The sequence below is a fragment of the Halopelagius fulvigenes genome, assembly GCF_055398025.1.
This window is the reverse complement of sequence record NZ_AP043846.1, coordinates 277,432-716,807: the sequence shown is the minus strand read 5'-3', so window position 1 is coordinate 716,807 and position 439,376 is coordinate 277,432. Positions and strand designations below refer to the sequence as shown.

The 439,376-nt window shown below is 67.6% G+C and carries 473 protein-coding genes, 7 tRNA genes and 5 pseudogenes (2 of these 485 only partly in view); 240 read left to right on the top strand and 245 right to left on the bottom strand.

Translation table 11 applies throughout. The annotated features are described in order from the left end of the window. A protein-coding gene (locus tag ACZ522_RS08160; protein ID WP_379693047.1) for a DNA double-strand break repair nuclease NurA crosses the window boundary here: on the bottom strand, positions 1–1,136 show its 5' portion. Its footprint begins 121 nt before the window's first position; 1,136 of the gene's 1,257 nt are visible here — the first part of the coding sequence; the start codon lies at positions 1,134–1,136; its stop codon lies off the left edge, out of view. Positions 1,137–1,267: 131 nt separating this feature from the next. Here ACZ522_RS08160 and ACZ522_RS08155 point away from each other — a divergent pair, with 131 nt between their 5' ends. Further along, entirely contained in the window at positions 1,268–1,927 is a 660-nt protein-coding gene (locus ACZ522_RS08155; protein WP_379693049.1) for an HAD family hydrolase, read from the top strand. A 47-nt stretch (positions 1,928–1,974) separates the two neighbouring features. On the opposite strand, the gene ACZ522_RS08150 is transcribed toward ACZ522_RS08155, so the two are convergent. The 4 genes from ACZ522_RS08150 to ACZ522_RS08135 form a co-directional block, all read right to left on the bottom strand. Beyond that, on the bottom strand, positions 1,975–2,358 hold the full coding sequence (locus ACZ522_RS08150; protein ID WP_379693051.1) for a hypothetical protein: 384 nt from the start codon (positions 2,356–2,358) through the stop codon (positions 1,975–1,977). A gap of 96 nt (positions 2,359–2,454) precedes the next feature. Continuing rightward, entirely contained in the window at positions 2,455–2,847 is a 393-nt protein-coding gene (locus ACZ522_RS08145; protein ID WP_379693053.1) for a hypothetical protein, read from the bottom strand. A 53-nt stretch (positions 2,848–2,900) separates the two neighbouring features. Further along, on the bottom strand, positions 2,901–3,347 hold the full coding sequence (locus ACZ522_RS08140; protein WP_379693055.1) for a DUF2240 family protein: 447 nt from the start codon (positions 3,345–3,347) through the stop codon (positions 2,901–2,903). 54 nt (positions 3,348–3,401) lie between these two features. After that, a complete protein-coding gene (locus tag ACZ522_RS08135) occupies positions 3,402–3,758 on the bottom strand; it encodes a HalOD1 output domain-containing protein (RefSeq protein ID WP_379693057.1) in 357 nt (118 codons plus the stop codon). Between the two features lie 132 nt (positions 3,759–3,890). Here ACZ522_RS08135 and ACZ522_RS08130 point away from each other — a divergent pair, with 132 nt between their 5' ends. Beyond that, positions 3,891–4,268 carry a 30S ribosomal protein S8e gene (locus ACZ522_RS08130; RefSeq protein ID WP_379693059.1) on the top strand — a complete coding sequence of 126 codons (378 nt, stop codon included), beginning with the start codon at positions 3,891–3,893 and terminating at the stop codon, positions 4,266–4,268. Between the two features lie 99 nt (positions 4,269–4,367). On the opposite strand, the gene ACZ522_RS08125 is transcribed toward ACZ522_RS08130, so the two are convergent. Continuing rightward, positions 4,368–5,369 carry a PhoU domain-containing protein gene (locus tag ACZ522_RS08125; RefSeq protein ID WP_379693061.1) on the bottom strand — a complete coding sequence of 334 codons (1,002 nt, stop codon included), beginning with the start codon at positions 5,367–5,369 and terminating at the stop codon, positions 4,368–4,370. Between the two features lie 484 nt (positions 5,370–5,853). On the opposite strand from ACZ522_RS08125, the gene ACZ522_RS08120 reads away from it, so the two are divergent. The 7 genes from ACZ522_RS08120 (at position 5,854) to ACZ522_RS08090 (ending at position 12,550) form a co-directional block, all read left to right on the top strand. Then, positions 5,854–6,915, top strand: a complete 1,062-nt coding sequence (locus ACZ522_RS08120) for a PstS family phosphate ABC transporter substrate-binding protein (RefSeq protein WP_379693063.1) — start codon at positions 5,854–5,856, stop codon at positions 6,913–6,915. A gap of 63 nt (positions 6,916–6,978) precedes the next feature. Then, positions 6,979–7,938 carry a phosphate ABC transporter permease subunit PstC gene (pstC, locus tag ACZ522_RS08115; RefSeq protein WP_379693065.1) on the top strand — a complete coding sequence of 320 codons (960 nt, stop codon included), beginning with the start codon at positions 6,979–6,981 and terminating at the stop codon, positions 7,936–7,938. Between the two features lies 1 nt (position 7,939). Next, positions 7,940–9,598: a phosphate ABC transporter permease PstA gene (gene pstA, locus ACZ522_RS08110; protein WP_379693067.1), complete on the top strand. Its 1,659-nt coding sequence runs from the start codon at positions 7,940–7,942 to the stop codon at positions 9,596–9,598. A 9-nt stretch (positions 9,599–9,607) separates the two neighbouring features. Further along, positions 9,608–10,492 (top strand): phosphate ABC transporter ATP-binding protein PstB, encoded by an 885-nt coding sequence (gene pstB, locus ACZ522_RS08105; RefSeq protein WP_379693069.1) that lies wholly within the window; start codon positions 9,608–9,610, stop codon positions 10,490–10,492. 194 nt (positions 10,493–10,686) lie between these two features. Then, positions 10,687–11,364: a phosphate signaling complex protein PhoU gene (phoU, locus tag ACZ522_RS08100; protein ID WP_379693071.1), complete on the top strand. Its 678-nt coding sequence runs from the start codon at positions 10,687–10,689 to the stop codon at positions 11,362–11,364. A gap of 224 nt (positions 11,365–11,588) precedes the next feature. Continuing rightward, a complete protein-coding gene (locus ACZ522_RS08095) occupies positions 11,589–11,933 on the top strand; it encodes a DUF6176 family protein (protein WP_379693073.1) in 345 nt (114 codons plus the stop codon). A 179-nt stretch (positions 11,934–12,112) separates the two neighbouring features. Beyond that, positions 12,113–12,550, top strand: coding sequence for a GNAT family N-acetyltransferase (locus tag ACZ522_RS08090; RefSeq protein WP_379693075.1), 438 nt, complete (start codon positions 12,113–12,115; stop codon positions 12,548–12,550). 172 nt (positions 12,551–12,722) lie between these two features. Here the strand turns inward: ACZ522_RS08090 and ACZ522_RS08085 are convergent, their stop codons facing one another. Continuing rightward, on the bottom strand, positions 12,723–14,948 hold the full coding sequence (locus tag ACZ522_RS08085; protein WP_379693077.1) for a CDC48 family AAA ATPase: 2,226 nt from the start codon (positions 14,946–14,948) through the stop codon (positions 12,723–12,725). A 188-nt stretch (positions 14,949–15,136) separates the two neighbouring features. On the opposite strand from ACZ522_RS08085, the gene larC reads away from it, so the two are divergent. Then, the gene (larC, locus tag ACZ522_RS08080; RefSeq protein ID WP_379693079.1) at positions 15,137–16,546 is read left to right on the top strand and encodes a nickel pincer cofactor biosynthesis protein LarC; all 1,410 of its coding nucleotides are present in this window, start codon (positions 15,137–15,139) and stop codon (positions 16,544–16,546) included. A 27-nt stretch (positions 16,547–16,573) separates the two neighbouring features. Here the strand turns inward: larC and ACZ522_RS08075 are convergent, their stop codons facing one another. Continuing rightward, positions 16,574–17,335 carry a hypothetical protein gene (locus tag ACZ522_RS08075; RefSeq protein ID WP_379693081.1) on the bottom strand — a complete coding sequence of 254 codons (762 nt, stop codon included), beginning with the start codon at positions 17,333–17,335 and terminating at the stop codon, positions 16,574–16,576. Positions 17,336–17,468: 133 nt separating this feature from the next. Between ACZ522_RS08075 and radB the strand changes: the two genes are divergently transcribed. Both radB and ACZ522_RS08065 read left to right on the top strand, forming a co-directional pair. Continuing rightward, the gene (radB, locus tag ACZ522_RS08070) at positions 17,469–18,164 is read left to right on the top strand and encodes a DNA repair and recombination protein RadB (RefSeq protein ID WP_379693083.1); all 696 of its coding nucleotides are present in this window, start codon (positions 17,469–17,471) and stop codon (positions 18,162–18,164) included. Between the two features lie 65 nt (positions 18,165–18,229). Next, positions 18,230–18,490, top strand: coding sequence for a hypothetical protein (locus ACZ522_RS08065; RefSeq protein WP_379693085.1), 261 nt, complete (start codon positions 18,230–18,232; stop codon positions 18,488–18,490). Between the two features lie 45 nt (positions 18,491–18,535). Here the strand turns inward: ACZ522_RS08065 and ACZ522_RS08060 are convergent, their stop codons facing one another. The 3 genes from ACZ522_RS08060 to ACZ522_RS08050 form a co-directional block, all read right to left on the bottom strand. Continuing rightward, on the bottom strand, positions 18,536–19,678 hold the full coding sequence (locus tag ACZ522_RS08060; protein ID WP_379693087.1) for a CBS domain-containing protein: 1,143 nt from the start codon (positions 19,676–19,678) through the stop codon (positions 18,536–18,538). A 138-nt stretch (positions 19,679–19,816) separates the two neighbouring features. Further along, positions 19,817–20,515, bottom strand: coding sequence for an HAD family hydrolase (locus ACZ522_RS08055; protein WP_379693089.1), 699 nt, complete (start codon positions 20,513–20,515; stop codon positions 19,817–19,819). A 49-nt stretch (positions 20,516–20,564) separates the two neighbouring features. Then, positions 20,565–21,362: a TrmB family transcriptional regulator gene (locus ACZ522_RS08050; protein ID WP_379693091.1), complete on the bottom strand. Its 798-nt coding sequence runs from the start codon at positions 21,360–21,362 to the stop codon at positions 20,565–20,567. A gap of 392 nt (positions 21,363–21,754) precedes the next feature. Here ACZ522_RS08050 and ACZ522_RS08045 point away from each other — a divergent pair, with 392 nt between their 5' ends. Continuing rightward, positions 21,755–22,030, top strand: a complete 276-nt coding sequence (locus ACZ522_RS08045; protein ID WP_379693093.1) for a HalOD1 output domain-containing protein — start codon at positions 21,755–21,757, stop codon at positions 22,028–22,030. A gap of 290 nt (positions 22,031–22,320) precedes the next feature. On the opposite strand, the gene ACZ522_RS08040 is transcribed toward ACZ522_RS08045, so the two are convergent. Both ACZ522_RS08040 and ACZ522_RS08035 read right to left on the bottom strand, forming a co-directional pair. Next, entirely contained in the window at positions 22,321–25,434 is a 3,114-nt protein-coding gene (locus ACZ522_RS08040; RefSeq protein ID WP_379693095.1) for a PAS domain S-box protein, read from the bottom strand. Between the two features lie 229 nt (positions 25,435–25,663). Then, positions 25,664–25,738 (bottom strand) — tRNA-Val (locus ACZ522_RS08035). Between the two features lie 280 nt (positions 25,739–26,018). Between ACZ522_RS08035 and trpD the strand changes: the two genes are divergently transcribed. Genes trpD through trpG form a run of 4 tightly spaced genes read left to right on the top strand, consistent with a single transcriptional unit; the run spans position 26,019 to position 30,076 of the window. Further along, the gene (gene trpD / locus ACZ522_RS08030; RefSeq protein WP_379693097.1) at positions 26,019–27,068 is read left to right on the top strand and encodes an anthranilate phosphoribosyltransferase; all 1,050 of its coding nucleotides are present in this window, start codon (positions 26,019–26,021) and stop codon (positions 27,066–27,068) included. Between the two features lie 4 nt (positions 27,069–27,072). Next, positions 27,073–27,735, top strand: a complete 663-nt coding sequence (locus tag ACZ522_RS08025; RefSeq protein WP_379693099.1) for a phosphoribosylanthranilate isomerase — start codon at positions 27,073–27,075, stop codon at positions 27,733–27,735. After that, positions 27,732–29,456, top strand: coding sequence for an anthranilate synthase component I (gene trpE, locus ACZ522_RS08020; RefSeq protein ID WP_379693101.1), 1,725 nt, complete (start codon positions 27,732–27,734; stop codon positions 29,454–29,456). Before ACZ522_RS08025 ends, trpE begins: the two co-directional genes overlap by 4 nt. Then, positions 29,453–30,076, top strand: a complete 624-nt coding sequence (gene trpG / locus ACZ522_RS08015; RefSeq protein WP_379693103.1) for an anthranilate synthase component II — start codon at positions 29,453–29,455, stop codon at positions 30,074–30,076. The genes trpE and trpG overlap by 4 nt, the downstream gene beginning before the upstream one ends. On the opposite strand, the gene ACZ522_RS08010 is transcribed toward trpG, so the two are convergent. Further along, entirely contained in the window at positions 30,058–30,915 is an 858-nt protein-coding gene (locus ACZ522_RS08010) for a phosphatase PAP2 family protein (protein WP_379693105.1), read from the bottom strand. The two genes, trpG and ACZ522_RS08010, sit on opposite strands and share 19 nt — an antisense overlap. Positions 30,916–31,052: 137 nt before the next feature. On the opposite strand from ACZ522_RS08010, the gene ACZ522_RS08005 reads away from it, so the two are divergent. After that, positions 31,053–31,592: a metal-dependent hydrolase gene (locus ACZ522_RS08005; protein WP_379693107.1), complete on the top strand. Its 540-nt coding sequence runs from the start codon at positions 31,053–31,055 to the stop codon at positions 31,590–31,592. A gap of 45 nt (positions 31,593–31,637) precedes the next feature. Here the strand turns inward: ACZ522_RS08005 and ACZ522_RS08000 are convergent, their stop codons facing one another. Both ACZ522_RS08000 and ACZ522_RS07995 read right to left on the bottom strand, forming a co-directional pair. Continuing rightward, a complete protein-coding gene (locus ACZ522_RS08000; RefSeq protein WP_379693110.1) occupies positions 31,638–32,282 on the bottom strand; it encodes a phosphoesterase in 645 nt (214 codons plus the stop codon). 60 nt (positions 32,283–32,342) lie between these two features. Beyond that, on the bottom strand, positions 32,343–32,588 hold the full coding sequence (locus tag ACZ522_RS07995) for a hypothetical protein (protein ID WP_379693112.1): 246 nt from the start codon (positions 32,586–32,588) through the stop codon (positions 32,343–32,345). A gap of 502 nt (positions 32,589–33,090) precedes the next feature. Between ACZ522_RS07995 and ACZ522_RS07990 the strand changes: the two genes are divergently transcribed. Beyond that, positions 33,091–36,264: an adenosylcobalamin-dependent ribonucleoside-diphosphate reductase gene (locus tag ACZ522_RS07990; RefSeq protein WP_379693113.1), complete on the top strand. Its 3,174-nt coding sequence runs from the start codon at positions 33,091–33,093 to the stop codon at positions 36,262–36,264. 44 nt (positions 36,265–36,308) lie between these two features. Here the strand turns inward: ACZ522_RS07990 and ACZ522_RS07985 are convergent, their stop codons facing one another. Beyond that, a complete protein-coding gene (locus tag ACZ522_RS07985) occupies positions 36,309–36,680 on the bottom strand; it encodes a DUF8097 family protein (protein WP_379693115.1) in 372 nt (123 codons plus the stop codon). 95 nt (positions 36,681–36,775) lie between these two features. Here ACZ522_RS07985 and ACZ522_RS07980 point away from each other — a divergent pair, with 95 nt between their 5' ends. Both ACZ522_RS07980 and ACZ522_RS07975 read left to right on the top strand, forming a co-directional pair. Continuing rightward, positions 36,776–36,892, top strand: coding sequence for an HVO_2523 family zinc finger protein (locus ACZ522_RS07980; protein WP_379693118.1), 117 nt, complete (start codon positions 36,776–36,778; stop codon positions 36,890–36,892). A gap of 130 nt (positions 36,893–37,022) precedes the next feature. Beyond that, entirely contained in the window at positions 37,023–38,060 is a 1,038-nt protein-coding gene (locus tag ACZ522_RS07975) for a phytoene/squalene synthase family protein (RefSeq protein ID WP_379693120.1), read from the top strand. 15 nt (positions 38,061–38,075) lie between these two features. Here the strand turns inward: ACZ522_RS07975 and cruF are convergent, their stop codons facing one another. From cruF to ACZ522_RS07955, 4 genes are all read right to left on the bottom strand, one after another. After that, entirely contained in the window at positions 38,076–38,933 is an 858-nt protein-coding gene (gene cruF, locus ACZ522_RS07970) for a bisanhydrobacterioruberin hydratase (protein WP_379693123.1), read from the bottom strand. Beyond that, complete coding sequence (locus ACZ522_RS07965; protein ID WP_379693125.1) at positions 38,926–39,768, bottom strand: prenyltransferase; 843 nt, start codon at positions 39,766–39,768, stop codon at positions 38,926–38,928. Before ACZ522_RS07965 ends, cruF begins: the two co-directional genes overlap by 8 nt. Then, positions 39,765–41,273: a phytoene desaturase family protein gene (locus tag ACZ522_RS07960; protein ID WP_379693128.1), complete on the bottom strand. Its 1,509-nt coding sequence runs from the start codon at positions 41,271–41,273 to the stop codon at positions 39,765–39,767. The genes ACZ522_RS07965 and ACZ522_RS07960 overlap by 4 nt, the downstream gene beginning before the upstream one ends. 61 nt (positions 41,274–41,334) lie before the next feature. Then, positions 41,335–42,186 (bottom strand): hypothetical protein, encoded by an 852-nt coding sequence (locus ACZ522_RS07955; RefSeq protein ID WP_379693131.1) that lies wholly within the window; start codon positions 42,184–42,186, stop codon positions 41,335–41,337. A 227-nt stretch (positions 42,187–42,413) separates the two neighbouring features. Between ACZ522_RS07955 and ACZ522_RS07950 the strand changes: the two genes are divergently transcribed. Further along, on the top strand, positions 42,414–43,235 hold the full coding sequence (locus ACZ522_RS07950) for a ZIP family metal transporter (protein WP_379693134.1): 822 nt from the start codon (positions 42,414–42,416) through the stop codon (positions 43,233–43,235). Positions 43,236–43,264: 29 nt separating this feature from the next. Here the strand turns inward: ACZ522_RS07950 and ACZ522_RS07945 are convergent. The 7 genes and pseudogenes from ACZ522_RS07945 to ACZ522_RS07915 form a co-directional block, all read right to left on the bottom strand. After that, positions 43,265–43,439, bottom strand: a pseudogene (locus ACZ522_RS07945) (phosphoribosylamine-glycine ligase); the annotation flags it as partial. A 45-nt stretch (positions 43,440–43,484) separates the two neighbouring features. Next, positions 43,485–43,811 carry a hypothetical protein gene (locus ACZ522_RS07940; protein WP_379693136.1) on the bottom strand — a complete coding sequence of 109 codons (327 nt, stop codon included), beginning with the start codon at positions 43,809–43,811 and terminating at the stop codon, positions 43,485–43,487. Further along, positions 43,808–44,830, bottom strand: a complete 1,023-nt coding sequence (locus tag ACZ522_RS07935) for a DUF7490 domain-containing protein (protein WP_379693138.1) — start codon at positions 44,828–44,830, stop codon at positions 43,808–43,810. The genes ACZ522_RS07940 and ACZ522_RS07935 overlap by 4 nt, the downstream gene beginning before the upstream one ends. Positions 44,831–44,953: 123 nt before the next feature. Continuing rightward, positions 44,954–46,168, bottom strand: a complete 1,215-nt coding sequence (locus tag ACZ522_RS07930; RefSeq protein WP_379693140.1) for an MFS transporter — start codon at positions 46,166–46,168, stop codon at positions 44,954–44,956. 93 nt (positions 46,169–46,261) lie between these two features. Beyond that, entirely contained in the window at positions 46,262–47,617 is a 1,356-nt protein-coding gene (locus ACZ522_RS07925) for an ornithine cyclodeaminase, nickel-pincer nucleotide-dependent (RefSeq protein WP_379693142.1), read from the bottom strand. A 57-nt stretch (positions 47,618–47,674) separates the two neighbouring features. Next, the gene (locus ACZ522_RS07920; RefSeq protein ID WP_379693144.1) at positions 47,675–48,688 is read right to left on the bottom strand and encodes an alpha/beta hydrolase; all 1,014 of its coding nucleotides are present in this window, start codon (positions 48,686–48,688) and stop codon (positions 47,675–47,677) included. After that, the gene (locus ACZ522_RS07915; protein ID WP_379693146.1) at positions 48,685–49,032 is read right to left on the bottom strand and encodes a DUF8159 domain-containing protein; all 348 of its coding nucleotides are present in this window, start codon (positions 49,030–49,032) and stop codon (positions 48,685–48,687) included. Before ACZ522_RS07915 ends, ACZ522_RS07920 begins: the two co-directional genes overlap by 4 nt. Before the next feature lie 488 nt (positions 49,033–49,520). Between ACZ522_RS07915 and ACZ522_RS07910 the strand changes: the two genes are divergently transcribed. After that, positions 49,521–50,324 (top strand): CBS domain-containing protein, encoded by an 804-nt coding sequence (locus ACZ522_RS07910; protein WP_379693147.1) that lies wholly within the window; start codon positions 49,521–49,523, stop codon positions 50,322–50,324. Between the two features lie 21 nt (positions 50,325–50,345). Here the strand turns inward: ACZ522_RS07910 and ACZ522_RS07905 are convergent, their stop codons facing one another. From ACZ522_RS07905 to ACZ522_RS07775, 27 genes are all read right to left on the bottom strand, one after another. After that, complete coding sequence (locus ACZ522_RS07905; protein ID WP_379693148.1) at positions 50,346–53,528, bottom strand: MEDS domain-containing protein; 3,183 nt, start codon at positions 53,526–53,528, stop codon at positions 50,346–50,348. A gap of 242 nt (positions 53,529–53,770) precedes the next feature. Beyond that, the gene (locus ACZ522_RS07900; RefSeq protein ID WP_379693150.1) at positions 53,771–54,463 is read right to left on the bottom strand and encodes a hypothetical protein; all 693 of its coding nucleotides are present in this window, start codon (positions 54,461–54,463) and stop codon (positions 53,771–53,773) included. 162 nt (positions 54,464–54,625) lie between these two features. Further along, positions 54,626–56,092, bottom strand: coding sequence for a preprotein translocase subunit SecY (gene secY / locus ACZ522_RS07895; RefSeq protein ID WP_379693152.1), 1,467 nt, complete (start codon positions 56,090–56,092; stop codon positions 54,626–54,628). Position 56,093: 1 nt separating this feature from the next. Then, positions 56,094–56,600, bottom strand: coding sequence for an uL15m family ribosomal protein (locus tag ACZ522_RS07890; protein ID WP_379693155.1), 507 nt, complete (start codon positions 56,598–56,600; stop codon positions 56,094–56,096). Continuing rightward, on the bottom strand, positions 56,597–57,061 hold the full coding sequence (locus ACZ522_RS07885; protein ID WP_379693157.1) for a 50S ribosomal protein L30: 465 nt from the start codon (positions 57,059–57,061) through the stop codon (positions 56,597–56,599). The genes ACZ522_RS07890 and ACZ522_RS07885 overlap by 4 nt, the downstream gene beginning before the upstream one ends. Next, positions 57,061–57,708, bottom strand: coding sequence for a 30S ribosomal protein S5 (locus tag ACZ522_RS07880; RefSeq protein WP_379693159.1), 648 nt, complete (start codon positions 57,706–57,708; stop codon positions 57,061–57,063). The genes ACZ522_RS07885 and ACZ522_RS07880 overlap by 1 nt, the downstream gene beginning before the upstream one ends. Next, a complete protein-coding gene (locus tag ACZ522_RS07875; protein WP_379693160.1) occupies positions 57,705–58,259 on the bottom strand; it encodes a 50S ribosomal protein L18 in 555 nt (184 codons plus the stop codon). Before ACZ522_RS07875 ends, ACZ522_RS07880 begins: the two co-directional genes overlap by 4 nt. A 2-nt stretch (positions 58,260–58,261) precedes the next feature. Beyond that, the gene (locus ACZ522_RS07870) at positions 58,262–58,714 is read right to left on the bottom strand and encodes a 50S ribosomal protein L19e (RefSeq protein WP_379693163.1); all 453 of its coding nucleotides are present in this window, start codon (positions 58,712–58,714) and stop codon (positions 58,262–58,264) included. Further along, a complete protein-coding gene (locus ACZ522_RS07865) occupies positions 58,711–59,418 on the bottom strand; it encodes a 50S ribosomal protein L32e (protein ID WP_379693165.1) in 708 nt (235 codons plus the stop codon). Before ACZ522_RS07865 ends, ACZ522_RS07870 begins: the two co-directional genes overlap by 4 nt. Beyond that, positions 59,419–59,955: a 50S ribosomal protein L6 gene (locus ACZ522_RS07860; RefSeq protein ID WP_379693167.1), complete on the bottom strand. Its 537-nt coding sequence runs from the start codon at positions 59,953–59,955 to the stop codon at positions 59,419–59,421. Between the two features lie 4 nt (positions 59,956–59,959). Next, positions 59,960–60,352, bottom strand: coding sequence for a 30S ribosomal protein S8 (locus ACZ522_RS07855; protein WP_092532643.1), 393 nt, complete (start codon positions 60,350–60,352; stop codon positions 59,960–59,962). Between the two features lie 3 nt (positions 60,353–60,355). After that, entirely contained in the window at positions 60,356–60,532 is a 177-nt protein-coding gene (locus ACZ522_RS07850) for a 30S ribosomal protein S14 (RefSeq protein WP_092532646.1), read from the bottom strand. Beyond that, complete coding sequence (locus tag ACZ522_RS07845) at positions 60,529–61,050, bottom strand: 50S ribosomal protein L5 (RefSeq protein WP_379693169.1); 522 nt, start codon at positions 61,048–61,050, stop codon at positions 60,529–60,531. Before ACZ522_RS07845 ends, ACZ522_RS07850 begins: the two co-directional genes overlap by 4 nt. After that, entirely contained in the window at positions 61,047–61,763 is a 717-nt protein-coding gene (locus tag ACZ522_RS07840) for a 30S ribosomal protein S4e (protein WP_379693172.1), read from the bottom strand. The genes ACZ522_RS07845 and ACZ522_RS07840 overlap by 4 nt, the downstream gene beginning before the upstream one ends. After that, complete coding sequence (gene rplX / locus ACZ522_RS07835) at positions 61,760–62,119, bottom strand: 50S ribosomal protein L24 (protein WP_379693174.1); 360 nt, start codon at positions 62,117–62,119, stop codon at positions 61,760–61,762. Before rplX ends, ACZ522_RS07840 begins: the two co-directional genes overlap by 4 nt. A gap of 3 nt (positions 62,120–62,122) precedes the next feature. Further along, positions 62,123–62,521 carry a 50S ribosomal protein L14 gene (locus ACZ522_RS07830; RefSeq protein WP_092532658.1) on the bottom strand — a complete coding sequence of 133 codons (399 nt, stop codon included), beginning with the start codon at positions 62,519–62,521 and terminating at the stop codon, positions 62,123–62,125. Beyond that, positions 62,521–62,847 (bottom strand): 30S ribosomal protein S17, encoded by a 327-nt coding sequence (locus ACZ522_RS07825; protein WP_379693176.1) that lies wholly within the window; start codon positions 62,845–62,847, stop codon positions 62,521–62,523. Before ACZ522_RS07825 ends, ACZ522_RS07830 begins: the two co-directional genes overlap by 1 nt. Beyond that, positions 62,838–63,257, bottom strand: a complete 420-nt coding sequence (locus tag ACZ522_RS07820) for a ribonuclease P protein component 1 (RefSeq protein WP_379693178.1) — start codon at positions 63,255–63,257, stop codon at positions 62,838–62,840. Before ACZ522_RS07820 ends, ACZ522_RS07825 begins: the two co-directional genes overlap by 10 nt. Positions 63,258–63,264: 7 nt before the next feature. Then, positions 63,265–63,483, bottom strand: a complete 219-nt coding sequence (gene rpmC, locus ACZ522_RS07815; RefSeq protein ID WP_379693180.1) for a 50S ribosomal protein L29 — start codon at positions 63,481–63,483, stop codon at positions 63,265–63,267. A 3-nt stretch (positions 63,484–63,486) separates the two neighbouring features. Further along, positions 63,487–64,440, bottom strand: coding sequence for a 30S ribosomal protein S3 (locus tag ACZ522_RS07810; RefSeq protein ID WP_379693183.1), 954 nt, complete (start codon positions 64,438–64,440; stop codon positions 63,487–63,489). Further along, positions 64,440–64,901 (bottom strand): 50S ribosomal protein L22, encoded by a 462-nt coding sequence (locus tag ACZ522_RS07805; protein WP_092532673.1) that lies wholly within the window; start codon positions 64,899–64,901, stop codon positions 64,440–64,442. The genes ACZ522_RS07810 and ACZ522_RS07805 overlap by 1 nt, the downstream gene beginning before the upstream one ends. Before the next feature lie 3 nt (positions 64,902–64,904). Then, a complete protein-coding gene (locus ACZ522_RS07800) occupies positions 64,905–65,330 on the bottom strand; it encodes a 30S ribosomal protein S19 (protein WP_379693187.1) in 426 nt (141 codons plus the stop codon). 3 nt (positions 65,331–65,333) lie between these two features. Further along, positions 65,334–66,062: a 50S ribosomal protein L2 gene (locus tag ACZ522_RS07795; RefSeq protein WP_379693189.1), complete on the bottom strand. Its 729-nt coding sequence runs from the start codon at positions 66,060–66,062 to the stop codon at positions 65,334–65,336. A gap of 2 nt (positions 66,063–66,064) precedes the next feature. Further along, positions 66,065–66,316 carry a 50S ribosomal protein L23 gene (locus ACZ522_RS07790; RefSeq protein ID WP_379693191.1) on the bottom strand — a complete coding sequence of 84 codons (252 nt, stop codon included), beginning with the start codon at positions 66,314–66,316 and terminating at the stop codon, positions 66,065–66,067. After that, positions 66,313–67,059, bottom strand: coding sequence for a 50S ribosomal protein L4 (gene rpl4p, locus ACZ522_RS07785; protein ID WP_379693194.1), 747 nt, complete (start codon positions 67,057–67,059; stop codon positions 66,313–66,315). The genes ACZ522_RS07790 and rpl4p overlap by 4 nt, the downstream gene beginning before the upstream one ends. Before the next feature lie 3 nt (positions 67,060–67,062). Next, entirely contained in the window at positions 67,063–68,079 is a 1,017-nt protein-coding gene (locus ACZ522_RS07780) for a 50S ribosomal protein L3 (RefSeq protein WP_379693196.1), read from the bottom strand. 4 nt (positions 68,080–68,083) lie between these two features. After that, positions 68,084–68,920, bottom strand: a complete 837-nt coding sequence (locus ACZ522_RS07775) for a putative RNA uridine N3 methyltransferase (protein WP_379693198.1) — start codon at positions 68,918–68,920, stop codon at positions 68,084–68,086. Between the two features lie 221 nt (positions 68,921–69,141). Here ACZ522_RS07775 and ACZ522_RS07770 point away from each other — a divergent pair. Next, a tRNA-Gly gene (locus tag ACZ522_RS07770) sits at positions 69,142–69,212 on the top strand. 304 nt (positions 69,213–69,516) lie between these two features. Here ACZ522_RS07770 and ACZ522_RS07765 read toward each other — a convergent pair. From ACZ522_RS07765 to ACZ522_RS07745, 5 genes are all read right to left on the bottom strand, one after another. Further along, positions 69,517–70,803, bottom strand: a complete 1,287-nt coding sequence (locus tag ACZ522_RS07765; RefSeq protein ID WP_379693200.1) for an L-lactate MFS transporter — start codon at positions 70,801–70,803, stop codon at positions 69,517–69,519. A gap of 57 nt (positions 70,804–70,860) precedes the next feature. Continuing rightward, positions 70,861–71,886 carry a sensor histidine kinase gene (locus tag ACZ522_RS07760; protein ID WP_379693202.1) on the bottom strand — a complete coding sequence of 342 codons (1,026 nt, stop codon included), beginning with the start codon at positions 71,884–71,886 and terminating at the stop codon, positions 70,861–70,863. 244 nt (positions 71,887–72,130) lie between these two features. Beyond that, on the bottom strand, positions 72,131–72,406 hold the full coding sequence (locus tag ACZ522_RS07755; protein WP_379693204.1) for a hypothetical protein: 276 nt from the start codon (positions 72,404–72,406) through the stop codon (positions 72,131–72,133). Between the two features lie 50 nt (positions 72,407–72,456). Further along, complete coding sequence (locus tag ACZ522_RS07750; protein WP_379693206.1) at positions 72,457–72,768, bottom strand: hypothetical protein; 312 nt, start codon at positions 72,766–72,768, stop codon at positions 72,457–72,459. 101 nt (positions 72,769–72,869) lie between these two features. After that, positions 72,870–73,961: a YhjD/YihY/BrkB family envelope integrity protein gene (locus ACZ522_RS07745; RefSeq protein WP_379693208.1), complete on the bottom strand. Its 1,092-nt coding sequence runs from the start codon at positions 73,959–73,961 to the stop codon at positions 72,870–72,872. A gap of 122 nt (positions 73,962–74,083) precedes the next feature. On the opposite strand from ACZ522_RS07745, the gene ACZ522_RS07740 reads away from it, so the two are divergent. The 3 genes from ACZ522_RS07740 (at position 74,084) to ACZ522_RS07730 (ending at position 75,903) form a co-directional block, all read left to right on the top strand. After that, positions 74,084–74,401: an MTH1187 family thiamine-binding protein gene (locus tag ACZ522_RS07740; protein ID WP_379693210.1), complete on the top strand. Its 318-nt coding sequence runs from the start codon at positions 74,084–74,086 to the stop codon at positions 74,399–74,401. 69 nt (positions 74,402–74,470) lie between these two features. After that, positions 74,471–75,418, top strand: a complete 948-nt coding sequence (mch, locus tag ACZ522_RS07735; protein ID WP_379693212.1) for a methenyltetrahydromethanopterin cyclohydrolase — start codon at positions 74,471–74,473, stop codon at positions 75,416–75,418. Continuing rightward, positions 75,415–75,903 carry a hypothetical protein gene (locus ACZ522_RS07730; protein WP_379693214.1) on the top strand — a complete coding sequence of 163 codons (489 nt, stop codon included), beginning with the start codon at positions 75,415–75,417 and terminating at the stop codon, positions 75,901–75,903. Before mch ends, ACZ522_RS07730 begins: the two co-directional genes overlap by 4 nt. 26 nt (positions 75,904–75,929) lie before the next feature. On the opposite strand, the gene ACZ522_RS07725 is transcribed toward ACZ522_RS07730, so the two are convergent. The 3 genes from ACZ522_RS07725 to ACZ522_RS07715 all read right to left on the bottom strand — a co-directional run bounded on the left by ACZ522_RS07725 (position 75,930) and on the right by ACZ522_RS07715 (position 80,016). Continuing rightward, positions 75,930–77,225, bottom strand: coding sequence for a M48 family metallopeptidase (locus ACZ522_RS07725; RefSeq protein WP_379693217.1), 1,296 nt, complete (start codon positions 77,223–77,225; stop codon positions 75,930–75,932). Positions 77,226–77,329: 104 nt separating this feature from the next. Further along, positions 77,330–78,322: a DUF7662 domain-containing protein gene (locus ACZ522_RS07720; protein WP_379693219.1), complete on the bottom strand. Its 993-nt coding sequence runs from the start codon at positions 78,320–78,322 to the stop codon at positions 77,330–77,332. Positions 78,323–78,402: 80 nt separating this feature from the next. Continuing rightward, positions 78,403–80,016 (bottom strand): GTPBP1 family GTP-binding protein, encoded by a 1,614-nt coding sequence (locus ACZ522_RS07715; protein ID WP_379693221.1) that lies wholly within the window; start codon positions 80,014–80,016, stop codon positions 78,403–78,405. A gap of 267 nt (positions 80,017–80,283) precedes the next feature. Here ACZ522_RS07715 and ACZ522_RS07710 point away from each other — a divergent pair, with 267 nt between their 5' ends. Then, entirely contained in the window at positions 80,284–80,967 is a 684-nt protein-coding gene (locus ACZ522_RS07710; protein WP_379693223.1) for an HAD family hydrolase, read from the top strand. Positions 80,968–80,976: 9 nt separating this feature from the next. On the opposite strand, the gene ACZ522_RS07705 is transcribed toward ACZ522_RS07710, so the two are convergent. Next, complete coding sequence (locus tag ACZ522_RS07705) at positions 80,977–81,522, bottom strand: J domain-containing protein (protein WP_379693225.1); 546 nt, start codon at positions 81,520–81,522, stop codon at positions 80,977–80,979. Positions 81,523–81,603: 81 nt separating this feature from the next. Between ACZ522_RS07705 and ACZ522_RS07700 the strand changes: the two genes are divergently transcribed. Beyond that, on the top strand, positions 81,604–81,804 hold the full coding sequence (locus ACZ522_RS07700) for a hypothetical protein (protein WP_379693227.1): 201 nt from the start codon (positions 81,604–81,606) through the stop codon (positions 81,802–81,804). A 70-nt stretch (positions 81,805–81,874) separates the two neighbouring features. On the opposite strand, the gene pyrF is transcribed toward ACZ522_RS07700, so the two are convergent. The 3 genes from pyrF to ACZ522_RS07685 are packed head-to-tail and all read right to left on the bottom strand — an operon-like array spanning position 81,875 to position 84,738. Then, the gene (pyrF, locus tag ACZ522_RS07695; RefSeq protein ID WP_379693230.1) at positions 81,875–82,690 is read right to left on the bottom strand and encodes an orotidine-5'-phosphate decarboxylase; all 816 of its coding nucleotides are present in this window, start codon (positions 82,688–82,690) and stop codon (positions 81,875–81,877) included. A gap of 32 nt (positions 82,691–82,722) precedes the next feature. Then, entirely contained in the window at positions 82,723–84,285 is a 1,563-nt protein-coding gene (locus ACZ522_RS07690; protein WP_379693233.1) for an amidohydrolase, read from the bottom strand. Positions 84,286–84,336: 51 nt separating this feature from the next. Beyond that, positions 84,337–84,738, bottom strand: coding sequence for a hypothetical protein (locus ACZ522_RS07685; RefSeq protein WP_379693235.1), 402 nt, complete (start codon positions 84,736–84,738; stop codon positions 84,337–84,339). A gap of 189 nt (positions 84,739–84,927) precedes the next feature. Between ACZ522_RS07685 and hmgA the strand changes: the two genes are divergently transcribed. Beyond that, positions 84,928–86,169 carry a hydroxymethylglutaryl-CoA reductase (NADPH) gene (gene hmgA, locus ACZ522_RS07680; RefSeq protein ID WP_379693237.1) on the top strand — a complete coding sequence of 414 codons (1,242 nt, stop codon included), beginning with the start codon at positions 84,928–84,930 and terminating at the stop codon, positions 86,167–86,169. A 54-nt stretch (positions 86,170–86,223) separates the two neighbouring features. On the opposite strand, the gene ACZ522_RS07675 is transcribed toward hmgA, so the two are convergent. Next, on the bottom strand, positions 86,224–86,583 hold the full coding sequence (locus ACZ522_RS07675; protein WP_379693240.1) for a hypothetical protein: 360 nt from the start codon (positions 86,581–86,583) through the stop codon (positions 86,224–86,226). Between the two features lie 157 nt (positions 86,584–86,740). Between ACZ522_RS07675 and ACZ522_RS07670 the strand changes: the two genes are divergently transcribed. Continuing rightward, on the top strand, positions 86,741–86,926 hold the full coding sequence (locus ACZ522_RS07670; RefSeq protein WP_379693243.1) for a hypothetical protein: 186 nt from the start codon (positions 86,741–86,743) through the stop codon (positions 86,924–86,926). A 12-nt stretch (positions 86,927–86,938) separates the two neighbouring features. Here the strand turns inward: ACZ522_RS07670 and ACZ522_RS07665 are convergent, their stop codons facing one another. After that, positions 86,939–87,472 (bottom strand): DUF5817 domain-containing protein, encoded by a 534-nt coding sequence (locus tag ACZ522_RS07665; RefSeq protein WP_379693246.1) that lies wholly within the window; start codon positions 87,470–87,472, stop codon positions 86,939–86,941. A gap of 94 nt (positions 87,473–87,566) precedes the next feature. Here ACZ522_RS07665 and ACZ522_RS07660 point away from each other — a divergent pair, with 94 nt between their 5' ends. After that, the gene (locus ACZ522_RS07660) at positions 87,567–87,929 is read left to right on the top strand and encodes a cupin domain-containing protein (RefSeq protein ID WP_379693248.1); all 363 of its coding nucleotides are present in this window, start codon (positions 87,567–87,569) and stop codon (positions 87,927–87,929) included. 131 nt (positions 87,930–88,060) lie between these two features. Here the strand turns inward: ACZ522_RS07660 and icd are convergent, their stop codons facing one another. Further along, complete coding sequence (icd, locus tag ACZ522_RS07655) at positions 88,061–89,323, bottom strand: isocitrate dehydrogenase (NADP(+)) (protein WP_379693251.1); 1,263 nt, start codon at positions 89,321–89,323, stop codon at positions 88,061–88,063. Positions 89,324–89,906: 583 nt separating this feature from the next. Here icd and ACZ522_RS07650 point away from each other — a divergent pair. Continuing rightward, on the top strand, positions 89,907–90,584 hold the full coding sequence (locus tag ACZ522_RS07650) for a hypothetical protein (protein ID WP_379693254.1): 678 nt from the start codon (positions 89,907–89,909) through the stop codon (positions 90,582–90,584). Between the two features lie 150 nt (positions 90,585–90,734). Here the strand turns inward: ACZ522_RS07650 and ACZ522_RS07645 are convergent, their stop codons facing one another. Beyond that, positions 90,735–91,442: an MBL fold metallo-hydrolase gene (locus ACZ522_RS07645; RefSeq protein WP_379693256.1), complete on the bottom strand. Its 708-nt coding sequence runs from the start codon at positions 91,440–91,442 to the stop codon at positions 90,735–90,737. 135 nt (positions 91,443–91,577) lie between these two features. On the opposite strand from ACZ522_RS07645, the gene ACZ522_RS07640 reads away from it, so the two are divergent. The 3 genes from ACZ522_RS07640 to ACZ522_RS07630 all read left to right on the top strand — a co-directional run bounded on the left by ACZ522_RS07640 (position 91,578) and on the right by ACZ522_RS07630 (position 94,214). Next, positions 91,578–92,465, top strand: a complete 888-nt coding sequence (locus tag ACZ522_RS07640; protein WP_379693259.1) for an isoaspartyl peptidase/L-asparaginase — start codon at positions 91,578–91,580, stop codon at positions 92,463–92,465. Positions 92,466–92,509: 44 nt separating this feature from the next. After that, complete coding sequence (locus tag ACZ522_RS07635; protein WP_379693262.1) at positions 92,510–93,445, top strand: oxidoreductase; 936 nt, start codon at positions 92,510–92,512, stop codon at positions 93,443–93,445. 136 nt (positions 93,446–93,581) lie between these two features. After that, positions 93,582–94,214 (top strand): DsbA family oxidoreductase, encoded by a 633-nt coding sequence (locus ACZ522_RS07630; protein ID WP_379693265.1) that lies wholly within the window; start codon positions 93,582–93,584, stop codon positions 94,212–94,214. Positions 94,215–94,221: 7 nt separating this feature from the next. Here the strand turns inward: ACZ522_RS07630 and ACZ522_RS07625 are convergent, their stop codons facing one another. Further along, the gene (locus tag ACZ522_RS07625) at positions 94,222–94,632 is read right to left on the bottom strand and encodes a winged helix-turn-helix transcriptional regulator (RefSeq protein WP_379694539.1); all 411 of its coding nucleotides are present in this window, start codon (positions 94,630–94,632) and stop codon (positions 94,222–94,224) included. A gap of 102 nt (positions 94,633–94,734) precedes the next feature. On the opposite strand from ACZ522_RS07625, the gene ACZ522_RS07620 reads away from it, so the two are divergent. The 3 genes from ACZ522_RS07620 to ACZ522_RS07610 all read left to right on the top strand — a co-directional run bounded on the left by ACZ522_RS07620 (position 94,735) and on the right by ACZ522_RS07610 (position 97,449). Next, entirely contained in the window at positions 94,735–95,673 is a 939-nt protein-coding gene (locus ACZ522_RS07620) for a ring-cleaving dioxygenase (RefSeq protein WP_379693268.1), read from the top strand. Beyond that, positions 95,673–96,341: an alpha/beta hydrolase gene (locus ACZ522_RS07615; protein WP_379693271.1), complete on the top strand. Its 669-nt coding sequence runs from the start codon at positions 95,673–95,675 to the stop codon at positions 96,339–96,341. Before ACZ522_RS07620 ends, ACZ522_RS07615 begins: the two co-directional genes overlap by 1 nt. Positions 96,342–96,438: 97 nt before the next feature. Further along, positions 96,439–97,449, top strand: a complete 1,011-nt coding sequence (locus ACZ522_RS07610) for a lysylphosphatidylglycerol synthase transmembrane domain-containing protein (protein WP_379693274.1) — start codon at positions 96,439–96,441, stop codon at positions 97,447–97,449. A 366-nt stretch (positions 97,450–97,815) separates the two neighbouring features. Here the strand turns inward: ACZ522_RS07610 and ACZ522_RS07605 are convergent, their stop codons facing one another. Continuing rightward, positions 97,816–98,124 carry a hypothetical protein gene (locus tag ACZ522_RS07605; RefSeq protein WP_379693277.1) on the bottom strand — a complete coding sequence of 103 codons (309 nt, stop codon included), beginning with the start codon at positions 98,122–98,124 and terminating at the stop codon, positions 97,816–97,818. Between ACZ522_RS07605 and ACZ522_RS07600 the strand changes: the two genes are divergently transcribed. The 10 genes from ACZ522_RS07600 (at position 98,123) to ACZ522_RS07555 (ending at position 110,251) form a co-directional block, all read left to right on the top strand. Further along, positions 98,123–99,034 carry a glycosyltransferase family 2 protein gene (locus tag ACZ522_RS07600; protein WP_379693279.1) on the top strand — a complete coding sequence of 304 codons (912 nt, stop codon included), beginning with the start codon at positions 98,123–98,125 and terminating at the stop codon, positions 99,032–99,034. The genes ACZ522_RS07605 and ACZ522_RS07600 overlap by 2 nt on opposite strands. Positions 99,035–99,092: 58 nt before the next feature. After that, on the top strand, positions 99,093–100,019 hold the full coding sequence (locus ACZ522_RS07595) for a glycosyltransferase family 2 protein (RefSeq protein ID WP_379693282.1): 927 nt from the start codon (positions 99,093–99,095) through the stop codon (positions 100,017–100,019). A gap of 76 nt (positions 100,020–100,095) precedes the next feature. Next, positions 100,096–101,559 (top strand): sulfatase-like hydrolase/transferase, encoded by a 1,464-nt coding sequence (locus ACZ522_RS07590; RefSeq protein WP_379693285.1) that lies wholly within the window; start codon positions 100,096–100,098, stop codon positions 101,557–101,559. A gap of 76 nt (positions 101,560–101,635) precedes the next feature. Beyond that, complete coding sequence (locus ACZ522_RS07585; protein ID WP_379693288.1) at positions 101,636–102,451, top strand: hypothetical protein; 816 nt, start codon at positions 101,636–101,638, stop codon at positions 102,449–102,451. Between the two features lie 65 nt (positions 102,452–102,516). Beyond that, positions 102,517–103,179, top strand: a complete 663-nt coding sequence (locus ACZ522_RS07580; protein ID WP_379693291.1) for a metallophosphoesterase family protein — start codon at positions 102,517–102,519, stop codon at positions 103,177–103,179. A gap of 76 nt (positions 103,180–103,255) precedes the next feature. Beyond that, the gene (locus ACZ522_RS07575) at positions 103,256–104,767 is read left to right on the top strand and encodes a sulfatase (RefSeq protein ID WP_379693294.1); all 1,512 of its coding nucleotides are present in this window, start codon (positions 103,256–103,258) and stop codon (positions 104,765–104,767) included. Then, positions 104,764–106,050: a glycosyltransferase family 4 protein gene (locus ACZ522_RS07570; protein WP_464391801.1), complete on the top strand. Its 1,287-nt coding sequence runs from the start codon at positions 104,764–104,766 to the stop codon at positions 106,048–106,050. Before ACZ522_RS07575 ends, ACZ522_RS07570 begins: the two co-directional genes overlap by 4 nt. Before the next feature lie 455 nt (positions 106,051–106,505). Beyond that, the gene (locus ACZ522_RS07565) at positions 106,506–107,690 is read left to right on the top strand and encodes an inositol-3-phosphate synthase (RefSeq protein WP_464391817.1); all 1,185 of its coding nucleotides are present in this window, start codon (positions 106,506–106,508) and stop codon (positions 107,688–107,690) included. A gap of 3 nt (positions 107,691–107,693) precedes the next feature. Beyond that, the gene (locus ACZ522_RS07560) at positions 107,694–109,040 is read left to right on the top strand and encodes a glycosyltransferase family 4 protein (protein ID WP_379693303.1); all 1,347 of its coding nucleotides are present in this window, start codon (positions 107,694–107,696) and stop codon (positions 109,038–109,040) included. Then, the gene (locus ACZ522_RS07555; RefSeq protein ID WP_379693306.1) at positions 109,037–110,251 is read left to right on the top strand and encodes a glycosyltransferase family 4 protein; all 1,215 of its coding nucleotides are present in this window, start codon (positions 109,037–109,039) and stop codon (positions 110,249–110,251) included. Before ACZ522_RS07560 ends, ACZ522_RS07555 begins: the two co-directional genes overlap by 4 nt. An 84-nt stretch (positions 110,252–110,335) precedes the next feature. Here the strand turns inward: ACZ522_RS07555 and ACZ522_RS07550 are convergent, their stop codons facing one another. From ACZ522_RS07550 to ACZ522_RS07535, 4 genes are all read right to left on the bottom strand, one after another. Beyond that, entirely contained in the window at positions 110,336–111,418 is a 1,083-nt protein-coding gene (locus tag ACZ522_RS07550) for a Gfo/Idh/MocA family protein (RefSeq protein WP_379693309.1), read from the bottom strand. A gap of 129 nt (positions 111,419–111,547) precedes the next feature. Beyond that, positions 111,548–112,684: a glycosyltransferase family 4 protein gene (locus ACZ522_RS07545; protein WP_379693312.1), complete on the bottom strand. Its 1,137-nt coding sequence runs from the start codon at positions 112,682–112,684 to the stop codon at positions 111,548–111,550. A 76-nt stretch (positions 112,685–112,760) separates the two neighbouring features. After that, positions 112,761–113,912: a tryptophan synthase subunit beta gene (gene trpB, locus ACZ522_RS07540; RefSeq protein ID WP_379693315.1), complete on the bottom strand. Its 1,152-nt coding sequence runs from the start codon at positions 113,910–113,912 to the stop codon at positions 112,761–112,763. Positions 113,913–113,973: 61 nt separating this feature from the next. Next, positions 113,974–114,672 (bottom strand): metallophosphoesterase family protein, encoded by a 699-nt coding sequence (locus tag ACZ522_RS07535; RefSeq protein ID WP_379693318.1) that lies wholly within the window; start codon positions 114,670–114,672, stop codon positions 113,974–113,976. 188 nt (positions 114,673–114,860) lie between these two features. On the opposite strand from ACZ522_RS07535, the gene map reads away from it, so the two are divergent. Beyond that, complete coding sequence (map, locus tag ACZ522_RS07530; protein ID WP_379693321.1) at positions 114,861–115,751, top strand: type II methionyl aminopeptidase; 891 nt, start codon at positions 114,861–114,863, stop codon at positions 115,749–115,751. Between the two features lie 38 nt (positions 115,752–115,789). Here the strand turns inward: map and ACZ522_RS07525 are convergent, their stop codons facing one another. Together ACZ522_RS07525 and ACZ522_RS07520 are read right to left on the bottom strand one after the other, a co-directional pair. Then, the gene (locus ACZ522_RS07525) at positions 115,790–115,951 is read right to left on the bottom strand and encodes a hypothetical protein (protein WP_379693324.1); all 162 of its coding nucleotides are present in this window, start codon (positions 115,949–115,951) and stop codon (positions 115,790–115,792) included. 75 nt (positions 115,952–116,026) lie between these two features. Further along, positions 116,027–116,224, bottom strand: a complete 198-nt coding sequence (locus ACZ522_RS07520) for a DUF7835 family putative zinc beta-ribbon protein (RefSeq protein WP_379693327.1) — start codon at positions 116,222–116,224, stop codon at positions 116,027–116,029. A gap of 104 nt (positions 116,225–116,328) precedes the next feature. On the opposite strand from ACZ522_RS07520, the gene ACZ522_RS07515 reads away from it, so the two are divergent. The 3 genes from ACZ522_RS07515 to ACZ522_RS07505 all read left to right on the top strand — a co-directional run bounded on the left by ACZ522_RS07515 (position 116,329) and on the right by ACZ522_RS07505 (position 118,947). Next, a complete protein-coding gene (locus ACZ522_RS07515; RefSeq protein ID WP_379693330.1) occupies positions 116,329–116,931 on the top strand; it encodes an HIT family protein in 603 nt (200 codons plus the stop codon). 65 nt (positions 116,932–116,996) lie between these two features. Continuing rightward, positions 116,997–117,977 (top strand): cation diffusion facilitator family transporter, encoded by a 981-nt coding sequence (locus ACZ522_RS07510; protein WP_379693333.1) that lies wholly within the window; start codon positions 116,997–116,999, stop codon positions 117,975–117,977. 64 nt (positions 117,978–118,041) lie between these two features. Further along, complete coding sequence (locus ACZ522_RS07505) at positions 118,042–118,947, top strand: hypothetical protein (RefSeq protein ID WP_379693336.1); 906 nt, start codon at positions 118,042–118,044, stop codon at positions 118,945–118,947. A gap of 31 nt (positions 118,948–118,978) precedes the next feature. Here the strand turns inward: ACZ522_RS07505 and ACZ522_RS07500 are convergent, their stop codons facing one another. After that, on the bottom strand, positions 118,979–119,581 hold the full coding sequence (locus ACZ522_RS07500; RefSeq protein ID WP_379693339.1) for a S26 family signal peptidase: 603 nt from the start codon (positions 119,579–119,581) through the stop codon (positions 118,979–118,981). Positions 119,582–119,677: 96 nt separating this feature from the next. Here ACZ522_RS07500 and ACZ522_RS07495 point away from each other — a divergent pair, with 96 nt between their 5' ends. The 4 genes from ACZ522_RS07495 to ACZ522_RS07480 all read left to right on the top strand — a co-directional run bounded on the left by ACZ522_RS07495 (position 119,678) and on the right by ACZ522_RS07480 (position 122,124). Continuing rightward, the gene (locus ACZ522_RS07495) at positions 119,678–120,085 is read left to right on the top strand and encodes a GNAT family N-acetyltransferase (protein WP_379694542.1); all 408 of its coding nucleotides are present in this window, start codon (positions 119,678–119,680) and stop codon (positions 120,083–120,085) included. Between the two features lie 2 nt (positions 120,086–120,087). Next, positions 120,088–120,225: a hypothetical protein gene (locus ACZ522_RS07490; protein ID WP_379693341.1), complete on the top strand. Its 138-nt coding sequence runs from the start codon at positions 120,088–120,090 to the stop codon at positions 120,223–120,225. Between the two features lie 81 nt (positions 120,226–120,306). Next, positions 120,307–121,254: a zinc-binding dehydrogenase gene (locus ACZ522_RS07485; protein WP_379693344.1), complete on the top strand. Its 948-nt coding sequence runs from the start codon at positions 120,307–120,309 to the stop codon at positions 121,252–121,254. Between the two features lie 105 nt (positions 121,255–121,359). Further along, positions 121,360–122,124 carry a ZIP family metal transporter gene (locus ACZ522_RS07480; RefSeq protein WP_379693347.1) on the top strand — a complete coding sequence of 255 codons (765 nt, stop codon included), beginning with the start codon at positions 121,360–121,362 and terminating at the stop codon, positions 122,122–122,124. Positions 122,125–122,142: 18 nt separating this feature from the next. Here ACZ522_RS07480 and ACZ522_RS07475 read toward each other — a convergent pair whose 3' ends face one another. Beyond that, entirely contained in the window at positions 122,143–123,396 is a 1,254-nt protein-coding gene (locus ACZ522_RS07475) for a tRNA (N(6)-L-threonylcarbamoyladenosine(37)-C(2))-methylthiotransferase (RefSeq protein ID WP_379693350.1), read from the bottom strand. Between the two features lie 114 nt (positions 123,397–123,510). Here ACZ522_RS07475 and ACZ522_RS07470 point away from each other — a divergent pair, with 114 nt between their 5' ends. Continuing rightward, the gene (locus ACZ522_RS07470; RefSeq protein WP_464391800.1) at positions 123,511–123,828 is read left to right on the top strand and encodes a hypothetical protein; all 318 of its coding nucleotides are present in this window, start codon (positions 123,511–123,513) and stop codon (positions 123,826–123,828) included. Between the two features lie 16 nt (positions 123,829–123,844). Here the strand turns inward: ACZ522_RS07470 and deoC are convergent, their stop codons facing one another. Both deoC and ACZ522_RS07460 read right to left on the bottom strand, forming a co-directional pair. Next, entirely contained in the window at positions 123,845–124,483 is a 639-nt protein-coding gene (deoC, locus tag ACZ522_RS07465) for a deoxyribose-phosphate aldolase (protein ID WP_379693355.1), read from the bottom strand. A 57-nt stretch (positions 124,484–124,540) separates the two neighbouring features. After that, positions 124,541–124,693 carry a hypothetical protein gene (locus ACZ522_RS07460; RefSeq protein ID WP_379693358.1) on the bottom strand — a complete coding sequence of 51 codons (153 nt, stop codon included), beginning with the start codon at positions 124,691–124,693 and terminating at the stop codon, positions 124,541–124,543. Positions 124,694–124,831: 138 nt separating this feature from the next. Here ACZ522_RS07460 and ACZ522_RS07455 point away from each other — a divergent pair, with 138 nt between their 5' ends. The 5 genes from ACZ522_RS07455 to ACZ522_RS07435 all read left to right on the top strand — a co-directional run bounded on the left by ACZ522_RS07455 (position 124,832) and on the right by ACZ522_RS07435 (position 130,013). After that, complete coding sequence (locus tag ACZ522_RS07455; protein WP_379693361.1) at positions 124,832–125,665, top strand: DUF63 family protein; 834 nt, start codon at positions 124,832–124,834, stop codon at positions 125,663–125,665. A 113-nt stretch (positions 125,666–125,778) separates the two neighbouring features. Next, a complete protein-coding gene (locus ACZ522_RS07450; RefSeq protein ID WP_379693364.1) occupies positions 125,779–126,642 on the top strand; it encodes an ATP-dependent ribose-1-phosphate kinase in 864 nt (287 codons plus the stop codon). A gap of 61 nt (positions 126,643–126,703) precedes the next feature. Then, a complete protein-coding gene (locus ACZ522_RS07445) occupies positions 126,704–127,216 on the top strand; it encodes a hypothetical protein (RefSeq protein WP_379693366.1) in 513 nt (170 codons plus the stop codon). Positions 127,217–127,822: 606 nt separating this feature from the next. After that, on the top strand, positions 127,823–128,551 hold the full coding sequence (locus ACZ522_RS07440) for a nucleoside phosphorylase (RefSeq protein WP_379693369.1): 729 nt from the start codon (positions 127,823–127,825) through the stop codon (positions 128,549–128,551). Between the two features lies 1 nt (position 128,552). Then, positions 128,553–130,013, top strand: a complete 1,461-nt coding sequence (locus ACZ522_RS07435) for a universal stress protein (protein WP_379693372.1) — start codon at positions 128,553–128,555, stop codon at positions 130,011–130,013. 25 nt (positions 130,014–130,038) lie between these two features. On the opposite strand, the gene ACZ522_RS07430 is transcribed toward ACZ522_RS07435, so the two are convergent. Continuing rightward, positions 130,039–131,250, bottom strand: coding sequence for an NAD-binding protein (locus tag ACZ522_RS07430; RefSeq protein ID WP_379693374.1), 1,212 nt, complete (start codon positions 131,248–131,250; stop codon positions 130,039–130,041). A 102-nt stretch (positions 131,251–131,352) separates the two neighbouring features. On the opposite strand from ACZ522_RS07430, the gene ACZ522_RS07425 reads away from it, so the two are divergent. The 3 genes from ACZ522_RS07425 (at position 131,353) to ACZ522_RS07415 (ending at position 134,276) form a co-directional block, all read left to right on the top strand. Further along, a complete protein-coding gene (locus tag ACZ522_RS07425) occupies positions 131,353–132,702 on the top strand; it encodes a potassium channel family protein (RefSeq protein ID WP_379693377.1) in 1,350 nt (449 codons plus the stop codon). Continuing rightward, positions 132,699–133,919, top strand: coding sequence for a DUF8167 domain-containing protein (locus ACZ522_RS07420; protein ID WP_379693379.1), 1,221 nt, complete (start codon positions 132,699–132,701; stop codon positions 133,917–133,919). The genes ACZ522_RS07425 and ACZ522_RS07420 overlap by 4 nt, the downstream gene beginning before the upstream one ends. 93 nt (positions 133,920–134,012) lie before the next feature. Further along, entirely contained in the window at positions 134,013–134,276 is a 264-nt protein-coding gene (locus ACZ522_RS07415; protein WP_379694545.1) for a ubiquitin-like small modifier protein 1, read from the top strand. Here ACZ522_RS07415 and ACZ522_RS07410 read toward each other — a convergent pair. Together ACZ522_RS07410 and ACZ522_RS07405 are read right to left on the bottom strand one after the other, a co-directional pair. Next, positions 134,263–135,834: a succinic semialdehyde dehydrogenase gene (locus ACZ522_RS07410; protein WP_379693381.1), complete on the bottom strand. Its 1,572-nt coding sequence runs from the start codon at positions 135,832–135,834 to the stop codon at positions 134,263–134,265. The two genes, ACZ522_RS07415 and ACZ522_RS07410, sit on opposite strands and share 14 nt — an antisense overlap. A 117-nt stretch (positions 135,835–135,951) precedes the next feature. Next, on the bottom strand, positions 135,952–136,794 hold the full coding sequence (locus ACZ522_RS07405; protein ID WP_379693384.1) for a ubiquinol-cytochrome c reductase iron-sulfur subunit: 843 nt from the start codon (positions 136,792–136,794) through the stop codon (positions 135,952–135,954). A 251-nt stretch (positions 136,795–137,045) separates the two neighbouring features. Between ACZ522_RS07405 and ppc the strand changes: the two genes are divergently transcribed. Continuing rightward, positions 137,046–139,742 (top strand): phosphoenolpyruvate carboxylase, encoded by a 2,697-nt coding sequence (ppc, locus tag ACZ522_RS07400; RefSeq protein WP_379693386.1) that lies wholly within the window; start codon positions 137,046–137,048, stop codon positions 139,740–139,742. A gap of 333 nt (positions 139,743–140,075) precedes the next feature. Here ppc and ACZ522_RS07395 read toward each other — a convergent pair whose 3' ends face one another. After that, a complete protein-coding gene (locus tag ACZ522_RS07395; RefSeq protein ID WP_379693387.1) occupies positions 140,076–140,876 on the bottom strand; it encodes an aldo/keto reductase in 801 nt (266 codons plus the stop codon). A gap of 121 nt (positions 140,877–140,997) precedes the next feature. Between ACZ522_RS07395 and ACZ522_RS07390 the strand changes: the two genes are divergently transcribed. Then, positions 140,998–142,125 carry a saccharopine dehydrogenase family protein gene (locus ACZ522_RS07390; RefSeq protein WP_379693390.1) on the top strand — a complete coding sequence of 376 codons (1,128 nt, stop codon included), beginning with the start codon at positions 140,998–141,000 and terminating at the stop codon, positions 142,123–142,125. Positions 142,126–142,213: 88 nt separating this feature from the next. Here ACZ522_RS07390 and ACZ522_RS07385 read toward each other — a convergent pair whose 3' ends face one another. Continuing rightward, a complete protein-coding gene (locus tag ACZ522_RS07385; RefSeq protein WP_379693393.1) occupies positions 142,214–142,984 on the bottom strand; it encodes a PHP domain-containing protein in 771 nt (256 codons plus the stop codon). A gap of 150 nt (positions 142,985–143,134) precedes the next feature. Between ACZ522_RS07385 and pyrG the strand changes: the two genes are divergently transcribed. From pyrG to ACZ522_RS07330, 11 genes and pseudogenes are all read left to right on the top strand, one after another. Further along, positions 143,135–144,796 carry a glutamine hydrolyzing CTP synthase gene (gene pyrG, locus ACZ522_RS07380; RefSeq protein ID WP_379693396.1) on the top strand — a complete coding sequence of 554 codons (1,662 nt, stop codon included), beginning with the start codon at positions 143,135–143,137 and terminating at the stop codon, positions 144,794–144,796. Continuing rightward, positions 144,796–145,713 carry a glutamine-hydrolyzing GMP synthase gene (gene guaA / locus ACZ522_RS07375; protein ID WP_379693402.1) on the top strand — a complete coding sequence of 306 codons (918 nt, stop codon included), beginning with the start codon at positions 144,796–144,798 and terminating at the stop codon, positions 145,711–145,713. Before pyrG ends, guaA begins: the two co-directional genes overlap by 1 nt. Next, a complete protein-coding gene (locus tag ACZ522_RS07370; RefSeq protein ID WP_379693404.1) occupies positions 145,710–146,033 on the top strand; it encodes a DUF7126 family protein in 324 nt (107 codons plus the stop codon). Before guaA ends, ACZ522_RS07370 begins: the two co-directional genes overlap by 4 nt. Before the next feature lie 864 nt (positions 146,034–146,897). Beyond that, a pseudogene (locus tag ACZ522_RS07365) lies at positions 146,898–147,265 on the top strand (site-2 protease family protein); the annotation flags it as partial. Beyond that, positions 147,244–147,537: a CBS domain-containing protein gene (locus tag ACZ522_RS07360; protein WP_379694588.1), complete on the top strand. Its 294-nt coding sequence runs from the start codon at positions 147,244–147,246 to the stop codon at positions 147,535–147,537. The pseudogene ACZ522_RS07365 and the gene ACZ522_RS07360, both read left to right, overlap by 22 nt. A gap of 135 nt (positions 147,538–147,672) precedes the next feature. Continuing rightward, positions 147,673–148,008: a cupin domain-containing protein gene (locus ACZ522_RS07355; RefSeq protein WP_379693406.1), complete on the top strand. Its 336-nt coding sequence runs from the start codon at positions 147,673–147,675 to the stop codon at positions 148,006–148,008. Positions 148,009–148,130: 122 nt separating this feature from the next. Beyond that, positions 148,131–149,129, top strand: a complete 999-nt coding sequence (locus tag ACZ522_RS07350; RefSeq protein WP_379693409.1) for a beta-ribofuranosylaminobenzene 5'-phosphate synthase family protein — start codon at positions 148,131–148,133, stop codon at positions 149,127–149,129. Positions 149,130–149,153: 24 nt separating this feature from the next. After that, a pseudogene (locus ACZ522_RS07345) lies at positions 149,154–149,357 on the top strand (RAD55 family ATPase); the annotation flags it as partial. 84 nt (positions 149,358–149,441) lie between these two features. Further along, positions 149,442–149,732, top strand: coding sequence for a DUF8135 domain-containing protein (locus tag ACZ522_RS07340; protein ID WP_464391816.1), 291 nt, complete (start codon positions 149,442–149,444; stop codon positions 149,730–149,732). A 68-nt stretch (positions 149,733–149,800) separates the two neighbouring features. Next, positions 149,801–150,130, top strand: a complete 330-nt coding sequence (locus tag ACZ522_RS07335; RefSeq protein WP_379693412.1) for a transcription factor S — start codon at positions 149,801–149,803, stop codon at positions 150,128–150,130. A 36-nt stretch (positions 150,131–150,166) separates the two neighbouring features. Beyond that, on the top strand, positions 150,167–150,589 hold the full coding sequence (locus ACZ522_RS07330; protein WP_379693414.1) for a hypothetical protein: 423 nt from the start codon (positions 150,167–150,169) through the stop codon (positions 150,587–150,589). Here ACZ522_RS07330 and ACZ522_RS07325 read toward each other — a convergent pair. Beyond that, the gene (locus ACZ522_RS07325) at positions 150,568–151,185 is read right to left on the bottom strand and encodes an alpha/beta hydrolase (protein ID WP_379693417.1); all 618 of its coding nucleotides are present in this window, start codon (positions 151,183–151,185) and stop codon (positions 150,568–150,570) included. The two genes, ACZ522_RS07330 and ACZ522_RS07325, sit on opposite strands and share 22 nt — an antisense overlap. A gap of 52 nt (positions 151,186–151,237) precedes the next feature. On the opposite strand from ACZ522_RS07325, the gene ACZ522_RS07320 reads away from it, so the two are divergent. The 3 genes from ACZ522_RS07320 to ACZ522_RS07310 all read left to right on the top strand — a co-directional run bounded on the left by ACZ522_RS07320 (position 151,238) and on the right by ACZ522_RS07310 (position 154,856). Continuing rightward, the gene (locus ACZ522_RS07320; protein WP_379693419.1) at positions 151,238–152,074 is read left to right on the top strand and encodes a PspA/IM30 family protein; all 837 of its coding nucleotides are present in this window, start codon (positions 151,238–151,240) and stop codon (positions 152,072–152,074) included. Positions 152,075–152,163: 89 nt separating this feature from the next. Then, positions 152,164–153,231 (top strand): DUF7972 family membrane protein, encoded by a 1,068-nt coding sequence (locus ACZ522_RS07315; protein WP_379693422.1) that lies wholly within the window; start codon positions 152,164–152,166, stop codon positions 153,229–153,231. A gap of 50 nt (positions 153,232–153,281) precedes the next feature. Continuing rightward, positions 153,282–154,856 carry a glutamate-cysteine ligase family protein gene (locus tag ACZ522_RS07310; RefSeq protein ID WP_379693424.1) on the top strand — a complete coding sequence of 525 codons (1,575 nt, stop codon included), beginning with the start codon at positions 153,282–153,284 and terminating at the stop codon, positions 154,854–154,856. A gap of 16 nt (positions 154,857–154,872) precedes the next feature. Here the strand turns inward: ACZ522_RS07310 and ACZ522_RS07305 are convergent, their stop codons facing one another. From ACZ522_RS07305 to ACZ522_RS07295, 3 genes are read right to left on the bottom strand one after another with little or no spacing between them, the layout of a single operon-like run. Then, complete coding sequence (locus ACZ522_RS07305) at positions 154,873–155,916, bottom strand: dipeptide epimerase (protein ID WP_379693427.1); 1,044 nt, start codon at positions 155,914–155,916, stop codon at positions 154,873–154,875. Further along, positions 155,917–156,969, bottom strand: a complete 1,053-nt coding sequence (locus ACZ522_RS07300; RefSeq protein WP_379693428.1) for a DUF1611 domain-containing protein — start codon at positions 156,967–156,969, stop codon at positions 155,917–155,919. A 52-nt stretch (positions 156,970–157,021) separates the two neighbouring features. Next, positions 157,022–157,927 carry a Vms1/Ankzf1 family peptidyl-tRNA hydrolase gene (locus ACZ522_RS07295; protein WP_379693431.1) on the bottom strand — a complete coding sequence of 302 codons (906 nt, stop codon included), beginning with the start codon at positions 157,925–157,927 and terminating at the stop codon, positions 157,022–157,024. A gap of 294 nt (positions 157,928–158,221) precedes the next feature. Between ACZ522_RS07295 and ACZ522_RS07290 the strand changes: the two genes are divergently transcribed. Further along, positions 158,222–158,377: a rubrerythrin-like domain-containing protein gene (locus tag ACZ522_RS07290; RefSeq protein WP_379693433.1), complete on the top strand. Its 156-nt coding sequence runs from the start codon at positions 158,222–158,224 to the stop codon at positions 158,375–158,377. Positions 158,378–158,397: 20 nt separating this feature from the next. Continuing rightward, entirely contained in the window at positions 158,398–159,693 is a 1,296-nt protein-coding gene (gene gdhB, locus ACZ522_RS07285) for a glutamate dehydrogenase GdhB (protein ID WP_379693435.1), read from the top strand. A gap of 52 nt (positions 159,694–159,745) precedes the next feature. On the opposite strand, the gene ACZ522_RS07280 is transcribed toward gdhB (ACZ522_RS07285), so the two are convergent. The 3 genes from ACZ522_RS07280 to ACZ522_RS07270 all read right to left on the bottom strand — a co-directional run bounded on the left by ACZ522_RS07280 (position 159,746) and on the right by ACZ522_RS07270 (position 161,608). After that, positions 159,746–160,096, bottom strand: a complete 351-nt coding sequence (locus ACZ522_RS07280; protein ID WP_379693438.1) for a DUF5802 family protein — start codon at positions 160,094–160,096, stop codon at positions 159,746–159,748. 83 nt (positions 160,097–160,179) lie between these two features. Further along, a complete protein-coding gene (locus tag ACZ522_RS07275; protein ID WP_379693441.1) occupies positions 160,180–160,578 on the bottom strand; it encodes a hypothetical protein in 399 nt (132 codons plus the stop codon). Then, entirely contained in the window at positions 160,568–161,608 is a 1,041-nt protein-coding gene (locus ACZ522_RS07270) for a zinc-binding dehydrogenase (protein WP_379693443.1), read from the bottom strand. The genes ACZ522_RS07275 and ACZ522_RS07270 overlap by 11 nt, the downstream gene beginning before the upstream one ends. Before the next feature lie 79 nt (positions 161,609–161,687). On the opposite strand from ACZ522_RS07270, the gene ACZ522_RS07265 reads away from it, so the two are divergent. Continuing rightward, positions 161,688–162,299 (top strand): MogA/MoaB family molybdenum cofactor biosynthesis protein, encoded by a 612-nt coding sequence (locus ACZ522_RS07265; RefSeq protein ID WP_379693445.1) that lies wholly within the window; start codon positions 161,688–161,690, stop codon positions 162,297–162,299. A 21-nt stretch (positions 162,300–162,320) separates the two neighbouring features. Here ACZ522_RS07265 and ACZ522_RS07260 read toward each other — a convergent pair whose 3' ends face one another. Beyond that, positions 162,321–163,793: an alpha-amylase domain-containing protein gene (locus ACZ522_RS07260; RefSeq protein WP_379693447.1), complete on the bottom strand. Its 1,473-nt coding sequence runs from the start codon at positions 163,791–163,793 to the stop codon at positions 162,321–162,323. A 139-nt stretch (positions 163,794–163,932) separates the two neighbouring features. On the opposite strand from ACZ522_RS07260, the gene ilvD reads away from it, so the two are divergent. The 4 genes from ilvD to otsB all read left to right on the top strand — a co-directional run bounded on the left by ilvD (position 163,933) and on the right by otsB (position 168,992). Continuing rightward, entirely contained in the window at positions 163,933–165,690 is a 1,758-nt protein-coding gene (gene ilvD, locus ACZ522_RS07255) for a dihydroxy-acid dehydratase (protein WP_379693449.1), read from the top strand. Positions 165,691–166,137: 447 nt separating this feature from the next. After that, positions 166,138–166,473 carry a DUF5789 family protein gene (locus ACZ522_RS07250; protein ID WP_379693451.1) on the top strand — a complete coding sequence of 112 codons (336 nt, stop codon included), beginning with the start codon at positions 166,138–166,140 and terminating at the stop codon, positions 166,471–166,473. Positions 166,474–166,615: 142 nt separating this feature from the next. Beyond that, a complete protein-coding gene (locus tag ACZ522_RS07245) occupies positions 166,616–168,169 on the top strand; it encodes an alpha,alpha-trehalose-phosphate synthase (UDP-forming) (RefSeq protein ID WP_379693453.1) in 1,554 nt (517 codons plus the stop codon). Next, positions 168,162–168,992: a trehalose-phosphatase gene (gene otsB / locus ACZ522_RS07240; protein ID WP_379693455.1), complete on the top strand. Its 831-nt coding sequence runs from the start codon at positions 168,162–168,164 to the stop codon at positions 168,990–168,992. The genes ACZ522_RS07245 and otsB overlap by 8 nt, the downstream gene beginning before the upstream one ends. Before the next feature lie 109 nt (positions 168,993–169,101). On the opposite strand, the gene ACZ522_RS07235 is transcribed toward otsB, so the two are convergent. Continuing rightward, positions 169,102–169,341, bottom strand: coding sequence for a PRC-barrel domain containing protein (locus ACZ522_RS07235; RefSeq protein ID WP_379693458.1), 240 nt, complete (start codon positions 169,339–169,341; stop codon positions 169,102–169,104). 207 nt (positions 169,342–169,548) lie between these two features. On the opposite strand from ACZ522_RS07235, the gene ACZ522_RS07230 reads away from it, so the two are divergent. From ACZ522_RS07230 to ACZ522_RS07210, 5 genes are all read left to right on the top strand, one after another. Beyond that, the gene (locus ACZ522_RS07230; RefSeq protein WP_379693460.1) at positions 169,549–170,217 is read left to right on the top strand and encodes a helix-turn-helix domain-containing protein; all 669 of its coding nucleotides are present in this window, start codon (positions 169,549–169,551) and stop codon (positions 170,215–170,217) included. A gap of 470 nt (positions 170,218–170,687) precedes the next feature. Continuing rightward, the gene (locus ACZ522_RS07225) at positions 170,688–171,143 is read left to right on the top strand and encodes a DUF4212 domain-containing protein (protein WP_379693462.1); all 456 of its coding nucleotides are present in this window, start codon (positions 170,688–170,690) and stop codon (positions 171,141–171,143) included. Then, positions 171,140–172,837, top strand: a complete 1,698-nt coding sequence (locus ACZ522_RS07220; protein ID WP_379693464.1) for a sodium:solute symporter family transporter — start codon at positions 171,140–171,142, stop codon at positions 172,835–172,837. The genes ACZ522_RS07225 and ACZ522_RS07220 overlap by 4 nt, the downstream gene beginning before the upstream one ends. 2 nt (positions 172,838–172,839) lie before the next feature. Beyond that, positions 172,840–173,310 (top strand): universal stress protein, encoded by a 471-nt coding sequence (locus ACZ522_RS07215; protein WP_379693466.1) that lies wholly within the window; start codon positions 172,840–172,842, stop codon positions 173,308–173,310. Between the two features lie 67 nt (positions 173,311–173,377). Then, positions 173,378–173,581 (top strand): hypothetical protein, encoded by a 204-nt coding sequence (locus tag ACZ522_RS07210; RefSeq protein ID WP_379693468.1) that lies wholly within the window; start codon positions 173,378–173,380, stop codon positions 173,579–173,581. A gap of 373 nt (positions 173,582–173,954) precedes the next feature. Here ACZ522_RS07210 and ACZ522_RS07205 read toward each other — a convergent pair. From ACZ522_RS07205 to ACZ522_RS07175, 7 genes are all read right to left on the bottom strand, one after another. Next, positions 173,955–174,025, bottom strand: a tRNA-Pro gene (locus ACZ522_RS07205). 76 nt (positions 174,026–174,101) lie between these two features. Beyond that, positions 174,102–175,190: a succinylglutamate desuccinylase/aspartoacylase family protein gene (locus ACZ522_RS07200; protein WP_379693470.1), complete on the bottom strand. Its 1,089-nt coding sequence runs from the start codon at positions 175,188–175,190 to the stop codon at positions 174,102–174,104. Positions 175,191–175,235: 45 nt separating this feature from the next. Next, positions 175,236–176,108 carry an RNA-guided pseudouridylation complex pseudouridine synthase subunit Cbf5 gene (locus ACZ522_RS07195; protein WP_379693472.1) on the bottom strand — a complete coding sequence of 291 codons (873 nt, stop codon included), beginning with the start codon at positions 176,106–176,108 and terminating at the stop codon, positions 175,236–175,238. A gap of 4 nt (positions 176,109–176,112) precedes the next feature. Beyond that, positions 176,113–176,691 (bottom strand): (d)CMP kinase, encoded by a 579-nt coding sequence (cmk, locus tag ACZ522_RS07190; RefSeq protein WP_379693474.1) that lies wholly within the window; start codon positions 176,689–176,691, stop codon positions 176,113–176,115. Positions 176,692–176,780: 89 nt separating this feature from the next. Next, on the bottom strand, positions 176,781–177,719 hold the full coding sequence (locus ACZ522_RS07185) for a DUF106 domain-containing protein (protein WP_379693476.1): 939 nt from the start codon (positions 177,717–177,719) through the stop codon (positions 176,781–176,783). 120 nt (positions 177,720–177,839) lie between these two features. After that, positions 177,840–179,147, bottom strand: a complete 1,308-nt coding sequence (gene gdhB, locus ACZ522_RS07180) for a glutamate dehydrogenase GdhB (protein ID WP_379693479.1) — start codon at positions 179,145–179,147, stop codon at positions 177,840–177,842. A 325-nt stretch (positions 179,148–179,472) separates the two neighbouring features. Further along, entirely contained in the window at positions 179,473–180,102 is a 630-nt protein-coding gene (locus ACZ522_RS07175) for an adenylate kinase (protein WP_379693481.1), read from the bottom strand. A gap of 219 nt (positions 180,103–180,321) precedes the next feature. Between ACZ522_RS07175 and ACZ522_RS07170 the strand changes: the two genes are divergently transcribed. The 6 genes from ACZ522_RS07170 (at position 180,322) to ACZ522_RS07145 (ending at position 187,206) form a co-directional block, all read left to right on the top strand. Continuing rightward, a complete protein-coding gene (locus ACZ522_RS07170; protein ID WP_379693483.1) occupies positions 180,322–181,338 on the top strand; it encodes a YeiH family protein in 1,017 nt (338 codons plus the stop codon). Between the two features lie 66 nt (positions 181,339–181,404). Further along, positions 181,405–181,803: a hypothetical protein gene (locus ACZ522_RS07165; protein ID WP_379693485.1), complete on the top strand. Its 399-nt coding sequence runs from the start codon at positions 181,405–181,407 to the stop codon at positions 181,801–181,803. 217 nt (positions 181,804–182,020) lie between these two features. After that, positions 182,021–182,491, top strand: coding sequence for a universal stress protein (locus ACZ522_RS07160; RefSeq protein ID WP_379693487.1), 471 nt, complete (start codon positions 182,021–182,023; stop codon positions 182,489–182,491). A gap of 114 nt (positions 182,492–182,605) precedes the next feature. Further along, positions 182,606–184,855 carry an amino acid permease gene (locus tag ACZ522_RS07155; protein WP_379693489.1) on the top strand — a complete coding sequence of 750 codons (2,250 nt, stop codon included), beginning with the start codon at positions 182,606–182,608 and terminating at the stop codon, positions 184,853–184,855. 58 nt (positions 184,856–184,913) lie between these two features. Then, the gene (locus ACZ522_RS07150) at positions 184,914–185,828 is read left to right on the top strand and encodes an alpha/beta fold hydrolase (protein WP_379693492.1); all 915 of its coding nucleotides are present in this window, start codon (positions 184,914–184,916) and stop codon (positions 185,826–185,828) included. A 313-nt stretch (positions 185,829–186,141) separates the two neighbouring features. Next, complete coding sequence (locus ACZ522_RS07145; RefSeq protein WP_379693494.1) at positions 186,142–187,206, top strand: AIR synthase family protein; 1,065 nt, start codon at positions 186,142–186,144, stop codon at positions 187,204–187,206. 6 nt (positions 187,207–187,212) lie between these two features. Here ACZ522_RS07145 and ACZ522_RS07140 read toward each other — a convergent pair whose 3' ends face one another. From ACZ522_RS07140 to ACZ522_RS07125, 4 genes are read right to left on the bottom strand one after another with little or no spacing between them, the layout of a single operon-like run. Next, entirely contained in the window at positions 187,213–187,920 is a 708-nt protein-coding gene (locus tag ACZ522_RS07140; protein ID WP_379693496.1) for an SDR family NAD(P)-dependent oxidoreductase, read from the bottom strand. Positions 187,921–187,975: 55 nt separating this feature from the next. Further along, positions 187,976–188,431 (bottom strand): desampylase, encoded by a 456-nt coding sequence (locus ACZ522_RS07135; RefSeq protein ID WP_379693499.1) that lies wholly within the window; start codon positions 188,429–188,431, stop codon positions 187,976–187,978. Beyond that, positions 188,432–189,025 carry an NUDIX hydrolase gene (locus ACZ522_RS07130; RefSeq protein ID WP_379693501.1) on the bottom strand — a complete coding sequence of 198 codons (594 nt, stop codon included), beginning with the start codon at positions 189,023–189,025 and terminating at the stop codon, positions 188,432–188,434. It abuts the gene before it with no gap. Between the two features lie 53 nt (positions 189,026–189,078). Further along, positions 189,079–190,026 (bottom strand): diacylglycerol/lipid kinase family protein, encoded by a 948-nt coding sequence (locus tag ACZ522_RS07125; RefSeq protein WP_379693503.1) that lies wholly within the window; start codon positions 190,024–190,026, stop codon positions 189,079–189,081. 52 nt (positions 190,027–190,078) lie between these two features. Here ACZ522_RS07125 and ACZ522_RS07120 point away from each other — a divergent pair, with 52 nt between their 5' ends. Beyond that, complete coding sequence (locus ACZ522_RS07120; protein ID WP_379693505.1) at positions 190,079–190,735, top strand: PHP-associated domain-containing protein; 657 nt, start codon at positions 190,079–190,081, stop codon at positions 190,733–190,735. Positions 190,736–190,760: 25 nt separating this feature from the next. Here the strand turns inward: ACZ522_RS07120 and ACZ522_RS07115 are convergent, their stop codons facing one another. Beyond that, positions 190,761–191,183: an Lrp/AsnC family transcriptional regulator gene (locus ACZ522_RS07115; protein WP_379693508.1), complete on the bottom strand. Its 423-nt coding sequence runs from the start codon at positions 191,181–191,183 to the stop codon at positions 190,761–190,763. Positions 191,184–191,280: 97 nt separating this feature from the next. Here ACZ522_RS07115 and carA point away from each other — a divergent pair, with 97 nt between their 5' ends. Together carA and ACZ522_RS07105 are read left to right on the top strand one after the other, a co-directional pair. Then, a complete protein-coding gene (gene carA / locus ACZ522_RS07110; RefSeq protein WP_379693510.1) occupies positions 191,281–192,357 on the top strand; it encodes a glutamine-hydrolyzing carbamoyl-phosphate synthase small subunit in 1,077 nt (358 codons plus the stop codon). A gap of 130 nt (positions 192,358–192,487) precedes the next feature. Continuing rightward, positions 192,488–193,501 carry a PAS domain-containing protein gene (locus ACZ522_RS07105; protein ID WP_379693512.1) on the top strand — a complete coding sequence of 338 codons (1,014 nt, stop codon included), beginning with the start codon at positions 192,488–192,490 and terminating at the stop codon, positions 193,499–193,501. Positions 193,502–193,527: 26 nt separating this feature from the next. On the opposite strand, the gene ACZ522_RS07100 is transcribed toward ACZ522_RS07105, so the two are convergent. Both ACZ522_RS07100 and gatD read right to left on the bottom strand, forming a co-directional pair. Next, positions 193,528–194,511 carry a GNAT family N-acetyltransferase gene (locus ACZ522_RS07100; RefSeq protein ID WP_379693515.1) on the bottom strand — a complete coding sequence of 328 codons (984 nt, stop codon included), beginning with the start codon at positions 194,509–194,511 and terminating at the stop codon, positions 193,528–193,530. Positions 194,512–194,520: 9 nt separating this feature from the next. Further along, positions 194,521–195,774, bottom strand: a complete 1,254-nt coding sequence (gene gatD, locus ACZ522_RS07095) for a Glu-tRNA(Gln) amidotransferase subunit GatD (RefSeq protein WP_379693517.1) — start codon at positions 195,772–195,774, stop codon at positions 194,521–194,523. 101 nt (positions 195,775–195,875) lie between these two features. On the opposite strand from gatD, the gene ACZ522_RS07090 reads away from it, so the two are divergent. Further along, positions 195,876–196,391 carry a hypothetical protein gene (locus tag ACZ522_RS07090; protein ID WP_379693519.1) on the top strand — a complete coding sequence of 172 codons (516 nt, stop codon included), beginning with the start codon at positions 195,876–195,878 and terminating at the stop codon, positions 196,389–196,391. A 4-nt stretch (positions 196,392–196,395) separates the two neighbouring features. Here ACZ522_RS07090 and ACZ522_RS07085 read toward each other — a convergent pair whose 3' ends face one another. Continuing rightward, on the bottom strand, positions 196,396–197,055 hold the full coding sequence (locus ACZ522_RS07085; protein WP_379693522.1) for an ArsR/SmtB family transcription factor: 660 nt from the start codon (positions 197,053–197,055) through the stop codon (positions 196,396–196,398). A gap of 117 nt (positions 197,056–197,172) precedes the next feature. Then, positions 197,173–197,868 carry a DUF1405 domain-containing protein gene (locus ACZ522_RS07080; RefSeq protein WP_379693525.1) on the bottom strand — a complete coding sequence of 232 codons (696 nt, stop codon included), beginning with the start codon at positions 197,866–197,868 and terminating at the stop codon, positions 197,173–197,175. A 160-nt stretch (positions 197,869–198,028) separates the two neighbouring features. Between ACZ522_RS07080 and gpmI the strand changes: the two genes are divergently transcribed. Then, entirely contained in the window at positions 198,029–199,546 is a 1,518-nt protein-coding gene (gpmI, locus tag ACZ522_RS07075) for a 2,3-bisphosphoglycerate-independent phosphoglycerate mutase (RefSeq protein ID WP_379693527.1), read from the top strand. 24 nt (positions 199,547–199,570) lie between these two features. Here the strand turns inward: gpmI and ACZ522_RS07070 are convergent, their stop codons facing one another. Then, entirely contained in the window at positions 199,571–200,230 is a 660-nt protein-coding gene (locus ACZ522_RS07070) for a TVP38/TMEM64 family protein (RefSeq protein ID WP_379693530.1), read from the bottom strand. A 323-nt stretch (positions 200,231–200,553) separates the two neighbouring features. Between ACZ522_RS07070 and ACZ522_RS07065 the strand changes: the two genes are divergently transcribed. Continuing rightward, positions 200,554–200,916 (top strand): DUF5830 family protein, encoded by a 363-nt coding sequence (locus ACZ522_RS07065; protein WP_379694548.1) that lies wholly within the window; start codon positions 200,554–200,556, stop codon positions 200,914–200,916. Between the two features lie 37 nt (positions 200,917–200,953). Here ACZ522_RS07065 and ACZ522_RS07060 read toward each other — a convergent pair whose 3' ends face one another. Then, positions 200,954–202,189: a DUF7115 domain-containing protein gene (locus ACZ522_RS07060; RefSeq protein WP_379693533.1), complete on the bottom strand. Its 1,236-nt coding sequence runs from the start codon at positions 202,187–202,189 to the stop codon at positions 200,954–200,956. Positions 202,190–202,318: 129 nt separating this feature from the next. Here ACZ522_RS07060 and ACZ522_RS07055 point away from each other — a divergent pair. After that, a tRNA-Met gene (locus tag ACZ522_RS07055) sits at positions 202,319–202,471 on the top strand. A gap of 517 nt (positions 202,472–202,988) precedes the next feature. Here ACZ522_RS07055 and ACZ522_RS07050 read toward each other — a convergent pair. After that, positions 202,989–205,925 (bottom strand): DUF7827 domain-containing protein, encoded by a 2,937-nt coding sequence (locus tag ACZ522_RS07050; RefSeq protein WP_379693535.1) that lies wholly within the window; start codon positions 205,923–205,925, stop codon positions 202,989–202,991. A gap of 572 nt (positions 205,926–206,497) precedes the next feature. Here ACZ522_RS07050 and ACZ522_RS07045 point away from each other — a divergent pair. Beyond that, a complete protein-coding gene (locus ACZ522_RS07045; protein WP_379693537.1) occupies positions 206,498–206,950 on the top strand; it encodes a type IV pilin domain-containing protein in 453 nt (150 codons plus the stop codon). Further along, the gene (locus ACZ522_RS07040) at positions 206,947–207,435 is read left to right on the top strand and encodes a type IV pilin domain-containing protein (protein WP_379694551.1); all 489 of its coding nucleotides are present in this window, start codon (positions 206,947–206,949) and stop codon (positions 207,433–207,435) included. Before ACZ522_RS07045 ends, ACZ522_RS07040 begins: the two co-directional genes overlap by 4 nt. A gap of 98 nt (positions 207,436–207,533) precedes the next feature. On the opposite strand, the gene ACZ522_RS07035 is transcribed toward ACZ522_RS07040, so the two are convergent. From ACZ522_RS07035 to ACZ522_RS07020, 4 genes are all read right to left on the bottom strand, one after another. Further along, positions 207,534–207,722, bottom strand: a complete 189-nt coding sequence (locus tag ACZ522_RS07035) for a DUF8178 family membrane protein (RefSeq protein WP_379693539.1) — start codon at positions 207,720–207,722, stop codon at positions 207,534–207,536. A gap of 50 nt (positions 207,723–207,772) precedes the next feature. After that, the gene (locus ACZ522_RS07030) at positions 207,773–208,357 is read right to left on the bottom strand and encodes a DUF1684 domain-containing protein (protein WP_379693541.1); all 585 of its coding nucleotides are present in this window, start codon (positions 208,355–208,357) and stop codon (positions 207,773–207,775) included. Positions 208,358–208,464: 107 nt separating this feature from the next. Then, on the bottom strand, positions 208,465–209,442 hold the full coding sequence (locus ACZ522_RS07025) for an aldo/keto reductase (RefSeq protein WP_379693543.1): 978 nt from the start codon (positions 209,440–209,442) through the stop codon (positions 208,465–208,467). 40 nt (positions 209,443–209,482) lie between these two features. Further along, positions 209,483–209,749 (bottom strand): DUF8028 family protein, encoded by a 267-nt coding sequence (locus ACZ522_RS07020; RefSeq protein ID WP_379693545.1) that lies wholly within the window; start codon positions 209,747–209,749, stop codon positions 209,483–209,485. Between the two features lie 312 nt (positions 209,750–210,061). Between ACZ522_RS07020 and ACZ522_RS07015 the strand changes: the two genes are divergently transcribed. From ACZ522_RS07015 to ACZ522_RS07005, 3 genes are all read left to right on the top strand, one after another. After that, complete coding sequence (locus ACZ522_RS07015; protein WP_379693547.1) at positions 210,062–211,081, top strand: asparaginase; 1,020 nt, start codon at positions 210,062–210,064, stop codon at positions 211,079–211,081. A 61-nt stretch (positions 211,082–211,142) separates the two neighbouring features. Further along, the gene (gene cmk, locus ACZ522_RS07010; protein ID WP_379693550.1) at positions 211,143–211,757 is read left to right on the top strand and encodes a (d)CMP kinase; all 615 of its coding nucleotides are present in this window, start codon (positions 211,143–211,145) and stop codon (positions 211,755–211,757) included. Positions 211,758–211,787: 30 nt separating this feature from the next. Further along, entirely contained in the window at positions 211,788–212,081 is a 294-nt protein-coding gene (locus ACZ522_RS07005; RefSeq protein WP_379693552.1) for a transcriptional regulator, read from the top strand. Between the two features lie 24 nt (positions 212,082–212,105). Here the strand turns inward: ACZ522_RS07005 and ACZ522_RS07000 are convergent, their stop codons facing one another. Continuing rightward, positions 212,106–213,050, bottom strand: coding sequence for a DMT family transporter (locus tag ACZ522_RS07000; protein ID WP_379693554.1), 945 nt, complete (start codon positions 213,048–213,050; stop codon positions 212,106–212,108). 238 nt (positions 213,051–213,288) lie between these two features. Here ACZ522_RS07000 and ACZ522_RS06995 point away from each other — a divergent pair, with 238 nt between their 5' ends. Then, complete coding sequence (locus ACZ522_RS06995; protein ID WP_379693557.1) at positions 213,289–213,927, top strand: ribonuclease H; 639 nt, start codon at positions 213,289–213,291, stop codon at positions 213,925–213,927. A 45-nt stretch (positions 213,928–213,972) separates the two neighbouring features. Beyond that, a complete protein-coding gene (locus ACZ522_RS06990) occupies positions 213,973–214,719 on the top strand; it encodes a twin-arginine translocase subunit TatC (protein WP_379693559.1) in 747 nt (248 codons plus the stop codon). Here ACZ522_RS06990 and ACZ522_RS06985 read toward each other — a convergent pair. Further along, on the bottom strand, positions 214,704–214,910 hold the full coding sequence (locus ACZ522_RS06985) for a hypothetical protein (protein ID WP_379693562.1): 207 nt from the start codon (positions 214,908–214,910) through the stop codon (positions 214,704–214,706). The two genes, ACZ522_RS06990 and ACZ522_RS06985, sit on opposite strands and share 16 nt — an antisense overlap. Before the next feature lie 106 nt (positions 214,911–215,016). Here ACZ522_RS06985 and ACZ522_RS06980 point away from each other — a divergent pair, with 106 nt between their 5' ends. Both ACZ522_RS06980 and ACZ522_RS06975 read left to right on the top strand, forming a co-directional pair. Further along, positions 215,017–215,322 (top strand): hypothetical protein, encoded by a 306-nt coding sequence (locus ACZ522_RS06980; RefSeq protein WP_379693565.1) that lies wholly within the window; start codon positions 215,017–215,019, stop codon positions 215,320–215,322. Positions 215,323–215,462: 140 nt separating this feature from the next. Continuing rightward, positions 215,463–215,762: a hypothetical protein gene (locus tag ACZ522_RS06975; RefSeq protein ID WP_379693568.1), complete on the top strand. Its 300-nt coding sequence runs from the start codon at positions 215,463–215,465 to the stop codon at positions 215,760–215,762. A 221-nt stretch (positions 215,763–215,983) separates the two neighbouring features. Here ACZ522_RS06975 and ACZ522_RS06970 read toward each other — a convergent pair whose 3' ends face one another. After that, positions 215,984–218,230, bottom strand: a complete 2,247-nt coding sequence (locus tag ACZ522_RS06970; RefSeq protein ID WP_379693570.1) for an NADP-dependent malic enzyme — start codon at positions 218,228–218,230, stop codon at positions 215,984–215,986. 89 nt (positions 218,231–218,319) lie between these two features. Beyond that, a complete protein-coding gene (locus ACZ522_RS06965) occupies positions 218,320–219,450 on the bottom strand; it encodes a M24 family metallopeptidase (RefSeq protein ID WP_379693572.1) in 1,131 nt (376 codons plus the stop codon). A gap of 154 nt (positions 219,451–219,604) precedes the next feature. On the opposite strand from ACZ522_RS06965, the gene ACZ522_RS06960 reads away from it, so the two are divergent. The 5 genes from ACZ522_RS06960 to ACZ522_RS06940 all read left to right on the top strand — a co-directional run bounded on the left by ACZ522_RS06960 (position 219,605) and on the right by ACZ522_RS06940 (position 223,402). Continuing rightward, on the top strand, positions 219,605–220,435 hold the full coding sequence (locus ACZ522_RS06960; protein ID WP_379693575.1) for a COX15/CtaA family protein: 831 nt from the start codon (positions 219,605–219,607) through the stop codon (positions 220,433–220,435). Between the two features lie 156 nt (positions 220,436–220,591). Beyond that, a complete protein-coding gene (locus ACZ522_RS06955; protein ID WP_379693578.1) occupies positions 220,592–221,503 on the top strand; it encodes a basic amino acid ABC transporter substrate-binding protein in 912 nt (303 codons plus the stop codon). A 47-nt stretch (positions 221,504–221,550) separates the two neighbouring features. Then, positions 221,551–222,384 (top strand): amino acid ABC transporter permease, encoded by an 834-nt coding sequence (locus ACZ522_RS06950; protein ID WP_379693581.1) that lies wholly within the window; start codon positions 221,551–221,553, stop codon positions 222,382–222,384. Continuing rightward, on the top strand, positions 222,381–223,115 hold the full coding sequence (locus ACZ522_RS06945; RefSeq protein WP_379693583.1) for an amino acid ABC transporter ATP-binding protein: 735 nt from the start codon (positions 222,381–222,383) through the stop codon (positions 223,113–223,115). Before ACZ522_RS06950 ends, ACZ522_RS06945 begins: the two co-directional genes overlap by 4 nt. An 86-nt stretch (positions 223,116–223,201) precedes the next feature. After that, on the top strand, positions 223,202–223,402 hold the full coding sequence (locus ACZ522_RS06940; protein WP_379693586.1) for a DUF8106 domain-containing protein: 201 nt from the start codon (positions 223,202–223,204) through the stop codon (positions 223,400–223,402). 109 nt (positions 223,403–223,511) lie between these two features. Here the strand turns inward: ACZ522_RS06940 and ACZ522_RS06935 are convergent, their stop codons facing one another. Then, positions 223,512–224,987 (bottom strand): replication factor C large subunit, encoded by a 1,476-nt coding sequence (locus ACZ522_RS06935; protein WP_379693588.1) that lies wholly within the window; start codon positions 224,985–224,987, stop codon positions 223,512–223,514. A gap of 42 nt (positions 224,988–225,029) precedes the next feature. Then, positions 225,030–225,584: an ArsR/SmtB family transcription factor gene (locus ACZ522_RS06930; protein ID WP_379693590.1), complete on the bottom strand. Its 555-nt coding sequence runs from the start codon at positions 225,582–225,584 to the stop codon at positions 225,030–225,032. Positions 225,585–225,713: 129 nt separating this feature from the next. On the opposite strand from ACZ522_RS06930, the pseudogene ACZ522_RS06925 reads away from it, so the two are divergent. Then, positions 225,714–228,043 (top strand): annotated as a pseudogene (locus ACZ522_RS06925) (heavy metal translocating P-type ATPase). Here the strand turns inward: ACZ522_RS06925 and ACZ522_RS06920 are convergent. The 4 genes from ACZ522_RS06920 to ACZ522_RS06905 all read right to left on the bottom strand — a co-directional run bounded on the left by ACZ522_RS06920 (position 228,040) and on the right by ACZ522_RS06905 (position 230,763). Next, entirely contained in the window at positions 228,040–228,249 is a 210-nt protein-coding gene (locus ACZ522_RS06920; protein ID WP_379693592.1) for a heavy-metal-associated domain-containing protein, read from the bottom strand. The pseudogene ACZ522_RS06925 and the gene ACZ522_RS06920 overlap by 4 nt on opposite strands. Before the next feature lie 117 nt (positions 228,250–228,366). Then, the gene (locus ACZ522_RS06915; RefSeq protein WP_379693595.1) at positions 228,367–229,086 is read right to left on the bottom strand and encodes an alpha/beta hydrolase; all 720 of its coding nucleotides are present in this window, start codon (positions 229,084–229,086) and stop codon (positions 228,367–228,369) included. Positions 229,087–229,264: 178 nt separating this feature from the next. Beyond that, complete coding sequence (locus ACZ522_RS06910; RefSeq protein WP_379693598.1) at positions 229,265–230,095, bottom strand: ABC transporter permease; 831 nt, start codon at positions 230,093–230,095, stop codon at positions 229,265–229,267. Continuing rightward, on the bottom strand, positions 230,092–230,763 hold the full coding sequence (locus ACZ522_RS06905; RefSeq protein WP_379693602.1) for an ABC transporter ATP-binding protein: 672 nt from the start codon (positions 230,761–230,763) through the stop codon (positions 230,092–230,094). Before ACZ522_RS06905 ends, ACZ522_RS06910 begins: the two co-directional genes overlap by 4 nt. Positions 230,764–230,982: 219 nt before the next feature. On the opposite strand from ACZ522_RS06905, the gene ACZ522_RS06900 reads away from it, so the two are divergent. Continuing rightward, positions 230,983–231,558, top strand: coding sequence for a DUF2703 domain-containing protein (locus tag ACZ522_RS06900; protein WP_379693604.1), 576 nt, complete (start codon positions 230,983–230,985; stop codon positions 231,556–231,558). A gap of 4 nt (positions 231,559–231,562) precedes the next feature. Here ACZ522_RS06900 and ACZ522_RS06895 read toward each other — a convergent pair whose 3' ends face one another. Continuing rightward, the gene (locus ACZ522_RS06895) at positions 231,563–232,756 is read right to left on the bottom strand and encodes an alpha/beta hydrolase family protein (RefSeq protein WP_379693606.1); all 1,194 of its coding nucleotides are present in this window, start codon (positions 232,754–232,756) and stop codon (positions 231,563–231,565) included. A 176-nt stretch (positions 232,757–232,932) separates the two neighbouring features. Here ACZ522_RS06895 and ACZ522_RS06890 point away from each other — a divergent pair, with 176 nt between their 5' ends. After that, entirely contained in the window at positions 232,933–233,571 is a 639-nt protein-coding gene (locus tag ACZ522_RS06890; protein WP_379694554.1) for a GNAT family N-acetyltransferase, read from the top strand. Between the two features lie 33 nt (positions 233,572–233,604). Here the strand turns inward: ACZ522_RS06890 and ACZ522_RS06885 are convergent, their stop codons facing one another. Next, positions 233,605–234,171: a GNAT family N-acetyltransferase gene (locus ACZ522_RS06885; RefSeq protein WP_379693608.1), complete on the bottom strand. Its 567-nt coding sequence runs from the start codon at positions 234,169–234,171 to the stop codon at positions 233,605–233,607. Positions 234,172–234,263: 92 nt separating this feature from the next. Between ACZ522_RS06885 and ACZ522_RS06880 the strand changes: the two genes are divergently transcribed. Together ACZ522_RS06880 and ACZ522_RS06875 are read left to right on the top strand one after the other, a co-directional pair. Continuing rightward, positions 234,264–234,962 carry a hypothetical protein gene (locus tag ACZ522_RS06880; protein WP_379693611.1) on the top strand — a complete coding sequence of 233 codons (699 nt, stop codon included), beginning with the start codon at positions 234,264–234,266 and terminating at the stop codon, positions 234,960–234,962. Between the two features lie 41 nt (positions 234,963–235,003). Then, positions 235,004–235,369 (top strand): hypothetical protein, encoded by a 366-nt coding sequence (locus ACZ522_RS06875; RefSeq protein WP_379693613.1) that lies wholly within the window; start codon positions 235,004–235,006, stop codon positions 235,367–235,369. Here the strand turns inward: ACZ522_RS06875 and ACZ522_RS06870 are convergent. After that, positions 235,351–236,040 (bottom strand): metal-dependent hydrolase, encoded by a 690-nt coding sequence (locus ACZ522_RS06870; RefSeq protein WP_379693615.1) that lies wholly within the window; start codon positions 236,038–236,040, stop codon positions 235,351–235,353. The two genes, ACZ522_RS06875 and ACZ522_RS06870, sit on opposite strands and share 19 nt — an antisense overlap. A 184-nt stretch (positions 236,041–236,224) precedes the next feature. Here ACZ522_RS06870 and ACZ522_RS06865 point away from each other — a divergent pair, with 184 nt between their 5' ends. From ACZ522_RS06865 to ACZ522_RS06855, 3 genes are read left to right on the top strand one after another with little or no spacing between them, the layout of a single operon-like run. Further along, a complete protein-coding gene (locus ACZ522_RS06865) occupies positions 236,225–236,932 on the top strand; it encodes a helix-turn-helix domain-containing protein (RefSeq protein WP_379694556.1) in 708 nt (235 codons plus the stop codon). 38 nt (positions 236,933–236,970) lie between these two features. Beyond that, the gene (locus tag ACZ522_RS06860; protein WP_379693617.1) at positions 236,971–237,723 is read left to right on the top strand and encodes a hypothetical protein; all 753 of its coding nucleotides are present in this window, start codon (positions 236,971–236,973) and stop codon (positions 237,721–237,723) included. Positions 237,724–237,731: 8 nt separating this feature from the next. Then, positions 237,732–238,118, top strand: a complete 387-nt coding sequence (locus ACZ522_RS06855; RefSeq protein WP_379693619.1) for an ArsR/SmtB family transcription factor — start codon at positions 237,732–237,734, stop codon at positions 238,116–238,118. 27 nt (positions 238,119–238,145) lie between these two features. Here the strand turns inward: ACZ522_RS06855 and ACZ522_RS06850 are convergent, their stop codons facing one another. From ACZ522_RS06850 to ACZ522_RS06790, 13 genes are all read right to left on the bottom strand, one after another. Next, positions 238,146–238,433, bottom strand: a complete 288-nt coding sequence (locus tag ACZ522_RS06850; protein WP_379693621.1) for a hypothetical protein — start codon at positions 238,431–238,433, stop codon at positions 238,146–238,148. Between the two features lie 254 nt (positions 238,434–238,687). Further along, a complete protein-coding gene (gene hmgB / locus ACZ522_RS06845; protein ID WP_379693623.1) occupies positions 238,688–240,025 on the bottom strand; it encodes a hydroxymethylglutaryl-CoA synthase in 1,338 nt (445 codons plus the stop codon). 79 nt (positions 240,026–240,104) lie between these two features. Continuing rightward, entirely contained in the window at positions 240,105–240,482 is a 378-nt protein-coding gene (locus tag ACZ522_RS06840) for a hypothetical protein (RefSeq protein ID WP_379693626.1), read from the bottom strand. 89 nt (positions 240,483–240,571) lie between these two features. Beyond that, positions 240,572–241,171 (bottom strand): DUF2150 family protein, encoded by a 600-nt coding sequence (locus tag ACZ522_RS06835; RefSeq protein ID WP_379693628.1) that lies wholly within the window; start codon positions 241,169–241,171, stop codon positions 240,572–240,574. Positions 241,172–241,238: 67 nt separating this feature from the next. After that, positions 241,239–242,087: a TatD family hydrolase gene (locus ACZ522_RS06830; protein ID WP_379693631.1), complete on the bottom strand. Its 849-nt coding sequence runs from the start codon at positions 242,085–242,087 to the stop codon at positions 241,239–241,241. Positions 242,088–242,157: 70 nt separating this feature from the next. Further along, positions 242,158–242,751, bottom strand: a complete 594-nt coding sequence (locus ACZ522_RS06825; RefSeq protein WP_379693633.1) for an NYN domain-containing protein — start codon at positions 242,749–242,751, stop codon at positions 242,158–242,160. Between the two features lie 84 nt (positions 242,752–242,835). Further along, positions 242,836–244,101 carry a translation elongation factor EF-1 subunit alpha gene (gene tuf, locus ACZ522_RS06820; RefSeq protein ID WP_379693635.1) on the bottom strand — a complete coding sequence of 422 codons (1,266 nt, stop codon included), beginning with the start codon at positions 244,099–244,101 and terminating at the stop codon, positions 242,836–242,838. A gap of 319 nt (positions 244,102–244,420) precedes the next feature. Continuing rightward, a complete protein-coding gene (locus ACZ522_RS06815) occupies positions 244,421–245,770 on the bottom strand; it encodes an FAD-dependent oxidoreductase (RefSeq protein ID WP_379693637.1) in 1,350 nt (449 codons plus the stop codon). Positions 245,771–245,896: 126 nt separating this feature from the next. Next, positions 245,897–246,583, bottom strand: coding sequence for an NUDIX hydrolase N-terminal domain-containing protein (locus tag ACZ522_RS06810; protein ID WP_379693639.1), 687 nt, complete (start codon positions 246,581–246,583; stop codon positions 245,897–245,899). A gap of 127 nt (positions 246,584–246,710) precedes the next feature. Next, on the bottom strand, positions 246,711–246,905 hold the full coding sequence (locus tag ACZ522_RS06805) for a hypothetical protein (protein ID WP_379693641.1): 195 nt from the start codon (positions 246,903–246,905) through the stop codon (positions 246,711–246,713). A gap of 197 nt (positions 246,906–247,102) precedes the next feature. After that, positions 247,103–247,360 carry a HalOD1 output domain-containing protein gene (locus ACZ522_RS06800; RefSeq protein WP_379693644.1) on the bottom strand — a complete coding sequence of 86 codons (258 nt, stop codon included), beginning with the start codon at positions 247,358–247,360 and terminating at the stop codon, positions 247,103–247,105. Positions 247,361–247,509: 149 nt separating this feature from the next. Continuing rightward, on the bottom strand, positions 247,510–248,160 hold the full coding sequence (locus ACZ522_RS06795; protein WP_379693646.1) for a helix-turn-helix domain-containing protein: 651 nt from the start codon (positions 248,158–248,160) through the stop codon (positions 247,510–247,512). Positions 248,161–248,232: 72 nt separating this feature from the next. Further along, positions 248,233–248,583, bottom strand: coding sequence for a DUF7344 domain-containing protein (locus tag ACZ522_RS06790; RefSeq protein ID WP_379693648.1), 351 nt, complete (start codon positions 248,581–248,583; stop codon positions 248,233–248,235). Between the two features lie 242 nt (positions 248,584–248,825). On the opposite strand from ACZ522_RS06790, the gene ACZ522_RS06785 reads away from it, so the two are divergent. The 3 genes from ACZ522_RS06785 to ACZ522_RS06775 are packed head-to-tail and all read left to right on the top strand — an operon-like array spanning position 248,826 to position 249,852. Beyond that, positions 248,826–249,170, top strand: coding sequence for a helix-turn-helix domain-containing protein (locus ACZ522_RS06785; RefSeq protein WP_379693650.1), 345 nt, complete (start codon positions 248,826–248,828; stop codon positions 249,168–249,170). After that, complete coding sequence (locus ACZ522_RS06780; RefSeq protein WP_379693652.1) at positions 249,167–249,544, top strand: DUF7521 family protein; 378 nt, start codon at positions 249,167–249,169, stop codon at positions 249,542–249,544. Before ACZ522_RS06785 ends, ACZ522_RS06780 begins: the two co-directional genes overlap by 4 nt. Further along, on the top strand, positions 249,541–249,852 hold the full coding sequence (locus tag ACZ522_RS06775; RefSeq protein ID WP_379693654.1) for a DUF7521 family protein: 312 nt from the start codon (positions 249,541–249,543) through the stop codon (positions 249,850–249,852). The genes ACZ522_RS06780 and ACZ522_RS06775 overlap by 4 nt, the downstream gene beginning before the upstream one ends. Before the next feature lie 64 nt (positions 249,853–249,916). On the opposite strand, the gene ACZ522_RS06770 is transcribed toward ACZ522_RS06775, so the two are convergent. Continuing rightward, the gene (locus ACZ522_RS06770; RefSeq protein ID WP_379693656.1) at positions 249,917–250,660 is read right to left on the bottom strand and encodes a sensor domain-containing protein; all 744 of its coding nucleotides are present in this window, start codon (positions 250,658–250,660) and stop codon (positions 249,917–249,919) included. A gap of 166 nt (positions 250,661–250,826) precedes the next feature. On the opposite strand from ACZ522_RS06770, the gene ACZ522_RS06765 reads away from it, so the two are divergent. The 9 genes from ACZ522_RS06765 to gcvPB all read left to right on the top strand — a co-directional run bounded on the left by ACZ522_RS06765 (position 250,827) and on the right by gcvPB (position 261,498). Beyond that, the gene (locus ACZ522_RS06765) at positions 250,827–251,432 is read left to right on the top strand and encodes a halocyanin domain-containing protein (RefSeq protein ID WP_379693658.1); all 606 of its coding nucleotides are present in this window, start codon (positions 250,827–250,829) and stop codon (positions 251,430–251,432) included. Beyond that, positions 251,429–252,070, top strand: a complete 642-nt coding sequence (locus tag ACZ522_RS06760; protein WP_379693660.1) for a hypothetical protein — start codon at positions 251,429–251,431, stop codon at positions 252,068–252,070. The genes ACZ522_RS06765 and ACZ522_RS06760 overlap by 4 nt, the downstream gene beginning before the upstream one ends. A gap of 110 nt (positions 252,071–252,180) precedes the next feature. Next, positions 252,181–253,374: an ABC transporter substrate-binding protein gene (locus tag ACZ522_RS06755; protein ID WP_379693662.1), complete on the top strand. Its 1,194-nt coding sequence runs from the start codon at positions 252,181–252,183 to the stop codon at positions 253,372–253,374. Then, entirely contained in the window at positions 253,371–254,303 is a 933-nt protein-coding gene (locus ACZ522_RS06750) for an NAD(P)/FAD-dependent oxidoreductase (RefSeq protein WP_379693664.1), read from the top strand. The genes ACZ522_RS06755 and ACZ522_RS06750 overlap by 4 nt, the downstream gene beginning before the upstream one ends. Before the next feature lie 283 nt (positions 254,304–254,586). Continuing rightward, complete coding sequence (gene ggt / locus ACZ522_RS06745) at positions 254,587–256,491, top strand: gamma-glutamyltransferase (RefSeq protein WP_379693666.1); 1,905 nt, start codon at positions 254,587–254,589, stop codon at positions 256,489–256,491. A gap of 737 nt (positions 256,492–257,228) precedes the next feature. Next, complete coding sequence (gene gcvT, locus ACZ522_RS06740; protein WP_379693670.1) at positions 257,229–258,314, top strand: glycine cleavage system aminomethyltransferase GcvT; 1,086 nt, start codon at positions 257,229–257,231, stop codon at positions 258,312–258,314. After that, entirely contained in the window at positions 258,315–258,695 is a 381-nt protein-coding gene (gene gcvH, locus ACZ522_RS06735) for a glycine cleavage system protein GcvH (RefSeq protein WP_379693672.1), read from the top strand. Continuing rightward, positions 258,692–260,014 (top strand): aminomethyl-transferring glycine dehydrogenase subunit GcvPA, encoded by a 1,323-nt coding sequence (gene gcvPA / locus ACZ522_RS06730; protein ID WP_379693674.1) that lies wholly within the window; start codon positions 258,692–258,694, stop codon positions 260,012–260,014. Before gcvH ends, gcvPA begins: the two co-directional genes overlap by 4 nt. Further along, positions 260,014–261,498 carry an aminomethyl-transferring glycine dehydrogenase subunit GcvPB gene (gene gcvPB / locus ACZ522_RS06725; protein ID WP_379693677.1) on the top strand — a complete coding sequence of 495 codons (1,485 nt, stop codon included), beginning with the start codon at positions 260,014–260,016 and terminating at the stop codon, positions 261,496–261,498. The genes gcvPA and gcvPB overlap by 1 nt, the downstream gene beginning before the upstream one ends. Before the next feature lie 20 nt (positions 261,499–261,518). Here the strand turns inward: gcvPB and ACZ522_RS06720 are convergent, their stop codons facing one another. The 5 genes from ACZ522_RS06720 to ACZ522_RS06700 all read right to left on the bottom strand — a co-directional run bounded on the left by ACZ522_RS06720 (position 261,519) and on the right by ACZ522_RS06700 (position 266,057). Next, a complete protein-coding gene (locus tag ACZ522_RS06720) occupies positions 261,519–261,683 on the bottom strand; it encodes a DUF7838 family putative zinc beta-ribbon protein (protein WP_379693679.1) in 165 nt (54 codons plus the stop codon). A gap of 200 nt (positions 261,684–261,883) precedes the next feature. Then, positions 261,884–262,456: a hypothetical protein gene (locus ACZ522_RS06715; RefSeq protein ID WP_379693681.1), complete on the bottom strand. Its 573-nt coding sequence runs from the start codon at positions 262,454–262,456 to the stop codon at positions 261,884–261,886. A 157-nt stretch (positions 262,457–262,613) separates the two neighbouring features. Further along, on the bottom strand, positions 262,614–264,314 hold the full coding sequence (locus ACZ522_RS06710) for a BCCT family transporter (protein WP_379693684.1): 1,701 nt from the start codon (positions 264,312–264,314) through the stop codon (positions 262,614–262,616). A gap of 267 nt (positions 264,315–264,581) precedes the next feature. After that, positions 264,582–265,523: a D-2-hydroxyacid dehydrogenase gene (gene ddh, locus ACZ522_RS06705; RefSeq protein WP_379693687.1), complete on the bottom strand. Its 942-nt coding sequence runs from the start codon at positions 265,521–265,523 to the stop codon at positions 264,582–264,584. Positions 265,524–265,598: 75 nt separating this feature from the next. After that, positions 265,599–266,057 carry an acyl-CoA thioesterase gene (locus ACZ522_RS06700; RefSeq protein WP_379693690.1) on the bottom strand — a complete coding sequence of 153 codons (459 nt, stop codon included), beginning with the start codon at positions 266,055–266,057 and terminating at the stop codon, positions 265,599–265,601. Positions 266,058–266,245: 188 nt separating this feature from the next. Here ACZ522_RS06700 and ACZ522_RS06695 point away from each other — a divergent pair, with 188 nt between their 5' ends. The 4 genes from ACZ522_RS06695 (at position 266,246) to ACZ522_RS06680 (ending at position 267,536) form a co-directional block, all read left to right on the top strand. Beyond that, positions 266,246–266,491, top strand: a complete 246-nt coding sequence (locus ACZ522_RS06695) for a glutaredoxin family protein (protein ID WP_379693693.1) — start codon at positions 266,246–266,248, stop codon at positions 266,489–266,491. Further along, a complete protein-coding gene (locus ACZ522_RS06690; protein WP_379693697.1) occupies positions 266,488–267,021 on the top strand; it encodes a cob(I)yrinic acid a,c-diamide adenosyltransferase in 534 nt (177 codons plus the stop codon). Before ACZ522_RS06695 ends, ACZ522_RS06690 begins: the two co-directional genes overlap by 4 nt. Before the next feature lie 109 nt (positions 267,022–267,130). Then, the gene (locus ACZ522_RS06685) at positions 267,131–267,403 is read left to right on the top strand and encodes a DUF7553 family protein (RefSeq protein ID WP_379693700.1); all 273 of its coding nucleotides are present in this window, start codon (positions 267,131–267,133) and stop codon (positions 267,401–267,403) included. A 58-nt stretch (positions 267,404–267,461) separates the two neighbouring features. Then, positions 267,462–267,536, top strand: a tRNA-Val gene (locus tag ACZ522_RS06680). Positions 267,537–267,594: 58 nt separating this feature from the next. On the opposite strand, the gene sfsA is transcribed toward ACZ522_RS06680, so the two are convergent. Beyond that, positions 267,595–268,308: a DNA/RNA nuclease SfsA gene (gene sfsA / locus ACZ522_RS06675; protein WP_379693703.1), complete on the bottom strand. Its 714-nt coding sequence runs from the start codon at positions 268,306–268,308 to the stop codon at positions 267,595–267,597. A 203-nt stretch (positions 268,309–268,511) separates the two neighbouring features. Between sfsA and ACZ522_RS06670 the strand changes: the two genes are divergently transcribed. Further along, the gene (locus ACZ522_RS06670) at positions 268,512–268,868 is read left to right on the top strand and encodes a DUF7344 domain-containing protein (RefSeq protein WP_379693706.1); all 357 of its coding nucleotides are present in this window, start codon (positions 268,512–268,514) and stop codon (positions 268,866–268,868) included. Positions 268,869–269,101: 233 nt separating this feature from the next. Next, complete coding sequence (locus tag ACZ522_RS06665; protein WP_379693708.1) at positions 269,102–269,599, top strand: YciE/YciF ferroxidase family protein; 498 nt, start codon at positions 269,102–269,104, stop codon at positions 269,597–269,599. Positions 269,600–269,700: 101 nt separating this feature from the next. On the opposite strand, the gene ACZ522_RS06660 is transcribed toward ACZ522_RS06665, so the two are convergent. Beyond that, positions 269,701–270,414 (bottom strand): hypothetical protein, encoded by a 714-nt coding sequence (locus tag ACZ522_RS06660; protein ID WP_379693711.1) that lies wholly within the window; start codon positions 270,412–270,414, stop codon positions 269,701–269,703. Positions 270,415–270,549: 135 nt separating this feature from the next. Here ACZ522_RS06660 and ACZ522_RS06655 point away from each other — a divergent pair, with 135 nt between their 5' ends. Then, on the top strand, positions 270,550–271,278 hold the full coding sequence (locus ACZ522_RS06655) for a helix-turn-helix domain-containing protein (protein WP_379693714.1): 729 nt from the start codon (positions 270,550–270,552) through the stop codon (positions 271,276–271,278). Positions 271,279–271,317: 39 nt separating this feature from the next. Here the strand turns inward: ACZ522_RS06655 and ACZ522_RS06650 are convergent, their stop codons facing one another. After that, positions 271,318–271,644, bottom strand: a complete 327-nt coding sequence (locus tag ACZ522_RS06650) for a DUF7344 domain-containing protein (protein WP_379693717.1) — start codon at positions 271,642–271,644, stop codon at positions 271,318–271,320. 389 nt (positions 271,645–272,033) lie between these two features. On the opposite strand from ACZ522_RS06650, the gene ACZ522_RS06645 reads away from it, so the two are divergent. The 3 genes from ACZ522_RS06645 to ACZ522_RS06635 all read left to right on the top strand — a co-directional run bounded on the left by ACZ522_RS06645 (position 272,034) and on the right by ACZ522_RS06635 (position 275,886). After that, the gene (locus ACZ522_RS06645; RefSeq protein WP_379693719.1) at positions 272,034–273,443 is read left to right on the top strand and encodes an APC family permease; all 1,410 of its coding nucleotides are present in this window, start codon (positions 272,034–272,036) and stop codon (positions 273,441–273,443) included. Continuing rightward, the gene (locus ACZ522_RS06640) at positions 273,436–274,689 is read left to right on the top strand and encodes a M20 family metallopeptidase (RefSeq protein WP_379693721.1); all 1,254 of its coding nucleotides are present in this window, start codon (positions 273,436–273,438) and stop codon (positions 274,687–274,689) included. Before ACZ522_RS06645 ends, ACZ522_RS06640 begins: the two co-directional genes overlap by 8 nt. A gap of 111 nt (positions 274,690–274,800) precedes the next feature. After that, complete coding sequence (locus ACZ522_RS06635; RefSeq protein WP_379693723.1) at positions 274,801–275,886, top strand: DNA-methyltransferase; 1,086 nt, start codon at positions 274,801–274,803, stop codon at positions 275,884–275,886. A gap of 34 nt (positions 275,887–275,920) precedes the next feature. On the opposite strand, the gene ACZ522_RS06630 is transcribed toward ACZ522_RS06635, so the two are convergent. The 6 genes from ACZ522_RS06630 to ACZ522_RS06605 all read right to left on the bottom strand — a co-directional run bounded on the left by ACZ522_RS06630 (position 275,921) and on the right by ACZ522_RS06605 (position 282,078). Beyond that, the gene (locus ACZ522_RS06630; protein ID WP_379693725.1) at positions 275,921–277,258 is read right to left on the bottom strand and encodes a 5'-deoxyadenosine deaminase; all 1,338 of its coding nucleotides are present in this window, start codon (positions 277,256–277,258) and stop codon (positions 275,921–275,923) included. A 90-nt stretch (positions 277,259–277,348) separates the two neighbouring features. After that, a complete protein-coding gene (locus ACZ522_RS06625; RefSeq protein ID WP_379693727.1) occupies positions 277,349–278,776 on the bottom strand; it encodes a hypothetical protein in 1,428 nt (475 codons plus the stop codon). Further along, the gene (locus ACZ522_RS06620; RefSeq protein WP_379693729.1) at positions 278,760–279,041 is read right to left on the bottom strand and encodes a DNA-binding protein; all 282 of its coding nucleotides are present in this window, start codon (positions 279,039–279,041) and stop codon (positions 278,760–278,762) included. The genes ACZ522_RS06625 and ACZ522_RS06620 overlap by 17 nt, the downstream gene beginning before the upstream one ends. A gap of 96 nt (positions 279,042–279,137) precedes the next feature. Further along, on the bottom strand, positions 279,138–280,223 hold the full coding sequence (locus tag ACZ522_RS06615) for a DUF7350 domain-containing protein (protein WP_379693731.1): 1,086 nt from the start codon (positions 280,221–280,223) through the stop codon (positions 279,138–279,140). 166 nt (positions 280,224–280,389) lie between these two features. Continuing rightward, entirely contained in the window at positions 280,390–281,310 is a 921-nt protein-coding gene (locus ACZ522_RS06610) for an HFX_2341 family transcriptional regulator domain-containing protein (protein WP_379693734.1), read from the bottom strand. Positions 281,311–281,808: 498 nt separating this feature from the next. After that, complete coding sequence (locus ACZ522_RS06605) at positions 281,809–282,078, bottom strand: HalOD1 output domain-containing protein (RefSeq protein ID WP_379693736.1); 270 nt, start codon at positions 282,076–282,078, stop codon at positions 281,809–281,811. A gap of 211 nt (positions 282,079–282,289) precedes the next feature. On the opposite strand from ACZ522_RS06605, the gene ACZ522_RS06600 reads away from it, so the two are divergent. Then, positions 282,290–282,610 (top strand): zinc ribbon domain-containing protein, encoded by a 321-nt coding sequence (locus ACZ522_RS06600; RefSeq protein ID WP_379693738.1) that lies wholly within the window; start codon positions 282,290–282,292, stop codon positions 282,608–282,610. A 27-nt stretch (positions 282,611–282,637) separates the two neighbouring features. Here ACZ522_RS06600 and sucD read toward each other — a convergent pair whose 3' ends face one another. Continuing rightward, positions 282,638–283,507 (bottom strand): succinate--CoA ligase subunit alpha, encoded by an 870-nt coding sequence (sucD, locus tag ACZ522_RS06595; RefSeq protein WP_379693741.1) that lies wholly within the window; start codon positions 283,505–283,507, stop codon positions 282,638–282,640. After that, on the bottom strand, positions 283,504–284,649 hold the full coding sequence (sucC, locus tag ACZ522_RS06590; protein WP_379693743.1) for an ADP-forming succinate--CoA ligase subunit beta: 1,146 nt from the start codon (positions 284,647–284,649) through the stop codon (positions 283,504–283,506). Before sucC ends, sucD begins: the two co-directional genes overlap by 4 nt. Positions 284,650–284,805: 156 nt before the next feature. On the opposite strand from sucC, the gene ACZ522_RS06585 reads away from it, so the two are divergent. Next, a complete protein-coding gene (locus ACZ522_RS06585; protein WP_379693746.1) occupies positions 284,806–285,762 on the top strand; it encodes an NADPH:quinone reductase in 957 nt (318 codons plus the stop codon). A gap of 9 nt (positions 285,763–285,771) precedes the next feature. Here the strand turns inward: ACZ522_RS06585 and ACZ522_RS06580 are convergent, their stop codons facing one another. Beyond that, positions 285,772–286,266 (bottom strand): hypothetical protein, encoded by a 495-nt coding sequence (locus ACZ522_RS06580; protein WP_379693748.1) that lies wholly within the window; start codon positions 286,264–286,266, stop codon positions 285,772–285,774. Between the two features lie 146 nt (positions 286,267–286,412). Here ACZ522_RS06580 and ACZ522_RS06575 point away from each other — a divergent pair, with 146 nt between their 5' ends. The 5 genes from ACZ522_RS06575 (at position 286,413) to ACZ522_RS06555 (ending at position 292,180) form a co-directional block, all read left to right on the top strand. Then, positions 286,413–287,123, top strand: coding sequence for an SDR family oxidoreductase (locus ACZ522_RS06575; RefSeq protein ID WP_379693750.1), 711 nt, complete (start codon positions 286,413–286,415; stop codon positions 287,121–287,123). Between the two features lie 159 nt (positions 287,124–287,282). Then, positions 287,283–288,620: a sodium-dependent transporter gene (locus ACZ522_RS06570; protein ID WP_379693753.1), complete on the top strand. Its 1,338-nt coding sequence runs from the start codon at positions 287,283–287,285 to the stop codon at positions 288,618–288,620. 147 nt (positions 288,621–288,767) lie between these two features. Continuing rightward, on the top strand, positions 288,768–290,186 hold the full coding sequence (locus ACZ522_RS06565; RefSeq protein WP_379693756.1) for a sodium-dependent transporter: 1,419 nt from the start codon (positions 288,768–288,770) through the stop codon (positions 290,184–290,186). 126 nt (positions 290,187–290,312) lie between these two features. Then, positions 290,313–291,857: an acyl-CoA carboxylase subunit beta gene (locus tag ACZ522_RS06560; RefSeq protein ID WP_379694559.1), complete on the top strand. Its 1,545-nt coding sequence runs from the start codon at positions 290,313–290,315 to the stop codon at positions 291,855–291,857. Next, on the top strand, positions 291,854–292,180 hold the full coding sequence (locus ACZ522_RS06555; protein WP_379693759.1) for a hypothetical protein: 327 nt from the start codon (positions 291,854–291,856) through the stop codon (positions 292,178–292,180). Before ACZ522_RS06560 ends, ACZ522_RS06555 begins: the two co-directional genes overlap by 4 nt. Here the strand turns inward: ACZ522_RS06555 and ACZ522_RS06550 are convergent. The 6 genes from ACZ522_RS06550 to cofD all read right to left on the bottom strand — a co-directional run bounded on the left by ACZ522_RS06550 (position 292,177) and on the right by cofD (position 296,584). Continuing rightward, positions 292,177–292,872, bottom strand: coding sequence for a glycerophosphodiester phosphodiesterase (locus ACZ522_RS06550; protein ID WP_379693761.1), 696 nt, complete (start codon positions 292,870–292,872; stop codon positions 292,177–292,179). The genes ACZ522_RS06555 and ACZ522_RS06550 overlap by 4 nt on opposite strands. A 141-nt stretch (positions 292,873–293,013) precedes the next feature. Then, a complete protein-coding gene (locus ACZ522_RS06545; RefSeq protein ID WP_379693763.1) occupies positions 293,014–293,208 on the bottom strand; it encodes a 30S ribosomal protein S17e in 195 nt (64 codons plus the stop codon). Positions 293,209–293,269: 61 nt separating this feature from the next. Then, positions 293,270–293,932: a DUF447 domain-containing protein gene (locus ACZ522_RS06540; protein WP_379693765.1), complete on the bottom strand. Its 663-nt coding sequence runs from the start codon at positions 293,930–293,932 to the stop codon at positions 293,270–293,272. Continuing rightward, positions 293,929–294,774 (bottom strand): triphosphoribosyl-dephospho-CoA synthase, encoded by an 846-nt coding sequence (locus tag ACZ522_RS06535; RefSeq protein ID WP_379693767.1) that lies wholly within the window; start codon positions 294,772–294,774, stop codon positions 293,929–293,931. Before ACZ522_RS06535 ends, ACZ522_RS06540 begins: the two co-directional genes overlap by 4 nt. Continuing rightward, on the bottom strand, positions 294,771–295,595 hold the full coding sequence (locus ACZ522_RS06530; protein WP_379693768.1) for a tRNA-dihydrouridine synthase: 825 nt from the start codon (positions 295,593–295,595) through the stop codon (positions 294,771–294,773). The genes ACZ522_RS06535 and ACZ522_RS06530 overlap by 4 nt, the downstream gene beginning before the upstream one ends. Next, complete coding sequence (gene cofD, locus ACZ522_RS06525) at positions 295,592–296,584, bottom strand: 2-phospho-L-lactate transferase (RefSeq protein ID WP_379693770.1); 993 nt, start codon at positions 296,582–296,584, stop codon at positions 295,592–295,594. Before cofD ends, ACZ522_RS06530 begins: the two co-directional genes overlap by 4 nt. 174 nt (positions 296,585–296,758) lie before the next feature. Between cofD and ACZ522_RS06520 the strand changes: the two genes are divergently transcribed. The 4 genes from ACZ522_RS06520 to ACZ522_RS06505 all read left to right on the top strand — a co-directional run bounded on the left by ACZ522_RS06520 (position 296,759) and on the right by ACZ522_RS06505 (position 300,258). After that, a complete protein-coding gene (locus tag ACZ522_RS06520; RefSeq protein WP_379693771.1) occupies positions 296,759–297,151 on the top strand; it encodes a DUF5518 domain-containing protein in 393 nt (130 codons plus the stop codon). Positions 297,152–297,236: 85 nt separating this feature from the next. Beyond that, the gene (locus tag ACZ522_RS06515; protein WP_379693773.1) at positions 297,237–298,463 is read left to right on the top strand and encodes an HD domain-containing protein; all 1,227 of its coding nucleotides are present in this window, start codon (positions 297,237–297,239) and stop codon (positions 298,461–298,463) included. Between the two features lie 134 nt (positions 298,464–298,597). Further along, positions 298,598–299,611 (top strand): amidohydrolase family protein, encoded by a 1,014-nt coding sequence (locus ACZ522_RS06510; RefSeq protein WP_379693775.1) that lies wholly within the window; start codon positions 298,598–298,600, stop codon positions 299,609–299,611. Positions 299,612–299,697: 86 nt separating this feature from the next. Continuing rightward, on the top strand, positions 299,698–300,258 hold the full coding sequence (locus tag ACZ522_RS06505; RefSeq protein ID WP_379693777.1) for a universal stress protein: 561 nt from the start codon (positions 299,698–299,700) through the stop codon (positions 300,256–300,258). Positions 300,259–300,294: 36 nt separating this feature from the next. Here the strand turns inward: ACZ522_RS06505 and ACZ522_RS06500 are convergent, their stop codons facing one another. Beyond that, on the bottom strand, positions 300,295–301,260 hold the full coding sequence (locus tag ACZ522_RS06500) for a biotin--[acetyl-CoA-carboxylase] ligase (RefSeq protein ID WP_379693779.1): 966 nt from the start codon (positions 301,258–301,260) through the stop codon (positions 300,295–300,297). Between the two features lie 116 nt (positions 301,261–301,376). Here ACZ522_RS06500 and ACZ522_RS06495 point away from each other — a divergent pair, with 116 nt between their 5' ends. Then, complete coding sequence (locus tag ACZ522_RS06495; RefSeq protein WP_379693781.1) at positions 301,377–301,934, top strand: maltose acetyltransferase domain-containing protein; 558 nt, start codon at positions 301,377–301,379, stop codon at positions 301,932–301,934. Positions 301,935–301,951: 17 nt separating this feature from the next. Here the strand turns inward: ACZ522_RS06495 and pccA are convergent, their stop codons facing one another. Further along, complete coding sequence (gene pccA, locus ACZ522_RS06490) at positions 301,952–303,757, bottom strand: propionyl-CoA carboxylase biotin carboxylase/biotin-carboxyl carrier subunit (protein WP_379693784.1); 1,806 nt, start codon at positions 303,755–303,757, stop codon at positions 301,952–301,954. A 198-nt stretch (positions 303,758–303,955) separates the two neighbouring features. On the opposite strand from pccA, the gene asd reads away from it, so the two are divergent. Beyond that, positions 303,956–304,990 carry an aspartate-semialdehyde dehydrogenase gene (gene asd / locus ACZ522_RS06485; protein WP_379693786.1) on the top strand — a complete coding sequence of 345 codons (1,035 nt, stop codon included), beginning with the start codon at positions 303,956–303,958 and terminating at the stop codon, positions 304,988–304,990. Between the two features lie 246 nt (positions 304,991–305,236). Next, entirely contained in the window at positions 305,237–305,698 is a 462-nt protein-coding gene (locus ACZ522_RS06480; RefSeq protein ID WP_379693788.1) for a response regulator, read from the top strand. A 59-nt stretch (positions 305,699–305,757) separates the two neighbouring features. Here the strand turns inward: ACZ522_RS06480 and ACZ522_RS06475 are convergent, their stop codons facing one another. Beyond that, a complete protein-coding gene (locus tag ACZ522_RS06475) occupies positions 305,758–306,723 on the bottom strand; it encodes a D-2-hydroxyacid dehydrogenase (protein ID WP_379693790.1) in 966 nt (321 codons plus the stop codon). Positions 306,724–306,949: 226 nt separating this feature from the next. On the opposite strand from ACZ522_RS06475, the gene ACZ522_RS06470 reads away from it, so the two are divergent. Continuing rightward, the gene (locus ACZ522_RS06470; RefSeq protein ID WP_379693792.1) at positions 306,950–308,329 is read left to right on the top strand and encodes an NAD(P)/FAD-dependent oxidoreductase; all 1,380 of its coding nucleotides are present in this window, start codon (positions 306,950–306,952) and stop codon (positions 308,327–308,329) included. A 371-nt stretch (positions 308,330–308,700) separates the two neighbouring features. Next, a complete protein-coding gene (locus tag ACZ522_RS06465; RefSeq protein ID WP_379693794.1) occupies positions 308,701–309,636 on the top strand; it encodes an alpha/beta hydrolase in 936 nt (311 codons plus the stop codon). A gap of 96 nt (positions 309,637–309,732) precedes the next feature. On the opposite strand, the gene ACZ522_RS06460 is transcribed toward ACZ522_RS06465, so the two are convergent. Both ACZ522_RS06460 and ACZ522_RS06455 read right to left on the bottom strand, forming a co-directional pair. Then, entirely contained in the window at positions 309,733–310,845 is a 1,113-nt protein-coding gene (locus ACZ522_RS06460; RefSeq protein ID WP_379693796.1) for a pyridoxal-phosphate-dependent aminotransferase family protein, read from the bottom strand. Between the two features lie 104 nt (positions 310,846–310,949). Further along, positions 310,950–312,044, bottom strand: a complete 1,095-nt coding sequence (locus ACZ522_RS06455; RefSeq protein ID WP_379693798.1) for a glutamate-cysteine ligase family protein — start codon at positions 312,042–312,044, stop codon at positions 310,950–310,952. 217 nt (positions 312,045–312,261) lie between these two features. On the opposite strand from ACZ522_RS06455, the gene ACZ522_RS06450 reads away from it, so the two are divergent. The 3 genes from ACZ522_RS06450 (at position 312,262) to ACZ522_RS06440 (ending at position 315,035) form a co-directional block, all read left to right on the top strand. After that, positions 312,262–313,362 (top strand): oxidoreductase, encoded by a 1,101-nt coding sequence (locus ACZ522_RS06450; RefSeq protein WP_379693801.1) that lies wholly within the window; start codon positions 312,262–312,264, stop codon positions 313,360–313,362. Positions 313,363–313,459: 97 nt separating this feature from the next. Next, positions 313,460–314,245 (top strand): formate/nitrite transporter family protein, encoded by a 786-nt coding sequence (locus ACZ522_RS06445; RefSeq protein WP_379693804.1) that lies wholly within the window; start codon positions 313,460–313,462, stop codon positions 314,243–314,245. A 70-nt stretch (positions 314,246–314,315) separates the two neighbouring features. Beyond that, entirely contained in the window at positions 314,316–315,035 is a 720-nt protein-coding gene (locus tag ACZ522_RS06440; RefSeq protein ID WP_379693806.1) for a ferredoxin--NADP reductase, read from the top strand. 130 nt (positions 315,036–315,165) lie between these two features. On the opposite strand, the gene ACZ522_RS06435 is transcribed toward ACZ522_RS06440, so the two are convergent. After that, complete coding sequence (locus tag ACZ522_RS06435; RefSeq protein ID WP_379693808.1) at positions 315,166–316,065, bottom strand: FAD-dependent oxidoreductase; 900 nt, start codon at positions 316,063–316,065, stop codon at positions 315,166–315,168. Positions 316,066–316,232: 167 nt separating this feature from the next. Here ACZ522_RS06435 and ACZ522_RS06430 point away from each other — a divergent pair, with 167 nt between their 5' ends. From ACZ522_RS06430 to ACZ522_RS06420, 3 genes are all read left to right on the top strand, one after another. Next, positions 316,233–317,153 (top strand): DUF7551 domain-containing protein, encoded by a 921-nt coding sequence (locus ACZ522_RS06430; protein WP_379693810.1) that lies wholly within the window; start codon positions 316,233–316,235, stop codon positions 317,151–317,153. A gap of 117 nt (positions 317,154–317,270) precedes the next feature. After that, positions 317,271–317,438 carry a hypothetical protein gene (locus ACZ522_RS06425; RefSeq protein ID WP_379693812.1) on the top strand — a complete coding sequence of 56 codons (168 nt, stop codon included), beginning with the start codon at positions 317,271–317,273 and terminating at the stop codon, positions 317,436–317,438. Between the two features lie 26 nt (positions 317,439–317,464). After that, positions 317,465–317,839, top strand: a complete 375-nt coding sequence (locus ACZ522_RS06420) for a metal-dependent transcriptional regulator (RefSeq protein ID WP_379693814.1) — start codon at positions 317,465–317,467, stop codon at positions 317,837–317,839. A 39-nt stretch (positions 317,840–317,878) separates the two neighbouring features. Here ACZ522_RS06420 and dpsA read toward each other — a convergent pair whose 3' ends face one another. From dpsA to thiE, 3 genes are all read right to left on the bottom strand, one after another. Then, a complete protein-coding gene (dpsA, locus tag ACZ522_RS06415; RefSeq protein ID WP_379693816.1) occupies positions 317,879–318,409 on the bottom strand; it encodes a DNA starvation/stationary phase protection protein DpsA in 531 nt (176 codons plus the stop codon). A gap of 165 nt (positions 318,410–318,574) precedes the next feature. After that, positions 318,575–319,399, bottom strand: a complete 825-nt coding sequence (gene thiM / locus ACZ522_RS06410; RefSeq protein WP_379693818.1) for a hydroxyethylthiazole kinase — start codon at positions 319,397–319,399, stop codon at positions 318,575–318,577. Next, on the bottom strand, positions 319,399–320,040 hold the full coding sequence (gene thiE, locus ACZ522_RS06405) for a thiamine phosphate synthase (RefSeq protein ID WP_379693820.1): 642 nt from the start codon (positions 320,038–320,040) through the stop codon (positions 319,399–319,401). The genes thiM and thiE overlap by 1 nt, the downstream gene beginning before the upstream one ends. A gap of 390 nt (positions 320,041–320,430) precedes the next feature. On the opposite strand from thiE, the gene ACZ522_RS06400 reads away from it, so the two are divergent. From ACZ522_RS06400 to ACZ522_RS06355, 10 genes are all read left to right on the top strand, one after another. Next, positions 320,431–321,666: an MFS transporter gene (locus ACZ522_RS06400; protein ID WP_379694561.1), complete on the top strand. Its 1,236-nt coding sequence runs from the start codon at positions 320,431–320,433 to the stop codon at positions 321,664–321,666. Positions 321,667–321,751: 85 nt separating this feature from the next. After that, entirely contained in the window at positions 321,752–322,288 is a 537-nt protein-coding gene (locus ACZ522_RS06395; RefSeq protein ID WP_379693822.1) for a hypothetical protein, read from the top strand. Between the two features lie 80 nt (positions 322,289–322,368). Next, positions 322,369–322,578, top strand: coding sequence for a hypothetical protein (locus ACZ522_RS06390; RefSeq protein WP_379693824.1), 210 nt, complete (start codon positions 322,369–322,371; stop codon positions 322,576–322,578). Between the two features lie 123 nt (positions 322,579–322,701). Continuing rightward, the gene (locus tag ACZ522_RS06385; protein WP_379693826.1) at positions 322,702–325,821 is read left to right on the top strand and encodes an FAD-binding and (Fe-S)-binding domain-containing protein; all 3,120 of its coding nucleotides are present in this window, start codon (positions 322,702–322,704) and stop codon (positions 325,819–325,821) included. 125 nt (positions 325,822–325,946) lie between these two features. Continuing rightward, positions 325,947–327,083 carry a pyridoxal-phosphate-dependent aminotransferase family protein gene (locus ACZ522_RS06380; protein ID WP_379694564.1) on the top strand — a complete coding sequence of 379 codons (1,137 nt, stop codon included), beginning with the start codon at positions 325,947–325,949 and terminating at the stop codon, positions 327,081–327,083. A 110-nt stretch (positions 327,084–327,193) separates the two neighbouring features. Continuing rightward, positions 327,194–328,090: a winged helix-turn-helix domain-containing protein gene (locus ACZ522_RS06375; RefSeq protein WP_379693828.1), complete on the top strand. Its 897-nt coding sequence runs from the start codon at positions 327,194–327,196 to the stop codon at positions 328,088–328,090. A gap of 125 nt (positions 328,091–328,215) precedes the next feature. Next, complete coding sequence (locus tag ACZ522_RS06370) at positions 328,216–328,470, top strand: hypothetical protein (protein ID WP_379693830.1); 255 nt, start codon at positions 328,216–328,218, stop codon at positions 328,468–328,470. A gap of 76 nt (positions 328,471–328,546) precedes the next feature. Then, positions 328,547–329,191: an energy-coupling factor ABC transporter permease gene (locus ACZ522_RS06365; RefSeq protein WP_379693832.1), complete on the top strand. Its 645-nt coding sequence runs from the start codon at positions 328,547–328,549 to the stop codon at positions 329,189–329,191. Then, positions 329,188–329,490: a PDGLE domain-containing protein gene (locus ACZ522_RS06360; protein WP_379693834.1), complete on the top strand. Its 303-nt coding sequence runs from the start codon at positions 329,188–329,190 to the stop codon at positions 329,488–329,490. Before ACZ522_RS06365 ends, ACZ522_RS06360 begins: the two co-directional genes overlap by 4 nt. Positions 329,491–329,653: 163 nt before the next feature. Next, positions 329,654–331,153 carry a S8 family peptidase gene (locus tag ACZ522_RS06355; RefSeq protein WP_379693837.1) on the top strand — a complete coding sequence of 500 codons (1,500 nt, stop codon included), beginning with the start codon at positions 329,654–329,656 and terminating at the stop codon, positions 331,151–331,153. Positions 331,154–331,158: 5 nt separating this feature from the next. Here ACZ522_RS06355 and ACZ522_RS06350 read toward each other — a convergent pair whose 3' ends face one another. The 3 genes from ACZ522_RS06350 to ACZ522_RS06340 form a co-directional block, all read right to left on the bottom strand. Beyond that, positions 331,159–332,904, bottom strand: a complete 1,746-nt coding sequence (locus ACZ522_RS06350; protein ID WP_379693840.1) for an AMP-binding protein — start codon at positions 332,902–332,904, stop codon at positions 331,159–331,161. Positions 332,905–332,986: 82 nt separating this feature from the next. Further along, positions 332,987–334,501, bottom strand: coding sequence for an ABC transporter permease (locus ACZ522_RS06345; protein WP_379693843.1), 1,515 nt, complete (start codon positions 334,499–334,501; stop codon positions 332,987–332,989). Then, entirely contained in the window at positions 334,498–335,436 is a 939-nt protein-coding gene (locus tag ACZ522_RS06340) for an ABC transporter ATP-binding protein (protein WP_379693846.1), read from the bottom strand. The genes ACZ522_RS06345 and ACZ522_RS06340 overlap by 4 nt, the downstream gene beginning before the upstream one ends. 124 nt (positions 335,437–335,560) lie before the next feature. On the opposite strand from ACZ522_RS06340, the gene ACZ522_RS06335 reads away from it, so the two are divergent. Together ACZ522_RS06335 and ACZ522_RS06330 are read left to right on the top strand one after the other, a co-directional pair. After that, positions 335,561–336,166, top strand: a complete 606-nt coding sequence (locus ACZ522_RS06335; RefSeq protein WP_379693848.1) for a TetR/AcrR family transcriptional regulator — start codon at positions 335,561–335,563, stop codon at positions 336,164–336,166. 47 nt (positions 336,167–336,213) lie between these two features. Beyond that, entirely contained in the window at positions 336,214–337,473 is a 1,260-nt protein-coding gene (locus ACZ522_RS06330; protein ID WP_379693851.1) for an NAD(P)/FAD-dependent oxidoreductase, read from the top strand. Positions 337,474–337,502: 29 nt separating this feature from the next. Here ACZ522_RS06330 and ACZ522_RS06325 read toward each other — a convergent pair whose 3' ends face one another. Further along, positions 337,503–338,336: an endonuclease/exonuclease/phosphatase family protein gene (locus ACZ522_RS06325; RefSeq protein ID WP_379693854.1), complete on the bottom strand. Its 834-nt coding sequence runs from the start codon at positions 338,334–338,336 to the stop codon at positions 337,503–337,505. A 120-nt stretch (positions 338,337–338,456) separates the two neighbouring features. Between ACZ522_RS06325 and hisD the strand changes: the two genes are divergently transcribed. The 11 genes from hisD (at position 338,457) to ACZ522_RS06270 (ending at position 345,888) form a co-directional block, all read left to right on the top strand. Further along, positions 338,457–339,803, top strand: coding sequence for a histidinol dehydrogenase (gene hisD / locus ACZ522_RS06320; protein ID WP_379693856.1), 1,347 nt, complete (start codon positions 338,457–338,459; stop codon positions 339,801–339,803). Between the two features lie 4 nt (positions 339,804–339,807). Then, complete coding sequence (locus tag ACZ522_RS06315; RefSeq protein ID WP_379693859.1) at positions 339,808–340,581, top strand: class I SAM-dependent methyltransferase; 774 nt, start codon at positions 339,808–339,810, stop codon at positions 340,579–340,581. An 84-nt stretch (positions 340,582–340,665) separates the two neighbouring features. Continuing rightward, on the top strand, positions 340,666–341,058 hold the full coding sequence (locus ACZ522_RS06310; RefSeq protein WP_379693862.1) for a hypothetical protein: 393 nt from the start codon (positions 340,666–340,668) through the stop codon (positions 341,056–341,058). A gap of 59 nt (positions 341,059–341,117) precedes the next feature. Next, positions 341,118–341,483: a HesB/IscA family protein gene (locus tag ACZ522_RS06305; protein WP_379693864.1), complete on the top strand. Its 366-nt coding sequence runs from the start codon at positions 341,118–341,120 to the stop codon at positions 341,481–341,483. A 48-nt stretch (positions 341,484–341,531) separates the two neighbouring features. Then, the gene (locus ACZ522_RS06300; RefSeq protein ID WP_379693867.1) at positions 341,532–341,783 is read left to right on the top strand and encodes a DUF5816 domain-containing protein; all 252 of its coding nucleotides are present in this window, start codon (positions 341,532–341,534) and stop codon (positions 341,781–341,783) included. A gap of 83 nt (positions 341,784–341,866) precedes the next feature. Continuing rightward, a complete protein-coding gene (locus ACZ522_RS06295; protein WP_379693869.1) occupies positions 341,867–342,217 on the top strand; it encodes a DUF7116 family protein in 351 nt (116 codons plus the stop codon). Positions 342,218–342,264: 47 nt separating this feature from the next. Then, positions 342,265–342,924, top strand: coding sequence for a hypothetical protein (locus ACZ522_RS06290; protein ID WP_379693872.1), 660 nt, complete (start codon positions 342,265–342,267; stop codon positions 342,922–342,924). Then, positions 342,921–343,592 (top strand): DUF2238 domain-containing protein, encoded by a 672-nt coding sequence (locus ACZ522_RS06285; RefSeq protein ID WP_379693875.1) that lies wholly within the window; start codon positions 342,921–342,923, stop codon positions 343,590–343,592. The genes ACZ522_RS06290 and ACZ522_RS06285 overlap by 4 nt, the downstream gene beginning before the upstream one ends. A gap of 87 nt (positions 343,593–343,679) precedes the next feature. Next, positions 343,680–343,889, top strand: a complete 210-nt coding sequence (locus ACZ522_RS06280) for a dodecin (RefSeq protein WP_379693878.1) — start codon at positions 343,680–343,682, stop codon at positions 343,887–343,889. 139 nt (positions 343,890–344,028) lie between these two features. Next, entirely contained in the window at positions 344,029–345,408 is a 1,380-nt protein-coding gene (locus ACZ522_RS06275) for a bifunctional metallophosphatase/5'-nucleotidase (RefSeq protein WP_379693880.1), read from the top strand. Between the two features lie 60 nt (positions 345,409–345,468). Continuing rightward, complete coding sequence (locus tag ACZ522_RS06270) at positions 345,469–345,888, top strand: universal stress protein (protein WP_379693882.1); 420 nt, start codon at positions 345,469–345,471, stop codon at positions 345,886–345,888. Between the two features lie 108 nt (positions 345,889–345,996). Here the strand turns inward: ACZ522_RS06270 and ACZ522_RS06265 are convergent, their stop codons facing one another. Further along, complete coding sequence (locus ACZ522_RS06265) at positions 345,997–347,100, bottom strand: mechanosensitive ion channel family protein (protein ID WP_379693884.1); 1,104 nt, start codon at positions 347,098–347,100, stop codon at positions 345,997–345,999. 153 nt (positions 347,101–347,253) lie between these two features. On the opposite strand from ACZ522_RS06265, the gene ACZ522_RS06260 reads away from it, so the two are divergent. Then, positions 347,254–347,994 carry a proteasome assembly chaperone family protein gene (locus ACZ522_RS06260; RefSeq protein WP_379693886.1) on the top strand — a complete coding sequence of 247 codons (741 nt, stop codon included), beginning with the start codon at positions 347,254–347,256 and terminating at the stop codon, positions 347,992–347,994. Positions 347,995–348,090: 96 nt separating this feature from the next. Continuing rightward, entirely contained in the window at positions 348,091–349,152 is a 1,062-nt protein-coding gene (trmB, locus tag ACZ522_RS06255; RefSeq protein WP_379693888.1) for an HTH-type sugar sensing transcriptional regulator TrmB, read from the top strand. 10 nt (positions 349,153–349,162) lie between these two features. Here trmB and ACZ522_RS06250 read toward each other — a convergent pair whose 3' ends face one another. From ACZ522_RS06250 to ACZ522_RS06220, 7 genes are all read right to left on the bottom strand, one after another. Beyond that, a complete protein-coding gene (locus ACZ522_RS06250; protein ID WP_379693891.1) occupies positions 349,163–349,993 on the bottom strand; it encodes a DUF8054 domain-containing protein in 831 nt (276 codons plus the stop codon). 179 nt (positions 349,994–350,172) lie between these two features. Continuing rightward, positions 350,173–351,276 carry a Gfo/Idh/MocA family protein gene (locus ACZ522_RS06245; RefSeq protein ID WP_379693893.1) on the bottom strand — a complete coding sequence of 368 codons (1,104 nt, stop codon included), beginning with the start codon at positions 351,274–351,276 and terminating at the stop codon, positions 350,173–350,175. A gap of 74 nt (positions 351,277–351,350) precedes the next feature. Continuing rightward, complete coding sequence (locus ACZ522_RS06240) at positions 351,351–351,554, bottom strand: hypothetical protein (protein ID WP_379693895.1); 204 nt, start codon at positions 351,552–351,554, stop codon at positions 351,351–351,353. Positions 351,555–351,614: 60 nt separating this feature from the next. After that, complete coding sequence (locus ACZ522_RS06235; RefSeq protein WP_379693897.1) at positions 351,615–352,802, bottom strand: ABC transporter ATP-binding protein; 1,188 nt, start codon at positions 352,800–352,802, stop codon at positions 351,615–351,617. A 4-nt stretch (positions 352,803–352,806) separates the two neighbouring features. Then, entirely contained in the window at positions 352,807–353,778 is a 972-nt protein-coding gene (locus tag ACZ522_RS06230; RefSeq protein WP_379693899.1) for a carbohydrate ABC transporter permease, read from the bottom strand. 2 nt (positions 353,779–353,780) lie between these two features. After that, complete coding sequence (locus ACZ522_RS06225; RefSeq protein WP_379694567.1) at positions 353,781–354,740, bottom strand: carbohydrate ABC transporter permease; 960 nt, start codon at positions 354,738–354,740, stop codon at positions 353,781–353,783. A 124-nt stretch (positions 354,741–354,864) separates the two neighbouring features. Further along, a complete protein-coding gene (locus tag ACZ522_RS06220) occupies positions 354,865–356,331 on the bottom strand; it encodes an extracellular solute-binding protein (RefSeq protein ID WP_379693901.1) in 1,467 nt (488 codons plus the stop codon). 407 nt (positions 356,332–356,738) lie between these two features. Here ACZ522_RS06220 and priS point away from each other — a divergent pair, with 407 nt between their 5' ends. The 3 genes from priS to bcp are packed head-to-tail and all read left to right on the top strand — an operon-like array spanning position 356,739 to position 359,393. Continuing rightward, positions 356,739–357,896 carry a DNA primase small subunit PriS gene (priS, locus tag ACZ522_RS06215; protein WP_379693903.1) on the top strand — a complete coding sequence of 386 codons (1,158 nt, stop codon included), beginning with the start codon at positions 356,739–356,741 and terminating at the stop codon, positions 357,894–357,896. Continuing rightward, complete coding sequence (locus tag ACZ522_RS06210; protein WP_379693905.1) at positions 357,893–358,876, top strand: DNA replication complex subunit Gins51; 984 nt, start codon at positions 357,893–357,895, stop codon at positions 358,874–358,876. The genes priS and ACZ522_RS06210 overlap by 4 nt, the downstream gene beginning before the upstream one ends. 49 nt (positions 358,877–358,925) lie before the next feature. Beyond that, positions 358,926–359,393, top strand: a complete 468-nt coding sequence (gene bcp, locus ACZ522_RS06205) for a thioredoxin-dependent thiol peroxidase (RefSeq protein ID WP_379693908.1) — start codon at positions 358,926–358,928, stop codon at positions 359,391–359,393. A 332-nt stretch (positions 359,394–359,725) separates the two neighbouring features. Here bcp and ACZ522_RS06200 read toward each other — a convergent pair whose 3' ends face one another. Together ACZ522_RS06200 and ACZ522_RS06195 are read right to left on the bottom strand one after the other, a co-directional pair. After that, positions 359,726–361,990 (bottom strand): CDC48 family AAA ATPase, encoded by a 2,265-nt coding sequence (locus ACZ522_RS06200; RefSeq protein ID WP_379693910.1) that lies wholly within the window; start codon positions 361,988–361,990, stop codon positions 359,726–359,728. After that, entirely contained in the window at positions 361,987–362,235 is a 249-nt protein-coding gene (locus ACZ522_RS06195) for an Hsp20/alpha crystallin family protein (RefSeq protein ID WP_379693912.1), read from the bottom strand. The genes ACZ522_RS06200 and ACZ522_RS06195 overlap by 4 nt, the downstream gene beginning before the upstream one ends. Positions 362,236–362,396: 161 nt before the next feature. Between ACZ522_RS06195 and ACZ522_RS06190 the strand changes: the two genes are divergently transcribed. Continuing rightward, positions 362,397–363,173: an alpha/beta fold hydrolase gene (locus tag ACZ522_RS06190; RefSeq protein ID WP_379693915.1), complete on the top strand. Its 777-nt coding sequence runs from the start codon at positions 362,397–362,399 to the stop codon at positions 363,171–363,173. A gap of 21 nt (positions 363,174–363,194) precedes the next feature. On the opposite strand, the gene panB is transcribed toward ACZ522_RS06190, so the two are convergent. Beyond that, positions 363,195–364,004, bottom strand: coding sequence for a 3-methyl-2-oxobutanoate hydroxymethyltransferase (panB, locus tag ACZ522_RS06185; RefSeq protein ID WP_379693919.1), 810 nt, complete (start codon positions 364,002–364,004; stop codon positions 363,195–363,197). Between the two features lie 143 nt (positions 364,005–364,147). On the opposite strand from panB, the gene ACZ522_RS06180 reads away from it, so the two are divergent. The 3 genes from ACZ522_RS06180 to ACZ522_RS06170 all read left to right on the top strand — a co-directional run bounded on the left by ACZ522_RS06180 (position 364,148) and on the right by ACZ522_RS06170 (position 365,964). After that, entirely contained in the window at positions 364,148–364,657 is a 510-nt protein-coding gene (locus tag ACZ522_RS06180; protein WP_379693921.1) for a type IV pilin domain-containing protein, read from the top strand. Between the two features lie 64 nt (positions 364,658–364,721). Beyond that, positions 364,722–365,003: a DUF5822 domain-containing protein gene (locus ACZ522_RS06175; protein ID WP_379693924.1), complete on the top strand. Its 282-nt coding sequence runs from the start codon at positions 364,722–364,724 to the stop codon at positions 365,001–365,003. Positions 365,004–365,115: 112 nt separating this feature from the next. Beyond that, a complete protein-coding gene (locus ACZ522_RS06170) occupies positions 365,116–365,964 on the top strand; it encodes an eIF2B alpha/beta/delta subunit family protein (RefSeq protein ID WP_379693927.1) in 849 nt (282 codons plus the stop codon). Between the two features lie 56 nt (positions 365,965–366,020). Here the strand turns inward: ACZ522_RS06170 and ACZ522_RS06165 are convergent, their stop codons facing one another. The 4 genes from ACZ522_RS06165 to ACZ522_RS06150 form a co-directional block, all read right to left on the bottom strand. Beyond that, the gene (locus ACZ522_RS06165) at positions 366,021–366,458 is read right to left on the bottom strand and encodes a putative immunity protein (RefSeq protein WP_379693930.1); all 438 of its coding nucleotides are present in this window, start codon (positions 366,456–366,458) and stop codon (positions 366,021–366,023) included. 115 nt (positions 366,459–366,573) lie between these two features. Continuing rightward, entirely contained in the window at positions 366,574–367,686 is a 1,113-nt protein-coding gene (locus ACZ522_RS06160) for a Gfo/Idh/MocA family protein (RefSeq protein WP_379693932.1), read from the bottom strand. A 13-nt stretch (positions 367,687–367,699) separates the two neighbouring features. Continuing rightward, positions 367,700–368,668, bottom strand: a complete 969-nt coding sequence (locus ACZ522_RS06155; protein WP_379693934.1) for a sugar phosphate isomerase/epimerase family protein — start codon at positions 368,666–368,668, stop codon at positions 367,700–367,702. A 150-nt stretch (positions 368,669–368,818) separates the two neighbouring features. After that, a complete protein-coding gene (locus ACZ522_RS06150) occupies positions 368,819–369,295 on the bottom strand; it encodes a GNAT family N-acetyltransferase (protein WP_379693937.1) in 477 nt (158 codons plus the stop codon). Positions 369,296–369,392: 97 nt separating this feature from the next. Here ACZ522_RS06150 and ACZ522_RS06145 point away from each other — a divergent pair, with 97 nt between their 5' ends. From ACZ522_RS06145 to ACZ522_RS06125, 5 genes are all read left to right on the top strand, one after another. Then, entirely contained in the window at positions 369,393–370,469 is a 1,077-nt protein-coding gene (locus ACZ522_RS06145) for a DUF502 domain-containing protein (protein ID WP_379693939.1), read from the top strand. Beyond that, entirely contained in the window at positions 370,466–370,936 is a 471-nt protein-coding gene (locus ACZ522_RS06140) for an archease (RefSeq protein ID WP_379693941.1), read from the top strand. Before ACZ522_RS06145 ends, ACZ522_RS06140 begins: the two co-directional genes overlap by 4 nt. A 67-nt stretch (positions 370,937–371,003) precedes the next feature. Next, on the top strand, positions 371,004–372,608 hold the full coding sequence (locus tag ACZ522_RS06135; RefSeq protein WP_379693943.1) for a sensor histidine kinase: 1,605 nt from the start codon (positions 371,004–371,006) through the stop codon (positions 372,606–372,608). A gap of 57 nt (positions 372,609–372,665) precedes the next feature. Further along, a complete protein-coding gene (locus ACZ522_RS06130) occupies positions 372,666–373,775 on the top strand; it encodes a DoxX family protein (protein ID WP_379693946.1) in 1,110 nt (369 codons plus the stop codon). A gap of 71 nt (positions 373,776–373,846) precedes the next feature. After that, positions 373,847–375,319: an RtcB family protein gene (locus tag ACZ522_RS06125; protein ID WP_379693949.1), complete on the top strand. Its 1,473-nt coding sequence runs from the start codon at positions 373,847–373,849 to the stop codon at positions 375,317–375,319. 30 nt (positions 375,320–375,349) lie between these two features. Here ACZ522_RS06125 and ACZ522_RS06120 read toward each other — a convergent pair whose 3' ends face one another. The 7 genes from ACZ522_RS06120 to ACZ522_RS06090 all read right to left on the bottom strand — a co-directional run bounded on the left by ACZ522_RS06120 (position 375,350) and on the right by ACZ522_RS06090 (position 380,220). Then, entirely contained in the window at positions 375,350–375,715 is a 366-nt protein-coding gene (locus ACZ522_RS06120) for a hypothetical protein (RefSeq protein WP_379693951.1), read from the bottom strand. Positions 375,716–375,783: 68 nt separating this feature from the next. After that, complete coding sequence (locus ACZ522_RS06115) at positions 375,784–376,176, bottom strand: hypothetical protein (RefSeq protein WP_379693954.1); 393 nt, start codon at positions 376,174–376,176, stop codon at positions 375,784–375,786. A 190-nt stretch (positions 376,177–376,366) separates the two neighbouring features. Further along, entirely contained in the window at positions 376,367–376,930 is a 564-nt protein-coding gene (locus tag ACZ522_RS06110; protein WP_379693956.1) for an HAD family hydrolase, read from the bottom strand. Positions 376,931–376,982: 52 nt separating this feature from the next. After that, positions 376,983–378,128, bottom strand: coding sequence for an acyl-CoA dehydrogenase family protein (locus ACZ522_RS06105; RefSeq protein ID WP_379693959.1), 1,146 nt, complete (start codon positions 378,126–378,128; stop codon positions 376,983–376,985). Positions 378,129–378,166: 38 nt separating this feature from the next. Then, positions 378,167–379,366, bottom strand: coding sequence for an alanyl-tRNA editing protein (locus ACZ522_RS06100; protein ID WP_379693962.1), 1,200 nt, complete (start codon positions 379,364–379,366; stop codon positions 378,167–378,169). A gap of 62 nt (positions 379,367–379,428) precedes the next feature. Next, entirely contained in the window at positions 379,429–379,950 is a 522-nt protein-coding gene (locus ACZ522_RS06095) for a helix-turn-helix domain-containing protein (protein ID WP_379693964.1), read from the bottom strand. Positions 379,951–380,135: 185 nt separating this feature from the next. Then, positions 380,136–380,220 (bottom strand) — tRNA-Leu (locus ACZ522_RS06090). 152 nt (positions 380,221–380,372) lie between these two features. Here ACZ522_RS06090 and ACZ522_RS06085 point away from each other — a divergent pair. Both ACZ522_RS06085 and ACZ522_RS06080 read left to right on the top strand, forming a co-directional pair. Beyond that, entirely contained in the window at positions 380,373–380,933 is a 561-nt protein-coding gene (locus tag ACZ522_RS06085) for a DUF420 domain-containing protein (RefSeq protein ID WP_379693967.1), read from the top strand. Positions 380,934–381,045: 112 nt separating this feature from the next. Next, entirely contained in the window at positions 381,046–381,555 is a 510-nt protein-coding gene (locus tag ACZ522_RS06080) for a hypothetical protein (protein ID WP_379693969.1), read from the top strand. A gap of 62 nt (positions 381,556–381,617) precedes the next feature. On the opposite strand, the gene ACZ522_RS06075 is transcribed toward ACZ522_RS06080, so the two are convergent. The 6 genes and pseudogenes from ACZ522_RS06075 to ACZ522_RS06050 all read right to left on the bottom strand — a co-directional run. After that, the gene (locus tag ACZ522_RS06075) at positions 381,618–382,121 is read right to left on the bottom strand and encodes a YciE/YciF ferroxidase family protein (RefSeq protein WP_379693971.1); all 504 of its coding nucleotides are present in this window, start codon (positions 382,119–382,121) and stop codon (positions 381,618–381,620) included. A 220-nt stretch (positions 382,122–382,341) separates the two neighbouring features. Continuing rightward, complete coding sequence (gene purF, locus ACZ522_RS06070; RefSeq protein ID WP_379693974.1) at positions 382,342–383,907, bottom strand: amidophosphoribosyltransferase; 1,566 nt, start codon at positions 383,905–383,907, stop codon at positions 382,342–382,344. Between the two features lie 356 nt (positions 383,908–384,263). After that, entirely contained in the window at positions 384,264–384,440 is a 177-nt protein-coding gene (locus ACZ522_RS06065) for a 50S ribosomal protein L37e (RefSeq protein WP_379693977.1), read from the bottom strand. Next, the gene (locus ACZ522_RS06060) at positions 384,437–384,673 is read right to left on the bottom strand and encodes an LSM domain-containing protein (protein WP_379693980.1); all 237 of its coding nucleotides are present in this window, start codon (positions 384,671–384,673) and stop codon (positions 384,437–384,439) included. The genes ACZ522_RS06065 and ACZ522_RS06060 overlap by 4 nt, the downstream gene beginning before the upstream one ends. Before the next feature lie 61 nt (positions 384,674–384,734). Further along, positions 384,735–385,478, bottom strand: a complete 744-nt coding sequence (locus tag ACZ522_RS06055) for a sensor histidine kinase (protein WP_379693983.1) — start codon at positions 385,476–385,478, stop codon at positions 384,735–384,737. A gap of 157 nt (positions 385,479–385,635) precedes the next feature. Next, positions 385,636–385,719 (bottom strand): annotated as a pseudogene (locus ACZ522_RS06050) (hypothetical protein); the annotation flags it as partial. 405 nt (positions 385,720–386,124) lie between these two features. Between ACZ522_RS06050 and ACZ522_RS06045 the strand changes: the two are divergent. From ACZ522_RS06045 to ACZ522_RS06025, 5 genes are all read left to right on the top strand, one after another. Continuing rightward, complete coding sequence (locus ACZ522_RS06045; RefSeq protein ID WP_379694569.1) at positions 386,125–387,477, top strand: RNase J family beta-CASP ribonuclease; 1,353 nt, start codon at positions 386,125–386,127, stop codon at positions 387,475–387,477. 1 nt (position 387,478) lies between these two features. Further along, a complete protein-coding gene (gene idsA3 / locus ACZ522_RS06040) occupies positions 387,479–388,525 on the top strand; it encodes a geranylfarnesyl diphosphate synthase (protein ID WP_379693986.1) in 1,047 nt (348 codons plus the stop codon). An 86-nt stretch (positions 388,526–388,611) separates the two neighbouring features. Then, positions 388,612–389,385 carry a helix-turn-helix transcriptional regulator gene (locus ACZ522_RS06035; RefSeq protein WP_379693989.1) on the top strand — a complete coding sequence of 258 codons (774 nt, stop codon included), beginning with the start codon at positions 388,612–388,614 and terminating at the stop codon, positions 389,383–389,385. 108 nt (positions 389,386–389,493) lie between these two features. Further along, positions 389,494–391,230, top strand: coding sequence for a glutamate--tRNA ligase (locus ACZ522_RS06030; RefSeq protein ID WP_379693992.1), 1,737 nt, complete (start codon positions 389,494–389,496; stop codon positions 391,228–391,230). Positions 391,231–391,318: 88 nt separating this feature from the next. Then, positions 391,319–391,933: a cyclase family protein gene (locus ACZ522_RS06025; protein ID WP_379693995.1), complete on the top strand. Its 615-nt coding sequence runs from the start codon at positions 391,319–391,321 to the stop codon at positions 391,931–391,933. On the opposite strand, the gene ACZ522_RS06020 is transcribed toward ACZ522_RS06025, so the two are convergent. Beyond that, positions 391,930–392,415, bottom strand: coding sequence for a DUF456 family protein (locus tag ACZ522_RS06020; RefSeq protein WP_379693998.1), 486 nt, complete (start codon positions 392,413–392,415; stop codon positions 391,930–391,932). The two genes, ACZ522_RS06025 and ACZ522_RS06020, sit on opposite strands and share 4 nt — an antisense overlap. A 107-nt stretch (positions 392,416–392,522) precedes the next feature. On the opposite strand from ACZ522_RS06020, the gene ACZ522_RS06015 reads away from it, so the two are divergent. From ACZ522_RS06015 to ACZ522_RS05990, 6 genes are all read left to right on the top strand, one after another. Then, on the top strand, positions 392,523–392,852 hold the full coding sequence (locus tag ACZ522_RS06015; protein WP_379694001.1) for a 4Fe-4S dicluster domain-containing protein: 330 nt from the start codon (positions 392,523–392,525) through the stop codon (positions 392,850–392,852). Positions 392,853–392,975: 123 nt separating this feature from the next. Beyond that, positions 392,976–393,848, top strand: coding sequence for an electron transfer flavoprotein subunit beta/FixA family protein (locus ACZ522_RS06010; protein WP_379694004.1), 873 nt, complete (start codon positions 392,976–392,978; stop codon positions 393,846–393,848). A 2-nt stretch (positions 393,849–393,850) separates the two neighbouring features. After that, positions 393,851–395,635: an FAD-binding protein gene (locus tag ACZ522_RS06005; protein WP_379694007.1), complete on the top strand. Its 1,785-nt coding sequence runs from the start codon at positions 393,851–393,853 to the stop codon at positions 395,633–395,635. Beyond that, positions 395,628–397,298, top strand: coding sequence for an FAD-dependent monooxygenase (locus tag ACZ522_RS06000; protein ID WP_379694010.1), 1,671 nt, complete (start codon positions 395,628–395,630; stop codon positions 397,296–397,298). Before ACZ522_RS06005 ends, ACZ522_RS06000 begins: the two co-directional genes overlap by 8 nt. A 4-nt stretch (positions 397,299–397,302) precedes the next feature. Then, positions 397,303–397,734: a hypothetical protein gene (locus tag ACZ522_RS05995; protein WP_379694013.1), complete on the top strand. Its 432-nt coding sequence runs from the start codon at positions 397,303–397,305 to the stop codon at positions 397,732–397,734. Positions 397,735–397,808: 74 nt separating this feature from the next. Continuing rightward, positions 397,809–398,546: a GNAT family N-acetyltransferase gene (locus tag ACZ522_RS05990; RefSeq protein ID WP_379694016.1), complete on the top strand. Its 738-nt coding sequence runs from the start codon at positions 397,809–397,811 to the stop codon at positions 398,544–398,546. A gap of 6 nt (positions 398,547–398,552) precedes the next feature. Here the strand turns inward: ACZ522_RS05990 and ACZ522_RS05985 are convergent, their stop codons facing one another. Beyond that, on the bottom strand, positions 398,553–398,717 hold the full coding sequence (locus tag ACZ522_RS05985) for a hypothetical protein (RefSeq protein ID WP_379694019.1): 165 nt from the start codon (positions 398,715–398,717) through the stop codon (positions 398,553–398,555). Between the two features lie 72 nt (positions 398,718–398,789). Next, complete coding sequence (gene tmcA, locus ACZ522_RS05980) at positions 398,790–401,051, bottom strand: tRNA(Met) cytidine acetyltransferase TmcA (protein ID WP_379694022.1); 2,262 nt, start codon at positions 401,049–401,051, stop codon at positions 398,790–398,792. A 346-nt stretch (positions 401,052–401,397) separates the two neighbouring features. On the opposite strand from tmcA, the gene rpl7ae reads away from it, so the two are divergent. From rpl7ae to ACZ522_RS05955, 5 genes are all read left to right on the top strand, one after another. Continuing rightward, positions 401,398–401,760 carry a 50S ribosomal protein L7Ae gene (gene rpl7ae, locus ACZ522_RS05975; protein ID WP_379694025.1) on the top strand — a complete coding sequence of 121 codons (363 nt, stop codon included), beginning with the start codon at positions 401,398–401,400 and terminating at the stop codon, positions 401,758–401,760. 6 nt (positions 401,761–401,766) lie between these two features. Further along, entirely contained in the window at positions 401,767–401,991 is a 225-nt protein-coding gene (locus ACZ522_RS05970; RefSeq protein ID WP_006054022.1) for a 30S ribosomal protein S28e, read from the top strand. A gap of 2 nt (positions 401,992–401,993) precedes the next feature. Beyond that, positions 401,994–402,203 (top strand): 50S ribosomal protein L24e, encoded by a 210-nt coding sequence (locus ACZ522_RS05965; RefSeq protein ID WP_379694030.1) that lies wholly within the window; start codon positions 401,994–401,996, stop codon positions 402,201–402,203. Then, positions 402,200–402,682 carry a nucleoside-diphosphate kinase gene (gene ndk / locus ACZ522_RS05960; RefSeq protein ID WP_379694033.1) on the top strand — a complete coding sequence of 161 codons (483 nt, stop codon included), beginning with the start codon at positions 402,200–402,202 and terminating at the stop codon, positions 402,680–402,682. The genes ACZ522_RS05965 and ndk overlap by 4 nt, the downstream gene beginning before the upstream one ends. Positions 402,683–402,884: 202 nt before the next feature. Next, positions 402,885–403,430, top strand: coding sequence for a hypothetical protein (locus ACZ522_RS05955; protein WP_379694036.1), 546 nt, complete (start codon positions 402,885–402,887; stop codon positions 403,428–403,430). A gap of 27 nt (positions 403,431–403,457) precedes the next feature. Here the strand turns inward: ACZ522_RS05955 and ACZ522_RS05950 are convergent, their stop codons facing one another. From ACZ522_RS05950 to ACZ522_RS05910, 9 genes are all read right to left on the bottom strand, one after another. After that, complete coding sequence (locus ACZ522_RS05950) at positions 403,458–404,489, bottom strand: plastocyanin/azurin family copper-binding protein (RefSeq protein ID WP_379694039.1); 1,032 nt, start codon at positions 404,487–404,489, stop codon at positions 403,458–403,460. Between the two features lie 173 nt (positions 404,490–404,662). Further along, positions 404,663–405,733 (bottom strand): methionine synthase, encoded by a 1,071-nt coding sequence (locus ACZ522_RS05945; protein ID WP_379694042.1) that lies wholly within the window; start codon positions 405,731–405,733, stop codon positions 404,663–404,665. Further along, entirely contained in the window at positions 405,733–406,740 is a 1,008-nt protein-coding gene (locus ACZ522_RS05940) for a 5-methyltetrahydropteroyltriglutamate--homocysteine methyltransferase (RefSeq protein WP_379694044.1), read from the bottom strand. Before ACZ522_RS05940 ends, ACZ522_RS05945 begins: the two co-directional genes overlap by 1 nt. Positions 406,741–406,799: 59 nt before the next feature. Beyond that, complete coding sequence (locus tag ACZ522_RS05935) at positions 406,800–407,381, bottom strand: HemK2/MTQ2 family protein methyltransferase (RefSeq protein WP_464391815.1); 582 nt, start codon at positions 407,379–407,381, stop codon at positions 406,800–406,802. Positions 407,382–407,410: 29 nt separating this feature from the next. Next, positions 407,411–408,664 carry a mechanosensitive ion channel family protein gene (locus ACZ522_RS05930; protein ID WP_379694048.1) on the bottom strand — a complete coding sequence of 418 codons (1,254 nt, stop codon included), beginning with the start codon at positions 408,662–408,664 and terminating at the stop codon, positions 407,411–407,413. 21 nt (positions 408,665–408,685) lie between these two features. Further along, complete coding sequence (locus ACZ522_RS05925; RefSeq protein WP_379694051.1) at positions 408,686–409,549, bottom strand: 16S ribosomal RNA methyltransferase A; 864 nt, start codon at positions 409,547–409,549, stop codon at positions 408,686–408,688. Positions 409,550–409,631: 82 nt separating this feature from the next. After that, positions 409,632–410,282 carry a DUF655 domain-containing protein gene (locus ACZ522_RS05920; RefSeq protein ID WP_379694054.1) on the bottom strand — a complete coding sequence of 217 codons (651 nt, stop codon included), beginning with the start codon at positions 410,280–410,282 and terminating at the stop codon, positions 409,632–409,634. Positions 410,283–410,324: 42 nt separating this feature from the next. Continuing rightward, entirely contained in the window at positions 410,325–410,681 is a 357-nt protein-coding gene (locus tag ACZ522_RS05915) for an RNA polymerase Rpb4 family protein (RefSeq protein WP_379694057.1), read from the bottom strand. 11 nt (positions 410,682–410,692) lie between these two features. Then, on the bottom strand, positions 410,693–410,983 hold the full coding sequence (locus ACZ522_RS05910) for a 50S ribosomal protein L21e (RefSeq protein ID WP_379694059.1): 291 nt from the start codon (positions 410,981–410,983) through the stop codon (positions 410,693–410,695). A gap of 148 nt (positions 410,984–411,131) precedes the next feature. On the opposite strand from ACZ522_RS05910, the gene ACZ522_RS05905 reads away from it, so the two are divergent. Then, complete coding sequence (locus ACZ522_RS05905) at positions 411,132–412,295, top strand: cystathionine gamma-synthase (protein WP_379694061.1); 1,164 nt, start codon at positions 411,132–411,134, stop codon at positions 412,293–412,295. 90 nt (positions 412,296–412,385) lie between these two features. Further along, the gene (locus ACZ522_RS05900; protein ID WP_379694063.1) at positions 412,386–412,685 is read left to right on the top strand and encodes a hypothetical protein; all 300 of its coding nucleotides are present in this window, start codon (positions 412,386–412,388) and stop codon (positions 412,683–412,685) included. 27 nt (positions 412,686–412,712) lie between these two features. Here the strand turns inward: ACZ522_RS05900 and ACZ522_RS05895 are convergent, their stop codons facing one another. The 7 genes from ACZ522_RS05895 to ACZ522_RS05865 all read right to left on the bottom strand — a co-directional run bounded on the left by ACZ522_RS05895 (position 412,713) and on the right by ACZ522_RS05865 (position 417,513). Beyond that, positions 412,713–412,979: an elongation factor 1-beta gene (locus ACZ522_RS05895; RefSeq protein ID WP_092533755.1), complete on the bottom strand. Its 267-nt coding sequence runs from the start codon at positions 412,977–412,979 to the stop codon at positions 412,713–412,715. A 4-nt stretch (positions 412,980–412,983) separates the two neighbouring features. Further along, positions 412,984–413,163 (bottom strand): HVO_2753 family zinc finger protein, encoded by a 180-nt coding sequence (locus ACZ522_RS05890; protein ID WP_092533758.1) that lies wholly within the window; start codon positions 413,161–413,163, stop codon positions 412,984–412,986. Between the two features lie 46 nt (positions 413,164–413,209). Then, positions 413,210–414,514: a tripartite tricarboxylate transporter permease gene (locus ACZ522_RS05885; protein WP_379694066.1), complete on the bottom strand. Its 1,305-nt coding sequence runs from the start codon at positions 414,512–414,514 to the stop codon at positions 413,210–413,212. Positions 414,515–414,669: 155 nt separating this feature from the next. Beyond that, the gene (gene rpl12p / locus ACZ522_RS05880; RefSeq protein ID WP_379694069.1) at positions 414,670–414,999 is read right to left on the bottom strand and encodes a 50S ribosomal protein P1; all 330 of its coding nucleotides are present in this window, start codon (positions 414,997–414,999) and stop codon (positions 414,670–414,672) included. Positions 415,000–415,017: 18 nt separating this feature from the next. After that, positions 415,018–416,070, bottom strand: coding sequence for a 50S ribosomal protein L10 (locus ACZ522_RS05875; RefSeq protein WP_379694072.1), 1,053 nt, complete (start codon positions 416,068–416,070; stop codon positions 415,018–415,020). Further along, the gene (locus ACZ522_RS05870; protein ID WP_379694075.1) at positions 416,067–416,705 is read right to left on the bottom strand and encodes a 50S ribosomal protein L1; all 639 of its coding nucleotides are present in this window, start codon (positions 416,703–416,705) and stop codon (positions 416,067–416,069) included. Before ACZ522_RS05870 ends, ACZ522_RS05875 begins: the two co-directional genes overlap by 4 nt. A 328-nt stretch (positions 416,706–417,033) precedes the next feature. Then, positions 417,034–417,513 carry a 50S ribosomal protein L11 gene (locus tag ACZ522_RS05865; RefSeq protein ID WP_379694078.1) on the bottom strand — a complete coding sequence of 160 codons (480 nt, stop codon included), beginning with the start codon at positions 417,511–417,513 and terminating at the stop codon, positions 417,034–417,036. A 129-nt stretch (positions 417,514–417,642) separates the two neighbouring features. Here ACZ522_RS05865 and ACZ522_RS05860 point away from each other — a divergent pair, with 129 nt between their 5' ends. Then, positions 417,643–418,323 carry a DUF4336 domain-containing protein gene (locus ACZ522_RS05860; RefSeq protein WP_379694081.1) on the top strand — a complete coding sequence of 227 codons (681 nt, stop codon included), beginning with the start codon at positions 417,643–417,645 and terminating at the stop codon, positions 418,321–418,323. A gap of 7 nt (positions 418,324–418,330) precedes the next feature. Here the strand turns inward: ACZ522_RS05860 and ACZ522_RS05855 are convergent, their stop codons facing one another. After that, positions 418,331–419,464 carry a M20/M25/M40 family metallo-hydrolase gene (locus ACZ522_RS05855; RefSeq protein WP_379694084.1) on the bottom strand — a complete coding sequence of 378 codons (1,134 nt, stop codon included), beginning with the start codon at positions 419,462–419,464 and terminating at the stop codon, positions 418,331–418,333. Positions 419,465–419,546: 82 nt separating this feature from the next. On the opposite strand from ACZ522_RS05855, the gene ACZ522_RS05850 reads away from it, so the two are divergent. From ACZ522_RS05850 to ACZ522_RS05835, 4 genes are all read left to right on the top strand, one after another. Continuing rightward, positions 419,547–419,963, top strand: coding sequence for a hypothetical protein (locus tag ACZ522_RS05850; RefSeq protein WP_379694086.1), 417 nt, complete (start codon positions 419,547–419,549; stop codon positions 419,961–419,963). 106 nt (positions 419,964–420,069) lie between these two features. After that, positions 420,070–421,086: a mevalonate kinase gene (gene mvk / locus ACZ522_RS05845; RefSeq protein ID WP_379694089.1), complete on the top strand. Its 1,017-nt coding sequence runs from the start codon at positions 420,070–420,072 to the stop codon at positions 421,084–421,086. A gap of 3 nt (positions 421,087–421,089) precedes the next feature. Further along, a complete protein-coding gene (locus ACZ522_RS05840) occupies positions 421,090–421,863 on the top strand; it encodes an isopentenyl phosphate kinase (RefSeq protein ID WP_379694091.1) in 774 nt (257 codons plus the stop codon). Between the two features lie 197 nt (positions 421,864–422,060). Then, complete coding sequence (locus tag ACZ522_RS05835; protein WP_379694094.1) at positions 422,061–422,384, top strand: rhodanese-like domain-containing protein; 324 nt, start codon at positions 422,061–422,063, stop codon at positions 422,382–422,384. A 109-nt stretch (positions 422,385–422,493) separates the two neighbouring features. Here ACZ522_RS05835 and ACZ522_RS05830 read toward each other — a convergent pair whose 3' ends face one another. Continuing rightward, on the bottom strand, positions 422,494–423,285 hold the full coding sequence (locus tag ACZ522_RS05830) for an MBL fold metallo-hydrolase (protein WP_379694096.1): 792 nt from the start codon (positions 423,283–423,285) through the stop codon (positions 422,494–422,496). Between the two features lie 177 nt (positions 423,286–423,462). Between ACZ522_RS05830 and ACZ522_RS05825 the strand changes: the two genes are divergently transcribed. Then, entirely contained in the window at positions 423,463–426,246 is a 2,784-nt protein-coding gene (locus ACZ522_RS05825) for an ATP-dependent helicase (RefSeq protein WP_379694099.1), read from the top strand. Positions 426,247–426,248: 2 nt separating this feature from the next. On the opposite strand, the gene ACZ522_RS05820 is transcribed toward ACZ522_RS05825, so the two are convergent. Beyond that, positions 426,249–426,434, bottom strand: coding sequence for a hypothetical protein (locus tag ACZ522_RS05820; protein ID WP_379694102.1), 186 nt, complete (start codon positions 426,432–426,434; stop codon positions 426,249–426,251). Between the two features lie 223 nt (positions 426,435–426,657). On the opposite strand from ACZ522_RS05820, the gene ACZ522_RS05815 reads away from it, so the two are divergent. Next, positions 426,658–428,280 carry an SLC13 family permease gene (locus ACZ522_RS05815; protein ID WP_379694105.1) on the top strand — a complete coding sequence of 541 codons (1,623 nt, stop codon included), beginning with the start codon at positions 426,658–426,660 and terminating at the stop codon, positions 428,278–428,280. 39 nt (positions 428,281–428,319) lie between these two features. Here ACZ522_RS05815 and ACZ522_RS05810 read toward each other — a convergent pair whose 3' ends face one another. Further along, positions 428,320–431,049 (bottom strand): AAA domain-containing protein, encoded by a 2,730-nt coding sequence (locus tag ACZ522_RS05810; RefSeq protein WP_379694108.1) that lies wholly within the window; start codon positions 431,047–431,049, stop codon positions 428,320–428,322. 118 nt (positions 431,050–431,167) lie between these two features. Here ACZ522_RS05810 and ACZ522_RS05805 point away from each other — a divergent pair, with 118 nt between their 5' ends. The 3 genes from ACZ522_RS05805 (at position 431,168) to ACZ522_RS05795 (ending at position 432,569) form a co-directional block, all read left to right on the top strand. After that, the gene (locus ACZ522_RS05805) at positions 431,168–431,731 is read left to right on the top strand and encodes a hypothetical protein (RefSeq protein ID WP_379694111.1); all 564 of its coding nucleotides are present in this window, start codon (positions 431,168–431,170) and stop codon (positions 431,729–431,731) included. An 89-nt stretch (positions 431,732–431,820) separates the two neighbouring features. Continuing rightward, on the top strand, positions 431,821–432,168 hold the full coding sequence (locus ACZ522_RS05800) for a hypothetical protein (RefSeq protein ID WP_379694113.1): 348 nt from the start codon (positions 431,821–431,823) through the stop codon (positions 432,166–432,168). Positions 432,169–432,329: 161 nt separating this feature from the next. Continuing rightward, positions 432,330–432,569: a hypothetical protein gene (locus ACZ522_RS05795; RefSeq protein ID WP_379694116.1), complete on the top strand. Its 240-nt coding sequence runs from the start codon at positions 432,330–432,332 to the stop codon at positions 432,567–432,569. 35 nt (positions 432,570–432,604) lie between these two features. On the opposite strand, the gene ACZ522_RS05790 is transcribed toward ACZ522_RS05795, so the two are convergent. The 11 genes from ACZ522_RS05790 to ACZ522_RS05740 form a co-directional block, all read right to left on the bottom strand. Continuing rightward, positions 432,605–433,588, bottom strand: a complete 984-nt coding sequence (locus ACZ522_RS05790; RefSeq protein ID WP_379694117.1) for a zinc-dependent metalloprotease — start codon at positions 433,586–433,588, stop codon at positions 432,605–432,607. Between the two features lie 96 nt (positions 433,589–433,684). Next, positions 433,685–434,842, bottom strand: a complete 1,158-nt coding sequence (locus tag ACZ522_RS05785; protein WP_379694118.1) for an MBL fold metallo-hydrolase — start codon at positions 434,840–434,842, stop codon at positions 433,685–433,687. 109 nt (positions 434,843–434,951) lie between these two features. Further along, a complete protein-coding gene (gene rpsB, locus ACZ522_RS05780) occupies positions 434,952–435,770 on the bottom strand; it encodes a 30S ribosomal protein S2 (protein WP_379694121.1) in 819 nt (272 codons plus the stop codon). Beyond that, on the bottom strand, positions 435,767–436,972 hold the full coding sequence (gene eno / locus ACZ522_RS05775; RefSeq protein ID WP_379694124.1) for a phosphopyruvate hydratase: 1,206 nt from the start codon (positions 436,970–436,972) through the stop codon (positions 435,767–435,769). Before eno ends, rpsB begins: the two co-directional genes overlap by 4 nt. A 1-nt stretch (position 436,973) precedes the next feature. Continuing rightward, positions 436,974–437,150: a DNA-directed RNA polymerase subunit K gene (locus tag ACZ522_RS05770; protein ID WP_092533825.1), complete on the bottom strand. Its 177-nt coding sequence runs from the start codon at positions 437,148–437,150 to the stop codon at positions 436,974–436,976. Then, positions 437,150–437,344, bottom strand: a complete 195-nt coding sequence (locus ACZ522_RS05765) for a DNA-directed RNA polymerase subunit N (protein ID WP_379694128.1) — start codon at positions 437,342–437,344, stop codon at positions 437,150–437,152. Before ACZ522_RS05765 ends, ACZ522_RS05770 begins: the two co-directional genes overlap by 1 nt. Positions 437,345–437,356: 12 nt before the next feature. Next, positions 437,357–437,755 carry a 30S ribosomal protein S9 gene (locus ACZ522_RS05760; protein ID WP_379694131.1) on the bottom strand — a complete coding sequence of 133 codons (399 nt, stop codon included), beginning with the start codon at positions 437,753–437,755 and terminating at the stop codon, positions 437,357–437,359. Then, on the bottom strand, positions 437,749–438,186 hold the full coding sequence (locus ACZ522_RS05755) for a 50S ribosomal protein L13 (RefSeq protein WP_379694134.1): 438 nt from the start codon (positions 438,184–438,186) through the stop codon (positions 437,749–437,751). The genes ACZ522_RS05760 and ACZ522_RS05755 overlap by 7 nt, the downstream gene beginning before the upstream one ends. Beyond that, complete coding sequence (locus tag ACZ522_RS05750; protein WP_092533837.1) at positions 438,183–438,533, bottom strand: 50S ribosomal protein L18e; 351 nt, start codon at positions 438,531–438,533, stop codon at positions 438,183–438,185. The genes ACZ522_RS05755 and ACZ522_RS05750 overlap by 4 nt, the downstream gene beginning before the upstream one ends. Before the next feature lie 27 nt (positions 438,534–438,560). Next, positions 438,561–438,645: transfer RNA gene (locus tag ACZ522_RS05745), tRNA-Leu, on the bottom strand. A 190-nt stretch (positions 438,646–438,835) separates the two neighbouring features. Continuing rightward, positions 438,836–439,376: the 3' portion of a DNA-directed RNA polymerase subunit D gene (locus ACZ522_RS05740; RefSeq protein WP_379694136.1), read on the bottom strand. It continues 242 nt past the right edge of the window; only the last 541 of its 783 coding nucleotides appear in the window; its start codon lies off the right edge, out of view — the gene reads right to left on this strand; the stop codon is at positions 438,836–438,838.

Here is a 439,376-nt window from a genome sequence, read left to right as displayed (position 1 = left end):
GCCTTCTCGACGGCCTCCGGCGGGCCGCGTTGGGCGGCCACGTCGCGCAGAATCTGCGTCGTGAGCGCTCGCCGCGTCTCCTCCTTCCGGGTGAATGCGTACGGCGCTTCCGCGCGGTAGAGCACGTCCGTCCGGGGGTCGTAGACGACGAAGAACGTCACCTCGTACAGGTCGGCGTCGAGTTCCCGGTCGATGCCGTATGCGTCGCCGTCCGAGGAGAGCGCTCTGTCGGACCCGCCGCGGGAGCGGAACCAGTTCGTGAACGTCAGGTCGCGCGTCCTGCGCCCCTCGTTCCCGTGTCCGGGGGCGTCGCGGCGTTCCAACAGGCGCGTGAAGAACGCCGTGTCGTCGGTCCACGGGGCCTCCATCTCTCGCTCGCGGACGGTCCGGACGACGTGCTTCGCGCTCGGGTTCTTCACGAACCCCACGAGGGGGACGTCCCGCCGGACGAACGACTCGACCAGTCGGACGTAGTTCTCGACGACGCTCCGCGGTTTCGCCTCCCGCGCCAACTCGCTGAGTTCCTCGTCCCTGTCGCGCCAGTTCAGCAGTTCCTTCGGGTAGAGTGGTCCGTCGAGGACGAGCAAGTCCTCCACCTCGTCGGCGTGTTCGAGGGCGTGCGTGCTCTCGGCGAGGTACAGCGAGAGGGCGTGGACGACGCCCTCGGCGTACCGACTCACGCGGGGGGACTGGACGACCCGCCAGCGACAGTACCCGTCGTCGAGTTTGCGCCACGGTTCGTCCAGTGCGACGCTCGCGTCGTTCGCGTGGGCGGTGGCGACGATGCTCCGGCACCGGTGCAGGTCGAGGTCCGAGGGCACGGCGGCCATCGCCGCCTGCGCCAAGTCGAGGACGAGTCCGTTCTTGAACGTCGTCGGGTTGATGGTGCCGGAGTCGAGGCCGTGTACCGTCTCGAACGGCGCGTCGGTCAGCGCGATATCGTCGATTTCGACCGCCTGCAGGCGCTTCTCTCCGAGCACGTCGAGGACGACGTCGCCGTCGGGGCCGTACAGCGGTTCGAGGAACTCCTCCCAGACGCGCCGGGCGAGGTCGGTGTGTTCGTGGTCGTCCACGCGCTTCGCGAGGTAGCTCGCGAGGTTCGCGATGCCGTCTACGTGGACGGGGTCGAGCGTCATTGTCCCTCGTGTTGCGACGGATCGCCAAAAATCCCGTCGCCACGGGACGTCGGCGATTCGGACGCCGACGGCGGCGGAACTGTCGGCGGGGAAGGATAAGGGTCATGCCCGTCCCGCCCCAACCTCGGAGCGTGACTATCCGGGCGGTCGGTTTCGACTTAGACTACACGCTCGCGGTACCGACGAGCGACCGGACGACCATTCTCAACGAGGCGACGGCGGCGACGGGCGCGCCGGAGCTGTCGCGGAGCGCGTACCTCGACGCGCACAGTCAAAACCTGACGAGCGAGACGCGGACGCCCATCTTCGAGCACCTGCTCGCGGAGCGGGGGTCGGACGCCGACCCGGAGGCGCTCGCCTCGGCGTACCGCGAACGCATCGCCGACGCCCTCGTCCCCATCGACGGCGCGCGCGACTTTCTGACGACGCTTCGGGAGACGTACGCCGTCGGGCTCCTGACGAACGGCCCGCGCGTCGCCCAGCGGGACAAACTCGAGACGCTGGGGTGGACCGACGCGTTCGACGCGGCGCTCGTCACCGGCGAACTCCCCGCCGGGAAGCCCGACTCGGCGGCGTTCGAGGCGCTCCTCGAAGCGCTCGGCACCGCGCCCGAGGAGACGGTGTACGTCGGCGACGACGTGGACGCCGACATCGGGGGCGCGGCCGCCGCCGGACTCGTCCCAGTACAGGTCATCTTCGAGGGCGGCCCGGAGCCCGACCCGAAGGCGGCGGCGCACGTCCCGCGCGAGGAGCTCACGACGCGGCTGCCGACGCTGTTAGCGGAACTGTAGCCCGGCCGACCCGGCGTCAGAAAAAGGCGAGACGCGAGCCGCGAACGCTACGCACGGAACGTCCTCACGATTCCGCGGCGGGCCACGCCGATGAGGAACAGCGCGAACACCGCCACGAGGAGCCACCGGCCCGTCTCGGTGCTGAGGGCCTCTGCGAACATCCCCAGCAGGTTGAGGCCGACGGCCTGCCCGATGGCGAACAGGAACAGCACGAAGCCGGCGATGCCGAGTCCCCAGCGCAACGCGGCGCTGGCGAACAGCGTGCCGAGTCCCGAGCGGGCTTCCGCCCGGCGTCCGGCGGGCCGTTGGTCCGTGGCCGGTTGATTCTCGGCGCGAACCTCGCCGGCGGGTTCCTGCGGGTTCCGTCGCTCCGTCACCGTTGCGTCGCTCTGTGCGCGCCGTGGGTCCGCATCTTCGCCTTTTCGGGGCATAGTAACACCCCGGTCAAGCAAAGCACGGGACGCAATTTGGTTACTCGGTACTTAGATGCCGTTTCGTGCCGTTTCACTCCCTTTCGGCCGTCACGTTCATTCTTCTGCGACGGCCCGAAGCGCCGGCAGCAACCACTTCACCTGCGCGCCGTCCTCGACGAACACGAGCGTCCGGGGCGGACGGACGGCCTTCGGACGGACGCGCAGACCCTCGGCGTCGGCCGCCTCGGCGGCGACGTCCACCGCGGCGACGAACTCCGCCCGCGCGCGGTCCGGGTGGACGTACACCTCGGCCACGGCGTCGCCGTCCTCCCCCTTCTCGCCGTCGGCCCCGGTCCGGACGATTCGGTACGCGAGTGCGCCGTCCTCGGTCGGTTCGACGTCCGGGTCGGCGTCGGAGACCCCGAGGGGAAGGTCCTCGTGGCCCTCGACTTCCGAGGCGACGAACTGCGCGATTCGCTTGCCGTCCGTCAGTCTGTCCTCGACCATGCCCGCCGTTCGTCGCCCCGCGGTTTAGGGCGCGCGGTTCGCGCCCTTCGCTCTCACCCGCCGAGTTCGTCCGCCGCCTTCCTCGCGGCGTCGCTCACGTCGACGCCTCGGCGCTTCGCGTACACCGCAGCGGCGGCTTCGACGCTCACGGCGAGTTCTCGCTGGAGTTCGTTCACGCCGGCGACCGCCTCCTGCTTGTCGTGGCCGGCGGCGACGAGGGCGTCGAGCATCTGCTCGAACGCCGACTGCTCGCGGAGAATGGACTGGTCGGGTTCGTACTCCTCGGGTACCGACACCGCCGCGGGGTCGAACGAGGCGACGACGTCGCCGTCCTCCCGCGCGACGAGTCCGCGCCCGGCGGCGACGTCGATGAGTCGCTTCGCTTGGTCGGGGGAGAACCAGTCTCGGTCCAAGGAGAGTGCGACGACGAACTCGCCTTCGCCCAACCGGTCGGTCCCCCGTTGCTTGAACGGCACCGCGACGGCCACCTCGAGGCTCATGGCTCCCCGTGGGGCGGCGACGGACAAGGAATTCCCGGTTCGGTCGGAGGCGAGTCAGTCGTCGGCGGTCCCCTCGCCGCGTTCGAGTTCCGCGTCCGTCCCCACGCCTCCGACGGCCTCCGCGGAGTCGATGGTGACGCGACCGGCGGAGGTGACGGTGACCTCGCAGCCGGCGATTTCGAAGATGAGACGACCGGGGCCGCGCTCCCTCCCGCCGCGTTCCTCAAACACCCGTTCGAGCGAGTCCGGGTCTACGGCATCGTTCAGTTCGACGGGGAGGTCGTTGGGGTGGCACCCAAGCGCTTCTGAGAGCGCGTACACGACCGTCGTGGCGAGGTGTTCGTCTGAATCGCGCGTCACCTCGACCGGACGGACGGGACTGTCCGGGTCCGAGCCGACGTCGGAATGCATGCACGAACCGACGCGTTCGGCTCTTTTAAAATTATCCGGACGGTATCGAACGTGAGAACCGGGCGTCCCCGCGGGGAGTCCCTCCTGCGCTGAGTCGAGCGATTCAAGTACTTACCGGGATTCTCACCGCGTATGAAGGACCAAGGACGCTCGAAGCGAAAGCGTACCGGAGGCCGACTTCGGCGCTCGAGTAACAAGAAGCGCTACCAACTCGGCCGCGAACCGACGGAGACGACCGTCGGCGAACCGCGGTTCCGCACCGTCGACTCCCGCGGGAACCAGAAGAAGGTTCGCGCCCTCTCGACGAACGTCGCGCAGGTCGCCGACGGCGACACGGTCACGGAGGCCGAAATCGAGAACGTCGTGGACAACCCCGCAAACATCAACTACATCCGACGGAACATCATCACGAAGGGTGCCATCCTCGAAACCAGCGAGGGTCGCGCCCGCGTGACCTCCCGCCCCGGTCAGGACGGGCAGGTCAACGCCGTCCTCATCGACGAGGAGTAACGCCTTCGAGCGACCGCCGTTTTCTTCGGAATCTCGCCGCGTAGCGTCGCCGCCGTCGGTTCGGGAGTCGAAAAAGGGTCGGCGTCCGAGGACCGTCGCTCAGGGGGTCGGAGCCGCCTTCTGAAGCGCCGTCTCGGCGATGTTGCCGCCGTAGTCGGCGCTCCGGGAGACGGAGTCAACGATGAGACCGAGCAGTTGCGCGCGCGCGGGGTCAAGTTCGCGCAGGAGTTCGTCGATGGCGCGGGCGCGTTCGTCGATAGCCTGCACCGATTCGCGCGCCTCGTTGGCGAGGCGCGTCGCCTCGGAGCTCTCCTCGGTGAACAGCGCGTCCATCCCGTCGTCTACGACCTTCGTGGCCTCCGTGTACAGCTCGCGGAGGGCGTCGGCCACGTCGTCGGGGACGGGTTCCTGAATCTCCAGCGTGAGGTGGGCGATCTTCGTCGCGTGGTCCGCGACGCGTTCGAGCTGTCGGGCCGCCGACTGGTAGTCGAAACACACCTCCCGCGGCAGTCCCAGTTCCTCGGCGGCCTTCGGCGTCCGGAGCGTCGCCCGGAAGATGCGCGAGACGACCATCCAGAGGCGGTCCACGTCGTCGTCGCGTTGGATGACGTCCAGTGCCATGTCCTGGTCGAGCTCCGTGAGCGCCTCGATGGCGTCTTCGAGCATCGAGAGGGCGATGAGGCGCATCCGCGTCACCGCGTTGTGGATGGACAGCTCGGAGGAGTCCAACAGGTCCCGGATGACCACTCTGTCGCGCGTCTCTTCGAGCACCTCCAAGCCGACGAGACTCTGCGTCGCCTCGCGGATGGTCCGGCGTTGGTCGGTCGTGATGCGACCGCTCTCTAACCCGATGATGTCGAACCCGCTGACGTACATCGTCATCACCGCGCGCATGAGCTCGTCGCTCTCTAAGTTCGTGATGTCGAGCGTCCCCTCCGTCCGTTCCTCCTCCGTCCGCGGGGTGAGAAACAGGGAATCGCCCTCGGGGTAGAACTCCACCTCGCTCCCCGCGGAGATTCCGTTGGCAGTCGCCCAGTCCTTCGGGATGGACACCGTGAACGTCGACCCGCCGGTCACCTGCACCTTCCGGGTTTCGACCATACGAGGGTGTGCGATTGTATAGGACATAAATCTGCCTTTTCCTATATACTATTGCCATCCCCTCCGGTGCCGCCGGTCGCCGAGACGGGCTTTCCCGCTTCACGAGGGCATGGAGGCTCTACGATGGCGTGTTCGAATGAGTACCTCGGCCGAACGAGCGCTAATTTCGCCGCCGAACGGGGTTCTCTGCCGATTCACCATACCACTATATACAACCGGCTCTCCTAATCTAACCGTCCGGTGGCGGGCCGAGTGGCTTCGCCCGGACCGGTACGAGATGGAGAACTATGCTTTATCTATCATACTACTGCATTCAGAGACGGCGTTCATAGACGTTCTCGGGGCGGTTTGACGGTTTCGGGCGTGCAAAAGACGGCAGCGACCTGTCGTTTTCCGGAGGTAGAACGTACAACTATGAATGAATATTTTGTCTATATAGCCATATTAGCAGGGGTTTTAGTCTCTCTTCGGATATCTAGGGGTGATGACGCGCCAAAGTAAGCGGACGGGATCGAACCTCTCACGCCGTAAGTTCATCGTCGGCGCCGGTGCGGCCGGCGTCGCCGGGCTGGCCGGTTGTACTCGGAGCGGCGAATCGGGGAACCCGACCGAGTCGGGCGGCGGTTCGACGGACTCCGGCGGTGAGAGTACGGAGGGAACCCAGAGCGAGACGCTCTCGGGCGACATCAACATCGCGGGCTCCTCCACCGTGTTTCCGCTCGCTACTGCGATGGCCGAGCGATTCCAGAAGAAGCACTCGAAGGTCAGCGTCAACGTCCAGTCCACGGGGTCCGGCGGCGGCTTCGCCAACTACTTCTGCACCGGACAGACGGACTTCAACAACGCGTCGCGCCCCATCAAGAAAGAGGAGAAACAGCAGTGTTCCTCCAACAACGTTGAGCCCGTCGAACTGAAGGTCGCGACGGACGCGCTCACGGTCATCGTCAACAACAAGAACGACTGGATCGGCGAGGGCCTCACCGTCGAGCAGCTCCGGCAGATATGGTCCGCCAAGAGTAAGCCGAAGACGTGGGCGGACGTCAACCCCGAGTGGCCCGACGAACCCCTCGAACTGTTCGGTCCCACCGACGCGTCGGGGACGTACGACTACTTCATCGAGGCCGTCCTCGGCGAGGAAGGCCCGGGTCACCGTCAGGACTACTCCGCGACCGAACAGGACCGCACCATCGTGCAGGGCGTCCAAGGGTCGAAGTACGCGATGGGGTACCTCGGCTTCGCCTACTACAGCGAGAACAAAGACGCCGTGCAGGCCGTCCCCATCAAGGACGGCGACGGCGGCTACGTCAAGCCCTCGCTCGACAACGCGCTCCAGGGCAAGTACACGCCGCTCTCCCGTCCGCTGTTCACCTACGCCGCGAAGTCGTCGCTCTCGAAGAACCACGTCGCCGAGTTCGCCAAGTTCTGGCTCCAGAACGCCACCAGCAAGAAGATCGTCGCCGAGGAAGTCGGCTACGTTCCGCTCAGCGACGAGGAGCAGAGCAAGATGATGAAGAGACTCGAATCCGCCATCCAAGAGGCGAACTGAGGCTTCACTGGGCGGAATCTCCTAACGAAGCGTTTTTTCATAACCCCCGAGTCATACCACACAATGAGCACAGACGACTTAGAATCTGACCTCACGCGGCAGACGGAGAACTCGCCGCGTGAGTTGCTGACGCGGTCGTTCTTCTTCCTGTGCGCGGTACTCTCCGTCGTTACGACCATCAGCATCGTCGCCCTGCTCGTCACCGAAGCGGCGAAGTTCTTCAGCATCACCGCGCCGCTCATGGGCGTCGAAGGCCAAACCGCGTCCCTCGTTGAGTTCCTCACGGGGACGACGTGGCAGATAAACAGCCGGGAGTTCGGCGTGCTGGCGCTCGTCTCCGCGACGCTCATGATAACCATCGGATCGGCGGTCATCGCGCTTCCGCTGGGCGTGGCGACCGCCATCTACCTCAGCGAGTACGCGAGCGCGCAGGCCCGGTCGGTGCTGAAGCCGGCGCTCGAAATCCTTGCGGGCGTCCCGACGGTCGTCTACGGGTTCTTCGCGCTCATCTACATCACGCCCGCCTTGGAGGTCATCTTCCCGAGCATCGGGACGTTCAACCTGCTCTCGGCGAGCATCGTCGTCGGCATCATGATCATCCCGATGGTCGCCTCCATCAGCGAGGACGCGATGTCCGCCGTCCCGGACGAACTCCGGCAGGCGGGGTACGGGATGGGCGCGACGAAGTTCGACGTCTCGACGGGAATCGTCGTCCCCGCCGCCCTCTCGGGCATCTTCTCCTCGTTCATCCTCGCGCTGTCGCGGGCCATCGGCGAGACGATGGCCGTCACCGTCGCCGCGGGCTCGCAGGCGCGGTTCCTCAACCCGTTCGACCCCACCTCCTACCTCGAAGGGGCGCTTCCGATGACGGCCGCGATGGTCCAACTGCTCACCGGCGACATCACCGGCGGCGGCCTCGCGTACCGCAGCCTGTTCGCCATCGGCCTCGTCCTCTTCGTCATCACGCTCGTCATGAACCTCATAAGCGACATCGTCGCGCAACGCTACCGGGAGGAGTACTGAGATGGCAACGGAACGCGAATCCGGACAGGTACAGAGCTTCGGACAGGTCAGCCGGACGGTCGGCACCGTCTTCCGGTACCTGCTCATGGCCGCGACGATGTTCGGCATCGTCACGCTCGGCGTCCTCCTCGTCTACGTCGCCAACGACGCGATACAACCGCTCACCGCCGACCCCGGCTGGTACCTCGTCTTCTTCCTGACGCTCGTCCTCCCGGCGACGCTCGTCGGCGGCTACCTCGCACTGCGGCGGGTGTCCGCGCTCAAACTCGGCACGATGGTCGTCGGGATGCTCGTCGTCACCCTCATGTTCAGCGGCGGCGTCGCAATCGTCTTCGTCGACATCATCCCACCGCTCGTCGGGTTCTCCTACGCGGTTGCGCTCGCACTCCCGGTGGCCGCCGTCGTCGTCCTGACGAAGTACGACCGACACATCGGCTTCACGGCTCGGCTCGTTTCGACCGCCGCCCTCTTCTACCTCTCGCTGTTCGGCCTCCCGGGCCCCGTCGGTGAAGCGCTGGGGATCCCGCCGCTCCTTCACGGCGTCGCCGGAGTCGTGCGGTCCGCGCCGTTCGTGCCGCTCGATTGGATAATGGTCACGCTCGTCGTCGGGTCGGTGGTGGCCGTCGCGGTCGGACGGTACGCCGCCGGCATCTTCGAGTCCACCCGCGCGGGCGTGTACGCGGGCGTCGCCGCCATCGCCGCGACGGCCGCGGGCGCACTCGCCGGTCCGTTCGTCGGCATCGACCCCGTTTCGACGGCCATCGTCACCGGCGTGGCGTTGGTCCCCACCGCGACGTACGCCGGCGGGGCGGCCGTCGTGCGCGAGGAGGACCGACTCGGACTACTCTTCGCCGCCGTCGTCATCGGCGGTTCGCTCCTCGGCGCCGCCGCCGTGGACGTCCTCGGCTTCGCGGGGCCGCAGTCGTGGGTCGATTGGCAGTTCCTCACCAGCGCCCACAGCGGGACCGCCGAGAACGCCGGTCTGTACCCGGCCATCGGCGGGTCGATACTGCTGATGTGTACGGTCGCCGCACTGTCGTTCCCGCTGGGCGTCGGCGCGGCGGTGTACCTCGAAGAGTACGCCCCGAACAACGCGTTGACGCGCTTCATCGACGTGAACATCTCGAACCTCGCGGGCGTCCCGTCCGTCGTCTACGGGCTGCTCGGACTCGGCGTGTTCGTCACGTACCTCAACCGGCCGACCGGGACGGTGCTCATCGGCGGCGCGACGCTGGCGCTCCTCATCCTGCCCATCGTCATCATCTCCGCGCGGGAGGCCATCCGGTCGGTCCCCTCGGACATGCGGCAGGCGTCATACGGGATGGGCGCGACGCGGTGGCAGACGATCAAGAACGTCGTGCTGCCCGAGGCGTTCCCCGGCATCCTCACCGGGACGATTCTGGCGCTCGGACGCGCCATCGGGGAGACGGCGCCGCTGATCATGATCGGCGCGCCGAACGTGCTGTTCAACCTGCCGACGGACCTCACCTCGAAGGTGAGCGCGATGCCGCTTCAGGTGTACGCGTGGTCGAGTCTGTTCGCCAGCGAGGACTTCTACACCAAGGCGGTGCCCGCGGGCGTGGTGGTGTTGCTCGCGGTGTTGCTGGCGATGAACTCCATCGCGATCGTCCTCCGGAACAAGTATGAGAGCGAAAGCTAACTTCCAACTATGAGCCAAGAAGACACAGAGACGGATTTCGGTTCGCGGGAGCGGGGTGAAGACGACCCGACGAACGACGACATGCTCGTCGAGACGGACATCAGCGAGAGCGTCTCGCCCTCGGAGTCGCAGACGCACCGCCGGAACACCATCGTGCGCGCGGAGAACGTCAACGTCTGGTACGGCGACGACCAGGCGTTGAACGACATCACGATGGAGATTCCCGAGAACAGCGTCACCGCGATGGTCGGCCCCTCCGGGTGCGGGAAATCGACGTTCCTGCGCTGTATCAACCGGATGAACGACCTCATCGACAGCGCTCGCGTCGAGGGAAGACTGACCCTCCGCGGGAAGAACGTCTACGACTCCGACGTGGACCCCGTCGCCCTCCGCCGCCGCGTCGGGATGGTGTTCCAGGAGCCGAACCCCTTCCCGAAGAGCATCTACGACAACGTCGTCTACGGCCTCGAGATTCAGGGGAAGGGCGGCGACTACGACGAAATCGTCGAGCAGTCGCTGAAGCGCGCGGCCCTCTGGGACGAGGTGAAGGACCGACTGGACGAGTCGGGCCTCGAACTCTCCGGGGGCCAACAACAGCGTCTCTGCATCGCGCGGGCCATCGCGCCGGACCCGGAAGTCCTCCTGATGGACGAACCCGCGTCGGCGCTCGACCCCGTCGCCACCTCCCAAATCGAGGACCTCATCGAGGAGCTCGCCGAGGACTACACGGTGGTCATCGTCACCCACAACATGCAGCAGGCCGCCCGCATCTCCGACCAGACGGCCGTCTTCCTGACGGGCGGCGAACTCGTCGAGTTCGACGACACCCAGAAGATATTCGAGAACCCCGACAGTCAACGCGTCGAAGACTACATCACCGGGAAGTTCGGATAACCCCCGTCCGTCGTCGGCGGCGGCACCCGCCGCCGTCCGTCTTCTTGGCTTTCCCCGATTCCGCCGCTGGATCGCGTGGCTCCCTATTTCGACGAGTGAGTACCGATTCGGCGGTGTCGAAGCGACGTAAGTATATAGTTCTAAATACGCCTATATGCGACACCCTTATTCCGTTTCCTTACCTCCTCACGGACATGCCGCGACAAGAGTATCAAGCGTCCCTCCAATCTCTCCGCGACGACGTTCTCTACTTGAGCGAGATCGTCGCGGAACGTCTCCGGACGGGACTCACCGCACTCGAACAGAAGGACACGGAGTTGGCCCAGGAGGTCATCGAAGGCGACGACGAGGTGAACCGGCGGTACTTGGACCTCGAACAGGACTGCATCGACCTCATCGCACTCCAGCAACCGGTCGCCTCGGACCTGCGATTCATCGCCGCGTCGTTCAAGATCATCACCGACCTCGAACGCATCGGCGACCTCGCCGTCAACCTCGCGGACTACACGCTCTCGGCGGAGCGAGACCTGTTCCCCGAGGTCAACGTCCAGCAGTTGGGCGAAGTGACGTTGGAGATGCTCAACGCCGCGATGCAGGCGTACGAGAAGGAGGACACCGAACTCTGCTACAAGGTCGCCGAACGCGACGACGAGTTGGACTCGATGTGCGAGGTGGCGAGCGAAATCGTCGTCCGCGACCTCATCGAGTCGGACCCCTTCTCCGACGAGGAGTTAAACTCCGAGGACTACATGGAGGACGTCTCCCGACTCCTCCTGACGATTCGTGACCTCGAACGCGTCGGCGACCACGGGGTCAACATCGCCGCCCGGTCGCTGTACATGATCGAAGACGACGACGAACTGCTGTACTAGGATCCCACCTTTTTGCAGATTCGGGTCGCGCTCCGCGCGACCACTCACCGCAAAAAGCTGGACCAAAAGGCCACGAGACTCGGCCGACGGCCGAGTCTCGCGGTACAACTCGGTGTCAGATATCTAACACGTAGAACACTCCCGAGAGGGACGACTGGCAACTCGTACGCTGGTGGCCGAGAGGTGACGTTTATGCTGACGCGTGACGACCGTGTACCGATAGTATGTCCGACGTCGTTCTCACGAAGAACAGAATCGAGCCGGGGAAGACGGACCGACTTCGGGAGTGGATGGCGGAAATCACGACTCGGCGCGAGGAAGCCATCGAAACGCTCCGGTACGAGGGCATGATCTCGGAAGCGGCCTTTCTGGAACGGACGGACAGTGACGACTACCTCGTGTACTACATGGAAGCGGAGGACATAGACGGGGTGTACGAAGCGTTCCGATCGTCCCCGTACGAAATCGACCGCGAACACGGAGAGATTCTGGACGAGGTGTTAGCCGACGATCAGCCGAAGCGAGATATCGAACTCCTCTATCATCTCGTGAACCCGGAGAGCCGATAAGCGAGAGCGGGAACGCCCGCTAGTCGAACACGCGGTCGAACGCGGACGTGCGTCGCAGGGGGGCGGGGATCGTCGAACGCTTTCGCCGTCTCGGTCGTCGCAGAAAGTGAGCGCTGGACGGTAACGCACCGCGTACGACCGGTACCGATTTGTTCACGAAGTGGGAGATGCGGGGGAGGATGACCGACATACGGACGCTCTCGCCCGACGACGCGGACGAACTCGCCGCCCTCTACGAGGAGTACGAGTGGTGGGCCGACCGGGACGCCGACGGCGTTCGGACGGCGTTGGCCGAGACGGACGTCGCAGTCGGCGTCGAAATCGACGGCGCTCTCGTCGGCGCGGCGCGGGTTCTGACCGACTACACGTACTACGCGAACGTCTTCGACGTCATCGTCGCCGCCGACCACCGCGGCGACGGCGTCGGTGAAACTCTCGTGGAGGCCGTCGCGGACCGTCCGGAACTCCGAGACGTACCCGGTCTCTCGCTTCTCTGTCGTCGCGGATTGGTCCCGTTCTACGAGTCGGTCGGCTTCGAACTGTTCGACCCCGAAATCGAGATCCCCGAGGGTGGCACCGAGGAGTTGGTCCGGATGACGTACGAACAGAGCGATTGAGCCGCGAACCGCCGGTATCCTCACAGAGCGCTAAAAAGGAACACCGCTACGAGGGAACCGTACCGCACCGAAGCGAACGAAGTGAGCGAGGTGCGGCCCTTTTTGGTCCAGATTTTTGGAGGGGGTTCGAGCGCGCCTCCGGCGCGCGAGGACCCCCTCGAAAAAGGTGGGCTTATTGGAACCCGATGCGGCCGTCGCGCCGGCCTTCGAGTTGCTCTTGACCGCCGCCCTTGAACTGATCCTGCATCTGCTCGTAGTAGTCCATCAGGTCGTCGGTGATGGTCGGGCGGACCGACTCCATCGCCTTCCGGAAGTGCCGCATCTCGATTTCGACGGCGTCGTCGTCCTCGCGGAGGGCTTCGATGGCCGCCTCGCGCGCGATGGATTCGAGGTCGGACCCGACGTAGCCGTCGGTTATCTCGGCTATCTCGCGGAGGCTCACGTCGGGCGCGAGCGGACTGTCGCGGGTGTGAATCTTGAGAATCTGCTCGCGACCCTCCTCGGAGGGTTCGCCGATGAGCACCAACCGGTCGAAGCGACCCGAGCGGATGAGCGCGGGGTCTATCATGTCCGGCCGGTTCGTCGCTCCGATGACCATCACGTCGCCGTTCTCCTCCAGACCGTCGAGTTCGGTCAGCAGTTGGTTGACGACGCGTTCGGAGACGTTGTTGCCCATGTCGTTGCCCCGACTGGGCGCGAGGCTGTCGAGCTCGTCGAAGAAGATTATCGTCGGCGACACCTGCCGGGCCTTCCGGAACGTCTGCCGGATGGCCTTCTCGGATTCGCCGACCCACTTCGACAGCAGTTGCGGGCCGCGCACCGAGATGAAGTTCGCGTTCGTCTCGTTGGCGACGGCCTTCGCGATGAGCGTCTTCCCCGTCCCCGGCGGGCCGTACAGGAGGACGCCCTTCGGCGGGTCGATGCCCATCCGCTCGAACTTACCCCTCGACGTGAGCGGCCACTCGACGCTCTCTTTGACCTTCTCTTTGGGCTCTTCGAGTCCGCCCACGTCGTCCCACGTTATCTTCGGGAGTTCGACGAGGACTTCGCGCATCGCCGAGGGTTCCACCTCGTTGAGTGCGCCCTCGAAGTCCTGCCGCTTCACGATCATCCGGTCGATGAGGCTCGGCGGGATGTCCTCCTCGTCTAAGTCTATCTCGGGGAGGTAGCGCCGGAGCGCCTTCATCGCGGCCTCCTTCGTCAGGGCCTCGATGTCCGCGCCGACGAAGCCGTGCGTCTCGTCGGCGAGGTGGTCCAAGGAGACGTCGTCCGAGAGCGGCATCCCGCGGGTGTGAATCTGCAGGACCTCCTTCCGTCCCGTCTCGTCGGGGACGCCGATCTCGATCTCGCGGTCGAACCGACCGGGGCGGCGAAGCGCCGGGTCGACGGAATCGACGCGGTTGGTCGCCGCGATGACGATGACCTGTCCGCGCGTCTCCAACCCGTCCATCATCGTCAGGAGTTGGGCGACGACGCGGCGTTCGACCTCGCCGGTCACGTCCTCGCGCTTGGGCGCGATGGAGTCCAGTTCGTCGATGAAGATGATAGACGGCGACTCCTCTTTGGCGTCCTCGAATATCTCGCGGAGCTGCTGTTCGGACTCCCCGTAGTACTTCGAGATTATCTCGGGGCCGGCGATGGAGAAGAAACTCGCCGACGTCTCGTTGGCGACGGCCTTCGCGAGCAGCGTCTTCCCGGTGCCCGGCGGGCCGTGGAGAAGCACCCCCTGCGGCGGTTCGATGCCGAGTTTCTTGAAGATCTGCGGGTGCTTCATCGGGAGTTCGACCATCTCCCGGACGCGCTGAATCTCGTTCTGCAGGCCGCCGATGTCCTCGTACGTGATTCCGCCGCCGGTCTTCTCGAACCCGGAGATGGGCTCCTCGCGGAGTTCCACCTCGGTGTCCTCGGTGACCAGACAGACGCCCTCCGGATCGGTCTCGACGGCGATGAGCGGAATCGCCTGCCCGGGCGACCGCATGAAGGGGTGGTTCGTCGAGGACATCACCGGGACGATGTCGCGTTCGACGACCGGCCGCTTCAGAATCTGCCGTTTGACCATGCCGGCGGCGTCGGAGCCGAACTGGACGCTCGCCTCCTCGGGCGGGGCCAAGACGAGCTTCTCCGCCTTCTTCGCTTCTGCTTTTCGGATGGTCACCCGTTCGCCGATGCCGACGTCGGCGTTCTGTCGGGTGAATCCGTCGATGCGAACCGTATCGGTGTTCCAGTCTTGCCGGTCTGCACGCCACACCTTCGCTGCGGTCGTCTCGCCGCCCTCTATCTCGATGATGTCGCCCGGTGAGAGCTTGAGATGGAGCAGCGTGTCCGGGTCAAGACGGGCGATACCGCGACCCGAGTCGTTCGGGTACGCCTTCGCCACTTCGAGTTGGACTTCGTTCATGATTGCCTCGCGGGGATGCCTCAGATTCGGTCACGGCGAGGGTTAAGTGCTTCCCTGACCCCGCCGACAGAGAGTCGAACCCCAGTCTGTGACACTATGTGGCACAGTACGCTTCGAGGATACTAATCCCTACCGACAGCGACACCGAATGCCGCATGGTTTTCACCGCCCGACGCTTTCGCTCGGGCATGCGAACACTCGCGTTCGACGGACGGATGGGCGCAAGCGGCGACATGATTCTCGGGTCGTTGCTCGCCGCCGGCGCGGACCGGTCCGTCCTCTCCCCCGTCGAGGAGGCACTCGACGTCCGGTACGACGTCGGCACCGTCGAGAAGAACGGCATCGCCGCCACGAACGTGCGCGTCCTCGTGGACGGGGACGCCGAGGAGGACGGCGGAAGGACGGAGGACGCCGGAGAGGCGGAGAACGGCGACGCCGACGCCCACGCCGGCGACCACTCCCACGAGGACCACGCTCACGACGAGGAACACCATCACCACGCACACGACGACGACCACTCGCACGGTCACGACCACGGCCACTCGCACGCTCATCACCACGGCGACGACTCGCACGACCACGGCGACGAGACGCCGGCGGAGGGACACGGCCCGCACCGGTCGTACGCCGAAGTCGTCGAACTCGTCGAGTCGATGGACCTGCCGACGGGCGTCGAGTCGGACGCGAAGGCGGTGTTCCGCATTTTGGGCGAGGCGGAGGCGGCCGTCCACGGCACGGATCTCGAAGAGACGCACTTCCACGAAGTCGGCGCGGACGACGCCATCGCGGACGTGGTGGGGGCGTGCCTCCTTCTGTCGGATCTCGGCGTCGAACGCGTCGTGACGACGCCCGTCGCGGCGGGCGGCGGCGAGACGACGATGAGTCACGGAACCTACCCCGTGCCCGCGCCCGCGGTGGTCGAAATCGCGGAACGCGCCGACTGGGCGATGAAAGGCGGCCCCGTCGAAGCGGAACTGCTCACGCCGACGGGCGCGGCGATTCTCGCGCACGTCGCGGAGGGCGTCGACACGCTCCCGCCTCTGACGGTCGATTCCTCGGGCTACGGCGCGGGCGGGTGGGAGTTCCCCGACCACCCGAACGTCCTGCGGACCCTCGTCGGCGACGGGTCCGGCCGCCTCGCGCGCGACGAGATAACCGTCTTGGAGACGAACCTCGACGACGCGACGCCGGAACTCATCGGGAGCCTGCAGGAGTCGCTGACGGAGGCCGGCGCGCGCGACGTGGCGGTCCTCCCGGCGACGATGAAGAAGTCCCGGCCCGGCCACCTCGTGAAAGTCGTCGTGCGCCCGGAGGACGCCGACCGCGTCGCGCACCGACTCGCCGTCGAAACCGGCACCTTGGGCGTCCGCGAACACGGGGCCGGACACCGCTGGATAGCCGCCCGAGAGTTCGAGACGGCGACGCTCGAAATCGGCGACGAGGCGTACGAGGTGGCGGTGAAGGTAGCGTCCGACGCGGCGGGCGAGGCGTACGATTACAGCCCCGAGTACGACGACGCCCTCGCCGTCGCCCGCGAGACCGGCCTCCCCGTCCGGGAGGTCATGCGCCGGGCGGAGTCGGCCGTCCGCGAGAAGTAGCGCTCCGTCTCCGACGACGGGCCGTTTTCACTTCCCCGTCGAGTCGTCGCGGGCGTTGCCCCGGATTCGGTGCTCGTCTAAGGCCTCCGCGACGGTGAGTTCGCCGGCGGCAACCCGTCGGGCGAGTTCCTCGTCGATGGTTCGGTTGTCCTCGGACTCGTGTCGGGAGCGGTCTTTGATTCGCTGGAGTTCGCCCGAGGTGGGTTCGATGTCGCGCGACTCCACGACCGACCCCTCCCGCCGGGCGATGTTGACCGCCGCGAGGACGTCGCCCATCCCGCGCGCGCCGGTGCCGAGGTACGGCGTCGTCCCCGTCTCGTCCACGAGTTCGACGGTCACGTCTTCGAGTTCGTTGACGATGGTCGCGCCTTGGATGCGCGCGCCGTCGCCGACTCTGACGACCGGGTCGGGGACGTCTTCGACTTCGCGGCGAATCGTCTCTACCGCGTCCGCGAGGGGGACGTGGAACGCCGAGACGACCGTCTCGCCCGCGAGGACGGCGACGCCCGGCCGGGTTCCGGGGTCCACGCCGACTATCGTCCGCCCGCCGCCGCCCCGGAGCACCGCGATGGCCTCCTCGACCGCCTTCCGGGACTCGGCCGCCGTGGCGACGACCGTCTCCGCGCCCTCCGGCACCGACACCTCGTCGGTCGGCGAGACGATGAACACCTCCGCGCCGTCGGGGAACTCCTCGTCCGGTTCGACGGTGGTGAACGACACGCCGCGGTCGCGGAGTTCCCCGACCACGTCGTGGTAGAGTTCGAAGTCTGCGGTAGCGACGACTATCACGCCGTCGGATTCGACGCCGGAGGGGTAAAACGTGTCGCGCCTCGACGCCCGACGGCGGACGCCCCCGCCGCCGGCTATCGGCGGTGAGACCCGGACCGGGGGCTTTTTCGGCGGACGACTCGGACGTTCCTCCGTGTCCGAAGCAGTAACCACCGGGTGCCGCGCGCTCGACGACCTTCTCGGGGGCGGATTCGAACGCGGCACCGTCACGCAGGTGTACGGGGCCCCCGCCGCGGGGAAGACGAACGTCGCCCTCTCGGCGGCGGTCCGCGCGGCGGCGGCGGGGGGTACCGTCGTCTACATCGACACCGAGGGGCTGTCGGTGGACCGGTTCAGCCAACTCGCGGAGCACGTCGCCGGCGACGACCAGTCCGTAGAGGACGTCACCTCCCGCCTCATCATTTCGGAGGCCCACGACTTCGAAGAGCAGGAGGAGGCCGTCCGCGATGCCGAGGAGTTCGCCGAGCAGGCGGACCTAGTGGTTCTCGACAGCGCCACCGGGTTCTACCGCCTCGAACGCACCGCGGAGGGCGACGGCGGCGAGTCGCTCCGCCGGGTGGCCCGGCAGGTGACGCACCTCCTGTCCCTCGCGCGGAAACACGACCTCGCGGTGGTCATCACGAATCAGGTGTTCACCGACCCCGACACCGACCGGGCGAAAGCGCTCGGCGGCCACACCCTCGAACACTGGACGGGGGCAGTCGTCCGCCTCGACCGCTTCCGCGGGGGGAACCGCCGCGCCACCTTGGAGAAACACCGCGCGAAACCCGCCGGCGAGACGGTCACGTTCAAAATCACCGACGCCGGGCTGGAGACGGCGGACGTCTGAGGGACCGTCGGCGTCGGCGGCGAGAACCGGCGATCTCCTCGGAGCGCGTCTCTCCTATGACTTCGATGACTGTTCGAGAAGTGCAGTGTGAGCGACCGGTCTGTCCGACGTGCGGCGCGCCCGCGGCGGCGAGCGTCTCGGACGGACCGCGGATGGGCGACGATTTCGCCGTCTACGAGTGCGTCTCCTGCGGACGCCTCGTCGAGATAGACGCCTCGTTCGACGTCTCGCGGGCGGACTGGACCGTCGGATCACCGACGGTGCGCGCACCCCCGTCGGTCGAGCGAACCGCTCCGTCGTCGGTGAAGTCGTCTATTTTTCCGTGAAACCGGAAAGAAGGTTCGGACGCGAACCGCCGTCGGCGGTGCCGGCTACAGTTCGCCGAGTTTTCGGACGAGTTGGCCGCGGTACCTCTCGTCGGCGTTGACGCCCTTCACTTCGAGGACGTTCCGTTCGAGCTTGTCGAGTGCGACGTGGAACGCGTGCTCGGACCCGTAGCCTTCGCCACTCCCCGCGACCTGTCCGTGACTCGTGCGGAGGCGAATCTGACACTGGATGAGGGGCGTGCCGCGGAGCTTCTCCTTGTGTTCGTGGAAGCGGACGTGGGCGTGGTGGACCTGCATCTGCTGGTACTTGTCTACCACCTGCGTGATGTCCTCGACGATGTTCTCCCGCGAGAGCGTCTCCAAGAGGTCGATGTTCGTTATCTGGACGTCCATCTGTCGCTCCTCGGTGAACGTGAGCGCCCGGAGCACGTCCGTCTTCGTGACGATGCCCGAGACGGCGGCGTCGCTATCGGTGGGCGTCACGACGAGGCCCGAGACGTCGTTCTCGAACATCCGTTCGACCACCTCGCGGACCAGTTCGCCCGGTTGCGCGGTGATGACGGGTGCGCTCATCAGGTCGTACACCGGCAGGTCGAGCATCCGGTCGATGTCGCCGCGCCGGTCGCCGCGCCCCTGGCGGTCGGCGTCGCGAACCACGAAGTCGATGATGTCGTGGGTCGTCAGGATACCTTCGAGGGTGTCGTCCTCGTCGACGACCGGAAGCCGGGAGACGCCGTGTTCGCGCAGGCGGTTGATGGCCTGCCCGACGTGGGACTTCTCGCCGACGGTCACCACGTCTTCGGTGTAGATGTCGTCGACGCTGATGGCGTCGAGGTTCTCGATGACGGCTTCGAGGATGGCGTCGCCGGTGACGATGCCGTAGAGCTTCTCGCCCTCGTAGACCGGCGCTATCTTCGTGTCGCCCTCGACGAGCATCCGCGCCGCTTCGCGGACGTCCTCGTGGCGGTCGATGCGGGGGGCGGACTTCATCACGACCGACGCCTTCGTGTCGTCCTCCATCCGGGAGCGGACGAGTTGCTTCTCGCCGATGACCCCCGCGTACACTCCGTCCTCCGTGACGACGATGCCCCGCGGCTTCTCGCGCTCGAAGATAGAGCGAATCTTGCCGAGCCGCTTTCCGGCGTCGACTTCCACGAAGTCGGGAGTGGCGATGTCAGTAATATCCATATACGAGTCCTCCGCTCGGAGATACACCGGCCGCGGTATTGAAACTTTGTCTCATTCCAAACACCCTAGATAATGAGTATGGCTTATATTCTCATGGTGAGCCGAGAACCGCCCGCCGAGAATGGGAGAGAACGGGAGCTAGCGGGCCCGACGAGACGATGCGTCCAGAACGTCGCGCAGGTCGCGGAGGCTTTCGAGGACGTAGTCGGGGGAGCGGTCGCCGGGGTCGGCGTTGGCGTCGGCGTCGGCGGGGCACCACGCCGCGCGGAGACCGGCGTCCTGCGCGCCGGCGACGTCGTGTTCGAGCGAGTTACCGACGTGGAGGGTCGCCTCCGCTTCGACGCCGAGGTGCGCCAACGCCCGGTCGAAGGGGTCGGAGTGGGGCTTTCTGCGCGGCACGTCGTCGGAGAACACGCGCACGTCGAACGCCTCCTGTAGGTCGAGCGCGGCGAGTTTCGTCGATTGACGGCGCTCCGGTCCGTTCGTCACGAGCGCGACCGGTCCGCGTTCGCTCGCGCACTCGAGGGCCGCCGCCGCGCCCGGGCGAAGCGAGACGGCGGTGTAGTCTACCGCGTCGAGAAATCCTCGCGCCAGCGCCCCCGTATCGACCGACTCCTCCCCGTACTGCGCCGCGACGCGGTCGAATCCGTCGCGCAGGTACGCCTCCTGTCCGTCCGCGGGCGGCGGACCCGAGAGGGCCTCCCAGAGGTCGCTCGGAGCGCCGAACGGTTCGACGCCCGCCGCCTCGAACGCGCCGCGGTAGAGTTCCTCCTCGGTCTGGTCGCGTCGACAGAGGGTGTCGTCGAGGTCGAACAGTACCGCCTCGAACTCGTGCACGGCGGTACTACGGCACAGATCCACAAAATCCCTCCGTCGGTTTCGTCCGTTAGGACGCGCTCTCGACGTCGAATCCGACGGTTTCGAGTCGGGCGACGAGGAGCGGTCGCAACCACGCGGTGAGTCCGTGACCCGCGCTCCGCCCCCACATCCCGGACTCGTCGCTCGCTTGCGGCACGAGTCCCTCGCTGACTTCGCTCAACAGCACCGTCGTCCGGTCGACCAACAGCAACCGCCCCGGCTCTTGGCCGCCGGGATCCCCCGTCGTGAACGGCGACGGCGAGACCCGAACGTCCGCCTCGGGGACCGTCGCCCGGAGCTGTTCCGACACCGACTCGTCGGGCACCTCCACGAACACCGAGACGCCGCGCCGACACGCCGCGTCGAGCGCGTCCAGCAGTTCGTCTTCGAGGAGGCTCTCCTCGGTGACGAGGAGGTACACCTCCTCGGAGGCGTCCTCGACGTGCATCTGCGCGCGGAGGACGACGTCCTCCTCGGTCGCTATCTTCCAGACGCCCTCGTCGTCAGTCTCTCGGGATTGGAGCTCCTCCAGCTGCTCGCTGGCCTTCTCCAAGTACTCGTTGTACTCCCGCCGGAGTCGCTTCAGTGCGACCGGCGGCGGCATCGCCCTGAACGTTCTCGGCTCGGACTCCTGCACGTCGATGAGTCCCTGTTGGTAGAGTCGTTCGGTCACGTCGTACACCCGAGACTGAGGGACGCCCGACACCTGACTCACCTCCTTTGCGGTCCCCCGGGAGAGCTGAGTCAGCGCCACGTAACACCGCGCCTCGTACTCGGTGAGGCCCAGTTCGGTCAGCGACTCCGTGATCTCAGCGGTCGATACCATCGTGCTCGTTACTCACTCCGAGGACCATCGCCACGAAACGTTCATTGTGAAATACTCTCAACTTTATCTCTCTTCTCGTCCGTTCGGCCTGATTCTCGCACCTCGGGAGAGATGCTCGACCGGTTCGACCGGCCCCGCGGCGTTCCGCGGCGGCCGTTCCGCACAAGGAGGCGATTTACCGCCCGTTTGCGGCCGTGCAGCGACCGTCTTCGACGGTTCGACACCTCCCATACCACCGGTACATGTACCTACTCACGCTTACTGTTTACCAAATTGTTATAACGAAACCTGAATGTATACTACGATTGAACTCTACCGCCGTCGGAGGTGACACACCGCCGAAAGAGTAGTAAGGGAGGTGGCCAATCTCACGGATTGAGGACATACTTTGAATGAACTCCCCAAACGAGAACTCTAGTTACCGTCCCTCCGTCGCGGTCGTCGAACGCGTCGCCGACCACCTCGACGCCGACCCGTTGGCGCTGGAACCACTGTCCAAAGCCATCGACCCCGACGTGTTAGACGCGTTCGCAGACACCGGGTCGGTCGCCCCGGACGCGGAACTTCGATTCTCCTATCTCGGGTGCGAAATCGTCGTCTTCGGCGACGGACGGGTTCGCCTCTCGCACGCGGACCCTGCGGGCGATCCGCCCGAAACGTGCGAGTAGCGGTCGGGACGAGTATCTCCGCTTAGCGCCGGGCCGCTAAGTGCGTTTGGGCGAACGGCGCACCAGAGCGCCGAACCTGTCGGACGAGCACGATATCGTTTTCGCCGCGGGACTTCCGACCGTCAGAGGACGCAGGCGAGGACCGCGGCGCGGAGGCGCGTCACCGCTCGCCTCCGTCGGTTCGATCTTCGTTTCGTTCGACTGCGCTCAGAGGACATCACGTTCAGTCGAGCGAACGTCCGATAGCTCAAACGACGCGTCGAGGTACGGCCGTCCGCGCGGACACCGCCTCAGTCGTCGGACGCCGCCGCGACCGTCGGGAGCGTGAACGAGAACGTCGCTCCCTCGCCGGGTTCCGAGTCGACCCAGATCTCGCCGCCGTGACGTTCGACGATGCGTTCGCACAGCGCCAACCCGATGCCCGTCCCGCCATGGGTGTCCGGCGCGTGGAGGCTCTGGAACACCTCGAACACGCGGTTCGCGTCGGCCGGGTCGATGCCGATACCCTCGTCGCTGACGGAGACGACCCACTTCGCGCCGTCCCTCTCGGCGGAGATGCGTACCCGCGGCGGGTCGTCGCCGCTGTAATCGATGGCGTTGGCCAGCAGGTTCTGGAACACCTGCTTGAGCTGACTGCCGTCGCCGTAGACCCGCGGGAGGCTCTCGGCGGTGATTTCGGCGTCGCTCTCCGCTATCTTCATCTTGAGGTCCTGACGGACGTTCTCGAGGACGGCTTCGAGGTCTACCTCCTCGAAGGGGTCGCCCCGGGTATCGACCCGGGAGTACTGCAGCAACCCCTCTATCATCTCGCGCATCCGCTCTGCGCCGTCGACGGCGAACTCGATGAACTCCTCGCCGTCCTCGTCCAGTTCGTCGCCGTACCGCCGTTTGACGAGCGAGAGGTAGCTGGTGACCATCCGAAGCGGTTCCTGGAGGTCGTGAGACGCCGCGTACGCGAACTGCTCTAACCGTTCGTTCGACTCCTCTAACTTCCGCTCGTACTCCCTCCGTTCGGTGACGTTCTGGACGACGAGCATCCCCGCGTACACCTTGTCGTCGGCGTTCCGAACGGGCAGGGTCTGATTGAACAGCTGGCGGCCGGCGTACTCGGTCTCGAAGGTGTTCGCCTCGCCGTCGAGGGCGGCCCGGAAGTACGGTTCGACCTCCTCGACGAGTTCCTCGGGATACAGTTCGTGGATGCTGATCCCGAGTCGCTCCTCGGGGTCGATGTCGTCCGCTTCGAGGAGTTGGCCGCCCACGGCCGTGTAACGCAGTTCCTCGTCGAACAGCGCGACGGCACCGTCGGGGAAGTCCTCCACGAGCGTCCGGTAGCGCCGTTCGGACTCCTCGAGCGCTCGCTCGCGCTCGACGCGTTCGGTGACGTCCTCGGCGATACCGACGACGCGTTCCTCCCCCTCGTTGCAGACCGACCCGGCCCGAGCGTCGAGCCACCGAACTTCCCCGTCAGGCCGGACGATACGGAACTCCTCGTCGATTCCCTCCTCCGGAATCCTCTCGTACGCCGCCTCGATGCGCCGTCGGTCCTCGGGGTGGACTGCTTCGAGGAACTTCGTCGGGTCGTCGTATATCGACCCTCGGTCGCGGCCGTACATCTCCTCGTAAGCGGAGTTGAGATAGAGGACGTCCCGCGTGTCGGGGTCGGATATCCAGACCATCTCCTCGAGGTTCTCGGTCAGCATCCGGAACTTCGCCTCGCTCTCTTCGAGGGCCCGTTCTCGCTCCTTGCGCCGGGTGATATCCCGACCGACGCCCACCACTACCGGGTTTCCGTCGGGGTCGTCCAGCTTCGATGCGACGAACTCGTAGGGGACGCGTTCGCCGCCCTTGGTGAGTACCTCCGCCTCCACTTGCGTGCTCCCGGTTTCGAGCGCTTCGGCGATGGCGTCCGCGATCGCCTTCTGGTCGTCCTCGCCGACGATGTCGAGCGCGCGCATCGACGCTATCTCGGCGTCCGAGTAGCCGGTCACCTCGCAGACGCTCCGGTTCCACCGCTGTAGGTTCCCGTCGGCGTCGAGGAGGTAGAACACGTCGTCGATGGCGTCCAGAATGCGGTCGGTGTACTCCCTGTGCTGTTCGAGTCTCCGCTCGTACTCCCGGCGCTCGGTGTCGTCTTGGACGACGAGCATCCCCGCGTCAACTTCGCCGTCGGCGTTCCTGACCGGGAGGGTGCGGGCGTGCAGGTACCGGCCGCGGTACTCGACGTCGAAGGTGTTCGCCTCGCCGTCGAGGGCGGCTCGGAAGTACGGCTCGATGTCTTCGAGGAGGTCCTCGGGGTGGAGTTCGGTGATGCTGCGCCCGATTCGGTCCGCCGGGTCCATATTGAGCGTATCGAGAAGTTGCCCGCCGACGGCGGTGTACTCCAGGTTCTCGTCGAACAGCCCCACCGAGCCGTTCGGGAAGTTCTCCACGAGCGTCCGGTGGCGACGCTCGGACGCTTCCAGTTTGCGCTTGGCCTCCTCGCGTTCGGTGATGTCCTGAGACATCCCTAGCGCCGCGAAGACGTCGCCGTCGTTGTCCCGGACCGGCACGACTTGGAACTGGTAGACTCGGCCGTCGAGCTCCATCTCGAACGCGCCGGACGTTCCGTCGAGCGCGGCTTCGTAGCGCGGGACGAGTTCGTCGGCCAGCTTCGGCGGGAGTATCTCCCCCACCGGCCGGTCTCTCACCTCCTCGACGGTGACGCCCGCCACGTCCAGCGGGGTGCCGCCGACGGTCCGATAGTGAAGGTCCTCGTCGACGAGTGCGACGGCGCCGTTGGGGAAGTGTTCGACGAGCGTTCGGTAGCGCCGCTCGGACTCCTCGAGCGCCCGTTTGCGCTCCTCGTCCCGGCGCTCGGACTCCCGAGCCGCCCGCTCGCGCTCCGCCCGCGCGACGGCCGACGCGAGAACGTCGGCGACGCTCCGGACGAACCGAACGTCGTAAACCGAGAACTCCCGGCGCTCGGTCGCGTACGTTCCGAGCACGCCCCACGGCTCCTCGCACGACCCGACGACGACGCTGATTCCGCTGACGGCGTTGTGGCTGGTCAGCAGTTCGAGGTCGGAGAACCGCTCCTCGGCGTGGAGGTTTTCGACGACGACCGGCTCTCCGGTTCGGAGGGCGACTCCCGGCTGCGAGTCGGAACTGACGGGCACCGTCGCAGTCCCGACGGTGCCGTCCCGCCAGCCGACCCCCTGACGCAGCACTCCCTCCTCTCCGCCCGGAAGCAACTCGACCACGTGACAGTATTCGTTGTCTAACGTCTCGGCGACCGCCACCGACGCCTCGCGCATCAACCGATCGATGTCGTCGATGTCGAGCGCCCGTCGTCCGAGTTCCGCGACAACCTCCTGTTGTCGGAGCCGAGTCTGCATGGCCGGCTCTGACTCGGAAGTTGTATCCATCTACAGAGGGGGTGTAGTCCGGGACTGATAAGAGTCTTCTTTCGACAGTATTCTCGAAGTAGAGGAATTACTCCATACGATCATCTCTGTCAGGATAGCAGATCTGGGCGGGCTCAAACTTCCGTCGTTCGTATCGCTCCGCGTTCGAACTCCTCGCGGCACGAACTCTGCGACTCACCAGTAGCGGGCACACGAGGTGCTTGCCGTGTAGTGCGTCGCGAAAATGTAGTGGGTTGGGGCAGATTTGAACTGCCGGCCTCCTCCATGTCAAGGAGGTGTCATAACCAGACTAGACCACCAACCCGTCCGGTTCGTGCGTGCTGACGCGCCCTCTCCGAGCGCATTACTTCGTATCCCGGGGATATAATTGAAGGTTTCGGATTGGAACGCCGTCTCCCGATTCCGTCGCTACGACGCCTCTTATCGCCACACGGCGACGGTTCCTCGTCCGTTCACCCCGAAGGGGTATCGTCACCGTCCTGCACGAATCCTATACTCGCCCACGTATCCGCCCCTCCGACACGCTTAAGGCGATGAACGGATTTGTACATTGTAACCCGAACCAGTACATCGGTGGTCACCACATGACGCTCCAGGATTACATCGAACGCGCGACGGAGGGCGAGGACCTGACGCTCGAACAGTCCCGCGAGGCCGCACGCCTCGTCTTCGAGGACGCGACGGAGGCCCAGATAGGGGCGCTCTTGGCGGCCCTCAGAGCGAAGGGAGAGACCGAGAGCGAAATCGCCGGGTTCGCGCGGGGGATGCGCGACGCCGCGCGGACCATCGAACCCGACCGGACGCCGTTGGTCGACACCTGCGGCACGGGCGGCGACGACTACGACACCATCAACGTCTCGACGACGAGCGCTATCGTCGCCTCCGGCGCGGGCGCGGCGGTGGCGAAGCACGGCAACTACTCCGTCTCCTCCTCGTCGGGGAGCGCGGACGTCCTCGACGTCGCGGGCGTGAACGTCGAGGCGGAACCGCCGTCCGTCGAGGCGGCCATCGAACGCGACGGCATCGGATTCATGCTCGCGCCGGTGTTCCACCCCGCGATGAAGGCCGTCATCGGCCCGCGGAAAGAACTCGGCATGCGCACCGTGTTCAACGTCCTCGGCCCCCTGACGAACCCCGCGGGCGCGGAAGCGCAGGTCGTCGGCGTCTACGACCCCGACCTCGTGCCCCTCCTCGCGAACGCCCTCACGGAGATGCCCGTCGAACGCGCACTCGTCGTCCACGGGGCCGGCATGGACGAAATCGCCCTCCACGACGAGACGGTGGTCGCGGAAGTCGACGGGAACAGCGTCGAGGAGTACACCATCTCGCCCGAGGATATCGGACTCGAATCCGCGCCCGTCGAAGCCGTCGGCGGCGGCACGCCGCAGGAGAACGCCGAGGACCTGCGCGGCATCGTCACCGGCGACGTGACCGGTCCCAAGCGGGACATCATCCTCGCTAACGCGGGCGCGGCGGTGTACGTCGCCGGACTCGCCGACTCCGTCGAGGAGGGCGTCGACGTCGCGGCCGAGTCCATCGACTCCGGCGCGGCGGCGGCGAAACTCGACGACCTCTGTGGGTCCACCGCCGACGCCGACGCCGACGTGGAGTCCGAGTCGGAGGTGGAGGCCTAACCCGATGGTGCGGGCGAAAGTCTGCGGCGTCACGAGCGAATCCGACCTCCGCGCCGTCGAACGCGCCGGGGCGGACGCCGTCGGCGTCATCTCGGAAGTCACCGTGGACACCCCGCGCGAGGTGTCGCTCTCGCGCGCCGCGACGCTCTTCGACGCCGCGCCGCCGTTCCTGACGACGACCCTCGTCTCGATGCCCGCCTCGGTGACCCGCGCGGTCGAACTCGCGGCGGCGGCGTCGCCCGACGTGTTGCAACTGCACGGCGACTTCGACGCCGACGAGTTCCAGCGTATCGGCGCGCAGACGGACGCCCGCGTCGTCGCCGTCGTGGACTCGGAGTCGCCCGCCCGCGCGCGCGCCGTCGCGCACGTCGTGGACGGCGTCCTCGTCGATTCCGTCTCCGACGACGGCGGGGGCGGCACGGGCGAGACGCACGACTGGACGGCCACCGCCGAGGTGGTCGAGACGCTCGACGCGCCCGTGACGCTCGCGGGCGGACTCACCCCCGAGAACGTCGCCGAGGCGGTTCGCACCGTCCGCCCCTACGCCGTGGACGTGGCGAGCGGCGTCGAAGCCGAGGGCGGCGTGAAGGACCACGACGCCGTCCGGGCGTTCGTCCGGAACGCGAAGGCGGCGGCCGACGGCATCCGCCCGGAGGTGCCGTCGTGACCGACGACGCGACGAACGTCTCGCTCTCCCTCTCGCGCGAGGAGTTCGCGTCCCTCTTCGACGGCGAGGCGGGGCGGGCCGTCGCGCACCTGACCGCCGACCTGCCGACCACGTCACCGCTTTCGGCCTACGCCGCGCTCTCGGACCGGAGCGACTACGGCTTCCTCCTGGAGAGCGCCGAGAAGACGCCGTCCTCCGACCCGGACGGCGCGTTCGCCCCCGGCGGCGTCGCCGAGGGGACCTCGGCAGCCCGCCGGACGCAGTCTGGCGACGTCGCAGGACAACGCCCCGCGGGCCGCGAGACGAAGTCTCGCGACGGCGCGGACGCCGACCGGCACGCGCGGTACTCCTTCGTCGGCTACGACCCCGAGGCCGTCGTCACCGTCGGCCCCGACGGCACGGACGTGGAGACGCTGGGCGGCCGCGCCGCCGAGGTGGTCGAGGAGGCGTGTTCGGGCACTCACGACGGGGACGTACTCGACCGCCTCCGAACCGCGCTCCCCGACCTCCCGCGCGTCGGGTTCCCCGACGACGAACGCCAACGACTCCGCGGCGGACTCGTCGGCTTCCTCGCCTACGAGGCGGTGTACGACCTCTGGCTCGAAGAGGTGGGCGTCGAACGCCCCGACTCGCCGGTGCCGGACGCGCAGTTCGTCCTGACGACGCGGACGCTCTCGTTCGACCACGCGGAGGGCACCGTCCGACTGGTGTTCACGCCCGTAGTCGGCCCCGACGACGACCCGGACGCGGTGTACGACGAACTGCGCGCGGAGGCGCGCGACGTCGCCGAGACGCTCGCAACCGCGGACGGCCCGGAGACGGACGGCTTCGTCAGGTCGGGCGAGACGGCCGGCCCGCGGGCGGAGTACGAGGACGCCGTTCGGCGGACGAAACAGCACGTCCTCGACGGCGACATCTATCAGGGGGTCATCTCCCGGGTGCGCGAACTCCGCGGCTCCGTGGACCCGGTGGGCCTGTACGAGGCGCTTCGCGCGGTCAACCCCTCGCCGTACATGTACCTGCTCCGCCACGACGACCGAGTCGTCGTCGGCGCGAGTCCGGAGACGCTGGTCTCCGTGCAGGGGCGGCGCGTCGTCTCGAACCCCATCGCGGGCACCTGCGCCCGCGGGACGAGTCCGGTCGAGGATCGCCGCCTCGCCGGCGAGATGCTGGCGGACGCGAAGGAACGCGCCGAGCACACGATGCTCGTCGACCTCGCGCGCAACGACGTGCGCCGCGTCTCCGAACCGGGGAGCGTCCGCGTCGAGGAGTTCATGAACGTCCTGAAGTACAGCCACGTCCAGCACATCGAATCGACCGTCACCGGCACTTTGGCCGGGGACAAAGACGCCTTCGACGCGACGCGGGCCACCTTCCCCGCCGGCACCCTCACGGGCGCGCCGAAGGTGCGCGCGATGGAGATAATCGACGAGTTAGAGCTGACGCCCCGCGGCGTCTACGGCGGCGGCGTCGGCTACTACTCGTGGTCCGGCGACGCCGACTTCGCCATCGTCATCCGCACCGCGACGGTGCGCCGGGGCGAGGAGGACACCATCGCGGTCCGGGCGGGCGCGGGCATCGTCGCCGACAGCGACCCGACCGCCGAGTACGAGGAGACCGAACAGAAGATGGGCGGCGTCCTCGCCGCCGTCGAGCGAATCGAACGCGAACCCGACGAGTCCGCGGCCGCCGGGGCCGGGGCCGGGGAGGTGCCCCGATGACGCTCTGCCTCGTCGTCGTGGACAACTTCGACTCCTTCACGTACAACCTCGTCGAGTACTTCTCCGAGCGACGAATCGAGGGCGAACCGGTCGAGGTTCTCGTCCGGAAGAACACCGCCTCCCTCTCGGAGATTCGGGACCTCAACCCCGACGCCATCGTCATCAGTCCGGGGCCGGGCCACCCGAAGAACGACCGCGACGTGGGCGTGACGAACGAGGTGCTGACGACGCTCTCGAAGGAGGTGCCGACGCTCGGCGTCTGTCTCGGCCTCGAAGCCGCGGTGTACGCCTACGGCGGCACCGTCGGTCACGCGCCGGAACCGATTCACGGCAAGGCGTTCCCCGTCGAACACGACGGGCGCGGCGTCTTCGCCGGCCTCGAACAGGGCTTTCAGGCCGGGCGGTACCACTCGCTCGTCGCCACGGAGGTGCCCGACTGCTTCGAGGTGTCGGCGACGACGGACCATCGGGGGACCGACCTCGTCATGGGCGTCCGCCACCGCGAGTACCCCATCGAGTGCGTCCAGTTCCACCCCGAGAGCGTGCTGACCGCCGTCGGACACGACGTCGTCGCCAACTTCCTGCGGACCGTCGTCGCCGACTACGCGTCCGTCGCCTGAGGCGCGGCCCTCTCGTCCGTCACGAACCGTTCGATGACGAGCGGTGCGGCCAGTATCGCCGCCGTCACCGCGCCCGTGAGGAGGACGACGGCCGTCGGCGGCGGGTCGAGCTTCGTCGCCACGTACCCGGCGGCGGCGAGGAAGGGGAGGACGCCGACGACGAGGACGGCCTGTTCGCGGCGCGACTCCACGTCCGGGTAGACGTCGAACGACCCCCACGCGAGGGCCGCGCCCGCCGACGCGCCGAAGATGGCGAGTCCGTCCTGACTGGCACCGCTGACGACGAGTCCCGCGGTACCGACGGCGGCGGCCAACCAGAACGCGTACCGGGGGACGTGCTTCGTCAGCGATATCGCGGCGAGGAGAAAGAGCGACCCGAACAGGACGCCCGCGACGACGTCCCTGACGTAGTGGACGCCGAGGACGACGCGCGAGAGGGCGATGAGGGCGACGACGACGGACGCGACGGCGAGCCTGACCCGCCACGTCCCCTTCCGGAGGTCGTACGCGAGGATGCCGTAGGCGACAGTCGAGAGCGTCGCGTGTCCGCTGGGGAAACTGAACCCCGAGGCGGAGATAACGGCCACGTCCACCGACGGGCGCGGTTCGCCGAAGAACGACTTCAGGGCGACGACCAACCCCGCGCCCGCGATGGCCAATCCGAGCGAGTGCGCCCCTCGCTTCGCGTCCACGAACCAGTAATCGACGGTGAACATGACGAGGACGAAGCCGACGCCGCCGAAGAACGTGATGAACATGAACACCGGTATCAACTCCGGAGGTATCACCTGCCGGATGGTGTGTCCCAGTTCGACTCCCACGACTTGTGCCCGACTCATCGTTTCGAAGTAGGGGACGAAGCGCTCTTGTAGGTGATGGCATCCGGTCGCCGCCTCGGCCCCGACCCGTCCCTCGTCCGACGCGTCTTCAGTATGTAGCCATCAGGTACATTCGGCTCACCGCCGTAACGTGGAACATGGTCGACATAATCGGCCACGTGGGAATGGCACTCATCTGGCTAGCCGTCGGCTGGTTCCTGTACGCCGAACGGGCGGCGCTCGGATTCGTCGCCCTCGGCGTCCCGTTCGGCCTGCTTCCGGACACCGACCTCTGGCTGAGGCGGGTGTTCCCGACGGTTCACCACCACGGCATCACGCACACGATACTGTTCGTGAGCGTCGCGGCGGTGGTCATCGGCGCGATACTCGCCCGCTGGGTCGTGCCGTGGCTCGAAGAGCGCTACGTGCCGGCGTTCGAGATCGGTAACCGGTACGCCTACGCCATCGGCGCGGTGTGGGTGGCGTCCCTCAGTCACCTGTTCGCCGACATGCTCTCTGCGCCCGACATCGCCCAACCCATCGAGCCGTTCTGGCCGGTCATCAGACAGGCCGTGACCCTCGACGTGTTCTACTACAACTCCCCGCTCGTCAACTGGGGACTGTTCGTCGCGGGCCTCGTCCTCACGGCCGTCCTCTGGTGGTGGGACGACAAAGCGCACGCGGTGGCTGAAGCGTAACGCCCCGCTCCCGCCCTACCGACTCACGATTCTCCGCCCGACGGTTCACGATTCTCCGCCCGACGTTCCGACCGTCGGCCGCGCGTCGTCCGGTCGCTCGAACACGTACACGGCGACGACGACGGCGGTTGCGAGGAGGAGTCCGCCGACGGACTGGAGCCACGTGTGCGCGTTCACGATGACGCGGTTCGGAACCATCACGGCCGGGACGACGAGAAGCGGCCAGAACTTCCGGTCGACGAGCGTCAGAAACAGCGTCGGAACGACGGCGAAGATGACGTGGCCCGACACGTTCCACACCACCGAGAGTGCGGCGTACGGCACCGTCGCGGCGGCGAGCGTCGCGGCGCCGACGGGGACGAGACGCCCCCAGTCGAACCGACGCCAGAGGTACCAAAGCAGCACGCAGACGACGAGGACGCCGCTCGCGACCAGCGCGTCCACCTGCCACGAGTTGCCCTGCGTCACCTGCATCGGACTCTGCCCGGTCACGAGCACGTACGCCCCCGTCGGGAGGAGCGAGAGGACGCCCGCCCCGAGGAACGCGCCGAGGCGGCGAACGAGCGCGGACCGGTCCGCGCCCCGCCGACGCCACTCGTAGTGGACGAGGAGAAGTAGTCCCCCGCCGACCAACACTATCGGATGAAATACGTACGGGTAGTACCGCATCAGCGTCGAGAGGACGCTCATGGGACGTACGTAGCCGTTCGACGCGGAAAACCGCGCGGGCCGAGCACCCCTCCGGGGGCGTTACAAGGGGACGTTGACGCCCAGCGTCGAGAACAGGAGCAGGGCGGCGATGACGACAACGGCGATGGTGACTAGTCGCCACGCCACCCTCAGGACGAGGCGGGCGACGAGGATGGCGACGCCGACGGCGACGACGCCGACGAGCAACTGCCCGAGTTGGGTGGCGAGGAGGCCGCCCAGTTGGAGGGGGAGCGTCGCCCACGCGGCGAGCGTCTGGTCGAGGACCGGTGCGAACGTGGCGGACATACCCAACATATCGGCGCGCGCGAGAATAAGTCTGTGGGAGGAATGTCCGGCTCGGAGCGCGACCGGGCCGGTAACCGCCTCCTATAACGATACGTCAACTGGTACGTTTTCGGCTCCCGTCGAACGCCGCGGGTTCGTACACTCGCCGGGGCGCGATTCGGACCGACCGACGCGGCGCGGGCGGGCAGTTCGAACCCCCCATCTGTTCGTCTGGACGGGTGCGCTTCGTCTTGCGATTTTACCAGTCGTACCATTACTTTCACCGCGGTCTGAATACTGTTATGTCCGGTCGGGTCGTACGGACGTGCCGTACTGTGAATGCGGGCGAGCAGAGTTCGGAATGTGTGACAGAGCGATGAGAATTTCAGTCTGACATTACCCAATACCGAAGCCTTTACCGAAGCGCCTCCATTCACAAGCCATCGTTACTATGAACGGAACTGAGCCAGCCATCCGATTCGAAATCGCCCAGCGACGGGGTGCTGGGGCGGGGGAACAGTAGATGAGCCGCGCGGACATCTCGGCGGACGAGCTGCAGCTGCCGATAAAGCGCACCGAGGGGGAGACGCTGGAGGACCGTCTCACTGCGAACGCCTACCACAACATTCTGCCGGCGCGGTACCTCCGGAAGGACGCCGACGGCGAACTCGTCGAGACGCAAGAGGAGCTGTTCGTTCGCGTCGCGAAGAACATCGCACTCGCGGAGGCCGTCTACGAGGCCGAGAAGCGCGACGTGACGATTTCGGTCACGCCCGACCAACTGAAGCCCGACCACCCGCGCCGCGACGAACTCGCCGAGGAAGTGTTCGGGAAGGGCACGACGGCGGAGGACGTTCGCGGAAGCGGTGCTTCCGCGAGCCAGCCAGAAGCGGACGCTTCTGGTGACGACGCCGAGACGACGCTTTCGGTCTACAACGTCAACAAGTTCTCCTACGACACCGTCGTCCCCGAACTCCCCGAGGAGATTCGCGCCGAAGTCGAGGCCAAGCGCGAGGAGTTCCAGGAGATGATGGAGTCGCTCTCCTTCATGCCGAACTCGCCGACGCTGATGAACGCGGGCGACGAACTGCAGCAACTCTCCGCCTGTTTCGTCGATTCGCCCGACGACGACATCACCGACATCCACCAGACGGCGAAGGAAGCCGCCGAAGTGTTCCAGTCCGGCGGCGGCATGGGGTACGCCTTCTGGCGACTCCGCCCGTACGGCGACGCCGTGGGTTCGACCGGCGGCATCGCCTCCGGGCCCATCACGTTCATGCGGACGTACGACCAGATGTGCGAGACCATCGCGCAGGGCGGTGCCCGCCGCGGCGCGCAGATGGGGGTCATGCGCGTCAGCCACCCCGACGTCATCCAGTTCATCCACGCGAAGAACAAGGACGTCTCTCTCGCCCATTCGCTTCGCCTGAACGACCCGGACGACTTCACGCACAACTCCTTCGCGGACGCACTGGAGGAGGCGCGCGAACTCATCGACGAGGAGGGGCGCGTCCCCAAGCACCTCCGCAACGCCGTGGAGGGTCACCTCTCTAACTTCAACATCTCCGTCGGCATCACCGACGACTTCATGGACGCGCTGTTCGAGGGCGAGGAGTTCACCTTCACGAACCCCCGCACCGAGGAACCGCACGTCGCCACGCCGGAGACGAAGGAGATATACGAGATGTTCGGCCTCGGCGAGTACGTCGAAGTCGGCGAAGTGCTCTCGGTCCCCGCGGAGGAACTGTGGGACCACATCGTCGAGGGCGCGTGGGAGAACGGCGAACCGGGCGTCATCTACCTCGAACGCGTCAACAAGGAGCACTCCTTCGACGTCGAGAAACACCCCGACCACCGCATCCTCGCGACGAACCCCTGCGGCGAGCAACCCCTCGAAGAGTACGAGGCGTGTAACCTCGGCCACATCAACCTCTCGACGGTCGCCGACCTCGACGCGCCCGACTGGCGCGTCTGGTACGACGACCACGGCGACGAGTACGACTCCTTCGACGACGCCGTCGACGCCTTCCTCGAAGAGGCCATCGACTGGGAGGAGTTCGACCACCGCATCGAGTACGGCACGCGCTTCCTCGAGAACGTCGTCACGATGTCGGACTTCCCCGTCGAGAAGATAGAACAGAAGGTGCGCGACATGCGCAAGATCGGCCTCGGCATCATGGGGCTGGCTCAGCTGTACATCCAGCTCGGCATCCAGTACGGCTCCGACGCCGGAAACGAGGTCGCAGAGCAGCTGATGACCCACATCAACCACGAGTCGAAGTGGGCCAGCCACGAACTCGCCGAGGAGCGCGGCGCGTTCAACGACTGGGAGGACTCAAAGTACGCGAACCCGACGGAGTACCGCGAGTGGTTCGAGAAGCAGACCGGCCTCGACGCCGACGACTGGGCCGACGGCTTCGCGCTTCGGAACCACAACACGACGACCATCGCGCCGACGGGCACCACCTCGATGATCGGCAACACGACGGGTGGCTGCGAACCCATCTACAACGTCGCCTACTACAAGAACGTCTCCGACGACGTGCAGGGCGACGAGATGCTCGTCGAGTTCGACGACTACTTCCTCCGCGTTCTGGAGGCCAACGACATCGACGTCGAGGAGGTCAAGCGCGAGGCCCAAGAGCAGATGGCCAACAACGAGTTCGACGGCGTCTCCTCGCTTTCGACCGTTCCGGAGGCCATCACCGAGCTGTTCGTCGTCACCTCCGACCTCTCGGGCAAACAGCACGCCGCCGTGCAGTGCGCCTGCCAGAACGGCGTGGACTCCGCCATCTCGAAGACGTGTAACTTCCCGAACTCCGCGACGCGGGAGGACATGGACGAGGTGTACCGCTACATCTACAAGAACGGCGGGAAGGGCGTCACCGTCTACCGCGACGGCACCCGCTCGAAGCAGGTGCTGACGACGCGCGCGAAGAACGCGGACTTCGCCGACGAGGGCGAGGCGGCCGAAACGCTCGTCGAACAGATGGAAGAGGTGTTCGGCGGTCTGGAGGGCTTCCTCGACAACGAGGAGGTTCGCGCCGCACTCGACGGGGAAGTCGAACGCCTGCTGGCGGAGGCCGACGGCGACGTGGAACTCGGCTCGAAGCGCCCGCGTCCCGACGTCCTCTACGGCGTCACCCAGCGCATCGACACCGGCTACGGGAAGCTCTACGTCAACATCAACGAGGACGAACGCGGCCAGCCGTTCGAGCTGTTCGCCAACATCGGCAACTCCGGCGGATTCACCGCCTCGTTCACGGAAGCGCTCGCGAAGACCATCTCGACGGCGCTCCGCACGGGCGTGGACCCCGAGGAGATAGCCAGCGAACTGCAGGGCATCCGCAGCCCGAAGGTGGCGTGGGACAAAGGAGAGCAGATCAACTCCATCCCCGACGCCATCGGCACGGCGATGCGCCGCTACCTCGACGGCGAGATAGACGAGGGCTACCCCCAACAGCAGAACCTGACGCAAGTCTCCGAGGAGGCGACCCTCGGCGACACCGAACCCGAAGCCGACGGCGGCGCTGCCGTCGCCGACTCGGCGGGCGACGCCGACTTGAAGTCCTCGGACGCGATGGACGACTTGCTCGCGGCGGGCGAGAGCCCCGAGTGCCCCGAGTGTAACAGCATGACGCTGTACTACTCCGAAGGCTGCAAGACCTGCGAGTCCTGCGGCTGGTCGGAGTGCTGAACTGAGCGATTCATAACGAGGCGTTCGGTTTCGCGGTTCTCTCTTTACTCTTCGTCTCCCGATAACGGACCGAAGACGCCGTACCGGAGTCGATAACAGACGTAGCCGAGACTGCCGCCCAGCGTGAAGCTACGCCACTCCGATTCCGGTCGGTCCCGCGACCGGAACCCGAGGGCGGCGAACGCCACCCCGAGAGCGAGTTGGCGCAGACGGCTCGACCTGATACCGCCGACGTCTCTATCGTACGCCCACGCGTTGGCGATTCGGTAGGCGAATCCGGCGAGGAACCACGTCGCATTCAGCGACGATTCCTCGTCGTCATCGTCGTTCGCTCGGGACCGGACGTACGCCTCCAAGGGAATCGAGAAGGCTTCCGCGAGGACGTTGAATCGCGCGCGCGTTCGTTGGGAGACCATGGTGACTCTTCGTACCTATCGGTAAAATAACCGTAGCACGGGAGTCGCCGACGCGGAGAGAAACAGTAACGTACGCCGGGTCCCTCGCCGCGAGCATGGACCAGACGGGGCGTCCCTGTCCGCTCTGCGGCGAGTCGATGCACCGCCGCCACTGCAAGTACGTCTGCCCGCGACACGGCGTCGTCTACGACTGCAGCGACACGTTCTGGTGACCCCTCCCGCATCCGACCGGTCGGTTTCTGAGGGGAACTAACTGTTATATCGTTGTAATCACTAGTCGTGTAGTACCATGTCTCAGGGGACGAGTGTTCGAGGAGACGTCCGGCCCCGCCACCGCCGACGATGGTGAGACGGGACCACGTCAGACGGAGCAAGGAGATACAGCGCAGGACCGGAAAGACGTTTCACCTCGCGACGCGCGTCCTCCCGCGGCGGGTCAGGCGCGCGACGTACGTGCTGTACGCGTTTTTCAGAGTCGCGGACGAAATCGTAGACGACGCCGACGGCGCGACGCCCGCGGAACAGCGACGAGAGTTAGAGCGACTCCGCGCGGCGGCCTTTGGACGGCGCGACGCCGACAACCCCGTCCTCTCGGCGTTCTCGGAGGTGCGAGCGGAGTACGGCGTGCGGGAGTCGGACGTGAACGCGTTCGTGGACGCGATGCTGTCGGACGTCTCGACGGGGCGCTACGAGACGTACGAGCAACTCCAGTCGTACATGGACGGGTCGGCGGCGGCGGTCGGTCGGATGATGACCGACATCATGGACCCCGGCGAGGAGGCCGAAGAACTGGCGCGCCCGCACGCGACGGCCCTCGGCGAGGCGTTTCAGATGTCGAACTTCCTGCGCGACGTCCGCGAGGACATCGTCGAACTCGACCGGATATACCTCCCGCGGGAGACCCTCGAACGACACGGCGTCTCGGAGTCGCAGTTGCGGTCGTTCGACTGCGACGAGAGCTTCCGGAGGGCGATGCGCGAGGAGATGCGCCGCACCGAACGGTTGTACCGGAAGGGCGTCGCCGGCATCGAGTATCTGCCGGAGGACTGCCAGTTCGCCGTGCTGCTCTCGGCGGTGTTGTACGCCGACCACCACCGCGAGATTCGGCGGCGCGACTACGACGTGCTCTCGGAGACGCCGTCGCTCTCGACCCGCCGGAAACTCCTGCTGTTGGCGAAGACGCGATTGTACTGGGCCGTCGAGAGCGACCCGGTGGCCGTGTTCCGGCGGGTGAGCGCCGTCCCCTATCCGGGGGAAGCGAACGGCCCGCGGCGGGAGCACGGGCCGTCCGACCCGGGGCCGACGTGGTCGCTCGCCGCCCCCTGCGTCGTCGGCAGGCGGGTGACCGACTGGGTCCGGTACCTCATCCGCAGCGAGTAGCGACCGACGCCCGCGCTACCGCCGCGCGCGGAGGAGTCGCGCGTCGAACCGCTCGGTCTTCAGCAGTCCGACGCCGAAGGCAGCGGCGACGGCGACGGCGGCCCAGTTGCCGAACCACGCGTTTATCGCCCCCCAGAGGATGACGAACGACACCATGTCGTCGAGCATGAACTCGCAGCCGTCGAGTCGCGCGAGGAGGGCGCGGCGGTCGTACGCCCAATCGAGGGCGACGACGGCGACGGCGGCGCTCAGAAGCCACCCCGCGTAGTTCGAGAGGGGGACGCCGTAGAACGCGCCGCCGCCGGGGTAGACCCAGAAGCCGAGGGCCACCGCGCCGGGGTCCAACACGAGGTCCATCGCCACCACCGCCGCGACGACGGCGAGAAGTCGAACCGCCCGGTTCTCCGCGCGTTCGCCGAGGAGCAACAGGCAGAGCAGATAGGCGTTCATCACCAACGGGATGAAGAACACGGGGAGGCCGAGGGGGACGCCGCCGACGGTCGGTCCGAGTTCGACGCCGTAGAAGAACTCCCCGTACGGCACGCCGGTTCGGACGCCGACGTACTCGATGCCGTAGGCGTACAGCGTCAGGAGGCCGACGCCCGTCGCCGCCCGGCGGTCGGTGGCCGGAAGCGCGCCGACCAGCAAGGGAGCGCGCATCACGACGGTGCCGAGCAAGACGAGGGCGGCGTTGAACGCGATGGGGTCCGGCAGGAGGCCCTCGGCGCTGGCGACGAGCAAGAGAGCGCCGTTCAGCGGGAAGAACACGGAGATGGTGAAGCGGTTCTCGCGGACGAGGCGGTCCAACCGGGCCTCCCACTCCGCGCGCGTCCGGGGCAGTCGCTCGGAGAGCGTCAGTCCCGACTCAGCCATTGACCAGCCTCCACAGTCCGCCGAGGGTGAGCGTCGCCCCGACGACGGTGTTCAACGCCGGGTACCACCAGTACGCCCGTTCGACGTCGATTCCCGACCGGAAGACGGCGAAGACGGCGACGGGGTACGCGGACAGAAGCGCGCCGAGGCGGACGTCCACGAGGGCGAACGCGGCGGCGGCGGCGAGCCAACACGCCAGACAGTACGCGTGCGTCCGCGCCTCCCCGAGGAACGTCGCCGTCGTCCGGACGCCCGCCTCCCGGTCCGGTTCGATGTCGGGTATCGCGGAGAACGTGTGCATCCCCATCGCCCACGCCCACGCGCCGACGAGGGCGGCGACGGGCGGGTGGGTCCCCGCGACGGCGGCGTAGGCGGCGGCCCCCGGCAGGACGTAGAGGCCGTTCGAAAGCGAGTCGAGGAACGGCGTCGTCTTGAACCGAAGCGGGGGTGCGCTGTACTCCGTCCCGAGGAAGAAAAAGCCCGCGAGGTACGGCCACGCGACTCGCGGGAGGGCGAGGAACGTCGCCGCCCCGAGGAGTCCGCAGGCGACGACGACGGCGGCGACGAACGGGTCGCCGCGCCACCGCGCCTCCCTCCCGTCTTTCTTCGGGTTCTCGGCGTCTATCTCGGCGTCGAAGGCGTCGTTGACGCCGTAGAGGTAGACGTTCGCCGGGAGGAGGAAGTACGCGAACGCGACGGCGGCACCGGGGGTGAAGAGGCCGGCGACGCTCTCGGCGCCGAACGCGACGCCGACGAGGACGGGGCCCGCGAGGTAGAGCCAGAACCGGGGGCGCGAGAGCGCCAGCAGGTACCGCAGGCGGCCGGGGTCGCTCATTCTCGCCCGACTCGCTCGGCCATCGCCTCGGCGGTCAACTGCCCGCTTATGAGACACATCGGCACGCCGATGCCGGGCGTCGTGAACGACCCGGTGAAGTACAACCCCTCGACTTTCTTCGATCGGTGCGGCGGGCGGAACAGCGACGTCTGCCGGAGCGTGTGGGCCAACCCGAGGGCCGTCCCCTTCGTGCTGTTGTACCGGTCCGTGAAGTCGTCCACGCAGAACGTCTCCTCGAAGACGATTCGGTCTCTCAGTTCGACGCCCGTGTGCTCGGCGATATCCGAGAGCACGAGTTCGCGGAACTGTTCTCGGCGTTCGGGCGTGTCGTCCAGTCCGGCGGCGACGGGGACCAGAGCGAAGAGGTTGCTGTGGCCCTCCGGCGCGACGTCGTCGTCCGTCTCCGAGGGGACGCAGAGGTAGTACGCGGGGTCTTCGGGCCACGACGGGTCTTCGAATATCGTCTCGAAGTGGTCCTCCCAGTCCGGCGGGAGAACGAGGGTGTGGTGTTCGAGGGGTTCGACGTCGCCCTCGACGCCGAGGTAGAGGAGGAACGCGGAGGGGGCGTACGTCCGCGAGTCCCAGTACTCGGCGTCGTACTGGCGCTTCTCCGGCGGGAGCAGTTCCATCTCCGTGTGGCGGTAGTCGGCGTCGCTGACGACGTAGTCGGCGTAGAACTCCTCGCCGCCCTCCGTGCGGACGACGAACGCGCCCTCGCGGCCCCGGATCTCGGAGACGGGAGCGTTCGTCCGGAACGTCACGCCGAGTTCCTCGCCGAGTTCGGCGATGCCGTCCACGACGCCGCCGATGCCGCCCTCGGGGTAGTAGACGCCCATGTTGAAATCCACGTGGCTCATCAGGTTGTACAGCGCCGGGGTGTTGTTCGGCGCGCCCCCGAGGAAGACGAGGGTGTACTGCATGATCTGCTGGAGTTTCGGATGGTCGAAGTAGCGTTCGACGTGGTCCTGCATCGACCCGACGAGCGACAGTCCCCACGCGTTCTTCGCCACGTCGAGGTCGAGGTAGTCGGAGAGCGCCGTCCGATCCTCGTAGACGAAGTGCTCCATGCCGATCTCGTAGTTCCGCTCGGACTTCCGGAGGTACGACGCCAGTTTCTCGCCCGCGCCGGGTTCGTAGGACTCGAACGTCTCCTTGTTCGCCTCCAAGTCGGGGACCATGTCCACCCTGTCGCCGTCCTTGAAGAAGATGCGGTAGTGGGGGTCGAGTCGCGTCAACTCGTAGTAGTCCGACGGCGTCCGGTCGAACGTGCCGAAGAAGTCCTCGAACACGTCGGGCATCAGGTACCACGACGGCCCCATGTCGAACCGGAACCCGTCGCGTTCGAGTCTGCTGGCGCGCCCGCCCAACTGCTCGTTTTTCTCCACGAGGGTCACGTCCGCGCCGGCATCCGCGAGGTAACACGCCGTAGAGAGGCCGCCGAACCCCCCGCCGACGACGACGACGGAGGAGCCGGCGAGCGAACGCGGGTCCGAGACGGAGTTCATACCCCGCCCTAGGGACGTGGAAAGTATAAAAGAACTGACCACAGACGGGGCGTTCGGCCGCCTACAACGCGACTGGGCGTCCGTACCGGTCCCGTTCCGCCTCGAAGATGGCGACGTACGGCGACCCCTCCTCGTCGTCCGGGCACGCCGACGTTCGCTCGACGGGGAACGTCTCGCCGGAGAGGTTCGCGCCGTGGAGGTTCAGTTCGACGGGGTACGTCTTCGTCCCGAACGGGGGGACGTGTTCGCCGTAGCCGTCTTGGACGTACACGTTGATGTCGACGGGGCGTTCCGGTTGCCCGGGTTCCGACGGCGGTCGGTACTCGCTCCAGTTGCCCGCGGCGCACACTCGATAGTTCGGAGTCTCGACGCGTTCGGGGAGGGGCGTCGGGTTCGTCACGACGACGGACGCGACGCGCATCCCCTCGTCGTGCGACTCCGCGTACTCGACTTCGCTCGCGGGTCGGAGTTCGTACGCGAGGCCGCCGGTGGTCGCGTCCACGAGGAGGACGGCGACGGTGAGAACCGCGACGACGCCGACGGCGTACGTCGCCCACCGCCCCGTGACGAAGCGTTCGTCCTCGTCGAGTCGGGTGCGGACGAAGAACAGGGCGGCGGCGATGGCCAACAGACCGGCGACGGTCGCCGCGTCGCCCGCGCCGAACGTGCTCACCACCTCGAAGAACAGTCCGACGAACGACGTGACGACGACGCCGTACCCCAACAGGGTCAACTGGTAGTCGTCGGTTCGCTGGGTGATGGCGAACACGCCGGTCAGAAACAGGAGCGTCAACGCCACCTTCGACACCGGCGAGTAGCCCCACCGGACGTTGAAGACGAAAAAGAGGACGGCGACAGTGACGAGGACGGCCGCCGCGCCGTTGAACAGCGTCTCGGAGTCGATGTCGACCATATCCGTTCGTTCACGTCCGCGGACATATACCCCCCGTTGAGACAAACGGCCGTTTTAGTCTCGCCGGACGCGCGAGTCGGGCGAGGCGCGGGCAGACCGCGAACCGACGCCCGGACGCGAGAACCGGCGTCGCACCGGTCGGGCCACGGAACACCGGTACGGTTATTAACACGAACATCGGAGTTAACAACGTGAACGTTATTAACCGCAAAGAAAGAATTCACATCGTGAACCGGATATCACGGCTCGGGCTACTAGCCACGGCGGTGTTGGCAGCGCTCTCGGTGTACGCGGCGGCCTCGGAGTCGTGGAAACTGCTCGGAATCTCGTGGGTGGCATTCCTCGCGATGGCGCTGGCCGCGCCCCTCGGCGCGCGCGCCGTCGGCGAACAGGCCAACGCCCTCGTGTGGGGGTACGGCCTCGCGAGCGGCGCGATGGTGACGAGCGCGGCGGTGTTTCTCGTCCCGCAGGCCATCGGACAGCACCCGCAGTGGGGCGGGTTCGGCATCGCGTTCGGCCTATTGGCGGGCTTCGCCTCCCACACCATCGGCCACCGCCTCGCGCACCTGGACCTCCCGATGGACCGCACGGTGGCGGAACTGTCGGCGCACGCGTTCTCGGCGGGCGCTATCATCGGCATCATCTACGGCAACATGCCCGAACTCGGACCGCTCCTCGGCGTCGCCATCGTCTCGCACAAGGGCCCGGCGGGGTACGCCGCCGCGCGCCGCCTCGTCGGCGACGGACGCCCCGTCTCCGTCCTCCTCGTCCCCGCCTCGGGCGTCGGCATCGCCGCGATGCTGTCGAGCACTATCGCCGTCCCCGCCGCCGATCCGATTCGGGGGCTCGTCTTCGGGTTCGCCGCGGGCGTGTTCCTCCACGTGGCGATGGACTTCCTCCCGCGGTGCGAAATCGGCAGCGAGATCCACGACCTGCTCACGGTGAAGGGCGACGCTCACGCTCTGCTCGACAGGCTCCGCGTCCACGCCGTCGCCAGCACCGCCGTCGGCGGCGCTGCCGTCCTCCTCGCGTGGTTAGTGGTCGTCTGAGTCGGATTTTTCTCTGCGGGTTTCGGCCCGTCGTCGCCCACCCGGACGTCGTCGAAGACGATCACGTCGGCCCACTCGACTTCGGCCTCCCAGTCGTCGGTTTCGGGGACGAAGCCGTCGCCTCTCTCGGTTGCTCTCGGCCCCGACGCGGTACTTCACGTCGCGGCCCTCCTGGCGGACCCGCCACGCGAGGTCGGTTATCAGTGCGGCGTCGGCGGTCGGTGCGGCGCGTCGACGAGTCGGCGGGCGCTACTCCTGCAGTCGCTTCAGTTGGAGCGAGATGCCCAACGCGACGACGAGGAGGACGACGAGGTTGAACGCCGCGAGGAACGGCGCGCGGTACTCGGGGGTGACGAACGTGTTGATGGTCCGCGTCACTGCCGAGTACAGTTGGAACACCGACACCAACGCGACGAGTACCAGGCCCGCGAGGACGGCGTAGTTGAGGTAGCGCTTCAGTTGCTCCGCCGTGGACTCGCCGCCTCCCCGGGAGGGGTCGGGCCACTCCTGTCGGTCGCTCGGTCGGGTGTCGGTAGCGCTGTCGTCGGGGTCGGGGTTAGGGTTCGTGTCGGTCATCGGGTCCACCTCCGGGCGGCGAGGGCCGACGCGAGGAGTGCGACGACTGCGGCGACCGCGCCGAATCCGGGCGTACTCGCGTCCGTCGGTTCGCCTCCCTCCTCGGTCGGCCTGCCTCCGCCGCCGTTTCCGCCGCCTTCGAAGTCCTCCACGCGGAGTTCGACGTCCGTCTCCGTCTCGTTGACGCTGATTCGCTTCGTCGGGTCGAGGTTCGCCGCGGTCCGCGCGGAGTCCACGACCACGCCGTCTTTCAGCAACACGGCGTCCACGTAGTAGTTGTAGTCGCGCGGGACGGTCACCCGCGCCGTCGTCGTCGCGGTTCGACCGGGGCGAATCGCGCCCACGTCGGCCGCCGTCCGCGCGGCGACGATGTTCGACTCCGCCTGCCGAAGGACGAACTGCACCCGCAGGTCCTTCGAGCGACCGTCGCCGCCGTTCGTCAGCGACGCGGCGAGTTCGAGCGTCGTCCGATCGTTCCCCGCGTCCGCCCGCGCGACGGAGAACGAGAGCGGCGGCAGCGCACTCGTCTCGGAGAACCGAACGTCGCTGCGGGCGTACGCGGGCGTCAACGCCTCGAGACCGCTGACGGTCTTTCCGCTCTCGTCCACCCGGCGGTCGTCCCGATAGAGGACTGTCTCGATGCGGTAGCCCCCTTCGCGCTCGACCGTCACGTTCGCCGTCACGGACGTTTCGGCCTCGTCGCGGAGGATCCCCACGTCCACGGTTCGCGTCGTCTCGACCAGCCCGGACTCGGAGTCCACGGCGCGGACGAGGAGCGTGACGTTCTCCGTCGGGTTGCCGCGGTGTTCGATTCGAGTGTCGACCGAGAGGGTGACGGTCCCACCCCGTACTTGCGCGTCGTCGGACCCGATGTTCACCTCCGAGATGCGGATCGGACCGGGTCGGACCGGCCTGTCTTCCGTCGGATCGGCGAGGACGCCGGGGAGAGCCACCGAAGCGAGGAGGGCAACGAGGACTACCCCGACGGCCGCGCCTGCGAGGGCGGCGTCGCGGTTCATACGACGACCGACAGTAGTCCGTGGTATATGTCTTGTGTAAATTCAACCGCACGTGAACGTCCGGCGAGGACGTACTCGGCCCGAGGCGACGGTCGGCGACGCGTCGGAGCGGTGTCCGTCGCGTTACTCCGTCGACCGGCGCAGGCCCTCGCCGGCGAGAACGACGACGAGTCCGGCGGCCGCGAGCATCGCGAACCCCGGAACGAAGGAGTTCGTCTCCTCGCGGAACGTGCCGATGAGTACCGGGCCGAGGAACCCGCCGACTTCGCCGACGGCGAAGACGAATCCCATCGCGGTGCCCGTGAGGCGGGGGCCGATGCCCTCCAAGTCCGGAGGTATCGCCCTCACGAGGGGGGAGATGCCGCCGACGCCCGCGCCGGTGACGGCGACGCCGAGAAAGAGGAGGGGGCCGATACCGCTCAGCGCCGTCCCGAGGACGCCGAGGAACACCACGCTCCCGCACGCCACGAGCGCCGTCCGTCGCGCGGCGTACCGGTCGGCGACGGCGGGCAGGAGCAGGGTGCTGACGGCCGCGGCCGCGACGAACAGGCTCGTCGTCACTCCGGCGCGGTCCGGCGAGAGTCCGCGCGACTCCAGTATCGTCGGGAGCCACCCCTGTATTCCGTGGTTGACGAGGAGGTACATCGTCCCGACGGCGACGACAAACCGAAGCTCCCTGTGAGAGAGGACGAGTCTGAGGTCACGGCCGACCGAGCGCACGGAGAACGACTCGCCCTCGGCGGTGCTGTCGTCGATGCCCGCCTTCCGCGAGATCGCGTACCACAGGAGGGCATAGGCGACGGCGGCGAGACCGCTCCAGAGGAAGAGGGGTCGCCAGCCGCCGAGAAGCGGACCCAACAGCGGACGACCGACGCCGAACGCGCCGGCCGACCCCGCGGCGGCCCCGATGAGGTATATCGAAGAGGGGAGACCGGTCCGCTCCGGGGGAAAGAGGATCGAGACGAGCTTCGGGAGTCCGAACGTGACGGCCGTCGCGCCGACGCCGAGAAGCAGGGTCGACGCCAGCAGGGAGGGGAACCCCAGTGCGACGCTTCGGGCGATCTGGGCGACGCCGTACACGGAGACGCCGGCCGCGAGGCTTCGGCCGGGTCCCACGCGGTCGATGGCGACCCCCGAAAACAGCGCGAGCGGGATGTAGGTCAACGGGACGGCACCGACCAGTAACCCGGCCTGCGTGCCCGTGAGGCCGACGTCCTCGACGATTCGAGAGAGGTAGGCCGGCAGCGAGAACCAGACGAACATCAGACACGTGTACGCGAACGCCGCGACGACGACGAGTCCGTACGCGCGACGAGTCTCGTCCGTGAGGCCCTGCATCGAGAAACTCACGCGAAGGGTACGGATACGAGCCTGTTCACTCTGTGGGTAGCGGGTCGTTCCGACTCTCGGGTGACGCCCCGATGCGGACCGTCAGTTCCCGCCGCAGGGGTAGCCACCGCCGCCGTGACTGTGGCCGCTGCCGTCGCCGTCTTCGTCCCCGCCGTCCGTCTCGTAGTACTCGCTCTCCGCTTTCGCCTCCTCCTCGTTCGCAGGGCCGAGAATCTTGTCCGCCAGCGTCGGGACGAACGTGCCGATGTCCGTCACCATGCCGATGGCTTGGGAACTCCCGCGGTCTAAAAGCTGCGTGACCGTCGCGGGGTTGATGTCCACGCAGACGACGCGGACGTTCGACGGCAGGCAGTTGCCGACGGCCACGGAGTGAAGCAGCGTCGAGAGCATCAGCACCATGTCGGCCTCGTGGGCCTGTTCGCGGATGGCGTTCTGCGCCTCCACCGCGTCGGTGATGGTGTCCGGCAGGGGGCCGTCGTCGCGGATGGAGCCCGCGAGGACGTACGGCACGTCGTTCCGGACGCACTCGTACATCACGCCCTCCTCGACGAGTCCCTCCTCGACGGCCTCCGCGATGCCGCCGGCGCGGATGACCTCGCTTATGGTGTAGATGTGGTGTTTGTGGCCCTTCCGGGGGTGCTCCATCGTCTCCATGTCCATGCCGAGGGAGGTGCCGTAGAGGCCGTGTTCGATGTCGTGGGTGGCGAAGCCGTTGCCCGCCGACAGCATGTCGACGTACCCCTCGCGGATGAGTCGCGCGAGGTCCATCGCGCCGCCGGAGTGGACGAGGGCCGGGCCGGCGACGACCAACACCTCCCCGCCCTCGGCCTTCGTCTCCTCTACGGCCTCGGCGACCTGTTCGATGAGCGATTCGGAGGGGCGTTCCGAGGAGACGCCGCCCTGCATGAAGCCGAACGGGCCGGAGGAGTCGCGGGGGCGTTCCGGCGGTTGCACGCGGATGCCCGCCTCGTCCGTCACCACCAGATCGCCCTCCTCGATGCCGTTCAGCACCTTCGTGTAGGCCCGCGGCCCCTCGCGGTCCTCGGGGTCCGGTTCGACGACGATGGCGCAGTCCATCTCGATGTTCTCGACGTCTATCCACTCGCCGTCGTAGCGGATTTCGGTCGGGTGGTTCGTCGTCGAGTAGAAGCCGTGCGGGACCACCCGGTCGGCGGGCGCGGGTTCGACGTGCGCGTCCACCGGGTCGGTGAGGTTCGCCCCGTTCTGGTGGAGTTCGTGGAGAATCTCCTGCAGTTGGTCCTCGGAGTCGGCGCTTATCGCCATCCGGCAGTACGACGTCTTGTCCTTGTGCTTGCCGACCTCGAACTCCTCGACTTCGAACGACCCGTCGAGGTCCATCACGATACCGAAGGCTCGCTGCATCATCCCGGAGTCGATGATGTGACCCTCGAGTTCGACAGTTCGCGTCGCGGTCATCGGTGAAGGGTTAGGCCGTGCGGTCAAGAAGGTCACGCACCGCCCTCGGCGGGACGCCTACCGCCGGTCCAACGCGCCGTCTAAGAACGCGACGCCGTGGCCGACGGCCTGTTCGAACGTCGCGCCCTCGTAGAGGTCGAAGTGCCCCGCGGGCAGGCGGACGAACGTGGCGTCTGCCACCGACTCCGCCTTCTTCTCTACGGCGTCCGCAGAGACGATGTCGTCGCGTTCGCCGGCGACGAACAGGACGGGGCAGGTGATGGCCTCCGCCTCGTCGCCCGCGGAGTACGTCGCCAGAGAGAGGAGCGACCGGGCGGGCATCTCGTTGTTCCACTCGGAGGCGCGCGGGACCAAATCGAGGTAGCCCGCGCGCGCGCCGGGCGTCGAGAGCAGCGCCGACTCCCCGGTGTCGCCCGTCACGGAGACGGTGTGCGGGTCGGTGACGAGCGACTGGAGTCTGTCGCGGACGCCCGCGAGGACGCCCTTCGCGAGGTAGCCGTACCCGTTTGTCGTCAGGAGCGACCGCCCCGAGAGGACGGGCGTCTGCGCGACGACGGCCCGGACGCGCGCGTCGTCGGCCGCCACGTCGAGGACGTGACCGCCGCCGATGTCGGTCCCCCAGAGGACGAGTCGCCGGGTGTCGAGGTCGTCCCGTTCGCGGACGCCCGCGATGGCCGCCTCCCAGTCGGTTCGCTGCCGCGACGGGGAGACGAGGTTGCGGGGTTCGCCCTCGCTGTCGCCGTGGTTCCGGTAGTCGAACAGGAAGACGGCGTACCCCGACTCGGCCAACCGTTCGGCGTACGCGGGCAGCCCGAACGAGCGTTCGCCCGCGATGCCGCCGGCCATGACGACGACCGGCGGGTCCGCCGGGCGGTCCGGACGGTAGAGCCACCCGGTGCAGCGTTCGCCGCCGCTCTCGAACCCCATCGTCACCTTCGAGAACTCGTAGCGCGACGGGCGGCGGGGCCGAGAGCGGTCGGCCTCCCGGTTCCCCCTCCGTCCTCTGTCCTCGCGCACTCGTTCTCGTCGCTCCGCCCGCTTCCACTCGCCGCGCGCGGTGGGTCGGCTCATTCGCCGCCCTCCAGCGTGTCGAGGACCAGTTCGGAGAAGTCCTCGTCGCTCAGTTCGTACCGGTCGTACTCGCGGAACCACTCGGCTTCGGCGTGCCACGTCCCCTGCACGTCGTCGTTAGCGCGGAGGACGGTCGCCTCGACGCGTTTCGGCTCCCACTCGTCGGCCGTCACCCTCTCGACGAACGTCCTGAGGGCGCGCCCCACCTCGAGGTGGTTCACGCTCTCGCCCGGGAAGGCGGTGAGGTACGCGAGTTCGACCGTCTCGCCCTCGGTATCGAGGGACTCGACGCTGATTCCGTTGCTCCGGAGTTCGCCCTCCACGCCGGTGATGACGCCGTTCATGCCTCCCGGTTGGGAGGGCAGCGGCTAAACGTTTACCGCGCGACAGTTCGGAGAAAACGAAGCCGCCCCGCGAACGGGTCGAGGCCGGGTCGGAGTCGGTAGGCTGACTCCGCCCCGCCGGCAGTGGGACGGTGACGGGAACGCCCCGGGGAGGGCGTCCCCGTCTGGGGTATCGCCGCGGGGTGCGGCGTTCGACCGACCGCCGGACGAGAGACGACACCCGGCGGCGGCGTTCGCGGGGAACGCCTCGGTCACAGTGTGGTGGGTGGTGGTGGCGTGCGGTTCGCACGCGGAACGTCCGGGAAGACGTCCGTGCCACGTCGGAACTCCGGACGCAGGGTTGGGGAAGCCACGCCCGCTTACCGACGTACGTGAGTGACGCGAGTTCGTACATAAATGTACTCTCCCGAATATCATATATGAAAATTGGATAGAGGGATCGAACGGAGGGGTCGATTATACGGTCTCTGCGAACCAACCGGGGGGTGATGCCCCCGACGGAGTTCGACGACGTCAGCGTCGACGCCTACATGAACGAGACGGTAGAGACGGCCCGCCCGGAAGACCGGGTCGCGGACGTCGTCGAACGACTGCGGGCCGGTTCTCGGCGCCGCGGCCTCCCCGTTCTCGACGGAAACGGACGCCTCGTGGGATTCGTCGGCGCGGTAGACCTCCTCGGCGTCCCCGAGGAGGAACCCCTCCGCGCGGTGATGCGTCGGGACCTCGCCGTCGCCCGCCCGGGGATGTCCCTCAGAGACGCCGCCGGCGTCCTCTTCCGGACCGGCCACCGGTTCCTCCCCGTCGTGGACGACGACGCGACGTTCCTCGGCGTCGTCTCCAACGCCGACGTGGTTCGGAGCCAGATAGAGCGCACGACGCCCTCGAAAGTCGAGCGCACGCGGAAGATGCTCGAATCGACCCACGGCGTCAGCGTCGGCGTCGGCGACGGCGTCGTTACGGTCTCGGAGTTGATACCCACGCAGCGCGAGGTGTTCGCCGACGAGTTGGAGGGCCGCGCCTACGAGTTGGAACACGAACTCGCGGAACCGCTCATCGCGCTCGATTACGGCGAGGAGACCCTCCTCGTGGACGGTCACCACCGCGCCCTCGCGGCGCGCGAACTCGACATCGGCGAGATGCGCGCGTACGTCCTCACCGTGGACCCGACCGACGTTCCGGAACTGGGGCTTCGGAAGGTGGCCCGCGTCGGCGGGCTACACTCCATCGCGGACGTGCGGGTGAACGAGGAGGGCCACCACCCGGTCGTCGAGCTGATCGGACTCGGGGTGTAGCTCGACGGTCTTCGACCGAAGTTACTCCTCCGTCGCGGAGAGGGTGAACGAGAACGTCGCCCCCTCGCCGGATTCCGAGTCGACCCATATCTCGCCGTCGTGCCGTTCGACGATGCGCTCACAGAGCGCTAGCCCGATTCCCGTCCCGTCGTACTCCTCGCGACTGTGGAGTCGGTCGAAGACGGTGAATATCTTCTCGTGGTCGTCGGAGTCGATGCCGATGCCGTCGTCGCTGACGGATATCACCCACTCCCGCCCTCGTCGCTCCGCGCCGACGCGGACCCGCGGCGGTTCGTCCCCGCTGTACGTGAGCGCGTTGTCCAACAGGTTTTGGAAGACCTGCCGGAGTTGACCGGCGTCGCCCTCCACGCGGGGGAGTTCTTCGACCTCGATTTCGGCGTCCGTCTCCTCGATTCCGATCTGCAGGTTCTTGAGGGCGTCCTCGATGACGCCGTCCAACTCGACGGGTTCGAGGGGCTCACCGCCGGTTTCGACCCGCGAGTACTTCAGCAGGCCGTCGATCATCTCGCGCATGCGGTCGGCGCCGTCCACCGCGAATTCGAGGAACTCCTCGCCGTCCTCGTCGAGGGCGTCCTCGTATCGCTGTTCGAGCAGTCGGAGGTAGCTCGTCACCATCCGGAGCGGTTCCTGCAGGTCGTGGGAGGCGGCGTACGCGAACCGCTCCAGTCGCTCGTTCGACTGCTGGAGTCGGCCGATCGTCTCCTTCAACTCCCGTTCGTGCTGTTGGCGTTCGAATTCGTACCCGATGCACTGGCCCAGGAGGTCGAGGAACGCCCGTTCGGCGTCGGTGAACCGTCCCTCGCGCGGCGATTCGCTGGCGAAACACAGGGTCCCGCACCCGCCGTCGCCGAGGTCGACGGTCGTCGCGAAGTACGCCTTCAACTGGTACTCCTCGTGAGCGCGGAGTCCGTCTAACCCGGATTCGGTCACGTCCGCGACGGCGAGCGGCGCTGTCGACGAGAGGTGTCGCTCGCAGTAGGTGCCCGACAACGAGTCCACCACGCCCGGCTCGATACGGTCGTGCGGACCGACCGCCGCGACGACCTCGAACTCGCGGGCGTCGGCGTCGATGCGGTTGAGGTACCCGTTTTCGAGGGTGACCCGTTGGCGCCCTAACTCGAGCAGGCGTTCGAGTTTCTCGTCGAACGACGCCCGCGAGTCGGCCACGATATCGTACAACTCCCGCTGATACCGCTCGTGTTTCTTTCGTTCTTCGATGTTCCGAACGAGCGCGAGCACGAGGGTGCGGCCGTCGAGCGTGATCGTAGACCCGGTGACCTCCGCCGGGATGTCGTGGCCGTCCTTGTGGCGACAGTGGAGGTCCTCGCTCCACGCCGACCCGGTTCGGCGCACCTCGTCGAGGAACGCGTCGAACGATTCCAGTTCGTCGGGGTGCAGGTCGGACGGGCGAAGCGACAGGAGTTCGTCGCGCGCGTAGCCGGTCATCGAGGCGGCCGCGGCGTTCGCGTCCACCAGTTCGGCCGCGTCGGGGTCGAGGATGAGGATGGCGTCGTCGCTCTGTTCGAACACCGTCTCGAACCGATTCTTCGTCTGGCGGAGTTCGGCTTCGCGCCGCTTTCGTTCGGTGACGTCGTGCGTAACCGCCACCTGGACGGTCGTCCCGTCTGGTCGCTCGAGGGGCGCCGCGTGGGTTTCCATGTGGCGGCGCGTCCCTTCGAGGCCGACGATGTCGAACTCCAAGGTTCCGCTCTCGCCGCGGCAGACCCGTTCGTTGAACTCGCGGAATCGCTCGCGGTACTCGGGCGCTATCAGGTCGTAGACGCATCTGCCGCTCACGTCCGCGGCCGAGTCCGCCCCCACCATCTCCACTCCGGCGGGGTTCATCTGGAGGAGGGTACCGTCGGGGGCGACGGTCTTGATGCACTCGGGCGTCGTCTCGATGAGCGCGTTCAGGTGCTCCGTTCGCTCGCGGAGTTCGCGCTCGTGCCGTTGGCGCTCGAGTTCGTACTTCACCCACTGCCCCATGAGGTGGACGAACGTGCGCTCCGCGTCGGAGACGGGGTCGTCGCGGGGTTCGGTCGAGATGAACCAGAACGTCCTGTCCTCGTCGCCGTCCATCTCGAGGTGGGTGCCGAGGTACGACTGCACGCCGAACTCTCGGTAGCAGAGGTTGTCCCCGAACCCGGCGCCGACGGGGTCGGTCACGGCGTCGGTGTGGCCGTCGTCCGCCACGATTCGGCAGTACGTCTCCGAGAGGTCCGCCCGCGCACCGGGGACGAGATGGTCGTGGTCGCCGCTCACCGCCTCGACTTCGAAGAGGTCGGTGTCCGAGTCCACCTTCGCCAGTCCGCCGAGTTCCATGTCGAACCGCTCGCACCCCAACTCGAACAGCGCGTGGAGTTTCTTCTCGAACCCGCGAACGGTGTCGGCCGTGATCTCGTAGCACTCCCGGAGGAACCGCTCGCGTTCCTGTATCTCGGCCTTCGCGGCGGCTCGGTCCCGAAGCGTCCGGAGCATCCGGTCGTTCTCGCGAGAGAGGGCGTCCTCGCCGAAGAACTCCTCGGGCGGCGTGTAGTAGAAGTTGTGACACGCCGCGCCGTCGTAGATGAGGTGCGGGTGGCAGCGGACGACGTCCCGGATGGCCTCGGGCGAGAAGCGGTCGCGGTCGTACTGACAGATCGCGAGCGACTCCGTCTCGGCGAACAGCTCGTTGATCTTCTGCTCGTACTCCATGAACCGCTCGATGGACGTGTCGCTGGCCGGAATCCACGTCATCTCGGCGACGATTCGGAGGGCGGCGTACTCCTCGGTGGCCTCGTCGACGGTGTCGGCGTAGAACTCTATCATCTCGTCGACGTCGAACGCGCCGTTCCGGAGGTACGTCTCCTCGACGGTGGGGAACGAGAGGGCACCGGAGTCGACGGCGGCGTCGACATCGATACCGCCCTCGCGGAGGGCCGCTTTCACCTCCCGCTCGGTACTCTCGTCGATGACGTACAGGATTCGTTCCCCGCGGTCGAGTCCGTGGCGGACGAACGGGACCGCGGCGGTGAACTTCTCCTCGGGGGTTTCGTAGACGTGGGCGAAGTGGCCGTTGCAGTGATGGCTGCCGGGTTCCTCGACGGGGCCGTGGAACTCCGGGCCGGACTGGAACGCTTCGAGGCCGACCTCGAGGGTCGCCGCCCCGTCCGACCGTTCGTTCGAGAGGGCGTGCTTGCTCATCCAGCCTCCTCCCCGCCGCATTCGAAACTCGATAGCGTCCCGGCGCAGTCATCGAGACGATGTGCGTGCGTCGCTGAGAAGAGACCCCTCCGCTCGTCCTCCGGCCCGGCCGTCGCTATCGGAGCCCAATTCATTTAGCGGACAGAAGACAGGGGCGGACAAAAGGCCACCGTGTCCCCCGTTCTCACAGTAAGGGGGTGTTTCGGTGGCGAGGCAATAGAACAGTACCGTTGTGTCTATTCTCAAGCGTATGGTGTTCGGGGATAGCTCGTACCTACAGATTCAACGTCTTCTTCGTTCCCCTGTTCGCGCAGAATCTCTAATACATCCTCCTTCTGGGAATACAATCCGTCTGTCTGCCGTTTCAAACGCCCGCTAAACTGCGCAATATCGCTCTCTCGCTCACCAGCCTCAAATGCCTGCGTAACGCTCGCAACAGTCCGCTGGACTTTGTGAACGTCATTATAGTACGTAATCACCTCGCCAATATCGGAGACATCTAACAGCCCGATCTTGTCAAGGTTGGCATCGTAAATATCGGTGGAGAGGTCTATCTTAGAAAGCTCGTCTAACTCGTTAACATATGGGAGTGCAAGAATACCGGCACCCCACGAGATAGCCTTCTTCTGTTCTTCTGAGAGACTCTCAAAATGATCTTCATCTCCCGCTCTTTTCATCCCCTCTTTCATTCCGTCGAGGATGTTACTCTCACGGTCGTCCTGTGAGCCGAGGTCTTTTAGTTTCTCTGCGAATGTATCCAGGGCTTCGATGTCCATTGAGTCGATTTCTGCGATGAGCGCCTGTCGCAGGCGTTGTTCTTCGGCTTCTTGTTGGCGGTTGTGGAGCTCGTAGGTACTGTAGAGGCTGACTGCTGCACCGGTGAGTGTCGCGAGGAGAGTGACCGCTGCGGTTAGGAGAGCGGATTCGGAGACCATCCTATGTCTACATGGCTGAGTCTCCGAGAAGTACCTTCCTTCAGCTAAGTGTCAGTTCAGTGTTTTGGAACGCCAGCTTATTTTCACGAGTTTTAGCTGGAACGACGCTGTCGCTACGAAGCTAAATAACGCAAAAATCACCGCTTTGAGTGGAGATTGAGTTTAATCTCCGAACATCTGGCGCATCATCGGGTGCATCTCCATGAGTTGCTCCTCGGCGATCTCCTCGTACAGCTTGTACGTGATGGAGACCGTAAGCAGCAGTCCCGTACCGGAGACTTGGCCGATGGTGCCCAGCATGTTCGCCATGACCGCGAGCAGACCGACGAGCGCGCCGCCGATGACGGTCACCTGCGGGATGTACCGCTCCATCACCTTCTCGATGACCTGCGGGTTCCGTCGGAAGCCCGGAATCTGCATCCCGGAGTTCTGAATCTGCTTTGCGGTCGACTCCGGACCCATCCCCGTCGTCTCGACCCAGAAGATGGCGAAGATAGCGCCACCGACGATCATGAACGTCAGGTCGATGAGCACGCGGACGATGATCTGGGCGGGGTCCGCGGAGGTGAACCCGAGGAACCACATCCAGTCGGCCCGCGATTGGATGGGAGCGAGGTAGTAGAACAGGCCGCCGGTGACCTGTCCGCCGTTGTACGAACCGAGCCACGCCGGCATCCCGGCCCACGAGTTGTGCAGGATCTGACCCAGGAACTGGATGTTCGCCTGAAGCGCGCGGACGAGGATCATCGGCAGGACGCTCGCGTAGATGAGCTTCACCGGGAAGCGACCGCGGGCACCCTTCACGCGTGCGTGCGAGAGGGGTATCTCCACGCGGACGCTCTCGGCGTACACGACGATCGCGAAGATGAGCACCGTCGTGATGAGCGCGAGCAGTTGGCCCTGTCCGAGGAAGATGTCGGACAGGCCGCCCGGCGAGAGCGGCGACCCGATGTCGGTCGCACCCGTGAGGATGCCGATCCACGTCGGGAAGAGGCCGGAGTTCCCGCCGAGCGCTTGCCAGCTGAACAGCCCGGCGACGAGCTGCTGGCTCACGCCCGCGATGATGAACAGTCCGACGCCGGACCCGACTCCCCACTTGCTCACGATTTCGTCCATGAACAGGATGAGGACGCCGCCGACGAACATCTGAGCGAAGATGAGCGTCTTCACGCCCCCGACGCCGATGCCCAGCGACCGGGCGACGGACTGGTCGGCGGGCAGGAATCCGCCCGCGAACACCATCGGCAGACCGGTCAGACAGATCATCACGACGACCAGCAGCTTCTGCAGCCCCTGATAGAGCACTTGATCGCGGGGGTCGTCGGTGTCGAGTCCTAGCAGGTCGGCCCCACCCAACAGCTGCAGGACGATGCTCGCCGTGACGATGGGACCGATACCTAACTGCAGTATCGATCCCTGCTGTCCAGCGAGTATACTACGGAACTGTCCGAACAAGTCGGTCGATGACGTCGTATCCAGTCCGAATAGCGTGACGTTCGTGAGGAAAAAATACATCACGAGGATGCCAGCTGTCCACGCGAGCTTCCGGCGGAACGGGACGTGTCCCTCCGGACGCACGACTGCGGGCATCCGCGTCAGCACCGGTTCGGCGGCCTCCTTCCATCCCATGTTACTCTTCCGAGCCTTCCTCGTCGGTGTTGTTATCTTCTTCGACTTCGTCCTCGGCGGCTTCTTCGGCGCGTTCGGACAGCTCTGCGCTTCCGTCGGCCGATTCGATCAGCTCGACCGCACCGGCGGTGAACGCGTCGGCGACGACGTGCAGCTCCTGTCGGACCTGTCCGCCGCCGAGCACTTTCACCACGTCCGCCTCGTAGCCGTCCTCGGCCACGTCGCGGGCGTCGATGTGGTACGCGTCGCCGTCTTTCTCCGCGACGCCGTCGGCCGCCAGCAGGGCGGCGTCCTCGTCCAGCTTCTGGACCTTCACTTCGACGACGGTGTCTTGGGCGTCTTCCGGGCGCTTGAAGCCGTGTTTTCCGAGCGGTTCGTAGTTGTGGAACTCGTGCTTGGCGCGTCCCGCGCGGCCGCGGCCGCCACGGTGACCGGCGCCGCGCCGGTTCTTGTGGGTGCCGCCGCCGTGGGTGCGAGACCCGCGTTGGCGTCGTTTCTTGGACGTCATCGCATATCCTCCAGCAGTTCGTTTATCTGCTCTGTGGTATGCTTTCCGAGTTGGCCGCCCTCCTTGGTGACGTGCTTCTGGCCTCGGTGGCCGCCGCGCGGGGGGTGAAGCCGGAGCACCGGCGAGATTCCCTGCTCGCGGAGCGTCGTCTCCTCGTCGACGAGCGCCTGCGCGAGCGCCGAGAGGTCGTCGTAGTCGGTGTTCTCGGAGATCCACTCGTCGTCCACGTTGACGGAGCCCTCCTCGGGCTCCGCGCGCTTTCGCAGCACGGTCTCGACGGCGTCCACGGTGGGTTCACCGTGGGCGACGTAGTCGTTGACCTTCGTTATCATGCCGCGGTACGTCTCCGTCTCCGGAACGAACGTACAGTGGTTGACGCTGTGGACGTTCAGCATCTTCAGCGTGTCGCGGACGGCGTCGCTCATGTTGACGTCGCCGCGGAGTTGGACGATCGCCTGCATTATTCGTCCGCCTCCCGCTGAACCTTTCGCGCACGACGGGGAACCCGGGACTGCGACGCGTTCTGCAGCGCGTTGTACGTCGCCTTCGCGAGGTTGACCGTCGTACGGGTGTTTCCGTTCGAACGGGTCCAGGCGTCCTGCACGCCGGCCAGTTCGAGGATGTTGCGGACCGTCTCGGCGGCCGCGAGGCCGAGGCCCTGCGGAGCGGGCATGATTTCGACCGTCACGGAGCCGGCCTTACCGGTGGCCTTGCGCGTGAGCGAGTTCACGCCGCCCGCGGAGTCCTCCCAGGACCCCGAACCGCGGTCCACTTTGATCATGTTCAGCTTCGCCACGCCGATAGCCTTCTGGATGGCCGATCCGACCTGGTCGTCTCGCGCCTCGGCGTAGCCGAGGTAGCCGTCGCGGTTACCGACCGCGACGACGCAGCGGAACTTCACGCGGCGACCGGAGTCGGTCATGCGCTGGACCATGTTGATGTCGAGCACCTCGTCGTCCAGTCCGGGGAGGAGCTGGTCGACGATTTCGGACTCCTTGAGCGGAAGTCCCGTCTCGAGCGCTTGGTCCATGGACGTGACGTCTCCGTTCTGTACCATGCGGCCGAGCCGCGTGCGCGGCTCCCAGCCGTTGTCGTTACGTTGGCTCATTCGTCCTCCTGTAGTCGCGCGAGCATCTCGTCGAAGTGCTCGGGCAGTTCTGTGGCGTCGAAGTCCCCGCCGTAGAGCGGTTCGTCGAGCTGTTCTGCGTACTCGGCGATGTGCTCGCCGCGGTTACGCGACCAGTCGGCGAGAACCGCTTCGTTGTGGGGGATTTCGAGCCCCGCGTCGATTGCACCTTCCTGTACTGCGAATACCTTGTTGCCGGGGGTAGCCGTGTTGAGGCCGATGTCGAGGACCGCTTCCTCGAGACCGGCTTCGCGTGCGCGCAGGCCCGCGAGGTACCCCGTGAGGTACGCGCTGGGAATGTTGCCCGTGGGGGCTTCCCAGCCGTACTCTTCGAGGTCCTCGGAGCTCGCGGCCGCGTGCGTCGTGTCGCCGTCCGGACCGGGCGAGATCAGCTGCGCCCTGACGTGCTTGTTGCTCACGCGAGCAACGAGGCGGGGCTTGCCCGATTTCAGCAGGCGCAACCTCTGGTGGTAGTCCGTCCGAACTTCGCGGCGGCGACGCATCGGCACCTTGTAGCGTGGTCCTGTCGCCATTGTTAGATCTCCACGTCGTAGTTGTTCCGAATGTACGCTTCGAGTCGGTCGACGCTGTCGAACTCGCCGCCGGACGCCTTGTTGTACAGCGTGCGGTACTGCGTCGGCGTCAGCGGTCCGTCGTCCCGAAGCTCCTTCAGGCGACGGCGCTGGGCGCGGATCCGACTGACCCACTCGTCTTTTCTGTTCTTCCGGCCGCCGGACTTCCCTTTGCGGGAGCCGGGGCCCTTGCGGTGACCGTAGGCGCGCTTCGCCGCGCGCTCGCGGGCACGACCCTTGGAGTTACCTTTCGCGTCTTCGACGCGAATCGTGCCTTGATCGACGAGCTCGCGGATGTCCTCGCGCGTGATGGCCTCCGCTATCTCTGCCTGTTCCTCCGGGTCGAACCAGATGCGGCTCTTACCGACGTCGAGGACGTCGGCAGCCATCCGGCGCTGTGCCTTCAGATCGGTCATTCCTCGCTCACCTCGACTTCGACGTAGGTGGGGTTGAGGACGCGAATCTCGCGTTCCTCGGCCTCCTCCTCGATGCGCTCGCGCTTGCGAGCGCCGACGGCGGAGGCGATGCGGACGGCCTCCGTGGCCGGGTCGACGCCTTCGAGGTCGTCCGCGTTGTGCACGCGGACCTCCTCGAAACCGGAGGGGTGCAGGTCGCGTGCGGCCTTCGGCGAGCGGAATCCCGCCTGAACCTTCGGACCCTTGCCCTTGACGCCGCGGCGCTGCTTCGAGAGGCCGCCGCGGGGACGCCGCCACGATTCGGGCGTTCGCTTCTTCTTGTGGTAGTCCTGCCGCCGGAAGGCGGGCTTGCCCTCGCGGTGCTTCTGTGCGAGCGCGGCCGCCTTCTCGTCGTCGAGTTCGGGCGTCTTGTCGGCGTGGCCGCGGGGACGGAGTTCCGTCTCGACGTCCTCTTCGGCTTCGGCCTCCTCCTCGCCTTCGTCTTCGACTTCGGCTTCGGTCTCTTCTTGGACTTCGAGTCCGCCGACGTCGGCCTTGATGCGGGCCGCGAGGGCGTTACCGACGCCCTCGACGTCGGCGAGTTCCGACTGACTCGCAGCCTTCACGTCTTCTATCGTCTCGTAACCGGCTTCGCGGAGCGCCTCGGCCTTCGAGGGTCCGACGCCGCTTATGTCTTCGAGTTCCTGAATTTCGTCGGCGGACATTTAGGCACCACCCACCTGGGGTTTCTCGGTGATGTAGACACCGTCCTGGAACACGCGCGTGTCCTTGTCCTTCACGCGCGTGAGCTGTTCGATGTCTGCGGCGGTCTGCCCGACGTCCTCCTTCGAGGGGCCGGACAGCGTGATCTCTTCGCCGTCGACCTGTACTTCGGTCGCGCCGCGAATCTTCGCGCGGCGCGGCGACTTCTCGCCGAGGAAGTTCTCGATGACAACCTCGCTCCCTTCCACGTTCACCTGCATCGGGAAGTGGGCGTAGAAGACTTCCATCTTGTACTCCCACCCCTCGGTGACGCCGTGGAGCATGTTGGTCACGTGGCTCTCGAACGTTCCAACCGTGGCGTTCGTCTTCGCGTCGGTGTTCTCCGACTCGATGACGACCGTACCGTCTCCGACATCGACGCTGATGTCGGGGTACCAAAGCGTCTTCGTGACGCTACCGTTCGGTCCTTCCACGGTGAGGTCGAGGTTCTTGACCTCGGCCGAGACGTCGTCCGGAATGTCGATTTCGATTCTGTTCATTGGCTCAGTAGACGTAGGCGATTACTTGGCCACCGATGCCCTGTTCGCGGGCCTCGTAGTGGCTCATGACGCCGTGGCTCGTCGTGACGATGAGCGTCCCGTAGTCGCGGGCGGGGAGGAACCGCTTCTCCCACTTCTCGAACTCGTCTGCGCCCGCGGAGTAGCGGGGCTTGACGGCGCCACATTCGTTGATCGCGCCTTTCAGTTCGACCTCGAACGTACCGGCTTTCCCGTCGTCGACGAACTCGAAGCCGTCGACGTACCCGCGGTCGTAGAAGACCTCGAGCACGGAGCCGATTACGTTGGAGGCGGGCTGTACCGTGTGGGACAGATGCCCGACGCTCTCGGCGTTGTTCACGCCTGCGAGCGCGTTCGCGAGTGGGTCATTTCCTGCCATAGTCTATCGGTACTTCTTGAATCCCATGCTGCGAGCGACCTCGCGGAAGCACTGGCGACAGAGGAAGATGTCGTACTTGCCGACGAGGCCCTGCTTGCGGCCGCAGCGTCGGCACTCCTTCTCTTGGCCGGTACGCCGTGCGGCGTGCTCGCCCGTCTGTTCTGTTTCGCTTTCGCTCATTCTGTGACCTCCACGTCGAATTCGGATTCGACGAACGCGACGGCGTCCTCGACGCTCATCCGGTGCGCGTTCGGAATCGAGCGCGTGACCTTGTCACGCTTCTTCACGCGGTATCCGGGGCGGACGAGGTTGACCGTCACGTCCAGCCCGTAGATACCGATCTGCGGGTCGTACTCCTGGGAGGGGAACTCGGTGTGCTCCTCGACGCCGAAGCTGAAGTTCCCCGTCTCGTCGAACATCTTCCGTCGGACGTTCGCGAGGGGAAGCGCCGTCTCGAGGAACTCGACCGCCGCGTCGCCGCGGAGGGTGACCTTCGTTCCGATGGGGTCACCGCGCCGCGCGCCGAACGGCGTCGCGTCGCTCGAAGCGAGCGTCTGCACGGACTCTTGGCCCGTGATCTCCTCTAAGATGTCCTCCGCGTTGGCGAGTTCGCGCCCGCCTTCGCCGACGCCCATGTGGACGACGACCTTCTCGATCTGCGGCTTGCGCATCTCGTGGAACTCGGCGGACTCGCTCATTCGTCGTCACCTCCGTCGGTGAAGTTCTCGTCGATGACGACGACGTACTGTTCGACCGTCTCGAACTCGCCGTCCTCCGTCTCGACGGTGACGGCGTTGTCGCCGCTTCCGGGCGTGACGATTATCTCGGAGACGGTGCCGACTTCCCCGGAGTGGGTGCCGTCGACGGCCGTCACGAGTGCGCCCTCCTCGTAGGGGAAGTGCGCGACGACGTCCTTCGTCTCGTTGTCGACGACGAGGGAGTCGCCGGTGCTGTACTCGGCGGCCTCGTCGGCGTCTTCGAGACGGATGTTCGCGCCGTCGTGGAGCGTGATCTGCGTCGCGCCGCCCTTGACGTTCTGCTTCCGAACGATCTTGCCGAGGCGGCTGTCCGCCGATTCGGCGTCGATGGGCGTGAGCGCGAGACGGCCACCCTGCTCGGGGAAGACGCGGAAGTACTCCTCCCGCTGGGTGAACGCGACGATGTCGAACATCCCGACGGGACGCTGTTCGTCGCTGACCGTGTCGCCGTTGATGAGCACGTTGCCCTCGTTGAGAGCGTAGCGCGCTTCCTTCTTCGAGTCCACGTAGCCGAGGACGTCGCGCAGCAGGATGAGGAGGGGGACCCCGTCCTCACCGTGCGGCCCGGCGCCGGCCTTGACCGTGAACGTGTTCTCTTTGCGCTCGATCGGCCACGAGTTCGGGGCCGACAGTCGCTTCTGGTGTCGCGTCATTCGTTATCCTCTCCGTTGAGACGCGCCTCGCGACGCTCGTCTTCGAGGTCCAGTTCGACGACGCGAAGGTTGCTCGAGTCGAGCGGACGGGGGACTTCCTCGCCGTCCGCCTTCGCGACGGTCACGTCTTCTACGTGCACGACCGCGTCCTTGAGGTCGACGTCGACGACTTCGGCTTCCGTCCCGGCGTGGTCGCCGCGGAGCACTTCTACCGTGTCGCCGACGTTGACGCGGACGCTCCGCCGTCCGTACTCCTCGCGGAGGTCGTCGGACAGCGTCGCGCGGACCTGCTTCTGACGTTCGTGCAGAGGCGCGTTCTGCGTCTGCTTTCGCTGTTTGCTTGGTTGTCTCGTCATAGTCTATACGATCATCGTCGCTGTGGACGCGATGCTTCCGAAGCGCTCGGCAACTTCGCGCGCGATGGGACCCTTGATCTCGGTCCCGCGAGGCTCCTCCATCTCGTCGATGATGACGGCGGCGTTGTCCTCGAACTTCACGCGCGTGCCGTCGGGCCGGCGGATGGACTTCCGCTGGCGGATGATGACGGCTTCGAGCACTTGGCGACGCATCTCCGGCGTACCCTTGGTCACCGAGACGGTGACCTTGTTACCGATGCCCGCTTTGGGCTGTCGATTCTTCGTACCCGAGTAGCCGGCCACGCTGATGACCTTCAGTTCGCGTGCGCCGGTGTTGTCGGCGCAGTTGATGAGCGAACCGCGGCCGACGCCCTTCGTGACGTCCGCCTTCAGTGCTTCCATCAGTCGTCACCTCCGACGATCTCGACCACGACGTGAGCCTTGGTCTTCGAAAGCGGTCGGGTTTCTGCGATACGTACCGTGTCGCCTTCCGCGAGGTCCATGCACGGGGGTGCGTGGGCCGGAATGCGACTACGCCGCTTCATGTAGCGGTCGTACTTGGGGACGCGAACGTCGTATTCGCGCTCCACAACGACGGTTTTCTCCATGTCAGTGGAGGCGACTGTACCCTCGAGCGTCTGTCCTCGCACGGAAAGCGTTCCGTGGAACGGACAGTTCGCGTCGGAGCAAGCCTCCTCCGGTTCTTCTACGTTCAGTCCTATCGCCATGTTGTGTCACCTGCCTTCTCTGTTCGCAAGGCGGGTCGTGAGAGCAGACGTGCGCCATCCACCGTAACGTAGGCCGCGCCCTGGCAACCGTCAGACTGACCGGCTAATCCGCCGGCAGTTTCCGAGGGAAGTTTGGACGCGGTCCCCGACGCCTTCTCGGCGTCGGCGGCTTCATCTGTGCGCACGGACCCCGTGTCGGGGTCTGTCGCGGACGGAATCTCGAACCGCAGGGTCGCGCCCTGCTTCGGCACCTGACTGACCCGAGAGCCCGTGTCGACGTGCAGCGTGCGCATCGTCTCGACGACGATACGCCCCGCTATCCCGACCAAGTCGGGGTTCGCGGCGTCTACGACCTCCACGCGGAGGCCGTTGAGTTCGTGTCGCGTGAGGGTCTCGGGTGTCAGTGCCATCGGTTCGTTACTCCTCTTCGTCGTCGAAGTCGCCCTCTTCGCGCTGAATCGTCTTGATGCGCGCGATGGTCGACTTCAGTTCGCTGACGCGGCCGGGGTTCTCCGGCGCGCCGCCGGCCGCCTGCACGGCCTTCGTGTTCAGCAGTTCCGTTTCGAGCTCCTCGACTTCCGCCTCGCGTTCGGCGGGAGTCATGTCTCGAATCTCTTCGGGGTAGAGTATCGCCATGGATTACTCCTCCGTTTCCTCTTCGTCGGCGTCGGCCTCGGCTTCCGCCTCGGCGTCTTCCTCGTCCGTCTCTTCCATCTCGGCGACGAGGTCCGCCGCTTCCTCTTCGACGTCTTCGTCGAGCTCGTCGAGCTCTTCCTCGTCCGCTTCGTCGTCGGCCTCGGCGGACTCCTCTTCGGCGGGAGCCTCCTCGGTCTGCTCGACGACTTCCTCGACGATCTCCTCGTCGATGACCTCCGAGGGGTCCTCGTCGGGGACGTCGACGTCTTCCTGTTCGACCTCGGGGACCTCCTCGGGTTCGTCTTCGAGGAGTTCCTCGACGCCTTCGGTCTCCGCGGTCTGTTCGACCGGTTCGACCTCCGCCTCGTCGTCGATCTCGAAGTCGTCGGGGAGGACCGCTCCCGGCGGGATGATCTTGACCGTGACGCCGATGGTGCCGAGCTTCATCACGGCGACGCCCTGTCCCTCGTCTACGATCTCCTGGGCGGGTTCGCCGTTGTGCTTGATGTAGCCGCGGTTGAACTTCTCCACGCGCGAGCGCGCGCCGGTGACCTTCCCGGACAGGACGATTTCGGCGCCGAGTGCGCCGGCGTCCATGATGCGGTCGATGGTCGTGTGGCCCGCCTTCCGGAAGTACCAGCCGCGTTCGAGCGCGTTGGCGAGGCGGTCCGCGACGATCCGCGCGTTGAGGTCGGGTTCGTCGACCTCCTGAACGTCGATCTGCGGGTCGTCGAGGTTGAAGCGGTTCTCGAGTTCCTTGGTCACCTTACGGATGTTCTTCCCGCCCTTGCCGATGACCATACCGGGCTTCTCGGCCTTGAGGACGATCTGGGTCCCCATCGGGGTCTTCGCGACCTCCATGCCGCCGTAGCCGGCGCGGCCGAGTTCGTCCGCGAAGAACTCGTCTATCTGGGACCGCTGGAGTCCGTCTTCGATGAACTGGTGTTCGTCAGCCATTATTCCTCGACCTCCTCGATGATGAGTTCGACGTCACAGAGCGTGGTGTTGAACGGGTCCGCCCGGCCGAAGGCGCGGGGCTTGCGACCCTGCTGTTCGCCCACCTTGTGTGCCGCGACGTGCATGATCTCCATCGCGCGTCCGTCGAAGCCCTGTTCGTCGGCGTTCGACGCGACGTTCTGCAGGAGTTCGAGGAACGCCTTCGAGGCCTTCTCGGGGTAGCGCCCGGCGTCCCAGCCGTCGATGTCGGAGCGGTGTCCGACACCGGTGTTGTGCTGCTTGAACGGGACGGAGCGCTCGCCGTCGATGACGGCCTCGAGGTACTCCTCGGCCTCCTCGACGGTCATGCCCTTGATGGCACGCGAGATGGCCTTGCTGTGCTTGAGGCTTATCGGCCGGTCGCGGAGCATCCCCTTGGCGGAGGTGTCCGGGTCGGCCTTGACGCTGTAGTTGATTCCCATGGGTTATTTGAGCGGCACGAACTTCGAGGACCGGGTCGCGCCGATACCGGCCTGTCCGTGCTCGACCGAGTTACGAGTCAGCTGGAACTCGCCCAGGTAGTGCCCGATCATCTCGGGCTCGATGCGGACGCGCTCGAACGACTGCCCGTTGTACACCGCGAACGTCTTGTCGACGAACGACGGGAGGATGGGCATGTCGCGGAGGTGCGTCCGGAGGGGAGAGTCGGCCGTCTCCTGAGGGTCCGCTTCGCGGACGTCCTCGAGGAGTTTCTCGTGTTGGCGCGAGAGTCCTCGCTTGATGGTTCGCCGCTGACGTGCGGGAAGCAGTTCCACTACCTCTTCGAGCTCCATCTCCTGCAGCTCGTCGAGCGTGTAGCCGCGGTAGGTGAACTCCTCACCTTCACGGCCGGTACGGTATTCCGAACTCATGGTTTAGTTGCCTCCTTTGCCGCCGCGACCGGTGCGCTTGGAGGCGATGTCGCCGACCTTCCGGCCCGGCGGTGCGTTGCGCGAGACGGACTTCGGGCGGCCGGGGTGCTGGCGGCCGCCGCCACCGAACGGGTGATCGACCGCGTTCATGGCGACGCCGCGAACCCGCGGCCACTTGATGCCGCGCGCCTTCATCTTGTGGTGTTTCTTTCCGGCCTTCACGAACGGCTTCTCCGTGCGGCCGCCACCGGCGACGACGCCGATGGTGGCGCGGCACTCGGGGTTCAGCCGCTTGACCTCGCCCGAGGGCAGCTTCACGACCGCCACGTGGCGGTCGTGGGTGAGAAGCTGCGCGCTCGTACCCGAGGCGCGGGCGAACTTGCCGCCGTCGCCGACCTGGCTCTCGACGTTGCAGACCGGGACCCCTTCCGGAATCTCGGCCAGCGGCAGCGTGTTGCCGGGCTTGATTTCGGCGGACACGCCGACTTGGATCTGGTCGCCGACAGCGATGCCCTCGGGCGCGAGGACGAGTCGCTGGTCGCCGTCGTCGAACTCGACGGCCGCGACGGGTGCGCTGCGGGCCGGGTCGTGTTCGATATCGACGATGGTACCGGAGACGGTGTCCTCCTCTTCAGACTTCTTGTGCGATAGTTCGGCCTTGTAGCGGTGCGACGGAGCCCGGAACGTGGGCGTGCCGCGTCCGCGACGTTGGCCTTGAATTCGTCGTCCCATTGTTAGAACACTCCGATTCGCGAGGCGACTTCCTGCGCGTCGTCGTCGTCGCTCAGACGAACGGTTGCCTTCTTCGTGCCCTTCGGAGTCACCTGCGTGTTGATCTTCTCGATGGACACGTCGTAGCGCGATTCGATCTCCTCGACGATCTCCGGCTTCGCCGCGTCGAGGTCGACGATGAACTGGAGCTTGTTGTCGAAGTCCATCTCGTTCATCGCCTTCTCAGTGACGAGGGGGTGGCGGATGACGCTCATCGGTCGGCCACCTCCTCGATCGCGCTCTCGGTGAAGACCGTCAGGCGACCGGCGTGCGTGCCGGGCGCGAGGTCCTCGGCGTTGACGTCGGACGCCGTCGCCACGTCGACGCCGGCGAGGTTCCGAGCCGCCTTCGAGGGCTCCTCGCTGGTGACGAACAGGATGGACTTCGGTCGCGTGTACTTGCGACCGCGGGCCTTGCCCTGTCCGGCCTTGATCTTCTTGTTGTCCTCGGAGCGTTCGACGTCCGCGTAGACGCCGATCGATTCGAGGAAGGAGACGACCTCCTTCGTCTTCACGAGGTCCTCGAACTCGTCGGAGACGACGAGGGGGAGTTCGACGTCGTCGTCGAACCGGTGTCCTCGCTCGGAGACGAGTTCGGGGTCCGCCGTGGCGGCCAGCGCCGACCGGACGGCGAGTTTCCGCTCCTTCTTGTTGATGTCCTTCCCCTGGTCCTTCTCGGCCTTCGGCGGGTGCGCCTTGCGGCCGGAGACCGCGTGCGGGACGCGTCGGGCGACGCCGTTCTGGCGCGGGTCGTGGGACATGCCGCGACCGCTACCCATGGACTCGGCGGGAGTCCGCATCCCGGCGTAGGGGTCGGAGCCGTACGCCTGCTTTCGGTTTGCCTGCGCGGCGATGACTGCACGCTTGATGAGGTCCGGACGGTAGTTCGTCTCGAAGACCTCGGGGAGGTCGAGCGTGCCCGCCTCGTCGCCGTTCAGGTCGCGAATTGTTGCCTTCATTGGTTATCCCTGGTTCGATGCCGTGGAGACGTAGCGCACCTCGGGGTCGAGGCGCGGTTGGTCGTTCGGTCGGACGGCCGGGCGGAAGCGCAGGAGGCGCTTGTTCGGGCCCGGCAGCGAACCCTTCACGAGCGCGTACGGGCCGTCGACTTCGCCGTAGTTGACGAAGCCGCCGTCCACGGACGCGTCCGCGCCCTCACCGATGTCGATGAGGCGCTTGTTGAGTTCCGTCCGCTGGTGGTAGCCGGTCTGCCCCTGCTGGGGGACCGTCGAGCGGACGCGGGAGGGGTTCCACGGGCCGAGGTTACCGATGCGGCGCCGCCACCCCTGACGGGCGTGCTTGCCCTTCCGCTTCTGGACGCCCCAGCGCTTGACGGGGCCCTGGGTGCCCTTCCCCTTCGTGACGCCGGCGACGTCGAGGTACTCCCCCGCGCGGAACACGTCGGACATCGCGTGCTCGCCTCCCTCTTCGAGGAGGTCGAGACCGAAGTCCAGCCGTTCCTGCACGGAGCCACCGCCGATGCGGTTCTCCATGACGTCGGGCTTCTTCTTGGGGACGTTCTTCATCGGGCCGGGGACCGTGTGGACGATGAGACGCAGGTCGTCGATTTCGCCGTCCTCGACGGCCGAGCGAAGTTCCTCCGCGTCTTCGTCGAAGGAGTCCTCGCTCGGGAGGTCGAGGACGCGGTCGAGTTCGTCGTCGAACTCGGACGCCCACACTTCGGTCACCGGTTGCATTCCGTACGCCGTCTGTTCGTAGGCTCGAAGGGCCACCGCGCGCATGGGTGGGGTCTCGACGACGGTCACCGGAACGGCCTCCTCCATCCCTTCGCGGGGGGAGTTGGACTCGTCGTTGACCATCATCACTTGGGTCATACCGGCTTTGTAGCCGGCGAAGCCCTGGAGACCCGGCGACCCGTCGTCGTCGGGCCACGAGCGGATGCGCGGGATTTCGGAATCCACACGCTTGCGCGGGCTGTAGCCCATCGAACCCTTTCGTGGTCTGCTTGGTTGTGGCATGTTTTCACTCCGTGAGAGTCAGGGGAGCCAGCGACGCGAACATCGCTTCTTCGGTTCGCACCACGTGGCTGCCCTGTCGCGGAATCGTATTGAGCCAGAGGTCGAACCCCGGACCGTCGGAGGGTTCGACTGACACCTCCTCGGCGTCGACGCCGAGGATTTCCGGAAGCCCTCGACCGGGCGACCCGAAGACGACGGTCGCTCCGTCCCGCTCGATGCGGGCGGAGAGGTCCGCCAGTCTTCCGATCGTTAGCGGTTCCCCGAAGCGAGACGTCGCGATAGCGACGCCCGCGTCGGGGCGGTCGAGCGCTTCTTCGAGGTCCATGCGGGACACGTCGAAACCCGGGAGGGGTTCGTCGACGATCCGCGCACGGACCGGTTCTCGCGAAGAGATCCTGATGGCGACGCGCTCCCCCTCTCGCACCTCCATATCCGATGGGGTGTAGAGGGAGACCGGGTGTTGCATTCCGCAATTGACCCGAACGCGACCGTCAGGTCCGACCTCGGTCACGATTCCCTGTTGTAACGACCCCGAATCGTCTGATTCGGAGCCGGTCGTAGACGCGACGCGCAGGGGTGGTAAGACACCGACGTACTCCAGTTCGTCGCGCCGCCCCCATACCTCCTTTCGGAGGTACGGCGGCGTGGCGGCGTACCGCAGCACGGTTTCGACGAACCCGCCCCCCCAGCGTCGTTCGCCCTCCGTATCGGGGAAGACGACGAGCCTGTCCGCCCGGAACACCGTCGCCGCGCGGGCGACGTAACCGAGTTTGCGAGTCGCCTCGCGTTTGTCCTCGGCTTCCCGGACGAGGGAGGACGGCACGAGTACGCTGAGTGTCATACCGAGCCCTTCATCGTCACGTCTAGACTGTACTCCCACTACCTGAAGCGTGATTAAAAGCCTAGCGAATCGTACTCCGGGCTGTGAGCGCTTCACACCCTCGTCGGCGGGACTTTCGTGCGTGATGAAACCATGGGTGAAGCACCCACGCCATCTGCCGATTCGCAAGTCTTATTTATCAACCCGGCATTACCGATTAATGCAGACGCAGACCACGACACGCGCTGGTAGTGTAGTGGTATCACGTGACCTTGCCATGGTCACAACCTGGGTTCAAATCCCAGCCAGCGCACTTCTCTCGAACTCGACTCGACGAGCGCCGAGTCTCGTCTCGGCGCGACACCGAGTTGGGCGAATGCGGAGACGCTGAGATTTGAATCAGCGAGCGAACGGAGTTCTCGTGAGCCGGAGGCGAACGAGAGCACGGAAGAACGGAGTTCTTCCGGAGTGAGCGAGTGAGTTCAAATGCCGGCGAAACTACGTCTCGCCGACGTTCACCGCGCTTCGCTCGGTGAACTCCCCGCCAGCGCACTTATCTGAAAAACCACACGACGAGCGACCTCCGTGTCACTCGCCCCTGTCTGTCGTCTCGGTCGTCAGTCGGTCGTGGAGACGGTGCCCTCGCCGGGGCGACTCGCCTCTCTGACGCTCCTGATACGCCAGTAGAGGACGCCGACGGTGATCAGACCGACGACGACGAGGGCGTTGATGATGTAGAGGGCCGTCGTGTAGTTACCCGTCGCTTCGAGGACTATCGAGGCGATCTGCGGGCCGGCGACGCCGGCTGCGCTCCACGCCGTGAGCGCGTAGCCGTGAATCGCGCTGACCTCGTCGGTGCCGAAGAGGTCGCTGAGGTACGCCGGGAGGCACGCGAATCCGCCGCCGTAGCAGGTGATGACGAGGAACATGAGCCCCGCGAGGAGCCAGACGCCGGCGACCTGCGGCATCACGAAGAAGGCGGCGATCTGGATGACCATGAACGCCGCGTACGTGGTGGTCCGGCCGATGTAGTCCGACAGGGTGGACCAGAAGATCCGGCCGCCGCCGTTGAAGATGCCGATGTACCCGGTGATGAACGCGGCGGTCGTGGCGGTCGCCCCGCCGATCTGCTGGAGCATCGGCGACGCGAACGCGAGGAGCATGATGCCCGCGGTGACGTTGATGAAGATGACGAGCCAGAGCAACCAGAAGCGCGGCGTGGTGCGCGCTTGCGCCGCGGTGAGGACGTCGAGGCCGGAAAGCGCCCCGGTGGCTTTCTCGTGTGCGCCCTCCACGTCCTGCATGTCCTCGGGGAGCCATCCCTCGGGGGGCTTCGCGAGGTAACTCGCGCCGAGCGTCATCAGGGCGAAGTAGAGGGCACCGAGCGCGAAGAAGGCCGTCGCGACTCCGTAGTTCTGGATGAGGAAGTTACCCAGCGGCCCGGTGAGCAGCGCGCCTGCACCGAAGCCCATGACCGCGAGACCGGTCGCCATGCCGCGCCGGTCGGGGAACCACTCGACGAGCGTCCCGATGGGCGAGATGTACCCGAGGCCGAGCCCCATCCCGCCGACGACGCCGAACGTGAAGAGGAACAGCGGGAGGCTTCCGATCATGACGCTCACTCCCGATCCGATCATCCCCAGACCGTACAGGACGGCCGCGGCGAGGCCAGACTTCCGCGGGCCGTACTTCTCGACGTACTTGCCGAGGAAGGCGGCGGTGACCCCGAGAACGAAGATGGCTATCGAGAACGCGAGCGTGACTTGGGAGGTCGCCCACCCCTCCGCGTCCCGCAGCGGAATCTGATAGATGCTGTACGCGTAGATGCTACCGATCGACAGGTGAATCGCAACGGCCGACAAGGCGATCAACCAACGATTCTTGCCGGGATCGGTGCGTGACATACCCAGTCATGCATTACGAATTATCATAAATATCATGGCCCCCGGAGGTCGCGCGAGTCATCGACTCGCCGAAGGCGCGGGCGACTTGTCCGCGGAGGCGGTCCGAGACTCGGTCGTCTCGGCGTCGGGGCGCGGGAACTCGACGCTGAACACGCTCCCCTCCGGCCCGGTTTCGGTGAGTTCGACGTTCGCCTGGTAGCGGTCGGCCAACCGACCGATGATGGTGAGGCCGATGCCGTGGTCGGTTCTCCCCGTCGTGCTCTCGAAGAGGGCGTCGCGTTCGACTTCGGGCACGCCGGGGCCGTTGTCGGCCACCCGCACGGTCACCGTCTCGGCGGTCGCCTCCACGGTCACGGTGACGCGCGGCGGCCGGACGTCGTTGTGTTCGACCGCGTTCGCGAGCAGATTCGAGAAGATGCGCCGGAGAAGGTCGTCCGCCATCACGTACACGTCGTCCGGGACCGCCGCCTCGGTCTCGACGTCCTCGTAGCGGTCCCGCACCTTGAGGAGCTCGTCGTCCAGAACCTCGCTGAGGTTCACCCGGCGCAGGGTGGGTTCCTCCTCGATGGTCAGAAGCAGTAGCCGAACGTCCTTCGTGACCCTCGTGAGGTCGGTGGCCTGCCGACCGATGACGCCCGCGTACCGCCGAGTCGTCGTCTCGTCGCCCGCCACGTCGTCGAGGAGTTCCGCGTACCCCTCGACGACGTTGGCCGTGTTCAGCACCTCGTGGCGGAGCAACGCGTTGAGGTAATCGAGGAGTTCGCGCCGCCGTTCGAGCTCCTCGGCCCTGACGGAGGAGCGTTGAGCGATGGCCTCGCGGTGTATCGCCTTCGCCTCGTAGTACCCGATGAGAAAGCCGATGCCCGCGCCGAAGCTGACGGCCCACCGCGCCCACCCGAGGAACTGAATCACGCCGCCCGGCGGCATCGCCACCATCAGACCGACGTTGATGAGGACGAAGACGGTCGTTCCACCGAGACACCACTTCAGGATGCGGCGGTATCGCCTCTGAGAGAACGGCGACTGGGCGAGTTTGTACCCGCCCGCTATCAGTCCGACGACGACCGGGATACACGTCACCACTCCGACTATGAACGGGAGGGAGGCGGTATATCCATAGACGAAAGAGAGGTAGATCTCGATACCGAGAACAACGCCCAAAAGGACACCGAGCCCCGTTACGACCTGCGGAACCCGGCCACGAATCATTATCGATTTTGGTAAGGAAACGGAATGGTATAATAGTAACGACAGTATCGCCGCCGCGTTCGTCGTCGCCGCGTCAGTGTCACTCGGGCCGGCCGAACGGCGGGGCGATTCGCGAGACTCACTCCTCGCCGATACCGAGGCCCAGCGTGTTCGCCGTCTCGACGCGGGCGAGTCCGTCCATCGAGCAGAGCGCTTCGACGCCCTCCTCGGGGAGGGTCACCAGAAACGACCCGAAGCGGAGTTCGTCCGCCACCGACCCGCCGACGTCCGCCACGGCGGCCGCTATCGCGGACCGGTCGACGTCGGAGTCCTCGTCGGGTTCGACGACCAGCGACGCCGTCTCGCCGGGCATCGGGTCGTCGCACATCCGCCGGACGGGGTGTGAACGGTACATGTCCGAATCGACGGACGCGACCGTAAAAAAAGCGGAGCGCCTGCGTCGAATCAGTCCTCGGGCCAACAGGAGAGCGACCGCCGCCCCGCGGAGCAGTCGGGGCAGGACGGCGGGAACGCGTCCGCCGACCCGACGCCCTCGCAGTCCGTGCAGTACCAGACGAGGAACTCCCCGCGGTCTTCTTCCGCGGCGGGACGGGGCGCGACGTCCGGAACCGGACGGACAGTTCGCGGGCGGTGGCGGGTGCGGGCGCGGGCGTTCGCGGCCGTCGCGGGCCCCGTGTCGATGCTGGGTCGGGGGTCGATTCGGACGCGCGGGCGGCGGTGCGACGGGCGTTGTCGCGGGGAGGTTCGGGAACTCATACTACTCGTATGCATCCTTAGACTATAAAGTCAGAGTATCACCTATGTATGCGGAACGTGAGTGTCTCCGTCGCACGCCGTTCTCTCCCGCGTCGCGTCCGTCACCCCTCGTCTCCGTCCCCGCCTTCGTCGGCGGGGTACCACCGGAGTTCGACGCTCACCGGGCCGCCGGGGAGGACGTACGACGCCTCCGTATCGACGGCGACGCCGTCGGGGGGCGGCAACTCGACGGACTCGCCGTCCGCGGTGACGACGACGGTGTCGGCGTCGTCGAGGAGTCCGTCGAGTCGCTGGACGGCGACGACGAGTTCGCGCCGCGTGGCGCGGACGCCGTCGCCCCCGGCGGGGGGGACGCCCCCGAACGCGGGTTCGAGGTTGGCGTCGCGGCTCCGGTTCGAGAGGACGGCGTTGACGACTGCGCCGAGGAGGATGACGAGGCCGCTGAAGTAGAGCCACGTCAGGAAGACGAGGATGCCCGTGATGGCGCTACTGTTCGGCGCGGTGCTTGAGAGGGAGAGGTAGACCTGAAACAGCGACTGGAACGCCGCGAGGCCGACGGCGGCGACGAGCGTTCCGGGCAGCACTTCGAGGACGCCCACGTCCGCGTCCGGGAACACGTAGTACATCGGGTAGAACGCGAGCGCGAGTCCGAGGATGCCGACGAGGCGCGCGAGAATCCACTCGAACGGTCCGGCACCCGCCACGACGCCCGAGACGACGCCGTCGACGGTACTGCCGACGACGACGGCCGCCGCGAAGGAGAAGAGGACGAGGAGTCCGTCGGCGAGTTGGTCGAGAAACGAGTTCTCCGACTCGGACTCGTAGATGCCGGAGAAGGCCGTGTCGAGGCCGCGGAAGATGCGGAGTGTCCCCCACAGGAGGACGACGCCGCCGAACAGCGACACGCTGGTCGAGCGCGCGGCGTCGGTCAGTTCGGAGACGAACTCGTCGCGCGCGCCCTCGGTGAGGACGGCCCCCGCGGCGGCGACGACGCTCTCGTAGAGGCTCTGGTCGCCGACGGCGGAGACGACGACGAGCAACAGCAGAAAGAGCGGAAGCAGCGAGACGAACGCGTGGTACGCGATGCTCCCGGCCACGAACGGTAACTTCTCCGCCCGCGCCTCATGGACGATTGCGCGCGCGACGGCGACGACGCGCGAGGCGCGCCGACCGCGGTCGGACTCCCTCACCATACTCGTGTGTCCCGCGTGCGGTACCAAAAGCCGACGGCGGTTCGTCCGCCTCCGTCCGGACTCCGACCCGACCGGGCCGAATCGGACATAGTCTCAAGGCCCACGCACGCGTAAGTACGCATATGACCGTCATCGCACTGCTGAGCGTGGCACCGGTCGTCGAAGGGAGCATGTCCGACCAGGTGGCGGCGGCCGTCGCCGCCCTGGACGAGTTCGACGTCTCCTACGAGACGAACCCGATGGGGACGGTGATAGAGGCCGACGACGTGGACACCCTGTTGGACGCCGTCGGCGCGGCCCACAAGGCCGTTGACGGCGACAGGGTCAGCACGTTCCTCAAGATAGACGACAAGCGCGCGTCGGACCAGAGCGCCGCGGACAAGGTCGCGGCCGTCGAGGAACACCTCGGCCGCCCCGCGAGGAGGGACAGAGGCGAGTAATCGTCGCCGTCGGCCTCCCTCCGAGGCGAACTACCAACTCCTTTAGGACGTGACGACGAACGACCGCCCATGGACTCCATCAATCGCATGGCCGTCGAGTTGATCGACGAGGCCATCGACTTCGCCGACGAACTCCGCGTCGTCCCCTACGAACTCGATTCGGGGGCGACGGTGCTCGACTTCGGGGTGGACGCCGAGGGCGGCGTCGAGGCGGGACTCCTCCTCGCGGAGATACAGACGGCGGGGCTGGCGACGGTCCAGACGCGGATGGACGAGGTGGCCGGGACGCCGATGCCGTACGTCGAACTCCAGACGGACCACCCCGACGTCGCGGTGCTCTGCTCGCAGAAGGCCGGGTGGGAACTCACCTTCGAAGACCCCGAGTTCGACGGACTCGGTTCCGGCCCCGCCCGTGCCCTCGTCGGCGAGGAGGACGAGTTCCGGGCGGTCGGCTACTTCGACGAGTTCGACCTGACGGTGTTGGCAGTCGAGGCCATCGACCTGCCGGGCGACCAAGTCGCGGAACACGTCGCGGAGACGGCCGGCGTCGAACCCAGCGGCGTCTTCTTACCCACGTTTGCCTCCGGGTCCACCGTCGGGAGCGTCACCACCGCCGCCCGCGCGGCCGAGATGGCCGTCTTCCGCCTCTTCGAACTCGGCTACGACCCGACGAACGTCCTCTCGGCGTTCGGGTCGGCACCGCTCGCGCCCGTCAGCTACGACGAGGGCGTGGCGATGGGCCGGACGAACGACGCCCTCGCGTACGGCGGCGAAGTCCACCTCACCGTCGCCGAGGGGTTCGAGGACTTCGACCAAGTTCCCTCCACCGCCCGCGACGAGTACGGCAAGCCGTTCGAGCGGATATTCGACGACGCCGACTGGGACTTCTACGAGGTTCCGGCCGAGGTGTTCGCGCCTGCGAAGGTCACGATAGACGTGGTGAACGGGCCGACGTACGCGTTCGGCGAGACGGACGAGGAACTCCTCGCGGAGTCGTTCGACCTGCGGCAGTCGTGAGGTTCAAACTCGTCCCCGAACCCCCGGCGTCTCCGGACCGAGTCGCCGACGCGCAACGCGCCGTCCCCCTCGTCCCGGGGTCGGAGGACGACTGCTGCGCGCGCCTGATGCGCCGCCTCGACTTCCCGAGTCGCGACGTGGCGCGGACGTGGCTCACCTTCCTGCGCGCCCTCGAACTCGCCGAGAGGACCGACGACGGGGGGTTCGTCCGCCGCCGAACCGACCCGACGCCGGACCACCTCCGACGGGCCTTCCGCGAGCGAATCTTCGGGGCCGAGGACGTGCGCTCGATGCTCTCCGCCGACCCGACGACGGCGGACGAGGCGTTCGCGGCGTTCGAAGAGCGAGTGCCCGTTTGGGAGCACCACAAGAACCCCACCGAGTGGCGAACCATCTGGCGCGATAGGGTTGAGACGATACTGGAGTGGTTCGTCCTCCTCGGGGTGGCCGAGCGAACGGACGACGGCTACGTTTTAGCGGAGTAACCGCAGGGTAAGGAGGGCGGCCGTTTTTACGCGCCGGTCGGCGCTTGCGGAACGTCGCCGTCGTCGGCCGACCCCTCGCCGTGACGCTCCCGGAGTCGCCGGATGCGCTCCGGAATCGGGGGGTGCGACATGTGGAACGCGGCGTACGCCGGGTGCGGGAACGGGTTGCTGAGGTTCTCGCCGGCCAGCGTCGCCAACGCGTCCGAGAGGGGGTCCGGGTCGCCCATCACGTCGGCGGCGAAGTCGTCGGCCTCGCGTTCGTGCGCGAGGGACATGCGGTTCGTCAGCGGCGACGTGAGCGAGAGAATCGGCCCGGCGAAGAGGACGACGACGACCACCCCCGCGTACGTCACCTCGGGGAGCGAGAACGCCGCGTACGCCCACTCCGAGGACGTGACCCACCCGAGGAACGCGAAGACGACCGCCATCCGGACGGCCGAGAGACCGAGTTGCTTCCAGATATGCGCGCGCTTCCAGTGGGCGAGTTCGTGCGCTAACACCGCCTGCATCGCCCGCCGGTCCATCTGTTCGACGAGCGTGTCGAACAGGACGACGCGCTTGGTCCGCCCGAACCCGACGAAGTAGGCGTTCGAGTGCGACGACCGGCGACTGGCGTCCATCTCGTACACCTGTTCGCAGTCGAACCCGGCGCGGTCGAACACGTCTTCGACGGCGTCCCGGAGCGGTCCGGCCTCCACGGGGTCGAAGTCGTTGAAGAGCGGCGCGATAAACCGCGGATAGATCACGAGCATCGCTAGGGAGAGGCCGACGACGGCGGCCCACCCGGCGACGGGCCACAGGGTCGGAAGCAGTTCGACGGCCCCGAGGACGATACCGGCGACGACGGCGGCGAACGCCGCCGCGAGGGCGACGCCGAGGGCGAAGTCCCGAAGCCACAGACCAACCGTCTGGTTGTTGAAGCCGAAGCGCTCCTCGATGCGGAACGTCTGCCACGCGTCGAACGGCGCGGAGAGGACCCGCCCGCCGACGGCGGCGGCGACGACGAGAAGCACGCCCTGCGCGACGGGTGGAAGCCCGGTTTCCGTGAGCGTCCGCACCGCGTCGGCGAACGCCCCCGAGAGGAGGACGGCGAGGAGAGCGAGGAGGCTCACCCATGACTGCGCGCGGGAGAGAACCGTCTTCGCCCGTTGGTACGCGAGGAGTCGGTCCGGGTCGGAGACGCCGAGTTCGTCCCGAACCCACTCTTCTGCGGTTCGCACCGCGCGAGCGCCGTACTTCAGATTCAGGTAGTCGAGCGCCGTGAACAGCAGTTCCGTGCCGACGAGGAGGGCCGCCAGTACCAGCGCGAGTTGCGATACCATCTCACTCCGGTAGTGGGTTCCGAAGGGACGTAAGCGCCGCGGAGACGCGACCAGCGTCGCGGAGACGACGCGGCGGGCGACGATCCGTTCGGTCGGATCCTCACTCAGTCGTCGCCGACCGTCTCGGTCGCTCCGAACCCGCGCCCGCGGGGCCGTCGCTCGAAGACGACGAGTTCGTCCGGAAGCGACAGCGACGCCACCTCGTACCCCGCGCGGAGCCAACTTCGGGCGTGGGGGTGCGACTCCTCGCTGTTCGTCCACCACTGCCGCCAGTTCCGCGCGGAGGCGGGGACGGGCGCGCCGAGGACGACTTCCAGTTCCGCGAAGGAGAGCCGCACCCGGTCGAACTCGTGGCCCGCGAGGTAGTCGTACAGCGGTCCGTACTTTCCGCTCGGCGGCGACCCCCGGCGAACCGCCCCCTCGCGGTTCGACTCGGCCGCGGCGTCGTTCGCCGTCGGGTCGCCCGCCGCTCCTCGATTCGATGCGGCGTCTATCGCTTCGGTCGCCGCGTTCGCCGTCGCTTCGGCCGCGTCGTCGCCGAGGGAACCTCGGCGGCCCGACGGACGTTGTCCGTCGACGGCGACTGCCGCGTTCGCCGCCGACTCGCCGTCGTCGCGGTTCCACGCCGCGTCGAACGCGGAGAGGAGGTCGCCGCGGATGATGCGGCGGAGGGCCTCGTTCTCCTCGTTTGACCCCTCGAAGTCGGCCGTCGAGTGGAGGTGGACGTGCACGTCCCCGCCCGCGCGGGCGGCGTGGAACACGTTCGTGTTCACCCGGCAGACCCGTTCCGCTCCGCCCTCGAAGCAGTCCGCCGGCGAGACGTCGCCGTACGCCTCCGAGAAGCGGTCGCCCACGTCGGCCGCCTCGCCGACGTACACCGCCTCGTCGTCCACCGTGACGAGGTAGACGCCGGGACGCGACGCTCGGGGGTCGGTCACCTCGAATCGGCAGAACGGTCCCCACCCCGCTCGGTGGACCGCGCGTTCGTCGGACGCCTCGTACTCCGGTTGCGGCGTCTCCACTGCGACGACGCCCGCGTCGGTTCGGTCGGGGTCGAGGCGGCCGACCGTCTCGAACTCGTACCCGCAGACTTCCATGCGTCGCCTCTCTGCGGCACCTACAAAAACGTTCAGTCGAGAGTGAATGTGTTCGGACGGGGGTCCGCGACCCGCCGCGGTCACTCGCGGTGGACGTCCGTGACGGTGCCGACGCCCTTCGACCGCCCCTCGCGGAAGACGAAGCGTTGGCCCTCCTCGACCAGATACGGGCGGAACTTGAACTCCACCGTGGCAGTTCCGGTGTCGCCGGGGAGCAGTTGCCCGCCCTCGGGGTGGAAGACGACCGCCTCGCTCAGCGTCTCCAAGTGGACGACCGGTTCGTAGCCGTCGCGGATGCGCGTCGGGTGGTTCAGCACCATCACCTCCGCCTCGAACGACCGAACGGGACTGGGGTCGGCGTCCGCCGGGAGGAGCACCATCCCGCGCTCTAACTCCGATTCCTTGATGCCCTTGAGGGCGATGCCGACGATTCGTCCGGCCTTCGCGCGGTCCACCCGGTGGTAGTGCATCTCGATGGAGCGCACCTCCACCTCGCGGAACGACCCGTCCGGCATCGGGCCGACGAGGAGTTCGTCGCCCGCCTCGACGCTGCCGGAGTTGACCGTCCCCGACGCGACGGCGCCGACGCCCGTCACGGAGTACGAGCGGTCGATGTACATCCGGAAGTCCTCGCGGGCCTCCGAGATGGTCTTCGGCAGGCCCTCGAACAGGTCGTCCAGCGTGTCGATGCCCTCCATCGTCACCGCACTCGTGCGGACGATGGGGACGACGGAGTCGCTGATCTCCTCGATGGCGCTCTCGACGCCGTATCGCTCGACGAGAAGCGGCGTCCGGCCCACGTCGCGCAGGAGGCGTTCGACCTCGCGTTCGACCTCGAGGGCGCGTTCCTCCGAGACGGCGTCGGCCTTCGTGATGGCGACGAGCGTCGGCAACTCCATCGCCAAGAGGATGCCGAGGTGTTCGCGCGTCGTCTTCGTCGGCCCGTCGTCGGCGGCGACGACAAGCAGGCCGTAGTCGAGTCGCTGGCCGACGAGGCCCCGAATCGTCGTCCGGAGCCACGGTTCGTGGCCGACGGTGTCGACGAACGAGACGAGGCGGTCGGCCTCCTGGACGATTCTCGCGCGGTCGGACTTCCGGTGGGGGTTGTCCATGTGGACGGGGCCGTCCTCGCTGAACCCGTAGACGGCGTACGAGAGGTCCGCCGACAGGCCGCGTTCGACCTCGTGCGGTTGCACGTCGAGGAAGCCGCGGGTGCTCCCCTGTCCGTCGTCCGCCTGTCCGGTGACGAGAGAGCCCACGAGCGTCGACTTCCCGTGGTCGACGTGTCCCGCGGTGCCGACGACGATGTGGTCGTCGTCCACGTCGAGGACGGCCCCCTCGCAGACGGTGGCGACGCCGACGAGGCCCCGGTCGGCGCTCTCGCCGACGCCCCACGTCTCGACGTCTTCGATGTGTGCGCCGGCCTCCTCGGCCAGCAAGGAGAGGACGTCCATCGATTCGGAGAACGCGGCGGGACTGATCCCCGCGATGCCGCCGTCGTCGGTGACGCCGACCACGTACGTCGCTGTGCCGTCGCCGGACAGGACGCGGTGTCGGAGTTGGGCGGCCAGGCTCTCCATCCGCCCGTCCGAGAGGTGGACGTCCCGGGAGAGCCGTTCCTTGAACTCGATGCTTCCGCCCTCCTCTTCTCCGCGCTCTAGGGCCTTTTCGAGTACGGCCCGGTCCGCGCTCATGCCCGCGGGTAGGTAACCATCCGCTAAAACCCTTTCCGTGACTTGGTTACCCATGTCACAATAGAATATTGGCCCTCAGACACCTGCACCGCGGAATTTCGGCGGGGAAGATACTATCTGTCACGGACAGGTCGGCCAGACATCTACCGGAAAGCGTCACAACATCATCCGTCGTCGAATCCGTCGGTAGACGCACGATATTCCGGGTCGTCGGCAAGACATGTTCCATTGAATACGGCTAACCAGATGTCAGAGCCTCTCTGAGACGTGACCTCCTACGACACCGTTCTATTCGATAGTGACGGAGTGTTGGTTGACCCGCCATCGTACGAGACAAAAGTCGAGGCGGTACAGTCTGCCTTCGAGGAGGTGGGCGTCACGCGGGCCGAGAAACGGCACGTCGATGCAATAGTCAACGGTACGACGGTCGAGGGGCTTCACGAAATCTGCGCCGCCTACGACTTGGACACGGACCTGTTTTGGGAAGCCCGCGAACGCCACGACGAACAGTCCCAGTTTGAGAAGTTCGAAGCCGGTTCCCGGAGTTGCTACGACGATGTCACCGCCATCTCCGGGTTGTCTCAGCGCTGTGGCGTCGTGAGCAACAATCACCGGAGCACGATCGAATTCGTGTTGGACTTCTTCGACCTTGAATCGGCATTCGAGACCTACTACGGTCGCGAGAAGACGGTCGAGAGCCTCGATCTGAAGAAGCCGAACACGCACTATCTCGATCGAGCGCTCACAGAACTCGGGGGCGAATCTGCGCTCTACATCGGCGATAGCGAAAGTGACGTGATCGCCGCCCACCGCGCGGGGGTAGACTCGGTGTTCGTTTCTCGGCCGCACTGTCGGGATACCGACCTCTCAGTCACACCCACCTACGAAACGGATTCCCTCCACGGCGTCGCGAAGATAGCGAACGGTGACGGTCGGGCGTATCGGAAGTGACCTGCCGCGTCAGTCGGAGAGTCGTTCGTACGCGCGGTTGACGCGCTTGAACGTCTCCTCGTCGCCGGAGTCGGTGTCCGGGTGGACCTCCTTCACCCGGGACCGGTAGGCCCGCTTCACCTCGTCGTCCGTGGCGTCGGCGTCGAGTCCGAGCGTCCGGTACGCCTCCGCCTTCGACGGTTCGTTCGAGGGGCGCGGGCCGGCGGTCCTCTGCCGGCCGCCCGCCGCCCGTCGCCCGCCGGCCGTCCGCCGCCCGGCGTCTGCGGTTCCGCCCGCGCCCGCCGCCCGCCGTCCCGGTCCGAACCCCTCGAAGCCGCCGGGGCCTCGGGAGGCGTCGTTCGCCCGGTGGTCGCCGTTCGCCCGCCGACGGGTTCGCGTCCGCGTCCGCGCTTCGAGGCGACCGCTGGCGTGGTACCACAGGAGGTATGTGACGACGCCGAACGGCACCGCGACGGCGAAGAGAAACGGTTGGTACGCGAGTGCGAGGACGACGAAGAGCGTAGTGAGACCTGCGAACACCGCGGCGAGCCCGATGAGAAGCCGGTCTCTGTCCACGCCTCTCGTTCGAAGCGCAGGACCGTAAGCGTCTCGCCGACCGGCCCCCGGACTGAAGTTGTGTGAGTTCTTCCCACCGGTATGAGCCGTTCCAGCCTGTGCGAGATATGCGAGTCGCGCCCGGCCACCAACGTCTGCCCGCGATGCGGCGCGCAGGTGTGTGACCAAGACTTCGACTCCGAGCGACGGATGTGCGAGTCCTGTCTCTCCTCGGTCAAAGGCGAGGACGACGTCAGCCCCGGGTACGACGAGGGGCCCGGCGGCCCCGGCGTCAGCGACTGAGACGGGTCCGAGCGTCGCCCCGGCGCGCCGTCACTCCGCCGCGTCGGACGTCATTCCGCCGGGTCGGCCGTCACTCCGTCGCCTCGCGGTGGCGGTTCAGCCGCGTCTTCAGTTTCCGCGCCGCCTGTCCGGACACCTTCGCGAACGACTCCCCGGCGTCCTCGCCCGCGAAGATGATACCCCGCGAGGAGTTCACGAGGCCGACGCCGTCGGCGAGTCCGTACTCGACCGCGGCCTCCGCGTCGCCGCCCTGCGCGCCGATGCCGGGGACGAGGAACGGCAGGTCCGGCACCTGTTCTCGCAGCGATTCCAGTTCCTCGGGGGCCGTCGCGCCGACGACGAGTCCCACGTTGCCGTGTTCGTTCCAGAGGTCCGCGAGGGCGGCGACGCGTTCGTAGACGGCCTCACCGCTCGACAGTTCGAGGTCCTGTAAGTCAGACCCGCCGGGGTTCGACGTGCGACAGAGGATAAAGACGCCCTTCTCCGACCTGTCGAGGAACGGTTGCAGCGAGTCCCGCCCCATGTACGGGTTGACGGTGATGGCGTCCGCCTCGTCCAGCAACGCCGCGTACTTCCGCGTCGTGTTACCGATGTCGGCGCGTTTCGCGTCCAGCAAGACGGGTACGTCCTTCCCGTGGGCGTAGGCGATGGTCTCCCGGAGCGACCGCCACCCCTCGGCGTCCTCGTAGAACGCCGCGTTCGGCTTGTAGCAGGCTGCGTGTTCGTGCGTCTCGTCGATGATGCGTCGGTTGAACGCCCACCGCGGGAGGTCCTTCTCCCTGAGGTGGTCGGGGATTCGGGAGAGGTCGGGGTCCAACCCGACGGAGACGACGCTGTCCACCCGGTCGATACGGTCGCGGAGGCGGTCGAAGAACGACTGCGGCATCGACGTTGCTGTGCGCCGCGCCGACAAGGGGTTTACTCTTCGCTCGCGTCCCCGGTCGGGTCTCGGAGGCCGTCGTAGACGACGCTGCCGCCGACGACGGTGGCCGCCACGTCGATATCGCGGACGGCGTCCGGGCGGTCCCACGGTGACTCCTCCAAGACGACGAGGTCCGCCGCCGCCCCGCGTTCGACGGTGCCGAGGCGGTCCTCGTCGAACCCGGCGTAGGCCGCGCCCGAGGTGTACGCCCGGAGGGCCTCCGTCACGCCGAGTCGTTGGTCCTCGTCGGGCGCGTTCACCGCGTGGTGGACGCCGAGGAGGGGGTCGAGCGGCATGCAGTCGCTCCCGAACGCGAGGGGGACGTCCGCGTCGCGCAACGCCGCGTAGCGGTTCGTCTCCGTCCGCCTCTCGCCGAGTCGGGACTCGTAGAGGCCGCCCTCCCGCGCCCACTTCAGGAAGTTCGGCTGGACGGAGGCGACGACGCCGAGTTCGGCGAAGCGTTCGACCGTCTCGTCGTCCGTCAGTTCGGCGTGTTCGACGCGGTGTCTCGCTCCCTCGGGGTCGTTGCACGCCCCGTAGGCGTCGAGGACGGCGTTCACGGCGGCGTCGCCGATGGCGTGGGCGGACATCTGCAACCCCGCCTCGTCGGCGCGTTCGACGATGGCTTCCAGTTCCTCGGGGGCGACGACCCACTGGCCCGTCTCCCCGGGCGCGTCGTCGTACGGTTCGGTGAGTTTCGCCGTCCGCCCGCCGAAACTCCCGTCGGTGAACGTTTTGACCGCGCCGACGCGGACCATCCCGTTCCCGTCGTTCGTCTTCAGGCCGAGATCGATGAGGGAGTCGAGGTGGTCAGACCAGTAGTTGAGGCGCACCCGGAGCGTCAACTCGTCCTCGCGGTCCAACCCGCGGTACACCGCGGGCGCGTTGGACTTCCGAACCATGTCGTGGACGCCGGTCACGCCGCGTTCGTTCGCGTGCGCCTGCGCGGCCCGGACGAGTCGTTCCATCTCCGCCTCGTCGGGTTCTATCTCCTCGTACAGCACGTCCGCCGCCTCCTCGACGAGGACGCCCGTCGGGTCGCCGCCCTCGCGTCGCACGTCGCCGTCGGGCATGGCGTCGGCGTGCCGGTCGAGGACGACGCCGTTGACAGACGCGACGTGCATGTCCTCGCGGAAGGCGGCGACCGGCCGGTCCTCGGAGACGGCGTCCAAGTCGTCGCGGGCGAGGTAGCGGGCGTCGTCCCACGAACTTTCGTCGTAGCCGAAGCCCAGAATCCACTCGTCGTCCGTCTCCGCGGCCCGTTCGTTCAATCGTTCGACGCACTCCTCGGGCCCCGACGCGCCCGAGAGGTCGGCGTGGACGAGCGAACGCCCCACCATCGGGAGGTGCGTGTGGGCGTCGACGAACCCCGGGAGGACGACACGCCCGTCGAGTTCGACCGTCTCCGTCTCCGCGCCGACGAGGAACGATACGTCGTAGGAACTCCCGAGGCGGACGATTCGCCCGTCGCGGACGGCCACCGCCTCGTGCGTCTCGTCGGAGTCGGAAAGGGTGTGGACCTCCCCGTCGAGGAGGACCAGGTCCGCGGCGTCTGTCATGTGCGACGTGGCGACGGCCGCGGGCAAAACGGTTGGGATGGTCGGCGGCCGTTACCGCCCGGCCGTGCGGCCGTCGCCCGCATCGTCGACGTCGAACGTCTGCACGAACCGGTCGCGGATGTTCCGAACCGTCCCCGTCTCTCCCGAACGCTCCTGCCCGTCGAAGTCGTCCAGCGCGCGAACTACCTCGGTCGCCTCCGTCCGAGAGAGCTGAACCTCGTGGGTTCCGTCGTCGTCGTTGAAGATGTTCGAGAACACGTCGGCGATGTTCCGGTCGTCGCGGGCCTGTCCCTCCTCGAACCCGAACTCCCGTTGGAGGAGGCTCTCGACGTTGAGCACGCGTTCCTCCTCGCGCTGCCCGGACGCTCTCGTCTCGTACTCCGAGAGTGCGTTGATCACTTTCCGCGCTTCGCTCTTCGTCAGTTCGATTCCCGTGGAGTCTGTGTCGTCCATGGTTGCCTCTCGGTGACACGTTTCGTTCGCGCGAGGGAAATGACGTTTGGCCCCCGCGGGGTGGCCGTTCGGCAGACGACAACGCCGCGGGCGCGAGACGCCGTCGGACGATGTCCGACTGCTCGCCGATGTTCCCTCGACGACACCGAATGGGTAACTGTTAGGGCGGCCGCCGGGAAACGAGGGGACATGACCGACGAGACGGATTCCGGGGCCGGGGACGCGGACGCGGCGACGCTGGCGGAACGCGTCCGCGACGGCGAACTGCGACTGCACGAGTTAGAGGACCACGCCGACGCGGACACGGCGGCGGCGGCCCGACGCATCTTCGTCGAGGAGGACACGGGGGCGTCCCTCGATGCCGTCGGGAACTACGGCTTCCCCGCCGAGGCGGCGGACGCGAACATCGAGAACATGGTCGGCGCGGTGCAGGTGCCCCTCGGCGTCGCCGGCCCCGTCCGCGTGAACGGCGGGGCCCTCACGGGCGAGCGATACCTCCCCCTCGCGACGACGGAAGGCGCACTCCTGGCGAGCGTCAACCGCGGATGCTCCGTCATCGACGCCGCGGGGGGCGCGGCGGCGCGCGTCCTCAAGTCGGGGATGACCCGCGCGCCCGTCTTCCGCGTCGAGGACGTCGTGGAGGCGGAGGCCCTCGTCGAGTGGGTGCGCGACAACCGCGACGCCCTCGCGGAGGCGGCCGAATCGACGACGAGTCACGGCGAACTGGCGGACGTGACGCCGTACGTCGTCGGCAACTCCGTCTACCTCCGGTTCCGCTACGACACCAAGGACGCGATGGGGATGAACATGGCCACCATCGCCACCGAGGAGGCTTGCGCCGTCGTCGAAGAAGAGACGGACGCGGAACTGGTCGCCCTCTCGGGCAACCTCTGTTCCGACAAGAAACCCGCCGCCATCAACGCCATCGAGGGGCGCGGCCGAACCGTCACCGCGGACGTGAAAATCCCCCGCGAGGTGGTCGAGAGCCGTCTCCACACGACGCCGGAGGCCGTCGCCGAACTGAACACGCGGAAGAACCTTGTCGGGTCCGCGAAGGCCGCCAGCCTCGGCTTCAACGCTCACGTCGCGAACGTCGTCGCCGCGATGTTCCTCGCGACGGGACAGGACGAGGCGCAGGTGGTTGAGGGCGCGAACGCCATCACCACCGCCGAGGTGCGGGACGGCAACCTGTACGTCTCCGTCTCCCTCGCCAGCCTCGAAGTCGGCACCGTCGGCGGCGGGACGAAACTGCCGACGCAGGCGGAGGGACTGGACGTGCTCGGACTCCGCGGCGGCGGCGACCCGCCGGGGTCGAACGCCGACGCCCTCGCGGAGTGCATCGCCGTCGGGTGCTTAGCCGGCGAACTCTCGCTCCTCTCGGCCCTCGCGTCGCGGCACCTCTCCAGCGCGCACGCCGACCTCGGACGCTGAGGCCGTCGAATCGCCGACTACTCGGTTCTCGTCGCTTCTGATCGCAGATTCAACTCACGCCGACGCGCCGATTCCGAGTCGCTCCAACGGCCGCACCACGGCGACGGTGCCGACGAACAGCAAGCCGACGCCGACGGCGAACGTCCGCGTCCCCGCCGGCGACGCGAGTCCGACGGACGCGCCGAGGGCGGCAAGAAACCACCCGACGCCGGAGAGGGAGAGGCCGAGTCCCCGCCGACGCTGGCCGTGGACGACGGCCGCGGCGGCGAGGACGGTGTAGCCCGCGAGGAACGCGCCGCCGGCGACGACGAGTCGTCCGCCCGCGACGGCGGCGATCGCGCCGACGAGAAACAGCGAGAGCACCGCTCCGCGGACGGTTCGTCCGGCGCGGGCGGCGGCGCGAGCGTCGCTCATACCGGTGGTTCGGCGGTGGGGGGAGCAAAGCGTTTCGCTCTCGTTTCACTTTCACTTCCGCCGCGCACCGTTGGCTCGCTTTTACCCGATGTCGGGCCGTCGTTCGAGGCGCATCCGCTCGCTTCCCCCCGGCGGGTGCGAACCCCCACCCCCACCCATGTCCGAACGAACCTCCGCACCGGCGGCCGTCACGGACGCCGCCGGTTCCGACTCCCCGCCCGATGCGGACGACGCCGACGAATCGGGCATCCGAACGGCCACGCGCCTGTTGCGCCTGTTGAAGGTGGCGCTCGGCGCCGTGGTGTCGTTCCTGACCGCGCTGAAACTCCTCGGCCTCCTCTAAGAGTCGGCCGACTCAGAGCAGTCGGTACCGCCCGCGCGACTCGGAGGCGTCGCCGCGCCGGACGAGGCGTTCGAGGACGTTCCGCGCCGTCTCGCCGTCGATACCGCGCTCTTCGGCGTAGGCGGCCACCTCCTCCTCCGTCGGCTGGTCGCCCTCTCGAAGGGCGTCTCGCACCACGTCGAGTCGGTTCGACGACCCCGTCTGCGACCCCTTCGACGCGCGTTCGGCCGCCTCGTCCACGGCGTCGGCGTCGAGGCCCGACCCCTCGAGGTACTCCCTGTCGTCGATTCCGGACTCCTCGACGAGTCGCTCCAACTCGGCGACGTGCGCCGTCTCCGCGAACGCCTCGCTGTCGCCACGCTTCTTCGCCAACAGGGCCGCCCGCGCCTGTCGGGCCGCCTGCCTGTCTTCCTCTTCGGCGAACCGCCGGAGCTTCTTCGTCTGGTGGGTCTTCCCGCACCGAGGGCAGTTCGCGGACTTCTGGGCGCGAGGATCCGACAGGAGCCACATGTTCCCGCACTCGTTGCACCCGACCACGGCGTACATACCCCCGCTACCTCGTCTTCGGGTTTGAATGTTGCTTCGCGCCCGCGGAGTCGCCCGGCCGGACGTTTATGGTCCGCGGGTGCGGTCCTCTCGCATGGAACGCGTCTCCGCAGACGACGCCGAGTCGGTCGAAGCCGTGCCGGACGTCGAACTCACGCTGCTCGCGGGAGCGTCGCGCCTGAACGTCCAGCGGTTCCGCATCGGGCCGGGGGCGACGGTGCCGAGGCACAGCCACGAACAGGAGCAGGTGGGGTACGTCACCGCCGGCGAACTCGTCTTCCTCGTCGGCGACGAGGACGACCCGGAGGAGGTGGTCGTCGGCGAGGGCGACTCGTTCGCCTTCGAGTCCGAGGAACCTCACGCCGCGGAGAACCGCGGCGACGCGCCGGTCGAAGGGGTGGATATATTCAGTCCGCCGCGAACCGCGGCCGACTGGGGCGACTCCGGCGACGAGTAGCGGCCACGTCGCTCCGGCGTCTGTCCCGCCGCGTCCGGTAAAAGAGAGGAGAACGGAATCGAGTAGACTCGCTCGGGCGAGTTCGTTGATGTTCTCGGAAATCGCAGATTTCCGAGCGCTCGAAAACCCCTCTACGAGAGGTTTTCGATGTTCTCGACGACCTTGTCGGCGAACTCGCTCGTGGCGAGCTTGTTGCCGCCCTCGATCTGGCGTTCGAGGTCGTACGTCACGTCGCCCGAGGAGATGGTCTCCTCGACGGCGTCGCGGATGAGCTGTCCGGCGTCCTTCCAGCCCATGTACTCGAACATGAGGCGACCGGAGAGGATCATCGCCGTCGGGTTCACCTTGTCCTCGCCCGCGTACTTCGGCGCGGACCCGTGGACGGGTTCGGCGAGACAGAGGCCGTCGCCGAAGTTCGCGCCCGGCGCGATGCCGAGACCGCCGATCTGCGCGCCCGCGGCGTCGGACATGTAGTCGCCGTTGAGGTTCATCGTGGCGATGACGTCGTACTGGTCCGTGCGGGTGAGGAGCTGCTGGAGCATGTTGTCCGCGATGCGGTCCTTGATGACGAGCTTGTCCTCGGGCTGCTCGCCGTCGTGCTCCTCCCAGAGCTCGTCCTCGGTGATGGTGACGTCGCCGAACTCCTCTTCGGCGAGCTCGTAGCCCCAGTCGCGGAACGCGCCCTCGGTGAACTTCATGATGTTACCCTTGTGGACGAGGGTGACCGAATCGCGGTCGTTCTCGAGGGCGTACTCGATGGACTGACGGACGAGACGCTTCGTGCCGAACTCCGTGATGGGCTTGACGCCGATGCCGATGGGGCCGTCGTGCAGCTTGTCGCCGGCGTCCATCTCCTCGGAGAGGAACTCCTTGACCCGCTGGACTTCGTCGGTGCCGGCCTCCCACTCGATGCCGGCGTAGACGTCCTCGGTGTTCTCCCGGAAGAACACCATGTCCATCGCGGCGGGGTCCGTGACGGGCGAGGGGACGCCGTCGATGTGGTACGTCGGGCGGACGTTCGCGTAGAGGTCGAGCTTCTGGCGGAGTGCGACGTTGAGCGAGCGGAAGCCGGCGCCGACGGGCGTCGTGAGCGGACCCTTGATGGCGATTCGGTGGTCCTTGATGGCCTGTACGGTGTCGTCGGGGAGGTTCTCGTCGTACCTCTCCCGAGCGGACTCGCCGGCGTATACGCGGAGCCACTCGACGGAGCGACCGGTCGCCTCGGCGGCCGCCTCGAGCACCTTCTGAGCGGCGGGGCCGACGTCCGTGCCGATGCCGTCGCCGTGGATGATGGGGATGATGGGGTTGTCCGGAACCTCCAGCTCGCCGGTCTCCTCGTCGGCGAGCGTGATCTTCTCCCCCGCTTCGGGGGCCTCGATTTTGTCGTAGCTCATGAACAATGCCCTATTTTCCGACCGGGCCTAAAGTGCTACCGTTATCGGCGCGAACGGCGGGAGACGGTACCGGACGGCGGAACGCGACGGGTTGGCCGTCACTCGACCGCGCCGTCGAGTCGAACCGTGAACAGCGTCGTCTCCGCGGTGCTCCGAACGTCCTCGTCGGGGTCGGACCGCGCCGCCGCCTCCAGCGCGGATTCGACGCGCGGACGGGGTGGCGTCGTCCGTCACCTTGGCGGTCGATAGCGGGACCGGGACGAGTCGCCCGACGAGCATCGAGATACTTCCCGTCGAACAGACTGCGACGCCGACGACTTCGGAAACAGTGGTGCACGGGGATCGCGTATTCCGGACTTACGGGGTGTCTGAAGTGTATCGAGGGCCAAAAATTATACCCGCGGATGGGCTTACTCACGCAGGCAGTGTGCGTATGCTGTTAACTGGCATACATTAGGTGGAGCGAACCACGATGACTGACGATACCCAACGAAGCTTCGTGAACAGGATCAGGGACTCTCGGCGAGAGTTCCTAAAGAAAGGCGCAGCCATTACTGCCGGTGCTGGGATTCTCTCGTCCGGAATGGGGAGCGCGGCCGCGCAGGAAGGCGACGACGTCATCTTCGGTGACGACTCGGACGAAGACGTCGGCAACCTCTTCAACGAGCAAGAGGCGATGAAGGGGCTCATGTACCGCCAGCACTTCGTCCCGTCCGGGCTATTCACCATCGCCTCGCCCGTCATCGACTTCCAGCCGGAGGCAGAGGAGATTACGGACAACGTCTACAGCAACTACAACACGCGGACGATCCGCTACGTCAACCCCCTAAACGCGAACGTTCCCCTCTACCCGGCTAACGAGGCCCAAATCGGCCCGTACGACGAGCGATTCGGTGCGGTCGTCGACGACGACTTCGTCGAGAACGACGACTTCGGAGACTACCAGGACGACGACGACGAAGAGGAGATAGTCGTCGGTGACGAACCGATAGAGGCCAACGGCGTCGACGAGGAGGAACTGCGTAAACTCCGACCGACGATATTCGCGCTGCGTCAAGAGTCCACCCTCTTCGGCGACTCCGACGAAATCGTCACCGTCGAGTTCAGTCCGATCCCCGAAGAAAACGAGGAAGCGGTCTACAACCGCTTCCAAGACGAGATAAACACCGGACCGTTCGATGCCGCGGTGACCGGACCCGTCGGCGGTGGTGGCGACGGCGCGACGGGTAATTCGTCGAACACCACGACGAGCGGAAACTGATCGTCTCGAACGATAACTAGCAGCGGTTATCACCTCACCGCCCGCCGAAAACCGGCCTCCCGACCGTTGTGACCGGGTGAACCGGTCGCCGCCCGGCTAGCGACGAGAGGAGGCCGACTCTTCGCTTTCTGATTCACGCCGGTTCGGCTCTCAGTCCCGAAGCGCATCGACGAGTCCGCGCAGTTGCTCGGGGCCGCTTCGGAGAAGCGCCCGCGGGAACCGCCGCCGCGCGCCGTCGAGGGCGGTGTCGAGCGCGGCCGCGGCGTCCTCGAAACAGCCGGTTCCGTGCCCGAACACGATTCGCTCGGGGTCGAACGCGGCGAACGTCTCCCGCGGCGGAGAGAGACGGGCGGTGAGAAAGAGGCCGATTCGCTCCTCGCCGACGGGCGTTCCCTCGACCGAACTCATCACGTCTGGCACGTAGAGGGTGCCGTCCGACTCGCGGTAGGCGACGGCCTCGCGCCACCCCGGAAGCGGGTCGAGGCGCGAGACGCGGAACCCGGAGTCGCCCAACTCGCGGTCGTACCGCCGGATTTCGGCGTCCACGCGGTCCTCGATTCTGTCCATCCACCGCGGGAGGTAGACGGGGACGTCGTGCCGTCGGGCGAACGCGCCGGCGTCGCGGGCGTGCCAGTTCGAACAGACGGCGACGCCGACCACCTCCCCGAGTTCGCTCGCGAGTTCGTCCGCGCCGGGCGCGTCGATGGGGTCCAACAGCCAGACGCCCCCGTCCGACCCCCGAACGGCGTGGGAGGCCCGCCGCCCCGCTTCCTCGGGGTGGGAAAGCCATCCGACGCCGCCGTCCCACTCGTCTATCCGTTCGAGGCCCGCGGACGACGACCGGTCGTACACCGTCATGCGCGGACGCTCGCCGTCTGGGCTGGTGTTTCTTTCGGATCGCTGTCACGTGTCTCCGACGGGTCCCCGGCTCTCGACTCCGCGACGGCGGGCGATATCGGCACGACTTTTCTGGCGGCGGTCGGAGCGTCGCGTATGCGAGTAATCGTCCACGGCGGCGCGGGCGGCGTTCCGGACGACCCCGAACCGCGACAGGAGACGCTCGACGAGGCGGCGGCGACGGGCGCGTCGGCCGAGACGCCGGTCGACGCCGTCGAGGCGGCCGTCAGAGTGCTGGAGACGGACCCGGCGTTCAACGCGGGCGTCGGCGGCGCGGTCCAGTCGGACGGCGTCGTCAGAACCGACGCGGGCCTGATGACCAGCGACCGGGAGGCGGGGGCCGCCGCGGGGATGGCGGGCGTCGAACACGCCGTCTCCGTCGCCCGCGCGGTGATGGAGGAGACGCCGCACGTCCTCGTCGCGGGCGACCCGGCGGTCGACCTCGCGGCCGACTTCGGCGTCGAGACGGACGCCGACCTGTTCACCGAGGAGACGCGACAGCGGTGGGCCGACGCCGACCCGCCGGCGGGTTCGCCGCGGGACCACCTCGCGTGGTTGGACGATCGGTTCGGCGAGACGACGGCCGATCCGACGGACGAGGCGGACCTCTCGGACCACGACACCGTCGGGGCCGTCGCCTCGGACGGCGAGGCGTTCGCCGCCGCCACCTCCACCGGCGGCCGGTGGTTCGCCCTCGCGGGGCGCGTCGGCGACGTGCCACAGATCGGGTCGGGGTTCTACGCCTCCGCCGCGGGCGGGGCGTCCGCGACAGGCGCGGGCGAGGACATCGCCAAGACGACGCTCTCCCGGCGCGCGGTTCGACACCTCGAACGCGGCCTCGACGCGCAGACGGCCGCCGAGACGGCCATCGAGGAGTTCGGCGAACTCACCGGCTCCGAGGCGGGTATCATCGTCGTAGACGACGAGGGCGTCGGGCGGGCGTTCAACTCCGAGGGCATGCAGACGAGTTTCGCGGCGGAGTAGCCCCCTCCGCGGGCCTTTAGCGCCTCCGGGCCGTACGCGGAGACATGTCAGACGAGTGGACAGCGGAGCGGATGCCGGACCTCTCGGGCGAACGAGTCGTCGTCACGGGCGCGAACAGCGGACTCGGCTTCGAGGCGACGACGGCGTTCGCCCGGAAGGGCGCGCACGTCGTGATGGCCTGTCGGAGTCGCGAACGCGGGCGCGAGGCGATGGTGGACGTTCGGGAGGCGGTTCCCGGGGCGTCGCTCACACTCGGAAAACTGGACCTCGCGGACCTCGACTCGGTGCGCGCGTTCGCCGAGACGTTCGACGAGGAGTTCGGGTCGCTCGATATCCTCTGCAACAACGCGGGCGTGATGGCCATCCCCCGCCGCGAGACAGAACAGGGGTACGAGATGCAGTTCGGCGTCAACCACCTCGGCCACTTCGCGCTCACCGGCCTCCTCTTGGACGCCCTCCGGGCGTCGCCGGGCGAGTCGCGCGTCGTCACGCAGTCGAGCGGCCTCCACGAGAACGGCGAGATGGACTTCGACGATATCGACGGCGAAGACGAGTACGACGAGTGGGACGCCTACGCCCAGAGCAAACTGGCGAACCTCCTCTTCGCCTACGAGTTACAGCGACGACTCGACTCCGCAGGCGTCGAAGACGTGACGAGCATCGGCTGTCACCCCGGCTACGCCGCGACGAACCTCCAGCGTCGCGGGCCGGAGATGGCGGGATCCAGACTCCGACTCGCGGCGATGCGCGTCGCGAACGCCGTCGTCGCCCAGAGCGCGGAGACGGGCGCGCTTCCGATGCTGTACGCCGCCACCGCCGAGGACGTGGCGGGCGGCGACTACGTCGGCCCGACGGGCTTGAAGAACATGCGCGGCTACCCGGGGAAACAGGAGTCCAGCGACCGGTCCCGCGACGAGGACGACGCCCGCCGCCTCTGGGAACTCTCCGAGGAGCGAACGGGCGTCTCGTTCGATATCTGAGTCGAGTCGGCGTCGTTCGGTCCTCGTCAGGGGTCGCTCGACCGTTCCGCCGCGACCGATACCCGTCTCGACCGGTTTCCCGGAGTGCCCACACATCCGAAGAAGTGTCTTGCGTCGTTTCGTCTAAGAGTACAACATGAGTCAACAGCAGTCCGACCGAATCACCGTCTACGCCGATTACGTCTGTCCGTTCTGCTACCTCGGGCGGCAGTCGCTGGAGCAGTACCAAGACTCCCGCGAGGAGGAGTTGGAGATAGAGTGGCACCCGTTCGACCTGCGGAGTCAGAAGCGCAACCCCGACGGCACCATCGACCACGACGCCGACGACGGCAAAGACGAGGAGTACTTCGAGCAGGCCAAACAGAACGTCCGCCAACTCGCGGAGAAGTACGACGCCGAGATGACGGTCGAAATCGCCCGCGACATCGACTCCCTGTCCGCGCAGGTGGTCTCCTACTACGTCAAAGAGCACTACCCCTACGAGACGTGGCTCGACTTCGACACGTCGATTTACGAGGCGCTCTGGCAGGACGGCCGGGACATCGGCGACGAGGACGTGCTGGTCGAACTCGCCGAGGACGCCGGTGTCGACGCCGAAGAGGTCCGCTCCGCCCTCGACGACGAGAACCTCCGAGCGGAAGTCCGGCAGAAGTTCACCGAGGCGCAACAGCAGGGCGTGACGGGCGTGCCGACGTTCGCGTACGACGGTTACGGCGCGCGCGGTGCGGTACCGCCGGAGCAACTGCGCCGACTCGTCGAAGGGACGTAATCCCCGATTACTCGGCTTCCGCCTTCGCCTTCGGCGCGGACTCGCTCTCCGCGTCCTCGTCGTCCGTCTCGGCGTCGGGCGCGTCCGCAGGCGGGGAGTGCAACCACTCGTCCGCCCACGACTCTATCTCGTCGAACACCGGACAGAGCGACCGACCCTTCGGCGTGAGCGAGTAGAACGTCGCCACGGGCGCGTCCTCCTCCAACCGACGGTTCACGAAGCCGAGTTCCTGCAGGTCGTCGAGGACGCGCGAGAGGGTCCGCGAACTCGCGTCCGTCGAGCGCTTCAGTTCGTTGAACCGCTTCTCCCCGTCCTGGAGGTCGTGCAAGACGATGAGTCGCCACTGAGAACCGATCTGTTCGAGCGATTCGACGACCACGCACGCCTCCTCGTTTGACTGCTGGATTTCCGGGGACACTAGTGTCACCTGGTGTCGGCTTCGTCCGGGAACGTCTATATGGTTTCGGTTCCTTACCTGGTAACGTAAGGAAACCGGCACCGCCGGTCCGTTACGCCCACCATGCAAACAGACGGAATCCACCACGTGACCGCCGTTTCGGGCGACCCGAAGGAGAACGTCCACTTTTACAGGGACATCCTCGGACTCCGCCTCGTGAAGCGGACGGTCAACTTCGACGACATCTCGACGTATCACCTCTACTACGGCGACGAGACGGGGTCGCCGGGCACCGCGATGACGTTCTTCCCGTTCGGGGAGGGACGGCCGGGACGCCCCGGACGCGGGCAGGCCGTCGCCACGGCCTTCGTCGTCCCGGAGGGGAGCCTCGATTACTGGGCCGACCGCCTCGCCGAACACGACGTGTCGTCGGAAGAGCCGACGGAACGCTTCGGTTCGGGCGTCTTACCCTTCGAGGACGGAGACGGGCAACCCCTCGAACTGGTCGAGGGCGAGACGGACATCGAACCCTGGGAGGACGGCCCCGTGCCGGCCGAACGCGCCGTCCGCGGCTTCCACGGCGTGACGCTCCAGTCGGCCGCGCCGGAGTCCACGGGCCGCGTCCTCGAACTCCTCGGCTTCGAGAGGGAGGCGGAGGAGGGCGAACGCGTCCGGTACCGCGCGGCGGGCGACCGAGCGAACGTCGTGGACCTCCTCGAACGGGAGAGTCCGCGCGGGCGACCCGGCGTCGGCACCGTCCACCACGTCGCGTTCCGCGCGGAAGGCGAGGAACAGCAACTGAACTGGCGCGAGGAACTGTCGAACGCGGGGCAGAACGTCACGCCGCAGAAGGACCGCCAGTACTTCCGATCCGTCTACTTCCGCGAACCCGGCGGCGTCCTCTTCGAGATAGCCACCGACGGCCCCGGGTTCACCCGCGACGAGTCCGTCGCGGAACTCGGGTCGTCGCTGAAACTGCCGCCGTGGCTCGAAGACGACCGGGACCGACTCGAAGCGCACCTGCCCGCTCTCGAACCCGAGGCGGAGGAGGTGAGCAACTGATGGCCGACGGCAACGCGGGCGGGTCCGCCGCGGACCCCCACGGCGACCAACCGATTCGGACGGCGGGCGAATCGCTCGAATCCGCCGACGCCGCCGTCGTTCTCGTCCACGGGCGCGGCGCGACGGCGCGGGGGATGCTCCAGTTCGCCGAGGAGTTCCACCGCGAGGGACTCGCCTACGTCGCCCCGCAAGCGCAGCGAGGGACGTGGTACCCCAATCGGTTCCTCGCGCCGATAGACGCGAACGAACCGCACCTCGCATCCGCGCTCGGACACGTCGATAGTGCCGTCGAGACGGTGGAGGACGCCGGCATCCCCGCCGAGAAGACGCTGATCGTCGGCTTCTCGCAGGGGGCGTGTCTCTCCTCTGAGTACGTCGCCCGCAACGCGCGTCGCTACGGCGGACTCGGCGTCCTCGCCGGCGGCCTCATCGGCCCCGAGGGGACGCCCCGCGACTACGACGGGAGTCTCGACGGCACGCCCGTCTTCCTCGGCGTGAGCGACGACGACCCGCACATCCCCCTCGAACGCGCCGAGGAGACGGTCGAAACCCTCGAACGCATGGACGCCGACGTGACGTTCGAGGTGTACGAAGGACTCGGCCACGGCATCTTCCCCGATGAGGTAGAGCACGTCCGCGAACTCGTCGCGGGCGTCCTCGACGGGTAAGCGGCGCTCTCGGCCGACGCAGTTCGCCTCCTGTCTCCCCGTTCTCGTCGCTCGCCCGCCACCCCGCTTATGGGTTCGCCCCGAGAACGAGCGTCCGATGGGCGAGTCCGCGTTCGACCGGCGCACGGCGGTGAAGTCGCTCGTCGGCTTCGCCGTCGCGGCGGCACTACTGTACACCTTCGGCTACGTACTCGGCTGGCAGTCCATCATCTCGGCGCTGTCGAGCGCGGACCCCGTCCCCGTCGTCGTCGCCTGCGGGTGTTCGCTCGTGGCGCTCTCCATCTGGACGAAGGGGTGGGACGTGGTGCTCTCGTCGCTCTCGGTGGAGATTCCGTACCGACGGCTCGTTCCGACGTACCTCGCCGCGACGTTCGCCGACTACGTCACGCCGTTCGGGAAGGCCGGCGGCGGCCCGTTCGTCGCGGCGGTCCTCTCGACGGACCGCGACGCGACCTACGAGGAGTCGCTGGCCAGCGTCGTCACCACCGACGCTCTCAACCTCCTCCCGTTCTTCTCCTTCGCGGGCGTCGGCGTCGTCGCACTCGGCCTCACCGGGAGCGTCCCGCGGAACGTCCGCCCGTTGGTGTACGGACTCGGCGCGATAGCCGTCTTCGTCCCCGTGTTCGCGTACCTCGTCTGGCGCGTTCGCGACCGAGCCATCCTGTTGATACCCCGAGTTTTGGAACCGGTCGCCGCCCGCGTCGGGTTCGTCGAGGCGGCGGAAATCGAGGAACGCACGGCGCGGTTCTTCTCCCTGCTCGGCCACCTCGGCGCTCGGCGGGCGTGGGTGGCCGAGACGCTGCTTTTCGCCTACGTCGGGTGGGCGTTCTTCGCGCTCCCGTTGTGGTTGGCCGCCCGGGCCGTCGGCGTCTCCCTGCCAATTCAGTTGGTCGCGTTCATCGTCCCCGCGAGCGCGATGGCGAGCCTCCTCCCGACGCCCGGCGGCCTCGGCGGCGTCGAAGCCGCGGTGACGGGTCTGTTGGTCGCGCTCGCGGGCGTTCCGACGGCCACCGCCGCCGCCATCGCGCTCCTGTACCGCGTCGCGAGTTTCTGGTTCGTCCTCCCCGTCGGCGGGGGCGCGACGCTGTGGATCGCGTACCGCAGTTGACCGCGGAGACTGGTCGTACGTTCCAGTAGAGATTACCCGTCGCGGTGACGGTACACCCGTCTGCCACTATCTGCTCCTCACGCGGCGCTCTTAGACGAGATTATCTCGAAGACTCCCGACTCTGCGACGTGGTGTGTGATCGGCAGCACCGATTCTGTCCTCAGGGGTCTCGACGACGATCCGTCTGACATCGATATTCTCACCGTAGGATCGACAGCCAAACGGTTCCGAGACGCGTTCTCCGACGGCTTCACCGAAACGCGCGAAGTTGGCCATTCTCAGATCGACGCCTACGGAGCGAACGGTGAGGAACTCGAAGTGATCTTCAGCGATAGCACGAAGCGTCACCAGAGACCACTCGCCGATCTAGAAGACATCGAATTCGAGAGGGACAATCCGCGAGAGGCACCACTGCTCCCGCTCGATCACCTCGTCAGCGTCTACGAACGGATAGACAAGCACGAGACGGCAGAGAGGCTGAAAGCCGAATTCGAGATGTCCGACGAAGAGGAGACTCCCCTTCCGAGTCCCCTCCCCGAGTTCACGGTGAGGGTAGCGAACACCGATTTCGTATATCGTCATCAAGTTTATCCTGACCGTCACTCCCGCCGAACGTCGGTCGAACCGCGTTCGGCCCTCGCAGTAAAGGCGCGTCCCCGCGTCTACGCCGCCCATGACCGTCAGCGTCGTCCTCCCGACGTGCGAACGCGCCGAGGTGTTGGACGGAGCGATAGAGAGCGTCCTCGCGCAGACGCACGAGGACTGGGAACTCGTCGTCGTGGACGGCGGATCGGACGACCGAACGCCCGAACTCGTGGCGGGGTACGACGACCCGAGGGTCCGCTACCGCCGGCAGGACGACTCCTCGGGGGTGAGCGCGGCGCGGAACCGCGGCGTCGCGGCGTCGGACGGCGAGTTCGTCGCGTTCGTGGACTCCGACGACCGGTGGCACCCCGAGAAACTCGAATGGCAGCTCGCCGCCCTGCGAGAGGCCGAGGGCGAGGAGGGGAAAGACGCCGCCGTCGCGTACTGCGGCATGGAGAAAGCGCACGGCGAACCCCTGACGCGCGACGGCGAGTCCGGCGACGTGCGCGAGGCAGTCCGCCGGATGGACGTGCCGACGTACACCTCGACGCTCCTCGTCCGCCGGGACGCCTTCGAGTCGGTCGGCGGGTTCGACGAGCGACTCCCCTGCTTCGAGGACTGGGAACTCTGCCTCCGCCTCTCGCGGGAGTACCGCTTTGTCGCCGTGGACGACGCACTCGTCGTGAAGGGCGAGTCGGGCGACAACATCTCCGCCGACGGCGACAACCTCGCGGAGGCGGTGTCGGTGCTGGCCGAGGAGTACGAACTCCCGGCGGCGACGTGGGCGCAACTCCTCGCGGACGTGGGCCGGACGTACTGCGAGTCGGGCCGCCTCGACGCCGGCCGGCCCTACCTGCGGCAGGCGCTTCGTCTCGACCCGACCCGGTACCACGCGGCGGCGGCCCTCCTCTTCTCGGCTCCGGGGTCGCCCCGCGCGTTCGACGCCGCGATGGAGGCCGTCTACGCCGTCGAACGGCGCGCGGAGGCGGTCGGGGAGTAGTCGGACCAGTCTCGACCGGCCGCGGCGCTTTTCGACGTCGAAGCCCTCCTCTCCCTCGATGACCGACACCGCCCACGACCCTCTCGTCTCGGTGGTGGTGACGACCTACTACCGGAACGACCGACTCCGGGAGGCGCTTTCGAGCGTGCGCGATCAGACGCACCGCCCGGTGGAGTGCATCGTCGTGGACGGGTCCGAGGAGGGGCACGCCCGGTCCGTGGTCGAATCGTTCGACGCCGACTCGGACCTGCCCGTGACGTACGTCCCGCAGGAGAGAGACGAGGGACCGCACGCGGCCAGAAGCGTCGGGGCCGAACGCGCGTCGGGGGAGTACGTCCAGTTTCTCGACGACGACGACAGGCTCCGCCCGGAGAAGTTCGCGCGGCAGCTTCCCCGCTTCTCCGAGGACGTGGGCGTCGTCTACTCGGGTCTGCGCGACGAGGAGTGGGGCGTCGTCGAACCGCAGTCGGACGTCCGCGGCGACGTTCTCGAACACGCCCTGAAGATTCGGACGTTCCCGGCCATCCCCTCGACGATGCTCGTCGACCGCCGGGTTCTGGAGGAGATACTGCCGCTGAGACACCGCCACGGCGCGGACGACTCTGGGATGAAGATAGAGCTCGCCCGGCGGACCCGCTTCGACTTCGTGGACGCTCCACTCGTCGTCCGCGGGAAACCGCCGGGCGAGTCCGTCTCGGACTCGTGGGACCACATCCGCGGGCGGCGCTTGCTCGTGAACTACTACGACGACGAGTACGGCGCGTTCCCGCCGCACGTCCGCCGGACCGCGGTTCGTCAGACCGACTACCGCGCGGGGCGGAAGCGACTGGAGGAGTCGCCGTGGGACCCCCGGGCGACGCTCTCACTCGCGCGCGCCGCCGCGGAGACGCCGGAGGACACCCCGCGGTTCGCGGCGACGGCCCTCGCGTCGGTGTTCGGCCGACCCGGCGTGGAACTGGCCGACAGGGCGGGCATCGCGCCCTGACGCGCCCCGGTCGGGGGTGTGCTCGCGGCGGCCACTACGTCTTTTCACCTCCGCGGCGTCTCCGCGAGTAGTCACGATGCTCGAACGAGTCGAACGGGGCGTCCGGCGCGCCGGGCGCGCCGTCCCGGAGGGCGTCGCCGCCCCCGTCGAAGGAGCGTACGCCGACGCGCGGCGTCAAATCCGGGAGCGTCGCGCCGACCGGGCGTTCGGAGAACGCGACGCCGGGGTGACGTCCTCGCTCTCGGCGGACGCGCCCGACCACGTCGTCGTCGTCGTGGTGGACGCCCTCCGCGCGGACGCCCTCGATTCTGACCTGACGCCGTTTCTCTCGTCGCTCTCGGGGACGGACGCCGTCGCGCCCGCGACGTGGACGTACCCCTCGGTGACCTCCCTGCTCTCGGGGCGGTACCCCCACGACCACCGCGCGATTCGGCGCTCCGACGCGTTCGAGAACTCGGTGGCGGACATCACCGGCCTGCCGCCGCAGTCGGACGCGCCTCTCGTCGCGGACCACCTCGACGCCGCGGGCTACGACACCTACGGCGCGTTCGGGTTCGTCGTGCCGTTTCTGGCGCTTCGGGGGCGGTTCGCCCGCCACCGACTGTACGACGACGCAGACGCGCACCGACTGCTCTCGGACCACGCGGCGTGGCTAGCCGACCGCCGCGACGGGCGGACGTTCTCCTACCTCCACCTCTCGGACCTGCACGAACCCGTCGAACCGCCGCGGGCCTACGCGGACGAACACGACGTTGACCTGTCCATCCCCGACATCGAGGGGTGGGACCACGAGGACGTGGTGGACGCGACGCCCACGGTCGAACGATACCGCCGGCACCGGCGGCGTCTGTACGACGCGGCGGTCGAGTACGCCGACAACCGCCTCGCCGCCCACTACCGCCGAATCACGGACCTCGCGGGCGACGTGGCGTTCGTCGTCACCGGCGACCACGGCGAGGGCTTCTGGGAACGCGCGCGGTTCCACGCCGACCACTTCGCCGACCCCCGACCGGCGTACTGCGTCGGTCACGGCGGCGCGCCCTACGAGGCCATCACCCGCGTGCCGGTGCGAGTCGCCGGATTCGACCTCGCGGGGGCGGACCGCCCCACGTCGCTTGTCGACATCGCGCCGACGGTTCGCGCGGCCGTCGCGGGTGACGCCCCGCGAGGAGACGCGGACCCGAACGCCGCGGGCGTCCCCCTCGGCGCGTCGGTTCCGGACGACAGGATTCGCCTCGTCGAGGGGGCGCGCTACGGGTACGAGAAGAAGGCGGCGTACGCCGACGGGTCGAAACTCGTCGTCTCCCGCGGCGACGACGTGTCCGTCGCGTTCTCCCTGCCCGAGGAGGCGGAGACGACGCTCCCATCGGAGGAGTCCTCGCGCCTGTCGGACGCCCTGCCGCCGTGGCCCGGGGCGGGCGACGCCGCCGAAGGGGTCTCGGTAGGCAGTCGGACGGAGTCCGACGACGCCGCGACGGACACCCGGCGCGAGGTGTCCGGCGACGTAGCGCGCCAACTCGAACGACTCGGGTACCGCTGAGACGGTGAACGGAGGGAGGACATTCAGCAACGCCCGACCTATCAGTTAATATTCCCCGGCGTCCCATGTATGTCCTATGAAGGCGCAGGGGGAGAGATTCAACGGCGACGCGCGGGTGCTCCACCGCCGGGCGATCAGGACGCCCCTCCCCGACGAGGACGCGGAACGACTGTTTCATGAGAACATGATGCGGGTCGCAGACGCCCAAGAGCGGAAGGCCGAGATGCTCGCTGACCCCGACGTTCCGCTGTTGACCGCCTACGAGGAGGAACTCGACCGACTGGCCCAGAGTTTCAAACGTCGCCTCCGACGGACCGCGGGCGGCGACTACCGAGAGGTTGCGATGGCGTACAACCGGGGCGAACGCGACGACCAAATCGGCGCGTTGGCGTCGTACTACTTCGAGGCGCTCTGGCGGATGCAACAGCGAGCGACCGTCACGGACGCGCTCTTCTTCCCGATCATCCTGCGATACCCGGACAGTTTCACGGTGAATATCCGGTTCGCCAGCGGATACACCACGACGGAGTCGGTCCACTACGAGTCGCCGGAACACCTCTCGGAGCGACTCGAAGACCAGTACGCCCAGACGTACCACGAGGAGAGCAACTTCTCGCAACGACAGGCGGCCGAGTACCTCCGCGAGACGGCGAAGATAACCCGCGAGGAGTTCCCCTCTCCCGACGAGACGTCGTTCGAGGAGCGAAAGTACGGCGGCATCGTCTCCGCCGGGGGTCGGAAGGGAACGGTGTTCACGTCGATGCTGAAGCGCGTCGAGCCGGACCCCGACCGATTCTCGGAACCGGTCGAGGTGCCGACCCTGGTCGAGGAGGGCGAGGAGGCGCGGCGGACGGAACGGGAACTGCTCCTCGACGGGGAAGTCATCCTCTGAGGCGGGGGTGAGAGGCGGCGACTCGCCACCCACCCCTAAGGGGGCGGCGGCGCTACGACGACGCGATGCTCGTCCTCGGTGACGCTCACGCCGACGACCCGGAACGGAGGGAGTCGCTCCTCTCGGCCTACCGCGCGACGGACGCCGACGCCGCCCTGCAGGTCGGCGACCTCCTGTACTACGACCTGCCCGCGCCGACGTGGTTCGTCGCGGGGAACAACGAGGACTTCGACGTGGTGGACGCCCTCCGACGGGGCGACGCGACCCTGACGGACGTGGAGCGACCGATCCTCCTCGCCAGCACCGCCGCGGACGTCGCCGGACTCCGCGTGGCGGGCCTCTCGGGCAACTACGCGCCGACGAGGTACGACGACTCCCGGGAGGAACTGACCGGCGGGCGGCGGCGACACTTCGTCCGGTCCGAGGTCGAACGCGCGAAGTCGCTGTCGGACGTGGACGTGTTCCTCGCCCACGAGGCGCCGCACGGACTCCTCCGCGTCGGCGGGGGGCGCGACCCCGGGTGCGCCGCGGTGGACGAGATACTGCGGTCGGTCGAACCTGACCTCTTTCTCGTCGGCCACCACCACCGCCACGCCGAGGCGACGGTCGAAGGCACGCGCGTCGTCAGCCTCGACCCCGTCTGGGAGGCCTACTACACGCTCGACCCCGAGACGCTCGAACTCGAACGCCACCCGCACTCCGACGAGGCGGGCGACGCCGACCGGTGAGTCCGAACCCCGACTTCGGTCCGCGGATGTCGGTGGGGCCGCCATAGTAAGGTGACCGGCGGGCGGACGCTCTCTCATGGACGAAGCGTCGAAGCCGAACGTTCTCCTCCTCGCGGTCGACGCGTGCCGGGCGGACTACCTCCCGCCGTACGGCGGATCGGCCGACGCGCCCGCCATCGACCGACTGGCCGACGAGGGGACGGTGTTCGAACGCGCCCTCTCGCCCGCGCCGTGGACGCTCCCCGCGATGACGAGCGTCCTCACCGGGCGGTACCCGCACGAACACGGCGCGACGTCGCGGGGGTTCGAACTCGACGCCGGGCGGACGGTGACGCGTGACCTCGCCGCGGCGGGGTACCGGACCCTCCACCTCTCGCCGAAGACGTGGATCGGCGATTGGCTCCCCCAAGGCCGGGGGTTCGACCGCGTCGAGGAGTTCACCGGCCCCGAACACCGCTACTTCGACGGGGGCGAGGACGTTCGAACGCTCTCGAAGGGCGTCACGCGCGGCCCCGAGTGGTACGCGACGGTCGTTCGGCGGGCCCTCGCGTCGGACGCGCCCCTGAAGAGTCTCGGAAACGTCGCCGCGTTCCAACTGCAGGAGGCGACGGGCGACGCGTGGTTGGACAACGTGCGCGCGAGCGAACGCGCCGCCCGAATCGCCGAGGAACGCTTCGCCGAACTCGCGGCCGACGACCGGCCGTTCTTCTGTTACGCCCACCTGATGAACCCCCACCTCCCCTTCTACCTCCCGCCGGAGTTCCGGTCGGACGTCCGCCCGCCGGGGTGCGACACCGACGAGGAGGAGACGGAGTGGATGAGCGACCTGATGGACGACATCTGGGCGATTCGGACCGGCGAACGGACCCTCGACGCGTCGGAGGTGGCGTACCTCCGGGCGCGGTACCGCGACGAACTCGCGTACGCCGACGCCGCGATCGGACGTATCGTGGACGCCCTGCGCGAACGCGGAGTGCTGGACGAGACGCTGGTTGTGGTGACGGGCGACCACGGCGAACACCTCGGCGAACGGGTGCGCGGCGACCCAGCGGACCCGACGACCGAACGCACCCTGCTGGACCACCAGACGTCGATTCGGTTCCCCCTGCTTCGCGTCCCCCTCGTCGTCCGGTACCCCGCCGCGTTCGACTCCGACAGGCGGACGGACCTCGTGCAGACGACCGGCGTCGCGGAGACGATTCGCGCCGCCGCCGGTCTGGAGTACGACGAGTCGCGGTCGCTTCTGGCGGCGGACAGATCGGAGACGCGCGACGCGGCCCTCGCGGAGTACGCGGGCGTCGTGCCGTCGCACCCGCCGGAGTCCGTCGAGGCTGAGTTCGTCTACGCGCCGCGGCGAACGGCCGTGACGGGTCGGTGGAAACTCGACGCGGTGGGCGACGCCCGCCGGTGGGTCGAACTCGACTGGGACGCCGCCGAGGCGGACGCGGTGGACGAGGGCGACGTGCCGCCGGACGCGCGAGAGCGACTGATCTCGACGCTCTCGGAGACCGAAGGGACGGAGGGCGGCGCGTCGCGGGACATCCCCGACGACGTGGCCGAGAACTTGGGCGATTTGGGCTACCTGTGACCCGAATCTGCCTGCTCTCGGACGGCTATCCGCCGTGGGAACGCGGCGGCGCGCAGAAGATAGCCGCCCAACTCGCCGAGGGGTACGCCCGACGCGGCCGCGAGGTGGCCGTCGTCACGACGGTGCCGGACCGAAGCGAGACGGGCGAGTCCGTCGTCTCGGACGCCGGCGTCCGCGTCCGCCGCCTGTGGACGCCGCGGTGGCGGCGCGCCCTCCCGTACCTGACTGTCTCGAACCCCCTCGCCGCGCGCGGCGTCGCCGACTTCCTCGACGGGTTCGACCCCGACGCGATTCACGTCCACAACGCGCACTACCTGTCGAACGCCGCAGTCGCCGCCGCGGGCGAGTGCGACGCGCCAGTCGTGAAGACGTACCACGACGCCGGGACGTTCGCCTACGGCGAGTACACCGCCCACGTCGCGGACGCGCCGCGGAACCTCCCCGTGGCCGGGTCCGCCTACCGCGCGGACCCGGTTCGGCAGGCGCGGGAACAGGGCCTCCGGTACTTCCCCCTCCGGAACCGGCACAACCGCCGGACGCTCCGACGCCACGTGGACGTGGGCGTCGCCGTCAGCGACGCCCTCCGTCGGGCGTTGACGGCCAACGGGATGCCGTGTCACCGGACGGTTCACAACGGCGTGGACGCGGCGGCGTTCCGCGCCGTTCTCGGCGCGGCGGCGAGCGAAGACGAGGCGTTCCGCGACGCGTACGGCCTCGACGACGCCCGAATCGTCCTGTTCGGCGGTCGAACCGGCTACACCAAGGGCGGGGCGCACCTTGCCGCCGCGTTCGGGCGCGTCGCCGACCGGACGGACGACGACGTTCGCCTCCTCGTGACCGGCGACGACGAGTTCGCGGCGAGGATGCGAGCGCTCGCGGCCCCCCACGGCGAGAAGGTGGTCACGACGGGGTGGATTCCGCGGGCGGACCTCCGGCGGGCGTTCCGCGCCGCCGCGGTCGTCGCCACGCCCTCCGTCCACCTCGACCCGTTCCCGACGGTGAACCTCGAAGCCCTCGCGGCGGGGACGCCCGTCGTGACGACGCGGTTCGGCGGCGCGTCCGAACTGGTGGACGACGGCGCGACCGGACGGGTCGTGGACCCCCGGGACGTCGGCGAACTCGCGGACGCCCTCGAATCGTTCCTCGGGGACCCCGAGAGGGCCGACGAGGCGGGCCGCCGCGGACGGCGACTCGTCCGCGACCGGTTCACCGTCGAGGGGCAGGTGGAGGCGTACCTCGACCTGTTCGAGACGCTCGAAGCGGGCCCGAGTCCCCGAGACTGACGGCGGACGAGAAGTTCCGGACTCCGCTGGCGAATCGGACGGACCGCCGCGAACAGACGGTAGTTCGCCTCCGTCGCCGGTCTGCTAGATTAACGACAATATTTTTATTCGTTATTGCGGCCGAGAGATATTAGTCGCCTCTGACGGTAGTATAGGTCGGTTCGAGACGAATCACAGACGTATTTGATAACATACATTTCGGCGGCATCTCGCTCGGGGAGACGCGAGACGGGCCGTCGAGGGTCGCGCGGTCGTCGCCCGGGCCGGGCGGCGCGCGACCGGGAGTTACCGGTCCGATTTCACACGACCATGAGACACGAGGCCGCTTCCACGAAACGCGACGGTACGGTGAGGACGAACGCCGACGTGCGGACCGACGGTGGCGCGGAGGTGGCCCCGTGAGCGACGTCGGCGTCTGGTTGGTCGGCGCGCGCGGCAACATCGCCACCACGGCGATGGTCGGCGCGAAGGCCATCGCGCGCGGCGAGACGGACACCACCGGGATGGTGTCGGCGCGCCGCCCCGTCTCGCGCCTCGACATGCCGGACGTGTCGGACCTCGCGTTCGGCGGGCACGACATCCGAACCGGAAGCGTCCCGGAGGACGCGCGCCGCCTCGCGGAGGAGAACGGCATGCCCCACCCCTCGACGGTCGAAGCCGTCGCGGACGACTTAGCCGACGTGGACGACCACGTTCACGTCGGGACGGCGCTGAACTGCGGCGAGAGCGTCGAAGCCCTCTCCAACGCTGAACTACTGGAGGAGGACCGGACCGTCGCCGAGATAGTCGAGCGAATCCGCGACGACGTCGACTCGTTCCGCCGGGCGGAGGGTCTCGACCGGGTGGTGATGGTGAACGTCGCCTCCTCGGAACCGCCCGTGGAGAACCCCGACGACTACGCCACCCGCGAGGCGTTCGAGTCGGCCGTCGAAGGCGACGACCGGGACCTGCCGGCGAGTTCGCTGTACGCCTACGTCGCCCTCAGCGAGGGCCACCCGTACGCGAACTTCACCCCCTCCGCCGGGAGTTCCCTCGGCGGCCTGCGCCAACTGGCCCGCGAGGAGGGCGTCCCCCACATGGGCAACGACGGCAAGACGGGCGAATCGCTCGTCAAAGCCGCGCTCGGACCCATGTTCGCCGGGCGCAACCTCCGCGTCATGTCGTGGGAGGGCCACAACATCCTCGGCAACACCGACGGGCAGGTTCTCGAAGACGAACGCAACAAGGCGGGCAAGATAGAGAGCAAGGGCGACATCCTCGACGGAATCCTCGACGACGACTTCCACAACCGGGTCCGCATCGACTACACGCCCTCCCTCGACGACTGGAAGACGGCGTGGGACTACATCCACTTCGAGGGCTTCCTCGACACGGAGATGAAGATGCAGTTCACGTGGGAGGGGTCCGACTCCGCGCTGGCGGCCCCCCTCGCGTTGGACCTCGTTCGCCTCCTCTCGAACGCCGACGAACGCGGCGAGTCGGGCCTCCAGACCCACCTCGCGTCGTTCTTCAAAGCGCCCCTCGACGTGGACGAACACGACCTCGCGCGGCAGTTCACGTGGCTCTACGACTACGTGGACCGGAACGCCGGCGAGGAGACGCCCGACGGCGTGACCGCCGAGACGCCGACGGACGACTGACGCATGCGGATACTCCTCGTCGCCCACGCCCTCCCGCCGGACACCTACGGCGGGACGGAACTGTACACCGAACGCCTCGCGGAGGCGTTCGCGGCGGACCATGAGGTGACCGTCGCCGCCCCCTCCGACCGCGGCGCGGCGGCGGCGGACGTTCCGGGCGCGTCGGTTGTCGGCCTCCCGACGCCGACGACCCAACCCGAGGACGGCGTCGCCCTCGACCCGTCGGCGGGGGTCGCCCAATCGTCCGTGGACGCCGCGTTCGCGGACCTCCTCTCGACGTTCGATCCCGACGTGGCCCACTTTCAGCACCTCAAGGGTCTCTCCTCGCGACTGCCCCGAATCTGCGCGTCCGAGGGCGTCCCCTCGGTCCTCACTCTCCACGACTTCTGGACGGCGTGTCACCGCGAGCAACTCACCCACCCCGACGGGTCGCTCTGCTCCGGGCCGACGTGCGTCGGCAAGTGCGCGAACTGCTACGCGAACGCCGTCGGCGAGGCGGTGGCGGACGCCGCGGACGGCGGCGAGGGCGACGACGACTCCCCGCCGGAGGCGGGCGAGGGCGACGCGACGTTTCCCGCGTTCGCCGAACCCGTGGCCCGTCGAACCGCCCGCCTCGACGACGCCCTCGACGCCGCGGACCTGTTGGTGTCGCCATCGGCGTTCCTCCGCGACCGGTTCGTCGAGTTCGGCGTCCCGCCCGGCGACATCGTGCAGGCCCGGAACGGCATCTGGGTGGACGCGTTCCGCGACGGCGGGTACGACCCCGACTCGACGCTCGCGTTCGGGTACGCCGGGCGGTTGGTCGAGGAGAAGGGCGTCCACCGCCTGCTTGCGGCGTTCGCGGGCGTCGAGGGCGACGCCCGACTCGACGTGTACGGGCGGTTCGACCCCGAGGGGAACGACTACCACGCCCGACTCGCGGACGCCGCGGCGGACGACCGGGTTCGGTTCCACGGCTACTACGACGATCCGGCGACGCCGTTCGCCGAGTCCGACGTGTTCGTCCTCCCCTCGACGTGGTACGAGAACAGTCCGCTCGTCATTCAGGAGGCGTTCGCGGCGGGGACGCCCGTGGTGACGGCCGACCGGGGCGGGATGGCCGAACTCGTCACGCACGGCGTGGACGGCTTCACGTTCGACCCCGAGAGCGTCGAATCGCTCCGCGCGCGCCTCCGAACGCTCGCGTCGAACCCGCGTCTCGTCGCGCGGTTGCGCGAGGGCGTCGAACCGCCGAAGCGCCTCTCGGCGCACGCCGGCGAACTCCTCGATTTGTACGCCGGCCTCTCGGGGGCGGCGGAATCGACCGCCGAGGCGGGCGACGGCCACCCGGTCGGGGTGTTCGACTCGTGAGCCGGATTCTCTTCCTCGCGCGCGGAGTCCCGTTCCCGCCGAACTCCGGGGACAGTATCGTGACGTACGGTTTCGTCCGCGCGTTGGCGAACCGCGGCCACGACGTGCACCTCCTCGCGTACGCCCGCGACGACGACGCCGAGACGGTGCCGGGCGTCCGCGACGTCTGCGAGTCGATAGTACGCGTCGAGGGCACGGAGTCCCCCCTACCGCCGACGGCCCGGAAAGTCGCCCGGGCGGCCCTCGGTCGGTCGGACGTGATGGAGATGTTCGACGCCGACTCGATGCGCGAGGCCGCGGCGAGGCGAATCACGACGCTCTCGCCGGACGTGGTGGTGGGACAGCACCCGTATCTGGCCCGCGCCTTCCGCGACGAGGACGTTCGGGCGGCCGCCGCGTGGGCGGACGCCCGCCTCGTCACGAGCGCGCACGTCGTGGAGTTCGCGGCCCACCGCCTCCACCGCGCCACCGCGTCGGACGTGAAGACGCGGGCGGAACTGTCGCTTGAGATTCCCCGCCTCCGCCGCGAGGAACTCGCCACGTATCAGGCGTCGGACCGGGTGTTGGTCCTCGGCGAGAGGGACCGGAGACGGCTCGAAGAGCGCGTCACGACGCCCGTGAAGCGCCAGCGAGTCGCCATCGACGCCGCGGAGTACGAGACGGCGGACCGACCGGTCGAGGGGAAGCGACTCCTCTTCTTCGGGTCCTACGAGTGGTTCCCCAACGAGGACGGCGTGCTGGCGTTCGCCGAGGGGCCGTGGCCGGAGATTCGGGAGGTGCACCCCGACGCCGAGTTCGTCGTCGCGGGCCGCGACGCGAACGACGCGGTTCGGTCGCTGGGAGAGCGTCCGGGAATCACGTTCGCGGGCGAAGTCGAGGACATCGGGGCGGCCGTCCGCGACGCCGCCGTGATGGTCACGCCCCTCCGTATCGGCGGCGGCGTCCGCATCAAGATACTGGAGTCGATGGCGTGGGAGACGCCTATCGTCACGACCCGCCGGGGGTTCGAGGGCGTGGACGCCGAACCCGGCGAGGACGTCCTCGTCGCCGACGACTGGGACGAGTTCGTCGCGGGGACGAACCGCCTGCTGTCGGACCCTGAGGAACGGAAGCGACTGGCCGCGAACGCCCGCGAGCGAATCGAGACGGCGTACGCCCCGGACGACGTGGCCGCCGAGTTGGAGTCGAACCTCGGAATCGACGGGTCGTAGGCGGCGGTTCTCACAGAGCGCAGTATCGGTCGACCGCACACGCCCGACTGCCGCGCTATCGCGTAAAAAGGTACGCCGCGGGCCTCATTCCCGCGCCGACTCGCGAACCTGCTCTGTGAGTTCGAGCACCCACCGCGAGAGTTCGGGCGTCACCGGCGGTTTCTCGCCGCGTTCGAGCGCTTTCGCCGCCTCGTCGAACAGGAAGTAGTGGCCGTCGGGACTGTCCTCGTCGTGCCTGTCGAGTTCGTCCTCGATTCGCCCCGCGACGTACCGCTTCGCGTTTCGCACCGCCCCCTCGGCGGTCTGTCTCGTCCGTTCGGCGTTCCGCGAGAACCGCTCGTTCGGGAAGTGGTACGGCCCCGACTCGGCGTCGTGGACGTCGAGCGTGGCCGTGGGGATATCGACGTGAATCGACCCCTCGGTGCCGTGGACCGCGAGTTTGGAGTCGCGCGCCGACGAGGAGAGGTAGGTGATAGAACAGAGGGCGTCGTTCTCGGCGACGTACTGCACCTGCGCGCCGTCGTACGTCACGCCGTGGTCGAACTCCTCCGTCGCGCGGGTGAGGGCGGTCACGTCGTCTTCGCTCCGCGGGACGCCGCCGAGGGCAAGGGTGAGATAGAACGGGTGCGACATCCCCTCCTCTAAGTCGCCGCCTTCGAGTTCGAGCACCCAGTCGCCGCGGTACGTCTCGTCCGGGCGGCCCTCGCCCGTGAACGCGGTTCTGACCGCTCGAACCTCGCCGATTTCGCCGGACGCGATTCGGCGGCGGAGTTCGCGGACGACGGGGTAGTAGAGCCAGTTGTGCACCACCGAGAGCGACACGCCCGCCTCGTCGGCCGCGGAGCGCATCTCTCCTAACTCCTCGGGGTTGGTCGCCGCCGGTTTCTGCACCGTCACGTTCGCACCCGCGTCGATGGCCGCGCGCGCGAGGTCGGCGTGCGTCTGGACGGGCGTGGCGACGTGGACCCACTCGGCGTCCTCGCGTTCGAGCATCGTCTCGGCGTCGGTGTACGCCCGGCACCCGTACTCGGCGGCCGCCTCGCGGACGCTCTCTTCGTCCACGTCGGCGACGGCGAGAAGGTCGGTCCGCGGGTTCCGAGCGAGGGCCGGGAGGTGGTTGTTCGTCGAGACGATTCCGCTCCCGATGACGGCCGTCCGAACTGCCATGGACCGACAGACGCCGCCGACGGAGAAAGTGATTCTGGCACCGTCGGCGGCGATACGGCTTCTCGCGCCGAAGTTCCGCCGTCGGAGAGAGTCGATCCGGTCGACTCGCCGTCGACTCCTCGCGGCCCCCTACGCGCGCCCGTCGAGTTCCTCGGCCGCCAACGCCCGAACCTCCTCGCGGAACCGGTCGCGGCCGAATCGCTCCTCGATGGTGTCGGGCGTCTGTCGGACCTCCTCTCTCAGGTCGTCGTCAGAGAGGATGCGGTGTACCTTCTCCACCGCCTCCTCGGTGGTCCGGTACATGAGTTCGTCGCGCCCCTCCACGATGTCCTGTTGGCCGCCGTTGTCCGGGACGAACGCCACCGTACCGGCCGCGACGAGTTCCGCGACGGCCATGCCGAAGTGCTCGTGGCGCTTGGCGTGCAGGCCCCACTTGTGCGTCGAGAGCATCGCCTCCAACTCCTCGCGGGGCATCTCGCCCTCGACGGTGACGTACTCCCGGTCGTCGGCCATCTCCTTCACCTCGGCGGCGTACGCCTCCTCGGTCGGCGGGCCGACGACGTGGTGGTGGACGTCGTGGCCGCGTTCGCGCACGCCGTCCACGATGCGGACGGCGTCTTTCACGTTCTTGTAGGAGGTGATGCGGCCGACGGTGACGAACCCGTCCTCGCGTTCCTCCCACGGCGCGGGGTCGAACCCCGACGTGTCGACCGGCGGGTACACCACCTCGGGGCGGACGCCGTAGACGTCCTGGACGATGTTGGCCATCCACCGCGAGTTCGTCAGCAGACGGCTGTTCCGAATCTCCTCGGCGTCGAACCCGCCGACGCGGTACGCGAGGCGGTCGTAGAGGTGGTCCACGAAGCTGTCCTCGCCCACCCGCTTGCTGGTGACGAGGCGACCGAACCGCGGCGTGTGGACGTACTGAATCGCCGGAATCGATGGCGAAATCTCGTTGTCCGTCGATATCACGAGGTCGAACTCGTCGGCCCGCGAGTCGACGAACCGCGAGAGGAAGGCGTTCTCCAGGTTGTAGAGGGGGAGGTCGGTGCGTTCGAGCAACGACTCGACGACCGGCGGACGGCGGACCGTCACGTCGCCCACGTCGGTGTCGAAGTAGCGGTTCAACGCGTCGATGTCGGGCGACGTGAGGGTGAGGAGTGTCACGTCGTGACGGCCTTCGAGGGCCGCCAGGACGTTCATGCAGACGCCTTCTCCGCCCCCTTTCGCCGTGAGGTCCGTGTGCGCGACGGCGATTCGGGACACGCTCGGGAAGACACTGGGGTGCGGGTTAGGTACAACGGCCGTCGCGCGCGTTCGGACCGGCCCCGCGAGGGCGCGCCTACAGGTCGAACCGCTCCGCGGCGGTTTCCATGTCCTTGTCGCCGCGGCCCGAGAGGTTGACGAGAATCGTCTCGTGGTCGCCCAACTCGGCGAGTTCGATGGCCCGGGCCACCGCGTGACTCGATTCGAGGGCGGGGATGATGCCCTCCGTCTCCGCGAGTTCGCGGAACGCCGCGAGGGCCTCGTCGTCGGTGACGCCCGTGTACTCGGCGCGACCGATCGCTCGGAACATCGCGTGTTCCGGGCCGACGCCGGGGTAGTCGAGTCCGGCGGAGACGGAGTGCACCTCCACGTCGTCGTCGATGACGCGGGTTCGCATCCCGTGGATGACGTCGTCTCGCCCCTTCGCGAGGGGGGCGGCGTGGCGCTTCGAGTCCGCCCCCTCGCCGCCGCCCTCCGCGCCGTAGAAGTCGACCGGGTCGTCGCGGAACGCGTGGAACAGGCCGATGGCGTTCGACCCGCCGCCGACGCAGGCCACCGCGGCGTCCGGGAGTTCGCCGGTCCGGTCGAGGAACTGTTCGCGCGCCTCCCTGCCGATGACGCTCTGGAAGTCCCGGACCATCCGGGGGAACGGGTCCGGGCCGACGACGCTCCCGACGAGGTAGTGGGTGTCGTCGATGTTCCGCGCGAAGTCCTCCAACGCTGCGTCGACGGCGTCGGCCAACCCCGCGCCACCGCGAGTCACCTCGTTCACCTCCGCGCCCATCAACCGCATCCGGAAGACGTTCATCCGCTGGCGCTCGGCGTCCTTCTTCCCCATGTATATCTCCGTGTCGAGGTTCAGAAGCGCGCCGACCATCGCCGTCGCCGTGCCGTGTTGCCCCGCGCCGGTTTCGGCGATGAGGCGCTCTCTGCCCGCTTTCTTCGCCAGTAGCGCCTGTCCGAGCGTGTTGTTTATCTTGTGCGCGCCGCCGTGGAGCAGGTCCTCCCGCTTGAGGTAGATGTCCGCGCCGTAGCGGTCGCTGAGGTTGCGCGCGTGATACAGCGGCGTCGGCCGCCCCGCGAACGTCTCCAGCAACCCGCGGAGGTCCGAGCGGAACTCGTCGGTGTCCGAAACCTCGTCGTACGCCGCCGCGAGTCGTTCGAGCGCGTCTTTCAGCGCGTCGGGGACGTGCCGTCCGCCGTAGCCCTCGAAGTCGCCGTCGGTCATGTCCCCACCCTCGCTCCGCCGGGTGATAAAATCCGTCCGTGAGCGCTCCGCGTCCGCCGGGTCAGTCGGAGTGCGAGGCGGCGGGCCGCGGCGACACTATCTTCGAGTCGCTCCGCTCTTCGACCGTCTCCTCGGACTCGACGGCGACGAACTCGTCGTTCCGCCAGTCGTAGGCGGTGAGTTCGCCGCCGTAGACGCACCCGGTGTCGAGGCCGACGGCGTACTCGCGGACGACCGGTTCCGCCAGCACCGTGTGGCCGAAGAACACCCGTTCGGGGCCGGCGTACTCCTCCCACCAGAACGGCCGTTCGTAGCTCCCGTCTGACAGCGACCGGTTGGTCTCTAACTCGTCTACGGTGTGGTCCGCGAGGGTCGTCCGCGGGTCCACGCCGCCGTGGACGACGAGCGTCCCCTCCCACGAGAGAGCGACCGGGAGGTCCCGAATCCACGCCATCTGCTCGTCGCTCAGTTCGGGCAGGCGCTTGTCCCCCCGAACGAGTTTCTCCTCGTTGTTCCCGCGGACCGTCAGCATGTTCTCCGACCCGCGGACGAGGGAGACGACGCCCGCGCTGTCCGGCCCTTTTCGAACTAAGTCGCCGACGAACACCACGAGGTCGTCGTCGGTCACGCCGAGCGTATCGAGGAGGCGTTCGAGTTCCGCCCGACACCCGTGTACGTCGCCGACGACGTACACCCCCTCCCACCGGTCGATATCGACGCGGCGGTGCGGCACGGAGTCGTCGAAGGTAGGTTCGGCCATCTGACTCTCTCAGACCACGCCCGGACGCGTATAAACGGTTACTAGGAGACTGAGGGTGGCGTATATAGACATCCGCGTCGGCGGCGGAGTGCCGGCGGACGGGCCCGCACTGCCCCTCGATACCACCCCGAACACCCGACGGCGCGGCGTCCGCAACCTCTTTCAGACGGTCACGCGAAGGCGCGGGCATGAGTATCGGACCCCTCGACGACGAGACGGTCGAGAAGTACCGCGAGGCGGGGCGCGTTCTGCGACAGGTGTTAGACGAGGCGGCCGAGAAGGTCGAACCCGGCGCGAAACACCTCGAAGTCGCCGAGTTCGCGGAGGAACGAATCTACGAACTCGCCGACGGGTGCGCCTTCCCCGTCAACATCAGCGTGAACGAGGAGGCGTCGCACGCGAGTCCGGGCCGCGACGACGACACCGAGTTCGGCGAGGACATGGTGTGTCTTGACTGCGGCGTCCACGTGGACGGCTACATCGCCGACGCCGCGGTGACGGTGGACCTCTCGGGCAACGACGAACTGGTCGAGGCGGCCGAGGAAGCCCTCGACGCGGCGCTAGAGGCCGTCGAACCCGGCGCGGAGACGGGCGAAGTCGGCGCGGAGATAGAGGACGTCATCCGCGGGTACGGCTACACGCCCGTGCTCAACCTCTCGGGGCACGGCGTCGCCCAGTGGGACGCCCACACCGGGCCGAACATCCCCAACCGCGGCACGGAACGCGGTGTCGAACTCGAAGTCGGTGACGTGGTGGCCATCGAACCGTTCGCCACCGACGGCCGCGGCAAGGTGAGCGAGGGGTCCAAAGAGGAGATTTACAGCCTCGAACGCGACCGGTCGGTTCGGAATCGCGCGGCGCGGCAGGTCCTCGAACAGGTGACCGAGGAGTACAAGACGCTCCCGTTCGCCTCGCGGTGGATAGACTCCCCCCGCGCGGAGATGGCCATCCGCCGCCTCGAACAGCAGGGCGTCCTCCACGGCTACCCCGTCCTGAAGGAGGACGACGGAACGCTCGTGAGTCAGGCGGAGCACACCGTTATCGTCACGGAAGACGGCTGCGAGATCCTCACCGAGTAGTCGTCTCGGTCGCTCTTTCTCGAAAAACGAGTCGGCGTTCAGTCGTCGCCGGGGAGGGGGCCGCCCGTCGCGTCCCCGTAGGCGTCGGCCGCCGCGGTCGTCTCCACGTCGTACGCGTCGGAGTCGTCCACCACGAACCGGTCGAGGACGTCCAGCAGTTCGCTGGAGTTCGACGCCAACGCGTCCGCGCTGGCGGTCACTTGGTCTTCGATTCTACCGTTCCGTTGACGAGGAGAGTATTCGAGTGCGCCGCGGTGGTGAGACGTTCGCGGCAGTCACGCGTTGTTCATCCGGGTCACTTCCTCCGCGCCGCACGTCGCGCAGACGGAGATTCGGTACGGTTCGCGGGAGTACGCGGCGCGTTCGGGGTCTCTGTTCTCCGCGCGCAGTTCCACCCGAACCCGGTGAGGGGTCTCCCGGCCGCAGTGGTCGCACGGTTCGGTTCGTTCGGACGGGTCGGGACTGACTGCCATCGCGGGACGTACGGCGGGACGCGGCATGAACCTAGCCACGAGTCAACGAGCGTCACAGTCGCGTTTCCGCCGACACTAAGCGGACGCGTTTCCACGGGTCGTTCATGGACCAGTTGTTCGCGCCGTGGCGCATCGAGTGGGTCGAACGGGACGACGACGAGGAGTCCGAAGGATGTCCGTTCTGCGTCCTCCCCGAACGCGACGACGACAGGGAGAGTCGCGTCGTCGCGCGAAGCGACCACACGTTCGTCCTCCTGAACAACTACCCGTACAACCCCGGCCACGCGATGGTCATCCCGTACCGCCACACGGGCGAGTGGGGCGACCTGACCGACGCGGAACTGTTGGACCACGCGAAACTGAAGGCCGCGACGCTTTCGGCGTTCGACGCCGCGATGGGTCCCGACGCCGCCAACGTCGGCGAGAACCTCGGCGGCGGCGCGTCGGGCGGGTCCATCGACGACCACCTCCACACCCACGTCGTCCCGCGGTGGAACGGCGACACCAACTTCATGCCCGTCGTCGGGGACACCAAGGTGCTGGTCGAGGCCCTCGACGACACGTACGACCGCCTCCACGAGGCGTTCTCCGGCCTCGACGCGGCGGACGGAGGTGGGGGCGACGGAGACGACGGGGACGACGGCGACGGCCCGACCGGTGACGCCGACGCCGCGGTCCGCCTCTCGTTCGAGACGGCGACGGAGTGACCGGCGGAGTCCGGTACGGCGGTCCGTCCGAAGCGATTTTGCCCTCCGACGAGTAGTCCCCACCGATGGAGGGGACCCGGAAGGACGTGATTCGGCGGGTGGGACTCGTCGTGTTGGCGGTCAACCTCGCTCTCGTACTCGCGAAGGGGGCCGTCTGGTGGGCGACGGGGAGTCTCGCCGTCGGGTCCGAGGCGGTCAACAGTCTCGCCGACGCCGCCTACAGCGTCATCGTCGTCGCCGGGTTGTACCTCACCACCCAACCGCCCGACTTCGAACACCCCCACGGTCACGAGCGAATCGAACCGTTCGTCGCCCTCTTCGTCGCCCTCGGCGTCTTCGCGGCGGGCGCGGGCGTCCTCTGGAACGCCACCACGACCGTTCTGAACGGGACGTACGGGCGGAGCGCCGGTCTCGCCGGCATCGCGGTGCTCCTCGTCACCGCCGCCGTGAAGTACGCCCTCTACCGCTACTGCCTCTCCGTCGGCGAGGACCGCCGGTCGCCGGCCATCGTCGCCACGGCGAAGGACAACCGAAACGACATCCTCACCGCCGTGGCGGCTCTCGCGGGCGTCGTCGGCGCGGGCGTCGGCCTGCCCGTCCTCGACCCCGTCGCCGCCGGCGTCGTCTCCCTGGGCATCCTCTACACCGGGTACGAGATCGTCCGCGACAACCTGAACTACCTCGTCGGCGCGGCGCCGCCGGAGGAACTGCGCGCCGAGATTCTCGGACGCGCGCTCTCGCACTCCGAAGTCCGCGGCGCGCACGACGTGGTGGCGCACTACGTCGGCCCGGAGATAGACGTGAGCCTCCACATCGAAGTCGAGGGCGACATGACCCTCTTCGAGGCCCACGACATCGAGTCGGAGGTGGTCTCGTCCATCCGCGAGATGCCCGACGTCGACGACGTGTTCGTCCACGTGGACCCGAAGGAACTCGGCGAGTGGAAGGAGGACGAGGAGGCCGACAGACTCGCGCGGTTCAGAACCGCGACGGAGGAGGCGCAGACGAACGCCCGGCGACCGAGGTCGTCGGCGACGGAGAAGTGACCCGCCGCGGGCGGGCGAACCCCCGACCCGAACCGATTAGACCGCCGGTCGTGAGGTGGAGGACGTGCAGATCGATTGGTCCGCCGCCGAGCGGTTCCTCTCGTACGTCGACGGGGAGGCGTCGCTCGACCGAGTCTGGAATCACCCCGGATACGGGGTCGCCAGAGAACACGCGACCGTCCTCGGGCGGGAGTTGACCCGCGACGACCTCTCCGATGCGGTCGACGGCGAACGGACGGCCTTCTCGGGTCTCGGAAACCTCTCGGAGAACAGAACGGAGATCGTACGGCTTATCGACCGGGTCCGCTCCCGGGAACGCGAGTGGACCGCGCAGATCGAACGACAGCTCCGGCGCGTCGCCCCGAACGCGGACATCTCCGACGTGACGCTCCATCTCGGCGTCGGCTACGAAACCGGAATCGGCGTCCGAAGCGGGGCTTACGTCGACCTGAACGAACCGCTGTTCCACCGACGACCGCGCCAACTGCTCTACGCGGGCGTCCACGAGAGTTCTCACGTCCTCTACGAACGAGAGCACGCCTCGCTCGACGGGCTCGGACCCCGGCCGTTGGAGTCCGAGAACCAGCGGGCCGTCTGGAACACCGTCTTCCACACCGAGGCGTTCGCGACGTACGCGCCGCTCGAACTCCGTCGGTCGGACGGTGCCGTCGGCGTCGAGGAGCACGCCATCTGCGACGACTACGCCGCGCTCTCCGACCCCGAACGGCTCCGAACCCTCGTCGGGGAGTACGACTCGTTCCGCGAACGACTCCGCCAGGAGTCGGTCCCGACCGACGAGTTGGCGTCTCACCTGTTCGGCGGGTCGAGACTACCCTACCGGGTCGGCTGCGCCCTCCTCGACGAACTCGAACGGAGCGAGGGAGTCGCCGCCGTGCGGGAGGCATTCCGCGCCGACCCGGCGGAGTTCGCGGAGCGGTACGACTGGGCGTTGGACGGATACCGAACGTGAGGATTTCCGCCGGACCGCGCGGACGCGCGATTCAGGCCTTCCCCGAGAGGAGGAGGCGGACGTAGCCGAGGTACGGCACGCGGACCTGCGCCTTGGCGACGACCCACTCCGCGCGGACGGGGCCGGCCTCGTCCGCGATGCCGGTCACTTGGTCGTACATCTCGTTGTTGTCACCCTTCGTGATGTACCCGCCGTGGGGGGCCGGGCAGTTCACCAGTTCCTCGCAGTCGTCCGCGCCCGCCGGGAGGTAGTCGGGGTTCGCCCTGTCGTACCAGTTCTCGCCGGCCGATACGTGGAAGCGCGCCCGGTGGATTATCGGCGACCCCGGGATTTGCGGCGCGTCGTAGACGATCACGTCGCCCGGTTCCGCGAACCGAGCGTACCCCCGCGAGGACTCGACCGTGACGACGCCGTGTTCGTCGGCGGCGGGGGCGGCGAAGCGGTCGGCCTCCGTCACGACGACGAGGTCGCCCTTCGTCATGTGCGGTTCCATGCTCGGGCTCTCGACTGCGACCATCGGGGGCCACACGCCGGTCGCCCCGAACAGGAGGAGACCGACGAGAAGCACCGCGGCGACCGTCTGGAGGAAATCGCGGACGTAGACGGGAACGTCTGGACCGGGCGTGTCGTCCATCGGACTGGAGTCTGCGGTCGAACGGAAAAGCGTTGGCGGTTTCGGCGGTCACGGCGGATGACAATTCACTTCTCGCCCGCCAGCGTCCGCGGGGACATGGACGACGCCTACGGACTGGTCCGCGAAGTCCCCGACCCCGAGACGTTCTGCGCACTCCGCGAGGCGGCGGGGATGGCCCCCCGGAGCGTCGAGGGCGCGCGGGCGGGCCTGCCCAACACGATTTTCGGCGTCAGCGTCCGCTACGACGGCGAGACGGTGGGGATGGCACGCATCGTCGGGGACGGCGGGACCGTCTACCAAATCGCGGACATGGCCGTTCACCCCGCCCACCAAGGCCGGGGACTCGGCACCGCGATGATGGACGAACTCGTCGCCTACCTCGACCGCGAAGCGCCGCCGAACGCCTACGTGAACCTCTTCGCCGACGTGGACGGCTTCTACGAGCGGTGGGGCTTCGAACCGACCGCCCCCGCTTCCCGCGGGATGTTCCGCCGGACGGAGTGAGCGTGGACGACTCCGACCTCCCCGACGTCTGCCCCGAGTGCGGCGCGCGAGACGCCTACGAGAGGCGCTTCGTCACCGGCGGCGGGTGGCGCGCGGAGTACCGATGCGTCGAGTGCGGGCGGCGCGCCCGACGGCGCTAACCCTCAACGAAGCGGACGTTCGACCCGTCTCGACCGGTTTCGGCCCAACCGCTTACCCGAGTCCCGGCCGTCCCTTCGCGCATGGACGCGATGGTCATCACGGACTTCGGCGGCACCGACGTCTTCGAACGGCGCGACGTGGAGAAACCGTCGCCCGAACCGACCGAGGTTCTCGTGGCGGTGCACGCCTCGTCGGTCAACCCGGTGGACACGAAGATTCGGCAGGCCGGGTCGTGGGCCGGCATCTCGCCGCCGACGGTCATCGGCTACGACGTCTCGGGCGTCGTCGAGGAGGTGGGCGAGTCGGTGACCGACTTCGAACCCGGCGACGAGGTGTTCTACACGCCGGAGATATTCGGCGAACGGGGCAGTTACGCGGAGTACCACACCGCCGACGAGTCCATCGTCGCCCGGAAGCCGGAGAACCTCTCGCACACCGAGGCGGCGGCCCTCCCCCTCGCGGGCGGCACCGCGTGGGAGGCGATGGTCACCCGCGGCGACGTGGGCGCGGGCGAGACGGTGCTGATTCACGGCGCGGGCGGCGTCGGCGCGCACGCGGTCCAAATCGCCGACGCCGCGGGCGCGCAGGTCGTCGCCACGGCGAGTCCGAAGACGGTCGAACAGACGGAGGAACTCGGCGCGGCGCGCGCCGTCGATTACGAGTCCGAGGACTTCGCCGAGGTGATGGACTCGGAGTTCGACGAACCCGCGGACGCGGTGTTCACCACCGTCGGCGGCGACACGTTGGCCGAGAGCGCAGCGGTCACGCGGCCGCACGGCCGGATGATAACCATCCTCGAACCCGAGGGCGAGTGGGGCGCGGCCTACCAGAAGAACTTCACCGTCCACCTCCTCTTCCTGGAACGCGCCCGCCACTACCTCGACGGCCTGCGCCGCCTCGCCGAACGCGGCCAACTCGAACCGGTCATCGACTCGGTGCTACCGCTGGAAGACGTGGCCGAGGCCCACGAGATGGTCGAGGAGGGCGGCCTCACCGGGAAAGTGGTCCTCGACGTGAACGGATCGTAACGCGTCTCGCCCGCCCGCCAGCCCGCGTTTGGCGACGTGGCGGACGAGCGAGCGGTCACCTCGTCGGCAGAAACGGACAAAGGTTCGCTCCGACTACATTAATCCGTGGCAGTGACCCGCACACTCTCCGGGGCAGTCGCCGCTCAGGCATCGAACTCGGGGAACCTCCTCGGGGGGTTGCTCTCCAATCCGTGGTTCTACGCCGTCTTCTCGGCCGTCTCGCTCGTCGTCGGGTCGTCCGTCGGCGTCTGGGCCGAACCGAACGAGCGGTGGCAGGCGATACTCCTCGCCGTCGGCGGCGGGTCGCTCGTCGTCTCGTTGGCGTTCGAACTGTACGACCCGGCGGTGGAGAACATCGGCAAGTGGACCGCGTCGGGCTTTTTCCTCCTCGGCGTCGGCACGTTCGGCGGCCTCGACATCCTCATCGACCGGATGTCGGACGACGAGTCCGAAGAGCAGGGGTGGGGGCTGTGGGCCAGCGTCACGACGGACGGCGTCCCCGAGAACGCGGCGATGGGGTCGCTCCTTGTCGGCAACGTCTCGGGCGCGATGGCGTTCCTGTTCGCGTTGGTCGTCACCAACGGCTCTCAGTCGATGATGTCCGGGAAGAACATGTCCGAACACCGCGGCGAGGGAAAGACGTTCGCCGCGTGGGCCGTCACGGCACTCGTCGTCGGCGGGTCGGTGCTACTCGGCTACTGGTACATCCCGCCCCTGCCGAAGTTCTGGCTCGGGGGCGTCCGAGCGTTCGCCGGCGGCGCGATTCTGGCGTCGCTCGCGGGCGAAATCTACCCCGACGCCTACCGACAGGCGGGGCCGTCCGTCACGCTGGCGACGGCCGTCGGCTTCCTCGGGACGTTCCTCCTCTGAGCCGGAACGCCGAACCGCTCAGACGGGTTCCCCGAACGCGTACACCGTCTGGTGGCTCGTCACCTCGACGTCGAGGAAGTCGCCGGGTTCGACGCCGCGCTCCGAGGCGTTCTGGACGATGATCTGTCGGTACGCCTCGTCGCGGCACTTCACGGAGTCCCCGGTGCCCTCCTCGACGACCATCACCTCGTGCGTCTCGCCGACCATCGCCTCGTACGCCTCGGCGACGACGTCCATCTTCAACTCGGACATCTCCTTCGAGCGCTCCTTCTTGACGGTGCCGCCGAGGCCCTTCATCTCGGCGGCGTCCGTGCCGGGACGCTTCGAGAAGCGCGTGATGTTCACCTTCTCCGGGCGGACTTCCTTGAACAGCGCCATGCTCTGGGCGTGGTCGGCGTCCGTCTCGGTGGGGAAGCCGACGATGAAGTCCGTCGAGAGCGTCCAGTACTCCAACTTCCGGTCGAACGTCTCGACTATCTCGACGAACTTGTCCACGCGGTGCTGGCGGCGCATGTCCTCCAGCACCGTGTCCGAACCCGACTGGACGGGCAGGTGGATGAAGTTGTACAACGTCTCGTGTTCGGCGAACACCTCGACGAGTTCCTCGTGGATGCCGTGGACGCCGCCGGGGTTCGCCATGCCGAGGCGGACGCGGAAGTCGCCGTCTATCTCCGAGCAGATGCGGTCCAGCAGTTCGGGCAGCTTCCGGTCGCCCTCATCCCAGCCGTAGACGCCGGTGTCCTGGCCGGTGATGCGGATCTCCTTCGCGCCGGCGTGAACGAGGGCGCGGGCCTTCTCGACGTTCTCCTCGACGGACGGCGAGTCGACGCGACCGGTGGCGAACTTCGTGATGCAGTACGAGCAGTTCGACATGCAGCCCCGGGCGATGGGGAGGATGCCGACGACGCCGTCCAAGACGGGTTCGACGCCGGGGCCGGGCGTCGGACACTCGCCGTTCGTGACGGCCGTCGGCACGTCGTCCCAGTGGAGAATCTGGGCGTCCACGTCCTCCTCGCGGAACTCCTCGCCCTGCGCGAGCGCCATACAGCCGGTGATGATGAGGTCGGCCGTCTCCTTCTCCAACTCTTTGGCCCGGCGGAGCATGTTCCGCTCCGTCTTCTCCACGACCGTACAGGTGTTCATGATGGCGACGTCGGCCTCCTCGGGTCCGTCCACGCGGTAGTGGCCCGCGTCGCGGAGCGCGCTCTCGATGGCGCGGCTCTCGCCGCGGTTCGAGGTGCAGCCGTACGTCTCGATGTGGTATCGGGCCATTCGGTCGTCGTGAGATATCGCCTCGGCGGCCAAAAGCGCGACGGTACGGCCCGACGGCCGAGAAGGGGAGACGTTACAGAAGAGATCTACTTCGGCCGTGGTGATACGAGTCAGATGCCCTCCACGGTTTCCAGACGAGACGTGCTCCGCGCGGGCGGAGCGCCGTCTCTGTGTGCGGTTTCCGGCTGTCTCTCGGCCGGCGGCGACGAAGCGGCGTCGGAGGCCGGCGACGACCCCTCGTGGCGGTCGTTCGGTCACGACGCCGCGAACGCCAACTACGCGCCCGACGGTACCGCGCCCACCGAGTTCGCGCGTTCGACGCCGCGTCGGGCGACGTCGCGTGGGAACGCGAACTCGACGGCGGCGTCTACGGGTCGCCGACGCTCGGGTTCGGCGGAAGGCGCAGAGTCGCGCATCTACGCGCTCGAATGAGTAACCGGACGGAGCGTCAGAAGTCGGGGTGTCCCGAGACGATTTCGACGCCCGACGACGCGCCGATTCGCTCCGCGCCCGCCTCGAACATCGCCGTCGCCTCCTCGTAGGATCCGACGCCGCCGCTCGCCTTCACGGGGAGGTACTCGGCCATCAGTTCCACGTCCTCCGCGGTGGCTCCGCCGTCGGCGAACCCCGTGGAGGTCTTCACGAAGTCGGCGTCGGCTTCGACGGCCGCCTCGCAGGCGCGGCGCTTCTCCCCGTCGGTCAGGAGGGCCGTCTCGATGATGACCTTCACCGGAATCGGCACGGCGGCGACGACTTCGGCGATGTCCTCTCTCACGGCGTCGTCCTCGCCGGCCTTCAGTCGGCCGACGTTGACGACCACGTCGAGTTCGTCGGCCCCCTTTCGCCACGCGTCCACCGCCTCTTCGCGCTTCGCGGCCGTCGAGTGCTGGCCGTGGGGGAAGCCGATAACGGTCGCAAGCGTCACGTCCGGCGCGTACGCGTCGGCCTCGGCGACGTAACACGGCGGGATGCAGGCGTTCATCCCGTACTCGTCGGCCTCGTCTAACACCCGTTTCACGTCGTCGGGCGTCGTCTCCGGGCCGAGGACGGTGTGGTCGATGCGGGCGGCGAACTCCGTTCGGTCCATGCGCGAGGCGACGACTCGGCGGGTCAAAAGCGCGCCGACTCGCCGGAGCGGGGCCGCTCACCGCCCGCCGAGGGTTTCTAGCACCCACCAGACGACGGCGACCCCGATCGCGAACGCGCCGAGGGGAACCACCGCGGACTGCACGAACTCGGCCGATAGCGCGCCGAGGGCGACGAGGACGACGAGCGTCGCCAGGCTTCCGAGGAGCATGAAGAGCACCGCCTACCCGGGACTGAACTCGGGGAGGCTGGATTCGACTTCGGTCGGGGAGTCGTCGCCGTCGGAGACCATACGACGCTTTCGGCGACCTTCCGTAAGGCTTTCACGCCGCCCCCGCGCCCTCCCGCCATGGCGATACTTCCGGAAGGGTTCTCGCTCCCGCCGCCGACGTACCTCGCTCTCCTCTTCGTGGCGGCGGCGGAGGTCGGACGCGAGGCGTACCGGCGACGCCCGGCGGTGACGCCCCGCCGCATCCTCGCGTTCGCGCCGTGGATGGTTCTGGGGTCGGCGCTGCACGTCCTCTACGTCCTCGATTCGCTCCCCGGCGTCGTCCGCCCCCTCGCGGGCACACCCGCCGTCTACGTCACGGTGGCAATCCTCGGCGTGGCGACGTGGGTGGCCGCGGACGCGCGCTTCGGCGGTGAGGACGAGGCGGACGGTGACGACTCCGCGGCCCGCGTCCTCGGCGGCGTCGGCGGGGGTCTCGCCCTCGCGGCGTCGGCGGCGGTCCTCCTCGCCGGCGCGTCGCGCGGGACGCTCTCGCCGTCCGTCCCCGTAATCGGACTGGCCGCCTCCGTCGTCGTCGCCGCCGCCGCGTGGGAGGTTCTCGTCCGCGCGTACCCGCCCGCGGCGGCGACGGGCGCGGTGGGCGGCCTCGCCGTCTTCGGTCACAGCCTCGACGCCGTCTCCACCGCCGTCGGGGTGGACCTCCTCGGCTTCGGCGAGCGAACGCCGCTCTCGCGGTTCATCATCGAGTTCGCCCACGGACTCCCGACGGACCCGTACCTCGGCGGGGGGTGGCTGTTCGTCCTCGTGAAACTCGCCGTCGTCTGCGGCGTCGTCTCCCTGTTCGCCGACTACGTGCGCGAGGACCCCACCGAGGGGTTCCTCCTCCTCGGGTTCGTCGCGGCCGTGGGCCTCGGCCCCGGCGCGCACAACCTGCTTCTCTTCACCGTCGCCTGAGGCCCGGCGGCCCCCGAGTCCCGACGCGGGCGCGGGTGCGCGAGGTGACGGTCGTTCCGCGTCGCTCCCACCGACGCGAGCGTTTTTACGCGCGGCGGGCGACCCATCGGCAGATGTCCCGCATCGTCTGCGCCGGTCACGTGAACTGGGACGTGCTGTTTCGCGTCGACGCCCTCCCCGAACCCGACGGCGAGGCGTCCGTCGAGTCCCGGGGCGCGTCGGGCGGCGGAAGCGCCTCCAACGTCGCCCGCGGACTCGCCGAACTCGACGAGGAGGCGTCGCTCCTCGGGAGCGTCGGCGACGACGACCACGGCCGGACGGCCCGCGAGGACCTCGCCGCCGCGGGCGTGAACTGCGAGAACGTCGTCACCGTCCCCGGCGGCGAGACGGCGACGAAGCACATCGTCGTCGAACCCAGCGGCGAGGTGATCGTTCTGGGCTGTGCCGGCGCGAACGAGGCGTTCGACGCCGACGACCTGCCGGCGGCCGAACTGGAACGCGCCGACCACCTCCACCTCACGAGTCAGCGACCCGAGACGGCGACGGAACTCGCGCGACGGGCGCGGGACGCCGGCGTCCCCGTCAGTTTCGACCCCGGACGGCGCATCGGCGAGCGAGCCTACTCGACGGCCATCTCGACCGTCGATTACCTGTTTCTCAACGACCGCGAGGCCGGGTTGGCGCTGGACGCCTTCGAGTTGGACGAGCAGACCCTCGTCATCAAACACGGCCCCGACGGCGCGGAGGTGCGACACGACGACGGCAGAACCGCACACCCGGGCTACCCCATCGACGCGGTGGACACCACCGGCGCGGGCGACGCCTTCGCCGCGGGGTTCCTCTCCGCGTTGACCGACGGCGCGGACTTCGAACGCGCCCTCGCGGTGGCGAACGCGTGCGGCGCGATAGTCTCCTGTTCCCCCGGTTCGCAGGGGAGCCTCTCCCGCGAGCGGGTTCGCTCGTTCCTCGGCGACTGAGGGCGAGAGCGGCCGGAACGGAACCGTGCCCTTATCTGCCGCCGTCGCCTCGTTCGGACGAATGCACCCCGTCGCCCTCGCCGTCGTCGGCCTGTTCGACCCCGGCGAGGCACCGCTCTTCGTCGCTCTGTGTGCGCTCGCGGGTCTCGTGGCGTCGTTCGCCATGGACGTTGCGATGGTCCGACAGGAGGAGGGGTTCACCCCCGCCTACGTCGCCGCCGCCGTCCTCCTGCGCATCTCGCCCGAGGACGTGGGATTCCTCGGCGCGAACGTCGTCCACCACGCGGTGGGGGTCCTCGCGGGGACGCTGTACGCGTTGCTCTATCTGGTGTTGGCGCTTCTCCTCCCCGTGGGACCGGTCGTGGGCCGCGTCGGCGTCGTCCCGCACGTCGTCGCCGTCGTCGGCGTCGTCCTGTTCATCTACTCGTTCTTCGCCCACCTCGTCCTCCCGCGCGCCGGGCGGTCGATCTACGAGGAGCGCTCGACGGCCGTCTGCGGCCAGTGGCTCCGGTCGTCGCTCGTCTTCGGCGCGGGGTTCGTCCTCGTCGCGCCGTTCCTGACGGCCGCGGTCTGAGCCGCGCGGTTCGAACCGAACGGTTCAGACTGTGAGGTTCGAACCGCCGAGCGTCGCGGACGAGGGGACGGAAAAGGGGGAATTTCGGGGGAGTCGCGGCGCGCGAGACGCGACCGATGCCGCGACACGGAGCGTCCATGTTCGAGAGGGGGAACGGGTGTGCCGTCGCGCCCATCCGCGGGACGCGGCCCGGACCACGGAGGCGGGAAGGGACGTGAGGGTGGGGGACGGGTCGAGGGTGACCCGTTGCCGACCGCAGTCCGAGTCGCACTCGCCGCACCGACGGAAACCGCCGCACCGTTCTGCGGAGCGGCGAGGGGGTGAAACGAGGGGGGCGTTCCACCGCCGACTCCATCGTCCGACGGCCGCGGATGGTGCCCGACGGCCACGTACACCTCTGGGGGGAACCCAGTTAGTTACCTACAAGATACGAACCGGTAATCGAACCCGACCACACGTTAGATTCGATTAAACTCACCCTAACGGACCACTATCGCCGTTCGAGCGTGACCCCGCGGCGGAGGAACGTCCCTCCGTCCCCCGAAACCGCGCCTCGCGGAGTCCCGGACCGCGGCGCTTTTGACCCAGACACGAGACGACGGCAGTATGGCAAAACAGCCCCATCTGCTCGTGTCGGAGGGAGACGTCAACGACATCGCACTCGTCCCGGGCGACCCGGGGCGCGTGGACCGAATCGCCGCCCAGTGCGAGGACGTCGAGGAAGTCTCGGCGAACCGCGAGTACAAGATAGTGAACGCGACGTACGAGGGCGTCCCGCTCACCATCTGTTCGACGGGTATCGGCTGTCCGTCCGCCGCCATCGCCATCGAGGAACTGTCGCGCGTCGGCGTCGACACCGTGATCCGCGTCGGCACCATCGGCGCGCTTCAGCGAGGCATCGAAATCGGCGACATGATAGTGGCCACCGGCGCAGCCAAGGAGGAGGGCACCTCGAAGCGCTACGAGTCCGCCGTCTACCCGGCCGTGCCGGACTACGAGGTGCTGACGGCCCTCGTCGATTCCGCCGAGGCCAACGACGAGGACGTCCACGTCGGCCCCATCGTCTCCGACGACGCGTTCTACAACGAGTCCGACGAGTTCGTCGAGGACTGGGAGGACGCGAACCTGCTGGCCATTGAGATGGAGGCGGCGACGGTGTTCGCCCTCGCGCGCCGCAAGGGGATGCGCGCCGGGGCCATCTGCACGGTGGACGGGAACCTCGTCGAGGGGACCCAGAAGGGCGCGGACTCCGACGAGGAACTCCCCGAGAAGGCGAAGAACAACGTCGAACGCGCCATCTCGCTCACGCTCGACGCGGTGACGACGCTCGCGTAGGATGAGTCGCCTCCGGCACCTCCTCTCGCGGCTCTCGGTCCTCGTCGGCCGACTGCGGCGGTTCGAGCGACGAGAGGCGTCGGAGTTCCGCCGGTGGGTGCAGAACACGAACAACCTGCTTCACCTCATCGTCGTCGTCCTCGTCCCCCTCCTCATCGCGTTCGTCACCTACCTCTCGAACGTCGTCCCCCAGTTCTACTTCCTCCTGTTTCCGCCCCTCGCGTCGGGGACGTACACCCTGTTCTCCGACCCCGAGGGCCGGTACGCGGACCCGAAGAAGTTCGTCGCCGGCCTCACGGCGGGGGCGCTCTGCGGTCTGGCGGCCTTCGAGGCGGGGCGACTGCTGTACGGGCCGACGAACGGCACGCTCGTCCACCCCGAGAGCGCCGCCCTCGCCGTCTTGCTCACCGGCGTCGTGACGTGGGTCGCCGACGTGGAGGTGCCGTCGGCGTTCTCGACGGCGCTTCTCACCCTCGTCTCGCGGGAGGTGGACCCCGCGTCGTACGTGGTGAGCATCTTCCTGTCGTCGTCCATCGTCGCCCTCGTCTTCCTCGTCTGGCGGTCGCGGTTCTACGAGAAGCGCGCGCGGTACCTCTACGAGACGGTCCACGGCGACGACCACGTGCTGGTGCCGATGCGGGGCGAGACGGCCAGAGCGGCGGCGATGTTCGGCGCGCGCCTCGCCGCCGCCCACGAGGCCGGAAAGGTCGTCCTCCTCGACATCGTACCGCCGGAACGGGTCGCGGAGGGGGACGACTCGGCGGAGACGGACGGCGGCGAGGGCGACGAGTTGGACGCCGCCGGACCGACGAAAGAGGAGGACCTCCGGTCGCGGGAGGCCGACGAGGCGATAGAGCGACTGGAGTCGTGCGCCTCCGAGATACGGACGCGCGTCGGCGTCCCCTGCGAAGTCGTGGTCGCGGCCGGGGAGGCGGTTCCGACGACGCTCGAAACCGCCGAGAACGCCAACTGCGACCTCGTGGTGACGCCGTACGAGGAGGACCGCGGGGTGCTCTCGAACTACGTCCGCGGCGTATTCGGCGGTCCGTTGGACGCCGTCGCGTTCCGCTCTACGACCGAGACGCGGCGGTGGCGGCGCATCCTCGTCCTCATCGCGCGGCCGGGCGACACGGCCCACGCGATGATAGACTTCGCGACGAGGCTCGCGCGCCGGGGCGGCATCGTCAGCGTCACGACGTGCATCTCCAACGAGATGGAGCGTCGCGCCGCGGAGAGTCGCCTCGCGAACGTCGTCGAGACGGTGGACGGACCCATAGAGACGCGGGTGTCGCGGTCGGACGTGTCGTCGTTCGTCCGCGCCAACGCCGCGGGCTACGACCTGTTGGTCATCGGGTCAAGCCACGAACGGTCGGCGGCGTCGCGGTTCGTCTCGCCGCCCACGTTCCGGCGCATCCACGAAGCCGACTGCGACGTGGCGGTGTTCAACCGCGGGAACCCGTAACCGAACACCCCTCCCGTCGGGCCGTTCACTCCGACGGCGCGTTCGACCCGCCGTCCGTGTCAGCCGAGGCGTCGCCCAACAGGCGGCGTTCGAGTTCCTCGACGTTCTCGCCGCCGAGTGCGGACTCCGCGAGGAAGTGCGCCCCGAGCGAGATGGGGCTGATGACGGTGTCCGCGCCGGCCCGCTTCAGTTTGTCCGCGTTCTCGCGTTGGGTCACCGCCGCGACGATGGTCACGTCGGGGTTGAGTTCCCGCGCCGTCAGGATGGCGAGGGCGTCCTCGGCGTCGTTGTTCGTCGCGGTGACGACGGCCGCCGCCGTCTCTATCCGCGCGGTCCGTTGGGTCTGCTCGTCGCTCGGGTCGCCCGTGTGGGCGGTGTACCCCCGTTCGGTGAGGCGGCGCGCGCGTTCCTCGTTCGGCGTCACGACGACGACGGTGCGCTGGCCGGAGAGCTCTTCGAGTATCGGTTCCGTCAGGTCCCCGTAGCCGAGGACGAGGACGTGGTTCTCCAGGAGTTCGAGTTGTTGTTGGGTCATGCGTCCGAGTGCCTTCGAGAGTCGCGTTTCGATGAGCGGAGAGAGGACGACGCCGGCCACCGCCGCGAACGACGAGACGGTGAGCACGAGCATCGACAGCGTGAACAGTTCGCCGACGGCGGTGCGCGGCGTGATATCGCCGTAGCCGACGGTGCTGCCCGTGACGAGCGAGAAGTAGAACGCGTCCAGCAGGGTGTTGACGCCGTCGAAGTGCTCTTCGCGGAGGGTGAACGTCCCGATGGTGCCGTACGCCTGCGACCCGGCGAGGGCGCTCAGCGCCGCGACTTGCGTCGTCGTCACGTCCAGATCGCGGTCGAACGACCTCCGGTTGAGGAGTACGAGGACGAACGTGACGACAGAGAGCGTCAACAGCGGAATCGAGCGGTTGGTGGACTGCAGCACCGACTGCGCCACCGTAATCGGGAGGAGCGCGAGGACGGCGTACAGCGCCGCCTGCAGTCCGCGGCGGAGGCCGAACGCGCTCAGGAGGAGCAGAAACCCGGAGATGGTCCCGGTGAACGCCGTTATCTGGCGGACGACGCCGGGGACGGTGATGCCGAAGACGACGACGCTGCCGCCGAATCCCGCGCCGATGTTGGCGAGGCCGGTGATGACGGCCAGAATCCCGACGAGCAGCGTCGAGACGAACGACGCGCGGGTGCCCACCCACCGCGCGTACTTGCCCGCCCATTCGGGAGCCATGTCCCTTCGTGACGGTCCCCCGCTATAAAGGCCGTCGAACCGCCGCGTCGGGCGCGCCGGGCATACGGAAACAGTAATCAGTCCGGGGAATTCGTACGTCGTATGGCGTCACTCCCCATCGAACTGCTCTACGGACTCTATCTCGGGGCGCTCACGGGGTTCGTTCCGGCCCTCATCGCGTGGGCGCTGGGGTTCGGTTTCAGGTACTTCACGGGCATCACCATCCCCGGTCTTGCGGTCGTGGGCCTCGGCGTCGCCATCGCCGGCCTCAACGGCGGCCTGTTGGCCCTCGCGGACCCCTCCCTCACCGCGTCCGAGAACCAGGCGCGACTCACCGTCGCCCTCCTCGTCGTGTTGATGGCGACGCTGTACGCGCACGCGCAGGGGGACAAGATGGGAGCGAACATTCCGCGCCGACTCTCCTTCGGCCGGTTCAGCGCGCGAACGCTCTCGGCCGACGTCGTGGAGTTGGTCGGGAACCACGGGCAGGTCCGCGTCACCGTCGTCGGCGAGGTGTCCGACGTGGAGGGGTACCCCCCGCTCTCTTCGGACCTCCGGGAGGATATTTCGACCGGCGAGTGGCCGTTCCCCGCCGACCTCCCCCTCGACGAACTGGAGACGCGGTTCGCGGACCGCCTCCGGACGGAGTTCGACCTCGCGGACGTGTCGGTGACGCTCGACGAACGGGCGCGGGCGACGGTCGCCGCCGCGCCGCCGATGAGCGGACTCTCGAAGCGACTCGCCACCGGGAAGCGGGCGGTGTCGGTGACCGCACTCGTCCCGACGGGGGTCGCCCGCGGCGACGAGGTGACGGTGGTCGCGGACGGCGACGAGTTCGACGCGACGGTGCTCGGCGTCGCGGACGACGAGGCGAGGGAATCCGACCCGAAACCGAGCGACGACGCGGCCGTCACCGACGGCGGTGAGCGACCCGGCGGGTCGCGAGTAGCGCGGGACCAAGGGTCCCGCGGACCGTGCGAACGGGCGCAAAGCGCCCGTGAGCAGACCTCGTCGGGACTGCGTTCCGACGGCGGAGCCGACGCCGACGCCGGCGTTCCCGCCCTGGAGACGGTTTCGACCGCCGCGGGCGGGGAGTGCCGCGCGACGCTGGCCGTCGACCGGCAGGCCGCGACCCGCCTCGTCTCCGCCGACGTGGACCGGTTCGTCGTTCGCTCCCGCGGCGTCCGCAGGGAGTTCGAACTCGTCAACCTGCTCCGCCGCGCGGGCAAGCGCTTCCGCCGACTCACCGTGCGCGAGGGCGGCGCGCTGGACGGTTCGACGCTCGGGGAGGCGACCGTCCGCGACCAGTTCTCCGTGGCGGTGCTGGCCGTCCGGAGCGACGGGAAGTGGTCGCTGGCCCCCCGCGGCGAGCAACGGGTCGAGGCGGGCGACGACCTGATCGCGGTCGGAAGCGCCACCGACCTCAACGCGTTCGCCGAGGTGGTCGCGTGAGCGCCCTCCCGCAACTCGGCCTCGAAGACTTCGGCATCGACGCGGAACTGGGGCTCCTCGTCGGCGAGATACTCGGCCTCGGTCTGCTCGCCATGGTCGTCTCCGCCGCGATAGCGGTGGTCTATCGCTGGTACACCAAAGAGCGCATCCCCGCGTGGATAACCGCGATGTTCGCGGGGTCCGCCGTCGCCGTCCCGCGGCAGGCGGTCGGCCTGTTCAGGGCCGCGACGGACCCGGCCGCCTCCGCGGCCGCGGTGTTCGAACCGACGACGATGGCGATGAACGTGGCCGCACTCGGGCTGGCCGTCCTCGTCGCGCCGACGGGACTCGCGATAGGCGACCGCATCGCCACCGACGTATTCGCCGTCGCCGGCGCGCGCGAAATCGACGCGGAGGTGAGCCGACTCGTCCGCACGGTCGGCCGCGTCCGCGGCATCCAACTCCCCGAGTCGGCCGCCGACATCGGCGATATCGACGGGTACGAACCCGTCACCGAGGACCGCAAGGAGGCGCTGACGGGCAAGACGCTGCTCTTCCCCCGCCGCCTCCGCGACGGCGAACTGATCGAACGGTTCACGGAGCGTCTGAAGACGGACTACGGCGTCGGGCACGTGGACGTGGAACTGGCGAAGGGCGGCACCGTCGCCTACCTCGCCGTCGGCCGCCGCGCCGCGGGCATCGGGCCGACGCTGGCACCGGGGACGGCGGCGGTTGCGGTCCGCGCGGACCCCGGTGCCGGGGCGAGTGCGGGCGACGCCGTCCAACTGTGGCGCGTCGGGGACGACGGGACGCCCGAACGGGCGGCGACGGCGGAACTCCGCGCCGCCGCGGGCGACGTGGCCACCGTCGTCTTAGACGAACGGGACGCCGCCGAGTTGGACCCCGAGGAGTCATACCGCATCCTCACGCTCCCGAACGAACCCGGCGCGGAACGCGAGTTCGGGTCGCTCCTCCGCGCCGCCGACGAGACGATGGAGTCCGTCGCCGTCGAGGCGGGGAGCGAACTCGACGGACTGACGCTCAGGGACACCGACGCCACCGTCGTCGCCGTCAAGCCCGCAGAGGGGACGGTCGAGGCGATTCCGTCGCGCTCCCGGTCGCTCGGCCCGGGGGACGTGCTCTACGTCGTCGCCAGACCGGAGGCGATTCGACGCGTCTCCCGCCGGGCCGCGGCAACGGCGGGGTCGGCGGCGGACGCCCCCGCGGCGGACGACTGACCGACTCCGCTCCCGCGCCGGCGGACCCCCGACCGTTCGGCCGCGGGCGCAACCCTCATTTTCCCGCCCGGGAGAGGTACTACCATGACTACGGTGCGCTGGAAGATGTTCGCGGACCTCGCGGAGGCGGCGGGCGACCGAACGACGGACGTTCGCGTCTCCTCGGACGCCACGGTGCGCGACGCGCTCGACGCACTCCTCGACGACCGGGACGGCCTCGGCGACCGAGTTCTCGACGAGGACGGGCAGCTGAAAGAGCACGTGAACCTCCTGCGGAACGGGAGCGCCGCGGAGTTCTCCGACCCCGTCGCCGACGGCGACGAGTTGGCGCTGTTCCCGCCGGTCAGCGGCGGGTGAGCGAGGTGAGCCACTTCAAGACGCGGGCGTTCGCCTCCATCAGCCCGGCCCAGAGGCGTCTCGGCACGCCCTCGGGGCGGACGATGGGCCCCCCGCGCTGGGTGGCGACGGTCTGGGCCTCGGTGAACCGAACCATCCCTTCCTCGCCGTGCCTGCGGCCGAGGCCGGAGTCGCCCGTCCCGCCCATCGGCGCGTCGAGCGACGCCCACGCCGCCGCGTAGGCGTCGTTGATGCTCACCGACCCCGCCTCGATTCGGGCGGCGGCCTGTTCGGCCCGCGCCGTGTCCGCCGACCAGACGCTCGCCGTCAGGCCGTACGGTCCCTCGTTCGCGCGTTCGACGGCGTCGGCGATGCCCGACGCCTCGTAGACGGCGGCGACGGGGCCGAACGTCTCCTCGCCGGAGAGCGTCATCTCCGGCGTCACGCCGGTCAGCACGGTCGGCTCGTAGGCGTACGGTCCCACGTCGGGGCGGCGGCGACCGCCCGTCAGGACCGTCGCGCCCTTCTCTCTGGCGTCCTCGACGTGCGACTGCACCTTCTCCAGTTGCGCCTCGGAGGCGAGAGAGCCAATATCCGCGTCGTAGTCGTAACTCGCGCCGAGCGACAACCGCCGCGCCTCGCGGACGAACGCGTCGAGGAACGCCTCGCGGACCGAGGAATCGACGTACACCCGTTCGGCGGAGATGCAGAGCTGCCCCGCGTTCGCGAAGCACCCGCGGGCGGCACCGCGGGCGGCGGCGTCCACGTCGGCGTCGGCGAGGACCAAGAGGGGGTTCTTCCCGCCGAGTTCGAGCGAACAGCCCGTGAGGTGCCGCCCGGCGTTCTCGGCGACGGTGCGACCCACCTCGGTGCTGCCGGTGAAGCAGACGTGGTCGGACTCAGCGACCACCGTCTCGCCGAGTTCGGGGCCGCGGCCCGTCACGACGGGGAGGAGGTCGGCGGGCAGTCCGGACTCGACGAGGAGTTCCGCGAGGCGGAGGGCGGTGAAGGGCGTCGCCTCGTCGGGTTTCAGCACTGCGGCGTTCCCCGCCAACAGGGCGGGGATCGCGTCGGAGACGGCGAGCGTGATGGGGTAGTTCCACGGCGATATCACGCCGACGACGCCGACGGGGTGGCGGTGTTCGACGGTCCGCGTGAGGAGGAGTACCGCGCCGCTCCGCCGCCGACTGGCGAGGTACTCGGCGGCGTGGTTCGCGTAGTACCGGGCCGTGTCGGCGACGTCCACGAGTTCCTCGTGGGCGTCGAGTCGGGACTTCCCCGTCTCGGCCTGCGCGAGGTCCAACACGTCGGCCTTCTCGTCGAGGAGGCGGTCGTGGAACCGGTCGAACACCGCGATTCGGTCGCCGAGGGGTCGGTCTGCCCACTCCGCTTTGGCCTCGCGGGCGCGGGCGAACGCCGACTCGACGTCGTCGGGCGCGCAGGCGGGAACGGACCCGAGCGTCCGCGCGTCGTACGGCGACTCGACCGCGAGCGTCGGTCGGTCGCCGGTCGTCTCGACGCGCGAAGCGAGTGCGTCGAGGCGCGAACGACGGGCCGACGGGGGAACGGACGGAGCCATGGGCCGACGTTCGCCGGCGCGTCATATAACGAACGTGGAACGAACGAAGCGAGAACGAGAGACCGCGGGCTGTCTACGTCGTGCGAAGCCCGGTCCGGTTCGGCGCGGGCGAGGCGCTTACTCCGGACGCGGACGGGCGACGAACAGCGTCTGAACGATGCTGTAGGGGTCGTAAACCGACTGGTGGCACTGACAGTACACGTCGTCCGCGGCGTCGAACTTGGCGGCGTCTTCGCTCTGCTTGTAGCCGGGGACGCAGCAGAAGTGCGTGCACTTGTTCAGCCACGCGATGAACCCCTCTTGGGTGGACGCTTCGAGCCACGGGTTGTTCTGCGCCATCTGCTTTATCTTCTCCGAGCGGATGACCTGAATCGGGATGGTGTCCTCGGCGTCCTGAGAGCGCCACGTTCCCGTCGCGGGTTTCCCGAGGCCGGACTGGCCGATGCCGTTGCCCCACGACTGGTAGTCCTCGAACATGCTGATGTTGAGGCGGTCGCCCTGCGAGAGGTCCGACATCCACTCGTAGCCGGGGTTCGAACCGACGACGAAGTAGTTGTCGCTGTCGTAGTCGGGGCTGAGGCCCGCGTAGGACTCGACGCCGCAGTACTGGAACCACTCCGAGGAGTAGGTGACGTCGGTCCCCTTGTAGTTCTCCGTCTCGGCGATTTGGACGGAGACGCCGCCCTCCTCGACGGTCTTGACCTCCGGCCAGACGCCCTTGATGTACCCCTCGTCGTCGATTTCGATGGGTATCTGCGGCATCCCGCGCGGGGCGGGACCCGCGATGTTCTCGATGGCCATCGCCTCCGTGGTCCCACCACCGGCACCGGTGGAGGACGTCGCGGTGTTGATGGCGGTAGCCCCTGTCGCGCCGACGCCCGCGAGGGCCGCCCCTCCGACGACCCCTTTCACGAACCGACGGCGTCCCGATTCCTCGGGATACTTGTCGCTCTCGCTCATATCGGACACTTCGTGCCGCCGGTAAAAAGGGTGACGAAACCCCCGTTCGAGGCGACAGCGACGTCGTTCGAGGGGCGTACCAGCGTCCGAAGACCCGGGCCTCTCGCTCGAACGACCGGTCGTCGGTTTCCGCCCCCGTCTTTCCCGAAAAACAGTTCAAAACGTCCCATCCTTCATTATTTTCCGGACGAGCGGGCAAATTTTCGACACGATTCGGGGGCTTTTACCATGCGGCATTAATACACAGAGTCATGGAACTGCACACCAGAGACGTTCGGCAGGACGTCCGAGAGTTGGGGGCCCTCCTCGGGGACGTCTTGGAGGAGCAGACTTCGACGGCGTCGTTCGAGACCGTAGAGGACCTTCGAACGGCGGCTATCGACTACCGAAAGGGCGAACTGGACTCGCGGGAGTCGCTACAGCGCACGCTCGAGACCCTCGACCCGGAGGGCGAGAGCGTCGTCGCCCGGGCGTTCACCACCTACTTCGAGCTCATCAACCTCGCGGAGGAACGCGAACGCGTCCGCGCGATTCGCGAGAGCTCGCAGGAGGGGTCGCTCAACGACGGACTCCTCGCCACCGTCGAAGCCCTCGCCGAGGGCGACGCCGACTCCGAGACGGTGCAACGCGTCCTCAACGACGTTCTCATCGAACCGACGTTCACCGCGCACCCGACGGAGGCGCGTCGGAAGACGGTGAAGGCGAAGCTCCGCTCTATCGCGCACGACCTCGAAGAGCTTGACGAACGCCGCCTCACCGATCAGGAACGCGAACAGGAGTGGCGGCGCGTCGACGCCGAGGTGACGAGCCTCTGGCAGACGTCGCAGGTCCGTCAGCGCCGGCCGGAACCGCAGGACGAGGCCCGGAACGTCCAGTGGTACCTCGAGAACATCCTCTTCGACGTGGTGGGCGAGGTGTACGCCGAGTTCGAGGACGTCATCGCCGACGAGTACCCCGACGTTGAGGTGCCGAAGCTGTTCGAGTTCCGCTCGTGGGCGGGGTCGGACCGCGACGGCAACCCGTTCGTGACGCCCGAGGTGACGACGGACACGCTCGAACGCCAACGCGCCGTCGTCTTGGAGAAGTACCAGACCGCGCTGAAGCGCCTCTCGGGCGTCCTCAGTCAGGACGGCGACCGAATCGACACCGGCGTCGAGTTCCAGCGGTCGCTGGCCGCCGACCGGGAGCGTCTGCCCGGCGTCGCCGTCGAGACGGAGGAGCGCTACCCCGACGAGCCGTACCGCCAGAAGCTGAAGCTCATGCGCGAACGCCTCCGCCGCATCGAGGACGTTCGCCCGAACGGCTACGCCGACCACCACGAACTCCTCGAAGACCTGGAGGTCATCGACCAGAGCCTCCGTAACAACGGCGCGGAGGTAGTCGCCGACGAGTACCTCCGACCGCTCATGCGGCAGGTGGACACGTTCGGCTTCACGCTGGCGAGTCTGGACCTGCGCGACCACCAAGAGAACCACACGGAGGCGGTCCACGAGGCCCTCGCGAGCGAGGGACTCGACTACCGCGGCCGCGACGAGGAGGGGCGCGTCGAGATCCTCACGGACGCCATCCTCCAGTCGGAGAACACCATCGACTTGGACGAACCCGGCGACGTCTCCGACACCGCACGTCGCGTCCTCAGGCGCTTTCAGAAACTCGGCGAGTGGCAGCGAGAGTTCGGCGTCGGCGCGATAGACACCTACGCCATCTCGATGACCGAGGAGCCGAGCCACGTCCTCGAAGTGCTGTTCCTCGCGGACCAGGCGGGCGTCATCTCGCTCCCCGACCACTGCGGACTCGACATCGTCCCCCTCCTCGAAACCGAGTCGGCGCTGAACGGCGCGCGCCGCATCATGGGCACCCTGTTCGAGAACCCCGCCTACGAGCAGGTTCTCGCCGCGCGGAACAACGTCCAGGAGATAATGCTGGGCTACTCCGACTCGAATAAGGAGAACGGCTTCCTCGCGGCCAACTGGGACCTCTACAAGAACCAGCGTCGCCTCGCCGACATCTGCGAGGACTTCGACGTGAAGATGCGCCTGTTCCACGGCCGCGGCGGCTCTATCTCCCGCGGCGGCGGCCCGATGAACGAGGCGATGCTCGCCCTCCCGAACGAGACGGTAACGGGGCAGATCAAGTTCACCGAACAGGGCGAGGCCATCGCCGAGAAGTACGCCAACCCCCGCATCGCCGAGCGAAACCTCGAACAGATGCTGAACGCGCAGGTTCGCTCGCGGTTCGAGGCCATCCGCGAACCCGAGGAGGACGTGCCCGACGAGTGGATAGACGCGATGGACACGATGGCCGCGGCGGCGAGACGGGAGTACTACGACCTGCTCGAATCCGACGGCTTCGTCTCCTACTTCGAGCAGGCGACGCCGATCACGGTCATCGAGGAGTTGAACCTCGGCTCCCGTCCCGCCTCTCGCTCCGACGCCGAACGCACCGTCGAGGACCTCCGCGCCATCCCGTGGGTGTTCTCGTGGACGCAGTCGCGGTGCATCCTCCCCGGATGGTACGCCCTCGGGACGGGCATGCAGGCGTACCTCGACGAGGGCGGCGACGTGGCGACGCTCCGGGAGATGTACGACGAGTGGCCGTTCTTCCGGACGACGCTCGACAACGCCTCCCAAGCGCTCGCGCGGACCGACTTCGACATCGCCCGCGAGTACGCCGACCTCGCGGAACCGTCGCTTCGCGAGTCGTTCTTCCCGCGCCTCGAGAGCGAGTACGACCGCGCGCGCGACATCGTCCTCGACGTGAGTGGGCGCGACTCGCTCCTGAAGCGCCAGTGGTTAGAGGAGAGCCTCAGCCGGCGGAACCCCTACGTCGACCCGCTGAACCTGCTGCAGACGCACCTGATGGCGCAGGCGCACCGCACCGAGGTGGAGGAACAGACCCTCCGACTGACGGTCAAAGGTATCGCCGCCGGAATGAAGAACACCGGGTGAAAAGAGAGTCGCCCGGTTCCCGGGCGTTGGGTCGGAGTCGATTCAACGCTGTCTGATGTCGTACTGGCGCTCGCACTTCGGGCAGGTGTTCCGGGTTAGACGAAATCTCGACTTCAGCCTTCGACGGACGCCCCCGACGTCACCTTCGGGGGGGAACTCCGCTTGAATCACCTGTCCGCAGTGCGGGCATGCCACTGCCGCCACTGCCATACCCGTTGTTCGAACGTGACGGATACTATATCTTTTTAAAAGGAGGCCGGAACGTCAGCCCGTCCTACCGGTTTCCGGGAACTTCCGGCGGAAAATGTCGTCTTCGCTGAGCTCAGACCCGGTTCAGTTGTGGTTCCACGGAGCCTCCTCGAAGTCGACGATGCGGCGGCGTTCGTCGATTCCGTCTATCGCCGCCACGTCCTCCTCGTCGAGTTCGACGTCGAGCGCGGCGTAGTTGTCTCGGATGTGGTCCTCCGAGGCGGCCTTCGGGATGGCGGTGACGTTCTCCTTCCGGGTCAACCACGCCAGCGACACCTGCGCGGGGCTGGCGTCGTGTTTCTCCGCGACCCGTCGAATCTCCTCCACCTCGGTCACCTGATTCCGGGCGATGGGGCAGTACGCCACGAGCCGGTGGTCGTGTTCGACGGCGAGCTCGTGGAGCTCCTCCTGCGGGAGCATCGGGTGCATCTCCACTTGGTGGGCGTAGACGGGCGCGTCGAGTCGGTCGATGGCGTCCTCCAGTTGGTCGGGCCGGAAGTTGCTCAGGCCGATGCGTTCGACGAGGCCCTCGTCTACGAGTTCGTCGAGGGCCGGAAGCGTCTCCTCGGGGTCGTATGCGTCGGTCGGCCAGTGGATGTACATCAGGTCGATGCTGTCCGCACCGAGTTTCTGCGCGCTCGCGCGCGTCGATTCGAGGACGTCGTCGTATCCGAGCGCTTCCGGTTCTATCTTCGAGGCGACGAACAGGTCCCCTCGGTCCACGTCCGCGCGCATGATGCCGTCGCCGACGGCCGCCTCGTTCCCGTACATCTGCGCGGTGTCGATGTGGCGGTAGCCGACGTCTATCGCCGTCTCCACGGCGGTCGCGCACTCGTCGGTTTCCTTCATCTTGTACGTTCCGAGACCGAGGTCTGGAATCTCCATGGCGGCACGTCGGACACCAGCAGTTCAACTACTGCGGTCCCGGCAGAGCGGTGGGGGAACCGGCGACACACCTGTTACGGGACCGACACAACTAATCGCGTCACGGGCCAACGGGGGGACGATGTCAGACCCCGAGACGGACGCTTCCTTTCTTCTGTACGGCGCATACGGCTACACCGGTCGTCTCGTCGCCGAGGCGGCGGTCGAACGCGGCTTCGAACCGATTCTCGCCGGGCGCGACCCGGAGCGAGTCGAGTCGGTAGCGTCGGAGTTCGGCCTCCCGCACCGAACGTTCGACGTGCGCGAGGCGTCGGCGTTCGTAGACGACGTGGACGCCGTTCTCAACTGCGCGGGGCCGTTCGAGAAGACGGCGGACCCGATGGTGGACGCCTGCATCGACGAGGGGACGCACTACCTCGATATCACCGGCGAACTCTCCGTCTTCGAGCGAATCAAGCGACGGAGCGACGAGGCCGAGGCGGCGGGCGTCACCCTCCTGCCGGGCGTCGGGTTCGACGTGGTGCCGACGGACTGTCTTGCCGCCCACCTGAAGCGGCGACTCCCGGAGGCGACGCACCTCGCACTCGGCCTCGATCCCTCGGGCACCGTCTCGCGCGGAACGATGAAGACGGTCCTCTCCGGCATCGGCGACGGCGGCGCGGTCCGCGAGGACGGCGTCCTGCGCTGGGTGCCGGTCGGGCACAAGACCCGCGCCATCGACTTCGGCGAGGGCCTCAAGCGCGCGGTCACCATCCCGTGGGGCGACGTTTCGACGGCCCACGCCTCCACCGGCATCCCGAACGTGGAGGTGTACGCCGCGGTGCCCTCGGAGGGCCGCCGCCTCCTCGCCGCGACGAAGTACCTCGGCGGCGTCCTCGACGCCGCGCCGGTCCAGTACCTCCTCCGCCGCCTCGTGGACCGGTACGTCGAGGGACCGGACGAACGGACCCGTGAGGAGGGGTACGCGCTCGTCTGGGGCGAGGCTCGGTCGCCGGGGAACCGCCTCGTCTCCCGCCTCCGAACGCCGGAGACGTACCGCCTGACCGTCGAGGCGTCGCTGCTCTGCACGGAGAAGGTCCTCGCGGGCGAGGCCCCGACGGGGTATCAGACTCCCTCGTCGGCGTTCGGCCCGGACCTGATCCTGGAGATCCCGGGCACGGAACGCGTCGACCTCGACGGCGACGAGGTGGTCGAACGCGTTAGCGGACCCGACGCGGACGGCGAGGCGGCGGAGGCGCGGACGACGTAGCGACGGAGGCTGGACTGCGAGGCGGCGACTGAGGTGACGGCGACGAAAGCGACGCCGACTCGGGCGACACCGACTCTGATAGCGCCGACTACAGGTCGAGTTCGACGGGCGAGACGCCCTCGGACGCGACGAACTCCCGGAGTACGTCGGCACGGGCGACCAGTTCGTCGGGCGCGTGCGCGTCGGTTCCGACGACGAACTCGACGCCCTCCCGCCGGAGGGCGGAGAAGAGGGCGGGCGTCGGGTGGAACTCGCCGTAGTCGTCGAGGACGCGCCCGGCGTTTATCTCGGGCACCGTCCGAGAGCCGGCGAACGCCCGCGCGACGCGTTCGTACTGTTCCTCCGTGGCGAGGCCGCGAAGCGCGGCGTTCCGTTCCACCAGATCGACGTGGGCGGCCACCTCGAACAGTTCCGACTCCGCGAGGGCGACCACCTTCTCGAAGTATCGCTCGACGGCGTCGCGGCGGTCCGCCTCCGGCATCTCGGCGAAGTGCTCCTCGTGGTGGACGTTCGTCCCGTCGAGGGCGTGGACGCTGCCGACCGTGTAGTCGAACTCGGCCTCGTCGAGGAACGCCCGAATCTCGCCCTCCGCGCTCGGTTCGTAGTCCATCTCGGCGGCGTCGTACACCTCGATCTCGTACCGGTCGCGCAGGGTCTCGATGGCGCGTCGCCGCCGGGGGTACGTCTGGTCGAGGGTGAACCCGTACACGTCCCGGAACCGTCGCATCTCCTCGTCCGGGACGACGGTGCAGTGGTCCGCGATGCCGACGCCCGCCAGTCCGGCCGCCTCCGCGGCCCGGAGCATCGACGGGAGAAAGTCGCCGTCGGAGTAGTTCGAGTGGACGTGGTAGTCGTACACGTTACCTCGACGTAGGGGGCCGTCCGGATAGTAGCGTCCGCCGCCGTGCGAACGTTTCGCGCGGCACGTTCGGTCCGGACGGACGTGCACCTCAGTGGCACGCAGTCGTCCGTCCGAAACGGTTTTGAGTCGCGCTGGCACACACTCGGTATGCCGAAGGAACCCGAAACCGGGTACGACCCGTCGCTGGGTCGGAAGTTCATTTTCGTAACGGGAGGTGTGATGTCCGGACTCGGAAAGGGTATCACCGCCGCGAGTACGGGCCGGTTGCTCTCGAACGCGGGGTTCGACGTGACCGCCGTCAAGGTGGACCCGTACCTGAACGTGGACGCGGGGACGATGAACCCCTACCAGCACGGCGAAGTGTACGTGCTGAAAGACGGCGGCGAGGTGGACTTGGACCTGGGGAACTACGAACGGTTCCTCGGGACGGACATGACCTCCGACCACAACGTCACCACGGGGAAGACGTACCAGCACGTCATCCAGAAGGAGCGCTCCGGGGACTATCTGGGCAAGACGGTCCAGATCATCCCGCACATCACCGACGATATCAAGCGCCGCATCCGCGAGGCGGCCGAGGGGACGGACGTCTGCATCGTCGAAGTCGGCGGCACCGTCGGCGACATCGAGGGCATGCCCTACCTGGAGGCCCTCCGCCAGTTCGCCCACGAGGAAGACGAGGGGGACATCCTCTTTACGCACGTCACCCTCGTCCCCTACTCGAAGAACGGCGAGCAGAAGACGAAACCGACGCAGCACTCCGTGAAGGAGCTCCGCAGCACCGGCCTGCAACCCGACATCCTCGTCGGTCGGTCGTCGGACAAACTTGACCCCGGCACGAAGGAGAAGATAGCGCTGTTCTGCGACGTGCCGACGGACGCGGTGTTCTCGAATCCGGACGTCAAGGACATCTACCACGTCCCCCTGATGGTCGAAGAGGAGGGCTTAGACGAGTACGTCATGGAGCGTCTGAACCTCGCCGAGGAGGCCCTCCCGAAGGGCGAACGCGACAACCGGTGGCGCGAACTCGTCACGCGGGAACGCACCGAGTCCGTCGACATCGCACTCGTCGGGAAGTACGACCTCGAAGACGCCTACATGTCGGTCCACGAGGCGCTCAAGCACGCCGGCATCGAACGCCGCACCGACGTGAACGTGCTGTGGGTCGACTCCGACGAGATGCTCGACAAGCACGCCGACCGCCTGAAGGGGGCCGACGGCGTCGTCGTCCCCGGCGGGTTCGGCACCCGCGGCACCGCGGGCAAGATAGAGGCCATCCGCTACTGCCGCGAGAACGACGTGCCGTTCCTCGGCCTCTGTCTCGGCTTCCAGATGGCCGTCATCGAACACGCCCGCAACGTCCTCGGCCTCGAAGGCGCGCACTCGGCGGAACTGGACCCCGACACGGACCACCCCGTCATCGACCTCCTGCCCGAACAGTACGAACTCGACGAGATGGGCGGGACGATGCGCCTCGGCGCGCACGAGACGGACATCGAACCCGGCTCCCTGGCCGAACGCGTCTACGGCGACACCTCCTGCACCGAACGGCACCGCCACCGCTACGAGGTCAACCCCGAGTACATCGACCGACTCGAATCCGGGGCGCTCTCGTTCTCCGGGCGCGCGGCCAACCGCATGGAGATCCTCGAACGCGACGACCACCCGTACTTCCTCGGGACGCAGTTCCACCCCGAGTTCCGGTCGCGCCCCGACCGCGCCAGTCCGCCGTTCGTCGGCTTCCTCGACGCCGTTCTGGGGCAGTTGGACGCGCGTGACGTCGCCCGCGACGAGGAGGTGGAAGCGTAATGGTCGACGCCGAATCCTTCATCGACGACGCCGTCGAGGAGATTCGCGAGGCCGTCGGCGAGGAGCACGCCGTCATCGCCCTCTCGGGCGGCGTGGACTCCTCCGTCGCCGCGGCACTCGCATACGAGGCCATCGGCGACCAGCTCACCCCCGTCTACGTCGACACCGGCCTGATGCGCGAGGGCGAGACGGAGCAGATTCGCGACACCTTCAGCTACATGGACAGCCTCCGAGTGGTGGCGGCCGAAGACCGGTTCCTCGGCGCGCTCGAAGGCGTCACCGACCCCGAGGAGAAGCGGAAGGTCATCGGCGAGCAGTTCATCCGCGAGTTCGAACGCGAGGCCAAGGAGTCCGACGCGGAGTACCTCGTGCAGGGGACCATCTACCCCGACCGAATCGAGAGCGAGGGGAACATCAAGTCCCACCACAACGTCGGCGGCCTGCCGGACGTGGTGGACTTCGAGGGCATCGTCGAACCCGTCCGCGACCTGTACAAAGACGAGGTGCGCGAGGTGGCCCGCGAACTCGGCCTCGAAGAGATAATCTCCGAGCGGATGCCGTTCCCCGGCCCCGGACTCGCCGTCCGCGTCATCGGCGAGGTGACCAAGGAGAAAGTCGAGGTGGCGCGGGCGGCGTGCCACGTCGTCGAGGAGGAGGTCGAAGAACACGACCCGTGGCAGGCGTTCGCCGCCGTCATCGGGAAGGGTACCGGCGTGAAGGGCGACAACCGCGTCCACGGCTGGATCGTGTCGGTTCGCTCCGTCGAATCGCGCGACGGCATGACCGCGCGCGCGCAGGAACTCCCGTGGGAGACGCTCCAGCGCATCCAATCGCGCATCACGGGCGAGAACGAGAACGTCGCGCGCGTCGTCTACGACGTAACGCACAAGCCTCCGGCCACCATCGAGTACGAATGACCGTGCTCATCGCAGGTGAAGACGCAGACAGACTCGGCGACGCCCTCGTGGACCTCGGTGCCGACCTCACTCGTATCGACGGGGTGGCGACCCGAGAATCGCTCGTCGCGGCGGGAATCGACACGGCGGACGTCCTCGTCCTCACGGACATGGACGACGCCTCCGCGATTCCGGTCGCGAAAGAGGAGAACCCGAACGTCCGGGTCGTCACGTACTCCCGGGACTCCCTCCCGGAGTTCGTCCGCGGACAGACCGACCTCGCCATCGACCCCGACCTCCTCTCGGCCGAAATCGTCGCCGAGGAGTTGGTCGGCGCGTAAGCGACCGACCGGTTCCGACGCACCGACCCGACCGACTTTTCTCGACCGACCCGACCCTCGACCGACTAGCGACCGGTGAGCGACGGTTGGCACCGACGGCCGGTGACCGACGGCCGACGCCGACGACCAGTAAGTGACGGTTGAGGCCGACGACCGAGAGCCGACCCGCGGGGTGCGCTCTCCCCCTCCGTTCTCCGGGTTCGACCGACAGTTTAGCCGAATTAATCCGAATTTAGCCGCTGTTGCGCCCCTGAAACGGCTGAAACCGACTTCACGGTCGTCACGGTTGAAGTGGTGTCCTCCCGTAGGCGAGAACGCGATGAGGTGTCAGACGCTCATCGCAGGCCGTGGCGTCTACCCGTGCCGTCGGGGCGTTCCACCGACGCCCCGCGTCAGACCCACTAGCCCCATCACCCGCGGCGGACGCGACGACGCGTCCGTCGTGCACCGACGCCGCGCCGCGACGACGGAACCCGGGCTCACCCACCCCCACCCCCAACTCCCGTCCGGGTTCCGGCTCGGTCGCGGCGCGCCCCCACGCGACGACGGAGACGCTCCGCCGAGTGCGGTCCGTTCCGCCTCGGACGACGGTTCGTTCGACTGCACCCCTGACCGTTGGCCCCCATCCCCGACGGTCCCCCCTGCCGTCGGTGCGACCGAACAACCAGAGGCACCCACCCGTCGCCTCCCGGAGACGACTCGTCGTCGCAACGAGTCCCGACCGGACCGGACGTCGCGTCCGTCCGCCGGGTCGAAACGATAGCTCACGTTCGGCGTCGCGCCGAACCCGTCCCTTCCGCAGACGTTCCCGAAATCGGACCGAACGTCGTGGTTTTCTCCTCCGTAGTTCCCGTATCTTCGACGATGAGAAGTTTCACCGTCGGAGCGGTGTGGGGAATCCCCGTCCGAATCAACGCCTCGTTGTTCCTGTTTCTCCCGGTGTTGGCGTGGCTTATCGGAAGCGGGACGCAGATAGAGACGTACGCGGGCATCGTCGGGGGGTTCGCCCCGGGGGAGTTGGACGTCGCGGCCCTCCGGGCGGGCGCGACGCCGTGGGTCATCGGCGTCGCCGCCTCCGTCGGCCTGTTCGTCAGCGTCCTCCTCCACGAACTCGGCCACTCGTACGCCGCGCGCCGGTACGGTATCGACATCGAGTCCATCACGCTGTGGATATTCGGCGGCGTGGCGAGTCTCCGGTCGGTCCCCGCGAGTGGGACCGCGAGTTCTGGATCACGTCGTCGGTTACGTCTCCGTCGACGACCTCCGACGCCGCGACCTCGACGCCGACGCGCCCGTCTCGGCCGCCCTCGCGGACCCCGTTCCGAGAATCGACGCGGCGACGGACGCCTTCGAGGCGTTGGCGGATCTCCCCGGGGCGAAGGGGGGCTACGCGCTCGTGACCGAGGGCGGCCGAGTCGTCGGCGCACTCTCGCAGGCGGACTACGCCCGCGCGGTGCGACTCCGGCGTCGCGCGCCGACCGACGGCCGACCGACCGCGTTCTGACGCTCCCCGCCCGTCACATCCCCCGCCGTTCGCCCGTCTCTCCTCGATTCTTCCGTCCTTTTCCTCCTTCTCGCCCGTCCCTCTCCTCTCCCGCCCGCATCCGGATTTATCCGTCCGGCGACCCTCCCGTCGAGTATGGCCGAGGAGTTCGACGCACTCGCCGCCGCGGAATCGAATCTGGACCCCGACCGAGAGGAGGTAGCGACCGCCGAGTTGGTCGTCACCGACGACGTGTTGGTGAAGGCGTTCGCCCTCGGACCGGGCGCGACGCTCGACCCGCACGAACACGAGGACAGCACGAACGTCTTCCACGTCCTCCGCGGCGAAGTGACCGTCGTCCGCGAGGGCGACGAGGAGGCGGTCGAAGCGCCCGGGGTCGTCCGCCACGACAGGGGCGTCGCCCACGGGGCGCGGAACGAAACCGAGGAGACGGTCGTCTTCACCGCGAGTCTCTGTCCGCTCCCGCAGTAGCGACAGCGGTGCGGTAGGGGCATCGTAAGGACCCGTTAGCGACCGATTAAGTCCTCTCTATCGACCGTTCTCGGGTTGCCACCGTCGAAACCGACATACGCGCCCGTCGGGAACTGCCGCCGATGAGCGACCGCGTCCGCGTCACCGCCGGGGCCCGCCTCCACTTCGGATTCGTGAACCTGAGCCTCGCGCACGAACGCCTTTACGGCGGACTCGGCGTCGCCCTCTCCGACCCGGAGACGACGGTGACCGCCGAACCCGCGGACGGAGTCGTCTGCGACCGACCGGACGCCCGCGAGTACGCCGAACGCGCCGCCGACCTCCTCGGCGTCCCCGGGGCGCGCGTCGACGTCGAGTCGGCGCTTCCGCGGCACGCCGGCCTCGGAAGCGGCACGCAACTCGCGTTGACCGTCTTCGACGCGGTGGCGCGGGCCAACGGCAGAGAGAGCGACGTGCGGGCGGCCGCGCCTGACCTCGGACGCGGCGGCCGGTCCGGCGTCGGCGTCGCCGCCTTCGAGGGGGGCGGGTTCCTCGTGGACGCGGGACACCCGACGGCGCGCTTTACGACCTCCCGACCGGCGGACGGCGACTGGACGGTGCCGCCCGTCGCAGTTCGGCACGACGTCCCCGAGGAGTGGCGCTTCCTCCTCGTCCTCCCGGACGCCGACTCCGGACGAAGCGGCGACGAGGAGGACGACAGCATGCGCGCGGTGGTCGAACGCGCCGACCCGGCGGTGTCGGATCGCATCGCGGGCGTCGTGAGTCGCCGCCTCCTCCCCGCCGTCGCCGCCGGCAACGTCGACCGCTTCGGCGAGGCCGTCGCCGAAATCGGGCGGTTGAACGGATCGTGGTACGCCGACGAACAGGGCGGCGTCTACCGACCGCCGGTCGGCGAACTGGTGGCGACGCTCTCGGAACACCCCGCGGTGTACGGCGCGGGGCAGTCGTCGTGGGGACCGGCGGTGTACGGCGTCACCGACGCGGCGCGCACCGACGAGGCGCGGGCGGCCGGGCGGGCCGCACTCGACGCCGCGGGCGTCGGCGGCGAGGTTCGCGTCGTCGCCGGGCGCAACGCCGGCGCGCGGGTCGAACGGGCGGGCGAAGCGCCCCGGAACGGTTAACGGAAGGGACCGAGACGACGGAGCATGGACAGCATCCCCTTCGGGGTGTCCCGTCTCGATTCGATAATCGGCGGCGGGGCGCCGCCGGGAACGGTCGTCCTCCTCGTCGGCGACCCCGGCGCGGGCGCGCGGGAGTTCGCGTACACGAGTGCGGCGACGAACGCACTCGCGCACGCCGACGAGGAACTGTTCGACCTCCACTACGGGTCGCTTCACGACGACGCGGCCCCCCTCTCGGACCTCGCCCGCCGGGTGGGCGAACGGCATCGCCGCGAGTCGGGGGACGACGACGCGAACGCCCTGTTCGACGAGATGAACGTCGGCGGGGTGGACGAGGAGACGCTGTGGGCGAGTCTCGCCGACGCCGACGCCGCCAAGGCGACGCACGTCGGCGCGGGCGCGGCGGAGTCCGTCGAGGAGGTGCGCGGGGGCGTCCCTGGCTACGCCGACCACCTCGTCCCGAAGGCGGAGTTCTGCGAGCAGTGTCCGCACCTCTCGGACCCGCCGGAACTGGCGTGCGACCGCGAGGGGACCGAGATAGTCGAAGTCGCGGACTCGAACACCTTCCGCGTGCGGGACTGCCCGATGGTCGAAGACGAGTAGGCGGCGACCGGACGCCGTCGTGCGGCGCGTCCGAGACGCCTTTCACTCCGAAGCGCGAAGTCCACCCCATGCAGTTCTGCGACGACTGCGGTTCGATGATGGTCAACCGCGACGGCGAGATGGTCTGTACGAACGGCGACTGCGGGTCCACCGCCGAACAGGACCGAGACCTCGCAGAGCAGTTCGTCTCGACGGAGGAACAGAGCGGCGACGAACTCATCGAAACCGAGGAGGGTGCGAACTTCGAGGGGAAACCCACAGCGACGGACGTGACCTGCGACAAGTGCGGTCACGGCGAGGCGTGGTACACCATCAAACAGACCGGTTCGGCCGACGAACCGCCGACGCGATTCTTCAAGTGCAAGGAGTGCGGGCACCGGTGGCGCGGGTACAACTGAAGGCCGGTCGGTAGCCTCTCGTGACACCTCGCGAAGGTGTCAGACGTGTCCCTCCGCGAACGACTCTTCCTCCGCGATCGCCTCCGCCCGTGGCACGCCCTGATGCTCGCCGTCTTCCTCGTCGGCACGGCGTGGACGCTCCGGGACGTGACGCCGCTCTCGCTCTCGGCCGTCCTCGTGGCGAGTTTCCACGGCCTGCTTTGGCTCCTCGGCTTCCAGGTCACCGTCGGTATGCTCTGGGCGTACGCCGTCGAGTACTACAACGCGGGCGGGAAGTGGACCGACCTCCCGTTCGTTCTGCCCTTCGGCGTCGCTCTCGTCGTCGGCGTCGCAGTCGGCGTCGTCTTCGAGAGCGGCGGCGGCGCGGTGGGGGCGGCGTTCTGGACGTTCGTCGTCGTCGCGGGACTCGTCGCCGTCGTCGTCTGGGTCCGAGTCGGCTACCGCGAGTCCGTCGCCTGAAGGAAGGTGAGCAGAAAATCGGCCGCCCGAACCGCGACTTTCCCGGCCTGCCCGACGAAGAAGTGGTCCGCGCTGAACTCCTCGACGCTCTGGTGCGTCTCTCGCGCCCGTTCGACCACGGGTTCCCACTCGACGGTGTCGTCGCGCGTCCCGTACAGCACTTGGACGGGGACGGGGATGTCGTCGAACGACGCGGCCGCGTCCAGGTCGTCGGCGAGGCGGGCCGTCGGCGCGAGTGCGGAGACGGCCTCTGTCGGCGCGCCCTCCGCGGCGGCGAGAAGCGCCACCGTCGCGCCGAAACTGAACCCGAAGAGGCCCGCGCGGTCGTACCGTTCCCGCGCCCACGCGACGGCGTTCCTCGCGTCCGCCTTCTCGCCGTACCCCTCGTCCCACGCGCCGTAGTCGAACCGGAGGCAATCGACGCCGCGGGCCGTCAGTTCGTCGCTGACGGCGACGAGTCTGTCGTCGCCGCGGTGTCCGCTCTGTTGGGGGTGCGGCGGACAGGCGACGACGCACGCCGCCGCGTCTCCGCCGTCCGCTTCGTCCAGCGACGCCCGGACGTCTCGGCCGCCGGGAACGAGAACCGTCTCGGCCATACAACCTCTCTGTCGCGTGAGGTTTTAAGCCCGACGTGACCAAAAAGGGGGTATGGGAATCCTCTCGCGCACGTCGTACGTCATTCGGTCGAAGATAAACGCCATCCTCAATCGGACCGAAGACCCGGGAGAGACACTGGACTACTCCTACGAGAAGATGCGGGACGAACTCCAGCAGGTCAAACAGGGCATCGCGGACCTGACGACCCAGAAGAAGCGACTGGAGATTCAGAAGCGACGCCTCGAAGAGAACGTCGAGAAGCACAACGAACAGGCGCGCGAGGCGGTCAATCAGGACCGCGACGACCTCGCGCGGCAGGCGTTGGAGAAGAAGCAGTCGAAGATGAACCAGATAGAGGACTTGGAGACCCAGATAGCCAACCTCCAAGAGACGCAGGACACCCTCGTCGACAAGAAGAACCAACTGCAGAACCGCATCGAGGAGTTCCGCACGAAGAAGGAGACGATGAAGGCCCGCTACGACGCGGCGGAGGCCTCCACGCGCGTCTCCGAGGCGATGTCCGGCGTCGGCGACGAGATGGCCGACGTGGGCCGCGCCCTCGAACGCGCCGAGGACCGGACCGACGAGATGGAGGCGCGGTCGGCCGCGATGGACGAACTCGCTGACACGGGCGCGTTCGACGACGCCCTCTCCGACAAGGACTCCATCGACCGCGAACTCGAATCGGGGCGGTCCTCCAGAGAGGTCGATACGGAACTGGAGACGCTGAAAGCCGAGATGGGCAGAGGCCCCGCGCCGGAGGAGAGCGAAGACGTCGAGGCGGCGGACGCCGAGACGGAGGCGGACGCCGAGGCGGCAGACGCGGACGTCGCCGACGAGGAGGTCGAGGCCGAACTGGAGGAACTGAAGAACGAAGACGACGCATGAGGGTCGCCGGTCGGTTCTCCCGACTGTCAGCGCCGCCGACGGGCGGCCACGACTCCTTTAGCGCCCGTCGCTGAACGTCGGCACGACCGATGGTCTCCGACGGGAACAACACGGAGTCGAGCGAGGGGGAACCGAGCGACACGATGCGGAAGCGCGCGGGCGAGAATCGCCTGAAACTGTGGTTGTTGTTGGAAGCGAATCGGTGGTTCGTCTCCGCCGTTCCGCTCGTTTTGGTGTTCGCGTCGCTCATCGTCCTCGGCGTCCTCGACCCGGTACCGCTCCGGGCGGCGATGAAGTCGGCCGACCCCGTCGAGACGCTGTTTCAAGCCCTGTTGACGGCGACGATCACCGGCGTGACGCTGGTCGTCTCCATCAACTCGCTCGTCCTCTCGCAGGAACTCGGTCCGCTGGGCGACCAGAGACAGCGGATGTCCGGCGCGATGGAGTTCCGCCGCGACGTGGAGGAGGACTTAGACGTCACCGCGGCGCCGCCCGAGCCGTCGGCGTTCCTCAGAGCGCTCGTCGTCGCCGTCTCGGACCGCGCCGAGACGCTCGGAGAGGCCCTCTCGACGGGAGACGACGGAGAGGGGGACGCGGAGTTTCGCTCGCGCCTCGAGGAGTACGTCGACGAGTTGCGGGAGAACGCCTCCGAGGTATCCGACGAACTCGAAGGCGGCCAGTTCGGGACGTTCGACGTGCTGTTCGCCGCGTTAGATTTCAACTACTCGTGGAAGATATATCAGGCGCGACGGCTCCGAAACGAGTACGAGGACGAACTGCCCGAGGCCGTCGACGAGGCGTTCGACGAACTCGTGAACGTGCTGACGTACTTCGGCCCGGCCAGAGAGCACTTCAAGACGCTCTACTTCCAGTGGGAACTCATCAACCTCTCGCGGGCCATGCTGTACGCGGCGGTGCCGTCGCTCCTCGTGTCGACGGCGGCCATCCTCTATCTCGACAACCCCGGCACCATCACGGGGACGACGTTCGGCGTGGACAACATGGTGTGGACGGTCACCGCGGCCACCGCCGTCGCCGTCTTCCCCTTCACGATACTGCTCTCGTTCATCCTCCGCATCGCCACGGCGGCAAAGCGCACCCTCTCCATCGGGCCGTTCATCCTCCGGTCGGAGACGCGGAACGAGAACCTCGACTGAGGGCGGCGTCGCCGCAAGCCTCAATCCGACGGGGCGGTGACAGTTACGGGATGAACGAGCTGACCGAGGCGGTTCGGCGCGCGGCGGCGTCCGAGACGAGCGCGGAGTTCCAGCGACGCGTCGAGGCGCAGGCCGACGACGTCCTCGAAGACGTCCGGTCGGGTCGGCTCGACAACCGCCACTTCTCGGTCGGCCTCGAACTGGAGGCGTACGCGGTGGACGCCGACGGGCGACTCGCGCCCGTCCCGGAGGCGGCGTTCGACGCCCCGAACTGCAGTCCGGAACTCGGCGTCCACAACGTCGAGGTGCACACCCACCCCGACGCCGCGGCCGGAACCGGCTTCCGGCGGCAGGCGGCGACGCTGGAGACTGCGCTCGCGGGCGCGCGAACGGTGCTTCAGGAGGCCGACCGCAGACTCGTCCTCGACGGGATGTGGACGGTGCCGCCCGCGGAGGGCACGGCGGCGTACCTCGACGCGGGGACGGAGACGGACGGCGTGTTCCTCCCGGAGAACATGCGCCCGATTCCGCGCTACGTCGCCATCGACGCGGCGATTCGGGCGCGCGACGGGGGTCGCATCCCCGTCGGGTTGCCCGGACTCGACGACGCCCGGTCCATCCTCGTGGAGTCGCTCACCACGTCGATTCAGCCGCACCTGCAGATTCCGACGGCGACGGACCTGCCCCGATACCTCAACGTCGCAACGCGAACGATGGGGCCGGTGCTGTCGCTTTCGGCGAACTCGCCGTTCCTCCCGGCGGACCGCTACGAGGGACTCGACGCCGAGGACGTTCTCTCTGAGACGCCCCACGAGTGTCGCGTCCCGGTGTTCGAGCGGTCGGTCAACGTCGGAGGCATCGAGAAGTGCCGCGTCCCCGAGGACTACGACGACGTGGCGGAGGTAATCGACCGAATCGTCGAAGACGAGACGCTCGCGCCCGTCCTCTCGGAGGCGGGCGACGACGGCGACGCGGACGCGGAGGCCGACGGTGACGCCTCTTACGCCTCGTCCGTCCCGGAGTTCGTCACCAAGCGCGGCACGTTCTGGCGGTGGGTCCGACCCGTCTTCGGCGGCGACGTGCCCCACGTCGACGACGGGGGGTCGGCGGCCCCCGGAAACGACGACGCGTCGGTCAGAATCGAGTACAGACCCCTCCCGACGCAACCGACCGTCCGCGACACCGTCGGCCTGCAGGCGTTGGTCGTCGGACTCGTCCGCGGAATCGTCGTCGCGGACCACCCCGTCAAGGGCCTGGCGTGGGAGGACGCCCGCGACTCCTTCTACGCCGCCGTCGCGGACGGACCCGCCGCCGACTTGGAGTGGGTCGGCAGCCACGGCGACCGAATCGACGCGACGCCCGCCGTCCGCGACGAGGTGTTCTCGCTGGCGCGGCACGGCCTGCGCGAGTTGGGCGTCGAGGACGAGACGGCCGAGTGGCTCCTCTCGCCGATAGAGGCGCGACAGAGCGCCACGCACACCTCTCCGAGCGCGTGGAAGCGCGCCCGCGTCCGCGAACGACTCGACGCGGGCGAGACGCTCCCGGACGCCGTCCGCGCGATGCAACGAGAGTACGTCGAGAAGGCGGCGACCGGACGGGCGTTCGCCACGTGGGAGCGAGCCTAGGGTCGGCGAAGAGCGCTCAGTCGCTCCGCCGCGCGCCGGTTCCGCTCCGGTCCAGGCCGTCGAGGAGAATCTCCCCGTCCTCGATTAGGACGCCCTCGTAGTCGTCCGCTTCGAGGAGGAGTGCGCCGTCCAAGTCGGCGTAGTCGAGAAGGGGCGCGAGGTGGCAGGCGGCGGCGATGGCGGCGTTCGACTCCACCATACAGCCGAGCATCACTTCGAGTCCGTGCGCGCGGGCGGCGTGGACCATCCGCGTGGCCTCCGAGAGGCCGCCGCACTTCATCAGTTTCAGGTTCACGATGTCCGTCCGGTCGGCGACGGCGGGCACGTCTTCGAGCGTCACGCAGGACTCGTCGGCCGCTATCGGGAGTGCGCTCCGCTCGTAGACGAACTTCAGCCCCTCGGGGTCCTCCGCGGGGACGGGTTGCTCGATGAACTCGACGCCGTACTCCGCGAGCATCTCCGACTTCCGGACCGCCTCGCGGGGCGTCCACCCCTCGTTGGCGTCCACGCGAATCGTCGCGTCGGGCGCGCTCTCTCGGACCGCCTCGACTATCTCCTCGTCGCGGTCGGTGCCGAGTTTCACCTTCAGGACCGGATAGCCGGACTCGACGGCCGCCTCCGTCTTCTCTCTGATCCGCTCGGTCTCGTCCAGTCCGATGGTGAACGAGGTGGGCGGGCAGTCGTCGGCGTCCAGCCCCCACTGCCGGTAGAGGGGGAGGCCGAGACGCTTCGCGGCCAGGTCGTGGAGGGCGATACTGACTGCGGCGCGGGCCGCCGGGTTCTCGTTGACCGCCTCCTTCATCCGTCGCTCGATCCGCGCTATCGCGTGGGCGTCGCCGACGGACTCGACTTCGCGCAGGAGGTCCGGCAGGACGGCTTCGACGGTGTCGGCCGTCTCGCCGTAGTGCGCGGAGGGGGCCGCCGCGCCGACGCCCGTCATCCCGCCGTCGTCGGTGACGCGGACGACGACGTTCTCGGCCTCCGTCTGCGTCCCGCGGGAGATGGTGAAGTCGTCGGCCAGCGGGTACGACACCCGCTCGAACTCCGTCGTCAGCGTCATCTACTCCGCCCCCAGCACCGCGTCGAGAATCTCGTCGGCGTCGAAGCGGACGGGGTCCGTCGCGGGCGCGCCGAGCGATTCCCCGTAGGAGTCGACGGCCTCGCGCGCGGCGTCGTCGCCGTCGAGGTGGGAAGTGTTCAACGCGCCGGCGACGACGGACCCCTCGCGGACGGGCGCGGCGAGGTTCTTGTAGAGGTCCACGTACTCGGAGACGGGCGGTATCTCGAAGTCCTCGTAGCCGTGGATGGCGTCGCGCCCCTCGACGTGACAGAGGACCATCGCGTCGGGCATTGCGCCGTGGAGGATGCCGCAGGTGACCGCGGAGTAGGCGGGGTGGGTGATGCTCCCCTGCCCCTCGACGAACAGCACGTCGTAGTCGTCGCCGACTTCCAGAATCATCTCCTCTACCGCGCCGGCGGTGAAGTCGCTGACCACCCGGTCGATGGGGTTGCCCCACCCCGCGATCATGATGCCCGTCTGGCCGGTGGGGATGAACCCGGCGTCGATGCCGCGTTCGCGCGCCGCCTCGACCAGTTCCAAGGAGACGGTCATCTTGCCCACCGAGCAGTCGGTGCCGACGGTGAGGACGATGTCGGCGTCCACCTCGGCCGACCGGCCCTGCGCGACGCTCAGGTCGTCGTGGGGCTTCCGCACGTCGTTCAGTTCGACGCCGTGTTCGGCGGCGAGTTCGGCGAACTCCTCGTCCTCGGTGAGGAAGTAGTGCAGGCCCGCGATGACGTCACAGCCGCGTTCGATGGCGGTTTGCACGTCGTCGCGCCACGTCTCGTCGAACCCGCCGCCGATGGGGGCGATGCCGACCAACAGGGCGTCCGCCTCGGGCGCGTCGTCCATCGACTCAACGATCGGGACGTCCGGCAGGTCGCGGCGGTGGTCCGAAGCCGAGGTGCCGGGGTTGTCCCGGTCGAGGACCGCCACCACGTCGTAGTCGGCGTACTTGAGGACGCCCGTGGCCGTCTTCGCCCGTTCGGGGAACTTCTCGTGCGCGAGGACGACGACCCGAGTTCGGTCGCCGTCAGTCCGTGCGGTACTCATGGTGACACCTGACGCGAAGGGTGGGCTTAATCTCCGGTGGTTCCGGGGCGACTCAGAGGCGCGACAGCCGGGTGGTCCAGAACTCCCGGACCGCCTCGCGGAGGGCCTCCTCCGGTTCGCCCGAAGCGTCCACCGTCGCGCGGTGGTCCGCCAACCCCTCGAACTCCCCGAGGACGGTTCGCTCCCCGAGGACGACCAGCGTCCCGTCCCCGTCGCCGTCCGCCGCGTGCGCCTGAAGCACCTCCTTCGAGCGGTCGACGTGGTTCGACACCTGTTCGTCGCGCCGCCGTTCGAACCGCGCCTGCGAGAACCCGCCCTTCGAGTGGGCGTTCATCACGTCCGACTCCACGTCGTCTTCGAGGGTGACCTCCTCGCCGTCGAAGCGACCGAGGGCGAACAGGTCCGAGCGAACGAGGGCGACGCGGACGCTCCCCTCCGGTCGGAACCACGACCGGTCGACGCGGAACGACGACCCCCACTCGTCGAACGCCGCGGGCGGCGTCGGCGGTTCGAGGACGGCGGAGACGACGCCGGCGTCGTCGGTGTAGACGAGACACGGCGCGGCGCGGCGGACGAGGGCCGCCCGTTCGCCGAGTGCGTCCGCCACCGACTCCGGGACGCGGTCCTCGACCATCGCCGAGAGCGCACCCTCGGGGCCGGTGGTGACGGAGTCCAGACGCGAGAGCACCTCCTCCAGCCTGTCGCCGCGCAGGTCCTCCGTCCCGCGGAACTCCACCTCCGCCTCGCCGTCTTCGGAGAGTCGTTCGACGCGGTGTTCGAGTTCCTCGACGCGCGTCTCCAAGCGGTTTATCTCCGCTTCCGCCTCCTGCCGTTCGCGGACGGCCTCGCTTCGCCGTTCCTCCTCGGCCTCGGCGCGGCGTTCGAGGTGTCGCTTCTCCTCCTCTAACTCCTCGATTCGCTCCTTCAGTTCCGCCCGCCCCAGCAACTCGTCCAGCATGGTTCGACGCGCGGACCCGGGGTACTTCAGAGTTGCTTAGACTCGCCGCGCGACGGCGGGAGGCGGTCCGTTCGCGGCGTTGAAGCGAAGCGGTGTGTCAGTTACGGAGAGAGGGATGCGGACTCGACGGACGACGGGGTCTGCCCCTCTTCCGACGGACCGCCGAACGAGGCGCTTCCGGCCGGACGCGCGACCCGACGCGTTCGAACTGCTCCGTTCGCCTCTAGGGGGAGAATATGTCCCTAATATTACTATTACGATTAATACTTACACCTGGCGCTCGCACGTCCGAGTATGCCTCACGGGCAAGACGTTGAGGACGACACGTCGGACCATTCCTCCGAGTACGAATGTCTCGAGTGCGGCGCCATCGTCGAGTCTGAAACCCATCCGGGAGAGTGTTCGGAGTGCGGCGGCGACTTCCAGAACCGGGCGAAATCGCTCGAATAGTTTCCTCCCACGTTTTTACAATGTCCCAGGATACCTCTCCGACAGACGAGAGTACTCGACACTCTACGGAAACGCCGCCGGAAACCGCGCTCGACACCGCTCGACACCAACTCAACCAAGCCGCATCGTACCTCGACGTCGACCCGAACATCGTCGAACGACTCAACCACCCCGCGGCGGTCCACGAAGTGACCGTCCCCCTCGAACAGGACGACGGCACCGTCGAGATGTTCCGTGGGTATCGCGCCCAACACGACAGCGTGCGGGGGCCGTTCAAGGGCGGCCTGCGCTTTCACCCGCACGTCGGTCGCGAGGAGTGCATCGGCCTCTCGATGTGGATGACGTGGAAGTGCGCGGTGGTCGATATCCCCTTCGGCGGTGCGAAAGGCGGCGTCGTCGTCAACCCGAAGGAGTTGAGCGACGACGAAATCGAGCGGTTGACCCGCCGCTTCACCAACGAACTGCGGAACGTCATCGGCCCCATGACGGACATTCCCGCGCCGGACATGGGGACCGACGCGCAGACGATGGCGTGGATCATGGACGCCTACAGCGTCCAGGAGGCCGAGACGATACCCGGCGTGGTGACGGGCAAACCGCCCGTCATCGGCGGAAGTAAGGGCCGAGAAGAAGCGCCTGGGCGGAGCGTCGCCATCATCGCCCGAAAGTTACTGGACTACTACGACTACCCGATAAAGGAGACGACGGTGGCCGTGCAGGGGTTCGGAAGCGTCGGCGCGAACGCCGCCCAGTTGCTCGACGATTGGGGGGCGACCGTCGTCGCCGTCAGCGACGTGAACGGCGCGGCCTACGACCCCGACGGACTCGACACCCGCGCGATACCCTCCCACAACGAAGAACCGGAGGCGGTGACGACCTACGCCGACGAGACCATCGGCAACGAGGAGATACTGGAACTCGACGTGGACCTCCTGATTCCGGCGGCCATCGGGAACGTCATCACCGAGGACAACGCCGGGGACGTCCAGGCGGACATGATAGTCGAGGGCGCGAACGGGCCGATAACGTTCGTCGCGGACTCGATTCTCGCCGAGAGGGACATCCCGATAGTGCCCGACATCCTCGCGAACGCGGGCGGCGTGACGGTGAGTTACTTCGAGTGGCTTCAGGACATCAACCGCCGTTCGTGGTCGCGCGACAGGGTGAACGAGGAACTCGAAGAGGAGATGCTCTCCGCGTGGAACGCCGTCCGGCGGGAGGTCGAAGAACGCGACATCACGTGGCGCGACGGCGCGTACGTCGTCGCCCTCTCGCGGATCGCCGACGCACACGAGAGCCGCGGGCTTTGGCCGTAAGCGTCCGGCTATCCGTACCGAAGTCGCGAAAAGAATCGGCGTCGTGAGCGTGCTACGCCACGGCGGCGTCGTCGCCGAACTTGTAGCCCGAGTACCGGAGCAGTTCGGCCGCGCGTTCTCGCTTCGCGAGGAGGACGTCGCGGTCGTCCGGCAGGCCCTCGTCGGCGAACGAACTCGGGACGGCGAGGGTCCCCGACGGGACGGACTCGTCCCCGAGGACGGGGATGTGCGTCTGCTCTAACTTCATGACGAGGGGCGCGTCGAGTGGCGTCACCCCCTCGTCCGCGTACAACTCCTCGTTGACTCTCTCGTGGTCCGTCCGGTGGATGGCGGGCACCTCGCCGTCGTACGGTTCGACGTACAACCGGCCGAGGTAGTAGCCGCTCGAAAATTGCTCGAACATCTGTGCGTGACGTTCTCACCCACGGATAGATATAAGAGTTGTCGCCAACGCTTATGTCGGACCGCAAAACGAGGAGACGCCGGTCAGTCGTCGTCGCGTCGGCCGCCGTTCGTCGCGCCGGTCATAGACCACACCGCGGTGAGACCGAGGACGACGGCGGGGAGCAACGGGAGGACGAGCAACGCCACGACGTACGGGACGCCGAACGACCCGAGGAACGTCGGGCGCAGGTAGATGAGTCCCGGGACGACGAGCGTACAGAACACTAACACGACCACGAGTCCCCAGCCGGTTCGCCCGAATCCGGAGGGTTCGGGCCCTTCGGGCACGGGTTCGCCGTCCGGGCGGTGGACGTAGCCCCCCTCTGTATCGGACTGCGTCCGAGTAGCCGACGAGCGTCGCTCGCCGGTGTCACCGGAACGCTTCGCGTTCCGGTCTGCGGACGAGACGCTTTGCGTCTCGTCGATGCCGTCAGAGTTCACTATCGGGGATTACGACTACCTTGCCAAAGCCCTCACGGTTCTCTATCATCTCGTGTGCGCGCGCCGTCTCGCTCATCGGAAGCACCTCGCGGATGCGCGGTTCGAAGGTGCCGTCCCAGACGAGTTCGAGGACGTCGTCGGCCTGTCCGGGGGTCGCCATCGTTGACCCGATGACCTGCAGTTGGTTCCAGAAGATGCGGTTCAGGCCCGCGCCGGGGTTCCCGCCGGTCGTCGCCCCGCAGGTGACGAGACGGCCGCCCTTCCGCAGACTCTTCAGGGAGTCCTCGTACGTCGCCTCCCCGATGTGGTCCACGACGACGTCCACGCCGCGCTTGTCGGTTATCTCGCGGACGCGCCCCGCGAACTCCTCGTCCTCGTAGTTGATGAGGTGGTCCGCGCCGCAGTCTTCGGCGTACTCCAGTTTCTCGTCGGTGGATGCGGTGGCGAACACCTCCGCGCCCGCGTAGTCGGCGATTTGGACGGCCGCGTGGCCGACGCCGCCCGAAGCGCCGTGGACAAGGACCTTCTCGCCGGGGTCAACGTCGGCGCGGTCCACGAGCATCCGCCACGCCGTCTGAAAGACCAGCGACGCCGACCCGGCGGTCTCCCACCTGACGCCCTCGGGGACGGGGACGAGGTTCTCCGCGGGGACGGCGGCGTACTCCGAGTGGACGCCGCGCACGTGTTCGCCGATGATGCGGAAGTCGGGTGCCAACGTCGGGTCGCCGTGTCGGGAGAACTCGTCGTCGCCGTTCGAGACGCCCGCGATGAGAGCCACGCGGTCGCCCTCCTCGAACCGCGTCACGCTCTCGCCCACCTCGTCCACGACGCCGGCCATGTCGCTGCCGGGGACGTGCGGCATCTCCAAGTCGAGCCCGGGCAGTCCGCGCCGCGTCCAGACGTCGAGGTGGTTCAGCGCCGCCGCCTTCACGTCCACGACCACCTCGCCGCGGTCCGGTTCGGGGTCGGGGAACTCGCCGTACTCGATGACGTCTCGGTCGCCGTGCTCCGCGAATTGGACTGCCTGCATACCAGTTCCGTGGGGCGGGACCCACTAAATACCGCGCTCCGTCCGCACGATTTTCCCCGTCCCGTCCGAACGTCGGCGTATGAACGACGGACCACAGATAGACGCCGACCACGAGGCCGCCGACCATCAACACGACTCCGACGGGGACGACCATCGCCACGAACACGACGATCACCACGACCACGACGACCACCACGAACACGACGTCGAAACCGTCGGCGTCGCCGTCGTCACCATCTCCTCGACGCGTTCGCTCGACGACGACCCGGCGGGCGACGCCGTCGTCGCGGCGTTCGACGAGGCGGGCCACGAGGTGGTCACGCGCCAACTGGTGGACGACGACTTCGACGGGATTCAGGCCACCGTGGACAACCTCGTGGACCGAGAGGACGTAGACGCCGTCGTCACCGCCGGCGGCACGGGCGTGACGCCCGACGACGTGACCGTCGAAGCGGTGGACGACATCCTCAGGAAGCGACTGCCGGGGTTCGGCGAACTGTTCCGCCGACTGTCGTACGAGGAGATAGGCACGCGCGTCGTCGGGACGTGCGCCGCCGCGGGCGTCTCTCGGGGGGTCATCATCTTCTGTCTGCCCGGGAGCGAGAACGCCGCGCGCCTCGGCACCGAGGAGATAATCGTCCCCGAGGTGCCGCACCTCGTCGGACTGGCCTCCCGCGACGGGGAGGAGTGAGGCCGCGCCGCGGTGGCGCGGTCAGGGCGGCGCGTAGAACACCCACGACTCGGCGGGGACGGTCACGTCCACGTACCCGTCACCGTCGGTCGTCACGTCGTCCGCGTTACCGCTGTAGTCGTTGAGCGTCCGGTTCGTCCACGAGGTGTACACGCGCTGGGTGTGCGACCCGTTCGGGTCGTTGTTGATGCCGACGAGCAGGTTGTTGTACCGTTCGTAGACGGCGAGATTCGAGGAGGCGTGCCGCCAGTGCAGTTCGCCGCCGCAGAGGTTGTCGCGCACCCACACCATGTTGTTGATGGCGCTATCGTCGAGTATCTCGGTCGGATAGAGGTTGTACACCATCGGGACGCCCTCCGTCGTGAGGACGAAGGCGTGGGCGAGGTGGTACTGCGACGGCGCGCCCTCGTCGTGGTTCTGCACGAACGGGTGCGCGTGCCACGGGTCTTGGGCGACCAACCCGGCCCCCTGCAGTTGGCTCATGTCGCCCTCCTCGAAGACCCGGTCGAGGACGAAGTACAGCGGGTAGTCGAAGGCGTCCATGCCCGTGTCAACGTACGTCTGCACGTAGTCGAGACTGCCGCTGTACACCTCGCCGATGCGGGCCATCCCGAGTTCGTCGGCCTTCGGGTTCGCGTGGTCGCGCCAGTACTTCTCCTCGACGTGCTTGACCGCGTCGAAGCGGTACCCGTCCGCGCCCGTCCCGGCGATTTTCTCCATGTAGTTCATCAGTTCGCTCCGGACGTACGACGAGGTGGACGACTCGTACTGCGCGAGGTCCGGTAAGCCGAGGAGTTCGCCGTGTTCGACCTGGTGGTCGTCGTTCCAGTCGTCGATGCTCCCCACGTCGTGGTGGAAGTCGTCGTAGGAGAACCGCGGGAACTCGTAGTCGTGGCCCGTCGCCATGTGGTTCATCACGCAGTCGACGTACACCTCCAACCCCTGCGCGTGCGCTTCGTCTATCAGGTTTCGGAGGTCTTCCTCCGTGCCGAACTCGCTGTCGAACGTGGTGAAATCGACGGGCTGGTACCCCAACGGCGGGTCGTTGCGCCCGTTCTGCTCCGACCACGAGATGTCGCTTCGCTGCGGCGCTTGAATCCACACCGCGTCGTACCCCCGATCGGCCACCGTCGAGAGGTTCTCCGTGATGGTCGGCCACGTCTCGTGGAAGTACTGGAAGTGAGCGGGTTCGCCCGAGGCGGCCGAGCCCCGTCCGGCGAACGCCCGAATCGACGCCGCGAGTCCGGTCGCCGAGAGCGCTCCGAGGAACGTCCGCCTCGTAAGCGCCGCGCGAACCGTCTCGTCGCCGGATCCGTCCCCCAACTCGGTCGTCTCCGCCGACTCCGCCTCCCCGTCGGCGTCGCCGTTCCGCGGGCCGAACTCCGAGACGTGCGCGTCGCCGTTTCGGGCCGCGCGCCGGGCGGCCTCCCGGTCCGATTCGCGTCGTCGGCCGCGTCTGTTCGTCGCGTCGTCGTCCGAACCATGGGTTACCATAGCACGAGTTACGTACTATTACTTCACAAATATACCTAATTGACGATGATGGTGAATGAGTGCCGCATCCGGAGGCGTTTCGGGGGCGAATGCTGGTGGTTCGGTGTGCTTTAAGCCGGTCGGGAAGCAACGACGGGATATGAGCCAACAAACCCCGCGGGGGGACGCCGACGAGGACGAGGCGTTCTCTCACGGAAAGGACCCGAACCTACAGAGTTCGGAGGTCACCGAGGGTGCAGACCGCGCCCCGCACCGCGCGATGTTCCGCGCGATGGGGTTCGACGACGAGGACTTGGGGTCGCCGATGGTCGGCATCGCCAACCCCGCCGCGGACATCACCCCGTGTAACGTCCACCTGGACGACGTGGCCGACGCCGCCATCGAGGGCGTCGAGGACGCCGGCGGGATGCCCATCGAGTTCGGCACCATCACCATCTCGGACGCCATCTCGATGGGGACCGAGGGGATGAAGGCCTCCCTCATCTCTCGGGAGGTCATCGCCGACTCCGTCGAACTCGTCGCCTTCGGCGAACGGATGGACGCCCTCGTCACCGTCGCCGGGTGCGACAAGAACCTCCCGGGGATGATGATGGCGTCCATCCGGACGGACCTCCCCTCCGTGTTCCTCTACGGCGGGTCCATCATGCCCGGCGAACACGAGGGCCGGGAAGTGACCGTCCAGAGCGTCTTCGAGGGCGTCGGCACGTACGCCGAGGGCGAGATGAGCGCCGACGAACTCGACGAGTTAGAGCGCAACGCCTGCCCCGGCGCGGGGTCCTGCGGCGGGATGTTCACGGCGAACACGATGGCGTCCATCAGCGAGGCACTCGGGATGGCACCGCTCGGAACCGCGGGCGCGCCCGCCGAGTCCGAGGAACGCTACGAGGTGGCCCGCCGGTCCGGCGAGGCCGTCCTCGACGCCGTCGAGAACGACATCCGCCCCTCCGACGTCCTCTCGAAGAAGTCCTTCGAGAACGCCATCGCCCTGCAGGTGGCCGTCGGCGGGTCGACGAACGCCGTCCTCCACTTGCTCGCACTCGCCGCCGAGGCCGGAATCGACCTCGAAATCGACGAGTTCGACGAGATATCCCGGCGCACGCCGAAGATCGCGAACCTCCAACCCGGCGGCACGAAGGTGATGAACGACCTCTACGAGGAGGGCGGCGTCCCCGTCGTCATCCGCCGACTCCTCGACGCCGGCCTGTTCCACGGCGACGCGATGACTGTCACCGGCCGCACCATCGAGGAGGAACTCGAACGGTTGGACCTCCCGGACGACGACGAGATCGATGGCGACTTCATCTACACCGTCGACGACCCCTACCAGGAGGAGGGCGCGATCAAGATCCTGAAGGGCAACCTCGCGCCCGACGGCGCGGTGCTGAAGGTGACCGGCGACGACAAGTTCCACCACGCCGGCCCCGTCCGCGTCTTCGAGAACGAGGAGGACGCCATGGAGTACGTCCAGGATGGCCACATCGAATCGGGCGACGTCATTGCCATCCGCAACGAGGGGCCGCAGGGCGGCCCCGGCATGCGCGAGATGCTCGGCGTCACCGCCGCCGTCGTCGGACAGGGACACGAGGACGACGTGGCGCTTCTGACGGACGGTCGGTTCTCCGGAGCGACCCGCGGCCCGATGGTCGGTCACGTCGCGCCCGAGGCGGCCGTCGGAGGACCCATCGCCCTCCTCGAGGACGGCGACGAGGTGACCGTCGACATCCAGAACCGCGAACTCTCCGTGGACCTCTCCGAAGAGGAACTCGCAGAGCGAAGAGAGGAGTGGAAACCGCACCCGCCGAACTACACCTCCGGCGTCCTCGCGAAGTACGGCAACGACTTCGGGTCGGCCGCCAACGGCGCGGTGACGAACCCCGGCGCGAAGCGAAAGGACTGAACTGACCTCCCTTTCGGTCCGGCTTTTCGAGCGAGCGAAGTTTCCGTGAGCCGAAGGCGAACGAGAGCACGGGAGAACGAATTTCTCCCGGAGCGATGGAAAGGCGGAATAGCGCGGTGACGAACCCGGCGCGAAGCGAGAGTGACCTCGACCGACCGCGACTCACTCCGTTCGTCGCGGATCGTTTGGTCCGGGTTGTTGCGCCTCGGGCCGCGCGTTGTACGACCCCTCGGCGCAAAAAAGGAGGGTGTAAAAGTGGTGACAATTTCCCTCAGGTAAACGCCGCCGACCTTACTTTCGCAAGGTCGATTCGCGCCGAGAGTTGTCGCGTGAGAGCATCTTCGAGGAGACGGAACGGTCCGAACTGCGACGGCGGCGTCAGAGGCCCGAATCACCCGGCATTGGCAGGCACAAGGAGTTGATGAAAACGCGAGTAAGTTTCGGTGCATGAGCGACGAAGATCTCGACGAGAACGAGGACGCCGAGGAGAAAGAGATGGGAGTCGAGTTCGGTTCGCTGGCGGACGAACTCGACGAGGAGGAGTATCCGATCTCGAAAGAGGAGGTCGTAGAGAAGTACGGCGACCACGAACTCAACATCTCCGACGGGACGACGACCGTAGAGGAGGTTCTCGCCGGCAGGGGCGACGAGGAGTTCCAATCGCCCAACGAAGTCCAACAGAGCATCCTCAACATGGTCGGTGGCGAGGCGGTGGGCAGACAGCGATACAGCGACCGAGGGATAGAGGACGACTCCGACGAGAAATCCGACCAATCGTTCTAACCCCCCGCGCCCGCGACTCGTTTCGCCTTCGAAGACGTTCTCGCCGAAAGGCCTAAATGGCGGATAGAGGCTCCGAGGAGCCACATATGCTGGCACCTGCAGGCCGAACGATTAGCCGAGAAGCAGCGCATTGTATTTATGAATGAACGTCTCAGACGTGTCGTCCTCGCTGTCGAGTCGGCGAGCGTCGGCCTCCGAGAGAGACGGACGGAGTACGCAGACGACGGACGACGTCGTCGTCGTCTCCAACCGGCAGCCGTACCGGCACGAATACGACGACGAGGGCGGAATAAACGTCAGTCGCCCGACCGGGGGACTGACATCGGCGTTGGACGCGGCGATGCGCGAGCGAAACGGGACGTGGATAGCGTGGGGCGACGGGAGTGCCGACAGGGACGTCGTCGACGACGACGGCCACGTTACCGTCCCGCCCGACGAGGAGAAAGAGGAGGGCACGTACACGCTCAACCGGGTGTGGCTCTCCGAGGAGCAGGTCGAGAACTACTACCTCGGATTCAGCAACCGAGTTCTCTGGCCCGTCTGCCACTCGATGCTGATGAACGTCCACTCGGAAGCGGCGTACTGGCAGGACTACGAGGCGGTGAACGACCAGTTCGTCGACAACGTGGCGAGACACGTCGGCGAATCGACCATCGTCTGGTTCCAGGATTACCACCTGAGCCTCGCGCCGCGGATGCTCGAATCGCGGGTCCCCGACGGCGCGTTTCTCGCGCACTTCTGGCACATCCCGTGGCCCGGGTGGGACATGTTCCGGGCGTGCCCGCACGGCGAGGATATAATCTCCGGCCTCCTCGGGAACGACCTCTTGGGCTTCCACGTCCCGCGGTACGGGGAGAACTTCATGGAGTGCGTAGAGCAGACGTTCCCCGACGCGGAAGTCGATAGAGACGCCGCCGAGATCACCTTCCGTGGGAAGACGACGACCATCGAGGCGTTCCCCCTGGGCGTCTCGGTGGACACCATCCGAACGGGCGCGAAGTCGGAGGCGGCCGAGTCGTTCTGGGCGGAGTTCGCGGACGAACACCACCTTAACGAGAAGCGAGTCAGCGTGGGCGTCGACCGCTTAGACTACACCAAGGGCATCCCCGAACGGTTCGAGGCCCTCGAGCGACTGTGGGAGGACTCCCCCGAGTGGCGGGGGTCGCTCACCCACGTGCAGATCGGCTCGAAGAGTCGGTCGGAGATAGAGGAGTACATGGACATCCAGACGGAGGTAGAGGAGGAGGCGGCGCGGATAAACGAGCGCTTCGGCACCGACGAGTGGGAGCCGATAGTGTACACGACCGCGCATCTCTCGGACGAGGCGCTGTACGGGGCGTACACGCACAGCGACATCGCCCTCATCAGTCCCCTCCGGGACGGCATGAACTTGGTCGCACAGGAGTACGTCGCCGCGCAGGGAGACGACGGCGACGGCGTCCTCCTCCTCAGCGACCAGACGGGCGCGCACGACTACATGGGCGAGTGGACGGTCACCGTCCGCCCGCAGAACACGGACGAGTTCGCGTCCGCCATCGACGACGCGTTGCGCATGCCCGCCAGCGAACGGCGCGAACGGATGCGCGAACTGCGGAACCGCGTCGAAGACGCCGACGTGTCGCGGTGGATGCACTCCATCTTCGAGACGGTGGCGACGATGCGGAACGCCGGAACGGAGGGGTCGGACGATGAGTGAGGACGTCGGAGCGTCGCCGAACGAGGGCGGCGAGACGCCCCTCTTTCAGTCTCGGACGACGGAGGTCGGCGAGTGGTTGGACGACGCGGAGGGACTGACGCTCGGACTCGACTTCGACGGAACGCTCGCGCCCATCGGCGCGGACCCCGAGGAGACGGAGATCTTCCCCGACTCCCGGGAGGCCGTCGAGGAACTCGTCGAACACCCGCGCGTCGACGTGACGGTCATCAGCGGACGGCAACTGGCCGACGTGGTCGAACGGGTCGGCGTCGACGGCATCGACTACGCCGGGAACCACGGACTGGAGATGCGAATCGACGGCGAGATGGAGGTCCACCCCGAGGCGGTGGCCGCCCGCACCGCGATAGAGGACCTCTGCGCGGAGATTCGCTCCCGGTTGGACCACGTTCCGGGCTGTTTCGTCGAAGAGAAGGGCGTCACGGCGAGCGTCCACTTCCGGCAGACGCCCGAGGAGTACGTCGAGGAAGTCGTCGCCGCCGTCGAGGAACTGGCCGCGGCGTCCGACGAGGACATCCACGTCGTCTCCGGCAAGCAGATTCGTGAGATCCGCCCCGACGTGGACTGGGACAAAGGGCGCGTGGTAGACCGACTCGACGAACGCGCCCCCGACGGGTGGCGGACGATGTACGTCGGCGACGACACCACCGACGAGGACGCCTTCCGCGCGGTCCAACCGTCCGGCATCGGCATCCTCGTCGGCGACAGACCCGACACGGACGCCGACTACCGCCTCGAAAGCCACGAGCAGGTGCCGTCGCTCCTCGAATGGCTCGCGGCGCGGGCGAGTACGGCCGAACGGTAACCGACGCCCGCCGCTCTCGCCGTCGCGGGTATCGGAGAAACCGCTCGCGCTCTCGCTTCGACGCGGCGAAAAAACGCTCGCCGTCGGTTCGCCCGACGGCCCCCGCGGGCTACAGTTCCCGCAGTCGAATCTCGTCGTCGGTTATCTCTCGGATGCGCGCCTCCTGAAGCGGGTAGTTGTCGTCGTCCACGTCTCCCCACCCGAGCTTCGCCTTTATCTCGTCGGTGATGCCCGGGTCGGGTTCGACGTACGCCGTGCCGTGGCGCACGTCGGACACGATGCCTATCTTGTCTCCGCGTTCGTTCACCACGTCTTTACCTTCCTCGGAGTCGGTCACATCTACTACCATACGGGTGACACGACACCCGCACGAGCATTGATACGTCTGCCTGCAGATTCAGACTCGTTTCTCCAACAGTACCGAGTTCTTACACGCACCTCGGACCGGGCGGATGTGGGCAATCGGTCAGGAAGACCGCAGCGAATCGCCGTTCGTCCGAAAGTCGGAGCAAAAGCCGCCGAAAGTGATTTACAGTTGAAATGAGCCTAGCAGAGTGTGTCAACCAGCACGATCGCCGTCGTGCGCATCCCGTCCTCGGAGTTCGCCCTCAGCGACACGTTCGACCGGTGCCCCGACGTCGAGTTCGACATCGAACGACTCGTCGCCCGGGACTCCGACTCCGCGATGCCGTTCATGTGGGCACAGGGGACGGACCTCGACGCCGTCGAGGACGCCCTGCGAGAGGATTCGAGCGTCGCCGAGTTCGAGGTGCTCGCCAACCTCGGCGACGAACGGCTCTACCGGATGTCGTGGGTCGCTCACATCCGCCTCGTCATCCACATCCTCCTCGAAGAGGAGGGGACTATCCTCGACGCGCACGGGCGGGGCGGGAACTGGCGCCTCCGCATCATGTTCCCCGAACGGGACTCGCTGTCCGCGACGTACGACTTCTGTAGCGACCACGGCCTCTCCTTCGACGTCGAGAAGGTGTACGATATGAACGAGAGCGCTCGGGCGGGGCGGTTCGGCCTCTCCGAGGAGCAGTTCGACGCGCTGACGACCGCCGCCGAGCACGGCTACTTTCAGGTCCCGCGCGGCGTCACCGCCGAGGAACTCGGGGAGATGCTCGGCATCACCCACCAGTCCCTCTCGGAACGGCTCCGCCGGGGACAGGAAAATCTCATCCGCTCGACGCTGCTCATCGACGATCCGGACGTCGAGTGAACCCGCGGCCGCCGACCGGAACGACGCCGAGGAAACTATCAGCCGACACGAACGCGGTGCGCTCCGCTCGGATCGACCCCGACTCTAATTCTACCGTACGACGGTCTCTTCCGGCCGATAACCGCGGTGGTTAATATGCCCTTCGGAACTGGCCATTATGCCTCTTTGTGAATAATTATTATAGTTTCGAGGGTATTCAACTGAGCGTGTCCGACCGAGGAGAATCGGAGGGTACGCTCGCCGCCGCGCCGGTGCCGACGGCCGCCCCCCGGCCGACGCCGACGACTCCGGCGGCGAGGGTCGTGTGCTGTCGCCTGGTAGCCGCCGCGGACGGCGGCCGATCGGACAGTGTCGGCGCACCCCGGGCCTCCGAGTTCGGCGACGAGAGTCGGCGTTCGGTCGGAGGCGGCTGACCGGGGATTCGGTTTTCCAAAATCGAAACAGAGACACGACCGCTTCAGAGATATACTATGACAGACAACGACACTCATTCACCTGCCGACGAAGCGAAAGCGAACGTCGAGACGGACGGTGGTGTGGCCACGCAGGCGGACCGCGACCACCGAAACATCGACTATCTCAGCCGTGAGGTGAACCTCCTCCGGCCGAGTACCCCGTTCATGCGGGACCACTTACGAATCATCTGGACCGGGTTCGCCATCTGGGCTCTCATCGTCTTCGGACCCGTGACGCTCACCGCCGTCGCGCCGGGCGTGATGACGACGACGCTTCCGGTCATCGGCTTCCCGTTGCACTACTTCCTCGTCGCCATCGGAGCGCCGTCCGGCGCTCTCATCCTCGCGTTCTGGTACGCCCGCAAGCGCGACGCCTTAGACGAGAAGTACGGCATCTCACACCAGACCGTCGCGGGTGACCGCGGCGGCGGCGCAGAAGGCGCGACGACCGACGGAGGGACGACGGAATGATGGAAGTGTTCCTCCAGAGCGGACTGCTGCCGGAGGGGTTGAACGTCTCGTTCAAACTCGTCCCAGCCATCATGGTCACGGCGATGCTGTTGCTATTCCTCGCCATCGGCTACGTGTTCAAAGTCGCCGACACCGAGGGCATGTGGGTCGCCGGACGCTCCATCGGTAACGTCGAGAACGGGATGGCCATCGGCGCGAACTGGATGTCGGCCGCGTCGTACCTCGGGATGGCGGCGCTCATCGCCCTCTCGGGGTTCTACGGGCTGGCGTTCATCGTCGGCTGGTCCACGGGGTACTTCATCCTGCTCATCTTCATGGCCGCGCAGATGCGCCGGTTCGGGAAGTACACCGCGCCGGACTTCGTCGGCGACCGATTCAACTCCGACACCGCGCGCGCCATCGCCGCGGTGACGACGTTCCTCATCGGGTTCGTCTACGCCATCGGTCAGGCCCGCGGGATGGGCCTCGTCGGCCTGTACATCTTCGGCGACATCGGCATCCCCGGCCTCAGCGGCTACCAGTCGATGGTCGTCGCCATGATGGCCATCACCGTCGGCTACCTGACGCTGTCGGGGATGCTGGGCGCGACGAAGAACATGGCCGTGCAGTACGTCATCCTCATCATCGCGTTCCTCGCGGGCCTGTACGCCGTCGGCTTCACGCAGGGCTACTCGACGGTGCTGCCGCAGATAGAGTACGGGCAACTCATCAGCGAACTCGGCAGAGAGTTCAGCGAACCGTTCGTCAACCAGAGCTACTACCTGTGGATCGCCACGGCGTTCTCGCTCGTCGTCGGCACCTGCGGACTCCCGCACGTGCTGGTCCGGTTCTACACCGTCGAGAGCGAGCGAACCGCCCGGTGGTCCACGGTGTGGGGGCTGGGCTTCATCCTGCTTCTGTACCTCAGTTCCCCCGCCTTCGCCGCGTTCGGGACCGACCTCTACGCGAAGAACATCGGTGCGGTGTACGGCGACCCCGGCATGACGAGTGCCGCGGGCGACGTCATCGTCGTGCTGGCGGCGCAACTCGCGAACCTGCCGACGTGGTTCGTCGGCCTCGTCGCGGCGGGCGGCATCGCCGCGGCCATCGCGACGGTGGCCGGTCTGTTCATCGCCGGTTCCTCGGCCATCTCGCACGACATCTACGCGAACATCATCAACGAGGACGCCACCCAACGGCAGCAGGTTCTCGTCGGCCGCCTCAGCATCGTCGCGCTGGGCGTGTTGACGACGCTCGCCGCCCTCGACCCGGCGGCACCCATCGCCGCGCTAGTGTCCTACGCGTTCTCGCTGGCCGGCGCGGTGCTGTTCCCGATGTTCTTCCTCGGCCTCTGGTGGGAGAACACGAACCGGCAGGGCGCCCTCGCCGGCATGACGACCGGACTCGTCATCTGGTTCATCCCGATATTCAACGAGGTGCTCCCGAGCTACGGCCTGTTCGCCGGCGCGGCGGGGTCGGACGGCGTCATCTTCCCGACGCTGGCGCAGTGGTTACCCGCCATCGGGTCGGCGCTGGTGGCCGTCCCCATCGTGTTCGCCGTCACCATCGGCGTCTCCCTCGTCACGTCGGAACCGCCGCTCGAAACCAAGCGCATGGTCCGACAGTGTCACAGCCCCGAACCGATGGGCCAGCAACAAACCGCAGAAGACGTCGTCAGCACCGACGGCGGTAGCGAAACGCCCGCGGACGACTGACGATGTACGAACGCATACTCGTTCCCACGGACGGTAGCGAGACGGCCGAACAGGCCGTCGAGCAGGCGGTGGACATCGCCTCGAAGTACGGTTCGACGATTCACGCCCTCTACGTCATCGACGTGGACGCGACGAGTTACTCTCTCGGCACCGAACAGGTGGACCGAATCCGGCAGGGCCACCTCGACGAGATGCCGGAGGTGAAAGCGGACGCGGACGAGGCGACGGGGTACGTCGCCGACGCAGCGACGGAACGCGGCGTCAGCGTCGAGGAACACGTCACCGCCGGCGAACCCGCCCGGGCCATCCGGAAGTTCGTCGAGGAGAACGACATCGACCTCGTGGTGATGGGGTCGCACGGCCGGTCTGGGCTCTCCCGCGTCGTCCTCGGCAGCGTCGCCGAGAAGGTCCTGCGCCGGACGCGACTGCCCGTCCTCGTCGTCGACGGCGCCGACGAAAAGGCGGACCTGTAAGGCCCCCGCCGACCGATATTTCAGACGCGATGAACCACGATTCCCACCCGAACGGCGGTGACCGCCCATGAACTTCGCAGACACCCTGCGCGAACACGGGTCGGGCATGCTGGCGGACTTAGCGTTCGCCATGGTGTGGGTCACCGGCGTCTCCGTCTTCTTCGACTTCGTGAACGGGCCGCAGTGGGCGTACTACCTGTTCATGGTCGCCGGCATCCCCGCCTACTTCGGGTTCTTCTGGTCGCTAGATATGGCGCGGGAACAGCAGTAGAGTTCGCTGGCGGTTTCTTTTCCGGCAGGGAATTAAAAATCACCTTGCTCGTCGTGGCAGGCGGTAACGACGGAGTCGTACCGCGAGCGAGGGCGAAGTTCTCGTGAACCGGAGGCGAACGAGAGCCCGGAAGAACTCCGTTCTTCCGAAGCCCGAGTCTCGCGGCCCTTTTTGTCACCAGCAACGATCACCGGTGTACATCCGATACTGCGGCGTAGTGACTGGCTATTCGCTCGTAGCAGTAATGTTGCCGTACCGCGAGCGAGGGCGAAGCCCGAGTCTCGCGGCCCTTTTTGGTCCAGATTTTTACGAGGAGGGTTCCCGCAGCGAGCCGAAGGCTCGCGAGGAAACCCGACGAAGTAAAAAGGTGGAATGGGACCGCTGAGAGTCGAACTCAGGTCCTACCGACCCCATCGGCAGAGGATACCACTACCCCACGGTCCCAGGGTGCATTCTGAGCAAAGCGGTTCGAACCGTTAAGTGCTTCGCTTCGCGTCCGCGCAGTCACCGAGTGCCACGGTCACTCCCCGTCGCCGTTTCCGTCCCGCGGTGCGACCAACTCGCCGGAATCGCGGACGGCCATGCTCAACACGGGGTCGCCCTCGTAGGCGGCGAGTCCCTCGCGCCGGGCGACGACGTACCCGTCGTGCTCCGAGGTGACGGTGTCGAGAACGTCGCCCTGCGGCGTCGTCACCTCGGCCACCGCGTCGCCGGATTCGACCACGTCGCCCGGCGCGACGCGGTGGCGGACGAGTCCCGCCGTCTCGGTACGGGGGTGGACGGCCCGGCGGACGGGGTACTCGACGGGCGCGTCGGGGACGCCCGCGCCCGGTTCGCCCACGTCGTCTGGGCGTTCCTCCAGCATCCCGAGTTCGACCATCACGGCGTAGATGCCCGCCACGCCCCCCGCGCGGGCGTCGTCGTCCACGACGCTGTGCCCGCCGAGTTCGACGGTGAACGCGGGGATGCCGGCGGCGTTCAGGGCCGCGCCCGCCGTCGAGCGTTGGAGTCCCCGCTCGACGTACTCCTCGGCCGGGTACTCCGTGAGGACGGGGAGGCCGAACGCCGCGACGAGGCGCGCGAGTTCCTCGGCCAACGCCTCGGCCGCCGACTCGTCGCGGCGCGACCCGTACAGCACCCGGTCGCGGATGACGAACGGCATCGAGCCGATCTGGGCGGTGTGGACGTCGACGAGGACGTCCGCCGAGTCGACGAACGCCTCGTACAGTCGCTCGTCGATTCGCTCCTGCACGCCCGGCGGACGCGTCGAGGCGGACTCCGGGTCGGGGAAGTAGCGGTTCGGATCGTCGCCGCCGTAGTACGACGCTCGGCGATTGCGCCGGAGGCCCGCGGGGTTGACGACGGGGACGGCGACGACGGTTCCGGCGAGTCGTTCGACCGGGAGCGAGCGAACTGCGTCCTGCACCGCCGCGACGCCCGTCGCCTCGTCGCCGTGGACGCCGCCGGTCAGCCAGAGGGTCGGTCCGTCGTCGGACCCCTCCGCGACGACGAGGGGGAGTCGCTCCGCCCCGCCGGTCGGGAGGTCCGTCGCCTCGAACCACCCGGAGGCCACCTCGCCGGGTTCGGACTGCACCGTTCCGAGTTGCATGGTCGGACCTCTCGCCGGGCGGAGAAAAGCGGGGATGGTTCGCCCTCAGACGAGGACGCGTTCCAGGGAGACGACTTCGCCGGATTCGGCCTCGGGGTCGCCGACGAGGCGGCCGAGGCAGACGACGGCGTCGTTCGGCGTGTAACACGCCAGTAGGTCGCCGCGGTCCGCGTCCTCGGAGTCTATGACGCCGGGCGCGTAGACGGGCGCGCCTTCGGCGACTTGTTCGGCGGCGGAGGGGGCGATGGTGATCCGCGGGAGGTGCGTCAGGGCGCGTTCGGCGGGCGCGACGACCTCTCGGAGGAACGACTCGTCGCCCTCCTCGGCGAAGGCGAGTGCGTCCGAGAGGTCGTGCATCGTCGAGAGGTCGGTGTCGTCGAAGGGGTCCGTGGCGGTGCGCCGGAGGTGGCCCATGTGCGCGCCCGTCCCCGCCGCGAGTCCGACGTCGTGGCAGAGTTTCCGGACGTACGTGCCGCTCTCGCACTCGATTCGGAGCAGCGCCTGCCGGTCTCTCACCTCCAGCACGTCCAACGCGCGTATCTCCCGCGTTCGGAGGCGGCGGGTGACGGCGCTCTTTCGCGGCGGTTTCTGGTATATCTCGCCTTCGAACTCGGCGACGACGGCGTCGAAGTCCGACGGCGCCGGTCCGTGGAGTTCGAGGACGGCGACGTACTCCTTCGTCCCCTCCAAGAACACCTGCGCCATGCGCGTCGCGTCGCCGAGGAGGACCGGAAGACAGCCGGTCACCTTCGGGTCGAGCGTTCCGGCGTGGGCCGCCCGGTCGGTGCCGACCATGTCGCGCACCCACCCGGCGACCTGGTGCGCCGAGGGGCCGGGCGGCTTGTCGAGGTTGACGACGCCGAACGAGCGGAGTTCGTCGGCGCTCCGGTCGGAGGGGGGGCCGCGCAGGTCGGACATACTGTTAGAAGTCGTAGTTGACGCCGTCGACGGTGTACTGCCCCTCGTCCGCCTCCGAACGGTACGACCGGACCGCGCCAGTCATGATGTCGAGCACTTCGTCGGGGCCCCACCGGGCGGTGTTCAGCGCCATGTCGTAGATGGAGAGGTCGCGGATGGGGATGTTGTAGTACTCCTCGTACCGCAGGGCTTCGCTCCGTTCGCGCGCCTCGGTCTCCTCGCGCGCGAGTTCGACGGTCTTGTCCTCGCGGTTGGCGATGCGCGCGGCGCGGACGCTTATCGGCGCGTCGAGCCAGAAGCGCAGGTCGGCGTGGTCGCCCGCGAGCCACCCCGCGAGGCGCGATTCGAGCACCACGTCGTCCCGTTCCGTGGCGATGGTGTAGAGGCGTCTGTCGAGGTCGCGGTCTATCTGGTCGTCCTCCTCGGCGAGTTTGTTGAACTCGACGGCGCTGTACCCCCGTTCGGCGGCGAGTTCGCGGAAGATGTCGCCGCCGCTGATGTGTTCGAGGTCGAGCGCCTCGGCCAGTCCAGCCGCGGTCGTACTCTTCCCGCTTCCCGCGGGGCCGGAGACGGTCAGCAACATACGCATGCTCCGTGGGACGCTCTAAAAGAGGTTGTCTTTGCACCGCGGAGTGAGAGGCGGTACCGAGGTGCCGGGGTGCCGCGTCGGCCTCAGGACGCCGACGGCGTCATGTCGATGTTGAGGCTCTTGCGGATGATCTGGGTGAACCCCATCGAGCAGAGGAAGTACCAGACGATCCACGCCTGAATCGGGCCGAGCACGGACTCGGTCCACGCGACTTCGCCCCGAAGCGGCAGGACGAGGTTCTGGAGCGTGACGTGCGCGTCCGCGTTCCCGCCGACGCCGATGGCCCAGTACATCCACAGGAACACCGGGATGGTGAGGAACATGATCCAGACCATGGGGCGGAACTGCTCTTTGAACATCCCCATCTGGTCGCCCATCGCCTCCATCTGCTCCTGTTGGATGCGTTCGAGGGCCTCGTCGTCGTCGTTCTTCTGAGCCTCCTTACGGCGCTCCTGGATGTCCTTCATCCGCTCCTGGTAGGCCCCCATCTTGTCCATGTCCATGAGGTTCGCCTGAAGCAGCGTCGAGTAGAGGCCGGTGGCGAGTGCCAGCACCATCACGACGGCGTAGAACGGCAGTACGTCGTGAAGCGGACCGAGCGCGACGTTCATCGTCGAACCGATGACGTCGCGGAGCGGCTTCCACGAGTAGCCGAGGAACAGGCCGACGGTCACCACGCCGGCCATCTTGTCGTACGTGGACCACGAGGAGTCGCCCGTGTCGACGTCGGCGGCGGACGACGAGGACGAGGACGTCGCGGACGCCGCGGACCCGCCGTCGGCGGCGGCCGCTTCGAGACCCTCGCGAGTCCCTTCGGGGTCGGCGAGGCGGAACCCCTCGTCGCCGTCGACGAGGACTCCCTTTTCGATGAGGCGGCCCCACTGACCGCTCGTGAGGTCGCCCTTCACGTCGACCCACTTGACCTCTCCCGCCTCCGACCGTTCGAGGACGGTCTCGACGGCCGTGCGCATCTCCGGGTCGGCGGAGACGAGGTCGCGCACCTTCGATTCGGTTCGTGCCATTGAGGGTGAATTAGTCATCACCGGTTATGAACCTTTTACTCTCGTCGCGCGGGGGTTCGAGAGCGCGACGGCCCCCGAACGCGGTGACGACTGGCGGGGAGAGCGGAGTCGCGACGGCGGTCAGGGCCAGACGCCGCGCGCCTCGTGCGCGGCCGCGACGCGGCGGAGTGCGACCGCGTACGCCGCTTCGCGCCACGTCCTCGCGCCGCCTTCGAACTCCGTCCGGACCGCGTCCCACGCGGCGGTCATCTCGTCTTCGAGTTCCTCGTGGACGCGTTCGAGCGACCACGCCCGGCGGTTGATGTCCTGCAACCACTCGAAGTACGAGACGGTGACGCCGCCGGCGTTCGCGAGGATGTCCGGAACCACCGGAATCCCGCGTTCTTCGAGTATCGCATCGCCGGCGGACGTCGTCGGACCGTTCGCGCCCTCGACGACCAACCCGGCGTCCACCCGGCCGGCGTTGTCGGCGGTGATGACGTTGCCTATCGCCGCCGGAATCAACACGTCCACGTCGAGTTCCAGAATCGCCTCGTTGGAGAGTTTCTGCGGCGCGTCGTACGTCATCACCGCTTCCGGTTCCTCCTCGTGGGTCGGAACGTCGCGGGTGTCGAGTCCGTCGGGGTCGTATACCGCGCCGTTGACGTCGGAGACGGCGACGACGGTCGCGCCCCAGTCGTCCAACAGGCGCGCGGCGTTCGCGCCGACGCTCCCGAACCCTTGGACGGCGACGGTGACGTCGGAGAGGTCCCAGCCGTAGTAGTCCACGGCTTCGCGGGTGACGATGGCGACGCTCCGGCCGGGTGCGCCGTCGCGGCCCTCGCTCCCGCCGATGACCGGCGGCTTACCCGTGACGACGCCGGGCACCGTCTCGCCCTCCTGCATCGAGTAGGCGTCCATGAACCACGACATCGTCTGCGCGTCCGTCCCCATGTCCGGCGCGGGGATGTCGGTGTGCGGGCCGACCACGTCGCGGAGTTCCTGCGCGAACCGCCGGGTGAGACGCTCCTTCTCCGTCTCGGAGAGGCCCTTCGGGTCCACGACGACGCCGCCCTTCGCGCCGCCGAACGGGAGGTCCATCACCGCGCACTTCCACGTCATCCACATCGAGAGGCCGACGCACTCGTCGCGCGTCACGGCCGGGTGGTAGCGGAGTCCGCCCTTGTACGGGCCGCGGACGCTGTCGTGTTGCGCGCGGTAGCCCGTGAACACCTCCAACGTCCCGTCGTCGCGTTCGACGGGGAGTTTGACCTCGTGGACCGCCCGGGGGTGCCGGAGGCGTTCGACGACGTTCGGGTCGATGTCGATGCGCGTCGCCGCCCGGTCGAGTTGCTTCCGGGCCGTCTCGACGGCCGACTCCTCCGTCTCCTCCGCGGCCGCGTCCGTTGCACCCGCTTCGTCCGCCGATGGTTCAGTGCTGGTTCCCATTGTATCGTGTCCGTGTACCGCGGTTCGCCGTCTCGCGACGATTTCCGAACCGTTCGTCCGGGGACTGTCCTGCCGTCTTCGCGGGACCGCATTTCCACAGCGTCATGGGTATCCCGGGCCGTCTCGGCCCGTACCAAGAGTAATAGGAATATTAGGATAAACCTATTCTTTTAACCGTGACCGTCCCGGTGATTTTCACGTCAGATGTTCACAGTTGACTCGGCGGAGGCGGCGTCCCAGCTACCGGCCGAGTCGGAGTCGAAGGCGTCGCTGGCGGCGGGTGAAGAAACGGGTCGTCGCGAGAAGCGGGCGCGGTTCGTCGCCGTCAGGCCGATTCGACGGCGTCGGCGACGTCCTCGAACACGTCGTCGGGCGTCTGTTCGCCGTCTATCTCGACGAGGACGCCCTCCTCGCGGTAGTGTTCGACGACGGGTTCGGTGTTCTCCTCGTAGACGCGGAGGCGTTCACGCACCGTCTCCTCGGTGTCGTCGTCGCGTTGGACGAGTCGCTCCTGCACGTCCTCGTCGTCGGGCATGTCGAACTCCGTGTGGTAGATGTCGCCCGTCTCGGGGTCGAGGCGGCGGCCGGTGAGTCGCCGGACCAGTTCCTCCTCGCCCACGTCGAGGTAGACGGCCGCGTCGAGGTCGGTGATCTCCGTGAGGTACTCCGCTTGGTCGAGGTTCCGCGGGTAGCCGTCGAGGACGTAGCCGTCGGCGTTCGAGAGCGCCTCCTTCACTATCTCGTTGACCACCTCGTCGGGGACGAGTTCGCCCGCGTCCATGTACTCCCGAGGCGTGTCGTACTCGGTGTCCATGTCGCTTATGTCCATGTCCTTGTTCGCGCGGAGGGCGTCCCCGGTCGTCACGTGTTCGAGGCCGAACTCCTCAGCGAGTCGCTTGCTCTGCGTCCCTTTGCCGGCGCCGGGTGCACCTAACAGGAGGATGTGCTTGCCCATAGGAACCCCATCCGACGCCGCCCGTATAACGTTGAAGAAAGCGTCCGTCCTTTCGACGGGGGAGGCCCCTCCGTCCGAGGGTCGGGAGAATCAACACATTAAGTGTCCCGCGCGCGGACCGGACCGACAGATGAACGCGACGCCGTCGAACGCCCCCCGCCCCGCCGCCGCGCCGCCTCTCGGCGCGTCTCACGTCGGCGCGCGGCCCCACGCCCGCCAGTGAACGGGAACGGAGACGGGACGCCGCGGGTCGTCCGACGGGCCGGAGCGGTCGTCCCCGGACTCCTCCTCCTCGTCGCGTTGGCCGGCATAGCCCGCCTCGTCGCCGGGGCGGTGCCCGGTCTGAACGCCCTCCTCCTCGCCGTCGGGTTCGGCGCCGTCGTCGCGAACACCGTCGGCGTCCCCGCCCGGGTCGACGCGGGCGTCCGGTACCGCGGACTGCTCCTCGAAACCGGCATCGTCCTCCTCGGCGCGCGCATCGCCTTCTCGGACCTCGTCGCCACCGGCCCCGTCGTCCTCGCTCTCGCCGTCGCCGCCGTCGTCTGCGGTGTGGCCCTCGTGGAGTTCCTCGGCCGGCGGGTGTTCGACCTCAAGCGCAAGACGGCGTCGCTCCTCGCGGCGGGCGCGAGCGTCTGCGGCGTCTCCGCCGCGACGGCCATCGCGGGCACCATCGACGCCGACGGCGAGTCCCTCGCGCACGTCGTCGCCGCCATCCTCCTGTTCGACGCGGTGACGCTCCTCCTCTTTCCCGTCGCGGGCGACCTGTTGGCCCTCTCGCCGCGGCAGTTCGGCGTCTGGGCCGGACTCAGCATGTACAGCACCGGTCCGGTCACCGCCGCGGGGTTCGCCCACTCGCCGGCCGCCGGACAGTGGGCGACGGTGACGAAACTCGCCCGGAACGCCCTCCTGGGCGTCGTCGCCCTCTGGTACGCGTTCCGGTACGCCGACCGAACCGCGGAGTCCGGCGCGGCGTCGCTTCTCGACGGCGTTCCGAACTTCCTCGCGGGGTTCGCCTTCGTCGCCCTCGCCGCGAACGCCGGCCTCCTCTCGTCGGAGACGCTTTCGACGATAGAGGCGACGAGCGACGCCCTGTTCGCCCTCGCGTTCGCCGGTCTGGGACTCGACGTGCGACTCGAAGCGATGCGCGAGGCGGGCTTCGCCCCCGTCGCGGTGCTCTCCGTCGCCCTCGTCGTCGTCTCCGCCGCCGCCCTACTGGCCGTGACGACGCTGCTCTGACCGACGGCCGGGACGGGCACCCGCCTTCCCCGCCGTTTTTCTACCGACGCCGACGAACGGTGCGGTATGACGCGATTCGACGCCGACGAACCCCGGGAGCGACGGAAACTGTTCGCCGAGGCGTTCGCCGCCCACCGCGAACGCGCCAGCGCGTTCGTGACGTTTGAAGTGGACCACGACGAGACCCTAGACGGCGAAGACGAGTCCGCGCCGTGGGTGCAGTTCGCCGACCAGACGTTCAACGTGGACGTGACCGACGAGGAACTCGACCGCCTGAAGTCGATGTTGGACGAGTTCCCCGAGTTCCGCATCGACCAGATGGAGTCGCCTGACGCCGCGGAGGGGACGAACGTCCGCATCACCGCGCGGTCCGACGCCAACCGCCTCGCGGCGTTCGTAGACCGGGCGTTCCGGTCGGTGTACGGCCGCGACGAGGACTACCGCGCGTGGGTCGCCGCGGTCTGATCCGTTCGCCGCCGAGGGGCCTCGGCTCCGCGGTTCGACGTGCCGGAAAATGAGTCAGTTTACGAACTTCTAAAGCCGAAGATGCCGAACCCGAGGGTATGACTACGGAACGGACTCGCCGACACGGACGTGTCTCCGGGTTCGTCGCCCGGAGACGCGGTGCGCCTCGGCCGCGGGCCGTCCGACCGCGGCGAACCCGACGCGGACGGTGGACGGTATGAACGGGGACGCGCCCGAACCGCTGTTTCTCCGACCGGTCGTCCCCGTCGCCAACGTGGACGACGCCGAACACACCGCGGCGGCGGTCCTCCCGCGAGTCGCCGCCGCGGGCGGACGGGCGAGAGTCGTCCACGTCGTCGAGAAGGCCGGCGGCGCGCCCGACAAGGCGTCCGTCGAACAACGGGAAGAACTCGCGGCGGACGCCTTCGACGCCGTGCGCGAACGCGCCGCGGAGGCGGGCGTCGAAGTCGAGACGGAACTCCGCTACGGCACGGACGTGGCGGCGAGCATCATCGATGCCGCCCGCGATATCGACGCCACGGCCATCGCGTTCACCCCCCGCAGCGGCAAGGCGTGGTGGGACCTCTTCTCCGGCGGCGTCCGCGATTCGCTCGTCACCGAGAGCGACCGTCCGGTCGTCGTCCTCCCCGATCCCGCCGAAAGCGAGGGCGGAGGTGACTCGGGATGAGTGACTCGCTTCCTTCCTCGCCACTCACGTCGTTCTCACACGGGGGTGAGAACGGATGACCGACTCGTCTCATTCCTCCTCACTCACGTTCTCGTCACACGGAGGTGACTCGGGATGACCGACGAGGAACTCGCCAAGGACTTGGGGCCCCTCGCCGCCCTCACCATCGGCGTCGGCACGATGATCGGCGCGGGAATCTTCGTCCTGCCGGGCGAGGCGGCGGCCATCGCGGGACCGGTCGTCGCCGTCTCGTTCGTCGTCGGGGGCGTCATCTCCATCTTCACCGCCCTGTCGGCGTCGGAACTCGGGACGGCGATGCCGAAAGCCGGCGGCAGTTACTACTACGTCAACCACGCGCTGGGACCGCTGTTCGGCAGCATCGCCGGGATGGGCAACTGGATGGGTCTCGCCTTCGCGTCGGCGTTCTACATGCTCGGGTTCGGCGGATTCGTCGTCGAACTGCTCCCGGTTCCGAGCGCAAATCTCGGCCCGTTGGTCCTCGGGGAGACGCAAGTCGCCGCACTCCTCGCGGGCGCGGTGTTCGTCGGCGTCAACTACGTCGGCGCGAAGGAGACGGGGACGCTCCAGAACGTCATCGTCATCTCGCTCGTCGCGATTCTGACCGTCTTCACGGCCCTCGGACTCACGATGGCCGACCTTTCGACGCTCCGCCCGTTCGCGCCCAACGGCTACGACGCCATCCTCCCCGGCACTGCGCTCGTGTTCGTCTCCTTCCTCGGGTTCGCGAAGATAACCACCGTCGCCGAGGAGATACGGAACCCCGGCAAGAACCTCCCGTTGGCCATCGTCGGCTCCGTCGTCCTCGTGACGACGATGTACGCCATCATCATGGTGATGCTGATGGGCGTCGTCAACTGGCAACAGTTGGCCGAGTCCACCACGCCGGTCATCGACGTGGCGGAAGTCGTCTTCGGCAACGTGCTCGGACTCGGCGTCCTCGGCGGGTCGCTCATCCTGCTCGGCGGCTTGCTGGCCACGGCGTCGAGCGCGAACGCCTCCATCCTCGCGTCCTCGCGCATCAACTTCGCGATGGGCCGCGACAAACTCGTCACCGCGTGGCTCAACGACATCCATCCGAAGTTCGCGACGCCGTACCGCTCCATCGCCGTGACGGGGACGCTCATCTTGGCGTTCATCGCCGTCGGCGACGTGAAGGTGCTGGCGAAGGCCGGGAGCGTCCTGCACCTCATCGTCTACGCCCTGATGAACCTCTCTCTCATCGTCATGCGCGAGACGGACGCGCCGGAGTACGACCCCGACTTCACCGTCCCGCTGTACCCCGCCGTCCCGATTCTCGGCGCGGTGCTTTCGTTCGGCCTCATCGCGTTCATGCACCCCATCGAAATCGCGCTGGCGGCCGCGTTCGTCGTCGCGTCCGTCGGCTGGTACGTCGCGTACGCCCGAGCGCGGACGACGAAGCGGGGCATCCTCGGCCAGTACATCGCCTCTCGCCCCCACGCGATGCCGAACGCCGCGGTGGCGGCGGCGTCGTCCGTCCAACCCGACGGCGGGCGGTACCGGATGATGGTTCCGCTGGCGAACCCCGAGCACGAGAAAGACCTCATCACGCTCGCGAGCGCGGTGGCCAAGCGCCGCGACGGAACGCTCGTCGCCGTCCACATAGAGCGGGTGCCCGACCAGACGGCGCTCGAGTCCGCCCGCGAGAGCGGCGACTTCGAGGAGGCGCACCGACTGCTCGAACGCGCCCGCGACGACGCCGAGACGTTCGGCGTCCCCATCGAGACGCACACGATCCTCTCCCACCGCTCCTTCGAGGAGATTTTCGACGCCGCGAGGACGTACGACGCCGACGTGACGGTGATGGGCTGGGGCCCCAACTCGCACGGCGCGCCCGGCCGCGCCGAGAGCGCCATCGACGAACTCGCGAGTTCGCTCCCCTGCGACTTCCTCGTGCTCAAAGACCGCGGCTTCGACCCCTCGCGCGTCCTCGTTCCGACGGCGGGCGGCCCCGACTCTGAACTGTCCGCGAGCGTCGCCGAGGCGTTCAGACGGCAGTACGACGCCGAGGTGACCCTCCTGCACGTCGCCGAGGACGCCGACGCGGGCGAGGCGTTCCTCTCGACGTGGGCCGAGGAACACGGACTCGGCGACGCGGAACTCGTCGTCGAGACGGGCGACGTGGAGGCGGCTATCGAACGCCGCGCGGCGGACGCCTCGACGCTCGTCATTGGCGCGACGGAGGAGGGCCTCCTCTCCCGACTGGTCCGCGGGTCGCTCGTCCTCAACGTGGTGGACGACGTGGACTGCTCCGTCGTCCTCGCGGAGACGGCCAGAACCCGCTCGCTCCGCGACCGACTGTTCGGCAGCGACGGCGGCAACTAGCCGCTGATCCGGTCGAACAGTCGACAGGTTATTTGCCGAACGGGCGCGAACCGACGGTATGTCATCGACTGACGTTCCCGCGGACGGCGTCACCCCGGAGAAAGTCGGCGTGGACGCCGAATCGAGGATGGTGGACGTCGGCGACGTGAACCTCCACGTCGTCCTCGCCGGACCGGAGGACGGCGCGCCGGTCGTCCTCCTGCACGGCTTCCCCGAGTTCTGGTACGCGTGGAAGGAACACGTCGAACCGCTCGCCCACGAGGACTACCGCGTCGTCGTCCCCGACTTGCGCGGCTACCACCTCAGCGACAAGCCCGAGTCGGTGTCGGCGTACGCCCCCGACGAACTCGCGGGCGACGTGCTCGGACTCCTCGACGCGCTCGGGCACGACGACGCGCACGTCGTCGGCCACGACTGGGGCGGGTTCCTCGCGTGGTGGGTCGGACTCCACCGCCCCGAACGCGTCCGCACGCTGTCGGCGCTGAACATCCCCCACCCCACCGCCTTCCGGCAGGCCATCTATCACGACTGGGAGCAGCGATTCCGGAGTTGGTACGTCCTCTTCTTCCAACTCCCGAGGCTCCCCGAGGCCATCGCGTCGGCGACGGACTACCGCCTCCTCTCTGACATGATGCGGCGGACGAGCGAGCCCGGGACGTTCAACGCGGCGGACTTCGACTGCTACCGCGCCGCGTGGCGTCGCCCCGGCGCGTACCGGTCGATGGTGAACTGGTACCGCGCCGTCGTCCGGGCGAACCCCCGTCCGGAGACGGACCGGTGCGACTGCCCGACGCTCGTCCTCTGGGGGGCGAAGGACGACTTCCTCTCCCGGTCGCTGGCGCTGGACAGCGTGCAGTACTGCGGGACGGAACACCTCGTCGTCCTGGACGACGCGACGCACTGGCTCCACCACGAGGAACCCGTCCGCGTCCGCAACGAGCTGACGAAGCACTTCGAGAAAGCGCGCGAGTGAGGCCGCCACCGCCGGAGGGAACCGGTCGGAAGCGCCGCCGAAGCGTCGCTGTACCGCTATATATCGCCCCCGAGTCAACTTAGCGACTTTCTTAAGCCCCGACGAGAGAGTTGTAATCGACGCGGGGCATGGCCCTGTACGAAACCGGGACTGGATGACCCCGATTCTACTCTCGCCCCCGCGTCCTTCATGAGCCGGTCGGGTTCCCGCCACGGCGGGCCCGACCGTTTTCCCCCTCCGAGCGACCGCTCGGAACGCCGCTCCCTCCGCCGGGTTGCGGCACGTTGAAATCGATGGCCCGCGACCCACTCGCATGACCGACTTGGGCAAGGTGGACCGAGCGTTCTTCGACGAGTATATCTACCCGAACCTCGGCGCTGACCGCGACGACGTGGCGATCGGACCGACGCACGGCGTGGACTTCGGACTGCTCGAAATCGGCGACCGCGCCGTCTCCATCGCCACCGACCCCGTCTCCCTCCTCCCGGGCCTCGGCTTCGACCGGGCCGGTCGCTTCGCCCTCGATTTCGTCCTCGCGGACGTGGCCGTCTCCGGCCTCGCGCCCTCGCACCTCGCGATCTCCTTTACGCTCCCGCCGGAGATGACCGACGAGGAGTTCGCCGCCGTCTGGCGGTCGATGCACGAGGAGGCCGAGGACTTGGGCGTGAGCGTCGTCACGGGCCACACCGCGCGCTACGCGGGGTGCGAGTTCCCGTGGGTCGGCGGCGCGACGGCACTCGGCGTCGGCGACCCCTCGGACGTGGTCCGCCCCGACGGCGCGCGCGTCGGCGACGACGTACTCGTCACCAAGGGCCCCGCCGTCGAGGCGACGGGCCTGTTGACGAACCTCTTTCCGGACCAGTTCGACCTCCCGCCGGAGACGCTCGAAGCCGCCCGATCCCGGCTCGACGATGCCGAGTGCGTCAGGGACGCGATGACGGCGTCCGCGGCGGGCGAGGTGCACGCGATGCACGACGCCACCGAGTGCGGCGTCTTCGGCGCGTTGAACGAAGTCGCAGACGGCGCGGGCGTCCGCTTCGACGTCTCCTTGGAGGAGATTCCGGTGCGCCCGGGCGTCCGCGAGACGTGCGAGTACCTCGGCATCGACCCGTGGGCGGCGACGACGGGCGGAACGCTCGTTATCGCCGTCGACCCGGAGGACACAGACGCCGTCGTCTCCGCCCTCGAATCGGAGGGGACGCCCGTCGGCGTCGCCGAGGGAACCTCGGCGGCCCGACAGACAACGTCTGTCGGCGTCGCCGGGCGCGTCTCCGAGGGGTCCGGCGTCTACGCGGACGGCGAGCGGATCGAACACCCCGACGTGGACCCCTCGTGGGCCGCCTACGACGAGTTGTCGCGGCGGGCCGAAAACGAGTGACGGCCGTTACCAGTCGATGACCCGCTTGTCGCGCCAGAACTTGCCGGCCGGACTGCCCGGCTCGAATCGGGAGAGCCAGACGGGCGTCTCCGCGCCCTTCGTCACCGACCGGTCGGCGTCCTCGCCGCCCATGTCCGTGCGGACGTACCCGGGGCAGGCGGAGTTGGCGATGAGGCCGTCCTCGGCGTACTCGCCGTGGAGGTAGGCGGTGAGACCGTTCAGACCGGTCTTCGAGACGCGGTAGGCGGGCGACCCCCCGGACTGGGACTCGTTCAGCGCACCCATCCCCGAGGAGACGTTGACGACGCGCCCGCCGTCGTTCTGGAGGAGGAGGGGGACGGTGTGCTTGCAGACGAGCATCGGCCCGCGGAGGTTCGTCGCCAGCGTCCGGTCGATGTCCTTCACCGATTCGGAGACGATGTCGTTATCGAACTCGCCGATTCCGGCGTTGTTGACCACGATGTCGAGGCGGCCCGCCGCCGAGAAGATGTCGTCCGCGGCGTCGGATATCTCGCCCTCCTGGGTCACGTCCACGAGGAGGTGCTCCCACTCGTCGGGCACGTCGTGGGTGATGCTGCGCGTCGCCGCGAACACCGTCGCGCCGAGGTCGTACAGTCGCTCCGCTATCTCCCGTCCGATACCGCGGTTCGCGCCCGTCACGAGGGCGACTTGTCCGTCCAACGAGTCGTATAAATCGGGTCCGTCGTCGCTCATCGGCCGAATCGACGCGACGGCGCGGGAAGGGGGTTGCGCTCTCGGGCGAGCGAACTCACTCGAACCACGCGAGAGACAGACGCTCGAACGCCGAACCCGTCCACCGGTAGGCGTTCATACGATCGGTCGGCCGAACGCCGGGGTTGCAGACGAGGTAGACGTACCCCGCCCACGTCGCCTGCCGCCTGTCGGTTTCGCTGGGCACGGGGTCCGATTCGGGGTGACTGTGGTAGAAGCCGAGTACGTCCAGCCCCTCCGATTCGACCGCCTCTATCGTCCGAAGCGTCTCCTCGGGGTCGAGTTCGTACTCGACGCGGGGGTTCTCCGCGACGTTGGGGACGCGCCGGACGCGTTCGACGAACTCGACGGGCGGTTCCGCGTCCTCGACGCGCCCCGCGAGGACGCCGCACACCTCCCGCGGCGGGTCGGCGTCCGCGCCCTCGCGCGCGTGCGAGAGTACCTCCTCCCACGCCGGGCGGTCGAGGACGAACCGGCCCCTCGGCGGAGTCACTTACTCCTCTTCGAAGTCGCGGCGCATGGCGATCTCGAACCACGGGCAGAGGCGCAGTTGCCGGTACCACTCGGGGTGGTCGTGGAGGTGCTCGTAGTCCACCCAGAGCATGCCCGCTATCTCCTCTTCATCGGGGTCCACGGAGGTGTCTTCGAGCGTCACCTTCAGGACGGCGCACACCTCCCACTCCAGTCCGGCGTTCTCGTAGTAGCGCTTGTACTCGAAGCGGTCGGTCACGCGCAGGTCGCCGTACTGGTCGGGCGTGACGCCGAGTTCCTCTTCGAGGCGTTGCTTCGTCGCCTCCTCCTGCGTCTGCCCCTTCACGGGGTGGGAGGCGACGGTGCCGTCCCAGCAGGTGTCCCACAGGCGCTTGCCGGGCGCGCGTTGCGCCAAGAGCAGTCGCCCCTCCTCGTCGAAGACGAGACAGGTGAACGCGCGGTGGCGAATCCCGTCGCCGGTGTGCGCCTCCAGTCGGTTCACGAGGTCGACCTCGTTGTCGTCGGAATCGACGGCGATGACGTCCTGCTTCGCGTTCGCGTGGAGTTCCTCCGGGGAGTCGGAGTCGGCGGCGTTCCCGCCCTCGTCTGCGCTCATAGTCCGTCAATCGGTAAGGTGGGTCAAGGACTCTTCGATGCGCGGCGGCGGCCTCACTCCGCGTCGGGGTCCGACGGCGACGGGTCGTACGTCTCGCCGACGGCGAACCGCATCGCGCCCGGCCTGCAGTCCGCGACGAGGTGGCGTTCCTCGACCATCTCGCCGTCGAGGCTGAACTGCCGGGGCGTCGCCGCGTCCACGACGAGGCGCGGCACCTTCAGGCGCGTCAGGTGGGAGGCGTCGCGGCGCAGGAGGGCGTCCGCCGCGCCGGACGTGAGGTAGTCCAGCGCCGGCGCGTGTTCGACGACGACGACGTTCAGGAGGCCGTCCTCCATGTTCGCCTGTTGCATCCCCTCGCCGGGGAACCGCCGCCCGTTACCCACAAGAAGCATCAACGCCTGCCCGGACCACGCCGGTTCCCGGTCGGATCCCGCGCGCACGTCCAGTTCCAACCCCTCGAACGACCGAGTCCGTTGGAGCGTCGAGAGGACGTACGCGAGGACGCCGAAGCGACGTTTCGCCTCGGGCGTGGTCCGAGCGCTCGCCTCGGCGGTGAGTCCGCAGACGCAGGAGTTCAGAAAGAGGTTCGACGCCGCGCCCGAGTCGCCGCCGGACGACCCGTCGGTCCACCGGACGCTCCCGAGGTCGATCCGGCGTTCCTCGCCGGACTCGACCACCTCGAAGGCGTGTTCGACGTCGCGGATGCCGACGTTGTCCGCGAAGTCGTTGCCCGTCCCCGCCGGGACGACGCCGAGGCGCACGTCGTCGAGTTTCCCCGCCTCGTCCACGCCGCGAACGACGCGGTTGAGTGTTCCGTCGCCGCCGCAGGCGACGATCGTCGTCGCGCCCGCGGCGGCGGCGTCGCGCGCGAGGGTCCGCGCCTCGTCGCCGTCGGCGCTGTTTCGAAGATCGTAACCGCGAGACTCGGCGACGTCGCGGGCACGTTCGCTCTGCCGTCCGTCGCCGCTCTCGGGGTTCCGGACGAGCACGCGTCTGCTCACGGGTCGCTCTTACGGCAGAAGAACAAAGCGTTGGCGGCCCGACCCACGAGACGTGCTGGCCGTAGACCTTCACGCGCACACCCGTTTCTTCCACGCCCGTCCGGGCCGCCCGACGTGGTACGACGCCCTCGGCTTGGACCTGTTGACCGCGGCCGCGGAGTGGCGCGAACTGGACGCCGTCGCGGTGACGAACCACGACTACGCGTACTCCGCGGACCGGTCCTTCCCGACGGTTCCGGGCGTCGAGATATCGACGACGCTCGGCCACCTCGTCGTCGTCGGCCCGGACCCGCCGAGTCGGACGACGCCGGGCGAACTCGAACCGGAGGCGGCGGTCGAACTCGCCCACGAGAGGGGCTGCGCGGCCATCTTGGCGCACCCGTACCGGAACGGGACGCTCCTCGAATCCGACGCCCCGTTCGACGCCATCGAACTGAACGGGAAGAACCCCGAACACGTCGTCCAGACGCGGGAACTGGCGGACCGACTCGAACTCCCCCTCGTCGGCGGGAGCGACGCGCACTTCCCCTTCGAGGTCGGTCGCGCGTACACCCGCGTGGACGCCGACGCGCCGACGCCCGAGGCGGTGGCCGACGCGATTCGCGAGGGGGACGTCGAAGCGGTCGTGAAACTCGGGCGGGCCCACGAACTGCTCGATAAGGTGTACAACGAGGTTCACCGGCGGAAGGCGACGATGCGCCGTCGCTGACCCCGAACGTCGGAGAGAACCCCCGCTACGGCGTCTGTCCGAGGCGTTCGTCGAGGATCAGGCGCGTCTTCGTGCTCTTTACCTCCGCCAGTTCCCGCGCCTGCGTGATGAGTTCGTTCACCGCGCGCGTGTCCGCCGCGTCCACGACGAGGACGATGTCCTCCTCACCCGACACCTGCCAGACGAAGTCCACCTCGTCCCACTCGGCCATCCGGTCCGAGACGGCGGTCGTGTCCACGTCCACCGCGACGGACACCTCTATCATCGCCTTGATGTTGCCCGTGTGGGTGGCGACGGTGAACCGTTCGATGACGCCGTCCTCGATGAGACGTTCCACGCGGTTGCGGACGGTCCCTTCGGAGGTACCGACCTGCTCCGCTATCTCCGTGTACGGCGTTCGGGCGTCCCGTCGGAGGATGTCGAGGATTCGACGGTCGAGGTCGTCCATGTTCACCGTCGTCTCCCGCCTGACTTACAGATTACGAATTTCGTAACTTGGCTACGAAAGTAACACTTATACCCCCGGAATCCATGTGTTTCTCGTAATGTCGGACGCCTACCTGGCCCTGGAAGACGGCCGCGTCATCGAAGCGCGTGGTCGCGTTCCGGGATACACACGTGGCGAACTGGTGTTTACGACCGCGTACACGGGATACGAAGAGAGCCTGACCGACCCCTCGTACGAGGAACAGGTCCTCACGTTCTCCTACCCGTTGATCGGAAACTACGGCGTCCGAACCGAGCGATTCGAATCCGACCGCGTCCACCCGCGGGCCGCGATAGCGCGCGAGTTCACGGACGAGGTGGTCGAGTGGTTGGACGAGCAGTCCGTCCCCGCCATCGACCACATCGACACGCGCGAACTCGTGACGGCCATCCGCGAGGAGGGCGCGATGAAGTGCGGCATCGCTGTCGGAGACGGCGTGACGCCCGAGGACGCCCAAGAGGAGCTCTCGAAGTGCAAGGGGATGAGCGAACACGTCGACATCGGCTCGCAGGTCAGCACGCCCGAAGCGGTGACCTACCGCACGGGCGACGGCGACGCCCACGTCGCACTCGTGGACTGCGGCGCGAAGGGGTCCATCGTGGACTCCCTGCTGGAACGCGGCGCCGACGTCACCGTCCTGCCGTACGACGCGACGGTCGAAGACGTCGAGGAACTGTCGCCGGACGTCCTGTTCATCTCGAACGGCCCCGGCGACCCCGCGAACTTCACGCAGGCGCAGAACCTCGTCGAGGAGTTCGTCGGCGAGATCCCCCTCGCGGGCATCTGCCTCGGCCAGCAAGTCGTCGCCCGCGCACTCGGCGGCACCACCGAGAAGATGGACTTCGGCCACCGCGGCGTCAACCAACCGGTCCGCGACCTCCGGTCCGGGAAAGTCGTGATGACGACGCAGAACCACGGGTACACCGTGGACGAACCCGGCAACCTGAACGTCACGCAGGTCAACGTCAACGACGGGACCGCCGAGGGTCTGGAGAACGACGACCTGAACGTCATCACCCGGCAGTACCACCCCGAGGCCAACCCCGGCCCGAACGACTCGCTTGCGTTCTTCGACGACGTGTTGGCGATGACCGACGCGAAGAAACAGACGGCCGTCGCGTCGTCCTCCGACTGACCACCTCACCTGACGCACCCCGGCGGACGGGCACCCCCGTCCGGCACCGCTCGTTTTCTCACTCGACGCGGTAGCGTCGAACGTACCTCGCCACCGACATTGTGATTGCGTCGCACGACCAACGACCGGTATGGCATCCGCGCTCTCCCTCCCCGAACGGGGCTTCGACGACCTGCCGACGGAGGTGGCGATCGTGGATTCGCGCGGCGACATCGTCTACACGAACCGCGCGTGGCGGCAGTTCGCGGAGAACAACGGGCACGACGGACCCGACGACTTCCTCGGCGTGAACTATCTCGCGGTCTGCGAGGAGTTCCGCGACGAGTCCGAGGAAGCGGGCCTCGTGGCCGACGGGATACGAGACGTCCTCGACGGGAAGAGCGACGCCTTCAAACTCGACTATCCGTGTCACTCCCCGACGGAACAGCAGTGGTTCCTCCTGCGCGCGGTGCCGTTCGAGGGAGAAGACGGGGACCGGTACGCGCTTTTGATGCACCTCGACATCACGGACCGGAAACTGGCCGAACTCAGGTTGGAGGAGCGAAACCGGCAGTTGGTGAGCATCGCGGGCGTCCTCTCGGAGGACATCCGGCCGCCGCTCTCGGCCGCCGTCCGCGCGTCCGAGACGCTCGCCGAGTCCGGCGGGGACGAGGCCTGGAGGCTCGCGCACATCCTCCACCAGATCGACGCCGTCGTCCAAACGGGTACCGTCCTCGCCGAGAACGCACCCACCTTGGAGTTCGAATCGGTCGAACTGCGGGACGTAGCCGAGTCGGTGTGGCACCGCGTCAAACCGCGGGACGCCTCGTTCCTCGTCGTCGATTCGCGGGCGTTTCTCGCGGACCGTGAACTGCTCTCGTACCTCCTGGAGAACCTCCTCGCGACGGCCATCGTCCGCGCAGGCGACGCGGCGCGCGTTCGCGTCGGGACGGCGGCGGAAGGGTTCTACGTCTCCGACGACGGGACGGACGTGGCCCACCAGTACGAGACGATGTTCGACTCGGCCACCTCGGAGTTAGACGGTGAGATGTACAGTCTCGCCACCGTCGCCCGCGTCGCCGGGATTCACGGGTGGGACGTGAACGTCGGCGGGTCGGATATGGGCGGGACCTGCGTCACGGTGTCCGGCGTGACGTGGGTGTAGCGGCGGTCGGAAAGAGGGAGGTCGCCCTACGTCAGGTCCGCTTCCATCACGAACGTCGGTTGCTCCGCGGGGTCCGCGCGGGCGACGGCGGCGTCCGTCACCCACCGCGGCCCCTCGGGGACGAGGACGCGCGTGCGATCCGCGCCCGCCGCGGCGGCGTCGCGGGAGACGGCGGCGACGACCGCGCGGGCGGCCTCGGCGTCGTCGCGCGCCCACGCGCCGACGGCGTACTCGGCCCACGTCTCCGTCTCGCCGTCGTCGTTCTCCCTGTCGTACGTCCGGTTCCGGTAGGCGAACCCGCGGGTGCCGCCCCCGCGGACGACGAGCAGGCGGCCGTCGTTCGCGGCGTCGCGGAGTCTCTCCCGCGTCAGCGAAGAGAGCGCCCACGTCTCCTCGGGGTCCAAGACGAGGCCCTTCAGGTCGGTTCGAACGTCGCTGCCGGTCCAGAACGACCACGCGGCGTCCGGGTCGGCGTCCCCGCCCGCCTCGACGCGGAGGTCCGAGTCGGCCTCGGCGTCGGCGCCGGGTTCGGGGTGGACCCACCGGAACTCGATGCCGGGGTCGTAGCCGGTGTCGCGCGTGAGGCCGAGGCTGGCGACGTTCCACGAGAAGATCATGTTCCGAATCGCGGACGCGCCCGCCTCGCGGGCGAATCTGAACGTCGCGTCGCTCAGACGCTTCGCCAGCCCGCGCCCCCGGTAGTCGGGGTTGACGCGCATCCCCTGCGCCCACGCCTCGTACCCCGAGAGCGTCGTCACCTGCACGATGCCCCCGAGGTCCGTCGTCGGGGCGTCCGCGCCCACGTCGGCGACGAACGTCTGCCGCGTCTCGCCGTCGTCGTCGGCGATCCACTCGCGGTAGACGTCGCCGATGTAGTCGTCCACGCCGCGGTCGGCCCACGTCTCGCTGGTGAACGCCGCGACGGCGTCGTAATCCTCCTCGCGGGCGGGCCGGACGAGAACCGTCTCGCCCGTCTCGTCCTCGTACTCGTAGCGGGGACCGGCCGTCATCTCAGTATCTCACTCCCACGGCACGGAGCGCTGCTGGAGTTCGCCCGCCACGGAGCGAGTCATCGCCTCCGCCGGGTCGTCGAGGTTCGAAAGCGCCCACATGAGCTTCACCTTCGCCGTGCCGGGGAGGGTGTCGCCCGCCTCGACGACGCCCGCGTCCAACAGGTCCCGTCCGGTGTCGTACACCCGGTCGCAGACGCGGCCCCAGAGGCACTGGCTCGTCATGGCGACGACGACGCCGTCGTCCACGAGGTCCTCGATGACCGGGACGAAGTCGGTGTGGACGTGGCCGAGTCCGGTCCCCTCGATTACGAGGCCGTCGAGGTCCGACTCCTTCAGGAACTCGCCGTAGCGCCCGACGTCCATGCCGGGCGTGAACTTCAGAAGATCCACGTCGCCGTCGAGTTCGGGCGACAGCGACGGGTCCGCCTCGTCCCGTTCGGCGTGTTCGCGGCGGAACGTGACCTCCTCGGACTCGTAGTCCACCTCGCCTAACGGTTCCGCGCCGACCGTCTCGAACGCGTCGCGCCGGGAGGTGTGGTTCTTGCGGACGCGCGTGCCGCGGTGGAGGGCGCAGACGTCGTCGCTCTCGGTGGCGTGCATGCAGACGAGCACCTCCGCGCAGTCGGATTTGGCGGCCTCGACGGCGCAGACGGCGTTCATCACGTTGTCCGAGGAGGGGCGGTCCGCCGAGCGCTGACTGCCCGTGAAGACGACCGGCACGGGCGTATCGAGCATGAAGGAGAGCGCCGACGCGCTGAACTGCATCGTGTCGGTGCCGTGCATGACGACGACGCCGTCCGCGCCGGCATCTATCTCCTCTTTGACGGCCTCCGCGAGGTCGCGCCACACTTCGGGCGTCGCGTTCTCCGAGAGGATGTTGGCGACGACGCGGCCCCGGTAGTTCGCCCGCCCCGCCAGGTCCGGGACGGCCCGGAGCACGTCTTCGGCGTCGAACTGCGCGGTCACCGCGCCGGTTCGGTAGTCCACCGTGGAGGCGATGGTGCCGCCGGTGGAGATGAGAGAGACCGTCGGCAGGTCGTCGTCGAACTCGATTTCCGACGACGAGGAGTCCGTCTGTGCGTCCTCGATGTCGTAGACGTCCGTCTCCAGTATCTCCACGTCGGCGTCGTCGCGGTCGATGCCGACGTTGTACCCGCCGTCGAGTTTGACGACGAGGTGGTCCGGAGTGGACGACGGCATCAACACGCCCTCGTTCGTGACGCCCGCGCGTTCGACGCGGACGCGGTCCCCTGCGTTCATACCGCGACGTACCGCCGGGCGAGACTTGAAACCACCTTTTCGGCGTCGGGTGGGGACCGACGCGGCACAAGAGCCATGTTGCGGGCCGTCCCACGTCCACTATGCAACGAAGCGACGAGACGGAGTCCGCCACCCCCTCCACCTCCGTCTCCGCCTCCGATTTCGGCCTCGACGGGTTCGGCACGGACTCGGGCGAGGGCGACGCCGCCGCGCGCCGGAGCGAATCGAGCGGAAGCGGACGCCGACTCGGACGGGTGTTCTCGCCGAAGTCGTTCGCCGTCGTCCTCGTCTGTTCGCTTGCGGGCCTGTTGGTCGGCGGAGCGGTTCCATTCGTCGGGTTCGTCACCCGGTTCCTCGGCCTGTTCGCCGTGGGGTTCGCCGTCGGCCTGTTGGCGTCCCGGCGGCGCTACCTCGAAGTCGGCCTCGCGGGCGCACTCGCGTCCGGATTGACGTTTGTCCTCTCGACGCTCACCACGTTCGTCCCGTTCGCCGTCGATTTCCTCGCCCAGTACGGCGTCGCCGTCGCCGGAATCGGTGCGGGTGCCGGGCTGTTAGCGTCGCTGGCCGGACACTACTTCGGGCGCGACCTGCGGGACGGGCTAACCCGCGATATCTGAGCGGCTACCCCGAGGAGACGGCCCACCCGTCCTCGTCGCGCGAGACCAATCCGCGCTCCGCGAGGTGTTCCAGCGACCGTTCGACCGACTCGGGCGCGGCGTTGACCTCCTTCGCGATGCTTCGGACGGTTCGGGCCCCCCCGGCCACCGCCGCGAGCACTTCGGCGTAGAACCGGCTGTCCCCGTCTGAGCCGATTCGGTCGCTCAGGCGGTCCAACACGTCCGTCATCCGCCCGTGGACCCACCGCTGGGCGAGCGACAGTTCGTTCTCTAGCTCCTCCAGTCGGCCGACTTCGCGGGCCAAGTCGGCCACGTCGTCGGCCTCGTCCTTCGGGATGTCGAACGAGACGTGCGGACACCGCCCCGTCATGTCGAGACTGGGGTTGGCGGGGTAGGCGGACTTCGCGCCGAACCCGTACGGGGAGACGTTGACTTCGAGACGGAGGTTCCGAGAGATGTGGAAGTACTTCCGACGCTGGTCGTCGGTTCGAGACTCGATGAGACCAGCGTCCTCCAGTTTGCGGAGGTGGTCTATGACCGCCTTCGGACTGACGCCGAGGTACTCGCTAATCTCCGTGACGTAGCACGGTTTGTGGGCGAGAAGCCGGAGAATACGCCGGCGGTTCTCGTTCCCGAGAAGGTCCAGGAGCACCGCGGAATCCATAACCGTAGGTAAATCGTGAGGACGGAAAAGGATGACTCCCCTCGCCGGGGGTGCGACCGAGTCGCACGCCGCCGCCGTCTCCGAACTCGCGGCGACTCCCCGCCGCCCCGAAGACCGCTACCGGGTCGAATCGCCGAGTCGGTCGAACGCCCGCGCGGCGAGTGCGACGGACGCGAACGACAGGGCGACGGTGATGCCCGCGAGCAGCAGCCCGGGTTCGTACTTCAGGGGCGGGTAGAAGCCGAACCCGTAGTCGTACACGTCGTTGACGAGTGCGAGGGCGAGAGCGACGACGAGGGCTTCCCGCGTCGTCCGCCCGTAGTACGGTATCAGCGCCGCCTCCGCGACGAACAGCAGGTGGGTGAGCATAATGCCCCAGTAGTCCCACAGCAGGCCCGGCGAGAATCCGAAATAGAGGTCCGGACGGAGGTTCAACGCAACGGCGGTCCAGACGCCGTACTTCACCAGCCAGACGAACGCCAGCGTGTGGAGCACGGCGAGGACGCGGTTGTTCGGCGCGTCGGTGACGGGTTCTCCGACGCGCGGAAGCAGCGTCGCCAACGAGAGCGTCGCGAGCGCCAGCGCCGTCGGCGAGTCGCCGAACAGGGGGTAGAGCATCGAACTCACGTCCGCCAAGGAGGGGTCGGAGTGGACGTAGAAGCTGACGCCGACGAAGAACGCCGCGGCGTTGACGACGAGAAGCCACCCGAGGCTCGCGCCGTTGCCGAGGTAGTACTGCACCCACCGCACCGGGAACGGGCGTCGGAGTCGGTTCGCCCGCGCCGCCGTCGCCGTCGTCTCGTCGTCCGCCATCGCTCGCAGGAACGCCCGGCGCGCGAAAGAAGGTGTCGCGTCGGCGGCGGAACCGCCAGCGTCGAACTGTCGGGCGGAACGCCCCCGCCGCGGCGATTCCGTCAGTCCGACGACCGCCTGAAACGAAGAGTAGTTACCGCTCGCCGCCCACCGTCCGACCATGCAAGCTGCGCTCGTTATCCTCGACGGTTGGGGCCTCGGTAACCACGACCGACGCGACGCGGTGAAGGAGGCCGAGACGCCGAACTTCGACCGGTACGCCGAGACCGGCGCGTACGGGACGCTCGACGTCTCGGGCCGCCGCGTCGGACTGCCCGAGGGCCAGATGGGCAACAGCGAAGTCGGCCACCTCAACATCGGCGCGGGGCGCGTCGTCAAGCAGGCGTACACGCGCATCAACGACTCCATCGACGACGGGAGTTTCCGCGAGAACGACGTCATCGCGGGCGCGCTCGACCACGTCGAGGAGACGGGCGGGCGCGTCCACTTCATGGGCCTCGTCAGCGCCGGCGGCGTCCACTCCCAACAACTCCACCTCCACGCCCTCATCGGACTCGCCGCAGACCGGGGCGTCGAAGCCGTCACGCACGCCTTCACCGACGGGCGCGACACCGACCCGCACAGCGGCGAGGGCTACCTCCACGAACTGGAGTCGGTCGTCGAGAAGAACGAGACGGGCGACGTGGCCACCGTCTCCGGGCGGTACTACGCGATGGACCGCGACCAGAACTGGGAGCGGACGAAGAAGGCGTACGACGCCATCGTCCACCGCAAGGCGGAGTACGAGGCCGACAGCGCCGTCGAAGCGGTCAAGCAGTCCTACGAGCGAAACGAGACCGACGAGTTCGTCGAACCGACGCTGATATCCGGCGGTCCGGCGCTGGAGGACGGCGACGCCGTCTTCTTCTTCAACTTCCGACCCGACCGCGCCCGGCAGATGGTCAGTCTGCTGGCGAACCTCCGTCCGGAGGACTGGTCGTTCGACCCCGACCCGCCGGACATCCACCTCGCGACGATGACCGAGTACGACGAGACGTTCGACTTCCCCGTGGCGTACCCGCCGGAGGACCCGAAGGACACGCTCGGAGAGGTGCTCTCGCGGGAGGGCAAGACCCAACTCCGCCTCGCCGAATCCGAGAAGTACGCCCACGTCACCTACTTCCTCAACGGCGGCCGCGAGGTGAAGTTCGACGGCGAGATTCGGCGCATCGTCGAGAGCCCGGACGTGCCGACGTACGACATGCAACCGGAGATGAACGCCGATGAGGTCACCGACACCGCGATCGACATCATCGACTCCGAGGACCCCGACGCCCTCGTCCTCAACTACGCGAACCCCGACATGGTGGGCCACACCGGCGACTTCGACGCCGCCGTCGCGGCCGTCGAAGCGGTCGATAGGCAGTTGGGCCGCCTCGCTGCCGCCGTCCAACGCGCGGGCGGACACACGCTCATCACCGCCGACCACGGCAACGCCGACGACATGGGGACGGCGGACAGTCCCTTCACCGCGCACACGACGAACTCGGTTCCGTTCGTCTACCTCGCGCCCGACGGCACCGACGGCGGACGGCGCGTCCGCGCAGGCGGGTCGCTCTGCGACCTCGCGCCGACGATGCTCGAACTGATGGGGATGGAGCGACCGGAGACGATGACCGGGCAGTCGCTCCTCGAATAGCGTTCGGGCGCTTCTTCGCCCGCGTCAGACCGCGTCTTTTCCGCTTCGTCTCCGCTCGTCGTACCACTCGTAGAGCGTCGGGGCCACGAGCAACGCCGCCGCGAGGGCCGCCGCGACGCCGAGTCGAAGGTCGATAGCGCCGGCCACGTCCCCCGCCGCGAGCGTCTCCGCCGACGCGCCCGCGAGGACGCCCGCGACGGCCCACGGCGTCTCTCCGACCGCCGTCCCGACGACGAACGCGCCGAGGCGGACGCCGGAGACGCCCGCGGCGACGGAGACGACGTCCGACGGCGCGGGGAGGAGCCTGCTGGCGACGACGCTCCGAACGTCGCCGGTTCGCTCGACGAACGCCTCGCCGGCGGCGGCGACCCTGCCGCCGCGGCCGAACCGCCTCGCGAAGAGGAACGGCGGAACGCTCGTGAGGACGATGAGTGCGAGCGCGAACGGCACGCCGCCGACGCCGAACGCGTACCCGACGACGACGGCCAGAAGCGTCGTCGGCCACGCGAGAAGCGGTCGGGCGAGCGCCAGACAGACGGCGACGGCGACGAACCGCGTCGGGTCGGCCGTCGCCCACGCGAGGCGCGAGAGGACGGCGTCCGGCGAGGTGACCGCGGCGGCGACTACGACCGCGGCCAACGCGGCACCGACGCCGATTCGAGCGCCGAAGCGGAGTCGTCGCATCGTCTCCTCCTGGCTCCCGACCCGATATACGCCTTGTGCCTCGGCCGGGAACCGGCGTCCGTCGCGAGCGGAGTCGTCACCGCCGTCACCGCGCGAGGCGACCGAAGCGCGCTGCGTTTTTGGTCTCGCACCGCGCAGGTGGAGGCGTAGCCGTGCCCGACGACGAGTCCGACGCGCAAGCCGACCTGTCCGCGTTCGACGGCGGCGGCGCGGAGGCCGACACCGACACCGAGGCCGACGCCGAGAGCGACGCGACCGGGAGTTCGGCCGACCCGAGGACGCACTCGCCCGACGACGGCCCGGTCGAAACCGACGTTCGGGAGATGGACGCCGAGGAACGCGTCGAACTCGCCGTGGACCTCTTGGCGCACCTCGAAGCGGACGAACTTCCGCTCTCGGACGTCGTGGACCGGATCGAGACGGTGACGACGAACCCGACGCTCACGCGGGATATCTTAGACGCCGCCGAACTCCGCGGCGTAATCGACCGCGAGGGCGGGAACATCCGGACGCGCCGCGGCGGGACGTACGTCAGGTTCGAAGAACAGGTCGTCCGACGCGAGGGCGAGTTCGACTGCCGTCGCTGCGGCGCGAGCATCTCGACGGGACACTTCGTCCGCTTCGAAACCGGCGAACTCGGGCCGTTCGGCTCCTCGTGCGTCCGGAAAGTGCTCGGCCGTGAGTAAGAGCGAGAGAACCGCAGACCGCAGACGCCCGCGGCGTCTACCTGCCCCGCCGCAGTTCTTCGATGAGCTGTTCGATGAGCTCCCGCTGGCGGCGGATCTCCTCGCCCTGCGCCTCGACCGTCTCCCGAAGCGCCGCGACTTCGTCGGCGAGGGCGTCCTCGGCGACGGGGCCCGCCGACTCGAACCCCGAGTTCTCGAACCCCGAATCGTCGCGCTCTCCGTCCCGCGCGTCCCGCGCGCCGCCTTCCTCGGATCGAGCGTTCGCGCTCTCGCCCGACGGCGTTTCCGTCTCCGACTCGCTCCGACCGGTCGCGGACGGTGCGTCGGCGCTCGCCCCCGAAGGCGCCTCCGCGGGCGCTTCCGCCGCCTGCGCGTTCGCCGCGTCGCCCGCACCGGCGTCGGCGGTGGTCGTCTCCGCCGTCTGCGCGTCGGCCGTTTGCGTCTCCGCCGTCCGAACCTCCGCCGCCTGCCGTCCGGCGGGGACGCGCGCCGACGCCGATCCGGCCTCCGCTTCGGGGTCGGCGACCCGCGTCGCGTTCTTCGGTTCGTCGGAGAGTTCCGCGGGGTTCGCGCTCAGCGGGTCCGGCCCGTCGCCGAACGACACCGCGCCGGTTTCGGCGGGTTCCTCGTCATCGGGTTCGTTCGCGGCGCGGAGTTCCTCCAGCGAGCCGACGCCCCAGTAGTCCAGAAGCGTCGATTCGAGGGCCTCGCGGACGGCGCGCGCGTCCTCGTTCGGGGTCTTGAACCGCTCCTGCCGACCGCCGACGGTCATGACGACGGAGGTGGCGACGCTCCCGTCCTCGAAGGTGAGGTCGGTCACGTCCTCGTAGCGGTACTCCTCGTAGTCTTCGTCCCAGAGGCTGCTCCCGATGTGTCTGACGACGCGTGCGCCCGCGACGACCAACGTGAGTTCGCTGAATCTGAACAGTCGCTCCACCGACTCCCCCTCCTGAAGGATGCCGTTCGTCCTCAGGACGCCCTCCACGAGGGGGTGGAGGACTCCGTCGAGATACTTCGACGGGAGCGCGAACGTCTCCGACCCGTCGAGACCGTACTTGAGGGTCACTTTCGACTTCCGACGGCCTTCCGATACCGTCACTCGCTCTGCATCGTGCGGGTACTCCTCGACGGACTCGTCCGAGAGGAGGCCTTCGGCCCTGTAGACGAGCGTCCGCGTCGGCGTCGCGTACAGTTCGTCTTCACCGCCGAGACCGAGACGGGTGACGACGGCCTCCCCGCCGAGGGCGGACTGGACGATCTGCGGTTGACTCATAGGTGCGTTGTCCCCGTGCCTGTTGATAAATCCGCGGGTGATTCACGCGCGGTACGAGGTGTGCTGACACGCCCATCGGCGAGGACGGATGAGAAGGTTAAAGATACTCATCGCACAACGAGAGAGTGAGCCCGGGTGGCTTAGCTGGACATAGCGCCGCACTCATAGGGTTTCTGAGATTCGGTGCGGTAACGCCTTGGAAGCCTCCGCGTGCAATCGGGGCCCGCCGAGCCTCGGACCTGAGTCATGCGGAGATCGCGGGTTCGGAGCCCGCCCCGGGCATTTTCGATTCCTCACGCTCCGAGCGACGGCGTTCTTCGAGCGAGTTCTCGTTCGTCCGTCGCACCGGATACGCTCGACTGTCGGCGGTAGGGACAGTCGGGAGCGGCCAATCGCGGTGATTTCCGTACCATTTCTCGTACGGTGGGATACCGCTCAACGTACCGTGTTCCGAACGGACAGCCCCGACATGCCGTCTCGCACTCGACCGTTTCGACCCTCAGTAGTTCCATCAACTTCCGCTTCGCTCGTTCACTCGATTCACGCAATACTGGATACCGTGGTATGTTGTCGCTTGTTCCATATCTGATCTATGAGCACGCCGCAGCGGGCACCGAATAGTCGATACGAGAAGAGTAGGTTGCGGGCAACCCGCCGACAGCGTCCGGTCGGGACGAGACGGAAGGGTCGAAGTCGGAAAACGGCGCGAAGGATCGACAGTACAGCCGTCGCTACGCGGTCGAAGCGCCGAAAGAAAGGAAATCGAAGGGCCGGAGCGAACTCCGGTGGTTAGCGGTCGTTAGTCACGGCGGACCGCGAGCAGCGCCGCGGCGAGGAGTGCGACGACTGCGACAGCGATGCCGAAGCCGGGCGTACCGGTGCCCGTCTCGCCACCGCCGGTGCCAGTACCCTCAGCCGCCGTGGTCGTCTGACCGCCGGCCGTGGTCGTCGCGGCCGTGGTCGTACCGCCGGCCGTGGTGGTCTCGGTCACCGTGGTCTCGGTCTGGTTGCCGGTGCCGGTCTGGTTGCCGGTGTCGGTCTGGTTGCCGGTGCCGGTCTGGTTGCCGGTGCCGGTCTGGTTCTGACCGCCTGCGACGACGTTACCCTCGGCTTCGAGGGTTTCGGCCGTCGAGGGGCCGCCGCTGACCGTGACGGTGAACGTGTCGTTGGCGCTCTGCTGACTGAAGTCGAACGGAGCGCTGAACGTGCCGTTCTGGCTGACGTAGGTGGTCGCCGTCTTCAGGAAGCTCGGACTCGTGTCGCCGCTGCTGCGGACACGGATCTGGAGCTCCGTACCGGGCGCGACGGACGTCGTGCCCTGTATCGTCTGGTTGGCGGAGGCCGTCACGTTGACGGGTTCGTCGACCTCGTACTCGGCTTGGGCGAGCTGGTAGTCGGATTCGACCGACTGCTGGCTGTCGGCGAGTTCGCTGTCGCCCGAGACGGTGAAGTTGGCCGTCAGAGACTCGTCCGCGTCGAAGCGGTCGGAGGCGACAGTGTCGTTCTCGTCGTACACGCCGTTGCCGTTCTCATCGACGTACGCCTGAACCTCGCTCGGGTTGTACGCGATGAAGTACGTGCCGTTCTGTCCGTCCGCGATGACGTTCGTGTTCGACTCGTTGAGTCGAAGCTGGAACGCTTCGCGGTTCGTCTCCGCTGCGGTCTGCATGACCGTGAAGTTGACCTCAGACGACTCGAACAGCGCAGCGTTGACGTTGTCGCTACCCTGTGCGCCGAGGGTGCCTTCGAGACCGGAGGCGTTCACCGAGTGAACGACGAGGTCACCGTAGGCGGGGCTGTTGGTCTGCGTGAGGTTGCTGTTGCGGGCCGCGTCGTAGACGTCGCTCGTGTCCTCGAAGGTGGTCCCTTCCGGCGCGGTCCACGTGTTCAGGCTGCGCGTCTCGCGTTCCTCGAGGACGAGCGTCGCGACGTTCTGGGACGGCTGGTCGCCGTCACTGCCCGAACGAACTTCGATGTCGTAGTCGCCCGCGTCGAGGAGCGAGTTGACGCCGATTTCGATGTTCGAGCTCACGATGCTGTCTTCGTCGCCTTCGACGGAGAAGACGTCACTCGCGTCGTTGCTGGCGCCTCTGGCCGCCCAGGTGTTGAACTGAAGCGTGACGACGCCGTCGTCGTTACCGTCCTCGACGGTGACGTTAGCGAGGAAACCGACGTCATCGCTACCGATAGTCGCCGTCGCGGTGTCGGTGTTGCTCATCGTGATGTTCATCTCGACGACGTCACCGCGAGCTTCAGTGTAGATGTTCTTGCTGAAGTCCGCGGTGCCCTCGCCGGTCTCCGCGACGTTGATCGTCGAGGAGGTGTCGGTGACGCCCGACTGGTTGTCGCGCGCTTCGACCGTGTAGGAGCCCGTGTCGACGCCGCTCAGGTTGAACTCGAAGTTGAACTCACCCTGACCGTTCAGGCGACCGGGTATCTGTGCGACTTCTTCGTTGTCGCTGTCGAGGAGGGTGACCGTGACGGGTCGGTTACCCGCGTTGGCGGTGACCGTGCCCTCGATGGTGTCGCTGGTGGTGACGTTCTGGTCGTCGACGCTCATGTTGAAGCCGAGGTCACGAACGTCGATGGTCGCAGAGCCGTTGTCACCGATGGTGAAGTTGTACTGGTCGATTTCGCGGTTCGTCGTGTTGAACAGGAAGACCCGACTGTTGGTGCCGGTCGAACCGCTGAAGGCGTAGTTCGATTCGTCGCCTTCGACTTCGACGCTGGTGTCCGTGGTCTCAGCGGTGACGGCGACGGTCTCACCCTGGTAGACGTTCGCGTTCGTTCCGTCGGCGACCGTCACGCTCGCGACGTCCACGCTGACGTTGCCGCTGCCCGGGACGTTGAGCTCCACTTCGCCGGTGTGCAGCTCGCTCGTGCTGAGAACGACTCGACCGTCAGAGGTCGAGCTCACGTTGGTTTCGATCGGTCGACCGTCAGCGTACAGCTGGAACTCGCTCGCGTTGCCAACTGCTCCGCTGAAGGCAACCTCTACAACGGCGTTCTGCGTGCCGCGGTCCGGGTCCGTGTCGTAGTGGGTTGCGGAGACAACATCCGAACTGTCGCCGGTCTGTTCCGTCGAGACGTTCTCACCGCTGACGGCGGATCCGTTCTCGGTGGTCTCGTTGTCGACGGTCTCGTTGTCGACGGTCTCGTTTTCGGCGGTCTCGTTGTCGACGGTCTCGTTGTCGACGGTCTCGTTGTCGACGGTCTCGTTGTCGACGGTCTCGTTACTTCCGTTGGCTCGGATGGTGACCGGCGCGGCGGCCGTGGCGGTCGAACCTGCCGAGTCCTCGAAGGTGAATTCGAACTCACCCGAGGTGTCCGACTCGACCGACGGGGCCGTCACGGTGACGTCGCCGGTGATGCTGATCTCGGAGGCGTTGATGTCGCCGGGGTCCTCGATCTCCCACGTCCCGTTGCCGGCAGAGGTGATGTTGAGGGACTGGCCGTCAGCCGAGGCGGAGAGGTTCACCGACTCGACGGTGACGCCGTCGGGCGCACTCGCCGAGAGGGTGTCGCTCTCTCCGTCGGCGGTATAGTTAGAGAACGTTACGTCCAGCGTGTGCTGCTGCGTCGAATTGGCGTCGATCGTGTCCGGAGAGACGGTCGCGTCTCCAGTAGAATCGACTGCAGCAGCAGACCCTGTGAGCGCGACGGTGCCCGCAAACACGGAGAGCACCATCAGCGCTGCGAGGAATATCGCGCGGAATTGGTCTGTCTTGCTTGTCATAGTTAGGGGGTATTTCGCTCGGCGACACCTGCTTTCGTCCGACCTGATTTCCCACACGACGCCCGGATCATCGGACTCGGACGGAGTTACTCGCAGATGTCACCATGGGCAGGGGTACATCAGAACTCCACTCGTGTGTATGGTAAATACTTTGTGTGCTAACGATATACCAATGATCAAAAGTAGTGAACGTTCGTCTGAGGCGAATTACACGTATTCGAAGGGATTAGATGGAAAATCGAACGCAGAATAGTATCCCCCGTGTTGTGCACTGCGCGGGCGCGTCCGATGGTCCATCGCCCGTGCTGTCTGTTCCCATACAGAAGAGGCGTTTGACGCTTGCTCGGCGAAATCCGACGACATAGGGGTGATAAACCCTACTTAAACGGAGTATTAATGAGTAATCAACTATATCACGGTTTGGTTAATTTCTCCTTTAACTTTATATCAGAGTAGTGTGAGGGAGCGATTGGACACACCACGACAGGGGGTGGGACGGGGGTCGAAGTCGACTCCCGGGGGAAGGAACGACCGTCCGCTGTCGCCTTGGGGTGTCGTCCGACAACCCAAATATGAAGCTCAAACAGCTATTCACGGACGACTCGGCCGTCAGCCCCGTCATCGGGGTAATCCTGATGGTGGCTATCACGGTCATCCTCGCAGCAGTGATCGGCACATTCGTGCTGAACCTCGGCGGAAGCATCTCGGAGACGAGTCCGCAGGCGTCGTTCGGATTTGATTACCACGACAAGGATGCCGACGCGTCCACTTACGGTGTCGTCGTGACGCACGAAACCGGCGACAGCATCGACGCTGACTCGGCATCATTAGACGTAGTTGCTTCGGACAACAGCCTCAGTAGCACTACGTTCTCCGGGCAAGTTAGTGCAGGAACTGCGATTAATTCCTCTGCTACGGGTTACGAAGGAAGTGAGACGATTTCCTCCGGCTCGACTGTTCGCGTCGTGTGGACGAACGAAAACGGAGAGTCCTCCGCAACTCTGAGCAAGAGCACAGCGCCATGAAACTGAAGCAACTACTCACTGACGACAACGCAGTCTCGCCGGTCATCGGCGTCATTCTGATGGTGGCCATCACGGTCATCCTTGCCGCCGTTATCGGTACGTTCGTCCTGAACCTCGGTGGGAGCGTCTCGCAGACGAGTCCGCAGGTCTCCTTCGGATTCGACTTCAAGGATGATACGACGGGAGGTTGGGACAACGTGACGGTCACCCACGAGACAGGTGACTCGATTACGAGTTCGCAACTTAACGTTACGTCCTCTGCCACATTCAAACACCAATTGGATGACGGATCTGCATCCACTGACGCTGCCGTATCGTCAAAATCGTTTGCCGATATGGGAGCAGGAAGTAAAGTGTCCGCAGGGACATCCGTCACTCTGGTCAAAAACGGAGACCTCGACGGTCAAGAGTTCCGCGTCGTCTGGACCTCCGAGAATGAGGAAACTTCCGCGACGCTGTCCAAGTGGACGGCACCGGACAACTAACCCGCTAACCAACCATTTCTTCGACCGCAAAACCGCGTAGCGACTGCTCTCGACGGAACTTCTACCGAGAAACCGCGCAGGAAAAGCGAATCGGCGATTCAGACCGGTCGGCCGCTTCCGGACGTTCCGACGAGGTACGTTCCGAGGGTGAGAAGCGCCGTGGCCAACACGAGGACGTACGTCGCCACGGGCGGCGTCCCCGAGAGTATGCCGGGGAGGAACCCGAGGACTCCGACGACCATCAGGACGAGCCCGACGATGCTCTTCTTGCTGCTGAACAGTCCCATACCCGTGACGTGAGACGCGTCGAATATGGGTGTTGCGCTTTTCGGCGTCGTCAGGCGTCGGGCGACCACGTTCGCTCGCCCGCCTCCACCGCCACGTCGAGCCAGTTCTCCTCCGGCGGAAGCGGACAGGCGAACGTCTCGCTGAACGCGCAGAACGGGTTGTAAGCGACGTTGAAGTCCACGACGACCGCCTGGCCGTCCGTCAGTTCGCCCTCGGGATGTAGTTCGATGTACCGACCGTTCTCGTACGTCTGCTGTCCAGTCGTCTTGTCGCGGAAGGGGACGAACAGCGTCTCGTCCTCGCTCGTCTCCTGTCGGTACCCGTGGAGTTCGAGGCTCTCGCCGCGGAGGGAGAACTCGAACGTGACGACGCGGAGGTACCGAACCTCGTTTCCGGCCGTCGTCTCCATCGGCACCGGTTCGGGGTCGTCGTGGACGCGGGCCGTCGCGGAGACGCGGTACGCCGGGTCCGGGTCGAAGTAGTCGAGTCCGTCGAACTCGTCGCGCAACTCCGGCGGGATGGGCGACTGCGGGTGCGAGCCGAAGAACTCGTCCTTCTCGGCGCGCTTCTCGCGGAGTCTGTCGGCGTACTCGGCCGGCGCGTCCGTCGTCGCGGCGTCTGCGTCCTCGCTCATGAACTCCGGTACGGCGCGCGGACTGGTACACCTGACGGTTCCGGCGGTGCGGACGCGCCGGATGCGCGCGCGGGCGACGCGGAGAAGGGGTTCCGAAGGGCGGACGCTCAGCCGTTGCGCTTCGCGGTGGCGAGTCGGTCGAACTGGTCGGCCGTCAGCGAGATGTCCGCCGCCGCGAGGTTCTCAGCCAACTGGTCGGTCGTCCGCGCGCCGACGATGGGCGCGGTCACCTGTTCGTGGTGCAGCAACCACGCGAGGCTGACCTGTCCGGGCGTCGCATCGACCTCCGCGGCGACGGCTTCGACGGCGTCTAAGGCGTCGAAGTTCTCCTCGGTGAGGTAGGAATCGACGAACTGCTGGTCGGTCGCCGCGCGGGAGTCCGCGGGCGGTTCCTCCCCGCGCGTGTACTTGCCCGTGAGAAAGCCGCCCGCGAGGGGGGACCACGGGACGACGCCGATGTCGTAGTCGGCGCACATCTCCAGATAGTTGCCCTCTATCTCCCGGTTGACCGCGTTGTACCGCGGTTGCGCCAGCGAGAACGGTTCGTAGCCCCGCCTGTCCGCGAGTTCGTTCGCCTTCACCACCTTCCACGCGTTCGGTTCAAGCGTCGAGGTGCCGAGGTAGTTCACCTTCCCGTCGCGGACGAACTCGTCGAGGGTGCGCATGAACTCCTCGACGGGCGTCTCGTCGTCCCAGCGGTGAGTGTAGAGCACGTCCACGTAGTCGGTTCCGAGGCGGTTGAGGATGCGGTCTATCTGGCGGCGGAGGTGCTTGCGGTTCAGACCGCTCCCGTTCGCGTCCTCGCGGGTCGGCCAGTAAATCTTCGACGCGACGACGAAGTCCTCCCTGTCGCGTTCGGCCAACCACTCGCCGATGTACGTCTCGCTTCGCCCCTCGCCGTACATGTCGGCGGTGTCGATGAAGTTGCCGCCGGCGTCGGCGTAGGCGTCCAGAAGTTCGTGGGCCCGTTCGCGTCCGACTTCGACGTTCCCCTCGTCGTCCGCGCGGCCGAAGCGCCACGTCCCGAAGGCGAGCTCCGAAACCGACGTTCCGGTCCGTCCGAGAGACACCGTATCGAGAGACATGGTCGCAAAAGGAGCGTCGGCGGCTAAAACGCCGCGATTCTCAGCGCGCGTGACCGTGGCCGACGACGAGAGCGGCGACGTTCAACGCGAGAAGCGTCCCGAACACCGTGACCTGTTCGCCCTGCAGTCCGCTGATCAAGAGGGGAAGATACAGAAACGGGAGCGTGACTGCCAGCCAGAACGCCAGAAACCGAATCGGCGCGAAGAGTATTTCGAGGCCGGTCTGAAGCGTAGCTGGCGACGTTTCGACGAGTTTGCCGAGGACGCCGACGCGTTCGTCGTGGGCGGGGGCCGAAGAGTTCGACATACGTTGGGACACACCTACTCGATTACAGCAGGTCCGAGAACATATAGCCGACCGAGTGTTAAGACACGTTTACAATCGTTCCCTAGTTAAATTCAAGAAAACCTAACTTTTTTAAACCCAACGAGAAGAGCCGAGACGTTTCATAGGATCGTCTCGCCGTGTCTTCACGATTAACGAGCGGTATATCGTGACAGTATTTCGTTCTGTGCAGTTGCCGCCGAGATATTGTCGCGGCGGGTGCCGACGGCGACGCGCCGTCGCCCCCATGACGAAAGAGGTAATCGACCCGACGGCGAGTGGCGAGACGATACGATGTCACAGGTACGCGTCGTCAGTTGCGGCGGCACCATCGCGAGCGAACCGAGCGAGGGCGGGGCGGCCCCGGCGAAGACGGGGACCGAACTGGTGGAGGCCGTCCCGGAGGTGGCGACGTACGCCGACCTCCGCGTGACCGACGTAGGGTCCCGACCGGGGTTCGACATGGACTTCGGCGTCGTCGGGAAGGCGGCGGACGCGGCCGTCGAAGCGGCGTCCGAGGAAGCCGACGGCGTCGTCGTCACCCACGGGACGGACACGCTCGCGGACACGGCGTACGCGTTGGACCTCGTCTCCGACCTCGACGTTCCGGTCGTCGTCACGGGCTCTCAGCGCCGGTTCGACGAACCGGGTTCGGACGCGCCCTCGAATCTCCTGACCGCGGTGCGGGCGGCGGCGGACGACCGGTTCGACGGCGGCGTGTACGTGGCCTTCGACGGCGAACTCCTGGCGGCGCGCGACGCGGTGAAGACGCACACGAACGCCCTCAACACCTTCCGGTCGCCCGGAAAGGGCCCCGTCGCGTCGTTCACGAGGCGGACCGTCCGCGTCCACCGCGACCCCCGTTCGACCGCGTCCGACACGTCCCTCCCGCGGGACGCCCTCCCCGAGGCGGACGCCGTCGAGGTGCCCGTGATCCACTCCGGAACCGGCGTCGACGGCCGATGGCTCACCCGGGCGGTCGAAGCGGGGGCCGACGGCGTCGTCGTCGAGGGGACGGGACTCGGAAACGCCACGAGCGGACTCGGAGACGCCATCCGCGACGCACTCGAGTCGGTTCCGGTCGTCGTCTCGACGCGGTGCCACGCCGGGCCGACCGAGGCCGTGTACGGAACCGGCGGCGGGGGCGTGACGCTCCGCGAATACGGCGTCGCCTACGCGGGCGACCTCTCGACGGCGAAGGCCCGGGTGAAACTCGTCCTCGCGTTGGCCGCCGCGGGCGGACGAGGCGGCGACGGGCGGGGGTCGTCGGCCCGCCGGACCGTGTCGGACGACGTCGTCACCGTCTTCGAGTAACTCGCCCGAACCCCGCCCGTTCACCCGGATTTTTGGTCCCCCCGGGAGAGGGTCGAACATCATGTCCGAGGCAGACGCCCTGACGGACCGCCGGGTCGATAGCAACCTCTTCATCACCGTCTCCGGTCCGCCGGGGTGCGGCGCGACGACGCTGTGCGAGGGGCTCTCGACGGCGCTCGACTGCGGGTTCGTCTCGGGCGGCGACATCTTCCGGACGCTGGCCGAGGAGCGCGACATGAGCCTCTCGCAGCTCATCGCGAAGACGGACGAGTCCGACGAGATAGACCGCGCCTTGGACCGCCGCCTCCGGACGATAGCCGAGAAGTGGGGCGCGGCGAACAAGGCGTTCATCCTCGAATCCCGCCTCGCGGGGTGGCTCGCGGGCAACCGCGCCGACCTCCGAATCTGGCTCGACGCGCCGGAGGAAGTCCGCGTGGACCGGACCCGGGACCGCGAGGAGATGGAAGCCGAGATGCGCGTACGCGAGGTGAGCGAGGCGGGGCGCTACGAGTCGTACTACGGCATCGACGTCACCGACCAGTCGTTCTACGACCTGAGGCTCAACACGGCCCGGTGGAGTCCCGAGGCGCTTCTGAATATCGTCCTCGCGGCCGTCGAGGAGTACGACCCCGAGACCGACGAGGGCGCGTTCGGCACCGAAGACGTCGACGTGTGACTTTTCGGTCGTCGCCGCCTCCGCCGTGGTATGGCCGACCTCAACCCGGTCGCGAAGCGAATCCACAACGTCTCGCCGAACCCCGTCCGCCTGACGCTCGACGACGGCACGTCGGCGGTCTACCGCATGCACAGCACGGAGTTCTTCCAGTTGGAGTTTCAGGCCGAGGGCGAACGCCAAGACGACGACGGTGCCGAGTACCGACTGATAACGACCGAAGACAACGAGTCGGTCCTCCTCGGCCGGAAGGGGCCCGACGAGAGCGAGTGGTCGATGGTCGGCGAGGTGGCCGAGGCGGCGCGCGCCGAGGCGACCGAGAACTGAGGCGGACCGCGGACGAGGCGACGGTTACTCCCGCGTTCTGGACGACCCGCGGAGACGGCGGCGGAGGCGCGGCAGTTCCGCGCGGACGGCGTCGCGCTTCAACAGCGCGAACCCGCTGAAGATGACGACGAACCCGACGAGCGTGTTGACCGTCGGCAGTTCGCCGAGGAACGCCCACCCTGCGAGCGCCGCGAACACGGGCGCGACGTAGGAGACGAGGTTTATCTCGATGGGGCCGAGGCGGTCCAGCAGGTCGAAGTAGACGAGGAACCCGAGCGCGCTGGCCACGATAGAGAGGTAGCCGAGGGCCGCCAGCGCCTGCCACGACCAGATTACGTCGCCCATCGACTCGCCGAGGCCGGCGCTCACGGCGTGCATGAGGAGCGCGCCGCCTATCATCGACCACGCCTCCATCGTCTCGATGGGCATCGCCGAGTCGATGCGGCGCGTGAGGACCGACCCGAGGGCGAAACAGGTCGCGGCGGCGAAGATGAGCATCTTGGCCACCGCCCCGCCCGCGAATAGGTTGTCCGGGTCGGGGTTCGCGAGGACGACGACGCCGACGAGTCCCAGCACCATGCCGACGACGCCGAGGAGCGTCAGGCGTTCGTCCGGGAGGAACGCCCGCGCGAACCCCGTCGTCAGCAGGGGGCTCAGGCTGACGATGACGGCGGCGGACGCACTCGTCACCGCGGGGTCGAGTTCCCCGACGAACAGAAGCGCGTGGTACCCCGCGATGAGCAGCGTCGAACCGACGGCGACGACGGTCCACTCGTCGCGCCCCCGCGGTAGCGGGTGGTCCGTCGCGTAGGCGGCGTACGCGAGCATCAGGACGCCCGCGACGTCGTAGCGAATCGCCGCGAACAGGACCGGCGGGATGTACTTCAACCCCGCCTTGATGGCCATGAACGCCGCGCCCCACGCCGCCGCGAGGAGGAAGAACAGGACGGCGTTTCTGTACCGTGTCACATCGATGCTGCGTCGTCTCGGAGCCTGAAAGTTTCGCTTCGACCCACGCACCCGCCCGGTCGCTCGGTCGCTTGGTCGCTCGGTTGCTCGGTACGCACCGCTCACCGTTCTCCGCTCGCCATGACATTACGTACCACAGTAGAGATACGTACGCTATCGAGCGGTTTCGGCGTATACGCTTCGTTAGGTGGGGGCAAATCCGGGGTAGGCTTAAGTCTCCTGACCGGCTACTGCGGGTATGGCCGTTCACGGCCGGTCAACACTCCGCGACCTGTTCGACGACTCTCCGACCCCCCACATCGCGCACCCGCCGCGCACACATCACCGTCACTTCTACGTCGCCACCGACGGGTCGTATCGCCCGGACGGCGGCGGCCTCGGGGTCGTCATTGAGGCGCGCGACGGAACGAGGGTGGCCCGCATCGCATCGTCCGATGCGGCCCCCGACAACAACGTCGCAGAGTACCGAGCGCTCCACCTCGGACTCGACGTCCTCGCGGCGAGAGCGCCGCCGGACGCCCGCGTCGGCGTCCTCGTGGACCACGACGACCTCGCCGCCAACGTGAACACGGAGGTGCTCGCCGCCGCCGACCCCGAGTGGAAGGTGGGTCGCCCGCGGTCGGTGCCCCGCGGGAGCGAGAACCACTGGCGCGGGATCCGCGCCCGCATCGCCGGGTTCGGCGAACTCCGCGCGGCCCGCATCGACGGGCGGGAGAACCCGGCCCACCCCCTCGCCAACGCGCCCGGCGAGTACGCGCACGTGAACTACAAGGCCGACCGGTGCGTCCTCCCCGAACCCCTGTCGGGCGAGACGGCCGAGGCCGACGACCCGCAGTTCCCCCCGCCGTCGCGCTTCGAGAGCCACGCGAGCGACTGACGGCGAAAGAGAAGATTGACAATGGGCCTTCTCTAGTCCGTTCTCGTGCCGTCTGAAGCCACTCGCGCGCCCTCGGGAACCGTCTCGTGGCGCACGACTCTCGGTGCCGTCGTCCACGCACGCGCGCAGAGACTCGTCGCCGTCTTCGCCCTCACGACCATCGCCGTCACGGCGGTGTTCGTCGTGACCGGGTTCGACCTCCAGACGCTTCTCCCGTCGGCGTTCGGACCGGTCGAGGTGTCGCCGCTCTCTGAACAGGTCGAGTACAACCGCCTCGCCGTCGAAATCGGCCTCCTCGCCGGTCTCGTCGCTTCGGCGCTGTTCGTCGCGCCGCACCTCGTCCGCCACGAGAAGGTCGATTTCTCCCGCGCCCGGACGCCGCTGGGTATCGCCGCCGCCGGGTTCGCCGCTGGCACCGCCGCCGGCAGAGCGCTCGTCCTCCCGGCGATGTTCGAACTGTTCGCCGACAGCCTCGTCGACATCGACGCCGCCGTGGGGCCGTACTGGGTGACGGAACTCGGCCTGTTCTTCCCCGTCGCTCTCGGCGTCGCGGTGGCGTTCCCCGCCCTCCTCGTCGGAGCGGTTCGGGCGGGTCTGCTCCCGCGTCTCACCACCGCCCGCCACCGGGCGTTCGCGGCGGTTCCGTTCGTCCTCTTCTCGGCGACGCACGCGCCGCCGACGCCCAACACGTTCGTCCTCTACGCCGCGCCCCTCTTCGCGGGACTCGGCGTCGGCGTCGCGTGGTTGGAGTTCGCCGACTCGAAGACGGTCGGTCGCTACGTCGAGGAGTAGTCCACCTTCCCCTCCTCCTCTCGCATCTCTATCCAGTAGACGCGAGTCGAGGGGATGTGCAGGTAGCGGCCGTCGTCGAGTCTGAGACGGACGCCGCGTACCTTCCCCGATTCGGATATCTGATCGGCGTCCACGTTCACCTCGGCTCTGCCGTCCGGGTCGTCCGGGTCTTCGTAGGCAATCTTCGCCATGGCCGCCCTAGCTCGTCCGGCGTGATAAGGACACTACGTGACAATAATATTATGAGATTCTCGAACTGCCCCAACTGTTTCCCGTATATCGCCGTCATGTCCGTACATGAGCTACGATGGCGGCCGAACCCCCGAGGACGATAGTCCGTCGGATGACTTCCATAACGTGCCCGACTCGACGACGATCGAGGGGACGTACGTCAGAAACGACGAGGGACAAATGACGATGGCCGACCGGTCCAGCGAGGACGAAGGCGTCGACGAAACCGAGGCCGCGGGCATCGGAATCGCGGGGACGCTCATCCTCATAGGCGCGGTTCTGTTCCTCTTCCCCGAACCCGTTAGCTCCGTCGCCGGAGCGCTTCTCATCACCGGCGGGATAATCCTCTGGGCCGTGGAACAGTTCTCGTAATCCCCCGCCTCTCTCCTCCCCTCGTCGGGTGCGCTCCGCGCGACCCGTAAGCCGCCTGCGCGGGGCGGGACGCCGTCGCCGTCTCGGACCGCGCAAGTGCCGCCCCAAGCGTTACCCGCGTCTCGCCGCTAGTGACGCGCATGAGCTTCGATAGAGGTCGCACGTCGGACGACCGGTCGGACGACGCGCACACGCGGCCCGACTCGATGCCGAGCGAGGAGACGTACGCCACGGACCAAGAGGGACGGCCGAGGATGACCAGTCTCTCCCGCGGCGGTGCCGCCGCCGGGGACGCCGGGGGCGGAGGCATGGGAACGGCCGCGTTGCTCATCCTCCTCGGCGCCATCCTGTTCGTCTTCCCGGAACCGGTGACGTCCATGGCCGGAGTCGTCCTCGTCATCGGCGGGATACTGCTCTGGGGCGTCGAACGGTTCGCCTAACCACCTTTTTACTTCGTCGGGTGCGCTTCGCGCACCACTTCCCGTGAAAATCCGGACCATCACCGGAAAGCGACGCTTTCCGGTTAGCAGTCAGACGGGGGGCCGTCTGACGCCATCGCCAGAAATCGAATATTTCTGGCTGTCCAGCCAGAACGCTCCGCGTTCTGGCGACAAAAAGGGCCGTGAGGACTCGCTTCGCTCGTCTCGCGGCCGATTACTCTCTACTCGTTCTGCGCGTCCACCACGGCCACCGCGCCGAGGTTGACGATGTCCTTCACCTCGTCGCCGCGTTGGAGGACGTGAACCGGCTTGTCCATGCCGACGAGCATCGGGCCGATGGCCTCCGCGCCGCCGAGTCGTTGGAGGAGTTTGTAGCCGATGTTGCCCGCTTCGAGGTTCGGGAACACGAGGACGTTCGCCGGGTCGTCGAGTTGGGAGAACTCGTAGGTGCCTTCGAGGATGTCCTCGACGACGGCGGTGTCGGCCTGCATCTCGCCGTCCACCTGGAAGTCCACCTCGGGGTCGTCGTGCATGAGTTTCACCGCGTCGCGGGGTTTGCGCGTCCCCTCGTTGGTGACGCTGCCGAAGTTCGAGTACGACAGCATCGCCGCGCGGGGTTCGACGTTGAACCTGCGCGCGAGGTCGGCGGTGTGCTTCGTCACCTCGGCCAACGTCTCCGCGTCGGGGTCGAGGTTCACCGTCGTGTCGGCGCAGAAGATGACGCGGTTCTTGAACGTCAGCAGGTACACCCCGGCGGCGTAGTTCGCCTCCGGCGCGGTGCCGATGACCTGCAACGGCGGGCGAAGCGCCGAGGGGTAGTGGTGGGTGAGGCCGGTGAGCATCGCGTCGGCGTCGCCCTCCTCGACCATCACGCTGGCGAAGTAGTTGGTGTCGTTGTGAATCCACTCGTTGGCCTCGTTCTTCGTCAGACCCTTGCGCCGCCGGAGTTCGTACAGGCGGTCGGCGTAGTGGTCCCAGTCGCCGTTCTTCGGGTCCACCACCTCGGGGTCGAAATCGAGACCGAGGTCCGCGGCGATGGCGGTGATGCTCTCCTCGTCGCCGACGAGGACGGGTTCCGCGATGCCTTGGTCCTGCATCTGGTACGCCGCGCGGACCATCTTCTCGTCGGTGCCCTCCGCGAGGGCGACGCGCTTGGGGTCGGACTTCGCCTTGTTGAGGACGACGCGCATCATCTCGCGGGACTTCCCGAGGCGCGCCTCCAGTCGTTCCTCGTACGCCTGCATATCGAGGTCGGTCCGCGCGGACCCGCTATTTATCGCCGCCCGCGCGACGGCGGGCGCGACTTTGAACAGGACTCGGGGGTCCAGCGGTTTCGGGATGACGTAGTCGGGGCCGAACTGAAGCGGTTGGTCGCCGTACGCCTTCACGACGGCGTCGGGCACGTCCTGTTTCGCCAAGTCGGCGAGTGCGTGGGCGGCCGCGCGCTTCATCTCCTCGTTTATCTCAGTCGCGCGCGCGTCGAGTGCGCCGCGGAAGATGAATGGGAATCCGAGGACGTTGTTCACTTGGTTGGGGTAGTCCGAGCGACCGGTGGCCATGATCACCGTGTCGTCTCTGGCCTCTTTGGCCTCCTCGTAGCCGATTTCGGGGTCCGGGTTCGCCATCGCGAAGATTATCGGGTCCTCCGCCATCGACCGCACCATCTCTTGGGAGACGATGCCGCCGACGGAGAGACCGACGAACACGTCCGCGCCCTCCATCGCCTCCGCGAGGGTGTCCGCCTCGACGTCGTTGGCGAACTCCCGCTTGTACTCGTTCACGTCGTCGCGGTCGGTCGTGATGACGCCGTCGGAGTCGCACATCACGATGTTCTCCTTTCGCGCGCCGAGGGAGACGTAGAACCGCGCGCTGGCGATGGCGGACGCGCCCGCCCCCGAGAAGACGATAGAGAGGTCCTCGATGTCCTTGTCCACGATGTCCGCGGCGTTGATGAGTGCCGCCCCGGAGATGATGGCCGTCCCGTGTTGGTCGTCGTGGAACACCGGAATCGACACCCGTTCGCGGAGTTGCTCCTCTATCTCGAAGCACTCGGGGGCCTTGATGTCCTCCAAGTTGATGCCGCCGAAGGTGGGTTCCATCGCCGCGGTGGCGTCGACGAACTCGCCCACCTCGTTCAGGTCGAGTTCGATGTCGAAGACGTCGATGTCGGCGAACCGCTTGAAGAGGACGCCCTTGCCCTCCATGACGGGCTTCGACGCCTGCGCGCCGATGTCGCCGAGTCCGAGCACCGCGGACCCGTTGGAGACGACGCCGACGAGGTTGCCCTTCGCGGTGTACTCGTACGCCTTCTCGAGGTCCTCGTCGATGTCGCGGCACGGCGCGGCGACGCCCGGCGAGTACGCGAGACTCAGGTCGCGTTGGGTGTTCGTCGGCTTAGTCGTCGAAATCTCTATCTTCCCGGGCGGGTCTTCGCGGTGATACTCCCGCGCGTCGTCGTCGAGTCCCATGCATTAGGGCCACCGCGGGAGGCGTCAAAAATGTACCGTACTGTCGAAAACTCGCTTCGACAGACGACGAAAAAGGACTCGAAACCGAGTTACTCCTCGGGGGCGAGGAGTTCGTGGCGTTCGATGGAGAACTCGCCGTCCGCCGACTCGACGGTCCGCGTCGGCCACTCGTCCGTCTTCGTCAGCACTTCCGCGCTATCCTCGGTGACGAGGACCGTGTCCTCGGACTTCGCGCCCCGTACGGTCGGGTTGTAGGCGTACGCCATCGGCGCGCGGACCGACCGGTTCTCGTTCGGGGAGACGAACCACTCGCGGCCGGCGTACCCCGCCGCGCCGCCTTGGTGGTGGTTCCGCCACTCGTCGGGTTCGCCCGCGTCCTCGTAGGCGGCGACGATGGCGTCGAAGACGTCCGCGGCCGTCCCGCCCTCCCGGGCCGCCTCCCGCGTCGCGCCGAGCGCCGTCGTCTCGACTTGCATCGCCTTCTCGTGGCGGTCTTCCAACCACGAGGGCGGGTCGAACGCCACGGTTCGGGTGGTGCTGGCGTAGAGGCCGCCGCGTTCCGCCGTCACCGACAGGAGGGCGTAGTCGCCGAGTTCCGCGAGCGTCGGCGTGTAGTGGCGGTACGACTGCGCCCGCTCCGACCCGCCGACGAGGACGACGGGCGCGTTGGCGTTCCGGGTGGCGAGCGCGATTCGGAGAGCCGCGGCGACCTCGTGTTCGGTGTCGCCGGGTTCTATCTCGCGGGCGACCCGTTCTATCGCCGTCGCCACGTCCCGGCCGAGTTCGCGGTAGCGTTCCGCGTCGGTCTTGGAGAGGGGTTGTCTCAGTTCCGTCGCGTCGAGGGCGTCGAACCCGGGCACGTCGAAGTCCGCCGCGGCGCGACCCTCCGTACGTTCGGCGACGGCCTCCGAGAGCGACGATTCGTACCACGCCGCGGACTCGACGTCGAACGCGGCGGGGAGTTCCTCGTCTCGGAGGCGGCCGGCCTCGATGTTGTCGGTGACGACGCGCCACCCCTCGTCCCGGTCGTACCCGGCGGCGGCGACGCCGACGTCGGCGTAGCGGTCCACGACGTTGCTGCCGCCCGTGAGCCACGAGAAGGAGTTCGGTCGCGCGAACCAGACGGCGTCGAGTCCCTCCCGGTCGAGGTACTCGTCGAGTCGTTCGCGGCGGTCGGTGAGGTGCATCTCGACCCGTTCGGGGTCGTCGTCGTCGGTCATGAGTTGGCGTTCCGACGCCGGGGCTTCAAACGTGTCGGTGGGGGCAGGTTCGTCGCCGGCGGGGGCGTCGAACGGGGCGAGGCGCGTCCCTCGCTGATGGTGCGCCCGGCGAAAGGTAGAGCGATTCAAGTGTCCGCGACACGGAACCGACGGTATGGACACCCGCCTTCGTCGTCTCGTGGCCGCCTCGTTCGTTCTCACGGGGATACTGATGGTTCTCGGGGTGTACACGGCGGCCGCCGGGGCCGGACTCACCTGCGCCGGCCGGTGGCCGTTCTGCGACGGCTTCCTCGGCCTGTTTCCGGCCAACTGGAGCAGCTTCATCGAGTGGTTCCACCGCCTCGTCGCGATGGTGACCGGATTCCTCGTCCTCGGGACGACGCTCCTCGCGTGGCGCGAGGGCGTCGCCCGGCGGGTTCGCGTCTCCCTCGCCGTCTCGACGGTGCTCCTGCCCTCGCAGATAATCCTCGGTGCGCTGACCGTCACGACCTACCAGTGGGCGATTCTAATGGCTCACTTCCTCACCGCCTCGATAATCTTCACCGGCGTCGCCCTCGCCGCCGCGTGGACGTTCGAGACGGCCGACCCGACCCGAATCCGAACGACCGTCACCGCCGCGGCGGCGGGCCTCCTCGCCATGGTGATCACGACGCCGCACGCGTTCGTCCCGTTCGGCGCGAACGTCCAAGCGGTGTACTACGGGGTCGGTCTTGCGGCGTACGCCGCCCTCGTCGCCGCCGCCGTCTGGACCGCCGACGCGTTCGAGGGCGGCCTGCGCTCTCGCCTCCGTCTGACGACCGGGGCCGCGGCCGTCCTCACCGTCTCCTTGCTCGTCCTCGGGCGGCAGGTGTACGGCGGCGGCTTGGAGTACGTTTCGCTCGCGGGCACGGCCGTCGCGTTCGGCCTCGCCGCCGCCGCGGCGTGGCTTCTCTACGACCGGACGCGGGCGGGCCGAGTCCGCGGCGTCCCCGGCGGAAGCGACTGAGGCGGCAACCGTCGCCGTCGCGGCGTTCAGTTGCGCAATCATCCAAGTTTTCCAGATATTCTGACACACATATCCCACCGAAGGCCGCTCTTGTTCCAGTTCCGAGTTTTCAGAATCGAAGAGGTGTTATACCTCGGTCGGCTACCGGACACTGTCATGGATAGACGTACGTACATCAAGACCGGTACCGGTGCCGTCGTCGGCACGCTTCTGGCCGGTTGTACCGGCGGCGGTGGCGGTGGCGGCGAAGGCGAAACGACCACGGGGTCCGGCGAAGAGACGACGAACGCCGAGACTGGGACCGGCGAGGGGACGACGACGGGCGGGTCGAACTCCCTCCCCGAGACGGTCGTCATCGGGTCCGACATCCCGTACCGTCCGTTCGAGTACGAGACGACGTCCGGCGAACTGACCGGGTTCGACGTGGACATCGCCAAGGCCATCTTCGAGGGTGAACTCGGAATCGGCTACGAGTTCAAGCCGACGAGTTTCGACTCCATCATCCCCTCGCTGAACAACAACAACTTCCGCATCATCATGTCGGCGATGACCATCAACGAGAAACGCGCCAAGAAGGTGGACTTCTCGGACCCCTACTTCACGGCGTACCAGACGGTCATCGTCCGGCAGGACAGTTCCATCTCCTCGAAGCAGGACCTCAAGGGCAAGAACGTCGGCGTCCAGAAGGGGACGACTGGCGCGAACGCTGCCGAGGGCCTCAAAGAGGAGTTCGGCGGTAACCTGAACCTCAAGAAGTTCGACCAGATCTCCGGCGCGTTCCAAGCGCTCATGAACGGACAGGTCGACGCCGTCATCAACGACAACACGGTCAACGCCGAGTTCGTCAACGGGAAGGGCGAGGGCAAGGTCCGGTTCCTCGAAGGCGAGGGCGCGGCCGCCGAGCAAGGCAAGAACGCCCCGCCGTACCTCACGCTGACGGTCGAAGAGTACGGCATCGCGTTCCGCAAGGACGACGACGAGTTCCGGAAGAAGGTCAACGAAGCCCTCGCCGCCATCAGAGAGAGCGGCAAGTACGACGAGATATACTCGAAGTACTTCCAAGGCTAAGCCTCTACCCTTCTCTTTAACACCGAAACACGCAATCTGAACCAACAATGGCTGACTCATACTCGGGAACTGCGTCCGACTCGGAGGGGGGTACCGGGGGTCCGACGTACTTCGACGACACGACGCTGAAGTACCTCGGGGCTGGACTGGCGAGTCTGTTCGCACTCGGAGTCGTCCTTCTCGTCCTCTACATCCTCGCGACGCAGGTCGACTTCAGGCTGATACCGACGATTCTGCCGCAGTTCATCAACGCGTACGTGTTGGTGCTCGGCATCGTCGTCACGTCGAGCATCCTCTCGGTGTTCTCGGGCGTGTTCGTCGGACTCGCACGCGTCTCGAAGACCAACATCACGAGCGGGATATCCGGGGCGTACGTCCAGTTCTTCCGCGGAACGCCGCTCCTGTTCCAGATATTCGTCATCTACTTCGGCATCCCAGCGCTGTGGCCGGGGTCGTTCCCCTTCTCGAACTGGGGGATTCCGACGGCGATCATCGCGCTGACGTTGAACCACGCCGCGTACGTCGGCGAGGCGGTCCGCGGCGGCATCAACGCCGTCCCGGACGGGCAGATGGAGGCGGCGCGTTCGCTCGGGATGGGCTACGTGCAGGCGATGCGCGAAGTCGTCATCCCGCAGGCGTGGCGCAACGCACTCGCCGCCATCGGGAACGACCAGGTCATCCTCGTGAAGGACACCTCGCTTCTGACCGTCATCGCCATCCCCGAACTCATTCAGCAGTTCCGCGACGTCAACAGCGCGACGTTCGACCCGTGGACGCCGTTGCTCCTCGTCGCCGTCGCGTACCTCTCCATCACGATTCCGATGGGGAAACTCGTGACCTACCTCGAAGAGCGCTCCGACTGGGGAGGTGAGCGCCGATGAGCGCGCCCCTCCTCGAATTCGACGGCGTGGAGAAGTACTTCGGCGAGACGCACGTCCTCAAGGACGTCTCCTTGGACGTCGCCGACGGCGAGGTGTGCGTAGTCGTCGGCCCCTCGGGGTCCGGGAAGTCCACGCTGCTTCGCTGCGCGAACAGACTCGAAGAGATTCAGGGCGGCGAGATTCGGCTGGACGGCCAGTCCATCTCTGACCCGAACGCGGACATCAACCGCCTCCGCCAGCGCATCGGGATGGTGTTCCAGTCGTTCAACCTGTTCCCGCACAAGACGGCCGTCGAGAACGTCACGCTCGCGCCGATGAAAGTCCGCGGCGCGAGCGAGGCGGAGGCGCGGGAACGTGCGGAGTCGCTCTTAGACCGGGTGGGACTGGCGGACCAAGCGGACTCCTACCCGAACCAGCTCTCCGGCGGCCAGCAACAACGCGTCGCCATCGCCCGCGCCCTCGCGATGGATCCGCGGGTCATGCTGTTCGACGAGGTGACGAGCGCACTTGACCCGGAACTCGTCGGCGAAGTGCTCGGCGTCATGCGGACCCTCGCGGAGGAGGGGATGACGATGATGGTCGTCACCCACGAGATGGGCTTCGCCCGCGAGGTGGGCGACCGAATCGTCCTCATGGCCGACGGGAAAATCGTCGAGACGGGCGAACCGACGCAGTTCTTCGAGAACCCCGAGACCGACCGCGGCAAGCGGTTCCTCTCGAAACTGCTGTAGCCGGGTTGGAGTCGCCGGCCCGCTATCTGTCATCTTCTTTTCGGCGCAGACGCCACCGCTATCCCCTCTGAGCACGTAATTCGACCATGAGCGCAATGGAACGAAACCCGAACGCGGCCGGCGACGAAGAGCGCCGAACCGTCCGAAAGGACGTGCTCTTCTGTCCCGACTGCGGGCGAATCGCCTCCTCCGACCGGTGGGAGTGGAACGACGGCGACGACGTCGAAACGCTCGACTGTCCGAACTGCGGAACCACCCTCACGACCCGTCCGCACGCACTCGCCTGAGCGTCGGACCCGCTATCCCCGTTTTTTCGCCGCCCTGGGAACGTCACCGCTTCGCCGCCGTCACCGCCGAGCGACGGCTATCGGCTTCGCGAGAAAAAGACCGCTCCGCTCAGAAGTCCGTGAGGCTGAACTGCCCGTCGTCCCCCTCGGCTTCCTCCCCTTCCGCCGCGTCGTCGTCCGCGGCGTCCCTGTCGAGGACGTCGTCCGCCGCGCCGTCGCCCTCGTCCGCGTCGTCACCAGCCGAATCGTCGCCGTCTCGGTCCGGGACGCCGCCGGCGAACGCGTCGCCCGCGTGGTCCTCGATGGCCTCCTCGCGGAGTTCCTCGGCGTCCTCGACGATGGACTGGACCTTGTTCGTCGTCTCGCCGCTTCCGGTGACGTAGGAGACGGCCGACTCGTCGAGGTCGTAGTGGGCGGCCATCGCCACGGTCAACTCGCGCGGCTTGCAGTGGTGGGTCATCGCCGAGAGGAACGGCAACACGTCGCGCCGCGCGGTGGCCATGCTGAACCCGCCGGACTCGGCTATCTTGCGCACCACCTCGTCGCGCGTCTTGTTCCGCGTCGAACGGTAGGGCGCGCCGCCGTACCGCGTCCACCCGCCGCGGGTTCGGTCCCGCGAGGCGGCGACGCCGGCGGCGAGGTTGTCCGTCGCGTACCGCCAGTAGGAGTACTCCTGCGACGCGCGGACGCGCCCTAACCAGACGTCGGCGTTGGCGAGGAACTCGTAGGCGCGGGCGAGTTCGTCGGGTTCGTAGACGATGGACACCTTGTCCTCGACCCACTTCGTGAGGTCGTCGGGCGTCTCGTCCACCGAGTACGCCGACTGGAGGGCGTCGCGGGCCGAGTCCTCTTTGAGGACGGCGTCGAGGAACTCGAAGAGGCCGACCGACTTGTCGCGCGACCCGGTCACCACGTCCTCGACGGTCAGACGCTCCTTCCCGTCGGCGGCCGCCTGCAGGTCGTTGATGGCCGACCGGAGGTCGCCCTTGTTCACCTCCGCGAGGTGGTCGAGGGCCTCGGAGTCGAACTCGATTTCCTCCTTGCGGAGGATGTCCCGGAGGACGGGCACGATGGACCGCGAGGACACGTCGCGGAACTCTATCTCCCGGGCGGCGTTCCGCAACCCGTTCGACATGTCGTAGTACTCGTTCGCGATGAGGACGATGGGCTGGTTCGACTTCTTGACGAGTCGGGTGATGGCCCCCGCGCCGCCCCTGTCGTAGTTGCCGTGGATGTTGTCCGCCTCGTCCAAGATGACGAGTTGGCGGCCCTCGCCTCGTCCCGTCGAGTCGCCGGCGCTCGACCCCGCGAGCGTCGTGTTCATCGCGGCCCGACCGGCGAATCGCTCGATGACGTCCGCCGTTCGCTGGTCCGAGGCGTTCAGTTCGACCGACTCCCACCCCATGTCGTTGGCGAGTGCGTGCGCCGCGGACGTCTTGCCGACGCCCGGCGCGCCGTGGAGGACGACGGCCTCCCGGTGGTCGTCCCACGTCTTCGCCCACTCCTCGAACGCGTCGCGGGCCTTGTTGTTCCCGCGCACCTCCGCCAACGTCGAGGGGCGGTACTTCTCCGTCCAGTCGCTCATTGTCGAAGCAAGGCGCGAGGTGCGTTTAGTGGTTGCGGAGGCCTACGACGAGTCGGTGTTCAGTTCGTCGAACGCCCCGTCCTCGCTCGCGTCCGTCAGAGCCCTGTTGACCAGTTCGCGGACGACGAACTCCTCGTAGCGTTGGCTCTCGCAGTACTCGCACGGTGTCATCTCCCGGGCGACGCCCTCGATGGCTTCGCCGTGTTCGCGGGACAACTGCTCGACGAGCGAAACGACCCCCTCCCGCGCCGCCTCCCGCGCCTCCGCGAGTTCGTCCTCGCTCCCCTCGGGGAGGTCGTACGCGAACACGCGCGTATTCGATTTGTAGTATTTGAGCGTCCCGCCGCCGGCGTCTTCGAGCCGAGCGATTTCGACCAGACCGGCGTCCTTCAGGACGTTGACGTGGTGGCGAACGGTGGTCTCGACCTTCTCCTCGCCCCGCCGCTTCAGTTCCTCGTGAATCGCGCCGATGGTCATCTCCCGGTCGGCCAGCATGTCCAGAATCTTCGCGCGTACGTCGTTGTCTAGCGCCTTGACCTTCTCGGGGGCCGTCGTGATGACGTTCCGAACCGGAACGTCGGTTTCGAGGAGAGACATTCGTACCGGCGGTACGGGAGTGAGCGTCCTAAGGGTATCGCAACCTCGTTCGTCCGGTAGAATTTGAATACCACCGCTACAACACGCATCAGAATGCCTTTCACTGCGCCGCTCCGAGTGTAGCCAACGATGAGTACCACGCACGCCCAGTACGACATCGGCGGGATGTCGTGTTCGTTCTGCGCCGAGAGCATCCGCAAGGCGTACGAACGGACGGAGGGCGTCGAGGAGGTGAACGTCAGCCTCGCTCACGAAGAGGTTCGAGTGCGGTACGATAGCGGCGCGCTGAGCGAGGTCGAACTGAAGGACACGCTCCGCGACCTCGGCTACACTATCCGCGACCCGGACAAGCGAAAGCGGTTCGAGGAGCAACGGAGAGAGGTCGAAGAGGCCACCCGGCGATTGACGCTCGCCGGCGCGGCGGCCCTCGCGACCGTCGGGCTGATGCTGTTCATGATTCTCGTCCGCCGGACGTTCGAATCGCAGGCCCGTTGGATGGATCTCGTGACGCTGGGCCTCGCACTCGGGACGATGTTCGGCCCCGGGCGCTACATCGCCGCGAAGGCCTACAACAGCCTTCGACGCCGCATCTTCAACCAGCACGTCCTCCTCGAAGCCGGCGCGTTCGCCGGTCTGTTCGGGGGGTTCCTCGGGTTGTTCGTCTTCCCCGGCTTCCCGACAGTCCACTTCTTCGCCGTCTCGGTGTTCATCACCGCGTACCACGTCCTCTCCGAGTATACTAGCCTCATCGTCCGAACGCGTGCGTCGCGGGCCGTTCAGGGACTTCTCGACCTCCGGCCGGACACCGCCCGGCGCGTCCGCGACGGAGCGGAGTCGGAGACGCCCCGCGCAGACGGTGACGTGGAGGAAGTCGAGGTAACCGAACTGGAGACGGGCGACCGCGTGCGGGTCAAACCCGGGAGAGCATCCCCGTGGACGGCACCGTACTCGACGGCGAAAGCGCCGTGGACGAAAGCGTCGCGACGGGCGAATCCGTTCCGGTGGACAAGACGCCGGGCGACGAGGTAATCGGCGGAAGCGTCAACGACACCGGGACGCTCCTCGTGGAGGTGACCGCGACCGGCGACGATGCGTTCCTGACTCAGGTTACGCGGCAGATAGAGGAGGCGAGGGCGATGAAACCCGGGGTCGTCCAGTTAGCGGACCGCGTGCTGAAGTACTTCGTTCCCGGCGTCCTCGCCGTCGCCGTCGTCTCCTTCCTATTTTGGGTACTCGTCCCCGCCGTCTGGTCGGGCGGGCCGTTCGGGACCGGCCCGAACGTCCAACGCGGAGCGTTCGCGGCGTTGGCCGTACTCGTCCTCGGATATCCGTGCGCGCTCGGAATGGCGACACCGCTCGCACTCATCCGAGGCGGCGGCATCGCCGCGAACCGGGGGATACTGATGCGAAGCGGCGACGCCTTCCAGATCTTCCGAGACGTGGACACCGTCGTCCTCGACAAGACGGGCACCATCACGAAGGGCGAACCCGCGGTCGAGGAGGTGGTCGCCGTCGAGTGCGCGGCGTCCGACGTGATACGGCGCGCGGCCACCGCGGAGGCGTTCAGCGAACATCCCCTCGCGGACGCCGTCCTCGATTGCGCGGCCGAACGCGGCGTCGAATACCCCGACCCCGACGAGTTCGACAGCGTGACCGGCAACGGCGTTCGCGCGGGGGTCGGCGGGGAGCGGATTCTCGTCGGGAAACCCGAGTGGCTCGCCGAGGAGGGAATCGATACCACGACCGCCCGAGGCGATATCGACCGACTCCGGGGCCGAGGCTACACCGTCGTTTGCGCGGCCGTGAACGAGTCGGTCGTCGGCCTCGTCGCCATCGGCGACCCCGTGAAAGACGACGCCGCCGAGACAGTCGAGCGAATGAAGCGGGTCGGCATCACGCCGGTCATGATCACCGGCGACAACGAGCGAACCGCCGACGCGGTGGCGGAAGCGGTGGGCATCGACCGGGTGATGGCCGACGTGCTTCCCGGCGACAAGCGCGACGAGATACGGCGGTTGCAGGACGACGGTGAACGCGTCGCGATGGTCGGCGACGGCATCAACGACGCGCCCGCACTGACGCAGGCCGACATCGGCATCGCCATCGGCGCGGGGACTGACATCGCTATCGAGTCGGCGGACATCGTGTTGATGGGCGACCGACTCGGCGGCGCGATGGACGCCTACGAGATCGGAAAGAGCAGTTATCGGAAGACGAAGCAGAATCTCCTCGCCGCGTTCTCGTTCAACGGTATCGGCGTGGCCGCCGCCACGACGGGCCTCGTCCACCCGGTGTTCGCGATGATCGCGATGGTTCTCTCCGTCTCTGTCGTCCTCGCGAACAGTTTCGCGGGGCAGTTGCTTCGGGGCGAGCGTCCCAACACGGACTTCGCGGCCGAATCCAACGTCTCCCCGGTCGAGACGGACGCGTCCGCTGAAGCGGACGCGAGGGCGGCTTAAGCGACGACTTCGTAGCCGACGCCGTGGATGACGGTTCCGAGGTCGTCGTCGTTCACGTCGTCCTCTACGACGATTTCGACCGTACCCGCCTCGTGGTCCGCTTCCACGCGGCGCACGCCGTCGACGTTCTTCAGTGCGTTCTCGACGTTGCGTTCGCATCCGTTACAGGACATCCCGGAAACGTCGATACTGCGACGTTGTACCATAGTCGATCGTCGAGTTTCGAGAGGATGAGCCTTACGACGGGAGTCGTAGCGGCACCTAGCGGTAGGTCACGGACGCGTCTTCGGCCTCCGAGCGCCGAGACCAGTCGGTCCAGACGACTACCGCCGCGGGCCGAGCCATTCGGCCACGTCTTCCACCGCCGCGTCGGAGACGCGGTGGCTGACCGGGTAGGAGCGAAACGTCACGTCGAGTCCGGCGTCGTCGAGTCGCGCGGCGGACTTCTCGCCGTACTGAGGCCCGATGATCGAGTCCTTCTCGCCGACGCCGACGAACGCCGACTTCCCTCGCGCGCGCGCGAGCGTGTCCGCGTCGTCGTGACCTCTCGGGAGGAAGCCGTTCAGCGAGACGGCCCAGCGGAACCGCTCGGGCTCTTCGACTAGCGCGGCGAGGGCCGCCTTCGCGCCCTGACTGAAGCCGAAGAGGCCGATACGCTCGGGGTCAACGCCGTACGCTTCGGGCACGCGTTCGGCGAAGTCGGCGAGCAGTTCGATACTTCGCGCGAAGGGCTTCGACCCCGGCCCCATCCACGCGTATCCGTTACGGGTAGCCGAGTGCGGGCCGCGCACGCCCAGTACGTGCAGGTCGTCGGGGAGGTTCTCGGCGTGCGGGAGGAGTTGGCGCTCGTCGCCCCCTAATCCGTGTAACAGTAGCACGGCGGGGGCGTCCGCCGTCGGCTCTCCGGGCGATTTCGAGACGTGAGCCAGCGGAAGTTCGTCCGCGGGAGTCGTCGTCTCGGGAGTTTGCGCTCTGCCCTCGCGTTCGCTCTCCTCCCCGGCGCATCCCGCAAGTACCGCGGGGACGAGCGCACTCGCCTTCAACAACCGTCGTCGGTTGATTCCCGCGCCGTTCGCGGTGCTCTCTCCTGCGGTGGCGGGGCGTACTCCGGACCGTTCCACCTCGCGAGCCGATGAGAGAGGGTGTCTTCTCGGTCGAATAGCACAGTGCGTAGCCGCTTTACGCGGATAAGCGGCGCGGCCGTCGGGTCGAACCCCTCCTTCACTCGCGGCTTAGAAGCGTCCGTATCCCTCCGTCGGCGGGTTCCTCGAACGGTTTCAGTTGCTCCGCCTCCGTGAACGCGTACTTCCCGACGAGGAGCGTACTCGCCATGCTCGTGAGGCCGCCCGCCGCGAACAGCATCCCCATGATGACGAACTGGTACTCCGCCGCGTAAATCGGGTTCGCGCCCGCCAGGATCATCCCCGACATCATCCCCGGGATGTAGACGAGTCCGAGACTCTTCAGCGAGTCCACCATCGGGATGAGCGACGCCCGGACGCTGGTCGTCACGTACTCGGATATCACCTTCTCGGGGGGGACGCCGAGTGCGAGCACCGCCTCTATCTCCGCCCGGTTCGACCGAACCTCCCCCTTGAATCGGTCCAGGGCCAGCGAGTTCGTCTTCATCGCGTTCGCGATTATCATCCCGCCGACGGGGATGAGGTTCCGAACCGTCGCGTCGATGGCCCCCGCCGCGAGCATCGCGACGATGACGAGGCCGGAACCGAACAGAATCGCGACGAACGACACCCGAAGAACCCCCGGGACGCCCCCACCGCGGTCCTTCGATATCCACGCGGCGATGGCCATCATGGCGAGGAGGACGCCGCCGCTCCACGCCAACGGGACGGAGAACAGGACGCCGATGAACGCCCCCATCGCGATGACCTGCACGAACCCGCGCGCGAACGCCCACCCGAGTTCGGATTCGAGGTCGAGGCTCCGGAGGTACGAGAGGCCGAGGACGACGGCCGCGAGTGCGGATGCGGCGGCCACTTGGACGAGTCCACGCACGACGACCGGTTCGAGGAATCGGTCGAGGAGCGTCACGGGAGGACCCCCTCCGTCGGACCGACGGTTTCGACGCGGCCGTCCGCGAAGACGGCTACTCGGTCGGCGAGTCGCCCGGCCTGCGAACGGTCGTGGGTCACGAGCACCGCCGTCGTGTTCGACTCCCCGACGAGTTCCTCCAAGAGGGATTCGACCTTCGCCTCCGAGGCGGCGTCGAGGCTGGCGGTCGGTTCGTCGAGGAGGAGAGCCTCGGGGTCGTTGAGTATCGTCCGGGCTATCGCGACGCGTTGGGCCTCCCCGCCGGAGAGATCGTCGGTGGTGCGGTCCTCGTACCCCCGCAGGCCGACGCGCCCGAGGACGCGCGCGACTTCGGCCTCGTCCACGGACTCCCCGCGAAGTCTCGGGCCGACCGCGACGTTCTCGCGGACGGTCCCGCCCCGGAGAGCCGGTCGCTGAGGGACGTATCCGACGCGACGCCGGAGTTCGCGGGGCGGAATCGTCCGGTAGTCCGCCCCGTCGAGGAACACGGTTCCGCCCGTGGGCTCGTCTAGTCGGTTGAGCAACCGCAGGAACGACGACTTCCCGGCCCCCGACGGACCGACCACTCCGAGGACGTCGCCCTCCTCGACGGAGAGCGATACGCCGTCGACGATGCGTTCGCCGTCGGCCTCGTGGGAGAGGTCTCGGGATTCGAGTTTCGGCGGCATCGGTTACCTCACCGTTCGGCGGCTTCCCGTTTAGAGTCGCCCGGTGGTTCGCGCCGCGACTCGGACGGACCGGCCGCCGGCCGCTGACCGCTGACCGGCCGCCGGTCGTTGACCGCCGACCGACCGCCGATCGACCTCGAACCGGTTTCCGCAGAGAAACCGCGTTTATGCCCTCGTACTGCCCGATATATGGATGTCCGTCCCGTAGACGAACTCGGAATGTCGAACCCATCTCCCCACCCGAACGTGTCCGTCGAAGCGGTGACGCCCGAGTCGTCCGCGAATCGCACGGTGACCGTCGAGTTCCTCTATCTCGACCGCGAACGCTGCGAACGGTGCGGCGACACCGAGGCGTCCCTGCGGGAGGCCGTAGACGCCGCGGCGACCCCCCTCGACGAACTCGGCGTCGATATCGCCCTCCGGTACGTCCACGTCGAGAGCGAGGCCGACGCGCGCCGCGTCCGCCTCGAAACCTCCCCGACCGTCCGCATCGACGGGCGCGACGTCCAACCGAACTACCGCGAGAGCGAGTGCGACTCCTGCGGCGAGTTGTGCGACTGTGACATCCGCTGCGGGGAGGACGGTATCGGCTGCCGGGTCTGGTCGTACCGCGGGGAGGAGTACGAGGCGGCCCCCGTCGGACTCCTACTGGCGGCGATTCTCCGGGCGGCGGTCGGCGCGGACTCGCCGGTCCGACCCGACGCGCCCCACCGACTGCCGGAGAACCTGCGGAACTTCTTCGGCGGCGACGCCGAGGCGGACGCCGCGGAGGAGCGACGAACCTCGTGCTGTTGACTCCTCACGCCGCCAGCGCCTCGTCCAACCAGTCGTACATCACGTCGGACGCCAGCGTCAGGTTACCGACCTGACAGTGCTCGCCGGCCCCCTCCTCGGTTCCGAACACGCGAACCGTCGTCGGGCAGGTCAGTTCGTCCACGAACTCCGCCGCGAGTCCGAGGGGGACGAAGTGGTCGTCCTCGCCCGCGAGGACGAGCGTCGGGCAGTCGATGCGCCCGGCCACCCCCGACAGCGAGTACTCCGGGAGCGTCCGCTGGAGTTCCGCGGCGGAGTCGACGCCGAACACCCACTTCGAGTTCTCCAGCAGCCACCGCGATTCGAGGCTGACCCGCCCGCCGAGGGACGCGAGCGCGTTCACGACGATGTCCGGGGCGAGGCGCATCGCCCGCGCGAGGCGCGGTGCCTCGTACTCCGAGGCGCGGTACAGGTCGTGCATGTGGTCGAACGCGACGAGTGCGGCGACCCTGTCGTCGAACGCCGCCGCCCGCGGGGCGTAGTACCCGCCGAAACTGACGCCGACGAGTCCGATTCGCGCGTCGTCCACCGACGGGAGGTCCGCCGCGTAGTCCAACGCCGGGCCGACGACGTGCTCCCAGTCGGGGCGCGCCGTCAGGCCCTCCTCCCGCAGGGGCGCGCCCTGTCCCGGCCCCTCGAACGCGAGGACGGCGTACCCGCGCGCCAACGCCTCCGGGACGGCACAGAGGAAGTACAGTTCCTCGGCCACGGAGTCGAACCCGCCGAGACAGACGACGGTGGGACGGGGGCCGTCGGCGTCCGCCGGGACGAACAGGTAGCCCGGCAGGTCGGTGTCCTCGTACGGAATCTCGACGCGCGTCGCCGGCGAATCGAGGCGTTCGGCGGCGGCCCGGAACGCCTCCCGACTCCGTTCGTACGTCGGGCGTCGCCGGGAGTCGTCGGCAGGGAGGAAGAACTCCGCCGTCCGGAAGTACGTGTGCGCCCGGAAGTACGCCCCGCGGGCGGTTCGCTCCCGCCCCGCCTCGGCCGCCTCCTCGGCGAGTCCCTCGACGCGTTCGGCGGTCCGACGCCACTCCTGGTGCCACGACTCGGTGTCGCGCTTCCCGATTCGCTCCGCCGTCGTCAGCACCTCCCCTATCTCCGCGCCGCCGAACGACGTGTACGCCATCGCGCGGAGCGTCTGGTAGTCGAACGCCTCCCCGGAGAAGTGAACTCGCATACGGCGCGTACGCGGCGCGCGGTGAAAAGCGCCGACCGTGCTATTCGGTGCCTCGGTCGGGGAACGCTTTTTTCGGCGTCAGCCGTCCGTCGGCGTATGCGCCGCGTATCGCGCGCGAACGGTCCGCGCCCGCCGGCGTCGGCGGGCGCTCGGCGAGGGTCGGTCCGATGAGCGACCTGTTTCCCGCCGCCGTCGAGACGAGTCGCCTCCGACTCGAACGCGCCGGCCGCGAGACGGTCGACGTCCGCGAACTCTACCGAATCTCGTCGGCCGACGACGGCATCGAGGACGTGACCGAACACGTCCCGTGGTCGCCGCACGAGAACCCGAAGGAGACGGCGGAGTTCCTCGATAGCTGCGAGGAACGGTTCCGCGAGGGGGAGAACGCGAACTACGTGATTCGGCCCCGGGAGGGCGAAGACGGTGCCGGGGAGTTCGCGGGGATGGGCGGTCTCAGGTGCGAGTGGGACCGCGACAGGGCGGAACTGGGCATCTGGCTGCGAAAGCGGTTCTGGGGCCGCGGCTACTCCGGCGAACGCGCCTTCGCCCTGATGCGCCTCGCCTTCGAACGACTCGACTTCGGCCTCGTCGCCGTCGGCGTGGTCGCGGAGAACGACCGTTCCCGGCGGGCGGTCGAGAAGTACGTCGAGGCGACCGGCGGGCAGTTCGAGGGCGTCGTCCGCCACGGGTTGCCGTTCGACGACGGTGCGGTCCGCGACGAGGCCCGCTACTCCGTCTCGCGGGCCGAGTGGCGCGACTCCGACGCCGACCGGTCGTCGTCGTCGGTGCGGTTCCTCGACTCCCTCGACGACTGAGGCGAGGCGTCGCCTCCAAGAGACGAACGCCCGCTACAGTTCGCGGGCGATCATCTCGCCCCAGTGTTCGAAGCCGTATCGGTCGTAGAACGCCTGCGCGCGTTCGTTCTGGCGGTCCACGTCGAGCACCATCCGGTCCAACGGCAGGTCTTGGTTCTTCGCGCAGTCGAGTGCCGCCCCCATTAGGTCGTCCGCGACGCCCGTCCCGCGGTACTCCGGCAGGACGAATATCTCGTTGAGGACGGCGGCGTCCCAGACGAACGACAGCGATTCGGGGAGGACGAACGAGTAGCCGACGACGTCGTACTCGTCGCTCCCGCCGTCGTCGGCGCTTCCGTCCGCGTCGTCCTCGTCCGCGTCGTCTCCGCCCTCGACGACGGCGACGGTCACGCTGTCGGGGTCCTCCTCGACGCACCGTTCGACCCAGTGAAGCCACCGCGCGCGGTAGTCGGCGGTCAGTTTCTCCTCGTACGCCGGCAGTTTCGCCGCGCCGCCCGTCTCCGACCCGATTCCGAGTTCGAACTCGCGCTTTCTGTCCCAGAGGCCGGCGGCGTCCTCGCTCTCGTACGGACGAATCGTCACGGCTGGCGTCTCGCTCATGTATGAACGATTCGAATCGTCCACAATGAACGCTACCACGGCGCGCGCATCAGCACCATGTTAATATAGGAGTACGTGATTGTACATCTCGCATGGACCTTCCGTTCGATAGACGGGCGAAGCGACTCGTCCTCGGTGTGCTGAGTGTGGTCACGGTTCAATCGTGGCTCCGCGCGTGGCACCGCCGATGGCTGGCGACCCCCGCGGAGATGCACGACCCGCTACCCGGCGACGATATCGTCGAAGACGCGAATTTCGTACGAACGCACGCTGTGACGGTGAACGCGCCGCGGGAAGCGGTGTGGCCGTGGCTCGCCCGCATGGGCGCAGAGCGGACGGAACTCTCCGAAGAGGACCTGCGATACGACGGCGACGGCGACGACGGAACGCGCCTCTCGGAGTTCCGCCGACCGACCGTCGGCGACGCGGTGCCGGCGCTTCCGAGCCGAGACGACGGCTTCGTCGTCAGCGTACTCGACCCCGGCCGGTCGCTCGTCCTCGCGTCGCTGACGGACGTCTTCGGCCGTCGCGAGTCCGAACCGGGCAAGTCCTCGCGGTGGTTCTGGCGGACAAGTTGGGCGTTCCGACTCGCGGAACCGTCGCCGGGTCGGACCCGCCTCGTCGTCCGCGTCCGCGTGAGTTACGGGCCCAAACTGCTGGCTCCCTTCGCGCACCTCGTGGCGTTCCCGACGCACTTCCTCGCGCAACGGCGCGAACTGCTGGAACTGAAGTCGCGCGCCGAATCGCTCGCCGCCGAGTGGGGCGACGACGAGCGACAGCGACACCTCTGAACGGCGGAACGTTCAGTACGCCGTACGACGTCGATCCGCGTATGGCCGCCCGCCCTCTCGATTACCTCCTCGCGTACGTCGGGTTCGCCCTGATCCTCTGTCAGCACGCGTTCGTCGCCGCGCAGTTCGCCTCGCCGGACCCGTACTCGCAGTTACCGTACCTCGCCGTCGCACTCGTCGTCGCCGCGCCCGCGTCGGTGCTGTATCTCCGCCGCGGCGGATCGGTCGGCGACGTGGGGTCGTTCTACGTCACGCTGATACTGTTCGCGGTGGGCGTCGGCATCGCCGCTTTCCTCGTCCTGTCGCTCCTCGGCGCGGATTCGACGCTCGGTCCGACGCCGAGCGTCGCACTCCTCCTCGCCGGTGACGCCGTCGCGTACCTCCGCGTCTACCGCGACGCGTTCTGACCGCCGGCCGCGGCGGTTTCGCTCGTCTCCACCGCCTCCTCCGCCGAACGCTCGTTCTCCCGCAGGCGCGCGCCGACGACGAACGCCGAAAGCAACACGAGCATCAGTCGCGTGCCGGACATCGCCAGCGGGAAGATTCGCTCGACGTTCGCCGGTTCCGCGCCGGGGGAGGGGTCCGCGCCGGTGCTGTAGTGGAAGTTCCGCGTCGTCCACGAGGCGGGTTCCGCGGGCGAGAGGTCCACGAACGTCTGGACGACTCCCCGCTGATTCGACAGGTAGAGTCGCCCGTTCATCGTGTAGAACGCGTCGTGAAGCGGGTAGAACGCGTTGACGCCGTTGGTGAACAGGTCGGGGAGGATACCCCCGCCGACGAGGGCGACGACGCCCGCCCACGCGAGTCGGACGCCTCGGGGACCGAACCGCGTCCGGAGGCGGGAGACGGACCGAACGCGCGTGTCGTAGGCGAGGACGGCGACGAGGACGGCCGGAAACAGGAACGTGTGGAGGAGCGCTCGGTGCGCGCCGGGGAGGACGAACCCGAAGAAGGTGTCTACGTCCGGAAGGGCGGCGGCGACGAAGACGACGGCGGCGGCCCGCCGGTCGAACCCCGCGCCGAGGAGTCCCGCGCCGAGGAGTCCGCCGACGGCGACGTGGACGAGCGTCGATGGCATGGGAGAGACTGGCGCGGGTTCCGCCTTGAATGTTCGTCTCGGCGAGACGGGAGGGAGCCGCCGCCCTCCCTCCCGCCGGGCATCGTCGTTCGTCGAACCCTACTTTCGGTATCCTTTTGCGGTCGTCCGACCGATGTTCGACCGATATGGCACGGCGCGAACGAACGCGCGGGGGCGAGAGACGGTGACGACGGTTCCGCGGGACGAGCTGGCCCGCCGCATCGCGGGCGAGATAACGCTGAGCGACGACCCCGGTGCGACGCTCCGGAAGTGGCGCACCGACTTCGACATCTCCCAGACGGCGCTCGCGGGGCAACTGGACGTCTCCTCGTCGGTCATCTCCGACTACGAGAGCGGTCGGCGCGAGAGCCCCGGCATCGGCGTCGTCAGGCGGATGGTCGAGGCCCTCCTCGACATCGACGAGTCCAGAGGCGGCGAACGCATCCGGCAGTACGCCCGCGTCATCTCCGCGGGGTTCGAAAGCGACATCGTCCAGGACCTCAGGGAGTACCCCACGTCGATGCCGCTGGAACGCCTCTACGAGGCGATGGACGCGAAAGAACTCGTCCGCGGCGACCACGACCAGATAAGCGGTCACACGGTGATAAACAGCATCGAGGCCATCACGCGCCTCTCCTCCGAGGAGTTCTACCGCCTCTACGGCCAATCGACGAGTCGCGCGCTGATATTCACCGGCGTCAGTCGCGGCGAGTCGCCCCTCGTCGCCCTGCGCGTCGTCAACCCGACGCCGCACGCGGTCATCCTCCACGGACTCGACGAGGAGGACCTGTGGGAACACGCGCCCGCCCTCGCCACCATCGACGGTTTCTCCTTGGCCATCTCGAACCGCGATTTGGACGACACGCTCGAAGACCTGCGGAAACTCCCGTAACGGGAAAACACTTACCAACCACCGCGGAACTCGGGGGCGTGCCCTCCGAAACGCCCCGTTGTCGCTCCTTCTCTCGCCCTCGAATCGCCCGGAGACGCTTCCTCGCGGGACTCTCCGGAGTCGCCGCTTCGCTCCCTCTCGCCGGTTGTCTGGGCGGCGCGGCGTCCGACGATTCGGCCCCCGCGAGTACCCTTTCTCCGACTCGGACGCCGACGGAGACGCCGATTCCCGACTCGGTCGTCGCCTCGGAACTCGAACTGGAGGCGTCGATGCTGTCGCAGTCGTCCGCCGACTCCCCGGCGCGGTTCGAGGCGACGCTCCGAAACGCGGGCCGACACACGCTCGAACTCGATTTCGGCCCGACGCTGATGTTCTCCGGCAGTAAAGCCGTAGAGAACACGTACGGACGCGGCGACGCGCTTCGAATCGTCCCCGACAGAGAGGTCGGACTCGTCGAGACGCCGTCGGAACCGAACGAGTCGGGCTGTCGGCGCGCCGAGGGCGTCACCGCGGTACAGAGTATCCTCCGGCGGAAGACGCTGGAACTGGGCGATACGTTCTCAGAGACGTACTTCATTTACACCGCGCCCGACGCGCCGACGTGTCTGCCCGACGGCGAGGACGCGATTCGAGACGCCGTCGGGACCAACGACGGTCACGTCGTGACGACGCTCTCGTTCGCCGTCGCCGACGAGGAGGTGTCCGTCTCCGGGTCGGTCGTACCTATCCTCGCCGCCCCATCTGCGAATAGTTCTCATCCGCCAGGGAGTTCTTCAGTCGAGGTGACGTAACTCCGTCCATGAGCGGATGGGACGCCGACAGCGCGTTCGACCTGCTGGGGAACGAACTCGCGCGGAAGATTCTCGTCCTCACGAGCGAGCGAGCCCTATCGGCCGAGGAACTCACCCGGCGGTGCGATGCGTCGCAACCGACCGTCTACCGGCGACTCGACGCCCTCGAATCGTACGACATGGTGGCGGAGAAACTACGGTACGACGCCGACGGCAACCACTACTCGGCGTACGAGTGCCGCCTCGAAGAACTTCGATTCGGCGTCGAAGACGGCGGCTTCACCGTCGATATCGAACTGCGACGAACCGTCGCGGGCGAGGGCGACGGCGAGTCGGTATCGCGGCGGAGTGCGACGGGCGGCGTCGGAGACGTGGGCGACACCGACGCCCTCTGAGGCCCGTCGGCCTCCGCCCGCCGTTCGTCACCCCTCCGCCCGCGTCGTTCCGAGGCGGAGCGTCGAGTGTTCGGCCAAGTAGACGTAGCCGAGTGCGCCGAGGGCGAACGTCACCATGATGGGGACGTACCACTTCGGCGACATCTCCGGTCGGACGAACGCCGACCAGTACGCGACGGCGAAGCTTCCGGCGGCGAAGAGCACCGCTTTGTAGTGACTCGAAACGTCGGAAACGGCGTTTTCGAGACTCGATTCCTCCGAACCTCCTCCGCGTCCGTCGTCTGCGGCGTCGTCGGCTCGGGTTGGTGCGTTCATGCTGACACCGTACCAAACGTTCGTGAACGACGTAAGGAGAGCGCCGCGCTTCAGTCCGTGAAGCGTTCGCGGGAGTCGGCGCGCGCCGGCGTCGTACTCCGGGGAGAACGGGCGGAACGGCGGCTAGGCAAACTGAAGTCGCGGCGCCGACCCCTCGTTCACTCCGCTCACGAGGACACCGGAGCGCTCGCTTCGATCGCGCTTCAAGCCCTCATTCACTCCGTTCACGAGGACGACGTTCGTTCCGAACGGCGCTACTCGATGTACTCGTAGCGCCGTTCGTTCATGCGGCCCCACCCGGTGAACACGAACTCGCCGTCGGGTTGAGTGAACTCCTCGACGTCCACCTCCTTGTCGTGGTTGTGGACGTCGTGGACGAGTTCGTACTCGTCGTAGGAGATGTCGTAGCGACTGTCGAGTTGGTCCTCGACGTCGATGGCGCTGACTTCGTCCTTCCAGCCCTCGCGAACCGTCTCGGCGTGAATCTCGGCCTGCGCGCCCGACCCGTACGACCCGACGAGCATCCGCTTGCCCGCGAGGGACTCGCCCTTCCGGGCGGCGCTTCGAAGCGCGGAGAGGCGCGCGATGTGGACCGACCCGGTGTACCAGTTGCCCACCTGACTGGAGATGTCGATGGTGGGTTCGATGGCGTGGCCGTACCACTCGCTGTACTGGTCCGTCTCCTTCAGGTCGTCCATGTAGTCGCGGATGGCGTCCTCGTAGGCGTCCCACGAGTCGAAGTCCGCCTCGCGCGGTTGCCGCCCGATTTCGGACTCCAAGGCGTCTTCGACGTCCGTCCCGCGGGTCATGTGCCGATACCCGAGGAGCGCCGCCTTCCGGACCATCCCCGGGAACGGCGTGTGGAACGGGATATACTCGAAGTCGTCGGGGTGGGTGTCGCCCGCGACGGACTCGTAGTCCTCCAACGCTTCGCGCATCCGCGCGAGGTACACCTGCACCGACCGCTTACCGTCCACGCTCGGGAACTGCTGGTTCGGCTTCAGGAAGTCCGTCTCGTCGGCGCTGCCGTAGCCCTGGTCCGTCGAGAGTTCGACCACGTTCGGATCCTCGGAGATGAGCATCGCCACCGCGCCCGCGCCCTGCGTCGCCTCGCCCGGGTCGCCGCGTTCGTAGAGGGCGGTGTCCGTCGCGATGACCAACGCCGACCGACCGCGGTTGCGCCCGGCGCGGATCCAGTTGTACGCGTCGTCGATGCTCTGGGTCCCCGCGAGGCAGGCGAACTTCCGTTCGCCCTTGTTCGCGTGGTGGAAGTCCCCGTCGTACACCTGTTCGAGACACCCGGCGATGTACGTCGAGACGGGCTTGGAGTTGTCGAACGCCGACTCCGTCGCTACGTCGATGCGGCCGATGTCGTCCGGGACGAGACCCGTCCGGTCCATCAGGTCCTTCGCCGCGTTCGCCCCCATCGTCACGATGTCCTCGTACACGTCCGGGAACGACGAGTGCTTCAGACCGATACCCTTCGTGTACTTCTCGGGGTCCTCGCCCTTCTTCGGCGCGAACGTGTTCGCGAGGTCGAGTTTGAGTTTCCCCGTCCGTATCTCGATGGCGTCGATGCCGACGGCTGTCATGCAGACACGTTCCGATTCCGCACATATGGGCTTGTCGATGAGGTGTTACGTCAGTCGTCGAACCCGACGCGCATGAAGACTATCTCTCGTCGAAGTCGCTTCGAGTCGTCGTAGAATCGTCCGCGACGGCGTGTCTGACGGTCAGCGTTCCGAGCGACGACGTAGAGAGCGTCCCGCCCGGCGACCCGGGGTTGACGAACACCGCGCGCGCGGGGTACCGCGTCCCGAGTTCGACCGAGACGGGCGTCGAACCGTCGGTGGCGGCGGTCCGGAGGATGGCGTTCCGAACCTCCTGCATGTCGCCTTGGACGCGTTCGCTGTGCCGGAACTCCACCCGCCGATTCTCGTCCGGGACGACGGTCGCCTGGTACATCGACATCGACACGACGACGAACCCCAGCAGTAGCACCGCCCCTATCTGGACGGTGACCGCCCTCTCGTCGTCCCAGAAACGCATACGTCGGATTTCGTGACAGTCAGGTAAAAGCGTGCCGCCCCGTGGGCAGAGGAGACGCGTCGCCCCCGCCGAACGCCCGGCGACTCGTCTTACTCGTCGTCCTCTTCGACGACTTCCGGGTCGCTGAGCGCGCTCTGGAGGCTGTCGAGCCCGTTGACCCACTCGGAGACGAGGCCGTACTCCAGCTCGTCCACGATGGCCATGTCGAGTTCGTCGCCCTCGATGATTCGCGTGCCCGCCTGCACGAGGTAGCCGAGCGCGGCGTCTAAGTCCTCCTCCTCCTCGGCCGCGGCGGCCGCCTCGACGTACTCCGAGAGCGGTGCCTCCTCGGCGGGGCCGGCGGCGATGTACTCCTCGGCGGCGTAGAAGACGCAGACGAGGCTGGTCTGGACGCCGTCGATGAGCATCAGCTTGTCCTGCCGTTCCTCGTCGTCCTCGATGTCGAAGTCGGGTTCCTGCAGGACGATGTCGCGGACGCGTTCGAGCTCTTCGAGCGCGGTGTCCTCGTCAAGGTCACCGTCCTCGTGGGCGGAGACGATCTTCGCGACGGCGATAGCCGCATCGTCTTGGAGATTCAAGAGTAACCGCGCAGAGTCCTCGTTCTCGGGGTCGAGCGTCTCTTCCTCGACGCGAGTGAGCCAGTTCTGCCAGCGTTCTCTCGTGTAGTAGGTCTCCTCTGCCTCGGTCATGTATCCACCATCCCTTCCGGGACTCAAAGGCCTTTCCTATCTTTCATCGAGGAGAGAATCCCGCCCGTTAGCGCGAGAGTGTTTCCCGAGTGTCGACCCCGTACACGCGCCGCGGCGTCTCGACGTGCGCGTTCTCGACGGCGTCGTCTTCGCCCTCCTCCAGTAACCACCGGACGCGGCGCGGGACGGTCTTCGGCCCCATCACCGCGCCCGGTCGGTCCGGGTCGTCCACGAAGTCCGTCTCCATCAGGAACGGCGCGCCCTCCTCGGCGGCGGTGCGCAGGCGGTCCTTCTCGCTCATCACGCTCGGCGTCGGCCCCGCGAGCGTTCCGCCCGCGTAGTGTTTCACCACGTTCTCGGGGTCGAGCCCCCTCTCGTCGGCCCACTCGGCGACCTCCGTCAGGTCGTCAGTCGCCTCGGTGTGCAACTGCACGGCGCAGTCGAGTTCCGCGCCGAGCGACAGGGCGTGTTTCAGCACGTCGTTGGAGGCGTCCCACACCGCGTCGGACACCTCGTAGTGCGGGCGGCCGGACTTCAGCGCGAGGGCGTCGCCCTCCCGGACGTACTCCGCGGCCGCGTCCAACCCCGCCCGCATCAGGTCGCGCGCCTCACCGGGCGAGAAGCCTCGCTCGTCGGTGAGGCGCGTGATCAGGCCGGGGTGGACGCCGAGGACCGGCCACGCGCGCCCGGGGAGTTCGGCGTCCGCGTCCGCGACGACCGACAGCGTCTCCTCGAAGACGGCGCGGAAGTCCTCGCCCGCCTCCGCCTCGACGCCGAGGTGCCACGACGGTTTGTTCACGACGAGGAGGTGCGTCCCGCCGAGGCGGCGGAAGTCGCGGACGGCGTCGATCCCGCGTCCGTTCGCCGGGTCGAGGTGCAGGTGGTTGTCCAACACCGGCGTCCCGAGGTCTTCCATACGGGGGTCGTCGGCCGCCGGAGCAAAAGACCGTACGCTTCTCGGCCGCGCGAGCGTCGCCGTCGCCCGGTTACGACTCGTCGCCGTCGCCGTTGCCGTCGCCGTCGTCGTTACCGCTGTCCTTGTCGTACCCCACCAGGCGCGGGCCGTCGTCCTCGGGTTCCTCGCCCGCGTCGGGCACGTCCCCGCCGAGGGTGATGCTGTCGGACGCCGCGTTCCGGAGGGCGTCGGAGCGACCGTACTCGCCGGGCGATATCGCCAGCGTCCGCAGGCCGTAGGCGTTCGCCGTCTCTATCGCGGGCTTGAAGTCGGTGTCCCGGGAGGCGATCGCGACCACGTCGGCGCGCCCCTCGACGGCGAACCGTGTCATGTCCACCGCGAGGCGGACGTCGACGTCGCCGCTGGTGACGACGACTTCGAAGCCGCGCGCCTCCGCGGCCTGGATCAGCCCCGGCGTCGCGTGTTCGTCCAGATACAGTCGCCGCGCGGTCGGCCGACCGACCGTCGCCGCCGCCTCTCGAACGTCGTCTAAGTCCACGTCGAACTCGTCGCGCAACACGTTGGGGCCGTCCACGAACAGGGCGACGCGCGGCCTGTCGTCCGCCTCGCCGACCGACCCGCCGGCGGCGTCGTCGTCCGCGAAAACGGGGGTGAACGCGTCCATACTCACTCTCTCCCGGTGGCGGACAAAGGCTCCCCGGTTCGCGTCCGCTCTCGATTTACGCCGCGTCGAAAAAGGGGAGTCGGCTTACCGCTCGTCCACGGAGAGGACTTTCCCCGCCGCGATGGTCTGTCCCATGTCGCGGATGGCGAACGAGCCGAGTTCCGCTATCTCCGAGGAGGGTTCGACGACCAGCGGTTTCTGCGGGCGGAGCGTCACCACCGCGGCGTCGCCCGCCTTGATGAAGTCGGGGTTCTCCTCGGCGACTTCGCCCGACTTGGGATCGAGTTTCTTGTCGATGGACTCGAAGGTGCAGGCCACCTGCGCCGTGTGGGCGTGGATGACCGGCGTGTACCCGGCCGTGATGACCGAGGGGTGCTGCATGATGACGATCTGCGCTTGGAACGTGTCGGCCACCGTCGGCGGTTCCTCCGCCGGGCCGGCCACGTCGCCGCGCCGGATGTCGTTCTTGCCGATGCCGCGCACGTTGAAGCCGACGTTGTCGCCGGGGCCGGCCTCGTCCACCTCCTCGTGGTGCATCTCGACCGTCTTCACCTCGCCGGAGACGTCCGACGGTTGGAACGAGACGTTGTCGCCCTTCCTAAGCATCCCCGTCTCGACGCGCCCGACCGGAACCGTCCCGATGCCGGAGATGGTGTAGACGTCCTGGATCGGCAGTCGAAGCGGCGCGTCCGTCGGCGGCGACGGTTCTGGGAGGTTGTTCAGCGATTCGAGGATGGTCGGGCCGTCGTACCACGACGTGTTCTCGGACGTCTCGGCGATGTTGTCGCCCTCGAACGCCGAGATGGGGATGAAACTCGCGTCGTCGGTGCCGAAGCGCACCTGCTTGAGGAGCGTCTGAACCTCCTCTTTGACCTGTTCGTAGGTGTCCTGGCTGTAGTCGACGACGTCCATCTTGTTGACGGCGATGATGAGCGTCTCGATGCCGAGCGTGCGGGCGAGGAAGACGTGTTCGCGCGTCTGCGGCGCGACGCCGTCGTCGGCGGCGACGACGAGAACCGCGTGGTCCGCCTGCGAGGCGCCCGTGATCATGTTCTTCACGAAGTCGCGGTGACCGGGCGTGTCCACGATGGTGAAGTAGTACTTGTCCGTGTCGAACCGCTGGTGGGCGATGTCGATGGTGACGCCGCGTTCTCGCTCCTCGGCGAGGTTGTCCATCACGTAGGCGAACTCGAAGCCCGACTTGCCCTTCGATTCGGCTTCGTCGCGGTACTGCTCGATGATGTGTTCCGGCACGCTCCCCGTCTCGAACAGGAGTCGGCCCACGAGGGTGGACTTCCCGTGGTCGACGTGTCCGATGATGGCGAGGTTCTGGTGGGGTTTATCACTCATAGTAGGAGGGCCACGTGTGGCCTTGGTGACGAGGTACGTCGCCACGGGGGAAAACGGTTTCTCGGGGAAGAACGCCCCGATGGCTGAAATTCCGGCGTCTCAGAACGTTTGGGAGCGCATCGCGCGCTCCATCTCGGCGAACGTCGCCGTGCGCCGGATCTGTGCGTCGGTGCGCTCCGCGTCGGTGGAGGAATTTACTACGATCATACTCAGTAATTCGGGTTCGACGGTAATAAAGGTACGTCCCGACCGGACCCTATCGGTCGGTGTCGCTTCGAACTGTGACGGTCGCTTCCGAAAAAACGGTAACGGCGGTGCGTTACGCCGGTACCTCGCGGGGGAAGTTACGGAGCGTCTCCCCCCGGAAGGCGTCCTCGTCGAACTCGTACTCGCCGTCGAAGAAGTCCATCAGTTGCTTCGTGTCCCGCATGGCGTTCTTCACGCACGTCGACGCGCCCGGCGAGGGCGTGATGTTGAAGATGATGTTATCGCCGGTGATCTTCGCTTCGCCCATGTCGAGCGTCTTCGCCTTCGTGTCGACGATCTGCGGTCGGACGCCGCCGTACCCCTTCGCTCGCTCGATGTCGTCCAGTTCGATGCTCGGGACCACCTTCTGGACGTGCGGCAGGAACGCCCGCGGCCCCACCTCGGGGATGTCGTACACCAGGTTTCTGACGACGTACGGGAACAGCACCCGGTCCGAGAGGATGTTGGCGTAACTCAGGAACGAGTCGAGACTCAGGCCGAACACGTCGAGGAAGTCGCCCACGGTGGAGAACCGGCCCCGTTCGAGCGTCGGCACCACCTTCGCCGTCGGCCCGAACCGGGTGACGTCGGCGTCGTGGACGTCCGCGTCGCCGTGGACCGCCGCGAACGGCAGTTTCTTCATCTGCAGCGTGTACACCTTGCCGTTGAGGTACTCGCCCTCGGCGAGGAAGAAACTCCCCGCGACCGGGAGCAGGGACTTGTGCTCCCCGTAGCCCATCCGCTTGGCTATCTGGAGGCTGTGGGATCCCGCCGCGACGACGGTCACGTCCGCCTTGAAGTCCCTCGCGTCGGTTTCGACGGTGAACCCGTCACGGTTCCTCTCGATGTTCCGCACTTGGGCCCCGGTGAAGACGTCCACGCCGTCTTCCTCCGCGGCGTTCTCCACGAACGACCTCGCCGTCTTCCCGTAGTCGACGACGTACCCGTCCGGCGTCTGCAGGGCGAGCATCTCCGTGTTCGGGTCCCGCCCCTCGACGACTTTCGGCTCTATCTCGGCGATCTCCTCCCTCCCGATGGCGCTGAGCTTCGGGAACAGGTCGCCGAACCCCTCGTCGTCGTACCGCCGCCGGAGTTTCGGAACCTCGTCGTCGCCGACGGCGAGCACCATCTTGCTCCGCTTGCTGTGCATCTCGCGGTCGGGGTCTTCGTTCTCCAGATACCCCGCGAGCATCTCCGCGCCCTCCTTGACCTCCTCGGCCTTCTCTAAGGTGTAGTTCGTCTCGATGTCTCCGAAGTGCAGCGTCTGAGAGTTGTTCGTGCTGTGGGAGTTGATCGCCGCTATCTCGTCTTCCTTCTCGAGTAGCGCGACCCTCTCGACGTCAGTGAACTTCGAGACCGTATAGAGCAACGACGCTCCGCTTATTCCTCCGCCGACGATAACGAGGTCGTATTCGTCTATCATAGTTTGAGCACTCTCGCGTACGACCGCTCCACCGTCCGGTCGAAACTCGACTACTTTTTGATGCCGATATTCGACCGCCGGCGTCGCCGCTACCGCCCGAGGTCGGAAGTGATCGTCGGCCGCGGCTTACCGCTTCGCGCCGTCGGAGTCCGTCGGGAGGGTAGCGTCCGAGGATTCGACCGCGTCGACGGCGTAGCGACGGTTCTGTTCATGCCATGCGGCGGCGGACAGGCGGTGCGGGTCGCGGTAGGCGAGGTCCGTCCCCTCGTGGGAGAGGCGGAGTTCGCCGCCGCGGACGCGGCACCGGTAGACGACGTTGACGATGGAGTGGAGGTTGTCCCCCTCGCCCGGGCCGACGGAGTAGACGTCGACGAGTTCGACCGGTTCCACGTCGAGGCCCGTCTCCTCGCGCACCTCCCGGACGACGGCCTCCTCCGCGGACTCGTTGGGGTCCACGTACCCGCCGGGGAGCGCCCACCGGCCGTTGTTCGAGCGTTCCATCGTGAGAACGCGCCCCCGGTCGTCGAGGACGACGCCGACGGCGCCCACCTTCGCCGAGACGTGGCCCACCTCCTCGCGGAGCGATTCGCGGACGGCCGACGGCGGCGCGTCGAGGGCGCGCCCGTAGTAGTCGCTCACGAGTTCGAGGACGCGTTCGTACCGCCGTCGGTCGTACGCGTCGTCGGAGCCGTCGTTGTATTCGAGCCCGTTCTGGGCGATGACGCGGAGTTCGTCTAACAGTTCGAGGATGGCGATACCCCCCTTCGCGGTTCCGTTCGCCTCGCTCCGTTCTCTCTGAAGTCCCCGTTCCACGACCCGTCGTTTCCGACGGGGGGATTTAGGTTCGTCTGTTCGCTTCGAGGTCCGTATCGAACGTTGGTCACAGCGTCTCCCCCGTTTCATCGACACCTCGGTTCGAGGCGACGGTGCGGATCGGCGGTCAGGATTCGCTCGTCTCCTCGTCCGCGTGTTCCACCCGCCAGATCTCGATGTCCCAGTCCGGCACCTCCTCGGCCGACGACTGAACGAGCCATCCCCCTTCGATATCGACGCCGTTCCGGTGCGCCTCCTCCAATAAGTCCCCCAGTGCGTCCGTGAATCCCCCGGCGGTAGTCACGCCGCTTTCTCTCGTCATGGGCTTCGGTTACCGGTCGATGGATACAGTATGAGTGGACTGTATCCATGCTCTATCGTTCTCCGGGTCCGTTATCATAGCGATGGTCCCGGATCCGCTCTTGTATTCTGTGTACGTTTCCCGCACTAACTGCTCGGTAGATTGGTTCTCGTTGTTCACGACGTTTGCACTCCCCACATTGTTCTCGTCTATACCGCTCACTGCCGCTCCGAGACGTGGATGCGACCGTAACTCCAGACGGTCACCTCGAGGCCCGCCATCTCGAAAGATACTCTAACGTCTCCCTGCCGAGGTTGCCCGGCGCTCGGCGGTTCGAGGAGACTAGCGAGGGCGTCCGGATCGACGACGGAGTACAGCGGTTCGATTTCGACGGGGTCCGTGCCGACCACGTTCGAGACTGCATCGACGATGCCGACGATTACCGATTCAGGCTCCTCCGCATCGAACTCCACCATCGCATACCCGTCTGACTCATTGACGGCTAATCCGTTACCCATGTTACTGTAGAAGTAGTGAACGCGGTTGAGAGATTGCGTTCATCACCTGCGTATTTATATAGTGCCGCCGCTCGGCGGCCGCAGCGCTAACTCACGACCGCATTATGTTACCGTTCCGACACCACCGTCGACTCGATTAACTGCTCCGACGCCCGTCGGAGGCGCCTGCCGCAGGCGGTCGAGGAGATACCCATCTCCGAGGCGAGCTCTTGCAGGGTTATCTCGCGCGGGTCGCTGAAGTACCCCCTGTCGAACGCCAGCAACAGCGCTTCCCGCTGGCCGTCCGTCAGGCCGAACCCGCCCCGCGTCTCGGCTTGGTCGTTCTGGTACATCGCCTTCACCCGGAAGGTGATGTCCTCCGCCCTGCAGTACTCCCGGAACGCCGAGAGGGAGTCTAAATCGGGGAGGAGAGCGTGGAACACCCAGCCCTCCTCGTCGTGGACGATCTCGGACAGGTAGATGCCGAGTTCGGCCAGCTTGTAGGTGACGAGTTTCGCCCGGTCCGTCAGTCGCACCCGGTAGATTCGTCGGTCCTCTAGTTCCGCGACGAGTCGCGGGTCGGTCACGGTGGGGTCCGCGGCCAGCGTCTCCTCGAACCCCTCGAAGTTCCCCGTCGCGCTGAAGAACAGCAAGAGCGTGTCGTTCTCCCCCGCCGGAACCGGCTGCGTCTCCCGCCGAATCTCCACCCCCGTCACGGTCTCTATCGTACGTCCGAGCACGAAGTCCGGGTGCGACACGTGAACTTCTGCTATCGTCATCGAATCTATGCTGTGGGGGAGTCGTTCGGCGGGGATGCGTTCCGGCGGGAGAGGACTGGCTCATGCACGCTTTCAGTTGGTCGCCTGAGGGACCACTGTGATGGGTAACGTTTCGAGCGCGGATTCGCCGCGTTCGGTCAGCGAGATGAGGTCCGCCGTTCGCTCGGTCAGCCCGGCCCGTTCGAGTTTCGGGAGGTGGCGGTGGTGAAGCGAGAGCGCGACGTTCTCCGAGGCGTCGGCGGGGCGTTCGGCGCGTTCTCGCGCCGCGACCGCGTCGGCCAGTTCATCGAAGGACGCCTCTCCCTCGTTCTCGCGGAGGTACGCGAGCGCGTGCCGCCGCCGAGCGTCCGCCAGCACGTCGAAGAGAGAGTCGGTAGAGCGATCGACGACGGTCGAAGACTCCCGCGATGGTTCGGTGCTCATCTACGGACTGGAGTAGTAGGACTAGGACAATGAGTTCGAGCCCAAACTGTTTAGGTGGTCGGTGGGCGCGCGGGGTCGCCAGCGCTTCCGACGGGAGGCGAAACCGCTCGCCGCCGTCGCCGAGTCGGCGACCGTGACCCCCGATTTAAGTCGCTCGACCGCGGACCGTCGGGAGAGTCCATGTCCGTATCGAGTGCGGTGAACGACTTCGGGTTACCCCCCGCCCCCCGCCGTCGCGAGGAATGAGCGGTGACGAGGTGCGAGGACTCGCCGCACTCCTCGAAGACGAGTACGCCCATGCAATACTCATCCGTACGAGCACACGGGAGATGTCCGCGCCGGAACTGAGCGACGCGTGCGACGCGTCGGTCTCGACCATCTACCGGCGCATCGAACGCCTCCAGGAGTACGACCTCCTCTCGGAGCGACTGCAACTCGACAAGGACGGACACCACTACAAGACCTACCGGGCGCGACTGGACCGGATCGAAATCGAACTGAACGACGGCGAGTTCTCCGTCGACGTCACGTACCGCGCGGAGGACCCGGCCGATCGGTTCACCGGACTCTTCGAGGGGCTACGATGACGCGCGCCGGGACGCTTCTCCAGACCGCGACGGGCGGGTCGTCGGTCGTCGTCACCCTCGCGTTCCTCGGACTGCTCCTTACCGGATTCCTGTCGCTCGTCGTCGCGTACCTCGTGATTCGGGGATACCGACGGAACCGGGACCGGGCGCGACTGTATCTCGCGGTCGGGCTGGTGCTTCTCACCGTCGGCCCGTTCGGCATCCAACTCGCGCTGACGAACTTCACCGACGTCTCCGCGGTCGGTCGCTCGGCGGCCGCGAACGCGAGCAAACTTGCCGGTCTCGCCGCCATGCTGTACGCCGTCTACGGCGCGTCGCGCCCGCGCGGGAGGGGGTCGGACGACGCCGGCCGCGCGGAGGAGGTGCGAGAGTGAACGCCTCGCCGATCCGGCCGTTCGACGCCGTCGCGACGGAGGGGGGACTGATATTCGCGTTCGCGGCGCTGACCGCCCTCGCCGGACTGTTCGTGGCGTACCAAGCGTACCGGGGGTACCGGCGAAACCGGAGTCGTCCGATGCTGTACCTCGCGGTCGGTCTGGTGCTTCTCACCGCCGCGCCCGTCGGAGTGAACTACGCGCTGACGGCGTTGACGGCGGCGACGGACGCGGTTGTCCTCTTGGCGGTCTCTCTCGCGCACCTCGCCGGCGTGACCGCCATCCTGTACGCTCTCACGCGGGCGTAGCACCATTACCGGGCGCCGCCGAAGTTCGATCGAACGGCGCGCACCGTTCGTTCTCACTGACGGATCAACTCAGGTCCCGGTACCGCGGCGCGGTGAGTACGAGTCGCACGTACCGCCCCCACGCGGCGGCGAGGACGTTGACCGACTGGAGGGTCACCGCGAACAGGCCGACGCCGAGTGCGGCGAAGAGCAACGCGACGGGGAGCGTCTCGACGTGCCACGACCCGGCGCGGAACGTCGTCGTCAGGCCGACGAGCAGGTTGTCCCACCCGAACAGGACGTCGAACGTGACCGTCTCCGTCGGAATCGGGCCGAACGCGACGACGGGCGCCCGTCCGTAGTACAGCGGTGCGAGGATGAAACTCACCGCCGTCGCCAACAGCGACGCGAGAACGCCGAAGACGACGCTCCCGAAGGCGAACGCGCTCACCATGTACCCCGCGGCCGTCCACGTTCGGAGGTCGGTCGCCAGCCGTCTGTACCGTGCGAGGCGGTTCGGAACCGGCTCCGCCGACGGTTCGGGTATCTCGACGCCGAGCAGTCGCCGCGCGTACGCCCGTTCGAGGGCGGCCAGTTCGGTCACCGCCGCGAGCAACGCGACCAGAACGAGGAGACCGACGCCGACCACCGCGAGGGACAGTCCGAGGGCGACGCCGACGGCCAAGAGGTTGAGGTAGAGGACGCCCAGCGGAAACATCGACACGACGTACAGGAGGTTGCGGTACGTCTGCCGCCTCACCGGGGCGCGGGCTATCCGCCCGAGTGCTCCGCCGAGGCCCTCCGAACGAGGAAGCGTACGCGCCGCCATCGTTCCCCCTCGGACGCCGACCGACAAGTGTCTGTCCGTGCGGCGGCCGCCGTCGGCGTCGCTCCCGACGAAGAAGTATATGTGTCTTTCGCACAACCGCCGTCTCGGCGACCGTGCTTCCCGCCTTATCGCCCGTCTCCGCCTCCGTTCCATCGGTGAACGACAGATGACTTTCGACAGAACGGACGAGACGCGAACGCAGAGCGACCGACCGAGAACGCGGGACACAGACCGGCGGAGCGACGGCCGTGCTGGACGCCCCTCGTACGGACGACGCCGGTTCCTCCGCGCCGCGGGCGGCGTCGCCGTCGGCGGCTTCCTCGCCGGGTGTACGAGCGACGGCGGAGACGGGAGCGGAAGCGGCGGCGGCGAACCGACCGACGGCGGGCCGGAAACCGTGGACGAGTGGCTCTCGGACACCGACAACTACGACTCCGTCGCGGAGATGACCGGCGAATCGACGGTCACCGTCGAAGTCGGCGCGCGCGGGAACAACGGTTCGAACGCGTTCGCCCCGCCGGCCGTCGAAGTTTCGCCGGGAACGACGGTCGTCTGGGAGTGGGTTGAGGGGTATCACAACGTCGTCAGCACCGACGGAGCGGTAGACAGCGGTAGCCCGGAGAAGGGCGCGTCCTTCGAGTACACGTTCGAATCGCCCGGGGTGACGCGGTACTACTGCGAACCCCACGAGTCGGTCGGGATGAAGGGCGCAATCGTCGTCTCCGAAGCCGACGACGGGAGTTCGGCGAACGAGTCGGAGGCGTCGAGGTGACCCCCGAGACGTCGGAGGGTCCAGGCCGAACCGGAGTGGGGTTACGGTGGACGACGCAGCGAATCAGGTTGGCCGGTCTCGGCGGCCTCGTCGGCGGCCTCGCGGGTCTGGGAGTGCTCGGCGCGGGCGCGTTCTTCGGGTCCGGCGCGGACCCCGCGGGCGGCCCCGGAATCGGCTTCGGTGCGCTTCACCTGCTCATCTACGTCCTGTTCTCGGCCGCGGTTCTCGCGGCCGACGCCCGGTACGGGGTCGAGTACGGTCGGCGCGGCCGGCTAGCGGCCGTCTCGCTCGCGCTCTCGCTTCTGGGGTACGCGGCGTTCGTCGGCGTTCTCGTCGCGGCGCGGACGGCGTTCGGGGACGTCCTCTTCTCGGTCGGTCCCCTCGTCGGCCTCGCGTACGTCGCGGTGCGGGTCGTCGGAACGGGTTACGGTGTCGTTCTCTGGCGGACCGAAAGCGCGAACCGCCTCGAAGCGGGGCTGTTCGCCGCTCTCGTCCCTGCGGTGTTCGTCCTCGGACCGTTCGCGGCCGTCGGCCTGCCGGTCCAGTTCGTGGAGTCGCCGCTCTACCTCGCGTTCGTCGCTCTCGGGTACGGCCTCCGGTCGGCCGACGCGAACTCCCGGCGGACCGAGGAGCGGTAACGCGACCGACGACGCGCGGTTGAGCGAGTCGTTTTCGACCGAACGTTCCGTCGTTTTCGGCCGACCTAACAATCGAAACGACTTTGTTTATTTAGGCTGGCCTAAAACGTATGGAGCCCGAATCTCGCGGACGCGAGACGGTGACGCGGCGCGACTACGTGAAGTACGGCGGCGCACTCGTCGGGGGCGGCCTGCTCTCGGGGTGCACCGGCGGGACCGGGTCCGAGTCGTCCGGAACGCCGACCGGTGCGGAGACGGGGACGGACGCCTCGGGAGAGACGGGAGGCGGGACGACGGCGGCGGCCGACTCGTACTCGGTGTCGATGGAACCGGTCGGCGAAGTCGAGTTCGGGTCCGTCCCCGAGGCGTGGGTTCCCTACACGGGCGATTACGCCGACATGGGCGTCGCCCTCGGGCGGGCCGACGGCCTCTCGGCCATCGGCGTCCGCGCCCGGTTCGGCGCGCACCTGTACGAGGAACTCCCCGGCGTCTCCGTGGACAAGGGCGAACTCACGCAGTTGTGGCAGGACGGCACCGGCAAGGAGGTGTACTACGAACTCGACGCCGACGTCCACCTCACCGACCCGAACTTCATGGTGAACCGCCTCGGGTGGAGCCGGGAGGACGTCGACGAAATCGCGACGAACGTCGGCCCCTTCTTCGGGAACACGATCTTCTCGCGGGCGTACGACTGGCACGATTACGCCGACTACACGATGTACGAGGCGTTCGAGAAAGTCGCGGCGGTGTTCCGAGAGCGGGAGCGCTACGAGGCGTTCGCGGCGTACCACGACGAGGTTCTCGCCGACGTCCAGAGCCGCCTCCCCGAGGAGACGCCCGACATCGCGGTTCTCTACCCCGCCGACGTGCCGCCCGAGTCGTTCTACCCGTACCTCGTCGGCGGCGGAACCCAGTCCAAACACTGGAACGACCTGAACGTCGGGGACGCCCTCGCCGCGAACGACGTCACGGATGCGCAGGCGGGCGGCGGCACCATCGACTACGAGACGCTTCTGGAGATAGACCCCGACGCCCTCGCCATCAGGCTTCAGGGCGAGATTACCGACGAGTACTTCGAGGAGAACATCGCCTCGCACCTCCGGGACCACGACGTCGCGAGCGAACTCGCGGCGGTGAAGAACGACCGGGTGATATACGGCGGCCTGACGTACCAAGGGCCGATCATCCACCTGTTCCAACTCGAACGGGCCGCGCGGGGTCTCTACCCCGAGGAGTTCGGCGACGAAACGTTGTTCGACCGACAGCGAGTCGCCGACATCGTCACCGGGGAGTTCCGAGCGTGAGTCCGGCAGACACCGCCGCGGAGGGCGCGCCGTTCGAGTACGACGTCATCGTCGTCGGCGGCGGTCCGGCCGGCTGCTCCGCGGGCGTCTTCACCGCCCGGTACGGCCTGAAAACCGCTGTCTTCGACCGGGGGAACTCCTCGCTGCGTCGGTGCGCGTACCTGGAGAACTACCCCGGCTTCCCCGCCGGCATCGACGTCGAGACGCTGTACGGGTTGCTGCACGACCACGCCGAGGAGGCCGGTTGTGAGGTGATTTCTGACCTCGTCGAGTCCGTCGAGAGAGCGGACGGAACCGACGGGTTCGTCGTCGAGACGCAGGAGGGCCGCCGCGTCACCGCCCGGCGAGTCGTCGCCGCCACCCGGTACGACGGCGAGTACATGCGCGGACTCGACGACGACGAGGAGATGTTCGTCGCTCACGAACACGACGGCGAGGTGCACGAACACTTCGACAGGGACTACCCCGAACGCGACGGAACGACGCGGGTAGACGGCCTCTACGTCGCGTCCCCGGCCCCCGAGGCCGACCGTCAAGCCATCATGGCCGCGGGCCGCGGCGCGCGAGTCGGCCTGACCCTCGTCGATGAGGTGCGCCGGAGCGAAGGGTACCTCGACACGCTCGCGGACCAGTACGACTGGATGCGCCGGGAGGCGGAACTGACCGGCGAGTGGGGCACCCGCGACCGGTGGCGCGAGTGGTTCGACGGCCGCCTCCCCGAGGAACACTCCCTCCCCGCGGAACGCGTCGCCGAACTCCGCGAACGGGAGATAGACCGCAAGTTCGACACGTACCTCTCCGACGACGACATCGAACGCCGAACCCGACGCGGCCACGAACGACTGCTCGAACGCATAGACGACGAACTCGTCCTCCGGCGGGCGCGCGAAATCGAGTCCGAACGGCGGAGTGCGGAGTCGGACGACTGACTCTCTTTCGGTCACACCGAAGAACCCCGCCGGCGGTGGCGGTCGTTGTAGGAAATATTTCACCTTTCCCCCGGACGAACGCGTGGCCCGTGCGGAGATAGCGATCGTCCGCAGATATTTCTCCGAGAGTGACTGTAAACCGTCCCGACGGATTCTCCCCACGTCAGCGCCCGAACGGTGCGCATCTCCGAAATAAATCCGTCGCCGTACTCCTCGCGTGCGCGAAGTTCCCACCCTCGGGGACTATAGGTATATTAATGACAATCGAATGAGAGGAAGTGCCATGGGACAGTCTGACGAGAGTCCTACGACCGAATCGAACGACGCGGAGACAGCGGAGGAGACGGCGCGGTTCACGGCGACGAAGCGGACGTTCCTGCGGGGGTCGGGCGTCGCGTTGGGGGCCGGCGTCCTTCCGGCCGGGGCCAGTACCGCGTTAGGGACGACGGGCGGGGAGTCGAACTCCGTCGCGAGAGGGGGCGGCGGGATGGTGTCGAGCGTCCACCGGCAGGCGACCGAGGCGGGCGTCGAGGTTCTGGAGAACGGGGGCAACGCCGTCGACGCGGCGGTCGCCGTCCAGTTCGCCCTCAACGTCGTCCAGCCCCACTCCTCGGGAATCGGCGGCGGCGGGTTCATGCTCGTCTACAGCGCCGAGGAAGACGAGATAATCGCCATCGACAACCGGGAGCGTGCGCCCCTCGGTGCCCAACCCGACATGTTCCTGAACGAGCAGGGCGAGGAGGTTCCCTTCCTCGAACGTCACACGAACGGCAAGGCGGTCGGCGTCCCCGGGACGCTGAAGGCCGCCGACGTGGCCGTAAAGCGGTTCGGGACGAAGGAACTCGGCGAACTCATCGAACCGGCCGTCGAACTGGCCGCGCCCGATGGAGAGACGGTCACCGTGGACGAGTTCCTCGCGAGTTCCATCGCGGCCAACGTCGAGGAGGGTGCGTTCACTTCGACCGCAAAGAAGGTGTTCGCCCCGGGAGGCGACCCCCTCGAAGCGGGCGACGAACTCGCCCAACCCGACCTCGCGGACACCCTCCGCACCATCCGCGACGAGGGCATCGGCGCGTTCTACAAGGGCGAAATCGCGGAGGACATCGCCGAGACCGTCCAAGGCGCGGCGCGGTACCGAAAGACCGGCGGGAACATGACCGTCGACGACCTCGGCCGGTACAACGTCGAGATAACGCGCCCCGTCCACGTGACCTACGAGGGGGACGCCCACGACATCACCGTCCGGACGATGCGCTCTCCGACCTCCGGGGGGTACGTCATCGGGCAGATTCTCAAGCTCCTCGAACCGTTCGACCTCGCGCAGTACGACCGCCGGTCGTTCGACGTCTACCACCGGATGATAGAGGCGTTCCAACTCGCGTTCGCCGACCGAAACGAGTACCTCGGAGACGAGGAGTTCGTGGACATCCCGTGGCAGGGGTTCCTCGACGAGGAGTACCTCGACGACCGCCGTCAGATCATCGACCCAAAGGAGGCGACGGCGGCGACGCGCGAACCCGGCGACCCGTTTGCCTACCAACCCGGCGGGCAGTACTTCGTCAGCCCCAGAGACGTCGAGGAGGCTCAGCACGTCGCAAACGCCTCGGGCAACAAGGGGAAGAAGACCGGAACGGAGGAACCCTCCGGACAGACGACCCACTTCACGACGGCCGACGCCGACGGGAACTTGGTCTCGTGGACCAGCACCATCGAGCAGTTGTTCGGATCGGGCATCATGGTCCCCGGGCGCGGGTTCATGCTCAACAACGAACTCACCGACTTCGACTCCGAGCCCGGCGGGCCGAACGAGGTCCAACCGGAGAAGCGCCCCCTCAGTAGCACGAGTCCGACGATAGTCACGCGCGACGGCGACCCCTTCCTGACGGTCGGGTCGCCCGGCGGGTGGTCCATCATCCACACCGTCTCCCAGATACTCCTCAACGTCGCGGAGTTCGGCATGGACATCGACGAGGCCGTCGCCGAACCGCGCGTGTACTCCGCGACGGGGACCTGGGTCCAAGCCGAGGGCGGCGTCCCCGACGGCGTCGTCGACGAACTGAACGCCGCCGGGCACGACGTCTCCGTCGTGGAGAGCATCGGCAACGTCCAGTCCATCCGCATCGAGGACGACGGCGGGTACGTCGGCGTCGCGGACAAACGCCGGAACGGGTCCGCGAAGTCGCCGTAAGCGGCGTCGGCGACTCGAAACCTTCGCCGTTTCTGTCGAACCACCGCCACATTTATCGACAGGTAGATTACATTTCTCTGTATGAGTTACAATCGGCGGAGCGAGTTCGGCCTACCGTCACGCTGGCTCGAACTGAATAGTAGCGCGATAGAGTTGCTATTCGCTGTAACAGTCGTTCTCGGGTCAATGTCTCTCTTCGCATTAGCGAGTGGAGACCCCGAAACGACGGCGTTTATCGCACTAACTGGAATTGCAGTTGTCCTTCTCGGGACAGCACTCGTCCGACTGTCCGAGCACCTCCGGACGAATCGGACGCCCCTCTCCTGATGAGCGGTGCGCGCTGACCGCCGTAACGACGTAGGGTACGTCCCTGTTCTGAACTTCGCAGTCTTCGGGCGGAGATTCGTACATCAACCTCCCGTACTCCCTCGTAATTCTGGATCGCTTTGGATGGGCCACTCGGCGTCGTTTCGTTGGTCTCGATGCGTGTTCGGGCGGTACTTCGTTCGAGAGCGGTCGTCGTTGTCGTGGCTGAACCCTCCTTCCGAGCGATTTCACTGTCGGTGTGACTTTGTTCTCGGCGCGCAACGACGTTCGCGCGCGTTCCGGAACGCCGCCTCGGCCCCGCCGCCGCCGATTTGATATCGCGTTATCCAGTTTATCAGCACTGTCCTCCCGGCGAGGACGCCCGCCTCCGGCATACCAAAGCATTACTTGCCGCGTGCCAACCTGATACCATGGCCCTTCGCAAACCGCCGTTACGCGAGGTACACGCCGCGCGCGACGCGAAGTTCACGGAGTTCGGCGGGTGGGACATGCCGGTCGAGTTCGACTCTATCAGAGACGAACACGCGTCGGTCCGCGAGTCGGCGGGCATCTTCGACGTCTCCCACATGGGGGAGATAGAGGTGTCCGGCCCCGACGCGACGACGCTGATGCAACGCCTGACGACGAACGACGTGACGAACCTCTCGCCGGGCGACTCCCAGTACGCGGCGATACTCGACGACGAGGGCACGATTCTCGACGACACCGTGGTCTACCGCCTCCCCGAGGAGGAGACGTACCTGTTCGTCCCCAACGCGGGCCACGACGAGGAGATGTACCGGCGGTGGACGGAGTACCGCGACGAGTGGAACCTTGACGCCGCCGTCCGGAACGTCACCGACGAGTGGGCGATGTTCGCCGTCCAAGGGCCGGACGCGCCCGGCCTCGTGACGGCGGCGGACGGAGACGTCTCGGACCTCTCGAAGTTCGAGGCCGCCTACGCCGACGTCGCCGGCGTCCGGTCGTGGGTCGCGCGAACCGGCTACACGGGCGAAGACGGGTTCGAGATACTCTGTCCGTCCGAGGACGCCGAGACGGTCTGGGAGGCGTTCGACTGCCAGCCCTGCGGCCTCGGGGCCCGCGACACCCTCCGCATCGAGATGGGATTCCTCCTCTCGGGGCAGGACTTCGACCCCGAGGAGGAACCGCGGAACCCCTACGAGGCGGGCATCGGCTTCACGGTGAAACTCGACACCGAGTTCGTCGGGAGAGACGCTCTCGAACGCGTCGAGGCGGAGGGCGTCGACGAGAAGTTCGTCGGGATGAAACTGCTGGACCGCGGCATCGCCCGCCACGGGCACGACGTGACCGACGAGGACGGCGACGTCATCGGCCGCGTCACCTCCGGGACGATGAGTCCGACGCTGGGCGAGTCCATCGCCCTCGGGTACGTTCCGGTGGAGTACGCGACCCCCGACTCGCGGGTCACCGTCGTCGTCCGCGGCGAGGAGAAGCGCGCGCAAATCGTCACACCACCGTTCTTGGAGGACAGATAAATGTTCGAAGTTCCCGAAGATCGAAAGTACCTGGAATCGCACGAGTACGCAACCACAGACGGCGACACTGCAACCGTCGGCATCACCGACTTCGCGCAGGACGAACTGGGCGACGTCGTCTACGTCGAACTGCCCGACGAGGGCGACGACGTCGCGCAGGGCGAGGAGTTCGGCGTCGTCGAGAGCATCAAGGCCGTCTCCGACCTGTACGCGCCCGTCTCGGGCACGGTCGTGGCGGTCAACGACGACCTGTTCGACCACCCCGAGTACGTCAACGACGACCCGTACGGCGACGGGTGGATGCTGAAGGTCGAAGTGACCGACGAGGGAGGGTTCGACGAGTTGCTCTCGCCCGACGAGTACCGCGAACAGACCGAATGACGCGGGGAAGCCCCTACGCACCGCACACGGACGCAGAGACGAGGGAGATGCTCGCCGCCGTCGGCGCGGAGAGCGAGGAGGACCTCTTCGACATCCCCGATGAGGTCCGATTCGACGGCGAGTTCGGCATCGAGGCCCGCCGCGAACGCGACGTCCGACGGGAGATTGCGACTACGCTGTCGAAGAACGACGACCTGACGGAGTTCCTCGGCCGCGGCCACCACTCCCACTACGTTCCGTCCCTCGTGGACGACCTCTCGCGGCGGTCAGAGTTTCTCACCTCGTACACCCAGTACCAACCGGAGATAACGCAGGGGTTCCTGCAGGTTCTCTTCGAGTACCAGTCGATGCTCGTCGAACTGACGGGTCTGCCGGTGGCGAACTGTTCGATGTACGACGACGCCACCGCACTCGCGGAGGCGGCGCGACTCGCCGGGCGCGCGCGCCGCGTCTCCGGCGGCCGCGTCCTCGTCCCCGAGATTCTCCGCGAGGGGAAACGCCGCGTCCTCGACAACTACGTCGCCGGAACCGACCTCGACGTCGAGACGTACGCGACGGACGATGGCACCGTCGATATCGACGCCCTCGAAGCGCGGGTGGACGAGGACGTGGCGATGGTGTACGCCGAGAACCCGACGGTCCGCGGGGCCATCGAACCGCGCCTCTCCGAAATCGGCGACATCGCCGACGAGAGCGGTGCGCTGTTCTGTCTCGGGACGGACATCGTCGCCCTCGCCTTGTTGGAAGAACCCGCCGCCGTCGGCGCCGACGTGGTGGTCGGCGAGGCAGACGCACTCGGCATGCCGGCGAGTTACGGCATGGGACTCGGCCTGTTCGCCACCCGCGAGGAGTTCCTCCGGCAGGTTCCCGGCCGCCTCGTCGGCGCGAGCGAAGACGCCGCCGACAAGCGCGCGTACACGCTGACGCTGCAGACGCGCGAACAGCACATCCGCAAGGAGCGAGCCACCTCGAACATCTGTACGAATCAGGCGTGGGTGGCCCTGCGGACGGCGATGCACGTCGCCTCCCTCGGCCCGTCGGGCCTCGTGGACCTGGCGAAACGGTGCGTCACCGACGCCGAGGCGTTGGCCGCCGAGTTGGACGGCCTGAAGGGCGTCCGCGCCCCAGTCCACGACAGGCACCACTTCCGCGAGTTCGTCGTCCACGTGGACCAACCCGCGAGGGCCATCGCCTCCGACCTCGAAGCGGAGGGGTTCGCCGTCCACGTCGTCGGCGAACACCGCCTGCAAGTCTGCGTCACCGACCTGAACGCCTCGAAGACGGACGCCCTCGTCGCGGCGTTCGAGGAGGTTCTCTGATGGATTTCGACCAAGCACGCTACGCCCGCGAGGACGTGTACGAACCGCTCCTCTCGGAGAAGAACTCGACGCGCGTCGAGATAGACGCGGAGGACTCGCCCCTCCCCGACGACCTGACGCGCGATTCCGTGGAACTGCCCGAACTGTCCGAACCCGAACTGGCGCGGCACTACACGCGCCTCTCGCAGATGAACTGGAGCGTGGAGACGGGGCCGTACCCCCTCGGGTCGTGTACGATGAAGTACAACCCCTCGTTCACCGAGGACGTGGCCGCAGACCCGAACGCGGCGGTCCACCCCGACCGTTCCGCGCGGAGCGTCCAGGGGACGCTCGAACTCCTGTCCGACCTGCAGGACTACCTCGGCCGAATCGGCGGCATGGACGCCGTGACGCTTCAACCGCCCGCGGGCGCGGCGGGCGAGTTCGCGGGCATCCTCGTCGCGAAGGCGTACCACGAGGCCAACGGCAACGACCGCAGCGAGGTCATCGTCCCCGCCTCCGCGCACGGCACCAACTTCGCCACCGCCGCGATGGCGGGGTACGACGTTGTCGAACTCCCCTCCGGGGAGGACGGCCGCGTGGACGTGGACGCCCTCGACGCCGCCGTCTCCGAGGACACCGCCGCGCTGATGCTCACCAACCCGAACACGGTTGGCCTCTTCGAGCGAGACATCGTCGAAATCGCGGAGATGGTCCACGACGCCGGCGGACTGCTCTACTACGACGGCGCGAACCTCAACGCCCTGTTGGGCCGCGGCCGCCCGGGCGACATGGGGTTCGACATCATGCACTACAACGTCCACAAGACGTTCGCGACGCCGCACGGCGGCGGCGGCCCCGGCGCGGGACCGGTCGGCGTCGTCAAGGAGCTCGCGGAGTTCCTCCCGAGTCCGCACGTCCGCGAACGCGGCGGGTCGTACGAACTGTACGAACCCGAGCGAACGGTCGGCAAAGTCCACGGCTACGCCGGTAACTGGCTGGTTCTCGTGAAGGCGTACGCTTACATCGCCCGTCTCGGCGACGAGGGACTGGCGGACGCCAGCGCGAAGGCCGTCCTCAACGCGAACTACCTCGCCGAGAAGGTGGACTTGGAGGTTCCGTACGGCCCGTTCCACCACGAGTTCGCCGCGACGGCGGGCGAACGCGACGTTCGAGAATCGGGCGGCGATTCTCGGGCCAACGAAAACGCGAAGCGTTCTCGTGACGCTGCGGACGTGGCCAAGCGGATGCTCGACTACGGCGTCCACCCGCCGACGACGAAGTGGCCCGAGTTCGTCCCCGAGGCGATGCTCACCGAACCGACGGAGGTGGAGAACCGAGACTCCCTGGACGACTTGGCGCGCGCGTTCAACGAGTCGCTCGCGGACTCCGAGGAGGAACTCGAACGCGCGCCCTCGCGGACGACGGCGCGGCGCATCGACCAAGCCGGCGCCGCGCGGAACCCGCGACTCTCGTGGCGCGCGCTCGACGCCGAAGAAGAGTAGAAACGCGATTTTTCCGCGGATTACGCTTTCGCGGTGGTGATGCCGTCGTCGATGTTGATGAAGCCGTAGCCGCACTCGCTGCAGCGCCACTTCGTCTTCTTCCCGAGGTGTATCTCCATGTAGGCCGTCCGCCAGAACTGGCTGTTGTCGCACTCGGGGCAGTCGTACTCCATCTCGAGGCTCATACCGCACGCTCCGCGACGCGCGAAGTTGAAGATACTGATTCGAACGGTAATCTCGCGGGCGATATATCGCATATCGCGATACGGAAATCCGTTGGTCGAGGCGACACTCTCGGTGCACGTACTCTGTGTCCGCTCTCGCGGCTTCGTACCGAGGAAACCGACCGCTCGGTCCGCGTACGAACGCGACGAGAAAAGGGGGGTTACCGTCCGCTCTCGGGGTCTGTGGTGAAGATGTCGTACCACTCGGCGTCGGCGACGGTTCGCGCGGCCGCGCCGTCCTCGGTGAACTCGACCACCGTCGCCGAGTGAAAACTTTCGAACTGAGATGTGGAGATGCCGAACTCGACTTCCGCGGAGTCGCTGCGAATCCGGTATCGGTACCGCCCCGAATCGCGCAGGCGTATCAACGCGTACGTGTCCGGGTTCAATGTCCGCCCGTTCCCGTCGTAGATGCGCTCTCCATCGCGGGAGATGCGTTCGCTCACGCTGTGGTCGGACGCTCCGCTGTTCCACACGAGAACGCCGTGCGGTTCCGGGTTTCCTCTGCTCGAACCGATCCACTCGTTCCCTATCCTCTCCATCGTCCCGAGCGAAGCGGGTATCGTCGGGCGAAAGCCGGCACCAACCGACTGTCCTTCGGAGATGGTGCCCGTCGACGAAGTGCCGTCGCGGTGGGCCGCATCGGCTTGGCTGCCCCCGTCCGTCGAACAGCCGGCAACGAGACTTGCGCTCAACGCGCCACAGGTCGCGAGAATCGTTCGGCGGTGGACCATTAGGCTGCCCTCAGAGAGCAGTGGTAAATGCCTTCTCAAAATATATGTATCCGAGACAGTCACCGATGCTGATACGACGTCCCGATTTCTCCCGGAGCGCGGACGGTACGGCGGTCGGATCGGAGAACCGGACCGTCGGCCGGGGAGGCGGGGAGCATCAGTCGTCGTCCGACTCGGCGGTCCCGCCGGCGCCCGGAGGTTCGGGTTCGGACTTCCGACTCGCTCCGAAGAGGACGGTCTCGTCCTGGAGGAGCACGCGGCCGTAGTTCGAGCCGAAGTCCTTGATGAGAGAGAGCATCGCGAGGAAGCAGACGAAGGCGAAGGGCGTGCCGGTGATGATGGCCGCCTGTTGGAGGGTGTTCGCGCTGCCGGTGCCGCCGAGTATCATCAGGATGGCCGCCGTCAGACCGAGGACGACCCCCCAGAAGATTCGGTTGATGGTCGAGGGGCGGGCCTTCCCACCGGTGGTCATCATCGAGACGGCCAGCGTCGAGGAGTCCGCCGAGGTGACGAAGAACGTCGTCACGAGGATCAGGAACATGTACATCAGGACGGTCCCGATCGGTATCGTTACCGAGGACCCGCCGACGTTCAGCGTGAACTGCAACGCCTCGAAGAGGATGAAGCCGGCGACTTCCGGGCCGACGTTACCGGAGATCACCTCGCTGAAGTCGGCGATGCCGTTGTGCTGCGCCCACACGGCGGTCCCGCCGACGAACGTGAACCACGGGATGGTCGCCCCGGAGGTCGCGACGATGCCGGTGAACGCCACCTCGCGGACGGTGCGACCCTTGGAGATGCGGGCGATGAACAGGCCCGCGAACGGCGACCACGAGAGCGCCCACGCCCAGTAGAAGACGGTCCACGTGTTCATCCAGTTCGTGGCCGTCGGGTTACCGGACCCGAACGGACCGGCGCCGGTGAAGAGACTCATCATGACGAAGTCGTCGATCATGCCGGCGAACGCTTGCGTGCCGAGCAGGATGAGAAACAGCGTCGGGCCGGCGACGAACGTCGCGAGCATGAGGACCACGAAGAGGATCATGTTGAAGTTCGAGAGCCGACGGATCCCCTTGTCGACGCCGAGCACCATCGAGGTCGTAAACAGCAGCGTCATGAAGGTCACTACGAGGAGGATGCCGAGGTTCCCCATGCTGATCCCCCACTGGTAGTCTAACCCGGTGATGAACTGGCTCCCGATGAAGCCGAGCGACGTGGCGACGCCGCCGATGGTCGCGAAGACGGCGAGGATGTCGATGACCTTCGCGAACGGTCCGTCGAGGTTGTCCGCCCCGATGATCGGCGTCAGCGCCGAAGAGACGCGCAGCGGCACGTTCTCGTAGTTGTACGCGAAGTAGCCGATGGCGATTCCCATGATGGTGAACACCGCGAGTTGCGGTAACGCCCAGTGAAACAGGGTCTGCTGGACGGCGACGGTCATCGCCTCGGCGGAGCCGCCCTGTACGTTTTCGAACAGCGGCGAGGGGTTCGCGTAGTAGAACAGCGCCTCGGTCGGCCCCCAGAACACGACGCCGGCGGCGAAGCCCGCGGAGTACAGCATCGCGAAGAACGACAGGAAACTGTACTCCGGCGACGAGTCGCCCAACTTGATCGACCCCCACGGGCCGACGATGAGAAACAGGAGGAAGACGACGACGAGGAACACGATCAACAGGAGCGCCCAGTTGAACGCGCTGAGCATCGAACTGTTCAGCGACGAAATCCCGTTCTCGACGGTGCTCGGACTGAGGAAGAACGCGAGGATGACGCCGACCGTAAGCAGCGCGCCGAACAGGAAGACCGTCCGGTCTATCTCTTCGAGGAACTCGTCGAGCACCCCTCCCTCGGCGTCGCTCATCCCTCTTCACCCCCCGGAATCGGACGACGGTACGGCGTGCGAGCGGAACCCCGTCGACCGTTATCCGTGATATGTGTAACCATGACAATTGCCACTGTAGAGTGAACAATAAATGTTTCTCAGCCGAACCATCATATACAGATTACGTTTAGACGCGTCCTCGCCGGCTCCGACCGGAGCGGCGTCGGTTCCGGGGAGCGTCGGTCGGGCCGTCTGCGTCGCCCCGGCGGGTTCGCGTGCGGGAGTGCGCGAGCGAGGGCGGACCGCTCAGACGACGAGGTTGGTCAGGGAGTCGCCCGCCTCGCGCCGGCGGACGTTCTCGCGGACGAGCGCCGCGATTCGGTCTGCGTAATCGACCGTCGCGGCGGCGGCGTGCGGGGTGACGACGACGTTCTCCATCTCCCAGAGCGGCGAGTCCTTCGGGAGGGGTTCCTCCGCGAACACGTCGAGGCCCGCGCCGGCGATGTCGCCCGACCGGAGGGCCTCGACGAGGGCCGGTTGGTCCACGACGCCGCCCCGCGCGACGTTGACGAGGTAGGCGTCCTCCCGCATCGCGTCGAGTTCCGCCGCGCCGAGTAGCCCCTCCGTCTCGTCGGTCAAGGGGACGGTGAGGGCGACGAACCGAGCGTCGGATATCGCTCCGACCAACTCGTCGGGGGTGTACACCTCCGAGACGTGCTCGACGGGCGTCGGCGTCCGCCGGACGCCTGCGACGTCCATCCCGAGGGCGTCCGCGCGGCGGGCGACGCCCAGACCGAGCGTTCCGAGTCCGACGACGCAGACGGACTCGCCGTTCAGGGTGAACGCCTCGTCCCACGTCGGCGGGTTCCACGCCTTGTCGGCTTGGTCGCTCCGGTAGCGGTGGAGGCGGCGCGCGAACTGGAGCATGAACCCCAGCGCCGTCTCGCCGACCGAGTCGCCGTGGAGGCCGGTGCTGTTCGTCAGTCGCACCCCGCGTTCGCGGAGGGCGTCCAGCGGAAACTCGTCGTACCCGGCGCGGACGCAGTGTATCCAATCGAGGTCTGCCTCCAGAAACCCCGGTTCGTAGCCGAACGAGACGACGGCGTCGAAGTCGCCGGCGTCACCGGACGCAGTCCCTTCGGCGACGTCGTCGCTCACCTCGACGTCCAACTCCGAGAGGAGCGACTGCAACTTCTCCGGCGGGAAGATTCGCTCGACGGACGAGTGGATGGCGACTCGCGTTGGCATGGGGGTCAGTTCCACCGGACGGGCAAAAACGGTTCGTGACGCGGCGAGGGCGTCGGAGGACGCGCCGTCGCCGCCTCAGGCCGTCTGAGCGGCGTCCTCTCGTTCGTCGGTCACGGCCTCCTCGCGGAGTTTCCGGGACCGCTCCGAGGAGACGCTCAGGTCGGGAACCTCCGTCGGGTCGCCCGCCTCGTCGATGGCGACGTAGACGAAGTACGACTCCGTCGTCAGTTCCCTCTCGCCCGTGAGGGGGTCCTCCCGGAAGACGCGGAGGCGGACCTTGACGCTCGTCGTCCCGGCATCGTAGACGTACGCTTCGATGAGTGCCGTGTCGCCGCGCGGGATGGGCCGGTGGAAATCGACGCCCTCCATCCGGGCGGTGACGCACGTCTCGCCCGAGAACCGCATCGCGGACATCGCTCCCACCTCGTCCATCCACTTCATCACGTTGCCCCCGTGGGCCATGTCGTAGTTGTTCGTGTCGTCCGGTTGGACCAACACTCGGTTCTCGATGTACGTCTCCTCCAGATCGACCATACACTCGCTACCGAGACGCGCCGAATAACGCTTCTGTCACGTCGTCGTATCGTGGTCAGTCGATTGTGAGGGACTCGCGGGGGTTCGTCACCGGTCCGTTCGACTCGCGCCGCGGTCCGGTCGCCCCGCGCCCGGTCCGCCTCGCCGCCGGCCAAATCTCTTTGCCTCCGCGACCCGAACGGACGGGTATGAGCATCACGCTGTACGCTCTCGACGGGTGTCCGTACTGCGAGAAGGTCCACGACGCCCTCGAAGCGGGGGACGTGGAGTACGAGACGGAGTGGGTGGAAGCGCTCCACTCCGAACGGAACGAGGTCAAGCGCGTCAGCGGTCAGCGCTCGGTTCCGGTGCTCGTAGACGACGAACGCGGCGTGACGATGAACGAGAGCGACAACATCCTCCGGTACGTCGAGGAGACGTTGGCGGCCACATGAAGATATACACCGGCCGCGGCGACGAGGGGATGACCGACCTCCGGGACATGTCCCGGGTGTCGAAGACGAGCGCTCGCATCGAAGCCTACGGGACGGTGGACGAGGCGAATGCCCTCGTCGGCACCGTCCGTCCGACGGGGTACGACGACGTGGACGAGAAACTCGAACGCGTCCAGAACCACCTCCACGTCGTACAGGCGGACCTCGCGAACCCGGACCCAGACGAGGACGCCCCGGTCACCACGGCGGAACACGTCGAGGAACTGGAGTCGTTCATCGACGAGGCCGACGAGGAGTTGGACCAGCTCAACTCCTTCGTCCTCCCGAGCGGGAGCGACGCCGGGTCGAAACTCCACCACGCGCGCGCGGTGACACGCAGGGCGGAGCGTCGGACCGTCGGACTGGCGTCGGAGGAACCTGTGAACGAACAGACCGTCGCATACCTGAACCGCCTCTCGGACGCCCTCTTCACCCTCGCGCGCCTCGTGAACAAACGCGACGGCGTCCGCGAGGACGCCCCGACGTACTGAACTCCCGTCCCCGTTCTTCCGCTCATCGCCCGACAGCGCTCCGCTACCACGTCAGAACATTGTCTCGACCGACACAATCCTTTTATCTGTTGCTTGCCTATGGTCAGATATGAACAAGCACTTCGAAGACGCTTGGTACTACCTCCGACGCGCGGGCGAACACCTCTCCGTCGGCATCCGAGAGGAGGCCGAACCGGTCGAACGACGCGTCCGCAAGATGCTCGGACGCGAGAAGGCCGAGGAGGTGCCCCCGTCGGGACGGCAGCGTCTGGAAGCCGAACTCCGCCGCCGGACGCCGCGACGCGTCGAAGTCGGCGGGAAGAAGGCGATGCGCCGCGCCCAGAGCGGTATCCGACGCTACCGCGGCGGGTCCGCGGAGTAAGCCGAATCGAACCGAAGAAGAACGTTTAAGTCTCGGCCCGGGATAGGATTTCGTACGCGGGTTGGTGGTCTAGCCCGGTTATGACGGCTCCTTCACACGGAGCAGGCCGGCGGTTCGAATCCGCCCCAACCCACTTCTCTTCGACACCTGCTACTCTCCGAGTCGGCACTCGATCCTCAGCGCACCCCTTCTCAATCGAGTTCGACGGGCAGATCGTCGTTCCGAAGCCGGTAGTGCGGCGGTTCGAACGCGGTCGTCACGGCGTGAACGCCGACCCCGGCGTCCCGTACGCGTGCGAGTAAGTCGGCGAACTCCGGGTCCACCTCGCGGTACGGGCGGAAGCGTTCGACGTCGGGCCGTTGGACGACGAACACGACGTGCGTCTCGTACCCGTCCTCGCGGAGGGTTTCGAGGCTGCGGAGGTGGCGACGGCCGCGTTCGGTTTGTCGGTCGGGGAACTCGGCGACGCCGTCCTCGACGTGCGTGCAGGATTTGACCTCCACGTAGGCCGCCTCACCACCCGGCGTATCGAGGAGGAAGTCCGTTCGGCCGTGCTCCGGGAGCGAGGGCTCCCGTTTCCGGGTGGTGTACCCGGCGAACGCCGGTATCGCGTCGCGGGCGAGTGCGCGCTCGAAGAGGTCGTTCGCTAACGCGGTGCGGACGCTCACGTACACCCCGTCGACGGCGACGGCGATGGCGTCGTAGTCCGTCGCCCTGTCGGGGTCGTCCACCGGCGAGCAGAGAATTTCGCGTCCCGGTTCGACCGTGCCTTCGAGGGCTCCGGGGTCGCCGAGGAACGCGCGTTCGGGCGCGTCGTCGAAGCGGACGCAGACGACGAAGCGGTTCGGGCGGTCCACGACCGTTCCCGTCAGTAGGTCCTCGTCGAGGGTGAGAAGCGGATCCATGCGAGTTACCGGATGTACCACCGGACGACTCTTCGACCTTTGGAACTCCGGGTCGAACTCCGTCCCGGACCCCGAGTGAGCCGTCCTCTCCGACGGTCCCCCGCGTTCGGAGACGCCTCGAACTGACAGACGGATGTCGGTTCTCAACACATTTAGGTAGAACACTCTGGGGGGAAGAGGACGCTCCTCGAAGTAGAAACGAAATGGCAGCAACAGAAGGCGGAAGTCCGTTCGACGGGACGCTCGACGACTACTTCGCCGTGCTCGGGGAGAAACACCGGGACGCCGTCGTCGAAATCCTCGCGGATGAAGACCGTTCGGTGCACCTGCTAGCGTTGGCCGAACGAGTCGCCGCGGAGACGCGGGACGTTTCGCTCGACGACCTGACCCCGAAGGAGGTCCAACGCGTGGAGCTGTCGCTACACCACAACCACCTGCCGAAGTTGGACGAGGCGGGCATCGTCGAGTACGCGTCCGAGGAGAAGCGAATCTCGCCGGCGGACGACATCGGAGCGGTCAGCGACCTCGTAGAAGCGGAAGACCCGCTTTCGGCTTTCTGAAGCCTCTCGACCGCGTAACCGTCGCTTCGACTCGGACGAGTGACCGGGCCACTCCGCTCCGCGTCGGTTCGCACCCCTTCGGCCGGCGTCGCGGACGACAACGTCGAGACTGAAACGCGGGCAGACGAGATATTCTAACTCGACGACCGGTCCTGTCGAATAGGATCGAACCATCCACTCGGTCGGCCAAACGGTTTACGGACGTACGACGCCCTGCTTTCGATGGTGATTCTATGAGTGCCGACAGCCCCAACAAAGTGTTCAAGAGCGAACTGCAGGACATGTACAGCGCCGAACAGCAGATTCTGAACGCGTTGGAGGAGATGTCCGAAGAGGTGGAGAACGAGGAGCTCCGGGAGGCGTTCTCCCAACACCGCGAGCAGACCCAAGGGCAGATAGACAGACTCGAACAGGTGTTCGAGAAGGTCGGAATGGAACCCGAGGCCGACGAGTGCAAGGCCATAGGGGGCCTCATCGAGGAACACGAGGAGTTCACCCAGAAGGACCCCTCCACGTCCGAACTCGAAGTCTTCGACAACGTCTCGGCCCAGAAGGTCGAACACTACGAGATCGCCTCGTACGGAAGCCTCGCTAAACTCGCCGACCAACTCGGGATGGACGACGCCGGCGACCTCCTCCACGAGACGCTCGAAGAGGAGGAGCAGACGCTCAACAAGCTGGTCAATCTGGCGAACGACTACGACTACAGCCAGCTGCAGGGCGAGGCCTAACTCCACCCTTCGGACGGTTACGACGAGACGACGCGTACTGTCCACACCCCGCGCTATTTTACGCCGAATCGGAGTCCACAGCGTCGAACCCCGTCCGAGGATCAGTCGCCGTCGAACGGCCGGGCGTCGGCGAGGTCGAACAGGTGGACGATGTCCTCTCGGCCGTAGTGGTCCAACAGGTCGCGCAGGGCGCGGAACGTCAGCGTCTCCGTCGCGCCCGCGTCCGCGAGGGCGACGTATCGCTCGCCGAAGACGGGGACGTCCGCGTTGAGTACCTTCCGGAAGCCCCGGTACTTCGACGGCCGCACCTCGTCGAGGTCGATGCCGTGTTCGTACGCCGCCCAGCGGGTCTCCTCGGGTTCGATACCGACGCGCCCGCAGGCGTCTTCGAGGCGGGTGTACCCGCCGAAGGCGTCCCACGCGTCCGGTTGCACGTCGTCGTGTGCCAGTTCGTCTTCGAGCAACCGCGCGAGTCTCGACGCTGCCCCCGCGTCGCCGTCGCAGGCCGCTCTCGCCCGTTCGAGGCGGCCGAGAAGTTGCGGGCGGTCGAACGATTCGCCTCCGTACGTGAGGTATCGGTCCCCCTCGCGCGCGTCGATCCACTCGGCGACGCGTCCGCAGAGGGCGAGTTCGTCCGCGGCGGAGTCGGCGGTCCGAAAGAGCATCTCCGTCTCCTGGTTTCCCGTCGGCGACTCGTACCCGAGTACGACCGCGAGGAGCTCGAAGTACTGCGGGTCGCCGAAGTCCGGGGGCTTCTCGTAGCGGTCGAGCGTCGGACTCACCGTCTCGATGTCGATGGCGAACCGTCCTGTCATCCGTCGCGTACCTCGGATTCGAACGAGAAGTACGATGTGATTTCGCCGGGACGACTCGCCCGCCGCCGACCGGCCGAGAGCGGTCGAAAACTGTGAGGAAACGTTTTTCCGCTGCCTCCCGTGGTACGGGACGTAATGGCGACACAGGGAGAGGACGCCGAGGGCGGGGGGCGGGCCGAACGGGGGGTTCGCGTCACGCTCGATATCTGGCACCCCGACTGCTGGACGCTGGAGGTGACCGAGAGGACGGACGCGGGACTCCTCGGCCACGGCGTCCACAGCATCGACGGGACGGCGACGGGGCGATTCACGGCGTACGCCGATACGAGGGACGAACTCGACGCGTTGGTGGGCGCGGTACGCGACTCCGAACTCACCGAGTCGGTGTGGGAGACGGACGAAGAGACGGCCGCGGGCGCGGAGACGCCGGTGACGGGGAGTGCGACGCGCGGACTCGTCGTCCGGTACGCCCTCTCGAACAGCATCAACGACGCCCTCGTCTCGCGGGGGTTCATCCCGGACGAACCGGTTCGGATGCAGGACGGCCGCGAACGGTGGACCGTCCTCGTCCAAGAGACGCGCCGAACCGTCCACGACAGGTTGGAGGAGGTCCGCGAGGAGATGGACGCCGACGTCCGCGTCGAACTCATCACCGCGCCCGAGGACGGGACGGGGATGTTCCGGACGGACGCCCTCTCGGAACGGCAACGCGAGGTGTACCGACTCGCGCGCAGGCGGGGGTACTACACGTGGCCGCGGGAGGTGTCGGCGGGCGAACTCGCCGCGGAGGCGGGCGTCTCGAAGGCGACGTTGCTCGAACACCTCCGGAAGGCCGAGTCGAAACTCCTCGGGGACGTTGACTGACTCCCGGTCGTACCACCTGTCCCGTTCGACGCCGTCGCGTCAGGACCCGGACCGCCGGGAGAGCGTTTCGACTTCCTCCAGCAGTGTCTTCGAGGCGACACCGTCCAGATACCGGACCGTACTGCTCCTCGCATCGTACTCGACGATACCGACGTCGTCTAAGCGAGGGAGCGCCGAGTGGTGCAGTTGGACGGCGGTCGCCCCTAAATCGGCCTCTACCTCGACCTCGTGCGCGAGGTCGGCCACCGTAGCGGCGTTCTCGGACGCGTCTCGGAAGTGGAAGATGACGCTGCGACAGTACTGATCCGCGAGCACGGTGAGAAGCCGGTCTAACTCGTCGGCGTCGAGCGATTGTCTGGAAGCCATGTAGTGGAGCACCTCTCACAGTATCCGTCTGAACTGTGTATGCGGCCAGCGTGGGAATCGCCGGAAGAGACGACAGCGTACGTCTCTAAATCGCGCACCGTAACCGGCGTGGACGCATACTATGTAATCTCGATTACTGTACTTCGTCTCGGGCGGGCTGGACTGATAATGGTAATCTTCACCCGCATTTTCATAGATAGTCCGTTCGATACGTCCAGCAGACGACGGTTGTCCTCTCACTATCGCGAGTAACGAAACTCCCCACTACTGCAACGTCGGTCGGGGCGCAGTCCTGTAACGGAGCGTAATCGGAGGACGACGCGCGCCCCGCGCCCGCCCTCTCATACTAGGGAGGGTCGCTATACGGGAGCAGATTGAGACGAAGTAGCATGTCATCTGTTGACGTAAACGACGGGCGGAGTCTCAAGCGGAACATGGGGCTGTTCGGCGCACTCAGCACCGTCGTGGCGGGCACCCTCGGGGCGGGGTTGTTCGTCACGCTGGGGACGGCGAGTGCGACGACGGGACCGAGCGTCATCTTGGTCGTCGCCCTCTCGGGCATCCTCGCCATGAGCATCGCGCTCAACTACGGGTGGGTCGCCACCATCTTTCCGGGGGCCGCGGGGTCGTACGCGTACGTCTCGCGGACGTTCGAGAACCGGCTTCCGGGCTTCATCGTCACGTGGTCGAAGTGGCTCGGGTACATGGCGGCTGACGCCGCACTCGCCATCGGGTTCGGGTCGTACCTGCAGGTGTTCTACCCGGCGGTGGACCCGACGCTCGCCGGGTTCGGTCTCCTGACCGTCCTCTTTCTGGTCAACCTCGTCGGGACGAAGGGGTACACCGTCTCGCAGAACGCCATCTTCGCCGTCCTCATCCTCTCCATCCTCGTGTTGGTGATTCCGGGGTCGTTCAGCGTCGAACCCGCGAACTACCAGCCGTTCTTCACCGGCGGGTTCGACGGGTTCGTCGGCGCGGCGGTGCCGCTGTTCTACGCGTACATCGGCATCGCCGTCGCCGGGCAGATGGGCGCGGAGGTGAAGAATCCCTCGCGGAACCTCCCGCTCGCGATGGCGGGCGGGACGGCCATCCTCATCGTCCTGTACATGTGGACCTCCGCGGTCATCTACGGCGTCGTCTCCAACTACACCGTGTTGGCGAACTCAGCCCGACCGCTGGCGACGGCGGCGGAGGCGTTCCTCGGCGATAGCGCGACGGCGATAGTCGCGTTCGGCGGCCTGTTGGCCACCGCCTCCAGCGTCCACGCGGTGATGGCGGCGGGCATCAAGATGCCGTACTCGTGGGCGTGGGACGAGGTGTTCCCCAAGTGGTTCTCCTCCGTCTCCGACCGGTTCGGCACGCCCCACTGGTCGCTTCTGACCCTCTACGTCGTCGCCTCGGCGCTGACGTTCTGGAGCACCGGCCTGAGTCAGGCCATCGCCATCGCGACGTTCAGCTACCTCATCGCCTACGCCGCCGTCTCCATCACCGTCCTCTACATCCTCTGGACGGACTCCAGACTCGCCGAGAGCGCCGGATTCACCCGCCCGACGCTCCTCTCGGTGACCGGACTCGTCGGCGGACTCGGCTCCGTCGGCCTCCTGACGCAGGCGTATCAGGGGTCGCTCTCCGTCTACGTGCCGTGGGTGGCTATCGGCCTCGTCGTCTTCGGCGTCTTCTGGTACCGCGGGCGGCAGAAGGACGTGGACGTGGAGGCCATCTTGGCGACGCTTCCGGGCGTCCCCTCAGACGAGTACGACCCGCAGGTGCGCGCAAAGGGGGTGACCGACGATGACTGACGGACGCGACGCCCCCGGTTCCGACGCCTCCGAGTCCGACGCGTCGCCGCACCTCGCCGTCGATTACGACGAGACGGTGTCGCTGCTGCAGGACCTCGTGCGGATTCCGAGCCCGTACTTCGAGGAAGACGAGATAAGCGAGTTCGTCTACGGGTGGTTGGACGAACGCGGACTCGACCCCGAGTACCACCGCGTGAGCGAACCCGACATCACCGAGTACGAGGGACGGAACGTCGTCGCGCGACTGGAGGGGTCGGACCCCGACGCGCCGACGCTTCTCCTGAACGCGCACATGGACACCGTCCTCCTCGTTGAGGACTGGGAGGAAGAGCCCACGTCGGGGCGAATCGAGGACGGGAAACTGTACGGGCAGGGGGCCTGCGACATGAAGGGCGGCCTCGCCGCCGTGATGAAGGCGTTCGAGGCACTCGCGGCGTCGGACGCGGAACTCCGCGGCGACGTGCTTCTGACGGCCGTCGTGGACGAGGAGGGACCGTACGGCCTCGGGACGGACCGCCTGATACGGGACGGCTACACCGACGACTGCGACGCGGCCATCGTCACCGAACCCGGCCCGGTTCTGGCGCAGGAGGACATCGAGAACCCCGCCCTCCTCCTCGGCGCGCGCGGGCGATACCTCTACGACATCGAGGTGCGCGGGCAGGCCGCCCACGGGTCGAAACCGAGTGAGGGCGTCAACGCCGTCGTGGACGCCGGGAAGGTGGCCGCCGGACTCGCGGAGATGGAGACGGGGTCGCACCCGAAACTCGGCGACGGGTCGGTCTGTCCGCTCAAGATAGCGGGCGGCAGTCAGACGCTCTCGGTGCCCGAACGCGCCCGGTTGATGGTGGACCGCCACGTCGTCGTCGGCGAGACGGAGGGGGGCGTCCGCGCCGACGCCGAACGCGTCGTCTCCGAACTCGAGTTAGAGAGCGAGGTGGACGTGGGGTTCCGCGAGGCCCCCTCCGACGACATCCGCTACGGCCCGTACGTCACCGACGAGGACCACCCCCTCGTCGGGTCGTTGGCGGCGGCCACCCGCGAGGTGACGGGCGAGGACCCCGCGTACGGCTACTTCTCCAGCGTCGGCGACTTCAACTACCTCGGCGACAGGGCCGGACTCCCGACGGTCATCCTCGGCCCCGACGGCGAGAACATCCACGCCGCGGGCGAGTTCGTCTACCTCGACGACGTGGTGGAAGTGGCGGACGTCGTGACTCGGGCCGCCGCCGACCTGTTGGAGTAGTCGGCGCGTCGGACACACCGCGTCGCCGACCCTCTCTCCTCGCCGCGCCCTCGCGCCGAACCCCGGAACCGGGGACAGACATATTTAATTTCGAAATGTACGGTGGACGCAATGGAGTCGCGCCACCGCGTCGTCGTCGGCGACGCCCGGGAGATGGATGCCGTCGGCGACGACGCCGTCGAACTCGTCGTCACGTCGCCGCCGTACCCGATGATAGAGATGTGGGACGACCAGTTCGCCGAACTCTCGCGGGACGCCGCCGACGCCCTCGCGGCCGGCGACGGGGCCGCCGCCTTCGACGCGATGCACGAGGTGTTGGCGGACGTCTGGCGCGAGGTGAAACGCGTCCTCGTCCCCGGCGGCATCGCCTGCGTCAACGTCGGCGACGCGACGCGGAAGGTGGACGACAGCTTCCGCGTCTACCAGAACCACGCGCGGGTCGTCGAGGCGTTCGCGGACCTCGGTTTCGAACCGCTCCCGGACGTCCTGTGGCGGAAGCCGACCAATAGCGCGGCGAAGTTCATGGGCAGCGGGATGATTCCGCCGAACGCGTACGTCACCCTCGAACACGAGTACGTCCTCGTGTTCCGCAACGGGTCGCGGTCGCGGTCGTTCGACCCCGGCGATTCGGCGCGGTACGAGTCGGCGTACTTCTGGGAGGAACGGAACCGCTGGTTCTCGGACGTGTGGACCGACGTGACGGGGGCCTCACAGCGGATGGCCGGCGCGGGCGACGCCGCCGACGCCTCGGACGACGCCGGTTCGCTCGGCGAGATGCGGGAGCGAAGCGCCGCGTACCCCTTCGAGGTGCCGTACCGCCTGATAAACATGTACTCCGTCTACGGCGACACCGTCCTCGACCCGTTCTGGGGGACCGGAACGACGTCGCTGGCGGCGATGGTCGCCGGTCGGAACTCCGTCGGCGTCGAACTGGAGGCGGGCTTCGCGGACGCGTTCGACCGGCGGGTGGCGAACGCGCCCGCACTCTCCCGAGAGGTGGCGACACGGCGTCTCGACGACCACCGCGAGTTCGTCGCCCGACGCCGCGAGGAGGGCGAGACGTTCGAGTACGAGTCCGAGACGTACGAGTTCCCCGTGACGACGAAACAGGAGCGGTCGCTGACGCTCTACGCCGTGGACGAGGTGACGGAGACGGACGAGGGGTACCGCGCGCGGCACGAACCGGTAGGGCGGTAGGTCGGGTCTCGGCGTCCCCGTCGGTCCGGTCGCTTCACTCGCTTCCGGCCGCGCCGTTCGCCGGGTTCGCGGGGGCCCCGTCGAACTCGACGGACCGGGCGCGCCGCCGTATCTCGTCGGCGTCGCCCGTCTGCAGACCGCCCGCCGCCTCGTCGTACACGACCCGACCGTCCACCATCGTGAACTCCACGTCGTCGCCGTGCGCGCCGAAGACGAGGTGCGAGAGCACGTCGTGAAGCGGCGTCGCGCGCGTCACGTCCGTATCGAGGGCGACGATATCGGCCTTCCACCCCTCGCGGAGTTCGCCGACGCGTTCGAACCCGGCGGCCTTCGCGCCGTTGACCGTCGCCATCTCGAAGATGACCCGCGCGGGCGTCGCCTCCGAGTCGAGGTGTTCGACCTTCTGGAGGAGGCTCGCCTGCCGCATCTCGGTGAACGGGTCGAGCGTGTTGTTGCACGGCGGGCCGTCGTTGCCGAGGGCGACGTTGATACCCCGGTCGAGGTAGTCCACCACGGGCGCGACGCCGGAGGCGAGTTTCATGTTCGAGGAGGGGCAGTAGGTGACGTGCGTCCCCGTCTCAGCGAGCAGTTCGCGCTCTCTCTCGTCGGTCCAGACGCAGTGGGCTAACACGACGTCCTCGCCGGTCAGGCCGACTTCGTGAAGCCACTCGATGTTGCGCATCCCGGTGTCCTCGGCGACGGTTTCGACCTCGTCGCGGTTCTCGCTGGCGTGGGTGTGGATGGTCACGCCGTCGTAGCGGTCGGCGATGTCCCGCGCCCCGCGGAGGCACTCCTCGGTGCAACTGACCGCGAACCGCGGTGTGACGGCGTAGCGAATCCGGCCGTCGCGCGCGCCGTGGTACTTCTCGACGAGTCGTTCCGTCTCGGCGAGGGCTTCCCCGGTGTCCTCGAACAGTCCGTCGGGCGCGCGCTTGTCCATCAGCACCTTGCCGAGGCGTCCGCGGATTCCCATCTCCGCCGCCGCCTCGAACGCCTCGTCGGCGTGGGCCACCGAGAGGTGGTCTACGACCGTCGTCGTTCCGCTCTCCAGCAGTTCGAGGTAGCCCAGTCGCGCCGCCGTCCGCATCCCCTCGGCGTCCAGCGACGCCTCCATCGGGAGGACGTGGTCGAACAGCCAATCGAGGAGCGAGGTGTCGTCCGCGATGCCTCGCCCGAGGCTCTGGACGGAGTGGACGTGCCCGCCAACGAGGCCCGGGAGGAGGAGGTCGAACTCCCGAACCTCGTGGTCGGGGTGGGCGTCTTCGACCGCCGCTCTGTCGCCGACGGCGACGATGCGGTCGTTCTCGACGACGACCGCGCCGTCGTCGTGTACGGTTGTGGAGTCGGCGATGACGGTTCCGGCGAGTAGCATCTTCCCTCACGGTGGTGGGGAGTCCGACTGATATGGGTTCCGACTTCGGGGTCGGCGACTCCGATACGTGTCTTCTCGTCTCCCCCCGCCTCACGGCAGGAACGGCGGCTGCGCCGTCGGTAGCGATATCAACCAGAGGCTCGCGGCGGTGTAGCCCACCATGACGAACACGAACGGGAACTGGCTCCAGATGGCCTGCATCCGACTCGGGAACAGGCGGTAGGCGACGGAGTGAGCCACCCAGACCGCCAGCACGTGGCCGCCGAGGACGAACACGATGTCGAGCGCGCCGAACCACGACGGGAGCGTCAGCACCAGCGGATTCGCCGGGGGCGAGAGCGGCGACCCGACGACGGCGACGAGCGACGGGGCCAACGAGACGAAGAAGCCGAAGTAGTGTGCGAGGTGGTAGCCCGCGGCGATCGCCAGAAGCGGCGGGGTGAACCCGACGGCGAGTTCGTGCGCGGTGCGGTGCGTCCGGAGGCGGTTCGCGGCGGCGCGGGCGGCGAGGAGGTACGCGCCGTAGAACGCCAGGAAGCCGCCGACGAACAGGCCGCCGTAGACGACGAGGGGCGGGACGCCGACGTCGACGGCGGCCCGGACGAACTGCGCCCCCTGCCGCGTCGTCACGAACCCGCTGAAGGTGAGTTCCCAGACGAGGGCGACGGCTATCGCCGCGTCGTCGAGGCCCGTCACGAGGCCGTTCGCGTAGGCGTCGTCGCTCTCGCCGCCGACGAGGCGCATCCCGGGCAGGTGAGCGCGGAGGCGTCCCTCGTCCCACGAGAACGGCGCGACGCGGCCGTAGAACCGGAAGAACACCGAGACGGGGTCCGCGTTCCGGAACCACGCCTCCGCGCCGACGGCGAGGGCCCCCGAGACGGTCAGCGCCGAGTAGGCGACGACGGCCGCGCCCAGCAGTTCCGGTCGCTTCGTGATTCCGGTCGTCGTCTCCACCCACACGAGGCCGAGGAGGCCGACGACGGCGGGCCACCGCCCGAACCGCGCCGGGTAGTCGAGGAAGCCGTTGGGGAGGCGCGCGGCGACGGTTCGCCACGGGTTCAGCGCGGGCCAGACGTTCCCCACGGCGTAGGAGAGCATCGTGAGGCCCGCGCGCAGGCCGGCGAAGACGACGACGACGGCGAAGTTGACCGTCGGCACCTGCGGACCGGTCAGACCGCTGTAGACGACGAGGACGAGGCCGACGAGTCCGAGGAGGTGAAGCGCGACGACGCCGCCGCGGTAGAGCGACCGGACGCCGAAGTCGCGGTGGGTCCGGTGGATGTCGCGGACGAACCGCCGGTCGGTGACGAAACTGGCCAAGAGCGCGGACGCGCCGATGGTCGCGCCGCCGGTGGCGACGTAGAGCCACCGCGGAATCGACAGCGCGTCCCTCGACGCCCCCTGCAGGCCGACGGCCGCGTTGCTGGCCGAGACGCCCTCCGCGACGAGGAGCGTTCCGACGAGGGCGAGACAGCACGCGAGGGCGCGCCCGACGAGTCTGTCACGCGATGAGGGCATAGACGATGAGGAAGCCGAAGTAGAGGAGGACGAGGACGCCCAGCGCGCGGATGCGGAACGAGCGAATCTCCGCCTCCTCTTCGAGGTACGCCTCGCGGTACGATTCTCGCTCCGCCTCCGTCACGTCGGCGGGGTGGCGCACCCCGCGGTGGAGGATGCGGAGTCTGTCCGTCGGGAACGTCCGACCGCACGTTCGGCAGGCGAACTCGTCGGTGCCGGTCGGTTCCTCGGGCGCGTCCGTCGCGGCGTTCGTCGTCTCCGTCATGGGTTGTGGATGTGGTCGTCGGTCGTCGGTCGTCTTCCGTCCGTGCGTCGGTGTAGGAGCGTCCGTCTCTCAGGTGTTTCGTCTCGCCGCCGGGCGTCACTCGCTCACGTCGAACGTCATCGGCGGCATGTCGAGGAACGCCGTCTCGTAGCCGTCGTGGCGGGCGATCTGCGGCGGTACGTCCACGGCGACTTCGAGCGTATCGCCGCCGCGCACCTCGCCGACGCCCGCGCCGTAGTGGTAGCCGAGTTCCGGGTCGAGCGTCCGCGCGAGGGTGCCCTCGAACGCCGTCCCCCCGTCGCGGGTCAGCGTCGCGGTCAGTCCCATCATCGGCAGGGCGATTCGGTTGTGCGGCGTGCGGGCCGAGAGGTAGAGGTAGGTGCCGGAGTCGCCGAAGCGTCCCTTCGACGGATTCTCGACGGCGAAGGCGTGGAAGACGGCGTCTCCGCTGGTCGCGCGGCCGAGGTGTCGGCCCGGGAGGGCGTCCTTCTTCGGCGCGACGCCCACGGGGAACTTCATCTCCATGGGTTCGACCGCGCCGCGTTCGCCCGCGTCGTCGAGGCGTTTCAGCGGAACGTCGTACAGGTCGTCCGTGTCGAAGGTGAAGGTGAAGGAGGCCGTCTCCGCCGACTGGAAGCGTCCGGCGAACGCCCCCGTCCGGTCGAGGGAGACGCCGCCGACGTTCACCGTCGCCTCGTACTCGCCCTCGCCGTCGAGGACGTAGTTCGACCCGTAGTGCAGCCCCATCTGCTGGGAGAGCATCGGGTAGGCGAGCTCCTCCGTGACGAGACTCCCGTCGCGGGTTATCTCGATGGTCACCCCCGAGTCGAGGGGGAGAACCGTCCGCGTCTCTCGGTCCCAAAGCGAGACCATGAGGTGCAGCGAGTCCTCCGACTCGACCACCGTCTTCGACAGTTCGGTCCCGGTGAGCGTCCAGAAGCGGTGGGGGTACGAGTACGTCAACGCGACGCCGTAGGGCCCCGCCGTCGTCGTCCCGTACGTCTTCATCCCCTCGGTGAGGGCGGGTCGGTAGACGGCGTTGGGGCGGTTCTCGACCAACGGCGGGTCGCGCCACGCCGACTGCGTCTCGAACCCGAGCGTTCCGAGACACCCGGCGGTGCCGACGAGCGAACCCGCCCCGAGGGCCTTGATAGCGTCACGGCGGGAGAGATTCGGTGACATGGTGCGAGACTGTCGCCCGCGGCGGCGGACGACGCCAATGGTGCCCCTTGCGGTCCGACGGGGATGACGCTTGCGAAGGTGGCGCGCGGTTCGACTCGCAGACCGAACGTGCGGCTACCACGCGACGAACGCCGGGCCGACGCGCGACGAACGCGAACGGGGCGGACTACTCGTCGAGAATCTTGTGCTGGAAGGCGCGGTAGACGCTGATGCCCGTCTCCGTGAGGACGACGTTCTTCTGTTTGCCCGCGGGTTCGAGGCGGATGTACTCCTTCTCGCGCAGGGGTTCGATGATGGCGGCGTCGAGGCGGCGGTACTCCGATTGGCGACTCTCCGTCGAGTAGTTGGCGAGGAACGGCAGGTCGTAGTCGTCGGCCCTGTCGATGAGGTTGCGCTTGTTGACGGAGTAGGGTTTCTCGACGGTCGTCTCGTAGAGGTACCCGAGGATGTGGACCTGTTCGCGCGTCGGCGACTCGATGGGGTAGTCGGGAACGGTGGTCACCTCCGCGACGCCGCGGGTAAGCGGCGTCTCGGCCACGTCGTGGCCGTAGGACTCGGGGGTGACGCTGTACGGGAGGGCGTCCGTCGTCATGCAGGCGATGGCCGCGCCGACGGCGGCGACGTTCGGCCCCGAGGAGATGTTGACGAACACCTGGTCTTCGTCGTGTCTGGCGGCGATGGTGGTGGCGACGCCCATCACGTCGTACACGTCGTGGATGCGCACGGGAACCGCGCGCGCGTCGGCGAACTCGTCGAGTTCCTCGCGGACGGCGAGTTGGTACGGCGTCGCGGCGTCCCAGTCCACCGCCTCCGCCTCCGGCGACCACTCGGCGTCGAGGGAGGTGCCGCCGGACGTCGCCTCGCGGGCCGTCGAACTCGGTTCGACGACGTCGTCGGACCGTGTCCGATGGGCCGTCGAGCTCGGCTCGACGACGTCTCCGGAGTCTTCGGGGCCGCGTTCGGCGGAATCGACGAGGAGGTAGACCACGTCCGCGGCCTCTCGGCGGGCGGGTTCCACCACCCGGTCCCGTTCGTAGCCCAACGGGGCGATGTGAACGCGTCGCCCCGACGGAAGTGTCGCGTTCATGCGCCGAGTGGATCGAACAGGCATATCAATCTTCGGACGTGATTCGACGGTTCGACCGGCTGACCGACGGGTTCGACGGGGCGGAATGGGCACCGAACGGAAGGAGGAGGGGTCAGGGGAGGGCCGAAGCAGAGGGGGAAGTCGGCTGGAGGGCCGAAGTGGGGGCGGGCGGGGACGGTTAGAGGTCGGTGCGGGCGGCGAGGGGGTGGGGTGGGGGCTGAGAGGGTTCCGCGGGCACCGGGGCGGCGTCCGCGGATGCACGCCGTCGAATCGCCGACCACCCGGGGAACCCCGGCGCGGGACCGGTCGGCGTCGGGGTCGCCGACGACGCGCACTCGTTCGTTTCACCCGACGGTGATTCAACACTATCTCGTGACAACTGTGACAATCGTGAACGACGGAACGTCCGAATCGCTCGCTCGATCGAGAGAGGCGGGGACGGAGGAGCAGAGACGGAGGATCAGAGACGGAGGATCGGAGACGGAGGGTCGGAGACGGTCAGTTTCGCCGCCGGATCGCGTCCGCCTCGGTGAGGTGGATGCGGCCGTTCCCGTGGACGACGACGTGGAACCCGGCGTAGTCGAACGAGACGGTGAGACCCTCCACGGCGGAGGGGCCGTCCACCAGCGAACCGAGCGCGTCGGGGTCAACCACCGCCGCCAACGGCGGCAGGTCCACGGCGTCGGTGCCGGAGACGTCGGCGACGAGAGAGACGAGCGTCGTCGCAAGAGAACCTCGAGTCGATTGCGAGAGTAACTCTTCGTGCATGGTATATCGAAAAGGGGTGACGGGATATAAACCCTATAACCGCCGCAAGGGCGATTTCGGGACTCATAACGAACGTGGTATTTCGGCCGTCGCCGCGGCGTCGTCCGAACCGGACCGGCGCGCGGCGTCGAAACCGAATACGTCCGCGAGGGACACTCTCTCGGGCGCTAACGCGCGGTAGAGGTAAGGGCCTCGCATCCGTATCCGGGCCATGGACGTGGAGGTAGTATTTCGACTCCTCGTGGCGGCGTTCTGCGTCGTCGCGCCCTCGGTTCTCTTCGTCGGCCTCGTGAGAGGACTCGACAAACTCCGGGACGACCGCCTCGTCGAACAGGTTCTCGAACGGATGGACGACGACGACGCGACCGCGCCGACGTACCGGCGCGCCCCGTTCACCGCCGCGGTGAGCGACGGCGGGCGGACGGCCGAGACGGCCGGATGCGACGTCTGCGGCGCGTCGAACCCCCCGTACGCGTCGTACTGCGGGGCGTGCCTCTCGGCACTCGACGGCGACTCCAGAGCGCCGAAGTAGAAGTTAGAGAGGGGAGACGCGGCGTCTCTACAGGAAGTCTTCGACGTGTTCGGCGACTTCCTCGGGCGTGTCGCCGACGGGGACGCCGGCGTCGTTCAGCGCGGAAATCTTCGACTCGGCGGTTCCCGTACCGGACCCCGAGACGATTGCGCCCGCGTGGCCCATGCGCTTGCCCGGCGGGGCGGTGCGGCCCGCGATGAAGCCCGCGACGGGCGTGTCCATGTTCTCGGCGATGTACTTCGCGGCCTGTTCCTCGTCCTCGCCGCCGATTTCGCCGCACATGACGACGGCCTCCGTCTCCTGGTCCTCCTCGAACAGTTCGAGGGCGTCGATGAACGACGTGCCGATGATGGGGTCGCCCCCGATGCCGACGGCGGTGGTCTGGCCGATGCCGCGGTCGGTGAGGTTCGAGACGACCTGATACGTCAGGGTGCCCGACCGGGAGACCAGACCGACGTTACCCGCCTCGAAGATGTTGCCGGGGAGGATGCCGAGTTTCGACTCGCCGGGCGTGATGATGCCGGGGCAGTTCGGACCCAGCAAGCGCGTGTCCACCTCGGAGAGTCGCTTGTTCACCTTGGCCATGTCCTGCGTCGGGATGCCCTCGGTGATGGCCACGACGAAATCGAGGTTCGTGTCGAGGGCCTCGAAGATGGCGTCGCCGGCGAACGCCGGCGGAACGAACACGACGGAGGCGTCGGCGTCCTCCTCGCGGACGGCCTCGTCCACGGTGTCGTAGACGGGGACGCCTTCGACCTCTTGGCCGCCCTTGCCGGGGACTGCGCCGGCGACCACGTTCGTTCCGTACTCCATCATCTGCTGGGTGTGGAACTTCCCTTCCCCACCGGTGATGCCCTGTACAACCACGCGAGTGTCGTCGTCGACTAAGATGCTCATTGGCTTGCCTCCTCCGCGTTCTGGACGGCCCGTTGGACCGCGTCTTCGAGCGTCTTCTCCACCTCGACGAGGTCCGTGTTGAGAATCTCCATGCCCTCCTCGGCGTTGGTGCCGGCGAGGCGCACGACGACCTTCTTCGGAATCTCGTCGAACTGCTCTAAGGCCTCGTTGATACCCTTGGCCACCTCGTCGCCGCGGGTGATGCCGCCGAAGATGTTGAACACGACGGCGTCGACGTTCTCGTCGGAGAACACCATGTCGAGGGCGTTGGTCACGCGTTCGGCCTTCGCACCGCCGCCGATGTCGAGGAAGTTGGCGGGTTCGCCGCCGTAGTGGTCCACGATGTCGAGCGTCGTCATCACGAGACCCGCGCCGTTGCCGATGATGCCGACGTTACCCGACAGGCGGACGTAGTCGAAGCCGTACTCGCCGGCCTTGCGTTCGAGGTCGTTCTGGTAGGCGTCCTCCTCCATCTCCGCGAGGTCCGGGTGTCGGAACAGGGCGTCGTCGTCGATGTTCATCACCGCGTCGGCGGCGACGATTTCCCGGTCCGAGGTGATCATCACGGGGTTGATCTCGATGTCGGAGGCGTCGTTTTCCTCGTAGAGGTCGTACAGCGTCGAGAGGAACGACGCCACGTCCATCGCCACGTCGTCGGGGATGCCGGCCTCGAAGACGACCTTGCGGGCCTGATACGGGTGCAGGCCGAACGCGGGGTCGATGTGTTCGCGGGCGATGGCCTCGGGCGTCTCCTCGGCGACCTCCTCGATGTTGACGCCGCCCTCGGTGGAGACCATCGCGACGGGCTTGCCCTCGCCGCGGTCCATCGTGATACCGACGTACAGTTCGTTCTCGAAGTCCACGCCGGCCTCGACGAGGACTTCCTCGACGGTGTAGCCCTTCAGGTCCATGCCGAGGATGTCCTCGGCGGCCTCTCGGGCCTCCTCCTCGTCCGTCGCGATCTTGATACCGCCGGCTTTGCCGCGTCCGCCGACGTGAACCTGCGCCTTGATGGCCGCGGGGTATCCGATATCCTCGACGGCCTCCATGACCTCGTCTACGGACGACGCGAGGCGGGACTCGGGCACCGGAATCCCGGCCTCGGCGAAGATGTCCTTCGCCTGATATTCGTGAAGCTTCATTCCATCCGTGGCAGGGTGGGGCACGCGCTTAAATCCCGTTCATCTTCGTTCGGGAACTACCCCGCACGGATTGCTTCTACCCCGCCGGAGTCCCCCGACTCCCTCGCTCCGTCGCCTCCGAATTTATCACGGTCCCGCGCCGATACCACGAACGACATGCGCGCAGTCAGGATTCACGAACACGGTGACGCGGACGTACTGAGGGTGGACGACGCGGAGACGCCGGATCCCGAACCCGGGCAGGTCCTCGTGAACGTCGAAGCCGTCGGGGTGAACCCGGTGGACACGTACTTCCGGGAGGGGGCGTACCCGGTCCCGCACCTCCCCTTCGTCCCGGGGTCGGACCTCGCGGGAACCGTCGCCGTCGTCGGCGACGGCGTCGAACGCTTCGAGGCCGGAGACAGGGTGTTCGGCACCGGCCTCGGCAACGGGATGTCCGGCACGTACGCCGAGGAAGTCGCCGCGCCCGCGGACTTCCTGACGCACATCCCCGACGGCGTCTCCTTCGAGGACGCGGCGGCCCTCGCGTTGGTCGGGACGACGGCGTGGCAGGCGTTCGTCCACCACGCGACGGTCGAACCCGCCGAGACGGTTCTCGTCCACGGCGGAAGCGGCGGCGTCGGCCACGTCGCCGTCCAACTCGCCGAGACGATGGGCGCGCGGGTTCTCGCCACCGCCTCCGAGGAGTTCCACGACGACGTGCGCGCACTCGGGGCCGAGGAGGTGTTCGACTACCGCCGCGACGACTTGGAGGACGCCGTTCTCGCGGCGGGGCCGCCGGACGTGATTCTCGACACCCACATGGACCGGTACCTGCAGTTCAACGCGAACGTCGCGGCCGCGGACGGGCGAATCATCGGCATCGGCAACGACACCGGCGAAGGGGGATTCACGGACATCGGCGTCACGAAGGGGAAGGAACTGCGCTACCAGTTCATGACGATGTACAACACCGCCGAGAAGGACGCCGTCTTGACCCGCCTCGGGTCGCTTCTCGAACGCGGCGAAGTCGAACCCGTCGTCCACGAGACGTACCCCCTCGAAGACGCCGCGGAGGCCCAGCGAACCGTCCTCGAAGACAGCTTCCTCGGAAAGGTCGTCCTCGTCCCCTGACGGGGAGAGCTATCGACTCCGCGGTTCGACCGTAAAGCCGGCGTGCATTCCGCGTTCGTAGTGGCCGGGGAGGGTGCAGGCGGCCACGTACGGTCCCGCCTCCAGTTCGCGTTCCAGTCGGGTTCCCTCGCCGGGCGTGACACCGTTGGCGTTCACCGCGACGTCGAGTTCACCGGTATCGACTCGGCCGACCGCGTCCTTCGGAAGCGAGTCCGGCGCGCGGTCGGTCGCGGCGAGGAGGAACTGGTGAACCTGGTCCGCCGCGTTCCGGATTTCGAACCGAACCGGCCCGGCGGGAACCGTCGACCGAGACAGGGCGATCTCGTAGTTCGACAGTTCCACGCGGACAGTCGTCGGTTCCGCCTCCGTCGCCGTTCCGTCGCCGCTTCCGAGTGCGCCGAAGCACCCGGCTAGCGAGGCCGTCGCGGCGGACGCCGTTCCGGCGATGACTGTGCGTCTCCCGAACGTCGCGTCCCTCGTGGACCAGTTTCGGTCCCTGACCATACAGCCCACGACGTGCCGCCCCCTCATTCCTGTGTCGGGCGGTCGTCACGTCGGGAAGCGGCGGCGGATCGCGCGGTCCGCCGGACGAACCGACGGAGACCCGCCTCGCCGTGGCGATTTATGTCACTCGCGCGCCACCTAGCGGTATGACAGTCGAGTTCGACTTCGACGGGACGGTGGCGTTGGTGACCGGTGCGAGCGGTGCCCTCGGGAGCGCAGTCGCTCGAACGTTCCGCGACGCGGGCGCGACGGTGGCCGCCGCGGACGTGGTCGAACCGGACGACGAGGACGCCCTCTTGGACCCGGAGGGCGGCATCGAGTTCTATCGGGGCGACTTCACGGACGAGGAGGAGGTGGCCCGCGTCGTCGAGGAGGTGGTCGAGGACCACGGGCGACTCGACCACCTCGCCAACGTCGCGGGGACGTGGCGCGGCGGGACGCCGATAGAGGAGACGGACGTCGATACGTTCGACTTCCTGTTCGACGTGAACCTCAAGACGATGTTCCTCGCCTCAAAGCACGCGCTTCCGCACCTCCGGGAGACGGAGGGGGCCATCGTCTCCGTCTCCGCGCGTTCGTCGCTGGAGGGCGGCGAGGGCGACGGCCCGTACCGCGCCTCGAAGGCGGGCGTCCGACTCCTCACGGAGACCGTCGCCGAGGAGAACCTCGGGACGGTGCGCGCGAACGCGGTGATGCCCAGCGTCATCGACACGCCCGCGAACCGCGAGATGATGCCCGACGCCGACCACGACTCGTGGGTCGAACCCGAGCAGATAGCGCGCGTCGTCTCCTTTCTCTGTTCGGACGCCGCGGCGGTCACCTCCGGCGCGGCGGTGCCCGTCTACGGCGAGGCCTGACCGACCGTCGATCACTCCCTCGCCCCGCGTCGACCCCCGTTCGACCGGATAAATGTCATCATATATTTATAAACGAAAGTTAACATGTCTATTTATTATCTGTTATTCGGGCGAATATCGGGGTGTTTTTCAATAACACGGATGGTATCGTGCAGAGACATGAGTGAACGAGAGACGTGGGCGACGCGGGCAGGGTTCATCCTCGCGGCAGTCGGGTCCGCCGTGGGCCTCGGGAACATCTGGCAGTTCCCGTTCAAGACCGCGCAATTCGGGGGCGCGTCCTTCCTCGTCGTCTACCTCATCGCGGTGTTCGGCATCGGGCTACCAGCCATCCTCGCGGAGTTCGTCATCGGTCGACGGGCGAAACTCAACGCCATCAGCGCGTTCGGCAGACTCGGCCACGGGAAGTGGCGGTTCGTCGGCGCGTTGGGGCTCCTGACCGGCTTTTGGATCCTGTCGTACTACAGCGTCGTCGGCGGGTGGGTGATTCGGTACATCTGGGGGAGCCTCCAGGGCGCGTACTTCAGCGACCCGACGGCCTACTTCGGCGCGATATCGACCGGCGTGGATGCCGTGGCGCTTCACGCGGTGTTCATGTTCCTCGTCGTCGTCATCGTCGCCCTCGGCATCAAGGACGGCATCGAGAAGGCGACGAAGGTGATGGTCCCCTCCATCATCATCATCATGCTGGGGCTGGCGGCGTACGGGGCGACGCTCTCCGGGGCGACGGCGGGGTACGACTACTTCCTCTCGCCCGACTTCGGCGCGCTGATGGCCAACCTCGGCGAGATCGTCCCGTTCGCCGTGGGACAGGCGTTCTTCTCGCTGTCGCTCGGTATGGGCGCGATGATAACGTACGCCTCCTACATCAACCGCGACGACAGCCTCGTCGCCGACGGCAGCACCATCGTCGTGTTGAACACGTTCGTCGGCGTCCTCGCCGGCTTCGTCGTCTTCCCCCTCCTGTTCGCGCAGGGTATCGACCCGAACACCTCGGGTCCGGGCGCGGTGTTCGTCAGCGTCGCGGGCGCGTTCGCGAACATCCCGGCGGGCCGCATCGTCGGCCTCGTCTTCTTCCTCGTCGTCCTCATCGCGGCGCTCTCGTCGGCCATCAGCCTGCTGGAAGTCGTCGTCTCCTACGTCATCGACAACCACGACGTCGGGCGCGCCCCCACCGCGGCGGCCATCGGCGTCAGCCTGTTCGTCCTCGGCCTCCCCTCGGCGCTCGACACCGCGTGGCTCGGCTGGTTCGACACGCTCGCGTACCAGTTGCTCCTCCCCGTCTCGGTGCTCCTCGTCCTCCTCTTCGTCGGGTGGGTCCTCGGCGGAGAGGCGCTCTCGGAGGTGCTGAAGGGAACGGGACTCGGTAACGGCTTCGGGCTGACGTGGCTCTGGATGGTCCGCGTCGTCGTCGTCATCGCCGTCCTCGGAACGCTGTGGCTCGGCATCCAGACGCTGTTCCTCGGTCCGGAACCGGCCATCGTGCCGCCGCTCTAGACCTACGGATCGTCGGCCGACGCCCCCTTCTTCCGACCGTTTGCCGCCCGATAGCGGCGCGTTGGCGGGTTAAAAACCGTTACAATAGCGGTTTGACGGATCCTCGGTCCGAAAGTCACTTTACCGCCAAGGTGGGAGTGCGACGCAATGACACGAGAGACGTGGGCGACACGAATCGGCTTCATCCTCGCCGCCGTGGGAAGCGCGGTCGGCCTCGGGAACATCTGGCGGTTCCCGTGGGTCGCCGCCGAAAACGGCGGCAGCGCATTCCTCGTCGTGTATCTCGGCATCGTCCTGCTCGTCGGGGTTCCCGGACTGCTCGCCGAGTTCGTCATCGGCCGGCGGTCGAACCGGAGTCCCGCAGGCGCGCTCCGCTCCCTCTCGGGGTCGAACGTCTGGGGCGCGTGGGGGCTGTTCTACGTCTTCACCGCCATCGCGCTTCTCTCCTTCTACAGCGTCGTCGGCGGGTGGATACTGCGGTACCTCGTCGAGAGCGGTCTCGCGCTCGCCGGGTCGGGACCGGCGTACTTCGCCGATCCGGGGCAGTACTTCGGCGGCGTCGCCGCCGGGTTCGACGCCGTCGGCTACCACGTGCTGTTTCTCGCGCTGACGGGGATAATCGTCTTCGCGGGCGTCCGCCGCGGCATCGAACTCGGGACGAAGGTGATGATGCCCGCCGTCCTCGTCCTCCTCGTCGCCCTCGCGGCGTGGGCGGCCACCCAGTCGGGGGCCGCCGAGGCGTACGCGTTCTACCTCCGCTTCGACCCCTCGGCGATTCGGCAGAACTTCTTCGGCGTCCTCGGCCCGGCGGCCGGGCAGGCGCTCTTTACGCTCTCGCTCGGCGCGGGGACGATGGTCACCTACGCCTCCTACGTCGGCGAGGACCGCTCGCTGGCGTTCGACGGGACGACCATCGCCGTCCTCAACACCCTCGTGGGCGTCCTCGCCGGACTCGTCGTCTTCCCCCTGCTCTTCTCGCTCGGCATCTCGCCCGGCGAGACGGGCACCGGCGCGGGCGCGCTGTTCGTCGGGCTGGCGGGGGCGTTCTCGCAACTCCCCGGCGGCACGCTCATCGCGACGGCGTTCTTCGCCGTCGTCACCCTCGCGGCGCTCTCCAGTTCCATCAGCATGCTGGAGATTCCGGTCGCCTTCCTCGTGGACGAGTACGACCTCGAACGCCGCACCGCCGTCGCGGGCGTCGGCGCACTCGTCGTCCTCACGGGGTCCGTCTGCGCGCTCGATCAGTCGATATTCGGCTTCGTCGCCGGAACGCTCGTGGACGTCCTCCTCACCGCGGGGCTGACGGCGTTCCTCGTCTTCGTCGGGTGGGTCATGGGCCGCGACGCCCTCGACGAGTTCCGTTCGGGCGCGGGCGAGGTGGCGACGGCGCTCTCGACGCCGTGGCTCTTCGCCGCCGGCGCGCTGTTGCCCGTCTTCCTCGTGTTCACGCTCCTGACGACGTTCGGCATGGACGCCCGCCTCGGCTTCTGGCCCACCGCCGCCACCGCCGCCGCCCTCGCGGTGGTCATCTTCGCGGGCGTCCGCGGCGAACCCGAGGCGGCCTGACCCTCCGTCCGGCGTTCGACGGCGACTTTTTCGACGATCGTCGAACCTCGCTTTGTCCATAGCGGAAACCCTTTTGTGCTCCGTCCGGTCGTTCGTGACAATGAACGCAGGTGGTCCGACGTGACGATGGAGGACCGAATCGACGAACTCGAAGCGAAGCGCGACAGAGCGCAGAAGGGCGGCGGCGAGGCGCGCATCGAGTCCCAACACGAGAAGGGGAAGATGACCGCCCGAGAGCGCATCGACTACTTCCTCGACGACGGCACGTTCAACGAGTTCGACCAGTTCCGGACGCACCGAAACCACAAGTTCGGAATGGAGGAAAAGCAACTGCCGGGCGACGGCGTCGTGACCGGGTACGGCGAGGTTGACGGGCGCAAGACGTTCGTCTTCGCGCACGACTTCACCGTCTTCGGCGGTTCCCTCGGCGAGGTGATGGCCGAGAAGATTTGCAAGGTGATGGACAAGGCCATGGAAGTCGGCGCGCCCGTCGTCGGATTGAACGACTCGGCGGGGGCCCGCATCCAGGAGGGCGTCCAGTCGCTCAGCGGGTTCGGCGAGATATTCCGGCGCAACACGGAGGCGTCGGGCGTCATCCCGCAGATTTCGGCCATCATGGGGCCGTGCGCCGGCGGGGCCGTCTACTCGCCCGCGCTCACGGACTTCACGTTCATGGTGAAGGACACGAGCCACATGTTCATCACCGGACCGGACGTCATCAAGACCGTAACCGGCGAGGAGGTGACGTTCGAGGAGTTGGGCGGCGCGACGACCCACTCCTCCACCTCCGGCGTGGCGCACTTCGCCTGCGAGTCCGAGGAGGAGACGCTAGACGACATCCGACGCCTCCTCTCGTACCTCCCGCCGAACAACGTGGAGGACCCGCCGCGCGTCGAACCGTGGGACGACCCGGACCGCGCCGACGAATCGCTCAACAGCGTCGTCCCCGACCAACCCCGGAAGCCGTACGACATGCGCGACGTCATCGGCGGCGTCTTGGACGAGGGGTCGTTCTTCGAGGTCCAAGAGGACTTCGCGAAGAACATCCTCGTCGGGTTCGCCCGCCTCGACGGCCACTCCGTCGGCGTCGTCGCGAACCAACCGCGCGTCAACGCCGGCACCCTCGACATCGAAGCCTCAGAGAAGGCGTCGCGGTTCGTGCGCTTCTGCGACGCGTTCAACGTCCCCATCGTCTCGTTCGTGGACGTGCCGGGCTTCCTCCCGGGGACGGACCAGGAGCACGGCGGCATCATCCGCCACGGCGCGAAACTGCTGTACGCCTACTCCGAGGCGACGGTTCCGCTCCTCACCATCATCACGCGGAAGGCCTACGGCGGCGCGTACGACGTGATGGCGTCGAAGCACCTCGGCGCGGACGTCAACTACGCGTGGCCGACGGCCGAAATCGCGGTGATGGGACCGCAGGGCGCGGTCAACATCCTCTACAGCGACCAACTGGAGGCGGCCGACGACCCGGACGCCCGCCGCGAGGAACTCATCCAGGAGTACCGCGAGGAGTTCGCCAACCCCTACACGGCGGCCGACCGGGGCTACCTCGACGACGTCATCGAACCGACCGAGACCCGCTCCCGGTTGGTGTCGGACCTGGAGATGCTGAAGACGAAGCGCTCGGAACTGCCGGACAAGAAGCACGGAAACATCCCGATATGAGCGGCGAGAGCGCAGAGAGCACAGAGGGCGCCGACTCGGGCGCCGGACCGGGCGTGTCGGAAATCGCCGCGGGCCTCAGCATCCCCGACGACGCCGACGAGGCGGAGGCCGCCGCGATAGCCGCCGCCGTCGCCGCGCACATCCGCGACGGCGAACTCGCCGCGGCCGCCGCGGCCGCCGCCGAAGAGACGGAGAAGACGTGGGACGGCAAGCGGTGGACGTTCGCCGGCCGCCTCGAAGGCGTGTCGGGCCGGTCCGCCCGCGTCCCCGACGGCGCGCCGACGAACGGGTGGGCGGCCGCCGCCCGCGCCGACCGGTTCTAGATCGAGTCGAGGTACGTCGGGTCGTCCACCACGATTCCGTCCACGCCGTCCGCGCGGAGTCGCACCGCCGCGTCGGCGTCGTTCACGTCCCACGCGTTGACGCGGAACCCGGCGTCGTGCGCGGCGTCGATTCGCTCCCCGCGGCCGAGAAGCAGGTGGTACTGGGCGTTGACGTACTCGCAGTCGAGCTCCGTCGCCGTCGAGAGCGACGCCGTCCAGTCGTCGTCGAAGACGAACGCGCGGGGCGCGGCGGAGGCGCCCTCGCACTCCCGAAGCACGCCCTCAAAGAAGGAGGCGAGTATCACGTCGTTTTCCACCGCCTCGCAGGCGTCGGCCACCGCTTCGGCCATCCCCGCGTGTTTGAGTTCGACGACGACGCCGGCGTCCGGGGCCGCCGCGTCGAGCACCTCTGAGAGGAGCGGAATTGACTCCTCGGAGCCCAGTATCGTCAACTCGCGGAGCGTCGAGAGCGGCGTCTCGGCGACGCGCCCCTCGAAGCCGGTGAGTTTCCGCAGGTCCTCGTCGTGGTAGACGACGAGCTCGTCCGTCGCGCACCGACGGACGTCCACCTCGACGAAGTCCGCGGCGACGGTTCGGTCGTCCCCCGCGGAACGCTCGGACGCCGCGCGGACGGCGGCGACGGTGTTCTCGGGGTGGAGCGCGCTGAATCCGCGGTGGGCGATGATATCCACGAAAGAGCTACCGCGCGGAGGGGGAAAAGGGCGGCGCGCGGAGAGGTGCGGGGACGGCGCGGGGAGAAGTACGGAGGCGTCGGGACGGTGAGAGCGGTCGCTGGGAGCGACGCGGGCGCTGAGAGAGAAAGCTCGACCGGTTTACGCCGTCGCCTTCGGGCCGCCCTTCTTCCGCGTGATGTAGCCGGCGATGCGGTTGCGAACGCCCTTCGAATCGACGTTGGTCAGCTTGCTGACGCTCTCTTTGTTCGTCTCGAAGTCGGTGTTGAACGCCTGCGGGTACTCCTCCAGCAGCACGTTGCCGAGCTGCTTGACGTACTTGGGCTTGATTGCCATGTCCGACGATTCCATCAGCGCGCACTAAAACGATTCGTTCCGGCCGCGCCGCCACCGCCCCTCACGGCGTCCAGTCGCCCTCCTCGTCCGCGCGTTCGCGCCACCCCGACACCTCGTCGACGGTGGCGAACGCCTCTCGCTCGGCCGCGCCGCCGCACGTTTCGACCACGTCGGCGAAGTAGCGGAGTCGGGCGAGCAGTTCCTCGGTATCGTAGGCGGGCACGTCGAGGCGCGAGGCGGCCACCGTCGCCTCCACGACGGCGGCGAACCCCCGGTTGATGGTCGGCACCGTCTCGGCGACGACGGCGGACTCGACGGGGCGAAGCGCCCACTCCTCCCACCGCGTGCCGCCGGACTCGCCCCCGTCGATTCGCTCGGCTTCGACTTCGACCCACGCGTGCGCGCCGTCCACGACGGGCGACTCCGACTCGGTCACCGTCATCGCGGCGTCCACGAACGTCCGCGGGTCCGAGACGAACTGCACGACGCCGCCGCCCCGTCGGCGGAAGTTCCGGCGCGTCCGGGTGTTCCCCCACGTCGTCGCCGTCACGACGCCGTCGCCGTCGGCGTCGTCCCCGCTCTCGTTGTCGTCGTCTTCGCCGTCGTCGGGCGCGTGCAGGCCCAACGCGGCGGCGTTCCACAGGTCGTTCGGGCCGAGCGTCGTCACCACCGACTCCGTGACGCCGCGGAGTTCGACCGGCCACCCGTCGGCGGGGTCGGTCACACCGGCATCCCCCGTTCGAGGGCGACGAACGTCGCCGCGCAGACGACGTCTGCGGTCGTCCCGGGGTTGATTTCCTCCTCGACGAACGCCTCCGCGAGTTCGGCCACCGCCGCCGGGTCGCCGCGCGCCTCGGCCGCGCGGCGGCGCGCCTCCGCGGCCACCTCCGGGCCGTGGTTCGTCCGGACGAGGGTGTCCTCCTCCTCGGAGAGAAGGTCCACGAACGCCCGCGCGACCCTATCGGGCACGGGGCCGTCGTCTCCGAGCATCGACTCGGCGGCGTCGAACGTCCGCGCGAACCCGCCGGTCCACTCGCGGGCGTTGCCGTCGCCCTCCGAGCGCTCCATCACGTCGTACAGGGTGAGTTCGCGGGACCTGAGCGTCGGCGCGGCGTCGCGGCCGCGGCGCACGTCCAACTCGGCGGCGTCCTCCGGGGGGTCCTCGACGGCCACGTCGACGTGTTCGAAGGCGCGGTAGAAGTCCACCGCGTCCGCGACTGTCGTCGCCTCCGCCACCGCCGTCGCGCCGTCCGGCGACAGCGACCCTTCGGCCGCGGCGCGCACGAGAGGGACGAGGAGGAGCAGACAGCCGAACTGCGTGTTCCCGCCGCGTTGCCGACCCATCCCGGCCACCGCGCGTTCGAACGCCGCGCCGACCGGCGCGCCCGATTCCGCCCGGCGGAGGCCCTCGCCCGACCCAACGGCCCCCGCGAGGAAGTGCTCGAACCGGAGGTCCGCCAAGTCGCGTTCGCGGTCCACGTTGCCGGGCTTCGGCGTCCCGGCCACGTCCAAGAGGAGGGCCAGTTGCGCGTTCTCGGCGGGCGTTCGCGCTCTCGGCGCGGTCACTTCGCCACCCCGCCGGCGTTCGACCCGTCGGCGTTCGACTCGTCAGTGTTCGACTCGTCGGCGTTCGGATGCTCCGCGTTCGACTCCGCGAACCACCCCTCGACGGCGTCTCGGACGCGGCGGAGGACGCGCGGGTCGGTGCTGGGTCGGCCGACGCTCACCGCGTCCGCGCCGTAGTCGAGGTACTCGCGGACGCTCTCCGCGTCGCGCACCTCGTTGTTGGCGAGTACGAACAGACCGGGGGCCGCGTCCGCCACGTCGCGGACGACCGCCTCCGAGTCCATCGCGTCCACGTGTATCGCGTCCGCGCCCGCCGACGCCACCGCGCGCGCCGTCTCCGCGAGGTCGACCCCCTCGACTTCCGCGCGGACTTTCACGCTCACCGCGGCCCCCTCCTCGGCCGCGGCGGCGACGTACTCGGCGAGTCTGTCGGTGTCCCGGAGGAGCGTCTCGCCGCACCCGACGGCGCACAGTTCGGCTTGTCGGCAGTGGGCGTTGATTTCGAGCATCGCGTCCCGTTCGGCGCAGAGGCGCGCCGCCTCCCGCACGGGCGAGAGCGTCGCGCTTCGGACGTTGACCGCCGGTCGGAGGGGGGCGTCCGCGAGGGCGTCGAGTTCGGCGGCGACGAACGCGAGGGGGTCCTCGGGGAGGAACTCCTCCCTGTCGCGTTCGACCAGTTTCCGCGCGGCGGCGCGGGACTTCTCGTCGAGTGCGACGCCGCCGAGGAACGCCGCGCCCGCGAACTCGGACCCGGCGCGCGCCCACTCGGCGTCCGACTGGCCGCTCAGACTGGCGAGGGCGACGCGCGGTTCGAACGTCACGACACCACCTCCAACGCCTCGCGGACGGCGCGACAGACGCGCGCGGCGTCCTCGGGGCCGTCGATTCGCGTGTCCGTCCGGACGACCGGCCGGTCGAGTTCCGTGCCGTCCTCGTCGTCCAAGACGAACGCGTCCGCGAACGGGTACGCCTCGGCGACGCCCGCGGTGGACGCCTCGTACCCGACGCCGCGCATCAACGCCGCCGCCGGCCCGGAGAACACGCAGTCCTCGACGAACGGCGAGACGGCGACGACGGGCGTCTCCGAAAGCGCCTCCTCGAACCCCGGGAGCGAAAGCATCGGCCCGATGCTCGTGACGGGGTTCGACGGGCCGACGACGACGGGGTCCGCGAGGGCGTCGCGGACGGCGGGGGTCGGTTCGGCGTCGTCCGCGCCGCGGAACTCCACGTCCTCCACTGCGGGGTCCGCCCGGCGGTGGACCCAGAACTCCTGAAAGTGCATCTCGCCCTCGTCGGTGTGGACGACGGAGGCCACGGGGTCGTCGCTCATCGGCAGGAGGTCGATGTCGAGTCCGAACGCCTCGGCGAGGGTTCGCGTCACCTCCGTCAGGGTGCGCCCCTCGTCGAGAAGCGACGTGCGGGTGATGTGGACGGCCCGATCCCTGTCGCCGATCTCCATGAACTCCGCGACGCCGGAGAACCGCCGCCACCGCGCGATGTCGCGGCCGGCGGTCTGGGCCTCCTCGGGGAGGTACCGCGGCCCCGATTCGAGGCCCGCGGCGTCGGCGAGTCGGCGCAGTTCCTCGTCGGTTTCGGTCGTGTCACCGGCGATTCCCCACCACCGGTCGGTGTCGAGGACGCCGCCGCCGTGGAACAACACCGTGTCCGCGTCCGGGCAGACGAGGTGCCCGCCGAGTTCCACGTCGTCGCCGGTGTTGGCGACGACAGTCGTCTCCGCGGGGTCGAAGACGCCCTCTGCACCGTCCAACAACTTGGGCGTCCCCGTCCCGCCGGCGAGGAAGGTAGTCATGCTCCGCGGTACGGTGACCGTCGGTTTGAAAGTTCCTTCGGCGGCCGGTTCGTCCGGCGGTCCGTCCGACGCCTCCGCCGCCGATGGTCACCGTCCGGCGAAACGGACCGTTATCCCTGACGTTCCGGGGGTAGGCACAGAGAGGTTATCCCCTGAGACGCCTTTATAAGTTACATGAACTGGAAAGCAGTACTCTACGGATTCCTCGCCAGCATTATCATCGGCCTCGTCAGCGGACTCGGCCTCCCCTTCACAGACGCGACTCTCCCCGCCATCGGCGCGGGCGTCACCGGCCTCATCGCCGGCGCAGTCGCCGGGTACGTCAACAACTGGACGCTCGGGAGCGACGCCCTCCACGGCGGCGTCGCCACCGTCATCGGCGCTCTCGTCGTCGCAGTCATCCTGACCTTCATCGGCACGTTGGGCGCCGGCGTCTTCGGTCTGGGCGCGGGTATCGCCCTCCTCGTCGCCGTCGCCATCGCGGCCATCCCCGGCGCGATCGGCGGCGCGATCGGCGGCTACCTCCACGGCGGCCGCAGGGACGACGCGACCCGGACCACGGCGTAAGACGTCTGCCTTCGACCGAACGCCTTTTTTCGAACTCGACACTCTCGCCCTGAGCCTTTTATCAGATGGCGGTCGAATCTCCGGTATGACGACCATCAAAGACAGCGTCCACGACCACATCGAGGTCGAGGGCGTCGCGGAGGCGCTTTTGGACACCGAGGAGGTGCAACGACTCCGCCGCATCAAGCAGTTGGGGACAGTGCAGTTGGTGTACCCGTCGGCGAACCACACGCGCTTCGAGCACTCCTTGGGCGTCTACCACCTCGCCTCCCGCGCCCTCGACCACCTCGGCATCGACGGCATCTTGGGCGAACGCGTCCGCGCGGCGGCCCTCCTCCACGACGTCGGCCACGGCCCCTACAGCCACAACATCGAGTCGGTCACGCACCGCCACACCGGCAAGTACCACGACGACGTGGGCGAACTCCTCGCGACGGGCGAAGTCGGCGACGTGCTCAGAGCGGAGGGTCTCGACCCCGCGCGGGTTGCGGAACTCGTCGCGGGCGACGGCCAGTACGGCCAACTCGTCTCCGGCGAACTCGACGTGGACCGGATGGACTACCTCGTCCGCGACGCCCACCACACGGGCGTCCCCTACGGCACGATCGACACCGAACGACTCGTCCGGGAACTGACGTTCGTGGACGGCGAACTCGTCTTAGACGAGGGGAACGTCCAGACGGCCGAGAGCCTGCTTCTGGCGCGCGCGCTGATGAACCCGACCGTCTACCAGCACCACGTCGCCCGCATCTCGAAGGCGATGCTGCGCCGCGCGTCGGAACGACTGCTCGAACAACCGGACCTGACGGCCGAGCAACTCCGCCGGATGGACGACCCCGACCTGATAACGGCCCTTCGGACGACGCCCGAGACGGAAGCGTTCGCCCGCCGACTCGACTGCCGCGACCTGTTCAAGCGCGCGGTGTGGGCCGAGATGGCCGACGTTCCCGACCGAGTCATCGACGCGGACTACGAGGAGATAGAAGCGCTCGAACGCCGAATCGCGGACCGCGCGGGCGTCGAGTGGGGGTCGGTCATCGCGGACGTGCCCGGCCGCCCGTCGATGACCGAATCGACGACGCGGGTGATGGTCGGCGGCGAGATGCGGCAACTCGGCAAGCAGTCCCCCCTCGTCTCCGCGTTGCGGACCGCCCAACGACAGCAGTGGCGACTCGGCGTGTACGCCCCCAGCGACGAGACGGACGCCGTCGGGCGCGCGGCGGCGGACGTGTTGGGCCTCGACATCGACGGCGCTCTCGTCTCCGACGTCCGCCACGGCGTCCACGCGACGTTGGACGAGTTCGCGGAGTAACGTCCTCGAACTCGGGACCGCAGTCGTCACCGGCCGCCGCGTCGGGGGCGTCCCGGGGGGAGACGCCCTCTCAGAGGCGACGGGAGGGTCCTCGATTCGGGAGTTTCAAGCGTCTCCCCGCGGGAGATTCGGGCATGATCGTAGAGGGGACACTCTTACGCGGGCGAACGCTCGAACCGGTGCAGGGCCGGGTCGTCGTCGAGGACGGCCGAATCACCGCCGTCGAGGAGGCGGACGTCGACTCCGACGACATCGTCCTGCCCGCCTTCGTCAACGCGCACACGCACATCGGCGACTCGATAGCCAAGGAGGCTGGCGCGGGACTCTCCCTGGACGAACTCGTCGCGCCGCCGGACGGCCTGAAGCACCGCCTCCTGCGGCAGGCGAGTCGCGAGGAGAAGAGAGAAGCGATGCGCCGGTCGCTTCGCTTCATGGAGTCCTCGGGGACGGCGACGTGCGTCGAGTTCCGCGAGGGCGGCGTCGAGGGCGTCGAACTCATCCGGGAGGCGACGGCCGGACTCGACGTCGATCCCGTGGTGTTGGGGCGGGAAACGGTCGACGCGATGCGGGAGGCCGACGGATTCGGCGCGTCGGGCGCGCGGGACGGCGACTTCGAACGCCACCGGAACGCGACGCGCGAGGCGGGCAAACTGTTCGGCATCCACGCGGGCGAACGCGACTCTCACGACGTCGACCCCGCACTCGATTTGGACCCCGACTTCCTCGTCCACGTGGTCCACCCCGACCCTCTCCACCTGGAACGCATCGAGGACAGCGAAATCCCCGTCGTCGTCTGTCCGCGGTCGAACCTCGTGACCGACGTGGGCGTCCCGCCGATGCGCGAACTCGTGGACCGAACCACCGTCGCCCTCGGGACGGACAACGTGATGCTGAACTCGCCGTCGATGTTCCGCGAGATGGAGTTCGCCGCGAAGTTGGGCGACGTGTCCGCGCGAGAGGTACTGCAGATGGCGACGGTCAACGGCGCGGAGATCGCCGGACTCGACTACGGGCGCATCGAACCCGGCCGGGAGGCGAAACTCCTCGTCTTGGACGGCGACTCTGACAACCTCGCCGGCGCGCAGGACGTCGTCCGCGCCGTCGTCCGACGCGCCGGTACCGACGACGTGAAAGACGTGGTTCTCTAACCGACGCCCTCCCGTCTCCTTCGTTTCGAAACCCGTCAACGCGAACAGTTAAGACCGTGAACGACCGACTGTGATGCGAGTTAACAATGGTGATGTACGAGCGGATACTCGTCCCGACGGACGGTTCGGAGGGGTCGGACCGAGTGGTCGAACACGCCGTCCGTCTCGCGGACGTCCACGGGGCCGCCGTCCACGCACTCTACGTCGTCAACAGCGGAAGTTTCGCCGGGCTTCCGATGGAGTCGTCGTGGGAGGGGTTAGACGAGATGCTCCGCGCGGACGCCGAGGAGGCGGTGAGCGAGGTGAAACGCGTCGCGACGGACGCCGGCGTCCCCGTCGAGACGAGCGTCATCGAAGGGTCTCCGAGCCGAGAGATAGTCGAGTACGCCGAACGCGAGGGGTGTGACCTCGTCGTGATGGGCACCCACGGGCGCGGCGGACTCGACAGACTCCTCCTCGGAAGCGTCGCCGAGAAGGTCATCCGCGCCTCGAACGTCCCCGTCCTCACCGTCAGAGTCGGCCCCGACGCGGGCGAGGACGACGAGAAAGCGGCGACTCCGAGTCGGACCCGGACGACCGAGGAGGAACCCGTCGGGGCCGACGGCGAACGCGAATCCGAGTCCGGACCGGGCGCCGAAGCCGACTGACCCCGCGCCGGAGGGCGGTCCGAGTCGGAGTTCGAGTCACGCCGAGCGGAGGTGCTCGCAGTCGCCCGCGTGGACGACTTCCTCGCCGTCGTCGGTTCGGACGACCAACGCGCCCGGGAACCGCACGTCCACGGCCTCCCCTTCCACCGTCCCGCCGGGCGTCTCGACGCGCACTCGACGCCCGAGCGTCGAAGCGTACTCGCGCCACGCCGGGAGGACGGCCTCCGTGTCCTCTCGAAGCGAATGGAACTCCTCTAGGAGGCGCTGGACGAACGCGCGGCGGTCCACGTCGCCCGCCTCCTCGCGGATGCTCGTCGCGCCCGGCGGGAGGTCGGCCGCATCGACGTTCGCGTTCACGCCGATGCCGACGACCAACCACGAGACGCGGTCGGCCTCCCCCTCCATCTCCGTGAGGATGCCCGCGAGTTTCCGACCGCCGCGGCGCGCTGCCTCCGCGTCGTCGTCTGGGTCGTCTCCCGCCCCGACGAGAACGTCGTTCGGCCACTTGATGTGGGCGTCCACGCCCGCCTCGCGGGCCGCCCGCGTCGTCGCCACCGCTGCCGCCAGCGTGAACGCCGGGACGTGCGCGGGCGGTCGGTCCGGCCGGAGGACGAGGCTCATCCAGACGCCGCCCGAGGGCGCGGTCCACTCGCGTTTGAGGCGGCCCCGGCTGCCGGTCTGTTCGTCGGCGACGACGACGACGTCCGACGCCCCTTCGACGGCGAGTTCCCGGCCTCGGTCGTTCGAGCTGTCCAGCGAGTCGTGGTACTCCACCTCGAAGGGGGCGTCCAGACCGAACGCGATGGCAGACTCTCCGTACTCGGGCACGTCGGTCACGCGGTAGCCGTCGTCGCCGCTCTCGACGCCGAATCCGTCTTCTCGGAGGGCTTCGACCTGTTTCCACACCGCCGCGCGGGAGACGCCGAGTCGGTCCGCGAGTTCCGGCCCGGCGACCGGTCCGTCCGAGAGGGCGTCGAGGAGGGCGCGTCGCGTCTCGTTCATACGCGGGGATGCGGGCACAACGGAATGAATATCGGGGGTTCGGGTCGGCCGCCCGGCGGGGGAGGGTCGCCGCTCCGCCAGACCTATCTCCGCGTCCGCCGTGGGTGGAGGGTACGATGCCCTCCGAGAAGGAGAAGATGCTCGCGGGCGAGATGTACGACCCCGCGGACGAGACGCTCGCCGCCGAACGGCGCGAGGCCCGCCGACTCACCGACCGCTACAACGCGACGGGCGCGGACGACGACGAGGAACGCGAGCGACTGCTCCGAGAGCTGTTCGGGTCCGTCGGCGAGAACCCCACTGTCGAACCGACGCTGAAGTGCGACTACGGGTACAACGTCTCCGTCGGCGACGACTTCTACGCGAACTTCGACTGCGTGTTCTTGGACGTCCGCGAAATCGAGTTCGGCGACGACTGCATGCTCGGCCCGGGCGTCCACGTCTACGCCGCCACGCACCCGTTGGACGCGGAACGGCGCACATCGGGCCGGGAGTACGGCAAGCCCGTCACCGTCGGCGACAGGGTGTGGTTCGGCGGGCGCGCGGTGGTCAATCCCGGCGTGACGATAGGCGACGACGCGGTGGTGGCCTCCGGCGCGGTGGTCGCCGAGGACGTGCCCGAGAGCGTCGTCGTGCGGGGGAACCCGGCGAAAGTGGTGAAAGAACTAGACTGAAATCGAGGCCCGACCGCCTATTCGAGGACGACGAGGGGGTCGCCCATGTCGACGCTCTCGCCTTCGCTCACGAGGACCTGCGAGACGGTGCCGCCGCGTTCGGCGACCACGTCGTTCTCCATCTTCATCGCCTCCAGGACGCAGACGACGTCGCCCGCGGCGACGTCGTCGCCCTCCGCGACGTCAACCGAGAGGATGGTGCCCTGCATCTCGGCGGCGATCTGCTCGCCGTCGCCCTCGATCGCGACCTCCTCGTCGTCGTCGCTCGTCGCCTCGTCGGGGCGCGAACGGGTGGCCGACCCGCCGTTCGCGGCGCTCACGTCCGGCGTCGGGATGGCGGGCGCGCCGCGTTCTTCGAGGCTCACCTCGAAGCGCTTGCCGTTGACCTCGACGGTGAACTCGCGTTCGGTCACCTCCTCGTCTTCGTCGTCGCCGCCCCTCTCCTCGGGGCCCCACTTCTCGACGGCCTGCGCGATTCGCTCTTTGTCCAACTCCTCGTCGAGGTACTTCGTCGTGTGCTCGCCCGCGCGGAACGCCTCGTCGGTGAGCATGAGGCGGTGGAACGGGATGATGGTCTCGATGCCCTCGATGTCGTACTCCGCGAGGGCGCGTTCGGACCGCGCGAGGCACTCCTCGCGGTCCGAGGCGGTGACGATGAGTTTGGCTATCATCGAGTCGTAGTCCGTGACGAGTTCGTCGCCCTGCCGCAGGGCGTCGTCGATGCGGACGCCGATGCCGCCCGGCGGGTCGTACGTGTCGAGGGTGCCACCGGTCGCGGGCGCGAAGTCCTTGTCCGCCTTCTCGGCGTTGATGCGGAACTCGATGGAGTGGCCCTCTATCTCCACGTCGTCCTGTTCGAAGTCGAGTTCCTCGCCGGCAGCGACGCGCAGTTGCCACTTCACCACGTCGATGCCCGTCACCTGTTCGGTGACGGTGTGTTCGACCTGGATGCGGGTGTTGACCTCCATGAAGTAGAACTCGCCGTCCTCGACGAGGAACTCCACCGTCCCGGCGTTGTAGTACTCGGCCTCGCGGACGCCGCGGCGCGCCGCCTCGCCGATTCGCTCCCGGAGGTCCTCGTCCAAGGCGGGCGAGGGGGCCTCCTCGACGACCTTCTGGTGGCGACGCTGAAGCGAGCAGTCGCGTTCGCCGAGGTGGCGGACGTTGCCGTGTTCGTCCGCGAGAATCTGCACCTCGATGTGCCGCGGCGATTCGAGGTACTTCTCGACGTAGACGGAGGCGTTGTCGAAGTACGCCTCGCCCTCGCGCTTGGCCGTCTCCAACTGCTCTTCGGCCTCCGCCTCGCTTCGGACGACCTTCAGGCCGCGGCCGCCGCCGCCGCCCTCCGCCTTGATGGCGACGGGGTAGCCGAACTCCTCGGCGATCTCCTTTACCTCCTCGACGGACTCGACGGGTTCGGTGGTTCCGGGGACGACGGGCACGTCCGCCTCCTGCATCAGGGCGCGCGCCTTCGTCTTCTCCCCCAGTCGTTCCATTGCGTCCGCGGAGGGGCCGACCCACTTGATGTCCGTCTCCTCGACCTTGCGGGCGAACTCGGCGTTCTCCGCGAGGAAGCCGTACCCCGGGTGGATGGCGTCCGCGCCGGCCTTCCGCGCGGCGTCGATGACCGCCTCGTGGTCGAGGTAGGAGTCCGCCGCGCGGGCGGGGCCGACGTTGTAGGCCTCGTCGGCGTACCGGACGTGTCCGCTGTGCTTGTCGGCGTCGCTGTAGATGGCGACGGTCCGGATGCCCAACTCCTCACAGGCCCGCATCACGCGGACGGCTATCTCCCCTCGGTTGGCGACGAGAACCTTACTGAACATTTACGGACGTATTCAGTAACGCGGCACCTCATTCTATCGGTTCATCACGTAGCGGGGTTCGACGCTCGTCGAACCTCCGCGCGGGGGCGGGTGGACGAACGTCCTGATTCGGCCGCCGACCGCCGACCGTTCTGAACGTTCGTGAAATACGTCCCGAATCCAAACGGCCTTATGGCCGTGGTACGGAACCTCACGCCAATGGCAGTACGAGTCGGAATTCTCGGCGCGACCGGGGCGGTCGGACAGCGATTCATACAACTACTCGAAGACCACCCGACGTTCGAACTCGCGGCCCTGACCGCGAGCGAATCGAGCGCGGGCAAGACGTACCGGGAGGCGGCGAAGTGGCGCGTCAACACGCCGATTCCCGATGACGTGGCGGAGATGACCGTCACGGAGACGACGCCGGAGGCGGTGCCGGACGACGTGGACCTGCTGTTCTCCTCGCTCCCGTCGGGCGTCGCTGCGAACGTCGAACCGGGCTTCTTAGAGGAGGGGTACGTCGTCTCCTCGAACTCCTCGAACGACCGGATGGCACCCGACGTTCCCCTCACCATCCCCGAGGTGAACCCGGGCCACCTCGAACTCATCGAGGTGCAACGCGACGAACGCGGGTGGGACGGCGCACTCGTGAAGAACCCGAACTGCTCGACCATCACGATGGTGCCGACGCTGGCCGCTCTCGACCGGTTCGGTCTGGAGAACGTCCACGTCTCGACGCTGCAGGCCGTCTCCGGCGCGGGCTACTCCGGCGTCACGTCGATGGAGATTATCGACAACGCCATCCCGCATATCGGCGGCGAGGAGGACAAGATGGAGACGGAATCCCGGAAACTCCTCGGCGACTTCGACGGCGCGGAGCTGCACCTCCACGAGATGGACGTCGCCGCCTCGTGTAACCGCATCCCGACGCTCGACGGCCACTTGGAGAACGTCTTCGCGGAGACGGCCGAGGACGTCTCGCCCGAGGAGGCCGCCGAGGCGATGCGCGAGTACCCGAGCGTGGACCTCCACAGTTCGCCGGAGCAACTCATCCACGTCTTCGAGGACCCCGGTCGCCCGCAACCCCGCATGGACCGCGAACGCGGCGACGGCATGCAGATTTCGGCGGGCGGCATCCAAACGACGGCGGGCGGCCTGAAGTACAACTGCCTCGCGCACAACACGATTCGCGGCGCGGCCGGCGCCTCGGTCCTCAACGGTGAACTCCTCGTGGAAGAGGGCTACCTCTAAGCGCCCGCCGCCTCCGGGCAGTCTTCGCGCCCGGGGCGTCGCCGGCGAATCGGCGGACGACGTTCAGTCGCCGAGACCTGTTAGGATTCGAGTTAAAGGACCTCTTATCCCCGCTCGGCGCGTCCTGTCCGTAGCGAGAGACTTCGCACTGTGCGCCTCCCTCGGCGGACGGGAAATCTGACGGCGGAACGGTCGCGTACCGGTCACGGGCGCATTCACAGGATTCGCACTCGCCGCACCCACACCATGTCCAACGCCCACCAGCGCAGTCCCGACGACCGGGTCGAAATTCTCCTCGTCGAAGACAACCCCGGCGACGTCCGCCTCATACGGGAGGCGTTCAAAGCCGCGGGGAGCGAGACGACGTTGCGGCCCGTCACCAACGGGGACGACGCTATCGACCGGTTGCGGAAGCGGGTCACCGACGAATCCCGTACGCTTCCGGACATCGCCCTCGTGGACCTGAATCTGCCGAGAACAGACGGCTGTGCGGTCGTCGAATCCATCAGGGGCGACCCTCGACTCCGACTGCTTCCGGTGATCATGCTCACGGGGTCGGGGGACGGCGAGGACGTCGGACGGTGCTACGACGCCAGCGCTAACGCGTACCTCACCAAACCCACGGACCCCGACGAGTTCGTCACACTCGCGGAAGCTGTCGAGAGATTCTGGTTCGAACACGTGGAACTTCCGCCCGACGAACGGTAACCTCGGACGACTCCGTCCCGGTGTCGGCCGCACGGACGACCGATAGCGGGCGTTCGACGCTATATCACCTGATTCTCCAACTCTTCGAACTCCCCCGTCTCGTCGGCGCGTTCGACGTTGCGCGCGACGATGCCGGCCAAACGCTCCCAGTACTTCGGCGTGTGGCCCGCGTTGTGGGGCGTGATGAGGACGTTCTCGAAGTTCCACAGTTCGTGGTCCTCCGGCAGGGGTTCGGGGTCGGTCACGTCGAGTGCCGCGCCGCGGATGGCGTTCGACCGGAGTGCGTCCAAGAGGGCGTCGGTGTCCACGACGGGCCCGCGCCCGACGTTGACGAGGACGGCGTCCGGCGGCATCGACCGGAGGGCGTCGGCGTCCACGAGTCCGCGCGTCGTCTCCGTCAGGGGGCAGGCGACGACGAGGTAGTCGCTTCGGGCGAGGGCGTCGTGGAACCCCCGTTCGTCTTCGAGGCCGACCACCTCGTCCGTCGGGCCGCCCTTCTCCGGCGAGTAGCGCACGCCGATGGTCTCAACGCCGAAGGAGCCGAGTCGCTCCACGGTGGCCCGCCCGAGTGCGCCGAGTCCGACGACGGTCACCGTCGAACCCTGCAACTCGCGGGTCTGGAACGACCGCCACTGGCGTCGTTGCTGTTGCCGCCACGCGACGTGGAACCGGCGCGTGAACGAGAGGATGGCCCCGACGACGTGTTCTCCGATGTTGGGGCCGTGGACGCCGGAGGCGTTGGTGACCGCGACGCCGCGTTCTTCAAGGACGTCCGTCGGGAGGTGGCCCGTCCCGGCGTAGACGCACGCGAACATGCGCAGGTTCTCCGCCGCCGCGAGGGCGTCCTCGTCGAGGGAGAGTCCCGTCGCCACCGGCGTCTCGCGCAGGAGTTCGCGCTCCTCGGCGGGGGTGCGCGCGAGGACGACGTTCTTCTCGGGGAGTCGCGCGCGGAGTTCCTCGGCGTACCCCTCGGCGGACAGTCCGTGAATCTTCTGCCGTAAGACGACGATGTCGGCGTCGCTCATCGGGTAGGATACGCTCCGGGAGGGGTGGTAAATGTTCACCCCGAGCGAACGGCGTCCGCCGCCTCTCGAACTCACCCCTCGCCGAACCGACCGCCCGTCGGACCGACCGCCCGTCGGACCGACCCCTCGTCGAACGCGCCGACCGCCGGCCCGTCGCCGGGGCGAACCGGTCAGTACGCGTGCCAGTTCAGGGGGTTTATTATCGCCGCAGGGTTCGGTACGCGGTATGGAGCGATTCGACGTAGCCATCGTCGGCGGTGGGCCCGCAGGGTCGTCCGCCGCGCACGCCGCGGCGTCGAGGGGCGCGTCGGCGGTGGTGCTGGAGAAGGGGGTTCCCCGGGCCGACCGGCCCGACCGACTCGGCCCCGACTCGACGGACGCGGCGGGAATCCTCGACTACTGGGTGGACATCATGGGCATCCACCCCGACGAGATGCCCGACGACGTACTCCTCAGCCATCTCGACCGCGCGGAGTTCGTCGGCCCCACCGAGTCCATCGTCCTGCGGAAGACGGGCATCGAGTCGTCGTACGACGAGTTCGGCTACTGTTTCCACCGCGCGAGATTCGACGACTGGATGCGCGACAGGGCCGAGGAGGCGGGCGCGACGTACCGCGTGAAGGCGTCCGTCCGCGACGTGGAGACCGACCCCGACGGCGACGGCCCGCGCCACGTCGTCCGCCTCGCCTCGGGCGAGGATATCGCCGCCGACTTCGTCGTCCTCGCGGACGGCCCCCAACGGACGGTGACGAACAAGGTTCTCGACCGGTTCGTCCCGTTCGACATCACGGACCGACTGGCGACGACGAAGGTCAACCACATCGCCTACCAGGAGCACAGACGCCTCCCCGAGGAGGTGTACGACGAGGTGTCGAGCGCCATCAAGTTCTGGTGGGGGTACATGCCCGGTCACACCGCCTACCCGTGGATCTTCCCGAACGACGGCACCGTCGCCCGGATCGGCCTGACGATGCCCATCGGCTTAGACATCGACGAGATAGAAGACAGAGAGAAGTACGCTCTCCTCCGCGACGACGACGAGCGAATCCCGCAGGGGAGAGAGTACATCCGCCGCCTCCTCGAACAGGAGTACGGCGATGAGTACGACATAGAGGGGGACTTCCCCCTCGTCGAGGACCGCGGGAAGACGAAGGGGACGGAGACGTACGCAATCTCCTCGACGCGACCCATCGACTCGCCCGCGAAGGTCGGCATCGCCGTCGTCGGCGGCGCGATGGGCGCAACCTCGGCGTTCCACGAGGGCGGGGACCACGTCGCCGTCCGGACGGGCGCTATCGCCGGCGAACTCGCCGCCGAGGGCGACCTGACGCCGTACAACGCTCGCTGGAAGGACGCCATCGGCGAGGAAGTCCTGCGCAACGTCTCCTTCGCCGACGTCGTCCGCGACTACGGCCCGGACGACTGGGACTGGGCGTTCTCGACGGCGAAGAAACTGCAGGTGGAGTCGGGGCCGGAGCTGTTCAAAACCTCGAAAATCGGCGCGGGATTCAACGCCGCCCGCCTCGTCACGACGTACAAGAAGACGAAGTTCAAGTACCGAAATGGGAAGTACGTCCAACTGAAGGAGTCGGAGTACACCGTCTGAACCGTCGGAACCCCGGCGGAACCGTCGAGTCGGAACCCCCTTGTGGTTCGACCCCCTACGTCCTCGTGCGCACCTTAGTCCCCGTTCCGAGTAGTCCCACGAGGGAGCGATGAGGAAACGGAGAACCCGGGTGCGCGACATATCCGAGTCGCCTCTGGCGACGACTCCGCCGACGGCGGCAGTCGCCGGCGGAGTGGAACGTCCGCGCCCGAAAGACGGACCGCCTGACACGAGGGTTTCCCGGCTGACGCGGCGCGCCGCCTCGGGATGATGCCGGCCGTTAGTGTCTCGGGCGACATTTCTGTACGACGACAGCGCATCGACTCCGCGGAGCACAAGCGGTTTAGTGTCGATTACCCAAACTCTCGGTGATGCACGCCGACGACATCGACCCGCAGGCGAAGGCGGCGGTCGAACGCCAAGACCGGTTCCCGCTTCCGCACAGTCGCCGCGGGTTGAAGCTCCTCCGACTCGTCACCCGCGCGGTCACGCGGATGCGGAACCGGAACCCGCCGAGCGTCGGTGCGACCGCCGACCGAACGATTCCGGGTCCCGCCGGCGAACTCGACGCCCGCCTCTATCTCCCGGACGCGGACGGACCGCACCCCACGGTGGTGTTCTTCCACGGCGGCGGGTTCGTCCTCGGAAGTATCGGCACGCACGACTGGCTCTGCCGGCATCTCACGCGAGAGAGCGGCTGCGCCGTCCTCTCGGTCGAGTACCGACTCGCCCCCGAACACCCCTTCCCCGCGGCCGTGGAAGACGCCTACGCCGCCGTCGAGTGGGCGGCCGCGAACCCGGACGCCGTCCGCGGGACCAGGGAGATAGCAGTGGCGGGTGACTCCGCGGGCGGAAACCTCGCCGCCGTCGCCGCCCTCGTGGCCGCCGAGCGCGACGGCCCGCAGATTTCCCACCAGACGCTCCTCTACCCCGCCGTCGGCGTCGAGGAGGATCAGCAGTCCGTCCGAGAGCACGCCGGCGTCGTCCTCGATAGAGCGGACATGGAGTGGTTCGAGCGCTGTTACTACGTGAGCGATATCCACAGACGGAACCCGTACGCCGACCCGACGAACGCCGCCGACGTCTCCGGCGTCGCCCCCGCGACGGTCGTCACCGCCGGATTCGACCCGCTCCGCGACGGCGGGAAGGCGTACGCCGAACAACTCGTCCGCGACGGCGTCCCCACGCGCTACGAGAACTACGACGACATGGTCCACGGGTTCATGACGATGCGCGAGGTGGACCGGGCCCGCACCGCCATCGCGGACGTGGCCGACGACATCGCGGACGCGTTCGGGGAGGACTGACCGAGAAACGGTGCGGTCGGATTCGGTGTCGCCGAGTCCACCGGTCGACGTTCGCCCGGTCGCACTACGGGCGACGTTCGATACGCTCGACCCGAATCAGAGCCCAGCGACGTCTTCGATGGCGTCGGTCAGGGCCCGAATCGACTCGACGTCGTGTTCGCCCATGTGGCCGATGCGGAACGTCTTCTCGCCGAGCGCCGACCCGTACCCGTTCGAGAACACCATGTCGTACTCCTCGGAGACCTCTTCGATGGTCGCGGCGACGTCGATTTCCCGCGTGTTCTCGATGCAGCTCACCGTCTGGGACTCGTAGCCCTCCTCGGGGAACATGTCGAAGTGCTCGCGCGCCCACCGGCGGGTGTACTCGGCCATCTCGCGGTGGCGTTCGTCGCGCGCCTCGTGGCCCTCGTCGAGCATGTGCTTCATCTGCTTTCGGTAGGCCAGCATGATGGGAATCGCGGGCGTGGAGTGGGTCTGTCCCTTCCGGTCGTAGTAGTCGAGCGAGCGCTGGAACCCGCCGTACCACGACGCCGACTCCTTCTCGACTTCTCGCTCGTAGGCGTCCTCGCTCACGATGCAGACGGCGAGGCCGGGCGGCATGGCGAACGCCTTCTGGACCGACGTGAAGACGACGTCGATGCCGTGGGCGTCGATATCGACGTAGTCGCCGCCCAGAGACGACACCGCGTCCACGACGAAGTAGGTGTCCGGGTACTCCGCGACCACGTCGCCGATCTCCTCTATCGGGTTGCGGACGCCCGTCGAGGACTCGTTCATCACGCAGGTGACGACGTCGTAGTCGGTGTCGCTCCCTTCGAGCGTTTCGCGGACGTCTTCGGGCTTGACCGCCCGTCCCCACTCGTACTCCAGCGTATCGACGTTCTTCCCCAACCGCTCCGCGACGTTGGCCTGACGCTCGCTGAAACTCCCGCAGGTCGTCACGAGGACGTTCTCGTCGACGAGGTTGAGGACGGAACTCTCCATGAACTCCGTGCCCGACCCCGTGAGGATTATCGCGTCGTTGTCGGTGCCGAGGAACTCCTTCGTGTCCTCGACGATGGTGGTGTAGAGGTCCGTCATCCGGTCCATGCGGTGGCCGAACATCGGTTCGCACATCGCCTCGACGACGTCCTCGCGCACCTCGGTCGGACCGGGGATGTACAGCGTCTTGTCGGGATAGTCGTCTCCGTATTCGCGTTTCTCGGTCACGTGAAACACCTAAGTAAGGTCCCCTGTGCGTCGCGGTTCCATGGTACTTTTGATTCGCCGCGGACGCCCCGCCGGACGGGCGCGTCACGCCCGCCGAGCAGTACTCACCCTCGGGACAGTTCCGCCCGAGGTGCCGTCGTCTCGCGCAGGCGTTCGATGTCGCGTTCGAGACGGTCCGCGGCCCGGCGGCGGAGCCGCCTCGCCCCGTCGGCGTCGAGCCGTCTTCGCCCGTCGATTTCCGCCCCGAACGGCCGGTACTCCTCGGACTCGAAGCCCATCCGAGAGAGGTGTCGCTCGACGCGCGGTGCCGCGAGTCCGCGTTCGATCGCCGCATCGACGTGCCCTCGAAGCCGCTCGAACGGCGGGAGCGACAGCGCACCGTCGTCTCCACCGTCGCCGATACGGGTGCCGTCCTCGACGGCGGTTTCGACGATTCGCGTCGCGTCGGCGGCGAGACGGCAGAGTTCAAGCGGAGAGGCGGCGTCGGGCGTCCGCCACTCCACGGTTCCGAGGTCGTCCCGGAGACAGACCGGGGCCCAGACCGCGTCGCAGGGCGAAAACTCTGACTCGACGGTCTCGGGGTCGATTCCGCGCTCCGCGGCGGCCTCGACGAAGGCGTCGAACCGCCTCTCGACTCGCCCTCGCCACTCGGCGGCCGACTCGGGGTACCGCCACAGCTGGCCGTACTCGGGGAAGGACCGGTAGCACAGTCGCCGGTACGCGTGCGGTCGAGCGCACGCGGTGACCCGACGACGGCGGTAGTAGGGCGCGGTGTTCACGAGGGCGAACGCCGGGTCTAACGCCGTGAGGACGCGGAGTTGGTCGGCGACGCTCGTCTGCTCGAAGTGCAGGTGGGTGCCCGCGCAGTACCCGGCGTGGCCGAAGTCGTCGCCGAGGACGGCGCGTTGGACGTCGATTCGTGAGCTCGTCCGCCGCGGAAGTCGCTCGTCGCTCAACGGCGTGCCCAACGGCACGAGGCGCTTGTCGCGCACCCGCGCCTCCTCGCGGACGCGCCCGAGTCGGTCCCCGAGGACGGCAGCCAGTTCCGAGAGCGAATCGCAGGGAGGCGTCTTCACCTCCAACAACGGGGTCACCATCTCGGAGTCGACCCCCTCGCAGGCGGCTATCACCTCGTCGGCCGGACGGAGGTGGCCGTCGGTGTCGACGAGCCAACACTCGATTTCGATTCCGATTCGCATGGTTGGAAGGTTCGGTCGTCACCGCGTCGCGCCGGAAGCGCCGGCGCATTATGACATTCGGTACCAATTATCAAATAACTTTTGCCGCTTTTCCGACGTTCGGGAGAAGGCGCACGTCGGGGTTCTCCGTGCGCGTGCCGTGCGATACCAGACGTGTCGTGCGTGGAGCGCACATCCGCGCCTGCGGCTTTAGTCCGGACGGCGACAACCTCGAACCATGACAGACGACCCGCTCTTCGAGCCGTTCGAGTGGAAGGGACTCTCCCTCGACAACCGCGTCGGCCTTGCGCCAATGACGCGGACGAGCGCGACGGACGAGGGGTGCGCGACCGAACGGATGGCCGACTACTACGCCTCGTTCGCCCGCGGCGGGTTCTCCGTGCTCGTCACCGAGGGCGTCCACCCCGACACGGCCCACAGTCAGGGGTACCACAACCAGCCTGGTCTCGCGACCGACGAGCAGGCGGCGTCGTGGTCGCAGGTCGTCGATGCGGTCCACGAGGAGGGGAGCCCCATCTTCGCGCAGGTCATGCACGCCGGCGCGCAGGGGCAGGGCAGCCGCTACGGCGAGGGCCTCGTGGCCCCGTCGCCGTACCGCGCGCCGGGCGAGATGGCGGAGGTGTACGGCGGGTCCGGGGAGTTCCCCGAGGCCGAGGCGCTGGACGACGGCGGACTGGCCGAGGTGAAGACGGGCTTCGTCGAGTCCGCCGAGCGTGCGGTCGAAGCCGGGTTCGACGGCGTCGAGGTCCACGCCGCCAACGGCTACCTGCTCCACGAGTTCGTCGACCCCCTCGTGAACGAACGCGACGACGAGTACGGCGGCAGCCCCGAGGCGCGGGCGCGCTTCCCGGCCGAAGTCGTCGCGGCGATTCGCGACGCGACCCCAGAGGAGTTCGTCGTCGGCGTCCGCGTATCTCAGGGCGCGGTCACGGACGAGGAACGGACGTGGCCCGACGGGGAGGCGACCGCGGAGGCGGTCTTCGAGGCGTTCACCGACGCCGGCGCGGACTACCTTCACGTCACCGAACCCGAGGTGACCGAACCGGCGTTCGGCGACGAGGGGCCGACGCTCACCGAACTGGCCGTCCGACACGGCGACACCGTCGTGTTCGCGAACGGCGGCCTCGGCGACCCCGAGAAGGCGCGCGAGGCGCTGGCCGACGGGGCGGACATCGTGACGCAGGGCACCGCCGCCCTCGCGAACCACGACTGGCCGGACCGCGTCCGCCGCGGCGAGACGCTCGACGAACTCGACCCGACCCTCGTATTCCGACCGGACGTCTCGATAAGCGACGCCGAGATTCCGAGCGACGACTGAGCACCGCCCCGGACGCGCCGGCGTCGAACGCGCCCTTCGTCCCTTCCCGCGGACGCTGGCCACGTCGCTTTTCATCGTGTCGGGAGACAGTCGAAAAGTGCCCGTCGCGCCCGACCCGTCGGAGATATTCGAGAGGGCGGTCGAGGAGGGCGAACGCCGCCTCGACCAGCCGATGCTCGAACTCGTCTCGACCAGTTTCATCGCCGGATTCACCGTCGTGTTCGGCATCGTCGCCCTCGGTATCGTCCACGCGTTCGTCGAACCGCAGTTCGGAAAGATAGCCACCATCGCCGGCGCACTCGCGTTCGGCGTGAGCCTCGTCTTCCTCGTCGTCGGCCGGGCGGAACTGTTCAACGAGAACTTCTACGACCCGGTGGCGAAGGCGGTGGACGCCGACTCGTGGATGGTCTCGAAGCTCCTCCGCCTGTGGTCGGTCACCTTCGCGGTCAACCTCGTCGGCGGCGTCCTCATGGCGTACATCTTCTCCGTCCACGGCGTGTTGCCGAAGGGGGCCGTCCACGCCCTGCGCACGTTCGCAACGGAGTTCGTTCACCGCCCGGCGATAACGGAGTTCGCGGCGGCCATCGTCGGCGGCGCACTCGTCGTCCTGCTCTCGTTCCTCCTCGAAGCTGTCAACAGCGTCGGAAGCCGCATCGCGATGGCCTACATCGTCGGCGTCCTCCTGACGCTCGGGCCGTTCGACCACGTCGTCGTCACGATGCTGCACGTCGTCTTCGGCATGCTGTTCGGCGCGCCCATCGGCCTCGTCAAACTGGCGGAGACGACGGCTCTCGTCACCGCGGGGAACCTCGTCGGCGGACTCGGATTAGTCACCTTCACGCACATCACGCAGGCGATGGGCGCCCGCGAGTCGGGCGGGTGAACCGCCGCGAATCGCCTCTCGACGACCGCGCCGCCACCACGCATTTTTGACATCTCTTCGAAGCCCGCCTATGTCGATTACCGTCACCGTCGCGGACGTCCACCGGATGACGCCGGACGTGCGACAGTTCCGACTCGTCGCCGACGACCACACGTTCGACTACCGACCGGGCCAGCACACGGCGGTCCACTTCGAGAGCGACGACGAGGAGGGGACGCGGCCGTACACGGCCGCCACCCTCCCGGGGACGAACGAGATGGTCCTCGCGATAAAGCGCTACGACGACGGGAACGCCTCCGTCTTCATGCACGACCGAACGCCGGGCGACGAGATAGAGATAGAACCGGTGGACGGCAACCTCTACGTCCGCGACTTCGACCGCGACGCCGCGTTCGTCGCGACGGGCACGGGAATCACGCCCCTCTACCCGATGTTCAAGCAGTACGCCGCCGAGGGGAGGGGGGACGCCCACCTCGTGTTCGGCGAACGCGGCCAGTCGCACGTCATCTTCCGCGAGAGCATCGACCAACTCCGGGCGGAACACGGGAACGTCTCCGCCGAGTACGTCCTCTCGCGCGCCGACGACGAGGGGTGGAACGGCCGGACGGGGCACGTGCAGGACCACCTGCCGGACGCACTGGAGGAGACGGTCGGTCTGGACGGCACCGACTTCTACGTCTGCGGCGTCCCCGCGATGGTCGTCGAGACGCGCGACCTCCTCGAATCGGCGGGCGTCGAGGAGGACCACATCTACACCGAGGGCTGGGAGGCGGACGCCGCCGAGGAGTGACCGTCGAGGACGCCCGGTACCGGAGTGAGAGGAGAGAAGTCAGCGGGGAGAGTGGAGGGCCGAAAGCGGCGGCGGGCCGAAGCGTTCGAGGGGGACCGCCCGTCGAGGGAGTCGCGACCGTCGGAGACGGTCAGTCGTCGGCATCGGCGTCGCCCGCGCGGGTTCGCCCGCGGAGGTACGCCTCGATTCGGTCGTCGGGGATCCGTTCGAGGAGTCGGTCGTACCCGCGTTCGGCCCGGCGGTCGATGTCGTCGTCGGGGACGTACGCGCCCAACCTGCGTTCGACCTCCGCCTCTCGGAGGTCGGCCAGTTCGTCGCCGTCGAGGGGGTGGTCGTCGGGCACTCGGTCGTCGAACCACTCGCGCCACCGGTCGCGGGAGGCCCACTCCTCGGCGCGTTCGGCCTCGGGGCGGACCCAGTCCCAGTGGGCGGCGAGTTCCTCGGGGTACCCCGCCTCGCGGCGCACGTCCGCGATGAGGTTCCGGGCGATACGCGCGCCGTGACCGGCCGAGAGTATCGCCTGCGCGTTCGCCTCGCCGGCGGGCGCGGCGACGTAGAGGCCGTCTATCGGCGTCCGCCCGTCGGCGTCCGCGTAGTCGGGGTCGAACCGCTCTCTCGTCTCGCCGAGGTGTTCCGTCGTCGTCGTCATCGCCTCCTCGTCCATCGCACGCAGGTACGACCCGTCGTACCGCGCCGCGGCGACGACTCGGTCGGCGGTGACGGTTCCGCCCTCCTGCGTCTCGACGACGAACGCCCCCTCCTCGCGGGTCACCGACTCGACCATCTCCGCGCGGAGTTCGCACCCGGCCTCCTCGACGTGGGCGTGCAGCAACTCGTAGAACGCGTCGATTTCGATACCGGCGGGGAAGCCGGGGTAGTTCTCCAGATACGCGCACCGACGCAGCGAGGAGTTCCCCCGGTCGAAGACGACGGTGTCGAGGCCGTACCGGGCGGTGAAGACGCCCGCGGAGCATCCGGCGGGACCGCCGCCGACCACGACCACCTCGTAGTGCCGTCGTTCGTCGCTCATAGTTTTTGGCTGGCCTAAAACATCATAGTAGTTTCGGGAAGCGCACTCGTCGCGGCGATGACGTACTTATTTATTTTAGGCCGTCCTAAAACGGCAACGATGAACTCGGAGGTGGCGCGACTGCGACCGACTGCCGGGAGCGAAGTCCGACCCTCGGAGGGTCGGTGATGGTCGGCCGGTCACTCCGAGAGATACGGGACCGCATCGACGAACTCGCCGCCGCCGACGGCCGGTACGGCATCGTCTGCGGTCGGACGGGCGAGCGAATCGTCCCCGTCGCGGACGCCCGATTCGAGGACCGCGCGGCGGCGGCGTCGGCGGCGAGGTTGGCCGAGGAGTACCGGGCGGCCCTCAGGCGGTACGACCCGCGGGTGATGGTCCACGACCCCATCGTCTGCGAGGCGTCCGCCCCGTCCGCTTCGGAGGCGGACCGGACGACGCCGCCCGAACCGACGGCGGGGGGCGTCGTCCCCTCGGAACTCGTCGAGTTCTGCCACGACGTCGCCGCCGCCGTCTTCGAGGCCCTCTCGGTGCACGGGTACCGAACGGTCGAAGACGCGGTGATGGACTCGTACTTCGACGCCGCCGAAACCGTCGCCGACAGGCACGAACTCTGCGTCGCCCTGTTGCGGTGCATGGCGCGCGACATCGACGACCACCTCTCGCCGACGGAACAGGCCCGAGTCCTGGAAACCGCGGCGGCGACGCTCTCGGCGGTGGACTCCTCGGACCGCCCGGTGGAGGCCGCCCTCGCGCGCCTCCGGGCAAAGTCGGTCGTGGATGTCTACGAGGTGGAGACGGTCGAGGCGGGCGATTCGGGGGGCGCGGTTCGCCGCATCACCCTCGACGGCTACAGACTCCGCGACGACCGGCGGACCGTCCCGACGCTTCCGTTGGTGATCGAACTCCTCAGGGACGCCGACGGGCGGCGTCGGTCGGACGGGCGGACGGGATTCGGCGACGGTTACCCGTCTCTGTCCGTCTCCGAGGAGTCGGACCCCGCGTCGTCCCTCCGCGTGACGGTGACGGTGCGCAGTCGCGACCGGCCGCGCGGGTTGGCGTCCGTCCGCGTCGGCGACTCCGCGTGACCCCTCACTGCGCGCCGACCGACGAACGCGTCCGCGGGACTGATACGTCCGAACCCTGTACCGTCGTGGCACGGAAGACCGAACGTTTTTATTTTAGGTCTGCCTAAACAACTCTCAATGGCGACGCCTCCACTCTCCCAACCGGAGGACGAGCGGTCGAACGAATCAGACGAAGAGACCGAAATCGGCGTTTGCGAAGGCTCTCCCGGGACGTACGTCTTCATCGAGTCCGGAAACTCCGACGGCTGGATAGGGACCGATACGGTCGTGGAACCGCGGGAGTAACTCGGCGGGCCCAGTCCCACGCCGAGATGGTCCCCGACGCGCGGTATCTCCTCGCTATCCGTAGACTGCGACCGAACGAGACGGCGCCCGTCTCCACCGGGTCGATAGCCGCCGAACTCGGTCGGTCGCCCGCGGCGGCGACGGAGATGGCCGAACGACTCGACGAACGGGGGTTGGTCGACCACGAACCGTACGAGGGAGTCGTCCTCACCGAAGAAGGGGAGTCGCGCGCGGACCGACTCGCCCGGACGTACGAGATCCTCTGTCGCTTCTGTCGGGACGTCCTCCGCATCGACGAGTACGAGGCGGAGGCGTCGGCACTCGTCGGAACGGTGAGTCCGGACGTCGCAGAACGGTTGGCCGAAGTGCTTCTCAGCGACGAAATCGACCCGTCGCCGTGACGGGTCGGAGTGGACCGCCGAGTTCCGTCGCAGGTCGCTTTACTGCTTGAGGGAGTCGTCGGCGAGGTAGTGCTCGATGACGTGAGCGTGCTCCTCTAACTCGGTCAGCTGTTCGCGGAGCATGTGGGCCGTCGTGTGGTCGCCCAGCCCCTCCGCGAGGGTGATGTGCTCGCGGTAGCTCTCGATGATGTCGCCGTACATCTCCAGGTCGTTCTCCATCGAGGTGCGGACGTCGTAGACGTCCTCGTCCTCGGGTTCGACCGTCGCCGCCTCGGAGAGGGCGGACATGCTCGCGTGGGGGACGCCGCCGAGCGTCTGGAGGCGTTCCGCTATCTCGTCTGCCGCCTCCTCGACGTCCTCGTACGCCTCCTGGAAGAACCGGTGGAGGCCGAGGTGTTCGGCGCCCTCGACGTTCCAGTGGTGCTTGTGGAGCTGGTGGTAGAGGACGTACGCGTCCGCGAGGTCGGTGTTCAGCGCGCCGATTATCTGTTCGGCTTTCTCCCGTTCGAGGCGAACGGGGTTGTCTTCGATGCTTCCTGCTTTCCGGGTGGCGGTCTCTTGGGAACTCATCACTCCGTCGTAGGTGCCCGGAGTACTCAAACCTTACGCTTACTCGACATGTTTTCGCCTCGCCTAAAAATTAGCCCGTCGCTCGTCCCCCTCCCGCCCGGCGATTTCCCCGGTATGTCGGACTTCCGAGAAGAGCGGGTCGGACGACGCGCTCTCGGGGGTCGGTCACTCGGTGGCGACGGCCTCGATTCGGTCGCCGGCGTCGGCGTCCTCCCCGTCGAAATCGGCCACCGCGTCGCGGAACGCCGTCTCGAAGCTCCCGGGGCCGGCGTAGTCGCCGTACTCGCCCGCTGCGGCCGCCTCGCCCGCGAGGCCGAACGCCGCCGTCCCGGCGAGTGCCGCCTCCGCGTCGTCGCCCAACGCGCCGGCGAACACGGCGAGTGTGACGCCGAGCATGCACCCGGTGCCGACGACGGTGGAGAGCATCTCGTGGCCGACTTCCACGCGGTACGCCTCCTCGGCGGTGGCGACGATGTCCACCTCGCCGGAGGCGACGACGACGGCCCCCGTCTGGTCGGCGAGTGCCGTCGCGTTCGCGGCGATGTCGGCGTACTCGCCGACGGACTCGACGCCCCGGACTTCCGCGTCGTCGCCCGAGAGGGCGGTTATCTCGCCGTAGTTGCCGTTGATCACGGCGGGTTCGAGTTCGGTGACGAGGCGTTCCGCGACCCGGTCGCGCGTCGGCGTCGCGCCGACGCCCACGGGGTCTACGACAACCGGGACGCCGTGTTCGTTCGCCGCCTCGCCCGCGGTCACCATCGCCTCCTCGCCGCGTTCGCTCACGGTCCCCATGTTCAGGAGGCATCCGTCCGCGATGGCCACCATGTCGCTCACCTCCCGTTCGTCGTCGGACATGACGGGGAGGCCGCCCCAGTGGAGGGTCACGTTGGCGACTTCGTTGACCGTCACCACGTTCGTGAGGCAGTTGACCAGCGGTTGCTCCTCGCGCACCGTCGAGAGGGCGTCCGCGAGGTTCACGTCGGGAGTCATCAGCTCGCCCTCCCTTCGCGGACCGCGGTCGCGAGACGGCGCGTCGCCTCCTCGGGGTCGTCCGACCCGGCGATGGCCGAGATGACGGCCACCCCGTCCGCCCCGGCGGCGGCCACGTCGGCGGCGTTCTCCGGAGTGATGCCGCCGATGCCGACGACGGGCACGTCCACGGCGTCGGCTATCGCGGCGACCGTCTCGGTGCCGATTTCGGCCTCGTCGTCGTCCACGTCCTTCGAGGACGTCGAGAAGACCGCGCCGACGCCGAGGTAGTCCGCGCCCGCCGCCTCGGCGTTCCGCGCGCCTTCGACCGTCGAGACGGACCGGCCGACGACGCCCTCGGGGCCGAGTTGGTCGCGGGCCACCGAGATTGGCAGGTCGTCATCCCCGAGGTGGACGCCGTCGGCGTCGGCGGCGACGGCGATGTCAACCCGGTCGTTGACGACGAAGAGGACGCCCGCCTCGGCGGTTATCCGCCGGAGTTCCCGAGCGAGTTCGTACCGCTCGCGGGCTGTCGCGTGCTTCTCGCGGAGCTGAACGGCGTCCACTCCGCCGGCGATGGCCGCCCGGACGACGTCCGCCGTCGAACGGTCGCCCGAGAGGTTCGTCTGCGTGACGAGGTACGTGTCCACCTGTGTATTCATTGGTTGTAACAGTGAGTGTCGAGCGGTTCGGCAAAACTGTTGTGCCGTCGTCGTTCGGCGGTTCGGACGCGAACCACCCCGCTCGCCCGAACATCGAGACGTGAGACTCGCCGCCGCCGCCGGGATGAGGGGACGCGGGGACGCCGGAGCGCGGGGAAGCCGGCGAATCGGGCGGCGTACCCAAACCCTTTAGAGAAAATTCGGCCAACAATCGGGAATGCACGTTAGCGGCGGCGTCTCCGTCTCGACGCCGTTACGGGGTCCGTTCTGGAAACCGCGGGCGAGTCGGGCCGCCGGGGCCTCCACTCCGGCGCGAGCAGTACCGCGAGTACGCCGCGGAGAGCGCGTCTGAGGTCGTCTCTCGTGTCAAAAGCGGGTCCCATCGAGCGACTGTCGAACCGCGTCCGCGGGGCCGCGAGCGAACGGTCCGTCGTCGTCGGGGCGGTCATCGTCAGCACGTTCTTCATCGGCTTCGGCGGCGGCGTCATCTTCCCCATCCTGCCGAACCTCGGCGCGGTGCTCGGCATCTCGCCGTTCCTCGTCGGTCTCATCCTGAGCGCGAATCGCTTCTCTCGGCTGGTCGCCAACGCCCCCGCGGGCGTCCTCGTGGACCGAATCGGGACGCGGACGCCGTTCGTCGTCGGGATGTTCGTCCAGGGGTTCGCCACCTCCGGGTACGTCGCCGCGATGCTCGCGCCGTTCCCCGCGGGGTGGTTCATGGCCGCGCGCATCCTCTGGGGCGTCGGCAGCGCTCTCGTCTTCGCGACGGCGTACACGATAGCCGCCGACGTGAGCACCAACCGCTCCCGCGGCGCGAGCATGGGCCTCATCAGGGGCGGCGTCCTGTTCGGCTTCCCGACGGGCGTGGTGGTCGGCGGCGTCGTCAGCGAGTTCTGGGGCACCGTCCCCGCGTTCGCCGTCGCCACCGTCTTCGCGTTCTTCGCCAGCGTCGTGGCGTACGCGACGGTGCCGGAGACGCACGTCGAGGAGCGCTCGGGGAAGTCGGTCAAGCCGTGGGACGTGGACACGAGCCTCCCCGCGTTGACCGTCGGCGCGGTGAACTTCGCCGTCCTGTTCGTCTACATCGGCGCGCTGTTCGCCACGCTGGTGCTCTTCCTCGACCGGAACGACATCGGGGTGTTCGGGTTCGACTCGCAGGGGTCGTCGGGCATCTTCATGGCCGTCACCGTCGTCGCCGCGGGCGTCTCCATGTACCTCGGCGGGTACGTCAGCGACCGGCGGCAGTCGCGCGTCCCGGTCCTGCTCGTGTTCCTCGGGACGACGTCGCTCGGCTTTCTCCTCCTCGCCTTCGCGGACTCGGTGGCGACGCTGGCCGTCGCCTGCCTCTTCGTCGGCACCGGACAGGGCGGCACCAGCGGACCGTTGATGGCCCTCCTCGCGGACCTCGTCGCCGACGACCGGATGGGTCGCGCCGTCGGCACGAACAACGTGTTCGGCGATATCGGCGGCGGATTCGGCCCGATAGTCGCTCTCCCGTTGATAGAGGCGGTGGGCTTCTTCCCGGTGTACCTCGCCTGCGCGCTCCTCCCCCTCGCGGCCGCCGTGTTGCTCCTCGGCGGCGTGCGCCGGGAGACGGGGCAGTTCGTCCCGAACGTCGAGTTGTGAGGGTCGGCGCGACTCGGGCGTCCGAGGGCCGGGTGCGCCACCGTCCGCGGAGTGTGGTGCGTCCGTCGCACCTCGAGGACAAAGGATGAGACAGTTATACTTGGCCGCCCTCCGGCCGACAATGAACACGTCCGACAGTTCGACGGCCTCGTGGTCCGCGAACGACTCCGAAGGGCCGACGAGAGCGCTCTCGTACGCCGGCGCGGGCCTGGCCGTCCTCGTCGCCCTCCTCCACCTCCTGCACCCGAGTCACGGGATGGTGGAACTGTTCGCCGCGCTCAACGGCGATTGGCGACTCCTGCAGTACGACCCCCGCCCGGTGGCGTTCGTCCTCTCCGGAACCGCCCTCCTCGTCGGCGTCTCGCTGAGTCGCAACGCGCGGGACCGACGGCCCTACTACCTCGCGGGGATGCTCCTGTCGGCCCTCTACGTCGTCGGCTACTTCGCGTGGCACTTCACCGGCCACGGCGGCTTCCTCCCGGGACGCGAACCGCTCCTCCACGGCCTCTCGCCGATGGAGAACGTCGTCTCCCACCTCACGACCGACCTCTGGGCCGCCGCGTCGAAAGCCGCCGAAATCGGGCTGTTCACCGTCCTCGCCGTCCTCTACGCCGAGTCCTGAGCGCACCGTCGCCGGTGCCCCCCTCCGTCGGGCGTGTCGGTCTCGGAACCATTTTATATCGAATCTCCCGACGCCCGACCGTGTCCGACTCCGAGATACAGCGGTCGATTCGCCGGGGCGTCGCCCTCCTACTGATACCGTTGTCTTCGAACGGTCTGCCCGAGTTCGTCGCGTGGACCCTCCCCGGCGTCTCCAGCGCGTTCGGTGCCGTCGCCTTCGTCGGTGCGGTCCTGTACCTCGTCGTCAGCGTGACGAGACAAGTCCACGCGGCGGCGGATACGCCCTTTTGACCGCGGGAGGAACGCGGTTCGAGTGCGGGTCGGCGGGCGGTACTATCCTCGGCCGACCTGAGGGTGCGTACCGTTCGCACACGGCACACAGTTTTATCAGAACCCACATGATAATTCATCCTAATGGCCTCCGAGGAACGCCGACCGAAGACGCGGTACGGGCACAGCGCCGAGAGCGCCGATTCGCACGACTTTCAGGCATTCCAAGCGGCGGGCGATTACGACGTCAAGGACGTAGCGGAGTACGCGGACGTGGCGTCGGATCTGCGCGACGCCGTCTCGGGCGAGGTTCGGTTCGACGAGTACGCGCAGGTGTTGTACGCCACCGACGGGTCGATATACGGCGCGCGCCCCGCGGGCGTCGTCATCCCGCGCGACGAGGATGACGTTCGGGAGACGGTCCGGATAGCGTCCGAGCACGGCGTGCCGGTTCTCCCCCGCGGCGCGGGGTCGTCGCTTGCGGGACAGACTGTCGGGCCGGGCTGCGTCGTCGTGGACTTCTCGAAGTACATGGACGAGGTGGTGGAGATAGACCCCGAGGGGCGGACGGCGACGGTCCAACCCGGCGTCGTACAGGACGACTTAGACGACAGACTCTCGGAGTACGGTCTGAAGTTCGCACCCGACCCGGCCTCCTCGAACCGAGCGACGGTGGGCGGCGGCATCGGGAACAACTCGACGGGCGCGCACTCGGTCAGGTACGGCATCACCGACGCGTACACCGACGAACTGCGCGTCGTGCTGACCGACGGGTCGGTGATCCACACCCGCGACGTGGTGGTCGGCAGCGAGGAGTGGGACGACATCGTCTCGAAGGACGACCGGGAGGCGCACGTCTACGAGACGGTCCGCCGACTCGTCGAGGAGAACGAGGCGGAGATAGACGAGCGCTACCCCGAACTGAAGCGGTGCGTCTCGGGCTACAATCTCCACAAGGTCGTCTCCGAGAACGACGACGGCGAGACGGTGATGAACCTCACGAAGCTGTTCGTCGGGAGCGAGGGCACCCTCGGCGTCGTCGTGGAGGCCACCGTCTCTCTGGTGACCGTCCCCGAGGAGACGGCACTCGTCCTCTACGCGTACGAGGACCTGGTGGACGCGATGGCCGCGGTGCCGGACGCGTTGGAGTTCGACGTCAGCGCGGTCGAACTGATGGACGACGAGGTGTTCCGAATGGCCGCCGAATCCGGCGAGTACGCGCAGTACGTCGAACCCATCCCGGAGGGGACGGCGGCCGCTCTCATGCTGGAGTTCGACTCCGAACTCCACGACGACTTCGAGGCGGCGGTGCGGGAGACGAACGACCACTTCCTCCGGGGCGAGGGGAGTCCCGACGGAACCGTCGCGGGCGGACGCGCCTTCGAGGCCATCGAAGCCTACACCGAGGAGGCGCAGGCCGACATCTGGAAGCTCCGGAAGGCGGCGATTCCGCTCCTGATGTCCCTGGAGGGCGACCCGAAGCCGTACCCGTTCATCGAGGACGCGACGGTGCCGCCGGAGGAGTTGGCCGAGTACGTCACGGAGTTCGAAGCGGTGTTGGCGGACCACGGCACCTCCGCGGCGTACTTCGCGCACGCCGGGAGCGGAACGCTCCACATCCGGCCCATCCTGAACCTGAAGGACGCGGACGGAATCGAGACGATGCGGGGCATCACGGACGACGTGACCGACCTCGTTCTCGACCACGGCGGGGCGTTCTCGGGCGAACACGGCGACGGCCTCGCCCGGACGGAGTGGAACCCGAAGATGTACGGACCGGAGCTGTGGTCGGCGTTCCAGGAACTGAAGACGGCGTTCGACCCGGACTGGCTGATGAACCCGGGGAAGGTTGTCTACCGCGAGGAGGACCCGACGGACATGCGCGACCACCTGCGCTACGGCGCGGCGTACAGTTCGCTCGAACCGGCGACGACGCTCGACTTCGAAGAGGAGGGCGGGTTCTCCCACCTCGTCGAGTTGTGCAACGGGTGCGGGACGTGCCGCCAGACGGGGTCGGACACGATGTGTCCGACGTACCGCGCCTCGAAGGACGAGGCGGAGACGACCCGCGGCCGGGCGAACATGCTCCGCGCGGCGATAAGCGGCGACCTGCCCGAAGACGAGATGTACTCCGAACGCTTCCAGCGGGAGATTCTGGACCTCTGCGTCGGGTGCAAGGGCTGTAAGAACGACTGCCCGACGGGCGTGGACTTAGCGAAGTTGAAAGCCGAGGTCAAACACGAGTACCACCGCGAGGAGGGGTCGTCGCTCCGCGACAAGGTGTTCGCGAACGTCGACCTCGCGGCGCGGGTCGGAAGCGCCCTCGCGCCCCTCTCGAACGCGGCGTCGAAGGTGCCCGGCGCGCGGGCGGCGATGGAGAAGACGCTCGGCATCGCCGAGGAGCGAGAACTGCCGACGTTCACCCGCGACACCTTAGAGAAGTGGATGCGAGAGCGGGAACCGGCCGTCTCGGAGGCGGAGGCGGATCACCGCGTGTTGCTGTTCCCCGATACCTACACGAACTACTCGTACCCGAAGGTGGGGAGAGACGCCGTCCGCGTCCTCGAAGCGGCGGGGGTCCACGTCCGATTGGCAGAGAACGTCGCTCCCAGCGGTCGCGCGGCGTTCTCGATGGGCTTTCTGGACGTGGCGCGCCGGCGCGCCGCGCGGAACGCCGCCGAACTCGCGCCGTACGTCGAGGACGGGTGGTCGGTGGTGTTCGTCGAACCCTCCGACGCCGTGATGTTCCAAGACGAGTACCTCGACCTGTTGGACCGCGAGTCCGTCCGTACCCTCAGCGCCGCCTCCTACGGCGTGTTGGAGTTCGTGGACGCGTTCAGACTGGACGAGGAACTGACCGCCGGGGCGGACGCGACGGCGGCGGCCGGACGGAACGCGGCAGTCGCTGACGGCGGCCCCGCGGAGACGCTGTCGTACCACGGCCACTGCAACCAGAAGGCGCTGAACAAGGACCACCACGCCGTCGGCGTCCTCCGGAGGGTGGGCTACGACGTGGACCCCATCGACTCCGGATGCTGCGGGATGGCGGGGTCGTTCGGCTACGAGGACGAACACTACGACCTCTCGCGGTCCATCGGCGAGATACTGTTCGCCAAAGTCGATGCGAGTCGGGGCGACACCGTCGTCGCGCCGGGGACGTCCTGCCGGACGCAACTCGGCGACAGGGAGGGCGCGGAGAAACCGCCCCACCCGATAGAGAAGGTGGCCGAGACGCTCCCGAACGCCGACCGACGGCCGACGTGAGGGCCGCAGACGGCGGCGCGGAACGCTTCGAACCGTCCGCTTTTATCCCGTCCGGGGCGAGGTAGTGACAGAGTATGACGGACGCACCAGAGGTCGGAGAGTTGACGCCCCCGAACCGCACGTTGATGGGCCCCGGACCCAGCGACGTCCACCCACGCGTCCTCCGCGCGATGTCCACGCCGTTGGTCGGCCACCTCGACCCCTCGTTCATCGACATCATGCAGGACGTGCAGGAACTCCTGCGCTACGCGTTCCGGACGGACAACGAGTGGACGATTCCCGTCTCCGGTACCGGGTCGGCGTCGATGGAGGCGGCCATCGGCAACGTGGTCGAACCGGGCGAGACGATGCTCGTCCCGACGAACGGCTACTTCGGCGACCGCATGGCGTCGGTGGCCCGCCGCGCCGGCGGCGAGGTGGTCACCGTCGACGCCCCGTGGGGCGAACCCCTCGACGCCGCCGACGTGCGGGACGCCTTCGACGAACACCAACCGGACGTGTTCGGCTTCGTCCACGCCGAAACCTCCACGGGCGTGAAGCAACCGAACGTCCCCGAGTTGACGAGCGTCGCCCACGACCACGACGCCTACGTGATAGCGGACACCGTCACCTCCCTCGGCGGCGTCGAGTTGGAGGTGGACGACTGGGGCATCGACGTGGCTTACGCCGGCCCGCAGAAATGCCTCTCCTGTCCGCCGGGCGCGAGTCCGTTGACGCTCAACGACCGCGCGATGGACAAGGTGCTCTCCCGCGAGGAGGACCCCCGTTCGTGGTACCTCGACATCTCGCTTCTCGAGGGCTACTGGGGCGAGGAACGGGCGTACCACCACACCGCGCCCATCACGAACGTCTACGCCCTCCGGGAGGCCCTCCGACTCGTCGCCGAGGAGGGTATCGAGGAGCGTTGGGACCGGCACCTGCACGTCGCGGGCGCGTTGAAGGCCGGCGCGGAGGCGATGGGCCTCGGACTCAACCCCGACGACGAGTTCTGGCTTCCGAGCCTCAACGCCGTCCTCGTCCCCGACGGCGTGGACGCGGACGCGGCCATCGACTACCTCCTCGAAAAGTACGACCTCGAAATCGCGGGCGGCCTCGGCGCACTGTCGGGCGACATCTTCCGCATCGGCTGCATGGGCCACTCCGCGCGGCCGCAGAACGTCTCGTTCCTCCTGACGACGCTCGGCGAGGCGTTGGAGGCGCAGGGCGCGGACGTGGACGTGGACGCCGGCCTCGCCGCGATGCGCGAGGCGTTGGGCGAGTAACGCCGGCCCCTCCGACCGTCCGCCGACCCCGCCGTCGTCCGTCGTCTCACATTTCGAACAAAAATACGACTTAGCGAACACTTTAGATTCGACGCTCCGTCCGTCCGAGCATGAGCAGGGCGGACGGACTCCAATCGTGCGACGACTGCATGGAACCGGCGGACGCCTTCTCGCTGGTCGGCGACGAGACGCGACTGTCGATTCTGGAGGCGTTGTGGCGACTCGACGGGCCGGCGCGGTTCTCCGACGTTCGCAACGAGATACAGATGCGCGACAGCGCGCAGTTCAACTACCACCTCGGGAAACTCACCGGGCAGTTCGTCCGGAAGACCGACGAGGGGTACGAACTCCGAACCGCCGGTCGGCGCGTCGTACAGGCCGTCCTCGCGGGGTCGTTCACCCAACACCCCCGCCGGGAACTCGACATCGACGACCCCTGCGTCCGGTGCGGGGAGACGCTGACGGCGCACTACGAGGACGAGATGCTGTGCATCGACTGCCCCGCCTGCGGGCACGGCCACGGCGAGTACTCGTTCCCGCCGGGCGGCCTCCACGACAGGACGGACGCGGAGGTTCTCGACGCGTTCGACCAGCGAGTGCGCCACCTCAACTGCCTCGCCAAGGACGGCGTCTGCCCCGAGTGCAACGGGCGCATGGAGACGACCATCGAACGCGGCGAGGAGTGCTGCCTCGGCGGGACGCTCAGGGCGAGTCACGTCTGCCGCCAGTGCGCCCACGAACGGTGCGCCGCCGTCGGGTTGGCCCTCCTCGACCAGTCCGCCGTCGGCAACTTCTACGCCGACCACGGCGAGACGCTGTCGGACGTGCCGTACTGGCGACTCGACTGGTGCGTGAGCGACGCCCCCGTCACCGTCGAATCGACCGACCCGTGGCGACTGCGCGTCGATATCAAGATAGCCGACGAGACGCTCCGGGTCACCGTCGACGGCGACCTGAACGTGGTGGAGACGACGCGCGAGTCGGCCGAGTCCCCGCCGAGCGTCTGAGCGGGTCGGAGCGGCGATTCGACCCTCGCATCAGAATCTCTACGTATCCGCGTTTCAGTAATCCCCGCTACAAAAATGTAATTCAGATTATGATTATGGGGTCGGCGGCCGTCTGTCTACCTGTGATGAAGCCGCTTCCACCGATTCCGACCGTCGAAGCGTACGACCGAACAGTTACGGCGCGGAGCCTCGTCGTCTCGTACCTCCTCGTCGCCGCGGTTCCCCTCGCGTTGTGGGCCGCGAGCGAACTGCTACCGGCCCTCGTCGCGGTGACTGCCGCGGCGGCGGCGGTCACCGCGGGTCGGAGACTTCGGCGACGCGAACCCGCCCAACGTCGGTACCTCTGCGTGCCGCACACGCCCGTCTGCGTCGAACTCTGAGGTCCACGGCGGACGAAACCGACCCTCGAAACAGGAGCATTATTTATCGACCTGCCGTCTGTCGGCACGAATACAGATGCACATTCTCACCGGAATGCTGAGTACGTTCGTCGCAACGCTCTTCGCCGTCGCCTCGACGGGCGCGGTGGGCGAGGCGTTCCGCCGCGCGCGGGGGACCCTCTCGGGGGAGCGAGCGAGACTGTTCGCCCTCGCGTCGGCGACGATATTCGCCGCGCAGATGTTGAACTGGCCGATTCCCGGCGGGACGAGCGCTCACTTCGTCGGCGGCGCGTTGGCGGGCATCCTCTTGGGCCCCGCCGCGGGCGTGGTGGCGATGACAGTCGTCGTCGCCGTCCAAGCCGTCGTGTTCGCCGACGGCGGACTGGTCGTCCTCGGCGCGAACGTCTGGAACATGGCCGTCGTGAACGTCCTCGTCGGTTACGCGGCGTACCGCGTCCTCGCAGGCAGAAACGAGACGGCGGCCGTCTTCGCCGCCGGGGCGGTGGGCGTCACCGCCGCCGCTCTGTTCGCGGGACTCCAACTCGGCGCGTCCGCCGCGTTCGACTACCGCCTCGCCGAGACGGTTTCGACGATGACGCTCTCGCACGCCGCGTTGGGCCTCACGGAGGGACTGCTGACCGTCGGCGGGGTTCGGTTCTTCCGCGCCGTCGGCGCGCCCGCCGCGTTCGGCCGCGACGCCGAGGAGGAGGTGGCCGCGTGAACGTCGACGCCGCGTGGACGCGGCGAACGCTCCTCCTCGTCGGGTGCCTCGTGGCGCTCTCGCCGCTTTTCGCGTGGGCGGCGGGCGTCGTCGGGTACGCCGAACCGATGGGGAACCTCGCCGCGCGGTTCGGCGCGGAGGCGCACGTCTACCGGACGGTGCCGGGCCTGTTCCCGGACTACCGCGTCGCCGGCGTCGGACCGTACGCCGGGACATTCGTCTCCGGCGTCGCGGGCGTCGCCGTCACGTTCGCCGCCGCGTTCGGCGTCGGGCAGTTACTCGCCGCCGAATCGCCCTGACTCCGCCCGCACTCGCGGAGCGCTCGTCCGGAGTTCGCCCGTTCGAGGCGGGCGGCGGTACCGCCTCCCCGAAACGTTCCGTTTTTCGTCACGTGAGAACATCCACCACAGATTGGTGTCAACGAGAACGAATTTGTTACCTTCCGTCGAACGGCAGCGTGGTATGTCTAACCACAGCAGAAGGGGTGTCCTCAAAGGTATCGCGGGTAGCGCAGTCGTCCTGAGTTCGATGGGCGTGGCGAGCGCGGCGGACGGCCGCGCGGAGTACGTCGTGACCGCGCCCGGCGGCGGGGCGCGCAAGCGCCTCGAACGGGAGGGAATCGAGATGCGGGGCGAAACCGCCGACGGCGACGTTCTCCTCGTCGCCGCGGCGTCCCGGTCGGCGGTGGCCGACGTGGGCGGCGTCCGCGCGGTGGAACCGAACGAGCGGTATCGTCCCGTCGGCCCGGCGTTGCGGGAGACGGCGGCGTCGGTGGACGACGAGTTGGCCGACCTCCAGTGGGACAAGACGGAGGAGACGACGGGCGCGTTCGCCGCCCACGACGCGGCGACCGGCGAGGGTTCGACCGTCGCCATCATCGACACGGGGATCGACACGACGCACCCGGACCTGCGGACGCGCGCCGGGCGCGGCGGACTGTTCCGCGCGGACGGCGAGACGAGTCCGTCGGGCGACTCGTTCGTCCCCGGCGATACGACCATCGACGCGAAACTCCCGCAGGGATTCACCGACGGGAGCGCCGAGGAACTCGAACCGTACGTCTACCGCGGAGCGCCGACCACCCGGGAACAGGCGGCCGCCGACGACGTGCAGTCCCACGGGAGTCACTGCGCCGGCATCGCCACCGGGAAGAACGACGGCACGACGGGAATCGCCGGGATGGCACCCGACGCGGACGTCGTGCCCCTGCGGGTGTTCTACTGGGCGGAGATGACCGGCTACGTCCACGAACGCGACGACGGGACGGAGGAGGAACTGACGGTCACGACGCTCTTCACGACGGACTTCGACATCCTCAGCGCCATCGGCTACGCCGCGGACATCGGCGCGGACGCGGCGAACATGAGTCTCGGCGGCGGCGTCGTCAAGGGGTCGGCCCACAAGTCCGGCGAACACGTCGCCTACCAGACCGTCGTGCAACGCGCCGTCCAGCGGGGAACCGTCGTCACCGCGAGTGCGGGCAACGCCGAGTCGAACCTCCAGCAGGGGGGCTACTACACGCTCCCGAACAGCGTTCCGGGGGCGGTCAGCGTCAGCGCGACGGGGCCGACCAACGAACTCGCGTTCTACTCGAACTACGGAACCAGCGACGTGGACGTGGGCGCGCCCGGCGGCGGGTACGAGACGTTGGAGAAGTCGCTGTCCGACGACACCGAGTACCCCTACCCGACGAACCTCGTCCTATCGAGCGTCCCCGCGGAACTGAACGGGGGTGCCGAGTACGACTGGTACGCCGGAACGTCGATGGCCGCGCCGCAGGTGGCCGGGTTGGTGGCCCTCGTTCGGGAGGTGAACCCCGACCTGAACGCCAAGCAGGTTCAGCAGATAATCGAGCGAACCGCCCGCTTCAGTAACGGGTCGAGCAGTCCGGAAATCGGCGCGGGCATCGTCTACGCGCCGGACGCCGTCGAAGAAGCGTCCCGGCGGACGGGCGGGAAGTAAGACGGTCAGGCCGCCGGGTCCGCCGTCCGGTCGCGGAGTTCCGTCCGCCGGATCTTCCCCGTCACCGTCTTCGGGAGGTCGTCGACGAACTCTATCTCGCGGGGGTACTCGTGGGCGGCGAGTTCATCTCGGACGTGCTGTCGGATTCCTTCTTTCAGGTCGTCGCTCGGGTCCGCGTCGTCGGTGAGGACGACGTACGCCTTGACGATGTTCCCGCGTTCCGCGTCGGGTTTGGGGACGACGGCCGCCTCCGCGACGGCGGCGTGTTCCCCGAGTGCGCTCTCCACCTCGAACGGGCCGATGCGGTAGCCCGAACTGATTATCACGTCGTCGGCGCGCCCCTCGAACCAGAAGTAGCCGTCCTCGTCCACCTGCGCCAAGTCGCCCGAGAGGTACCACCCGTTCTCGAAGCAGTCCTCCGTCTTCTCTGGGTTCTCCCAGTACTCTGCGAAGAAGCACGGGTAGCCCGGCCGTTGGGCTATCTCTCCGGTCTCGCCGGGGCCGAGGGGTTCGCCCGTGTCGGGGTCCACGACGGCCGCCTCGATGCCGGGGAGGGGTTTGCCCATGCTGCCGGGGCGCACCTCCATCGTCGGGTAGTTATTGATTATCATGTTGCCCGTCTCCGTCTGGCCGTAGGTGTCGTGTACGGTGACGCCGAGGGTATCCTCGCCCCACTCAACGACGCCCGCGGAGAGGGGTTCGCCGATGGAGAGGGCGTGGCGCAGATCGAGGTTGACACCGTCGAACGCCTCCTCGTTGGCGCGGAGCATCCGGTAGGCCGTCGGGACCGAAAACAGCACCGAGATTGGGTACTCGTCCAACAGGTCGGCCCACGTCTCGGGGTCGAACTCGCCCTCGTAGGTGAACAGCGTCGCGCCCCAGAACCACGCGCCGAGCGTGTTTATCGGGCCGGTCAGCCACCCCAAGTCGGCGGTGCTCCAGTAGCAGTCGCCGGGTTGCAGGTCCACGGCGAAGCGTTGGGTGGCGGCGACGCCCGCGACCCAGCGGTGTTTGTGGAGGACACCCTTCGCGGGGCCCGTCGTTCCCGACGTGTAGTAGAGGAGGGCGTCGTCCTCGCCGGAGGTGTCGGCGGCGTCGTACTCACGACTCGCCGCGGCCGTCGCCTCGGCGAAGTCGACGTCGCGAGACGCAGCCTCGCGGGCTGCCGAGGTTCCCTCGGCAACGTCGTCCGACTTCGGGGCCGTCTCCTCGTCGGTCTGCGTCAAATCGCCCGCCGAGGGTTCTTCGCCCCCGCCGACGACCACGACGCGTTCGACGGAGGGAGCGTCTTCGAGGGCGCGTTCGATGGTCTCGCGGTTCTCCGCCGTCGTCACGACCACCTTCGCGTCGCAGTCGTCGAGGCGGTAGGCGATGCCGTCGGGGCCGAACCGTTCGTTGACGCTCCCCCACACCGCGCCGCGTTTCAGCGTCCCGACGAGGGCGACGTAGTGCTCCGGCCGCCGCGGCATGTACGAGAACACCCGGTCGCCGGGTTCCGCGAGGTCCTCCAGCACGTTGGCGAACCGGTTCGACCGCTCTTCGAGCTCCCAGAACGTCAGCGTCTCGCGTTCCCCGTCCGCCCCGGCGTAGTAGAGGGCGACGCGCGACCGATCCTCGGCGTGCCTGTCGCACACCTCGTGAGCGATGTTCAGCGAATCGGGCGCGTCCCAGTCCGCCTCCGCGTAGACGTCGTCCCACTCGAAGGACTCGCGGAGTTCGTCGTAATCGTGCAGGTTGTGTTCATCTGACATGGTTCGACGTCTCTCCGAACTATAATTAACTTTTTATCAGGATTCACGAACGACCCGGCCGAACGAAGTCCGCCGCCTCGGATCAGTCGGCGCGGGCGAGGAAGCGTCGCTGGAGGGCGGCGAGGGCGACGAGGTGGACGACGGCACCGACCGCGAGGAGTCCGGCGAACTCGGCGGTGACGCCGGACGCCGCGCCGACGAGGAACGCCTTCGCGGGCCAGAACGTGGGGAAGACGCCGAGGGCGTACTGCCACGGTTCGGGGACGAAGGCGACGCCGAACAGCGGAATCGTCACGAGGATTCCGAGCGCCTTGCTCACCGCGACGCCCTCGACGGAGTTCGACGCGAGCGAGGCCATCAGGAAGCAGGAGACGGCACCCCAGAGCGCCGAGACGGCGGCGACGGGGACGTACACCGCGGGCGAGACGGCGACGAGGCCCGCGAGGGGGACGCAGACGGCGGCGACGACGAAACTCACGAGGACGACCGAGAGGACGCGGTAGCGCAGGTAGCCCTCGGCGGTGAGCGGCGTCGTCCGGAACGCGGCGATGAGGCCCTGGTCGCGTTCTTCGAGGACGAAGAAGCCCGCGACGAACCCGAACGTCCCGGGGACGAACACGGCGACGAAGGCGACGGCCAGCGGGTAGTACGGCGTCAAATCGAACGTCCCGGCGAGTCGCGCCGCGACGTAGGGGGTGCCGAATCGGGTGACGGCGGCCAGGATGACCGGCGCGAGCCCGATGTAGAGGTACAGGGGGTCCTGCACCCACTTCCGCAGGTCGGCGACGGCCATCGTCCCGACGGGACCGAGGCGGCGTCCGCCGAGGGTCCGGTCGCCGAGGGCGCGCGAGAAACCGCCGGGCGTCGCGGGTTCGCTCGCGCCGCCCGCGTCTCCCCCGCGGACGACGTGCCGGACGAAGGCGCGGCGCGCGGCGACCCACGCGACGGCGGTGGCGACGACGAGGTAGCCGACGCCGTACGCCAGCGTCGTCGCCGACGCGGGGTCGAAGACGGCGGCGAGGAGGACGAGAGACGCCTGCACCGGAAAGAGGGAGAACAGCGGCGACTCGACCAGTCCGAACAGGCCCAGTACGGGAAGCGAGAGGGCGGTCATGTAGACGATGGCCGACATAAAGTAGGCGTTCAGCGTGTCGAACCGGGCGACGGCGACGAACCCCACGAGGACGTAGAACGGCACCGTCAGACCGACGGCGACGAACAGGGCGACGGGGTCGAACGCCGTTCCCGCCGCGAGGAGGGCGATGCCGAACGAGACGAGAAGCGCCAGCGCCGTCAGCGAGACGACCTTCGAGAGGAGGTACTCCGAGACGGACATCGGCGTCGTCACGAGGGCGTCGAGGACGCCCTCGCCCTTCTCGAAGAGGACGAGAGCGCCGACGAAGTAGAACCCCAGAAGCGCGGGGTCCGAGAGGACGACGAGCGTGAAGAAGCGCGGCAACTCCGCGTCGGGGACGGCCCGCAGGCCGAGGGCGAACGCGACGGTGACGAAGACGTAGACGGCGTAGAAGCCGTACCGACGCTGGAGCGTCACGTCCGAACGGATCAGCGTCGCGAGGCGGGCGGCCGAGAGCGTCACCGCAGGCCCCTCCCGGTCACCTCGATGAACACGTCCTCGAGCGTCGCCTCCTCGGTGTGAAGCGACTCGTACCGCCCCTCGCGGATCAGGTCGGCGAGGGAATCGCCGTCGGCGGGGTCCTCGGGGTCGAACGCGCGGGTTCGCGTCGTTCCGTCCTCCGCGACGTACTCGGCGCGCACGCGCTTCGAGCCGTACCGCCGCTTGAGACTCTCAGGCGGCGCGATTACGGCGATGTCGCCGTCCACGATGAACGCCACGCGGTCGCAGAGTTCGTCCGCGACGGCCATGTCGTGGGTGGTGACGAACACCGTCGTCCCGCCGGCTTGGAGGTCGGAGACGACGTCTTTGATGCGCCGCGCGTTGCTCGGGTCCAATCCCGTCGTCGGTTCGTCGAGGAACAACAGGTCGGGGTCGTGAAGCAGGGACCGCGCGAAGTTCAGGCGCATCTTCATCCCCTTCGAGTAGCCCGACACCCGCCGGTCCGCGGCGTCCGTCAGACCGACGAGTTCCAGCAGTTCCTCCGGGTCGCGCGTCTCGCCCTCGTAGAGGGACGCGAAGAGGGCGAGGTTCTCCCGCCCCGAGAGTTTCAGGTACGTGTTCGGCGCTTCCGAGGAGACGCCGACCCGTTCGTAGTACGCGCCGCCCCACGAGCGAACGTCGCGGCCGAACACCGACACCTCGCCCTCGTAGTCGTCGAGGAGGCCGACGAGGACCTTCTGCGTCGTCGACTTCCCGGCCCCCGACGGGCCGAGGAAGCCGAACACCTCGGCGGGGCGTATCTCGAAGTCGAGGCCGCGAAGCGTCTCCTCGGAGGCGCCCGGGTAGGTGAATCTGAGGTCTCTCACCTGGACGACCGGACTCCCCGCGCCCCGTTCCGCCGTCCGCGAGTCGTCCGCCTCGGCCGCCGAAGGCGTCGCCGTCTGTCTGTCGTTCATCGCGTGTACTCCGAGGGAACCGTCGTCCCGTGAACTCATGAATATTTCGTTCGTTCGTTTTTCGACGGCGGGGCGGCTCTCGAAAACGGAAACATAGAGTATTCACGCGTTCGTAGGGGCGGTGATGAGTGGCTTCAGCGACGGCGAACGGGAGCGTATCCGTCGAGAACTCCGCGAGACAGGGCGGGAACTGTTCTCTCGGTACGGTCTCCGGAAGACGACCATCGCGGACCTGACGGACCCCGTCGGCATCGCGCCGTCGACGTTCTACCGCTTTTTCGACTCGAAGGAGGAACTCTACGTCGAGATTCTGGAGGCGGAGGGCGAGGAGGTTGCGAGGCGCATCCTCGAAGAGTCGTTCGAGGCGACGGACGACCCCCGCGAGGCCATCGAACGCTTCCTGCGCGCCGTCGTCGAGGAGATAGAGTCGAACCCCCTCACCCGGCGCGTCGTCGTCGAGAACGAACTCGACGACCTTCGGCGGGAGGTGGGAGATGAGGCCGTCGAGGCCGACCGAGAGGCGTCGATAGCGTTCGTCCGCCCGTACGTCGAACCGTGGGTCGAGAGCGGCGCGGTCCGCGGCGACGACGCCGACACCGTGGCGGCCGCCATCCGGGCGGTGACGTTCCTGACGCTACACGAGGAGGACATCGGCCGGGACCGGTACGACGCGGTGGTGGACCTCCTCGTCGAGAGCGTCGCGATCGGTCTGACGACGACCGGGGAGTGACCGCCGCGTCGCGAGTGTTTTTTGAGGAGTACGTCAAATAACTCGACATGAACGGAATCGGCGGGTCGGGCGACCCCTTCTTGGACCGTCTGGACCGCGAGACGGTCCGTGCCGCCCGCGAACGCGCGGGGCGCGCCGTCGTCGTCGGGGGAGCGATGGCCGGTCTGGCGGCCGCCCACGCGCTCTCCGGACTGGGGTGGGACGTGACCCTCCACGAACGACAGCGTTACGAGGAAAAGCGGGTGAACTGCGGCGAGGCGATGACCGACGCCTCCTCGATTCCCCTCCCGAAGACGCCCGAGTACGGCTTCGCGAACCGACCGCCCGAGTTCGAGGTGCGCGTCTACACCGGCGACACGGCCGGACGAACGCTCGCCGGGCGCGGCGTCTTCCCCTCCCGCGACGGGTACGTGACCGACCGGAACGTCGTCGAACGCCGGTGGGCCGAACGGGTGGCCGACGCGGGCGTGGACGTGCGAGACGGCGCGGGCGTCACGAAGGCGGCGTTCCGCGCGTTCTCCGAGGAGTACGACCTGGTGGTGGACGCCACCGGCCAACCCTCGTTGACGAGCAAAGCCGAGAGGCGGACGGGCGAGTACGCCGGCCGGATGACCGCGCTGAACGCCGACGTTGAGGGCGACTTCTCGGAGTTGTACCCCCGCGCGCACATCCTGTTCGAGAACTACCTCGGCTACTCGTGGGCGTTCCCGAAGTCCGAGACGCGCGCGAACGTCGGAATCGGGTGGGCCGAGGGCACCCTCCCCAAGAACTACTACGAGGCGTTCGTCGCGGCCTGCGAACGGAACGGGTGGCCCGTCCCCGACCGGTCGGCGACGAACGTCTACACCATCCCGCGCGGGCCGAGTCTCGACCACTCGCGGACGTGGGACCCCCGGCGGCGCGTCGCCCGCGTCGGCGACGCCGCGGGCATCGCCAACCGCTTCACGGGCAAGGGCATCTCGCAGGCCGTCGAGTCGTCGTACCTGCTGGCGCGCCTCGTCGCCGAGGAGCGAATCGGCGACTACCCCGGAGAACTGTACCGGCGGATGCGCGACGAGTACCGCCTCGCGTACGTCGTCCGCGGCGCGTTGGAGGACGGCCGCCCCGACATCCTCGGCGGCGTCATGGACGCCGTCTCCGGAATCGACGTCGAGGACGTGGACAGAGAGCCGAGGTACGCCGTCTCGCGCCTCCTCCGACGCCCCGTCCTCCTGGCGAAGTTGGCGGCGAACCGGACGATGCGCTCCCGCCTCGTGGACGCGTACACCGACGACTGGGAGTACCGGCGCGTCGCCGGGTCGTCGTAGGTTGCCGTAGGTCGTCGAAGTAAGCGTCCCTACCGCGGGCGCACGTCCGCCGCGACGGGGAAGTGGTCCGACGGGTAGCGTTCGCCGTCCGCGCCGCCGTCGCGCCTGTCGGTGAGCGTCGCCGTCAGCGACACGTCGCAGTCGCGGACGAACACGTAGTCGATTCGCTCCGTCGCGTCGCCGGTGAACCCGTGGAACGTCCTCTCGGGGCCGTGGTGGCCCGCCTCCGCCAGCGTCCTCGCGTCTCGGAGCGGAGAGGCGTCGCTGTCGCCGTCCGTCCCGCCTCCCTCGCCGCCTCCGTCGTCGCCGACGAGGCGGCGGTAGGGCGCGGAGTCCGGTTCGCAGTTGAAGTCGCCCGCGACGACGAGGGGGCCGTCGAGTTCGCCGAGTCGCCGCCGGAGAAGCGACGCGCCCTCCGCGCGCGCCCTCGCGCCGCCGTGGTCTAAGTGGACGCTCGCGGCGTGCAAGCGGCTACCCGTCTCCCGTTCTCTGAGGGTGACGCGGGTGACCACGCGCGGGTAGTCGGCGTCCCACCCGACGCTCCCCGGTTCGTCGGGCGTCGCCGAGAGCCAGAACGCGCCTTCGTCCTCGCGTTCGAACCGCTCTGCGTCGTAGCCGACGGGGACGAACTCGCCCTCCTCGTCGCCCGCGCGCCCGACGCCGAACCACTCGTAGCGGTCGGTGGCGTCCCGAACGGCCCGGAACTGGTGCGGGAGGGGTTCCTGCAGGCAGACCACGTCCGGGCGGTGGTACCGCAGGAGGCGGACGACGGCGTCGCGCCGGTTCGGCCACGCGTCTCGCCCGTCGCTGTCGGTGTCGTAGCGGACGTTGAAACTCAGAACCCGAACGGGCGAGCGAAGCATGTGGGCCGCAACGTCGCGGAGGTACGTCAACCCCGCGGAACGGCGAGGTGGAACGGAAGCGCGGCCGCTTCGGTCCGTGCTTTCGGAACGTCCTTAGGCCGGCGCGTCGAACCGCGAGGCATGAACCTCGACGTTCGGGAAGTCGCCGAACTCTCGCCCGACGAACGAGCGTCCCTCTTCGAACGCGACGCCGGCGTCGCCGACGTTCGCGGGGACGTCCGCGACATCGTCTCCCGCGTCCGCGAGGAGGGGGACGTCGCGGTGCGGGAGTTCTGCCGGGAGTTCGACGGCGTCGAAGTCGGCAACATCGACGTGACGGACGCCGCCGAACGCGCCTTCGACGAGATAGACGACGACGTGCGGGAGGCCATCGAAACCGCCGCCGAGAACGTCCGCGAGTTCCACGAACGCCAGATGCCGGAGGACTGGCGCGAATCGTTCGAGAGTCGCGTGAGCGACGCGAACGCAACGTCGGAAGAGCAGCGCTCTTCCGGAAGCAGGGAACTCGGGCGTCGCTTCCGCCCCCTCGAACGCGTCGGCGTCTACGTCCCCGGCGGCACCGCCGCGTACCCCTCCAGCGTCCTCATGGGCGTCATCCCGGCGAAGGTGGCCGGCGTCGAACACGTCGCCGTCGCCACCCCGCCCGCCGAACCGATACACCCCGTGACGCTCGCCGCGGTACACGTCGCGGACGCGGACGCCGTCTACAGCGTCGGCGGCGCGCAGGCCGTCTCAGCGCTCGCCTACGGCACGGAGACGGTGAAGGCCGTCCAGAAGGTGGTCGGCCCCGGAAACAGGTGGGTCACCGCGGCGAAGGCCGAAGTCCGCGGCGACGTGGACATCGACTTCCTCGCCGGCCCCTCGGAGATTCTCGTCGTCGCCGACGAGACGGCGAACCCCGAGTACGTCGCCGCCGACTTGGTGGCGCAGGCCGAACACGACCCGAACGCCTCCGTCGTCGCCGTCACCGCCGACGCCGAACTCGCGGCGGAGATAGCGGACGCCGCCGCGGCGCGGGCGGCTGACGCGGAACGTGCCGACGTGGTGGAAGACGCCCTCTCGAACGACGCCTCGGGCGTCCTCTTGGCCCGGTCGATGTCCGAGGCGGTGCTGTTCGCCGAGGAGTACGCGGCCGAACACCTCTCGATTCAGGCCGACGACGACGAGGCCCTCTTGGACCGCATCTCCAACGCGGGCAGCGTCTTCCTCGGCCCGTACACGCCCGTCGCCGCCGGCGACTACGCCTCCGGCACCAACCACGTCCTCCCCACCTCCGGCGGCGCGAAGCGCTACGGCGGCCTCTCGGTGGACACGTTCCTGCGCTCCTCGACGGTGCAACGACTCGACGAGGACGCGCTCTCGGACCTCTCTCCCACCATCACGACGCTCGCCGAGGCGGAAGGACTCGGCGCGCACGCGGAGAGCGTCCGGACGCGCCTCGGCGACGATTCGGGCGCGGGCGAGTGACGGCGTGAGTCCATCACGGTCCCGTCCGCCGTCGTTCGGCGACATGTGCGAAGCCGTCCTCTCGGACCCCGACGGCGAGCACTCGCTGTACACGACGCTCGCACCCTTGTACGCGCGCCTGAAAGCGGGCGACGACGAAACGCTCGACGCGCGGCGACGAATCCTCGACGCTCGACTGCCGGCGGACGTGTCGCGCGTCCTCGAACTCGGCTGCGACGTGGGGGAACTCCTCGCCCGCCTCTCGGCGCGGTACGACGCCGTCGGCGTGGATTCGTACCCGCAACTGCTCTCCTTCGCGGCTATGCGGTCGCTGAACGTCGTCCTCGGCGACGCGACGCGCCTCCCGTTCCGCGGCCGGTTCGACGCCGCCTGCGCGTTCGACTACCGCGCCGCCTCCGCCCCCCTCGGGGAGTTCTGCGAGGCGGCCCGCGAGTCGCTCCGTCCGGGCGGCATACTCGTCTTCGACGCGCCGTCGGACGCCCGCGCGGTGGACGCCTCGGGCGTCGAGACGTTCCGGGACGCGAGGTACCACCTCGAACGCGCGGTGGACGTGGCGCGGAACCCCGTCGTCGTCCGGTCGGACTACCGCGTCACCGACCGGCGAACCGGCGAGACGGCGGTGACGACGGAGCGACGGCGGGTTCGGACGTACGACCCCGAGAGCGTCCGGACCGCCCTCCGCGAAGCCGGGTTCGCGGACGCGGAGGTGTCCGCCGACGCGGGCGGCGAAGGGGCGTTCGTCGCCAGTGCGGTCCGGCCGGTGGAGACGGGCGAGTGAGGCGGGTCGGGAGGCGTCGAGACGGTCGAACGCCGCCGTCGACGGGCCGAAAGGAGATTGTGTGCTCGTCCCCTTCCACGATTCATGTCAGACACGTCCGAGACGAGCGTCGAAATCGGCACCGGCGGACTCGACGCGGAGATTCGCTTCGCCGACGAACGGCGGTACCGACTCGGCGAGGGGCGGATAACGTGCGGGGCCCTCGGAGAGTCGGACGCGGCGGGCGGGAACCCGGGGGTGGCGATAAACGGTCACGTCGAGGACGCTGACGCTCCCGAGATACGTCCCGGCGACGAGGTGACGGTGCGGGTGACGTACGACGGCGAGAGCGTCGAGTTCCCGGCGACGGGGACGAAGAGCACCACCGCTCATCCGGCCGCGTTCAAGTCCGTGCGCGGAAAGCAGCCCGCGGGGGAGTTCGAGGAGTACGAGACCGTAGAGCGGATCCTCCGGCGGGCGGCGGAAGACGGCGAGTGACCCGTCGAATCTGTTCCACCGGCGTCAACGTTAACATCTTCCATCTGGTATCGGTATCCATGAGCACAGAATCGGCCGAGAGCGGGTCCGGCACCCGCGTGACAGTCACGGAGTCGGCCGCGGAGGAGGCGCGCCGCCTCATGGAGTCGGAGGGGATGGACACCGACGTGGGCGGCCTCCGCTTGTTCGTCCAGCAGGGCGGTTGCGCGGGCCTCTCCTACGGGATGCGCTTCGAGGCGGAACCCGAAGAGGACGACGCGGTGGTCGAACAGCACGGACTCCGCGTCTTCGTGGACCCCGCCAGCATCAACTACATCGGCGGTTCGACCCTGCAGTTCGAGGGCGGCCTGCAGGGGGCGGGCTTCCACGTCGAGAACCCCAACATCGTCAGCGAGTGCGGGTGCGGCGAGTCGTTCCGGACGTAGTTCGGCGGGGAAGTCAGGCATAAACCTCCGGCCGCCGAACACGGGGGCATGGAGACCGAACTGGAACGAGTGCGGACCGAGGACGGAGAGACGCTGTTTCTCGACCGGAGCGACGCCGACAGAGGCGCGAAGGGACCGTTCTTCGTCGTGTACTCCGACCCGAACAGGGAACATCGCTGGGGCTACTTCTGCGGAAACTGCGACTCCCTCGACAACGCAATGGACACGATGGGTCGTATCGAGTGCAACGTCTGCGGGAACATCCGAAAGCCCGACGAGTGGGACGCCGCCCACGAGTGACGGCCGAACGGACGGTACGTCGTTCCGCACGTGTGTGAATTCGTGACAAGGTTTATGCTCCGGGGAGTAGTACGGTCGAGTACATGCCCCCTGTCAGCATGCCTCCCGCGGAGGAAGCCCAGTCGATATTCAGCGGACTCGGGTACACCGTCTCGGGCGACGGCTCCGATTTCGTCGCCGAGAGAAAGTGGCGAACGGTCCGCGTGACCGCACTCGATACCGATACGGTAGAGTTACGACGGCGCGCCATCGCGGACGGCGGTTCGCCGGCGGACACCGACGACGGCTATGGTCTCCGGTGTTTCGTCACGTGGAAGGAGGCGACGGGGAACCTCACGGAGAAGCTGCGCAGCGCCGACCCCTCGTTCGAGTGGGCGGTCATCGGCGTCGAGGACGGCGGCGACTACGACGTGGTCCACCCCGAAGCGCGGTGACGACGGTGCGGTAACTCTTTTCTGTGCGAGCGAACCAATCGTGAGTCATGCCAGACACCGGACTGCGTAGCGTCGTCGAGAGTCGGCGGGTCAACGCGGTGCTCGGATGGATTCTCGTCGTCGCTCTCTTGGCGGTCGGCGCCACGCGGTTCCTCCTCGGCGAACTGGAGTGGGCCGGGTTCGCGGTGGCCGTCGCCGCCGTCGCCGTCGTCCCCGCGGTGGCGTTCCGCGACTCCAGCGCCATGCTCCCGTGGGAAGTGCTCTTCATCGCGGCGCTGCCGTTTCTCGGACGCGCCCTCATCGTCGGCGAAACCGTCGGCGGGATGACGTTCACCGGGCGAGTGACGACGTACGTCGCCGTCGCGGCGGTGGCGCTCATCGTCGCCGTCGAACTCGACGTGTTCACCCCCGTCCGGATGAACTACACCTTCGCGCTCGTGTTCGTCGTCGTCGCCACGATGGCCGCCGCGGGCATCTGGGCGGTCGTCCGATGGCTCTCGGACGTGCTCCTCGGGACGTCGTTCCTCTACGACGGCCGCCCCGAGGAGGTGATAGAGGAGATGCTGATGTGGGACTTCGTCGCGGCGACGGTGGCGGGCGTCTTCGGCGGCGTCCTCTTCGAGTACTACTTCCGCCGCCGCGCGCACCTCGAACGGCGGCTTCCCGAGACGGAGCGAATCCGCGAGAGCGAGGAAGCGGCGCGATGAAGTGGCGCGACGTCTTCCACCTCGACCTCTCCTCGGAGCAGGAACTCGTACTCGTCGGCGCGATGCAGACGGCCCTCGTGGGCTTCCTGTTCGTCGGACTCTGGGAGCGCAACGTCGGCGTCATCGTCAACACGCTGTTCGCACTCGGCGTGACGTTCCTCCCCGGCATCTTCGAACACGACTACTCCGTCCCCCTCGACGCCGGACTCGTCCTCTGGATAACCGGGGCCGTCTTCCTCCATGCGTGGGGGACGGTGGGCCTCCCCGGCGTCGGCAGTTTCTACGCCAACGTCCCGGGGTGGGACCACCTCACCCACACCCTCTCTGCGACCCTCGTGGCGGCCGTCGGCTACTCCGTCGCGCGCGCCCTCGACGAACACACGGCGAGCATCTACCTCCCCGACGAGTTCATGTTGGTGTTCATCCTGCTCTTCGTCGTCGCCGCCGGCGTCTTCTGGGAGGTTCTGGAGTTCCTCATCGGTCTCGCGGCGCAGTTGCTGGGGGCGGACGCCGTCCTCACGCAGTACGGACTCGGCGACTCGATGATGGACCTCGTGTTCGATATGGTGGGCGGCGTCGTCGTCGCCCTCTGGGGGAGCAGTCAGCTGAGCGTCGTCGTCCAACACCTCGTCGCGAAACTGGAGTCCTCGCGCCCGCGGAGGGGGTGAACCGCGGCGTCCGCCGGTCCGAGGGACCGCCGGTCGTCGAATCGGCCCCGTTCTTTATCATAACAGACCGATAACAATACCGCGAACATGGTGTTCAAGAAGATAACGCTCATCGGGCGGAGCGAGGAGAGTTTCGACCGCGCGGTGGACGACGCGATAGACCGCGCCGACGAGACGCTGAACAACGTCAAGTGGTTGGAGGTGGACGAACTCGGCGTCGAGATCGCCGCCGTGGAGAACCGAGAGTACCAAGCGGAAGTCACCGTCGCCTTCGAACTCGAATCGCCGGAGGAGTAACCCGCTCTCCCGACCGGACGGTGCCTCGAACCGACGCCGACCGAACCGTCTCGTCCGGAGACGGATCAGATCACGCGATAGAGCGTCGTTCTGACAGTAACCGACGAATTCATTTCCGTCGCAGGGCCACCACACGTGGATGCCGCGTCTCCTCCACTACTCCGACATCGAGAACGTCTACGACGACCCCGTACGCGTCGCCCGCCTCGCCGGGCGCATCCGCGCACTCGACGACGAGGACGCTCTCGTCTGCGGTAGCGGCGACAACACGTCGCCGGGCGTCCTGCCCCTCGTAGACCGGGGGCGGCAGGCGCTGGATTTCTTCGACGCCGTCGGCACCGATATCTCCACGTTCGGCAACCACGACTTCGACTACGGCCCCGCGGCGGCGCGGTCCCTCGTCGCCGACGCCCCGCAGACGTGGGTGTCCGCGAACGTCCGCGAGGAGGACGGGAACCGGTTCGCCGCGGACCACGTGGACCCCTACGCCGTCCTCGAAGCGGACGGCGACAGCGTCGGCTTCTTCGGCGTCACCGACCCCGCGACGCCCTCGCTGAATCCGATGGCGGCGGACCTCTCCTTCTCGGACCCCTACGAGGCGGCCGAACGCGCCGTCGCGGCGATTCGAGACGAGGGGGTCGACTACGTCGTCGCCCTCTCGCACCTCGGCGGCGGCGACGACGAACTGGCCCGCCGGGCGGACGTGGACGTCGTCCTCGGCGGACACGTCCACTCAGAGCGGCACGAGCGCGTCGCAGACACGCTCCTTCTCCGGCCGGGGGTCAACGGTCACGCCGTCTACGAAGTTGAACTCGGCGACGACGGCGCGACTGCGACGCGACACGAGACGGTGGATGCCCCGCCCGTCGCCGCCGTCGCATCCCGACTGCGGGGGCGAATCGAGGCCGCCGGACTGGACGAGGTGGTCGCAACCGTCGAGACGCCCATCCAACGGTCGGACCAAGCCGTCCACCGCGGGGAGTGCCGCGTCGGCAACTTCGTCGCGGACGCCTACCGGTGGGCCTCCGGCGCGGACGTCGGGCTTCAAAACAGCGGGGGCATCCGCGACGGCCCCGCCATCTCGGGGGAGGTGACGCTGAAAGACTGCATCAGCCTCGTCCCGTTCGAGGAACCCCTCGTCACCGTCGAGTTGACAGGCGCGGAACTGAAGCGGGTGTTCAGCGAGTGCTCGTCGGCGACGGTGGACTTCGGCGAACCAGACTGGTGGCACGGTCACGTTAGCGGCGCGTCGTTCGTCTTAGACGAGGAGACGGCGGCAGTCCTCGCCGCCCGCGTCGGCGGCGACCCCGTGGACCCCGAGGCGACGTACACCGTCGCCACCTCCGACTACGTCCTCCACTCCGACCACGAGTTCCCGACCATCGAGGAGTCCCACCGCGTCGGCGAGGGCGACATCCTCCACGACGTCCTCGCGGAGTATGCCCGCGAGTGCGGCGTCAGCCCCGAAGTCGAGGGGCGGATGCGCCGCGTCCAGGGCGCGCCCGCGGACGACGACTGAGTCGCGGGGTTGCTCTCCGAAGGGGAAAGGTTGAGAACAGGCGGGCACTTTCATAAATCGATGACCCGTGTGGTGGTCCCCGTCCGGTACCCGTTGACGAAACACTCCGAAGCGACGCTGACCGAAGCAACCCGCATCGCCGAGGAGCGAACGGCGGAACTGACCGTCCTCCACGTCGACCTGTATCAGGAGAACCGGGGCGTGACTCGCGCCGAACTCAAGCGCGCGGTGGAACGCGAGTTCGGATCGCTCGAACAGACGCGCTACGTCGTCCGCCGCGGCTTCCTCGTCGAGGAGACTATCCTGGAGGAGGTGGCCGCCGAACGCGCCGACATCGTCGTCATCGGGTCGAAGCAGGCGAGTCGGTGGCGGCGGATGCTCCGGCGCTTCCTCGACGACCCGGACATCGAGACGTACCTCAGACAGAAACTCGACTGCACCGTCATCACGGTGCAACCCGGGCAGGTGGCCAGCGAGTAGCGCCCCAGACGGTCGGAAGAGCGGCGTTTCGCGTCCGAAGTCCCTCCCTTCTCGGTCCGCGGTCCGTCGCCCGTTCGGCGGTCGGACGGACCGTTCGGCGCGCCGCGGTCAGACCCCGTCCGACGGGCCGCCGGTCCGTCCGTCGACGTCGCCGGAGTTCGTCCCGCGGGGCGACGACGTCCCCTCGTCCGGATTCGCGGCGGCGTCCGGCGCGGACGCCGTCGGGTTCTCCGCCTCGCCGTTCGCCGTCATCTCGGCGTGCAGCGTTCCGCTGGTGTCGTCGAAGACGACGTGCTGGTGGGGGTAGGCCATCTCGACGTCGGGGTCGGACTCGAACTGCTCCCAGAGTTTCGTCTGGATGCGGGAGCGAACCGTGAGGAGTTTGTACGGCTTCTTCGCCCAGTACCGGAGGGTGACGAGGATGCCGTTGTCTGCGAACTCGTCGATGTACGCCGTCGGCCGCGCGGGGTAGCGCGCGCTTCCGATACGGATGTTCGGGCCGCCCTCGATGACCTCATCGACGCCGCTGGCGGCGTTCTCCATCAGTGTCCGCGCGCGTTCCACGTCGGACTCGTAGGTGACGAGAACCTGCAGGCTGAGGCGGATTCGCTCGTCCTCGGCGGAGTAGTTCGTCACGAACCGTTCGCGCATGTTCGCGTTCGGGATGACGAGCGAGGTGTTGTCGAGCGTGTACACCTTCGTGTAGCGGATGGTGATCTCGTCGACGAACCCCCTGCGCCCGTCCTCCAACTCTATCATGTCGCCGATCTCGTACGGTTCGTCGGCGAGGATGAACAGGCCGCTGATGATGCTGCCGACGAGGGGCGCGAGGACGACACCGAGGACGGCCGAGAACACCGTCACCGACAGCACGATGTCGCCGAACTCGAAGCCGAGGAGGTTGATGGCGACGGCGACGGCGACGGCCATCACCGAGAACCGAATCAGCCTGAGAACCGTCTGGGCGACGCTCTGCCTGCGGAAGCGTCGGGCGACGCGTCGCCCGAGCAACCGACTGGCGTACTGCGAGAGGGCGTACCCGGCCACGAGGACGACGGCGGCGGCGACGTACTGCCACCCCGGAACGAACAGCCATTCGGGGAGGACGTTCCCCAACGCCTCGCCGGCCTCGGTAGGCGGCGTCTGTACGGGGCCGCCGGGCGTTCCGGGCGTGGTCGTCCCCGTCGTCCCCGTAGTCGTGCCCGACTGCATACGGACACCCTCGGCGCTACCGGAAGAAAAAAGGCCCACACTCGTCGCCGGTCGTGGCTCTCGGCTCGTTGCGTTCGTCCCTCCCACGGGAACGGGACTGTTCGGGTGAGACACGAGGGAAGAATAAGTCGAGGCGCCGCCTACGGAGTACCGATGTTCGGCCGCTTCCAGAAGTCGCCCGACTTTCGCATCGCCCACAAGAGCGACCCGAGCGAGACGCTTCTCGTCGGACTCTCCTCGTTCGGGTTCGCGGGGCGAACCGCCGCGGACTACCTCGTGAACCACCTGAGCCTCGAAGAACGGGGGCACCTCGAAGTGGACGGTCTGCCCTCGGTCACGCCGTTCGAGAACGGGCGTCCGCGGCACCACACGCGACTGTTCTCGCGGGACGATTTGGACGTGACCGTCCTCGTCGGCGACCTGTTCGTGCCCGCCCCCGTCGGGCAGACGTTCGCCGACGCCGTCGCGGCGTGGGCGGGGGAGAACGGCGTCGCGGACGTGGCCGTCCTCGCCGGCGTCCCCATGCCACACGGCCCCGACGAACACCGCACGTACTTCGTCGCCACCGACGGCTACCGCGAACGGCGACTCGACGAGACGGACGTCACGCCGATGGGCAACGGCTTCCTCGACGGCGTGAACGGCGCACTCGTCGAACGCGGCCTCACCTCCCCGCTCGAAGTCGGCGTCTACGTCACGCCCGTTCACGCGCAGGCGCCGGACGTCGAGGCGTCGATTCGACTCGTCGAAGCCGTCGAGTCCGTCTACGAACTCGGCGTGGACGCCGGCCCCCTCGAACAGTTCGCCGCGGAGGTGCGCCAACACTACAGCGAAATCGAAGAGCGGATGCACGAACAGGAGGCGGACCTGTCGGAAGACCGGATGTACATGTAAGCGGCCGTTCGGGACCGTGGGATACCACGATGTTCCGAAAATCGGTGCTACTCGAACCATAGTAAACATCAAGGTCCATGAAGAATACTACGTGGTATGGCAGACGATCTTCGGCTGACGATGGAACGCGTCGGGGACCGGTTCAACCTCGGCGAGTACGAGATAGACGCCTACCTCGCGGTTCTGGAACACGGCGAACTCACCGCCTCCGAAATCGCAGACCGGACGGACATCCCGCAACCGAGGGTGTACGACACGGTCCGGAGCCTCTCGGACCGGGGGCTGGTCGAACTCCGCGAGTCCCGCCCGATGAAGATAGTCGCGGTCAACCCCGAGGACGCCTTCGGCAACATCCAGACGTCGCTCGGCGAACTCATCGACGAACTCGAAGCGCGGTACACCGCCCCCGCCCGCGACACCGAGGCCGTCTCCCTCGTGAAGTCGCGTTCGACCATCCTCCGGTACATCGAGGAGATTATCGACAACGCGGAGTACGAACTCGTCCTCTCTCTGACGCCGGACCTCCTCCGTCGGTTCCGCGACGACCTCGCGGAGGCCATCGACGGCGGCGTCAGTATCGACCTGCTCGTGACACCCGCCGCGCGCGCACCCTCGCCCGAGGAGTTCGACTACCTCGAAGTGGCGACCCGCGCCCGCGCCCGTCGCGGCATCACGACGCCCGTCCTCGCCGTCGCCGACGGCGAGTACTCCATCTACGCGACGCAGGACGCCCTCCGCGACGACCGGGACCGCTACGGCGTCATCTTCAACCGCTCGGCGCTCGGGTTCCTCGTCTCCGGGTTCTTCGGCACCGTCCTCTGGACGACGGCCGAGACGCTGGCCGCCAACGGGAAGCGCCGGCCGTTCCCGCGGCGGTACGCCTCCATCCGCCGCGCCGTCAAGGACGTCCGCGAACTCGACGGCGAGTTCTACGCCTCCGTCGCGGGGCGGGAGATAGAGACGGGCGACCCCGTCGTCGTCGAGGGGCGCGTCAACCAGACGCAGTTCGAGGAGTCCGAGGAAGTCGCCTCGCTCGAAGTGGAGACGCCGGACGGAACCGTCTCTGTGGGGGGCCTCGTCGCCGCACTCGAAGAGGTCGAAGCGCAGGAGATCCTGCTCGGCCGCGACTCCGTGCCGGACCGAGAGCACACCATCTGAGACCGCCTTCTCACGCCGATTCCGGTTCGTCCCCGTCGGCGACCTCCTCGTCGAACTGGTAGACGACGGCGCCGCAGGACTCGCACGCCAACACCTCGTCGTCCGGCGACTCGTAGACGCTCCCCGACCCGCCGCAGCAGTTGCTCTTCGTCGTCTCCACCACGTCGCCGCCGCAGTCGGGGCACGTCTCGACGAACATCCGAAGCGGCGTCGTCGCGTGGGCGCGGTATCGCTCCGGCACGCCGGCCTCCGCGAGGGCGCGAACCGCGGCGGCGTCGGCGATGCCGTGGACCCGCGAGAGCCAGACGGCGCGCGTCGGTCCCTCGATGCTCAGTCCGCCGTAGGCGCGTTCGCCCGCCGCCTCGAACGGCGCGGCGTCGGCGACGACGGCCGCGAGTTCGTCGTCGGAGCGGTCGCGGAGCGCCGCCATCTCTCGCTCCCACGACTCGTCGAACTCCTCGGAGAGTTCGAGCGCTCCGTCCGGAGCTTCCTCTACGACGCCCGTCTCGAACAGGACACCGACGAGTTCCTCGCCGTCCACCGCCTCGTCGGTCAGGTCGTCGGAGCGCCGCGTCCGCCCCCCGTCGGCGTGGGGGAACAGCGACTCCACCCCGAGCGACGCGACGAGGCGCGGCGCGAACTCGGGCGTGCCGGGGACGACGTACCCGCGGAGGTAGACGAGGGCGGCCCCGACGCCGAGGGCGAGGACGCCGACGGGAAAGGAGAGGATGGCGAGAATCCCGGCGGCGACGACGACGACGAACCCGTTCACGGCGGTACACGGCCAACAGCGTCTCTCGCCCGTGTACTCCGGCCGACGGAGCGAGTCGAGTAGTGACATACCAGTGCGTGGAGTGGCCGAACGCTTCAGCCTTTCCCGACTGCGGCGTTCGGTTTCGGAGAGAGGGTGGAGGAGAGACCGGAGAGAGGAGAGGGAGAGAAGGGTAGACCGGAGAGAGGAGAGGGAGAGAAGGGTAGACCGGAGAGAGGAGAGGGAAAGAAGGGGAGAACGCGGGGCCGTCAGTCGTCGCTCGGCGTCGCTTCGGGCGTCGCGCTCGCCCCGTCGAGTTGAATCGCCTGTCCCATCTCGGAGGAGCGGTAGATGGCGTCGATGACGCGCTGGACTTCGAGACCCTGTTCGGGCGTGTTGACGCCCGGCGCTTCGCCCTTCCGGACGGCGTCGAGGAAGATCTTCTGTTCGGACTTGTGGGTGTCGTTCGACTGCGTCTCGACCTGACTCTCGGTGAGGTGGTTCCGGCCGCCGACGCCGGACTCGTAGATGGTCAGTTCGTGGTTCCCCCGGTCGAACAGTGCGCCGGCGTCCGTCCCGCGGAGGAAGAACTCGTCGTTCGTCGGTCGGTTCGTCGCCCACGCGACTTCGAGCGAGATGGTCTTGCCGTCGGCGCACCGGATGAACGCCGAGGCGGAGTCGTCCACGTTGAACCCCTCGGGCCCGACGTCTTCGCCCCACATCTCGACGAACGCGTAGTCCTCGCGGTTACCGAACTGCGACCGGGTGATCGCCGACACTTCCTCCACCTCGGGGAAATCGAGGAAGAAGAGGGCGAGGTCGATGGCGTGGACGCCGATGTCGATGACGGACCCGCCGCCGGCGATGCTCTTCGAGGTGAACCACGACCCCCGCCCGGGGATGCCGCGGCGGCGCATGTAGTTCGCTTCGATGTGCTGAATCTCGCCGAACCGGCCCTGCGACTGGTGGTGCTTTATGACCTCCACCGGGCTTCCGAAGCGGTTGTTGAACCCGACCATGCAGAAGCCCTCGGCGGCCTCTGCGGCTTCGACGATGTTCTCGGCGGATTCCAGCGAGTGCGCGAGCGGTTTCTCCAGAAGTACGTCCAGACCGGCCTCCAACGCCGCGACGGCGTACTCTTCGTGGAACCTGTTCGGGGTGGTGATGATGACGGCGTCCGCGTCCGCGAACAGCTGTCCCTTCTCTTCGTACGTGTTCACGTCGTACTTCTCGGCGAAGCGACGGCGGGCATCGGCTTGGATATCCAACCCTCCCACGAGGTTGGCTCCAAGTTCGAGTAATCTGTCAGCGTGGTAGTGGCCGATGTTGCCGAGGCCGATAATGCCGACGCGTACGGGGGTCTCGGAATTCATGTTGCAATCATTTACTACTCGTATTGTTAAGTGACTCGTTCCGTCCTGCTCCGGGCGTTCTGCTCGAAGCGGAATCAGTACAGCTGTTTCTCACGCTCCTCCCTCTCCTTCTCTCTTTCCTCTTCTTCTTTGAGGCGGCGGCGGCCGCGGATGTACTGTCTCGTCTTCGGGACGATGGTGTTCTTCAGGTCGAGGACGAACGACACGATGCCGTACGCCCAGAAGAAGAACAGCACGGTCATCCCGCCGAGATAGAGCCACCCGAGTTCGTTGACCATGTTCTGAAGGAGGGATTGGTGGCACTTATCGTGCCGGGTCGTTTCGCGCGCCGTTCCGTTTCAGTCGTCGCCCTCGGCGGGCGTCTCGTCCGCACTCGTCGTCGGCATCTTCGAGGTGATGCCGTGGACGATCGCTTCGCCGGAGTTCGTGTCGAACAGGTGGACGCGCGAGCGGTCGAGTACGACGTCGACGTCCTCCTCTTCTTCGATTTCCGAGTCGGGTGCGACGCTCATCAGTAGTTGGCCTGCGAATGCATCGCCGGCCATGTCGTCGAGGTCCGTGCCCGCCTCCTCGTCTAAGAGGAGGTAGACGAATATCTCGTCGCCCATCGGTTCGAGGACGTCCGTCTTCGCGTCGATGGGCTGCGTCGGCGTCGTGAGTTCGGAGTCCCGCGTCAGGTAGACGTCCTCGGGGCGGACCCCGAGCGTCACTTCGTCGCCCACCGTGAGGCCGTGGTCGGCGGGGTCGAACGCCACTTCGACGTTCTCGCTGGCGAAGCCGTTTTCGGCCACCTCTCCCTCCACGAAGTTCATCGCGGGCGACCCGATGAAGCCCGCGACGAACAGGTTCGCGGGCTCGTTGTAGCAGGTCAACGGCGGGTCTATCTGCTGGAGCTGCCCCGAGTCGATGACCGCGATGCGGTCGGACATCGTCATCGCCTCCGCCTGGTCGTGGGTGACGTAGATGATGGTCGTGTCCAGCTCCTTGTGGAGGCGCTGGAGCTCCGTCCGCATGTGGACGCGGAGCTTCGCGTCGAGGTTCGCCAGCGGTTCGTCCATCAGGAACACTTCGGGGTTCCGGACGATGGCGCGCGCGATGGCGACGCGTTGTCGCTGGCCGCCCGACATCTCGTCGGGCATGCGGTCGAGCATGCCCTCCAACTGGACGATGTCGGAGGCGCGGTCGACCCGTCGGTCTATCTCCTCCTTGTCGAAGTCGCGGAGGCGAAGACCGAAGGAGATGTTGTCGTAGACGTCCATGTGCGGGAACAGCGCGATGTTCTGGAACACCATCGCGATCCCGCGGTCCTTCGGCGGCAGGTTCGTCACGTTGCGGCCGGCGATGTGCACCTCGCCCTCCGTGGGTTTGGTGAGTCCGGCGACCATCTCCATGGTCGTCGATTTACCGCAGCCCGAGGGACCGACGAGACAGACGAACTCGCCGTCCCTTATTTCGACGTTCATGTCGTCTACGGCCGTTACGTCGGCGTATCGTTTCGTTACGTGTTCGAGTTTGACTTCTCCCATTGGTTTACTCCTTGAGTGCTCCGGCGGTTAGTCCGCTGACGATCTTCTCCTGTGCGATGATGACGAGGATGGCGACCGGGAGGACGCCGACGATGCTCGCCGCCGCCATCAGGTTGTAGGGCGTGTCGAACTGCCCTTGGTACTTCAGGATACCCGCGACGATGGGTGCCCACGAGGACGCCTCGCCGTTGTTCATCAGGAACGAGAAGAAGAACTCGTTGTACACGCTGATGAACGTGAGGACGCCCGCAGTGGCGACGCCCGGCGCGGAGAGGGGGATGATGACCCGGAACAGGGCTCCGAGCCGCGTCGTCCCCTCGACCCGCGCCGCGTCCTCCAACCCGTCGGGGATCTGCCCGTAGAAGGTGGTGAGGATGAAGATGGACAGCGGCATGAACAGCGCGCTGAACGGTAGCACCATCGGCGCTGGCGTGTTGAACAGGTCCGGGCTGGAGACGGTAACCGGGCCGATCGAGATGGCGAGATTACCGGTGAATAGCTCGAACAGCGGAAGGAAGAACGCCGCCGGCGGGAAGTACGATATCGCCAGGATGGCCAGCATCAGCACCGACTTCCCGGGGAAGTTGAGGCGACCGAAGACGTACCCCGCCAGACTGGCCAACACCAGCACGATGGCCGTCGTCGCGATGCCGAGCACGAAGCTGTTGAACATGTACCAGTGGAACGGCACCCGCTGGAACATGGTCACGAACACCTCGGGGTTGAACCCCTTCGGCACCAACCCCATGTCGGTGATGAGGTTGTTCGGCGTCAGCGCCAGCACCAACAGCCAGTAGAACGGGAACAGCGTCGTGACCAGGAAGAAGATGGTCGCGACGTAGAACATCGCTCTGTTGGCCCGCTCGGGGTTCTTGATGGCCTTGTTCACCCACCGCTCGAACGGGCCACGGTGGATCTCTGCATCCTGCCTCGTTCCGACGTTCGTTCCGCCGTCGGGTCGTGTCTTTCCTGGCATGGTCAGAACCCTCCTTCGGCGTCCGCGAACTTGACGATGTACACGGAGACGACGATGCCGATGAGCACCGCCGTGATGAACGCCACCGTCGCGGACGTCGCGTACAACGAGTTGTTGAACGTCGTGACGACCAGACACGACAGCGACGGGACGGTCGTACACCCCGCCATCGTCTCGATGATACCGTACACCCGCATCGCCGCGATGGTGCGGAACAGCATCGCGACCAGCACCGTCGGCAGGATGAGCGGGAACGTTATCATCTTGAACTGCTGCCACTTGGTCGCGCCCGACACCCTCGCGACGTTGTACAGAGAGCGGTCGATGCTCTGCAGACCCGCGAGGATGAGAAGCGCCATGAACGCGGACGTCTTCCAGACGTCGGCGATGATGATGAGGAACAACGAGTCCGCGGTGTTCCGAAGCGGCGTGTAACTGATGCTCAGCGGGCCGATCTGGTTCAGGAACGCCGGGTCCTGCGGCGTCCCGACGAGGAACCCGATGTTCGGCTGGAACATCAGGTAGAAGATCATCCCCTGGATGACGATGGGGACGGCCCACGGGATGATGATGGCCACGCGGACCCACCGACGACCGCGGAAGTCCTGGTCGAGGACGAGGGCCTGTGCGAACCCGACGAGGGTCTCGAACAGGACGCTGAACCCTGTGAAGATGAGCGTGACCATCAGCGCGCTGCTGTACACGTTCTTGATGAACGGGAACTGTGACGTGAGATTCGGGAGGAAGTTCGACGGGAGTGCGAAGTTGCGTGCACCGGTTAAAAGGGCCACGTAGTTCTGGAGTCCGACGAACTCCCCCAGTCGCGACGACCCCGTCAGCTGATCGGCGAACAGCGAGTAGCCGAACGTCTGTATGAGGGGGTACACCGCTATGACTAACAAGAGGAGTAGCGCCGGCGCCAGAAGGAGGTATGCGTACGCAGTCTCCGATAGAGACTCCATCCATCGGATGAGCGCCACGTATGGCCCACTCCGGGAGCTCTCCCGCAGTGCCTCACCTGACTCCTGTTCGGTCGCCATGACAAATAATAACGTGGTTGAGGGAACTTATGTGTATGCGCTTCCCTTAAGCGCTCTGTTCGATCTGTTTGAGCGAGGACTTGAGGTCGGACATCGCCTGTTCCGGCGACTTCTCCTGCGCGTACGACGCGTTGACCTCGCTCGCTATCTTGCTGGACTGCTGCGGCCAGACCACGGTGACGGGGCGCGGAATCGCGTTCTCGCCGGCCACCTTCAGCTGCGGCAGGTAGCGGCCGATGACCTCCACCTGCTTCGCCTTGTCCGAGTCGAGGAGCTTCGGGCGCGGCGGGATCCAACCCATGATCCCGAAGATATCGAGCTGGAACTGCTCCTGCATCAGCGCTTGCAGGACCTTCACCGCGGCCTGCTTCTTCTTACCCGGCGAGTTCGGGTTCACCGTCATGTGCCAGCCGCCGAGCGCGGCGACCGGACCGCCGGTCATCGGGTACTGCGCCTCGCTCTCGGGCACGCCGTACGGGATGGGCATGACGCCGAGGTCCTTGCCGAAGACGTCCTCCGCACCGTTGATGGTGATGGAGTACGGCCAGTTGCGGTGCATGATGGCGTCGCCGCCGGTGAACGGTTTGCGCGAGGGTTCCTCGGTCCACTGCAGGACCGCGGACGGCGCGATGTTGCCCTCGTACCCGTCCAGGGAGTGTTTGTCCTTGGACCCGTTGATGAAGGTCCGGACCATCTTGATGGAGTCCAGAACCGGCTGCTCGTCGACGGTGATGGGTCGCTCGCCGATGGGGCCGAAGAGGTTCTTCTCGGGGTTGCCGAAGTACGCCCCGCCGTGGGAGGTCATGAACTCGTTGAAGTCACAGCACGACAGCCCCTCGTAGACGGAGGCCTGGAAGGTGTACCCGTTACCGATGTCCTGGTTCGCCTCCATGGCCTTCTTCGTGACCTTCGAGAACTCCTTCCACGACATGGACTCTGTGGCCCACTTGTTGAAGTCGGAGTCGCTGTAGCCGGCGTTCCGAAGCAGGTCCTTGCGGTACTGCATCGTCGGGAAGTCCGGGAACAGCGGAATCCCGTACAGGTCGCCCGAGTCCGGGCTCTTGGCCGTCTGGACCGAGGCCTGGAAGTACTCGTTTTCGACCGTATTCACCATGTCGCTCGGCAGCGCGTCCGTGAGGTTCTGAATCTGGTTGCGGGCAATGAACGGAATCGTCCACCCGCTGTCCATCATCATCAGCGTCGGCTCCTTCCGACCGCCGGAGAGCCACTGCTGATACTGGTTCTGTCGGTTGTTCGTCACCTGCGAGCCGGCGATGATCTCTACGGTGATGTTGTCCGGGAGGCCGGCGTCGTGCAGCGCCTTCTTGAACGCCTTCGAGTTGTCACCCATCCGAGTGTCGCCGGCGATTTGGACGGTGACGTCCTCGGTCACTTCTTTGGTGCTTATCGGCGTGGACGTGCCGGTATTTCCGCCACCGCCGCCCCCGCCGCCGCCGGTGCTCACACACCCCGCGAGACCGACCGCAACTCCAGATGCGCCTGCCGCCTTCACGAAGCGTCGCCGCGAAACGCGGCTCCGCTTTTCTGTCCGTGAGTCAGTATCAACCATTACAATCTGTGTCTTTGAATCAAAATTATTTATAGTTTTGGTGCCGCTTACTACTATCGTTGTGGTGAACTGTATACTACCGGTGTTGTGGTGAATTTTCCGGCCGTCTCTCCCCTCCGTCGTGCGTGCTTTAGAGCCGATGTCCCTCCAGCTTACTCCGTCGCACGGTTCGCCCGCTTTCGCAGGTAAGCGTTCGACGGGGATAATCCTTCCGCGTTATAGCACGCGTAAGAATGTTTATTCTAATCGTTAGTTATGTTTGGCGCGAGACGGCGGCGTTCGCGGGTCGCGGCGGGGCGGCGGACGGAGACGCAACGGCTTTAGCCCCTCCTTCGAAATCACCGCAGGACATGGAGGCGCGCACACGCGAGTATCTGGAGGGGCGTTTCGGGGACTACTACCGGAGCGTCGGCGCTTCGCTGCCTCCCGCGCCCGAACGCCGCGAGTGGGGGTACATCCCGTGGAGTGCGGGGGGGACGACGATGGTGCGACACCAGTCGCTCCTCGACGTGGGCGACCTGGGGGACTTCCTCCGTCGGACGGCCCCCCGGCACGTCTACTTCTCCTCGGCGCGGTTCGACGACCCCGGCGCGGGGACGATGGAGGAGAAGGGATGGCAGGGGGCCGACCTGGTCTTCGACTTGGACGCCGACCACCTGCCGGGCGTGGACCCCGAGGAGACGTCGTACGCGGAGATGCTCGCGGCGTGCAAGGAGTCGCTCCTCCGCCTTCTGGAGTTCGTCGAGGACGACTTCGCCTTCGAGGAGACGCAGGTCGTCTTCTCCGGCGGGCGCGGGTACCACGTCCACGTCAGAGACGAGAGCGTCCGGACCCTCGACAGCGAGGCCCGCCGCGAAATCGTGGACTACGTCCGCGCGATAGACGTAGACGTGGACGGATTGATCGCGACCGAATCGGTTCGCGGGACGACCCGGCGCGTCCTCCGACGCCGCGGCGGGTGGGGCGAACGCGTCCACGACCGCCTCCTCGACCTCGCCTCGACGCTCAGGGAGATGGAGGAGGAGGCGGCGCTCGAACGGTTGCAGGAACTACGGGGAATCGGCGAGGGCCGGGCGAAGACCATCTACGGCCAACTCCGGCACAACTTCGAGGCCATCCGCGAGGGGAACGTCGAGGCCGGCGGCCCCGGCACCCGAATCCTCGTGGACGCCCTCGCGGCGGAGGCGATAGAGGAGGAAACCGCGCCCATCGACGAACCGGTGACGACGGACACGAAGCGCCTCATCCGCCTTCCGGGGAGCCTCCACGGCGGGTCCGGCCTCCGCGTCCGGGCGTTGGACCGCGACGAGGTGGAGTCGTTCGACCCCCTCCAGGACGCGGTTCCCGACCGGTTCCGCGGGCGCGAGATCAAAATCGACGTGACGGACCCCGGACCCGCGGAGTTCGACGGCGATACCTTTACACTCAGCGGCGGAGGACAGTCCGTCGAAGAGTGCCTCGGGGTCTTCCTGATGGCCCGCGGCAGAGCCGAGAAGGTGAGAGAATGAACTTAGACGAGTTACGGAGCGTCCGACGGACGGAGCGACAGAAGGACAGCCTCCAGCACCTCCGCGACTCGTTCTACGCGGACGTCGCAGACTACATCGCCGAACGGAAGGCGGAGCGAACGCGCGCCGCCGAGGCCGCCGAGGACCCCTTCTCCGACCCCGACGTGGGGCGACTCACCGACGAGATAGAGACGGCCGAGGACGTCGTCGAGGCCATCTACGAGCGCCGAGTCGGCAAAGTCGTCAAGCTCGCCTCCTTCGCCGCCGCGGACATGAGCGCCGACACCAACGGCCTCACCGCCGAGGAACGAGCGCTGTTCGACGACATGGTGCGCCGCATCAAGGAGAACCGGCGGACCGTCCTCGAGGTTCTCGGCGGCAAGCGGACGGTCGAACCGCACGAGACGACCGAACCGATGCCGACGCACGACCAGACGAGCGAAAGCGACGGAGCGTCGGTCGTCCGCGACGCGGCCCCCGCCCCCGAGTCCGACGAACTGACCGACGGGGCCTCCGGGAACGCCGACGAACCCTCGGCGGACGGGACTTCGACCGACGACGTTCTCGCGGAGGCGATGGGCGGCGACGCTCCCTCGGGCGAGACATCCGATTCGGACGCCGACGCGCCGACCGCGGAGGCTCAAGCCGCCGAGACGCCGACGGCCGAGACGCCGGACCGACCCGCGGGAGACGGGGCGGCCGACGCGGTGACCGACGACGCCGGCCGTCCGGACGGCGAGGCGGGTGCGACGGCCGACGCCGACGCCGAACCCCCGGCGGGCGACGAGTCGGCGGAACCCGCCGCGCCGGCCCCGACGGACGACACCGACCGCGTGACCCTCCGCATCACCAGCGACGTGGGGCAGATATTCGGCGTGGACGAACGCGAGTACGACCTCGCGACGGAGGACGTGGTGACCCTGCCGACGACGAACGCCGAACCCCTCGTCGAACGCGGGGCGGCGGAGCGACTCGACTGAGCGGTCGGCAACCGGCGAGATTTTGGGGCGCGAGACCGACGAAGCGTACATGCTCAGCGTCGGCGACGAGGCACCCGATTTCGAACTGCAGGACCAGGACGGCGAGACGGTTTCGCTGTCGGACTACCGCGGCGACTACGTTGTCGTCTACTTCTACCCGCGCGCGAACACGCCCGGGTGTACGACCGAGGCCTGCGGATTCCGCGACGCATGGGACGAGTTCGAGACGCGAGACGTGGCCGTCCTCGGCGTCAGCGACGACCCCGTCTCGGACCTCAAGGAGTTCGAGGACGACCACGACCTGCCGTTCTCCCTCCTGTCGGACGAGGACGGCGACGTCGCGTCGGCGTACGACTCCTACGGCGAGAAGAACATGTTCGGAAACACCTTCGACGGCGTCTTCCGCAACACGTACGTCGTCGGCCCGGAGGGCGACGTCGTCCTCGCGTACGAGGGCGTCTCCCCCGAGGGCCACGCCGAGGAGATCCTCTCCGACATCGAGGAACTGGACGCGTAACGCCGGACGCGACTCCGTATCTCGTCGGCCGGAATCGGAGTTTCGACGCCGACTCCGGAGTTCCTGCGGACCCTATCGAGAGGGAGAACGCGCCGAGAGACGTGACTCTCACACACCACGTTTCCGGTGAAATAAACGCTCAACTAGTTGCTCGTGTCCGAGCGAGAGAAGCCGTACTTCTACGTAGTCCTCGTGAGCGATAAAAACCCATCGTGTTCGCTCCCGAATCGGAGCGCCGAGACGGAGACGGAAGGGGGGACGAGAAACGAGAGAACGGGGGAGAGCAGACCGCAGAGCGGCAGAGGGAGGGGTTCGGGACCGCGGTCAGCCGATTACTGGAACGTGCGGCTGACTTCGGCCTCGGAGGCCGGTTCGACGCCGCTCGTCTGGAACCGTTCCTCTATCTCCTCGTAGCGTTCGCGCACCTCTTGGGTGACGCTGGGGCTGACTTCCTTGAGGGCGTCCTCGAAGTGCCCCATCGTCACGCGGACGTTGCCGACGGACTCGGCGACTTCCTCGGGCGAGACGCTGTGGATGAACTCCCGACTCGCGGCCATCGACGCCTCGCGGCAGACCGCTTCGATGTCGGCGCCGACGTAACCCTCGGTGCGTTCCGCGAGTTCGTCTAAGTCCACGTCGTCGGCCAGCGGTTTGCGCTGGGTGTGCACGTCGAAGATGGCGCGGCGCGCGTCCTCGTCCGGGACGGGCACGTGGACGTGCCTGTCGAGGCGGCCCGGTCGCAGGAGGGCCGAGTCGATGAGGTCCGGACGGTTCGACGTGGCGATGACGACCACGTCCTCGAGGGCTTCGAGGCCGTCGAGTTCGGTCAGCAGTTGCGAGACGACGCGTTCGGAGACACCCGAGTCGCCGGTGTTCTGCCCGCGTTCGGTCGCGATGGAGTCTATCTCGTCGAAGAACACCACCGTGGGGGCGTTCTCCCGAGCCTTCGAGAACACCTCGCGGACGCCCTTCTCGGACTCCCCGACGAACTTGTTGAGGAGTTCGGGGCCCTTCACGGAGATGAAGTTCGAGTCGGCCTCGTTGGCGACGGCCTTCGCCAAGAGCGTCTTCCCCGTCCCCGGCGGGCCGTAGAGCATGACGCCCTTCGCGGACTGCATGTCCATGGCCTCGAACACCTCGGGGTACTCGAGGGGCCACTGGATGGTCTCGCGGAGGCGCTCTTTCGTGTCCTCGAGGCCGCCGACGTCCTCCCACGTCACGTCGGGGACTTCGACGAACACCTCGCGGAGGGCGGAGGGCTCGATGCCCTTCATCGCCTCCTTGAAGTCGTCGGGGCGGACTTCGAGCGATTCGAGCACTTCGGCGTCTATCTCCTCGGCTTCGAGGTCGAGCTGCGGGCGGATGCGGCGGAGCGCCGTCATCGCCGCCTCCTTGGCGAGACTCTCCAAGTCCGCGCCGACGAAGCCGTGCGTGTTGTCGGCGTACGCGTCGATGTCGACGTCGTCGGTGAGCGGCATGTTCCGCGTGTGGACCTGCAGGATCTCCTTGCGGCCGTCCCGGTCGGGGACGCCGATTTCGATCTCGCGGTCGAAGCGGCCGCCGCGGCGCAGGGCCGGGTCGATGGCGTCCACGCGGTTGGTCGCCCCGATGACGACCACTTCGCCGCGTTCGTCGAGGCCGTCCATCAGCGAGAGCAACTGCGCGACGACGCGGCGTTCGACGTCGCCGCCCGCTTCACCGCGCTTGGGCGCGATGGAGTCTATCTCGTCGATGAAGACGATGGCCGGGGCGTTCTCCTCGGCCTCCTCGAATATCTCGCGGAGTTGCTCCTCGGACTCCCCGTAGTACTTCGACATTATCTCGGGGCCCGAGATGGTGTGGAACGAGGCGTCGATTTCGTTGGCGACGGCCTTCGCGATGAGCGTCTTCCCGGTGCCCGGCGGGCCGTGGAGAAGCACGCCCTGCGGCGGTTGGATACCGAGGCGCTTGAACAGCTCCGGGTGGCGCATCGGGAGTTCGATCATCTCCCGGACCTGTTCGAGTTCCCTGTCGAGGCCGCCGATGTCCTCGTACGCGACGGAGGGGCCTTCGCCGGTGCCGCCGCCGCCGGTTTCGCGGATCTCCTCCGCGGGTTTCTGGCTTATCTGGACCTCGGTCGAGTCGGTGATGACGACCGTCCCCTGCGGTTGGGTGGAGGCGACGCGGACGGGGACCGTCTGGTTCGAGGAGGTCATGAAGCCGAAGCCCAGCGGAAGCTGGAGGCTCTGCCCCTTCGTGACGGGCTGTCCGGAGAGCTTGTCCCGGATGTACGTCCCGACGTTACCGCCGATGCGGAGGTTCTGCGGGAGCGCGATGGAGACCCGCTGGGCGGGCTTCACGTCGGCTTTCTCCACCTGCACGCGGTCGTCGATGCCGACGCCCGCCTGCTGGCGGAGTCGGCCGTCGATACGGATGACGCCGGTTCCCCGGTCCTCGGGGTACCCCGGCCAGACGCGAGCGATGGCCGTGCCGTCGTCGTTCTCGATGCGGATGTAGTCCCCGCCTTCGAGACCGAGCGACTCGGCCGCCTCGCGGTCGATGGCCGCCAGTCCTCGACCGGCGTCCTTCTGCTTCAGGGGTTTAACGATTAATTTCATTTTTGAACGGTGATAGTGAGTACGCCGTTGTTCATCTCGACCGATGCATCCTCTCCGGGAAGTTCGAGTTCCGTTTCGGTAACTCTGTCGCCCGATTCGGCGACCACGATGGCCGTCGTCCCGACGATGTCCACATTCAGGTCTTCCTCGGGGAGGCCCGTGTCCGCGGCGATTACCCAACTGTCGTCGTATTCGTAGCGGCGGACGAAACGCTCGTTTCCACCGGCGAACTGTTGCGTGTCCATGTTGGTTCCTAACCCTAAGTTAGGCCCGAGAACATTTAAATCTGTCGCAGGGTAATCGGTGGACGGCGTCGGGGTTCTCGAAATCAGGTTGAATTGCGGTTCACACCCCTCCTGGAGAGGGATGGGGTTGGGTTTATACGCCGACGGAGCGAACTTCCCGTATGGAGTCGGTCACACACCACGGGCGAGAGACGGTCTATCGGACGGCGGACCGCGGTGGGGGCGGGCCGACGGTTCTGTTCGTCCACGGTAGCGGCGGGACGAAGGACGTCTGGAAGTCGCAGTTGCGAATCGCCGACGAGTACCCGGTCGTCGCCCTCGATCTGAGCGGGCACGGCGAGAGCGACGACGCGGACGCCGACGCGGGCTACGAGGCGCTCTCTGCGTACGTGGACGACGTGCTGGCGGTCACGGAGGAGACGGGCGCGAGCGTCCTCGTCGGCAACTCGCTGGGCGGCGCGGTCGCACTCACCGCCGTCATCGAACGCGAGGTGTCCCTCGACGCCCTCGTCCTCGCGGGCACGGGTGCGAGACTGTCCGTTCTGGACGACTTGCTCGCGTGGCTTCGCGACGACTTCGAGCGTGCGGTCGAGTTCCTCCACGAACCGGACCGACTGTTCCACGACCCCTCCGAGGAGTACGTCGAGCAGTCCCGCGAGGCGATGCTCGCGGCAGGGCGGGCGGTCACTGAACGGGACTTCCTGACCTGCCACGACTTCGACGTGCGCGGGCAATTAGACGACGTGGACGCTCCGACGCTGGCTCTCGTCGGCGAACACGACAAGCTCACCCCTCGGTCATACCACGAGTACTTCGTCCACGAACTGCCCGACTGCGAACTGGCCGTCGTTGAGGACGCCGCCCACCTGGCGATGCTCGAAGCGCCCACCGCGTTCAACGCCGCCCTGACGGACTTTCTGGACCGGCGGGCCGAGTAACGGATTCGAGAAAAAGGTGGGTTAGTAGAGGTCCTCTAACTCCTCCTGTACGTGGCCGTGTTCCTCCCCGGGGAACTCGCCGGATTCGACCGCCTCGCGGTACGCCGAGACGGCGTCGGCCATCTCCTCGCGGACGTTGCCGAACTGCTTCGCGAACGGCGGCGACCGGTCGCTGAGTCCGAGCACGTCGTCCACGACCAGAACCTGCCCGTCGCACTCCGCGCCCGCGCCGATGCCGATGGTCGGAATCGAGAGCGCTTGGGTCACCTGCTCCGCGAGGTTCGACGGGACGTGTTCGAGGACGAGGGCGAACGCGCCGGCCTGTTCGTGCCGGCGCGCCAAATCGAGAATCTCGTGCGCCTCGTCGCGGTTCGTCCCCTGTCGGCCGTACCCCGTCTCCTTCATCCGTTGGGGCGTCAGGCCGAGGTGGGCCATCACCGGGATGCCGAGTTCGACGAGTCGTTCGGTCAGGTCGACGGTGTGGGGGCCGGACTCCAGTTTCACCGCGTCGGCGCGCGCCTCCTTGAGCATCCGCCCGCAGTTCTCGATGCTCGACGCCTCGTCGACGCCGACGGAGAGAAACGGCATGTCGGCGACGACGAGGGCGTCCGTCGTCGCCCGCGCGACGGCCGCCGTCCGCGACTCGACCTCCGCGACGGTCACGGGGAGCGTCGTGTCGTACCCGAGCGCCGTGTTCCCCATGCTGTCCCCCACGAGGACGACGTCGATGCCCGCCTCGTCCACGATTCCCGCCGTCGTCGCGTCGTACGCGGTCAGCATCGTTATCGGCTCGGTCCCCGCCTTCTCGCGGACGTCACGTACCGTCGTCATACCCGCTTCGTGTGTCGGCACCGCGTTAAATCGCTCGTTGTCGGCCGTTCGGACGGCTCACGGCCGTCGCCGTAACAGTCATCCAGAAACACTTTCATCATAACAGTAGTTTTACTTGTCTTGACAGTAGTTCGAACTGTACGATGTGCTCTCTCGGTCCCTCTCGCCCTCTCCTCCGTCCGACCCGGGGCGTCTCGCCCGTCGTCGGCGCGGCGTTGCTGTTCGTCGTCGCTATCCTCCTCGCGACCACCCTCGCGGTGATGGCGTTCGAGTTCGCCGACGCCCTCCGGGAACCGACGCCGCAGGTCGCCTTCGAGACGGAGTACGTCGCCGACGGCGCGGGGAACGGCGGTAACGGCGCGTACGTCAACGTCTCCCACGTCGCCGGCGACGTGGCGGACGGGTCCATCGTCTACGTCCGCGACGAGTCGGGGAACGAAATCGCGTGGCGGAGCATCCGGGCGGGCGAATCGACCGTCTCGCCCGGCGGCCGCGTCCACATCGACGGGCGCGGGAGCGACGGCGTCCTCGACGCCGTCTGCGAGGCCGGTCAGACGTACTACGTCGTCGTCGAACGGCCGGACGACACGTCGGCGATTCTCCGAGAGGTGACGATTCCGCGCGACCCGACGTCCACGAGTCCCGAGTGCTGACGGCGTCGCGCGACGCCCGGGGACGAACCGGCACGCATTAGCCCCCGCCGTCTAACCCTCGACCGTGCAACCGGTCGAACGGTCGAACCCGGACGGGGTCGATTACGGGTGGGTGATGCAGACGACGTTCGTCGTCACCATCCTCGTCGGCGCACCCGTCGTCGCACTCCTCTCGACGGGCGTGACGCTCCCGACGTGGGAGGCGCGCGTCAGTTTCGCCGTCAGAGTGGGGGCCATCATCTGGTTCCTCACCGCCGTCGCCGTCTTCGCGTACGCGAAGCGAACGGACGCGGGCGACGGGGGGAGCGACCCCGACGAGGTCGAGTTAGGCGCGGACGGCGACTGACCGAGAACGGTACCGGCGGGTGCCACGCGGGCGCCGCGGCGCGACCCCGCCCGACCAGCGACGGCCCCTCCTTCCCGGAAGGACTTTGGCGCGTCTCGGTGAGGTCTACGTAATGATAGACGAGACGATAGAGGAAATCAAGGAGATGCAGACGCACAGTTCCTCGGTCGTCGCCATCAAGGCCGCCCGGTCGCTTCAGGAACTTCTCGACCGCGACCACGCCACGGTCGAAGACTTCGAACGCGACTTGGAGCGAAACGCCAGCGCACTCCGGCGGGCGAACCCCTCCCACGCGTCGCTGTACAACGCGATGCAGGGCATCCTCCGGAACGTCGTCGGCCGCGCCGACACCGTCGAGGAGTCGAAGTCGCTCACCGAGGAGATAATCGACCGCATCGTCGAGGACGTCGAACACGGGAAGTCCCGCGCCGCCGAGAACGCCGTCGAGATATTCGACGACGGCGACGTGTTCCTCACGCACGACTACTCCTCGACGGTGCTGGAGGCCGTCGAACGCGCGGCCGCCGAGGGGACGCACATGACGGCGTACGTGAGCGAGGCGCGCCCGCGGTTCCTCGGCCGGAAGACCGCCCGAACGCTCGCCGCCATCGACCGGGTCGAAACGCACCTGTTGGTCGATAGCGCCGTCGGGATGGTGTTAGAGGGGTGCGACCGGGTCGTCATCGGGATGGACTGCATCGTGGACGAGACGCTGTACAACCGCGTCGGCACGTTCCCCATCGCCGCGACGGCGAACCGACTCGGCGTCCCCGTCGTCGTCATCGGGTCCGGCGCGAAGATAGTGGGCGACGGGTTCGCCTTCGAGAACGAACACCGCTCGCCGTCGGAGGTGTCGCTGGAACCCCTCGAAGACGTCGTCATCGAGAACCCCGCCTACGACGCCACGCCGATGGAACTCGTGGACGAAGTCGTCACTGACTCCGCCGTCGAATCGTACTGAGTCGGACCCTGCGGTCGGACGGCGGACGGCGCGTCTCCTCGAACTCGTTCTCTCTCTCAGTCGGTTTCTCGGTCGCCAAACGCGACCGGTCGGAGGTGCTTGGGAAGTTGTCTCCGTTGCCACTCACGTTCGCTCTCGGGAGCGGTGGTGTCGGCGGCGGCATCGGCGGTTGCGGCGGCAGCTTTGACAGCGTAGGTACCGGCGTGAGGGGCGTGGTCGGCGACGTGGGCGGTTGCGGCGGCGTGCCCGGCGGCACGGGCGGCTTCGCGGGCCGCGGATCGCTCGACGTCGCGGGCGGCGGCGTGGGCGGCGAAGGCGGCGTCGCGCGCCTCGCTCACCCCTATCTCGTCGCGAACCCACGCACGCGCCGCTTCGATACCGTCTCGAGGTCGGCTGTCGTTCGGACGCTCCGCTTCGAAATACGGCAGTACGCGCTCGGCGCAGTCGGCGGCCCAGAGCGCCAGCGTCCTGTGGTCTCCTTCGTCGATCGTCATTCTCGTCTCCCGTCCGCTTCAGCCACCGGGCGTTCCTCCCGCGGATGCTTCTGTCGAACTCAGTCGAGAGCGATCCACTCGCCTAAAAACTGTCTCGCGAGTATCTCGCTCGGCCTTAGCCGAGCGTGACCCACTCGCCAGTTTCGTCCGACCGCTCTATCGCGTCCAGGACCGCTTGGACCTCGTAGGCGTCCTCGAACGACGGGTGGAACTCGCCGCCCTCCTCGACCGCGGAGAGGAACTCGTAGTTCTCGTGGACGAACGTGTGTTCCCACCCGATGACGTGGCCCGGCGGCCACCAGTGGTCGACGTACGGGTCGGACTCGTCTGTCACCAGAATCGTCTCGTACCCGCGGTGGTCCGGACCCTTGTACTCCAGTTCGTTCAGGCGTTCCAGGGAGAACTTCAGACTCCCCTCGGAGCCCTGAATCTCGACGGTGTGGTCGTTCTTGTGCCCGTTGGCGAAGCGCGACGCCTCCAAGGTACCTATCGCGCCGTTCTCGAACTCCGCCTGGGCGGTGTATGCGTCGTCCACGGTGACGGGTTTCGTCTCGTCGGACCCGGGGACGGGGCGTTCCTCCACGAACGTCTGGAGGTGCCCGCTGATGCGTTCGATGTCGCCTGCCGTCTCGCCGACGAGGAACCGAACGAGGTCCACCGTGTGCGCGCCCAAGTCGCCGAGCGCGCCGCTTCCGGCCAGTTCCTTGTCCATCCGCCACGCCCACGGCGCGTCGGGGTCGACGAGCCAATCCTGCAGGTAGCGGCCGCGGACGTGGTGAATCTCGCCGAGTTCGCCGTCCTCGATGAGGCCCTTCGCGTACCGGATCGCCGGGACGAACCGGTAGTTGAACGCGCACCCCGCGGGCACGTCCGCGTCCGCCGCGGCGTCGCGCATCGGTTCCGCCTCGTCGAGCGTCCGCGCGAGCGGTTTCTCGCAGAACACCGGCACGCCCGCTTCGAGGGCGGCGATGGAGGGTTCGGCGTGGAGGTGGTTCGGGCCGAGGTTGTAGAACACGTCCACCTCCTCGATCACGTCCTCCCAGTCGGTGGCGGTGCGCTCGAAGCCGAACCGGTCGGCGGCGTCGGCGAGTGCCTCCTCGTCGCGCCCGACGAGGGTGTGACGGTTCACCTCCGGCGCGTCCGGGAAGAACATCGGCAGTCGCGCCAGCGCGTTCGAGTGCGCCTTCCCCATGAAGCGGTACCCCAGCATTCCGACGTCGAGTGTCATTTTTCGGACCTCCTCACTCCGCCCAGTAGGCGTCGCCGGGTTGCGTCTCGAAGACGGCGCGGTCGAGCACGTCCACGGCCTTCTCCAGCCCCTCCGTCGAGGAGGTCAGGGAGTCCTCGTGTTCGATGGAGAGGGCACCCTCGTAGCCGACCATCCGGAGGGTGGACACCACGTCCTTCCAGTGGCCCTCGTCGTGGCCGTAGCCGATGGAGCGGAACAGCCACGACCGGTCGGGTTCGTCGGTGTAGTCGGTGGTGTCGAGGACGCCCTTGATGCGCGATTTCGGCTCGTACACCTTCGTGTCCTTCGCGTGGAAGTGGTGGATGGCGTCGCGTTCGCCGAGGAACCGGATGGCGTCCGTCACCTCGATGCCCTGCCAGTAGAGGTGCGAGGGGTCGAAGTTCGCGCCGATTCGCTCGTTCGTCGCCTCCCGCAGTTGGAGCATCCCCGTCGGTTCGTAGACGAGCATGTTCGGGTGCATCTCGATGGCAATATCGACGCCCTGTTCGTCGGCGAACTCCGCAACGTCGGACCAGTAGTCGACTGCGACCTCCCACTGGTACTCGTGGGCGTCGGCGTGTTCGGTCGGCCACGGGGCCGTGATCCAGTTCGGCACCTCGTCGTTCGGACCGCCCGCGGGCAGGCCGGAGAAGCAGGTGATCGTGTTCACGTCCAACTGCGCGGCGAGTCGAATCGCCTCGCGGAGTTCCGTGTCCGCCTCCTCCGCGGTGTCGTCGTCGGGGTGGAGGGGGTTGTTGTGCGTCGCGAGGGCGCTGACCTGCATGTCGTGCTCCGAGAGCGTATCGTGCAGTTCGTCCTGCGCGTCTTCGTCGTCCAGCATCTCCCGTCGGTCGACGTGGGCCTGTCCGGGGTGGCCGCCGACGCCGAGTTCGACCCCGTCGACGCCGATGTCGTCGAGGTACGACAGGGCGTCGGAGAGCGATTCGCCTCCGAGCGGAACGGTGAGTACGCCGATGTACATACACCGACGTACAGAGAGCGTTTGAATAAAAGGTTAGCATAACAGTAGTAACTATTAGATGTTCGTAGGAGGCGGGCGGAGAGAGAGTGAGTGGGTAGGCGGGCGTTCGAGGGCGCAGGGCGGCGGTTCGGGTCCGCGGGGCGGTGTCGTTTAGCGTCTGAACAAGTCCGAAAACTTCTCGCGGAGTCCGGACTTCTCCCCGAGGCGGAGGTAGTACGCCTCGCCGCCGTCCTCGTAGTAGTTCTCTATCAGGCGTTCGATCTCGAACCCGATGTGTTCGTAGAACGCCAACGCTTCCTCGTTCGTCGCTCGCGCGTGACAGGAGACGGACCCGTGGTCGTTCGCGACCTCCGCGACGAGGCGCTTTCCGAGTCCCTCGCCGCGCACCTCGGGCGCGACGGCGAGAAAGAGGATATAGCCGTCTCGGCGCGCGGATGCGAACGCGATGAGGTCCTCGTCGAGAAAGAGGAGGTGCGTCTTCGAGCGACGGTAGGCGTCCACGAAGAACCGCCGTCGCTGCTTGAGGACGCCCTCGTCGCTGCGAATCCGCTCTTTCAACTCCCACGCCTGCTCGGCGTGCTCGTCGGACCCCGGCCCGTCCACCCGCTTTTCGACGTTGACACTCACGCCCACGGGTAGTGGGGTCACGAATATAACTCCACCGTCGTTTCGGAGGGTTCACGGCCGCGAGCGTTTTGTACCGCTCAGTCGAACGTGCGAACGAATGTCAGACGACCGACGCCCTCGACGGATGAGGTGGGTCGGACGGTCGGTGCGCGACGTGCTCCGCGAGGCGGCCATCACCGGGACGGCGGTCGTCGTCCCCGTCGTCATCACCGTCTTCGTCTTCGCCTTCCTGCTCAACGCCGTCTACCCCTACGTCAACATCGTCTCGGACGTCATCGTCGCCCTGCCGGTTCTCGGCCTCATCCCCGACATCATCGGCGTCTCCCCGGAGACCATCGTCGAACTGACGGTACCCGTCGCCGTCTTCCTCGCGGTCATCGCGGTCGGACTGGTGGTGAACAGCTCGCGGTACGGCGAACGCGCGGTGGACTACTTCGACTACGTGATGTCGCAGATACCGGGAGTCGGCAGCGTTTACGAGAGCTTCCGGCGGATGAGCGACGCGATGCTCGACAGCGAGGTGCAGAACTTCCGCGACGTGAAGCTCGTGGAGTTCCCCCACGAGGACGCCTACACGCTCGGGTTCGTCACCACGGAGACGCCCGACGTCCTCTCGGAGGAGACGGACCACGAGAGGATGCTGACGCTGTTTCTCCCCCTCGCGCCGAACCCGGTGATGGGCGGGCACCTCGTCCACGTGCCTGCGTCGCGGGTGATAGACGTGGACATGAGCGTCGAGGAGGGGGTGCAGGCCATCGTCACGAGCGGCGTCGCGATGGGCGAGGAGGGGCGGTCGAGCGGTCTCTCGGCGTCGGAACTTCGGGAGTTGACCCGGACGCGCGGCGGTATCGGCGCGAATGGACGCGACGAGGAGTCCGCGCCGAGATGGACGGGGAGCGCGCCGTTCGGCGACGGCCCCGGAGCCGAGCGGTTCGAACGGTACGACGAGCGGGTGGAACCCGAGCACGTCGATACGCCGCAGGAACTCGCGCGCCGCGGGGAGGCGTCCGACGAGAACGACGCGGTCGGCGGCGGGAACGCCGACGACCGACTGCCGGCGGACTCGGGAGAGGGAGCGACGGCCGACGTCGACCCGGAACCGTTCGACGCGGCGGCGGGCGTCGAGACGGACCGGAAGAGACAGGACGGCGGCGACGGAGAGTCGTCCGCATGAGCTTCGAACTCCGGGACCACACGGCCGACGTGGCCGTCGAGGCGACGGCGTCCGACCTCTCGGGGGCGTTCGCCGCCGTCGCCGACGGACTCGCCGCCGCCGGGTGCGACGCCGTCCCCCCGACCGGCGGCGAACGATTCGGCGTCGAGGTGCGCGCGGAGGGCCCTGAGGCTCTCCTGTTCGACTACCTCGACCAACTCATCTACGAACGGGACGTGCGCGGCGTCCTCCCGGTGGACAACGACGCCGAGGTTCGCGCGCCCGACGACGGAGCGGGATTCGGCGACGACGGTAACGACGACGACGGTAACGACGACGACGACGGCGAGTGGATTCTCGACGGGTCGGCGCGCGGCGTTCCGCTCTCGGCGGTGGACGCCAGAGAGATAAAGGCCGTCACCTACTCGGAGATGTCCCTCGAAGAGACGGCCGACGGGTGGCGAGCGTACGTCGTCTTCGACGTGTGACCGCGCGTTCGGCGCGGGGGGGGTCGCTCCCAAGCAGTTCTTGTAGTATCCGCGCCATTCTCTCGCCATGTCGCGGTTGACGCGTTTCGTCTCCGCTGCGGGCGGTCGCGCGCTCCTCGTAGCGCTGAGCGCTCTGTTCGTCCTGTTGGCCGTCGGACGGACGGTTCTCGTGGTAGCGAACGGCGGGACGGTCACGACGGTCGGTGTCAGCCTGCTCCTGACGACGAGTCCGTGGCTCGTCGTCCTGTTCGGGGGGCGGTGGCTGGCGGAGACGGACCTCAGCCCCGACCTGCACCCGCGCATCGTGGGCTGGTCGCTCGGCGGGTTCGCAGTGATGCTCGTCGTCCTCGCCCTCGTACAGACCGTGACCGGCGGGGGCGTAGACCGGTGGATGATATCCGGCATCCTCGCCACGGGTCTCGGCTGCGCCGGCGGGTTCGTCATCGGGGTGAACGAAGCCCGGGCCCTCGCGCGCGCCCGAGAGACCGAACGCAACAAGGACGAACTGCTCCGCGAACGCGACCTGCGGGAGCGAATCGTCCAGACGAGTCCGGTCGGCATCGAAGTCGTCGATACCGACGGCGACGTGTTGCTCGTCAACCGGCGCGCGAGGGAGATCGTCGGACTCACGGCGGACGAGAGCGGGGCGTTCGCCGACGGCCCCCTGTTCGTCGAGACGGACTGCGAGGAGGGCCCCGCCGCCGACAGCCTCTTCGAACGCATCCGCTCGTCCGGCGAACCGGTGTACGACGAGGAGCGACGGATTACCTGCCCCCGCGGCGAGCGAATCCACCTGTCCGTGAGCGGTAGCCCCCTCTACGACGCGTCCGGCGACGTGGCGTCGGTCGTCTTCGCGTTCGAGGACGTCACCGAGCGAAAGCGGATGGACGAGGAGCTTCGAGAGACGATAGAGCGCCTGGAGGCGTCGAACGAGCGGTTAGAGCGGTTCGCGTACGCCGCCTCCCACGACCTACAGGAACCGCTTCGGATGGTGTCGAGCTACCTCCGACTCCTCGAATCCCGACACGCCGACGAGGTAGACGGCGAGTCGCGGGAGTTCCTCGACTACGCCGTGGACGGCGCAGAGCGCATGCGGGCGATGATAGACAATCTCCTCGAGTACTCGCGCGTCGGTACGGACGGGGACCCGCTCGAACCGACGGACGCCGGGGCGGTCCTCGACGACGTCCTCGACGACCTGCGCCCGCGAATCGAGGAGACGGACGCCACGGTCACGAGCGACGAACTGCCCACGGTGGCCGCGGACTCCCGCCAACTCGCGCAGGTGTTCCGGAACCTCCTCTCGAACGCCGTCACGTACTCCGGAGACGAATCGCCGCGGGTGCACGTGAGCGCGGCCGAGTCCGGCGACGAGTGGCGGTTCTCCGTCGCCGACGAGGGCATCGGCATCCGCCCGCGGTACCACGACCGGGTGTTCGGGGTGTTCAACCGCCTCCACACGATAGACGAGTACCCGGGGACCGGCATCGGGTTGGCGCTCTGCGAGCGAATCGTCGAGCGTCACGGCGGCGACATCTGGGTCGAGTCCGACGCCGGCCGAGGGGCGACGTTCTACTTCACCCTCCCCCGCACCTCGTCGGCGCGTAAGGTTCGCTCTCCCGGCGGAGACGGCGACGAACGCGCGGACGAAGCGGACGCGCGCACCGACTGACCGCCGGCGCGACGCTTCGTTCGAGAGCCTTACGGCGGCCGAGTCGTAACCGCCTACATGAAGCTCCGACCGTCCGTTGGTCGCGCGGGGACGTTCGCCCTCGTCTGTTCGCTCGCCCTCGTCGCGTTCGCCGGACGCGCGAGCGCGCACGTGAAGTACGTCACGCCCGGGAGCGACCCCGTGGCGGTCGCCGAATTCCTCGCGGGGGCCCTCTCGGACCCGTTCAACGTCGCCGTCCTCCTCGGCGGCGCGGCGTTCGTCGTCGCACTCCTCGGCGGGTACCTCGCCGTCCGCCCGGCGAGGCGGGACGTGGCGGTGTTCCGCGAGACCATCGAGAGTTACCGCGACCTGTTGCCGTGGCTCCTCCGTCTGAGCGTGGGGATCCCGCTCATCGGTGCCGGCTTCTCGGGCTACTTCTTCTCGCCCGTCGTCCACCTCGCCGACCCGACGTTCGTGCGCCTGTTCGGCATCACTGTCGGGTTCCTCCTCCTGTTCGGGTTCGGCACGCGCCTCGTCGCCGCCGCCGGACTCGCCGTCTACCTCGTCGGCTTCGCCTTCGAACCGGCGCTGATGCTCGCGTTCGAGTACGTACCGGGTTTCATCGCCATTGCCCTCCTCGGCGGCGGGCGTCCGAGCGCCGACCACGTCGTCTCGCGGATGGCGGCGGACGACCGGACGCTGTACTCGAACGTGGACCCGTTCTACCGCGCGATCGCGGTGCCGTTCGTCGAACGCGTCCAGCCGTTCGCGTCGCTCGTCCCCCTCGTCCTCCGCGTCGGCGTCGGCGTCTCGTTCGTCTACCTCGGCGTCGCCCAGAAGCTGATGAACCCCGGCGAAGCGCTCTCCGTCGTCGCGAAGTACAACCTCACCGCCGTGGTCCCCGTCTCGCCCGAACTGTGGGTCGTCGGCGCGGGACTGACTGAAGCGCTCGTGGGCGTCCTCCTGATCACCGGCGCGTTCACCCGCGTGGCGTCGCTGACCGCCTTCCTCCTCTTCACGACGACGCTGTTCGGCCTCCCGGACGACCCGGTGCTGGCGCACGTCTCGCTGTTCGGCCTCGTCTCGGCGCTTCTCGTGACCGGCGCGGGCCCCTTCTCGGTGGACGAGTGGTTGGAGTACTGGGCCGCGCGGCGCGACCGGTCCGCCGACGCGACCGCGGCGGACTGACGCGTGACAGTGAGTCCCGGGGAAATCCCCGTGACGGAATCCTTTCGTGGCGGCCGGCCGACTAGCCGCGTATGACAGACGACGCCGACGTGCGAGAGTTCGACGGCATCCGCCTCGAACGCGTCCGAGACTACGTGTGGGAGATTCCCCGCGAGGGCGACATGCGCGTCCCGGCGCGGGTACTCGCCAGCGAGGGACTCCTCGAACAGATCGGGGGAGACAAGACGCTCCAGCAGTTGCGGAACGCGACGCACTTGCCCGGCATCGCCAAGTACGCCATCTGCATGCCCGACGGCCACCAAGGGTACGGCTTCCCCGTCGGCGGCGTCGGCGCGACGGACGTCGAAGACGGCTGTATCTCGCCCGGCAGCGTGGGCTACGACATCAACTGCGGCGTCAGAATGATGAAGACGAACCTCACCTACGACGACGTGCAGGGCCGCGAGGAGGAACTCGTCGAGGCCCTGTTCGCGAACGTCCCGTCCGGACTGGGCGGCGGCGGCGTCGTCCAAGGGGACATCGACGCCGTCGAGGGCGTCCTCGCCCGCGGGATGGACTGGGCCCTCGAAGAGGGCTGGGCCGTGAAGGAGGACTTAGCCCACTGCGAGGACGAGGGGATGCGCCCCGACGCGGACCCGAGTGCGGTGTCCCAGAAGGCAAAAGACAGGGGGAAGAACCAACTCGGCAGTCTCGGCTCCGGTAACCACTTCCTCGAAGTTCAGCGGGTGACGGACGTGTTCCGCGAAGAGGTGGCCGACTCCTTCGGTCTGTTCGACGACCAGATAGTGGTCCTCATCCACTGCGGGTCGCGCGGACTCGGCCACCAGGTGTGCTCCGACTACCTCCGGCGGATAGAGAAGGAACACGGCGACCTGTTGGCGGACCTGCCGGACAAGGAACTCGCCGCCGCGCCCGCCGGGTCCGAACTGGCCGAGGAGTACTACGGCGCGATGTGCGCCGCCATCAACTTCGCGTGGGTGAACCGCCAACTCATCATGCACCGCACGCGGCAGGTGTTCGAACGCGTCTTCGAACGCGACTGGGAGGAGATGGAGATGCACCTGCTGTACGACGTGGCGCACAACATCGCCAAGAAGGAGGTACACGCGGTAGACGGTGAGGACAGGGAACTGTACGTCCACCGGAAGGGCGCGACGCGGGCGTTCCCGGCGGGCCGTCCGGAACTCCCCTCCGCGTACCGCGACGTGGGCCAACCCATCATCATCCCCGGGAGCATGGGCGCGGGGTCGTACGTCCTCCGCGGCGGCGAGAACTCCTTGGACCTCACGTTCGGCTCTACCGCCCACGGCGCGGGCCGGACGATGAGTCGGACGCAGGCCAAACAGGAGTACTGGGGCGAGACGGTGCAGAACGAACTGCGCGACCAAGAGAAGATATACGTCAAGGCGCAGTCGGGCGCGACGGTGGCCGAGGAGGCTCCGGGCGTCTACAAGGACGTGGACGAGGTGGTCCGCGTCTCCGACGAACTCGGCATCGGCGACAAGGTGGTGCGGACGTTCCCCGTCTGCAACATCAAGGGCTGAGCGCGGGCGACCGACCCGGGGACGGCCGACTCAGGACCGACTCGCCGAGTCGGGCGCGCGGCGTTCGCTCGCGCGGCGCTTGTAGAAGTAGTACGCGAGCGCCGCGAGGCCGACGAACGTCGCCGCGATACCCTCCTGCGGGACGCCGCCGGCGAGGAGCGTCGTCGTCACGTCCGCGAGGCCGAGAGCGAGGGCGACGAGGCCGCCGCCGAGAACCCACGCCCGCGGGTCGGCCGCCTCGGGGTCGTACATCCCCGCCTCGATGAGGGCCATCTCCTTTCTGTGCTCGAGGTAGACTATCCCGCCGGTCAGCACCACCACCGCGAACACGAGGGTGAGGAAGGGCAGTAAGAACAACGCGTCGTCGAGTGCGAGACCAATTTGTAAGAGGCTCATGTCCACCTATACGCTCGACGAGGAGATATCTCTACCGTGACAGGTAGTGGCCGAGGACGCCGGCGGGGTTAGAGGCCGATATCGACGTACTCGCTCTCGGGAACCGACTCCACCGCCTCGCCGTCCTCGTACCGGACGAACGAGAGGTAGAAGTCGCGGCCGCACGGCGACTCCCCGTGCGGGTCGTCCACATCGTCCGCCTCGATCCGCTCTCCCGTCCACGTCAGGCCGGGCGCGTCGCTCTCGCCGCAGACGAAGTGAACGCCGTCCGCGTCGTCGGACACCGTCCCACTGCTTGCCGAGGTTCCCTCGGCATCGTCCTCGAACTCCTCGTCCGGTTCGGCGTACTCCCACCCGACGAGGGGGTACGGCGTGACGGACTTGTCCGCGAGGTAGCCCTCGCGCAGAATTTCGACGAGTGCGCCGCAGTGCGGGCAGTAGTAACTCACCGGATAGCTCATCGGCGGACGATAGGAGACAGGGCGACTTAACGCCCGCGTCGGCTCCGCGCCTCCGTCACTCCGCCCGCCGAACGTTTATCCGCGATGCCGCGGCCAGACGCCGCGTGCGCTGAGTTCGACCCGGCGGCGAGACGCGGTTGCTCGGCACGCCGCCGCCGGTCCGACGACGACGTGCCGACTGTAAGCCGAGTTAGCCGAGGGACGACGGGCGGCCGCCGACGTACAGGAACTCGACGCCCGCGCGGTCCGCGGCGTGTTCGTCGGTGAGGGAGTCGCCGACGAAGACGGTCGATTCTGTGTCCGCGCCGATTCGGTCTATCGTCTCCAGCAGGGGTTTGGGGTCGGGCTTCCGGGTCGCCACGGAGTCGCGGCCCACGACGGCGTCGACGTGTTCGGACAGGTCGTGCGCGTCGAGTGCGACGTTGCAGGCGTCCTCGCAGTTGAGCGAGCAGACGCCCTCGGCGGCGCCGTTCGCGCCGAGTGCGTCGGCGTGCGGGAGTCGTTCAGACTCGCGCGCGCCCTCGTGTTCGTGGTCGGCGATTATCGCCTCGATTTCGCCGCGGATGCCCTCCTCGTCCGCGAGGTCGAGCATCGCCCAGAGGTCCATCCCGCCGGCGTCCACGCCGTGACCGTCGAACGCCTCTATCACCTCGTTCGCCACCTCGTCCCAATCGACCGCGAGGTGGACGAGGGTTCCGTCCAAGTCCCAGACGACGGCGTCGAACGCTTCGAGGTCCGTCTTCGTCGGTTTCACGCACGGGAGTCGGGCCCCCACCGGAAAGACGGCTTCGGTCGGCGGGAACGACTCACTCGAAGACGCCGCGGGCGATAATCTCCTTCTGAATCTCGGAGGTCCCCTCGTAGATGGTCGTTATCTTCGCGTCGCGGTAGAACCGCTCCACGTCGAACTCCGCGGTGTAGCCGTACCCGCCGTGTATCTGGACCGCCTCGTTCGTCACGTCCACGGCGGTTTCGCTGGCCGCGTACTTCGCCATCGCGGCGGCGGTTCGGGGATCTTCGCCCTCGTCTTCGAGTCTGGCCGCCTCGCGGACCATCAGGCGCGCGGCGTGGACGTCCGTCGCCATGTCGGCCACCTTGTGCCGGATGGTCTGTATCTCGGCGATGGGTTCGCCGAACTGCTCTCGTTCGAGGGCGTAGGACTTCGCCTCGTCGAGGGCGGCCTGCGCGAGTCCGACCGCCTGCGCCGCGATGCCGATGCGACCGCCCGTGAGGATGCGGAACGCGGCGGAGAGGCCCGCGCCCTCCTCGGTGAGGCGGTTCTCCGCGGGGACGCGCACGTCGTCGAACAGGAGACTCGTCGTGTCCGACGCCCGGAGGCCGAGTTTGTGCTCTTTCTTTCCCACCTCGATACCGGCGTCCTTCGGGACGAGAAACTGCGTGACCGAGTTCGGGTCGTCGGGGTCCGTCTTCGCGAAGACGATGCACACCTCGCCGCGTTCACCGTTCGTTATCCACTGTTTCTCGCCGTTCAGAACGTACTCGTCGCCCTCCCGACGAGCGACGGTGGACATCTCCGCGGGGTTCGACCCCGCGTGCGGTTCCGAGAGCGCGAACATCCCGACCGGCCGGCCGGACGCCATCTCGGGAAGCCACCGCTCCTTCTGCTCTGCGGACCCGAACTCCGCGATGCAGGAGGTGGCGAGGCAGTGAACCGAGAGGGCGGTGGCGACGGCGAGTTGGCCGTGCGCCACCTCCTCGTTGACCACGGCGTACGTCGTCCGGTCCGCGCCGACGCCGCCGTACGCCTCGGGGACCGTCAGCCCGGTCAGATCGAGTTCCGAGAGGCCGTCCCACACCTCCTCGGGGAACCGTTCTTCGGCGTCGGCCGCCGCGGCGGTGGGACGAATCTCCCGTTCCGCGAACGTCCGCACCACGTCGCGCACCGCGCGTTGTTCCTCGGTGAGTGCCGAACCGGCGTCTGCGAGTGCCATGCCTCGGAGTCGTATCTCACATGGAAAAAGATGAGTGACTACTCGCCGTCGCGGACGCGGGCGACGACGTCCTCGGGGGCGGCGTCGAGTCCGCCGCCCTGCGCGAAGGCGGCCCCGCCGCCCCCGCCGCCGCCGAACTCGTCGGTGAGGTCCGAGACGACGTCGCCGGCGTTCGCGTCCGCGTCCTCGGCCGCCGCGACGACGACGAAGGGACTGTCACCGCCGCCGACGGCCACCACCACGTCCTCGCCGTCCGCCACGGCGTCCTTCGCCGCCTCGCCCACGTCGTTCGGGCCGAACTCGTCGACGACCCCGACACGCCACGTCGCGCCGTCGCGTTCGACGGCGTCCAACTCGGCGAGTTTCCCCTCGATGAGGTCCGATTCGAGTTCGCGGAGGTCGCTCTCCAGCGACTCCTTCTCGGCGCGGAGTTCGGCCGCCGCCTCCCCCACGTCCTCGACGGCCGTCCCGAGTTCCCGCGACGCGTCGAGGGCGGCGCGGTGGACGTCCGCGCGCCGTTCGACGCCCGAGGGGCCGACGGCGAACTCGACGCGGGTGAGTCCCTCGCCGGGATTCGACCGCCCGACGACGGTCACGGGTCCGATTTCGCTCGTGTTCGAGACGTGCGTCCCGCCGCAGGCGGCCACGTCCCAGCCGTCGATATCGACCAGTCGAACGGCGTCCGCGTCGGCCATCACGCCCTCTTCGGTCTTCGTGTTGAACGCCACGTCGTCGCGCGCCGTCGCCTCCTCGGCGGGCACCTCCTCCCACGTCACCTCGCGGGAGTCCCAGACGGCCCGGTTCGTCAGTCGTTCGAGTTCGACCACCACCTCGTCGTCGATGTCGGTGGCGGTGGCGAAGTCCACCCGCACCTTCTCCTCGCCGATGTCGAACCCGCCGTACCCCAAGTCGTCGAGGAGTCGGCGGCCCGCGCCGTAGAGGACGTGACTGGCGGTGTGGGCGCGCATGCAGTACGTCCGGAAGTCGTCGTCCACGACGCCCGCCACCTCGTCGCCCACGTCGAAATCGGGCGCTTCTTCGAGGGTGTGGACGACCGCTTCTTCGCCCTTCTGTACGTCCGCGACGGGGACGCCGCCGAGCGTTCCCCTGTCGGCGGGTTGGCCGCCGCTCTCGGCGTAGAAGTACGTCTCCGAGAGCGTGACGTTCCGTCCATCGACGCTCGCGACTTCGGCTTCGAACCGGCGGACGCCGGGTTCCTCCGGGGCATGCGTTAGCATGGGTGTCGGTGAGACGGTCGGCGGAGAAAAACGACCCGGTTACGGCCGCGTCCGAAGGCAGGTCACTCGTCTACGATGTCCACGTCAAGTCGTTCTTCGAGTGCGCGGATGACCGACCCGCCCACGTCCGTCCGCGTCGCGCGGCCCTGTTCGATGGCGACGACGTCGGACTCCTCTATGTCCAGTTCCTCGGCGAGTTCCTCGGCGGTCAGGCCGGCGTCCTGCCGCGCCGACTCGACGACGCCGCCGTACCCGGAGACGAGGTACGGGAGGCGGTCCTTCTCGTAGTTCGTCCCCTTCTTCTCCCAGTGGGAGGAGTCGCCCTTCGATTGGTCGTACAGTTTCGCCGTCCGTTGGGCCGCCCGCTTGCGGCGGTTCCGCGGACTATCGTCGGTTCGGGGCGTCGCGTCCCCCTTCTTCTTGTCCTTGTGGCGGTTGTCGTCGTGGGGCGCGCAGTCGGAACAGACGAGCAGGTTCGCTCCCTCGACGTTGGCGCGCCGGAGTTTACCGGCGGTGCGACCGCAGAGTTCGCAGCTGTCGCCGTCTCCTCCGCCGCCACCCCCTCCGGTGGAGTACTTGGGCATGCCATCTCGTATCGTCTCTACGCTTTTAAAACCGCGGCCGGATCCGGCGTCGCCGTCGCTCTCGGACGGTCGGGTCGGAAACGAGAGAGCCGACGCTACGAAGTGTAGCGTCGGAAGGATTGTGCGTGGGTGATGTCCCGGGAGGGAATCACCTGCATCGTTGTGGCGGGTGTGCCGCCGTGCGATGCGTGGGACCGGATTTGAACCGGCGGACTCCTACGAGACAGCGCCCTCAACGCTGCGCCGTTGGCCTGGCTTGGCTACCCACGCTCGCTGTGTCGTGTGCAACTCCACGTTGTCCGGGGTAATTTATATGAGTTTCCTTTCCACGCCGGAGTGTCGGGCGTTCGCAGTCGGCATTTCTCGGCCGCGCGCCGCGACGAGAGGGGAACCGTTTTGTCCGCACGGGCGACCGATTACGTATGGAACGGAGCGTTCGAGACCACGTCCCGGGTCTGACGGCGATTCTGACCGTCGCGTCTCTGGCCCTCGTCTTCGGGGCGGTGCTCGGTGCGATTCCGGAGGCGCTCCTCCCGCAGGCGTCCGACGGCGTCTTAGACGCCATTCCGCACGTCAACGCCGCCGTCAGCACCGTCGCCATCGCGACGATTCTCCTCGGCGTGCGCGCGATTCGGCGGGGGAACGTCCGCAGACACCGGGCGATGATGGTCGCGTCCGTCGGCCTGTTCGCCGCGTTTCTCGCCCTCTACCTGTACAGAATCGTCCTGCGGGGTACCGCGGAGTTCCCCGGTCCAGAGGCCGTCTACCAGTACGTCTACCTGCCGACGCTGGCCGTCCACATCCTCCTCGCCATCGTCTGCATCCCCCTGCTCTACTACGTCCTCCTGCTGGCGGTCACGCGCCCCGTGAGCGAGATCTACCGGACGCGACACCGCACGGTGGGCCGAGTCGCCGCGTCGCTGTGGCTGATCTCGTTCTTCCTCGGAAACGTCGTGTACGCGATGCTGTACGTGGTGTACTGACCGTGCGTCGGAATCGCGGAGGCGGAGCGGGGGCGGACGCCGACGCTCACCGCGAGTCGGGATAGCGGAATGCCAACCGTTATTCGTCCGGACCCGTCACCTCGACGCGTCAATGGACGATTCGACTCTGCAGAACCGCAGGCGGTTTCTCGAAGGCGTCAGTGTCGGCGGCGGAGTGCTCTTGGCCGGATGCGCGGGCCGGTTAGGGGGAGACACTCAGGACGACATCCAGGGAGACGCCGGGACGAGCGGAAACGACGGCGTCGCCGCCGTCGCGTCCGTGAACCAGCAGGCGATGCAGAAGGAGCACGCTGCCATCCGACAGAAGGTCCAGAGCGGCGAGATGAACCAGACGGAGGCGCAACAGAAGATGGCCAGCCTCCAGAAGAAGTACGTGAGCGACGCCGTGGACGCCCTCACCGGAACCGTCGAGGAGACGGATGGCGTGAGCGTCGGCAAGACGTACGACTCCTTCGGCGTGGTGGCGATCGAGGGCGAGGCCGGAGCGATACTCGGGCTACTGGAGTCCGACGACGCGCGGGCGTTCGTGTCGATTTCGGACGTCGAAGAGCAGGTGGCGAAGCGGAACCAGCGGGCGAACTCGACCGCGTCCGGCCGGTAGACGGCCGATGAAAAACTCCGGGCGCGAGAAAGGGAGGCGTCCGACGAGACGCTACGGACCGCTTACAGCAGGTTCTGAATCGCTTTCTTGATGTTCGAACCCTTCTGCATCGTCGTCAGCGTCTGGAGCGTGTCCTCCTCTTCGTCTAAGTTCTCCTTGAGGGGACCCTTCACGTCGCCGTCGAAGTCTATCTCGTTGGCGAGCATGATGAGGCCCTGATAGCCCGTGATCTCCATCCGCTCCGTCTTGATGCCCGCCGCGAGGTGGTACGGCGTCTTGAGGTCGTTCGACGCGACCTCGCGCTTGAACTCCTCGTGGTCGCGCTTCAGACCGTCGAGGACGCCGCTCTCTCTCGTCTCCGGCGTCTCGTGAATCTCTCGGAACACCGTTTCGAGGCGTTCGACCTGCCGTCGCGTCTCGTCGCGGTGGTCGGCGAATCCCTTCGCCAGTTTCTCGTCCGGCGTGTCGGACGCGAGTTCGTCCAGCATCTCGACGAGTTGGTTCTCGATGTAGTACATCTCCTTCAGGTTGTAGACGAACAGGTCGCGGGATGTTTCGAGCGCCATTGATGTCACCGTCCGCACGTGGTCGCGCGAAGCCGATAAACGGCCTCGGCCGCGATGCTGACAGTCACTCCGGCTCTGGTATAGGGGCGAAACCGTCGTCGAGAGGCGACCTGTTCTCGGAGTAATCAGTCCCGCGACGGCGGGCGTCCGGGCGCGTCGAATCGGCGCACCCCGCCCGCGGAGAGAGAAGGCGACGGGCGGGTCTCGACGGGCGGTCGTCTCAGTCGTCGGCGGGCGTGATTTCGGCGTCCGCGCCGTCGATGGCGGGGCGGGTGACGTCGCGGTCCGTCTCCTCGTCGTCGATGTCGTAGGGGTACTCGCCGGTGACGCACCCGAGACAGAGGTCCGCGCGCGACCGTTCGAGGACGTCCGCGATGGCGTCGATGGAGAGGTACGCTAGACTGTCCGCGCTGATTTCCTCGCGTATCTCCTCGGCGGACTTGTCCGAGGCGATGAGCTCCTCGCGGGTGGCCATGTCGATGCCCATGTAGCAGGGGGCGACGATGGGCGGCGCGCCGATGCGGACGTGCACCTCCTCCGCGCCCGCGTCGCGGACGAGTTGGACGAGTTGCCGGGAGGTGGTGCCGCGGACGATGCTGTCGTCGATGATGGTGACCGACCGCCCCTCGATGGTGTTCTTTATCGGGTTGAGCTTCAGGCGGACGGCGCGTTCGCGTTCGTCCTGCGTCGGCATGATGAACGTCCGGCCGACGTAGCGGTTCTTCATCAGGCCCTCCGCGAACTCGACGGCGGCCGCGCCGTCGGGTCGTTCCTCGCCGTCGGCCGTCGTCTCGTTGGCCGCCTCGGCGTACCCCGAGGCGAAGGCGCGGCCGGAGTCGGGGACGGGCATCACCACGTCCGTCTCGATGCCGGACTCCTCCCAGAGCTTCCGGCCGAGGTTGCGGCGCGCCTCGTAGACGAGGGTGCCGTCGATGACGGAGTCGGGACGGGCGAAGTAGACGTGTTCGAAGAAGCAGTGGGCGGTGTTCTCCTCCTCGACGAGTTGGTAGGAGTCGAACCCGGAGCCGTCGGGTTCGAGGACGACGAGTTCGCCCGGGCGGACGTCGCGGACGAGTTCGCCGTCGAGGGTGTCGATGGCGGCGGATTCGGAGGCGATGACGTACCCGCCGTCGACCTCCCCGATGCAGAGCGGTCGGTTCCCCTGCGGGTCGCGCACGCCGAGGACCGTCTCGTCGTGCATGATGGTCAACGAGTACGACCCGTGGATGCGTTGCATCGTGCGCTTGACCGCCCGCACGAGGTCCTCGTTCAGGAGGTTGCGCGCCAAGTCGTGGGCGATGACCTCCGTGTCGCCCGTCGAGGTGAACGCGTGGCCGAGAGCCTCCAGTTCGTCGCGTATCTCGTCGGCGTTGACGAGGTTGCCGTTGTGCGCGAGTCCGAGCGACCCCGACTTAAAGGAGACGGAGAACGGTTGGGCGCAACAGGCGTTCAGGCCGCCCGAGGTGGGGTAGCGGACGTGACCGATGCCGCCCGTTCCGGCGAGAGAGTCGAGGTCCGACTCATCGAACACGTCGCCGACGAGGCCCACCTCGACGTGACTGTGCTGTTGGAACCCGTCGTGGGTGACGATACCCGCCGACTCCTGCCCCCGGTGTTGGAGTGCATACAGGGAGTAGTACAACGGCCGCGACGCCGCGCGGTCCGAGAGGGAGACGCCGACGACGCCGCACTTCTCGGTCGGCCCCGAGAGGTCGGCCGCAGTCAGTCGGTCCGCGCCGTCGTCGCGTCCGGATGTGGGATTCGGAGAGTCCCGCCCGTCAGGCATAGTCGATGGTAGGGGGTTCAGGGGGTAAAAAACCCGTCCTTGTGCACTCTCCGTCGCATCTACGGGCCACGAATATGCACAACCGTGCATATCTCGGCGCGTCGCGCGGGCGTCGTCGTGCGGTCTGCGGACCGAACGAGGGGGGTCGAAACACGGCGCTTCGACGGGAGTGGGAGACGGCCCGGATGACCCGGAGAGAGGGCTTGGAAGACGGCGGGAGAAACGGGACTCACCGAGACGAAGGGAAGGTTCACCGAACCCGGAGACGGGACTTGCAGAGAGAATCGACGGGCGGAGCGGGGGCTACGACGGCGGAGAGTCGAGAGTAAAGGAGAGTGAGAGTCCGGACCGACGGTTCAGTTGTCGCCCGCTTTGGACTGCCACTCGTATCCGCGGCGCTTCGCCGACTTGCCGAAGCCGCAAGACGAGCAGGCCTTCTTCTTGACGTGGTACGATTTCTCGCCGCACCGACGGCATTTCACGTGCGTCGTCTTGTTCTTCTTTCCTTGACTGGGGGTTCCTGCGCCCGTCATGCTTTGATCGTGACGACGTTATCGCCGCGTATAATGGTTGTGTCTTCAACCGGCGTGACCTCTATTTCGCCGAGAACGTCCTCCTCCTCGTCCGCCGCGGGCGGTTCGAGAACGACGTTCATGTGTTGGTCGTACCCGGCGAGGGTGCCGTAGTATGCGCTCCCGTCCTTCAGGTTGACCGTGACGGGCTCCTGCAGGGAAGCCTCAAGCACGTCGAGGGGTCGTCCGCTCATGACAGAACCGCATCCCGTTTCGGTATTAAATGTGCCGAACCATCGGATGGCCGGCGTTCGGTCACTCAGTTCCGTTTAGCGCCCCTCGGACCGGCACTCGAAGCGTGACGACGCTCCCGCCGCCCGCTCGGTCGCTCACGGTGACGCGGCCGCCGACGCGCCGAACCACCGTCCTGACGAGCCAAAAGCCCAGTCCGCTCCCGTGGACGAGGGGGGTCTCCTCTCCCTCGCGCAGGATGGCCCGTTCGTGTTCGGGGACGCCCGGCCCCCGGTCGGCGACGGAGAGTTCGAGGTGCTCGCCGGAGTCGGAGCGCCGCACCCGGAGGAGAACCGTCGGTTCGGGGTCGTCGTCGTGCTTGACGCCGTTCTCGCAGAGTTCCTCGACTGCGGCGTGCAGTCGGTCCGACACGCGCAGGTCCGGATCTACGTCTATCCGCGTCTCCACGGTGGCCGAGAGGAACGCCAACTCGACGTTCGTCTGCGTCTCGTGGACCATCTCGCCGACCGGACGGGTTCCGGCGGGCGCGTCGTCGAACAGTCGCTCTATCTCCTTTGCCTTCTCCGTGAGGTCCAACCAGCGTTCGACCGTCCGCCCGATGACCCGCGCCGACTCCCGAACGTCGGCGTCGTCCGAGCGGAGCAACATCTCCGTGTGCCCGTACAGCACGTTCAGGTCGTTTCGGATGTTGTGCCGCATCACCCGATTGAGCACCTGCACGTGTTCCTCCCGCCGCTTTCGCTCCGTGACGTCCACGTAGAGGGCCGTCACGCCCTCGGTGCCGTCGCGGCGGGGAACCGCGTGCACGACCGACAGTGCCGTCGCGGGCGAGGAGTTCGCGTTCCGCGCGGTCGAACTCGCCGCGAAGCGCGCGTTCGTACCCGCCGCCGCGGAGGGCGTCGGCGGAGTCGGGTGCGTAGAACTCCCCGACGGGTCGCCCGAGGACGCTCTCCCTCTCGTATCCGAGCCGCGAAGCGAACCGCTCGTTACAGTCCTCGATAACGGGGTCTCGCCCGTCCGAGGCTCCGGAATGGGTGGCGACGAACATCACCGGAAGGTGGTCGAACAGATCATCGGCCCGTCTCGGTGGGGAATTCTTGTCCACGGGAACCTCCGTACCGTTCCGGAGTCAGCCTGTCACACGATTAATCTTTGCTGCGAGTATCAAAATCGAATTTCGGAGCGCGCGCGGCGCTCTCGGGGCGGGCGCGGACGGCCAACCCACGTAGTTTTTAATACCCCAGTGTGTAGCCCCACGTACCGAGATTCCCGCGGGTAAGTGTGGTGGTTGTGACTACCGCACGCGGGACCGACGACCGACGCGCTGTAAGACGCCGGGGCCGTTCGGTCCCGACGGGTCCGCGCCGCTGATTTGCGGCGGCGCGGCGTCCGCCGGCGGGACTTTACGTGAGCAACCGCGCCACGCCTGTGGCTTTCAATGCTCGGACCAACCATGGAAATCGAAATTGCGACAATCGGCGGATACGAAGAAGTCGGTCGACAGATGACGGCCGTTCGCGCGGGCGACGACGTCGTCGTCTTCGACATGGGCCTGAACCTGTCTCAGGTCCTGATCCACGACAACGTGGAGACCGAAAAGATGCACAGCCTCGACCTCATCGACATGGGTGCGATTCCGGACGACCGCATCATGTCGGACTTAGAGGGCGACGTGAAGGCCATCGTGCCGACGCACGGCCACCTCGACCACATCGGCGCCATCTCGAAGCTGGCGCACCGCTACGACGCGCCCGTCGTGGCCACGCCGTTCACCATCGAACTGGTGAAACAGCAGGTCGAAGGCGAGAGCAAGTTCAACGTCGGCAACGACCTCGTGAAGATGAGCGCCGGCGAGACGATGTCCATCGGGGACTCGGGACAGGTCGAACTGGAGTTCGTCCACGTGACCCACTCCATCATCGACGCCATCAACCCCGTCCTCCACACGCCCGAGGGGGCCGTCGTCTACGGCCTCGACAAGCGGATGGACCACTCGCCGGTCCTGGAGGATCCCATCGACATGAAGCGCTTCCGCGAGATCGGCCGCGAGGGCAACGGCGTCCTCTGTTACATCGAGGACTGCACGAACGCGGGTCGGAAGGGCCGGACGCCCTCCGAGTCCGTCGCGCGCCGCCACCTCCAGGACGTGATGACGAGCATCGAGGACTACGACGGCGGCATCGTGGCGACGACGTTCTCGTCGCACATCTCCCGCGTCTCCTCGCTCATCGAGTTCGCCAAGGACATCGGGCGGCAACCCGTCCTGCTCGGCCGGTCGATGGAGAAGTACTCCGGCACCGCGGAGCGTCTCGGCTTCGTCGACATCCCCGACGACGTCGGCATGTACGGCCACCGCAAGTCCGTCGACCGGACGTTCAAGCGCATCATGAAGGAGGGTAAGGAGGACTACCTGCCCATCGTCACGGGTCACCAGGGCGAACCGCGCGCGATGCTCACCCGGATGGGCCGCGGCGAGACGCCGTACGAACTCGACGAGGGCGACAAGGTCATCTTCTCCGCGCGGGTCATCCCGGAGCCGACCAACGAGGGGCAGCGCTACCAGTCCGAACGCCTCCTGAAGATGCAGGGCGCCCGGATCTACGACGAGATTCACGTTTCGGGCCACCTCCGCGAGGAGGGTCACTACCAGATGCTCGACGCGCTTCAGCCCCAGCACGTCATTCCCGCCCACCAGAACCTCAAGGGCTTCGCGCCGTACGTCGACCTCGCGGAGTCGCAGGGGTACGCGCTGGGCCGTGACCTTCACGTCACGCGCAACGGGAACATGATCCAGCTGGTGGAGTAAGATGAACTCGGAAGCGACGGAGGAACGGGTGCTCGAAGCGGTCCGACAGCGGCGCGAACTCGTCAACGAGGCGCTGGACGAGGACATCCCGCTGGAGGAGCCCGAACGGCTCTACGAGGCGACCCGCTACCTGCTTCAGGCCGGCGGCAAGCGCCTCCGGCCGACCGTGACGCTCCTCGCGGCCGAAGCGCTCGCGGACGTCGAGCCGCTCTCGACGGACTACCGCGCGTTTCCGACACTCGACTCCCGCGAGATAGACGTGATGACGGCCGCGGCGAGCATCGAGGTCATCCAGTCGTTCACGCTCATCCACGACGACATCATGGACGACGACGACCTCCGTCGCGGCGTCCCCGCGGTTCACAAAGAGTACGACACCGAGACGGCCATCCTCGCGGGCGACACGCTCTATGCGAAGGCGTTCGAGCTGATGACGCACACGGGCGCGGACCCCGAGAACGGGCTGGAGGCCGTCCGGATGCTCGCGACGACCTGCACCCAGATCTGCGAGGGGCAGGCGCTCGACGTCGAGTTCGAGCGACGCACCGAGGTGTTGCCCGACGAGTATCTGGAGATGATAGAGCTGAAAACCGCCGTCCTCTACGGCGCGGCGGCGGCGACGGCCGGCGTCCTCATGGGCGCCGGCGAGGACGTGGTCGAAGCGCTCTACCGGTACGGCATCGACTCGGGCTGCGCGTTCCAGATACAGGACGACGTGCTCGACCTGACGGTGCCCTCCGAGAAGCTGGGTAAACAGCGCGGGTCGGACCTCGTCGAGAACAAAGAGACCATCATCACGCTCCACGCCCGCCAACAGGGCGTGGACGTGGACTCGCTTCTCGACGCCTCGGGCGTCGAGGACGTGACGGAGGAGGCGGTCGAGGAGGCCGTCGCGGAGCTGGACGACGCCGGCTCCATCGACTTCGCCCGCGAGAAGGCCCACGAGCTCACCGACCGGGCGAAGGACCACCTCGAAGTCCTCCCGGACAACGAGGCGCGGTCGCTCCTGCGCGACATCGCCGACTACCTCATCACGCGCGGGTACTGACCCGGCGGTACGGGTCGCTTTTTCTCCGGCAGACGCCGCGTCGCGGCCAATCGAAGATATATACCGAAGGCACTCGACTACCGCGTATGACCGACGCACTGACCGTCGTCCGGCGGCGACGGCGCATCCTCGAGTACCTCTGCGAAGGTGCGGCACCGAAGCGCGACATCGTGGCGACGACGGAATCGTCGCGTTCGACGGTGAACCGCGCCGTCTCGGAACTCTCCTCGCTCGGTCTGGTCGAACGGGTCGACGGCGGCTTTCGGACGACGACGCCCGGGCGACTCTCCTTGGACGTGGTGACGGAGACGTCGGAGACGATACGGACGATACGCGAGTCGAGCGACGTGCTCTCGAACGTCCCGCTGGAATCGCACGTCTCGCACCGGTTCCTCGTCGGCGCGCACGTCGTCACCGGCGATTCGGCCGCGCCGTACTCGGGCGTCGACGACGCGTTCGACCGACTTCGGCGCGCGGACCGGGTTCGCGGGTTCGGCATCGCCGACAACGACCCGCGGTGGACGCGAATACTGCACGAGAGGGCCACCGACGGGTCGATGACGGTGAGCGTCGCCGTCACCCGCCGGATGGCCGAGTACGTCCTCGACCGGTACGACGACAAGGTGGAGGAGTACCTCGCCGCCGACGACTACCGGATTCGCGTCTGCGAGTCGCTCCCGTTCGAGATGTTCCTCTTCGACATCGAGGGCCGGACGGTGGCGCACCTCCTCGTCGTGGACGAGACGGGGTCGTTCGTCGGGCAGGTCGAAAACGACCGCCCGGACGCCGTCGCGTGGGCCGAGGCGCGGTTCGCGGAACGGTTCGAGGCGGGCGTGCCGATCTCGGAGTTGCTCGGGTGAGTCGGCGCGAAACCCATAAGCGCCTCGGCGTGCTATCAGTTACCGTACCCCTGCCTGTGTGTCCCCAATCCGGGCCTGTTTTTACCCGCGGCGAAGAAGCGAACGCCAATGGACGACGAGTTACGCGAACGCGTCGAGCGAGCGGCCGAGAAGCACGCCCTGCTCAACGCGGTCAAGTACGAAAGCGACGCCGACGTGGGCGCGGTGATGGGTCCGCTCATGGGGGAGAACCCGGAGTTCCGTCCCCACGGTGACGAGATTCCGGGAATCGTCGGCGGCGTCGTCGGGCGGGTCAACGACCTCCCGACGGCGGAGAAGCGCGACCGACTGGAGGAACTCGCGCCCGAGGAACTCGCGGAACTCGAAGCCGAAGAGGAGGAGGACGAGACGGTGCTTCCGGACCTGCCGAACGCCGAGGCGTACGACGAGGTGCGGATGCGCGCGGCCCCCAACCCGAACGGTCCGTGGCACATCGGCCACGCGCGGATGCCCGCGGTCATCGGGACGTACAAGGACCTGTACGACGGCTCTTTCATCGTCCGCTTCGACGACACCGACCCCGAGACGAAGCGTCCCAACTTAGACGCCTACGACGCCATCCTCGAAGATATCGAGTACCTCGGCTTCGAACCGGACGACGTCATCCTCGCCTCCGACCGGGTGGAGACGTACTACGACTACGCCCGCGAACTCATCGAGAAGAGCGGCGCGTACACCTGTTCGTGTTCGGGCGAGACGTTCTCGGAGTTGAAGAACGCCGGCGAGGCGTGTCCCCACCGCGACAAAGAGCCCGAGACGACGATGGCGGAGTTCGAGTCGATGGTCGAGGGCGAGTACGACTCCGGCGAGATGGTTCTCCGGGTGAAGACCGACATCGAGCACAAGAATCCCGCCCTCCGCGACTGGGTGGCGTTCCGCATGGTTGACACGCCGCACCCGCGCGAGGAGGCCGCGGAGTACCGCGCGTGGCCGATGCTGGACTTCCAGTCCGGCGTGGACGACCACCTCACAGGCGTCACGCACATCATCCGCGGCATCGACCTGCAGGATTCGGCGAAGCGCCAGCAGTTCGTCTACGACTACTTCGACTGGGAGTACCCCGAGGTCATCCACTGGGGGCACGTCCAGGTGGACGAGTACGATATCAAACTCTCCACCTCGACCATCAAGGAACTCGTAGAGGAGGGCGAACTCGACGGCTGGGACGACCCGCGCGCGCCGACGCTGAAGAGTCTCCGGCGGCGGGGCATCCGCGGGGAGGCCATCGTCGAGGCGATGGTCGGCCTCGGCACGTCCACCTCGAACGTGGACCTCTCGATGTCGGCCGTCTACGCGAACAACCGCGACATCGTGGACGACGAGGCGGACCGCTACTTCTTCGTCCGCGAGGGCGAGGTGTTCGCCACCGAGGGCGGCCCCGACGCGGGCCACCCCGCACTCCACCCCGACCACGAGGAACGCGGCGACCGGACCGTCCCGGCGTCGAACGGCGTCGCAGTCGAGTCCGAGGACGCGCCCGCGGCGGGCGAACGCGTCTGGCTGAAAGGCTACGGGTGCGTCCGCCGCGAGGGCGACACCCTCGTCCACACCGACGACACCATCAAGGCGGTTCGCTCCGGCGACGTGGACGTCATCCACTGGGCCCCCGCCACCGACAACGTCCCCGTCCGGATGCGGACGCCCGACGGCGACGTGGTTGGCGTCGCGGAACCCGACTTCGCCGAGACGGAGGTCGACGAGGTGGTCCAGTTCGAGCGTCTCGGGTTCGTCCGCGTGGACGGCCACGACGGCAGTTCGCGGGACGCGGAGGGCGACGAGTCCGTCGTCTACTGGGCGCACAAGTAGTCGCGCCTCGGCTCTCCCGCTCTCTTCCCTCGCGGACGCGGATTCCGGAGGCGGCAGGTCTTTTCTCCGCGGCGCGTACCGTCGGCGCGTGACCCTCGTTGACCTCACCCGCCGGGTCGAATCCAGAATGCCCGTCTACCCCGGCGACCCCGCCGTGACCGTCGAACCGCACGCCGACTTCGAGACGGACGGCTACCGCGTCTCCAGAGTGGAACTCGGGACGCACGCCGGGACGCACGTGGACGCGCCCGCCCACACCGAACCCGACGGCGACTCGCTGGACGCGTTCGACGCCGAGGACTTCCGGTTCGACGCGCGACTCGCGGACTGCCGCGGCGCGGGCGCGAACGGGACGATAGGGCCCGGCGCGGTACCCGAGGACCCGGACGCGGAGATAGTCGTCTTCCGCACCGGGTGGGAGGCGGAGTGGGGGACGGAGCGGATGACCGACCACCCGGCCCTCGCGCCCGAGGCGGCGCGACTGTGCGCCGAACGGGGGTACGCGGTGGCGACGGACGCGTTGAGTCCGGACCCGACGGACGGCGAGGGCGTGCCCGCGCACCGCGCGATACTCGGGGCGGGACTCCTCGTCGTCGAGAACCTGCGGAATCTCGACTCCGTGCCCGAGGCGTTCGAGTTGCTGGCGTTGCCGATGCGCGTCGACGCGGACGGCGCGCCGGTTCGCGCCGTCGCGCGGCGTTAGAAGAAGAGGACGAAGACGAACGCGACGAGCATCGACGCCGTGAGGAGAATCTGCGCCGCGGTGGAGGCGAGGACGCCCACCGTCGCGTAGAGGGCGGCCTTCCCGCTCTGTTCGGCGTTCCGGTTCCGGGCGAACTCGGCGACGAACACGGTGACGGCGATGCCGACGAGGAATCCGACCGGCCCCGTCACGAACAGGAGGACGAACCCGACGACGACGGCGAGACCCGTCGTGAGCGTCGACGCGCCCGCCGCCTTGGCGGCGACTGCGCCGCCCGCGTAGTCGACGACGACGGTGACGATACCCACGAGTACCAACGCGGCGAGGACGGGGAGACTCGGGTCGGTGAACCCCGTGGACCACCAGTAGAGCAGTACCCCGGACAGCGAGAGCAGTGCACCCGGAACGAGTGGGGCGACGGTTCCGACGACGCCCAGGACGAGTAGGGCCAACGCGAGCAACGCGACGGGAGTGACGGCCATAGTCCGAGGTGGTCCGCCTGCGGCATAACGCCGGTGCCCGTCTCCGAGGGGCCAAAGCGATTCGGAGTATGATTTATTACCCTCACGAAAGTTTGTTAGGGTATATCATGCCTATCGACCCGAACTTCGAGACGAACCGCGAGAGAGTGGGCGAGGAGAACGGCGTCACCGTGTGGGGGCCGGTGGACCCGCCGGAGCAACTCGGCATCCACGGCACCCACGTCGCCGTCGATTACGACATCTGCATCGCGGACGGGGCCTGTCTGGAGGACTGCCCCGTGGACGTGTTCACGTGGGTGGACACGCCCGGCCACCCCGAGTCGGAGATAAAGGTCGAACCGACGCGCGAGGACCAGTGCATCGACTGCATGCTCTGCGTGGACGTCTGTCCGGTGGACGCCATCGACGTGGACCCCGGACGCGCCGGCCGGACCTGAATCCGTCCCGCCCTCCGTTCTCGGGCACGCGCATCCGTCGTCCTCCCGACGGTGACTGTTTCGAATACCTCACAAAAGACTATTATAAATACGTGGTGGGAATTATCGTGTGAGGAATTAACAATGCACGTAGTCACCTTGACCAAAGGCGTCCCCGACTTCCGAGAGGGTCAGGTGTCGTTCGACGAGGACGGCCACCTCGAACGCGGGAAGACGCCGACGGTGATGAACCCGAACGACGCGCACGCCCTCGACGCCGCCCTGCAGACGCACGTCCGCCGCGGGGGTCGGATGAGCGTCGTGAGCATGGGGCCGCCGGGGTACAAGGAGGTCCTTCGGGAGGCGATGGAGACGGCGTACGCCGACGACCTCCTGTTGGTCTCGGACCGAGAGATGGCCGCGGCGGACACGTGGGCGACGGCCATCACGCTCAGCGCGGGCATCGAGAGACTGGGCGACCCCGACATCGTGTTCGCGGGGTTCAAAACCGCCGACGGGGAGACGGGCCACACCGGTCCGCAGGCGTCGTGGTGCCTGGACATGCCCCTCGTGACCCACGTGATTTCGATGGACGTGGACGAGGAAGCGGGCACCCTCCGCGCGGAACGCCTCGTCGAGGGCGACATCGCGGAGGTGGAGACGGTCGAACTGTCGCTTCCGGCGTTCGTCGTCGCCGACCCCGAGTTCGAACCGTCCTACCGCACGGCGGAGCACAGACTCACGCTGAAGGACAAACGCGCCGAGGCGGAGGTACGCGCCGAGGAGTACGAGGAGTACCTGACGGTGTGGGACCACGCCGACCTGAACCTCGACCCCGACTACATCGGACTCGACGGGTCGCCCACCATCGTCTCCTCCGTGGACCCCATCCCCAAACCGCCCGCCGAACGCGAGGCGACGATGGTGGACCCCGAGGACGCCGAGGCGATGACCGACGTGCTCGAAGCGATGCAACCGTTGGCCGAGAACGACGCGGCGGCCGCGGGGGGTGACTGACCGTGCCCGAAATCGACCCCGGCGAGTACGAGATATCCGCCCTCGGCCCGGAACTGCGCGAGATAGAGGACGCGGAGGAACTCCGCGAGATTCTCGCGGCGGAACGCGACGGAAAGGACCGCGACGCCGTGATATCGCTCATCGAGAGCCGAATCGAGAAGTTCGAGGGCGACGAGGCGGAGACGGACGCCGACGCCCTCGATCTGACGGAGATGAGCACGGCCGAGGTGGGCAACGCCCTCACCGACGTCGACGACCCCGAGGAGTTGGAGTCCATCCTCGAACGCGAGGAGGCCGGCGAGGACAGAGACGGCGTCAAGCGCCTCGTTCGGAACCGCCTCGACTCCGTCCGCGGGAGCGAGGAGGGCGAGGAGGCCGGTGAGGAACGGGCCTCGCCCGAGGAGCGACACCCCGAACTCGACCACCCGACGAACGACAAGCGGCACGTCAGAGCGTTGGAGGGCGGCGTCTACCGCGACATGTGGGTGTACTGCGAGACGCAGGCGGGCGAGCTCGTGGACGTGTCCAAGGAGATGCTCGGGAAGGCCCGCGAACTGATGGACGACTACAACGAGGCGTACGGGGAGGACGAACGCGTCGTGGCCGTCCTCGTCGGCGACGACGTGGAGAAGCACACCGAGGACGTGATAGCCCGCGGCGCGGACGTGGTCGTCTACCACGAGGACCCGCGACTGTCGCGGTTCCAGCACAAGCCGTACACGGAGATATTCTGCGACGCGGCCCGCGCGGGCGCGACGCACGAGGACGGCGAGGCCCGCGGCGGCCGAGACGAGGCGTGGCGCGACTACGACAAACCGCGGTACGTCCTCTTCCCGGCGACGAACAACGGCCGCGACCTGTCGGCGTTGGTGCAGGCTGAACTGGACTCGGGCCTCGCAAGCGACTGTTCGGGGCTCTACATCGAAGACGAGGTGATATCGAACCCCGTCAAGACGGGCACGGCGGGCGACAAGAAGAAGTTCGAACGCGTCCTGCACATGAAGCGCCCCGACTTCTCGGGGTTCGAGTACTCGACCATCCTCTGTCTGGACAACCCGACCCGGGAGTTCCACCCGCAGGGGGCGTCCGTCATCCCCGGTAGCTTCGACGTGCCGGAACCCGACGCCGAACGCGAGGGCGAGGTGATCGAACACGACGCGCCCGTAGACGACGACTGGTTCCGCGTCTCCGTGACGGACTACGACCGGTTGGACGAGGGCGTGGACCTGACCGGCAACGACGTCATCGTCGCAGTGGGGCGGGGTATCGGCGATGCGCCGACCCGGGGGATGGAACTCGCCCTCGAACTCGCGGACCAGTTCGAGAACGCCGACGTGGGCGTCTCCCGCGGCATCGTCACCGGGTCCTACCAGTTCGAGGGCCACGTCGAACAGTACACCACGGAGGACCGCCAAATCGGGGAGACCGGACAGGTCGTCGCCCCGGACCTGTACGTCGCGGCGGGCATCTCGGGGGCCGTCCAGCACAAGGTCGGCATGGACGAGTCCGAGACCATCGTCGCCGTCAACACCGACCCCGAGGCGCGCATCCGCGACTTCTCCGACTACTTCGTCGAGGGCGACCTGTTCGAGGTGCTCCCCCGACTGACGGCCGCGTTGAAGGAAGGGCGTACGGACTTCGCGTCCGTCGCCGTCTCGGGCGACGCCGCCGCCACGGACGGCGGCAGACGGTCCGATTCACACCTCGACGAGCAACGCTCGCCTGCCCGCCGGACGAAGCCCGGCGACGCCGACGCGCGGCCGACGGGGGGTGAGGCCGATGAGTGAGACGCCGAGCGAACACTACGAGGCGGTGGTCGTCGGCGCGGGGCCGGGCGGGGCCGCCGCCGCGGCGGCACTCGCGAACTACGGCGTGGAGACGTTGGTCCTCGAACGCGGCGTCGAGGCGGGGTCGAAGAACGTCTCCGGCGGCCTCATCTACGCCGAGGAGTCCGCGCCGTACACGATAGACGACCTGTTCGACGGCTTCCGCGAGGAGGCGACCGAACGCCCCGTCACGCGCTACTACATCCATAACGTCGCCGGCGAGACGGTGGAGACGTTCGACATCACCTCGCTTCACGAACACGACACCGAGTGGTCCGACGCCGTCCTCCGCCGGAAGATGGACTCGTGGCTCGAAGACCGGGTTCACGAGATGACCAGAGAGACGGGCGGCGGCCTCTTAACGGACGTGCACGTGAACGGACTGCTCCGGGAGGACGGCGAGATAGTCGGCGTCACCTGCGACGAACTCGACCCGATACGCGCCGACGTGGTCATCGCCGCCGACGGGGTGAACTCCGAACTGGCCCGCGACGCCGGGTTGATGGACTGGGAGGAGCCCGAAGAGTGGTATCAGGGCGTCAAAGCCGTCGTCGATATGCCCGAGGAGACAATAGAGGACCGCTTCGCCGTCAAGGGAGACACCGGCGTGGCGCACCTGTTCTCCGGCGACCTGTTCGAGGGCGTCCGCGGCGGCGGGTTCCTCTACACGAACCGCGATTCGCTCTCCGTCGGAACAGTGTTCCACCTCGACAGCCTCGTCGCCCGCGAGGCGGAACCGCACGAACTCCTCGATTCTCTCCTGACGCACCCCCTCCTGGCGAAGTGGCTGGGCGACGACTACCGCGAACGCGAGTACAGCGCGAAACTCGTCCCCGACTCGAAGAAGGTGGCCCTGCGCGAACCGCACCGGGGGAGACTCCTCGTCGTCGGCGACGCGGCGGGGCAGATGCAGGCGCAGGGGCCCATCATCAAGGGGATGAACCACGCCGTCACCGCCGGCGCACTCGCGGGCGAGGCGTTCGGGAAGGCGAAGGCCGGCGGGAAGCCCGAACTCGCCGGGAAACTGTACGCGAAGAAACTCCGCGACGAGGGCGTGATGGAGAAACTCCGCCCCCGCGGGTACGACGTCGTCCGACGCCTCGGCGAACGCGAACGCGTGACCGACGTACTCGACGGCGTCCTCACCTCGCCCGTCGGCCGGTTAGGCGTGCGGGCGTTGTCCGGGCGACTCGAAGGACTGTACGCGTCGCCGACGCTCTCGACGCTGATTCCGGACACGCGGACGCCGTACGTCACGCTCCCGACGGTCATCGCCGAGGAGTTGGGCACGCGCGTCACGGACAGGAACCGAATCGAACCGCCGAGCCTCGAAGAGCGAATCGGGGAGTTGACCTACGACACCGACGTGGGGAACCCCCACATCGAACTGCGCGACGACTCCTACGAGTCCAGCGGAGACGCCGTGACGACCTGTCCGGTCAGCGCCGAGGACTTCGGCGGCGGTTGTTACCGCGACGAACTGATACGGACGAACGGCGACGAGGAACGCGTCGTCAGCCTCGACACCCAACCCTGCATCGAGTGCGGCACCTGCGCCGTCGTCGCCGACACGGAGTGGACGCACCCCGCCGGCGGCAAGGGCGTCCAGTTCGAGGAGGGCTGAGCCGATGCCGACGGACGAACCGGTCGCCGGGGAAGACGCCGGCGGAGCAACCACCGGCGGAGCGAACGACGAGGAGTCGGCGTACGCCAACCGAATACGCGAACTCGCCGCGGACGCCCGACGGGCGAGAGAGACGTTCGTCCCGCCCGAGGACGGCGAGGGGGCAGAGAGGGCCACGGAGTGCGCCAGAGACGGCGTCGGACCGGTCGTCGCCGTCTACGTCGAGGCGCGCACGGCGGCGCGGCCCGTCCGGTTCTCCGCCGCGGAGCACCGACTGCTCCGGCGGGCGCTGAACGACTGGCTCGGCCTCTACGCGCGGTGCCACGGCGTCGAACTCGACGCCGACTTCTCGGTGCGCGCGGCGGCGGAACTGCTCGTCGAGACGCGCGACGCGCGGGACACCGCCGAACTCCTCACGCGCGTCCCGGAGCGGTAACGAGCCGTCCGCTCCGGGCGACAGTCATACGTTAACGAATAACTGTTATGGTTCGCTGTGTGGTATTAGATGGCATGGAAGTAACGGAGGCGCTGAACTTCGACCACGGGGACCGCAAAGACATCTACGAGTACATCGAGAGTCACGGCATCGTCCGCGAGGACGACCTGCGGCGGAGCCTCAACTTCGAACCCGGCGCGTTGGGCGCGCACCTGACCATCCTCCGCCGAGACGGCTACGTCCGGAAGATGGGCGACAAGCTCGAAGTCGCCTACCAGCGAGACGACGCCGAGACGCACGAGGCCGACGACGGGACGGAGTACACCATCCGGATGGCCCAAGAGGTGGACTTAGACAGTCTCGTGGACGCCATCCGCGAGGTGGCCCAGGAGGGGACGTACATCGAAGCCGAGACGGTGGCGGACGTGGTGGACCACGAGGAGGTCATCATCCGCCACAACGACGTTCGCTCGCGGATGTTCTTCGTCGCCACCGTCGGCGACGAACTCGTCGGCTGGGTCCATCTGGACCTGCCGGAGACGGCGAAACTCAGCCACACCGCCGTCCTCACCGTCGGCGTTCGATCGGAACACCGCGGGTCGGGCATCGGCTCAGCCCTCCTCGAACGCGGCATCCGCTGGGCGCGCGAACACGAGTTCGAGAAACTGTACAACAGCGTTCCCGCGACGAACGAGGAGGCCATCGACTTCCTCGAAGCCCACGACTGGGAGACGGAGGCGGTGCGGGAGGACCACTACAAGATAGACGGCGAGTACGTGGACGAGGTGATGATGGCCGTCGAACTCCGCTGAGACGCCCTACTCCCACGCGTCGTCCGCGCCCTCCAAGGGTTCGGCGACGACGCCCTCCCGTTGCACGAGTGCCCGCCCGTGGGCCGGACAGACGTCCCTGTCCTCGTCCCACGGGACGTACAGTCTAACGGACGCCTCGTTCTCGCAGCCCGGTTCGCTACACATTGCCATCGGAGGATAGTACCACGCCCAGACGCTTCGGTGTACCGTCCGAACCGTCGAACCGTCGAACCGCCGGACGCCTCAGTCGGCGAACCGCGACCGCTCCTCGCGGGCGCTCTCGGGGCCGTACTCGTCCACGAGCGGTTTGTACGCGTCGCCGAGCGCTCGCATGCACTGCCCCTGCGAGACGTAGCCGAGTTCCTCCGAGACGGGCGTCCACGGGCGGCCCTGCAGGACCTTGCGGACGAGCAATCGCTCCTCGCGGGCGTCGAGGCTCGCCCGATGCGGCGAGACGAGGTGCGCGAGTGCGAGTCGCCGGAACGCCTCGGGGGCGGCGCTGTAAATGCCGGGACCGTACGACGCCCCGACGACGACGCGCCACTCGCGGTCCGAGAGCGACGGGTCGGCGTCCGCCTCGCAGGCGCGAATCGCCGCCCGCGCCACGTCTGGGTCTACGTCCCGGAGGGGGTCTGAGAGGACTGCGGCGATTCGGTCGCGGAAGTACGAGGCGTGCCTGTCGCGGAGGGCTTCGCCCGCCTCCGAGAGGGGGAGGAGCATGAGCGCGGAGTACTCGCCGCTGGTGTCGTTTCTCGTCGTCGAGAGGTGGACCGTCGAGTAGCCGTTCGCCTCCCAGAACGAGAGCAGTTCCGGCGTCGCGCCGTACCCGACGCCGAGGTAGTCCGCCTCGCCCGAGAACTCCCGCCGCACCTCCGTCAGGAGTCGAGAGCCGAGTCCGCGGGAGCGAACGGCGTGGTGGGTGGCGATGCGCATCACGCGGTAGCCGACGGGGACGCCCGCCTCCTCGTCGCGGAGTTGGCTCGTGAACACGTCCGGCAGCATGTTCCCCCGGACGCGGGCCCCCTCGTACATGCTCCGGCGCGTCTCCACCGTTAACCCGCCCTCGCGGGCGAGGAGGGCGACGCTGACGACGTGCCCCTCCGAGCAGAGCGCGCGGAGTTCGAGGTTCGGCGCGTCCAACAGGCGCGCCAGGTCGTTCGGTTCCGTCCGGTAGTGCGCGAACACGAGGAGGCCGAACGCCTCCGAGAGCAGGTGGTCGTCCGCGAGGAGTTCCTCGGGCGAGACGGCGCGGTACTCGACGGTTTCGGGCGTCGCGTCCTCGACGAGGGGGTCCACGGGCGGGCGCGCGTCGAGGAGGAGGGCGCGGAACGCCCACGTCTCCACCGGGTCGCCGCGGGCGTAGCGAATCGGTTCGTCCAACTGCGCGTCGGTGACAGCGAAGTCGCTCTCCGCCAGTCTGTCGCGGAAGCGGACCGAGAACCCCCGGCCCGCGCCCTCGTAGCCGTGGACGGTGGTGAAAAAGCCCGCCGCCGGAGCGTCGAGGAACGACGAGAGGAGACGAACCGGGAGCGCCGCCGCCTCGTCCACGAGGACGACGTCCGGGTCCGCCGGGAGCGTCGCCGCCGTCGGCGGGTCGGCGAAGCGGACGCGCCCGCCCTCAGCGCCCGCGTCCGCCGTTGCCTGCAAGACGCGGTTCTCCTCGGCGGAGTCGGCGAGTGCGCCGAGGTCTGAGAGAAGCGTCTCCGCGCGGACGAACACCTCCTCTGCGCTCCGGTACGACGGCGCGGTCACCAGCACGTCGCGCCCGTCGGCCGCGAGGCAGGCGGCCGCCAACCCGGCGGCGGCGGACTTCCCGCGCCCCCGGTCCGCCTCGACGACCACCGCCTCGCCCGGGTCGGCGAGGCGTTCTAACGACCGGAGCGCCCGCGATTGGTCCCCGGTCAGGCAGGACTCGTAGGCGAGGCGGGGAAAGCGACGCTCGCGTTCGCGCGGAATCGACGGCGACCGGTCGCCGACGTCGGGCGGCGACGGGGCCGACCCGTCGCGTTCGACGACGCCCTCGTCGACGTTTACGATAGCCACGCCGGGGTGGTCTCGGAGCGTCGAGACGAAGCGTTCGCGGAACCGGCCGGTCACCGCCGAAACGGGGAACGGGGGGACGGCGAGCGATTCGTCGAACGACCCCGTTCGGGCGGGCCACTCGTCGAGGGGTGGCGCGAGGAGGACGAACAGGCCGCCGCCGTCCACCGCGCCGACGAGTCGGCCGACGACGTTCGGCGAGAACTCCTCATGGGCGTCGCAGACGACGGCGGTTCGCGTCGAACCGAGGAGTTCGCCCGCGCGCTTCGGGTGCAGACGCTCGAAGCGAAAGCCCTCCCGGGAGGTGACGATAGTCGTCTCCCCGTCCGGGACGTCGGCCCCGTCGAGAACGTCGAAGGCGGCGTCGATGCAGGCGTCCCTGTCGCCCGCGAGGACGACCAGTCGTCGGTGGTTCGCCCGCGTCGCCGCCGCCCGTACCTCGGCGGCGAGGGCGGCGATATCCATGCCCCGCGGTTGTCCGCGGCCACGTAAGGCCGTTCCGTTCCCGTCGGGCGTCTCCGCGTCCGCTTTCGGCGGTCGGGTCGTCGATCGTCCCCGGTCGTGTCTGGTCTCGACCCGTTACCGTTCCTGTGAAACCGCGGCGGCGCGAACGGACGGTATCGGCCGAAATAGCGCATGTGGCCGAATAACACGGCAGGCGAGCATTGAAAGCGCTTTTATGGGGTCCGACGCTATCGAGGTGTACAGCCTGCCCGGGGTTGATGATTCTCCCCGCCGTCAGGGAAGACCGCGACCAATGTGGTCAGCCGGCGGGGCAGTCGAGCCCGCGAGCAGGAAAGGTGAACAACCCATGCCAGTCTACGTAGAATTTGACGTCCCAGCCGACCTCGCAGAGAACGCCCTCGAGGCGCTCGAGGTCGCCCGAGACACCGGTACAGTGAAGAAAGGAACCAACGAGACCACCAAGTCCATCGAGCGCGGCAACGCCGAGCTCGTCCTCATCGCGGAAGACGTCTCCCCCGAGGAGATCGTCATGCACCTGCCCGAACTCGCCGACGAGAAGGGTATTCCGTACATCTTCATCGAGACGCAGGACGAAGTCGGTCAGGCCGCCGGCCTCGAAGTCGGCTCCGCCGCCGCCGCCATCGTCAACGCCGGCGAGGCCCAAGAGCAGGTCGAGGACATCGGCTCGAAGGTCGAGGAACTCCGGTAATCCACCATGAGCGCAGAAGAGACTGCCAGCGACTCGACGTCCGCCGAGGTCATCGAGATCGTTGGCAAGACCGGGATGCACGGCGAGGCCATGCAGGTCAAGTGCCGCATCCGCGAAGGCTCGAACCAGGGCCGGATCATCACGCGCAACGTGCTGGGCCCCGTCCGCGAGGGCGACATCCTGCAGCTTCGTGAGACCCAGCGCGACGCCGACTCCATCGGAGGTCAGTAACAATGGTCGAAAAGCGCACGTGCGACTTCAGCGGCGAGGAAATCGAGCCCGGAACGGGCACGATGTACGTGAAGAACGACGGTACCGTCCTCCACTTCAAGGACTCGAAGGCCGAGAAGAACTACTTCCTCGGCCGCGAGGCCCGCGACGTGGAGTGGACCGCCGAAGGACAGGCCGCCGGCGGCCCTTCCGGCGAGGAGACTAACGAATGAGCCACCACGACGAACGCACCTTCGTGATGGTCAAGCCCGACGGCGTCCAGCGCGGACTCGTGGGCGACGTCGTCTCCCGCTTCGAGGACCGCGGTCTGAAGCTCGTCGCCGGGAAGTTCATGCAGATAGACGATGACCTGGCGCAGGAACACTACGGCGAACACGAGGACAAGCCGTTCTTCGAGGACCTCGTCGAGTTCATCACGTCCGGCCCCGTCTTCGCGATGGTCTGGGAAGGCGCGGACGCGACCCGACAGGTCCGCTCGATGGTCGGCGAGACCGACCCCGCGGAGTCCGCCCCGGGCACCATCCGCGGCGACTACGGTCTGGACCTCGGTCGGAACGTCATCCACGCCTCCGACCACGAGGACGAGGGCGCGAACGAGCGAGAGATCTCGCTGTTCTTCGACGAGGACGAACTCGTCGACTATGACCGCGTCGACGAGACGTGGCTCTACGAGGACGCGGACGACCACTAACCGCCCCCGACGCAGTTTTCTCTTTCCTCCGTTCCGATAGCCGCCGCGCCGCTTTGCCGTCCGACCACCGTGTCGTCCGACCGCCGTGTCCCGCCGAGCGCACGCCGCCGGGAACTTCCCGCCGGAGCGACCGTCGGGCGGCGCTGACGGTCTCTCCCGGGGCAGAAAAACCGTATTCGTTACGGGCGCGAAACGAGGTCCGATGACGGAACTCGAACTGCTCCTGTGGTTCTTCGCGAGCGCTCTCCTCGCGGGCGGCGTCGCCGTCCTCCTCGTCGCGTCCGTCTTCGCCGTCGCCGCGGCGCGCCTGACGAGGGCGGCGAGCGCGGTACTCGCGCCGACTTCGACGGCGGACCCCGCCGCGATACGCGACGTCGAGGCGCACCTCGCCGACCTCCGGAACGCGCCGCGAATCGACAGCGGCGTGATTCGCCGGGTGGTCCCCGAGGCGCGGCGCGGGGCGGGCGACTCGCGGTTCGGGCGGCGGTCCGGCGTCCGCTTCGACGTGGCTCTCCCCCTCGAATCGCCCGAGGACCGGGTCGCGTCGGTGTGGGTGCCGACGCCGAACCACCTCACCGGCGAGACGGAGCTCGAACGCGTCGCCGCCGCCTGCGGCGTCGAACCGTCCCGCCTCTCCGACGCCGTCGGCCGGGAACTCCCACTGACGTACGCCGGCGACGGGCAGTGGGTGATTCGCTCGCCGTCGAACGACGCCGCCGCCGCGGGACCGGAGACCGAACTCGCCTGAATCCGGGCGTCGAGCCTCCGTTCGCCGTCACCCGGTTCGGTACGCTTCGACCACGGCCTCCCACGAGACGGTGCCCTCCTCGACGATTCGCTCGGGGTTGAGTGCGTCCGATTCCAACGCGGCCAGCGCACTCGGGAGGTTCGGGTCCAAACCGCCGAGGACGGACGCGAGGTTGTTCGTATCCTGCGGCGGCCGACCTGTCTGTTCGATGCTGAGTTCCGGCGCGTCGCCCTCCTCGTCGGTGACGACGACGCGGTGGACCATGCCGAACGGTTCGTGCGGCGGACAGTAGAAGTCGTAGACGCCCTCCTCCTCAAAGCGGTAGAGCCAGTACCCGCCGACCGGCACGATGGGCGAGGAGACGGGTTCGGCCCCGTCGGGGACGCGGTGCTGTCGGCCGTGGCGTTCGTGGTAGGCCGTCACGCCGTGGTCGGGCGCTTCCGCACTGTACAGCACTACGTCGCCCGGACTCACCCGCAGTCCCGCCGGTTCGAAGTGGAAGCCCATCGTCTCGGCGAGCAACGCCGCGATTTCGCGGACGGTCACCGACTTCGAGGACCCGTCCGGCAACTGTACCGTCACCTCCGAGTTCGGGTTCGACAGTTCGCCCTCGTCCACGGAGCCGTCGGCCGCCGCCTCGTTGACGTTTCGGAGCGTGGAGTCGGAGAGCGACCCCCGCCCGCCGACGGCGAGCAACGGTTCCGGGAGGTCCGTGTACATCTCGACTTCGTGCGACGGGCGGACCGACTTCCCGAACGCCTCGAAGCAGTCCTCGGACGCCTCGCCGAGGCAGGGACTCTCCGCCGCGGAGGCGTACCCGAAGACGGGGTCGATGTCTTTCGGACGCCGCGGCGCCGCCGGGCCGTCCGACCCCTCGGACCCGTCGCCGTCGCCGTCGCCGCATCCGTCGTCTCCCGTCGCCGTCGCCGCCCCCGCACCGAGCGAAAGCGCCGTCGACGCGCCGGCGACGCGCAGCACCGTCCGCCGCGGAATCTGTCGCCTCGAAGAACTGTTCCGCTCGCCTCCTGTCGAACCGTGTTCGTCGCTCTCGGGTGGCATACGCACGGAAAATGATTCCTAACCCACATAATCATGCGCATCTTGGCAACCGTATGACATTCTCGGCGAGACGTATCACCGGCGCGGCGTTCGAGGGTCGCGACTGACCGGAAGGAAGTCGAGAAACGGCGTCGTCTACGGTCGGAAAAGAGTCAGCGAACGCGGGGTCAGTCTCAGTCGGCCTTCGGCGTCGCCGCTACATCGATTTCGCCCGAATCGAGTTCCGCTTCGACTTCCCGCGCGGCCGTCACCATGTTCTCCATCTTCCGGTAGGCGACTTCGCGGGGGAGAAGCTTCACGCCACAGTCGGGCGAGACGGTGAGTTTCTCCGGCGGGACCACCTTCAGACCCTGCTGGATGTTCTCCTTTATCTCCTCGACGGACTCCACCTCGGCGGTGTGGACGTCCACGACCCCGAGTGCGAGGTCCGGTTCGAACTCGGGGTCGGTGAACACGTCTATCTGCTCGTAGCCGCCGTTGCACAGTTCCACGTCGAACTCGTCGATGGGGAAGTCGTTGAGTTCGGGGTAGATGCGCGAGTAGTCGCCGTAACAGACGTGGAGGCCGATGCGCACCTCGTCGTCGATGCCGTCGACGATGCGTTCGAGACACTCGCCGACGATGGCGTGGTCGTCGGGCGTCGTCGCGAGGGCGGGTTCGTCTATCTGGATGTAGCGCGCGCCCGCCTCGACGAGTTTCTCGACTTCCGTGTTGACGAGGTCGGCGAGGTCGTAGGCGAGGTCCTCCTCGGTGTCGTACGCCTCGTTGAACGACCAGCGAGCGAGGGTGTACGGGCCGGTGATAGGCACCTTCACGGGCTTTTCGGCCACGTCGGAGGTGAACTCGAACTCGTCGACCAGCCACGGTTCGTCGTACTCGACTTCGCTCGCGACGGAGGGCTTATCGAAGTAGTTGTGTCCCCACACCTTCACCGGGCCGTTGAACTCGTAGCCGGGGATGCGGTGGGCGAAGTACTCGACCATCTCCTCGCGGCGCATCTCGCCGTCCACGACGGTGTCGAGGCCGGCGTTCTCGTGTTCGTGAGTGATGACGCGCGCGGCGTCGTCGTACGCCTCCGCCAAGTCGTCGTCGTCGAACTTCGACCCCTCGTCCTCCGCGAGTTCCTTCGAGCGGTTCAGCCACTTCGGCTTGGGGTAGCTCCCGACCACCGTGGTCAGGAGGAAGTGGTCGTTCTCGTGGCCGTTCGGTCGGAACTGCTCGCGGTTGTCTGCGTTTCGTGCCATTACGCCTCCACCTCCGTCTGGAGGTCGGCCGCCTCTGCGAGGACGGCGAGTTTCTCTCGGTGCTTGTTCACGGGTAGGTAGAACGGTTCGGTGTTCGTCGTGAGGTACGTCGTGTCGAACGTCGCCATCTGCACTTGGTCGAGGACCCACTCGACGCGTTCGCGGACCGTCTGGGGGTCTTCGACCAGCGTGTTCTGGCCGTCCACGAGGCCGAGCGAAATCGAGTCCTTCGTCCCGTACTCGTTGACGTTGTACAGCGTCTGTTCGCGGTCGGCCTCCACGAAGTCGAAGCCGATGGCGTCCACATCGGCGTCCATCAGGTGAGCGTACGTCTTCTCGTCGAACGCCTCCCAGTAGGTGTGGACGACGACGTCGGCGTCGGTGGCGTCCGCGACGGCGTCGACGGCGTCGGGGACGCGTTCGGCGATGTCCTCGTCGGGCGCGTCGGTGACCAAGGAGGGTTCCAGAAGGTAGAGCGTCTCGTGGTCGGGGAACGCCTCGACCTCGCCGCCGAGGAACTCGGCGACGGCGTCGAGGAACTCGGCCTCGTCGCCGTAGTGTTCGTCGGAGGCCAGTTCGGAAAGCGAGTACGGACCGGGGAGGACCGCCTGAAGCGGTTCGCCGTCGAGTCGGTCCGCGGTCGCCTCCAGTTCGTCCGCCACGTCGCCGGAGAACGTCAGATCGCCGACGACGCGCGGGTCGCGGTAGAAGTTGTTGTTGTCGTAGTAGCGCACGATGCCGCCCGTCTCGACGTTCTGGTGGACGGTGAGGGGGTGCGCGAGCATGTCGTCCCAGCGGAGTTGCCCCTCGACGATGCGGTCCAGGCCGGCGTCGAGTTGAGCGTCTACGACCTCGGCGCGGGCGTCCTCGTAGACGGCGACGATATCGTCGGATTCGTCGCCCGAGATGAGGTCGTGTTTCTGGTGGCCTTTCAGGTCCGAGAGGTCTGTCTTCGCCCAATCGGGGAGGGGATACAACCCGGGCGTCGTGGCGACGAACTCTGTCATCGTCTCCCCGTTGGAAATGCCGCTGCTTAATATTTGCTAATGCATCTAATGCCTCTCGGTTATTTCCCCGAGAGCGCGAGGACGCTCAGCGTCTCGAAGGGGTACGACTCCCGGACGACCACGTCGTGGTCGAACCCCCGGCGTTCGGCCCTCTCGACCACCTCGTCGTACCCGGTCAGCGAACTCACCAAGAGCAGGACGACGCCGCCGGGCGCGAGTACCCGCCCCACGTCGTCCACGAACGGATCGATGAGTTCTCGGCCCGTCTCGCCGCCCGAGAGGGCCCGTTCCATCCAGTCGGACCACTTGTTGTCCGGGTCCGTCGGGAGATAGGGCGGGTTGAACGCCACGGTGTCGAACGAATCGTCGGCGAACGGATCGAGCAGGTTCGCGCGGACCACCTCGATGCCGCCGTTCCCCTCCGGGGCCGCCGCCCGCCCGCGTTCGCGCGCGCTTCGGCACGCGTGCGGGTTCACGTCGGTGGCGACGACGCTCGCTACGTCCGCCGCCTCCGTCGCCGCCTGCTCCGCGACCCACCCGGACCCAGTGCCGACCTCCAAGAACCGCCCGCGGCCGCGTTCGACGACGGCCTCCGCGAGGAGTCCGGAGTCCTCGGCGGGTTGGTAGACGTCCGTCTCCATCCCGCGTCGCTCCGCCAAGTCGTCGCCCGTCACGACCCCTCATCTCCCTGCCTCGTCCGCGACGACGACTCGCCGTCGTCGCCTCTCCCGTCGGTCGCGGGCGTCTGCGATTGGTCGCGTCGGGCGTCCGGTCCCTCGTCGGGGGTCGGGCCCTCGCCGCCCGCGAGGACGAACCCCTCCTTCTCTTCGCGCGCCATGAGTTCCTGTTGCGGGTAGGGTATCTTGATTCCCTCGCGGTCGAACGCCTCCTTGACCGCGCCGACGATGGCCGTCTGCGTCCGCCACTTGCGGCGGGCGCTGGGTCGGTCTATCCACGCGCGGACGCCGAGGAGCACCGCCGAGTCGCCGAACTCCTTGAGGACCACCTGCGGCGAGGGGAGCGAGAGCACGTCGTCCAGTTCGGCGACGGCCTCTTGGGCCACCTCGGCGGCGCGGTTCACGTCGGCGTCGTAGTCCACGCCGACTTCGACTTCGATGCGGAGTCTGCCCTTCCGACTCCGGTTGACGAGCGTCTCCGCGGAGATGACGTCGTTCGGGACCATCACGTACTCGCCGTCGAACGACTGGATGCGCGTGTTCACGATGGTGATGTCCGTCACGATACCCTCGTGTTCGCCGACTTCTATCCAGTCGCCTATCTCGAAGGGGCGCGAGAACATGAGGACGAACCCGGCGATGAGTGCGCCAAGCGTCTGTCTCGCGGCCATCCCGACGACGATGCCGAGGAAGCCCGCCCCGACGAGCAACCCGCCCAAGTCGGCGTTCCAGACGCCGAGGACGACCACGGTGGTCACGAAGTACACCGTCAGTTGGGCGAGGCGGTAGATGACCTCGCGTTGGTGGTCGCTGATATTCGGTTGACTCTGCGCCACCTCGTCGGTGAGTTGGTGGACGAGGCCGGTCACCGTGTACGCACTCACGAGGAGCAACCCCGAGAGGGCGAGTTGGACGACCACCCGCCTGCCGAACTGGTACTGTTCGTACACCTCGACGAGTTGGGCCGAGAAGCCCCAGACGCCGACGAGGAGTAGCGCGCCGCCGACGGTGACCGCCATCGTCGCCAGCGTGACGCCGACGTGCCAGACTGTGGGGGGTACCCGCGACGGCACCCGGTCGTGGAACGTGTTCGTCCGCCCCAGTACGAACGTGACGACGGCGACGACGGCGACGGTCACGGCGACTCTCGCCGTCAGCGAGGGGATGAACATCCGCGGTACGGCGAGGGGGAGGCCGCTCTCCGCGAACGCCACCGTCGCCGCCGTCGTGGATGTGTGCGTCTGCATCGGGGGAGATGAGCGTGTTCGCTACCGGCCGTGTTCGTCCGCGAGCGTCGCCAAGGCGGCGAAATCTCCGGGAGCCATGTTTCCGGCGCGCTTCCGAAGCACGTCCTCGTCGGCCGCCTCGACGACCGCCTCGGGGTCCGAGAGGCCGGAGATGTGCGCCGTGTTGCGGATGCCGTTCCGGATGGTCTTGCGCCGTTGGGTGAAAAGCGCCTTCACGAAGTCGAGGAAGAACGCCTCGTCCTCGACTTCGTAGTCTGGCTCCCGCGGCGTCACGCGGACGACGGCGCTCTGCACCGCCGGTTTCGGGGAGAACGCCTTACGCGGGACGGTTTCGACCACCTCCACGTCGCCGTAGTGCTGTGCGCTCACCGAGAGGCGGCCGTAGTCGTCGGTGCCCGCGTCGGCGGCCATCCGTTCGGCGAACTCCTTTTGGAACATCAACACGAGCGGTCGGCCCCGCGGGAGCAGTCGGAACGCTATCTCCGAGGAGATGCCGTACGGGAGGTTCGAGACGCAGGCGGTGAACTCCGGCAGTTCGACCGAGAGGGCGTCGCCCTCCAGCACGGTCAGCCGACCGCTCTCTACGTCGTCCTCGAACTCCTCGCGCAGGAACGCCGCCAGCCGACGGTCGCGTTCGACGACCGTCACCCGGTCTGCGACGCGGAGCAACCGGTCCGTGAGCGCTCCGGTCCCGCCGCCGACTTCGAGCACGTGCGACGTGTCGGCGTCGTCCGGGAGGTAGCCGGGGACCCGGTCGAGAACTCGGTCGTCGACCAGAAAGTGTTGGTCCTGCTCCGGGTCGCCCCGGACGCCCGCCCGACGGACGAGCTCGTCTGGGTCGCGCGGGGGGACGCCCGTCTCGGCGTCCGACTGCTGCTCTGTCATCGTTCGCCGTTTCGTCCGCGCGGGTGTAAACGTCTCGGGTCGCCGCGTAACGACGACTCGACGCCGGAGAAACAGCTCGGGGCTACTCGTTTCGACCGACGAACGTCTTGTACTTCAGGTCGTCGTCGCGCAGTTCCTCCATGATTCGCTCGACCAGCACGTCTTTCGGGTGGTGGAGTCCGGAGACGCGTTCCTCCAAGTCCTCGAAGCTCTCGAACGGCCCGCGCTTCCGTTCGTCGAGGATGTTGTTTCGGAGCTTCTTCCCGATTCCGGGGAGCAGGTTCAGCTGGTGGAGCCTGAGGGTTATCGGTTGGGCGTCGTTGTAGAAGTCGACGAACCGGCGTTCGTCGTCCTCGACAACCTCCTCGACCACGTACTCCAGTTCGGCGTTGGCGGTGTTCGAGAGGTCGTCGTACTCGATTTCGTACAGTTCCTCCACCGCGTCGCGTTCGCCCGGCGGGCCGACGGCGACCCGGTCCCCGATACCGAGGCCGGCCTCCTCGTCGAGGCGGAGTTCGAACAGACGGAAGTTGTCGATGCCGAGGGCGTACGCTAAGGGGGATTCGTCGTAACTGCGACTGTCCGCCTTACCGTGAGCGAGGTAGTCCAAGATGACCGCGTAGCGGACGTCGGAATCGCCTGTCGCCTCCGTGTCGGCGTCACGAGACGAGGCCTCGTGGCCCGACGAGCCGTGCTCGCCGGCGTCGGCGTCTCCGCTGTCAGGGGGCGTCATGTCAATAGATACGCCGACGGCGTATTTAAAAAGTTGGCCGTCTCAGGCGTACTTCGCTACCACGTTCAGAATCTCGTCGAGTTCGTCGCCGCTCAGGGCGTACCGCTGCTGCGCGTACAGCGAACGAAGTTCGTCTCGACTCTGCGGCAGCAAGTCGGCGATTTTGAACGCCGTCTGTTCGTCCACCTTCTCCAGTTCGAGGAGCTCCTCGACGAGTTCGCGCGACTCCTCGGGGTCGAGGACGGCGAATCGGTTGACGTGTTCGATGGCGCGTGCGAGTTCGTAGCGGATGTCGCGCTCTTCGTCCGCGGCGCGTTCGGCCTCGACATCCTGGAGGAGCGACTTGACCTCGGAGACGGTGAGGTACTCCTCGTCTACCTTCTGTTTGAAGATGGTCATCGGCGTGGGGTTTACTGCTGCGCGCGGAGGTGGGCGGCCTTGGCGATGATCGTCTTGTCCTTCCCACCGTCGTTGATCTGGATCTTGAACGCGCGGCCCTGCTTACCGATGACTTCGCCCGTGTGCCCGTTGAAGCGCGGGTGGAAGCGCCCGCCTCGGACGCTCGGGTCGATCTTGAGGTGGACCTTCTCGCCCTCCTCGAACTCCTGAATCGCACGCTGCGGCGGGGAGGTGCCGCGCTCGCGCGCCTTGTTCGAAAGCTTTCCTCGCGTGCCCTTGAGCGGACCGTTGGAACTCGGCATAGTCGTGAAGACGAATACAGGGGTCGAAGTTATAAAAGGCACGTTCCCGTCCGGAGCGTGCGTCGAACCCACGTGGACGCGCCCGCGACGGGCGGCGTTCTCCGACCGGACGGGAAGGAATTTGGGTGCCGTCCACCGAAGGGAAGGTATGACCGACGAAAGCGAGGAGCGAATCGAGACGCGCGCCATCCACGCCGGCCAGGACCCCGACGAGGAGACGGGTGCGCTCATGACGCCCATCTTCGCCAACTCGACGTACGTGCAGGACGGTCCCGGCGACCACCGCGGGTACGAGTACTCCCGGACGGGCAACCCGACGCGGACCGACCTCGAAGCGAACATCGCGTCGCTCGAAGGCGGGTCCCACGGCCGGGCGTTCTCCTCGGGGATGGGCTCTATCAACACGGTGTTGAACCTGCTGGAGGCGGGTGACCACGTCGTCACCGGCGACGACGTGTACGGCGGGACGCACCGCATCTTCACGCAGGTGTACGAGGACTACGACTTGGAGTTCGACTTCGTGGACACCACCGACCACGACGCCGTCGAGGAGGCGATGCGCGAGGAGACGGAACTGCTGTGGGTGGAGACGCCGACGAACCCGCTCATGCGCGTCAACGACATCGAGGCCCTCGCGGACGTCGCCCACGAGTACGACGCCCTCTGCGCGGTGGACAACACGTTCGCGACGCCGTACCTCCAGCGACCGCTGGAACTCGGCGCGGACATCGTCTCGCACTCGCTGACGAAGTACCTCGGCGGCCACTCCGACGTGGTGGGCGGCGCACTCGTCACGAACGACGAGGAGTTGGACGAACGACTCGGCTTCTATCAGAACTCCGTCGGCGCGACGCCCTCGCCGTTCGACTGCTTCCTCGTCCTCCGCGGGACGAAGACGCTCCCCGTGCGGATGGACCGCCACTGCGACAACGCCCGCGAACTGGCGCGGTGGTTGGAGGACCACGACGCCGTGGACAGGGTGTACTACCCCGGACTGGAGTCGCACCCCCAACACGATGTCGCGAAGAAGCAGATGGACGACTTCGGCGGCATGCTCTCTTTCGAACTCGACGGAACGCTCGAACAGGCCTCCACGCTCGTCTCCGAGACGGAGGTGTTCACGCTCGCGGAGAGTCTCGGCGGCGTCGAGAGCCTCATCGAGCAACCCGCGGCGATGACGCACGCGGCGATTCCCCGCGAGGAACGCGTCGCCGCCGGACTCTCGGACGGACTCGTCCGCGTCAGCGTCGGCGTCGAACACGTCGACGACCTGAAGGCCGACCTCGAACGGGCGTTCGACGCGGCGCTGTAACCCAACGCGGACGCTCCCGGTGCGCGGCAGACACCTAAGCGTTCGAGAAACACGAAAAAAGATATTCTTTCGGAGCACGTACGTCTGCGCATGGCGCAAGAGTACGCGACGGGCAGCGAAGCGCTTCCGAAAGAGAGCGAGACGGCGCACGCCGACGTGGACGTTCCGCACGGGGAGTCGCAGTCGGACGCGACTCACCCCGACACGACCCACATCGCCGAGCAGTTCGGCGCGGGTGCCTCCGTCGCGGTACTGGTCGGCGCTCTCGCCGGCGTCGGGGCGATGGCCGCACTCGGCACGTCCGCGGGGGCGGCGCTCGTCATCGCGTCGGGCGTCGGACTGATACTCGCTCCGCTGGTGGGTATCGCGGCGTCGGAACGCGGAGAATAGGTCGGCGCGCGAACGCCGTCCGCGCCCTCAGATACGGCCGACGTTCTCGACGGAGACGCTCTCGACGTCGTCGACGCCGTTGAACGCCTCTTCGACGGCTTCCGTGCCGCCCGCGTCGTCCGGGACGATGACCGTCGGGAGAAGCGCGATGAGGCCGAACGCGACGTTGTCGCGCTCGAATCCGTTTATCTTCGCGCCCTCGGGGAGGGACTCCTCCAGACGCTCTTGGAGTTCGTCGAGGTCGATCTCCGGGCTACTCGGCATGACCTTGAGTTTCGCAGCGACCTTTCCCATCGTTCTAGGGTCCCATGAAGCCGCAGTCGGGACATTCGTAGAGGTTACTCTGCTTGCGGCACTTGGAACAACGCGAAATTTCGTGGCCGCACTCCGGGCAGTCGAACGTCGCGGCGGACATGCCGGAGATGTTGATGCCACAGGACACGCACTGGTGGGCGTGTCGCTGTTCGGACTCGCTCATGTAGTCGATAAAGCCGTCCGCGACTTTTAACGGTTGTCTTTCCGGGTCACCCGACGAGGACGGGGCCGACGAGGACGCCCATCAGGTGGACGCGCCGCGCGCCGAATCGCGGCGGCAGGAGGCCGATGACGGCGGCGACGGCGAACGCGCACGCGCCGACGACCCCGGCGAACAGAAACGACAGCGACCACAGGAGCGCGAGCACCGAGAGCGAGAGCCGCCGGTGGGAGAACGACCGGGCGGCGCGGAGGTACCGGTCCCCGACGAGGGGGACGAGAACCGCGCCCGCGCCGCCCGCGAGGACGACGACGGCCAACAGGCCGGTCAGACCGAGGGGCACGCCGCCGGGCGCGGCGGACGCGAGGGCGACGGTGACGCCGCTTCGGGGCGCGCCGACGACGGCGAGCGATCCGAGCGCGAAGACGGCCGTCGCGGTGTTCGCTCCGCTGGTCGCGACGAGGTACGCCCGGTCCGTCGCCCCCTCGGCGTTCGGCGTCGCGCCGCCGCTTCCGCCGAGTGCCAACACCGCGGCGACGCCCGCGGAGACGCCCGGCAGGTAGCCGACGAGGACGCCGCCGCCGACGCCGGAGAGCGCCGAGCGGACGACGATACCCGGCGAGAGGCCCACCCGCCCCTCCGCCTGCGGGGGAATCGGCCCGGACGCGTCCACCGAATCGAGGACGACCGGCGCGCCGAACAGCCCGGCGAAGAGCGGCGCGAGCATCGACGCCGCGTCCGCGGCGGCCAACGGGCCGCCGGGCGGGAGGTCCAGCGTCAGAAACCCGAGTGCGGCCGCGAGGAGGAAACAGCCGACGCCGGCGACGCGCGCCCGGCGGGTCGGTTCGGCCCACACGAGGAGACAGACGACGGCCGCCAGAAGCAGGGGGAGCCACGTCCGGAGCAGGTGGGACCACTCCGAGACGAGGTGCGAGAGGGGGACGGAGAGCGGAACGGCGACGAGGAGGGCGGCGACGCTCCCCAGCGCCGACAGTCGGAGCGCCTCCGTCCCGCACCCCGCGAGGACGAGCCTGTGTCCCGGAAGCGACGCCGGGGCCGTCGCGGCGTCGGGGACGCCGAGGACGAGTCCCGGCACCACGTCGAGGAACGTGTGGACGATCCCGGCGGCGAGGATCGCGGCGGCGACGGCCGCCGGCGGCCCCGGGAGCGACGGCGCGGCGGCGGCAAGAGCGAGGGCGAACGCGTTGGCGTGCAGGCCGGGGACGAGTCCGCTCACGGAGCCGAGGGCGACGCCGCAGAGGGCGAACGCGAGCGTCGTCGCCGCGGGCGCGACGGAGACGGCGGCCGCTGGGGCGAGTGCAGTCGTCGCCGGTTCGAACGTCGACGCGGGCATCGCGGCGGAGTGGCCGCCTCACCCTACTTGAACGTTCGCTCGATTAGGTGCCGTCGGTTCGGAGTACGGTGGCCGTCGCTGGTCGGGCGGTATCGAAAGAAATGCGGATTCCGAGACGATACGAGGCGTCGGTGAGACGCCCGAGGTTCCGGGAGTTACCCGAAGAGTTCGCCGAGGCCCTCGCCGTCGGCCTCGTCTTCCTCGTCTTCCTCGGCTTCGGCCTCGTCTTCCTCGGCTTCGGCCTCGTCCTCGTCCTCGTCGGCGGTCTCGACTTCGCCACCGGCACCGCCCGCGGCGGGCGCGGGAGCGGCGGCGGCCGTCTCGACGGCCTCCTCGATGTCGATGTCCTCCAGCGCGGCGACGAGCGCCTTGACGCGGGATTCCTCGACGTCCACACCGGCGGCATCGAGCACCGCGGTGACGTTGTCTTCGTTGATCTCTTCGCCCGACTCGTTCAGGATGAGAGCTGCGTAAACGTATTCCATTGTTGAATTCCTCCGTTGTTATCCGAACATCGCTCCGAGGCCGTCCGCACCGTCGCCGTCGTCTTCGTCGTCGTCGTCGTCGTCGTCGTCGGCGTCGGCTTCCGCCTCGGCTTCTTCTTCGTCTGCCGATTCTTCGTCCGCCTCGTCCGCTTCGGGCTGGGCCGCGGGGGCCTCGACGCCGCGGAGCTCCTCGGGGAGGGCCTCCTCGTCGTCGATCTGCGCCGCGAGCGAACGGAGCTGCGCGTCGGCCTTGGCGACGAGGTCCGGCATGAGGTCCGGGTCCTCGATGGCGGCGAACAGGCCGAGGGCCTTGGCTTCGCCGGTCGCCTTGCCGAGCAGCGCGGGCGCGGTCTGGGCCGTCGGGTAGACCGCGTTGATAGAGAGGTTACGTGCGCCGGCCGCGGCGGACTGGATGTCCGCGCGGTACTCCTCGACGTCGATGGCGAGTTCGTCCGGCTCGAACAGAACGCCCTCGGAGTAGACGCCGCGGAGGTCGAGACCGACCTCCTTCGGCTCGATACCGAGTTCGCTCAGCACGTTCGCAAGGTCCTCGGAGACGACCTCGCCCTCGTCGAGGACGTGGGAGTCTTCGGTGACCTTGATGGACCCCTCCATGATGCGGGCGTTCGCGCCGACCTGCTGAAGCTCGCCGACGAAGGGACCGGGGTCCACGCCCGTGTCGCCTTCGGGGATGACGATGTCGTTCGGCGCGACTTCGCCCGCGTTGATGGGGGCGGGCGTCTTCGACGCTTCGAGTTCCTTGTACAGGGCGAACGGGTTGTCGTTCGTCCCGATGAGTGCGACCTGCCCCTCCACGTAGTCGACGAGTTCCTCCAGACCGTCGTCGACCGCTTCGAGAGCGCGGACGGTCAGCGTGTTCCGGCTCATCCGGACTTCGGCGCTGCCGTGGAGCTCTCGCCGCATCGACTGTAGCTGGCGGCTCGGGATGCCGGCGACGTCGACGACGCCGACGGAGGAGTAGCGTTCGAGGAAGTCGGTGAGCTCACCGACCTCGACGCGCTTCCACTCGGGGATGGTCTCCGTCTTGCGGACGGACTCGGACTCGCTCATGCGGGCACCTCCACGGACGGACCCATGGTCGTCTTCACGTAGATGCCGTCGATGTTGAGCGGGCCCTTTTCGAGGTCCGCTTCGAGACGGCGGATGATGACGTCGATGTTCTCCGCGATTTCGTCGGACGACATGTCCTCGGCACCCACGCGGGTGTGGAACGTCCGGCGGTCACGACTGCGGAGTTGGACCGTGTTCTTCATGCGGTTCACGGTCTCGACAACATCGTCGTCGGGCTGGAGTGGCGTCGGCATCTTACCGCGAGGACCGAGGACGGTACCGAGGTACCGACCGATGTCCTGCATCATGCTGGCTTCGGCCACGAAGAAGTCGGTCTCGTCCGCGAGGTCCTTGGCTTCGTCGGTGTCGTCACCGAGGTCCTCGAGGTCGTTACCGTCCAGTACTTGGTCAGCGACGTCCTCCGCGCGGAGCGCGGTTTCTCCGGTAGCGAACACCACAATCTGTGTGTCCTGGCCGGTACCGGATGGAAGAACGACGCTTTCGTCGACACGCTGCGACGGGTCGTTAAGGTCTAAATCGCGCAGGTTGATTGCGAGGTCCACCGTCTCACGGAAGTTCCGCGGGGGGGCCTCCTCAATTGCGCGAGAGACTGCGTCAACTATCGTATCTGCCATTATTCACCTCCGTAGTACGCAGGATTGCTCCTACGGGTCAGTGAAACAGGCTACTGCCTGCCTCGTACGACGCGAGGAGAGTTTCGGCCTTAAGTCCGTCGAAGCAATCGCCCCTCGAACGGCGGTTTTTGCGGCGGAAACGCCCGTTTCCGTGTGAACGTCCCCCACGTCGAAACGCCCGGTGGACGAACGGCGCCCGACGCCACGTGCGGACGAAAACGGAAGAGACGAACCACGGAGAGACGAACGGCGCGGAGACGGGCCCGCGGCTATCGGCGGCGACGTTCCGAAGAGAAGAACCGCTCTGGTCCCGAGCGAGCAGAGAGCGTTACTCGTCGGCGAATACGTCGTCGTACTCGCCGTCGTCGATACGCTTCTTGAACTCGCGCGGGTTGTTGCCTTCGATGGTGACGCCGAGGGACGTGCACGTCCCGACGACTTCCTTCGCCGCGTTGAGCGAGTCGTACGAGAGGAGGTCCGTCGACTTCTGGTCGGCGATCTTCTTCACCTGATCGGCGCTCAGGTCGGCGACGAAGTCCTTCTGGGGTTCGCCGGAGCCGGTTTCGAATCCGGCCTCGTCCTTTATGAGCTCCGCCGTCGGGGGGACGCCGACTTCGATGCTGAAGGAACCGTCGTCGTCGTACTCGACGGTGACGGGGACCTCCATGCCGTCGAAGGCAGCGGTCTCGTCGTTTATCTCCTGCACGACGTCTTGCACGTTCACGGGCGTCGGCCCGAGTTCGGGACCGAGCGGCGGACCTGGGTTGGCCTGCCCGCCGGGAACGAGCACTTCGATAGTTCCAGCCATACCTCAAAGGACCAATCCGCGACTTTTAACGGTTTTCTTTCGGTCGAACGGCCTGTCACGCCGACACAGGGTGCGAGAGCGCATCCGTCGCGGCGGAACGAATTTCGCCCCTCCGGTCCCGTATACGGTATGTTCTCGGAACTGGCCCCAGACCTGTTCGTCCTCTCCGAACCGCTGTCGTTCCACGGCTTCGAGATCGGTCGGAACATGGTCGTCGTCCGCCTCCCGGACGGCGACCTGTTCGTCAACTCGCCGGCGGGGTTGACCCCGGACCGCGTCGCTGCGCTGAACGACCTCGGGACGGTTCGGTACGTCACGCCGTCGAGCAAACTCCACGGTCACCTCCACATGGAGGAGTACGAACGCGCCTTCCCGGACGCGGAACTGTTCGCCGCGCCCGGACTCGACCGCCGCCGCGCGGACCTCGCGTTCGACGGCTTGCTCGGCGGGTCACCCGACCCCCGGTGGGCCGACTCCGTCGACCAGACGGCGTTTCTCGGGCACCGGTGGCTCACCGAGATAGAGTTCTTCCACCGCCCGACCGGGACGTTGATTCTGGGCGACGTCTGCTACAACCTTGGCCCCGACGCGCCCCTGAAGACTCGACTCGCGGCCCGACTCTTCGGGATGTTCGGAGGCGTCTCCGTGCCCCTCGACCTGCGGTACACCGTGAAGAACGAGGCCGCCGCGCGGCGGTCCGTCGAACGGATACTGGCGTGGGACTTCGAGCGAGTCGTCGTCGGCCACGGCCGGGTCGTCGAACGCGACGCGAAGCGTCGGGTGCGCGAGGCGTTCGAGTGGCTCTACTGACCCCGCCTCAGAGTTCGACGGCGAACGGCGCGGCGTCGGCGGCGGACTCCGCCATCGCGCCGAGAAGCGCCGCCGCGCCGTCTAGGTCCTCCGTGTCGACGACTTCGACGGGCGTGTGCATGTAGCGGTTCGGGATGCCGACGTTCAGCGAGGGGATGCCGCTTCGGGACGTGTAGAACGCGTCGGCGTCCGTCCCGGTTCGGATGCCCGTCGCTTCCAGTTGGACGGAGACGCCCGCATCCTCGGCGGCGTTCCGCGCGAGGGTCACGACGGCGGGGTGGTTCGCGCTTCCGCGGCAGACGACCGGTCCGCCGCCGAGTTCGACGGGGCCGATGCGCTTGCCCGGCACGTCCGGGTTGTCCGTCGCGTGCGTCACGTCCACCGCGACGACGGCGTCGGGGTGGAGGTCGTAGCCGACCATCTTCGCGCCCTGCGCGCCCACCTCCTCTTGGACGGTGCTGACGGCGTACACCGTCGCCTCGGCGTCGGACTCGGCGGCGCGTCGGAGGCCCGCGGCGGCGGCCCACGTCCCGACGCGGTTGTCCATCCCGCGGGCGGCGACGCGCGTCCCGTGCAACTCGCGGACGCGCGTCTCGATGGTCACCGGGTCGCCGATTTCCACGAGGTCGGACGCCTCCTCGGCGCTCTCCGCCCCGACGTCCACGAACTGCTCTTCGATGTCCTCGTAGGACTCCTCGCCCCCGTCGCGGAGGTGGATGGCCGTCTGGCCGACGACGCCCGGAACGCCCTCGGTGTCACCGGACTGCGTCCGGTTGCTCGCGGGACTCTGTCCCGTGCTGTCACCGGTGCCGCCGGTTCCGTTCGAGGTGTGGACCGTCACGTGTTGGCCCTGCGAGACGGTTCGGTCCGCCCCGCCGAGGGGGCCGATGCGGAGGAACCCGTCGTCGGTCACGTCGCGGACGATGTAGCCGATTTCGTCGGCGTGGCCGGTGAAGGCTATCTCCGGGCCCTCGCCGGACCCCTCGTGGACCGCGACTGCGTTGCCGTAGGCGTCCACCCGCACCTCGTCGGCGAACTGTTCGACGTAGTCGACCCAGACGCGTTGCCCGCGGGTCTCGAACCCCGAGGGACTCGGCGTCGTCAACAGGTCGTCGAGGAAGGCTCGTCGCTCGTCGTCCATGCCCGACGGTTCGAACAAACGGCGGATTAACGCACCGGTCGGGCACAACCTCTAATACACTTGTCGGCGTAGTGATATTGCTATGGTAGACATCACGCTCTTCGAGATCAATCTCCCAGAGGGAACGTCGTTCAACGCGAGTAACATGGTACCGCTCATCGGCGGCCGCGGGAAAGACGAGGGCGAGCAGTCCGACGACTCGCAGTCGTCCGGCCTCGAAATCGGCGGCATAAGCGGGACGTCCGACTCCGACTCCGAGTCCGGTTCCGACTCCGGGCCCGAATTGAAGTCCCTGTCCGGCGACTCGGAGCCCCAGTCCGGCGACTCCGGGTCCGACTCGTCCGGCGGCCGCGGAAAGGCCGCGCCCCTCCTCGGGTTGCTCCTCTTGGCCGCCCTCGCGGTGGCCGCCCGGACGCTCATGGGCGGCGGCGACGAGGATGTCGAGGAGTTAGAGGAGCTCGACGACCTCTCGGAGATGGACGTCGAAGCGGGCGAGTAACCCGCCTCCGCGACGCCGACACCCGGGCTTTTTCTTCGACGCGCCGACGACTCGCGCGCCGACGCGGTCGGATAGTCTTAAGCGGCGGCCGAGAAATTCCACGAACATGACCGTCTCCAGCGCTCCCGGGAAGGTGTACCTGTTCGGGGAGCACGCAGTCGTCTACGGAGAGCCCGCGGTCCCCTGCGCAGTCGAGCGACGGGCGACCGTCACCGTGGAGGCGCGCGAGGACGACCGCATCCGCGTCGAAGCCAGCGACCTGAGCCTCGACGGGTTCACCGTCGAGTACGGCGGCACGACCGACCGGAGACCGGACGTGGACGTGCCCGCGTCGCTCCTCGACGCCGCGACGGGGTACATCGACGCGGCGGTCGAACAGGCTCGCGACGCCGCCGACGCGCCGGACGCCGGGTTCGACGTGACCATCGAGAGCGACATCCCCCTCGGGGCGGGCCTCGGGTCCTCCGCCGCCGTCGTCGTCGCCGGCATCGACGCCGCGACGCGGGAACTCGGCGCGCCACTCGACAGGGAGGAACTCGCCGACAGGGCGTACCGCGCCGAGTACGAGGTGCAGGACGGCGAGGCGTCCCGCGCGGACACGTTCTGTTCGACGATGGGCGGGGCCGTCCGAATCGAGGGCGACGACTGCCGCCGCATCGACGCGCCGAACCTGCCGTTCGTCGTCGGATTCGACGGCGGCGCGGGCGACACGGGCGAACTCGTCGCGGGCGTCCGCGCCCTCCGCGAGGAGTACGGCTTCGCCGCCGACACCGTCGAGAGCATCGGCGACATCGTCCGCCGCGGCGAGGCACTCCTCGCGGACGCCGACCCCGAGGCGACGCCGACGGAGGGTCTCCTGACGGAACTCGGCCGCCTGATGGACTTCGACCACGGCCTCTTGGAGGCCCTCGGCGTCTCCTCGCGGACGCTGGACAACATGGTGTGGGCCGCCCGCGAGGCGGGCGCGCACGGCGCGAAACTCACCGGCGCGGGCGGCGGCGGATGCATCGTCGCCCTCGACGAGACGCAGGAGACGAGCACCGCGCTTCGCTACACCGCCGAGTGCGAGAACGCGTTCCGCGCGGAACTCGACAGAGAGGGCGTCCGCGTGGAGGGGGCGTAGACGGTGCCGTCGTCGCCGTCGGATTCGACGGAGTCGCTCGCGCCGGTCGTCCTCAAACTCGGCGGGAGCGTCGTCACGGAGAAGGAGTCCCCGGAGACGCTGGACGAGGACGCACTCGACGCCGCCGTCTCGGCCGTCGCCGACGCCGGGGTGGAGAACCTCGTCGTCGTCCACGGCGGCGGCAGTTTTGGCCACCCCAATGCGGAGAAACACGGCGTCAGTTCCGCCGCGGGGACGCGCGACGCCCGCGGAATCTACGAGATTCACGACGCCATGCGCCGCCTCAACGACGCCGTCGTCGGCCGCCTGCAGGACGCGGGCGTGCCCGCCCTCCCCGTCCACCCCCTCTCCGCGGGCGCGCGAGACGACGACGCCGCCCTCTCGCTTCCCCTCGATTCGACGGCGACGATGCTCGGCGAGGGGTTCGTCCCGGTCCTCCACGGCGACGTGATAGCGCACGCGGGCGAGGGCGCGACGGTCGTCAGCGGCGACGAACTCGTGACGCGACTCGCCCGCGGCCTCTCGGCCGACCGGGTGGGTCTCTGCTCTACGGTTCCGGGCGTATACGACGAGAACGAGGAGGTCGTCCCCGAGATCACGGCGTTCTCTGACGTGGCCGACGCCCTCGGCGGGTCCGACGCGACGGACGTGACCGGCGGGATGGCCGCGAAGGTGCGCGCACTCCTCGAACTCGGCGCACCGGCGCACGTGTTCGGCCCCGACTCGCTCTCGGACTTCTTGGCGGGCGAGGACGCGGGCACCGTGATTCGCGGGTAGCGCGTCCGACGACGCCGGGGCCGAGTACGACGACGAGTAGTTCGAGAAGCGCCGCCGTCCGATAACGGTAGTCAGTAGTACAGTTTCGTTATTCGGGATACGGCTCGAAACAGCCGTTACACACGGGGGGCATAACCGTCGTTCCTTCGTCACCCGAATCACCGTCCTCTTGGTCCGTGAGGAGAGAGATGGCGTAGATGGCTACTATTGACCCCGAAACGCTTCGAACGAAGTTGGAGAACGGCGAAGATGTATGTGTAGTCGATATTCGGTCAGAAGAGGACTATGAGGAGAACCATATTGAGAATAGCGAGAACCGCCCTATTCGAGAAGCACTCCTCTCAGGGAACGTGGAGGAGGCGTTGGCGAAATTGGACGACCTCCCGGACGACAAGGAACTCGTCATGGTGTGTGATGCGGGGGTCGCATCAACCGAAACCGCTCAGCAACTCCAAGACCAAGGGAAGAACGCGAGTGCCCTTGATGGCGGATTGAATGCGTGGGAGCAGGAACAAGAGTAATCGAGAGATTCGCACGCCTACTTCGCACTTTGAGCGGTTCAGTCTCACACTCGACTACTGATATGAACGGGAGGGCGGACGCGTCCTCCGACGTCGGTCCGTACCCGGTTCAGATGTCCACCCGCAGGCCGTCGCGGGCGAACCGCACGTCGCCGTCGTACGCCGACGCCACGGAGTCGAGCATCTCCTCGTGTCGCCCCTCGGTGTGGGGGTAGAGGTGGGTGAGGTACACCCGCCCGATATCGCGGCCCGCCAACGCCTCGCCCAACTGCGACGGCGTCGGGTGGTTCGACACGTCCACGTCGTCGGGGAACGAGCAGTCGTGCGCGAGGACGGCCGCGCCGTCGGCGAAGTTCGCCAGTCCCTCGAACGCCTCGGAATCCCCGGAGAAGACGAAATCGCCAGACAACGTCTGGCGGCTCGCCGAGGTTTCCTCGGCGTTGTCCCCCTCCTCACCCTCGAACCGGTAGGCGAGGCACTGAATCGAGTGGCGCGTCTCCGTCGCCTCGATTTCGAAGCCGGCCGCCTCGAAGGAGTCGCCCCCGGCGGTCACCTCCCGCACCGTGAGGTCCATCCGCCCCTGCAGGTAGTCGTAAACGTCCACGAGATCGTCGACCAGCGATTTCGTCCCCTCGGGGCCGACGACTTCGAGGTGTTCCTCGCCCGCAAGCCACCTGGCCTTCAGCAGGGGGATCAGGTCGGAGACGTGGTCGAGGTGGTGGTGCGTGAGGAGGACCGTTCCGACGCCCTCGTAGCCGACGTCGGTGGCGCTGAGGCGTCCGAGGACGCCGCTCCCGCAGTCCACGAGGAGCGCCCGGTCGTCCGATTCAAGGAGGAGTCCCGTCTGGGCGCGGTCCGGCAGGGGCATCGCGCTCCCGGTTCCGAGAAACGTGACGCGCATACGCCCGTCTACTCCCACCGCGCGGTTAGACGTTCGGGATGACGGCGGCGGCCCCGAATCGAGCGGTCGCTCGGAACCCGGAACACGAGCTTCGGCCGCGTTTCCGGCGTGATTTCCGCGTTTCGACCGGGGCCGACGGCACAACCCACTTACCCCTCGGGCACCTCCCACTGGATAATGAGTGGGCGCGGACGGGAACTTCTCGTGGAAACCGCGGCGAACGCCGACGACCCCTACGAGTTCGACCCCGAGACGGTCGAACTCGCCGACGAGGCCGTCTTAGACCGACTGGAACCGTCGGTCCGGGAGTGGTGGGTCGAGCGGTTCGGACGGTACGTCGGCGGCAACGGCGGATTCTTCACGCCGCCGCAACGCGAGGCGATTCCCCTCATAGACGACAGGGAGAACGCGCTCATCTGCGCTCCTACCGGGTCGGGCAAGACGCTGGCCTCCTTCACGGCCATCATAAACGAACTGTTCCGCCGGGACCGCGAGTTGGCGGACGGCCTCGAAAACTCCGTCTACTGCATCTACGTCTCGCCGCTGAAATCGCTCGCGAACGACATCCACCGCAACCTGACGGAACCGCTCTCGGGCATCACCGACCTGCTGGACGAGAGGGGCGACGCGGTGGACATCCGCCACGCCATCCGCCACGGCGACACCGACGACGCCGCCAGACAGAAGATGCTCTCGGAGACGCCGCACATCCTCAACACGACGCCGGAGACGCTGGCCATCCTGCTCAACTCCCCGAAGTTCAGGGAGAAACTCCGCACCGTCGAGTACGTCGTCGTGGACGAGATACACAGTCTCGCCGAGAACAAGCGCGGGACGCACCTGTCGGTGTCGCTGGAGCGTCTGGAGAACATCGCCGAGGAGTCGCCAACCCGAATCGGCTGTTCGGCGACCGTGGAACCCCTCTCGACGATGGCGGAGTTCCTCGTCGGGCAGAATAACTCGGGCGAGACGCGCGACTACGAACTCGTGGACACGCGGTTCGTGCGCGACTTCGACCTGCGGTTGGAGTGCCCCACGGACGACCTGATAGACACGCCGCACGGCGTGGTCCAATCGCGGTTCTACGACCGGGTGCACGAACTCGTGCAGTCCCACACGAACACGCTCGTGTTCACGAACACCCGGTCGGGGGCCGAACGCGTCCTGCACAACCTCCGGGAGTACTACGACGAGTACGACGAGGGCAACTCCGGGTGTCACCACGGCAGTCTCTCGAAGGAGCGCAGACAGGAGATAGAGGGCCAGTTGAAGGAGGGCGAGTTGGACGTGGTGACCACCTCCACCAGCCTCGAACTCGGCATCGACATGCCGCACATCGACCTGGTGGTACAGGTCGGATCGCCGAAGTCCGTCGCCTCCCTCCTCCAACGCGTCGGCCGGGCGGGCCACAGACTCGGCCAGACAGTCGAGGGGCGGGTCATCGCCCTCGACAGGGACGAACTCGTCGAGTGCGCGGTGATGCTGAAGAAGGCCGAGGAGGGGTTCGTAGACCGGGTGTTCGTCCCGGAGAACGCCTACGACGTGGCCGCCCAGCACGTCTACGGGATGGCCATCAACGGCCCGATGCGCGAGGCGGACGTGCGGCGGACGCTCCGCCGGGCGTACCCGTACCGCGACTTCGGCGACGAGGAGTTCGAGCGGTTGTTCCGCTACCTCACCGCCGATTACGAGGGACTGGAGGACAAGAACGTCTACGCGAAGGTGTGGCGCGACACGAACGACGCGCCGGACGGCGAACACCACTACGAGGAGTTCGACGTGGGCGAGCGGTTAATCGGAAAGCGGGGGCGACTCGCGCGCGTCATCTACATGACGAACATCGGGACCATCCCCGACTCGTTCACCTGCGACGTGAAGACGCGCGGGACGAACGAGTGGGTCGGCAACTTAGACGAGAACTACCTCGACACCTTGGAGAAGGGCGACGTGTTCGTCCTCGGCGGCGACCATTTCGAGTACCGCTACCGCCGCGGGTCGAAGGTGTACGTCGATCGGACGAGCGCCAGTCCCACGGTTCCGTCGTGGTTCTCCGAACGCCTCCCCCTCTCGTACGACCTCGGCCGGGAGATTACGGCGTTCCAGCGCGACCTGTTGGACCGCCTCGAACGCGGGGGACGGCCGGCGGCCCGCGAGTGGTTGCGCGCGTTCCCCGTAGACGAGAACAGCGTCCGGGCCATCGCGCGGATGTTCGACGAACAGGTGCGCTACGCCGGGACAGAGAGCGTCTCGACGGACGGGCGAATCGCCATCGAGGAGCAGATGGACCGCGAGGAGTACCGGCGGAAGTTCTACGTCCACTCGAACTACGGCCGGAAGTTCAACGACGGCTTCTCCCGCCTCGTGGCGTACCACTGCTCGCGGCGGGCCAACACGAACGTCCAAGTCGCCGTCGCCGACAACGGGTTCACCGTCTCGATGCCGCTGAATCGGAAGGTGGACATCGAGGCCATCGTCGGGGACATCGCCCCCGAGGACGTGGAGTCGGACCTGCGCGCCGCCCTCGACGGGACGGACCTGCTGAAGCGCTACTTCCGCATCAACGCGACGCGTTCGCTGATGATTCTGAAGCGCTACAAGGGGTACGAGAAGTCCGCCGCCCAACAGCAGGTGTCCTCGGAGATGCTCCTCTCGTTCGCGCAGGAGTTGGACTCCTTCGCCGTGATGGAGGAGACGTACCGCGAGATACTCGAAGACAAACTCGACGTGGCAGGCCTGAAGGAGGTGTTCGGCGACGTGCGGGCGGGCGACGTGGACGTCGCGTCCACGCGCGTGGAGTCGCCGACGCCCCGGTCGTTCGGCCTCGCCACCCTGATGGCCAGCGACGTGGTCCTCGCCGAGGACGAGAACGCGGTGCTCAGAGACTTCCACGCCCGCGTCCTCGACGAAATCGGCGACGAGGAGGCCGCCGAGCACCCCGCCGTCTCGACGGACGACGACTGAGTCTAGCTCGTCAGAAGCCAGAGGGCGACGAAGGCGACGGCGCCGATGAAGATGGCGGCGAAGTAGTCGCCGGCCGTGCTCGCATCGAGGAGGGTGAGCGTCACGCCGGCGAGAGCGCCGGAGACGGCCCCGATGACGCCTCGCCTGAACGTGTCTGACCGTTCGAACCGTTCTCGCAGCGTGGCCATGGATCGGTGGCGATAGGTCGCCGAGGGAGAAGAACGCTCCGACCGGAGTCGTTCGACGGCCGCGCCGCCGAGGTATTACTCGCCCGCGGGCGAGCGAACTCGGCCCCGAACGCGTCGGATCGCTCGCGACTGGATTTCCCCCGTGACTGTCCGGACGCGCGGAAACGTCTGTCTATCTGGTCATAAGTAGTTAATTATGTAGTTCCGTATTGGACGCATATCGATGAGCCAGAACGACGAGTCGAACGAGCGACGACGTCTGATACTGTTCGCCGTCGCCGTCCTCGGCACGGCGGTGATCGCCTTCGGTCCCTCGGTGGAAGGGTTGTCGGTGAAGGGCCAGTACGCGATGGCGACGATGTTCTTCGCCGGGTTCCTCTGGGTGACCGGCGCGATTCCCTTGGCCGTGACGGCGTTGTCCATCCCGTTCGTCCTCACGGCCCTCGGCGTGTATCCCGACCTTGACGACGCGTTGGTCGGGTTCGCGGACCACCTCATCTTCCTGTTCATCGCCGGGTTCATGCTGGCGAACGCGCTGCAGAAGTACGACATCGACCGCAGAATCGCGCTGTGGATAATGTCGGTGATGGGGTCGTCGCCGCGGCGACTCGTCGGAGCCATGATGATTTCGACGGCGTTCCTCTCGATGTGGGTGTCGAACACGGCGACGACGGCCATGATGACGCCCATCGCCCTCGGGGTTCTGACGCAGGTTCTCGGCCGCGACGAGGTGGCGGCCGCCGCCGCCGACCCCGACGCCGAGTTCGACGCCGACGTGGCCGCCGACGGATTCGGCGGCGCGGGCGAGGTGGACGAGTTCACGAACCTCCAGATATCGATGCTGCTCGGCACCGCCTACGCCGCCAGCGTCGGCGGCGTCGGAACGCTCATCGGCACGCCGCCGAACGCCATCCTCGCCGGGCAACTCAACCAGATTCTCGGCTACGAGATCGGCTTCGCGCGGTGGTTGCTCATCGGCATCCCCATCGTCGTCGTCACCCTGCCCATCATCTGGTACCTCCTCACCTTCCGCATCTACCCGCCGCAGATAGACGACGTGGAGTCGGCGCGCGAGGAGGCGGCGCGCTATCTCGACGAGGAGGGTCCGCTGAGCACGCGGGGCAAGCGCGTCGCCGTCATCTTCACGGTGACGGCGTCGCTGTGGGTTCTCGGCGGCCTCGGCGAACTCCTCGGCGGGTACCTGCCCGACGCGTGGGCGACGACCATCTTCGGCGGCGAGGGCGCGACGGTTCTCGGCGTCGAGGGGCACCAGGGAATCCTCTACTACGTGATGGTCGGCCTCGCGGCGATTCCGGCTCTCGTCCTCGCGGACACGATGGAGTGGGACGAACTCGTCGACATCGACTGGGGGACGATTCTGCTCTTCGGCGGCGGTATCGCGCTGGCGGACGCCCTCGCCGCGACGGGCGCGACCGACTGGATAGCGAACAGCGTCTTCAACTCCCTGACCGGCGCGCCCATCGTCCTGGTCGTCGGGGCCGTCGTCCTCCTCGTCATCTTCCTCACGGAGATGACCTCCAACACCGCGACGGCGACCATCATCGTCCCCATCCTCATCGGCATCGGCGGCGTGTTCGCCTCGACGCTCGGCCTCCCGCGAGTGGCGGCCGCCGTCTTCCTCTCCGTCTCGGGTGCCGTCGCAGCGAGTTTCGCCTTCGCGCTTCCCGTGGCGACGCCGCCGAACGCCATCGTGTTCGGGTCGGGCTACATCGAACAGGGGCACATGATGCGGGCGGGCGTCATCCTGAACGTCGTGATGACCGTCGTGCTGACGGGCCTCATCTGGCTCCTGTTCCAGTTCGTCTGGCCCCTCATCCTCTGGTGACGCCGCCCCTGCGCTGCCGGTTCGCGCCGCCGGGGCGGCCTACCGCCTCGCCCAATCGAGCATCCGGCGGTAGAAGGGGTCCGAGGCGAGGGCGTCGGCGTCGCCGACGAGCGTCAGCGCCTTCTTCGCCCGCGTGAGGGCGACGTTGATGCGCCGGTGGTCGTCGAAGATGGGGCCGTCCAAGGACCCGCTTGCGACGAACGAGACGAGTACGACCTCCTTTGAGGAGCCTTGGAACCGGTCGACGGTGTCGACGGTCACGTCCGTCCGGCGGGATATCTCGGCCACCTGCGCGCGGAACGGCGCGATGACGCCGATGTCGTCGGAGTCGACGCCGGCCGCCTCGTACGCCTCGACCAACTCCGCGATTCGGTCCGCCTCCGTCGGGTTCGTGTTGCCGACGCGGCGGCCCCCGGGGTCCACGAACGAGACGGGGTCACGCAGTTCCGGCGGCAGGGTACCCTCGTCGACGCCCGGCAGGTCGCCTAATCGCTGGGCGGCCACCTCGCCCGTCGCGGGGCGGAGTTCGCCGTCGTAGAACTCCGCCGAGGAGAACGCCTGAATCCGCTGGGACATGCGGTACTGTCGGTCGAGCATCACCGACGCCTCGGGGTGGTCGGTGACGAGACGTTCGAACAGGGAGGTCTGCAGGTCGTTCTCGGCGCGGACGACCGGCGGGAGTTGCTCGTGGTCGCCGACGAGGACGAACTTCTCTGCGAGATTCACGGCCGCGAGCGTCCCCGGTTCGGTGAGTTGCGACGCCTCGTCCACGAGTGCCACGTCGAACGCCTGTTCGCGGACGACGCGCGACCCGCAGGTGGCCGTCGTCGCCGCGACGACGGGGGCGTCGCGGAGGGCGGCCGCGCGTTCGTTCGGGTCGCCCGAGCGTTCGAGGCGCACGTCGAGCATGTCCTCGCGGATGCCGTTCTCGGTGCCGACGCGGACGATTTCGTCGGCCCCGAACCCTTGGTCGCGGAGGGCTTCGAGGGCGTTGTCCACCGCGCGGTTGGTGAACGCGGAGAGGAGGACGCGGTTGCCGTCGGCGACGAGGGCGCGGATTATCTGGGCGATGGTGTACGTCTTGCCCGTCCCCGGCGGCCCGTGGACGAGGGCGAAGTCGTCGGCGTCCACCGCGAGTTTCACCGCCTCGTTCTGCGCGCCGTTGTTGTCGATGTACGTCTCCTCGCTCCGAGTCGAGAACTCGGGGTCGCGCCGGCCGAACAGCACGTCCTTGCGGCCCGGGTCGCCCTTCAGGAGGGCGTCGTGGACGGCGGTGAGCATCCGGTCGACGGAGAGTTCCGAGGGGTAGACGTCGAGGCGGCGGAGCGTCACCGGTTCGTCGGCGGTGACGACCACCTCGTCGTCGAGTCGTTCGATGCGGACGAGTTCCGCGTGGCCGGACACCGGGTCGCCGTCGCTGGCGAGTGCGACGTCGCCCTCGCGGAGTTTCGACACCGCGTCGTCCGACTTCCGGGCGCGGAGTCGCCACCGCCCGCCCTCGATTTCGGTCCGGTCGAGGGGTTCCAACCCGATGAGTGCCCTGTCGTCGTCGGCGCGTTCCTCGGCCGTCTGCTCCCACAGTTTCCGGTACTCCCGGTGCGTCTCGCGGCGTTCCTCCTCGACGGCGCGGTAGAGTCGGTCGAAGTACTCGCGTTCCGCCTCGGGGAGCGGTTCGCCTATCTTGCCCGCCTTCGACTCCTGGTCGAGGCGGCCCGAGACGACCATGCAGGTGTCCTTCTCGAAGCAGTACTCGCACTTCGAGTCGGCCTCGAACCCCGTCGGAACGGACGTATCGAACTCCATGGCCGCGATTTGGTTGCGCGTGCGGACGACGAAATCGAGCAGTCCCTTCCCGATGGAGAACTCCTTTGCGGGCGAGAGGTCGCCCGTCTCCTCGTTGCGTTCGAGGGCGGTGTTCTTTGTGTACAGGAGGGTGCCCGTGTCCGCGGAGACGCCGCGTTCGTCGAGCATGAGGGCGTACGCCGCGGCCTGAATCTTGTCCTGAAAGCGCGGTTCGCGGTTCGTGTTCTTGCCGGTCTTCAGTTCGACCGGCATCCCGCGGCGGAGGGCGTCGGCGCGGCCCTTGACGCCGAACGTCGGCGAGATGAGCGTGTACTCCGAACGCCACTCGTCCGTCTCCGTCAGCGTCCCCTGCGACAACCACCCTTGGATGGCGGCGGCGTTGCGCCGCACCTCGTCGCGCACCTCCTCGGCGTCGTAGCCCAACAGGCCGAGTTGGAGGCCCGCCTCGCGGACGCGTTCCTCGATGGACTCCTCCAAGACGCCCTCGTCGAGGGCCTCCTCGGCGTCCGCGCGGCGGAGCAAGTCGCCGAACACCTCGTGGACGATGGTCCCCTTCACCACCGGGTAGTTCAGCGGGATGCCCGACAGCTTGTTCAGGTAGTACATCCGCGGGCACTGCACCCACGACCGGATGTTCGTCACGTCCACCAGAAAGCCCGGTTCGAGGACGACGTACGACTCCTTGGAGGTGCCGTACGTCGTCTCGCCGCGGAACTCCGACTCCTCGGCTTCGGTCACCAACACGTCCATCCCCGGTTCGGCGAGTTCGGCGCTCTGGGTCCACTTCCCCCAGAGCGTCACCCGAACCGGGTCCGCGCCGTCGCGTTCCTCCGTGTCCGCGGCCGCGTCTCTCCGTACGTCGCCGTCGGTTCGGACCACCGACAACTCGGCGAGAGAGCGCGGTCCGTACGACGTCTCCACTTCTCGCTCTTCGCCTACCTCGACGATGCGGCCGCGGACGTTCACGACAGAACGGTGCGCGTGGGCGCGAAAAACGCTGTCGGTCGCGGGAACCCTTCGCACCCTCCCGCCGCGGTCGGCGGGGACCGTCACGCTCTTTCTCTCTCGCACCGGAACGACGAACATGCGCGTCAGGGACTGGCAGGACATCCTCGAAGATGTCGTGGAGTCGGACGCCGACCCGGACGGGTGGCGGGCCGTCGCCGGCGACCGCCGCCGCGGAGTCGGCGAGGACCTCTTCCTCGGACACCCCGACGTCGGCGTCTACGAACTGAAGACGTACACGAAGAACCCCTACGAGGTTCGCGGCGTCGGCAGACGCGTCGCCCGGCGCATCGACGAGGACATCGAACCGTTGCTCCCGAGGCGCGAACGCGACGACGACGTGCCCGGCCTGTTCGCCGTCCGGAACGGCCCCGAGGACGAGGAACACGCCTCCGAGATGGCCAAGCGACTCGAAGAGACGGTCAGAGTCCACGCCGAGGCCCCGACGACGCCGGACGACTTCTTCGAGGACGTGATGGACGCTTTGGAGAGTCCGGCGTTTGGCCCGATGGAGTACGAGTTCGACGGCCGACCCGACGCCTTAGACGGGTTGACCGACGAGTTCGCCGACGCCGACGAGTTGCTGACGAAGGACTTAGACGACTTGGTGGCGGAAGACGGCGTCGGCCGCGGGTTCCAGTAGACCCGCCGGACTCCGTTCTCTTCGGTCCGAGGTGGTACGTAAATCGACAGGAAAGGGCGTTTTATCGTCCGATGCGGGGTAGTGTGCGCGTGGTGGAGTTCCAACGACCGGACGGCGGCGACCTGCTCTTCGCGTTGTGCGTCCTCTTCATTTACGCGTACCACGCTCTCGTCCGCGGGAACCCGCCGACGGCGCTCGAAACGGCGTTCGTCGTCTCGATACTCGCACTGTTCACCGTCGGAGCGTTCGTGGAGGGATTCGTCCGTTCGTGGACGTATCCCTTCCTCGCCGGCGGAGTAACCGCCGCATTCAGTTTCGTCCGATATCTCCGAGTGGATGACGCGTGGGCGGCTGTCTGGGTCGTCGTCGGCCTCCTCTTCGCGGGGTACGGTCTTTTGATCTTCCGGCGCGACTCCGACGGCGAGACGCCGACGTAGGGCGCCCCCGACGGCGAACAGCGCTTTCAAATCCCTCCGCTTCGTTGGAGATTCGTATGACCGAAGGGACCGACGACGCCGCCGAGGAACCCTCGACGGTTCATCGGACTGCGTCCGATGCCGCCGCCGCCGAACGCGCAGACGGGGTCGGAGGCTGACGGATGGTCGGACCGAGCATGACGGACGAGGAACGCGACGAGGCCAACCGACTCCTGCGGGCGGGGTTCGTCCTCCTCGTCGCTGCCTCCGGCGCACTCGTCGCCTTCCAGTCGGGCGGCGGCCTCACCTTCGTTGCGGCGGGGTTCGTCGGCGGTCTGGTCGCCGGCCTCTCCCTGCTGTGGTTTCTCATGCGCTGGCTTCGGGAGTTCAAACCCGACGTGAACCGCCGCCCGCCGCGCTGAACGTGCCGCCCGGTTCCTCCGGGTGTCTCCTCCGCTCAGGGGTCCACGCGCGATATCCACATCCACGGGCTGTCGAGTTCTTCGTCCGTCGGGAGGTTCTCCGGGCCCTCCCAGACGGCGGAGGCGGCGGCGACGCCGCGTTCGTCGGCGACGGCCTCGAAGAACGCCGCGCCGCGTTCGTACTGTCGGCGCTTGAGGCCCAACCCGAGGAGGCGGCGCACGAGGATGCCGACGGGGCCGCCGCTCTTTCGCTTCTCGTCTAACTTCTCGCGCAGGTCCTCGTAGTCGTCGTCGAAGGCGCGGTCCATCAGCAGTTCCGCGTACCCTTCCACCGCCGTCATCGCGGTGTCGAGGTCCTTGAACGCCTCGCGGTCGAACTGTCCCTCGGCGAGGCCCTCAAGCCCGTCCTCCATCCGGCGTTCGAGGTGGTCCGAAAGCCACGGCGCGGCGCCAAACTCGGCGGCGTGCGACACCTCGTGGAACGCTATCCACCGGCGGAACCGGGGGTAGTCCACGTCGAGCATCTCTGCGACGCGGACGATGTTCGGGTGGACGAAGTAGAGGCCGTGCTCCGCCTCCTCCCCCTCGGCCGGCGGTTCGGCCAACAGCAACGGGTCGTACTGCCCGAGGACGTTCTTCCCGAGGAAAGAGAGCATGAACGCCATCGTCCCGGTGTTGACGACGCGGGTGAGACCCGGGAGGGGGACCTGCCCGCGCATCTCGACGGGACGCATCACGCGTTCGAACGTGCGGATGTTCGCGTCTATCCAGTGGTGGCGGTTCTGCACCTCTATCGTCGCCGGCACCTCGAACTCCACTTCGCCGACCTCTCGGAGGCGTCGCCGGGCGTCGCGCACGTCCGTCGCGTAGCCCTCGCGTTCCTTCGCGGCCAACTCCAAGGGGCCGGGGTCGGTTGCGTTCTTCGCCGCGTCGGCCACGGCGGCCCAGTCGATGCTCCCAGTGCCGTCGCCGTCGCCTTCCGCGCCCGCGACCGCGCGGACGCTACGGAAGATATTCATGTGAATCCGTGGGGGGTGCGGGGACAAAACGCTTGTTCCGATGGGCGGGTGTGCGCCGACGAAGGTTGTTCGCGCGGACCGTGATTCGAGGCCGCCTCAGGCCGCGCAGTTGTTCGGTCCGGTTTCGAGTTCCGTCGCCGACTCCTCGTTGTCGGGCGTCTCGCGGCCGGTGTTGACGGCGATGACCGTCTCGTAGTTCGCGGGCTTCTCCGGCGTGTCGTCGGTGAGTCGGTCCACGAACTCCTCCTCGTCGAGGCTCAACAGGTCCAGTTCCTCCCGCAGTTCGTCCAGCGTCGCCGAGACGAGTTCGCCGGGCGAGGCGGCGGCGTACTCGCCGTCTTCGGCCACGGTGACGTGGCCGGGGAGGACGCGCGTCTCCCCGGGGAGTTCCAGAATCGTCTCGTGGAGCGTCTCATAGAGGAGTTCCGCACCCGTCGATGCGTCGTCGTCGCCGAACTGCAGTTCCGTCCGGCCGACGGACTCGACGAACAGGGTGTCGCCCGAGAGCAGGTACTCGCCGTCCACGAGGTAGTTCACCATCTCCGTCGTGTGACCGGGGGCGGCCAGCACCTCGATTTCCACGTCGCCGACGGAGAACGTCTCCCCGTCCGAGAGCGGTCGGTAGTCGTACTCCACCTCGCGTTCGGCGGCGCGTTCGCCGAGGTGGTACGGGACGCCCAGTCTCTCGGCCAGTTCCGGGCCGCCGGAGATGTGGTCGGCGTGGACGTGCGTGTCGAAGACGCCGGTCACGCGCATCCCCTCGTCGGCGGCGACGAGTTCGAACTCGTGGTGCTGACGCGTCGCGTCCACGACCACCGCCTCGCCCGCCGAACGCGACCCGACGACGTAGCCGAGACACCCCTTCGCGCGCCGTTGCACCTGCGCGAGAAACAGGTCGTCGCTGTCGGTTTCGACTTCGACCACCTCGTACAGCTTGCTCCACTCCTGCATGCCGCCTTTGACGACGCTCACGTCCTCCCGGCCGCGCTTCCCCAGTTCGAGGCCGAAGGCGGTGGAGGAGATACCCTTCCCGCAGATGGCGACGACCGGTCCGTCGCCGAGTCGTTCGTCCACGCGGTCCCAGTCCCACTCGTCGCCGAGTCCGTCCGTCGGACTGTACGGGACGTTCACCGCGCCGCCGACGTGCCACGCCTCGAAACTGTCGGGCGGGCGCGTGTCGACGACGGTGACCGACTCCCCCGAATCGACCGAATCGGCCAGTTCCTCGACTGTCGTCTGGTGGAGGGCGCACATACGCCGACGTAGGCGAACGAGTCGCATAACCGTTCTTGCCGTCCGCGAGCATCAGGTAGCGCGACCGCTGACGGACGCGAGAAATGGAGAAACGAAACTGCCGGCGGGGTTAGACCTCGGCCTCGAAGTCTTCGAGGGCGTAGGTCGGTTCGGAACCGCGGCGGTCGAGCGTCTCGTTGGCCAAGAGCCAGTAGACGACCGACAGCGCCCGTCGACCCTTGTTGTTCGTCGGAACGACGAGGTCGACGTTGCTCGTCTGGTTGTTCGAGTCGCACATCGCGATGACCGGGATGCCGACCGTGATGGCCTCCTTGACCGCCTGCGCGTCGCCGATGGGGTCGGTGACGACGACCACGTCGGGTTCGATGTAGCCGGCGTAGTCGGGGTTCGTCAGCGTCCCCGGGATGAAGCGACCCGTGCGGGCGCGCGCGCCGACGGCGTCGGCGAACTTCTTGGCCGGGAACCGGCCGTACTGGCGCGAACTGGTGACCAGAATCTGCTCGGGGTCGTACCCCGACAGGAAGTTCGCGGCCGTCCGGATGCGCGAGTCGGTCTGACTCACGTCGAGGACGTACAGACCGTCGTCACGGACGCGGTGGATGAACCGCTCCATGTCCTTGGTCTTCTGTTGGGTACCGATGTGGACACCGGCACCGAGGTAGTCCTCGACCGGGATGAGGAGGTCCGCCTCCTCGTCCGGCATGACGTCCTCGTCGAAGACCGGTTCGGCCTCCTCTTCTTCGGCCTCGGCGGCCTCGTCCTCGGCCGCGCCCTCGTCGGCGGCGGCCTCGTCCTCGGCGGCCTCGGCGACTTCTTCCGTCGTCTCGGCTTCGGTCTCGGTCGCGTCGGACTCCTCGGCGGCCGCTTCTTCGGCCTCCGGAGCGTCCTCGTCGACGACTTCGACCGCTTCGTTATCGTTGTCTGTCATACTGCGTCGTCCGCGATGCGGATGAGTTCGTTGAGCTTGGCGGTTCGCTCGCCCTGCACCGTACCGGTCTTGATGAACGCGGCGTCGGTTGCAACGGCGAGGTGTGCGATGGTCGTGTCCTCGGTTTCGCCGGAGCGGTGCGAGATGATCGTCTCGTAGCCGTTCCGGTTCGCGAGTTCGATGGCGTCGAACGCGTCCGAGAGCGTCCCGATCTGGTTCGGCTTGATGAGGATGGAGTTCGCGGCGTCGGCGTCGATGCCGTCCTGCAACCGTTCGACGTTCGTGACGAACAAGTCGTCGCCGCAGATGAGGGTGCGGTCACCGACGCGGTCGGTGAGTTCCGCGAACCCTTCGTAGTCGTTCTCGTCGAGGGGGTCCTCGACGTAGACGAGTTCGTACTCGTCCACCAGGTCGGCGACGTACTCGATCTGCTCGTCGGTCGATTTGACCTCGTCGCCGTAGACGTAGCCGTCCTCGTCCTCGTCGTACAGTTCCGCCGCGGCCACGTCGAGGCCGAAGCGAATCTCGAAGCCGAGTTCGTCTGCGACGTCGGACACCGCCTCGTCCATCACCTCGAACGCCTCGGCGTCCGAGATGGGCGGGGCCCACGCGCCTTCGTCGCCCTTCGCCGCGGGCGTGCCACGTTCGTCCAGGATCTCGGACGCGCGGGCGTGGACCGCCGCGTTGGCGAAGACGGCCTCGGAGACGCTCGGCGCGCCGACCGGCGCGGCGAGGAACTCCTGGATGTTGGTCGCCTCCTTGGCGTGTTCGCCGCCGCCGACGATGTTCCCGAGCGGAATCGGGAAGTTCTCGCCGCGGAAGGTGCCGCCGAGGTGCTGGTACAACGGCGCACCGAGCACGTCCGCGCCGGCCTTCGCGGCCGCCATCGAGATGGCGACGGCGCTGTTCGCGCCGATTTCGGAGAAGTTGTCCGTGCCGTCGGCGGCGCGGAGTGCGGCGTCCACCTCTCGTTGGTTGCCCGCGTGAACCTCGCCGACGAGGCGCGGAATCGCGTGACGCCGCGCCGATGCGATGGCCTCCGAGGGCTGCAGTTCTATCGCTTCGTACTCGCCCGTGCTCGCGCCGCTCGGCGCTGCCGCGCGGCCGAAGCCGCCGGATTCGGTGAGCACGTCGGCCTCGACCGTCGGGTTACCGCGCGAGTCGAGGACGCGTCGGAGCGAAACGTTGGAGATTAGTGTCATATCACTTACCCTCTCGTTGTACCGTGAACGGAAGGACGCCAGCGTCGTACTCCTCGGCCGCGATGAGGATGGGTTCGCTCTGGTCCGTCTCGATGAGGACCGGCGCCCCGTACGACACCTGCAGCGCTCGCGCGCCGAGGATGCGTGCCTTCTCGTACCGATTGTAGCGCTGTTGCATTATTGGTACGGTGCGACGACGTCGACGAGGTCCTTGTGCGAGACGAGCATGCGGCGGCAGCAGTGCCGCTCGACGCCCAGTTCGTCGAGGACCTCGGCCGGGTCTTCGTCGCCCTCGCGGGCGCGAGCTTTGAACTCCTCCCAGTGTTCGCCCACGACGCTTCCACAGGTGAAACACCGGACAGGTATCATCATGGGTAGATCACCTCAGCGGTAGGATTTCTGGTAGCGAGCGCGAGCGCCCGGTCCGCCCCACTTTTTGGGTTCGGACTGCCGGACGTCGTTGACGAGGAGCGACCGGTCGAACTCCATGTAGGCGTCGCGGAGCTCCGCGTCGTTGAGATGCTGCACCAGCCCTCGCGCGATGGCCGTACGAGCGGCGTCAGCCTGTCCGGCGAAACCGCCGCCGGAGATGCTGACGTCGATGTCGACCTGCGAGCGGAGGTCCTCGCCGGCGATGCGGAACGGTTCCAGCATCTTCAGGCGGGCCATCTCCGGCTCGACGAGCTCGACGGGTTGGGAGTTGATTCGGACGCGCCCCTCGCCCTCGCGCACGGTGGCGCGGGCGATGGCGGTCTTCTTCTTACCGGACGTGTTCGTTACCATGTGACGTTAGCACCCAGTTTCTCGGAGATCTCTCCGAGCGAGATGAACTTGATGTTCGAGAGGCGGTCCAGCGAGGTGTCGTCGAGGACGTCGCCGTCCTCGTCGAACGGGTTGTCCACGTAGACGCGCACGTTCTCGAACGCCTCGCGTCCGCGAGTCGTCTTGTACGGGAGCATGCCGCGGATGGCGCGCTTGAAGATGCGGTCCGGACGCTTCGGGTAGTACGGCCCTCGGTCCGACCCGACTTCGACGCGCTTGCGGTAGACGTCCATCACGTCGTCTTCCGACCCCGTGATGACGGCGTCCTCCGCGTTGACGACGGCCACTTTCTCGCCCGCGAGCGCGCGTTGTGCGACCTCGCTGGCGACGCGACCGACGATACAGTTCCGGGCGTCGACGACGACGTCGGCGTCGAATTCGGCAAGGTTCATCGAATCACCCGCACGTTGGATCCTTCGGGATTGTTCTCTGCGATCTGTTCCAGTGCCACGGCGTCTCCGACCTGTTCGATCTTCTTGCGCGCGGACGAAGAGAAGTCCACCGCGGCGACGGTGACGTTCTTCTCCAGCACACCGCTACCCAGCACTTTGCCGGGAACGACGACGGTCTCGTCTTCCTTGGCGTACCGTTCGATGCGCCCAAGGTTGACCTCCGCGTGGGTGCGCCGGGGCTTTTCTAGACGGTCCGCGACGTCCTGCCACACGTTGGCGCCGGACTCACGAGAGACCGCCTTCAGCTCGGCGATGAGACTGTTGAGTCTCGGGTTGGTCTTACTCATTGTCTACCTCCTTTCGAGAAAATGGAGTGCAGGGAGCAGGATTTGAACCTGCGGACTCCTACGAGACAGCGCCCTGAACGCTGCGCCGTTGGCCAGACTTGGCTATCCCTGCTCGCACTCCGATTTACTGCGTGCCCCTTCAAACCCCTTTCGGTCTGGCTTGTGAGTCCGCCCGTTTCGTTCGCGGGAGACGACGCTCTCGCCGGACTGCGTCTGGCGGCCCGCCGAACTCCGTTCGGCGATGTCGCCGGGTTGCGTGCGGCGAACGAGCGTCGGGTTGGTGAAGGGACAGTCATCGATACTTAGATTGCGACCTTTTCTTCGAGTTCGGCCGCGCGCGCGCCGAGACTCTCGGCGGCGCGGCGGACGAGTTCCTCGACCGTGAACGACCCGTCCGTCTCCACGTGGAAGACGAACGCGCCGTCTACGTCGTGCACCTCGACGTCCTTGCCGGGGTACCGCTTCGTGAGGTCGTTGTCGAACTCGTCCGTGGCCACGAGGTCACCGTTCGCGGCGGTGTCGTCTGCGGCGTGTTCGGCCGCCTGCTCCTCGATGACGCCACGGAGGATGTTCGGTTCCTGTTCTTCGAACTCGCCGGCGTCGCCGACGACCTCCACGCGTTGGAGGTGTCGGTAGCCGACGGCGACTCCGCCCTGGTGCTTGGCGTGTTCCTTGCCGCGTCCGAGGACCGCGTCGGCCTCGAACTCGAGGCGTTGGCCCTCCTTCAGTTCGATGATGGGGATGTTGTCGTCCGCGGGTTGCACCATCGGGTCCGCGGACCGGATGTCCCCGGAGTACGCCGTGGCGGGTCCCTCGACGTCGAGGGACAGCGTCACGGTGTCA

Bases quoted from the DNA above. Each gene is read 5' to 3' on its own strand.
- ACZ522_RS06780 (WP_379693652.1), top strand. From the start codon at position 249,167: ATGACGCGCGCCGGGACGCTTCTCCAGACCGCGACGGGCGGGTCGTCG.
- ACZ522_RS08050 (WP_379693091.1), bottom strand. From the start codon at position 21,362: ATGGTATCGACCGCTGAGATCACGGAGTCGCTGACCGAACTGGGCCTC.
- ACZ522_RS08145 (WP_379693053.1), bottom strand. From the start codon at position 2,847: ATGGTCGAGGACAGACTGACGGACGGCAAGCGAATCGCGCAGTTCGTC.
- deoC (WP_379693355.1), bottom strand. From the start codon at position 124,483: ATGGACCGAACGGAGTTCGCCGCCCGCATCGACCACACCGTCCTCGGC.
- ACZ522_RS05935 (WP_464391815.1), bottom strand. From the start codon at position 407,381: ATGGAGACGGACGTCTACCAACCCGCCGAGGACTCCGGACTCCTCGCG.
- ACZ522_RS07260 (WP_379693447.1), bottom strand. From the start codon at position 163,793: ATGGTAACCCATGGTTCGGACGACGACGCGACGAACAGACGCGGCCGA.
- ACZ522_RS07575 (WP_379693294.1), top strand. From the start codon at position 103,256: ATGGACGAAGCGTCGAAGCCGAACGTTCTCCTCCTCGCGGTCGACGCG.
- pstB (WP_379693069.1), top strand. From the start codon at position 9,608: ATGAGCCAAGAAGACACAGAGACGGATTTCGGTTCGCGGGAGCGGGGT.
- ACZ522_RS06095 (WP_379693964.1), bottom strand. From the start codon at position 379,950: ATGCCCAAGTACTCCACCGGAGGGGGTGGCGGCGGAGGAGACGGCGAC.
- ACZ522_RS05910 (WP_379694059.1), bottom strand. From the start codon at position 410,983: ATGCCGAGTTCCAACGGTCCGCTCAAGGGCACGCGAGGAAAGCTTTCG.
- cmk (WP_379693550.1), top strand. From the start codon at position 211,143: ATGTCCGAGGCAGACGCCCTGACGGACCGCCGGGTCGATAGCAACCTC.
- ACZ522_RS06385 (WP_379693826.1), top strand. From the start codon at position 322,702: ATGGCCTCCGAGGAACGCCGACCGAAGACGCGGTACGGGCACAGCGCC.
- ACZ522_RS06640 (WP_379693721.1), top strand. From the start codon at position 273,436: ATGACTGACGGACGCGACGCCCCCGGTTCCGACGCCTCCGAGTCCGAC.
- gcvT (WP_379693670.1), top strand. From the start codon at position 257,229: ATGGCCCTTCGCAAACCGCCGTTACGCGAGGTACACGCCGCGCGCGAC.
- ilvD (WP_379693449.1), top strand. From the start codon at position 163,933: ATGAGCCAACAAACCCCGCGGGGGGACGCCGACGAGGACGAGGCGTTC.
- ACZ522_RS07435 (WP_379693372.1), top strand. From the start codon at position 128,553: ATGAGTCGCCTCCGGCACCTCCTCTCGCGGCTCTCGGTCCTCGTCGGC.
- ACZ522_RS06920 (WP_379693592.1), bottom strand. From the start codon at position 228,249: ATGGTACAACGTCGCAGTATCGACGTTTCCGGGATGTCCTGTAACGGA.
- rpl4p (WP_379693194.1), bottom strand. From the start codon at position 67,059: ATGAAGGCAACAATTCGCGACCTGAACGGCGACGAGGCGGGCACGCTC.
- ACZ522_RS05820 (WP_379694102.1), bottom strand. From the start codon at position 426,434: ATGGCCACGCTGCGAGAACGGTTCGAACGGTCAGACACGTTCAGGCGA.
- hisD (WP_379693856.1), top strand. From the start codon at position 338,457: ATGAACCTCGACGTTCGGGAAGTCGCCGAACTCTCGCCCGACGAACGA.
- ACZ522_RS07860 (WP_379693167.1), bottom strand. From the start codon at position 59,955: ATGAACAGAATCGAAATCGACATTCCGGACGACGTCTCGGCCGAGGTC.
- ACZ522_RS07985 (WP_379693115.1), bottom strand. From the start codon at position 36,680: ATGGTCTCCCAACGAACGCGCGCGCGATTCAACGTCCTCGCGGAAGCC.
- ACZ522_RS07280 (WP_379693438.1), bottom strand. From the start codon at position 160,096: ATGTTCGAGCAATTTTCGAGCGGCTACTACCTCGGCCGGTTGTACGTC.
- ACZ522_RS08130 (WP_379693059.1), top strand. From the start codon at position 3,891: ATGAAGGACCAAGGACGCTCGAAGCGAAAGCGTACCGGAGGCCGACTT.
- ACZ522_RS06900 (WP_379693604.1), top strand. From the start codon at position 230,983: ATGTCGAACCCATCTCCCCACCCGAACGTGTCCGTCGAAGCGGTGACG.
- ACZ522_RS07865 (WP_379693165.1), bottom strand. From the start codon at position 59,418: ATGTCCGCCGACGAAATTCAGGAACTCGAAGACATAAGCGGCGTCGGA.
- ACZ522_RS06030 (WP_379693992.1), top strand. From the start codon at position 389,494: ATGGACGACGAGTTACGCGAACGCGTCGAGCGAGCGGCCGAGAAGCAC.
- ACZ522_RS05885 (WP_379694066.1), bottom strand. From the start codon at position 414,514: ATGCCCGCGTCGACGTTCGAACCGGCGACGACTGCACTCGCCCCAGCG.
- ACZ522_RS07885 (WP_379693157.1), bottom strand. From the start codon at position 57,061: ATGCAGGCGATCGTCCAACTCCGCGGCGACGTCAACATGAGCGACGCC.
- ACZ522_RS07235 (WP_379693458.1), bottom strand. From the start codon at position 169,341: ATGGTAGTAGATGTGACCGACTCCGAGGAAGGTAAAGACGTGGTGAAC.
- ACZ522_RS05770 (WP_092533825.1), bottom strand. From the start codon at position 437,150: ATGCAACAGCGCTACAATCGGTACGAGAAGGCACGCATCCTCGGCGCG.
- ACZ522_RS07200 (WP_379693470.1), bottom strand. From the start codon at position 175,190: ATGCAACTCGGAACGGTGCAGTCCGAACCCGGCGAGGTGGCCTCCGGG.
- panB (WP_379693919.1), bottom strand. From the start codon at position 364,004: ATGACGACGGTACGTGACGTCCGCGAGAAGGCGGGGACCGAGCCGATA.
- ACZ522_RS06700 (WP_379693690.1), bottom strand. From the start codon at position 266,057: ATGGTCGATCTGGAGGAGACGTACATCGAGAACCGAGTGTTGGTCCAA.
- pstA (WP_379693067.1), top strand. From the start codon at position 7,940: ATGGCAACGGAACGCGAATCCGGACAGGTACAGAGCTTCGGACAGGTC.
- ACZ522_RS06270 (WP_379693882.1), top strand. From the start codon at position 345,469: ATGACCCGTGTGGTGGTCCCCGTCCGGTACCCGTTGACGAAACACTCC.
- ACZ522_RS06795 (WP_379693646.1), bottom strand. From the start codon at position 248,160: ATGACGATAGCAGAAGTTCACGTGTCGCACCCGGACTTCGTGCTCGGA.
- dpsA (WP_379693816.1), bottom strand. From the start codon at position 318,409: ATGAGTTCCCAAGAGACCGCCACCCGGAAAGCAGGAAGCATCGAAGAC.
- ACZ522_RS07270 (WP_379693443.1), bottom strand. From the start codon at position 161,608: ATGCAGGCAGTCCAATTCGCGGAGCACGGCGACCGAGACGTCATCGAG.
- ACZ522_RS06280 (WP_379693878.1), top strand. From the start codon at position 343,680: ATGGTGTTCAAGAAGATAACGCTCATCGGGCGGAGCGAGGAGAGTTTC.
- gpmI (WP_379693527.1), top strand. From the start codon at position 198,029: ATGCAAGCTGCGCTCGTTATCCTCGACGGTTGGGGCCTCGGTAACCAC.
- ACZ522_RS07965 (WP_379693125.1), bottom strand. From the start codon at position 39,768: ATGAGCGACCCCGGCCGCCTGCGGTACCTGCTGGCGCTCTCGCGCCCC.
- ACZ522_RS07470 (WP_464391800.1), top strand. From the start codon at position 123,511: ATGCCCTCCACGGTTTCCAGACGAGACGTGCTCCGCGCGGGCGGAGCG.
- ACZ522_RS07675 (WP_379693240.1), bottom strand. From the start codon at position 86,583: ATGAGCGACGCTCGCGCCGCCGCCCGCGCCGGACGAACCGTCCGCGGA.
- ACZ522_RS07940 (WP_379693136.1), bottom strand. From the start codon at position 43,811: ATGACCGACACGAACCCTAACCCCGACCCCGACGACAGCGCTACCGAC.
- ACZ522_RS07880 (WP_379693159.1), bottom strand. From the start codon at position 57,708: ATGAGCCAACGTAACGACAACGGCTGGGAGCCGCGCACGCGGCTCGGC.
- ACZ522_RS06020 (WP_379693998.1), bottom strand. From the start codon at position 392,415: ATGGCCGTCACTCCCGTCGCGTTGCTCGCGTTGGCCCTACTCGTCCTG.
- ACZ522_RS07925 (WP_379693142.1), bottom strand. From the start codon at position 47,617: ATGACCGCGACGCGAACTGTCGAACTCGAGGGTCACATCATCGACTCC.
- ggt (WP_379693666.1), top strand. From the start codon at position 254,587: ATGGGACAGTCTGACGAGAGTCCTACGACCGAATCGAACGACGCGGAG.
- ACZ522_RS06825 (WP_379693633.1), bottom strand. From the start codon at position 242,751: ATGGACGCGTTCACCCCCGTTTTCGCGGACGACGACGCCGCCGGCGGG.
- ACZ522_RS07060 (WP_379693533.1), bottom strand. From the start codon at position 202,189: ATGAGTCAACCGCAGATCGTCCAGTCCGCCCTCGGCGGGGAGGCCGTC.
- ACZ522_RS06160 (WP_379693932.1), bottom strand. From the start codon at position 367,686: ATGACACTCGACGTCGGAATGCTGGGGTACCGCTTCATGGGGAAGGCG.
- ACZ522_RS06790 (WP_379693648.1), bottom strand. From the start codon at position 248,583: ATGAGCACCGAACCATCGCGGGAGTCTTCGACCGTCGTCGATCGCTCT.
- ACZ522_RS07580 (WP_379693291.1), top strand. From the start codon at position 102,517: ATGCTCGTCCTCGGTGACGCTCACGCCGACGACCCGGAACGGAGGGAG.
- ACZ522_RS06510 (WP_379693775.1), top strand. From the start codon at position 298,598: ATGATCGTAGAGGGGACACTCTTACGCGGGCGAACGCTCGAACCGGTG.
- priS (WP_379693903.1), top strand. From the start codon at position 356,739: ATGGAGGCGCGCACACGCGAGTATCTGGAGGGGCGTTTCGGGGACTAC.
- ACZ522_RS07485 (WP_379693344.1), top strand. From the start codon at position 120,307: ATGGACGCGATGGTCATCACGGACTTCGGCGGCACCGACGTCTTCGAA.
- icd (WP_379693251.1), bottom strand. From the start codon at position 89,323: ATGAGCTACGACAAAATCGAGGCCCCCGAAGCGGGGGAGAAGATCACG.
- ACZ522_RS06080 (WP_379693969.1), top strand. From the start codon at position 381,046: ATGGACGATTCGACTCTGCAGAACCGCAGGCGGTTTCTCGAAGGCGTC.
- ACZ522_RS05985 (WP_379694019.1), bottom strand. From the start codon at position 398,717: ATGGCAATGTGTAGCGAACCGGGCTGCGAGAACGAGGCGTCCGTTAGA.
- ACZ522_RS06960 (WP_379693575.1), top strand. From the start codon at position 219,605: ATGGACACCCGCCTTCGTCGTCTCGTGGCCGCCTCGTTCGTTCTCACG.
- ACZ522_RS06305 (WP_379693864.1), top strand. From the start codon at position 341,118: ATGAGCACAGAATCGGCCGAGAGCGGGTCCGGCACCCGCGTGACAGTC.
- ACZ522_RS07310 (WP_379693424.1), top strand. From the start codon at position 153,282: ATGAACGAGCTGACCGAGGCGGTTCGGCGCGCGGCGGCGTCCGAGACG.
- pyrF (WP_379693230.1), bottom strand. From the start codon at position 82,690: ATGCCGCAGTCGTTCTTCGACCGCCTCCGCGACCGTATCGACCGGGTG.
- ACZ522_RS06330 (WP_379693851.1), top strand. From the start codon at position 336,214: ATGAACGGAATCGGCGGGTCGGGCGACCCCTTCTTGGACCGTCTGGAC.
- ACZ522_RS07635 (WP_379693262.1), top strand. From the start codon at position 92,510: ATGTCAGACGAGTGGACAGCGGAGCGGATGCCGGACCTCTCGGGCGAA.
- sucD (WP_379693741.1), bottom strand. From the start codon at position 283,507: ATGAGCATCTTAGTCGACGACGACACTCGCGTGGTTGTACAGGGCATC.
- ACZ522_RS07195 (WP_379693472.1), bottom strand. From the start codon at position 176,108: ATGTCCGACCTGCGCGGCCCCCCCTCCGACCGGAGCGCCGACGAACTC.
- ACZ522_RS07665 (WP_379693246.1), bottom strand. From the start codon at position 87,472: ATGTACGCCGTGGTCGGGTGCAACGAGTGCGGGAACATGTGGCTCCTG.
- ACZ522_RS07070 (WP_379693530.1), bottom strand. From the start codon at position 200,230: ATGCGACGACTCCGCTTCGGCGCTCGAATCGGCGTCGGTGCCGCGTTG.
- ACZ522_RS07005 (WP_379693552.1), top strand. From the start codon at position 211,788: ATGGCCGACCTCAACCCGGTCGCGAAGCGAATCCACAACGTCTCGCCG.
- ACZ522_RS07630 (WP_379693265.1), top strand. From the start codon at position 93,582: ATGAGTCAACAGCAGTCCGACCGAATCACCGTCTACGCCGATTACGTC.
- ACZ522_RS07160 (WP_379693487.1), top strand. From the start codon at position 182,021: ATGAACGGGGACGCGCCCGAACCGCTGTTTCTCCGACCGGTCGTCCCC.
- ACZ522_RS06950 (WP_379693581.1), top strand. From the start codon at position 221,551: ATGGCTGACTCATACTCGGGAACTGCGTCCGACTCGGAGGGGGGTACC.
- ACZ522_RS07130 (WP_379693501.1), bottom strand. From the start codon at position 189,025: ATGAGCGCAGACGAGGGCGGGAACGCCGCCGACTCCGACTCCCCGGAG.
- ACZ522_RS07395 (WP_379693387.1), bottom strand. From the start codon at position 140,876: ATGGAGATTCCAGACCTCGGTCTCGGAACGTACAAGATGAAGGAAACC.
- ACZ522_RS07405 (WP_379693384.1), bottom strand. From the start codon at position 136,794: ATGAGCGAGAGCGACAAGTATCCCGAGGAATCGGGACGCCGTCGGTTC.
- larC (WP_379693079.1), top strand. From the start codon at position 15,137: ATGCGAACACTCGCGTTCGACGGACGGATGGGCGCAAGCGGCGACATG.
- ACZ522_RS07605 (WP_379693277.1), bottom strand. From the start codon at position 98,124: ATGGGCGGCGTAGACGCGGGGACGCGCCTTTACTGCGAGGGCCGAACG.
- ACZ522_RS06840 (WP_379693626.1), bottom strand. From the start codon at position 240,482: ATGCGTTTCTGGGACGACGAGAGGGCGGTCACCGTCCAGATAGGGGCG.
- ACZ522_RS06285 (WP_379693875.1), top strand. From the start codon at position 342,921: ATGAAGTGGCGCGACGTCTTCCACCTCGACCTCTCCTCGGAGCAGGAA.
- gatD (WP_379693517.1), bottom strand. From the start codon at position 195,774: ATGAACGCAGGGGACCGCGTCCGCGTCGAACGCGCGGGCGTCACGAAC.
- ACZ522_RS06905 (WP_379693602.1), bottom strand. From the start codon at position 230,763: ATGCCGCCGAAACTCGAATCCCGAGACCTCTCCCACGAGGCCGACGGC.
- ACZ522_RS05895 (WP_092533755.1), bottom strand. From the start codon at position 412,979: ATGGGAAAGGTCGCTGCGAAACTCAAGGTCATGCCGAGTAGCCCGGAG.
- ACZ522_RS06815 (WP_379693637.1), bottom strand. From the start codon at position 245,770: ATGATAGACGAATACGACCTCGTTATCGTCGGCGGAGGAATAAGCGGA.
- ACZ522_RS06935 (WP_379693588.1), bottom strand. From the start codon at position 224,987: ATGAGCGACTGGACGGAGAAGTACCGCCCCTCGACGTTGGCGGAGGTG.
- ACZ522_RS06720 (WP_379693679.1), bottom strand. From the start codon at position 261,683: ATGAGCCTCGAGATGGAGTACGACTGCCCCGAGTGCGACAACAGCCAG.
- ACZ522_RS07890 (WP_379693155.1), bottom strand. From the start codon at position 56,600: ATGACGTCCAAGAAACGACGCCAACGCGGGTCTCGCACCCACGGCGGC.
- guaA (WP_379693402.1), top strand. From the start codon at position 144,796: ATGGTCGACGCCGAATCCTTCATCGACGACGCCGTCGAGGAGATTCGC.
- ACZ522_RS06885 (WP_379693608.1), bottom strand. From the start codon at position 234,171: ATGAGCGAGACGCCAGCCGTGACGATTCGTCCGTACGAGAGCGAGGAC.
- ACZ522_RS05750 (WP_092533837.1), bottom strand. From the start codon at position 438,533: ATGAGTAAGACCAACCCGAGACTCAACAGTCTCATCGCCGAGCTGAAG.
- ACZ522_RS06420 (WP_379693814.1), top strand. From the start codon at position 317,465: ATGGTCCCCGACGCGCGGTATCTCCTCGCTATCCGTAGACTGCGACCG.
- ACZ522_RS07960 (WP_379693128.1), bottom strand. From the start codon at position 41,273: ATGAACTCCGTCTCGGACCCGCGTTCGCTCGCCGGCTCCTCCGTCGTC.
- carA (WP_379693510.1), top strand. From the start codon at position 191,281: ATGTCGGACGCCTACCTGGCCCTGGAAGACGGCCGCGTCATCGAAGCG.
- mvk (WP_379694089.1), top strand. From the start codon at position 420,070: ATGACCGTCTCCAGCGCTCCCGGGAAGGTGTACCTGTTCGGGGAGCAC.
- ACZ522_RS06000 (WP_379694010.1), top strand. From the start codon at position 395,628: ATGAGTGAGACGCCGAGCGAACACTACGAGGCGGTGGTCGTCGGCGCG.
- ACZ522_RS06085 (WP_379693967.1), top strand. From the start codon at position 380,373: ATGGAACGGAGCGTTCGAGACCACGTCCCGGGTCTGACGGCGATTCTG.
- ACZ522_RS06430 (WP_379693810.1), top strand. From the start codon at position 316,233: ATGGTCGGCCGGTCACTCCGAGAGATACGGGACCGCATCGACGAACTC.
- ACZ522_RS06225 (WP_379694567.1), bottom strand. From the start codon at position 354,740: ATGGAGTCTCTATCGGAGACTGCGTACGCATACCTCCTTCTGGCGCCG.
- ACZ522_RS06605 (WP_379693736.1), bottom strand. From the start codon at position 282,078: ATGCACGAAGAGTTACTCTCGCAATCGACTCGAGGTTCTCTTGCGACG.
- ACZ522_RS07915 (WP_379693146.1), bottom strand. From the start codon at position 49,032: ATGAACGGCGTCATCACCGGCGTGGAGGGCGAACTCCGGAGCAACGGA.
- ACZ522_RS07445 (WP_379693366.1), top strand. From the start codon at position 126,704: ATGCACCCCGTCGCCCTCGCCGTCGTCGGCCTGTTCGACCCCGGCGAG.
- ACZ522_RS06715 (WP_379693681.1), bottom strand. From the start codon at position 262,456: ATGGTCCACCGCCGAACGATTCTCGCGACCTGTGGCGCGTTGAGCGCA.
- ACZ522_RS06200 (WP_379693910.1), bottom strand. From the start codon at position 361,990: ATGAAATTAATCGTTAAACCCCTGAAGCAGAAGGACGCCGGTCGAGGA.
- ACZ522_RS07175 (WP_379693481.1), bottom strand. From the start codon at position 180,102: ATGGGCAAGCACATCCTCCTGTTAGGTGCACCCGGCGCCGGCAAAGGG.
- ACZ522_RS06505 (WP_379693777.1), top strand. From the start codon at position 299,698: ATGGTGATGTACGAGCGGATACTCGTCCCGACGGACGGTTCGGAGGGG.
- ACZ522_RS08125 (WP_379693061.1), bottom strand. From the start codon at position 5,369: ATGGTCGAAACCCGGAAGGTGCAGGTGACCGGCGGGTCGACGTTCACG.
- ACZ522_RS08150 (WP_379693051.1), bottom strand. From the start codon at position 2,358: ATGCCCCGAAAAGGCGAAGATGCGGACCCACGGCGCGCACAGAGCGAC.
- ACZ522_RS07295 (WP_379693431.1), bottom strand. From the start codon at position 157,927: ATGCTGGACGAGTTGCTGGGGCGGGCGGAACTGAAGGAGCGAATCGAG.
- ACZ522_RS07350 (WP_379693409.1), top strand. From the start codon at position 148,131: ATGAGCGACCGCGTCCGCGTCACCGCCGGGGCCCGCCTCCACTTCGGA.
- ACZ522_RS05940 (WP_379694044.1), bottom strand. From the start codon at position 406,740: ATGACAGAGTTCGTCGCCACGACGCCCGGGTTGTATCCCCTCCCCGAT.
- ACZ522_RS05995 (WP_379694013.1), top strand. From the start codon at position 397,303: ATGCCGACGGACGAACCGGTCGCCGGGGAAGACGCCGGCGGAGCAACC.
- ACZ522_RS05920 (WP_379694054.1), bottom strand. From the start codon at position 410,282: ATGACGCCCCCTGACAGCGGAGACGCCGACGCCGGCGAGCACGGCTCG.
- ACZ522_RS06260 (WP_379693886.1), top strand. From the start codon at position 347,254: ATGTTCGGCCGCTTCCAGAAGTCGCCCGACTTTCGCATCGCCCACAAG.
- ACZ522_RS07305 (WP_379693427.1), bottom strand. From the start codon at position 155,916: ATGACGCTGACGACGGAGTTCGAGCGGGTGTCGTACCCGCTGGCCGAC.
- ACZ522_RS07930 (WP_379693140.1), bottom strand. From the start codon at position 46,168: ATGCAGGGCCTCACGGACGAGACTCGTCGCGCGTACGGACTCGTCGTC.
- cofD (WP_379693770.1), bottom strand. From the start codon at position 296,584: ATGACTACCTTCCTCGCCGGCGGGACGGGGACGCCCAAGTTGTTGGAC.
- ACZ522_RS06435 (WP_379693808.1), bottom strand. From the start codon at position 316,065: ATGAGCGACGAACGACGGCACTACGAGGTGGTCGTGGTCGGCGGCGGT.
- ACZ522_RS07225 (WP_379693462.1), top strand. From the start codon at position 170,688: ATGACAGACAACGACACTCATTCACCTGCCGACGAAGCGAAAGCGAAC.
- ACZ522_RS06170 (WP_379693927.1), top strand. From the start codon at position 365,116: ATGATAGACGAGACGATAGAGGAAATCAAGGAGATGCAGACGCACAGT.
- ACZ522_RS06895 (WP_379693606.1), bottom strand. From the start codon at position 232,756: ATGCGAGTTCACTTCTCCGGGGAGGCGTTCGACTACCAGACGCTCCGC.
- ACZ522_RS05860 (WP_379694081.1), top strand. From the start codon at position 417,643: ATGTTCTCGGAACTGGCCCCAGACCTGTTCGTCCTCTCCGAACCGCTG.
- ACZ522_RS07905 (WP_379693148.1), bottom strand. From the start codon at position 53,528: ATGAGCAAGCACGCCCTCTCGAACGAACGGTCGGACGGGGCGGCGACC.
- ACZ522_RS06015 (WP_379694001.1), top strand. From the start codon at position 392,523: ATGCCTATCGACCCGAACTTCGAGACGAACCGCGAGAGAGTGGGCGAG.
- ACZ522_RS07425 (WP_379693377.1), top strand. From the start codon at position 131,353: ATGGCGTCACTCCCCATCGAACTGCTCTACGGACTCTATCTCGGGGCG.
- ACZ522_RS08010 (WP_379693105.1), bottom strand. From the start codon at position 30,915: ATGAGTCGGGCACAAGTCGTGGGAGTCGAACTGGGACACACCATCCGG.
- ACZ522_RS07320 (WP_379693419.1), top strand. From the start codon at position 151,238: ATGGGAATCCTCTCGCGCACGTCGTACGTCATTCGGTCGAAGATAAAC.
- ACZ522_RS06470 (WP_379693792.1), top strand. From the start codon at position 306,950: ATGGAGCGATTCGACGTAGCCATCGTCGGCGGTGGGCCCGCAGGGTCG.
- phoU (WP_379693071.1), top strand. From the start codon at position 10,687: ATGCCGCGACAAGAGTATCAAGCGTCCCTCCAATCTCTCCGCGACGAC.
- ACZ522_RS06350 (WP_379693840.1), bottom strand. From the start codon at position 332,904: ATGTCAGATGAACACAACCTGCACGATTACGACGAACTCCGCGAGTCC.
- ACZ522_RS07220 (WP_379693464.1), top strand. From the start codon at position 171,140: ATGATGGAAGTGTTCCTCCAGAGCGGACTGCTGCCGGAGGGGTTGAAC.
- ACZ522_RS06035 (WP_379693989.1), top strand. From the start codon at position 388,612: ATGACCGACGCACTGACCGTCGTCCGGCGGCGACGGCGCATCCTCGAG.
- ACZ522_RS06765 (WP_379693658.1), top strand. From the start codon at position 250,827: ATGACTTTCGACAGAACGGACGAGACGCGAACGCAGAGCGACCGACCG.
- ACZ522_RS06380 (WP_379694564.1), top strand. From the start codon at position 325,947: ATGGGCCCCGGACCCAGCGACGTCCACCCACGCGTCCTCCGCGCGATG.
- ACZ522_RS07315 (WP_379693422.1), top strand. From the start codon at position 152,164: ATGGTCTCCGACGGGAACAACACGGAGTCGAGCGAGGGGGAACCGAGC.
- ACZ522_RS05850 (WP_379694086.1), top strand. From the start codon at position 419,547: ATGGTAGACATCACGCTCTTCGAGATCAATCTCCCAGAGGGAACGTCG.
- ACZ522_RS06515 (WP_379693773.1), top strand. From the start codon at position 297,237: ATGACGACCATCAAAGACAGCGTCCACGACCACATCGAGGTCGAGGGC.
- ACZ522_RS07775 (WP_379693198.1), bottom strand. From the start codon at position 68,920: ATGACACTCAGCGTACTCGTGCCGTCCTCCCTCGTCCGGGAAGCCGAG.
- ACZ522_RS06930 (WP_379693590.1), bottom strand. From the start codon at position 225,584: ATGTCTCTCCTCGAAACCGACGTTCCGGTTCGGAACGTCATCACGACG.
- ACZ522_RS07600 (WP_379693279.1), top strand. From the start codon at position 98,123: ATGACCGTCAGCGTCGTCCTCCCGACGTGCGAACGCGCCGAGGTGTTG.
- ACZ522_RS06965 (WP_379693572.1), bottom strand. From the start codon at position 219,450: ATGACCGACGACGACGACCCCGAACGGGTCGAGATGCACCTCACCGAC.
- ACZ522_RS07780 (WP_379693196.1), bottom strand. From the start codon at position 68,079: ATGCCACAACCAAGCAGACCACGAAAGGGTTCGATGGGCTACAGCCCG.
- ACZ522_RS06195 (WP_379693912.1), bottom strand. From the start codon at position 362,235: ATGGACACGCAACAGTTCGCCGGTGGAAACGAGCGTTTCGTCCGCCGC.
- ACZ522_RS06230 (WP_379693899.1), bottom strand. From the start codon at position 353,778: ATGCCAGGAAAGACACGACCCGACGGCGGAACGAACGTCGGAACGAGG.
- ACZ522_RS05790 (WP_379694117.1), bottom strand. From the start codon at position 433,588: ATGAATATCTTCCGTAGCGTCCGCGCGGTCGCGGGCGCGGAAGGCGAC.
- ACZ522_RS07115 (WP_379693508.1), bottom strand. From the start codon at position 191,183: ATGGACGACCTCGACCGTCGAATCCTCGACATCCTCCGACGGGACGCC.
- sucC (WP_379693743.1), bottom strand. From the start codon at position 284,649: ATGAAGCTTCACGAATATCAGGCGAAGGACATCTTCGCCGAGGCCGGG.
- trpD (WP_379693097.1), top strand. From the start codon at position 26,019: ATGACGCTCCAGGATTACATCGAACGCGCGACGGAGGGCGAGGACCTG.
- ACZ522_RS07590 (WP_379693285.1), top strand. From the start codon at position 100,096: ATGCTCGAACGAGTCGAACGGGGCGTCCGGCGCGCCGGGCGCGCCGTC.
- ACZ522_RS06970 (WP_379693570.1), bottom strand. From the start codon at position 218,230: ATGGGACTCGACGACGACGCGCGGGAGTATCACCGCGAAGACCCGCCC.
- ACZ522_RS07805 (WP_092532673.1), bottom strand. From the start codon at position 64,901: ATGGGAATCAACTACAGCGTCAAGGCCGACCCGGACACCTCCGCCAAG.
- ACZ522_RS07700 (WP_379693227.1), top strand. From the start codon at position 81,604: ATGAGCCGTTCCAGCCTGTGCGAGATATGCGAGTCGCGCCCGGCCACC.
- ACZ522_RS07460 (WP_379693358.1), bottom strand. From the start codon at position 124,693: ATGCTCCTCGGAAGCCTGGCGACGCTCGTCGTCCTCGTCGCCCTCGGC.
- purF (WP_379693974.1), bottom strand. From the start codon at position 383,907: ATGCCTGACGGGCGGGACTCTCCGAATCCCACATCCGGACGCGACGAC.
- otsB (WP_379693455.1), top strand. From the start codon at position 168,162: ATGAGTGAGGACGTCGGAGCGTCGCCGAACGAGGGCGGCGAGACGCCC.
- gcvH (WP_379693672.1), top strand. From the start codon at position 258,315: ATGTTCGAAGTTCCCGAAGATCGAAAGTACCTGGAATCGCACGAGTAC.
- ACZ522_RS07455 (WP_379693361.1), top strand. From the start codon at position 124,832: ATGGCGATACTTCCGGAAGGGTTCTCGCTCCCGCCGCCGACGTACCTC.
- ACZ522_RS07870 (WP_379693163.1), bottom strand. From the start codon at position 58,714: ATGACCGATCTGAAGGCACAGCGCCGGATGGCTGCCGACGTCCTCGAC.
- ACZ522_RS06695 (WP_379693693.1), top strand. From the start codon at position 266,246: ATGAGCATCACGCTGTACGCTCTCGACGGGTGTCCGTACTGCGAGAAG.
- ACZ522_RS07245 (WP_379693453.1), top strand. From the start codon at position 166,616: ATGAACGTCTCAGACGTGTCGTCCTCGCTGTCGAGTCGGCGAGCGTCG.
- ACZ522_RS06665 (WP_379693708.1), top strand. From the start codon at position 269,102: ATGAGTGCCGACAGCCCCAACAAAGTGTTCAAGAGCGAACTGCAGGAC.
- ACZ522_RS07300 (WP_379693428.1), bottom strand. From the start codon at position 156,969: ATGAGTACCGCACGGACTGACGGCGACCGAACTCGGGTCGTCGTCCTC.
- ACZ522_RS05970 (WP_006054022.1), top strand. From the start codon at position 401,767: ATGAGCGCAGAAGAGACTGCCAGCGACTCGACGTCCGCCGAGGTCATC.
- ACZ522_RS06235 (WP_379693897.1), bottom strand. From the start codon at position 352,802: ATGGGAGAAGTCAAACTCGAACACGTAACGAAACGATACGCCGACGTA.
- ACZ522_RS07430 (WP_379693374.1), bottom strand. From the start codon at position 131,250: ATGGCTCCCGAATGGGCGGGCAAGTACGCGCGGTGGGTGGGCACCCGC.
- ACZ522_RS07030 (WP_379693541.1), bottom strand. From the start codon at position 208,357: ATGAGCGAGGACGCAGACGCCGCGACGACGGACGCGCCGGCCGAGTAC.
- ACZ522_RS06645 (WP_379693719.1), top strand. From the start codon at position 272,034: ATGTCATCTGTTGACGTAAACGACGGGCGGAGTCTCAAGCGGAACATG.
- ACZ522_RS06340 (WP_379693846.1), bottom strand. From the start codon at position 335,436: ATGAACGACAGACAGACGGCGACGCCTTCGGCGGCCGAGGCGGACGAC.
- pyrG (WP_379693396.1), top strand. From the start codon at position 143,135: ATGCCGAAGGAACCCGAAACCGGGTACGACCCGTCGCTGGGTCGGAAG.
- ACZ522_RS07615 (WP_379693271.1), top strand. From the start codon at position 95,673: ATGGCCGACGGCAACGCGGGCGGGTCCGCCGCGGACCCCCACGGCGAC.
- ACZ522_RS07990 (WP_379693113.1), top strand. From the start codon at position 33,091: ATGAGCCGCGCGGACATCTCGGCGGACGAGCTGCAGCTGCCGATAAAG.
- ACZ522_RS06690 (WP_379693697.1), top strand. From the start codon at position 266,488: ATGAAGATATACACCGGCCGCGGCGACGAGGGGATGACCGACCTCCGG.
- ACZ522_RS06300 (WP_379693867.1), top strand. From the start codon at position 341,532: ATGGAGACCGAACTGGAACGAGTGCGGACCGAGGACGGAGAGACGCTG.
- ACZ522_RS06455 (WP_379693798.1), bottom strand. From the start codon at position 312,044: ATGCGAATCGGAATCGAAATCGAGTGTTGGCTCGTCGACACCGACGGC.
- ACZ522_RS07500 (WP_379693339.1), bottom strand. From the start codon at position 119,581: ATGGACGACACGCCCGGTCCAGACGTTCCCGTCTACGTCCGCGATTTC.
- ACZ522_RS06870 (WP_379693615.1), bottom strand. From the start codon at position 236,040: ATGCCATCGACGCTCGTCCACGTCGCCGTCGGCGGACTCCTCGGCGCG.
- ACZ522_RS07620 (WP_379693268.1), top strand. From the start codon at position 94,735: ATGCAAACAGACGGAATCCACCACGTGACCGCCGTTTCGGGCGACCCG.
- ACZ522_RS05815 (WP_379694105.1), top strand. From the start codon at position 426,658: ATGAGCCAGAACGACGAGTCGAACGAGCGACGACGTCTGATACTGTTC.
- ACZ522_RS06475 (WP_379693790.1), bottom strand. From the start codon at position 306,723: ATGAGCGACGCCGACATCGTCGTCTTACGGCAGAAGATTCACGGACTG.
- ACZ522_RS05865 (WP_379694078.1), bottom strand. From the start codon at position 417,513: ATGGCTGGAACTATCGAAGTGCTCGTTCCCGGCGGGCAGGCCAACCCA.
- trpG (WP_379693103.1), top strand. From the start codon at position 29,453: ATGACGCTCTGCCTCGTCGTCGTGGACAACTTCGACTCCTTCACGTAC.
- ACZ522_RS05890 (WP_092533758.1), bottom strand. From the start codon at position 413,163: ATGAGCGAGTCCGAACAGCGACACGCCCACCAGTGCGTGTCCTGTGGC.
- ACZ522_RS06375 (WP_379693828.1), top strand. From the start codon at position 327,194: ATGAGCAGGGCGGACGGACTCCAATCGTGCGACGACTGCATGGAACCG.
- ACZ522_RS06500 (WP_379693779.1), bottom strand. From the start codon at position 301,260: ATGAACGAGACGCGACGCGCCCTCCTCGACGCCCTCTCGGACGGACCG.
- ACZ522_RS07090 (WP_379693519.1), top strand. From the start codon at position 195,876: ATGCAACGAAGCGACGAGACGGAGTCCGCCACCCCCTCCACCTCCGTC.
- ACZ522_RS05795 (WP_379694116.1), top strand. From the start codon at position 432,330: ATGGTCGGACCGAGCATGACGGACGAGGAACGCGACGAGGCCAACCGA.
- ACZ522_RS07215 (WP_379693466.1), top strand. From the start codon at position 172,840: ATGTACGAACGCATACTCGTTCCCACGGACGGTAGCGAGACGGCCGAA.
- ACZ522_RS06495 (WP_379693781.1), top strand. From the start codon at position 301,377: ATGCCCTCCGAGAAGGAGAAGATGCTCGCGGGCGAGATGTACGACCCC.
- ACZ522_RS05950 (WP_379694039.1), bottom strand. From the start codon at position 404,489: ATGCCACCCGAGAGCGACGAACACGGTTCGACAGGAGGCGAGCGGAAC.
- ACZ522_RS08040 (WP_379693095.1), bottom strand. From the start codon at position 25,434: ATGGATACAACTTCCGAGTCAGAGCCGGCCATGCAGACTCGGCTCCGA.
- ACZ522_RS06830 (WP_379693631.1), bottom strand. From the start codon at position 242,087: ATGGAAGACCTCGGGACGCCGGTGTTGGACAACCACCTGCACCTCGAC.
- ACZ522_RS07755 (WP_379693204.1), bottom strand. From the start codon at position 72,406: ATGTACCGTTCACACCCCGTCCGGCGGATGTGCGACGACCCGATGCCC.
- ACZ522_RS07850 (WP_092532646.1), bottom strand. From the start codon at position 60,532: ATGAGCGAAAGCGAAACAGAACAGACGGGCGAGCACGCCGCACGGCGT.
- ACZ522_RS06290 (WP_379693872.1), top strand. From the start codon at position 342,265: ATGCCAGACACCGGACTGCGTAGCGTCGTCGAGAGTCGGCGGGTCAAC.
- ACZ522_RS08000 (WP_379693110.1), bottom strand. From the start codon at position 32,282: ATGAGCGTCCTCTCGACGCTGATGCGGTACTACCCGTACGTATTTCAT.
- ACZ522_RS07265 (WP_379693445.1), top strand. From the start codon at position 161,688: ATGAACGACGGACCACAGATAGACGCCGACCACGAGGCCGCCGACCAT.
- ACZ522_RS07955 (WP_379693131.1), bottom strand. From the start codon at position 42,186: ATGGTCGACATCGACTCCGAGACGCTGTTCAACGGCGCGGCGGCCGTC.
- ACZ522_RS06065 (WP_379693977.1), bottom strand. From the start codon at position 384,440: ATGACGGGCGCAGGAACCCCCAGTCAAGGAAAGAAGAACAAGACGACG.
- trpB (WP_379693315.1), bottom strand. From the start codon at position 113,912: ATGACCGACGGCGACTTCGAGGGCTACGGCGGACGGCACGTCCCCGAC.
- ACZ522_RS05760 (WP_379694131.1), bottom strand. From the start codon at position 437,755: ATGGTAACGAACACGTCCGGTAAGAAGAAGACCGCCATCGCCCGCGCC.
- ACZ522_RS07795 (WP_379693189.1), bottom strand. From the start codon at position 66,062: ATGGGACGACGAATTCAAGGCCAACGTCGCGGACGCGGCACGCCCACG.
- ACZ522_RS08045 (WP_379693093.1), top strand. From the start codon at position 21,755: ATGAACTCCCCAAACGAGAACTCTAGTTACCGTCCCTCCGTCGCGGTC.
- ACZ522_RS07355 (WP_379693406.1), top strand. From the start codon at position 147,673: ATGGCCGAGGAGTTCGACGCACTCGCCGCCGCGGAATCGAATCTGGAC.
- ACZ522_RS07840 (WP_379693172.1), bottom strand. From the start codon at position 61,763: ATGACGCGACACCAGAAGCGACTGTCGGCCCCGAACTCGTGGCCGATC.
- ACZ522_RS06560 (WP_379694559.1), top strand. From the start codon at position 290,313: ATGGAGGACCGAATCGACGAACTCGAAGCGAAGCGCGACAGAGCGCAG.
- ndk (WP_379694033.1), top strand. From the start codon at position 402,200: ATGAGCCACCACGACGAACGCACCTTCGTGATGGTCAAGCCCGACGGC.
- ACZ522_RS07875 (WP_379693160.1), bottom strand. From the start codon at position 58,259: ATGGCGACAGGACCACGCTACAAGGTGCCGATGCGTCGCCGCCGCGAA.
- ACZ522_RS06785 (WP_379693650.1), top strand. From the start codon at position 248,826: ATGAGCGGTGACGAGGTGCGAGGACTCGCCGCACTCCTCGAAGACGAG.
- ACZ522_RS06945 (WP_379693583.1), top strand. From the start codon at position 222,381: ATGAGCGCGCCCCTCCTCGAATTCGACGGCGTGGAGAAGTACTTCGGC.
- ACZ522_RS07410 (WP_379693381.1), bottom strand. From the start codon at position 135,834: ATGGCTCCGTCCGTTCCCCCGTCGGCCCGTCGTTCGCGCCTCGACGCA.
- ACZ522_RS07910 (WP_379693147.1), top strand. From the start codon at position 49,521: ATGCCCCCGACGGAGTTCGACGACGTCAGCGTCGACGCCTACATGAAC.
- rpmC (WP_379693180.1), bottom strand. From the start codon at position 63,483: ATGGCGATACTCTACCCCGAAGAGATTCGAGACATGACTCCCGCCGAA.
- ACZ522_RS07800 (WP_379693187.1), bottom strand. From the start codon at position 65,330: ATGAGTTCGGAATACCGTACCGGCCGTGAAGGTGAGGAGTTCACCTAC.
- cmk (WP_379693474.1), bottom strand. From the start codon at position 176,691: ATGTTGCTGACCGTCTCCGGCCCCGCGGGAAGCGGGAAGAGTACGACC.
- ACZ522_RS05805 (WP_379694111.1), top strand. From the start codon at position 431,168: ATGCGCGTCAGGGACTGGCAGGACATCCTCGAAGATGTCGTGGAGTCG.
- asd (WP_379693786.1), top strand. From the start codon at position 303,956: ATGGCAGTACGAGTCGGAATTCTCGGCGCGACCGGGGCGGTCGGACAG.
- ACZ522_RS07830 (WP_092532658.1), bottom strand. From the start codon at position 62,521: ATGGAAGCACTGAAGGCGGACGTCACGAAGGGCGTCGGCCGCGGTTCG.
- ACZ522_RS07550 (WP_379693309.1), bottom strand. From the start codon at position 111,418: ATGGCAGTTCGGACGGCCGTCATCGGGAGCGGAATCGTCTCGACGAAC.
- ACZ522_RS07210 (WP_379693468.1), top strand. From the start codon at position 173,378: ATGAACTTCGCAGACACCCTGCGCGAACACGGGTCGGGCATGCTGGCG.
- ACZ522_RS06325 (WP_379693854.1), bottom strand. From the start codon at position 338,336: ATGCTTCGCTCGCCCGTTCGGGTTCTGAGTTTCAACGTCCGCTACGAC.
- ACZ522_RS07515 (WP_379693330.1), top strand. From the start codon at position 116,329: ATGGACCAGTTGTTCGCGCCGTGGCGCATCGAGTGGGTCGAACGGGAC.
- ACZ522_RS08025 (WP_379693099.1), top strand. From the start codon at position 27,073: ATGGTGCGGGCGAAAGTCTGCGGCGTCACGAGCGAATCCGACCTCCGC.
- hmgB (WP_379693623.1), bottom strand. From the start codon at position 240,025: ATGACAGCCGTCGGCATCGACGCCATCGAGATACGGACGGGGAAACTC.
- ddh (WP_379693687.1), bottom strand. From the start codon at position 265,523: ATGCCAACGCGAGTCGCCATCCACTCGTCCGTCGAGCGAATCTTCCCG.
- ACZ522_RS05905 (WP_379694061.1), top strand. From the start codon at position 411,132: ATGACCGACGAAAGCGAGGAGCGAATCGAGACGCGCGCCATCCACGCC.
- ACZ522_RS06575 (WP_379693750.1), top strand. From the start codon at position 286,413: ATGACAGTCGAGTTCGACTTCGACGGGACGGTGGCGTTGGTGACCGGT.
- ACZ522_RS05875 (WP_379694072.1), bottom strand. From the start codon at position 416,070: ATGAGCGAGTCCGAGTCCGTCCGCAAGACGGAGACCATCCCCGAGTGG.
- ACZ522_RS06600 (WP_379693738.1), top strand. From the start codon at position 282,290: ATGGACGTGGAGGTAGTATTTCGACTCCTCGTGGCGGCGTTCTGCGTC.
- ACZ522_RS07370 (WP_379693404.1), top strand. From the start codon at position 145,710: ATGACCGTGCTCATCGCAGGTGAAGACGCAGACAGACTCGGCGACGCC.
- ACZ522_RS06180 (WP_379693921.1), top strand. From the start codon at position 364,148: ATGTGCTCTCTCGGTCCCTCTCGCCCTCTCCTCCGTCCGACCCGGGGC.
- ACZ522_RS06100 (WP_379693962.1), bottom strand. From the start codon at position 379,366: ATGCTAACGCATGCCCCGGAGGAACCCGGCGTCCGCCGGTTCGAAGCC.
- rpl7ae (WP_379694025.1), top strand. From the start codon at position 401,398: ATGCCAGTCTACGTAGAATTTGACGTCCCAGCCGACCTCGCAGAGAAC.
- ACZ522_RS06585 (WP_379693746.1), top strand. From the start codon at position 284,806: ATGCGCGCAGTCAGGATTCACGAACACGGTGACGCGGACGTACTGAGG.
- ACZ522_RS06295 (WP_379693869.1), top strand. From the start codon at position 341,867: ATGCCCCCTGTCAGCATGCCTCCCGCGGAGGAAGCCCAGTCGATATTC.
- ACZ522_RS07640 (WP_379693259.1), top strand. From the start codon at position 91,578: ATGCGAGTAATCGTCCACGGCGGCGCGGGCGGCGTTCCGGACGACCCC.
- ACZ522_RS06610 (WP_379693734.1), bottom strand. From the start codon at position 281,310: ATGAACGCGACACTTCCGTCGGGGCGACGCGTTCACATCGCCCCGTTG.
- ACZ522_RS07995 (WP_379693112.1), bottom strand. From the start codon at position 32,588: ATGTCCGCCACGTTCGCACCGGTCCTCGACCAGACGCTCGCCGCGTGG.
- ACZ522_RS07100 (WP_379693515.1), bottom strand. From the start codon at position 194,511: ATGACGGCCGGTCCCCGCTACGAGTACGAGGACGAGACGGGCGAGACG.
- ACZ522_RS07440 (WP_379693369.1), top strand. From the start codon at position 127,823: ATGGCAAAACAGCCCCATCTGCTCGTGTCGGAGGGAGACGTCAACGAC.
- eno (WP_379694124.1), bottom strand. From the start codon at position 436,972: ATGACACTAATCTCCAACGTTTCGCTCCGACGCGTCCTCGACTCGCGC.
- ACZ522_RS07035 (WP_379693539.1), bottom strand. From the start codon at position 207,722: ATGGGACTGTTCAGCAGCAAGAAGAGCATCGTCGGGCTCGTCCTGATG.
- tuf (WP_379693635.1), bottom strand. From the start codon at position 244,101: ATGAGTGATAAACCCCACCAGAACCTCGCCATCATCGGACACGTCGAC.
- ACZ522_RS07690 (WP_379693233.1), bottom strand. From the start codon at position 84,285: ATGACAGACGCCGCGGACCTGGTCCTCCTCGACGGGGAGGTCCACACC.
- ACZ522_RS07045 (WP_379693537.1), top strand. From the start codon at position 206,498: ATGAAGCTCAAACAGCTATTCACGGACGACTCGGCCGTCAGCCCCGTC.
- ACZ522_RS07145 (WP_379693494.1), top strand. From the start codon at position 186,142: ATGACCGACTTGGGCAAGGTGGACCGAGCGTTCTTCGACGAGTATATC.
- ACZ522_RS07900 (WP_379693150.1), bottom strand. From the start codon at position 54,463: ATGGTCTCCGAATCCGCTCTCCTAACCGCAGCGGTCACTCTCCTCGCG.
- ACZ522_RS06480 (WP_379693788.1), top strand. From the start codon at position 305,237: ATGTCCAACGCCCACCAGCGCAGTCCCGACGACCGGGTCGAAATTCTC.
- ACZ522_RS06635 (WP_379693723.1), top strand. From the start codon at position 274,801: ATGGAGTCGCGCCACCGCGTCGTCGTCGGCGACGCCCGGGAGATGGAT.
- ACZ522_RS05955 (WP_379694036.1), top strand. From the start codon at position 402,885: ATGACGGAACTCGAACTGCTCCTGTGGTTCTTCGCGAGCGCTCTCCTC.
- ACZ522_RS07250 (WP_379693451.1), top strand. From the start codon at position 166,138: ATGAGCGACGAAGATCTCGACGAGAACGAGGACGCCGAGGAGAAAGAG.
- ACZ522_RS06875 (WP_379693613.1), top strand. From the start codon at position 235,004: ATGGCCGCCCGCCCTCTCGATTACCTCCTCGCGTACGTCGGGTTCGCC.
- ACZ522_RS07105 (WP_379693512.1), top strand. From the start codon at position 192,488: ATGGCATCCGCGCTCTCCCTCCCCGAACGGGGCTTCGACGACCTGCCG.
- thiE (WP_379693820.1), bottom strand. From the start codon at position 320,040: ATGAATACACAGGTGGACACGTACCTCGTCACGCAGACGAACCTCTCG.
- ACZ522_RS06805 (WP_379693641.1), bottom strand. From the start codon at position 246,905: ATGACGAGAGAAAGCGGCGTGACTACCGCCGGGGGATTCACGGACGCA.
- ACZ522_RS06545 (WP_379693763.1), bottom strand. From the start codon at position 293,208: ATGGCAATCAAGCCCAAGTACGTCAAGCAGCTCGGCAACGTGCTGCTG.
- pccA (WP_379693784.1), bottom strand. From the start codon at position 303,757: ATGTTCAGTAAGGTTCTCGTCGCCAACCGAGGGGAGATAGCCGTCCGC.
- ACZ522_RS05825 (WP_379694099.1), top strand. From the start codon at position 423,463: ATGAGTGGGCGCGGACGGGAACTTCTCGTGGAAACCGCGGCGAACGCC.
- ACZ522_RS06655 (WP_379693714.1), top strand. From the start codon at position 270,550: ATGGCGACACAGGGAGAGGACGCCGAGGGCGGGGGGCGGGCCGAACGG.
- ACZ522_RS06165 (WP_379693930.1), bottom strand. From the start codon at position 366,458: ATGACGATCGACGAAGGAGACCACAGGACGCTGGCGCTCTGGGCCGCC.
- ACZ522_RS07645 (WP_379693256.1), bottom strand. From the start codon at position 91,442: ATGACGGTGTACGACCGGTCGTCGTCCGCGGGCCTCGAACGGATAGAC.
- ACZ522_RS06310 (WP_379693862.1), top strand. From the start codon at position 340,666: ATGTCAGACACGTCCGAGACGAGCGTCGAAATCGGCACCGGCGGACTC.
- ppc (WP_379693386.1), top strand. From the start codon at position 137,046: ATGGAACTGCACACCAGAGACGTTCGGCAGGACGTCCGAGAGTTGGGG.
- ACZ522_RS06365 (WP_379693832.1), top strand. From the start codon at position 328,547: ATGCACATTCTCACCGGAATGCTGAGTACGTTCGTCGCAACGCTCTTC.
- ACZ522_RS07475 (WP_379693350.1), bottom strand. From the start codon at position 123,396: ATGGCCCGATACCACATCGAGACGTACGGCTGCACCTCGAACCGCGGC.
- idsA3 (WP_379693986.1), top strand. From the start codon at position 387,479: ATGAACTCGGAAGCGACGGAGGAACGGGTGCTCGAAGCGGTCCGACAG.
- ACZ522_RS08065 (WP_379693085.1), top strand. From the start codon at position 18,230: ATGACTGTTCGAGAAGTGCAGTGTGAGCGACCGGTCTGTCCGACGTGC.
- ACZ522_RS05930 (WP_379694048.1), bottom strand. From the start codon at position 408,664: ATGCAGACGCACACATCCACGACGGCGGCGACGGTGGCGTTCGCGGAG.
- ACZ522_RS07065 (WP_379694548.1), top strand. From the start codon at position 200,554: ATGGACGCCGAGGAACGCGTCGAACTCGCCGTGGACCTCTTGGCGCAC.
- cruF (WP_379693123.1), bottom strand. From the start codon at position 38,933: ATGGCTGAGTCGGGACTGACGCTCTCCGAGCGACTGCCCCGGACGCGC.
- ACZ522_RS06570 (WP_379693753.1), top strand. From the start codon at position 287,283: ATGAGTGAACGAGAGACGTGGGCGACGCGGGCAGGGTTCATCCTCGCG.
- ACZ522_RS07020 (WP_379693545.1), bottom strand. From the start codon at position 209,749: ATGTCGAACTCTTCGGCCCCCGCCCACGACGAACGCGTCGGCGTCCTC.
- ACZ522_RS05900 (WP_379694063.1), top strand. From the start codon at position 412,386: ATGGCGCAAGAGTACGCGACGGGCAGCGAAGCGCTTCCGAAAGAGAGC.
- ACZ522_RS06800 (WP_379693644.1), bottom strand. From the start codon at position 247,360: ATGGTGGAGTTCGATGCGGAGGAGCCTGAATCGGTAATCGTCGGCATC.
- ACZ522_RS08095 (WP_379693073.1), top strand. From the start codon at position 11,589: ATGTCCGACGTCGTTCTCACGAAGAACAGAATCGAGCCGGGGAAGACG.
- ACZ522_RS07535 (WP_379693318.1), bottom strand. From the start codon at position 114,672: ATGGCCGAACCTACCTTCGACGACTCCGTGCCGCACCGCCGCGTCGAT.
- ACZ522_RS07050 (WP_379693535.1), bottom strand. From the start codon at position 205,925: ATGACAAGCAAGACAGACCAATTCCGCGCGATATTCCTCGCAGCGCTG.
- ACZ522_RS06135 (WP_379693943.1), top strand. From the start codon at position 371,004: ATGTCGCGGTTGACGCGTTTCGTCTCCGCTGCGGGCGGTCGCGCGCTC.
- ACZ522_RS05925 (WP_379694051.1), bottom strand. From the start codon at position 409,549: ATGACAGAGCAGCAGTCGGACGCCGAGACGGGCGTCCCCCCGCGCGAC.
- ACZ522_RS05830 (WP_379694096.1), bottom strand. From the start codon at position 423,285: ATGCGCGTCACGTTTCTCGGAACCGGGAGCGCGATGCCCCTGCCGGAC.
- ACZ522_RS07660 (WP_379693248.1), top strand. From the start codon at position 87,567: ATGGAACGCGTCTCCGCAGACGACGCCGAGTCGGTCGAAGCCGTGCCG.
- ACZ522_RS08085 (WP_379693077.1), bottom strand. From the start codon at position 14,948: ATGAACGAAGTCCAACTCGAAGTGGCGAAGGCGTACCCGAACGACTCG.
- ACZ522_RS06075 (WP_379693971.1), bottom strand. From the start codon at position 382,121: ATGGCGCTCGAAACATCCCGCGACCTGTTCGTCTACAACCTGAAGGAG.
- ACZ522_RS07325 (WP_379693417.1), bottom strand. From the start codon at position 151,185: ATGGCCGAGACGGTTCTCGTTCCCGGCGGCCGAGACGTCCGGGCGTCG.
- ACZ522_RS06995 (WP_379693557.1), top strand. From the start codon at position 213,289: ATGGCCGTTCACGGCCGGTCAACACTCCGCGACCTGTTCGACGACTCT.
- sfsA (WP_379693703.1), bottom strand. From the start codon at position 268,308: ATGGATCCGCTTCTCACCCTCGACGAGGACCTACTGACGGGAACGGTC.
- ACZ522_RS05785 (WP_379694118.1), bottom strand. From the start codon at position 434,842: ATGTGCGCCCTCCACCAGACGACAGTCGAGGAACTGGCCGATTCGGTC.
- ACZ522_RS08060 (WP_379693087.1), bottom strand. From the start codon at position 19,678: ATGGATATTACTGACATCGCCACTCCCGACTTCGTGGAAGTCGACGCC.
- ACZ522_RS07450 (WP_379693364.1), top strand. From the start codon at position 125,779: ATGTCCCGCATCGTCTGCGCCGGTCACGTGAACTGGGACGTGCTGTTT.
- ACZ522_RS07495 (WP_379694542.1), top strand. From the start codon at position 119,678: ATGGACGACGCCTACGGACTGGTCCGCGAAGTCCCCGACCCCGAGACG.
- ACZ522_RS07825 (WP_379693176.1), bottom strand. From the start codon at position 62,847: ATGGCGATAGGACTGAACGTAGAAGAACCGGAGGAGGCTTGCTCCGAC.
- ACZ522_RS06425 (WP_379693812.1), top strand. From the start codon at position 317,271: ATGGCGACGCCTCCACTCTCCCAACCGGAGGACGAGCGGTCGAACGAA.
- ACZ522_RS07715 (WP_379693221.1), bottom strand. From the start codon at position 80,016: ATGAGCGCGGACCGGGCCGTACTCGAAAAGGCCCTAGAGCGCGGAGAA.
- ACZ522_RS06940 (WP_379693586.1), top strand. From the start codon at position 223,202: ATGAGCGCAATGGAACGAAACCCGAACGCGGCCGGCGACGAAGAGCGC.
- ACZ522_RS07790 (WP_379693191.1), bottom strand. From the start codon at position 66,316: ATGAGCGTCATCCGCCACCCCCTCGTCACTGAGAAGGCGATGAACGAG.
- ACZ522_RS07290 (WP_379693433.1), top strand. From the start codon at position 158,222: ATGCCTCACGGGCAAGACGTTGAGGACGACACGTCGGACCATTCCTCC.
- ACZ522_RS05835 (WP_379694094.1), top strand. From the start codon at position 422,061: ATGGCTACTATTGACCCCGAAACGCTTCGAACGAAGTTGGAGAACGGC.
- ACZ522_RS06980 (WP_379693565.1), top strand. From the start codon at position 215,017: ATGAGCTACGATGGCGGCCGAACCCCCGAGGACGATAGTCCGTCGGAT.
- ACZ522_RS06245 (WP_379693893.1), bottom strand. From the start codon at position 351,276: ATGAATTCCGAGACCCCCGTACGCGTCGGCATTATCGGCCTCGGCAAC.
- ACZ522_RS07080 (WP_379693525.1), bottom strand. From the start codon at position 197,868: ATGGCGGACGACGAGACGACGGCGACGGCGGCGCGGGCGAACCGACTC.
- ACZ522_RS06155 (WP_379693934.1), bottom strand. From the start codon at position 368,668: ATGTACATCGGCGTACTCACCGTTCCGCTCGGAGGCGAATCGCTCTCC.
- ACZ522_RS06450 (WP_379693801.1), top strand. From the start codon at position 312,262: ATGACAGACGACCCGCTCTTCGAGCCGTTCGAGTGGAAGGGACTCTCC.
- ACZ522_RS05765 (WP_379694128.1), bottom strand. From the start codon at position 437,344: ATGATGATACCTGTCCGGTGTTTCACCTGTGGAAGCGTCGTGGGCGAA.
- map (WP_379693321.1), top strand. From the start codon at position 114,861: ATGAGTATCGGACCCCTCGACGACGAGACGGTCGAGAAGTACCGCGAG.
- ACZ522_RS06265 (WP_379693884.1), bottom strand. From the start codon at position 347,100: ATGCAGTCGGGCACGACTACGGGGACGACGGGGACGACCACGCCCGGA.
- ACZ522_RS06630 (WP_379693725.1), bottom strand. From the start codon at position 277,258: ATGCTACTCGCCGGAACCGTCATCGCCGACTCCACAACCGTACACGAC.
- ACZ522_RS07650 (WP_379693254.1), top strand. From the start codon at position 89,907: ATGGGGAGCGCGGCCGCGCAGGAAGGCGACGACGTCATCTTCGGTGAC.
- ACZ522_RS07745 (WP_379693208.1), bottom strand. From the start codon at position 73,961: ATGGTGAGGGAGTCCGACCGCGGTCGGCGCGCCTCGCGCGTCGTCGCC.
- ACZ522_RS06370 (WP_379693830.1), top strand. From the start codon at position 328,216: ATGAAGCCGCTTCCACCGATTCCGACCGTCGAAGCGTACGACCGAACA.
- ACZ522_RS07185 (WP_379693476.1), bottom strand. From the start codon at position 177,719: ATGGCACGAACCGAATCGAAGGTGCGCGACCTCGTCTCCGCCGACCCG.
- gcvPB (WP_379693677.1), top strand. From the start codon at position 260,014: ATGGATTTCGACCAAGCACGCTACGCCCGCGAGGACGTGTACGAACCG.
- ACZ522_RS06145 (WP_379693939.1), top strand. From the start codon at position 369,393: ATGTCAGACGACCGACGCCCTCGACGGATGAGGTGGGTCGGACGGTCG.
- ACZ522_RS06710 (WP_379693684.1), bottom strand. From the start codon at position 264,314: ATGAGCGACGCCGAGGGAGGGGTGCTCGACGAGTTCCTCGAAGAGATA.
- ACZ522_RS07085 (WP_379693522.1), bottom strand. From the start codon at position 197,055: ATGGATTCCGCGGTGCTCCTGGACCTTCTCGGGAACGAGAACCGCCGG.
- ACZ522_RS06880 (WP_379693611.1), top strand. From the start codon at position 234,264: ATGGACCTTCCGTTCGATAGACGGGCGAAGCGACTCGTCCTCGGTGTG.
- ACZ522_RS06440 (WP_379693806.1), top strand. From the start codon at position 314,316: ATGTCGATTACCGTCACCGTCGCGGACGTCCACCGGATGACGCCGGAC.
- ACZ522_RS05965 (WP_379694030.1), top strand. From the start codon at position 401,994: ATGGTCGAAAAGCGCACGTGCGACTTCAGCGGCGAGGAAATCGAGCCC.
- ACZ522_RS08120 (WP_379693063.1), top strand. From the start codon at position 5,854: ATGACGCGCCAAAGTAAGCGGACGGGATCGAACCTCTCACGCCGTAAG.
- rpsB (WP_379694121.1), bottom strand. From the start codon at position 435,770: ATGACAGACAACGATAACGAAGCGGTCGAAGTCGTCGACGAGGACGCT.
- ACZ522_RS06670 (WP_379693706.1), top strand. From the start codon at position 268,512: ATGGCAGCAACAGAAGGCGGAAGTCCGTTCGACGGGACGCTCGACGAC.
- ACZ522_RS05755 (WP_379694134.1), bottom strand. From the start codon at position 438,186: ATGAACCTTGCCGAATTCGACGCCGACGTCGTCGTCGACGCCCGGAAC.
- ACZ522_RS07980 (WP_379693118.1), top strand. From the start codon at position 36,776: ATGGACCAGACGGGGCGTCCCTGTCCGCTCTGCGGCGAGTCGATGCAC.
- ACZ522_RS07765 (WP_379693200.1), bottom strand. From the start codon at position 70,803: ATGTCACGCACCGATCCCGGCAAGAATCGTTGGTTGATCGCCTTGTCG.
- ACZ522_RS08140 (WP_379693055.1), bottom strand. From the start codon at position 3,347: ATGAGCCTCGAGGTGGCCGTCGCGGTGCCGTTCAAGCAACGGGGGACC.
- ACZ522_RS07140 (WP_379693496.1), bottom strand. From the start codon at position 187,920: ATGAGCGACGACGGACCCGATTTATACGACTCGTTGGACGGACAAGTC.
- ACZ522_RS05945 (WP_379694042.1), bottom strand. From the start codon at position 405,733: ATGGCACGAAACGCAGACAACCGCGAGCAGTTCCGACCGAACGGCCAC.
- ACZ522_RS06660 (WP_379693711.1), bottom strand. From the start codon at position 270,414: ATGACAGGACGGTTCGCCATCGACATCGAGACGGTGAGTCCGACGCTC.
- ACZ522_RS07155 (WP_379693489.1), top strand. From the start codon at position 182,606: ATGACCGACGAGGAACTCGCCAAGGACTTGGGGCCCCTCGCCGCCCTC.
- ACZ522_RS05870 (WP_379694075.1), bottom strand. From the start codon at position 416,705: ATGGCAGATACGATAGTTGACGCAGTCTCTCGCGCAATTGAGGAGGCC.
- gcvPA (WP_379693674.1), top strand. From the start codon at position 258,692: ATGACGCGGGGAAGCCCCTACGCACCGCACACGGACGCAGAGACGAGG.
- ACZ522_RS06275 (WP_379693880.1), top strand. From the start codon at position 344,029: ATGCCGCGTCTCCTCCACTACTCCGACATCGAGAACGTCTACGACGAC.
- ACZ522_RS07595 (WP_379693282.1), top strand. From the start codon at position 99,093: ATGACCGACACCGCCCACGACCCTCTCGTCTCGGTGGTGGTGACGACC.
- ACZ522_RS06395 (WP_379693822.1), top strand. From the start codon at position 321,752: ATGAGACAGTTATACTTGGCCGCCCTCCGGCCGACAATGAACACGTCC.
- ACZ522_RS06335 (WP_379693848.1), top strand. From the start codon at position 335,561: ATGAGTGGCTTCAGCGACGGCGAACGGGAGCGTATCCGTCGAGAACTC.
- ACZ522_RS07150 (WP_379693492.1), top strand. From the start codon at position 184,914: ATGTCATCGACTGACGTTCCCGCGGACGGCGTCACCCCGGAGAAAGTC.
- ACZ522_RS06060 (WP_379693980.1), bottom strand. From the start codon at position 384,673: ATGAGCGGACGACCCCTCGACGTGCTTGAGGCTTCCCTGCAGGAGCCC.
- ACZ522_RS07015 (WP_379693547.1), top strand. From the start codon at position 210,062: ATGTCACAGGTACGCGTCGTCAGTTGCGGCGGCACCATCGCGAGCGAA.
- ACZ522_RS06125 (WP_379693949.1), top strand. From the start codon at position 373,847: ATGACAGACGACGCCGACGTGCGAGAGTTCGACGGCATCCGCCTCGAA.
- ACZ522_RS07165 (WP_379693485.1), top strand. From the start codon at position 181,405: ATGACGCGATTCGACGCCGACGAACCCCGGGAGCGACGGAAACTGTTC.
- ACZ522_RS08090 (WP_379693075.1), top strand. From the start codon at position 12,113: ATGACCGACATACGGACGCTCTCGCCCGACGACGCGGACGAACTCGCC.
- ACZ522_RS06355 (WP_379693837.1), top strand. From the start codon at position 329,654: ATGTCTAACCACAGCAGAAGGGGTGTCCTCAAAGGTATCGCGGGTAGC.
- ACZ522_RS07390 (WP_379693390.1), top strand. From the start codon at position 140,998: ATGTCAGACCCCGAGACGGACGCTTCCTTTCTTCTGTACGGCGCATAC.
- thiM (WP_379693818.1), bottom strand. From the start codon at position 319,399: ATGACTCCCGACGTGAACCTCGCGGACGCCCTCTCGACGGTGCGCGAG.
- ACZ522_RS07720 (WP_379693219.1), bottom strand. From the start codon at position 78,322: ATGGAAGTCTGCGGGTACGAGTTCGAGACGGTCGGCCGCCTCGACCCC.
- ACZ522_RS07025 (WP_379693543.1), bottom strand. From the start codon at position 209,442: ATGTCTCTCGATACGGTGTCTCTCGGACGGACCGGAACGTCGGTTTCG.
- ACZ522_RS06565 (WP_379693756.1), top strand. From the start codon at position 288,768: ATGACACGAGAGACGTGGGCGACACGAATCGGCTTCATCCTCGCCGCC.
- ACZ522_RS06010 (WP_379694004.1), top strand. From the start codon at position 392,976: ATGCACGTAGTCACCTTGACCAAAGGCGTCCCCGACTTCCGAGAGGGT.
- ACZ522_RS07670 (WP_379693243.1), top strand. From the start codon at position 86,741: ATGTCCGAACGAACCTCCGCACCGGCGGCCGTCACGGACGCCGCCGGT.
- ACZ522_RS06240 (WP_379693895.1), bottom strand. From the start codon at position 351,554: ATGGTCAACGAACTCGGGTGGCTCTATCTCGGCGGGATGACCGTGCTG.
- ACZ522_RS05915 (WP_379694057.1), bottom strand. From the start codon at position 410,681: ATGACCATCTTCAAACAGAAGGTAGACGAGGAGTACCTCACCGTCTCC.
- ACZ522_RS06140 (WP_379693941.1), top strand. From the start codon at position 370,466: ATGAGCTTCGAACTCCGGGACCACACGGCCGACGTGGCCGTCGAGGCG.
- ACZ522_RS06520 (WP_379693771.1), top strand. From the start codon at position 296,759: ATGAACTGGAAAGCAGTACTCTACGGATTCCTCGCCAGCATTATCATC.
- ACZ522_RS07975 (WP_379693120.1), top strand. From the start codon at position 37,023: ATGGTGAGACGGGACCACGTCAGACGGAGCAAGGAGATACAGCGCAGG.
- ACZ522_RS07510 (WP_379693333.1), top strand. From the start codon at position 116,997: ATGGAGGGGACCCGGAAGGACGTGATTCGGCGGGTGGGACTCGTCGTG.
- ACZ522_RS06685 (WP_379693700.1), top strand. From the start codon at position 267,131: ATGAACAAGCACTTCGAAGACGCTTGGTACTACCTCCGACGCGCGGGC.
- ACZ522_RS06555 (WP_379693759.1), top strand. From the start codon at position 291,854: ATGAGCGGCGAGAGCGCAGAGAGCACAGAGGGCGCCGACTCGGGCGCC.
- ACZ522_RS06120 (WP_379693951.1), bottom strand. From the start codon at position 375,715: ATGAGCCTCTTACAAATTGGTCTCGCACTCGACGACGCGTTGTTCTTA.
- ACZ522_RS06755 (WP_379693662.1), top strand. From the start codon at position 252,181: ATGGAGCCCGAATCTCGCGGACGCGAGACGGTGACGCGGCGCGACTAC.
- ACZ522_RS07340 (WP_464391816.1), top strand. From the start codon at position 149,442: ATGAACGTCGGCGGGGTGGACGAGGAGACGCTGTGGGCGAGTCTCGCC.
- ACZ522_RS06855 (WP_379693619.1), top strand. From the start codon at position 237,732: ATGAGCGGATGGGACGCCGACAGCGCGTTCGACCTGCTGGGGAACGAA.
- ACZ522_RS06045 (WP_379694569.1), top strand. From the start codon at position 386,125: ATGGAAATCGAAATTGCGACAATCGGCGGATACGAAGAAGTCGGTCGA.
- ACZ522_RS06650 (WP_379693717.1), bottom strand. From the start codon at position 271,644: ATGGCTTCCAGACAATCGCTCGACGCCGACGAGTTAGACCGGCTTCTC.
- rplX (WP_379693174.1), bottom strand. From the start codon at position 62,119: ATGACGAGACAACCAAGCAAACAGCGAAAGCAGACGCAGAACGCGCCT.
- ACZ522_RS07845 (WP_379693169.1), bottom strand. From the start codon at position 61,050: ATGAGCGAGTCCGCCGAGTTCCACGAGATGCGCAAGCCGCAGATCGAG.
- ACZ522_RS06190 (WP_379693915.1), top strand. From the start codon at position 362,397: ATGGAGTCGGTCACACACCACGGGCGAGAGACGGTCTATCGGACGGCG.
- secY (WP_379693152.1), bottom strand. From the start codon at position 56,092: ATGGGATGGAAGGAGGCCGCCGAACCGGTGCTGACGCGGATGCCCGCA.
- ACZ522_RS06105 (WP_379693959.1), bottom strand. From the start codon at position 378,128: ATGGCACTCGCAGACGCCGGTTCGGCACTCACCGAGGAACAACGCGCG.
- ACZ522_RS07935 (WP_379693138.1), bottom strand. From the start codon at position 44,830: ATGAACCGCGACGCCGCCCTCGCAGGCGCGGCCGTCGGGGTAGTCCTC.
- ACZ522_RS08135 (WP_379693057.1), bottom strand. From the start codon at position 3,758: ATGCATTCCGACGTCGGCTCGGACCCGGACAGTCCCGTCCGTCCGGTC.
- ACZ522_RS06580 (WP_379693748.1), bottom strand. From the start codon at position 286,266: ATGGTCAGGGACCGAAACTGGTCCACGAGGGACGCGACGTTCGGGAGA.
- mch (WP_379693212.1), top strand. From the start codon at position 74,471: ATGGACTCCATCAATCGCATGGCCGTCGAGTTGATCGACGAGGCCATC.
- pstC (WP_379693065.1), top strand. From the start codon at position 6,979: ATGAGCACAGACGACTTAGAATCTGACCTCACGCGGCAGACGGAGAAC.
- ACZ522_RS07520 (WP_379693327.1), bottom strand. From the start codon at position 116,224: ATGGCAGTCAGTCCCGACCCGTCCGAACGAACCGAACCGTGCGACCAC.
- bcp (WP_379693908.1), top strand. From the start codon at position 358,926: ATGCTCAGCGTCGGCGACGAGGCACCCGATTTCGAACTGCAGGACCAG.
- ACZ522_RS07810 (WP_379693183.1), bottom strand. From the start codon at position 64,440: ATGGCTGACGAACACCAGTTCATCGAAGACGGACTCCAGCGGTCCCAG.
- tmcA (WP_379694022.1), bottom strand. From the start codon at position 401,051: ATGGATATCGCCGCCCTCGCCGCCGAGGTACGGGCGGCGGCGACGCGG.
- ACZ522_RS07585 (WP_379693288.1), top strand. From the start codon at position 101,636: ATGAAGGCGCAGGGGGAGAGATTCAACGGCGACGCGCGGGTGCTCCAC.
- ACZ522_RS07040 (WP_379694551.1), top strand. From the start codon at position 206,947: ATGAAACTGAAGCAACTACTCACTGACGACAACGCAGTCTCGCCGGTC.
- ACZ522_RS07335 (WP_379693412.1), top strand. From the start codon at position 149,801: ATGCAGTTCTGCGACGACTGCGGTTCGATGATGGTCAACCGCGACGGC.
- rpl12p (WP_379694069.1), bottom strand. From the start codon at position 414,999: ATGGAATACGTTTACGCAGCTCTCATCCTGAACGAGTCGGGCGAAGAG.
- hmgA (WP_379693237.1), top strand. From the start codon at position 84,928: ATGACCGACGAGACGGATTCCGGGGCCGGGGACGCGGACGCGGCGACG.
- ACZ522_RS06625 (WP_379693727.1), bottom strand. From the start codon at position 278,776: ATGCCCTCATCGCGTGACAGACTCGTCGGGCGCGCCCTCGCGTGCTGT.
- ACZ522_RS07920 (WP_379693144.1), bottom strand. From the start codon at position 48,688: ATGAGCCGACCCACCGCGCGCGGCGAGTGGAAGCGGGCGGAGCGACGA.
- ACZ522_RS07565 (WP_464391817.1), top strand. From the start codon at position 106,506: ATGGTCGGCGCGAAGGCCATCGCGCGCGGCGAGACGGACACCACCGGG.
- ACZ522_RS05855 (WP_379694084.1), bottom strand. From the start codon at position 419,464: ATGGACGACGAGCGACGAGCCTTCCTCGACGACCTGTTGACGACGCCG.
- ACZ522_RS06620 (WP_379693729.1), bottom strand. From the start codon at position 279,041: ATGACGGAGACGACGAACGCCGCGACGGACGCGCCCGAGGAACCGACC.
- ACZ522_RS06985 (WP_379693562.1), bottom strand. From the start codon at position 214,910: ATGGCGAAGATTGCCTACGAAGACCCGGACGACCCGGACGGCAGAGCC.
- ACZ522_RS07560 (WP_379693303.1), top strand. From the start codon at position 107,694: ATGCGGATACTCCTCGTCGCCCACGCCCTCCCGCCGGACACCTACGGC.
- trmB (WP_379693888.1), top strand. From the start codon at position 348,091: ATGGCAGACGATCTTCGGCTGACGATGGAACGCGTCGGGGACCGGTTC.
- ACZ522_RS05990 (WP_379694016.1), top strand. From the start codon at position 397,809: ATGGAAGTAACGGAGGCGCTGAACTTCGACCACGGGGACCGCAAAGAC.
- ACZ522_RS06955 (WP_379693578.1), top strand. From the start codon at position 220,592: ATGGATAGACGTACGTACATCAAGACCGGTACCGGTGCCGTCGTCGGC.
- ACZ522_RS06210 (WP_379693905.1), top strand. From the start codon at position 357,893: ATGAACTTAGACGAGTTACGGAGCGTCCGACGGACGGAGCGACAGAAG.
- ACZ522_RS07750 (WP_379693206.1), bottom strand. From the start codon at position 72,768: ATGAGTTCCCGAACCTCCCCGCGACAACGCCCGTCGCACCGCCGCCCG.
- ACZ522_RS08005 (WP_379693107.1), top strand. From the start codon at position 31,053: ATGGTCGACATAATCGGCCACGTGGGAATGGCACTCATCTGGCTAGCC.
- ACZ522_RS06130 (WP_379693946.1), top strand. From the start codon at position 372,666: ATGAAGCTCCGACCGTCCGTTGGTCGCGCGGGGACGTTCGCCCTCGTC.
- ACZ522_RS07610 (WP_379693274.1), top strand. From the start codon at position 96,439: ATGGGCGAGTCCGCGTTCGACCGGCGCACGGCGGTGAAGTCGCTCGTC.
- ACZ522_RS06975 (WP_379693568.1), top strand. From the start codon at position 215,463: ATGAGCTTCGATAGAGGTCGCACGTCGGACGACCGGTCGGACGACGCG.
- ACZ522_RS06615 (WP_379693731.1), bottom strand. From the start codon at position 280,223: ATGTCACCGAATCTCTCCCGCCGTGACGCTATCAAGGCCCTCGGGGCG.
- ACZ522_RS06465 (WP_379693794.1), top strand. From the start codon at position 308,701: ATGCACGCCGACGACATCGACCCGCAGGCGAAGGCGGCGGTCGAACGC.
- ACZ522_RS06835 (WP_379693628.1), bottom strand. From the start codon at position 241,171: ATGACCGAGGCAGAGGAGACCTACTACACGAGAGAACGCTGGCAGAAC.
- gdhB (WP_379693479.1), bottom strand. From the start codon at position 179,147: ATGGGAACCAGCACTGAACCATCGGCGGACGAAGCGGGTGCAACGGAC.
- ACZ522_RS06770 (WP_379693656.1), bottom strand. From the start codon at position 250,660: ATGGCGGCGCGTACGCTTCCTCGTTCGGAGGGCCTCGGCGGAGCACTC.
- ACZ522_RS07820 (WP_379693178.1), bottom strand. From the start codon at position 63,257: ATGGCACTGACACCCGAGACCCTCACGCGACACGAACTCAACGGCCTC.
- ACZ522_RS07725 (WP_379693217.1), bottom strand. From the start codon at position 77,225: ATGGTATCGCAACTCGCGCTGGTACTGGCGGCCCTCCTCGTCGGCACG.
- ACZ522_RS07855 (WP_092532643.1), bottom strand. From the start codon at position 60,352: ATGGCAGGAAATGACCCACTCGCGAACGCGCTCGCAGGCGTGAACAAC.
- ACZ522_RS07740 (WP_379693210.1), top strand. From the start codon at position 74,084: ATGACCGTCATCGCACTGCTGAGCGTGGCACCGGTCGTCGAAGGGAGC.
- ACZ522_RS07685 (WP_379693235.1), bottom strand. From the start codon at position 84,738: ATGGACGACACAGACTCCACGGGAATCGAACTGACGAAGAGCGAAGCG.
- ACZ522_RS06850 (WP_379693621.1), bottom strand. From the start codon at position 238,433: ATGAACGCACCAACCCGAGCCGACGACGCCGCAGACGACGGACGCGGA.
- ACZ522_RS06250 (WP_379693891.1), bottom strand. From the start codon at position 349,993: ATGTCACTACTCGACTCGCTCCGTCGGCCGGAGTACACGGGCGAGAGA.
- ACZ522_RS06115 (WP_379693954.1), bottom strand. From the start codon at position 376,176: ATGAGCTATCCGGTGAGTTACTACTGCCCGCACTGCGGCGCACTCGTC.
- gdhB (WP_379693435.1), top strand. From the start codon at position 158,398: ATGTCCCAGGATACCTCTCCGACAGACGAGAGTACTCGACACTCTACG.